Raw genomic sequence first — 458,228 nt, 5'->3', positions numbered from 1 at the left:
CCTTGTTGAACTGCACCGGGAAGCCGGAGACCGCCGATACCAGCTTGGAGGCGCGCGTCAGGTACTTCGGGTCGACGCCGCAGTCATACGCCAGCACATCCGCGCGGGTGCGCACCGCCATCACGATCTCTTCCAGCGCGGCGTTGCCGGCGCGCTCGCCCAGACCGTTGATGGTGCATTCCACCTGGCGCGCGCCGCCGGCGACGCCGGCGAGCGAGTTGGCCACCGCCAGCCCCAGATCATTGTGGCAATGAACCGAGAAGATCGCCTGATCCGCGTTCGGAACGCGCGCGCGGACCTGCTCGAACATCGCCTTGTACTCGTCCGGAGTGGCATAGCCGACCGTGTCCGGCAGGTTGATCGTCGTCGCGCCGGCGCGGATGGCCGTCTCGACGCAGCGGCACAGATAGTCGATCGGCGTGCGCGTCGCGTCCATGCCCGACCATTCGACGTCATCGATCAGATTGCGTGCGCGGGTCACCGTATCGGTGATGATGTCGAGAACCTCGGCCTCGGTCTTCTTCATCTGGAACTCCAGATGGATCGGTGAAGTCGAAACGAAGGTGTGGATGCGGCCGCGCTCCGCATGGCGGACCGCTTCGCCGGCGCGGTCGATGTCGGCGTGGATGGCCCGTGCCAGACCAGCGATCACCGAGCGCTTCGAGCGCTTGGCGATCTCGGAGACCGCCTCGAAATCACCGTTGGAGGCAATGGGGAAGCCAGCCTCGATGATGTCGACCCCCATATCGTCGAGGAGTTCGGCCACCTGCAGCTTTTCTTCCAGGGTCATGGAAGCGCCGGGCGACTGCTCGCCGTCGCGCAGGGTGGTGTCGAAAATGAAGATCTTGTCGCTGCCAGCCATGGCTTTTCAGTCCTTCTCATCCGGGCCGCGTCGCACATGTTCGGTCGCACGCGGGAACCGGTTCAATCCGATTGCGGTCTTGAAGCTTTCAATCCCCTGAGTGCCCGCCTCCTTCGTATGGGAGGCAGCCAGCGCTCAGGGGCTGATAAGGAGGAGGAGGCCGCCGAGGCGGAGGGAGGGCGAACGAAGAGAGCCGCCGCGCGTGTTACGCGCGTCGATCGCAAAAGCGGCAGGGATGCCAGCGGCGATCATGCGGGTCGTCCATCCTCACAAATGGTACCGAGCGAGGCACCATGTTGAAATTTTCTGTCAAACGGTGACGCTAAAACGTAAGCAAACCGTTACCGGCGAAATTGGTACCCGATCGTGGCGGGGCTGGCAAGTGCCGATGACACCCGTTTTTGCTCCCGCCACGTCAGATCTTTGGTATCGCCAGCGCTGCTCAGAGCCCGTCCGGACCGCGCTGCAGGGCGGCGACGCCGGAGCGTGACACCTCGACGAGGCCGAGCGGCTTCAGGATCGCGATGAACTGCTCCACCTTGCTGGTGCGGCCGGTGATCTCGAAGACGAAATGCTCCGCCGTCGCATCGATCACCGTGGCGCGGAAGGCATCGGACAGGCGCAGAGCCTCGAGACGCTTCTCGCCCACGCCCGTGACCTTGATGAGCGCAAGCTCCCGCTCCAGCGGCTTCTCGAAATTGCGGCGACGCGCATCCGCCGTCAGGTCGGTGACCCGATGCACGGGCACGAGACGCTCAAGCTGGTGACGAATCTGCTCGATCACCATCGGCGTGCCGGTGGTGACGATGGTGATCCGCGACAGGTGCTTCTCGTGCTCGGTCTCCGACACGGTCAGGCTGTCGATGTTGTAGCCGCGACCGGAGAACAGGCCGATGACCCGGGCAAGCACGCCCGGTTCGTTGTCCACCAGAACCGAAAGCGTATGGCTTTCGATCTGCTCGTGGTTGTCGGCCATGAAGTAGGCGGACGGCGCGTTGAGATTCTGTGCGTTCATTGTCCTGGTCCTATCCCGCTCAGACGAGCGCCTTGCCTTCCGCGGAGATGGCGTTCGCCACCGCCTCGTCGTTCGCCTCGTCCGGCAGGAGCATCTCGTTGTGCGCCTTGCCCGAGGGGATCATCGGGAAGCAGTTGGCGAGATTGGCCACGCGGCAGTCGAAGAGCACCGGCTTGGGGGTGGCGAGCATCTCCTCGATCGCCCCGTCCAGGTCCCGCGGCTTGTCCACGATGATACCATGACCGCCGAAGGCTTCCGCCAGCTTCACGAAGTCCGGCATGCTTTCCAGATAGGAATGAGAGAGCCGGTTTCCGTGCAGGAGCTGCTGCCACTGGCGCACCATGCCCATGTACTGGTTGTTGAGGATGAACACCTTGACGGGCAGACCGAACTGGACGGCCGTCGACAGCTCCTGGATGTTCATCATGATCGAGGCATCGCCGGCGATGTCGATGCAAAGCGCGTCGGGATGCGCCACCTGCGCACCGATGGCCGCCGGCAGACCATAGCCCATGGTGCCAAGGCCGCCGGAGGTCAGCCAGCGGTTCGGCGCCTCGAAGCCATAGAACTGCGCCGCCCACATCTGGTGCTGGCCGACCTCGGTGGAGACATAGGTCTCCCGGTCCTTGGTGTACGCATAGAGACGCTGCAGCGCATACTGCGGCATGATGATGTCTTCCGACGGACGGTAGGCCAGCGACTGGCGCGCCCGCCAGCGGTCGATCTGCGACCACCAGTCCGCCATCGCCTCCTTGTCGAGCGCGAAGGAGCCGTTGCGCCACAGGCGCACCATGTCCTCCAGCACATGGGCGACGTCACCGATGATCGGCAGGTCGACCTGCACGGTCTTGTTGATCGACGAGGGGTCGATGTCGACGTGGATCTTCAGCGAATTCGGCGAGAAGGCGTCGACGCGGCCGGTGATGCGGTCGTCGAAACGCGCGCCGATGTTCACCATGACGTCGCAATCGTGCATCGCCATGTTGGCTTCGTAGGTGCCATGCATGCCGAGCATGCCGAGCCATTTGCCGTCGGAGGCCGGGAAGGCGCCAAGCCCCATCAGCGTCGAGGTCACGGGAATGCCGGTCATCTCGGCGAACTCGCGCAGGAGCTGGCTCGCAACCGGGCCCGAGTTGATGACGCCGCCGCCGGTATAGAGGATCGGCTTCTTCGCACGCGCGATCAGTTCGACAGCGCGCCGGATCGCCTCCATGTCGCCCTTGATGCGCGGCCGGTAACTCTTGTGCGCCACCTGCGTCGGCGGCTCGTAGGTGCCGGTGGCGAACTGGATGTCCTTCGGCACGTCGACGACGACCGGCCCGGGACGGCCGGAGGTCGCCACATAGAAGGCCTCGTGCAGGATGCGAGGCAGATCCTCGATCCGCTTCACCAGCCAGTTGTGCTTGGTACAAGGACGGGTGATGCCGACCGTGTCGCATTCCTGGAAGGCGTCATTGCCGATCAGATGGGTCGGAACCTGGCCGGAGATGCAGACGAGCGGAATGGAATCGAGCATCGCGTCGGTGAGCGCCGTGACCATATTGGTCGCGCCCGGACCCGAGGTGACCAGCACGACGCCCGGCTTGCCGGTGGAGCGAGCATAGCCCTCCGCCGCATGGCCTGCGCCCTGTTCGTGGCGCACAAGAATGTGCTCGATATCGTCCTGCTGGATAATCTCGTCATAGATCGGAAGCACGGCGCCACCGGGATAGCCGAATACATGGCGGACCCCCTGGTCCCTGAGTGCCTGGAGCACCATCTCGGCGCCGGTCATCTCACGCTTCATTTTCCTGTCCTCGATTATCGCAGCTTGCTGATGTGAGCCATGTCTTCCGAAGGGATCGCCATGCCGTCGGCGGCTCTGGCGATCGGGCAATAAAAAAGGCCCCCGGGGAGGCCTCATACGCGCGTGACTTCATTCGGAAACGGAGTTTATCCCGTCCGTGTCGCGCGCGTTCCGCATACAAGAATGAGCACGTTGCTCATCATCTCTTCCGTCTCCTTGCCGCCTGCGGGCGATGTTCCCCGGCGGATCCGATTCGTTGCGGACAACCTGAATGTCTCCGCCGACGGGGCGCAAACTAGACGCGCCCGCAAAGCCGGTCAAGCGGTAAGTCACGAAATTACGCCACACACGGCCATCCCTTGCCGATTGTTGCAAGAAGGCTCCCCCTCCCCAGAAAACAGCCGTGGTTCCCGACCGGCGAACGATGGCCGGCGCCGCTGATTGCGGAGGCGCGCTGCCATACCGCCCACAGCGGTTCGCACCGGCCGCAAGAGCTGCTTCGGCGCCGACATCGGCAGGGGCCAGGCAATTCCGCCGCCAACATCCGCCCAGCACGCCACTTATCCCCAGGCGCGAGGCAGCAATTTCAACGAAGATAAATTTGCGACACAAACCCCCTTGCGTGCTCTCTCCGGCCTTTGTATATACCCGTCACACAGCGGCCGGCGCGCAGCGCCAGCCGAAGGCGGGACATTCCCTGCGGAAGCGCAGAACACGGAATTACCGGCTTCCGACCGAAACGGTCTGTGGGTGTATAGCTCAGTTGGTAGAGCAGCTGACTCTTAATCAGCCGGTCCTGGGTTCGAATCCCCGTGCACCCACCACTTTCCCCTTGTTGAAAAATCAGAGATAATCGCCTTCGGGCGCACGCCGCATCAGGCATGCGCATCGACATGCGTGCAATCCGTCTGACCGCCGCCACACGGCGCGCGATGGCGTGCCTCTTTTGGCGCGAAAAGGCCGGATTGCCACGCCAGCGCGAGGCCTCCCCCCGGGGCGACAAGGTGGTTTTTCTCCCCCACGCGGCCTGTTGAACGCGGTTCGGCTTCCTATATTGTCGCGACAACACACAATCGGGATGACGCATGCCCGGAGCCTTCAGCAAGGCTTCACGCCGTCGTCGCGCTCCGATCCACCCTTGCTTCAAGGCCAGCCATGCCGCCGATTCTCTCCGTCTCGGACCTGTGCAAGACATATGACACAGGCTTCGAGGCGCTCAAGCACATCAACCTGGACATAGAGCCTGGCGAGATCTTCGCCCTGCTCGGCCCCAATGGTGCCGGCAAGACCACGCTGATCAGCATCATCTGCGGCATCGTCAACGCCACCAGCGGCAAGGTCACCGTCAACGGCCACGATATTGCCACCGAGTTTCGCGCTGCCCGCGCCGAAATCGGGCTGGTGCCGCAGGAGTTGACCACCGACGCCTTCGAGACCGTGCTCGCCACGGTCAACTTCAGCCGCGGCCTCTTCGGCAAGCGCAAGGACCCCGCTCTTGTCGAGCGGGTCCTGCGCGACCTGTCGCTCTGGGACAAGAAGGACAACAAGCTGTTCCAGCTGTCCGGCGGCATGAAGCGGCGTGTTCTGATTGCCAAGGCGCTTGCCCACGAACCTCGCCTCCTGTTCCTCGACGAACCGACCGCCGGCGTCGACGTGGAGCTGCGCAAGGACATGTGGCGGGTGATCCGGCGCCTGCGCGACACGGGCGTCACCGTCATCCTGACGACCCACTACATCGAGGAGGCAGAGGATCTCGCCGATCGGGTCGGCGTGATCAACAAGGGTGAGATCATCCTCGTCGAGGACAAGGACGAGCTGATGCGCAAGCTCGGCCGCAAGGAGCTGATCCTGCAACTGGCCGAGCCGCTCGCCACCCTGCCGGAAAGCCTGGCCGGGCGGAATCTCGAGCTCACCGACGACGGGCAGTCGCTCGTCTACACGTATGATGCCCAGGGCGAACGCACCGGCATTACCGGCCTTCTTTCCGATCTCCAGGCCGCAGGCATCCGCTTCCGCGACCTCGACACACGACAGAGCTCCCTCGAGGATATCTTCGTCAATCTGGTGAGGGCACCGCAATGAACTTTCATGCAATCAAGGCCATCTACCGCTTCGAGATGGCACGCACGGGCCGCACCCTGTTCCAGAGCATCGTCTCGCCGGTGCTGTCGACCTCGCTCTATTTCATCGTGTTCGGCGCTGCCATCGGCTCGCGCATCTCGGAAGTCGACGGGGTGAGCTACGGCGCCTTCATCGTGCCGGGCCTGATCATGCTCTCGCTGTTGACGCAGAGTGTCTCGAACGCCTCTTTCGGCATCTATTTCCCGCGCTTCACCGGCACGATCTACGAGGTTCTGTCAGCGCCGATCTCCTACATGGAGATCGTCATCGCCTATGTCGGAGCGGCGGCGACCAAATCCATCCTCGTCGCACTCATCATCCTGGCGACGGCCCATCTCTTCGTGCCGCTGGAAATCCAGCATCCGTTCGGCATGTTCGCCTTCATGGTGCTGACGGCGATCACCTTCTCGCTGCTCGGGTTCATCATCGGCATCTGGGCGGACAATTTCGAGAAGCTGCAGTTCGTGCCGCTGCTGGTGATCACGCCCCTCGCCTTTCTCGGCGGCAGCTTCTACTCGATCTCGATGCTGCCGCCCGCCTGGCAAACGGTGACCATGTTCAATCCCGTGGTCTACCTGATCAGCGGCTTCCGCTGGAGCTTCTACGGCAGGGCCGATGTCGACCTCGGCACCAGCCTGATGATGACCGCTCTCTTCCTGGCCATCTGCCTTGCTGTCATCGCCTGGATCTTCAAGACGGGCTACCGGCTCAAGTCCTGATCAAACAAACGACGGGCGTCCCATGGGGGCGCCCGTCGTGCTTTCGCCATTGCCTGAAGGCTGCTCAGACGGCGACCGCCGCCTTGATGTGCGGATGCGGATCGTAATCCACAAGCGAGAAATCCTCGAAGCGGAACGCGAAGAGATCATCGATCCGCGGATTGATCTCAATGCGCGGCAGCGTGCGGGGCGCGCGCGAAAGCTGCTCGCGCGCCTGATCCATGTGGTTCAGGTAGAGATGCGCATCGCCAAACGTGTGGATGAACTCCCCCGGCGCATAACCCGTCACCTGTGCAACCATCATGGTGAGGAGCGCATAGGAGGCGATGTTGAACGGCACCCCGAGGAACACATCGGCCGAGCGCTGGTAAAGCTGGCAGGAAAGCCGGCCGTCGGCGACGTAGAACTGGAACAGGGCATGGCAGGGCGGCAGCGCCATCTCGTCGACGAGCGCCGGGTTCCAGGCAGAAACGATCAGCCGGCGACTGTCCGGGCTGCGCCGGATCAGCTCGAGAACACCAGCGATCTGGTCGATCGAGTGGCCGTCGGGTGCAGGCCATGAGCGCCATTGGTAGCCGTAGACCGGCCCCAGGTCGCCGTTCTCGTCTGCCCATTCGTCCCATATGCGGACGCCGTTTTCCTTGAGGTAGCGAATGTTGGTATCGCCGGCGAGGAACCACAGCAGTTCGTGAACAATGGACTTCAGGTGCAGCTTCTTCGTCGTCACCATGGGAAAGCCCTCGGCGAGATCGAAGCGCATCTGGTGCCCGAAGACCGATCGCGTGCCGGTTCCGGTCCGATCGGTCTTTTCCGCTCCCTCATCGAGAATGCGTTGCATCAGGTCGAGATATTGCCGCACGTCACAGTCCGTCCGCTTGTCCGAGGGCTTCCGCCGATTCCATCTGGGCTGGATGGTCGCCCGCGGCCGCAGGTGCTGCAAGGGGCATGAGCACCCGCGATGCCGCTTTCCACGCCGCCGGCGACAGATCCCGCCGCCGCTGCCTCACCTGCCAGCCAGATCCGGCCAGTTGTTGCGCGCCTTCTTGATGAATCCCGAAATGTCGGTGCGCCATCTGGTCTGAACGCTATCGTCGTAGTTGAGGTAGAGCGTCCCGTCGACAATGTCCCAGTTGGCCGGATTGCCGCGCGCAAGCGATCCCTGCGCAACCGCCCAGGCGCAATAGCCGCCAAAGGCCGGCGCATAGCGTTGCGGGTCGGCCTCGAAGGCGGCGCGGTTCGCCTCGCTGGAAAAACGCCACTGCGCGCCCCGGTAGCGGAACACAATGGCCGGCGATCCCTCGACCGCTCTGCCTTGCGTGAAATAGGCGACCGGATCGTAGCCCCCGACAGCCGTTCCTTCCACGAGGCCGGTGTAGATCGGGCCGGTGTCCTCCCCCCCGAAACCGAACCAGCCCGCAGCCCGCGCAATCGCGATCGCGGCGACAGCCGCGATCACCACGCCAGCCAGCACGAGGAAAAAGACATTTCGCCGAACGGCAAGGGTCATCGGGCGTGCTCCTTACACCAATGCGCGTGGCGTTCGCCCCACCGCGCTCGACGATCCTAAACCCGTGGCGCAAGGCATCCCAGTTACGCCGGATCACAAGCGCGCGACCATCCGTCGCCCACAAGCAGTGCGAAGCGGGTTCCAGCCCCTTTTCAGCCGGCTCAAGTGCACCTATATTGCGAAGTGTCGGTGCAAGCTGACTATGACGATAAACGGACTGCGAAATAAGCCTATCGGACCCGGGGGCGGTACCCGGCGCCTCCACCCAAGCTCACCGGACCATGCGGTGGGGTGAGCTTCGGCGGGGGCGAAATAGGATCGACGAGGGTGTAAAGGCTGTTCTTTCGTTCGGCATGGTTCCGCCGTTATCGGGCCGTCTCAATAGTTGCAAATGACAACTATGCTATGGACAACGCTGTCGCCGCGTAATGCGGTGCCGGTAGTCCTTTAAGCCCTGTGGGGTAGCACCTACAGGCGGGGTCCGGAGGCACCTGGCAACAGAAGCCTCCACTTCTTTTCTTTCGCCCGCTCGATACGGGGCGTTCGCCCAGGACGCCAAGAGACACCGCCGACGGGAAATATGACGCTTGCCTGTCGAGAGTTGGGTGCTTCCTGTCGTGCAGGCCTTTTCAAGTCGAGCGCCGCGCGCCATGGTGGCGCCAACACCGATTCACTGCGACAGTTGCGAGCGATGGCCGAAGATCTGATCCGTTACGACATCGTCATCCAGGATGCGCTGCGCGGCGCCGTGCGCAAGATCCTGACCGAGGTGGCCCGTATCGGCCTTCCCGGTGAACACCATTTCTACATCGCGTTCGATACAAACGCGCCAGGCGTGCGCATCTCGCCCCGCCTGCACGAACGCTACCCGAAGGAAATGACGGTCGTTCTCCAGCACCAGTTCTGGGACCTGACCGTCACCGACCACGCCTTCGAGGTGGGCCTGTCCTTCGGCGGCGTGCCGGAGAAGCTCTTCGTCCCCTTCTCCTCGATCAAGGGGTTCTTCGACCCCTCCGTGCAGTTCGCGCTCGAATTCGAGCCCGGCAAGACGGCCGAGGAACTGCCGGAAGAGCTGGTCGAGGCGGCCCGCGAGCAGGAGCGCGCCGAGGCGATCCTGAGCGAGGTCGAACGCGAGACGGACAAGGCCGCTGCCACCGCGGCGGACGGCACAACCGACACGAAAGCCGACGGCCCGACAGACGAGGCCGGTAAGACGGAAGGCAGCGCGGATGTCGTTTCGCTCGATGCCTTCCGCAAGAAGACCTGATCTGATCGGTTGCCTCCGTCCCGAAAGGGCTCGGATATCACCGGGATAGTGCGATGAGCGGCGAAATCGTCAATCTCAGACAGGCCCGCAAGGCCCGTGCCCGCGCCGAGCGCGAGACGAAGGCTGCGGAAAACCGCGTCCTCTTCGGGCGCACAAAGGCGGAGAAACGCCAGGAAGCGCTGGAAGGCGACCGTCGCGAGCGCCATGTCGAGGGACATCTGCGCGAGACCGACACGCCGGATCCATCCGGCAAGACCTCCTGAGCCGGACGCCGTCCGTGTCCCTCGTCAAGCGCTCGCTCACCCTTCACGGTCACCGTACCAGCCTCGCGCTCGAGCCAGAGTTCTGGGGTGCGCTCGACGACATGGCCGAGGCGCAGGAGTTGAGCCTCCCCGCGCTGGTTGCCAGCATCGATGATGCCCGTCACATCGATCCGACCGGAGCCGATGCCTCCCTGTCGTCGGCCCTTCGCGTCGCAGCGCTTCGTCACTTCAGGAAATCGTCGCGATAGACCAGCTTCACCGGTCGGGCGTAGCGCCCACATAGACCGGAGGGTCGAGCGGCGGCAGCAATTGCATCGGCGCGCCCTCGCCAGCCCCGCGCTTTGCTGCCGAACCGGTGGTCTCAGGCGGGTTCGCCCTGTCGATGTCCTCCAGCGCGCGGCGAATGCGGTCGCCGAAGCCGGCGGCCGGCGAGGTGGCTCCCTGCCTCTGCGGCGCCGCGCGCTGCTTGCGCTGCGCTTCCTTTTCCGCCGCCTCGCGCGCGGCCTTTTCCTTCGCCGCACGGTCCTGCTCGGCCTTCTGTGCCGCGGCCCGTTCCGCCGCCGCCCTGGCAGCCGCTTCCTCTTCGACCGCCCGGCGCGCATCCTCCTGGCGCTTGAGCTCGCGCTCTTGCGTCTCGCGCTCCTTGCGACGTTCGATCTCGCGCTGCCGTCGCAGCTCACGCATCAACCGGTCGCGCTCGCCGATCTCCGCCTGCAAATCCTCGACGCGGCGCACTTCCTGCTCGAAGGCACGCAGGGTTAAAAAAGCCGTGAAGGGGGCGATATCGATGCCCCGCTCGGGCGCTGCAAGAGCCCCGGAGAAGACCAGCCCGACCTGCGGCTCCGCACCGGTAACGGCGTTCTCGCCCGGCTCGACCTTCAGCGCGATCTCGCTTTGCAGGGTCTTTTCCTTGAGGTCCACCTGCGCGCCGCCGAAGACACTGGCCGACTTCGTATCGAGACGCAGCGTGTTGACCCGCAGCACGCCGCCGGCGATCGATCCGCTGGCCTCAAGCGCCTCGAAGGGCAGCACCCCGGCGTCCAGATGACTGGCGAAAGCCTGGCGGATGGTGTCGTCCTCCAGCTTCATGCCGGCATCGACCGCCCGGATCACCAGAGCGAAGGCGTTCGGGTTGATCCTGCGGATCTCGCCATCCGAAACGCCGAGCGTCATGCCTCCGGCCAGTCCGGAGACGATGCCCGCGAGCGACCGCCCCGTACCCTCCGCATCGACTGTTAGGTCGAGGCGCCCGGTCGCAACAGCGCGCCCGCCGCGCCGCCAGACGAGTTCCGCAAGGTCCGCGCCTTCGAGTTTCACCGACCCTGTCAGGCTCGCCTGCCCTCCGGACCTCTTGACCGCGTAAGCACCGGAGATCGCACCATCGGCGAATTTCCCGCCCGAAATATCGAGCGCGAGCGCCTCGGGCGTCAGCGTCAACCGGCCTTCGAGATCGACGATCTCCGGAAGGCCGGCCATTGCAAGCGCGCCAACCGAAAGATCGACGCCGATATCGAGATCCGGCAGCAGCGGCTGGCCGAAGGCCGTGGTCGACCAGACGCCCGTCTCGGCGGAGGTCATCTCGTCCGGGCCAAGCACCAGATCCGTGGCGGCGGCAAGATCCAGCGTCGAAAGAACTAGACGGCCGCGCACCCGCGGCGCCATGCCCGTCGTCTTCCGGCGCAGGTTGACGTCCAGCGCGCCATCGACCTCGGCCTCGGCGAAACGCCCGGCGATATCCTTCAGTGTGAAAGTGTCGCCCTTGCCCTCGAGCCCGGCCACGAGATCGACCGCACCGCTGCCCGTCGTCAGGGACGGCAGGCGTCCCGACAGGATCGCAAGCGACATGAGATCGCGCGCCTTCGCGGTGACATCGGCCGAATAGACCGCCTCGCCGTCCTTCGGCAGGATGATCTCGCCAACCGCGGCAAGGGATGCCTCCTTGCCGAGGTAGAAGCGCGCGGATCCCTCCAGCGCGTTCTGGGCGCGACCGGAGAGACTGAGCTCCAGCCGGGCATCGCCAACCGCGGCAACGGGCAGCACCGGAAGCCCGGCCTGTGCCAGGAAGCCCGCGCCGTCCGCCGCGCTCAACCCGGCGCTCAGATCCAGGCGCGCCGCGCGCCAGGCGTCCAGCCGCCCGTCCAGGCCGGCGGAAATGTCGACAGCAGTGCCCCCCGCCGTGCCTCTGGCCGTGACGCCGGCAAGCGTCGTCGCACCAGCTCCCGCCCCGCTTGCTTCGCCGGTGAAGACGAGCTCAAGCCGCGCCGGCGACAATGCCTCGGCCCGGCGGGCGAGAAAACGTGCCGCCCCGGCCTCGGGAACCAGCGCCGAGAGAAGTCCGGCGACACCATCGAGCCGGTCCGCGTCGACGGAAACCGTCATCTTTCCCGAAGGTGTCGACGACAGGGAGGAGATCTTGCCCTCGGCAGCAATCCGCGCGCCGGCGAGATCGTCGATCGACAGCGTATCGATCGACAGCGTGTCGTTCGCGTAAAGGGCCTTCAGCGTCGCTCCCGAAGCGCTGAAAGCACCGGCCTTGACCTTTTGCGCGAAGATCCGCGCGGAGATCTCTCCGGCGATGTCCAGCCCCTTGTCCTTGCCGCCCAGGAAAAGGCCGACGAGCAGACGTGCCTGATCTGCGTCCAGAAGTTCCGCATCGAGATCCGCTTCCAGCCGAGGCGGACCGCCCGCCGGCAACCGGTAGGAGATCGCGCCCCGCCCCGACTGGCCGGCGATCTCGAAGGACATATCCGTGAGCGACACGCCGTCAGAGGCTGCGGCCACCCTTGCATCGACCGCGAAGGGCTCGACGACGGCACCGGCGACACCGCCCTTTCGCCACCAGTCGGCAAAAAGATTGGGTTGGACGACCGAGGCGGCGAAACTGCCCCGGAACGCGGCTTTCGGGGTGAGTTCGATATCGCCCCGGGCGAGAAACTCGGTTCGCCCGGGCAGCTGTCCCTCGAGCGTGCGCACGCGCCAGCCACTCGCCAGCCGGTCCGCCTCAAGCCGCACGTCCTGGATGAGGCCACCGCCGGAGATCACCCCCGGCACGGCCAGCTTCACGGTCCCGGCGATGGCGGGATGCGGCAGAGCCTGCAGCGCGTCGAGAACGATGCCGCCGGCCTCCCTCGCCGATAGCGGCTCCTGGGGCCCGCGACCGGAGATCCGGTCGAGATCCAGCTGCTTGGCGCGGGCTTCGAGATCGAACCTGTAGGGCTCGGCAAGCGACACCGCGAGCGTGCCCTCAAGCGACACGGGACGCTCTTCCGGCCCGAAGGAGAACCGCGCCTCCTTCAGGTTCAACGTGGTCATGTCGAGCGCGAAGGCGCCTTCGCTCCGCCAGGCTTTCGTCTTGTCCTCATCCACCGTGACGGAGGCCAGCGTATAGCCACCCTCATAGGCGGGCCGGCCATCGTCGATGGCAAGTCGCCCGTCCATGACGAGGTCGACGGGCGTCGACACGGGAATGACGCTGGCGCGCAGCCGGAGCCCGCCCTCCGCGTCGCGACGGCCGGTCGTCAGCATCACGGTTGCCCGCTCGCCGCCCAGGGATGCCATGCCGTCGATCTTGAACGGTCCGAGCAACGAGCGCGCCGCAACGGTCAGATCGACATCCTCGATCCGATGGGTGCGCCCGCTGCGCGCATCGATGATGCTGAGTCGGCCGTCGCGGATCGTCGCCTGCTCGAGCATGACAAGGTCGGGGTCGAGATCGCGGATCAGCCCTGCGCGGTCGCGCGCGGTGAACCAGTCAAGACGCCCCTGCTCATCGATGGAAAGCCGCAGACTGGGCGCGTCCATCGTCATGTCGATGACCCGGATCTCGCCCTTCAGCAGAGGCGGCAGCTCCACCCGCATGGTGAACCGGGAAACCGCGAGCAGCGGGTCTTCGGGTTCGCCGACGCGCACATCGGTGAAGGTCAGCGTCGGCGTGGGCAGAAGCCGCATTTCGGCCTCGCCCATCACCGCGACGCGGTGGCCGAGCATCTGCTCGCCATAGCGCTCGAACGTGGTCCGATAGGCGGTCCAGTCGACAAGGAACGGACCGACGAGAGCGGCCAGCAGCACGGCGATGAGCGTCACGCCGATCGTGATGTAGATCGAGTTCAGCGCTCTTCTCCCTCGTTCGAGCCGGCGTCCGGCAGCCCGGCCCTAGTCTGTCTTGAGGATCTTCCCCGGATTGAGAATGCCATGCGGATCGAGCGCGCGCTTGATCGTGCGCATCACGTCCAGCCCCGCCCCGTGTTCACGGTCGAGATATTTCATCTTTCCCTGGCCCACGCCATGCTCGCCGGTGCAGGTGCCGCCCATCTCGATGGCGCGCCAATTGAGGCGCTCGACGAAGGCTTCGGTCGCCTCGATTTCCTCCGGCTTCTCGACGTCGACGAGCACCAGGACATGGAAATTGCCATCGCCGACATGGCCGACGAGCGGGGCAATCAGCCCACTCTCCTCGATGTCGCGGTAGGTCTCGCCGATACAGTCCGCCAGCCGCGAGATCGGCACGCAGACATCGGTCGAAACGCCCTTGCTGCCCGGCCGCAGGCCAAGCGAGGCCCAGTAGGCGTTGTGCCGCGCCGTCCAGAGCTTGTTGCGATCCTCGGCCTGCGTCGCCCAGACAAAGGTTCCGCCGCCGTTCTCGCCGGCGATCTCGCCGAACAGCTCGCTCTGCTCGCGCACCCCCGCCTCGGTGCCGTGAAACTCGACGAAAAGCGTCGGCGTCTCCTCGAAATCAAGCTTCGAATACGCATTGCAGGCGCGGATCTGCAGCGTATCGAGAAGTTCGATACGTGCGACCGGCAGGCCAAGCTGGATCGTCTGGATCACCGCGTTGCAGGCGCTTTCCAGATCCGGGAACGGGCATACGCCGCCCGACATGGCTTCCGGAATGCCGTGCAGGCGCAGCGTCACCTCGGTGATGAGGCCGAGCGTGCCCTCGGAGCCGATCATGAGCCGCGTAAGATCGTAGCCGGCCGATGACTTCTTCGCCCGCCCGCCGGTATGCACGATCCGTCCGTCGGCCATCACCACCGTGAGCGCCAGGACCGCATCCTTCATGGTGCCATAGCGCACCGCGTTGGTGCCGGAAGCACGCGTCGCGGCCATGCCGCCAAGGCTTGCGTCGGCGCCCGGATCGATCGGGAAGAAAAGCCCCGTGTCGCGCAGATATTCATTGAGCTGCTTGCGGGTAACGCCCGCCTGCACGACGCAGTCGAGGTCTTCCGCATGAACCTCGAGCACCTGGTTCATGCGCGACAGATCGACGGAAATGCCGCCTGCGGGCGCATTCACATGCCCCTCGAGCGAGGACCCAGTGCCGAAGGCGATGACCGGAACGCGATGTTCTGCGCACACGGAAACGACCTCGGCCACCTCTTCCGTCGTCTCGGCGAAGACGACGCCGTCGGGCGCCTGATTCGGCAACCAGGTCGTGGTGTGCGCATGCTGCTCGCGCACCGCCTGTGCGGCGGAGAACCTGTCACCGAAGCGCTGGCCCAGGATCTGAAGGACAAGCGCGATTCCCGCTCCATTGCGGTGGACTTCGGCCTGAAGGGTGGCAAGGGACATTGAGAAACTCCCAGGAATGACGCTGCGTGCCGTCCGGCGCGCTGCCGGTCGGGATCGGAGGCACCATCGCCCCGCACGTCCCACCCGGACCGGATTTCCCGCAGACTAGCAAAAAACCATAATCCGGGCCAAAGACTTCCGACCCGCACCAGTCCCCGCCCGAAGACAGCGGCAAGGTGCGGGCCGGGCCTAACGGACCGGCCGTGTCGAGGTCGATTCCACCCATTTCACGAAGATGCGCGCCTGTGCCTGATAGACGCCTTCCTTGCACATGACCTTGGACGCCGCGTTGGCGATCAGCGCGCAGGCCATCAGCGGCAACAGCATGTGATTGTTGTCGGTCATCTCCATGACGATGACGAAGGCGGTGATCGGCGCCTGCACCACGCCCGTGAAATAGGCGACCATCCCCAGAAGCACGATCACACCGATCGGCACATTGGGGAAAAGCAGCGAAAGATCGGCGCCAAGGCCCGCCCCCACCGACAGCGACGGCGAAAAGATGCCGCCGGGAAGACCGCTGATCGCCGAGGCGACGGTCGCCAGAAACTTGAGCGGCGCATAGATGAAGGAGAGTTCCGACCGTCCGTGCAGGGCCTCGCGTGCGGCCTCGTATCCCGTGCCGTTCACCGCGCCGCCGGTCGCCAGGCCGCAGAGCGCGACGACCATGCCGCAGATCACGGCGAAGGCCACCGGGCGCGCCTTGATGAAGCGCCCGATCCGCCCGGGGCAGCCAAGCGTCACCAGAAGCAGGACGCGCGAGAAGGCACCGCCGCAGATCCCGCCGATGACGCCGATCACGGGAACGGCCAACCAGCCCCAGCCGAAATGCAGCACGTCGTGGGTCGTGCCGAAATAGATGTAATTGCCGAACACCGTCAGCGGCACCATGCCGGCGAGAATCACCGTTCCGATGATCAGGCCGCTGGTGCGCATCTCGAACGACCGGCTCATTTCCTCGATGGCGAAGACGATACCGGCAAGCGGCGTGTTGAACGCGCCGGCGATGCCCGCGGCCGAGCCGGCGAGGATAAGCCCCTGCTGCCGTCGCGGCGAAATCCGCCCGGTGAGGAACATGATCGCGGCGCCAATCTGCACCGTCGGCCCCTCGCGCCCCGTTGACGCTCCAACGGCAAGACCGGCCGTCGTCATCAACAACTTGCCGACCGCAGATCGCAACCCGACGAGCTTGACGCGGTCCCGAGGGCTCTTCAACTGACGCGCGGCGATGGCCTGAGGGATGCCGGAGCCCTGCGTTCCCGGGAAATAGCGGTTGGTCATCCAGACCACCAACCCGAAACCGACAGGCGTGACGAAAAGCCCGCTGTAGGGAGATATCTCGAGAAAAGCCCGAAAGACGTCCTGCGCCTTGTCGGAAATCACCGCGAGCGCCATGCCGCTCAGCCCGACCATGAGGCCGCCAACGCCGAAGATGATCCTTCGCTGCCACTTCCGCGACAGCGCACGAAGGTATCTGACGGGGTGAACTAGGAGATATCTATAAGCCATAGGCTCCTTGTCCCCGTCTTGCGGCCGGATCGGCCCAGGGACAAACGCTTTCTAGGGGTTTCGGATCGAATTTGACGCGCTGCCAGCGCCACATGCGAGCTAGCTTGCGGTATACTTGGAATTCCTCCCGGAATCCATATCAAGATGCTGGTTTTAAAAACGCGAAACCTCCGTTCCGCGTTTCAACGACCCGAGACGTCGTCTTGCAGCACGCAGCCGCCGCGCTTGTGGCGGCAGCGTGCTGCGGTGTGTCAAAGCGGGGCCGTCACAGCCTTGAGCCAGGTCCGCGTCTCAGCGTCCACCAGCGGCCCGATGTCGGCCAGCACGCGCGCGTGATAGGCATCGAACCATGCGCGCTCTTCGCCCGTCAGCATGTCTCCCAGGACCAGACGCCGGTCGATGGGCGCGAGCGTCAACGCCTCGAAGCCAAGCATCGGCCGCTCGCCGCCTTCAATCATCGCGGCCGGGGTGACCAGTTCGAGATTCTCGATGCGAATGCCATGCGAGCCGTCGCGGTAATAGCCAGGCTCGTTGGACACGATCATGCCCGGTTCCAGCGCGACATGACCGGTCTTGGCGATGCGCTGCGGCCCCTCGTGCACAGAAAGATAAGACCCCACGCCGTGCCCGGTGCCATGGTCGAAGTCGAGCCCGGCCTTCCACAGCGCGATGCGGGCCAGCGCGTCGAGCTGCGCACCGCTCGTTCCCGCCGGGAACCGCGCGGTGGCGATGGCGATATGCCCCTTCAGCACCAGCGTGAAATGGCGCTTCATCTCCTGCGTCGCGGCACCGACCGCAATGGTCCGGGTGATGTCGGTCGTACCGTCCTGATACTGGCCGCCGGAATCGATCAGGAACAGACTGTCCGGCGGGATCTGCAGGTTGGAGCGCCGATCAACGCGATAGTGGCAGATGGCCGCATTGGGGCCCGCGGCCGAGATGCTGTCGAAGGAGATTTCCTTCAAGGCACCGGTTTCGGCGCGGAACGACTCGAGCTTCTCGGCAACCGCGATCTCGTCCAGAGGTCCCTCGGCCACCGCGCCGTCGAACCAGGCGAGGAACCGGCAGAATGCAGCGCCGTCGCGCAGGTGCGCCGCCCGCGCGCCAGCGATCTCGGCCGCGTTCTTCACAGCCTTCGCCCGCGTCACCGGGTCCGCCCCGGTCACGACCCGGCCGCCAGCCGCGGCAACCGCCTCGCCCAGAGCGGCTCCGGTCCAGTCGGGATCCAGCATGACCGCCGCACCACTGCCACCAAGCTCCGCCAGCGCCGGCATCAGCGCCTCGGGACCATCGATCACGGCAAGCGCCTCCAGATGATCGCGCGAGGCGTTGGTGAGCTTGCGCGCGTCGATGAAGATGCGCGGGCGCCCTTCCGCCGGCAGGACGGCGAAGGATAGCGGCAGAGGCGTATGCTGCACGTCGCTGCCGCGGATATTGAAGAGCCAGGCGATGGAATCGGGCTGGGTCAGCACGAAGGCATCTGCCCTTGCGGCGGCCACCGCCCGCGCCATGCGGTCGATCTTGGCCGCGGCCTGCTCGCCGGCGAACGCATCAGGATGCACCGTGACGGTTCCAAGCGGCGACGCCGGCCGGTCGGACCAGACCGCATCGAGCGGATTGTCGTCGACGGCAACCAGTTCGGCTCCCGCGTCCGCACAGGCATCGGCGAGGCGCCTGGCGCCATTGATCGTGTGAAGCCGAGGATCATAGCCGATACGCGCGCCGGGCTTCACCGTTTCGGCGAGCCATGTCGCAGGTGGGGTCTCGATCAGGTGCTGCGGCGCGAAGACCGAGGTATCGACCTGCTCGCGCACCTGGATGGTGTAGCGGCCGTCGACGAAGATGGCCGCCTCCCGGGCGAGAACAACGGCCATGCCGGCGGAACCGGCGAAACCCGTCAGCCATTCCAGCCGGGCCTCGCTCGGCGGCACATATTCCCCCTGGTGGGCATCGGCGCGCGGCACCAGGAACCCGTCGAGACCGCGGCGGGCAAGCTCATCCCGGAGCGCCGCGCACCGCGCGGAACCCGTACTGGGATCAATCATCGTGTCGAAGGACTGGAACATGACGAGACGCTAGCGAGAAAACGAGGTCCGCGAAAGGGGAAACACGGTCTCACAGCCCCGGCTTTGCACGCGTTCTGTGCAGCGGATGCACAGCTGCTGTGCGCCTTGCACAGACTTTGGATGTTGCATCGCAAAATTTCCAATTCGCACATGCAGCAATCGCAGCACTGCCATGCACTTATCGCACTTTTCGCAGAGCTCGGTTCCCCCCATATTGGACTTGTGAGTTTGAGGGAGGAACCTCTCTAGAAGAGACCTCGAACCGGAGTAAAGATCATGGCCATTGCCACCACGACTGCACTTGCCGGCGTATCGCACGGCACCTCGAAGAGCCTGTTCCGCAAGGCCATGGATTCCATGGTTGCGGCGCGCGAGCGCCAGGCTCGCCGCTATGTGAACGGCTATCTGCTCTCGCTCGATGATGCGACGCTTGCCGCCTACGGCTACGAGCGTGCCGAGCTTGAGCGTCAGGGCGGATTGTCCGCGGCGTTCTGATCCGGCGCAAGGCGCGCTAAGCGCCCTGCACCCGGCAGACAACAAAAGAACCCGGCCTTGCGCCGGGTTTTTTTGTGCCTGAACGCCGCCCGGACCACCCGGGCCGGCGCGCCGCGTGTGCGTCACACAAGGTGACGCCCACGCATCAGCGTCAACGTCAGCCAGCCGTCGCGGTCCTGCCTGCGCACCAGGCGGAACCCCTGCGCACCATAGGCAAAGAGGATACGCGGTCCGTCCTCGACCCGCAGCCCGGACAGCACCAGCGTCGCATCATGCGCCATGCGCCGGGACAGACCATCCGCCATGCGCATCAGCGGCCGCGCCAGAATGTTGGCGACGACAAAATCGAAGGGCCCCTCCTCGTCGAAGACCCGGGCGTCGACGCCCGCCGCCGTCGCCACCTTCAGCAAGGGGCCGGCCAGATTCGCCACCGCATTGGCGCGCGCGGTTTTGGTCGCCACCGGATCGATGTCGGTTGCAAGCACCTTCTGCCGCGAAAGCCGTGCCATGGCGATGGCGAGCACGCCGGTCCCCGTACCCAGATCGAGCATGCGCGCATAGCGCCGCCGCGTCAGCAGCCGATCGATCTCGATCAGGCAGCCCGCCGTTGTGCCGTGATGCCCTGTCCCGAAGGCCAGCGCGGCCTCGATCTCAATGGAGACGCCATTGTCGGGCCGTTTGTCGCGGTCATGCGCCCCATGCACGAAGAAACGTCCCGCGCGCACCGGCTTCAGCCCTTCCAGGCTCTTGGCGACCCAGTTGATGTCTTCAAGCTCGACCGCCTCGACAGGCGCGGCGAAGGCATCCGCGCCAAGTCGGTCGCGCACCAGATCGGACGCCTCGCCGGCACTCATGTCGAAGAGCAGGATCTCCGCCGTCCAGTCGCGGCCGTCGGCGGACGCCTCGAACACGGTCACCGGGTTGCCATCGTCCTCGAAGTCTCGGGACAGCAACTCATAGATGCGCTTTGCCTCGATCTCCTGGGCGGTGATACGGACGCGGATGGTCGACATGAGGGCTCCGGGGCTTCCTGCGGATGGGGCGGGGTTGCCCGCCTATAGACCCGCGGACGGCCATCGGCAACGGCCTTGGCGGGGAGAGGGGGCGGCGGGCGCTCCGATAGTCCCCCAAAGCGCGCGCCCGGCGTCGGCGGACACGCGTCAGTGCCGCTCGACGAAACCGTCCAGGACCTTCTTCCGGCCAGCTTTTTCGAACTGGATCGTGAGCTTGTTTCCCTCGATGGCAACGATCTCGCCATAGCCGAACTTGATGTGGAAGACCCGCTCGCCCGTCGCGAAGGAGGACGGCTCCTCGGCAACTGACTTCACCACAAGGTCCCCCTCAATGGTGCGCGGGCCACCGCTGCCGCGCCGCTCGTTGCCGCTCAACCGACCGGCAAACCCGCCGCGCGTCCCCGCACCGCCTCCTCCCGAAGACTGGGAGCGCTGCGCCCGCTGCCATCCCGGCGTCGAATAGCTCGACTGGAACGGATCACGCGTGTCGAAGCGGCTCGCGCCGTAACCGCCGCCATAGCCCCCATAGGACTTGGACGGCTCGACCACGTCCACATGGTCGGCAGGCAACTCGTCGAGAAAGCGCGAGGGAATCGTCGATTGCCAGCTGCCGTGAATGCGCCGGTTGGAGGCGAACCAGATCTTGGCACGCCGGCGCGCCCGGGTCAGGCCGACATAGGCAAGGCGGCGCTCCTCCTCCAGGCCGGCGCGACCGGATTCATCGAGCGCGCGCTGGTGCGGAAAGAGCCCCTCTTCCCAGGCGGGAAGGAAAACCGTGTCGAACTCCAGGCCCTTGGCCGAATGCAGCGTCATCAGCGACACCGCCTCGGCGTTGCCGTCCGCGTCCCTGTCCATCACCAGCGAGACATGCTCCAGGAACCCCGCCATGGACTCGAACCCGTCCATCGAGCGGATCAGTTCCTTGAGGTTGTCGAGCCGCCCGGGCGCCTCGGCGGAACGGTCGGCGCGCCACATCTCGGTGTAGCCGCTCTCGTCGAGCACGATCTCGGCCAGTTCGGTATGCGGCATGCCCTCGAGCTGATCGCGCCAGCGGTCGAAGTCGGCAAGCAGCATCCTGAGCGTCGTGCGCGCCTTTGGCCTCAGCTCTTCCGTCTGGCAGAGATCGGCTGCCGCCTGCATCAAGGGCATCCGGTTCGCCCGTGCATGGGCATGAACGAGCTTGAGGCTCGCTTCGCCGAGGCCGCGCTTCGGCGTGTTGACGATGCGCTCGAAGGCGAGGTCATCGGCCGGCTGAACGATCGCGCGGAAATAGGCAAGTGCGTCGCGGATCTCCATGCGCTCATAGAAGCGCGGCCCGCCGACGACCCGATAGTTGATCCCCAGCGTGACGAACCGATCCTCGAACTCACGCATCTGGAAGGAAGCGCGCACCAGGATCGCCATCTGCTCGAGGCCGTGGCCCTTCGCCTGCAATGCCTCGATCTCGTCGCCGATGGCCCGCGCTTCCTCCTCCGAATCCCAGACGGCGGCGACCGAGACGCGCTCGTCATCCCCCTCGTCCTCAAGGTCGGTGAACAGCGTCTTGCCGAGACGGCCCTCATTGTGGGCGATCAGATGAGAGGCGGCAGCCAGGATGTGGCTCGTCGAGCGGTAATTGCGCTCCAGCCGGATCACCTTGGCGCCCGGAAAATCGTGATCGAAACGCAGGATGTTGTCGACCTCGGCGCCGCGCCAGCCATAGATCGACTGGTCGTCATCCCCCACGCAGCAGATGTTGGTGTTCCCCTGTGACAGCAGCCTCAGGAGCATATACTGCGCGATGTTGGTATCCTGATACTCGTCCACCAGCATGAAGACGAAGCGGCGCTGGAAGTCCTTCAACACGTCCGGATTTTTGCGGAACAGCGTAATGACATGCAGCAGCAGATCGCCGAAGTCGCAGGCGTTCAGGATCGACAGCCTGTCCTGATAGAGCGCATAGAGCTCACGCCCCCGACCGTTGGCAAAGCTGCGGGCCTCTCCTTCTGGCACCTGTTCGGGGGTCAGGCCGCGGTTCTTCCACCCGTCGAGCAGCCCGGCGAAGGCACGCGCCGTCCAGCGCTTGTCGTCAAGCCCTTCGGCCTGGATGATCTGCTTGATCAGCCGGATCTGGTCGTCCGTGTCGAGAATGGAGAAACCGGACTTGAGACCGACGAGTTCCGCATGGCGGCGCAGGATCTTGACGCAGATCGAATGGAAGGTGCCCAACCAGGGCATGCCTTCGGCGCTGTCGCCGATCAGCCGCTCGATGCGCTCCTTCATCTCGCGCGCGGCCTTGTTGGTGAAGGTCACCGAAAGGATCTGGCTCGGAAACGCACGTCGCGTCGCCAGAATGTGGGCGATGCGCGTGGTCAGGACCTTGGTCTTGCCCGTGCCCGCGCCGGCAAGCACCAGAACGGGTCCGTCGAGGGTCTCCACGGCCTCGCGCTGCTCCGGGTTCAGCCCCTCGAGATAGGGCGTCGGCTGCATCGGCTCCGCCGGTCGCGCCATGGCCGCCCGCGCCCGCGCCGCGATACCACTGCCCGCGGGCACACCCCTGTCGTCGCGCCCCGATGGCACCGGCTCGGCATCTCGGGCGGAATGTCGGCTGTCGACAGGGAAATTGGCCATGCGGTCTCGGATCTCGATGGGTCAGGGTCACTCAAACCGGAACCGCGGATCGGGATTCGACCTCGCGCGATTCTGTTCTCTCTTTGGACCAATATAGCAACTTGTCCCGTCAATTGGAGGGGCGCAATTGCTCGCGCCCCTCCACTGCCCGGTCTGACGCCATTGTTATTCGAAAATCAGGCCGCAATGAGTGATGCCAACGCTTCCGCAGGTTCATCGAAGCGAAGATCGTAGAAGGTCCCTTCGGCCGAGGAAACGCGCGCGGAAACAACCCGCCCATCGGCAAGCTGAAGCTTCAGCGGCTGATCGGTCGCGATGCCCGCTGCGGAGGTAACCCTTGCCGCAAAGGCATCCGCCGCGCCGATAACGGCCTGATAGCGACGCCCCATGGCGGTAACGATCACCGCTTCTCGCATCTGCGCCTGCACCGCGGCCCGACGCGCCTGCAGATCGCGCGTCACATCGGCAAGGAACGTTTCCACCTCTCCGGCAAGCTGCCTCGTCACCTCGGCAAGGCTCGCAGAGACGGAATTGACGTCACCTGCAACACTCGCTGTCTCGCCGATGGCCGCCGTGACGGAAGTCACATTGTCGGCGACCGTGTCCGTTCCCGTCGAGGCGGCCAAGGCGGATCCTGCAATCTCCTGCGTCGCCGCGCGCTGCTGCTCGACAGCGCCGGCAATCGTCGACGTCAGCTCGCGGATCTCCGACATCGCTGCCGCGATGTCGCCGATGGAATCGACTGCCCCGCGCGTCGACGACTGGATGCCGGTGATCTGCGAGGCGATGTCCTCCGTCGCCTTTGCGGTCTGTCCAGCCAGGCTTTTCACTTCGCTCGCGACCACCGCGAAGCCCTTGCCGGATTCACCCGCGCGTGCCGCCTCGATGGTGGCGTTGAGCGCCAGCAGGTTGGTTTGTTCCGCAATGTCGCGAATGAGATTGACCACAGACCCGATCTGCTCGGCGGCATCGGACAGCGTTGCCACCTCTGCATTGGTCGCGGTTGCCCGCGTCGACGCCGAGGCCATGAGATCGCTCGCCTTGACGGTCTGCGAAGCGATCTCGGCAATGGACGCCGAGAGCTCCTCTGCCGCCGCAGCCACCACCTGGATGTTGCCGGAGGCGGCTTGCGTGGCAGCGCTCGCCGACGAGGCGTCGGTCGCGGCGCGGCTCGCCTCCGAACTCAGTGTTTCAGCGGAGCTTCGCATGTCGACGGCCTTGGAACCCGCCACATCCAGCGTCGAAGACACGCTGGAGCGGAACCCCTCGATCATGGCCTCGATGGAGGCCTGCCTGTCGCGTTCGCGCAGGCGTTCATCCTGCAGGCGGCTTTCCAGGTTGATGCGCTCAACGGCATTTTCCCGGAAGATCTCGATGGCTCCGGCCATCGCTCCGATCTCGTCCGCCCTGCCGGTGTTGGCGATGACAATGTCCGTGTCATTGGCAGCCAGACGGCGCATCACCTCCAGCAATCCCGTTATCGGCGGAACAATGGAGCGATAGACCCAAACGGAAAACGCCATGGTGGCCAGCGCGAGAGCTGCGATCAGCCCAAGCCTCCACAAGAAGGAGCGCCCGCCCGCCGCCACGCCCATGGCAGCCTCGGAAGAGATGGCCCCCGCCAACGCGTTCTCGACCCGCTTCAGCGCCTCGATACGGACGGTGCTGCCCTTGAACCACTGCGGTCCGGTCACAGCCGAGATATCGCCGCCAAAGGGAGCCGCGTAGGCAAGCTGTCGCAGTGCCGCCACATCGGCTTCGACCGGACCGGCAAGTGCGCTTTCATACGTCGCCACCATGTCTGGCGAGGCAAAACGCCGGAAGGTATCCAGATAAGTGTCCTGCATCGCGCCGAGGCGCACGAAATTGCGGAATACCTTTTCGTTGAAAACGCCAGCGCCGAAACCGGCCGCACCCATTGCCCTCTCGATGCCCGCCCGCTCCTTCGCCTGGATCAACGCATTGTAGGCAATCACGGAGCGCAGGGTGTCGCCGTCCTCGACGAGGCCGGACATGCTCGAGATCATGTCGAGAAGATTTGAAATGATCGGCGTGTAAAAGCCCGCGACATCGGCAACCTCGAACGTCAGGGAATCAACGCTCCGGCGTGCCTCGGCAAGCCTCTTGAGCTGTCCGGAGACAGTGGCATGCGGTCGCGAGAACCCATCGATGGCAAGTCGCCCCGTTGGCTCCGGCACGCCCGAGACATAGGTTTCCAACGCCTCATCGGTGGCCCTGCGCTGGGAGCGGATCTCGTCAGCGAAGGCGCTCCCCTTCGATCCGACATATCCAGCCGACGCACCGCGCTCCTTTTGAAGCTGGTGCACCAGTTCCGATATCACGGGAGCAACGTTCAGGAAGTCCGCCACCATCTTGCGCTCCTGTACGGAGCGATAATCCCGCATCAGCTCGATCGAGCTGACGACAAGCAGCGCGGCAAGCGGAATGATGCTGATCGCGGCCAGGCGCAGACCAATCGAACCGGACAGCAGTCGACGAAACATAGTTCTCTCCAGATTTCACTCGGGCCACACGCCCGTGACGAAAGTCTGGCAATCGGAGATTGAAATTCTTTTAAGAGAACCGCCCCAAAAAATAGAAAAGCCATTTAAAACAATAAATTACGTCATTCTACATAAGTAGAAGAACTGCTCTTTCTCACGCCTCGGACATGGCAATCCAGGCGTCTTCATCGATGACATCGACACCGAGCTCTTCCGCCTTCTTCAGCTTCGAGCCCGCGCCCGGGCCGGCGATAACGAGATCGGTCTTCTTCGAGACCGATCCCGAGACCTTGGCGCCCATGGCCTCGGCACGTGCCTTCGCCTCGTCTCGGCTCATCTTCTCCAGCGTCCCGGTGAAAACCAGGGTCTTTCCCGCCACGGGGCTAGAGCCCGCCTCGGCCCTCTCCAGGGCTTGCGGCCTGATCTCGTGGAGCAGAGCCTCCAGAGCGTCACGGTTATGCCCTTCAGCGAAGAACTCGACGACCGCGCGCGCCACCGTCTCGCCGATACCGTCGATGCTGTTGAGCTCGGCCCAGGCATCGGACTGCGGATCGCCCGCCGCCGTCATCGCCGCCGCGAAGCTCGCCCAGTCGAGATAGTGGCGGGCAAGGAGCTTGGCGTTGCCCTCGCCCACATGGCGAATGCCAAGGGCAAAGATCACCCGGTTGAGCGGCATCTCGCGCCGTGCCTCGATGGCCGCGAAGAGATTGGTGACACTCGTCTCGCCCCAGCCGTCACGGTTGCGAAGCTTCTGAAGCGACGAGGCCTTGTCCCGCGTCTCGATGGTGAAGATGTCGGCCGGCTGGCGGATGCCGCCCTCTCCGAGCGGCAGTTCGAAAAAGAACTCCACCTGTTTGTCGCCCAGCCCTTCGATGTCGAAGGCGTTGCGCGACACGAAGTGCTTGAGTTTCTCCTTGGCCTGGGCCGCGCACACGAGCCCTCCGGTGCAGCGGCGCACCGCGTCGGGGCGCCCGGTCTTGGGATTGATATCGCGCACGGCATGGCTGCCGCAGACCGGGCATGCGCTCGGGAAGGCAAAGGCCACGGCATCCGCCGACCGCTTGTCCAGATCGACATCGACGATTTGCGGGATGACGTCGCCAGCGCGCTGGATGCGCACGGTGTCGCCGATGCGAATGTCCTTGCCGCCGCGGATGGGCTCCCCGTCCTGGCCGATGCCCTTGATATAGTCCTCGTTGTGCAAGGTCGCGTTGGAGACGACCACGCCGCCGACGGTGACCGGCTCGAGTTTCGCCACGGGCGTCAGCGCACCCGTCCGCCCGACCTGGATCTCGATGTCACGCAGGATGGTGAAGGCCTGTTCGGCCGGAAACTTATGCGCGATCGCCCAACGCGGCGCGCGTGAGACAAAGCCGAGTCGGGACTGGAGATCGAGCCTGTTCACCTTGTAGACCATGCCGTCGATGTCATAGCCGAGAAGCGCCCGCTCCTCCTCGATGCCGTGATAGGCCGCAAGCAGCCCCTCAACGTCGTCGCATCGCGTCATCCGCGAATTGACCGAAAAGCCCCAGTTCCCGAAAGCCTGGACCATCTCGTACTGCGTCTCGCAAGGCATCTCGCTCATCTCGCCCCAGGCATAGGCGAAGAACCGCAGCGGACGGGCGCGCGTCACCTCCGGGTTGAGCTGGCGCAACGATCCGGCGGCCGCGTTGCGCGGATTGGCGAAGGTCCGGCCGGACTGGATCTCCATACGCGCATTGAGCGCCTGGAAATCCTCGTGGCGCATGTAGACCTCGCCGCGCACCTCCACCACCTCCGGGGCGCCCTCGGGAAGCTCCCTCGGAATGTCGTCGATGGTCAGCGCGTTCTGCGTGACATTCTCGCCCACGGTGCCATCGCCCCGGGTCGCGGCGCTGACGAGCTTGTGCTTCTCGTAGCGCAACGACAGCGACAGCCCGTCGATCTTCGGCTCTGCCGTGATGGCGATCGCGCCCTGCAGCGGGTCGATCTTCAGGAACCGGCGGAGACGCCCGACGAAATCGCGAACGTCGTCGTCCTTGAAGGCATTGTCGAGGGACAGCATCGGCACCTTGTGGGTGACCTTGCCGAACCCCTCCGCCGGGGCGCTGCCGACCCTAAGCGTCGGACTGTCGGAACGCACCAGATCCGGAAACCGCGCCTCGATGGCGTCATTGCGCCGCTTCAGCGCGTCATAGTCGGCGTCGGAAATCGTCGGCGCGTCCTCGCCGTGATAGCGCCGGTCATGCTCGGCAATCTCGTTGGCAAGCCGCTCGAGCTCGGCCGCGGCCTCCTCCAGGGTCAGATCTTCCGGGGAGCGGTCGGTCAGCATCTTGTCGGCCATGGCGGTCTCGTCGGGAAAATGGGTGAGCGTCTCGCACGAACCGACAATATGGAGCGCCACCGCGACGCGGGAAACACCGCTTTCGCCTTTTCCCCCGCCATGCCTCGCCGGAGCGCCCGGCGTCAGCCGGCGTCGGAAAGCAGCCGGTCGGCGGCGGCGCGCGCCTCGTCGGTGATCGTCGCACCGGCCAGCATCCGCGCGATCTCCTCGCGGCGGTGATCCACATCGATGCGCTTCACCCGCGTCGCCACCCGATCCTCACCACCATCCTCGCGCGCGTCTTCCTTCATGATCAGGAAGTGGCCTGCCGCGCGCGCCGCGACCTGCGGCGCATGGGTGACGGTCAACACCTGCACGCGCCGGGCAAGGCGGGCAAGCCGGGCGCCAATGGCCTCGGCAACCGCGCCACCAACGCCTGTGTCGATCTCATCGAAGACCAGCGTCGGGGCCGACCCCTTGTCGGCGAGCGACACCTTGAGCGACAGCAGGAAGCGCGACAGCTCGCCGCCCGAGGCAACCTTCATCATCGGGCCCGGCCGGGTGCCCGGGTTGGTCTGCACCCAGAACTCGGCCTGGTCTATGCCCTCGCGGCTGCGGTTTTCCGGGTCGCTCTCCAGATTGACGATGAAGCGGGCGCGCTCGAGCCTGAGATCGGGAAGCTCCAGTGCAACGGCCTCCTCCAGCGCGCGCGCGGCTTCATGGCGTCGGGCGGACAGGTCGGCGGCGGCGCGATCATAGCGCGACACCGCCGCGCGCACCGCCTCCGCGAGCCCGGAAAGCGCCTCCTCGCCGGCATCGAGCGCGGCAAGGTCGGCCTCATAGCGTGTGCGCAGCCCCGGAAGCTCGTCGACCAGCACCTGATACTTGCGCGAGGCCGCCCGCAGCGCGAACAGCCGCTCCTCGGTGCGCTCGAGCGCCTGCGGGTCGAACTCGCTCTCGCGCAGCGCCGTCTCGAGCCCCGCGCGCGCATCCTCGAGACGATCGAGCGCCTCGGCAAGATGTCCGACGGGCGCGCCGAGAACCCCCGGCGCCTGTTCGGCCTTGCGCTCCAGCCGCCGCCACAGCGCCGCGATCTCGGAGATCGGAGAGCCGTTGCCGTTGAGCGTCTCGAAGGCCTCGCCCAGATCGGTGGCGATCTTCTCCACCTGCATCATCGACTGGCGAATCTCGGCAAGCTCGTCTTCCTCGCCGGCCTGCGGCGCCAGCGTCGCAAGTTCCGCGCTCGCCGAACGCAGGAAGTCCGCCTCGCGCCGGGCGGCCGCGATCCGCTCTTCCTGAACCTTGAGCTCCCGCTCCGCCGCGCGCAGCGCCCGGTAGGCATCGGCGACATCGCCGGCAAGCCCCTCGGCGCCGGCGAACATGTCAAGAAGCCGGCGATGCTCGGCCGGATCGGTGTAGGCGCGGGATTCGTTCTGTCCGTGGATCTCGACAAGAAGTCCGCCGGCCTGGCGCAGCAGCGCCACGCTGACGGGAGAATCATTGATAAAGGCGCGGCTGCGCCCATCCTCCGCCTGCACCCGGCGCAAGATGACGTCGCCATCCGATTCGAGATCATTGTCGGCAAGGAGCTTGCGCACCGGGTGCGTCATCGGCACGTCGAAGGCCGCAGTCACCTGTCCCTGCGGCTGGCCGTTGCGCACCAGCCCGGCATCGCCCCGCCCGCCAAGCGCAAGACTCAGCGCATCAAGCAGGATCGACTTGCCCGCGCCGGTTTCGCCGGTGAGCACCGACATTCCGTCCGCGAACTCCAGATCGAGCCTGTCGATCAGCACGATATCGCGGATTGCAAGCGTGACGAGCATGCGAGCTTTGACCGGATCATGTGTGGAGCCCGCGCAGTCGCGCAAAGCCGGAGAGGCTACGACGCCTCGAGTGAACGCCTAGAGAGAGATACCGCTGAACGCACGGCTGATCCAGCTCCCCGAGTCCTCGCTCGGCGAATGACCGCCGGTCTTCAGCAGCGTGTAGGCGTCCTTGTACCACTGGCTGTCGGGGAAATTGTGCCCGAGCACGGCAGCAGCCGTCTGCGCCTCGTTGACCACGCCGAGCGCGTAGTAGGACTCGGTCAGCCGGTAGAGCGCTTCCTCGATGTGACGGGTCGTCTGGTATTCGGTGATGACCACCTTGAAGCGGTTGATCGCGGCGATGTACTGCCGGCGCTTCAGGTAGAAGCGCCCGACCTGCATCTCCTTGCCCGCGAGCTGGTCGTGGGCGATGCGGATCTTGGTGCGCGCGTCCTCGGCATACTCGGATTCGGGATAGCGCTGGATCAGCTCGCCAAACGCGGCGAGCGAGCGCTTGGTCATTTCCTGGTCGCGCGTCACGTCCGGGATCTGCTTGTTGTACGACTGGCCGATGATATAGAGCGCGTAAGCGCTGTCCTCGCTGCCCGGATAGAGCGTCGTGAACCGCTTCGCCGCGGTAATCGCCTCGTCGAACTTGCCCTGGCTGTAATTCAGGTAGGCAAGATTGATCAGCGCCTTCTTCGAATATTCCGAATAGGGGTGCTGCTTGTCGATTTCCTCGAACTTCTTGCGCGCGTCGGAAAGCCGACCCTCGCTGCGCAGCGCCAGGCCCTCGTTGAACAGGACCGCAGGCGGCGTCTCGTTGGCGGCGAAATCTTCATCGTCCTTGGTCGAGGAGCAGGCCGCGAGCACGACGGTTGCAAGGACAAGAACAGCTGCCCGCGACGCACGCCGCGCATTGGCCACCGTGTTGCCTGCCTTGGTCTTCGGCTGAAACGCCATCACCTGCCTTTACTCCTCACATCCGGTTCGGCGAACGCTTGCGCCCTTGTCCGCCCCGCCGGTTTCGTCTGAACGCGTGGACCGCGGCCCCACAAGACTGTCGATCACCGATGCCGCTTCGCGGCCAAACGGTTTCCTCGACCGCAGCCGAGGCCACCGTCTTGTAACGGAAAAACCCCGGACACGTCACGCCATGTGAGTGGGATTTGTCGCTTTTTTATGGCCGCGAATGAATGCAGGGCGGACCGTCCCCCCTCATCGCGTCACAAGCGCAGGCTGACACGCGGAGATCCTGCAGGCATTGGCACATGCCCACCCCCAAGGAGGCGGGCACCCAAGCGGCACGCCCGCGTGCGAAGCGCGCGAAGTTCAGGATGCGCCGCTGGCAACCATCAGGCGCGGCGCGGACATCTGAGAGGCCGTGATGGATGCCTCGGCATCGACGCCGCTCTCGACGATCTCATAGGCGCCCTGCCCGGCCTTCTCGAACAGCTCGACGAGGATGGCGTGGTTCATCCGGTGACCGCCCTTGTACGAGCGGTAGGCGCCAAGGATCGGCAGGCCGGCAAGCGCCAGATCACCGATGGCATCCAGCATCTTGTGGCGCACGAACTCGTCGCGCCAGCGCGTGCCTTCCGGATTGAGCACCTTGCCGTCGGAAATCGCGACGGAATTCTCCAGCGACGACCCCATGGCGAAGCCCATGCTCCACAGCTTCTCGACTTCCTGAACGGAGCCGAAGGTACGGGCCCGGGCGACCTCGGTGCGGAAGGCCTGCGGCGCAAGATCGAGAACCATCGCCTGACGACCGATCACCTCGGCGTCGAAGTCGATGGTCACATCGAAGCGCGTGCCGTCGAAGGGACGCAGCTCGCACCAGGCGCTGCCCTGGTCGACGCGGACGGGACGAAGGATCCGGATGTAGCGGCGCGCGGCGGCAAGACGGCGCAGGCCCACCGCATCGATGGCCTCGACAAAGGCGAAGGCGCTGCCGTCCATGATCGGCATTTCGGGACCGTCCATCTCGACGACCGCATTGTCGACCCCCAGGCCGCGCAGCGCCGCCATCAGATGCTCGACAGTGGAAACGCCGCCGGCCTTCGGATCGCCGAGGACGGTGCAAAGGGCGGTGGCGGTGACGGCGCGCCAGTGCGCGGGGATCTCGATCTCGCGGCCGGTCTTTGGATCACGGCCGACGAAGACGATACCAGTACCCGCATCCGCCGGGTGCAGCGATACGGACGCTGCGTCGCCCGAGTGCACGCCGATGCCCTCGAGAGTGACGGATTGGGCGAGCGTCGTCTGCCGATCGGCTCTGGATTTCATGACTGCATGTCCTGTCTGCCGTAAACCTGTCCTCTGGGAACAGGGCCTCGCCGAAAACCGGGCGAGGTGTGGATCGAACCATTGCAGGCGCAATGATTCTCATTCGCTGGCAGGACCATACAATCACGAGCGGACAGGTCAGAAATAAAGCTTTGTTACGGTATGTAACGAAATGCGGTGCGGCAAGCCTCTGGAAAGATGCGACTTTTTGCCCGGGAAACAAATTCGGGCGATCTGGCCAATGGCCAGATCGCCCGACGAGGGAAAGTCCGAGGGTCTGCGAGCCGGCCTAGTTGGCCTGACGGCGCAGGAACGCCGGAATTTCGAGCTGGTCTTCCTCGCTCATGGTGCGCGGCTGAGGAGCCGAACGACCGGTCAGATCGAGCTGGCCGGCTGCCCCCTGCTGGGCCGGGCGCGGCGCTGCCGGACGCATGGCCGGAGCCTGGGCGGCGCGCGGTGCCTGAGCCGGCGCCTGACGCGGAGCCTCGGCGGCAGGACGCTGGGCCTGGGGCTGAGGAGCCTGAGCCTGGGGCGCATGGGCCGGACGGGGCTGCACGGGTGCCTGCGCCTGCGGGGCGTGGGCGGCAGGATGATGCTCCATCTCCTCCTCGTCCTCACGACGCGAGAGACCGGTGGCGATGCGACGCAGGAGGCTCATCGGACGACGCTCCTCGACGTGCTCGTCCTCTGCCTCGCGCACATGAGCCCGCATCTCGCGCTGAGCCACATGCGGAAAGTCCTCGATGGAGGGCATGCGCGTGGGCTGCGGAGCGACCGTCTCGGCCGCCGGCGGGATGTAGGGCTCGACGACCGGAGCCTCCTCGACCGGAGCCTGAAGAGCGCTCTCGTCGAGATCGGCGAGCGGCGCTTCGTGGGTCATCATCTCCGGAGCGGGATTGAAGCGGGCGATTTCCACGTCCGGGTCGGTCGAAGACTTGACCGGCTCGGGAATCGCAAGCTCGCGCTCGATACGCTCGGCCGTGGCCGCACGGGCCTGCGGTGCACCGCCGGGGCGCTGCACGGGAGCCGCCGGGCGCTGCTGGGCACGCGGCGCGGGGTCGGCCGCGGCAGGCGCGGGAGCCGGCTCCGAGTTGGTCTTCAGACGCTCGGTCAGTTCGGCCATGCGCGTCTCGGCCGGAGACAGGTCCTCGCGCAGTTCCTTGTCGATGCCGGTCGCCACGACCGACACGCGGATGATGCCGTCGAGGCTCTCGTCGAAGGTCGCGCCAAGGATGATGTTGGCATCGGAATCGACTTCCTCGCGAATGCGGGTAGCCGCCTCGTCGAGCTCGAACAGCGTCAGGTCGTTGCCGCCGGTGATCGAGATGAGCAGCCCGCGGGCGCCCTTCATCGACGTCTCGTCGAGCAGCGGGTTGGCAATCGCCGCCTCCGCGGCCTGCATGGCGCGCTTGTCGCCGGAGGCCTCGCCCGTGCCCATCATCGCCTTGCCCATGCCCCGCATTATGGAGCGGACATCAGCGAAGTCGAGGTTGATGAGCCCCTCCTTCACCATCAGGTCGGTGATGCAGGCAACGCCGGAATAGAGCACCTGGTCGGCCATCGCGAAGGCATCGGCGAAGGTGGTCTGGGCGTTGGCGATGCGGAAGAGATTCTGGTTCGGAATGACGATCAGCGTGTCGACCGCATTCTGAAGCTCGGTGATGCCGGATTCGGCGATGCGCATGCGACGCGCACCCTCGAACTGGAACGGCTTGGTCACCACGCCGACGGTCAGGATACCCATCTCGCGCGCGGCGCGGGCAATGACCGGAGCCGCACCGGTGCCGGTGCCGCCACCCATGCCGGCGGTGATGAACACCATGTGCGAGCCGGACAGGTGATCATTGATCTCGTCAATGACCTCCTCGGCGGCGGCCGCACCCACGTCCGGCTGCGAGCCGGCACCGAGACCCTCGGTCACGGCGACGCCCATCTGGACGACGCGCTCGGCGTGGTTGCTGGCCAGAGCCTGGGCATCGGTGTTGGCAACGACGAAGTCGCAGCCCTGAAGACCGGCCTGGATCATGTTGTTGACGGCATTGCCACCGGCACCACCGACGCCAAAGACGGTGATCCGTGGCCTCAGCTCCTGGAGATCGGGCATTTTAAGATTGATGGTCATGGTTTCCTCGCGACCCCTGGGACGGCCTTCCGGTCGTCCACTTTAACCCTCGGTTCCCTCGTGGTGGTGTCGCCCTGTTTCGGGAGACACCTCTTCCGAGGCGGTTTCCCGCCTCAGAAGCTCTCGCGTATCCAGTTGCCGACCCTGGCCAGAGTGCTGGAGCCGAACGACCAGCGCCCCAAAGCGTGGCGCGGTTCGAACTGCTCGACCTGGGCGACTTGCGGATAGATCAAAAGGCCGACAGCAGCGGCGAAGGCGGGACCCTTCGCTGCTTCCGGCAGACCTGCGACGCCAAGCGGCCGGCCGAGCCGGACCTGACGTCCAAGAACGCGCCTGGCGACTTCCGTCAGGCCCGTGAGCTGGCTGGCGCCGCCAGTCAGCACGATCCGCTTTCCGACCCGCCCGGCAAAGCCGGAGGCCGTCAGCCGGTCGCGCACCAGCTCGAGGATTTCCTCGACGCGCGGCAGGATCACCCGCGTCACCATCGCCCGGGGGATCTGGTGCGGCAGATCGCTGTCCGCGTCGACCGGCGGTACCGAAATGAGGTCCCGCTCGTCCGACTGGCTCCGCAGGGCGGAACCCTGCAGCGTCTTGATCCGCTCCGCGTCCGCAAGGCGCGTGGAAAGCGCCCGGGCGATGTCCATGGTCACGTGATGGCCGCCGACGGCGATCGCATCCGCGTGAACCATCTGGCCTTCGACGAAGACCGAGATCGTTGTGGTGCCGCCGCCCATGTCGACGCAGGCAACCCCAAGTTCCGCCTCGTCCTCCACAAGCGTCGAAAGACCGCTGGCAAAAGGCGTGGCAACCATCGTCTCCACGGCCAGATGGCCGCGGTTGATGCAAAGCTCCAGGTTCCGCACCGGCGCAATCTCGGCCGTCACGACCTGCATGTCGACGCCAAGACGCTGGCCGAGCATGCCGCGCGGATCGCGCATGCCGCGGTTGCCGTCGAGCGTGTAGGCGATCGGCAGGGCGTGCATGACCGCCCGCCCCTCGGCCACCGTGTGTGCGCTGCCGGCGGCCAGCACACGCTGGATGTCCGCCTCGCAAACCTCGTCGCCGGAAAGCCCGACGCTCGCCGAGATGATCTCCGAGCCGAGCCGGCCGCAGGTGACGTTTGTGATCAGCGATTCCACCGTCACACCGGCCATGCGCTCGGCCGCGTCGACCGCGAGCCGGATCGCCTGTTCGGCCTCGTCCATGTCGACGACGACGCCGGACTTGAGGCCGCGCGAGCGCTGGTAGCCGTAACCCAGCACCTCGATGGAATGCGTCCGCCCCGGCAGCACGCAATCGTCGCTGCGCGGGCTGAGCTTGGCGATCAGGCAGCAGACCTTGCTCGATCCGATGTCGAGAACCGAGACGACCACCGCCCGGCGGGCGGGCAGCGGCCGCATGCGCGGAAGATAGATGGGAGCGCTGCGCCGGCTCATGTGTCAGCTCCCCTGAGACGCTTGGTACCGATCACATTGACCCCGGCCTTGCGGCGCACCGCCGCCTCGTCGGTGAGGCGCACGACCACCCGATCCTCGAGGCGCATGTCGACCATGGTGATATCGCGCGTCAGGAGACCGTTCTCGGCATCCATCTGCAGCACATCGGCAAGCGCGCGCTCCACACCCGTCTCCGGCAGGCGCACGGTGATGCCATTGTCGAGAACCAGGTCCCAGCGGCGGTCGGAAACCAGACGCGCGGCGCGGACCCGCGAGCGCAGCTCCGGCACCTTGGCCAGCGCATCGATCACGTCCTTGCCCCGGTGCTGGGCGCCATGGCCGATCAGCATCAGCAGGTTGGCATAGCGGCCGTCGACGTCATCGCTGATCACCCGGCCATCGCCGTCGATCACCGACAGCTGCTCGCCGCGCTGCCACAAGGCATAGGCCTCGCGCTCGGCGATGCGCACCTGCAGCGTGTTCGGGTAGAACTTCTGCACCGAGACGTTCTGGATCCAGGGAATGTTCTCCAGCCGGCCGCGCGCGGCCGTCGCATCGAAGAGCGCGAGCGACGCGCCGTCCTGGATCTCCAGAGCTTCGAGAATTTCGAATTCCGAGGTCTCTTTTTGTCCGGAAAGCTCGACCTTGGCGATTTCGAAGCCGGCCGCCGACGTCAGTGATTCGCTCACCATGCGCCCATAGCCGCCAAGCACGACGCCGTAAAGAATGGTTGCCGACAGGAACGCAAGCGCGCCCGCCGTCCCTGCCCACGAGGGCAGATCCTGAAGAAGTCCGGCCGCGCGCCACAGGGGGCGGCGATGCAAACGGGGCACACCCCGACCGCGCGGCGCGAGCGCCGCCTCGATCGGCAGGACCATGTCCTCTCCCCGTTTTGCCTTCAGCGTCCGCAACTTGCGTTCTCCACCATCCAACTTGTCAGCTCTTCGAAGGAATGACCCGCGTGTGCCGCGATCTCGGGCACGAGCGATGTCTCCGTCATTCCCGGCTGCGTGTTCACTTCAAGGCAGATCAGCTCGCCGCCACCTGTGGGTTGCTCGTCGAACCTGAAATCCGCCCGAGTCACACCCTTGCAACCGAGCGCGCGATGCGCCTTGAGACTAAGTTTCTGTACTTCTTGGTAAACAAATGGTGAAATTTCCGCCGGAAGGATGTGTTGCGAGCCTCCGGGCGCGTATTTCGCATCGAAATCGTAGAAGCTGTGGCCCACAGGCACCATTTCGGTGACCCCCAGCGCCACGTCCCCCATGACGGCGCAGGTCAGATCGCGGCCGGGGATGTAGCGTTCGACCATCACCATGTCGCCATGCGCCCAGTCATCGCGGAAGAGTTCCTGCGGCGGATGGGCGGCGTTTTCCTGGACGATCAGCACGCCAAAGGACGAGCCCTCGCAGACCGGCTTGGCGACATAGGGCGGCTTCAAGACGTGCTCCCGCGCCGCTTCCAGCCTGTGGATAACCTTGTGTTCAGCGACGGGAATACCAGCCGTTTTCATCACCGCCTTGGCCTTCGCCTTATCCATGGCGAGCGCGGAGGCGGCGACCCCTGAATGGGTGTAGGGGACCCCAAGGATCTCCAGAACTCCCTGGATGCAGCCGTCCTCGCCAAAGGGGCCATGCAGCGCGTTGAAGGCGACGTCCGGCCTCATGTCCGAGAGCACTCTGGCGATATCTCGTCCCACGTCGACGCGCGACACTCTGTAGCCCGCCCGCTCGAGCGCCGCCGCACAGGCCTCGCCGGAACTGAGGCTGACGGACCGCTCCGCCGACCAGCCGCCCATCAAGACGGCAACGTGCTTTGGCTTAGCCATGGACTGCGGTCTCCTTGTCATTGCGCCCGAGAAACGGCGCGATCTCGACACCCTCCGGAAGAAAGCCGAGACGCTTGATTTCCCATTCGAGCGCGATGCCGCTCGCTTCCAGAACCCGGGCACGCACAGTCTCTCCGAGCCGCTCCAGGTCCTCGGCGCTTGCTTCGCCGGTGTTGATCATGAAATTGCAGTGCATGTCGGACATGCGTGCCCCGCCAATCTGGAGCCCCCGGCATCCCGCCGCGTCGACGAGCTTCCAGGCTGAATTCTCCGGCGGGTTCTTGAAGGTGGAGCCGCCGGTCTTCTCGCGGATCGGCTGGGCTTTTTCCCGATGCTCGACGACCGCCGCCATTTCGGCGCGGATCGTCTCGCGCTCGCTCGGCGTCCCCTCGAAAACCGCTTCGGTGAAGACGGTGTCGGCCGCCACCTCGCTGTGGCGGTAGCGATAGCCCATTTCCTCGCGCGTCAGACGCACGATCTCGCCCGCCCGCGTCACGGCGGTCAGTTCGACCATCGTGTCACGGGTTTCCGAGCCATGCGCGCCGGCGTTCATGCGCAACGCACCGCCGACGCCGCCGGGAATTCCCGCATAGAAGGCAAAGCCCCCGAGGCCGGCTTCGGCGGCGGCTTCCGCGACACGCTTGTCCGGCACCGCAGCGCCAACGCGAATGCGGGTCTCACCCTCGACGGCAACGCCGCCAAATCCTTTCGCCCCGAGACGAATGACAACACCCGGCAGGCCGCCATCGCGCACCAGCAGGTTGGAGCCGAGCCCGATCGGCAGCACCGGCACGCCGGCGGGCAGATGCCGCAGGAACAGCGCCAGGTCCTCGGTGTCGGCCGGCTGGAACAGCAATTGCGCCGGCCCGCCGACGCGAAACCATGTCACCGGCCCCACAGGCTGGTTCGCCGTCAACCGGCCCCTCAGGCCGATACGGTCGAGCCCATGGGCCTCGACGAGGTCGGGAAAGCTCATTTCTCCGCTCCCGCGAGCGCCTGCGACAACCCGTCGGGAAGCGCCTGGGCCCACTGCGAGATGCTGCCGGCCCCCAGGCAGACGACATAGTCGCCTTCTCCGGCGATCCGCGCGACGCAGGCCGCCAGTTCCTCCTCGCCGCCGATCACATGCACGGATCTGTGGCCGCTGGCGCGGATGCCATTGGCGAGCGCCTGATGATCGATGCCCTCGCGCGGCGGCTCGCCGGCGGCATAGACCGGCGCGCAAATAACGTGGTCGGCATCGTTGAAACAGGTCGAGAACTCGTCGAAGAGGCTCTCCAGCCGCGAGTAGCGATGCGGCTGGACGACAGCGATCACCTTGCCCGGCGCGACGCTGCGGGCGGCGGCAAGCACCGCGCGGATCTCGACCGGGTGATGGGCGTAGTCGTCGTAGACGTCGATGCCACTGGCACTGCCGGTGTGCGAGAAGCGCCGCTTCACCCCCCTGAAGCCGGAAAGTCCCTGGCGGATCGCCTCGGCCTTGATCCCCAGCTTCCAGGCGACCGCCACCGCGGCACTGGCGTTGGAGATATTATGGCGTCCGGGCATAGGCAACGTCAGCCCCTCGATCAGTTCGCTCGTGCCGGCAATGCGGTCGCGCAGTTCGAGCGAGAAAACGGACTGGCCGTTTTTCGCTGTGATGTCGAAGATGCGCACGTCAGCCTGGCGGTTCTCGCCATAGGTGATCACCTGACGGTCCTCGATGCGTCCGACCATTGCCTGCACCTCCGGGTGGTCGAGGCACATCACGGCAAAACCATAGAAGGGCACATTCTCGACGAACTGGAGGAACGCGTCCCGAACACCGTCGAAACTGCCGTAATGGTCCAGATGCTCCGGGTCGATATTGGTGACGACGGCAATGTCGGCCGGCAGCTTGACGAAGGTGCCGTCGGACTCGTCCGCCTCGACGACCATCCAGTCGCCCTTGCCCATACGCGCGTTGGTGCCATAGGCGTTGATGATGCCACCGTTGATCACGGTCGGGTCGATGCCGCCGGCATCCAGCAGCGCGGCGATGATCGACGTGGTCGTCGTCTTGCCGTGGGTGCCTCCAATGGCGATGGCCTGCTTGAAGCGCATCAGCTCGGCCAGCATCTCCGCCCGTCGCACCACCGGCAGGAAACGCTCGCGCGCGGCCAGGAGCTCGGGATTGTCGCGCTTGATCGCGGAGGAAACGACGACGACGCGCGCTTCCTCAAGATTCTCCGCCGCATGGCCGATCTTGACGTCGATGCCCTTGTCGCGCAGGCGCTTGACGTTCGCGCTCTCGCTGAGGTCGGAGCCCTTCACCGTGTAGCCGAGCGTATGCAGCACTTCGGCGATGCCGCTCATGCCGATGCCGCCGATGCCGACGAAGTGAACGGGCCCGATATCCTGGGGCATCTTCATGAAAAGTCTCCATCACGATTGTCAGCCGCGGCAAGCGCCGATATCGGCTTGCGGGCGGCGACGTGTTCGACGAGATCGGCGAGGCGGCGGACCGCATCCGGCCGGCCCGCCTCGCGCGCGGCATCCGCGGCCGCGGCAAGGCGCCCGGGCGCCTCCATCAGTTCGCTCAACAATCCGGCAAGACGTGGGCCGTCGATCTCCGACTGAGCCAGCGGCCAGGCGCCACCGGCCGCTGAAAGCACCTCTGCGTTCCTGCCCTGGTCGTTGTCGAGGGCATGCGGCAATGGCACGAGGATCGACGGTCGGCCAATCACCGCGAGTTCCGACACGCTCGATGCGCCCGACCGGCAGACGACGAGATGCGCATTGGCGATCCGCTCCGGCATGTCGGCGAAGAAGGGCGCAAGCTCGGCTTCGACGCCCAGTGCTTCGCAGGCGGTACGGACCCGCTCCAGATCCTCGGGGCGGCACTGCTGCACCACCCTCAGGCGGGCACGCACGGGTGCCCCGAGGCACTGAAGCGCCTCAGGCATGATGTCGGAAAAGAAACGCGCGCCCTGCGAGCCGCCGAAGACGAGAAGCTCGAACCGCTCTCCCGGCGAGGCCGGCACATAGGTGCGAACGGCGGCAAGCACCGCGTCGCGCACCGGGTTGCCGGTGCGGATCATCCGCGCCCGCAGGTCCGACACGCCGGCGCCCTGCAGCGGAAAGCTCGTGGCGATGGCGACAGCCCGCTTCGCCAGCATCCGGTTGGCCCGGCCCATCACCGCGTTGGCTTCGTGCAGCACCGTCGGAATCCCGGACAGATAGGCCGCAAACATCGGCGGGAATGTCGGATAGCCGCCGAAGCCGACCACCGCGTCGGGCTTGACCCGTGACAGGATCGAGCGGGCCTGCAGCGTGCCCCTTGCCAGACGCCACAGTGTGCGGGCAAGGGCGACCGGTGAGCGGCTCGACAGGGTCGCCGAGGCGACCACATGCGTCTGCCGCGCGGGAAAATCGCGCCCCATCTCGCCGACGCGCGCGTCCGTCGCCAGATCGACCGCATAGCCGCGCCGCACCAGTTCGCTGGCCAATGCCTGCGCGGGAAAGAGATGACCGCCGGTTCCCCCGGCGGTGAGAAGGATCGTCCGCGTCATTGCGCCCTCACCCAAGGCTCGAAGGCGACAGCCGCGAGACGACGACGCTGTCGTGGCGCACCGCCTGCGGGCGGCGACGGGTCAGCGCCAGCACGAAGCCCATGGACAGCGCCGAGGCGAACAGCGACGAGCCGCCGTAGGAGATGAACGGCAGCGTCATGCCCTTCGCCGGCATCAGGTTGAGATTGACCGCCATGTTGATGCAGGCCTGAACGCCGAACAGGATCATCAGCCCGGCAGTGGCAAGACGGCCGAACGGATCCTCGTCGCGCGCGGCGTGGGACAGCCCGCGCAGCACAACGAAGCCGAAGACCAGCAACAGCACGATGCACAGCACGATGCCGAACTCCTCGGCGGCGACGGCAAAGATGAAATCGGTGTGGCTCTCCGGCAGGATGCGCTTGATCGTGCCCTCGCCCGGACCGCGACCGAACCAGCTTCCCGACACGAAGGCCTCGATGGCGCGGTCAACGTTGAACGTGTCGCCCGAGCCCGGGTCGAGGAACCGGTTGACGCGGCTTTGCACGTGCGGAAGCAGCATGTAGGCGGAGACAACGCCACCGGTGCCAAGCACCCCGATCGGAATGATGGCGATCCACGGCAACCCGTTCAGGAACAGCAGCGCCCCGAAAACGAGGGTCAGAAGCATGGTCTGCCCGAAGTCGGGCTGGGCGATCAGCAGCGCCGCCGACATGATGTAGAGCAGGATCGAGAACAGCGAGCCTGGAACCTCCGGCCGTCGACCACTTTCCGACAACAGGAAGGCGACCAGGACGATCAGTCCCGGCTTCAGGAATTCGGAGGGCTGGAGGGTAAAGCCGAGAATGCTGATCCAGCGGCGCGAGCCCTTGGCCTCGACGCCGAGAAACAGCGTCGCCACCATCATGATCAGCGAGAACGCGAAGACGGCCAGCGCCACCCGGCGCACCATCCGCGGCCCCAGCGCCGAAACGCCGAGCATGATCGCAATCGCCGGCAGCAGGAAAAAGGCCTGCCGCTTGACGAAATGATAGCTGTCGATGCCCAGACGTTCCGCCACAGCGGGACTTGCGGCGAAGGACAGGACGACACCGCCGATCATCAGCAGCACGAAGCCCGCCAGCAGGAAGCGGTCGACGGTCCAGAGCCATTCGGCGAACGGGCTGCGATCTGCACGACTGACCATCAGGCAACCTCCTGTCCGGACTGGTTCTTCGCCACCTTGGCGACGGCGTCGGCAAACGCCTCTCCCCGGACTTCGAAATTCGGATACTGGTCGAACGAGGCACAGGCGGGCGACAGCAGCACCACCGGCTCCGCGTGCGGGTCGGACATCGCATCGGCCGCCGCGGCCGCAACGGCCGCATCAAGCGTGCCGCAGACGGCGACGTCGGTCGCCCCCTCAAGCGTCCCGGCAAAGGCCTCCGCAGCCTCGCCGACAAGATAGGCTTTCACGATTCGGTCGAAATAGGGACGCAGGCTCTCGATGCCGCCCGCCTTTGCTCGACCGCCTGCGATCCAGTAGATGCGCGCGTAGCTGGCGAGCGCGCGCTCGGCCGCGTCCGCATTGGTCGCCTTGCTGTCGTTGACGAAGAGAACGCGCCCGCTGCGGGCGACAACCTGCATGCGATGCGCAAGGCCGGGGAAACTCGCAAGCCCCTTCCGAATCTCGTCCTCGCCAACGCCGAGCGCCCGGCATACGGCAACCGCCGCCGCGGCGTTCTGGGCATTGTGCGCGCCGCGCAGCGACACGATCGCCGAGAGATCCGCGAACTCCCGCTCCCGTCCCTCCTCGGCGATGAAAAGCACAGAGCCACGCGCGAACACGCCGGTTTCCACCGGATGCTGCGCCGAAATGCGCAACACCTTGCGCCCCGCCGCCTCGACCCTGTCGGCGACCGCGCGGGCGTGGTCGTCGTCCGTGCCGACGACACAGGTGTCGCTTGCCGCGATCAGCCGCGCCTTCACGGCCGCATAGGCCTCCAGCGTGCCGTGCCGGTCGAGATGGTCCGGCGACACATTCATCAAGACGCCGATAGAGGGCGCGAGCCCCGGCGACAAGTCGATCTGGTAGGACGAACACTCGATGACGTGGATCCGCTCCGGCGACGGCGCGCCCAGCTCCAGCACCGGCACGCCGATGTTGCCGCCCATCGCCGCATCACGGCCGGCCGAGATCAGCAGATGCGTGATCAGCGCGGTCGTCGTCGACTTGCCATTGGTACCGGTGATGGCGACGAGCGGCGCGCCCGGCGCGATGCGGGCGCGCTCGCGGGCGAAAAGCTCGATGTCGCCGATCACCTCGACGCCATGCCGTTTCGCAAGCTCGACCGTCCAGTGCGGGGCGGGGTGGGTCAGCGGCACGCCCGGCGCAAGCACGAGCGCGGCAAAGGCGCTCCAGTCCGCCGCGCGCAGATCGGCGAGCGCAATGCCGGCCGCGGCCGCGGCCGCGCGCGCCTTCTCGCCGTCGTCCCAGGCAACCACCGAGGCGCCGCCGGCAACAAGCGCGCGCGCGGCGACAAGGCCCGAGCCGCCAAGCCCGAACACTGCCACCGTCCTGCCGCTGAAACTCCTGGCCTCGATCATCGTCCTTACCTCAGCTTCAGCGTGGCAAGGCCGACGAGGGCGAGCACGACGGCGATGATCCAGAAGCGGATCACGACCTGGCTCTCCGTCCAGCCGAGATGTTCGAAGTGATGGTGGATAGGCGCCATCTTGAAGACGCGCTTGCCGGTGAGCTTGTAGGAGGCGACCTGCACGATCACCGAGAGCGCCTCGACCACGAACAGGCCGCCGATGATGGCGAGCACGATCTCGTGCTTCGTTGCAACGGCGATGGCGCCGATCATGCCGCCGAGCGCCAGCGACCCCGTGTCCCCCATGAAGATCGCCGCCGGCGGGGCGTTGAACCACAGGAAGCCGAGGCCGGCGCCGATCACCGCGCCGCACAGGACCGCCAGGTCACCGGCTCCCTCCACGTGGTGGATCTGCAGGTAACCCGCGAAGACCGCGTTGCCGGTCAGGTAGGAAATCAGCCCGAAGGAGGCGGCGGCGATCATCACCGGCACGATGGCGAGACCGTCGAGACCATCCGTGAGATTGACCGCATTGCCCGCGCCCACCACCACGAAGGCGGCGAACGGAATGAAGAACAGGCCGAGATTGAGCGTCAGATCCTTGAAGAACGGAAAGCCGATGGACGTCCCCGCCCCGTCGGTTTCCAGCAAGGTCACCGCCAGCGCAGCGCCGCCGGCGATCAAAAACTCGAAGGCCAGCCGGAAGCGGCCGCTGAAGCCGCGGTGCGAGGCCTTCGTCACCTTCAGGTAATCATCGTAAAACCCGATGGCACCGAAGCCGACGGTGACGCCGAGGACGATCCATGTGTAGGGGTTGGTCAGGTTCGCCCACAAGAGCGTCGCGACCAGCATGCCGGAAAGGATCATCAACCCGCCCATGGTGGGCGTGCCCTTCTTGGTCAGAAGGTGGCTCTGCGGGCCGTCGGCGCGGATCGGCTGGCCGTGTCCCTGACGCAGCCTCAGCGACGAGATGATCGCCGGGCCGAACAGGAACACGAACAGCAGCGCCGTCATGATCGCCCCACCCGTGCGGAACGTGATGTAGCGAAACACGTTCAGCGCGGAGAACTGATCGGAGAATTCTACGAGGAAATAAAGCATCTCTCAGGCGTTCCTATTCGGCACCATCGTCGTCGACAGGGAACTCGCGCCGGAGCGCATCGACCAGCGGTCCCATCCGGGTCCCGAGGGATCCCTTGATCATGATCACGTCGCCGGGGCGCAGCTCTTCCAGAAGCAGCGGGCGCAGGCTCGCCGCTTCTTCCGAATAGGCGCCGCGCACATGCTTCGGCAGTACCTCCCACAGCGCATGGGAGCGCCGCCCGACGCAGTAGACGAGGTCGGCTCGGCAGTCGGCGACAGGACCGCGCAGGGCGGCGTGCAGCTGCAGTTCCGCCGCGCCCAGTTCCAGCATGTCGCCGATCACGGCAATGCGCCGGCCGGACGCGCTCGTCGGCGTTTCGCCGAGCAAGCGCAGCGCCGCGCGCATAGAGGACGGATTGGCGTTGTAGCTCTCGTCGATCAGCGTCGCCGTGCCGCTGCGCAGCTTGAGCACCGACTGCGCACCACGCCCCTTGGGGGCATGGAAGTCGGCGAGCGCCAGGCCGGCGAGCGCCAGATCGCCACCGAGTTCGGCGACGGCGGCGAGCACCGCCAGCGAATTCGTCACGAGATGGCTGCCCGGCGCGCCGATCTTGTAGGTGATCTCCTGATCGAAGATATGCCCCGAGATGGAGGTGCAGCCGGTCTGCGCGGAAATGTGTTCGGCCTGCGCGTCGGCGGGCCCCTCGCGCCCGAAGGTCGCCATGCGCCGCACGCCGGCGATCTTGGCATGATAGCTGAGCAGGTCGAACTGGTCGTTGTCCCGGTTCAGGATCGCCAGTCCGCCAGGTTCCAGACCGGAGAAGATCTCCGCCTTGGCCTGGGCGATCCGTTCGACCGAACCGAAGAACTCCAGATGCACCGGCCCCACCGTGGTGATGATCACGGCATGGGGACGCACCAGTTCGACGAGCGGCGTGATCTCGCCGGCGTGGTTCATCCCGATCTCGAAAATGCCGAAGTGGCTTTGTGCCGGCATCCGCGCCAGCGTCAGCGGCACGCCCCAGTGGTTGTTGAACGAGGCAACCGGCGCGTGGGTCGGACCCGACCGGTCCAGCGCCAGCTTGAGCATGTCCTTGGTGCTGGTCTTGCCGACCGAGCCGGTGACGGCGACGATGCGCGCCGTCGAGCGCGCCCGCGAGGCCCGCGCCAGATCACGCAGCGCCTCGAGCGGATCGTCGACGACCAGATAGCGCCCTCCGGCCGTCAGGCTCGAATGCCGCGCCCAGGAGACGATGGCGAGCGCCGCGCCTGCTTCCAGAGCCGCATCGGCGAAATCGTGGCCGTCGAAACGCTCGCCGGCAATGGCGACGAAGGCATCCCCCGGCGCGACCGAGCGGCTGTCGATGGAGATGCCAGTGATCTCCCCGACATCGCAGCCGATCGCTTCGCCGTCGGTCGCCTCGATCATTTCCGCAAGCGTCCACAGCGGCCGATCCGGATCGACATGCGCCCAGTCACCGAATGCTTCCGGATGGGGCTCGGTGCCCGTGCGCGTCGCCATGGCAAAGGCCCCACCGGTCGCGGCGGCAGCCGCCGCGATCATCCGCGCCGAAGAGGACACCGGCTCCGGCTTCTCCGCTTCGTGCAGCGCGGCAACCTCGTCCTGCGCGACAGCGTCCTCATTCCCGTCATCCGTTTCGTCCGGCACGATTTCCGATGTGTGCGCCTCCGCCTCGCCAGCGGCCGCCACGCTCTGCTCGAAGCCGGCGTGGTCGTCCCGCACATCATCCTCGGGCTCGACAAACTCGGGCTCGAGGAGATCGGGTTCGCGGCGTTCGATTTCCTCGTCGGCGTCCGCTGGGGCCGCGACGACCGGCTCGCTCGAGGCATCCTCATCGGCTACGGCTTCGTGCTCCACCTCGCCGTCGAAGAGAAAGTCGTCCTCTTGCGCACCAGCAACGGCCGCACTGTCCTCGGCGACACCGTCGTCTTCGTCCGCAAGGTCAGCATCCCCAAGCTCGCGGTCGAACGACGCGGTCTCATCGCCGGCCGGCATCGAGGTCTCCTCGTCTGCGTATGCGCCAACGGAGGTTTGCGAGCCATGCCCCATGATTTCGGCGAAAAGCGCCTCCTCGGCGGCGATCTCATCGGCGGAATAGTCGACGCCCGCCTCGCTCTCCAGCGCCTCGGGCTCCGGGTCGGCGGTGGCAAGGAAGGTACCCTCGTCCTCGGCGACGGTCTCGCCGTCGGCGGAAGCAGGCAGTTCCGGCAAACCGTCGGCATCTGCCTCGGGCTCCGTGCGTTCCGGCGTCTCGTCACCAACAAGCCCCTGAAGCAGGTCCTCGAAATCGAGCGAAATCTCCGGCAGGGCGCCAGCCTCCGCCGAAGCCGGCTCGTCCCGCCCTGTATCCGCCTCGTCCGCGCCCGCGACCGTCTCGTCGCTTGCCAGGTCCAGCTCGAAGTCCAGGTCGCCGTCCTCGCTGCCCTCTTCCCGGAAGGCCTCGAAGAGCGCCGCTTCGGCTGCCGCGTCGATCGCGGCGCGCGCCACCTCGTGATCGGAGAAGGGATAGACGGTCCCGCCGACGATCTGGCCGGTCTCATGTCCCTTGCCGGCAATGCACAGCACGTCGCCGTCCTGCAGCATGCCGACGGCCGCCTCGATGGCCGCGTGGCGGTCGCCGATTTCCAGCGCGCCGGGAGCGGCCGCCATGATTTCGGCACGGATTTCCGTGGGATCCTCGCTGCGCGGATTGTCGTCGGTGACGATGACAATGTCCGCCTGGCGGGCGGCGGCCTCACCCATCAGCGGACGCTTGCCCTTGTCCCGGTCGCCACCGGCGCCGAAGACAACGATGAGCCGCCCGCGCGTGAACGGGCGCAGTGCGGCGAGCGCGGTGTCGAGCGCATCGGGCTTGTGGGCGTAGTCGACGAAAACGAGCGCGCCGTCATCCGTCTCCCCAATCCGCTCCAGACGACCGGGCGCGCCTTCCAGATGCTCGAGCGCCTCAAGAGCCGCATCCAGATCGACGCCGACACAAACGGCAAGCCCGGCCGCGATCAGCGCGTTCGACACCTGAAACCGGCCGGCGAGCGGCAGGCGCACCTCGCGCATGCCGCGCTCGGTCTCCAGCGTCAGGATCTGGGTGAAGCCCTCATGACGGATCTCGACAAGGGCGAGGTCCTCGCCTCCCTCGCCGACCGTATAGACGGGATGCCCCGCCGCCCGTGCCGCCAGGATCACCCGTTCGGCATACGGCGCGGACGGTTCCACGACCACGGGTTTGTCCGCCTCGAGCAGCGTCTCGAACAGACGCAGTTTCGCCGCAAGGTAATCCTCGACGTCGGCATGATAGTCGAGATGGTCGCGGCCGAGATTGGTGAAGGCGGCGGCGGACAGCGAGAGCCCGTCGAGCCGGCGCTGGTCGAGCCCGTGGCTCGATGCCTCCAGCGCGGCATGGGTAATGCCGTCGTGCGCCAGCCGGGACAGCACCTCATGCAGCGTCACCGGATCGGGCGTCGTCAGCCCGCCGTAGTTGGCGCCGCGGCTGGTGACCGTGCCGATGGTTCCAAGGCTCGCGGCCTCGAAGCCGGCGAAAGCGAAGATCTGGCGCAGGAAGACCGCCACGGAGGTCTTGCCACTGGTGCCGGTTACGGCCACGAGCGTTTCAGGCTGGGCGGCGTGGAACCGCGCTGCGAAAAGCGCAAGCTCGCGCCGCGGATCGTCGCTGACGATGATCGGACAGGCTTCGGCGTGAGGTGTGCGAAGCGCGGCATAGGGCGTGTCGCTGCCCACCAGAAGAGCACAGGCGCCAGCCGCGCGCGCGGCCTCGACATAGGCGCTGCCGTCAACGCTCGAGCCTTTCAGCGCGGCGAACAGGAAGCCCTGTTCCACCGTCCGGCTGTCTGCGGACAGGCCGGCGATTTCCGTTTCGAACTCGGCCGCGGCGAGCGCCTGTTCGCCGGTGAGATCCTTCAGCAGCATGTCTTGCGCCAATATCCGTTTTGCGTCGTCATCAGGACCCGGCGGAACTTTGGTGCGACCCCGTTCCGCGCGCGTCCGGTCAGTAGGAAATCGAAACTGTCTCGGCCTTGTCTCCGAACTTGGGCAGCACCCCGAGCATCGGGGCAATGCGCCGAATGATCGCCGACACCGTCGGCGCGGCATTCAGGCCCGCCGTCGCGCCAATCCCCTCGCGCTCGGACTTCGGCTCGTCGATCACGACAAGCACGACATACTTTGGATCATCCATCGGGAATGCAGAAAGGAAAGAATTGCGGCGCTTGTTGGATACATAGCGGCCATTTTCGATCTTCTCCGCCGTCCCGGTCTTGCCGCCGACGAGGTATCCCGGCACCTTCGCGCGCCGGCCGGATCCCTGCAACACGTTGAGGCGGAACAGGTAGCGCATGATCTGGCTGGTCCGCGGGCTGACCACCTGCTGCGCCAGCTTTTCCGCGTCCGCCATCGCCCTCGGCATGAAGGTCGGCGGGATCAGCTTGCCGCCGTTGATGAGTGCCGCCGCCGCCGTCGCCGTCTGCAGCGGCGTCACCGAGATGCCGTGGCCGAAGGAGATCGTGATCGCGGCAAGCTCGTTCCACTTCGGCGGCAGCAGCGGCGTCGCGACTTCCGGCAGCTCCGTCTTGAGCCGCGTCGTCAGTCCGATGCGTTCCATGAACGCGCGCTGCTGGTCGATGCCCGCGGCCAGCATCATCTTGCCGGTGCCGATGTTGGACGAATAGATGAAGGTCTCGGCGACGGAGAGCATCCGGCGCTTGCCGTGGAAATCATCGATGGTACGCCCACCGATGCGGATCGGGCGGGTCGCGTCGAAGCTGTCGTCCATCGTGACCCGACCGCTGTCGAGCGCCATCGCGACGGTGAAGCCCTTGAACACCGAGCCCATCTCAAACACGCCGCCGCTGGCCCGGTTCATCCGCTTCTGGTCGAGAGCCTGGGCGCGGTCGTTCGGGTCGAAGTCCGGCAGCGACGACATCGCCACCACTTCTCCGGTGTTTGCGTCGAGGACGATGCCGATCGCCGCAATCGCCCTGTAGCGCTCCATCGCCTTGGACAGTTCGTCGCGCACGACATGCTGGGCGCGCAGATCGATCGACAGCGCCACGGGCTCCATCGAGCGGTCGCTGGCGAAGCCGAGCTTCTGCAGGTCGCCGAGCCAGGCCCTGTCGACGGCAAGCTCCATGCCGGAAATGCCCTGATTGTCGACGTTCACCGACCCGACGATGTGGCTCGCGGTCGGCCCACCCGGATAGAAGCGGCTGTTTTCCTCCAGGAAGCCGATGCCCGGAATGCCAAGATCGTGCAGCCTGTTGCGCTGGCGCGGCGTCAGCTCGCGCTTCAGCCAGATGAAGCCCGCATTGCTTGCAAGCCGGCGGCGGACCGCATCGGTGCCGAGCTCCGGCAGCACACTGGCGATACCCTCGAGCGCCTCGTCGACGTCGATGATCTTGCGCGGCTCGGCATAAAGCGAGGCGGTCTTGATATCGGTTGCCAGGATCTGGCCGTTGCGGTCGACGAGATTGGGACGTGACGCGGCAACGCTATCCTGCGCGGAGATATAGGAGGCCGTGGTCGCCTCCTCGCTCATGCCCAGCATCACCAGACGCGAGCCGATGGCGACGAAGACGAGGGAGAACATCGCCATCGCCATGTAGACCCGCGCCCGCGTGGCAGCGCGCGAGGGCGCGCGCGGCACGCGACGTTCGCCGACGGCGCGGCGCTGCAGGAAGGACACGGGCTGCTCGGTCACGGCCATGGCGCTACCTCACCACCGGGGCGGACGTGCCGGCATAGCCGCCAAGCGTCGCATTGCCGTCGATCGGCTCGAACTCGACCGGCTTCACGGGAATGTCCTCGATCCGCGTGATCTGCTCGACGGCGAGCGGCTCCAGATGGAGATAGTCGTTGTAGCGGTCGACAAGCCCCTGCAGACGACTCGGATCGTTGAGCAGACTCCATTCCGCCTTGAGCAGCTGGATACGCTCCCGCTCGCCCTCGATCTGGCGCTGAAGCGCCGCGACATGCTCGGCCGAGCGCTCCGCATCGTGCTTCATGTTGTAGACCGTCGCGGCCGCCCCGAGGACGCCGGCAACGAGAATGAGATTGGTGAAACGCGCCATGGCCTCAATCTCCAACCGAAACGATGGAAGCAACACGCGGCGCGCCAAGCGCCGTGCCGTCGATCTCGCGCGCCGGGGCGTCGGTGCGCCGGCCCGCACGCAGCTTCGCCGAGCGCGCCCGCGGGTTGCGTGCGGTCTCCGCCTCCGAAGGCTCCACCGCCCCGCGGCTGATCAGCTCGAATGTCGCCGGCGGCACATCGGCCTCCGGCAGATGCCGCGATCCGCCGGCGCGCGTGCGGCTGCGCTCGGCAAAGAAGCGCTTGACGATGCGATCCTCGAGACTGTGGAAGGTCACGACGACGAGACGGCCGCCCGGCACGAGCGCACGCTCGGCCGCAGCAAGCGCTGCCACGATCTCGTCGAGCTCGCCGTTCACGCAGATGCGCAGCGCCTGGAAGGTGCGGGTCGCCGGATGGATCTGCTTGCCCTTGCTCGGACGCCCGACCACCTTCTCGATGACGGCGGCAAGATCGGCCGTGCGGCTGAAGGGCTCTTCCTTGCGACGCTCGGCGATGGCGCGCGAGACGGCGGAAGCACGCTTCTCCTCGCCCAGCATTCCGATGAGGCGCGTGAGGTCGCGCTGCGGCATGGTGTTGACGAGATCCGCCGCGCTCGGACCGGCGCAGTCCATGCGCATGTCGAGCGGCCCGTCGAAACGGAAGGAGAAACCGCGCTCCGCCTGGTCGAGCTGCATGGAGGATACGCCAAGGTCGAGCACCACTGCATCAACGCCGGCAAGGCCGAGGCCCGCCACATGTGCGTCCAGCGCGGAAAAGCGCCCCTGCACCAAAGCGAGACGACCGCCGGAAGCGGCAGCGAGATCGGCGCCGGCGGCGATGGCCGTCGGATCTCGGTCGATACCGACGACGCGCGCGCCGGTCTCCAGCAGCGCGCGGCTGTAGCCGCCAGCACCGAAGGTGCCATCGACGACGGTCTCGCCCTCGCGCATCGCAAGAGCCGCGACGACCTCGTCGAGAAGAACGGGAATGTGACGATCGTCGTTTGCCGTTTCGGCAGCATCGGTCCGCTCGCGGGCTGCCATCATTGCGACACCCCCGCAGCGCCGCCGCCGGCCGCCCGCGCAATTGCCGCCATGGCGAGCTTCATCGCCTCGGCGCGGTGGGCGCGAAAACGCTCCGGCTCCCAGAGCTGAAACTTGTACCCCTGCCCGACGAAGGTCACGCGGTCGGCGATGCAAGCATGGTCGCGGATCATCTCCGACAGCATCACCCGTCCGTCTCCATCGATCTTCAAGGTTTCGCTCGCGCCGTAAAGCGCCGTGGACAAGGCGTCGTGATCGGCGGTCAGCGTCGCCAGGCCATCGAGACGTTTCTCGATTTCGCTGATGAGCTGGTGACCGCCCGCATCGACCGCCGTGTGGTGCAGGGAGGGGAAGCAGTAGAGACCTTCGAAGCCGTCGCGGGTAAGCACCTGGCGGAACGGAGCCGGGACGGAAACCCGCCCCTTGGCGTCGAGTCGATTTGTGTAGTGCGACACGAAGCCGGACATAGATTCTCTCGCCCCACCGCCGGAACTCACGATCCCGGCCTAACGCCATCCCCCGACACCTGGAAAACCCGATACGACGCACCCTGCGCATGGCACGATCGCTCGGCCCGTGCGCTGGTTTCGCGGGCCATGACAGCCCGGCCGCCTCAACTCGAAACGGGATGATTTGGGATAGCATGGGACCTCATGGGCGTCAATGGAATCCAGCGGTAAGAGCCCCCTCCTGTCGCCCCGCGACGCACCCTGAAAAGGTTATCCACGATTAAGCTTAATATTGAGTTGAGATGCCCCGGACCGGCGAAAAGCCGCGATTTCTGCCGGTGCGCTCAATCAATCGCGTTGATGAAAAAGGGGTTTTGCACATTGCGAGGCGAGTTGCGGCAGCCTGCCGCCGCCGCCCCGGCGACGGCGGCAGGCGCGAGACACAGCCGCAAGACGGCTGCGGCCGGTCTCCGGCATCCGGTGTCGCACGGACAGGGTTTTCGCGCTTGTCGCAGTGCCAACGCGCACACCGCCGCATCGCGCATACGGCGCACCGACCACCATTGCGGCATCCCGGACCGGCGCGAAGCGAGAGAAAGAGCGCGAGGAAAGTGGCCAAAGCCGGCCGGCCGAATGGCTGTGGGACGCCGTCCCATGCCCCGGTGGGGCACCATCCCATGCTCGGCACACGCCGCCATCGGGCGGAAGAAATGCAGGTATCGAGGGGGAGAAGTGTCAGCCGGCCTTTAAGCCGGGTTCTGTAAGGCGTGGCGCGAAGCCACGCGCGACGGCCATTCATCTTGGGCGTTCGTTGCCGAACGCCTCACGCAACCTACCCGGACGGCTGGCCTGGAAAAAACCGGACGCCTTTCGGCGTCCACGCCGTCCCTATTCGGTTTTGCTCCCGGTGGGGTTTACCATGCCGCTTCCGTTGCCGGTCGCGCGGTGGGCTCTTACCCCACCCTTTCACCCTTACCGCGGCCGAAGCCACGGCGGTTTGCTTTCTGTGGCACTTTCCCTAGGGTCGCCCCCGCCGGGCGTTACCCGGCACCGTTTTTCCATGGAGCCCGGACTTTCCTCCCCCGCGGCGTTTCCGCGCTTGCGGGAGCGGCCGTCCGGCCGACTGACCCGCGACAGGTATGCGGGGCACGCGCCCGGGTCAAGCGACACGGCAACCCCGCCCCGTCATTTCATCCAAAGGAGGTGCATAAGCCTCCTGACCCCCGGTTTCCGCCAGCGCCTCTGCGATGGCAATGGCGCAAGCCTCGGCGTCTCCCTCACGCGCATTGGCGAAGCCGACGACGAGGCCGCAGACATCCGCTTCCAGCGCGTAGGCAGACAGCGCCGCGACACCGAAGCCGCGCCGGTTGGCCGCTGCCGCCACCGCCTTGTCGTTGCAAGGCATGTTGAAACGCACGGCGCATTGCACGCCACCGACCGGATCAGAGAGCCCGACCGCATTACCCAGGCGCGACCTCAGCGCGGCTGCCAGCGCGCACCCGCGCTCCTCGTAGGTTTCGCGGATACGCCTCAGATGCGCCCGGTAGCGCCCGCTTTCGATGAAGTCGGCGAGCGCTGCCTGTGTCGCCACATTGGCGAAATGCCCCGTCACCCGCAGCGCCCGCGCGAGCGCCGGAGCAAGATCTTCCGGCACCACCATATAGGCGCAGCGCAACCCCGGAAGCATCGCCTTGGAAAAGGTGCCCAGATAGACAGTCTGGCCGTCGTGCCCCAACCCCTGCAAGGCCGCGAGCGGCCGACCGGCAAAGAGAAACTCGCTGTCATAGTCGTCCTCGACGACAAGCCCACCGCAGGCCCGCGCCCGCTCGAGCACCATCAACCGCCGCTCGAGCGGCATGCGCACGCCGAAGGGATACTGGTGCGAGGGCGTGACATAGATCAGCCGCGGCGGCGGATCGAGCGGCATGACGCTGGGGTCCGCCCCGTCTGCATCGACGGGCATCGGGCGCACCGAAAGCCCGGCCGCCAGGAAGGCCGCCCGCGCGCCCAGATATCCCGGATCCTCCAGCCAGACGGTGTCGCCGGGGTCGGCAAGAACGCTTGCCAGCAGGAAAAGGCTCGCCTGCGTCGACGGGGTGACGATGATCCGCTCCGGCGAGGCGCGCAGCCCGCGCTCCTCGACGAGGTAGCGCGCAAGCGCCTGCCTGAGCTGCCCGTAGCCGGCGATCTCGTCATAGAAGAGCGCCCCGCCACGCAACCCCCGCGTCGCCCGGCGCAGGGTGCGCGCCCATTCGTCCTGAGGAAAGCAATCAAGCCCCGGCGTGCCGGGCTCCAGCTTGCCGCCCCTCTTGCGCTCCGTCGCCCCCCAGTGGTCGACAGCCATGGCGAGCCCGCGCGCCGACAGGCCCGCGGATGGCGCGGGCGCGCTGCCTGCCTGCGTGCCGCCAAAGCGGGGCGGCAGCCGCTTCTCGTCCAGAATGCGCGGCGCCGCCCCCTTGCGCACGGACACCACGCCTTCCGCTGCCAGCAGCTCATAGGCGGCGTTCACCGTGTTGCGAGAGACCGAGAGGGAAGCAGCCAGCGCACGGCTGGAGGGCAAGCGTCCGCCCAGCGCGAGACGGCCGTCGGAGATCGCCGCACGCACGCCGCGATAGATCTGCTCGGGAAGCGGCACCGCGCTCCCCCGGTTCAGGATCAGCAAGCCTTCCAGCATAAACCTGCCCCTCAATATTCATGAAACTGGACCTTTTCAGGAACCACTTTGATGACACACTTCGCGAGAAATCGCAAAGGATGCCTGCATGCCCCTATCGAACGCCTCGCAGTCCCGCCCCCCCGCATATGCCCGCACCCGGGTCCGCAACCGGGATGTCTCCGACCGCGACGCGGCCCGCGACGTCCTGAGCGCCGGCCGGATCGCCCATGTCGGCTTCATCGCTGAGGGCCGGCCAATGGTGATCCCGATGATCTATGCGCTCGTGGGCGACACGCTCTATCTGCATGGCGCAAAAGCGACGCGCATCATCAAGGCGAACCGCGAGAACGCCCCGCTCTGCGTGACAGTCACGCTGGTGGACGGCATCGTCGTCGCCCGCTCCGCCTTTCACCACTCGATGAATTATCGTTGCGTGATGGTGCATGGCGACGCGCGCCACGTCACCGACGCCGAGGAGCGCGACCAGGCGCTGGCCGCGCTGACGGACCATCTGCTTCCGGGACGGTGGGACGAGGTGCGCCCGATGACGGCCAAGGAGAACGCCGCGACCGGCATCCTCGCACTTGGGATCGACTGCATGAGCATGAAGATGCGTGACGGTCCCCCCAACGACGATGAGGACGACTACGCCCTGCCGATATGGGCCGGGGTCATCGAACTGCGCGAGGAGGCAAGCGCCATAATCGACGACCCGCGCCTCGCCGCCGGCGTGGATCGGCCGGCGTCGGTCGCCGGCTACCGCGCTGCTGGCGCAGCGACGGACGAAAAGGACTGACGTGCATGTACGCGATAGAGCAAAGCCGGGAGACCCGGCGCGAGGTGCTGCTGGCCGCGATCCGGGAGATCGGCCTGTGCACATTGGTGACGGGCGCGGGCGGGCTCGCCGCGACACTCGTACCCCTCGCCATCCGCGAACGGGCCGGCGGAACCCTGTCGCTTGTGGGGCACTTCGCCCGCGCCAACCCGCACTGGCGCGGGGTCGGTGCGGGTATCGAGGCGCTTGCCCTCTTCCAGGGCCCACACGCCTATGTCTCGCCGGGCTGGTATGCCACAAAACGCGAGACCGGAAAGGCGGTCCCGACCTGGGCCTATGTGGCGGTGGAGGCGCGCGGCACGCTGCGTCTCATCGAGGAGCCCGAGCGGCTTCGGCAGGTGCTCGCCGAACTGACGCACGACCGTGAGAGCGGCCGCCCCGCCGCCTGGTCGCTCGACGAAGCTCCCGCCGACTACCTCGCCGCACTCATGCGCGGCATCGTCGGCTTTGAGCTTGAGGTCTCGACGCTTTCCGGCGTGTGGAAGCTGAACCAGGCGAAACCCGCCGCGGACCGGCAAGGCACGGCCGACGGCCTGTCCCGCGAGCCCGGCGCCAACGCCCGCATCCTCTCGGGGATGGTGCGCGACGGCCTCGCGGCAGCGGGGGAGGAGTAGCCGCGAAGCCGGGATCGCCGTCCAACTTCCATCACGCGCCGCCGCCGACAACGGGCCCGGCCTCTTGCGAAGCTTGCGCCACGGGCCGCGGCGCGGCCCCCGGACCGATACTTCAGGACCGGGCCATGATGCTCCGGACCTTGGCGCAATAGCGCTTGCTCACCGGGTTCATCCGCTTTGCGAAATGACCGGCGTTGTAGCGCAGGATCGTGCCGCAGAGGTCGCCACCGGCCCGCTTGCGGGCGCCGGCGAGATACTTCATGCCGTAAGTGATGTTTGTCTTCGGATCGTAGAGCGCCTTGGCGCTGCCGCTGAAGCCGACGCCGCGCGCGGTCTGCGGTTTGATCTGCATGAGACCGATCTCGCCGTGGCGGCCACGGGCACGCGGATTGTAGTTGCTCTCAACCTTCACAATGGCATGAGCAAGCTCCACGGGGATGCCGTGCTTGCGCGCCTCCGTGCGGATGATGTCGTCGTACTTGGCGCTCCTGGCGCCGGCTTCGAGGATCGACGGATCGACCGTCGTGGTTCCCGTCGCCGCCGTCTGGCATGCGCCCAATCCGAGCGCCAGCGTCAGCACGCCGATGAGGCGCGCAAGGTTTGCAAATGTCATGTGCCCGACCTTTTGAGAGTTCGTGGTTTTGTCTCGAGGCGCGGGGGTATGACGCTGCGGTAGGACGAAAATCCGGCAGGGAAAGTCACGAAATATTACAAGAACACCGATGAAATACGCACAAAATGTGGAGATACCGTCAAAATTGACAGGACCTGGGCAGGCTTATGTTGCAATGCGGCAAAGACGGGGCGAGACCTTGCCGCGCCTGCCTGAAACGCGGCGGCGCGCGCGTTTCCGAACCGTGGTCAACCGGCCTCAAACGACCGCGGGACGCTCGCAGAGCAGCCGGTGAAGCGTCGTGATCGTCGACATGTCGGCGATGCCGTCGACCCTTTCAGGCCGATGGTGACGCTGGAAAGCGGCAACCGCCAGACGCGTCGCCGTGCTGTAGTCGCCGTCGATGGCCATCTCGAAACCCAGGAGCGCCAGCATCGACTGCAACGCCTCGACCGGCTGCCCCTTGTCGCCTTCCTGCAGATAGCGCCCGCCGGAAATCGGTTCCGGCACGACCCAACTCCCAACGCCCGAAGCCGCCAGCCGGTTCCATGGAAAGAGCTCGCCCGGGTCGACCTTGCGCGCCGGAGCCACGTCGGAATGGGCCAGCACCCGCCAGGCCGGAATGGCGTGCCGGGCACAGATGTCGCGGCACAACGCGATCACCGCCTCGATCTGCGCGTCGGGGAACGCACGGTAGCCGTAGTCATGTCCGGGATTGACGATTTCGATGCCGATGGAGCGCGCGTTCACATCCCGCTCACCCGCCCAGTAGGAGGCGCCCGCGTGCCAGGCGCGCCGCGCTTCCGGCACCATCTGCAGAACCGTTCCGTCCTCGTCAACGACATAGTGCGCGGAGACCTCGGCGCGCGGGTCGCACAGCCTGCGAACCGCCGCCTCGGCGCTTTCCATGCCCGTGTAGTGCAGGATCAGCATGTCGATGGGCGCGCCCTCGGGGCGCTCGCCATGGTTCGGCGACGGCTGGAGGCGGGCGGGGAGAGAGGTATCTGTCTTGACGCCCATGGTCAGCGGGTTCCGTTCAGTGGATCTGGATCTGTCAAATGCCGCGTTCGGCCGCGACCTGCGCATAGGCGGCGTTGAGCGCCGCCATCCTGTCGTTGGCGATGCGCACGAATTCCTCCGGCACGCCGCGCGCGATCAGCCGGTCAGGGTGGGTCTCGGCGACGAGCCCGCGGTAGTGCCGCTTCACGTCCGCGTCGCTTGCCTGCCTGTTGATGCCGAGCACCACATAGGGATCGCCCTGGCTGCGGGTGTGGCGGGCAAGGATCTGGTTGAAGCCCCGCGCATCGAGACCGAAGATCTCGCCGACGCGAGCCAGATAGGCGACCTCATGCTCATGCACAACGCCATCGGCCTTGGCGATGTGAAACAGCACGTCGAGAATGTCGACGCGGATCTCCGGATCGTCGGGAAAAAGCGCCGCCAGCCGCTGCGCATAGGTCTCGAAGCCGGCGACATCCTGCTTGGCGAGATTGAACAGGCGCGCCACGTTGCGCTCCTCGCCACGCGGGATCTCGAACACGTCGAGAAAGGCGATCTCCTCGTCCCCCGTCACGACGCCGTCGGCCTTCGCCATCTTCGCCGCGAGCGCGATCATCGCCACCGTGAAGGCAACGGACCGTTCCCCGCGCCCCTCCCCGGCCGAGATTATGTAGGCGATGATCCTGTCAACCGCCTCGATGCCGCCGGCGCCGATTGCGGCAACGACCGCGCTGATCCTTTCCCAGATGCTCATCCGTCGAACACAGCCTAGACCGACCGGGTGATACCGCCGTCGACGCGGAGGTTCTGTCCGGTGATGTAGCCAGCACCTGCTGACAACAGGAATGCGACCGTGTCGGCCACCTCCCCGACGGTGCCATAGCGGCCCATCGGGATGCGCGAACGCCGGTCCTCCTTCTCGGGCAGGCTGTCGATGAAGCCCGGCAGCACGTTGTTCATGCGAATGCCGTCCGCCGCATAGCGATCGCAGTAGAGCTTGGTGAACGCGGCAAGGCCGGCGCGGAAGACGCCCGATGTCGGAAACATCGCCTCCGGCTCGAAGGTCGCATAGGTGGAGATGTTGACCACCGCGCCCTTGCCCGCTTTCAGGAAATGCGGGGTCACCGCCCGGCACATGCGCACCACGTTGAGCAGATAGTGGTCGAGACCCAGGTGCCAGTCCTCGTCGGAAATCTCCAGAACGGCGCCCTTGGGGCCGTGTCCGGCGCTGTTGACCACCGCGTCGATGCGCCCGAAGCGCTCCGCGCTGGCCGCCACGAACCGGGAGATGTCGTCGGCCTCAAGCACCGAGCCGGTCATGCCGAAGCCGCCGAGTTCCCGCGCCAGCGCCTCACCCTTGCCCGAGGAGGAGAGAATGGCGATCCGCGCGCCGCCCTCAGCCAGCCGCCGGGCAATCGCGGCGCCCATGCCGCTGCCGGCCGCCGTCACCAGAACCACCTGACCGTCCATCGCCTTGCCTCCTACCCGCTTTCGCCGCTGCCGGGCGTCATCGCCTTCACACGGCGCAGGCCGCGATTCGTACCCTCCGCATCGTCCCCGTCAGAGGCGACAGCGCAAGATTTTTTCGCGCCTCAGTCCCGCGGCATTTCAGGCATCGCGCCCGTCATCTTCGCCGGATCGACAATCCGGTCGAAGGTTTCGGCATCCACATACCCGAGTTCGAGAGCCGCCTCGCGCAGCGTCAACCCGTCGTGGTGGGCGTGGTGGGCGATCTTCGCCGCCTTGTCGTAGCCGATCTCCGGCGTCAGTGCGGTGACCAGCATCAGCGAGCGGCCGACCGTCTCGGCAAGCTGCGCCTCGTTCGCCTCCATGCCCTCGATCGCGAAGCGCGAGAAATGCTCCATGCCGTCGGCGAGCAGCCGGCAGCAGGTGACCACATTGGCGCCGATCATCGGCTTGTAGACATTCATCTCCAGAAGCCCGGCCGCGCCCGCCTGCGCCGTCGCCGCATCGAGGCCCATGACCTGCTGGCTCAACATCGCCAGCGCCTCGCATTGGGTCGGGTTGACCTTGCCCGGCATGATCGACGAGCCCGGCTCGTTCTCCGGCAGGTGCAATTCGTTGAACCCGGCGCGCGGGCCGCAGGACAGGAGCCGTATGTCGTTGGCAATCTTGTTGAGCGAGACGGCAAGCGTTCGCAGAACACCCGAGGCCATGACCATGGCGTCATGCGACCCCATGACCGCGAACTTGTTCGCCGCCGCGCGAAACGGCAATCCGGTCTGCGCGGCAAGCGCCTCGGCCACACCCGTGTCGAATCCTGCCGGCGCGTTCAGCCCGGTGCCCACCGCCGTGCCGCCGATGGCAAGTTCCATCAGCCCGTCGCGGGCAAAGACGAGCCGCTTGCGGTTGTCGTCGAGGAGCCCGACATAGCCGGCGAACTCCTGGCCCAGCGTCATCGGCACGGCGTCCTGCATGTGCGTCCGACCGATCTTGACCAGATCGCGCCAGGCTTCCGCCTTGTCGCGCAACGCCTTGCGCAAGGTGGCCAGCGCCGGCAAGACACGGGTTTCGATCATCAGCGCGGCGGCGATGTTGAGCGCCGCCGGCACCACGTCGTTCGACGACTGCGAGCGGTTGACGTGATCGTTCGGATGCACCGGATTCTTGGAGCCGAGCACGCCGCCGACCATCTCGATGGCACGGTTGGAGATCACCTCGTTGACGTTCATGTTGGCCTGGGTTCCCGAGCCGGTCATCCAGACGCGCAACGGAAACTCGCTGTCGAGATGGCCGCCGATGACCTCGTCAGCGGCCGCCACGATCAGCCGCGCCAGCTCACCGTCCAGCACGCCAAGCCTGGCGTTGACCTCGGCCGCCCCGCGCTTCAACCGCGCCAGCGCATGAATGATCTCGAGCGGGAAAAGATCCTGGCCAATGGCGAAATGATGGCGCGACCGTTCCGTCTGCGCGCCCCAGTAACGGTCGGCGGGAACGTCGATCGCTCCCATTGAATCCGTCTCTCGCCGCATTGGATCTCTTGTCATGAAACACCTCTCGTCCTTGCTGACGTAGCGCGTGAAAGCCTCGATTCAGGGTCTGGAAACTTTGCCCGGCCATACTCTTTGCCGGCCCGGTCAGGAATGAGGCGACCGCGCGGGGGATTTGCATTTTGCGCAATATTAGATCAGTCGCAGGCCTGCTGTTCGGATTTTCGGTGGTGATCGCCTTCGCCATCGCGATCTACACCGCCAATGTGTTCTTTTCCAATGCACTTTACATCCGCGACGCCCGCGAAGCCGCCAAACGCATTTCCTGGGAACTCGGCGAATACCTGGACAGGGGGCGGGCCCCACGCCTGACGGCGGATCTCGCCCATGAAGGATACGCGCGCAAGCCTGACCTGCTCGGGACGCCGCCCATGCTGCGCTCGACCCTCGACGGCCTCGATGCCCGCCGCAACACGTCGGCTGCGACCGACATGCGGATAGACCGGTTCGTCAACCACCTGGAAAGCCATGAGGATGTGAGCACCGTCGCCATCGTCTGGTTCGCCGGGCACGACGGCGAAGCCGCCGACGTACTGCTGCCGCGCGCGTCTACCGACGTCCTCGCACGCGCCCACACCCAGTTGCGCACCCTGGTGCGCGACGTGCGCGCCACCGCCGCCCCCGCCGTCGACGTCGGCAAGGGCGTTCTCGGGCTGGGCGGAGGGATGTCGCTGATCGCCATCCCCATCGCACAGGAAGGCCAACTCGCGGGCACCGTGGTCGTGACCTACGACCAGAAGAACACCGGCGTCTTCCTGACCGACATCCTGCGTTTCGGCGTCGCCATCGTCGTCACCCTTCTGTTCGTTGCCATGGGCCTTGCCGCGCTGTTCGTCTGGATGCGCTTCCGCGACCGGCTGAACGCCAGCAAGACAATCCAGTTCCTTGCCCATCACGACGCGCTGACGAGCCTGCCCAACCGCACGGTCTTCAACACCAAGCTGACCGAGGCCTTGCGCCTGGCCCATGCCAAGGCGAGCAACATCGCCGTCATCCTGATCGACCTCGACAAGTTCAAGGACGTGAACGACACCCATGGCCATGCCGCCGGCGACCTTTTCCTGCAGATCGTGTCCGACCGGCTGAGTGCGGTCTTCTCGCGTCACCTGGTCGCCCGTCTTTCGGGCGACGAGTTCGCCGTGTTGCTGGCGACCGACGCCGACCGCGAAAGCGTGACCCGGCTCGCCGAGGCCATGCTCGCGGCAACCGAAATGCCGACGCGGATCGACGGCAAGGACATTCCCGTTTCCGTCTCCATGGGCATTGCCCAGGCAACGGATGCCGCCTGGCGCGCGTCCCGCCTGCTTCATTGCGCCGACCTGGCGCTCTACCGCGCCAAGCATGACGGCCGCTCGACCTACGCCTGGTACACGGCCGACATGGATGCCGATGCCAAGGAGCGCAAGAAGCTCGAGACCGACCTGCGCAAGGCGCTCAAGGAAGACCAGTTCCGCCTGCTCTACCAGCCGCAGTTCAGCCTCGGCGACCTGAAGTTGACCGGTTATGAATCACTGCTGCGCTGGGAGCATCCCGAACGCGGAACCATCTCCCCGGCGATCTTCATCCCGATCGCCGAAGAGGCCGGCCTGATCGAGGACATCGGCTTCTGGGTGCTGCGCCGTGCCTGCGCGGAAGCCGCCGCCTGGAATGACCAGAGCCTCTCCGTCTCCGTCAACGTCTCCGCCGCGCAATTCAAGCCCGGCAACACCGAGCGTCATGTCTTCGAGGCGCTTCAGGCAAGCGGCCTCAACCCGCGCCGCCTGGAGATCGAGATCACCGAAAGCCTGCTCATCGCCAATACGGCTGCGGTGGTCAAGACGCTGACCGAGGTCCGCGCCCTGGGCGTGTCCGTTGCCATGGACGACTTCGGCACCGGCTACTCGAGCCTCAGCTACCTGTCCCGCTTCCCCTTCGACACCATCAAGATCGACCGCTCCTTCGTCGCCACCCTTGGCAGCAACGGCACGACGGATGCGATCATCGCTTCGATTGTCGGCCTCGGCCGCTCGCTCGGCGTGACCATCACCGCCGAGGGCGTGGAGAACGAGGAACAGGTGACGTTGCTGCGCGCCGCCGGCTGCGACAAGGTGCAGGGCTTCCTCTTCGGTCGGCCGATGGACCTGTCGAACGAACTGGAAAGCGCCAACGCTGCGCGCCAGCAGGAAAAGAACCGCGCCTTCCTCGCCAAGCGGCGCAGCAGCTATGGCTTGCCGTCGCCTGCTGATGCCGCGATCACCGACGGCACGGCGATCTCGCTGCCTGAGGCGAATGCGTCCGACCAGGGATCCGGCGAGACGGCCGCTCCGAACGGCGAAGCGACAGCCGACGCCGACATGACGCCAAAGGCCGACGATGGCCCAGTGGCCGGGCGGACGACAGGCAGCCGCGGCGAAAGCACCTACGGCTGAACGCCCGTCTACATGGCCGCCGCTGCCCGCGCCGCCTGGTCGTAATGGCCGGAGACGGAGCGCAGCGTCGCCGCGAGCCGCGACAGCTCGGCCTCATCCATGCCCAGCGCCTTGACCGGCCCGACGAGCAAGGCCTCGCGCAGACGCCGATACTCCATGCAGATTGCCTCGCCCGCGGGAGAGATCGCCACGGTCTTTTCCTTGCCGCGCTTTCCCGTCTCCACGAGCCCCGCGCCGACGAGCTTCTTCAGGGCGTAGGTGACCGTGTGGGTGTCCTCGATGTTGAGCACCAGGCAGATGTCGGCGAGTGACTTCGGACGCCCGCGGTGGTTGACGGAATGCAGGACCAGCGTGTCCAGCGGGCTCATGCCCGGAGCACCGGCCGCCGCCATGCAGCGCGACATCCAGCGATGATAGGCGTTGACCATCATCGTCACCGCGAATTCGACCTCGGAGAGCGCCGGCATCGCACCGGAGGCCAGATGCGCCGCCGATACGACAGGCCCGATGCCGGAAGCCGCCGGAGCGGCGTGGCTGGTCTCGTCTGCCATTCATCTTCCCGTTGCCAGAATGAAACGTCCGCGCAAGGCTAGTGCATCCTTGTGCGGACTGGAAACCGCCCGAACCAAAAATCGGTGCAAGAGAGCGTGACCACCGCTCAGGTCGACGGGTAGCGGCGCGGCGAGAGGCCACTGTGGAACCAGCTCACGAGGCTCTCGACGGAATAGACCGGCACGCCACAGGCTTCCCGGATGTCGGCTGCATAGGGAACCATGTTGGTGCATTCGAGCACGATGGCGCCGACCTCCGGGTGATCATCGAGGAGCGCCTGCGCCGCCGCAACGTTCTCCGCGCGGGCCCGTTCGACGTCCAGCGTCGTGCGATTGCCGAGGATGGCGCCGGAGAACTCCGTCCCCGCGTCGAGCCCGGCGACAGGCGTATCCGACCGGCAGCCGGCGGCGGCAAGATGCGCCGGCGTCAGCGACGCTGCCGAGATCGTCAGGATGCCGGCGCGGCGCGATGCCGGCAGCAGCGCCTCGACCATAGACACCTGCATGAGCGAGGAGGTCGCCACCGGCACGCCCAGCGCCGCGCGCAGCGCATCCTGGAAAAGCACCAGGAAGCCGCAACTCGTCACGATGCCCTGCGCGCCCTCCGCGACTAGCGCATGTCCCGCCTCGACGAACGGCGCAAGCAGCCCTTCCGCCCCGCCCGTCACCGCAAGCTGCGGACTCGCTCCGCGAACCACCTTGAAGGCAACCGGAAACGGCCACGTCGCCGGATTGCCGAGATCGCCAGGAATGCGTGGAAAGCGCGTTTCCAGCATGAGGATACCGATTGACGCAAGCCCGTTCCTGTCGATCAAATTCCCCTCCGGCGCGCAAAGGCCCTGTCGTTCCGGCCAACGATGACCCGACCCGCCCTCGCGGTCAAAGGCGAATGCCAGCGACCGGCGAAGGACTGTGGAACGACCTCCATTGCCGTGATTTTATCGATAAATCGTTGACATGAAGCACCGCCGCTTGCAGAGTTTTACAGGGCAGTTTCGGAGGGGTTTGTGCGCAAGGCGAGTGTTGAGACGGACACTGTCGCGGTGATCGGTGCCGGAATCGTTGGCGTCAGCGCCGCGATCTGGCTTGCCCGGGACGGACGCGATGTCGTCCTCATCGACCGTGCCGGACCCGGCGAGGGCACTTCGCACGGCAACGGCGGCGTTCTTGCGTCCTGCTCGGTCGTGCCGGTCACCGTTCCGGGCCTGATGCGCAAGGCGCCGGGCATGATCCTCGACCCGAAGAGCCCGCTGTTCTTGCGCTGGTCCTACCTGCCGCGCCTGATGCCGTGGCTTGCCCGTTACCTTTCCCATTGCAACGAGCGCGACGTCCGCCGCATCGCCGCCGCCCTGACGCCCATTCTCGGCGACAGCCTTGAGCAGCATCAGGCGCTGGCAGCGGGCACTGCGGCCGAACGCTGGATCCGCCCGTCAGACTATCTTTATGTCTATCGCGACCGTGCCGCCTACGAGGGTGACGCCTTCGGTTGGGGCATCCGGCGCGACTGCGGCTACACATGGGACGAGATGGAAGCCGAGGAGCTTGGGCGTTACGATCCCCTGCTCGGCCCGGCAAACCGCTTCGCCGCCAAGCTTCCCGGCCATGGCGTGATCCGCGATCCCGGCCTTTACGTGAAGGATCTTGCCGCCCATTTCGAGACGCTCGGCGGACGCATCGTCAAGGCAGACGTCAAGGGCTTCGAGTTCGACGGCGACGGCCGTCTCGCCGCGCTTGGCACCGACGCCGGGCCGATTGCGGCAAGCCGCGCGATCGTCGCCACCGGCGTCTGGTCGAAAGGCCTGTCGAAACTGCTCGGCATCGATGTGCCACTGGAGAGCGAGCGCGGCTATCACCTTGAGCTCGAGGAACCCAGCGCCTCGCCAGCGGCGCCCGCCATGGTTGCCTCGGGGCGTTTCGTCATCACTCCGATGGAAGGCCGCATCCGCCTCGCCGGCATCGTCGAGTTCGGCGGGCTGGAGGCCGGCCCCGCCGAGGCGCCCTTCGGCATCCTCGAGGCGGAGCTTCGCCGGGCAATGCCCACCCTCTCCTGGAAATCCACCCGAAAATGGATGGGGCACCGGCCGGCGCCGAGCGACTCCATCCCCGTGATCGGGGCGTCGCCTGTCCATGGCGATGTCCTGATGGCCTTCGGCCACCACCACGTCGGACTGACGGGCGGGGCGAAGACCGGACGGCTTGTCGCCGACCTCATCGCCGGACGAAAGCCCAATATCGACCTGACCCCCTATTCGCCGGAGCGTTTCGCCAGCTAGAGTGACGCGATCCCGCAAAGAGCGGCAAGGGAAGACAAACAGACCGACCAGAGCAGGAACCCGCCCCCGAAACCGCCGTTACAAGGCGTCCCGGGCGAAAGCCAGAAAATGATTGGAGGACTTGAAATGACTGTGTCCACGAAGACCCGCAAGACGCTTGCCCGCACCACGGCCCTCGTTGCCGCCGGCCTCGCCCTCGCCGCGACCTCGCTGCCGGCGAGCGCCGAGAAGTGGGACCTGCCGATGGCCTATCCGGCCAGCAACTACCACACGGAAAACGGCGCCGCCTTCGCCGCCTGCGTGACCAAGGGCACCGACGGCGCGATCGAGATCGTCACCCATCCCAACGGCTCGCTCTTCGGCGGCGCCGACATCAAGCGCGCCGTCCAGACCGGCCAGGTGCCGATCGGTGAGCGCCTGCTCTCCGCTCATGCCAACGAGAACCCGCTCTTCGGCGTCGACAGCATTCCCTTCCTGGCAACCTCCTTCGACGATTCCGTCAAGCTTTGGGCGGCAGCCCAGCCGGCGATCGAGGAAGCTCTCGCCGACCAGAACCTCGTCCTGCTCTACACCGTGCCGTGGCCGCCGCAGGGCATGTACTTCAACAAGGACGTGAACTCGGTCGCCGACATGGAAGGCCTGAAGTTCCGCGCCTACAATGCCGCGACCGCCAAGCTCGCCGAGCTTACCGGCATGCTGCCGGTGCAGATCGAGGCGGCCGAGGTTCCGCAGGCCTTCGCCACCGGCGTCGCCCAGTCGATGATCTCGTCGGGCGCGACCGGCTATGACAGCAAGCTGTGGGAGCATGTCTCCAACTTCTATGCCGTCGACGCCTGGCTGCCGCGCAACGCCGTCTTCGTCAACATGGACAGCTGGAACGGCCTCGACGACGCGACCAAGAAGGTCTTCACCGACTGCGCCGCCACCGCCGCGGCCGACGGCCTCAAGAAGGCCCAGGACTACACCTCCTTCACCCTCAACGGGCTGAAGGAAAACGGCATGAAGGTCGAGATGCCGAGCGACCAGCTCAAGGCCGACCTCGCCAAGATCGGCGAGACCATGACCGCCGAATGGCTCAAGTCCGCCGGCGACAAGGGCAAGGCCGTCGTCGACGCCTACAAGGCGAACTGACCAGGCCTGACACGGACCCCCGGCGGATGCGCCGGGGGTTTCCGGATAGCTCCTGGCCCCAAGCCGGACGTTCGTTCCGGCACCGGCCACCTGTGACCGCGCGAACCCCAGGGACGATCCCATGACCGCACTCGGACGAGGGCTGAGACGCCTTCTCGACGGGCTCTATTTCGCCGGCGGCGCGCTCGCCGCGCTCTGCCTCGTCTCCATCCTGGTGATCATCGTCGCCCAGATGGTGGCGCGCTGGACGGGCCTCACCTTCCCCGGCGCGGCCAGCTATGCCGGCTATGCCATGGCCGGCGCCTCGTTCCTTGCCTTCGCCCATGCGCTCAACCGCGGCGCCCATATCCGCGTGAGCCTGCTCCTCGCCGCGCTCGGCCGCCACGCCAGGTGGCTGGAGGTCTGGTGCTTCGGCATCGGCGCGGCGCTTGCCTGGTTCCTCGCCCGCTACGCCATCAAGGCCGTCTACTGGTCGTGGAAGCTCAAGGACGTCAGCCAGGGGCAGGACGCGACGCCGCTGTGGATCCCGCAACTCGCCATGGCCACCGGCGCCGTCCTGCTGGCCATTGCCCTTACCGATCACCTCCTGCGTGTCCTGTTCACCGGCGATGCCGGCATCAAGGCGGACACGGTCGAACAGAGCCACGGGGAATAGGCATCGATGGAAACCTTCGCCCCGATCGTTCTCTTCCTCTTCGTTCTCTTCATGCTGCTCGGCACCGGCGTCTGGGTGGGCCTTGCGCTCCTCGGCGTCGCCTTCGTCGGCATGGAGCTCTTCACCTCGCGTCCCTCCGGCGATGCCATGATTACCGTGATCTGGGCCACGTCCTCCTCCTGGACGCTGACGGCGCTGCCCCTCTTCATCTGGATGGGAGAGATCCTCTACCGGACACGGCTTTCGGAAGACATGTTCCGCGGCCTGTCGCCCTGGATGGCGCGGCTTCCCGGCGGTCTGCTCCACACCAATGTGGTCGGCTGCACGGTCTTCGCCGCCGTCTCCGGATCCTCCGCCGCGACGCTGACCACCGTCGGCAAGATGTCCGTGCCGGAGCTGCGCAAGCGCGGCTATCCGGAAAAGATGGTGATCGGCACCCTCGCCGGCGCCGCAACCCTCGGGCTGATGATCCCGCCGTCGCTGACGCTCATCGTCTACGGCGTGACGATCAATGAATCCATCACCAAGCTGTTCATGGCCGGCATCCTGCCGGGCCTCGTGCTCGCCGGCATGTTCATGGGCTACATCGCGATCCACTCGAAGTTCTCGCGCGACTACAACCCGACGCCGGAGCCGAGGATGTCCTTCGCCGAGAAGCTCGCAAACTCGCGGTTCCTGCTGCCGGTGCTCGGCCTCATCGCCGTCGTCATCGGCTCCATGTACCTGGGCTACGCCACCGCGACGGAGGCCGCCGCCCTCGGCGTCATCGGCGCGCTGGCGCTCGCCGCCGGCCAGGGATCGCTCACCTGGTCGACCTTCGGCGAAAGCCTGATGGGCGCGACCCGCACCTCCGCCATGGTGGCGCTGATCCTCGCCGGCGCGGCCTTCCTGTCGCTTTCGATGGGGTTCACCGGCCTGCCGCGCGCGCTCGCCACGTTCATCGGCAGCCTCGAGCTTTCCCGCTTCGAGCTGCTGATGGCGCTGCTCGTCTTCTACATCGTCATCGGCTGCTTTCTGGACGGCATCTCCTCGGTGGTTCTCACCATGGCCGTGGTGGAACCGATGGTGCGCGCCGCCGGCATCGATCTCGTCTGGTTCGGCATCTTCATTGTCGTGGTCGTCGAGATGGCGCAGATCACACCGCCCATCGGCTTCAACCTCTTCGTGCTGCAGGGGATGACCCGGCACGAGATGCCCTATATCGCCCGCGCGGCGCTGCCGATGTTCGCGATCATGGTCGTCATGGTCTTCGTGCTGATCGCCTTCCCGGATCTGGCCACCTGGCTGCCGGAGAACATCCGCCAGCGGCCCTGACCGGCACGGGCAACCGGCGGCGGTCCTCCGCCGCCGGTTGCCGCAATTCTAACGTTGACATTTTATCGATAAAAAGTTGACTTAAGCAAATCCGGGAACGCTGGACTTGCGAACCGGGGAAATTCGGACTTCAGGGAGACAACGGCATGACGAGCGGCAAGTGGGACTTCTGGATCGACCGTGGCGGCACCTTCACCGACATCGTCGCGCGCACCCCGGACGGCGAGATCAGGGCCCACAAGGTGCTCTCCGAGAACCCCGAAGCCTATCGCGACGCCGCTATCCAGGGCATCCGCGAGTTGATGGGCGTCGCCGCCGACGCGCGCATCCCGGCCGAGAACATCGCCGCGGTGAAGATGGGCACCACGGTCGCCACCAACGCGCTGCTGGAGCGCAAGGGCGACCGCACCCTGCTCGTAACCACCAGAGGCTTCCGCGACGCACTCGAGATCGGCTATCAGGCACGCCCCGACATCTTCGCCAAGAAGATCGTCAAGCCCGAGCTGCTTTACGAGCGCGTGGTCGAGGTGGCCGAGCGCGTGCGCGCCGACGGCACGGTCGAGGCCGAGCCGGACCTCGATGCCGTCGAGGCCGAACTGCGGGCCGCCTATGACACCGGCATCCGCTCTGCCGCAATCGTCTTCATGCACGCCTACGCCTTCCCCGCGCACGAGAAGAAGGTCGCCGAGATCGCCCGCAAGGTCGGCTTCCCGCAGGTTTCCGTCAGCCACGAGGTCTCGCCGCTGATGAAGCTCGTCGGGCGTGGCGACACCACCGTGGTCGACGCCTATCTCTCGCCGATCCTGCGCCGCTACGTCGAGCAGGTGGCAAGCGAGCTGCAGATCGAGGGCACCGACTGCCGGCTGATGTTCATGCAGTCCTCCGGCGGCCTCACGGCGGCGGACCTCTTCCAGGGCAAGGACGCCATTCTGTCGGGTCCCGCCGGCGGCGTCGTCGGCGCCGTCGAGACCTCGCGCATGGCTGGCTTCGATGCGGTCATCGGCTTCGACATGGGCGGCACCTCGACCGATGTCTCGCACTACAACGGCGAATACGAACGCGCCTTCGAAACCGAGGTCGCCGGCGTGCGCATGCGCGCGCCGATGATGATGATCCACACCGTCGCCGCCGGCGGCGGCTCGATCCTCCACTATCGCGACGGGCGCTTCCAGGTCGGCCCGGATTCGGCCGGCGCCAATCCGGGACCTGCCTGCTACCGGCGCGGCGGGCCGCTTGCCGTGACCGACGCCAACGTCATGGTCGGCAAGCTCCGTCCGGACTTCTTCCCGAAGATCTTCGGCAAGGGGCGCGACGAGACGCTCGACCGCGACGTGGTGGTCGCGAAGTTCGAGGCGCTTGCCAAGGAGATCGGCGACGGACGCTCCGCCGCGGAGGTGGCCGACGGCTTCCTGCGCATCGCGGTGGAGAACATGGCCAACGCCATCAAGAAGATCTCCGTCCAGCGCGGCTATGACGTCACCGAATACGCGCTGACCTGCTTCGGCGGCGCCGGTGGCCAGCATGCCTGCTCGGTCGCCGACAGCCTCGGCATGACCACCGTCATCGTTCACCCGCTGTCGGGCATCCTCTCCGCCTACGGCATGGGGCTGGCCGACATTCGCGCCACCCGCCAGCAGGCGGTCGTCAAGCGTCTCGAGCCCGCCACCCTCGACGAGCTTCAGGCACTGGTCGACCGGCTTTCCGCCGAGACGCGCGCCGAGGTCGCCGGACAGGGTGTCCCAACGGCCGAGGTACGGGACCTGCCGCGTGCGCTGCTGCGCTACGAGGGCACCGACACGCCGATCGCCGTCGCCTATGTCGCCTCCGACATAGACGCGATGACCCAGGCCTTCGCCGACGCGCACCGGGCCCAGTTCGGCTTCGTCTACGAGAACAAGCCCATTGTCGTGGAAGCGCTCGAGGTGGAATCGGTCGGCGGCGGTTCGGGCATCGACGAGCCGGATCTCGCGACCGCGACCGGCGAGCCCGCCCCCTCCTCCACCGGCGACGTCTTTGCCGACGGGACCTGGCACGAGGCCGGTTTCTTCGCCCGCGGCGACCTGCGGCCCGGGCAGAAGCTGATGGGCCCGGCGCTGATCGTCGAGCCGCACCAGACCATCGTCGTCGAGCCGGGCTGGCAGGCGGAGATCACCGCCAAGGACCACGTCGTCCTGAAGCGCGTGGAAAGGCTCGCCCGCGCCGAGGCCATCGGCACCAAGGCCGATCCGGTCATGCTCGAGGTCTTCAACAACCTCTTCATGTCGATTGCCGAGCAGATGGGCGTGACGCTTCAGAACACGGCCTATTCGGTCAACGTCAAGGAGCGGCTCGACTTCTCCTGCGCCGTCTTCGATGCCTCCGGCGCGCTTGTCGCCAATGCTCCGCACATGCCGGTGCATCTGGGGTCGATGGACCGCTCGGTCGAGACCGTCATCAAGCTCAACGAGGGACGGATCAGCCCGGGCGATGTCTTCGCCCTCAACGCCCCCTATAACGGGGGCACGCATCTGCCGGACATCACGGTCGTCTCCCCGGTCTTCGACGATGCGGGCAAGGAGATCCTGTTCTGGGCGGCAAGCCGCGGTCACCACGCCGACGTCGGCGGCTCCGCCCCCGGCTCCATGACCCCGCGCGCCACCACCGTCGACGAGGAAGGCGTCCTCATCGACAATCTCAAGCTCGTCGACCGGGGCAACTTCCGCGAGGACGCGCTGGTCGAGGTGCTGACCAACCATCCCTGGCCGGTGCGCAACGTCACCCAGAACGTCGCAGACCTGAAGGCCCAGATCGCCGCCAACGAAAAGGGCGTGAAGGAACTCCGCAAGATGGTCGCCCACTTCGGCCTCGACGTCGTCCAGGCCTACATGGGCCACGTCCAGGACAACGCCGAGGAAAGCGTGCGCCGCGTCATCGAGGCGCTGACCGACAGCGAGTACGAATACCCCACCGACCAGGGGTCGGTGATCCGGGTGAAGATCTCCGTCGACAAGGAGAAACGCGAGGCGACCGTCGACTTCACCGGAACCAGTGGCGTGAAGCCCAACAACTTCAACGCCCCCGAGCCGGTAACCCGCGCGGCGGTGCTCTACTGCTTCCGCGTCATGGTCGAGGGCGACATCCCGATGAACGCCGGCTGCCTCAGGCCGATCCACATCGTCATTCCCGACGATTGCATGCTGCGTCCGTCCTATCCCGCGGCCGTCGTCGCCGGCAACGTCGAGACCAGCCAGCATGTCACCAACGCGCTCTTCGGCGCGCTGCAGGCGATGGCGAACAGTCAGGGCACGATGAACAACCTGACCTTCGGCAACGACACCTACCAGTACTACGAGACGCTTTGTTCCGGCTCGCCCGCCGGCCCCGGCTTCGACGGTACAGACGGCGTTCACGTCCATATGACCAACTCGCGCCTCACCGATCCGGAAGTGCTCGAGTTCCGCTATCCGGTGCTGCTGGAGGACTTCCATATCCGCCAGGGTTCGGGCGGCAAGGGCAAGTGGTCGGCTGGCAGCGGCACGAAGCGCACCATCCGCTTCCTGGAGGAGATGGAACTGGCCATCCTCTCCTCCCACCGGACCATCGCACCGAAGGGCATGGAGGGCGGCGACGACGGCCAGCTCGGCCGCACCCTGGTGCGCCGCCTTGACGGCACCAGCGAGGAACTCGCAGGCTGCGACCAGACGGTGCTCAAGGCCGGCGAGGCCGTCACGGTCATCACCCCGACGGCAGGGGGCTGGGGCAAGGCCTGACGGCCCCGGCCTGGACCGATCGGCGCGCGCGGGTTCCTCACCGGGATCCGCGCGCGTCCTTGCCCGGAATACGCTATCCAGGATACGGAAAGTCGAACCGTGGCCAGCCCGCCTGAACAAGGTTGACGCGTCACAAAAGATGCTCACGCCATAAGCAAGACGACGCATCGAAAGCAATTTATAAAATAATCAAAGCTGAAAACCGTCAGAAATCAAAAAATAAACCGCAATTAGATCTCTCAAAAAACCAGAAATACGATATAATTCAGTATATTCTGATGTTTAATAATAAAATTATATTAATTAAAATAATGCAATGACGGTAAAAATGCCATGACAGGCAACCTTTCGATAACTTTATCTCGTGAATATATCAATCGTATAAAATGTTAATCGTTGGCGCAGATAAATTGAAATCGGGGATGGGGAATAACGACCGTAACAACCTGCTTCAAGCTACGGAAAAAGATATGGCTATGAGCCCCGCCGGCCCCTCCAGACTGCGTTCCATTTCGGCCAAGGTACTCGGGCTTGTCGCTTTCCTGAGTGGCATGATGATCGTCATCGCCTGTGTCGGCCTGTTCCAGATGAACCGCATCGGGACAGAGCTTGAGGAGATCGCCGGGGAAACGATCCCGCTGACGACGAATGTCACCCGGGTCAGCCTGCATCAGCTCGAGCAGGCGGTGCTGCTGGAGCGGCTGCTACGGGTCGGTGAGCTTGCCCCCAGCCCGGCAACCGGATCACTCGACCAGCTCGCCGACGGGCTCGGCAAACTTGCCCAACAGGTCGGCGAGGAGATTTCCCTTGCCGAAGGAATCGCCAAGCAAGGGCTTTCGGTCGCCAGGACCGATGCGCACAGCGCCAAATACAATCACATTCTCGAGCAGTTGAAACGCATCGAGGTGGAACACCTTGCCTATGACGACCACATCCAGAAGGTCGTCGCCGAGATCCGGGCGGGCGACATTGCCACTGCGGAAAAGATCTCCGTCGAACTGGAACGCGAGCAGGAGCGCCTCAACGGTGAGCTTGTCGCCCTGACCGACGAGCTGGACCGCTTCACCGCCGCCTCCAGCCGCGCCGCCGAGGAGCACGAACGGCACGGTCTGCTGGTCGTCAGCATCGTTGCCGGCATCGCCATTTCCGGCGGCATCGTCCTCGCCTCCCTGCTCTCCATCTATGGCATCAGCCGGCCGCTGCGCCTCGTCGTCACCGCGTTGAACCGTCTTGCCCAGAACGACACCAGCATTGAGCTCAACGTGCGCAGCCGCGACGAGATCGGCGAACTGGCCGTCGCGTTCGAGGCGTTCCGCGAGAAGACCATAGAGATCAAGCGGCTGCAGGAGCAGGCAAGGGAGGAGGAGGAGCGCATCGAAATCGAGAAACGCGACGCCACCCTGCGCCTTGCCGACAATCTGGAGACGACGGTGAAGCACGTCTCCGACAGCATCGCGACTGCCATTGTCGAGCTGGAGGCGGCCGCCGAGGTCATGGCCCGCAGCGCCCAGGATACCTCCAACAATGCCGGAACGGTCGCCGCCGCCGCCGAGGAATCCGCCACCGGCGTCCAGACCGTCGCCAGCGCCGCCGAAGAACTGTCCGCCTCTATCGGCGAGATCAGCCGTCAGGTCACCGCAGCGCTCGAGGCAGCCGGCATCACCAGCCAAAGCGCCCGCAGGTCGAGCGAGACCGTCACCGTTCTCGCCTCCTCGGCGCGCAAGATCGACGATGTGGTCAAGCTCATCAACGACATCGCCGGACAGACCAATCTGCTGGCCCTCAACGCCACCATCGAGGCGGCCCGCGCCGGAGAGGCCGGCCGCGGCTTCGCCGTCGTCGCCGGAGAGGTGAAGGCGCTCGCCAACGAGACAGGACGCGCGACAGGCGACATCAGTGGCCAGGTCAGCGAGATGCAGAGCGGCGCCGCCCTCACCTCCAATGACATCGCCGCAGTCGTCGAGGCCATCGGCAAGATCAACGACCAGATTTCCGCCATCGCCTCCGCCATCGAGGAACAAAGCGCGGTGACCGCCGAGATCGCGCGCAATGTCGGCGACGTGGCCAAGGGCAGCAACGACATCACCCGGACAATCGGGTCCGTGCGCGCAAGCGCGGTGGATTCAAGCGCCGGCGCGCGCCAAGTGCTGTCCACGGTCGGCAACCTGTCGAGCCAGTCGCACCTGCTTCAGCAGGAACTCGATACCTTCCTGCACAACATCCGCTCGGCCTGAGTACCACGGCGGCGGCACCGCCCTTGCAAGTCGTTGCCGCCGCGCGCTCAAACCACGACAATCGCCTTCGGGCTGCAGCCCCCGGGGGAGCCCGCGCGCCACCGGCCACCCCGTTTCGCGAGGCCGCCCGTGACAGCCAGCCTTTCCCTGCTTTTCCAGGTGAGCGACGCGCTCACGCGGGCCGGCCTCACCTGTCATCTCTTCGGTGGGTTTGCGGAGGAGGCACGCGGGCTGCGTCCACCCGCCCCCCATGGCGACATCGACCTTCTTCTCGAGATCGACACCGTCTCGCCCCTCGACCATGCGCTTGCCGGCTGCCTGCCCGCCGCCCGCCCACTCGCCGCCAAGCGCTTTCATCACAAGCGCGCCTTCGTTCTGGAAGGATGCCTTGTCGAGCTGCTGCTTGTGAGCCGCTCGTCCGACGGGGCATGCCGGACGCTGTTCTGGGGCGACACGCCGCACGATTGGGCCGCACCGCTGGCCACCCCGCTTGTCTTCGCCGGCCGTTCCGTTTCCGTCGCGACAGCCGCGAACCTCCATGGCTACCGCGCGGGCCGCGCGCGGCTCCAGCCGGAGCGATGGCGCGATCCCGCCTCCATCGTGCCCACCAACACCGACTGTTGAGCGGAGACGGACCGTCTCAACGCTTGCCCGCCAGCACCACGCCGCGCCGGTCGAAGATCATCGACACCGGCTTGTGGTCGCTGGTCATCGCGTAGGCCGGACGGGTCCCGGTGACCGCGTGGTGGATCTCGTGCTCGACGCATCCCCCGCCCTCGCGCGCCCGGTAGGCGAAGGACGGGACCTGCCTGTTGCCGGTGAAGCTCTGGCTGAAAAGGATGTGGTCGAGCAGGATGCGCGGGTCGCGGCCGGGATCGAGCGCATCGCGGAAGAAGACCGACCAGCGCTCCTCCTCCACCGCGTCAAAGAGCGCATGGTTGAGAAAGCGCCGCGCGAAGAAGATCTCTCCCTGCAGCGTGCTGATGAGATCGTGATAGAGGAAGCGCCGCTCGATGCGCTCCTTGCCCGGACCGTCGTTGAGGTCTCCGGCGACGATGATCGGCACACCGGTCTCCGCCTCGAAACGGGCATCGATATAGTGGCGCACGTCGGCACACTCGGTGGTGATCTTGGTCCGCGCCTTGACGAGTTCGGCGACAAGCTTCGGATTGTCGGCGAAATAGTGCGGATCGGTGGGGTCGCCGGTGCCGCGCACCCGGGTGAACTTGCTCTTCAGGTGCGCGCCGACGATCTCCAGCCGGTGCCCGCCAACGGTCGCAAGGAGCACCTGCGGGTGCCGCCAGTGGGAATGATTGCGGTCGATGTCATATGAAAGCGTGTCTCCGGCAAAGCGCGGGTAGGACACATCCCAGCGCCCGCCCGCGTGCTCGCCGCCGGAGTTCGCCGCGACCAGCGCCTGCCAGCGGTCGAGATGAAGGAGCTCGCCGGAAATATCGACGCCCTTGCGGATCAGGAACCAGATCCACTGCCGCCCTGTCGTCGCATCCGTGCCCTGCATGCCATAGTCTCCGCGCTCGCCCCCGCCGCGCGTCACCACAGCATGCCCCGGGGCGACCGCGCCGAAGAAGTCCTCAGCGCGCGCCTCGCCGTTCGGCCCCTCGCAGATGAGCAGGATATCCGGATCAATCGCCGCGATCTCGGCGGTGATCGCCTCGCGCCGCGCCTCCGCCTTCGCCCTCTTGCTCGGATCCGCGTCGGCAAGATCATCGATCAGCTTGTCGGCGTGCTCGATGTTCCAGGTCGTGAACTTGAAGCTCTGCATGGCACCCTCCCGATAGGCGCGAATGAAATAATTGTACAATCAATGCGGGAATTATCCGGGAAAAGTAACCTAGCGTCAAATTGCGACTTCACAGCCCTCGCAGCACGCCGAGAAGCAGGATAACGGCTCCGGCGAACAGGCACAGCATGGTCAGCAGCATGCCGGCCACCCGAAACGGAAGATTGCGGTCACCCTCGGCCATGCCATGGGCGTGGAGCAGCCGGCCGACGATCAGGGCGATGCCCATGGCATGGATCAGGTAGATCGACGTGGACTGCAATTCCGCCAGCGCCATGAGAAGCAGGATCAGCGGGCCGTATTCGGCAGCGTTGCCGTGGATACGGGCGAGACGCTCCAGCCGCCCGTTGCCATTGTGGCCGACGCTGACGCGCGCCGACTTGCGCTGACGCGCCACCTGAACCGAATAGAACAGAAACAGAAGGGCGAAAAGCGCCGCATAAAGCGCCGTTACATGAGCCATGTCACTTCCCTTTCCCGGGTCAGCGCCCGGTAGCTGCGAACATCCAGTTCAGTATCAGCCGCCAGTCGGTCATGCGGATCGGCGTGCCATGCGTGCCGGTCTCGAACAGGACGAACCGCGCGGGATATGTCGGCGCACGGGCCTTGAGGCGTTCGAAGAAGCTGGCCTGTCGGCGCCAGTCATAGACCTCGTCCCAGCTTCCGTGACCGAAGTAGATCGGCAGCCGTCCGGCGCGGAACGTGGCGGACGAAAGGAACTCCTCGTCCCAGGTCGAGCCCATCAGCAGCATGCCGCCCATCATCGCGGCCGCGCCGGGGTCCTTGGCCAGCCGCCAGCACAGGAAGCCACCCATCGACCCGCAGGCGACATAGACCTTCGCCCCGGGTGACTGGTCCACGTAGTGGCGCATCAGCGCCTTGACGTCGGCCGCCCCCTTGGCCTCGAAATTCTTCACGTCGAGCGTCAGATAGAGCCCGGAGTTGCGCACCATCAGGTTCTTGATGCGGTTGAAGTTTCCGCCGAAACTGACGTCGCTCATGCCCTGGAAGCGATTGCCGCCCTGGCCGTGGACGTAGATCACGACGGCCTTCGCCCCGCGCGGTTCGCCGACGCGCATGTAGCTGACCGTGCGGCCGTTGGCCTTGAGCGTCAGGTCCTCCTGCGAGCCGCTCGGCTTCATCGACACGTATTCGCCGTAGACCTCGCGCTCCCACACCTTGTCGCGGCGGTGGATGTCGCGGCGCTTGTCGTAGTCGACGATGACGAAGGCGTCCTCAGCCGCCCCCGCCAGCAGGCCCGGATAGCGGAACAGCCGGTCCTTGTAGCTGTCGAGCCGATAGGCGGCCGCGGCCGGCAGCGCGCTGCCGGCAAGAACGGCAAGCCCGAGGATCGCCGCCAGCAGGGATGCGGCACGGCCACGTCCCGGTGTCGCGGGTTTCGCCAAGTCCAGATCGCGCGCGCGGAAATCGGTCTTCACGTTGGTCCTGTCTGCTCGCGTCGCCCGCCCGGCGCGCCGGTTTGAAGAATCGCCTCGCCAGCCGCGCCGATCATCCCCTCTCGCGGGCCTCTTTCGCAAGCGCCACGAGACGCGGGCGCAAATCTCCGGCGGTCGCGAGCGGAGGGTCGAAGGCCAGGCGGGCGACCCGGTCACCGTCCATGAAGTCGAGCCCCTCCGGGTCGAAGGAGGAGAGGAACCAGCTCCCCTCGCCCGCCCGCGCCAGCCGCTCGGCATACAAGCGCACCGCGTCGAGATGGTCCGCGTGCATGTGGGCGATGGCACCCGCCTCCATCGCCGAGAGTTCCTCCAGCGCCGGATGGCCGGCGATCGACAGGTCCGCGCCCTCGAGCAGATAGGCCTTGCCGAAGCCGCCGTTGAGGCTCGCCCGCTCCATGCGGATGCGGAAGAAGGAGAAGTCGGAAAAGCCCGCGTAGAGCTTGGCCTTGGGATGACGGCAGAGATAGCGGCGCTGGATCGCAGCATGGGCGGGGTCATCGCGCCCGATCCGCTCCGCCCGGCCGGTGAGGGAAAGCCGCGGATGGGCAAGCGGGTCGCCCTTGCCGGGCTCGCCGACAAGCAGCGCACAACGCGCGTCATGCTGCAGCGCCCTGGTGTGTTGGGAGAGCGAGGAGACAAGCATCGCCGGCGTACCATCCATCTCGCTCGCAAGCGCGACGCGCGAGACGAAGGGAAACCCGTCACCCGGGTCGAGCACGCCCAGCGCGCCGAAGCGCGCGATGCGGATCAGCCGGCGCGCCATGCCGCGCGCCTCCGCGTCCGTCGGCAGCACCGGGGACGGCCGGTCCTGTCGCCCGTCGCCCGTCTCGCCTTCAACCATGCCGGTTCCTTCCGCATCGACCGGATCGTGACGGCCGTCACACAGTCCGGGTCACGCTGTCGCCATATTGGAAGCGATGCTTGGCAAAGATCACAAGGAAATACAACCGTGAGATCCGTCATGACCCTGCGTCTGAAAGCTGGACTGCCCCGCCTCCGCCGCTGGCTTGCAACCGGCGCGCTGGCCGCAGCCCTGTGCGTGCCGGCAAGCCTTGCCCCGCAGTCCGCGGCCGCGCAGGGCGTTTATCGCGACGGTCGCCCGGCCGTCGGCGTGCATCTCGTCGGTGGACGCCACCACCAAAGGGGCGGAAGAAACTGGGGCCACAGGGGCCGGGGCCACGGCCATTGGGGCAACAGGGGCCGCCACAACAGAGGCTGGGGCAATAGGGGCTGGGGCAATAGGGGCTGGGGCAACCGGAACCGCTATTACCGCCCCTATAGGCCCTATCGCTACGACCCGGGCCCAGGCATCGCGCTCGGCATCATGGGGCTTGCGACGGGCGCCATTATCGGACAATCCCTCAACTCCGGAGGGCGCGACTACATCGACCCGCCGGTTCGCGTCCACCGGGCACGCCCGGCTCCCTGGACGCCGGATTGGTATGCCTATTGCGCGCGCAAATACCGCAGCTTCAACCCGGAGACCGGCTATTTCCTGGCCTATTCCGGGCGCTACCGGTTCTGTCGCTAGGAGGCTTCGGCACCGAGCAACGGAACAGAAAGAGAAGCCTGCGCGTTCTTGAAACTGAATGCCAGATGAACGGGGGTCTCAGTGCCCGTTCAACCAGGATCGGTCATTCTGGCCTCATCGATCACGGAGACACCCGGCCGACCGACGCCATGCCCCCCAAGACCGGGCGCCGGACTCAGCTTAGAAAGCGTTCCGAAAGGACCAGAAAATGGCTCTCAAGCGTATCGCATCCCGTCTGCTCGCCGCCGCTCTGGTCGGCGCCATCATCGTCCCGACCGTCGTCGCTCCGGCCGAAGCCGGCCCCCGTCGCGAATGGCGCGACCGTGGCGGCCACGGCGGCGGCGGCCGTCACGGCGGCCACAACCGGCACCACCGTCCCGACCGCGGCGGCTACCGCGACCGGGATCGCGATAACGGCAACAATGTCGGTGCGGCCATTGCCCTTGGCGTGATCGGACTTGCCGCCGGCGCAGCCCTTGCCGGCGCGGCCAGCGCCCCCGAGCCGATCGATCCGCCCTACTATGGACCGAACTACGGGCCGGACGACGGCGACTACTACATCGACCCGGCCCACCGCGGGACAGGCTTCCGCAAGCCCTACTACCCGAATGCGCCGCGCGTTTCCGCCGGCTACGCGCCGGAGCCCTGGTCGCGCGAGTGGTACGCCTACTGCGCCGACAAGTTCCGCAGCTTCGAGCCGCGCACCGGAACCTACACGACCTACGGCGGCGAGAAGCGCTTCTGCCAGTAAGGCAAGGCCAGGTCCCAAGCGAACTTCGGAGGCGCCCCATCGGGCGCCTCTTTCATAATCGCCACCCGGTTTCCCCGACTGCCTTGTCCGCGCCATCGCCCCGAAACGCCTTGCGCAATCATCCGCGTCTCCCCGAATTGCCGACTCCGCACGCGCGTGCGAGCCTGCTTGTCACGAAGCCGCAACACGCGGACGCCAGCGGGGAACACCAGGTGACGAAGCGACAATCCGGAACGAAACCAGGCACGCAGCAAGATGCGCCCGAGGCGGCCGATCTGCCGAGCGAGGCCGCCAGCCCCCTCGCCGAGGAGACGGCGGATCCTGCGGCGGATGCGACCACGGCCGACGCAGCGCTTGCGACCTCCGGCGCGGCGGAGCCGACGCCAAGTGCGCGCGCGGGCGCTGCGCGGCGGCACCGGCTTGCCGAGATGAAGCACGATCCGGATGCCATCCGCGAGGTTTTCGAGACCGGCTCCTACCCCTATGCGGCCAAGATGCGCCGCAAGGTCTACGAGGAACACAAGGCCGCGCTTCAGGTGGAGCTGCTGAAGGCGCAGAACTGGGTGGCGGAAACCGGCGAGAAGATCGTCGTCCTGTTCGAGGGGCGCGATGCCGCCGGCAAGGGTGGCACGATCAAGCGCTTCATGGAGCACCTCAACCCGCGCGGCGCGCGGGTTGTCGCCCTGTCGAAGCCGTCGGAGCGCGAACAAAGCCAGTGGTACTTCCAGCGCTACATCGAGCAGCTTCCTGCCGGCGGTGAAATCGTCTTCTTCGACCGCTCCTGGTACAACCGTGCCGGCGTCGAGCGGGTGATGGGCTTCTGCCAGCCCAATGAATATCTGGACTTCATGCGCCAGTGCCCGCTGTTCGAGCAAATGCTGGTCCAGTCCGGCCTGCGCCTGTTCAAATACTGGTTCTCCGTCTCCCGGGACGAGCAGCGCCGCCGGTTCAACGACCGGCAAACCGATCCGCTGAAGCAGTGGAAGCTCTCGCCCATTGACCGGGCCTCCATGGACAAATGGGACGACTACACCGAGGCGAAGGAAGCCATGTTCTTCTATACCGACACGGCGGACGCGCCCTGGACGGTGGTGAAGTCGGACGACAAGAAGCGCGCCCGCATCAACTGCATGCAGCATTTCCTGGCCAACCTGCCCTATCCCGACAAGGACCGGTCGGTGGTCCGCGCGCCCGATCCGCTGATCGTTGGCGCAAGCTCCCACGTCATCGGCCGGGACACTCACATCCTCGGCAAGACGCTGCACCCGGAGAAGCGCCACACCCCAGAAACCTGATCTGTGCCCAAATCCTTGAAAAGCCTTGCAAGATAGCCGCTGATTGGAAAAACTCCCGAGGTCAACAAGGGTGCCCTGACGCGGGGGCCCAGAACCGTCGCGGCTCCGACATCCCTGGAGGCCCGCGGCGGGAGCGGGGGAGAAACGGGATGCTTTCGGCTCTGGAACTCGCGCGCGGCCTGGAGGCCGGCACACTCAGCCTCGACGACCTCTACGAGAGGGTCGCCGAGCGGATCGCCGAGCGCGAGGACGAGATCGGCGCTTTCGTCAATTACGACCTGGAAACCGCCCGGGCCGACGCAGGCCGCGCCAGCGGCCCCCTCAGGGGGCTGCCGCTGGGCGTCAAGGACAACATCGACACCGGCGACCGGCCGAGCGAATATGGCTCTCCGATCCACGCCGGCCACCGGCCGGCGGTGGATGCGGCCATCGTCGCGCTGGCGCGGCGGGCCGGCGGCGCGATCCTCGGCAAGACGGTGACGACCGAGTTCGCCTTCTTCGAGCCTGGCCGCACCCGCAACCCGCACAATCTCGAGCACACGCCCGGCGGCTCCTCGTCCGGCTCGGCGGCCGGCGTTGCGGCCGGCTTCTTCCCGCTCGCGCTGGGCACCCAGACCGGCGGCTCCGTGGTCAGGCCAGCGTCCTTCTGCGGCGTTGCCGGCTTCAAGCCCTCCTTCGGACGCCTGCCGACCGTCGGCCTCAAGTTCTTCTCCTGGTCGCTCGACACGCTCGGCCTGTTCGGCAAGGGCGTCGCCGATGTCGCGTTCGGCGCGGGCGCGCTGGCGGGACGGGACTGGCGCATCGACGGCGCCAGCCACGGCACGCCCCACCTCGGCTTTCTGGAGCCGCAGCCCTGGGCTCAGGCCGACGACGACATGCTCGAGGCGTTCGAGCGGGCCCGCAGCCTGGCGCTTCGCGCCGGCGCGAAGGTCTCCTCCGTCTCGCTGCCCCCCGTGTTCCGCGAGGCGTTCGCCGCCCACCAGACGATCCAGGACTATGAGGCGACGCGCGCACTGGCGGCCGAGGTCGACATGGCAGCCGAGCGGATCAGCCCGAAGCTGCGCAAGACGCTGGAGGATGGTGCCGCGATTTCCGCCGAAGACTATGATGCGGCTCAGGAAACAGCGCTGGCCGCAAGGCGTGCCTGCGCCGAGGCGATGGCCACCCTCGATGCGCTGGTGACGCCCTCGGCTCCGGGAACCGCACCCTTTGGGCTTGCCTCGACGGGGTCCTCGGTCTTCAACCGGCTGTGGACGCTGATGGGGGTGCCCGCGGTCAATGTGCCCGGCCTCGTCGCCGGAAACGGCCTGCCGCTTGGCATTCAGGTGCTGGCCCCCTTCGGCCGCGACCGCAGCGCGCTGCGTGCCGCAAGCATTCTGGAAACGGCCTTCGCCAACGGGTGAACCCGGCCGGTGCGCCGGCCGACCTTGGACCTCAGACCTCGGCAGGCAGCTTCAGCTTCCTCGCCATCGCGAGGAAGGTGTTGCGCGCCTCGGCCACGGAGAGTTCGGCATAGCGGCGCGTGGATTCCGCCGAATTGGACGACGACAGCCGCATGCGCTTTGAGCGCATCTTGATGATCTTGCTGTAGGCCTCCTCGCTCACCCCGCTGATGCGGCAGAGCACAAAGAGCGGCATCTCGTCATCCCGGAACACCAGCGGAACGACAACGTTTTCCGGCCACCCCTGCTTGCGGGCCAGGAGCTGGGCCAGGTCGAAGGCCCGATCCTTGTCGGCGAAGGCGGCGACGGCGACGTCGACCGGCACCTGGCCTTCCAGCGCCTTGTCGATGAGCTCCTGGGTCTTCGACTTGGCGCCGTTGAACTCGCGCAGCTGGATCTCGACCTCGCGGGCGGCGCGGGTGGCGATCGCCTTGACCAGCACCTCGTTGAGGTTGCCGTCGCGAATGCGCTGCGAAAGCTCGCGCGAGAGAAAGGGGACAAGCTTCTCGGCCGAGGCCATCGGCAGGTCGTCGCGCGCGCTCAACGCCTCCTGCAATTCCTCGTCCTTGCGTGCGCGCGCAACGAGAATGTCGAACGTATCCCCGCCGAGCGTCGCGGCGTGATTGCGCGCCAGCGTGTGCAGAACCTCGGGATTACCGCTTTCCGCCAGCACCCGCGTCAGCACCGGCCGGATCGGATGACGCTTGCACAGGACAAGCATGTGGGCGTTCGAGACTTCCTTGGCGATTTCTGCCAGGTCTTCGTCGCTCAGGACCCGCGAGTTGAGCAGCACCGGCTCGGCGACCTCGATCTCGGTGTCGCTGGCAAGCGCCTTCAGGATGGGCTTGGGGACCTTGTCTTCCTCGGAGACGCGCCGCGCGATCGCCGTCCGCGCCGCCGCCTCAAGGCGGTCCATCACATGGAGCAGCACCTCGGCGAAGACAGGGCTGACACGTTCGCGCTCCTTGGCCTCGGAGCGGCAGAACATGTCGGCCAGCGCGACGACCAGGTCCCCGATGTTTCCGGCCGGAGCCTTGGGGGTCAACGCTGCGTCATGCGTCGAATTCATGCCATTTCCTTCATCGCCGTTTCACAATAGGTTAGCGGCAACCTCTTTCCTCACCGTTAAACTTCGGGAATTGAAAAAGAACAGGAAATACAGTCCGTTCACCCATCCGTGATCTCTGTCTCGCGTCCCTTCGACTGTCGGGCCCGCCGACGCCCGCGCCTGACCGGGCCCGAGAACACGCACCGCGCGCATTTCCAGAAAATTCACCCGACCACCTGCCCGAGCTGCCAAATCCGACGCCGTCCGCAACCGGTTTCCACCATGCAACCGATTGCGCGCAAAGCCGTTTTCCGGACACGCGGCAGTGCAGCATCTTTTTCGCTTTGTCGTCTGCGCCCCGTAACTTATTATTTACCGGTCGAAAGACTGCGGGAGGCCACAGCATGACATTCGTCCGCAATCTTAACTTCCTTACCGCGTGCGCGGCATTCTTGTTCGTCGCCGCCATCGTTGTCGGAGTTCTCTGAGGCACCCCGTCAAGTCGGGTGCCGACTCATCGCAGACACGAAGAGGATGCGTTTCAGACATCCCGAGAGCGTAATTTTCGAAAGATTGTCGCATCTCGAAGCAAGTTTGTCGTGCCGAAGGGCACGCGGCCCGGGCGGGAAACCGCCCGGGTTTTTCGTATCTGCCGCCCTCCGGGCAAGCTCCCGAGAGCCTCGCTCCGCAGCGGCGAGAAAAACCGCAAGCTGGCTTGTCCCCGCCGCCCGTTCACCCGCCACGCGCGCCTGTCCCCGCCCCTGAGCCGGAGGCCGGCGCGCGACCGCCGCGAGGACAACGGCCCGTTCAAGGAAAGAGCCGCCCTGGCCGGAACCCTAGCCGGCCCAGCCGACCTCGGCCTCGGGAAAGCTGTCGGTGCGGGCGAAATAGGGCTTGATGTCGACCAGCGGCGTGCCGTTCAGGCAATCGAGGCCGCGCACACTCAGCACGTTGCCGTCGACGCCCAGCAGGTCGACGACGGACAGCGACACTGGATTCGGCCGGACCGGTGAGCGCAGCGCGAAACATCCGTGGGTCGTACCGGCAAAGGACGGCGCCTGAACGATCAGGTCGCGCCGCGCCACGCTCATCCAGTAGAGCAGGATGAGATGGCTGCAGGTCGCCACCGACTTGAGCCCCTCGGCATAGGCGTCACTTACATGGACCCGGCAGATGGCATCGCTCTTGCGGCCGTTGCGCGGGCAGGCCGAGAGGTCGCTCCAGGGCGTCTCGATATGGCCGATGAACACCAGTCCGGCATCGGCCGGCAGGACCGCCGGGTCGCGGGCCAGCCGGACCTCGCCCGGCCTCGACGCCATCTTGTCCGTTACGCTCACGAGCGCCACTCCCTTTTGATGCACAGCCCTTGCGGTCCGCCTGACTTTCAAGCACCCGCCCGCAACGATGCCATGCCGCAAGATCGCCGCCAAGAAGACGCGACACCGGCCGATGCGAACAATTTTACGAAAACTCCCCTCAAATTTTATTCTAATGAAAATCAAGTAAATCTATATTTTTTATTGGTGACTACGAGATTTTGTTTAAGTAGGACGTGCTAGCGATGGTCAATCGAACGATTCCGGTCAGGAAAATGCTATGTCGAACATGCCAACAACCGAACTGGTGAATTTCGAGGCGCTGGCCAATGAGAAGGACATGGGCCGACGCAACGAGCTGGCCCGCAACGTGGCGACCCTGTTTTCGCTGACCTCGGAAAAGTGCTCGGACGAACAGATCGAAATCTACGATTCGGTTCTGGTCCGCCTTTCCGATATGGTCGAAGCACAGGCCCGCGCCTTCATCGCCGACCGGCTGGCCTCGCTGCGCCGCGCACCGGAGGCAACCATGCGACGTCTCGCCGCCGACGACATCGCCGTGGCACGACCCGTGTTGCAGCGGTCCACAGCGCTCAGGGACGGCGACCTGATCGAGATCGCACTCAACCGCGGCGAGGACCACCGTGTGGCCATCGCCACCCGCGAGATCCTCTCTGAAATGGTCACCGACGTGCTTGTCGACAATGGCGGCACCGACGTCCACCGCACTGTTGCCGGCAACGGCGGCGCCAGCCTCTCGTCCCGCACCATCGGCAGCCTCATCCAGGCCGCCGGCCTCGACGAGGACCTGCAGCTCGCCCTGGCCAACCGGGCCGATCTCGACGAGCCGGCCGTGGAGACCCTTGCCGCCCTTGCCAGCGAGCGCGTGCGCATGCGCCTGCTCGCCGCCAACCAGGCGGAAGGCGAGAGCGTACCGCAGGCCGCCCGTCTCGCCGCCCAGAAGCTCTCCAACGACTTCTGGCTGAAGCGCTACGACTTCGAGACCGCGATGGGCCGCGTCCTGGCGCTCGCCCGCGGTCCCGGCATCGACGAGGCGACGCTGCTGCGCTTTGCCGAGGAAGATCGTTTTGCCGAGGTCGTGGCCACTTTCGCCATGCTCGGCGACATCGGCATCGAGGAAGCGACGCTCTGGATGGTGCGCCTCGACACCGACCCGTTCCTGATCGTCGCGCGGGCCTGCGGGCTTGGTGCGGACACCGTTTCCAAGGTGCTCACCATCGGCCCCTGGCGCTACCGTCTGAGCGAGGCGGGACGGGAAAAGGCGATGCGCCGCTACGAGACCATCAACCCGAAGTCCGCGCGTACCCTGCTCGGCCAGTGGCAGGGCCGGATGGCTTGCTGATCCCTTGGAAAGACCGGCGAGACAAGGGCGCTTCCCCCCCGCCCTCGTCTCGCCGTAAAGTGCCGACGAATCAATTTCCGACTGTAGGGTCTGGCCGGGGGCAGCAATCATGGGCGAATCGGACGGGCGCGTTCTTCCAAACGCCGCCACACTGTTGAAATCCGCCACCGCGGGCCTTGCCACCATCGCCGCCGCCGGCCCCGCCCACGCCGAAACGGCACGGCAGATGGCGGGCGAACGCGCCTTCGTGCAACTTGGACTTCAGGTTCGAGAGGCGCTCGAGCGCACGCTTCCGGCAACGGCCGATTTTCCCGAGCGCGCCGCCGCCGCGCTGAGCACCCATTCGCCTGACGGCAGCCTGAGCTGGATCTGGGCAACGCTGATCGTTCTGGCGGGCGCGTTCGCTGCCGGTGGCATGGTGCTCGCTATCACCGAGCGCTGGATGTTTGCCCGCTTCCTCCAGGGCCGCCTCCCGCACCCGGGGGCCGACCGGTCGACGCGCATCGCCTTCCTTTTTTCCCGTGCCATCCTGATGGCGCTTGCCATCGTCCCCTTCGCGGCAGTGACCATGGCGGTCGCCTTCGCCTTCGTTTCCGGGCACCCCGCCTCGCGGGTGTCGGTATTCATCGGCGTGGAGGCGAGCCTTACCCTGCTTGCGCTGCGCCTGGTGCTGCGCACCGCGCTCGCGCCGGGGGTGTCGCACGGGCGCATGATCTCCTTCTCGGACCCGGAGGCCACGAGCCTCTATCGCGGCCTGATGGCGGCCGGCGGCCTCAGCATCCTGATGATGTCGATCTGCGACTGGATGGAGGCGATGGGCCTCGATCCGGCACCGCACCGGCTGGCGCTCATCGCCACCATCGGGGCGACCTGCCTGCTGTTGTCGCTCGTCGCCATCGCCCACCGGCGCTCCATCGGACGTATCGTCTCCGGCGGTCAGGCCGCCTCCTCGCGGGCCCACCGCATCGCCGGCCTCGTCTGGCTCCCCCTGATCCTCGTCTATTTCGCGCTCGCCTTCCTCACATCCGGCGTGCGCATTCTGCTGGAAAAACCGGATGCCATTGGGCTGGTGGCGGCTCCAATCATGGCAGCCCTTGTCTGGGGCGGTGTGCTGGGCCTGATGATCCTCATCGTCGACCGGCTGCTCCTGCCCCGCCTTGACAGCGACCAGAAGCTCGAGACGCGCGTCCGCGACCTCATGCGCGCCGACACGGCCGCCGGCGAGCCGCCCGAGGAGGAGGCCGCACGGTCCCAGGCGGCGGCCGAGGCGATGGAAGCCGAACGCCACCGCCTGCCCTACCGCAATCTGCTCGACCACGGCGCCGAGATTCTCGCCGTCGTCATCGCCATCGGCTTCATCCTGATGCGCTGGGGCGTGCACATCGCCGACAAGAGCTCGATCGCCAGCATACTGTTCGAAGTCGGCGTCATCGTCTTCCTGTCCTACATGGCGTATCAGGCCGTCGAGCTTGCCATCGATCGGCAGATCCACCGCGAGAGCGGAACCGCCAGCGGACACGGTGAAGCGGCCGAGGGTCACGGGCGCGGCGAAAGCCGACTGGCGACGCTGCTGCCGATTTTCCGCAATTTCCTGCTGATCTCCATCGTCGTCCTCGGCGGCATGATCGTCCTGTCCGAATTCGGCGTGAACGTCGGCCCGCTCTTCGCCGGCGCCGGTGTCGTTGGCCTTGCCGTCGGCTTCGGATCGCAGACCCTGATCCGGGACATTTTCTCCGGCGCCTTCTTCCTGGTCGACGACGCCTTCCGCAAGGGCGAGTACATCGACATCGGCAGCGTCAAGGGAACGGTCGAGAAGATCTCCATCCGCTCCATGCAGCTTCGCCACCACAATGGCCCGCTCAACACGGTGCCCTTCGGCGAGATCAAGTTCGTCAAGAACTTCTCCCGCGACTGGGCAGTGATGAAGCTCGCCTTCCGCGTCACCTACGACACCGACGTGGACAAGATGCGCAAGCTCATCAAGAAGTTTGGCCAGGAGCTGCTGGAGCATCCCGACTACGGCTCGAAGTTCCTCGAGCCGGTGAAGTCGCAAGGCGTCACGGCGCTTGAGGATTCCGCCATGATCGTGCGGGTGAAGTTCATGACCCGCCCGGGCGACCAGTTCGAACTGCGCAAGGTGGTCTATTCCGGCATCCGCGACCTGTGCGAGGCAGCCGGAATCCACTTCGCCCACCGCGAGGTCACCGTGCGTGTCGCCCAGGAGCCGGGCGACACCCGCGAGTTCAACGAGGCCGAGAAGAAGGCAATCGGAGCGGCCGTGCTGCCGACGCTCGCGCCCGCCGGCCCGCCGCCCGACGCCGACGGCCGCTGATCCGGCCGTTTCACCGCTCTTAAACGCTCGCCTGCGAAACTCAACTCGTCGCGCGCGGGGTGGTCCGCATCGGGCTGGGGGCGGAAGGGGATCGTCATGGGGGACAACACCGGGCAGGCAGGCCAGCGAGGCGATACGCACGCCGCCAGGGCCGCCACCCCGCCCCATCGTCGCCCCGGCCTCGACCTGCTGCGCATTGTCGCCGTTGCCGCCGTCGCATGGTTCCATTTCGGCTTCCGCATGGAGGTGACGGGCGAGGCCGGCGACGCGCTCACCGGAGATCCAGGCGGGCTCGCCCGCTACGGCTATCTCGGCGTATCGGTGTTCTTCGCCATCTCCGGCTATGTGATCACGATCTCGACCGAGGGCCGCGACCCCGTCGCCTTCGCCATCGCCCGCTTCGCGCGGCTGTGGCCCACCTATGTGCTGTGCATGAGCGCCACCGCTCTCGTCACCCTGCTGGTGCCGGGCCTCGTCTTTCCCGTCGGCATCGCCCAGTATCTCGCAAATCTGACCATGCTCTCTCCCTTTCTCGGGCAACCCTTCATGGATGGCGCCTACTGGTCGATCGTCGCCGAGATCGTGTTCTACGGCTGGGTCGGGCTGTTGATGGCGACCGGCCTGTGGCATCGCCACCAGGTGGTGATCGCGCTCGTCTGGGTGACCATCGCCGCGCTCGACCAGGGGCTTGTCGGCAGCGGACTGCTGCGCCGCGTGTTTCTCACCGAGTTCGCCGGCTTCTTCGCCTTCGGCATGATGCTGCGCGCGCGCGAGCGCGGCGAGGCGGGCGCGACAATCGTGCTCGTCGCCGCCCTCGTGCAGGCGCTGGCGAGCGGCATCGCCTTCGCGCGGGGGCTGGAGCCAATCTATGGCGAAGCCTTCTCCGGCCCGCTCGCCGGGGCGATCATCGCGGCTTCGCTCGCCGTCATGGCCGGTCTGACGCGGAGTGCCGACACGCGGCTTCCGGCAGCCGTCGTCGCCCTTCTCGGCCGGGCAACCTATCCCTTCTACCTGCTCCACCAGCACATCGGCTACGCCGGCTTCCTGCTGCTTGCGCCCCTGATCGGGTTTCCCGCAACGGCCGTCGTCGTTTTGGCCGGACTGACATTCGCCGCGCTTCTTGTCACCACCACGATAGAACGCCCGGCCGGACGCGCCGTCCGGCGGGTCGGCGAGGCATTGCGCGGCCGGGTGCCGGCCCTTGCCAGCCAGCACCCGCGCCAGGACTGAAAAACGCGAAAGGCCCGCGCCTCTAGCAAGACGCGGGCCTTCCCGAAGTGTCGCCAGCCGGCATACGGATGAGAGACCGGACGGCCTATTCCGCCGCCTGCAGCTTCAGCGGATCATAGTTCAGGATCGGGGCGAGCCAGCGTTCGGCCGTTTCCACGTCCCAGCCCTTGCGCGCCGCGTAATCCTCGATCTGGTCGCGCTCGATGCGTCCGACGCCGAAGTAATGGGCGTCGGGATGGGCGAAATAGAGCCCCGAGACCGAGGATCCCGGCCACATTGCATAGCTCTCGGTGAGAATGATGCCGGCGGCCGCGGACGCGTCGAGAAGCTCAAACAGCGTTCCCTTTTCGGTGTGGTCCGGCTGGGCCGGATACCCCGGCGCCGGGCGGATGCCCTGATACTTCTCACCGATCAGATCCTCGGCCGAGAGCTTCTCGTTCGCCGCGTAGCCCCAGAAGGTGGTGCGCGTCATCTGGTGGAGCTTCTCGGCGAAGGCCTCGGCCAGCCGGTCGCAGAGCGCCTGGGCGAGGATCTTGTTGTAGTCGTCGCCGGCCGCGATGTGACGGGCGAGGAGCTCCTCCTCGCCATGACCCGAGGTGACGGCGAAGCCGCCGAGCCAGTCGGCGATGCCGGAGGCTTCCGGCGCGACGAAATCGGAGAGCGCCAGATTGGCCCGGGCGCTGCCGGCACGCGCCATCTGCTGGCGCAAGGTGTGCAGCGTGGCCAGTTCGCCGGTGCGCGCCTCGTCGGCAAAGAGCACGATGTCGTCGCCCCGGCCTGCCGCCGGCCAGAAGCCGACAACGCCCTTCGGGCGAAGCTGGCCGTCGCGCACGATCTCGTCGAGCATGCGTCTGGCGTCATCGAACAGGGCCCTGGCCGCCGGGCCATAGCGGTTGTCGGTCAGAACCCCCGGATAGGTGCCCTTGATCTCCCAGGTGGAGAAGAACGGCGTCCAGTCGATCACCTCCGCCAGCGACTCCAGCGAGATGTCGTCGACGATCTTCGTGCCCAGGAAGGAGGGCGCGCTCGGCCGGTAGCTCTCGAAGGAGGGCTTGAAGGCATTGGCGCGCGCATCCGCCAGACTGGTGCGCTTGCCCTGGCCGCGCGAGCGCGAATGCCCCTCCGCCGCCTTGGCGTAGTCGGCGCGGATCCCGTCGATGTAGCCGTCGCGCTCCCCCTTCGACAGAAGCCTGGAGACGACGCCCACCGCCCGGCTGGCGTCGGTGACATAGACGGCCTGGGAGCGGCGGTAGTTCGGGTGGATCTTCACCGCCGTGTGGATCAGGCTCGTCGTCGCTCCACCGATCAGCAGCGGCAGGTCGAAGCCCTCGCGCTCCATCTCGGCGGCGACATTGCACATCTCGTCGAGCGACGGCGTGATCAGCCCCGACAGGCCGATGATATCGACCTTCTCCTTCCGCGCGGTGTCGAGGATCTTCGTCGCCGGCACCATGACACCAAGGTCGATGACCTCGAAGTTGTTGCACTGGAGCACGACGCCGACGATGTTCTTGCCGATGTCATGGACATCGCCCTTGACGGTGGCCAGAAGCACCTTGCCAGCGCTCGGCATGCCCTCGATGCCCTGCTCGCGCTTCTCCTGCTCCATGAAGGGCATCAGATGCGCAACGGCCTGCTTCATGACGCGCGCCGACTTCACCACCTGCGGCAGGAACATCTTGCCCGCGCCGAAGAGATCGCCGACGACGTTCATGCCGTCCATCAGCGGTCCCTCGATGACGTGCAGCGGACGCTCGGCCTTGAGGCGCGCCTCCTCGACGTCTTCGTCGATGTAGTCGGTGATGCCGTTGACGAGCGCATGGCTGAGACGCTTCTCGACCGGCAGCTCGCGCCAGCTCAGGTCCTGCACCCGCGCCTTGCCGCCCTTGCCCTTGAACCGCTCGGCCGCTTCCAGCAGCCGGTCGGTTGAATCGGCGCGCCGGTTCAGCACCACGTCCTCGGCAAGCTCGCGCAGCTCCGCCGGCAGATCGTCGTAGACCGCCAGCTGGCCGGCGTTGACGATGCCCATGTCCATGCCCGCCTGGATGGCGTGGTAGAGGAACACCGAGTGCATCGCCTCGCGCACCAGCTCGTTGCCGCGGAAGGAGAACGACAGGTTCGAGACGCCGCCCGAGACATGCGCGTGCGGCAGGTTGCCGCGAATCCAGCGCGTCGCCTCGATGAAGTCGACGCCGTAGTTGTCGTGCTCGGAAATGCCGGTGGCGACGGCGAAGATGTTCGGGTCGAAGATGATGTCTTCCGGCGGGAACCCGACCTCGTTGACGAGGATCTCATAGGATCGCCGGGTGATCTCGACCTTGCGGGCCTGGGTGTCGGCCTGGCCATCCTCGTCGAAGGCCATGACGACGACCGCCGCGCCGTGACGGCGCACGAGCTTCGCCTGGGCGACGAAGGCCTCGACGCCCTCCTTCATCGAGATCGAATTGACCACCGCCTTGCCCTGGACGCACTTCAGGCCGGCCTCGATCACCTCCCACTTGGAGCTGTCGACCATGACCGGCACCCGGGCGATGTCCGGCTCGGCGGCAACCAGATTGAGGAAGGTGACCATGGCCTCCTTCGAATCGAGCAGGCCCTCGTCCATGTTGACGTCGATGATCTGGGCGCCGCTCTCGACCTGCTGGCGGGCGACCTCGAGCGCGGTGTCGTAATCGCCTTCCTTGATCAGCTTGCGGAAGCGGGCCGAGCCGGTGACGTTGGTACGCTCGCCGATGTTGACGAAGGCGATCTCCGGCGTCAGCACGAAGGGCTCGAGGCCCGACAGGCGCAACCGGCGCGGAGGGGCCGCGACCGTGCGCGGCGCATGCGGCGCGACGGCCTCGGCGATGGCGCGGATATGATCCGGCGTGGTGCCGCAACAGCCGCCGACGATGTTGACCAGCCCGCTCTCGGCGAACTCGCCGACCAGCGCGCCCATCGCCTCCGGGCTCTCGTCGTATTCGCCGAACTCATTGGGGAGCCCGGCGTTCGGATAGGCGCACACCAGGGTGTCGGCGACACGCGAAAGCTCGGCGATATGCGCGCGCATCTCCTTGGCGCCGAGCGCGCAGTTGAGGCCGATGGAGAACGGGCTGGCGTGGCGCAGCGAATACCAGAACGCTTCCGGCGTCTGGCCCGACAGGGTGCGTCCGGACAGATCGGTGATCGTGCCGGAGATCATGACCGGCAGCTTGACGCCCTTTTCCTCGAACACCTCGTCGATGGCGAAGAGCGCGGCCTTGGCGTTCAGCGTGTCGAAGATGGTTTCGACCAGGATCAGGTCCGAACCACCGTCGATGAGGCCGCGCACGGCTTCCGCGTAGGACTCCTTCAGCGCGTCGAAGGTGATCGCGCGAAAGCCCGGATTGTTGACGTCCGGCGAGATCGACAGCGTGCGGTTGGTCGGGCCGATGGCACCGGCGACGAAGCGCGGACGCGCGGGGTCGCGCGCCGTGACGATGTCACAGGCCTCGCGGGCGAGCCGCGCGCCTTCCAGGTTCAGCTCGTAGGCGAGTTCCTCCATCGCATAGTCGGCCTGGGCGACGGTGGTGGAGGAGAAAGTGTTGGTCTCCAGGATGTCCGCGCCGGCCTCAAGATAGGCGATGTGGATGTCGCGGATCGCCGGGCCCTGCGTCAGATTGAGAAGGTCGTTGTTGCCCTTCACGTCCTGCTGCCAGTCCTTGAAGCGCGCGCCGCGATAGCCGTCCTCGTCCAGCTTCAGGGCCTGGATCATGGTGCCCATGGCGCCATCGAGAACGAGAATGCGCTTGGCGGCGGCCTCGGCAAGGGCCGTGGCGGCGGATGTGCGGTTCGTCATCTGGTCGTGTCTCCCGGATCCGTCTTCAGGCGGCCTGCTGCGCGGCAGCGGCCGGGCTCATGCCCAGCATGCGGCAGATCGCGACCGTTAGGTCGGCACGGTTCATCGTGTAGAAATGAAAGTCGGCGACACCGCGATCGACAAGGTCGAGCACCTGCTCGCAGGCGACCGCCGACGCGACCAGCTTGCGCGTCTCCGCATCCTCGTCGAGACCGGCAAAGCGGCGCGCCAGCCAGTGCGGGATCGTGGTGCCGCACTTGGCCGAGAACACCATGGTCGTCTCGAAATTGACGATCGGCAGGATGCCCGGCACGATCGGAATGGTGATGCCGGCGGCGCGCACCCGCTCCAGAAAGCTCTCGAACAGGTCATTGTCGAAGAAATACTGGGTGATCGCCCGGGTCGCGCCGGCATCGACCTTGCGCTTCAGGTTGTCGATCTCGGTCTGCCAGTCGGCGCTTTCGGGATGGCGCTCCGGATAGGCGGAGACGGACACCTCGATGTCGTCGGCGATACGGCGGATGCCGGTGATCAGGTCGCCCGCATAGGCATAGCCCTGCGGATGCGGCCGGTAGATTGCGCCGAGCCCCTCCTGCGGGTCGCCCCGCAGCGCCACGATGTGGCGCACGCCGAGCTCATGGTAGGAGCGGATGACGTCATCGATCTCGTCGCGGCTGGCACCGACGCAGGTCAGATGCGCGGCCGGGCGCAGCTCGGTCTCGCGCAGAATGCGCTCCACCGTGCGGTGGGTGCGTTCGCGCGTCGAGCCGCCGGCGCCATAGGTGACGGAGACGAAGGAGGGGCCAAGCGGCTCCAGCCGCTTCACGGCATTCCACAGCGAGGCTTCCATCTTCTCGCTCTTGGGCGGAAAGAACTCGAAGGAGACGGAGACCTCCTTGCCGGAGCCATTGCCGAGCTCGAAGCGGCGGAATTTGTCGAAGGAAGACATTCAGGCGACCTCCTGGGTCAGGTTCAGGTCCGGCAGATCGGAGACGATGCGCGGATCGCGGGCAAGCCAGATCGTGACCGTGAGGCGGTCCGCCTCGCCGGCATCGGGATGCAGGTCGCGGATCTCGACCATGTCGAGACCGGCATCCTGCAGCCATCGGCTCATCTGCTCATGGGCGAATCCGAGCCGGCGATGCGCATGCGCGTCGCGCAGGAACTCCAGCTCGTGCGGGGCGAAATCGACAATCAGCAGCCGTCCGCCGGGACGCAGCACCCGTGCCGCCTCCTGGATCGCCCGGCCGGGGTCGTCGAGAAAATGCAGCACCTGGTGCAGCGTGATAAGGTCGAAGCTCTCCGAGGGCACGTTGAGGGCGTAGATGTCGCCCTGCCGCACCTGGGCGTTCTTCAGTCCCTCGCGCGAGATATTGGCGCGCGCCACGGCCAGCATGTCATGGCTCTGGTCGAGACCGAGCGCCTGCTCGTACTGGTCGCTGAACAGCGACAGCAGGCTTCCGGTGCCGGTGCCCAGATCAAGCATGGTATGGAACGGGCGCTTGCCGACGATCTCGCGGATCGCATCCTCCACCGCCGCCTCCGGCACATGCAGCGAGCGCTCCTGATCCCAGGTCCGCGCCCGCGAGGCGAAGAAGGCGGCCGCCTCCTCTGCCTTGACACGGCGGGTGGCGGCCAGGCGCACCCGATCAGCGGCGAGAAGCGGGTCGTTGATGTCGAGACGCGACAGCAGCAACCGGGCGAAATCACCCATCGCCCCCTCGCCCAGCCGGTAGAACACCCAGGCCCCTTCGGGAAAGCGCTGGACGAGGCCGGCCTCGGTCAGAAGCTTGAGGTGGCGCGAGATGCGCGGCTGGCTCTGGCCGAGGATCGTGGTCGCGTCCTTGACGGTGAGTTCGCCGTCGGCAAGAAGCGCCAGCAGACGCAGGCGCGTGTCCTCGCCCACCGTGCGCAGGCCGACAAGCAGCTGTTCCGCGCTCAGCGGCGTTCCGTCGGTCAAGGCGAACCCGTGGCTCATCGCAGTCCTCGTCATCGACGCGGCGAACATGGCATCGCGCCGTCCGGCCCGTGCATATCCGCTTCTCAGGAAGATATAAAGATATCTTTATACCTGTATCCCGAGAAAATCAAGGCCTCCCCTTCGCCCCGACGGGGCGGCAGACGGGAAGCCAACGGGCCTGACCGCTCCGACACACAAGCCAGGCACCGGCGGGCGCACCCGCCGGCCTCCGCGCTCATCGCTTCTCCCTGCCCATCGTCAACGCCCTCATCGCCGCCCCTCGCACCGCCGTCACCCCGGGCTTGACCCGGGGCCCAATCGAGCCCGGAGCGCCGCCGACGTCGGCTTCGGGCCTGCGGATGGCTCCGGACGAACCAGCTGCCGTCGCGCCCGCGGCAAGGCGGCTTGACCCGGGACCGCCTCGCCTGCTGCTTGCGCCGGGGACGGAAAAAGGGCGCGGCGAAGGTCGCCGCGCCCTTGGGGCATTTCAGCCTCGAGGCAGCCGGGAGATCCCGGCTCCGAGAGCCCTTGTCACTCCGCCGCGTCGCGGGCCGAGGCGCGCTCGGCGAGGGCGGCGCGCACGCCCTTGCCATAGTCCGGGTGGACCTGGTCGAAGAGCGCCGTCTGACGGTCGACGATCGCCTGCGGCACGCCCTGCATGGCGGTGGCGATGTTCGAGAAGAGCCGTGCCTTCTGATCATCGTCGAACAGGTTGAACAGCGCGCGCGGCTGCGAGAAGTCGTCGTTGCCCTCGCGGTGGTTGAAGCGGTCGGCGTCGCCCGAGATCTTCAGCGGCGGCTCCCGGTACTCCGGCGCCTCGACGGCGCCGTTCATGCTGTTGGGCTCGTAGAAGGCATCGGTGCTGCCGGTCATCTGGCCGAAGAAATTCATGCTGCCGTCCTTGTGGTAGTGATGGACGGGGCAGCGCGGCTGGTTGACCGGAAGCGCCTCATAGTGCGTGCCGAGCCGGTAGCGGTGCGCATCCGCGTAGGAGAAGACACGCGCCTGCAGCATCTTGTCCGGCGAATAGCCGATGCCGGGAACCTTGTTCGACGGCGAGAAGGCGGCCTGCTCGATCTCCGCGAAATAATTCTCCGCGTTGCGGTTGAGCTCCATGATGCCGACCTCGATCAGCGGATAGTCGCCATGCGGCCAGACCTTGGTGAGATCGAACGGATTGTAGGCCGTCTTGTCGGCATCCGCCTCCGGCATCACCTGAATGCACATGCGCCACTTCGGGAAATCGCCCTTCTCGATCGAACCGAAGAGATCCTCCTGGTAGCTTTCGCGGGTCTGGCCGACCACATCGGAGGCCTCGCCGTTGGTCAGGAACTTGTGGCCCTGCATGGTCTTGAAGTGGAACTTCACCCAGAAGCGCTCGCCCTCGGCGTTGATCAGGCTGTAGGTGTGCGAACCATAGCCGTTCATGAAGCGCGGGCTCGGCGGCAGGCCGCGGTCCGACATCAGGATCGTCACCTGGTGCAGGCTTTCCGGCGACAGCGACCAGAAATCCCACATGGCTGTCGCCGAGCGCAGGTTGGTCTTGGGATGGCGCTTCTGCGTGTGGATGAAGTCGGGGAACTTGTAGGCATCGCGCACAAAGAACACCGGCGTGTTGTTGCCGACGAGATCCCAGTTGCCTTCCTCGGTGTAGAACTTCAACGCGAAGCCGCGCACGTCACGCTCGGCATCGGCGGCCCCCTGCTCACCGGCAACGGTGGAGAAACGCGCCAGCATGTCGGTCTTCATGCCGACCTTCGAGAAGATGCTCGCACGGGTGTAGCGGGTGATGTCGTTGGTGATGGTCAGCGTGCCGAACGCGCCCCAGCCCTTGGCATGGACGACGCGCTCGGGAATGCGCTCGCGGTTCTGATGCGCGAGCTTCTCAAGCAGCTGGTAGTCTTCCATCAGCACCGGACCGCGGGCGCCCGCCGTCAGCGTGTTCTGGTTGTCGGACACCGGCGCACCGGCCGTCGTCGTCAGAATGGGCCTGTCACTCATCGCGTATCTCCCTCTCGATTTCGCGCGGGCAACCTGTGCCGGCGACCCGCGTCTCATAATCCAGCCCGTGAAGCGTGCCACAGGCAGGCTATCAGAACCAATCGCATTGCAGGCAAATGGTAATAAGATTTTCTGATAATACGAGAGCGCCACCCGAAAGCCCCCTTTCGGATGCACCGGCGCGGCCGCCCATCAGAATCCGACACATTGCCAAGCCTGCGCGATAAGACTATCCAATCGACATGATCACACTGAGACAGATGCGCTATTTCGATGCGCTCGCCCGGCACCTGCATTTCGGCCGCGCCGCCGAGGATGTGTCCGTGTCGCAGCCAGCTCTTTCCATGCAGATCCGCGAGATGGAGGCGATCCTCGGCATCGCGCTGGTGGAGCGCCGGCCGAACGCGGTGCGGCTGACGGCGGAGGGCGAGGAAATCGCCCGCCGTGCCGCCAGCATCCTGGCGGAAACCCGCGACCTGATCGACTACGGCCGCCACGCCGGCGAGGTGCTGACGCGCGAGCTCCGGCTTGGCATCATTCCCTCCATCGCCCCCTACCTGCTGCCGCGCATCCTGCCGGCACTGACCAGCGCCTATCCGAATGTCGATCTGCAGGTGCGTGAGACGCTGACCCAGTCGCTCGTCGGCGAACTGGCCCAGGGGCGGCTCGACGTGATCCTCGCCGCGCTGCCCATCGCCGGTCCCGAACTCGCGACGCTGCCGCTGTTCCAGGACCGTTTCCTGCTGGCCGTGCAGAACCGCCCGGATCTCGACGAACGCGCCCGCGTCGACCCTTCCAGCATCGACGGCGCCAGCCTGCTCCTGCTCGAGGAAGGCCATTGCCTGCGCGACCAGGCGCTGAACTATTGCGAGGGGCTGCGTCCGCAGGGGCGCTCCGCCTTCGGCGCGACCAGCCTTTCGACGGTCATGCAGATGGTCGCCGCCGGCTATGGCGTGACGCTGCTGCCGGAACTTTGCGCCGCCGTGGAAGTGCGCGACGAGCGCGTGGCGCTGCTGCGCTTCTCAGAGCCGCAGCCGCAACGCTCGGTCGGCCTGGCATGGCGCAAGTCCTCGCCGCGCGAGCGCGACTTCCTGGCGCTCGGCGACTGCATTACCCAGGCGATGGCCGACAGCGTCCAGCCGCTCGCGACAAGCGCGGCGTGACAGAGCAGCGGGCGACAGGGCGGCGGGCAACAGGGAGCGGGCGATGATGACGGACGCACCGCGCAGCCGCGGCACGCGCCGGCAGAAGGAGATGCGCCGGCAGCTGCGCGTGACCATTCCGCTCGCCCCGCACGCCGACGCGGTCCCGATCCTCGAGGCAGCCCTTGCCCCGCACCTGCGCCGCCTGCCGCCTTCGATCGCCCTGTGGCAGGCGGTCACCGCCCATGTGCGTCACCGTCACACGGACTATGAGGCGATGCTCGACGACGGCTATGACCGCGACGCGGCGCGCTTCTTCTGTCTCAACGAAATGAACGAGGTGCTGACCGGCTGGGGCTGTCCGCGCCAGGTCACCGCCGATGAGCCGGAGATCGCCGGGGACGGCAGCGTCTAGCGGTAAAGCCAGTGCTCCGGCACATGGGCGACCACCTCCTCGCCCGGGCGGATGACGCCCGGCCGCTCGACGAAGCCGACCAGCCCACGCCGCCGGCGGCCATGCCTGGGGAAGGCGAGCTCGAGCCCCTCGTGTTCGGGGAGATGGCCGGCAATCGCCTTTCCCGCGGCCCGGCAAGGGGCATTGTCGCCATCGACGCGCACCACGGCGCCACCTGCGAAAACGAGCCGGGTGCGCGGCGGCAGAAGAGTGAAGCGCGCGATGCCCTCGATCAGCACGTTGGCGCCGATCCAGCCCGCCTCGATCCGCTCGATGCCCATGCGCGCGGCGATGAGGGCGAGTTCCTCGACCGAGACCAGCGACAGCTGCCGCTCGTTGCACATCTCCGAGCCGCGCGGATACCAGGGCTCTCGCGAACCCGAGCGCCGGGTGTGGCCGGCGTGCAGGTCGCCTGCAGCGCCGGTGAATCCGAGCTTCAGCGCCGCCTGCCAAACGGTCTGGAAATCGTCGGGCCCGCGTGTCGTCAGAACCTCGCGCACGGTGCCGGGCACCTTGCGTCCTGGCACCCGCTCCAGGTCCTCCAGGCTCTCCTCGCCAAAGAGATCCGTTGCCATGTCCGCCCCCTGCCTGATCCGTCGCGCGCCGCTTCGCCGAACCTTAGCGCGCCGTCGCCGCAGCGCCTAGGCCCGCCGCGCGGAGCACGCGCCAAAACGAAAAAGGGCGGCGGCTCTTGCGAACCCCCGCCCCTCTTTCGTACCGCTCTCCCGCCGTCGCTGCGGCGGGCGCGCCGGTCAGCGCGTCAGCGGCTTGTACTTGATGCGGCTCGGATCGGCCGCATGGGCGCCGAGACGACGCACCTTGTCCTTCTCGTAGTCCTCGAAGTTGCCCTCGAACCACTCGACGTGGCTGTCGCCCTCGAAGGCGAGCATGTGGGTCGCGAGGCGGTCGAGGAACATGCGATCATGGCTGATCACGACGGCGCAGCCGGCGTAGTTCTCGAGCGCATCCTCGAGGGCGGCCAGCGTCTCGGTGTCGAGATCGTTGGTCGGCTCGTCAAGCAGCAGCACGTTGGCGCCCTGCTTCAGCACCTTGGCGAGATGCACGCGGTTGCGCTGGCCGCCGGAAAGATCACCGACCTTGGCCTGCTGAGCCGGGCCCTTGAAGTTGAAGGACGAGCAATAGGCGCGGCTGTTGATCTCCTTGCCGTCGAGATAGATGATCTCCTGGCCCCCGGAAATCTCCTCCCACACGGTCTTGCTTCCGTCGAGCTTGTCGCGCGACTGGTCGACATAGCCGAGATGCACGCTCTCGCCGACGGTGATCACGCCGGAATCGGGCGTCTCCTGGCCGGTCAGCAGCTTGAACAGCGTCGACTTGCCGGCGCCGTTGGGCCCGATCACGCCGACGATGCCGCCGCGCGGCAGCTTGAAGGAGAGGTCCTCAATCAGCAGGCGGTCGCCAAAGCCCTTGGACACGCCCTCAAGGTCGATGACGTTGTTGCCAAGCCGCTCGCCCACCGGAATGAGGATCTGCTCGATCGAGGGCATGCGCTCTTCCTGCTTGGACAGCAGATCGTCATAGGCGCGGATACGCGCCTTGGACTTGGTCTGCCGCCCCTTCGGCGACATGCCCATCCACTCGCGCTCGCGGGCGATGGCGCGCGAACGGGCCATGTCCTCGCGGCCCTCCTGCTCCATGCGCTTGGTCTTCTTTTCCAGATAGACCGAATAGTTGCCCTCGTAGGGAATGCCGCGACCGCGGTCGAGCTCGAGGATCCAGCCCGTGACGTTGTCGAGGAAGTAGCGATCGTGGGTGATGATCAGCACGGAGCCCTTGAACTCGCGCAGATGGCGCTCCAGCCAGTGCACCGTCTCGGCGTCAAGATGGTTGGTCGGCTCATCGAGGAGCAGCAGGTCCGGCTCCGACAGCAGCAGCTGGCAAAGCGCCACGCGGCGGCGCTCACCGCCCGAGAGATTGTCGACGGGGCTGTCCGACGGCGGGCAGCGCAGGGCTTCCATCGCCATCTCGACCTTGCTGTCGAGGTTCCACAGATCCTCGGCGTCAATGACGTCCTGAAGCTTGGCGCCTTCCTCCGCGGTCTCGTCGGAGTAGTTCATCATCAGTTCGTTGTAGCGGTCGACGATCGCCTGCTTGTGGGCGACACCGTCCATGACGTTCTCGCGAACGGTCTTGGAGTTGTCGAGGTTCGGTTCCTGCGGCAGATAACCGATGCGCGCGCCGTCGGCGGCCCAGGCCTCGCCGGTGTACTCCTTGTCGAGACCGGCCATGATCTTGAGGAGCGTCGACTTGCCCGCGCCGTTCGGGCCCAGGATGCCGATCTTCGCATCCGGGTAGAACGAGAGGTGGATGTCGTCGAGGACCTTCTTGCCGTTATAGGCCTTCGACAAACCGTGCATGTGATAGATGAACTGGCGTGCCATGGATGCCTGCCGCTCCGCTTAATTCCGATGAGGGGAAATTTGACCCGTTACTTAGTCGAAGGAGGGTCGCGGAGCAAGGGCTGCATCGGAAGCGCGCCGGCGGGGCGAGACGCCTGGCGCGCCGGGTTCGCGTTTACCGACGATTCACGATGGTCGTCGCATGGTGCGGCAGCTGGAACATCGTTCGAAGGAAAAAAGTTCATGCGTATCCGGAGACCCCTCACCCTTGCCGGGCTTCTTGCGCTTTCGCTCGCCGTCGCCGCTTGCGGCTCGAACAGGTTTGAGCGCGGCGTGACCGGCGGCGCGATCGGCACCGCGGCCGGCGCCGGCGTCGTCGCCCTCGCGGGCGGCCCCGTGCTTGTCGGCGCGGCCGCGGGTGCGGTTGGCGGCGCGGCCATCGGCGCGCTCACCAACGAATGCCAGATCGACCTCGGCCCGCAGCGTCCGAACAACTGCTGAGGGCGTCCGGCGGGACATCCCGCCGGACCGCTTCCGCGGTCGATACGACAGAGATACCCGCCTCAGTCGCCTTTCGTTCTTGTCCCGGGATTCCCTTTACGTCAGTATCCCGCTCACGCGAGGGGAACTGGAGGGGAACATGACCTGGTCGCTGTCGTGGATGGACACTTGGTCCGCCTGTACGCAACCGCGCGCTCAAGCGGGCAAGGCGCTCTTGAACACACCTCAGGAGCCGGCGCGGGGCACGCCTGAGCAGACGGTCGACGAAAGCGCGCAACCCTGTCTCGAGGCAGCCCATGACGCGCTGCTGCGCATCGCCGGCGCCGAGTGGCCTGACGGCACGGCCGATATGACAGCCCTCCCCACGCCATCGGTGCTCGAACGGGTCTGACCGACCTCAGGCCTTCGCCGGCCTGCGGGCGCGCACGAAATATCCGTTGGTCAGCAACTCGGCGGACGCGGGCGCGCCCTCTGCACGCTCCGCTCGCGCGAGCGCGCGCAGCCGTGCCCGGGCAAGCCACAGCAACACCCGCGTGAACGGCCCGAGCCGACCTCCGCCATATTGCCTGTAGACCCGCTGAACGCGGCCAACCTCATGCGCGACCCAGTCGAAATAGCCGCCATTCGGCGTCATCTCGACGATCTCAAGCCCCTCGTCGCCCAGATGCTTGCGGTAGAAATGCACCGACAGGCCGGTGGCGTGAAAGTGCGGGGCGAAATGGGTAAGGCTGCAAAACGGCGCGGTGACGATGAGCTCGCCCCCCGGCGCCACGAGCCTTGCGATCTTGCGCAGCGAGGCGGCGGGATCCGGCACATGCTCCAGCACCTCGGTGCAAAGCACGGCATCGAACTTGCGGTCCTCGGGAATGTCGAGAATATCGCAGACGATATCGATGCGCGAGAAATCGAAGCTGCCCGTCTGCAGGCCGCTGCCGTCGCCCGAGCCGTCATATTCCGCCACATCCTGCGAGGTGTAGGCGAGATGCGCGGCCGACGGCTTGTAGCGGCATTCGCCCGCCCCAACGTCAAGGAGGGAACTTCCCTGCGGGCGCGCGGCAAGCGCGGCCTCGACCCAGCGATGACGCACATGCTCGAACTTTTCGCCGGCCACATCACCCGTCATGCCCGTCATCCTTGTTGTTGGCGTGGGATCAAACGCGCCCCATCATGCGATAGAACCAGCGCTTGATGGGGCCGCGCGTGCGCTTCTGGTCGACTTCCACCGGCTCCATGCCGGCGGGAACGCGCTCCTTGCGCAGGTACACGCCATCGCCCCAGTAGCGGCTGACCCAGTAGGTCTCCATTCGGCGAAAGCCGGCCGCATCGAGGAACGCGTCGACATCACCGACGCCGGCGGAGTCCTCATAGGTCTTCTCGCGGTTGAGCTCGCAGACGATGCAGTCCATGCGTCGCAGGGTTTCCGGCCCACCCTTGAGCACCTCGATCTCGAAGCCCTGGACATCGAGGACCATCACGTTGAATGCCTCGCCGGCAACCAGGAAGGAGTCGAGCGTGCGGACGGCCACGGTCTCGCGCCCGACGAACCTGATCTTGCGCCACACCTTGCGCCCCTGCATCGGCGCGAGCAGCGAGCTCGAGGCGGCCTGGTTGTCAGCGACGAACATCTCCGCCTCGCCATCGCTCGCACCCAGAGCCACATTGTGCGGAACCGCCGTCACGCCCTCGGGAAGCTTGGCAAGGCGGGCCTTCAGCCGGGCGAAAGGCTCCCGCAGCGGCTCGAACATCTTGAAGGAGGTAAAGCCCGCCTCGACATAGGCATCCAGTTCCTGCCCGTCGTTCGCGCCAATGTGGACAAGCCCTAGCGGCGTGATCCCGTAGCGGGACAGGACGGCGACGAGATCGGCATTCACGTGGGACGCTCCGTTACGGCAGGCTCGGTGGTTTGCGGTAGTGCGCGCATGACGCGATGTCAACCGCTCCGAACGCCCCCGGGGCACCGCGTTGCTGCGCATTGCAGCGCGCCGCCACGCTCAGGCGTGCGACTGGCGTCTCTCGCGCAGCAGATAGAGCCGCCGCCGAATGCCGTCACTGAACCGCAGGCGGCGGCCGTCGAGATGATCGACGGTACGCGCCAGCCCGTAGTCGCCATATAGATAGCCACCGCCGACATAGCGGCAAAGCCCGCCTTCCAGCCCGATCGCCTGCCCGCCCGGGCCGCGCAGGATCGGCAGCACCACCTTGCGATACCAGTCGACATCGATCACATGCGGATTGTTCGAGCGGCCGTTGATGCGGCACAGCGGAAAATCCGGATCACCGTTCGGCTCCACCGCCAGATCATAGGCAGCCGGGCGGTTGGTGCGCTTGTTGAAGCGCAGATAGTTGATCCGCGCCTGCCCCATCCGCGAGACGATCTCCCCGATCGAATGATCGATGCGCCGCGGCATGAAGACGAAATCATGCTCGAGCTGCATGGCGAAGGCGCCCTCGCTCACGTCGAGCGAGCGAGCGAACCCGTCGATCAGCCCCCGCGTCTCGACGAACTCGAAGGGAATGTCGGCAAGCGCGTCGCGGATGACCGACTTCCACGCCTCGTAGAGGTCGGGATTCGGGTTGGGATCAATGAAAATCCGCGTCACGAAGCGGAAGCATTCCGTCCCGCCAAATGTCTCGAAGAAGGAGCGAACGGCGTGTTGGGCCAGGCAATGGCCCGGATCGCGCGACGCGACATTGGTGAAGACATTGACGTTGAAAACGCCGGGATCGGCCGGACATTCCATGCTTGCTTTCCCCTTGCCCCGCTTCTAAGCGTGACGCGAACCGTTCATTTGCAACCTTATAGGGGTCTCTCCGTGCCGAAGCCAGCCTCGCATCCGTGGCGTCTGGGGCTCGACCAAAGCCTTGGAAGCGCCCGCTGGCGCGCACTGGCGAGCGCGGCCCTCGCCCCCTTCTGGCCGGTCCGTGACCTGCCGGCCGGGCGGCTGACGCAAGGCATCGACGAGACCGGCCCCTCGGCCACCGAGCTTGCCGCCGAGGCCCCCGAGGCGCTGCGTGCGCCGCTGCTGCGCGAGGGCGACACCCGCGACAGGCTCGCGCATCGGATCGCCGAAGGTCCCTTCGACATCGATCCGCTTTCCGGCGCGCTGTTCAGCGAGGGTCGGCTGACACGTCCCGACGTCCGTCCGCGCGAGCTGCTGGCCACCCCCGCCGCGCGTCCCGACCTGACGCGACGGCTGCGGTTGCGCCGCATCCCGCGCGAACCGTCGCTGCCGCTCTACACGGGCGCGGAGGTTTCGCTCGGCGCTTTTCTTATCGACGTGTTGCCGCGCTTCTTCGCGATCGAAGCGCTCGATCTTCCCCGCGACCTGCTGCTGCTGGTGTCCGTGCGCATGGGAATGCTGCCGCAGTTCCAGGATGCGCTGAACGACGGGCTGTTCCGTCCAAGGCCTGTCGAACTGATGCGACAGGGCCGCGTGGTTCAGGCGCAAACGGTCCATCTCGTCGACCGGCCGCTGTTGCGGGGCGATATTCACGCCCGCCTGCATGACCGTCTCGCCACGCTCTACGGCCTGCCGAAGCAGCCCGGAGGGAGCACAAGGACCGTCGTGCTCGCCACGGGAGGCCGGGCCGGCCTCGCGACGCTGATCGCCCGCAGCCCGGAGCTGCGCGCGCGTGTCGAGGAAGACGGAGCCCGGATCATCGACCCGCGTACCCTGCCCCTGCGGGACCTGGTCGCGTGCCTGTGGGGCGCCGACACGGTGATTGCCCCGGAATGCGGCGAGGCCGCCGCCTTCCTGCTCGCCGGCCCGACGCTGCGACAGCTGGTGCTGGTCGCGAGCGCCAACGGGACGGCACCCGATCCGCGCCCCTGGCTGATGGCCAGGGCCATGGGCCTCGAGTGCATCAGAACCGACTGACCGGCCGCGCACGGCCGGAAAGCCGGTTCTTTTTCTCCCTCAGGCCGCGATCAGCGGATGTAGGGAGAGATGCAGGCGCGACGCCGGCCGTTGTAGGGCTGGAAGGTGTTGTCGGCCGCACGATAGGACCTGTAGCGCGCGCTGCACCAGCGGTAGTGCGCCCGCGGCAGGCCCGCCCGGTGTCGCGGCGCCGGGCGATAGCGTGGCGCCGGGCGATAGTAGCGCGGCACCGGCCGATAGCGCGGGCCATAGTAGTAGCGGTTGTTCCTGTGCCAGCGCCTGCGGTCCCCGTGACGGTACTGGGCCTTTTCGGCACGGACAGCGCCGTCCTGCGTACCGGTCGCCTGCGCGCCGGCATGAGCGGGGGCCGGCATGGCACCCGCTGGAACCGCGCCGAAACCGACGGCAGCCGCGGCGGCGAACAACGCGCCGGCGATAATCTGCTTCAGGGGTGTCATTTCCGGTCTCCTTCGGCCTTTGTCACAACGGGAACGGCAAGCCGAGCAACGTTCCTCGGGCTGACGGGGCGACTTGGCCGCGCCTTCCTGGGGACAAACGGCCCGGCCACCTGTCTGGTTCCCGTGACATGAAGGTTACGCGGCAAACCCGTCCCAAACTGTGACGCAGATCATGAAATGGCGCGCTGGCGAAAAACCGGCGAGCAGGCCCGTCTCACCCCAGATGCGGCGTGATGGAATTGGCCGTGTCGATGAGCATGGGAACGATCTCGCGTTCGACCCGCTCCTGCGTCCAGTCGTAGGAGGAAACCGCGCACTGGATCGCCGCCAGCGGCCGGCCGTCGGAGCCGATGATCGGCGCGGCCACCGCGATCTCGCGCAGGATCATCTGCCCCTCGGTGATGACATAGCCCTTTTCCACAGCATCCTCGACGCTGCGGCGGATGACGTCGCGGTCCACATCGGTGCGCGGGGTGAAGCCGCGCGCCGGCCAGTTCGCCAGGCAGGCCTCGCGCTCGTCATGCGGCAACCGGGCGATGATGGTCCGCCCCGACGAGGTGTTGAGCGCCGGCAGCCGGCGGCCCGGAACCGTGGCGGCGAAACTGGTGCGCTGGCACGGCAGGCGCACGACATAGACAATGTCGGTGCCGAACAGTTCCGCCATGTTGACCGTCTCGCCGATCCGCCGCGACAGGTCGATCAGCTTGGGCATGGCAAGCTGCACGACCGGGTCCGACCAGCTGTAGGCGTAGGCGCGCTCCAGGAACTTCAACGAAGGCCGATAGCGGCGCGTCGTCTCGTCCTTTGTCAGGAACCCGGTCTGGTGCAGCGTGTTGGCCAACCGCTGCGTCGCGCTCTTGTCGATGCCGGAAAGCGCCGCCAGTTCGCTCAGTCTCAGAGCCTGATGCTCCTCGTCGAAAACTTCCAGAATCCTCAAGCCTTTGGCCAGCGAATTCACGAATAAGGTGTCCTGCTTCCGCTCCGTCCCCAAAGCTGCTCCCTCGCCGACAATCTTAGACTTTTTTGCGGCGACCTCTTGACGGGACCGCCTCTGCACGTCTGAAATACCATAATCAGATACAACGTATCATAATACGATACAATAACAAGCTGACGCAACGGCATCACATAGATGCCGCAGAGACCGACCGGAGGGCATATGAACTCTTTTCTCCTGAAATGCAGTGTAGCCGCGCTTGCGCTCGGCATTGCCACCGCCGCACAGGCGGGCAAGTCCGATGACACGCTGAACGTCGCCTTCACCAAGGAGCTGGAGAACGTCGACAGCTACTTCAACTCGTCCCGTGAGGGCGTCGTCATGCAGCGCGCCGTTTGGGACGGGCTGATCTATTCCGATCCGGCGACGGGCGAGTACAAGGGCAACCTTGCCACCTCCTGGAAGTGGATCGACGACGTCACCCTCGAGCTGAAGCTGCGCGAGGGCGTCAAGTTCCACAACGGCGAGGAATTCGACGCCGACGACGTCGTCTACACGGTCGACTACGTCGCCGACGAAAAGAACGGCGTGAAGACCCAGCGCAACGTCAACTGGATGAAGTCGGCGGAAAAGGTCGACAAATACACCGTTCGCATCATCCTCAAGGCGCCCTTCCCGGCCGCCATCGAGTATCTGGCCGGCCCGGTCTCGATCTATCCGAACGAATATTACGCCAAGGCCGGCCCGAGCGGCATGGGCCTGAAGCCCGTCGGCACCGGCCCCTACAAGGTCGTCTCCGTCGAGCCGGGCAAGCACTTCGTGCTGGAGAAGTACGAGGGCTATCACGACAGCCCGAAGGGCAAGGCCGAGATCGGCCATGTCGACATCCGTACGATTCCCGACGTCAACACCCAGATGGCCGAACTCTTCGGCGGGTCGCTCGACCTCATCTGGCAGGTGCCGGCCGACCAGGCCGAGAAGCTTGCGGCGATGAACCGCTTCACGGTCGCCAACGAAAGCACCATGCGCATCGGCTATCTGACGCTCGATGCCGCCGGCCGCACCGGCGCCGACAATCCCTTCACCGATGTCCGCGTCCGCCGCGCCGTCGCCCACGCCATCAACAGGAAGGCGCTGGTCGAGGCTCTGCTGAAGGGCAAGTCCAAGGTCATCGACACGGCCTGCTTCCCGACCCAGTTCGGCTGCAGCCAGGACGTTCCGACCTATGACTACAATCCGGAGAAGGCCAAGGCACTGCTCGCCGAGGCCGGCTATCCGGACGGCTTCGAGACGGACTACTACGCCTATCGCGACCGCGAGTACGCCGAGGCCATCGCCAACTACCTGAACGCGGTCGGCATCCGCGTGAACTTCAACATGCTGCAGTATTCCGCGCTTCGCGAGCTGCGCATGAAGGGCGGCACGCCGATCTCGTTCCAGACCTGGGGTTCCTACTCGATCAACGACGCCTCGGCGATCACCAGCCAGTTCTTCAAGTTCGGCTCGCTCGACGACAGCCGTGACGAGGAAATCCGTGACTGGCTGAACATCGCCGACAGCTCCACCGAGCCGGAGGTGCGCAAGGAGAACTACGCCAAGGCGCTGACCAAGATCGCCGACCAGGCGTATTGGGTGCCGATGTTCTCCTACAACACCAACTACGTCTTCTCCGAGGACGTGGCCTACACCCCGACCCCGGACGAGGTGCTGCGCTTCGTCGAGATGAGCTGGAAATAGCAAGCTCGAAGCCACCGAACCTCGACACAACCACCGGCCGGACGCCACTGGCGTCCGGCCGGCCCTTCGGCGATCTCGGAAGAGCGGCCTGACCGCCTCCGCGCCGTCGCGTCCGAAGCCTGCGGGAGCCGATCGTGCTGACCTTCATCCTCAAACGGCTGGGCCTTGCCCTGCTCGTCGCGCTGACCGTTTCGGCGATCAGTTTCAGCCTTCTCTTCATGGCCGGCGATCCGGCGGCCGCACTTGCCGGCGAGCACGCCAACGACGCCGACATCGAGGCGATCCGCACCCTCTACGGGTTCGACCGGCCGATGATCGTCCAGTACTGGGAATGGCTGCGCCACGCGCTCACCGGCGACTTCGGCGAAAGCTACTATTTCCGGCTTCCCGTCGCCGATCTCATCATGGACCGCCTGTCGGTGACCATGACGCTCGGCGTCTGCGGCATCAGCTTCGCGCTCCTGACCGCGGTTCCCCTCGGCGTGCTCGCCGCGATCCGCCCCAACTCGATGATCGACCGCTTCGCCCTGTTTCTCTCGGTGATGGGTCAGGCGATGCCGAGCTTCTGGTTCGGCCTGATGCTGATCGTCGTCTTCTCGATCCAGCTCAACCTGCTGCCGCCCTCGGGCACCAAGACCTGGCTCAACTTCGTGATGCCGACCATCGTGCTCGGCTACTACGCGATGCCGGCGATCATGCGCCTGACCCGCGCCGGCATGCTCGACGTGCTCGGATCCGACTACATCCGCACGGCGCGCGCCAAGGGTGCCGGCGAGACCCGCGTCCTCTTCAAGCACGCCTTGCGCAACGCCATCATCCCGGTCGTCTCTCTCGCGGCGGTGCAGATGGGGTTCATGCTCGGCGGCTCCATCGTCGTGGAATCGATCTTCGCCCTGCATGGCGCCGGCTACCTGGCGTGGGAGTCGATCGGCCGCAACGACCTGCCCACCGTGCAGGCGCTGATCCTTATCTTCTCGATGTTCTATATCGTCTTCACCTTCCTGTCGGACGTGCTCAACGCCTGGCTTGATCCGCGCATGAGGGTTGCCTGACATGTCACGTTCGATGGACACCCTCCTGGAGGAGATCCAGGGTCCGACGCCGGGCCAGCAGCTTCGCCGCCGCGTCTTCGGGCACCTGGGCCTGCTGTTCGGCGTCACCGTGCTGCTGTTCCTGCTCGTCATCGCGCTCGCCGCGCCGCTGATCGTCCAGCACAGCCCCTACGCCCAGGACCTGATGGGGCGCATGCAGCCGCCGGTCTTCCTGGGCGGCACCTGGAACCACCCCCTCGGCACCGACCATCTCGGCCGCGACTATCTCGCCCGCCTCATCTACGGCGCGCAGATCTCGCTGCTGATCGGCGGTCTCGCCGCGCTTATTTCCGGCGTGATCGGCACCGCCATGGGCGTCGCCGCCGGCTACTTCGGCGGCAAGGTCGACATGGTCGTGACCTTCCTCATCAACGTCCGCCTGGCAATGCCAGTGGTGCTGGTGGCGCTGGCGATCGTCGCCGTCTTCGGCGGTTCGCTCGAGGTCGTCATCCTGGTGCTCGGGTTCCTGCTCTGGGACCGGTTCGCCGTCGTCATGCGCTCCTCCACCTTGCAGGTGCGCTCGCGCGAATACGTGATCGCGGCGAAGGCCATCGGCTGCTCCACCACCCGCGTGATCCTCAGCGAGATCATGCCGAACATCGTCAACAACCTGATCGTCGTGGTCACACTGGAAATGGCGCATGCGATCCTGCTGGAGGCGGCGCTCTCCTTCCTCGGTCTCGGCGTGCAGCCGCCGACGCCGTCCTGGGGGCTGATGATCTCGGAAGGCAAGCAGATGATGCTGTTCGAACCCTGGCTCGTGGCCATCCCCGGCATCGCGCTGTTCGTGCTGGTGCTTGCCATCAACCTGATGGGTGACGGTCTTCGCGACGTCACCGCTCCCGAAAACCGCAACTGAGGAGGAGGCCCATGTCTGACCCCGTCCTCACGGTCGCCAACCTGCGGCTGGACATCCCCACCGCCTCCGGCACGCTCCACGCCGTGCGCGGCATCGACTTCGAGCTCAATCGCGGCGAGACGCTCTGCATCGTCGGCGAGAGCGGCTCGGGCAAGTCGCTCACCTCCCTCGCGATCATGGACCTGCTCGGCAAGAGCATCCAGCGCAAGGCGGACAAGCTGGAATTCGACGGCACCGACCTTCTCACGGCCGGACCGCGCAAGATGCGGTCGCTGCGCGGCGACCGCATGGCGATGATCTTCCAGGAGCCGATGACCTCGCTCAACCCGGCCTATACGATCGGCGACCAGCTGTGCGAGGCGCTGCTCCTGCACCGCAGCGTCGGCCGCGCCGCCGCCAGGGCACGCGCCATCGAGCTTCTGGAAAAGGTCGGCATCACCGGCGCCGAGCGGCGCATGACGCAATACCCGCACCAGCTTTCCGGCGGCCTGCGCCAGCGTGTCATGATCGCCATGGCGCTGATGTGCGAACCGGAGCTGATCATCGCCGACGAGCCGACCACCGCGCTCGACGTGACCATCCAGGCCCAGATCCTGCGCCTGCTGGTCGACCTCACCCGCGAAATGAACGTGGCGATGATCCTCATCACCCACGATCTCGGTGTCGTCGCCCGCATCGCCGACAAGGTCGCCGTCATGTACGCTGGCGAACTGGTCGAGACCGGGTCGGCGAAAAAGGTCTTCAAGGCGCCGATGCACCCCTACACGCGCGGCCTGCTGCGCTGCATCCCGGTGCCTGGCAAGACCGCGCGCGGCTCCGAACTGGGGTCGATCCCCGGCATCGTACCCTCGCTGATCGGCGACATTGCCGGCTGCGTCTTCCGCACCCGTTGCGAGGAGGCGGTGGAAGCCTGCAAGCAGGACATCCCGCTGCGCGACAGCGACGCAGGCCACTGCTTCCGCTGTGTCCATGAGACCGGCCACAGACAGCGCCAGGAGGAGCCGGCATGAGCGACACGACCACGACAGCCGATGCCGCGACGGGCCGCCCCGTCCTTGAGCTTCGCGGCGTTTCCAAGACCTATTCGATCAAGCAGGGCATGTTCGGCGAGCGCAAGCCGCTCAGGGCCGTGAACGATGTCTCGCTGTCGATCAACAAGGGCGACGTGCTCGGCCTCGTCGGCGAAAGCGGCTGCGGCAAGTCCACGCTCGCCAAGATCCTGCTCGGCCTCGATGCGCCCACCAGCGGCGAGGTCCTTGTCGACGGCGAGCCGATCGGCGACCAGAACCGGCGCATCCTGGCCCGGCGCATCCAGCCGATCTTCCAGGATCCCTATTCCTCGCTGAACCCGCGCAAGTCGATCCGCGACATCATCTCGCTGCCGCTGCGCGTTCACAAGATCGGCGACGCCGCATCGCAGGACAAGGCGGTGCGCGAGATCCTCGACATCGTCGGCCTGCCCGCGCGCGTCATGAACTCCTATCCGAACCAGATGTCGGGCGGCCAGCGCCAGCGCGTCGCCATCGCCCGCGCGCTGATCATGAAGCCGGAGATCGTCATCTGCGACGAACCCACCTCCGCGCTCGACGTGTCGGTGCAGTCGCAGATCCTCAACCTTCTCGTGGACCTGCGCCGTGAACTGGGGCTGACCTATCTCTTCATCAGCCACAATCTCGCGGTGGTCGAGCATCTCGCGACCCGCGTCGCGGTGATGTATCTCGGCCGCATCGTCGAGGAAGCTCCGGTCGACGCGCTGTTCGACGCCCCGCGCCACCCCTACACCGAGGCGCTGCTCGCCTCGGTCCTGACGCCGGATCCCGACCTCGACGTGCCCGACACCCAACTGGGCGCGGCCTACCCCAACCCCATCGACCCGCCGTCGGGTTGCCACTTCCACCCGCGCTGCGCCAAGGTGATGGACATGTGCCGGACCACCGCGCCGCATCTCCTGGACGAAGGCGCGCGCAAGGTCGAGTGCCATCTCTACACGCAAAGCCGGGAGGCCGCGTCCGCCTGACCCGTCCCGCCTGACCGATCACGGCACCGGCGGCCACCGCCGGTGCCGCTCCTCCGGCATCCCCCTCCGGAACCCCCGGCGGGCCCTGCCCGCGGCCTGTCCCCCCGACAGCTTCTCGACGTCCTTCCAGACAAGAACAAGACACAAGAGACAACCGCCGTGACAAACAGCTTCTCCAGAACCCAGCAGATTTCAAAGACTGTCCTGCGCTCACGCCACGGCGTCGTCGCGGCCCAGCACCGCCATGCCGCCGAGGCCGGGGCCGACATCCTCGCCGCCGGTGGCGACGCCATCGACGCGGCAACCGCCGTTTCCTTCGCCATGGGCGTCGTCGAGCCCTGGATGAGCGGCCCGGCCGGCGGTGGCGCGATGATGATCTGGCGCCAGGACGAAGGCCGGGCCTATGCCGTCAACTACGGCATGCGTTCCCCCGCTGCCCTCGACCCGGCCGACTATCCGCTCTGTGAAAACGGCACCGCCAGCGACCTGTTTCCCTGGAAATCGGTCAAGGACAACCGCAACATCGAGGGCGCCTCAGCGGTGGCGGTGCCCGGCACCGTCGACGGCATCGGCCAGGCGCACGCCCGCTTCGGGCGCATGACGTGGGCCGAGCTGCTGAAGCCGGCCGAGACGCTCGCCCGCGACGGCCTGCATGTCGACTGGTACGCGGCCCTGATCATCGCCTCCGCGACCCGCTCCCTGGCGTGCGATCCCGATGCCGCCGCCCTCTTCCTCGAGGATGGCCAGTGGCCGACCATCGCCGGCTGGACGGCGCTCTCAGACAAGCGCATCGACATGAGCGCCATGGCAGACACCATCGCACGGCTCGCCGAGGCCGGCCCGCGCGACTTCTATGAGGGCGATGTCGCCGCCGCCATGATCAAGGACCTGCGCGCCAAGGGCAGCGCCATGTCGATGGACGACCTTGCCAGCTACAGCGCCGTCATCGAGGACCCGCTCGAGATCGCCTATCGCGGCGGCCGCGTCTTCGCCATGCCGGGCCTCACCGCCGGTCCGACGCTCGCCGACATGCTGAACGGGCTGTCGGAGAGCTTCACGCCGGGCGAGACCGCCGACGCGCGGAGCTTCGCCGCCTATGCGAAGGCCCTGAACAAGGCCTACCGGCGCCGCCTGTCGGGCATGGGAGACGGCGAGTCGCCCGCCGCGCCAGCCTGCACCACACATTTCTCGGTCGTCGACCGGCACGGCAACATGGTGGCGATGACGCAGACGCTGCTGTCGATCTTCGGCGCGCGGGTCGTCTCGCCTTCCACCGGTCTGCTCATGAACAACGGCATCATGTGGTTCGACCCCGAGCAGGGCAAGCCGAACTCCCTCGCCCCGGGCAAGCGCTGCCTGATGAACGTCTGCCCGGTGATCGGCGAGACCGCGCCCGACAAGGGCGCCCGCCGCTTCGCCCTCGGCGCCTCTGGCGGACGCAAGATCGTTTCCGCCGTCGGCCAGATCGCCTCCTTCATGATGGACCATGGAATGAGCCTGGAAGAGGCCTTCCACCATCCGCGCATCGACGTTTCCGGCGGGCCGACGATCGTCGCCGACGAGATGCTGCCGGCCGCGGTGATCGACGCGCTTGCCGCAGAGCACGCCGTCGTGACGACAAAGCGGACCTCCTTCCCCTACGCCTTTGCCTGCCCGGCGGCCGTCCTGCGCGAGGACGGCGAGAACATGGGCGCAACCGAAATCATGTCGCCCTGGGGCGACGCAGTGCACGAAACCGAAAGGACCTGAGCATGGTGTCGAGAGCTGGAGCCGTCGAACGGGCAGAAACCTATTTCGACGATGGCACCTTCAAGAACGACCTCGCCCGTCTCGTCGCCTTCGAGACCGAGAGCCAGAACCCGGACCAGAAGGCCGAACTCGCGCGGTATCTCGACGAGGCGATGAAGCCCTGGCTGGAGAGCCTCGGCTTTGCCTGCGAGATTTTCGAGAACACCGACCCGCGCGGCGGGCCGTTGCTCGTCGGCCAGCGGATCGAAGATCCCGCCTACGAGACCGTTCTGACCTACGGCCACGGCGACGTCATCCGCGCCCAGACCGACCAGTGGCGCGAGGGTCTCGGTCCGTTCACGCTGGTCGAGGAGGGCGACAGGCTCTACGGTCGCGGCACCGCCGACAACAAGGGCCAGCACCTGATCAACATCTCGGCCCTCGCCGCGGTGCTGAAAGAGCGCGACGGCAAGCTCGGCTTCAACGTCAAGGTGCTGATCGAGATGTCCGAGGAGACGGGCTCCGCCGGTCTTGCCGAGTTCTGCCGCACGCACGGCGACCTGCTCGCCGCCGACGTGCTGATCGCCTCCGATGGTCCGCGCCTGCAGCCCGACACGCCGACCATGTTCATGGGTTCGCGCGGCGGCGTGAACTTCGACCTCGTCGTGAATTTCCGTGACGGCGCTCATCACTCCGGCAACTGGGGCGGCCTGCTGGCCGATCCGGCAACGGTGCTCGCCCATGCCATTGGCTGCATCGTCGACAAGCGCGGCCAGATCCAGATCCCCGAGTGGCGCCCGACCAGCCTGACGCCGGACATTCGCGCCGCGCTGAAGGACCTGCCGATCACCGGCGAGACCGGCCCCTCCATCGACGAGGACTGGGGCGAGGAAAGCCTCAGCCCGACCGAGCGCGTGTTCGGCTGGAACTCCTTCGCCGTTCTCGCCATGAAGAGCGGCGTGCCGGAAGCCCCGGTCAACGCCATCTCCGGCTGGGCCCGGGCCACCTGCCAGCTGCGCTACGTGGTGGGTACGGAGCCGGACGACATCCTGCCATCGCTGCGCCGTCATCTGGACAAGCACGGCTTCGGGAACGTCGAGGTGACGCCCGCCGACCGCGTGTTCTTCAAGGCAACCCGCCTCGACCCTGACGCGCCCTGGGTGACCTTCGTCGCCAAGTCGCTCGAGGAAACCGCCGGCAAGCCGCCCCACATCCTGCCGAACCTCGCGGGCTCGCTGCCCAACGACACGTTCAGCGAGATCCTCGGGCTGCCGACCGTCTGGGTTCCCCATTCCTATCGCGGCTGCTCGCAGCATGCCCCCAACGAGCATGTCATCAAGGACACCTGCCGCCAGGCACTGATGCTGATGGCGGGCCTGTTCTACGACATTGGCGCGCGCAAGACGGCCTGAGGCCGCCTCGACCACCGCAACACCGAAGGGCCGGCCGGGAAATCCCGCCGGCCCTTTTTCATGCCGCCTCCGGCCCGGCGGAGAGCTTCGCGCATTCCTCGCAAAGCCAGGCCTCCAGCAGCCGCATGGCCGGCGTTGGCGCCTTGCTTCGCGGGCGCGTCAGCCAGTAACGCCCGACCGCGACCTCCGCCGCAAAGGGACGCACCAGCCGCCCCTGACCCAGCCGGCGGGCGAACATCACGGCCGGCAGCAGCCCCACGCCCAGCCCTGCCTCCGCCATGTCGGCCATGGCAAGCGAGCTGTCGAGAACCGGCCCGTGCAGATCGGGAGCCGCCCCACCGGCCGCCTCGAACCAGAGCCGCCACTCATCCGCCCGGTAGGAGCGAAAGAGCACCTGTGCGCCAAGATCGCCCGGGACACGCAGGCTGTCCGCAAATTGCGGCGCGCAGAGCGGTGTCAGCGGCGCCTCGAGCAGCGGCGTCGCGAAGAGCCCGGGCCACTGTCCGTCGCCGAAGCGGATCGCCACATGCAGCCCTTCGCGGGCGATGTCGATGCGATTGTTGTTCGTGAAGATGCGGATGCTGATGCCCGGATGCGCCGCCTCGAAGGCCGGCAGTCGCTCCTGGAGCCAGCCTGCGGCGAAGGTCGTGACCACACCCAGATGCAGCGTCTCGCGGTAGCGCCCGCCAAGGAACCGGTCGAGCACATCGCCCATTTCGTCGAAGCTGCGTGTCAACACCGGACGCAATGCCAGCCCCTCGTCCGTCAGCACGAGCCCGGAGGACGTACGGGTAAAAAGACGCACGCCGAGCAGATCCTCCAGCCGCAGAACCTGCTGGCTGACAGCGGCCTGGGTGACCCGCAGCTCGATTGCCGCCTGGGTGAAGCTGCCCTGTCGGGCAGCGACCTCGAAGGCGCGCAGGCCGTTCAGCGGGAGATTGGGGCGATCCGTTGCCATTAGAAGACCTTATGAGACAGGCAAAGATTTGTCGTTTGCCGCGAGGGGGCCGCGCAATATAGCAAGACAACCAGGCATTCCGGAACGCCGCACCAACCGAAATACATTAGAAAATCTCAACCACCCGTCCGCTGACAGGACGGGTGGCGACCTTCGGAAAGGCAGCGACATGAGACCCTTCTCCCCCACCCGTTCCGTGCTGGCCGCGGCGACCCTGGCGCTGGCGGCCGCGCTGGCGTTGCCGGCGAGCGCCCGCGCCGGGACGGTGACAGACACCGTCGCCCGGCTCGAGGCAAAGCTGGGAGGTCGCATCGGCGTGGAACTGCGCGGCGAAGGCAGCCCGGCGCCGCTCGCCAGCATCCGCGCGGACGAGCGCTTTCCCATGGCGAGCACCTTCAAGGTCCTTCTGTGCGGCGCGGTCCTTGCCCGTGTCGATGCGGGCGAGGAACAACTCGACCGCCGCGTCAGCTACGGGCCGGAAGCGCTCGTCACCTACTCGCCGGTAACGGAAAAGCGGGCGGGCGGCAGCATGACCGTCGGCGAACTGTGCGAGGCAACGATCACGCTCAGCGACAACACCGCCGCCAACCTGCTGCTTGCCAGCCTCGGCGGCCCGGAGGGGCTGACAGCCTTCCTGCGCGAGATCGGCGATCCGACCACCCGCCTCGACCGCAACGAGCCGAGCCTCAACGCCGCCGTGCCGGGCGACGAGCGTGACACGACCTCTCCGAAGGCCGTTCTTGCCTCGCTGGAAACGCTGATCTTCGGCGATGCGTTGTCCGATGCCTCCCGGCGACAGCTCGAGGACTGGATGATCGCCGACAAGGTCGCCGATGCGCTGATCCGCAAGCACCTGCCCGAAGGCTGGACCATCGGCGACAAGACCGGCGCCGGCGCCAACGGCAGCCGCGCGATCATTGCCGTCATCCGACCGCCGCATCGCACGCCCTATCTGGCGGCGATCTATCTGACCGGCAGCAGCGCGGATTTCGACACGCGCAACGCCGCGATCGCCGAGATCGGCAAGGCGATGGTCGAAGAAATCGGCGCGCGCTGAGCCGAACGCCGGCGCAAGGGACCTGGGGCAGGCGGGCATTCCGCCAGCCCCGTCCCCGGCTCAGGTCGCCTTGGCCTGATTGACCCGACGCGACAGCTCCGCGCGGCTTTCGACCCGTTCGGAATATCGGTCCACGAGATGCTCGCGGACATCGCGCGTCAGAAGCGTGAACTTCACCAGCTCTTCCATCACGTCGACAATCCGGTCGTAGTAGGGCGAAGGCTTCATCCGCCCGCTCTCGTCGAACTCGTCCCAGGCTTTCGCCACGGACGACTGGTTCGGGATCGTCAGCAGACGCATCCAGCGCCCGAGGATGCGCAACTGGTTGACCGTGTTGAAGCTCTGGCTGCCGCCGCACACCTGCATTACCGCAAGCGTCTTTCCCTGTGTCGGCCGCACGCCGCCAAGCGATAGCGGGATCCAGTCGATCTGGGTTTTCATCAGACCGGTCATCGCCCCGTGGCGCTCGGGTGACGACCAGACCATGCCCTCGCTCCAGGTGACGAGCTCGCGCAGTTCCGCCACCTTCGGGTGGTCGGGCTCGACCGAATCGACCAGGGGCAGTCCCTGCGGGTCGAACATCCGGACTTCCGCTCCGAAGCGCACCAGGATGCGCGCCGCCTCCTCGGCGCAAAAGCGCGAAAAACTGCGCTCCCGCAGCGAGCCGAAGAGGATCAGGATGCGCGGCGGATGGGTGGAGCGCACCGCCGGAAAGAGGGCTTCGGCCGAGATCTCGCGGAAGCCTTCCGGCCGGACGTCGGGACCCTCAGCCAACCCGCTCGCCCCTCTCGTTCACGATCATCTGGCCGTCTTCCTTGAAGAGCGGGCCGTCGGGCAGGCGCAGCAGCAGGTCGAGCACCGCCTCCGACGGCCGGCAGAGGCGCACGCCCTTCGGCGAGGCGACCAGGGGCCGGTTGACCAACACCGGATGCTCCAGCATGGCCGCAAGGATGGTCTCCTGCGGGACATCCTCGCCCAACAGGCCAAGCTCGGCCGCCGGCGACTTCGTGGTCCGCAGCGCCGTGCGCGGCGTCAGTCCCGCCGCCGCGAAAAGCGCCAGCAACTGCGGCCGTGTCCAGCCCTCGCGCAGGTAGTCGATGACGACAGGCTCCTCGCCCGCCTTGCGGATGATCTCGAGCACGTTGCGGGAGGTGCCGCAGTCGGGATTGTGGTGAATGACGATCATGTCTCGGCCTCGGGAAAATGCGCGCGGGTGCGGTTGGCAAAGGCCACCAGCGAGAGCATCACCGGCACCTCGACAAGCACGCCGACGACGGTGGCAAGGGCGGCGCCGGAGTGGAGGCCAAAGAGGCTGATGGCGACCGCGACGGCGAGTTCGAAGAAGTTCGAGGTGCCGATCATCGCGCAGGGAGCCGCGATGCGATGCGGCACCTTCAGCGCGAAGGCCGCGCCGTAGGCGATGGCGAAGATGCCGTAGCTCTGGATCAGGATCGGCGCCGCGATCAGCGCGATCACCAGCGGCCGCGTGAGGATCACCTCGCCCTGCAGTCCGAAGAGGATGGCGACCGTCGCGACCAGCCCCATCGCCGACAGCGGCTTCACCCGGCTGGTGAATTGCGCGATCGCGGCAGGCGAGCCGAGCAGCTTGCGCGTCGCCAGACCCGCCGCGAGCGGCAGCGCGACATAAAGCGCGGTGGCAAGCAGCAGCGTCTGCCAGGGAACCGCGATCTCGGTGACGCCGAGCAGCAACGCGACGATGGGCGCAAAGGCAACGACCATCACCAGATCGTTCACCGAGACCTGCACCAGCGTGTAGGTGGCATCGCCCCGGGTCAGCTGAGACCAGACGAAGACCATGGCGGTGCAGGGGGCTGCGCCGAGCAGGATCAGCCCGGCGGTGTATTGCGCCGCGTCCTGCGGCGCGATCCAGGGCGCGAAGACATGGTCGAAGAACAGGACAGCCAGAAAGGCCATGGTGAAAGGCTTGATCAGCCAGTTCACCGCGAGGGTGAGAAACAGCCCCCTTGGCTGGCGCGCCACGCCGGCGACGGCTGCAAAATCGACGCTGACCATCATCGGATAGACCATCGCCCAGATCAGCACCGCGACGACGAGATTGATGGAGGCGACCTCGGCGGCGGCAATCGCCTGGACGAGCGCGGGCGCAACAGCGCCAATCGCGATCCCGCCGATCATCGCAAGGGCGACCCACAGCGTCAGATAGCGCTCGAAGGCGCCGAGCACGCCGGGTTTGGCGGCACAGGTATCGGTCATGACATGTTCCTGGGTATCAGTTGTCGAGTGTCGGAGAGCGATCCCGACCGATCTCTTCGACACTGCGCTGAAGCGAGATCTGATCGAGAGATTCCACAGGAAGACTGATGAACGCGAGGATCCGGTTGCGAAGCAGCCTGTAGGCTTCCGCGAAGGCGAGATTCACCTCGGCCTCTGTTCCCTTCGCCGCTGCGGGATCGGCCACACCCCAATGTGCGCTCATCGGCTGCCCGGGCCAGACGGGGCACTCCTCCGCTGCGGCCTGGTCGCAAACGGTGAAAACGAAGTCCATCCGGGGCGCGTGCTCCCCGGAAAACTCTTCCCACCCCTTGGAGCGTGCATCAGACACGTCGTAGTCCAGATGCGTAAGCAGCCGGATCGTTCCGGGGAGCACCTCCCCCTTCGGCCTTGATCCGGCGGAGAACGCCTTGAAGCGCGCACCCCCTTCCCGGTTCATGATCGCCTCGGCAAGGATCGAGCGGGCGGAATTGCCCGTGCAGAGAAAAAGCACGTTGTAGGGCTGCGACATGACGAACCTCAGCAGGTACAGGCAATTTCGTCGAGAAGGGAACGGCACAGTTCAGGTCGGCCGCCACAGCAATCCTCCATGAGGAAGGCAAGCAGCGCCCGCATCCCCTCCATCTCGGCGAAATAGCGGATCGAGCGCCCTTCCCGCACCGAGCGGATCAGCCCGGCCGACGACAGGACGCCCAGGTTGTTGGAGAGCGTGTTGGCCCGCGTGCCCAGCGCGACGGCGATCTCCCCGGCCGCGACCCCGTCCTCCCCCGCCTTTACCAGAAGGCGGAAGATGTCGAGACGCATGTCATGCGCGAGCGCGGCCAGCGAGGCGAGGGCATTTTTCTTTTCCATATTTCATGTAATATCGAAATGTCATGTCAAACGCAAGACACATGCGGCGGAGCCCGGGCATACGCCCGCGTTCCATCTTTCCGGCCTCTGACAGTCTAAACCGCCTGTCCCGCCGCATGGGCCGACGCCCAGGCCCACTGGAAATTGTAGCCGCCAAGCCAGCCCGTCACATCGACGCATTCGCCGATGAAATAGAGCCCGGCCACGTCGCGCGCCTCCATGGTCTTGGAGGAAAGCGCCGCGGTGTCGATGCCGCCAAGCGTCACTTCCGCCGTGCGATAGCCTTCGGTGCCCGACGGCTTTAACCGCCAGTCCTGAATGCTGGCCGCAAGCGAGCGCAAGGCCTTGTCGGTGAGGTCGCCCACCGCACCGGTCAGGCCCGACTTCTCGGTGAAAAACTGCGCCAATTTCTTCGGCAGAAAAACGGCAAGCAAAGTCGCGGGGGACTGGCGCGGATTGCCGCGTTTTCCCTCAAGCAGCTTTTCCGCCAGGTCGACGTCAGGCAACAATCTGACGGCAATCTCCTCGCCCGGTCGCCAATAGGACGATATTTGCAGCACGGCCGGACCCGAAAGCCCGCGGTGGGTGAAAAGCAGCGCCTCGCGAAAGCGAACCTTGCCGCAGCGGATTTCCGCCGGAACGCCAATGCCCGCAAGCGGGGCAATCGCAGCCAGCGTATCCGGATCCAGCGTGAACGGCACCAGCCCGGCGCGCTGCTCGACAAGGTCGATGCCGAATTGTGCGGCCACCTCGTAGGCAAAACCGGTCGCCCCCATCTTGGGGATCGACTTGCCGCCGGTTGCAATCACCACCGACGTCGCTGCGACCATCCCGCCGCTGGTGCGAACCGCAAAGCCGCCGTCGCGTTTCGCAATATCCTGAACCGCCGTCTCAAGACGCATTTCCACGCCCCCGGCGCGGCACTCCTCGAGAAGCATGTCGATGATCTGACGCGCGGAGCCATCGCAGAAGAGCTGACCGAGTGTCTTCTCATGCCAGGCAATACCGTACCGCTCGACCAGGCTCAGGAAATCCGAAGGCGTGAAACGCGACAGCGCCGATTTGAAGAAATGCGGATTCCGGGAAATGTAATTTTTGGGGCCCGCATCGACGTTGGTGAAGTTGCATCGCCCGCCGCCGGAGATGCGGATCTTTTCGCCCGGTGCCTTGGCATGGTCGATGAGCAGGACCTTGCGCCCGCGGCCGCCCGCGACCGCGGCGCACATCAACCCGGCCGCACCCGCGCCCACGATCAAGACATCGAACTGCTTCATGCCACCAGGCACCCCTTCAAGCCTGACGGCCCTTGTTTCGCGCCCAGCGAACGAAGTCAATCGCCCGCGCGTGCGCCGTCATTCGACAGGGTGTCAGCTCCGGCGTCTTTCGCTTGGGGAATGACCAAAGCGGTCCTTGTAGTCGCGCGAGAAGCGCCCGAGATGCGAAAAGCCGCAAGAATAGGCGGTTTCGGTCACGCCGGGGGCATTTTGATGCGCCATCAGCTGGTAGTGCGCCATGTCCAGCCGGGCGTTGCGCAGCACCTGCATCGGCGACAGGCCGAAGACCCGCTGAAACCCTTTTTGCAACGTGCGCACGTTCATCCCGGCCGCCATGGCGATGTCGGCCAGCGTGATCGGCTCGGAAAGGTTGGCGTGGATGTAGTCGAGCGCCAGGCGGATCTCCTTCGGCCTGGCCTGCCGGTCCGAACGCTCGATGATATGCGAGATGTTGCTGCGCTGCAGGGTCAGCAGCGCGTGAGCCAGGTCGTGTTCGGCGCGCAGGTCGCCGCCATGCAGCGGCCGCTGGAACAGATGCCCACTCTCGACCGCCTCGACACAGGCGGCGACAACGCGGCGCAGGCGCTGGCCCTGCGGTGAGGTCAGGTCGACCTTCATGTCGAAGCGGATCGGGCCGGGCAGCGGCGCACCGACGAGCGCCTGCGCCACCGCCTCAAGATGCGACCGATCGATCTGGATCAGGAGCTTGCTGCAGTCCTCTCCCCAGTGCAGCCGCGCCGCGCGGTCGGGATTGAGGATCGCCGCCGTGGACGGCGTCGCGGTCATTTCCTCGCACCGATGGTGCACGCGGGCCATGCCCGCCAGAGGAACGTGGAACAGGTAGAACGACCCCAGCAGGCCCGGATCAACGGTCACCTCCGGCCCATAGGCGAGGTAGTTGACCGACAGGTTGAGTCCCCGCACCGCGTTGTGGCGCACCGACAGGTTTGCCCTACGGCTGTGCACATCCAGCCGATGATCGCAGAACTTCTGGCCAATGCGATGCCGCGCCTCATCCAGATCGCTGGTGCGCAGGACCGGATGGCTGGCGAAATACTCCCTGGCCGGCGGTGTCCGTTCGGCGGTCATGGCCTCCCCCGTGGATTCAGGCTCTCCGGACGTGATGAACGCAAGAACCGCATTTTATTTCAAGTCTAAAATATTTCCCGGCAACAGGCGTTCGTTTTTTGGATAAGGGTTTTCCCCGTTTCGGGGCAGGCTCTGGCTGGGAACAGACAACAACAGCCTACCAGAACGGAGCGTGCGACATGGATCTTGGGGTAACCAAGGCCGACACCGGTCTCAACCAACATTCCTGGAACGTGGTGGGGCACACCTATGTGCCCAAGCTTTGGAACGAGGATGCCTTTGTCTGGCACGCCACGATCCCCGACGGAACCTTCGTGCCGCACCACATCCACCCGACCCAGGACGAGTGGATCTATATGCTCGACGGCAATCTCGAGATCGAGTTCCCGGACGAGACCTTCCACGCCGGCCCTGGCGACACGGTGAAAATGCCGCGCGGCATCGCCCACGGGATCTTCAACCGGTCGGGCAAGCCGGCGCATTGTGTCTTCGGCGTCGCACCATCGCGCAAGCTCTATGACCTGTTCATCGCGCTGGACGGCGTGAAGGAGCCGGCCGAGCTCGTGCGCCTGTCCGCGCTGCATGAGGTCGACTTCCTGCCGCCGCCGGACGCGGGCTGAGCCCTCTCGCCTTTTTCTGAAACGACAGGACCGGACACCCGCCCCGCCGGCGCGTCGCATGCGCGCCGGCCACGGGACCCGTGTGCCCGAAAGGACAGGGGTGCGCCAGGCGGCCCGACCGCCTCACGCCGTCCAAGACCTGTACGAGGGCACAGCAACACCGGACAGGACCAATGAAGACCCTTTTGCCTCCCGCCCGAGATTGGGACGACGCCTTCGCCAACATGGCGCACGTCGAGAACTCGCATGAACTTCCCGGCTTCTGGTCGGCGCGCGCGGCCGACTACCGCGCCCGGATGCAGGCCGGCGGCCACCGGCTCGATCTGGATATCGCCTATGGCACGCATCCGCGCGAAACCTATGACATCGTCTGGCCGGAGGGACCGGCGCGCGGGCTCGCCATCTTCGTGCACGGCGGCTACTGGATGCGGCTCGACAAGTCTTTCTGGACCGACTTCGCCGAGGGCGCCCGCGCCAGGGGCTGGGCGGTCTGCCTGCCGACCTACACGCTGACGCCGGAAGCCCGGATCTCCGATATCACCGCCCAGATCGGCCGCGCCATCGCCAGTGCCGCCGCGCGGGTCGCCGGTCCGATCCGCCTGTCCGGCCATTCCGCTGGCGGCCATCTGGTGACGAGGATGCTGTGCACCGACAGCCCGCTCGAGGCGGATGTGCGCGCGCGGATCGTCCACACCCTGTCGATCAGCGGCCTGCACGACCTGCGCCCGCTGCTGCACACGAAGATGAACGACACGCTGCATCTGGACCTTGCCGAGGCGCGCGCCGAAAGCGCCGTGTTGGCCGAGCCCGGACTGGCGGCCCCCCTGACCTGCTGGGTTGGCGGCGGCGAGCGGCCCGAATTCATCCGCCAGGCACGGCTCATGGCCGAGATCTGGAGCGGGCTCGACGTTCCGACCACCTGCCGCGTCGATGGCGATCACAATCATTTTTCCGTGCTTGAGGATCTCAAGGATCCGGCCTCCGCGATCACCGCCGCCTTCGTCGGCGACGCCTGAGCGCACATCCGCAGCACGGATCGCCGGCCATGCCGGAAAATCCGCAACGCCCGTCATCGGCGATGCCGCAAGATCCGCACCGCGCTTCATCAGCGGTGCCGCAAGATCCGCACCGCGCTTCATCGGCGGTGCCGCAAGAAAGGACAGACCATGACCGCAATGGCGCCTGGAATCGTGAAATCCCGCGATAGCCTCGACCAGATCCGCTGGAACATCCTCGGCCAGACCTACGTGCCCAAGCAGATGACCGAGGAGTGTTTCTCCTGGCACGCAACCTTTCCGCCGGGCACCTTCGTGCCGCCGCACATTCATCCCGACCAGGACGAGTTTCTTTATATCCTCGAAGGGCGTTTCACCTTCCTGCTGGACGGCGAGGAGCTGATCGGCGAGCCCGGCGACCTGGTCAAGCTGCCGCGCGGCGTGCCGCACGGGATCTTCAACAAGTCCGACAGCACCCTCAAGACACTGTTCTGGGTGACGCCGGCGGCACAGCTCTATGACCTGTTCTGGGCCCTGCACAACATGGGCCCCGATGCCGACCCGGCCGAGATCGTCGCGGTTTCCGCCGCCCACGCCATCGACTTCCTGCCGCCCGAAGACAGCGAGGCGGCGCAATGACGATCCTGATCGCAGGCGCGGGCGTCGGCGGCCTGGCCACCGCCTTGATGCTGCATCAACGCGGCATCCGCGCCCAGGTGGTCGAACAGGCCCCCGAGGTGCGCGAGGTTGGGGTCGGCATCAACACCCTGCCCCACTCCATCGCCGAACTGGCCGAACTGGGCCTCCTTCCCCGGCTCGACGAGGTCGGCTTGCGCACGCGCGAGCTGCGCTATCTCACCCGCAACGGCCAGGAGGTCTGGCGTGAGCTGCGTGGCATGCACGCGGGCCACAAGCATCCGCAGTTCTCGATCCACCGGGGGCGGCTACAGAAGGTGCTCTACGACGCGGTGATCGAGCGGATGGGGCCCGAGGCGGTGCTGACCGGCCTGAAGCTTTCCGGCTTCGTGCAGGATGAGGCCGGGGTCACGGCGCATTTCGCCGACGCGACCGACGGGCTCTCCTCGCGCACCCTGCGCGGCGAAGTGCTCATCTGCGCCGACGGCATCCACAGCACGGGCCGGCGGCGGTTCTATCCCGATGAGGGACCGCCGAGCTGGGCCGGCGTGGTGATGTGGCGCGGCGCGGCCGAGTGGCCCGTGTGGGAGGACGGCGAGACCATGGCGATCGCCGGCGGGCTGGGCGCCAAGCTGGTGCTCTATCCCATCGCCCCGGCCAGGGACGGCATGCAGCTGATGAACTGGGTCGTCAATGTCCGCGTCGCAGACGGCTCGGTTTCGCCGCCACCGCCCGAAAGCTGGTCCAAGCAGGCGCCGCTTTCCAGGGTGCTGCCCCACGCGCGCCGCTTCACCGTGCCGGGCTTCGACATCGAGGCCCTGGTGCGCGCCAGCGGCACGATCTTCGAATACCCGATGGCGGACCGTGATCCGCTGCCGCGCTGGACACACGGGCGGGTGACGCTGCTGGGTGATGCCGCGCACCCGATGTATCCGGTCGGCTCCAATGGCGCGGCCCAGGCGATCCTGGACGCGCGCTGTCTGGCCGACCACATGGCCGCAGCCGAGCACCCGCGCGAGGCGCTCTACCGCTATGAGCAGGAACGGCTGCCGAAGACGGCGGAGGTGGTGCGCACCAACCGCAAGGGTGGCCCGGAGCGGGTCATCGACGAAGTGGAGCGGATCAGCCCGCGCCGCTTCGCCAACATCGACGATGTGCTGAGCCACGAGGAACGCAAGGCCATCGTCGAGGGCTATGCAAAGATGGCGGGCTTCGCCGCCAGAAAGACGGGCTGACGGGAGACCCGCACGACACCGCCTGCCGCGGGTGCACGACTGCTTCCGGGGCGGCAATCTTGAGAAAATCCGACCCCGATACGGGGCACGCAGAGGGGAATGACATGACATCCAGATGGACACGCAAACTCGCTGGCCTGGCGGCCGGCGTCGCGCTCGGCGCTCTCGCCACTTCGGCGGCGCTGGCGCAGGATATCAAGATCGGCATGGTGGTCACGCTGTCGGGCCCGCCCGCGGCACTCGGCCAGCAGATCGTCGACGGCTTCCAGCTCGCGCTGGACCAGAACGACGGCAAACTCGGCGGCCAGGCGGTGCAGCTCATCGTCGAGGATGACGAGCTGAAGCCGGATGTGGCGCTGCTCAAGGCGCGGTCGCTGCTCGAGCGCGAGCACGTCGACTTCGTCGTCGGCACGGTGTTCTCGAACATGCTGCAGGCGATCTTCAAGCCGGTCGTGCAGTCGAAGACCTTCCTGATCAGCCCGAACGCCGGCCCCTCGACCTTCGCCGGACGCAACTGCAACCCCTATTTCTTCGTCACCTCCTATCAGAACAACCAGCCCGCCGAAGTCAGCGGCATGATCGCCAACGAGGAAGGCTTCGAGAACGTCATCGCCATGGTGCCGAACTATCAGGCGGGTCGCGACAACGTTCAGGGCTTCAAGCAGACCCTCAAGGGCAAGCTGGTGGACGAGATGTTCACGCCGCTGGGTCATCAGGACTTCTCGCCCGAGCTGGCGCGGATCGCCACGTCGGGCGCGGATGCGCTGTTCACATTCATGCCGGGCGGCATGGGGGTGCGGCTGGTCAAGCAGTTCGACGCAGCCGGCCTGTCCGACAAGCTGAAGTTCCTGTCGGTCTTCACCACCGATGAATCCACGCTGCCGGGCCAGCAGGACGCCGCCCTCGGCTTCCTGTCGGCTGGCTCGTGGGCGCCCGACATGAAGTCCGAGACCAACACGGCCTTCGTCTCCGCCTTCGAGGAGAAATACGGCTACGTCCCCGGCTCCTTCGCCGCCCAGTCCTATGACGCCGCCATGCTGATCGGCAGCGCTCTGAAAAAGACCGGCGGCAATACCCAGGACAAGGACGCCATGCGCAAGGCGCTCGAGGCGGCAGACTTCACCTCCGTCCGGGGCAGCTTCTCCTTCAGCAACAACCACTATCCGATCCAGGACTTCCACATGCTGAAGGTCGCCAAGCGCGACGATGGCAAGTACTGGACGACGACGGTGCGCACCGTGGTCAAGGACTACGAGGACAGCTTCCACCAGGACTGCAAGATGTAAGACGCATCCCTTCGCCGGGCCCGCGCGCATGATCGCGGGCCCGGCGAACGACTTTCCGCACCCACCGGACGCCGGCCCGGACCAGCGCGGGACAGGCCGGATTGAGCACGTCTGCGGCTCCCCTGTGTGACCCACTTGCGTGCTCTTCGTATCAAGCGCTTGTTTTGAAAGGGGATGGTGGGCCCGGCAGGACTCGAACCTGCAACCAATCCGTTATGAGCGGACGGCTCTAACCATTGAGCTACAGGCCCCCAGGCGCCGGCGCGGATGGCCGGTGACGTCGGCGAAGGAGCTTCGGGCGAAGGCACCTTTCGCGTGCCTTTTCCTATATCACCTCGTCCGGGCCTTGCAAGCAGCAGAGAGCACCCGCACGACGCTGGAGCACCATGGTCCACGGGCAAGCCTCCGCAGGGCCCCGGAATGCTTGACGCGGCCCCTCCCCTCCGGCATGGGTCGAAGCATGGCGGGCCACGCCCGCGCGCACGGACCCGGAGAGACGATGCCGCGCTTCCTGATGACGCTGACCCTCGTTCTCGTCTGCCTGTGCCTCGTCGGCTGGCTCCTCGTCGTCGGGCGCGCCCTGCTGCTGCCCTTCGTCATCGCGCTGCTGGTCTGGTATCTGATCAACGCGCTCGCCACCTTGATCAGTTCGATACCTTTCGGACCGCTGCACCTGCCGTGGAGCGTCGCCTTCGTCGCCGCGCTTGCGGTGATCTTCGGCATTTCCATCGTCGTGGTCGACATCGTCACGGCCAATCTGACCGAGCTTGCCCGCGACGCATCCGTCTACCAGGCCCGTTTCGAAAGTCTCTTCAACACCTATTCCGCCAAGCTCGGGCTGGCCGACCCCATTGAACTGCGCGACCTGGTGCCTGACAATTTCCTCAACCGCGCCATCACCGCCGGCGCCAACGCGCTGACGACGGTTGCAAGCTCCGCCTCGCTGGTCTTCATCTACGTGCTGTTTCTCATGCTGGAGCAGTCGACCTTCGACCGGAAGATGCAGCGCCTCTTCGCCACGTCCGATCAGGCCGAGCTCGCCTTCCTGATCCGCAGCCGCATCACCCAGGCGCTGCGCCACTATCTCGGCATCAAGACGGCCGTCAGCGTTCTGACCGGCTGCCTCACCGCGGGCTTTCTCACCCTGCTCGGCCTGCCCTATGCGGCGCTCTTCGGCTTCATCGCCTTTCTGCTCAACTACATCCCCACCATCGGCTCGCTGACGGCGGTGATTTTCCCCAGCCTTCTGTCGCTGGTCTATTTCGACAGCCTGACGCCCTTCCTGGCGATCGCTCTCGGCCTCGGCGCCATCCAGTTTTCCATCGGCAACCTGCTGGAGCCGCGGCTGATGGGCAACAGCCTCAACCTCTCGGCGCTCGTGATCATGCTGTCGCTGAGCCTGTGGGGCGAAATCTGGGGTATCACGGGCATGGTGCTCTGCGTGCCGCTGACGGTGATGGTGCTGATCATCTGCGCCCAGTTCCGCGCGACGCGGCCGATGGCCGTGCTGCTTTCCGCCGATGGCGAAGTCGGGGAGCCGATCTCGCTGGAACGCCTGCGCGAAGCTGTCTGAACGGCGCAACCTGGACTGTCATTTCGCCGCCGCAATTGACGGCCAATGCTCGCCTGACCTGCCGGCGGGCCCGCCGGACCCGCCATCCATGACAGGCCGAAACACCGGCCCCTCACCACCGGAGAGACCGTATGACCCGCCACAGCATCGCCCCCCGACTGGCGATCTTCGCCGCCGCAGCCGCCCTTGCGATCTCGCCGGCGCTGGCCGCCGACGAGCCCCGCATCGCCACCATCGACATGGTCGGACAGGGCAGCGTGCGCGCCGCCCCGGACATGGCGATGGTCTCCAGCGGCGTCGTCAGCGACGCCAAGACCGCCGCTGAGGCGATGACCGCGAACAGCAAGGCCATGACCGCGGTGATCGACCGCATCAAGGAAGCCGGCATCGAGGCGCGCGACATCCAGACCTCGGGCTTCAACGTCTCGCCGCGCTACAGCCAGGTGAAGTCCAAGACCCGCGAGGAATACCACCAGGAGATGATCGGCTACCGCGTCTCCAACTCGGTCTCCGTGCGCGTGCGCGACCTGTCAAAGCTCGGCACGCTGCTCGACGTCATGGTCCGCGACGGCGCCAACCAGATCGGCGGCATCAGCTTCATGGTCAGCGGCGCCGACAAGCTGAAGGACGCGGCCCGCAAGGAAGCCATGGAAGACGCCATCCGCAAGGCCCGGATCTACGCCGAGGCTTCCGGCGCGAAGCTCGGCCGGGTGCTCTCCATCAACGAGCAGGACTATTCGCCCCGCCCGGTGATGATGATGGCACGCGCCGAAATGAAGATGGCCGATGGCGGCGCACCGGCTCCGATCGAGGCCGGCGAGAGCGAGCTCGAGATCCGCGTCAACGTCTCCTTCGAGTTGAACCAGTAACGAAACGGCGGCGCGGGGGGCACCCGCGCCGCGACCTTTCGACGCAAAAACGACTTACCCGGCTAACAGTTCTTCGAAAGTCTTTGCCCGTTTGCCCCAAATGATGCGCCTGCGGCCGTAAGGTCAGCGCGAATATACGGAATATATTTCCGGCGGGCATTGAATTTGCCCGAATCGGCCCTTATACGGAGCTCTTCGGGACTTACCCGGGTTTCATCTACTGGTTGGGGAGACCGCCATGTCTGACGACGGCCTCTTCCAATTGGGGATGGACTTGGAGGCTCGCGACTGCAACGAGCGGACGGTGTCCGCCCATGTCGAGCCGAGAAGCACCACCCATACGGAAGACAAGATTTACACCGCACCTCGCGTCGCCGCAGAGGTCGACCGCCTCGATCACTTCATCGAGAAGGCCGGCGTGCGCTGCGCAGGAGCACATCTGATCATCGATCTCTACGACGCCGAGCGTCTGGACGACCTCCCCTATATCGAGGAGACACTCCGGACCTGTGTCGAGGAGGCGGGAGCAACGCTTCTGCATATCCATCTGCATCCGTTCGAGCCTGCCGGCGTGAGCGGCGTCGCGGTGCTGGCCGAGAGTCACATCTCGGTGCACACATGGCCGGAGGCCGGCTACGCCGCATTCGACGTGTTCATGTGCGGCGACGCGGAACCGGACAAATGCGTCGAGGTGCTGAAGCGCGCCTTTTCGCCCGGCCGTACGGATGTCAGCGAATTGCTGCGCGGCAAGGAGGTCGCATGAGCCAGGGTCTGGTCTTCAACGAGACGCTCTATCCGGGCGTCGAGGTGAAGTACGAGTGCGACAACATCCTGTTCCAGGATCGTTCCGAGCATCAGGATCTCGTGCTGTTCACCAACCCGGTCTTCGGCAAGGTGTTGATGCTGGACGGCGTCACCCAGGTGACGACCGGCGACGAGTTCATCTATCACGAGATGATGTCGCATGTGCCGATCCTTGCCCATGGCGACGTCCGCGAGGTGTTGATCATCGGCGGTGGCGATTGCGGCATGGCCGAGGAAGCGCTGAAACACGCCTCGATCGAGCGCCTGACACAGGTCGAGATCGACGACGCCGTGGTGAGCTTCTCGAAGGAGCATTTCGGCGACTTCAACGCCGCCGTCTTCGAGGATGACCGCTTCGATCTGGTCATCGACGACGGTGCCCGCTTTGTCGCCGAGACCGACCGCCGCTTCGACGTGGTGATGGTCGACAGCACCGATCCGATGGGTCCGGGCGCCGTGCTCTTCACCGAGGAGTTCTACCGCGCGGTGCATCGCTGCCTGAAGCCGGGCGGCGTGCTCGTTACCCAGAACGGCGTGCCGTTCCTGCAGCGCGACGAGCTGCTCGACTCGATCCGCCGCTTCTCGGCGATCTATGCGGACGCCTCCGCCTATGTGGCGGCGATCCCGACATATTTCGGCGGTCACATGGCGCTCGGCTGGGCAACCGACAATGCGGAGCTGCGCAAGGTGTCGCTCGAAACGCTCGAGCAGCGCTTCGAGGCGGCCGGGCTCGACACCCGCTATTACACGCCCGAAGTGCACCGGGCGGCCTTCGCGCTGCCGCGCTTCATCCGCGACATCGTCGAGGAAGGCCGCAAGGCCTGACAGCCCTCGGGCATCTGAAAAACCGAAGACGCCCGCGCCCCGCGCGGGCGTTTTTTTGTGCCCGCCGCCTTCGTTACAATTGGCGACAGGACAGGCACAAATTTGCGAAACAATGCGAATATAATGCCGACGCAGCCTGGGACGGGACGGGCGCGCAGAGTTTCAGCCATCCTTTCCCATGAGGTAGCCATATGTCCGAGATTTCCCCTTCCATCCACTCCCGGGCGACGCCGCCCAGCTACAGTCCCGCGCAGATAGGGCTGCACTGGCTCATCGCCGCCCTCGTCATCTTCCAGCTCGTGTTCGGGGAATCGATCAAGGACTACGGCCATGTCCTGCGCGACGGCAAAACACCGGAAACGCTGGTCTGGCTGATGGGCAATCTGCACATCTGGGTCGGGGTCGCCGTTCTGGTCCTGGCGCTCGCGCGCCTCGGCCTGCGCGTGGCCCGTGGCGCTCCCCCTGCTCCCGATGCCCTGCATCCGCATCTCGTCACCGCGATGAAATCCGTCTACGTGCTGTTCTACGTCCTGCTGATCGGCGCTCCGCTCACCGGGCTCGCGGCCTGGTATCTGGGCATCCACATCTCCGGCGAGATCCACGAGACGCTGAAGCCGGTCTTTATCGTGCTGATTTCCCTGCACGTCCTGGCCGCGCTCTGGCATCGCTTCGTCCTCAAGGACGACGTCATGGCCAGGATGCTTCCCACGCGTCGCTGAACGCCCCCCCGCGCGCGAACGCGGCATCCGCTCTCAATCGCGCGCCGCAAGCCAGGCGGAAAGTGCCGCACCGTCGCCGGAGAGCACCCCTTCGGCGACACGCCGCCCCACCGCCGCCCCGAACTTGTAGCCATGGCCGGAACAGGCGGAAACAACCGTGGTGCGCGCGCCCGCCTCCACGAAGAAATGCCGGTCCTCGGTGAACGTGTAGGCGCAGGTCACCACCTCGGCGACGGCATAGTCGTCGATCCGGGCGAAGGGCGGGGAGAAATACCCGCGCAGGCGCGCGCCTTCTCCGGTCTCCGCCTCCCGGCGCGCATCCGGGCCGCAAGGCACCTTGTGAATGCCGGCGCCGACCTTCAGTCCGGTGCCAGCGACCGGCGGCAGGACATAGCCCTCGACCGCGCCGCCGACGTCGAGCAGCACCGGCGATGCCTCCCAGGCGGCGCGCAGGTCCTCCGGCGGAGTCAGATAGGCCACCGCCGTGCGATAGCCGGTGAGCCGGTCCGCCAGATCCGGCAGCAGCTTCAGCACCCACGCCCCGGCGGCGACCACCAGCCGGTCGGCGGCAAGCTTAGTCCCGTCGGCGAGCCGCACGCTGGCCGTCTCCCGGTCGAGCGAGACAACCTGCGCATTCTCGCGCACATCCGCCCCCGCCCGCCGCAGCCAGTCGAGGATGCCGGAACCGACCCCGCGACACAGCAGCACGCCGCCTTCCGGACTGAAGGCGGCCGAATGGATCGCCTCTCCGTCGAGGAAGGGATGACGGCCCGCCACCTCCGCGGCCGTCATCCGCTCGACCGGATAACCGCCCGCTTCGAGACTGTCGCGCGAGGCAATCGCCTCGTCGGCGCCCGTTTGCGAAATCAGCAGGAAGCCCGTGTCGACCAGATGCTTTTCGCCGAGATCCGACCAGAGCTCATCCCAGGCGTCGAAGGCTTCGTCGATGCGCCGCTGGTAGCCTGTGTGCCCGCCATAGGCGCGCCGGATCACCCGGTGCTGGTCGCCGGAGGCGGAAAGCGGATTGGGTATCGGCCCCTGCTCCAGAAGCGTGACCTCAACGCCGCGCCGCACGAGCGCCCAGGCGGTGGAAAGGCCGGCGATACCGGCGCCAACGACGATGACCTTCATGGCGAAAACCTCACGGCAAGGAGCGCGGACACTCTTGTAACTCCCTCCCCGCACAAGAAAAACCCCGCACGGAGACCGCACGGGGCATCGTCGCGAAGACGTCTTCCTCAGGCCGCGCCGCGCAGCCGGTCGATGCTGAGCGGCCCCGGGCCGGCAGCGGCGATGTAGAGGAACGTGAAGCAGTACAGTGCCGCAAGCTCGCCACCGTTCAGGATCGGATAGAAATCGCGCGGCGCGTGGGCGAGGAAATAGGCAACCGCCATCGTGCCGGAGGCCAGAAACGCAGCCGGACGGGTGAAGAGGCCAAGCACCAGAAGCGCACCGCAGACCAGTTCGAAGATACCGGCGGCGCCAGGCATGGTCATCACGTTGACACCCGACATCTGGGTCACGGGGAAGGACAGCAGCTTGGTCGTGCCGTGCTGCAGGAACAGGGCACCGGACATGATCCGCAGCACGCTGAGAAGAAACGGCGAATAGGAACGCAGAAAAGTCATGAGGATCTCCGAATGGGCATTGCGCGGAAACGGCGGATCGGCGCGCGCGACTGGCGAGCGGACGGAAACCGTCCGGCCGAAAGCCTAGCAGGCATGCAGGCACCGCCCCAGCCCCAACCGCCCGCCGCGCGCCCCTGTCCACTGAATGGAGGGCGGGAGAGACAAGAGGAAACGGCGCGGGCGGGGTGTCCTGAAAGCCAGCAAGATCAAGCCCTGCTTTGAGCCGAGGCCAGCGCGCCCGTCAGGAGCCTCGTGGATCCTGAAAACCAACGGAATGACCCTGAGCGCCGCCCTCACGGCAATCGACTGCGCCCAGTCGACAGGGTTTCCCGCCAACCAGTTTTGCAACTCATATCGACTGCCGATCTCCAGCCGCTCTTCCCTATCCGCCACACGCGCCCCCGCAATGCCCTTCACCCTCGCCAGTCTGACGAGCATGACGCAAGACGACAACTTCCTTTCAGGGAAATCCGACTTTTCCACCTGTGTGGTGACGCGGCGCGCGAGGCAGAGCCCTTGACCTTCCAGTAACGGGAAGGCCCAGATAGGAGGGACGAGAACAGGAGACCGTGCCCATGAACATCGGCGAGGCGGCCGTGCGCTCCGAGCTGCCGGCAAAGACCATCCGCTACTATGAGGACATCGCCCTCATCCGTCCGGCGCGCGCGGCCAACGGCTATCGTGACTATTCCGACAGCGACGTGCACCGGCTGCGCTTTCTCCAGCGCGCCCGCGGCCTCGGTTTCACCATCGAGGAATGCCGGTCACTGATCTCGCTCTATGACAACGAGCAGCGCGCCAGCGCCGACGTGAAGAAGGTGGCACAGGAGAAGATCCGCGAGGTCGAGCGCAAGATCGCCGAGCTGGAGACGATGAAGGCGACGCTTTCCCGCCTTGTCGCCTGCTGCCACGGCGACGACCGCCCCGATTGCCCGATCCTCGACGATCTCGCCCGCTGACAACAGACGCCCCCAGTCAGGCGGCCAGCCCTCAATTGGCCGGAAAACCCCGCTCGGCCCATTCCACGCGCGGCACCGGCGCACCGACCCGGTAGCTGAAGGTCTCCACCCGGGTGATCTCGGCATTGAGCTCGCAGCGGAAGGCGAGTTCGTACCAGAGCCCGTTGGCGCGAAACGCCGCCCGCTTGGGCTCCAGCACATTGCCCGTGCGCAGGCGGAACGAGGGCAGCAGGTCGGGATTGTAGGACGGCCGGCCGCTGCGCAACTGGCTGCGCAGCTCCGTCATGCACAGGAGATCGGCCCGCGCCGCATGGCCCATGCCGCGCATGGCCGCGCGCACCCGCGGGTCCTGCGACAGCGCATGGGAAAAGAGCTGGCGCGCCGAGGTGGTGCCGCCTGCCCCGGAAACCGAGACACCCGGCGGCAGCGTGCCCGGCAGCGCCGCACCGGACGGCGCGCCCCTCGCCCGGGCCGCGATCGCGGCAATGTCGACGGGTTTTTGCGGCGGCAGGGCAACAACGCCAGCGCCTGTCGGCGTTCCCGGCGCGGCCTCTCCGGCAAGACCATCCTCCCCGGAGGCCTCGGCCGCCAGAACTTCGGGTGCCGGGGCGGGCACGGCCGCGGGCTCCTGCGTCTCCTGTGCAACTGGCGGCTCCTGGGAGGCAGTGTCGGCGGTGTCCCCGGCGACCTCGGGGGCCTCGCCAGCCGTCTCGGCGGGAGAGGCTTCGGCGGTCTGATCCGCCGTCTCGGCCGGTGTCTCCTCCTCGGGCGCGCCTTCGGTTTCGGATCCGGGCTCCTTGTCGCGCGCGCCGTCCTCAAGCGGCTGCGCCTCGCGTGCGCCGTCGCCGTCCAGCTCCTGGTTGCCGCTGTCCTCCTCGCCAAATTCGGTCACCGGCTGCAGGACACGGCGCATCTGCTCCGCAGGCGCCTCCCCCTCCGGTGGGGCCGCGGGCTGCTCCTGCGGTGTTTCTGTCTCGGGCGGTTGCTGCTCAGGGGGCTGCTCGGGGGGCTGCTCGGGGGGCTGCTCGGGGGGCTGCTCGGGCTTCTGCTCCTCGGCTGCCGTCTCTTCGGGCTCCTGCTCCGCATCGGTTTGCGGCTTGGGCTCAGGCTCGGGGGCCGCTGCCGCGGGCTCGGGGTCTTCCACGACCTCGGCCTTGTCCTCCTCAGGGGGCGGGGGCGCTTCTTCTTTCCGGGCCCGCTCCTGCGGGGGTGGTGGCGGGTCCTTCGCCGCCGCGGCCTCCTCGGGCGAGACCATCACCACCTCGACGGGCTCCTCGGTGAACCCGGGAAGCGTGCGCGAAACCTCGACCCCATGAACGAACAGGTAGCCCGCCGCCAGATGCAGCAGGAGCGAAAGCGCAAGGCCCACGCCCATGGGCCGCATCCAGAAGGTTTCGCTCGGGACCTTGTCCTCGCCTGGCACTGCGGGTGAGACCGCAGGCATGTCCGCCGCCATGGCGCGCGCGTCAGGCCGCGTGGCCGGCCCCACGCGGCTCCTGTCGTCGTCCTGCGGGTTTTCGCCTGCCATAGAGCCCTGCACTGCCTAACGCTCGTCCCCGACGACACGCACGCCTTCGAAGACCACCCCCATCCACGTACCACGTCCGCTTGCCACGATCCGCGATCCCGGCACAAGCCGTTCGCGCAGGTCCTCAGCAAAATGGCGGATCTGGGAATACATCCAGGGAAGATCGGCAAGAATGAGCCGCAACCGACAGCCGCGCCGCGTTCTGGCGCGCGGGTTCCCGACCGTGAAATCAAGCGAGGCCTGCTTGCCTGCGCTCAAGGCCGCGATCTTCCGGCCGGCCGCGCCGAGCCGCTCCGCGAAGGGCAGCCGGACGAGAGTGTCGCAGGCGAAGGCAAGGGCGAGGCAGGCAACGGCGACCCACACGCCACAGGCAACAGGTGCAGCAACCGCCACGCTGGCGGGAAGCAGGCATGGCAGCAGGCGGCCATCACGCCCCATGCCGGACGGACGGCTGTCCCGCCTGCTGCCATGCCCTGGTCTTAGCTGTCGAGGAACGAACGAAGCTTGCGCGACCGGGACGGGTGCTTCAGCTTCCTGAGCGCCTTGGCTTCAATCTGGCGAATACGCTCACGCGTCACCGAGAACTGTTGGCCGACTTCTTCCAGCGTGTGGTCGGTGTTCATGCCGATGCCGAAGCGCATGCGCAGCACGCGCTCCTCGCGCGGCGTGAGCGAGGCAAGCACCCGTGTCGTCGTCTCCCGCAGGTTCGACTGGATCGCCGCGTCGATCGGCAGGACCGCATTCTTGTCCTCGATGAAGTCGCCCAGATGGCTGTCTTCCTCGTCGCCAATCGGCGTCTCGAGGGAGATCGGCTCCTTGGCGATCTTGAGGACCTTGCGGACCTTCTCCAGCGGCATCTGCAGCTTCTCCGCCAGCTCTTCCGGGGTCGGCTCGCGGCCGATCTCGTGCAGCATCTGGCGCGAGGTACGCACGATCTTGTTGATCGTCTCGATCATGTGCACCGGGATACGGATGGTGCGGGCCTGGTCGGCGATCGAGCGGGTGATCGCCTGTCGGATCCACCATGTGGCATAGGTCGAGAACTTGTAACCGCGCCGGTACTCGAACTTGTCGACCGCCTTCATCAGGCCGATGTTGCCCTCCTGGATGAGATCCAGGAACTGCAGCCCGCGGTTCGTGTACTTCTTGGCGATGGAGATCACGAGACGCAGGTTCGCCTCGACCATCTCCTTCTTGGCGATGCGCGCCTCGCGCTCGCCCTTCTGCACCATCGACACGATGCGACGGAACTCGGCCGTCTCCAGACCGGTCTCCGAGGCCAGGTCCTGAATCTCCTGACGCAGCTCGCGGATCATCTCCTTCTCGGAGGCGACGAAGTTCTTCCAGCCCTTGGAGGCGAGATTGGCGACCTTGCGGATCCAGTTCGGATCGAGCTCGTTGCCCTGATACTGCTTGAGGAAGTCAGTGCGGTCGACGCCATGGCTATCGGCGAGACGCAGCAACCGGCCCTCGTAGCCCATCAGCCGCTTGTTGATGTCATAGAGCTGCGCCACCAGCGCGTCGATGCGCTGCTGGTTGAGCGACAGGCTCTTCACATCGGTGATGATGTCGTCCTTGAGCTTCTTGTAGCGGCGCTCCTGCGAGGGTGACAGCGTCTTGTTGGCGAGCTTGTTCTCGACAAGCTGGTCCTGCAGGCGGCGCAACTTCTTGTAGTCGTCGGCAACGCGGTCGAAGGTCTCCAGGACCTTCGGCTTCAGCTCCGTCTCCATGGCCGAAAGCGAGATGTTCGCCTCGAACTCATCGTCGTCATCGCCGTCGCCGTCTCCCTCGCCATCCGCGTTGGTGTTGGCATTGGCCTCGCCGGAAGAGCCGCCGTTTTCCTCGTTCTTGGCGCCGGGCGTGCCTGCGCTGCCCTCGGTCGCGCCGTCTTCGCCGTCTTCGCTCTCGTCCTCGGCGCCCTCGGCCTTGAAATCGGGACCGGCATAGGTCGCTTCGAGGTCGATGATGTCGCGCAGGAGGACCTTGCCCTCGTTGAGCTCGTCACGCCAGATGATGATGGCCTGGAAGGTCAGCGGGCTTTCGCACAGACCGGCGATCATCGCCTCGCGACCGGCCTCGATGCGCTTGGCGATGGCAATCTCGCCCTCGCGCGACAACAGCTCGACCGACCCCATCTCGCGCAGGTACATGCGCACGGGATCGTCTGTCCGGTCGGCGGGCTCCTTGGCCGGCGCCTTGGCGACGGCGGTGGTACTGGCCTCGACCAGATCGCCGCCTGCCTCGCGGTTCTCCTCGGACTGGGCCTCCTCGGCCTCTTCTTCCTCGATGACGTTGATGCCCATGTCGGAGAGCATCGCCATCGTGTCCTCGATCTGCTCGGAGGTCACCTCCTCGGAGGGAAGCACCTCGTTCAGCTCTTCGTAGGTCACATAGCCGCGCTTCTTCGCGACCTTGATCATCCGCTTGACAGCGGCATCCGACAAATCGAGAAGCGGACCGTCAGAGCTCTCGCTCGGAGTTTCCTGGGTGTCTTCCGCCTGGGTTGCTTTCGCTGCCATGTTTCTCTCCGGCCCGCGAGCCCCAAGGGCCCGGTGCTGTCGTTCGTCACGTCGTTCAGGTCGCCGCGGCTCGCCGTCGATCTGTCCCACCCGCCATGGGACAACCGGCAAACCAAATGTCGACCTCGCCCGCGAGCGGCCTGTCGGGCCGGCGCACGGAACATTCAGTCAGACATTTATTCGGTGACCGTTAAGTGCCACTTAACCCTGCCAATCGTTTCGACAAGCCGCGGACGCAAAGCGTCTCGCCGTTGCACCCGCAAACCGGGTGTCATCCGGAGATCTGGCTCCGCTCCGAAACAAACCTGGCCCGCGTGAGGCGAACCTGTTGCTCCAGCTTTCTGAAAACGACCAACCCCTGGCCGTCCGGTCCGAGGGACCGGCGCCCGTTGATCTAGGGCTTCGCGCAGCGTGATGATTTCGTGCCGCATTGTTGGCATATGGTCTTGATGGGTCGTATCGCCCGTGACCTGCCATGCGCGGTGCCGTTTGCTGCATGAAGGATCTATGTAGCGCAAAGACCCGGATTCGCAAGAGCGATTCGTTGCCGTCAATTGATTCGGCACGCTATCAACAGGCGAAACAGCCGATCACGGACTGTACGTCAGGCGCGCCCCTGCATCGCGGCGACCGACGGGGGACGCGGAGCCGGTTGCGCGGCCCGGATCACCTTGGCCCTGTCGGCGAGATCCTGTTCGTCGCGGGCGCATTCCTCCCGCCGCCGCGCCAGGTCCTGCGACTGGGCGCGAACGCGCTGCCAGGCATCCTCGTCGAGCGCCTCGTCGAGCGCGCCAAGATCGGCATCCAGCTCCTCCGCCAGCGCCCGCGTCTCGAGCACGTCGAGCAGGTGAACGAAGAGGTCCTCGATAAAATCTGCCGGCGGATCGTGACGCAGGATCGGCAGGCGCTGCAAGAGATCGCGAAAGCGGGCGGCGCTCCCCGCAGTCCCGCCCGCCCGGCCTTCCTCGCCACGGCTCTCGCCATCGAGCGCCTCGCTCAGGATCTGGTAGAAGCGCGCGTCGAGCGTCTCGAAGAAGCCGTTGACCGGCTGGTCCTCCAGTTCGGTGGCGATGCGGCAGAGCTCGTCGCGAAAACGCGCGTGCAGCGTGTCGCCGAAAACCGCCCGACTGACACGCTCCACATGACGCTCGAGCAGTTCGGGATAGCGCAGGCACAATCCGCACAAAGTGCGCTCATTGCCGAACATCGAGCTGTCGGGAAGATCGGAGCCGCGCGCCTGTGCGGAAGGCTCGGCACCGGCCTGCCCCTGCTGCCCGCCGCGATTGCCGCCACCGCCCTGGGCACCACGCCGCGCCCGGCTCTGCTGATAGAAGAGGTTCGACAGGCGCAGGCGGATGTCGAGCTGATAGCCGCGCCGCACCCGTTCGTCGGCGATGGTGCGGATCAGGTCGTCGAGCGACTTCTCCAGCGCCGCGCGGCGCTCGGGCGTGTCGATCCGCGCCAGCGCGATCTCGCGCTCCCACATGACATCGATGAGCGGGCGCGCCTCGCCGAGCGCACGCGCAAAGGCGGGAGGCCCGCCCTCGATGATCAGATCATCCGGGTCCTTGCCGTCGGGCAGGAAGACGAAGCCGAACGAGTGACCGCTCCTGAGGCCGGGAAGAATGCGGTCGACCGCCCGATGGGCGGCGCCGACGCCGGCCGCGTCGCCGTCGAAACAGATCACCGGCTCCGGCGACAGCCGCCACAACCGCCCCACCTGCTCCTCGGTGAAGGCCGTGCCCAGGGCTGCGACCACATTGCCCATGCCCGCCTGCCATACGGCGATGGCATCGAGATAACCCTCCACGACGATCGCCTGGCCGCTCTTGTGGGCCGGCTCGCGGGCGCGGTGGAAGTTGAAGACCATCGTGCCCTTGTGGAAGAGCGGTGTCTCCGGCGAGTTCAGATATTTCGGCTGACCATCCGGGTCGAGCGTGCGCCCGCCGAAGGCGATGACGCGGGCGCGGTCATCCTGGATCGGGATCATCAGCCGGTTGCGAAACCGGTCGTAGGAGGCGCGTCCGTCGTCGGGGCGGATCACCAGCCCCGCCTCCACCATGTCCGCCTCCTCCACGCCCTTCGAGGCGAGGTGCCGTTTCAGCGCATCACGCCCCGACGGAGCGAAGCCGATGCGGAACTCGCGCAGGGTCTCGGGCTTGAGCCGGCGCCTGGCCACATAGGCGCGCGCCGCTTCGCCGCCGGAAAGCGTGAGCTGGTCCTGGAAGAAGCGCGCCGCCATCTCGCAGATGTCAGCCAGGCTGGCCCGGCGCTCGGCACGCGCCGCCTCGCGCGGATCAGGAGCCGGAAGCACGACGCCGGCGTCCCCGGCAAGCCGCTCGACCGCCTCGGGGAAGTTCAGCCCCTCGGTTTCGGTCAGGAAACGGAAATGATCCCCCGACGCGCCGCAGCCGAAGCACTTGTAGCGCCCGCGCCGGTCGTCGACGTGAAAGCTCGGTGTCTTTTCCTGGTGGAACGGGCAGCAGGCCCAGAAGTCTCCACGCGCCGGCTGCGACTTGCGCCGGTCCCACGAGACACGCCGGCCCACCACCTCCGAAAGCGGAAGCCTTGCACGGATCTCGTCAAGGAGGTTGGGCGAAAAGCGCATGAAAGCGTCCGAACGTCTGGATGGCCCGCGCCCGCATGCCAGGGCACGCGAGAGAAGGCGCTGCCGGCCGGCACAACGCCAAACCCGACAGACAAGCTTCCTGCATATATCGGCTTAGCACCGGCAGCGTCCAACCCTACAGCGGACGACGGCGGCACGCACCCACCGATGTGGGCGCGAAAGCGAGGCAAATCCACGCTTTCGAGGCGCAAGAGCGCGCCCACAAAAGCCGATGCGTGCATTGTGCATAAGAGGGGAAAAGTTCAGGGCCAGGCGACACACGGCCGGCCCGGCGTCACTCGGTGCGCAGCAGATCCTTGACCACGCAGCTGGCGCGCACGAAGTCCATCTGTCCCGGGTAGCGCTGCTTCAGCGCGTTCATGCAGCGTCCCATGTCGCGCAGTCCGTTGGCGCTGATGTCGCGCACCACGTCCTCGCAGGCGACCTGCATCGCCTTGGCGTCGAACTGGCTCGGCAGGAACTCGTTGATGATGGCGACTTCCTCGCGCTCCTGCTCGGCAAGTTCGAGCTGGCCAGCCTCTTCGTAGTCGCGCACGGAGGCCTCGCGCTGGCGCACCATCTTGTTGAGAATGTCGAGAACCTCGGCTTCCGGCATGCCGTCATGACCAAGTTCGCGGGCCCGCGCCTCGCGGTCCTTGATCGCGGCAAGCACCAGGCGCAATGTCGCCGCCCGGCGCTTGTTGTCGCTGCCCACGGCGTCCTGCAACGCCGCATCGATCCGTTCACGCATGCTCTGCCCTGCCGTCTGCCTCGCGCCCATTGCCTACCGCCCTTCGCAGCGGAAAGAAGTTCGCGAAAGCCCCTTGCTTAAGACGTTGATTTATCGAGATTATTATTAACAAGCCAACAGTTGACCCCTAAGCGCGCTTCCCATAAAGTGCCGCGCTTGACGCACCGTTGACACCAGAATACCGATCCGTCAAGGCGCGTTGACCGCCAGATTGTCACCGAACCGACCGAGAAAGCAACACAATGACGACCGCAGACGTCTGGTCCGCGACGCCGACCACGGCCGTACTGGTCCTGGCCGACGGGACCGTGATCGAGGGCCAGGGCCTTGGTGCCGTCGGTCAGGCCTGCGCCGAGGTGTGCTTCAACACCGCGCTGACCGGCTATGAGGAAATCCTCACCGATCCGTCCTACGCCGGACAGATCGTGACCTTCACCTTCCCGCACATCGGAAATGTGGGGACGAACGACGAGGATGTCGAGACCGTCAACATGGCGGCAGCATCCGGCGTTCGCGGCGCGATCATGCGCGCCGAAGTGAGCGAACCGTCCAACTACCGCTCCGCCCGTCACTTCGATGCCTGGCTGAAAGCCCGCGGCATCGTCGCCATGACCGGCGTCGACACCCGCGCCCTGACGGCCCTGATCCGCGAGACCGGCGCTGCCAATGCGGTGATCGCCCATTCGCCGGACGGCAACTTTGACATCGAGGCGCTGAAGCAGGCCGCCGCCTCCTGGCCCGGCCTCGTCGGCATGGACCTTGCCAAGGACGTCAGCGCCACCCAGAGCTACAGCTGGACGCAGACCAGCTGGCAGTGGGAGCTGGGCTACGGCGAGAAGCCCGAGGGTGAGTTCAACGTCGTCGTGCTCGATTACGGCATCAAGCGCAACATCCTGCGCCTGCTGACCGACGCCGGCTGCAAGGTCACCGTCCTGCCGGCCGACGCCTCGGCGCGGGACGTGCTGTCGCGCAAGCCTGACGGCGTATTCCTGTCCAACGGCCCGGGCGACCCGGCCGCGACCGGCACATACGCCGTGCCGGTGATCCGCGAGATCGTCGACAGCGGCCTGCCGGTCTTCGGCATCTGCCTCGGCCACCAGATGCTCGCGCTTGCGCTCGACGGCACCACCTTGAAGATGCACCAGGGCCACCACGGCGCCAACCATCCGGTGTTCGACCGTACCACGGGCAAGGTTGAAATCACCTCGATGAACCATGGGTTCGCCGTTGACGCCAAGAGCCTGCCGGCCGCCGTCGAGGAGACACATGTCTCGCTCTTCGACGGCTCCAATTGCGGCTTGCGCCTCAAGGACAAGCCGGTCTTCTCGGTGCAGTATCACCCTGAGGCCTCGCCCGGCCCGCGCGACAGCCACTACCTCTTCCGCCGCTTCACCAACCTGATGCGCGCGCGCAAGGGCGAAGAGGCGATCCCGGAAAAGGACGTCGTCGCCTGAGGGCGCCGGAAAGACAGAAACGTTTCGAACGGGCAGTCCTTGGGACTGCCCGTTTTCGTTTCCACGCCCGGTTCCGGCAAGGGCCGGCGCGCCACACGACAAACGAACCGCCCCCCCAAAACAAAAAGCGCCTCCGGCGGGTCGCCGGAAGCGCTTTTTTGCTAGGCCATGAAATCACCAGTCGCGAATGTCGCGACTCCCGGCTGGGGTCAGAACCCGGGCAGGCAGATCATGGGCACATTGCTCGCGGGCCCTGTTCAGGCCTTGCCGTCATTTGCAGAGATGAGACCTTCGAGCGCCTTGAGAACGCCGCTCATCTCCTGCACCTGATCCTCGATCTGGGCGAACTGCTCCTTCAGCAGGTCTTCCTGCTTGGAGCACATCTCGCGAAGCTCCTTGAGCTGCCCGATGCGGCCCGTGCGGCCCTCGAGCAACGCAATGATCTCGCGGATCTCGACCAGCGTCATGCCCAGGCGCTTGGCCTGGAGAATGACACGCATGCGCCCCACGTCACGCGTGCCATAGAAACGGCGGGCTCCCTTGCGCTCCGGCTGGAGCAGAGCCTTTTCCTCGTAGAACCGAAGCGCACGCAGCGTCACGCCGAACGTCTCCGACATTTCGGCGATCGACAGCTTTGCGGCATTCGGATCATCGGAATCAATCGGCCCGGCAAGGTCCGGCCCGAAGACTGAGCTTCTAGACAGTTCCGTCATTTCAGTGTCCGTCATTCCCGATCAAAGTGCGCTCTGTCCCCCGACGGGCGCACGTCAACCCCGACTATGGCATTATCACCTAGAAGACACCTTCGCATAACGCGCCAAAAATTTATCCCAAAACACAATTCGTCACATAAATGCACATTTCGCACGCCCGCACGACAACCAGAACAAGAAGTCAAGGAACGCCGTTCCACCTGCCGCCGCGTTCGGCGTTGTGGACAGATGCCAAAACGGCGTTCAGGCCAGAAGTCTTTAAGGCAACTCCCGATGGTGGGCACACGGGGAGGCAAACCCAAAAGACATCGTTTCCGGATTATTAATTTTTACACGATTACTTATTACTTGAACCCTAAAGGAAACCGCCTCGGGGCCTTGACCCGCCCTTTGGGCCGCAAGGCTCGCGCCCCGTCCGCGCGAGAAGGATCACGAACATCCGCTGCGCCCGACGCCCGAATGGGCCTGCCGCCACTCGGTCGGCGGGCAGCCGAACCAACGGCGGGCGGCACGGGAGAAATTGCCGACGGCGGCAAATCCCAGCCGATAGGAGATCTCGGACATGGGCAGGTCGGACAGCGCAAGATAGTCGGCCGCCATGCGAAGACGGACGCTTTCGTGCAGACTGTGGAATGTCAGGTTCCGCTCCGCCAGTCGACGCTGAAGGCCCCGCGTGCTCATCGCCAGACCGCGCGCCACATCAGCCACGGTCAGGTCCGGCCGCGAAATCCGCTCACCGATGGCATCGCACACGAGAGCGGTGAAATCCTCCAGCCGCCGCCGGTCCTCCAGCCGCCGCCGGTTCAACTCGCACATCGCCGCGAACAGGTCGTCGTCCCGGCGCGGGTTCGGCGCCTTGTCCTTCGGCACGCGGAAGACGAGACGATTGCCGCCGGTGGAGAACCGCACCGCGCCCCCGAAGAAGGCCTCGTGAACGCTGGCATCCGCGGGGCGCGAGCGCGCGATCACCGCTTCAAGCAGCTCCACGCCCTCGCCCCCGGCGCTCATCAGCCGACGATAGGCCTTGCTGGCGATCCGGTCGGTCACCTGGTCGCGGCAAACCAGTTCCGGCGACAGCGAGAAACTCAACGTCGCGCAGTCGTTCTCGCACTGCGCGAAGACCTCCGAGAAATCGCACAGCAGGTGAAGAAAGCGTCCCATGAAGTCGACGGCGGACAGGAAGTCCGGCGCATAGCGCAAGGCGAGCGAGACCGTGTCGTCGGCACCCGGCCCCTGGTCGCGCGTCCAGCCGAGCCCGAAGCAGTCATCGCCTGCGAAGCGGCTCGCGATCTCCAGTGAGCGCGCGTGATCGCGCAGGCTCACATGACCGACCAGCGGAGCCGTCTCGCACACGCCGTCCGCCCCGCTCTGCTGCAGGACCAGATCGAACGGCACGCCGCGCTGCTCGCAATATTCCGCGAGACCTACACGGGCGCGCCCGTGAATGAGCAATGTGTCCGTCGACGCCAGAACGCCGGTTCTCGCAAGCATGGAATTCAGTCCGTCGAAGCTGCGGCGAGGATCCGCATGAGGAGGTCAGGGCAGAAGGCCCCTGCAAAGTGGCATGTCACTGTCCAATTTATCAGGACCGATGCCCGAGGGCTATCCCTTCCGCATGGCTGGAACAGCGGATGTCGCAGCGCCCAGCGCCATTTACCATCTTTCACGGCGGCGGGCGGCTCTCGCGCGCACTGCCACTTGGCCGCCACTGTTTCCCCGCGCCGGCAGGATTTGACAAAGCCTGCCCGAGGGCTGAAACAAGGGCGCGCACTTTTTGCGTGTTGCCGCTGCGAACAAGCCCGGGGGAGACCGATCGTGACCATGCCCACGCACCTGCTCGACGCTGGCGGATCTGGTCCGCGCGGCGACACGATGTCCCCGGAGCTCTTCCGGGAATGGCGCAAGTCCCTCGGACTGAAGCAGAAGGACGCGGCCGAGCGCCTGGGCCTCAAGAAGCGGATGATTCAGTACTACGAGAAGGGCGATCGCAACGGACGGCCGGTCGAGATCCCCCGCTCCGTAAGGCTTGCCTGCTACGCGATCAGCATCGGCATCGCCGACTTCGACGGGCACCGCGCCCTGCGCGCGCAGGCGGGCGATACGGCCGACCCGGGCGCCGATGCCGCGCCTGGAGACGAATAGGCCGCCTGACTGCCCCGGATGGGGTTTCGCCCGACGCCATTTTTCCCTATAAGGCGCGCTCAGCCGAACACTTTGCAAGAACCAGAAGCCTCACCCGCCCGGCACCCAGTGCAGGTCGTGGTGCATCCTCGCGAGCCCTTCATGCCCAAACGCACAGATATCTCCTCCATTCTGATCATCGGCGCCGGCCCGATCATCATCGGTCAGGCCTGCGAGTTCGACTATTCCGGCACCCAGGCCTGCAAGGCCCTGCGCGAAGAAGGCTACCGGGTGATTCTGGTGAACTCGAACCCGGCGACGATCATGACCGATCCGGATCTCGCCGACGCCACCTACATCGAGCCGATCACGCCGGAGATCGTCGCCAAGATCATCGAGAAGGAGCGCCCCGATGCGCTGCTGCCGACGATGGGTGGCCAGACAGCGCTGAACTGCGCGCTTTCCCTGCGCAAGATGGGCGTGCTGGAGAAGTACGGCGTGCAGATGATCGGCGCCACCGCGGAGGCGATCGACAAGGCCGAGGACCGTGAGCTGTTCCGCCAGACGATGGAGAAGATCGGGCTCGAGACGCCGCGTTCGCGCCTCGCCCACTCCCTGTCCGAGGCGCTCGATGCACTCGACGACATCGGCCTGCCGGCGATCATCCGCCCGTCCTTCACGCTCGGCGGCACCGGCGGCGGCATCGCCTACAACCGCGAGGAATATCTCGACATCATCGAGCGCGGCCTCGACGCCTCGCCGACGACCGAGGTGCTGGTCGAGGAATCGGTCATCGGCTGGAAGGAGTACGAGATGGAGGTCGTCCGCGACAAGGCGGACAACTGCATCATCATCTGCTCCATCGAGAACATCGATCCGATGGGCGTGCATACCGGCGATTCGATCACCGTCGCCCCGGCGCTGACGCTGACCGACAAGGAATACCAGATCATGCGCGACGCCTCGCTGGCGGTGCTGCGCGAGATCGGCGTCGAGACCGGTGGCTCCAACGTGCAGTTCGCGGTCAATCCCGAGAACGGCCGGCTGATTGTCATCGAGATGAACCCGCGCGTGTCGCGCTCCTCCGCGCTCGCCTCCAAGGCGACCGGCTTCCCGATCGCCAAGATCGCGGCGAAGCTTGCGGTCGGCTACACGCTCGATGAACTGGAGAACGACATCACCGGCGGCGCGACGCCGGCCTCCTTCGAGCCGTCGATCGACTATGTCGTCACCAAGATCCCTCGTTTCGCCTTCGAGAAGTTCCCGGGCGCCGAGCCGACCCTGACGACCGCGATGAAGTCGGTCGGCGAAGTCATGGCCATCGGCCGCACCTTCGCCGAGAGCCTGCAGAAGGCGCTGCGCGGTCTCGAGACCGGCCTGACCGGCCTCGACGAGGTCGAGATCCCCGGCCTCGGGCAGAACGACGACAAGAACGCGATCCGCGCCGCCCTCGCCTCGCCGACGCCGGACCGGCTGCTCAAGGTGGCCCAGGCCTTCCGCCTCGGCGCGGACCTTGCTGAGGTGCACCGCTCCTGCCAGATGGACCCCTGGTTCCTGCGCCAGATCCAGACAATCGTCGAGACGGAAGAAAAGATCCGCGCTCACGGCCTGCCGCAAAACGCCGACGCCCTGCGCCGGCTGAAGGGGATGGGCTTTTCCGACGCGCGCCTCGCCTCTCTGGCCCGGAGCGAGGAGCGTGACGTAGCACAGCTGCGTGCCCGCCTCGACGTGCACCCGGTCTACAAGCGCATCGACACCTGCGCGGCGGAATTCGCCTCGCCGACCGCCTACATGTACTCGTCCTACGAGGTCCCCTTCGCCGGCAAGCTCGCCGACGAGGCACAGCCGAGCGAGCGCAAGAAGGTCGTCATTCTCGGCGGCGGTCCGAACCGGATCGGCCAGGGCATCGAGTTCGACTATTGCTGCTGCCATGCGGCCTTCGCGCTGCAGGAGGTCGGCTTCGAAACCATCATGATCAACTGCAACCCGGAGACCGTGTCCACCGACTACGACACCTCCGACCGGCTCTATTTCGAGCCGCTGACCGCAGAAGACGTGCTGGAAATCATCCGCACCGAACGGACGAAGGGCACGCTGCATGGCGTCATCGTGCAGTTCGGCGGACAGACCCCGCTCAAGCTCGCCCAGGCTCTGGTCGAGGCCGACGTGCCGATCCTGGGCACCGCCCCTGACATGCTCGACCTGGCCGAGGACCGCGACCGCTTCCAGAAGCTGCTGCAGCGCCAGGGTCTGAAGCAGCCGCAGAACGGCATCGCCTATTCGGTCGAGCAGAGCCGGCTCATCGTGGCCGAGCTCGGCCTGCCGCTGGTCGTGCGCCCCTCCTACGTGCTCGGCGGCCGCGCCATGCAGATCATCCGGGACGAGGAGGCGCTCAACGCCTATCTGCTCGGCACGCTGCCGGAGCTGGTGCCGGCCGAGGTCCGGGCCAAGTACCCGAACGACAAGACCGGCCAGATCAACACCGTGCTTGGCAAGAACCCGCTGCTGTTCGACCGCTATCTCGACGGCGCCATCGAGGTCGACGTCGACGCGCTTGCCGATGGCAAGGACGTCTTCGTCTGCGGCATCATGGAGCACATCGAGGAAGCGGGTATCCATTCGGGCGACAGCGCGTGCTCGCTGCCGCCCTATTCGCTCTCCGACGAGATGGTCGCAGAACTCACCCGCCAGACCGAGGTGCTCGCCCGTGCACTTGAAGTCGGTGGCCTGATGAACGTTCAGTTCGCGATCAGGAACGGCGAGATCTATGTCCTGGAGGTCAACCCGCGCGCCTCGCGCACCGTACCGTTCGTCGCCAAGACCATCGGCCAGCCGATCGCCAAGATCGCCTCGCGCATCATGGCCGGCGAGCCGCTGGCAAGCTTCGGCCTCCAGACGCGCAAGCTCAACCATGTCGCCGTGAAGGAAGCCGTGTTCCCCTTCGCGCGCTTCCAGGGCGTCGACACGATCCTCGGCCCGGAAATGCGCTCCACCGGCGAGGTCATGGGGCTCAACGGCTCGTTCGAGGTCGCCTTCGCCAAGTCGCAGCTCGGCTCGGGCACGGGTGTTCCCACCAGCGGCACCGTGTTCGTGTCCGTGCGCGACCAGGACAAGGAGCGCGCGCTCGACCCGATCCAGCGCCTGGCGAAGGCCGGTTTCCGGATCATCGCCACCCATGGCACGCAGGCATTCCTTGAGGAGCGGGGGATTTCCTGCGACAAGGTCAACAAGGTGCTTGAAGGGCGTCCCCACATCGTTGATGCTATCAAGAATGGAGAAGTGCAGCTCGTCTTCAACACGACGGAAGGCGCACAGGCACTCTCCGACAGCCGCTCGCTCCGCCGGGCGGCCCTTTTGCACAAGGTTCCCTACTACACGACCTTGGCAGGGGCTATTGCCGCCGCGAAGGGCATCGAGGCTTACGCCTCGGGCAATCTTGAAGTGTTTCCGCTGCAGGCCTACTTCGCAGAGGCCTGACCGATTTTTGAGCGTACCGGCCGGGAAATCCCCGGCCGGACGTGTGTCTTGTTACCCGAGCACCCGAAGACATGCGTGTCCGGCTGCCGGCATTCGAGATGAAGGGGTCGAAGACCTATGGAAAAAGTTCCGATGACAAGCGCTGGCTATGCCATGCTCGAGAAGGAACTGAAGCAGCGTACCTCCGAAGAGCGTCCGCGCATCATTCAGGCCATCTCCGAGGCGCGCGCCCATGGCGACCTGTCGGAAAACGCCGAATATCATGCCGCCAAGGAGCAGCAGAGCCTAAACGAGGGTCGCATCAGCGAACTCGAGGACAAGCTCGGCCGCGCGGAGGTGATCGACGTCGCCAAACTGTCCGGGGACACGGTAAAGTTCGGGGCCACGGTGACGCTGGTCGACGAAGACACCGACGAAGAGAAGAAGTACATGATCGTCGGCGATGTCGAGGCCGACGTGAAGCTTGGCCGCATCTCGATCTCCTCGCCCATCGCGCGCGCGCTGATCGGCAAGGCTGTCGGCGACAGCGTCGAGGTCACGGCGCCGGGTGGCGCGCGGGCCTACGAGATCATGAAGGTCAAGTTCGGCTGAGACCGGGCTGCCGCTCTCAGGCGGATCGCATTTGAAAAAAGGCGCTGCTCCCGGTTGGAAGCGGCGCCTTTTTTGTGCGAATGGACGACCGGCAGAAGCGGGCGGACAGACACTCACCCCACGTCGCGCATTGGTACGACGGGTTCGTTCTTGGTCTGGCGGATGGTGAGGGCGGTCCGTACGCTGTCGACATTGGGGGCGGCGGTCAGATCGCGGATGATGAAGTTCTGGAAGCTCTGCAGGTCGGGAACCACGCACTTCAGCAGGAAGTCGACCTCACCAGAGAGCATGTAGCTCTCGCGCACCTGCGACCAGGACTGAACCTTCTCCTCGAAGGCCAGCAGGTCGGCCTCGGTCTGGCTGTGCAGCCCGACCATGGCGAAGGCGGTAACGTCGTAGCCGAGCTGCTTCTCATCGAGCAGCGTGCGGTAGCCGAGAATGAGCCCGGCCTCCTCCAGCGCCCTGACACGCCGCAGGCACGGAGGAGCCGAAATGCCGACGCGGCGGGCAAGCTCGACATTGGTGATACGCCCGTCGTTCTGCAGCTCCTGCAGGATATGCCAATCAATCGCATCCAGACGGATTTTCACACTGGTCTCCTTCGCCAATCACTGGCACACAGCCGCGGGATCGGAGCGGCGCGACCGGGGCGCCCGACATTCCGACTCGCACCGCCGCGAGCGTCTGTTCTAGGATACGCCCCTTAAGGTTTTTTGCGCAGTTGTGCAATAGTGTGACAACAAACGGCATGATCGGGAAATATACGACAAGCGAAGACGATCTTTCGGGCGCCAGCGCCTGGATCGTCACCGACGGCAAGGCCGGCGATGAAACCCAGTGCATCGGTGTTGCCGAGGCGCTCGGACTTTCGGCCGACCTGCGCCGCGTGCGCCCGCGCGCGCCCTGGAGCTGGCTGATGCCGCGCGGCGACATCGACCCGCGCGACGCGCCCGAGAATCCAGCCAGCCCGATCGCGGGCCCATTCCCCGACATTGCCATCGCCTCCGGACGGCGGGCCGTCGCCTACCTGCGCCGCATCAAACGCGACAGCGGCGGGCGTACGTTTACCGTCTTCCTGAAGGACCCGCGCGCGGGAACGACAGCGGCCGACCTCATCTGGGTGGCGGACCACGACCCCTTGCGCGGCGACAATGTCCTGGTCACGGCGACCGGGCCGCACCGGTTCTCGCAGGCCCGCCTCGCGGCCGCGCGCGCCAACCCGCCGGCGGATATCGCTGCCCTCCCTCATCCGCGGGTCGCCGTTCTCGTGGGCGGCGACAGCCGTCACTACCGCTTCAACGACATGGACATCTCGCGGTTCGTCGACGGGCTGAAGCGGCTCGACGCGCAGGGATGCCATTTCATGGCCACCGCCTCGCGCCGCACGCCGGACTCCCTGCACCGGATGCTGCAGCCACTCGCCGATGCCCCGGGCCACCTCCTTTGGGACGGAACGGGCGACAATCCGCTCGTTGCCTTCCTGGCGAATGCGGACGCGATCATCGTAACGGCGGACTCCGCCAACATGGTCGGCGAGGCGCTCGCCACCGGGCGGCCCGTGCATGTGTTCCGTCCTTCCGGCGGACACCGCAAGTTCGAGCAATTTCTTTCGGGATTGGCCCGCCTCGGGCACGTCCACCCCTTCCCCGGCCCACTTAAAACGACTACCTACGAGCCAATCGATGCAACCCCCCGGATCGCGGCCGCGATCCGCTGGAGATATTCCGCACACCGCGCCCAGCTCGCCGAAGCAAGCGCGCGGGCGGAAAGCTGAAGGAACACGCCCATGGCCGAGCAGCACCACAAGCTCCTGATCGTCGGATCCGGTCCCGCCGGGTACACCGCCGCCGTCTATGCGGCGCGCGCCATGCTCGAACCGGTGCTCGTGACCGGCATCCAGCCCGGCGGACAGCTCACCATCACCACGGAGGTGGAGAACTATCCAGGCTTCGCCGATCCGATCCAGGGGCCCTGGCTGATGGAGGAGATGCGCAAGCAGGCAGAGAACGTCGGCACGCAGATCATCTACGACACGATCCTCTCCGCCGATCTTTCCGTCCGCCCGTTCCGCCTGACCGGTGACAGCGGCACCGTTCACACCTGCGATGCGCTGGTGATCGCCACCGGCGCACAGGCAAGGTGGCTCGGCATCCCGACGGAGCAGGAATTCATGGGCGCCGGCGTCTCGGCCTGCGCGACCTGCGATGGCTTCTTCTACCGCGGCAAGGAAGTGATCGTCGTCGGCGGCGGCAACACCGCCGTGGAAGAAGCGCTCTATCTCGCCAATCTTGCCTCCAAGGTCACAATCGTCCATCGCCGCGATTCGTTCCGTGCCGAGCGCATTTTGCAGGAACGGCTGCAGCGCAATACCAAGATCGAGGTCGTCTGGGACAGTGTCGTCGAGGCGGTGCTGGGCGGCGGCACGCCCAAGGCGGTGACCGGCGCGCGCGTGCGCGACGTCAAGACCGGCGAGACCCGCGACATTGCCGCTGACGGGTTCTTCGTTGCCATCGGGCATGCGCCGGCGGCCGAATTGTTCAAGGAACAGCTGAAGATGAAGCCGTCCGGCTACATCTGGACCGCGCCCGACAGCACGGTCACATCAATCCCCGGCGTCTTTGCCGCCGGCGATGTCACCGACGAGACATACCGCCAGGCCGTGACAGCGGCCGGCATGGGTTGCATGGCCGCGCTGGAGGCCGAACGCTACCTTGCGGAACTGGACGTTGCCGACGCTGTCGCAGCAGAATAGCCTGAGAGCCCCAGAGGGCTGAACCACAAGAACACGGGCTGGACACATCGTGCCGTTGGATTGGGACAAACTGCGCATCTTTCACGCGGCCGCGCAGGCCGGCAGCTTCACCCATGCAGGAGACGTGCTCAACATGAGCCAGTCGGCCGTGAGCCGACAGGTGAGCGCGCTCGAGCACGACCTCAAGATCCCCCTCTTCCACCGCCATGCGCGCGGTCTGCTGCTGACGGAACAGGGCGAAGTGCTGTACCGCACCGCGCGCGAAGTCTTCATGAAGCTGGAGTCGGTGCAGACCCGCCTCACCGACAGCCGCGAGAAGCCGAGCGGGACGCTCAGGATCACCACCACCGTCGGCCTCGGCTCGACGTGGCTGACCAAGCGGCTCAACGAGTTCATCGACCTCTACCCGGAGATGGAACTCCGGCTGATCTTCGATGACGACGAACTCGATCTCGGCATGCGCGAGGCCGATGTGGCGATCCGCCTGCGCAAGCCGACGCAGCCGGACCTGATCCAGCGCAAGCTGTTCACCGTGCACTTCCACCTTTATGCCTCGCCCGCCTACATCCAGAGGTTCGGAGCCCCTAAGTCGGTCGCCGACCTCGACAACCACCGCCTTGTCACCTTCGGCGAGCACGCGCCGGCCTATCTGCGCGACATGAACTGGATGGAGACCGCCGGTCTCCCGCAAGGCGAGATCCGCCGCTGCGTGCTGCGGATAAACAACGTGGTGGCCATCCGCCGCGCGGTCGAGCGTGGCATCGGCATCGCCATGCTGCCAGACTATATCAACGAGGAAGGCTCCGGCCTCGTGCAGCTCATGCCGGAGGCGGAGGTTCCGAGCTTCGACACCTACTTCGTCTATCCCTCTGAGCTGAAGAACACCGCCCGCGTCACGGCCTTCCGCGACTTCCTGCTCTCCAAGGCAGAACGCTGGACCTTCTGATCCGGCGCCCGGCGGCGCCATTTTCTCCCGCACTGCGGCATAATGTCCCCTCTCCCGCGCCGGCCCGCGCCGGCCCGCGCCGGCCCGCGCGGCGGAGGGGCACGCATCTTTCGGGCGCGGCCCGACTCCCACCCGCACAGTTTCGCGTCATGGCTGGCATTGCGAGCGCCACTCCACCTGTCCAGAACGCAGGCAAATGCGGACTTTCTGACCAGAAATACGATCACGGGAAGGGCACAAGTGCCCTCCGACGCCGGCCGCTGCCCGCCCCCGGCAGCCGATCAACGCTTTTTGCATAGCTGATCTGCAACACTGCCTCTTGCGTAGGCGGGTTGTGCACTGCATATAAGCAGCAGGCTGTTGGTCTGCTTCGTCGCTATCTCCTCCCAGCGACGTCTGATGCGACCAGCTGTTCCCCTCTGGAAGGTGATTGCGCCACTTAGGTGGCATAATCGAATAACTGCCGGGTCTTCGGACCCGGCATTTTTTTTGCCCGCCAGGGAAAGACTTGAACTCCCCCTCAAAAAGACGAAACGCCCGGCCCTTTCGGTGCCGGACGTCTCTGCCGTGGTCGTGTTTTGCTTGCAGCGCGAGCGTGCGGTCACATGTAGAGGTTCTCACCCTCCAGCCCCTTGTAGAGGCCAGCCACCTGCTCACCGTAGCCGTTGAAGAGGCGGGTCGGCACATGCTCGCCGGTCGCGAGAAGCTGCTCGCGCGCCTGGCTCCAGCGCGGATGCGGTACCTGCGGATTGACGTTGGCCCAGAACCCGTATTCCGAGGCCGCTATCTGCTCCCAGAAGCTCTGCGGGCGCTCTTCCGTGAAGGAGAAGCGGACGATCGACTTGATCGACTTGAAGCCGTATTTCCACGGCACGGCGAGACGCAGGGGCGCGCCATACTGCTTGGCCAACGGCTTGCCGTAGACACCCGTCACCATGAAGGCGAGTTCGTTCGTCGCCTCGGCGAGCGTCAGTCCTTCGACATAGGGCCAGGGATACCAGTCCGCACGCTGGCCGCTGGCCACGTCCGGATCAAGAAAGGTCTCCATGCGGAGATACTTCGCACCTGCCTTGGGGCCAGCGAGGCTTACGAGATCGGCCAGCGGAAATCCGGTCCAGGGCACGGCCATAGACCAGGCCTCGACGCAGCGGTGGCGGTAGAGGCGTTCTTCCAGCTTCATCTTCTTCAGCAGGTCGTCGATGGCAATGGTCTGCGGGTTGTCGCAAAGACCGTCGATGCGGACTTCCCAGGGACGGATCTTCAACGCCTGAGCCGCCGAAGCGATCTGCTTGTGGGAGCCGAACTCGTAGAAATTGTTGTAGCGGGATGTAAGCCGCTCGGGCGTAATCTCCCGCTCGATCACATAGGCATCGTTGCGGGCAGCCGGATAGAGACCCGCGCTAGGGTCCCCCTCGGCAAAGGCGGGTCGGAGCATGGCGACGCCGGACAAGATCGCCCCGGCTCCCGCGGCACCGGCGAGAAAGGCACGCCTATTCAGGAACGCCGCCTCCGGTGTCGCCAGGCGCTCCGGCATTTCCCAGCTCCGCTTGCGGATGATGTTCATCATGCTCTCCATGCCTCCTGGCGCCGCCGGTTGCGAACACCGCAAGGCCTGAGTAACGCCGACAACTGCTCGCGTGCAAATCAAGCCGAGGTGAAGCCGCCGCGCATCAGACCTACATCGCCCCTTTGATCCGGTAAATTCCACCCTCCTCCTCGTCGGTCGAGAACCAGAGCCCGCCGTCAGGTGCATTGCGCAATGTGCGGATGCGGCCATAGTCGCCCTGCAGGATCCGCTCCTCGCTGACGACCTTGCCGCCGACAACCTCGAGCCGCGAGATGAGCTGGTCCTTAAGCGCGCCGACGAAGAGATCGCCGGACCACACCGGAACCGCGTCTCCCGTGTAAAAGGCCATACCCGAGGGGGCGATGGAGGGATCCCAGTGATAGAGGGGCGGCTCGTAGCCTTCCGCCTGCGTACCGATGCCGATGGGAAGGCCGGAGTAGTGCCGCCCATAGGAAACGATGGGCCAGCCGTAGTTTTTCCCGGCTTCCGGCCGATTGATCTCGTCGCCCCCGCGCGCACCATGCTCGACCGTCCACAGCAGGCCGGTGCCAGGCTCGATGGCCGCGCCTTGCACATTGCGGTGGCCCACAGACCAGATCTCCGGCAGCGCCGCCTTGCCGTCGGCAAAGGGATTGTCCGCGGGAACACCTCCATCGGCCGTGACGCGCAGGACCGAGCCAGCATGATCGAACGGGTCCTGCGCCCGATCCGCCTCGCCCCGGTCGCCGAGCGTGACGAAGACAGTGCCGTCCGGCGCGGGAACCACACGCGAGCCGTAATGACGGCCGGAACCGGTCTTCTTCGCCATGCGGGCGATGACGGTAACATCCTCCAGCCGCGCGTCACCATTCGCACGCACAAGGCGGGCGCGCGCCGCGGCCGTTCCCGCGCCTGCCGCGCCCGGTTCGGAAAAGGTGAAATAGACAGTGCCACTCTCGGCGAAGTCGCCCGCGACCACGAGATCAAGCAGGCCGCCCTGGCCCGCCGCCCGAACCTCGGGCACTCCGGAAACAGTGATCCGCTCCGTACCATCCGCCGGCACCAGGATCATGCGCCCCTCGATCTCGTTGACGAGGATCGAGCCGTCGGGAAGAAAGTCGAAGCCCCACGGATAGGAGAGCCCCGAGACGACCGGCGTCACGACGATCCGTGTCAGATCGGTCGCATGCGCGAGCGGCTCGGCCCGCACCGCTGTGACGGCGACGGGCACCGCCAGGGCCGTTGCAAGAAGAAGAAATCGCACGGACAAGAGAGCCTCCAGGTTTTCGCCGCCACGCCCAGTTCGTCATGTAGGCGGGATCTGCCGCGGATCCAGTCGGCAGCGGCCCCGGAGCCCTGCGACCGCGAGCGCCGCGAACCGCAGGGCAGTCTGGCGTGGCGCGTCTCTCAGGCGGCGCGCCGGCCGTGGCGGGCAAGAACCTGATCCGCCGCCTTCCCCGTGAGTTCGGCCAGATGGTCGAAGCGCGAAGTGAAAGTGGCAACACCGGCTGTCGCCGAGCGCAACTCGATGATGAGCCCTTCCATCTCCGTTTCCGGCAACAGGCAGCTCACCTCGTCCCACCCGGACCATCCCGGGCGCGCATCGAAGCCGAGCAACTGTCCGCGCCGGCTGGAAACGATGGCGTTGATCCGCGCGGTTGCCTCGCTCGGGCAGCTTATCGTGACAATCAGGACCGGCTCGAGCAGCACCGGCTGACAATTCGGAAGTCCCTCGCGAAGGGCCTGGATCGCCGCCATGCGGAACGCCTGGTCCGAGGAATCGACACTATGGAACGAGCCGTCGGTGAGCGTGACGGCGAGATCGACCACCGGAAAGCCGAGCGTCCCCTGGGCAAGCGCCTCCTCCACACCGGAGCGAACGGAAGGGATGTACTGCTTGGGCACGACACCACCGGTGATCGTATCGGCAAATACGAGCCCCTCGCCACGCGGCAGCGGACGGATATCGAGCGCCACGTCGCCGAACTGGCCGTGACCTCCGGACTGCTTCTTGTGCCGCGCACGCACGCTGGTGCCCGTGCGGATGGTTTCCCGGTAGGGGATGGCAGGCGTTTCGGTATTCACCGACAGGCCGTATTTGCCCGCAAGCCGCTCGAGCGCCACCCTCAGGTGCATTTCGCCCTGCCCCTCGAGAAGCGTCTGGGCGCTGTCCTGCTGGTGGGTGATCACCAGGCTCGGATCCTCCTCTCCAAGCCGGGCAAGCGCGGCCGAAAGCTTGACCTCGTCGCGCCGCTCACTCGGCGAGACCGCAAGCCCCATGACCGGGGCCGGCGGGACGAGGGGAGCAAGTTGCACAACCGATCCAGTCGCGCTCAGCGTCTCCCCGGTCAGAACCTTGTCGAGCTTGCCAAGGCCGACGGTCTCGCCGGCCACAGCCGGGCCCCGCTTGGCGGCCTGCTGGCCGGTGACCCGGTAGAAGCCGGAGATACGCGCCTCACCGCCGTCCTCGCGGCACACGGTGTCCGCATCACCGAGACGCCCGCTGAGCAGGCGGGCGAGCGAGAGCTTGCCGGCGTGGGCCGTGTGCACGGTCTTGAGGATCTGCACGATCGCCGTGTCGCCGGCGACGAGCCCAAGCCGCGCCCGGGTCACGGCGATGCCGGGCGCCTCGTGGCGCAGGGCCTTCAGCAGCCTGCCGATACCGTTGCCGCGTTCGGCCGAGCCGAAGAACACCGGCACGATGAAGCCTTTGCGCATCTCCCCGGAAAGATCGGCGAAGACATGATCGGTGCGTGGCTTCTCGTCCTCCAGAAGGGCCTCCATGAGGTCGTCGTCATGATCGGCGAGCGTTTCCAGCATCGAGAAGCGCGCTTCCATCTCCCGCGCCTTCGCATCGTCGGGAATATCGATCACCTCGCTTTCCGCATTCTCGCGAAAGACATGGGCCCGCTCCAGCGCCAGGTCGACATAGCCAACCGCCGTTCCATCCCGCCAGATCGGGATCTCGCGCAGAACCAGCGGCACCGCCGAGGCCGGCTGCAGCATCGCCAGAACGTCACGCATGCGCGCAGCGGACCTGTCGATCTTGTTGAGGAAGAGAATGCGCGGGATGTTGCGATCTTCAAGCTCCTTGAGGATCACCTGCAAGGCCGGGACCTTCTTCTCGTCCGCCTCGGCAACGACGATGGCGAGATCGACGCCGGCAAGAACGCCGAGGCTCTCGGCGAGGAAGTCCACCGCGCCGGGGCAATCGAGGAAGGTGAAGTTGTCGCCGAGATAGTCCGTCGAGGCGACATTGACCTCGACGCTCATCGTATGGGCGCGCGCCTCTGGCGCGCCGTCACCGACACTGGTGCCGGCAGGAACACTCCCCTGTCTGGCAATGGCCCCGGTGCGCGCGAGAACAGCCTCCAACAGCGTGGTCTTGCCACTGCCGAAGGGACCGACGATCCCGATGCACCGGGGCCCGACCTCTCTGCCGCCTTGTTCGCCTTTTCCGCCCATGATCGCGTCTCCTTCTCCCCGGCCCGCCATGCGAGCCTCGTGGTTGTCGAAGGAACCGGTGCGGTCCTGAACGGCAAATCCGCATACCGGTACCGCCGCCCGCCGGACCGCGGGCGGACATCCATCGTCGCCGAAACGGCAGGAAACGCAAGGGAAACCGATACTGCGGCGCAACATCGAAGGCAGGGGACGGGGTGGCTGTCGCGCGAAAAGAAAAGGGCCGGCGGCGCAATGCCGACCGGCCCCGATCACAATGAGATGCCGCACGCCCGCGAGAGCGGGAAAGCGCCGCGCTGTCCTACTTGAGGTTGCCGCAGAAGCGCTGGATGCGCGTGCAGGCTTCCTCGAGCGCCTCGGTCGAAGTGGCGTAGGAGATCCGGAAGTTCGGGCCAAGACCGAAGGCCGAGCCCTGAACCACCGCCACGCCTTCAGTCTCGAGCAGCTCCGTGACGAAATCCTCGTCGCTCTCGATGACCTTGCCGGACGGCGCCGTCTTGCCGATCGTGCCGGCGCAGGAGGGGAACACGTAGAACGCGCCTTCCGGCACCGGGCAGGTGATGCCCTTGGCCTGGTTCAGCATCGAGACGACGAGATCGCGACGGCCCTTGAACACCTCGTTGTTCTTCGGGATGAAGTCCTGCGGTCCGGTCAAAGCCTCGACCGCCGCCCACTGGGCGATGGAACAGGGGTTCGACGTGGACTGCGACTGGATCTTCGCCATCGCCTTGATGAGCTCGGCCGGACCGGCCGCGTAGCCGATGCGCCAGCCGGTCATGGCATAGGCCTTGGAAACACCGTTGACCGTCAGTGTGCGGTCATAAAGACCGGGTTCCACCTGGGCCGGCGTGGTGAACTCGAAATCGTCGTAGACCAGGTGCTCGTACATGTCGTCGGTCATCACCCAGACATGGGGATGACGCATGAGCACATCGGTGATCGCCTTGAGCTCGGCGCGCGTGTAGGCGGCGCCCGACGGGTTCGATGGCGAGTTGAAGATGATCCACTTGGTCTTCGGCGTGATCGCCGCCTCGATGGCCTCCGGCGCGACCTTGAAGGTCTGCTGGTCGGCGTCGACGATGACCGGGCTGCCGCCTGCGAGCAGAACCATGTCCGGATAGCTCACCCAGTAGGGTGTCGGCACGATGACTTCGTCGCCCGGGTTCAGCGTCGCGACCAGCGCGTTGTAGAGCACCTGCTTGCCGCCGGTGCCGACGGTGACCTGACCGGCCTCGTAGGACAGGCCATTCTCGCGCTTGAACTTGGCGACGATCGCCTGCTTCAGCTCGGGAATGCCATCGACGGCCGTGTATTTCGTCTTGCCTTCATTGATCGCGTTGATCGCCGCCGTCTTGATGTTCGCCGGCGTGTCGAAGTCCGGTTCTCCGGCTCCAAGTCCGATAACGTCGCGACCCGCCGCTTTCAGCTCCCGTGCCTTGTTGGTAACGGCAATGGTCGCGGACGGTTTGACGCGCGCAAGCGCGTCGGCGATGAAGGCCATGATGATCTCCCGATGAGGCCCGATGGGCGGTAGGATGTGCAAGCGCGGACCCTACTGCCGGCGGCGGAAGCGTGCAAGGGTGGATCTCGCCGCTCAGCCCCGTCGGACGGCGTTCAGCCGGCCAGAACGCCCCCGTCACACCGCACCGCGTGCAGACGGATATCCGCCTCGCCCAGATGTAGGCCAAGCGTCGAGAGAAGCGAATTCACCACCGCATCGAGCGGCATCGCCACCCCCTCGAGCGTGTTGACGAGACCGGCCGTGACATTCGCTTCCGTCAGCCCCAGGCCGAGAAGCCGGACATCGAGGTCCAGATCGCCGAGCAGAGAAGAGACCACCGACTGCAGGATCGTCGTGGTGCTGACGCTCTTGCCCGGCGTACGGCCGATGTCTGAACGCGAGAACGACAGGATCTTCTCCTGCACGCTGCCGGCTTCCACATGGGCAATACCGCGAACGCGAATGAGCGGCAGCACTGCGATGTCGGCTTTGGAAACAAGAGGAGAAGCCGAAAAATCCGCCATCGTCGCCGTATCGATCTCTCCGATCCAAAGGTCGGCGATCCCCGGCCTGGCCGCGATCCTGACCGCCACGCCACCGCCCGGCAGGCAGGCGATCCTGTCCAGCGAGGCGCGCGCGTGCGCCAGGTCGAGATAAAGCGGCAGCTTGAGTGAGATTGTCGAGAACAGCCCCTTGCCACCGATCTGGGCGACGAGACGCAGGCGCGTTTGTGCTGTCGAGACGCTGGTGTCGCGCTGGCCGACAGCCATCATCGATGTCCCCTGCATCGGCTCACCGATGGCAACGACCGCCTTGACACTGGAAAGCCCGGGAATGGCAATCGACAGGTTAAGCTCCACCTGTCGCCCTCCGTTGGCGAGAACCGTGGATGCGGAAACGAGATCAAGCGCGGATGCCGAAAGGTCGAAACCTTCCGCTGGGTCGCCGATGGCAAGCTCGGCGAAGGGGCCGGCGTCGACGAGAAACGAAAGCGGCACGGAAATGTCGGACCCGGCCGCCTGGCCCAGCCTGCGCAACGCAACGGAGGCGGCGGCATCGCCCTGCGCGGCGGAGATGTCGGCAAGCACCTTCATCAGTTCGCCGACCGTGACGGAACCGGACAGCACCTCACCATAGGTTCCGGCGGTGACCGCCCCGCTCGTCGACAGTCCCTGAAGGACCTCGGCGATCCGCAGATCGACATCGGCCAGCGCCCGGTAGTCCATCACCGACAGGTTTACGGATCCGCCGACCAGCGCGCCCAGCAACTGGTTCGCGACACCACCCTTCAAGGACGCGAGCCTGCTGCCGATGCTGAACGAGGCCAGTTCCGCGCTGGCGGCCACGGCGGTGACACTGATCTCGGGTTGCTGGGCGTCGAACACGCGGGCGAAGAAGATCTTGCCCGGCTGACTGAGGTTCACGCGCACCGCATTGTAGGGCAGACGCCCCGCTGTGAAGCGCTGATCGGGCTCCACATCCGGATCCGCGACGTAATTGCCCCGCACGACCTCATAATCGGCCAGGACCTGATTTGCCGCGAGCGTCGCCTCGACCCGTTCCTCGGCCCGCGCGATGTCGCCTGCTCCGGCGATGGCCGCAAGGTCGGCCCCGCCCTGCAGGACACGGCGCTCGAAGTAGAGCGAACCGACGTCGATGGCCAGGGCGGTCACCCCGATCATGAGCAGGAAGAAGAAGCCCGCCATGAGGGCAATGGTTCCGGAGGTATCACGGCTGAAATCACGCAGGCGGCGGCGAAGAGACAATCCCATGACACGCTCCCTCGCCCGCACTCAGTAGCCGCCACGCGAAACGATGGCGACGCGCTGGATCGTTTCGCTCGGCAAGGGAAGCATCGGCCGCATCTGCCAGATCGGAAGGTCGCCGGCGTGATAGGTCACGACGACGCGAAACTGACGTGCATTTCCAGGAAGAGGGCCAGCGTCCACGGCCACCTTGGCGCCGTCGATGAGGGCATAGGACCCCGCACTTGCCGCGATATGCGTACGCACGATCCGTTCGCGCTCCGCATCGGACAATCCCGCAACCGAGGCGCGCGCCGCATCCGCCGCGATCTGCGCGACGCTGTGCGCCGCGCCGAAGTAAATTCCGTAGGCCAGGATGCCCAGCATGATGAGAAGAAAAACCGGGACGACGATTGCGAACTCAACAGCAGCCGCGCCGGATTGGCTTTCGAGGAAAACTCGATCTTCTTTTCTTGTCATGTCGAACTCCCAACATTGAAGTTCCCTCCCGCCTGTCGCCGGTTCGAAAAATCGAAAAACCAGCATGTAAATATTTTCCCCTACGGCAATTCCACGCTCGAAAAATGAAGAGAAAGTGAATATTCCACCAACCCTGGGTAAGTCGGAATTGCTACATGTGATTGCATTTTCCCGACACCGCACCAGTCAATTGAAATTCAAATACTTCGCCTCCCGCTGCACACGCGGCGCTCGGAGAAGTTTTTCTCAAAAAACAGCAAGTACCGCTGCTCTCGGGCGGAGCCTCTGGAGACTCGGCACGCGCGAAGGCGTCCGGTCGGGACGACCGGAGACGGGAGCCTTAAGCATCACCCCCGGGCGGTGCCCGGCTTAGTGCTTGCTTTCGATGAGGAGATAATGCGCGGAGCCGGTTTCCATCAGCGTCACGCGCAGCCGCTTGCTGCGCGACACGCCGTCGAAGCCGCTGACCGTCGCCTGAACCGGCGTCGTCGCCCCCTTGCGGGCGTGGTCGAGCAGGGTCATGAACGTCTTCGGATGCAGCATGGTCTCGGTGATCGGCGCCGATTCCATCAGCTGCTCGCTGATGGCGAAGGTCTTGCGCGCCGCGGCATTGACCGCGACGGTCATGCGGGTCTTGACGTCGACCACAAGCGTCGGCGCGTTCACGCAGTTGAACACCTGCATGAAATCAACCGCACTGGAGGTGACCTTTTCCGCCGAGAAAACGACGCCGCCGAGTCCGGAGGACACCCGGAACGGAACGATCGAGAACGTCAGCGTCATCGAGTCGCCCGAGGACAGGAAGAACCGCTTGTTCCCCTCCATCGGCGCCCGTCTGGCCAGTGTCGTCAGCACGACGGAGGTCAGCGTCTTGCCGACGCGGTTGGGGATGTGGGCGATGTTGCGGCCAACGCACAATGAGGCATCGGCTATGTGGAACAGCGACACCAGCGCATCATTGGCGTAGCGCAGGTAACCGAAGCTGTCGACGACGAGAACGGCCTTCTCGCTGCTCTCGACCAGATGGCGGATGAGCGGCGCGACACCGCGCACGGCCGAGCCGGTCCCCTCCTCCTCCTGCTCGCTGTCGGCAACGGCAACGATAAACGTCCGCCCGCCCTCGGCCTGGTAGCGCATGGCCGACAACGTCAGCCCGGTGCCGACCTCGCCGCCGCCAAGCTCGGCCGGACCGGATGCACCGTATTTCACGGCCTGCTGGATGAGGCCCAGAATCTGCTTCTGGTCGTTTTGGGCGAGAAGGCGCAATGCGCTCGAAAGTGGCGCCTCGTTGAGACCGGCGCGCGCGGCGAAATCAAGCGTCTGAGATTCCAGCCAGACGATCCGCTTGGCCTGGATATCGACCATGAAGAAGCCGAGACCGGCGAGCGAAAGGGCCGCGTCGGCGGCACCGGGCGCTCCCGCGGGCTGGCGCGGGCCACGGTCCGCTTCAGGGCTCGCCTGCGGCTCCGGCTTCTCCAAGGATTCCATCATCAATCTTCCGACTTAGGCTCCCGACGGCACCGTCGCGCCAGGCGCTCACTTATGCCAAGGATCATGGGCGAAAGCTCCTGCCAATCGGTAAAGGGGCCGGTAAGAATGTGGAAATGTATGTGGCGGGAGCGCCATGATCTGCCTTCAATCCGCCTACAAATGACACAGGAAGCGCCCGATTGGCGACCTTGCGAAGCCCCTTTCGCCCGTCACCTTCAACGCATCGACCAAAAGCGAAACGCGGAGCAGTCAGATGCGTTCCCCCAGTTCCTCCCCGCGCAAGTCCGTTCTCTCCGGCACCGCCAAGCCGCGCCGCTGGCGCAGGCTTGCCGTTCCAATGCGCGCTGCCCTGGTCGTCGCCATTGGCGCCCTGCCGGCGATCTTCATTGCCTCCAGCGCACGGGCCGCCGGCGCGACCGCTGCCGACGACTGGACGATGGGCGTTCTCGCGCTCGCCTTCGGCTCGATGCTGCTGCTGCTGTCGATGCTGGCCCGCCACATGGTGCAGGGCCTGAAGGACGGTGCCGAACGCGGCAAGCGCCACGACAGAGGTTTCTACTGATGCCCCGTGCCCTTTCCCTCTCGTCCCGCCCCTCGACGCGCGGCGAACGCGGCAGCGAGGAAAGCGCCGCGGCGATGCTCGGGCTGGCGGTTGCCCTCGGCCTCCTGTTCGCGCTGTCTCTGACGATGTTCGGCGGACCGCTCGCCCATACGCTCAAGCGGATCGCCCCGGCCGAGCAAGCCGCGACGGAAACTCCCCCGCAGAGCCGCTGATCGAGGCAACCGCCCGCCGCGTTCCGTCCACACCTCCCCCACCCGCCATTGCGAAGCACGCGAAAACGCGCGAAACATCGGGGAACGATGCGGGAGGACAGGATCCGTCCTCTCCACCCCGACAGGGAGCTTGAAATATGGCGGTCGATCTCAGCCTATCACCGGACACGATCCGGATGCTGATCCAGAAGGCGCGTGCGGTCTCGGGAGCCCTCGAAGACAGCTTCGAGGACGGCAACGACCACGAAGTTGAGTTCGACGAGGACACGCTCACCGACAGCCACGCCCACGACGGGCTCGCCGAGGAAGAGACCGAAAATCTCAGCGAAGAGGAGCTGCGTGAGCTGATCGAGGACCTCAACGTCGACGAGGCCGCAGAGCTCGTCGCCTTGCTGTGGATCGGTCGCGGCGATTTCGACGCGGAAGATTTCCAGCAGGCCGTGAACGAGGCGCGCGAGCGCGCCGTCGGCTCGACCGCCAAGTATCTGCTCGGCATGCCGCTGATGGCGGATCACCTGGAAGCAGGACTCGACGCGCTCGAGCTTTGACCCCGGCAGTCAAAAATGATCGGGACGCGGGCGGGCGACGGTCATGGACCCGCCCGCCCGTTTACCTTTTCAGTCACGAACCGCGCGACCGCAGTGTCGCGCGGTTCGTGACTGAAAAGGCTTGGAAATCCACAGCGAGTTGCAAAATATCTGAATAACCCGACAGGCGCGCAATTCGCCTCTTTACTCTTCGTTAACCAAAACACTTAACTTTTCGTGCGTGACAAACGGCGGAGAGTGCGCATGAGCTTCACCAACCGGACTGACGCAGACACCCTTTCCGTACGCAGGGTCTCTCCCTGGCCGACAGCCCTTTGGGTCACCTCGGCGACACTTGCCCTGACCTTCGTGATCTGCTTCGCCTTTCCCAACGGCTGAACGGACCGAATGGCGCTTGCGGCCCCCGGCGCTTTCGGATAGCCGATCTGAATGAGCCGACTTGCCGCAAATTGCCTTCTCCTTATCGCAGCCCTCATCTGGGGATCGGCAATCGTCGCCCAGTCGACCGCGATGGATCACCTGGGGCCGTTGACCTTCACGGGGATCCGCTTCTCCATCGCAGCCCTTGTGGTGCTGCCCTTCGCCCTGCGCGAAAGGGGACCCGCGCCGCTTGCCCCCCGGCATTTCCTGCGTTTCACCCTGCTCGGACTGATCTTCTTTCTCGGCATCACTCTGCAGCAGGTCGGCCTGACGACGACAAGCGTCACCAACGCCGGCTTCCTGACGGCGGTCTACGTTGTCCTGACACCCGTCATGGCCGCGCTGATCTTCCATGAGCGGCCGCATGTCATCGTCTGGCCGGCGTCCCTGGTGACGCTCGCCGGAATCTGGATGCTGGGTCGCGGCTCGCTCGGCACGCTTGGCAGCGGCGATGTTTTGATGCTCGTCTGCGCGATCTTCTGGGCCCTGCACGTCAGCTTGATCGGCCGGTTTGCCGCCACCAGCGGCCGACCGCTGGCGCTGTCGGCATGGCAATTCGGCGTGACCGGCCTCGTCGCGCTTCTGCCGGGCCTGTTCCTCGAGCCGATAACGCTGGGCGATATCGCCAGCGCCTGGCCGGAGCTTCTTTACACCAGTGTGATTTCGGGATGCCTCGGGTTCACGCTTCAGGCGCTTGGGCAACGATGGACGGGCTCCGTCGACGCCGCGATCCTGCTGTCGTCAGAGGCTCTTTTCGCCGCACTCTTCGGCGCGCTCCTTCTCGGCGAGAGGCTGACGCCAACAGGCCTCGCCGGCTGCCTGCTCATCTTCGCCGCGATCCTGGTCGTCCAGCTCGCACCGCTCGTCGACGCCCGCCGCGCGCGCCTGCGCCGCGCCTGACGTCGAACCGAGCCCCAACACGGAAAGACCCGCCGCCATGACCGAAGAGACAGGCACCGCGGTTTCTCCTTGCGCGCCACCGCCGCCCCCGGGCGACGACGCAGCCAGTGCCCGCGCCGACCGATCAGGCCGGCTCGACTGGCTGGATGTGGCGCGCGGCATCGCGCTGCTGGCGATGGCGGTCTACCATCTGTCCTGGGACCTTTCCTGGTTCGCGCTTGTCGACTGGCCCGTCGACCGCGGAGCCGGCTGGCGCAGCTTCGCGGCCGCGATCGCAGGGTCCTTCCTCTTCCTTGTCGGTGTCGGGCTGGTGTTGTCTCATCGGCGCGGCATCCGCTGGAAGGCGGCGCTCCTGCGTGCCGGGCGCATCGCCCTTGCCGCCGGCGCGATCAGCCTCGCCACCTGGTACGCGCTCGGCGACCAGTATGTCCGCTTCGGCATCCTGCACGCCATTGCCGCCGGTTCTCTCATCACGCTTCCCTTCGTCTTCGTGCCGGCGCCGCTGACGCTTCTCGCAGCCGCCGGCGCGCTGGCGCTGCCGCGCGTGCTCAGCCTCTCCTTTGCCGGAGACGACTGGTTCGGCTGGACGGGCCTTGTCGCCACCTCGTCGCCGTCGGTGGACCACGTCCCCCTGTTTCCCTGGCTCGCCCCGATCCTCGCCGGCATCGCCATCGCCCGCCTCACGCTGTCCACGCCAGCATGGGCAAGACTTGGCACATGGCGGGCAAGAGGCATTGGCACACGGCTCACGGCCTTTTTCGGCAGGCACTCGCTCGCCTTCTATCTCCTGCATCAGCCGCTTCTCTACGGCGCGGTGTGGGCCGCCGTTTCCCTCGGCGTCGCTCCGGATCCGGCAGAAACGGCCTTCCTCGAGCAATGCGAGATGAGCTGCGCCATCCTGGAGCCCGGAGAGGCGGAGGCAGAGGGCAACGTCCCGCCGCCCGACTGCGCCGAGATCTGCCGCTGCACGCTCGACACCCTCTCCTCGGAAGGGAGCTGGGTCCGCCTGCTGGAACGCAGCGACGATCCGACTTTGAACTCGGCCATCAGCAACGCCTACGGGCAATGCACGCGCGCAACGACCCTCTCCGACGACTAGGTCAACGGACCTGGATCGCGGGAACGTGATCCCGGTCACAGCTCCCCCTGCCCCGATGGGGCACGCTCATGCTAGAGTTCTCGCGGTTGCGATGAGGACCAGGATCGCAACCGAAAACGTACAGGGCTGCAATCGGGACAAAGGGGGAGGCAGAACCATGCGGAAGCGGATTTCAGGTGGAAAGGCCGCTGCCGGGTGCCGGGTACCGACACCACTGACCAGCCCTCCCTCGCTCACGCTCCGCGCGTTTTCCCGGTCCCACCTCTGCTCGCCGCGATGTCCCCGCGTGCCGCTAACCTATCGCCAGTCAACGAGAATCGCATGAACACGTCTGACCACACCTCCGAAGGACACTGGGCAATCGGCCTGATGACCGGCACCGTCCTCGATGGCAACATCGACATCGCCATGCTGCGCACCGACGGCGAGCGCGTGTTTGCCTTCGGCCCCTGGAGACTTGCCCCCTATCCCGACGGCCTGAAGCCGCTGCTGGCGACAACGCTCAAGGAGGCCGCGCTGTGGAACTTCGAGGGACCGGAGCCTGACATCTTCGCCGAGGCGGAGGCGCGCGTCAGCGAGGCCCAGTCGCAAGCGGTGGCCGACTTCCTCGCAGAGCACGGGATCGGCCACGACGAGATTGCCGCCGTCGGCTTCCATGGACAGACCGTGCTGCACCGCGCACCAACCGGCGGCGCCTGCGGCCGCACCCGCCAGCTCGGCAACGGCACATTGATGGCCGAACGCCTCGGAATACCCGTCGTCAACGACTTCCGCAGCCACGATATGACGCTCGGTGGCCAGGGCGCGCCGCTCGCACCCATCTATCACACCGCGCTCCTGCGCTCGATCGGCGCCGGTCCGGAGACCGCCGTTCTCAATCTCGGCGGCGTCGGCAACATCACCTGGGTCGACGAGGACGGGTTGCCGCATGCGTTCGACACGGGCCCGGCCAATGCTCCGCTCAACGACTGGATCGGTGCCCACGGCCTCGGCGACATGGACCGGGACGGAAAAGTCGCGGCCAGCGGACGGGTCGACCGCGACCGCCTCGCGCGGCTCCTCGCCCATCCCTATCTGCATGCGCCCTACCCGAAGTCCCTTGACCGCAACGACTTCACCTCGGCGATGGCCGACGGTCTGTCGGTCGAGGACGGAGCAGCGACGCTGACCGCCTTCACCGCAGGCGCCGTCGGTGCGGCGCTCGACCGGCTGCCACGTCGTCCCGCCCGCGTCATTGTCTGCGGCGGCGGCCGTCGCAACCCGCACCTGCTGGAGGCGATCCGCCAGGAAGCCCGCGTCGATGTCGCCGTGGCCGAGGATGTCGGCTGGCGCGGCGATGCGATCGAGGCCGAGTGCTTCGCCTTTCTCGCGATGCGGGTGCGCACCGGACTGCCAATCAGCTTTCCGCTCACCACGGGCGTCGCCAGCCCCGCGACCGGTGGGCGGATCTGCCATCCGCCGGCGCGAAAAGCATCCTGAGGCGACACATGACGCTCGCCCAGATAGCCCCGATGCCCGGCGCCACCATCTTCGCCGCCCCCCGAAGCGACAACAAGGATCGACCAGAGCGATGAGCAACTTCGCCAGCCGCGAGCTTCCCCCCACCCGCGCGGCGACAATTCACCTGTGCCGCCGGTCGCGTGCGGTCGCCTTCGGCATGCGCCTTTCCGTTACGGCCCGAAACGTATATGCAGGGCGTCATCTGATCGTCAGGCCTGCCGGCCGCCCCATGAACCGCCTTGTCACCTCGAGTTGGCCCGTGAAACAGACCGCTTCCCTGTTGCGCCTGGGCGCGATCGCCCTCGCCCTGTCCCTGCCGTTTGCAGGAGGCCCGCTTGCCCCCGTCCTGGGTATCGAGGCGGCACAGGCCGCAACAAAGGTTCCCGCCGGCAACCGCAACGCATCGCAACCGCGCATTCCGTTCGCCTCGGCGCGGCGGACAGCCGCCAGCCGGTCCGCCTATGACGCCAAGTTTGACAGGATCGTCAGCGTACTTCGTCGCGACACCCGGCTGATCCGGGACATCAAGAAAGCGGCAAGCGCCTACGGAATCGATCCGATCCACATGCTGGGCGCGATTGTCGGCGAGCACACCTATAACTACGACAGTCTCGACAGCGCCCAGTCCTACTACGTCAAGGCGCTGAGCTACGCCGGCATCCGCATGGAATTTTCACTGGGCGGGGTCCATGTCGCCGACTTCGTCCAGCGCCCGGAGTTCAAGCGCTGCAATGCCGGCTCGCAGGAAAGCAACCGCCTGTGGTCCTGCTACCAGCGGATCTGGAGAGCCAGGTTCCAGGGCAAGCTGGTCGATGGTGTCCGCTATCCCGGCAAGAACTTCAACGAAGCCTTCTTCCAACCGCTCTTCGCCGGCCAGAGCTTCGGGCTCGGCCAGCTCTCGCCGCTGACCGCGCTGATGATGAGCGACCGGGTCAACCGTACCAGCGGCTATCCCAAGCTCTCCGTGCGCAACGAGCAGGAGATCTACCGGGCGACGATGGATCCGGGCAAGTCTCTCCACTACATGGCCGCTGTCCTGCGCGACGCCATCGACGCCTACAAGAGCGTCGCCAATGTCGATATCTCGGGAAATCCGGGCCTGACTGCGACTCTCTACAACCTCGGAGATTCATGGGATCGCGCCGCCGCGTTCCGCAGGCGGCGGGCTGCCGGCGGCGCCCGCTGGCCAGAGGAAAATTATTACGGCTGGCTGGTCAACGACAAGATCGAGGTGCTTCAGGGCCTGCTCTGACGGACGTGGCCTGCCCGGACCGCGAAGGCCGCCGAGTTCCGCTCGCGGCCAGCGTCATTCCATCCAGCAGACTTCCTTCATCACCTTGACCAGCTTGCCCGTCTTGGGGTCGCGCACCGGCGTCGGCATGACGTTGCAGACCTTCACCCGGGCCTGGAACGCCGACCGGCCGCCGCGAATATAAGGCCCGCCGCGGGCCTCGTCGCGATTCAGCCGGTCGATCAGCATCTGGCGGTCGGTGAAGTCCCCAGCCCGCGCCGTCTGCGAGGCGGCCAGAGCGGCGGCAATGAGGGCGAAAATGGCAAGCTGCTTGATCATGTCGTTGGCCCTTCCGAAGCGCACCGCCTCAGCGAAGAAACGGGTTCGTCTTTCTCTCGTGACCGATCGTGGAGGCCGGGCCATGGCCCGGCAGGAAGCTGACGTCGTCGCCAAGCGGAAGAAGCTTGTCGCGGATGGAGGCGATCAGCGTCTCGTGGTTTCCACCGGGAAGATCCGTGCGTCCGACGGAGCCGGCGAAAAGCACATCGCCCGAAATCGCGAACCTCAGCTCCGGCTCGAAGAAGACCACATGACCGGGTGCGTGTCCGGGACAGTGAAGCACCTGGAAACTGCGACCGGCAATCGACATCTCGTCACCCTCTTCCAGCCAGCGGTCGGGCGTCACCACGCGCACGCCGTCGACCCCGAACTGACGCGCCTGTTCCTCGACCCGGGCGATCAACGTCTCGTCGGCCCTGTGCGGCCCCTCGACCGGCACGGAAAGCCGCTCCGCGAGTTCCGCCGCACCACCGACGTGGTCGATATGGCCATGGGTGAGGACAATCTTCTCGACCTTGACGCCATGCTCCGCCAGAACTTCCAGGATCCGCTCGACGTCACCGCCGGGATCGACAACCGCGCCAAGCTTCGTCTTCGGATCGAAGATCACCGAGCAGTTCTGCTGAAAGGCCGTCACGGGAATGACGACAATCTGTACGGGCGGTTCTGCCTGATCGGTTTCGGACATGGTGCGAAGCTCTTTCGGCGCTGGAGGGAGCTGCTGAGCGGACGGGTGGCCGCAGCCTTCGGTATCCATTCAGGTAACCCGCCCCCCGCCGCTTGACAACCATCACGCAAGCGAGGGCTCCATGCCCTGTCAATTTCCGCAATTTACGGCAGGAATGGGCGGGGATTCACTCTGGAGAACCTGCAAGCTATGGCGTTTCGCAGGGTTTTCCTTGCCCGAACCACGTCTCCACACGTATGATGCGTGCGCGATTGGCAAGGATGTGGCGGCGGACAAGGTCTGGGATGTGACGGTTAGGATGTTCGGCGTTCTTGGTGCCGAACATGCGGGGACGGGAAAGAAGTTCTCTCGTGCCTGGCGTCAAGCGGCTGGTGATGCAGGGGGCAACGCCCATTGCGGATCGCCTGATGCCTGAACCCCCAGCACTCCCGCTCCTTTGTCCCGGAAGCCTTTGGGCCTGGACCCCTTGGTCACGGCCCGAGCGACGGGTGCGACATCCCCAGACAGACGCGGCGTGAACAGGGCGTGGCCGGGCAAGATTGCGATCATACCGGACGTCGCCAACACATTGACCAGCGAGCCCGGCGGAGCAGCGGGTTCATACAGGGTGAATTTAACATGGATGACTGGCGTTCGGACAACCGTCGGCAAGGCAGACGGCGCGGTGGTTCGAAGGACTTTGGCGGCGATCCGGAAGAATTCGGCGGTGGTAACGACCACGACAAGCGCAACAAGCCCGAGCGCGGCGGGCGGCGGGACAGCTTCAGCGAGACGAGCTGGGGTGCCCCGGGCGAAGAGACCGGCGGTTTCCCTGCCGGTGATCGTTTTGGCGGTGGCGACCGCTTTGGTGGCGGCGGCGGTGAACGCGCCAGCGGCGGTGGTGATCGTTTCGGCGGCGGCGGCAGCCGTTTCGGCGGCGGTGATCGCAGCGGCGGCGGTGGTCGCTTCGGCGGTGGTGATCGCGCCGGTGGTGGCGGCCGCTTCGGCGGTGGTGATCGCGCTGGCGGTGGCGGCCGCTTCGGCGGCGGTGATCGCGCCGGCGGTGGCGACCGTTTCGGCGGCGGTGATCGCAGCGGCGGTGGCGACCGTTTCGGCGGTGGTGATCGCAGCGGCGGCGGTGACCGTTTCGGCGGTGGTGATCGCGGCGCACCGAGACGTCCGCCTGTCGAGCGCGGCCCGCGTCAGACTGGCGTCGTGAAGTTCTTCAAGGCGGACAAGGGGTTCGGCTTCATCATGCCGGACAATGGCGATGCGGACGTCTTCGTTCACATCTCCGCCGTGGAACGATCCGGCCTGACAACCCTCATGAGCGACCAGCGCGTTTCCTTCGAAACCGAGCCGGATCGACATGGCAAGGGTCCCAAGGCCGTTGAACTGCAGATCGAGGAAGACGGCGGCGAGCAGGCCTGAGGCCTGCCCTCCCTGTCCGGGTTCCGGAATGCGGCGGCCTTTCGCGGGCCGCCGCATTTCTTTTCTGCCCCCTCCCCTTCCCCCGAAAGCTGTGGCGAGACCTTTACAGGACCGCCGTCGACGCCCTATCCCGGAGCTGGCTTCGTCTGCGGACGCCGGCCCCGCATTCCCAGATCGCACCGGACCGTACCCATGGTGGATATCAGACCCTTCTCCCGCGCCGACACGGATGCCGTTCTCGCTGTCAACGAGGCCAGCCTTCCGGCGGTCAACAGCATAGGCGCGGCCGAATTGCATGCTCTGGCGGATGCCAGTGTCATGACCCTCGTCGCGGTCGAGGACGAGATCCCGGTCGGCGTGCTGATCTGTCTCGACCATACCGCGACCTACGACAGCCGTAACTTCGCCTGGCTGAAGCGCGAGGTCGGCGAGTTCCTCTATGTCGACCGCATCGCGCTGGCGCCGTCCGCGCGGGGCAAGTCCTATGGCCAGAAGCTCTACGAGGCCGTTCTTGAGCGCGCGGCGGCGGATCCGCGCAACGCTGCGCTGCCGCTTGCCTGCGAAGTCAACACCCGCCCGGCCAACCCGGGCTCGCTGCGTTTTCATTCCCGCCTCGGTTTTTCCGAGATCGGCACCGCCGACCATGGCGACAAGGCGGTTGTCTTTCTAGCCCGCCCCGTGGCGGCCATACTCAAGGAGGCCGGACAGTGAACTACCGCCACGCCTTTCACGCCGGCAACATCGGCGATGTGCTCAAGCACATGGTCTTCGCCCGCGTCATCACCTACCTGCAGTCGAAACCCGGCGGGTTCCGGATTATCGACACCCATGCCGGCCTGGGCCGCTATGACCTGACAAAAGGCGATGCGCAGCGCACCGGCGAATGGCGCCAGGGCGTCGGCCGAGTGCTCGAAGCCGACATGCCGAAGAAGGTCGCCGAGATCCTGGCACCCTGGCTCGACGTCGTGCGCGGCATGGAGGAGAACGCGAAAAAGCTCTCCGTCTACCCGGGATCGCCGCTGCTTGCCCGCAAGCTGATGCGCGAGCAGGACCGCCTGACGGTCACCGAGCTGCATCCCGACGATTTCCAGAAGCTGGCCGAGCTTTTCGCCGGCGACGTTCACGTCAAGGCGATCGAGCTTGACGGCTGGAACGCCTTGCGCGGCTTCGTGCCGCCGAAGGAAAAGCGCGGCATCGTGCTGATCGACCCGGCCTTTGAGGAAACCAACGAGTTCGAGAAGCTGGCGACCGGCCTCTACAAGGGGTGGCGGCGCTGGGGCACAGGCTGCTTCATCGCTTGGTATCCGATCAAGGACAAGAAGACCGTGAAGCGCTTCTACGACGCGATGAGCGTTTCGGGCATCGAGCGGATCATGGTCGCAGAGCATTTCGCCGGGCAGGCGCGTACCGACGGTCCGATGATGGGAAGCGGCCTGATCATGATCAATCCGCCCTGGACGTTGAAAGGCGAACTCGAGACCGTTCTGCCCTGGCTGACGACGACGCTCGCGCAAGGCCGCGGCGCAGACTGGCGCGTTCTCCAGCTCACGGGCGAGAAATGATCCGCGTGGAGCCCCTCCCGCCAGCTTGACCGCCAAGACGCACTGCCGCATCGTGCATTCGAAGCAGCCTCCCGAGGAGACCGACATGCCCGCTTTCGCTTCGCTGCGAACCCTTGCCCCCCTGTGCGCCGGCGCAATTCTGATTGCCGCTTCGGCATTCAGTGGAGCAAAGGCCGAAGAACGCCCCTATTTCTCCTGGAACGGGGATCCCCGCGTTCCAGCCTGCGAGGATGTGGCGGTTCAGAACGCGGTTGCCGGTCGCGTTGCCCGTGCCGACGTCGAATACGGTCGCGGCCTGACGATCCGCGCCATGGAACGCATCGTAGAGACAGGCTTTTCGGTCAACCGGCCAAGCCCCTATGCACGGCGTTTCTGCGAGGCCCGCGCCGCGATGAGCGACGGGCGCGAGCGCCGCGTCTACTACGCGATCATGGAACACGCCGGTTTTGTCGGCCTGGGGTGGAAGGCTGAGGCCTGCGTTGCCGGCGTCGATCCCTGGCGGGTCTACGACGCTCGTTGCCGCACTGTCCGTCCGTGAGGCATCGCATTGCCAGCGCGGCATATCATTGCCGCGCTGTTGATCTCTGTCTTGGCGCCTTGCTCCTGTTCTTCGGTCTTGCAACGGCGGGACCGCAGTCGGCGCATGCGGCCGAAAGCGGAGAGTTCGACTATTATGTGCTCTCGCTCTCATGGTCTCCGAGCTATTGCGCCCGCGCCGGGCGCAAGGCCGATCCGACCCAGTGCAAGGTGGCAAAGCCGTTCCGCTTCGTCGTTCACGGCCTCTGGCCGCAGAACGAGCGCGGATATCCCTCATCCTGCCGGACGCGATACCGTGAGCCGGGCCGCGGCACGGTGGAGCGCATGCTCGACATCATGCCGAGCCGGGGGCTGATCCGCCACGAGTGGCGCAAGCACGGCAGTTGCTCGGGGCTCGAGCCCGACGACTATTTCGCTCTCACCCGTCAGGCATTCGAGAAGATAAGGATCCCCGCTGCTTTCGCCACGACGCGCGACGGCGGACGCGTCGCCCCGGCTGCGGTCGAAACAGCATTTCGTCTTGCCAATCCGGGCCTGCGCGATTCGGCGATGGCCGTCACATGCGAGGCCGGAAGGCTCTCCGAGGTGCGCATCTGCCTGACCAGAGATCTCGACTTCAGGTCCTGCCGCGCGGTGGACAGGCGCGGCTGCAGGCAAAGGCAGATCAATGTTCCCGCGCCGCGCTGAAACACCCGTCTTTCCACTGCGCGGCCTCTGGCTGACCCTGCTGCTCGTCTGCGCGCCAACGGCGCAGGCCCGCGATGACACCGGCGGCTGGCGGGTTTCCTGCTCCGCGCAGGCTCCCTGCTTCGCCGAGGCAACGGGCGTTGATGCGGCGACGGGCGCGCCCGTCTACCGCCTGCGCCTGGAACGGACGCCCGGCGGCATCGCGCTTGCCTTCGAGACGTCGTCTCCACGTCCCGACGACCGGCGCGCCATGCAATGGGAGATCGACGACCGGCCCGTCCATGTGCTTCGGCCCGACGAGTTCGCACCCGCAGACAGGATAGAACGGCTTCATGTGACCGCGCCGCGCGCCGGACGCACGCTTGTCGAGGCCCTGCGCCAGGGCCAAGGCCTTCGGATTTCCTTTCTCGATGCACTCGGCGGCGCTCATGAGGCCCTGTTTTCTCTGAGCGGATCGAGAGCTGCGATGGACGAGCTTGCCAACGACACGGGAGACGCCAGAACATTCGCGCCGATACCGCCCGCGCGCCAGTTGCCGCGCCTTGGCCGGGAAGAGGCGGTGCGCGCCCTCGGCGTCCCCTATGCCGTGCTGGAACGCCATGCCCGCACCTCCGACTGCGAGGCATCCGAAAGCCCGGGGCTGGCGGATGCCCCTGTCGTCATCGGCGTGCTCTCCGATGTCGCGACCCTCTACGCGCTCCCCTGCACATCAGGTACCTCCGGAGGCGAGACATACCGGCTCTATCTGCGGGATTCAGGTGAGATCGGCGGCGTCGAGACACTCGTCTTCGCCGTTCACGACCCCCGGTTCGGCTGGGTCGGAACCGATCTTCTGCCCCGCCCGCGCTTCAACGCGGACACGGGAGAACTGACGGCGGAGCACGTCGGCCCCTCCGACCGCCATTGCGGATATCGCGCGACCTGGAAATGGCGGGACTATGCCTTCCGCCTCACGAGCCTGTGGGGACCCGACACCTGCAAGGATGCGGCGCGCCCGGCGCGCTGGCAACGCATCCACCCGCCAGGCTGAGGGCTGCGGTGCGAGGGATTACCTCTTCAGCATCGCCTCAAACCGCTGGCGCACGACCTCCGGCATCCGACGCAGGGCGTCGGGAACCTGGTCGAAGCTGCCCCAGTTGTCCGTGAAGATGGAATTCACGGCCGCGTGATAGCGGGACAGCGGTGCGTCGATTACCTCGGGACGCAGCGGCGCAAGCAGCGGAAGGGACGCCAGATAGACCAGCCCCATCAGCAAAAGCACGCGCCGCACAGCGACAAATGGAGAGGCAAGGGAGAAGCGCATCCGGCGGTCCTGCTGCTCGTCGCACCGACCTGCGACCGGCACTTTTCAGCAAGCTAGAAACCGCCTGTTAACGCTCAGTTACCCCTTCGAGCGCAATTTTCGACAATAAAGCACTGAAGATATTGCTTCTTTTCAAGCGACTGGCATTCAATACAATCTCGCGTTAACCAGCCGGTGTCGGGTTCCGGCAAAAACCGCCCGACCCGTATTCGTTTCACGCCCGGGCCCGGGAGCATCGAATCGACTGCTCCCGCCCCATGAAACAGGGATCCATCCGTGCTCGTTCTTCGCTCGTCTCCCGCCTCCCCGTTCGGCCGCAAGGCCAAGATCGCCGCCGCCGTCCTCGACCTTGCCGCCCTGCTGCATGTCGAGGCCACCGACACGACCGATCCGGGCGACTCCATCCGCACGCAGAACCCCCTCGGCAAGATACCAGCCCTCCTGCTCGAGGACGGCACCGCGCTCTATGACAGCCGGGTCGTGGTGGAGTATCTCGACCACCTGGCGGGCGGCGGACGTATCATTCCAGCAGGCGACGCCCGTTTCCCGGTGCTCCGCCTGCAGGCGCTCGCCGATGGCATCGCCGATGCGGCGCTGCTTCAGGTCTATGAGGTGCGCTTCCGCCCCGAGGAACGCCGGCATCCGGACTGGCTGGCCTATCAGGCGGAGAAGGTCTCCCGCGGGCTCGGGGAACTGGAAAAGACGCCGCCGGCAACGGTGAACGAGGGCACAACGCCCGATATCGGCCAGATTGCCCTGGCCTGTACGCTCGGCTATCTCGACCTGCGCTTCGAGGGCTCCTGGCGCAATCAGCACCCGACGCTCGTTGCCTGGCTCGACGCCTTCGAGGCGGCCGTTCCGTCCTACGGCACGACACGCTTCGCCGGCTGAAGCCGGCCGCGATCAGGCCAGGAAGCCATACCCGAGCGCGGCTGCCTGCCGGTCGCGCTCGCGGATGACCTCATAGTCCCGTGGCTCGAACGCAACGAAGCCAGCCAGGAGCAGAGCCTCGCGGATCTCCGGGTCGAGCGCTGCGATGCCCTGTGCGACCCCGCGCCTGATCCTGGGCAGATCCGCCGCGCGCCCGACGGCCGAAATGAGCGGCAGGCCGGGCGTCGGCGGCGTATAGGCAAGCACCCTCACGCTGGCTGAGGCCGGCTCGTGCCGCTTAGCCAGCTCCCAGCTCACCGCATCGAGGCAGGCGATGTCGGCCGCCCCCTCGGCAACCGCACGCAAGGCACCGCGGTGGGAACCCGCCTCCAGCGCCTGCGAGAAGAACCGACCCTCCTCGCTCAACGGCGCAACCAGATGCCGCAGCGCGCCCTCCCCCGACTGAGAGCCCGGGTGGTTGAAGGCGACCCTTCGGCCGCGAAACGCGGCGATCCCCTCCGACAGGTCATCTTCCCGCACGACGAGCGCACTGCGGTACTGGCCTGGCGCGCAGCCGTCCAGCCGGTAGGCGGGGGCACCGACAAGCGTCACCCGCCCGGCAAGATGGCGCACGTAGGGAAGGCCGCAGGTCTGGGCCAGGAAAAGGTCGGGATCGCTCCAGAGCGAGAACAGCTCGCGCTGTCGCTCCAGCACTTTCGGCGGGTCGAGCCCCTCGTCGCGCAGCGCGCGCGCAAGCGCCGCCCACAAGGCATCCGTTTCGGCGCCGATTTCCGGCCAATCATACATGGCAAGCGCGGCTGGCCCCGCTCCAGCACCGTTTCCCGCATCGCTCATCTCGCCCCTCTTCACCGCCCACTTCGAGGCGGCAAGCCTAGGTCGGACGCAACGACACCTCAACCGCACAAAAAAAGAGGGAGCCCAACGGCTCCCTCTTGGCATTTTCCCGATCGAATTCGTTGATCAGAACTTGTAGCTCATGCCGAAACGGACCTGATTGTTGGACAGATCCGTCTTGTAGGCCTGACCGCCGAGCGCGAAGGTCTCGCTGCCGAAGCCCTGGTGCTGGTATTCAAGGCGGGCCGTGACGTTCTGGGTAACGGCACCCTCGACACCGGCACCCGCGGCCCAGCCGACCTTGGTCGTGCTATCCTTGACGCCATTCGCCGCAACATCGATGTCGGCGATGGCAAGGCCAGCGGTACCGAACACGAGGAAGCGATCAAACGCCCAGCCTGCACGGGCACGCACGGTGCCGTTCCAGTCGCTCGACGTCTTGTAGTTGACGCCCGCAACCGTGCGGGTCTTGTCGATGGCCGACAGATTGAAGTCGGCCTCGGCGCCCAGCAGGAACTCCGGCGTCATCATGTAGTTGTAGCCGGCATGCACACCGCCGGTGAAGCCGTTGTCGACGTTCTTGAAACGGCCGGTCGTCGTGGCGCTCGTCTCGAAGTCGGAACGATTGCCGCCGATCTGCCCACCGAAGTAGAAGCCGGTCCAGTCGAAACGCGCGGCCGGCACCGGGTCGTCGTAGGTGTAGGACTGGGGCTCGGCCGGCTGCGGAAGGTCGGCCGCGTGTGCCGTCGCGGCCGCGGCGAATGAGACGACGGCTGTCATGCCTGCAGCTGCTAGACGTTTCATGCGGATACTCCAATTACAAAGGTGGTTCGTGCGAACGGCCAGAAGCCGCGTGCCCCCCGAGCCTCCTATATGGGATCCGAATGTGGCAGCGCCCGTCATGAATTGAGGAGATCTGCGGGCAAAGATTGATTTTTTCGTGACAGGGTAAGCAAATGGTTACCATACCGGCACCGGGCGGATCCGCCCTTGGCGGCGGTTCCCTCCCGCACGCAACCCGCCATGACGGGTTTTCATCGGCCCGCGAATACATATATAGGGTCGGAGCGCGTCGGAAGGCGTGCTCAAAGACGGTGGAGCGGGATGACGGAAGACGGTGAAGGGCGCGAGAATGTCGCGCGCCTCGAGCTTGCTGTTCCGCGTGTCACGCGCTGCTCGCCAGTTTCCGCAAGCCATCCTTACGCCCGGGTCCTCAGAGTTCATGATCATCGACTATGTCAGCCTCATTGGCGGCCTCGTCGTCCTTATTGTTGCGGGCGACGTTCTTGTGCGGGGTGCGGTTGGCATAGCCGAAAAGCTCGGCATTCCGGCCCTCGTGATCGGCCTGACGATCGTTGCCTTCGGAACCAGCGCTCCTGAAATGGTAATCTCGCTCGATGCGGCGCTGAGCGGCCAGCCGGGCATAGCCATCGGCAATGTTGTTGGATCCAATATCGCCAATGTCCTTGCCGTGCTCGGGCTTCCCGCGATCTTCGCCGCCACGCGCTGCTGCGAGGACGGCGCGGTGCGCAACTCGATCTTCATGGTGGTCGTCAGCGCGGTCTTCGTCGCCATGTGCTTTCACACGCCGATATCGCGCGTCGACGGGGCTATCCTGTTGCTGCTGCTTGCCGTGTTCCTATGGGAATCCGTACGCGCGACCCGCAAGCATCGTGCCGCCAGCGGCCACGGGCAGCCTGTCGCCGAGGCCTGCGGGCCGGCTCCTGCGGATGACGCCTGCGCAAGCGGCGAGCCTCCCTTCGAGGAGGTTGAGGGCGTTCCGGAGAGCTCGGCTCTTGCAATCGTCTTCATCGTGGTCGGCCTTGTCGGCCTGCCTCTTGGCGCGCATTTCACCATCGAAGGCGCATCGGCGCTCGCCCGAAACTGGGGTGTCTCCGAAGCGGTCATCGGCCTTACGGTGGTCGCGCTTGGAACCTCTCTTCCCGAACTGATGACATCGCTGATGGCAGCCCTACGCGGCCATGCTGCCGTCGCGCTTGGAAACGTCATCGGCTCCAACGTCTTCAACCTCGTCGCCATCATGGGCATCACCGCCATGGTCGTGCCGGTCGACATTCCCGCCGAGGTTCTGAAGCTCGACGTCTGGGTGATGCTGGCAGCAGCCGTGCTCGTGCTTGCGCTCGCCTATTTTCGCGCCACGATACGCTGGCCCGCAGGCGTCGTTTTGTGCACACTCTATGGGTTGTATATCCTGGCCGTGTTCCAGTTGGGCAAGGTGGTCTGAGCAGGCGCAAGCGCCAGCACCGATCCGCCGCCGGGAACTCCGCGTAGGAACTCCCGACGCAGCGGGCAGCCGGACGGACGACTGCCCGCCCCCAGCCATTGAGGACCCCAGATGCGCAGCCTTGCGACTGCCGAACCGACAACCGGCTCGAACGCCCGCGACCAGGCCAGCAGCGAGACGCGGCAGCCCGTGGCGCTCGTCACGGGCGCTGCACGGCGCATCGGCCGCGCCATCGCCGCAGACCTCGCCGCCAACGGCTTCGCCCTCGCGATTCACGCCAACACCTCGCAAGACGAGGCTGCGGCCTTCGCCGCGGAGATCCGCGATGCCGGCGGGCGGGCCGAGACCGTCTCAGGTGATCTCACCGATCCCGACGTCGCACCCGATCTTGTCGACCGAGCCAACCGGGCACTCGGCCCGGTGCGCCTGCTGATCAACAGCGCCTCGATCTTCGAACCGGACGAGATCGGCACGCTGACGGGCGATCTCTACGAGCGCCACATGGCGATCCACACCCGCGCGCCGATCTTCATGACCCAGCAGATGGCCCGAGCCCTGCCGCCGGGAGAGAGCGGCCTCGTCGTCAACATCATCGACCAGCGGGTGTGGAAGCTGACGCCGCAGTTCTTCTCCTACACGCTCTCCAAGGCCGCCCTGTGGAGCGCGACTCAAACCATGGCGCAGGGCCTTGCCCCGCACATCCGCGTCAACGCCATCGGACCGGGGCCGACGCTCGCCAACACGCGCCAGAAGCCAGAAGATTTCGCCATGCAGGTGGCGGCCGTGCCGCTGCAGCGCAAGGCGGAGCTGGAGGAGTTCGGCCGCACGATCCGCTTCCTGTGGGAAACCCCCTCGATCACCGGGCAGATGATCGCGCTCGATGGCGGACAGCACCTTGCCTGGGAGACGCCTGACGTCGTAGGCATGATGGAATGAACCACGAACAAACGGACGGCGACGGCGAACGCGACGACAAGCGGGCCCCGCCGGAAACACCTGACACTGCAACTCCGACAGCCGAGCCGTCGGACACGCAAGACATGTCCGCCCCCGTGTTCGAGAGCGCCGGTGCGCCGCTCGCGCCCGACTCGCGCGGCGTCGACGTGATCTCTCATTTCGTCCGCCGCCTGCCGCTCGCCCCCGGCGTCTACCGCATGCTCGATGGCGATGGCGAGGTTCTCTACGTGGGCAAGGCGCGCTCGCTGAAGAAGCGGGTAACCAGCTACACGCGGCTGCAGGGCCAATCCAACCGCATCATGCGGATGATCCTTGCCACCGCCTCGATGGAATTCGTCACGACACGCACGGAAACCGAAGCGCTGTTGCTCGAGGCGAACCTGATCAAGCGGCTGCGCCCGCGATTCAACGTGCTGCTGCGCGACGACAAGTCCTTCCCCTATATCCTCGTCACCGGCGATCACGATGCGCCCGCGCTCGTCAAGCACCGCGGCGCCCGCCGGCGCAAGGGCAGCTATTTCGGCCCCTTCGCCTCTGCCGGTGCGGTCAACGGCACGATCAACGCGCTTCAGAAGGCGTTCCTCGTCCGAAATTGCAGCGACAGCTACTACGCCAATCGCAGCCGGCCCTGCCTTCTGCACCAGATCAAGCGCTGCGCCGCGCCGTGCACGGGCGAGATCTCGCTGGAGGACTACGCCGGCCTCGTCGCCGAGGCGAAGGCCTTCCTGTCCGGACGCAGCCAGATCATCAAGAAGGAACTGGCGACCCAGATGGAGCAGGCTTCGGAGACGCTCGACTTCGAGCGTGCCGCCGTCTACCGCGACCGGCTCGCCGCCCTCTCCCACGTCCAGTCGCACCAGGGCATCAATCCGCAGACCGTGGAAGAAGCCGATGTCTTCGCCGTCCATCAGGAAGGCGGGCAGACCTGCGTCCAGGTGTTCTTCTTCCGCACAGGGCAGAACTGGGGCAACCACGCGCAGTTCCCGCGCGCCGACCGCTCGCTCACGGAAGCGGAGGTGCTGGAGAGCTTTCTCGCCCAGTTCTACGACGACAAGCCCGTTCCCCGCCTCGTGCTTCTGTCGCATGACATCGAGGAGCGCGACCTGCTCGCCGCGGCCCTCACGGAACGCTCCGGGCACAAGGTCGAGGTCTCGGTGCCGCGACGGGGCGAAAAGAAGGAACTCATCGAACACGCCGTCAGGAACGCCCGCGAGGCGCTCGGGCGCCGGCTTGCCGAGACCAGCAGCCAGGCGCGTCTTCTCAAGGGTGTCGCCAAGGTGTTCGGCCTCGACGCCGCGCCGCACCGGATCGAAGTCTACGACAACTCGCACATCATGGGCACCAACGCCGTCGGCGGCATGATCGTCGCCGGGCTCGAGGGGTTCGCTAAGGGCCAGTACCGCAAGTTCAACATCAAGTCCCAGGACCTTGTCCCGGGCGATGACTACGGCATGATGCGCGAGGTTCTGACGCGCCGCTTCTCCCGCCTCCTCAAGGAACACGCCGACGAACGCCCCTCCGTGCGCAAGGCGCGCGCCGAGGCGGATCTGCGTGCCGAGGGGGCACCGATCGCCGCGGAGACCGAAGCCGAGGGCGCGGAGAATTCCGAGCCCGTCGTCATGCCGGCCTGGCCGGATCTCGTCTTCATCGACGGCGGTCTTGGCCAGCTCAACGCGGTTCGCGAAACGCTTGAGGAAATGGGCATCGACGACGTGCCGCTGGTCGGCATCGCCAAGGGGCCTGAACGCGACGCGGGCCGCGAGAAGTTCTTCATTCCGGGGCAGGACAGCTTCATGCTGCCCGAACGCGATCCGGTGCTCTATTTCGTCCAGCGCCTGCGCGACGAGGCGCACCGCTTCGCCATCGGCACCCACCGGGCGCGGCGCAAGAAGGACATCTCCAAGAGCCCGCTCGACGAAATCGCCGGCGTCGGCCCGGCGCGCAAGCGCGCGCTCCTTCGCCACTTCGGCACGGCAAAGGCCGTTTCCAAGGCGGGCATTTCCGACCTGATGGCCGTCGAAGGCGTGTCGGAATCCGTCGCCCGCACGGTCTATGACCACTTCCACGAATAGGCGCCTGCCGCGCAGCGCAGCGAACCTGTGAAAATCCCGACCGGCCCCTACCAGTGGAATCCGGCGGAAATAGCCAAAACAGTGGATCAGGCACGGAGGCGGACCTGTTCAAGATCGGCACGAACCTCATGGCCGTGGTCGAGGCCCAATTCCTGACCAGGCACAGGTCTGGCAAATTGCGACCATCGCCGACACTGCGCGAGGTGAAGACGATCTGCCGGTGCGGCCGCAAGGCGACGATGGTGTCCCGGATCGACGGGGGCGAACAGGTGGTGATCGTCGGCGAGGACCGCTATGTTTCCCTGCGCCGTCGTCACTGGCGTGAGCGCGATCTCGGCCATGACAGAGCCGGGGCCAGGCGAGCGGAGCCGGAAGCCGCAGTCTGACATAGCGCCATCGGGACAGCAGCAGCGACGAGCGATCGGATCAACGACGGGAAGGAACGGACAGCATGGTGTTCGGCAAGATCTTTGGCGGGCTCTTCGGCGGCGGAACGGAAAAGAGCGGAGGCGGTACGCGTTTCGACGCGACCGACTACAAGGGCTTTGCGATCACCCCCGCCCCAACGAACCGCGACGGGCAGTGGCAGGTCGCCGGCGTAATCGCCAAGGCGGGAGCCGATGGCGAGATGCGCGAACAGCCTTTCATTCGCGCCGACCTGATGCCGACGGCCGAGCAGGCCGCCGAATTCGCGTTGCGCAAGGCTCGCCAGATCATCGACGAACAGGGCGACCGCCTGTTCTCCTGAGCGACAGGACCTGTCAGATCACACCCGGCGGGCATCGAGCCGGCGCTTCTGGCGGCCGGCCTCATCGAAATTCGCCGGATCGAGCCAGCTTTCGAAGGCGTCTCGAATCGCAGGCCATTCGCCGTCGAGGATCGAGAACCAGGCGGTGTCCCGGTTCCGCCCCTTGTAGATCATCGCCTGGCGGAAGGTTCCCTCGTAGGTGAAACCCAGGCGCGCCGCGGCGCGGCGCGAGGGGGCGTTCAGCGCATCGCATTTCCACTCGTAGCGCCGGTATCCCAGTTCGTCGAAGACGCGACGCATCATCAGGTACATCGCTTCCGTCGCCAGTGCGGTGCCCTGCATTGCCGGCGAGAAGTGGATATGCCCGACTTCGACGACGCCATTCGCCGGGTCGATGCGCAGATAGCTGGCGACGCCAACCGCCCTGCCCGTTTCCCTGTCGATGATCGCATGAAACAGCGGATCATCGCCGGTGTAGGTGGCTTCGGCGAAACGCGCGAACTCTTCCGACGTCGCGAACGGTCCATAGCCAAGATAGGTCCAGTTGCGCGCCTCCGCATCCAAGGCATAGGCGGCAAAGAGATCCTGCCCGTGGCGGGCGCCGTCGTAGCTCTCCAGACGGCAGAGCCTGCCCTGCATCGGCGTGCGCGGCGGTGCCGGCCGAGCCGTCCAGCCGGCCAGTTCCGCGCCGACCGGCTGGCCCAGATCGTTCGTCCTCTCGCTCATCTCGCAGTCCTCTCGCATAATTGAACCGTTGCCCGGCGCACCGCCTCGCGATCTTTGCCAGTGCATCCTTCCCTCCGCCAGTGCCACTTGCCCGGTAAAATGCCTGTCGGCTGGCTCCCTGGTTACCACCTGACGGACGCTGCCAGATTGACGGCGGCCTGCCTACATGGTTGAAGGTTCGCAACCATCCGTGCCGCTCGGCAAACCGCGAGACCGTCAGAGACATGTCGCGATCCCACGTCTGGAGCCTCCCCAACATCCTGACCTACGGGCGCATCCTTGCCGTGCCCGCCGTCATGATGTGCCTGCTTCCCGATTTTCCGGGCCATGGCGCCCGTTGGACCGCGCTCGCGATCTTCATCGTCGCCGCGATCACGGACTTCTTCGACGGCTATCTTGCCCGTGCCTGGCAGCAGCAATCACGCCTCGGACGGATGCTCGACCCGATCGCCGACAAGCTTCTGGTCGCCGTATGCCTGCTGCTGCTTGCCGCCAAGGGCGATATCGGTGGCTGGTCGATGATAGCCGCCGCCATTATCCTGTGTCGGGAGATCCTCGTCTCGGGCCTGCGTGAATATCTGGCGGAACTGCGCGTCAGCGTGCCCGTGACGAAACTGGCCAAGTGGAAGACGACGGTGCAGCTCATCGCCATGGCGCTACTGCTCGCCGGGCCCGCAGGCGAGGCGGTTCTTCCGGGAACGCAGATCGCCGGGCTGACCGCCCTTTGGATTGCCGCGGTTCTGACGCTATATACGGGGTACGACTATTTCCGCGCGGGCATCGGCCACCTGATGGGCGACTGAGAACCGCGCGACGGAAACGGGGGACAGGATGCAGCTTCGCTATTTCGCCTGGGTGCGAGAGCGCGTCGGTCTCGAGACGGAAACGATCGAGGCTCCGGCCGATGTCGGGACGGTCGGCGAGCTGATCGATTGGCTCGCCGAGCGCAACGAAGCCCATGCGCATGCCTTTGAGGAACGCGACGCAATCCGCGTCGCCCTCGATCACGAGCACGCCGAACACGATGCATCAATTGCCGGCGTGCGCGAAATCGCGTTCTTCCCGCCGATGACCGGCGGCTGAGCAAAGCGCCATGGACGCCCCCGCCGCCATTCCTATCACCGTGCGCATCCAGGCCGAGGACTTCGATGCCGCACACGAGGTCGCGGCGCTGTCCGCTGCCAGCGCGAACATCGGTGCTGTTGTCACCTTCAGTGGCCTTTGCCGAGACGAGGATGGGCGTCTGGAGGCTCTCGAGCTCGAGCACTATCCGGGCATGGCGGAAGCCGAGATCATGCGCATCGCCGAGGAGGCCTCCCGGCGCTGGCCGCTCGCCGGTCTCACCGCGATCCACCGCCACGGACGAATTCCGCCCGGTGGAAACATCGTTCTGGTCGTTGCAGCCTCGCGCCATCGCCGCGCGGCGTTCGAAGCGGCCGAATTCCTGATGGACTATCTCAAGACCCGCGCCCCGTTCTGGAAGAAGGAACATCTCAGGGACGGAAGCGCCGGTGCCTGGGTGGATGCGCGCGAGGCCGACAGCGCCGACGCGGAACGCTGGCGTCGCCTCTGACACGGCCCTCCCCGGACCGTCAAAAAACAGTGGCTTGACCCCGGCACGGTTTGGACCGAAGGTTCCGGACCTGCCTGGTTGGTCTGCAGTATCTGCAACCCGGCGCGCCTCCACGCGCCGCATCCACCGGGTCGCCCCGTTTCAGCATTGCTGCCGCACCAGAGCGCCAGCCTTCCTTCTTCCTGCACGCCAAGGTGTGCCCACGCCCCTCGAACCCGTTTCGCGGAGCGCGACATTCGTTCGGAAAAGACATGCCACCCTCCTCTGCCCCCGCCACCACCGCCGCACCGCTTGCCGGTGCCATGCTAGGTCCCACCACCGGCGGGCAAACTCCTCGCCACGGCCTTTCCTTCCGCGAGTTCGTGGCGCTTGCGGCCGCGCTAATGGCGCTGAACGCTCTCGCAACCGACATCATGCTGCCCGCGCTCGGCGAGATAGCCCGCGACTTTCTGGTCGGCGATCCGAACGAGCGCCAGAAGGTGGTGATCGTCTATCTGCTTGGCTTTGGCGCCGCACAGCTCATCTGCGGACCGCTTTCTGATCGCTTCGGGCGTCGATCCGTGTTGCTGTGCGGGATCGCGCTGTATGCCGCCGCAGCGCTGCTCGCGATCTTCGCCACCACCTACGAGCAGTTCCTGTTCTGCCGCTTGCTCCAGGGAGTCGGCTGCGCTGCCCCGCGTGTCGTCGCCGTCTCCATGGTGCGAGACTGCTACTCCGGAGCCAAAATGGGACGCATCATGTCGCTGGTCATGATGGTGTTCATGACGGTGCCCATTCTCGCTCCCTCGGCCGGACAGGCGGTTCTGCTGTTCGGGCCATGGCGAGCAATCTTCCTGCTTCTCGCCTTCGGCGGCTTCGCCCTGCTGGCATGGAGCGGATTGCGTCTCGGCGAGACACTGCCGGGCGAGGAACGGCATCCGTTCTCGTTGCGCGGCATGTTTGCGGCCTTCGCGCATGTTCTGACCAACCGTACGTCGCTGGGATATACGCTCGCCTTCACCTGCATCATCGGCGCACTCTTCGCTTTCATCGCTTCCGCCCAGCAGATCTTTGCCGAAGCCTTCGGCCTTGGCGAGTTGTTCCCCCTCGTCTTTGCCATGACCGGTCTGGCGCTCGCCGTGTCTTCCTTCTTCAGCGCCTCGGTGGTGGAGCGGATCGGGCTGAAGCCGCTGTCGCACATGGCTCTGACCTTCTATGCCGTCGTCTGCGTGTTGCAGGTCATCGTCGCAATGGCCTTCGGGCCGAACCTCTTCACGTTCACCGGCCTGTTACTGCTCGGCATTTTCGCCTTTGGCATGATCGGTCCGAACTTCAACGCGATCGCCATGGAGCCGCAGGGCCACGTCGCCGGAACGGCTTCCGCCCTGATCGGTTTCATCACGACTTGCGGCGGTGCCGCGCTCGGCTTCCTGGTATCGAGCCAGTATGACGGAACGGTCGTGCCGCTGACAGTCGGCTTCGCCGTCTTCGCGGTGGCAGCCTTGATCATCGTTGCGATCACCGAGCGCGGACAGATGTTCAAGGCCTGAGCGGCGGCCTCTGGATCCGAACAAGGACATACAAAAAAGGCGGCCCTTTCGGACCGCCTTTTTTCTTCCGCGCGCTGTTTGGGTCAGACCGCGGCGGCGAGCTTTGCTTCCGCCTTCGGCTGAACCTCCGCCTGATAGTCTTCCATCAGGGCGGTCGTGATCGCGTCGACAGCAAAATTATACGATCCGATCTCCGAGACCGGCGTCACCTCGGCGGCGGTTCCGGTGAGGAAGCAGGCCTCGAAGCCTTCCATTTCCTCCGGCAGGATCACCCGCTCGATCACCTCGATGCCACGACGCTTGGCAAGGTCGATGACCGTACGGCGCGTGATGCCGTCGAGGAAACAGTCCGGCTTCGGCGTGTGCAGCTGGCCGTCCTTCACGAAGAAGACATTCGCACCGGTCGCCTCGGCGACATTTCCGCGCCAGTCGAGCATCAGGGCGTCGGCATACCCCTTCCGCTCCGCCTCGTGCTTGGAGATGGTGCAGATCATGTAGAGGCCGGCGGCCTTCGAGCGGCTGGGGGCCGTTGCCGGGTCCGGGCGACGGTAGGGCGCCATGTCGAGGCGGATGCCCTTGAGGCGCGCTGCCGGATCGAAGTAGCTCGGCCACTCCCAGGCGGCAATGGCAAGGTGGATCGTGTTGTGCTGCGCCGACACGCCCATCATCTCGCTGCCGCGCCAGGCGATCGGACGCACATAGGCATCGACCAGATTGCCGCGGCGCAGCAGTTCGCGTGTCGCATCGTTGATGGTCTGCGCCGAATAGGGAATCTCGAAGCCGAGAATGCGGGCCGACTCATGCAGGCGGTCGGTGTGCTCGCCAAGCTTGAACACCTCGCCGCCATAGGCGCGCTCGCCCTCGAACACGCCGCTGGCATAGTGCAGGCCGTGGCTCAGCACATGCAGCTTGGCATCGGCCCAGGGCACGAATGCACCATCGTACCAGATGTATCCGTCGCGTTGATCAAAAGGGATCTGCGCCATCTCGTCTAAACTCCCGATCTGCAGCGGGCTTCATCCCGCTTGCGATTGCCTGCGCGGCGCCTTCGCACGCCACGTCCCGAATGTCCTTCCCGTCCGACCGGGCCATGGCCCGGCAACTCCCTTTTGCGCGCTTCGTCAACTCTTTGTATGGTGTCGAAACCGCAAGGCAGGACCACCTGAAACAAGGCCGTCACGACCGGGAATGAGACGCTCTGCAAAGCCGAAGGACAACATCCACCATGCTTGACGGACGATGACGTACGATCGTTTCGCAGAAGACCTCCAACGTGTAACAATCGGTCGGATATAAGTCAATATGACTGACGTAAATTTCTCAAACCCCGGAATCCCGCCGTCGAAGGCCGCCTCCGGGACCGATCCGACGGGACCGGACTGCGCCGTGGACCTGATCGAGTTGCTGTTCTTCGCCTATCGCGATTTCACTTCCGATCCCGACGCAGTCCTCGCGGAATTCGGCTTCGGGCGGGCGCATCACAGGGTCCTGCATTTCGTCAATCGCAACCCCGGCCTGCGCGTTTCAGATCTCCTCGGCATCCTGCGCATCACCAAGCAGAGCCTAGCCCGCGTGCTCAAGCAACTCGTCGAGGAGGACTTCATCCTCCAGGAGCCGGGCCCGCACGACCGGCGCGAACGTCTTCTTTTCGCCACCGAACGCGGTCACGCTCTGGCGGAGCGGCTGACGGATCTTCAGGCGCGCCGCATCCACCGAGCTCTCGACGACATGGCGCCCGAGGCCCGAGGCATCGCACGCCAGTTCCTTTTTCACATGATCGACACCGACCAGCGCGCCGACGTGGCCCGACTGATCGAGAGAAGCTGAGGAGCCCGCGTTGAGCCCCGATACACTCGATGCCCGCGCCCAAGGCGACCGAAAAGGCAGCGCGCCGGATGACGATGCCGCGCACCTGCTGCTCGTTGACGACGACACGCGGATCAGGACGCTGCTGCGCCGCTTCCTGAGCGAGCACGGGTTCCGCATAACCACCGCCGCAACCGCCGCCGAGGCCCGCCGCCGGCTTGAGGGACTTTCCTTCGATCTGCTCGTCGTCGACGTGATGATGCCCGGTGAAAGCGGTCTCGAACTGGCTGCCGCCCTGCGCGCGCGCAGCGATGTGCCAATCCTGATGCTGACCGCGCGCTCTGATTCATCCGACAGGATCGCCGGTCTCGAGGCCGGCGCCGACGATTATCTCGTCAAGCCCTTCGAACCGCGCGAACTGCTGCTGCGCATCCGCGCCATCCTGCGCCGGCGCACCGACACCGACACGCCGCCGCCCGCCGATATCCGCTTCGGCCCCTTCATCTTCGACGCCGCCCGCCGCGAGCTCAAGCGTGGCGACGAAGCCGTGCGCCTGACCGACCGGGAAAAGGAGATTCTCTCGATCTTCGCCGACAAGCCGAACGACACCGTGCCCCGCGCGGAGATCGTCGGCAGCGACAGCGGCCTGGGCGAACGCACCGTCGACGTGCAGATCAACCGCCTCCGCCGCAAGATCGAGGCCGATCCCGGCAATCCGCTCTTCCTGCAGACGGTGCGCGGCATCGGCTATCGTCTCGTATGCGACTGACCCGCTTCGCCGGGGAACGGCTGCGCGCCCTTCGCCGCAAGGTTCCTGCGTTTCCCGCACCCGCAAGGCGCCTCGCGCTCAGTCTCGTGCTGCCCTATCGCTGGCTCGCGCACACGCTCTATCGGCACATGCCGAAAGGGCTGTTTCCGCGCACGCTTCTGATCCTGGTGGTTCCGCTCGTGATCATGCAGGCGGTGCTCGCCTTCGTCTTCATGGAACGCCACTACAATCTCGTCACCCAGCGCCTGTCGGATTCCGTCGTGCGCGACATCGCCATGCTGGCGGAACTGATAGAGCGCCATCCCGACGAACAGGACATCGAGCAGCTGGTCGAACTGGCTCGCCTGCAACTCAACCTGGCGGTCACCGTTCTGCCGCCCGAGCCGCTGCCGCCGCCTCGGCCCAAGCCCTTCTTCGACATCGTCGACCGCTATCTTTCCCAGCAGATCAGCCAGCGTATCGGACGGCCGTTCTGGATCGACACCGTCGGTCGGTCGAGCTTCATCGAGATCCGCATCCTGCTCGAGGACCACACCCTGCGGGTGATCGCCCGACGCAGCCAGACCTACGCTTCCAACTCTCATTTCTTCATCGTCTGGATGGTGTCGACATCGCTTGTCCTGATGATCATCGCGCTGCTGTTCCTGCGCAATCAGACAAGACCGGTGGAACGCCTTGCCAATGCTGCCGAAAGCTTCGGCAAGGGACGCCCGATGGAGAATTTTCGCCCGAGCGGCGCCCGCGAGGTGCGCCGCGCCGCGCAGGCTTTCATCGAGATGCGCCGCCGCATCGAGCGCCAGATCGAACAGCGCACGGCAATGCTCGCTGGCGTCAGCCACGATCTGAGGACAATCCTCACGCGCTTCCGCCTGCAACTGGCGCTGTTTCCGCAGAGCGAGGAAGTGAACGCGCTCCAGCATGACGTGGACGAGATGAAATCCATGCTGGAAGACTATCTCGCCTTCGCCCGCGGCGAAGGCGACGAGCAGGCCCAGCCGACCGACATGGCGCTCGTCTTCGAGGAGTTGGAGGCGGAAGCCGAGATCCTGGAGGCCAATGTCTCCTCAAGCTTCACCGGACCGCCGACGGTCACGGTCAAGGCGCTCGCCTTCAAGCGCGCGCTCACCAACCTGGTCACCAATGCCGCACGCTATGGCGACAACGTTCATATCGAGGGTCGCAATTCCGACGGCTGGCTGACCATCGTCATCGAGGATGACGGCCCCGGCATACCGGAGGAAGAGCGCGAGAGCGTGTTCCGGCCGTTCTACCAGCTCGACCAGGCGCGAAACCGCGACGCGGGAGGCAGCGGCCTGGGACTGGCGATCGCCCGCGATGTCGTGCGCGCCCATGGCGGTGATATCGTTCTGGGCGAGAGCGCGACGCTGGGAGGGCTGTCCGCGCGGGTTCGGATCCCTATCTGAAAGATGCTGGGCGTGACGCCGACAGGCCGCGCGGAAAACGCCTCAAAAGAGGCGCCCACCCACCGGCACGTCCTTGTCGGGACACAGCAGCACCACCTCGCCATTCTCGTCCGGAACGCCAAGGGTCAGGACCTCGGACATGAGCGGGCCGATCTGGCGAGGGGGGAAGTTGACCACTGCCATCACCCGCCGGCCGACGAGTTCCTCGGGCGTATAGTGCACCGTGATCTGGGCCGAGGATTTCTTAACGCCGATGATCGGGCCGAAGTCGATCATCATGCGGAACGCCGGCTTGCGCGCTTCGGGAAAGGGCGCTGCCTCGACAATCCGACCGACGCGAACATCCACTTTCATGAAGTCGTCAAAGGAAATCGTCGGGGCGACCTCGCTTGCGTCATGCGTTGCCATGCTGCGCTCCTGCCTTGTCTATCTGTCTGCCTGTCCGTCGTCCGGCCCGCCCCGGTGGGGACGCACTCCAGAACGACAGTCTTCCAGCATGTCTGCCTTGTGTTTTCGGGATTGCCAACCGCCGGACGGCGGAAGCGAAGGAGCATCAAGACTAGACCAACGGCATGTAGCCTGCCTGCCACACCGGTGGAAAATCAATGGTGACACCTGCCTTGGTCAGGCCGGCGCGGAACCGGGTTCATCCGACGACGGGGGCGCTGATGCGGAGGTTTTAGCCTCGCCGCTTGCGCCCCTGCGAGGCGCGCCGGCTGCCCTGAACAGCGGTTTCAGGAAGGATCCAAGCCTGTCGGCGCGACCGATCCAGGTCTCGCCCTCGTCGAGTTGCCTGTCCAGCGCGGCCATGGTCTTGGCAAGGCCCGGATCCTCATCGTCGAGCCACACATCCACGACCCGTGCAAAGCCAAGCACCAGACCTTGCGCAATCATGCGCGCGCGAAACCCGCTTGCAGGAATTCCGGCTGCCGTGAGCATCCAGCGCTGGGAGCGGGCGCTTTCGCCGTTGACAGCAAGGGCGAGCTGCGGATCGCGTCGTACATCCCGGCTGAGAGCCCGCAGCGCAGGCTTGCTCGGCTCCAGCGCATCGAGGCGCGCCATCAGCACGTCGAAAAGGCGGTCGCGGGCGGGCTCGTCCTTCATCGACGGATCGATGCCGTCGAGAACGGTTTGGTCGACCTGGGAGAGGAACGCCTTGTAGCAGTGGATCTTGTCCGGAAATTCCGCACGCAGCGCCGACAATTTCACGCCGGCGCGCTCGGCGAGCTCGGCCATCTCGAAGCCGCCCCAACCACGCTCGCCAACAAGCTCGAGAAAGGTCTCGACGATCTTCCGTCTGGTCTTCTGGCTGGCCATCTCGTGCTCCTGTCTGCTGTCGGCGGCACCCGCCTGGCAAACCTACATGTAGGAACGATATGCGAGGATGGCGACCCCACCGCAAGGCGCAGCGGAGCCTGGAGCAAACACGCGGCGAAGGGAGACGGGCCGCACGGGCCCGCTTTCAGCCGGCGAGTTCTTCCGAGCGACGCTTCGCAGCGGCAACCGCCGCGTCCATCACCGGCTGAATGCCGTCCGGCGCCATCAGGACCTCAAGCGCGGCCGCCGTGGTTCCGTTGGGCGAGGTGACATTGCGCCTCAGTTGCTCTGCCGGCAGGTCCGAGCGGAAAAGAAGCTCGCCCGCTCCGCACACCGTCTGGCGCGCGAGCGTCATCGCGAGATCCTCCGAAAGCCCGGCCTTGACACCGGCGGCAGCCAAGGCCTCGACAAGGTAGAACACATAGGCCGGCCCGGATCCGCTGACCGCGGTCACCGCGTTGATATCGGCCTCCGCGTTCACCCATGCGGTCTTGCCGATTGCCTGCATCAAGGTGTCGACGGTTTCGCGATCATCAGCATCGGCATGCGCATTGGCGAAACCCACGCTCATCCCGCGCCCGACCTGCGATGGCGTGTTCGGCATGACGCGCACGACACGCGGCGCACCGGACGCGGCTCCCGCGAAGGCCCCCTCGAATACGGCGGCAGGCGTTCCCGCGGCAACCGAAATGACGAGCGTGTTCGCATCGACGGCACCGGCAAGCGCGCCCAGCGCTCCCGCCATGATCTGCGGCTTCAGCGCCAGTATCATCACACCGGCGATCTGCCCGTCGGAAAGGCCCGGGGCATGAGAAAAACCGCTCTTTGCGGCCATCGCCTTCAGCTCGTCGGAAGGATTGGGATCGACCACCAGGATCGCGGCGGGATCGACACCCGACTCAAGCCATCCGGCGAGCATCGCGCCACCCATCTTGCCTGCACCGACCAGAACAAGGGGACGCGCCTTCGAAAAACTCATGCTTCACCCGCAGTTTCGAAAAGAGCCGTATCGATCGCCTCGGAGGCGGACTTGCCCGCCCAGACGACGAACTGGAAGGCCTGATAGTAGCGCTCGCAGGATTCAAGCGCATTCGCCAGAAGCCCCTCGATCTGGCGCGATGTCGCCTCGGCTCCGCCGGCAAGCAGCAGCGACTGCCGGAAAATGACCACGCCCTCGCGGTTCCAGAGGTCGAAATGCCCCATCCAGAGCTGCTCGTTGACAAGCGCGAGCAGGCGTACGACTTCCGTGCGCCGCGGCTCCGCGACCTTGAGATCGAAGGCGCAGGCAAGATGCAACGCCTCCAGATCCTCCATCCAGGAGAAGGAAATGTGATAGTCGCACCAGCTTCCCGAGACGGAGATCGTGATCTCTTCGTCGCAGGAACGCTCGAAAACCCAGTCGTTGATCGCCGCGACATGCTCGATCGTGTCGACTGGATTGGCGGGCCGTTCGAATTCGATGTCGATGAGGCTCATGAAGGTTCCTCTCGGCTTGCGGTAACCCGCGCCGTCGCACCAGGCGCGCATCCGCCGTGTCGGTCCGCAGGGTGCTGGCCTGCCGTTCGCGAAACTTAGATGACCGCCGCGATGATCTTCTCCGGAAACGGACGCGGCGCCCGCGAATCTTCGCTTGTTCTCAGTATACAGGCAGTTTTCCGCCCAATGATATGTTCACTCTAAATTTACGCTTTTCGAACTGTGGACCGCCAGTCGCGAAACCACAGGAAATCTCGAGCCCGAAACCGCCGGAAGCCCGAGACTTCCCCGAAAATTCAGCCGACTTCTCAAGGGCTTGGAAGAGACGAAAACAACGCCCCCTCAACACCTCTCGCACTGCGGCGGGCGGCGCGATTTTCCGTGGATCGTCTCGGCCCTTACCCGGCCCGCCAGGTCACTCCCCGGCCGGAGCCTCCTTGCCCGCGGCCTTTTCCAGCTCCGCCACGCGCGCTTCCAGCGCCTCGACCGCATCGAGCGCGCGCGCGGCCATGTCGCGCACCACGTCGAACTCCTCGCGCTTCACCAGATCCATGTCGCCGAGAAAGCGCTCGGCCTGGGCGCGGAACATCGTTTCCACCTCGCGCCGTGCTCCCTGCGCGACACCCGCCGCGTCCGTCATAAGCTTGGCGAGATCGTCGAGTACGCGATTGGGACCCTGTGTCATCCTGGAAGCCCTTCCATCGAAGATTTACCGCGCCCCTTTCAACCCGGAGCGCCTCTCTTACCTAATGCGGTTTGCGACGCGGTAAAACACCCGCGCCATGCGAAATTGTCGCGGCCCACGGGAAAGCGCCCGCCCGCCCGCTTGACGGGGCCCTGCGTTCGGCGGCAACGTCGCGCCGCGCCAGCTCACCCCCCGGAGACGACATGCCGACACTGGTCCTGCCCTTTCCCGCGATCGACCCGATTCTGATCGAATTCGGCCCCTTCGCGATTCGCTGGTACGCCCTCGCCTATATTGCCGGCCTGATGCTTGGCTGGCACTACATGCGCCGGCTTGTCGCCAGCGAGCGCCTTTGGGCCGGCATGGCCCGCCCGAGCCTGCTCGATATCGACGATTTCGTCGTCTATGCCACGCTCGGCACGATCCTCGGCGGACGGCTCGGTTATGTGCTGTTCTACGCGCCGGGGTACTACCTCAGCCACCCGCTGGAGATCCTCGAGGTCTGGACCGGAGGCATGTCCTTCCATGGCGGCTTCCTCGGCGTCGTAGCGGCGATGGTGATCTTCGCCTGGCGGCGCAAGCTTTCGCTCTGGACCCTGTTCGACCTGGCCGCCACGGTCGCCCCGATCGGTCTGCTCTTCGGCCGACTGGCCAATTTCATCAATGGCGAGCTCTGGGGTCGGCCAACCGACGTGCCCTGGGCGATGGTGTTCCCGGGCGCGGGACCGGAGCCGCGTCATCCCAGCCAACTCTACGAGGCGGGGCTGGAGGGGCTGGCGCTGCTTGTCATCACCGCACTTGTCGCGCGTGCCGGCGGCTACCGCCGGCCAGGGCTCGTCGCGGGTGTCTTCGCGGTCGGCTACGGCCTCGCCAGGTCGTTTTCGGAGCTCTACCGCGTTCCCGATGCACAACTCGGCTATTTCGGCCCCGGCCTCACCATGGGAATGCTGCTGTCACTGCCGATGGTCATGGCCGGAGCCTTCGCCATCTGGCGCGCCCTGCGCAAGGAGCGCAAAGGCGGCGGGGAGACGGCCTGAATGAACAACGCAGCAAGCCCGGCGAACGCGCCCCTGCTCGACCGCATCCGCTCGCTCATCGAGCAGAACGGCCCGATGCCGGTTGCAGACTACATGTCGCTCTGCGTCGCCGACCCGCATCATGGCTACTACATGCAGGCCGAACCCTTCGGAGCGAGAGGCGATTTCATCACCGCGCCCGAGGTCAGCCAGGTCTTCGGCGAGCTGATCGGCGCCTGGCTCGTCACGGCCTGGATGCGCTCGGGCGCGCCCGAACGTTTTCATCTTGTCGAGCTCGGCCCCGGGCGCGGAACGCTGATGGGGGACATCCTGCGCGTCGCAGCCCTGCGTCCGGCGTTTCTCTCGGGCCTGACGCTGCACTTCGTCGAGACCAGCAAGCGCCTGCGCGCGGTCCAGAAAGAAACGCTGGAGACCCGTGCTCCCAAGCTGCTGCGCGCGCCCGTCTGGCACGATCGCATCGATGCGCTGCCCGACGACGCTCCCCTTTTCGTCGTCGCCAATGAATTCTTCGACGCTCTCCCGATACGCCAATACGCGTGTGTCGGCGGACAATGGCGCGAGCGCTGCGTGGCGCTCGACGACGACGGCAGGCTTTGTTTCGCCCTCGGCCCTGGGCTTCTTTCCAAGTCCGATCTGCCGGCGCTGCCGGCCGCCCCCCGGGACGGAGCCATCCTTGAGACCCAGCCGCTGGCGAACGCCCTTGCCCAGACGCTCGGGCAGCGGCTGTCCGCACAGGGCGGGACGGCGCTCGTCATAGACTACGGCTACGGACAAAGTGCGCTCGGAGACACGCTCCAGGCCATGAGGAACCATGCCTATGTGCCGGTGCTCGACGATCCGGGGCGCGCCGACCTCACCGCCCATGTGAACTTCGAGGCGCTGGCGCGCGCCTTTCGCGCTGGTGGAACGCACGCCCATCCGCTGATGCAGCAGGGCGCGTTCCTGCTTGCCATGGGTCTTCTGGAACGGGCGGGCCAGTTGGGTGCGGGCAAATCCGGCGAGGAGCAGGAGAGAATCAGGGGAGAGGTGCAGCGTCTCGCGGGGCCCGAGGAGATGGGCAGTCTCTTCAAGGTCCTGGCGCTTGGCGCCGAGGACGTCGTCCTGCCACCGTTCGACCGGCAGGACTGACCGGCCCCGGCCTTCGCCATATTGCCGACGCGATCGCAGACTTGGTTTGACAGCCGTCCCGTCACCTCCCACCATCGCCGGGCCTTCACGGAGCCATATCGCCGCATGCTGACATCTCCCGACCTCGCCGTCCTCGACGGAATTGCCCACGGCTTCTTCACCCGGACAGGCGGTGTCTCCCGCGGCATCTACACCTCTCTCAACGTCGGTCACGGTTCGCGAGACGACCCGGCCGCCGTCGCCGAGAACAGGACGCGGATCAAGAGCCTGCTCGGCCTGCCGAGCGGAGCGCTGGTCTCTCCACACCAACATCATTCAACGACCGCCATCGTCGTCAGCGCCCCCTGGACCGCAGAGAACCAGCCCAGGGGCGACGCACTGGTGACGGATCGACCGGGCATCGCGCTCGGCATCTCCACCGCAGACTGCGGGCCGGTGCTCTTCGCCGATCCGCATGCCCGCGTCATCGGTGCAACGCACTCCGGCTGGCGCGGCTCCGTGACCGGCGTGCTGGAGGCGACTCTCGCCGCCATGGAGACCCTCGGCGCCAGGCGCGACCGCATCATCGCCGTGCTCGGCCCCACCATCTCGCAAACCAACTACGAGGTCGGAGCCGAATTCGTCGAACGCTTCACCCTCGTCGACCCGGACAACGAGCGCTTCTTCATTCCCGGTGCGGGAGAGGACAAGGCACTGTTCGATCTGCCGGGCTATATCGGCTTCCGGCTCACCTCGGCCGGCGTGGCAAAGGCGGCAGATCTCGCGCGCTGCACCTATGGCGAGGAAGACTTGTTCTTCTCCTATCGCCGCGCGACCCACCGCGGCGAGCCCGACTACGGCCGGCTCATGTCGGCGATCGCGCTTGCAGACGCATGAGCCGTTCGCGCGCCTTCGTCACACGCCCCCTCGACCTGCCGGCAAAGGCGGGCTAAACGATGAAACGGAAACCGCGCCCGCGTTGTCGGGACGGCACATTTCGAGACGGACAGCAGACCGACAAGGCCATATGAGCGTGACCCGACCCAAACGCCCGACCGTTTTGCGCATGACTGTCCTTTCGACAGCGATGCTCGCCCTTGCCGCCTGCGCCGGCAATCAGGTGCCGCCGGCCTATGTCAGCCCGGGTTCGACCACAGCCTCCGCGCCCGCGGTGACCGACCCGCAAAAGGTCACGGTCGCTTTCGAGCCCTTCACCGGCGCCCCCGGAAACATTGCCGACGAACTGTCGCGCGCCATCGGCACCGAAGCGCGCAAGCAGGATCTGAAGCTGGTGCGGCGCGTTGGTGCACCGGCGACATTCCGGGTGAACGGCTATCTCTCGGCATCGGGCGACCAGTCGTCGACAACCATGTTCTATGTTCTCGATGTCGTCGACAACGGGGGCAACCGCGTCCATCGCATCGTCGGCCAGGAGACGGCGCCCGGATCCTCCGGCGACCCCTGGGCCGGCCCGAACAGCGACACGCTCTCGCGCGCCGCACGCCGTGCGGTCACCGAGCTTGCCGCCTGGATCCGCAGCTGACCCGGACGGGCGCCAAAAGCGCCCGTTCACCAAAATTGCCACGCATGACCCAAAGCCCGGTTGTGAAAAGGCGGTGCGGTTGTTAAAACGCCGCCGCCTGTTGGAGGAACGGCGGGTCCTTGCAGAAGTAGCACTGCCCCGTCTGTCGCGTCCTATCATGGCCAACGAGAACACCTGACAGACCACGTGTGACCCTGTCGCCCGACGCTGCGCCCCCCGCGGCTCGGACCCAATCAAAGGACTAGCGGGCCATGAAGATCGTCGCGGGCAATTCAAATCGCGCGCTTGCCGAAGAAGTTTCCACCTATTTGAGCGCCCCCCTGGCCAAGTGCCAGGTCCGACGCTTCGCCGATCAGGAAGTTTTCGTCGAGATCCAGGAAAACGTTCGCGGCGAGGATGTTTTCATCCTCCAGTCGACCAGCTTCCCGGCGAACGATCACCTGATGGAGCTGCTGATCATCATTGATGCCCTGCGCCGGTCCTCGGCCAAGCGGATCACGGCCGTGATGCCGTACTTCGGCTATGCCCGCCAGGATCGCCGCGCCACGGGCCGCACGCCGATCTCGGCCAAGCTGGTCGCCAACCTGATCGCCCACGCCGGCGCGCACCGCGTGCTGACGCTCGACCTGCACGCCGGGCAGATCCAGGGCTTCTTCGACATTCCGACCGACAACCTCTTCGCCGCCCCGGTGATGACCCGCGACATCAAGGAGCGCTACTCGACCGACAACGTTCTCGTCGTCTCTCCGGACGTCGGCGGCGTGGTTCGCGCCCGCGCGCTGGCCAAGCGCATCGATGCCCCGCTCGCCATCGTCGACAAGCGTCGCGACAAGCCTGGCGAGTCCGAGGTGATGAACATCATCGGCGATCCGGTAGGCCGCGACTGTATCCTCGTCGACGACATCGTCGATTCGGGCGGCACGCTGTGCAATGCCGCCGAGGCCCTGCTCGACAAGGGCGCGCGCTCTGTGACCGCCTACATCACCCACGGCGTCCTGTCCGGCGGCGCGGTAGCCCGCGTCACGTCCTCCAAGCTCAAGGAACTGGTCATCACCAATTCCATCGAGCCGACCGCCGCCGTGCTCGCCGCACCGAACATCCGCACGATCTCCATCGCCCCGCTGATGGGAGAGGCGATCTCGCGCACCGCGCTCGAGCAGTCGGTGTCGAGCCTCTTCAGCTAAGGCGCGACAAGCGTTTCTTACATCATGACGATCTGAAGAACGGCGGGGCTTTGCTCCGCCGTTTTGCGTGAGGCCCGCCAACATCGCGCCACGACGGACCTCCCTGCCCGCCCTATTCGACGGTCACGGTGATCACGGGCGATTCGACCGAGGGGTCGAACGGGACGTGGTTCATGTCGCCGAGCAGAAGCTGCAGTGTATGCGTGCCGGGCGTCAGCTCGACCATGGTCTCCGTCTGACCGCCGCCGAAGTGGCGATGCGTCTCGTCTGACGGGATGGCGCTGTTGTAATCCTCCAGCTTCTGATCGATGAGAAGATGGTGATGGCCGGTCTTCTCCTTCTCCACCCCCGCCGGCGCGACCCCCATTCCCTTCAGACCGAAAGTTACCTTGAACGGGCTCTTCACCGTGTCCCCATCCTTGGGAGAGATGAAATAAACCTCGGCGCCCTCGGGCGCCGGCGTACGGTGATCCTGTGCGAAGGCGGCCGCTTGCGGCAAGAGCGCCGAAAAGGCAAGCGCCGCAACGGCGACAGTGACTGGCTTCAGCATGGATATCTCCTCGGGTCTGCAAGGGTGACCTGCCGGTTGCCCTCGCCTGCATCGCCCCCTCATCGATACTAGGCCACGCAGACGCGGCGGCAAGGGGCGAAGCGGCGGCGCGGTCCGGCATGCGCGGCCTTGACCTTCCCTCTGGTGGAAGGTGCATGACAGGCGCATCGACACCGACAGGACGAACGCCATGACCCTCCGCGCCACGCTATCGCTGATCGCACTTCTGCCGCAGATCGCCCTCGCCCAGCCGGCGATGGCCGACGAGACGGCAATGACCGTGTTCAAGTCGCCCTGGTGCGGCTGCTGCGAGGCCTGGAGCGAAGCCATGCGCGCCGCCGGCTTTAGCGTTACCATCGAGGACCGCGAGGATCTCGCCCCGATCAAGTCGAAGGCCGGCGTTCCCGCGGACATGGAAGGCTGCCACACGGCGATGATCGGCGGCTATTTCGTCGAGGGCCATGTGCCCGTCGCCTCCGTCCGGCGCCTGCTGTCACAACGCCCGGACGTGGCCGGCATCGCCGTTCCCGGCATGCCGGCGGGCTCCACCGGCATGGGCGACGACCCGCAGGCCAGCTATGTCGTTATGGCTGTCGGGCGCAACGGCAACGCCTCGCTTTACGAGCGGATCGGCCCGCGCTAGTCGCGGGTCCTCAGCCGCGCCAGCGCAGAAGCCAACGCTCCGCCCGTCCGATGAGCCAGGAAACCACGAGCCCGAGCATCGACAGGATCGCGACGCCGGCAAGAAGCTGGTCGGTGGCGAACAGGCTTCCGGCCATCAGCACATAGGCGCCAACACCATATTCGGCGCCGATCATTTCCGCCGCGACAAGCAGGATGATGGCGATCGACGCCGAAATCCGGCAGCCGGACAGGATCGCCGGCATCGCGCCGGGCAGCACGATCTTGCGCACGATCGACCACCACGAAAGCCCGAACGACTGCCCCATGCGGATCAGCGTGCGGTCGACATTGTCGACGCCGCCATAGGTGGCGATCACCGTGGGAAAGAACGATCCGAAGAGAATGGTGGCGACCTTCGACCCCTCGCCTATGCCGAACCAGATGACGAACAGCGGCAGCAGGGCGATCTTCGGGATCGGGAACAGCGCCGAAACGAGCGGCAACAGCCCGGCCCGGGCGAGCGAGAACAGCCCGACCATGAGACCGACGGCGACGCCCAGCGCCGTTCCAAGCGTCCAGCCGATGGCCAGTCGCTGCAGCGACGCACCGAGGTGCAGCCAGATCTGGCCACTCTCCACCAGATAGCGGAACGCGGCGAAGGCTTCGCTTGGAGCCGGCAGCACCAGGTCGCTGATCACGCCGGTCTGCGAGCCGAGCTCCCACACAGCAATAAGCAGGAAGAACACGGCCAGCCCGACAAACCGGATCTTCACCGGGCGAAACCCGCCACCGCGGTAGGGAACCGGACGCAGGTCCGGGCCGGACCCGGCGACGCCTGTCCGTGCGTCCATGGTCTCGCTCTCAGAAGGAGGCATCGGCAAGCTCCCGATCGGCGGCACGCGCCTCGTCGCGCAGGAGATGCCAGAGATCCCGCTGTATCGCCTCTAGCCGGGTATCTCCCGGTCCGCGATCCGCCAGGTCACGGTCGATCGATACGATCTCGCGGATCTTTCCCGGTCGGCGGGACAGCAACACGATGCGATGACCGAGACGCACGGCCTCTGCCAGATTGTGGGTCACATAGCAGGCGGTGAAGCGCTCGCGCTGCCAGAGCCCGACCAGATCGTCCATCAGCAGTTCCCGGGTCTGGCTGTCGAGCGCGGAAAGCGGCTCGTCCATCAGCATCACGGCGGGCCGGACGGCCAGCGCCCGGGCGATGGCAACCCGTTGGCGCATGCCGCCGGAAAGCTGACGCGGAAGCGCCTTGCGGAAATCGGTCAGCGAGGTGCGCGCAAGCACGTCGTCGATCACCCGGGCGCGCTCCGCCGCGCTCAGCGGATGGTCCTCCAGCACCAGCGAGATATTGCCCTCGACACTGCGCCAGGGCAGCAGGGCAAAGTCCTGGAAGACATAGGTCAAGGGGTTGAGGCATCCCTCCGGCGCGGTGCCGGAGACCAGCACCTCGCCGGCCGTGGGCAGCTCCAATCCCCCGATGAAGCGCAAAAGCGTCGACTTCCCGCAGCCGGAAGGGCCGATGATGCAGACGATTTCCCCCTCGCTGATGGCGAGATCGATGCCGCTAAGGACCTCGGTCTCGCCATAGCTGTGGCAAATGCCTTTCAAGATGAGATCCATCGGACCTTCCGTTGCCGGTTGTCAGGCCTCCTGGCCTGTCCTGTCACTCGGTTTCGACGAACTGGCTGTCGACAAGCATGTCGAGCGTCACGCCTTCCGGCACGAGCTTCTCGGACTTGAACCAGTCAAGCTGGTCGGTGATGGAGGTCAGGTTCAGCTTGGCGTTCTCATTGACGCGCATCGCGCCATTGCGGATCGAGGTCGATGCCTTCTCCAGCGGCTGGTCGGCATAAACGTACTTGTGCAGGAGCTCGACCATCGCCGCCGCGTCCTCCTCGCCCGAGGTCTTGTCGACCAGCGCCGCGTTGAAATCCGCAGCGCCCTTCGAGAAGGCGACAAGGAAACGCTTCACCAGCTCCGGCTTGTCGACAGTATTGGCCGTGGAAGTGAATACGGTCGTGACCTGATAGTTGGGAATATAGTCGGCGACCATGCCGATGGCCTCGATCTGGTCACCGGCGGCAAGCGGCTTGGCAATGTGCGGCACGATTGCCCAGGCATCGATCTGGCCGCTTTTCAGCGCGCCGATCACCGCACCCACCTTCTGCAGCGGACGCAGGGTGATCTCGGACCGGTCGAAACCTTCCTTGTCAGCGATCTTGTGGGCGATGTAGTGGAACGAGGAGCCCGTCTGTGTGATGCCGAAACTCCGCCCCTTGAGCGCGGCCGGAGTGGTCAGGCCCGCGTCATAGGCAGCCTTCGAGGCAAGGATCATCTGCCCCTCGATGCCCGGCTCCTCCTGCAGCGCGCCGCCAACCACCTTGATCGCGCCCTTGCGCGCAAGGCTGATGAGACCGCCGGAGATCGCCGTAACGCCGAAGTCGACATCGCCCGAGGCGATGGCGACCGCCATCGGCTGGGCCGCCTGAAAATACTCGAAGGTGACATCGAGCCCCTGCTCGGCGAAATAGCCGCGCTCGAAGGCGACAAAGCTCGGCGCGTGCGAGGTGAAGCGCAACGCGCCCACAGTGATCTTGTCATTGGCTTCGGCCGCGCCATGGCCAGCAACAAGGCTGACTGCGACAAGGCCGGCGATGGCCAGTTTCCTGAACATGATGAATTCCTCCCCGATAGGCGACCTTTGCGGACACCCATCTGTCCCGGTCGTCCGAAACCCGTGCCGCAACGAGCTGCACACCGGAGCGCGTGCGCCGTCACGGGGTGGTGAAGTGAGCGCAGCGGGGAAGGATTGTCAATCCGGACAGGGAGGAAGCCTGTCCGAAACAGCAAGGGCCGGGGCAAAATGCCCCGGCCCTTGCCTCGAACAGAGGATGCCTGTCGCCTGTCAGGCCGCGGAGACACTCTGGAGGAAGCTGTCGACGCGGGTGCGCAACGTCGTCGCCCTGTCGTTCACCTCGGCGGAAGCCGACAGAACGCGCGTTGCGGACTCGCTGGTTTCCTCGACCTGCTGCGTGATCTCCGCGATAGAGCCGGACACATTGCGCGTGCCATTCGCCGCAACCTGCACGCTGGAGGAGATCTCGTCGGTCGCCGCCCCTTGCTGCTCGACCGCAGCCGCAATCGAGGAAGTGTACTGGCTAACCTCGTCCATCGTCGTGCTGATCTCGCCGATGGCGCCAACGGCCTCCGTCGAGGCGGCCTGGATCGCCGCGATCTGGGAGCCGATTTCCTCGGTCGCCTTCGAGGTCTGGGTGGCGAGTTCCTTGACCTCGGCAGCAACAACCGCAAAGCCCCTGCCCGCCTCGCCGGCGCGCGCGGCCTCGATGGTTGCATTCAGCGCCAGCAGGTTGGTCTGCTCGGCAATCGCCTGGATCAGCGAGACCACATCACCGATCCGGCTTGCCGCATCTGCAAGCCCGCCGATCCGCGTGTTGGTGTGGGCGGCCTTGGCGACGGCTCCGGCGACAATGTCGTTGGTGCTGGAAACCTGGCGGCCGATCTCCTGGATCGAAGCGGCGAGTTCCTCCGCCGCCGAAGCGACGGACTGCACGTTCTCCGAGGTTTCGCTTGCCGCCGTCGTCGCCGTGTTGGCGCCTCCCGCTGCGGTTTCTGCAACCCGGGTCAGAGCCTCGGCGGTTGCCTGCATCTGATCGGCGTTGGCATTGACCCCGTCGAGCATGCCGGAGACATCGACGCGGAAGGCCTCGACGAGCTTGCCGATCTCCGCGGCGCGTTCCTCGACAGCCTTCTGTGTCTGCTCCTGGGCCCGGGCCAGTTCCTGGCGTTCGCGGGCATTGTCGCGAAAGACCACCACCGAGCGGGTCATGTCGTCTATCTCGTCAGCCTGACTGTCCTCGGGCAGTGTCACGCCCACGTCGCCACCTGCGAGCTGGTGCATGGCAGACGAAAGCCGCCGGATGCGGCCAGACAGCCAGCGCGAGAATATGATGCCGACCGCCAGTGCCGCAATCAGGGCGGTGACGCTGATCGCCAGGATCCATGTCTTGAGACTGCCAAGCGGCGCCATCACCTCGGCCAGATCCTGAACCACCAGGATCGCATAGTCGCGACCGAGAAAGGAGATAGGAGCCGCGGCTGCCTCGACGGAGCGCCCGTCGAAATCGTCGATGGTCTCGAAGTTGATCTCCGAACCGCCGAGGGACCCGCGCACCAGCGGCACGTCGGCCATACGGCTCATCAGCTCGTTGCGCGAGGGCGTGCGCGGGCTGTCGTTGAGGATAAGCCCGTCCTGGCTGACCATGAAGACGTTGCCCGTCTCCCCCAGCCCCGCATAGCGGGCCAGGATCGCTTCCAGGACCCCATTCGGGAACTCGAACACCAGCACGCCAAGCATCTTGCTTCCAAGCGTGATGGGAACGGCGACATGACCCGCCGGCGTGCCGCCGAGCGGCGCATAAGGGGCGATGTCCGCCATATGCGATGCCCCAGGATCTCCGGCCACAGATGCCTCGAAAACCTGCGCGATCGTCGTATCCTTCCACGCGGGGTCGCGCAGATTGACCGCAAAATCGGATCGTTTCTCGACGCTGTAGAGAACATTGCCCTCGGGATCGACAAGCAGCATGTCGCTGAGCTTGTTGTCGCGCGCATGCTGGCGCAGCATGGGATGCAGCTTCTTGTGCACCCGGTCATAGGGTTTGCGCCCGGCGCTGTCGAGCTCCGAACGCTGCCCTGCCTCGTGCGGATTGTCCGTCACATAGGCTGCGGCGAGCGTCCCACTCGCCGCGTCGCCGTATTTGCTCCAGGCCGTCGCGAATTCCGCGACTGCGGCGCGCACGGTCTTGCTTTCGGCAAAGGAAGCGAGCCCTGCGCTCAGGTTCTCGAGATAGTCGTTGAGTGCGTCGCGACGGGTCTCCGCCAGCGCGGTCAGACGGTTGTGCGCCAGGTTCTGGATGGTCGACGAGCTTGAGAGATAGCTGGCCAGTCCGACTCCCGTCGAGCAGACGAGCGCAAGACCGACGATGATCGACGGCAGTTTTGCGGAAATTTTCACGTCGAACTCCCTGGATCAGGGCATCTTCCTTGATGCCTCTGTGAGTGATTCACGCGAGGGAAGGACGCGGGTCCGTATATCCGGACTTTCCGTCGACCGTCTGCCTGCGTAGCCGGGCGCCCGCATCTGCGCGCGGGCGCCCGATGCGGGGCCTAGAGCTTCTCGACGTTGACGCCGAAGGTCGCCGCGCCGATGACCTCCCCGGTCGCCGGATCGACGACGGGCACGCTCACCTGGCTCTGGACGGTCTGGGTGGACTCGTCTTCTTCCAGATCGCTGATATGAGTTGCACCGGCGCCCTTGGAGAAAGTCTCCTGCCACTTGGCCTCGTCGCCCTGCCAGAAGTCCGAGGTGACCTCGCTCTGGCCGACGTTTAGCCCCTTCGCATCCATCACGAAGATCTCGGTGAACAGGCCGTCGCTCGCCTCCTGAACCTCGGACAGGAATACCGAAACGGGCCGCTCCATGACCTCATCGATCATCGGCTGATCGGCGGAATCGGCTTCCGCGCGCCACGCCTTGTCCAGTTCGTCGATCTTCGCCTGGTCGTAACCCGCCGTCTGCGCGTTCTGCGCCTTGATGGCATCGATCACGGACGCAGACGAAACCACCTCGGCGATCCTGCCGGTGGCAAGCGCCTTGAGCTCCGCCTCGAATTGGTTGGCAAGCGCCGGCGTGGCAAGCCCGAACAGCGCAATCATCAGTCCAGCAACAAAAGCTTTCATTCTCTCTTCCCCTTCTTGCGTCCTCTCCCTTGGGATGCCCTTGCGGAGACCGCGGAACACCAGTCGGACGAGATTAATTCAATCACCTTTAGAGGCGACCTTTACCAAAATCCCCTACGTCAATATTGCGATTTTTACTTAAAATCACGTGAACACAGACAAACCCTTCTCGCAGAGGAACTTGGCTCGCGCAGAAATTTGCAAGGCAGATGCAAATTGGGATCAGCAGGCGTGCGCGATGAATGCCGAAGGCAGGTTTTCCGCCGCACTCTTGCCCTTTCAGGCGGCTTCGGCTATGAGAGCCGCGCGCACCTGCACCCCTGGAGGCGGCGCGACCGGGCCGTTGCCCGCTCATCCGGAAGCCGCTTGCGGACAACGGCTGGGCACAAGGGCCCATTATTTCATGAAACCCAAGGAGAACTGCCATGGCTGAAGGCTATGTGCTGAAGGCATCGGCTCGGGACCGGGTTGGCAAGGGGGCCGCTCGTTCGCTGCGCCGTGAAGGCCTTATCCCCGCCGTCATTTACGGCGACAAGAAGCCCGCCCTGCCGATTGCGATTCCGCTGAAGGAAGCCACGCTCGCCCTGCATCGCGGCGGCTTCATGACCCATCTCGGAAGCATCGACATCGACGGCACCACGCACACCGTGATCGCCAAGGATTACCAGCTCGATCCGGTCCGTGATGACCTCATTCACGTCGACTTCCTGCGCGTTGCCAAGGGCAGCGAGCTGACGGTCGACATTCCGGTTCACTTCATCAACGAAGAGAAGTGCCCGGGCATCAAGGCTGGCGGCGTCCTCAACGTCGTGCGCCACACCGTCGAGATGACCGTCCCGGCTGACAGCATTCCGGATTCGCTGGTCGTCGACCTCGCCACCGCGAAGGTCGGTGAGTCGATCCACATCTCCTCGGTCACCATTCCGGCTGGCTGCGTCCCGACGATCTCCGACCGTGACTTCACGATCGCCACGATCGCGGCTCCGGGCGGCGGCGCCTCTTCCGACGACGAAGAGACGACGGAAGCCGAGACCACCGAAGAGTGATACGTACGGTCGGCCGGAGCCTTTTCCGGCCGACCCCTTGCCTCGCGGTGACGGAGAGAAACGATGCGCCTCATCGTCGGCCTCGGCAATCCGGGCGCCAAATACTCCCGCAACCGGCACAATATCGGCTTCCTGGCCGTCGATGCCATTCATGAACACAACGCCGGTTTCTCGCCCTGGCGCGGTCGCTTTCACGCCGAAGTGAGCGAAGGCCTGCTCGCCGGGGAGAAGGTTCTCCTCATGAAGCCGCAGACGTTCATGAACGACTCCGGCCGCGCCGTCGGCGAGGCCGCCCGTTTCTTCAAGATTTCTCCCGCCGACGTCCTCGTGCTTTACGACGAACTCGATCTCGTTCCCGGCAAGGTGCGGGTCAAGACCGGCGGAGGCAGCGGCGGCCACAACGGCATCCGTTCCATCGACGCGCATCTCGGCAAGGACTATGTCCGCGTTCGTCTCGGCATCGGGCATCCCGGCCACAAGGACCGGGTCATCGGCTATGTCCTCGGCGACTTCGCGAAGGTCGACGCCGACTGGCTCGATCCGCTCCTCGACGGGATCGGCCGAGAGGCGGCGCTTTTGGCAGGTGGACGCGAGGCGGAATTCTGCAACCGCATGCACCGCGTCCTGAACCCGGCTGACGACGGTCCGGCCAAGACCGGCAAAAAGACGACACCCGCAGCCGTCGATGCGCACGCGCGGCCCCCAGCCGCGGTCGCCGCACCGCTTGCGGGAGAACAGAAAAAAGGCGGCGCGCTCGCCGATCAGTTGGCGCGCATGTTTGGAAAGAAGGATCACTCCTGATGGGTTTTCAGTGCGGCATCGTTGGCCTGCCGAATGTGGGCAAGTCCACGCTCTTCAACGCGCTGACGCGCACCGCGGCGGCACAGGCCGCCAACTATCCCTTCTGCACGATCGAGCCGAACACCGGCGAAGTCGCCGTTCCCGATCCGCGCATGAAGGCGATTGCCGGCATCGCCAAGTCTGCGAACATCCTGCCGACCCGCCTGACCTTCGTCGACATCGCCGGCCTGGTGCGCGGCGCCTCCAAGGGTGAGGGCCTGGGCAACCAGTTCCTTGCCAACATCCGCGAGGTCGACGCCATCGCGCACGTGCTGCGCTGCTTCGAGGACGACGACATCACCCATGTCGATGGCCGTATCGACCCGATCGCCGACGCCCAGACCGTCGAGACCGAGCTGATGATCGCCGACATGGAGAGCCTTGAGCGCAGGCTCGCCCCGCTGAAGAAGAAGGCGACCGTCGGCGACAAGGAAGCCAAGGCCGCTGTTCCGGTGATGGAAGGCGCGCTTGAGCTGCTGCGCGAAGGCAAGGCCGCGCGCCTGCTGGAGGTTTCCACGCCCGAGGAGAGGAAGATCCTCGACGGGCTGAACCTTCTGACGACGAAGCCGATCCTCTATGTCTGCAATGTCGAGGAAGCCTCGGCCTCAAGCGGCAACGCCCAGTCGGAGCGCGTGCGCGAGATGGCCGAAGCGGAAGGTGCCGCTTGCGTGGTCATCTCGGCTGCCATTGAAGCCGAGATCGCCCAGCTCGACGACGAGGAGCAGGCCGAATACATGGAATCCATGGGGCTCACGGAGCCCGGCCTCGACCGGCTTATTCGCGCCGGCTACGAGCTTCTCGGCCTGATCACCTATTTCACCGCCGGACCGAAGGAAACCCGCGCCTGGACCATCCGCCAGGGTACCAAGGCACCGCAGGCCGCCGGCGTCATCCACAGTGACTTCGAACGCGGCTTCATCCGCGCCCAGACCATCGCCTTCGACGACTATGTCGCACTCGGCGGCGAGGCAGGGGCCAAGGAAGCGGGCAAGGCGCGCGACGAAGGCAAGGAATATGTCGTGCGCGATGGTGACGTTCTGCTGTTCAGGTTCAACACCTGACCGGCTCTCGTTCGAAGAACCAATATTGGGGCGGTGATCCGGATCACCGCCCCTTTTCGTTTCATTGTTCCAGTTTTTCTCGCATTTTTTTCTCTCCCTTAAGGAGCTACGGGCTAGGCAACAGGCAATGATGTTTCGTCATTCGTTCCATGACACAGGCCGGGGACCCGCCAAATGATCCGACAGAAGCTTCTTGCCGCCGCCACCGCCGCCATGATGGCCGGCGCCAGTTTCCTCCCGAGCGTCGCGCTCGCCTGCACCCGCACGGTCTACGTCGGCGACGACAACACGGTGATCACCGGTCGCAACATGGACTGGATGGAGGACATGCAGACCGACCTCTGGGTGTTCCCGCGCGGCATGGCCCGCTCCGGCAACGCCGGCGAGGGGTCGCCCGAATGGACCTCGAAATACGGCAGCGTGATCGCGTCGGGCTACAACATCGCCAGCGCCGACGGCATGAACGAGAAGGGTCTTGTCGCCAACCTGCTCTATCTCGCCGAATCCGACTACGGCGACAGCAAGACCGGTGCGCCGATGGTGATCGGCATGTGGGCCCAATACGTGCTCGACAATTTCGCCAGCGTCTCGGAAACGGTGCAGGCGATGCAGGACAAGCCTCTGCGCATCATCGCACCGAAGCTTCCCAACGGCTCCGCCGCGACGCTGCACCTGTCGATTTCCGATGCCACGGGCGATTCCGCAATCTTCGAGTACATCGGCGGTAAGCTCGTCATCCACCATGGCAAACAGTACAAGGTGATGACCAACTCGCCGACCTTCGACCAGCAGCTTGCCCTCAACGCCTATTGGGAGCGCATCGGCGGCGATACCTTCCTTCCCGGCACCAACAGTGCGGCGGACCGGTTCGTGCGCGCCTCCTTCCTGCTTGGCGCGACGACCAAGTCGACGGACAAGAACTTCATCTCCGCCGTTCCCGGCCAGGCCTACGCCCACCAGGCGGTCGCCCAGTCGCTGTCCGTCATGCGCAGCGTCAGCGTTCCCCTCGGCATCACCACACCCGGCCAGCCAAACATCGCCTCCACGCTCTGGCGGACGGCATCGGACCAGACGAATCTGGTCTATTATTTCGACTCCGCCACGACCCCCAACACCTTCTGGGTGAATTTCGCCGATATCGACTTCGCGGAAACAGCGAAGCCGAAGAAGCTCGCTATCGCCGGCGGCCACTATTACGCCGGCAACGCCGCCGACTCCTTCGTGGAAAGCGAACCTTTCACCTTCATGTCGGTGAAGTAAAAGCCGCCAGGTCTCCCGGGCCGCAGGTGCTCCAGGACACACAGCCCCCCTTGCGGCAGGCCACCAACCTGCCGCAAGGGCAGCCGCACCACGCACTCGACAGCCATCGCACTGGCGTATAGACCGGCTGCATGAGCACGTTCCGCCATTTCGAGGACTTCGAGCCGGGGCAGGTCATCCCGCTCGGCAGCAAGCTCGTCGACCGCGACGAAGTGATCGCGTTCGCGACAGAATTCGACCCGCAGCCCTTCCACCTCGACGAGGAGGCAGGCAAGGCCTCCGTGCTCGGCGGTCTCGCAGCCTCCGGCTGGCATACAAGCTCGATGCTGATGCGGCTGATGTGCGACGGCCTGCTGCTCGCCTCAAGTTGCAACGGGTCGCCCGGCATCGACGAAGTGCGCTGGATGCGCCCCGTGTTTCCTGGCGACACACTGAACGCAACGGCCGAGGTGCTCACGACGCGCGCCCTGCGCTCGCGCCCCGGTCTCGGCGTCGTCACCCTGCGCATGACCCTCGTCAATCAGCACGGTGTCCCGGTCATGACGCTCGAGAACAGCATCCTCTTCGGTCGCAGGGAGAGCGCTGCATGATCTGGTTTGAGGATCTCGAGATCGGCGCCAGGCGCGAACTCGGCAGTTTCACCTTCACCGCCGAGGACATCATCCGCTTCGCGACAGCCTTCGATCCCCAGCGGTTTCATCTGTCCGAGGAAGGCGCGGCCGAGACCCATTTCGGACGGCTGTGCGCGTCGGGATGGCACACCGCCGCCATCTGGATGAAACTGATGGTCGCGAGTTTCGCCCGCGAGGTCGCCGAGACCGGCGATCACCTGCGCGTCGGCCCCTCCCCCGGCTTCACCGACATGAAGTGGCTCAAGCCCGTCTTTGCCGGCGACACGATCACCTATTCCTCGACGATCATCGAGACCAAGCCGCTGAAGACACGCCCCGCCTGGGGCATTGCCGTGCATCGCAACGAGGGCGTCAACCAGGACGGCGAGACGGCATTCTCCTTCATCGGCAAGGTTCTGGTCGCGCGCCGGCCCAAGAGCGATGACGCCACGCCGCCCCCGAACGCCACCAGCGTCTGAGACACCCGAAGGGCCAGCCAGCGGGCACGACCGCGGCCGAGACCGGGCAAGACCGGTCGCCACGGCGTCGGCCGGGGTTTCTTCGTTAACGCCTTGTTCACTCTTAACTCTTTTTTAACAGGTGCCGGCCGATACAGAGTACATCTGATGGTTGCAGGACTTTGCCTGCCCCTGTGCCGACAGTTCGGTGCCATGCGGGCGACGACGTCAGGCATCCATCCCCGAGGGCGGAGGACGTCGCGATGTCGGTGCTATCTCTTCTCAAGACGGCTTCAAGCCTCGCAGGGCTTTCCTCCCGCGTCTCCCAGGAGCGGAACGCCCGCCTTTTCAATGCTTTCGCGAGCCAGACCGACGCAACACTGAAAAACCTCGCCAGTGGCGGCATCTCCTTGAGCGAGGACACGGTCAAGGAGATCAAGGACACCGTCGAGATCAGCCAGCAGCTGCAGCGCGCGGTCGACCAGATGAAGGACGCTTCACGCTCGAACAAGGCCGCCGAGATCAAGCAGAAGATCGAGGAGCTGAAGCAGCGCCTGCAATTCGCAACGCCGAAGCAGGCCAAGGCGATGCTTCGCGAACTCAAGGCCCTGGCGCAGGACTTCAAGGGCGCGGCCGCGCAGTTGGGCTCGGATGCAGCCGGGTTGTCATCGGGCGCCTCGGGTGCCGGTGTCCGCGATGCGCAAGGCACGGCCGCCTCCGAAGACGCACAAGGTGCCGTGGCAGCTGGCGTGGCAAGCAATGAGGCGCACGTCGGCGCGGATACGCAAGCCCCCACGTCCGTACCGGGCAAAGCCACAGCCGCAACCGAGGCAAAGCCATCCGGCAAGCCCGGGGACGAGAGTGACACAAACTCGGCGAGCAAGACCGACAATGAGCCGAGCCAGGAAGAGCTGAAGTCCGCCCTGCAGGCCTATATCGGCGCGCAGCAGACGGAAGAGGAGGCGGCGAACCGCTCCCGAGCCGTGGGGATGAAAAAAGAGCGCGAAGATCTGAAGAAGCTCGGTGAGGAATTGAAGCAGCTGGCGAAGAAGATCGAGGATCTTGCCCGCCGCGACCAGACGGACGAGACGGAAAGCCGAGCCGACAAGCGCGCAACCGATCAGGCCGTGAGCGAGGGCAAGCAAGCCCTCGACAGCCCGGGGCTAGCCCAGTCGCTCAACCGGGCGCTTTCCGATGGGTCGGTGAGCGCCACCACGGCTCAGGCCTCGGGAGAGGCCGGCATCGCCCCCGCGCAAGCAAGCCTTGCCTATTCCGCCGGCCTCCCCCCTGCCGGGCTGAGCGTCCCGTCCCTGACGTCTCCCCAGACGCTGATCCTTTAGAGCGCCCTTGCGAAGACGACTTCGTCGCGGATCGGGATACCGTATTCTCCGAGAAGCGGAATTTCCGGCTTGAGCTTGCGTTCCTCGTCGATCGCGCCAGGCACAATCTTCTCCAACCGGAACCCGCGCCTCTGATAGAAGCGAAAGGCATCGAGGTTGTCGTTCGACGTGCGAACCAGCAGCCGGCGAATGCCCGTCTCGATGGCCGCGCCGACCACCGCATTGAGCAGAAGCGTTCCAACACCGCTCCACCGGCTGAGAGAATCCAGCGTCAGGATCTCCCACTCACGATCTCGCTGAATCAGGGTGACAAGACCGAGAATGACGGCTTCCTCGTCCTCGGCGATGAAACCGGGCAGGAGCGACCCGTCGATCATCTCCCCTTCGATGAGGATATGCGGGCTCGTCCACCGGCGCGTCAGCAACTCGACGACGGCGTCATGATCGGCATCCTGCTTCTCGCGAATGTTCACGGCCATGGCCAGCTCCCCTTGTCCGCGCGGTCGTCCTGCCGCGCCTTGATCGATTATGGCTCCGGTCCCGGCGGGGGACCAATGAGAAATTCCCGCTGGAAAGTCCGCTCAGCGCCGCAGCAGGCGCTCCGCCAGACCCGTGCGAACCTGCCAGCGCGACCTCTCCAGTTCGGGATCGAGATGCTCCTCGACCGGCAGGCCAAGGCAAAGATAGGCAACGAGCCGCCACCCCTCGGGCACATCGAGCGCGGTGCTCACCCGGTCCGGCTCGAGGATCGAAACCCAGCCAACCCCGACACCGCGCGCCCGCGCCGACAGCCACAATGTGTTGACCGCGCAAACGCAGGAATAGGCCAGCATCTCCGGCATGGTACGCCGCCCCAGACCGTGCCCCTGGCCGGTCTCCTCGTCACAGAACACGGCGAGTTGCACGGGAGCCGCATCCAGACCCTCGAGCTTCAGCCGGGCGTAGTCCGCCCCCTTGTCGGAAGCGTAGCTTTCAAGCGCGTCGCGATTGGCCCTCAGGAAGCTTTCGCGCACCAGCCGGCGGCGGTCCGCCTCCTCCACAAGCACAAAGCGCCAGGGTTGGCTGTTGCCGACCGACGGAGCCATGTGGGCCTCGGCAAGGATGTCCTCGACAAGTGCCGGCGGGAGCGGATCTCGGCGGAAGCGCCGCACGTCGCGCCGCCAGGCGAGCAGGTCGTGAAAGCCTGCCAGAAACGTCTCGTCGAAGGGGGACGCCCCGTGCGTCGGTCCGGGTCGCGCGTCCGATGCGCGCTGCGGGGCGTCCTCCTGCGTCAATGTCCCGCGAACTCCACGAGCGTGCGGACGGGAACGCCAAGCGCCTCGACCTTCGCACGGCCGCCGAGGTCCGGCAGATCGATGATGAAGCAGGCGGCGAGGACCTCGGCTCCCATCTGCTGGAGAAGCCGGGTGGCGGCCTCGGCCGTCCCGCCGGTCGCGATCAGGTCATCGACAAGGATAACCTTGTCGCCCGGCAGGATCGCATCCTTGTGCATCTCCATCTCGTCAAGCCCGTATTCCAGCGAATAGGCAATACGGACCGTCTCGTGCGGCAGCTTGCCCTTCTTGCGGATCGGCACGAAACCAGCGGAAATCTGATGCGCAACCGCGCCGCCGAGAATGAAGCCACGGGCCTCGATACCGGCGACCTTGTCGACCTTCGATCCGGCCCAGGGTTGCACCAGCGCGTCGACGGCACGGCGAAACGCCCGCGCATCGCCAAGCAGCGTGGTGATGTCACGGAAAAGAATACCGGGCTTGGGATAGTCCGGAATGGTGCGGATCGCGGCCAGCAGTTCAGCCGATACGCTGTCGTTCGTCATGTTCAGTCCCGTGTTCGGCGTGCCGAGCGTCAAGCATCATCGGCACCTGTCGTTCATGTTCAAGCCTGCGATTTTTCGGGAGGCTTGCCCGCTATCAACTCAACCCTTTGACGCCAGCACTCGACCGGCGACGGCATCGAGCTTGGACAGCAGGGCCGGATCGCGCATTTCGGGCGCGGTCATCAGCGCATATTCAAGCGCCGTGTCGGAGCCGATCGGGCACGCCTCATGCTGGCGCGGCAGGTCTTTCGCCAGCCGTCCGACCAGCCGACGGGCGTTGTCGGCGTTCTCATGCAACACGCGCACGATGGCCTGGATATCGACCGCCCCGTGGTCGGGATGCCAGCTGTCGTAGTCGGTCACCATGGCGACGGTCGCGTAGCAGATCTCTGCCTCGCGGGCGAGCTTCGCCTCGGGCATGTTGGTCATGCCGATCACGTCGCAGCCCCACTCCCGGTACAGCCTGCTTTCTGCGAGCGAGGAAAACTGCGGCCCCTCCATGGCAAGATAGGTTCCGCCGCGGTGGAAGGTCAGCGCTTCCGCGCCAGCGGCCGCTGCAATGTGATCGACGAGCAGCGGAGACACGGGATCAGCCATCGAGACATGGGCCACGCAGCCCTTGCCGAAGAAGCTTTTCGGCCGGGCAAAGGTCCTGTCGATAAACTGGTCGACAAGAACGAAGTGTCCCGGCGCATAGGCCTCGCGCAACGACCCGCATGCGGAAACGGATACAAGCGAGGTAACGCCGCAGCGCTTCATCACGTCGATGTTCGCCCGATAGTTGATGTCGGAGGGCGCGAGCCGGTGGCCGCGTCCGTGACGCGGCAGGAACACGACCTTCAGGCCGTCGACGCGGCCAATGCGCACGGCATCCGAGGGCTCCCCCCACGGGCTTTCCACCGCCACCCATTCGGCGTCCTGAAGATCGGGAAGGTCGTAGAGGCCCGATCCGCCGATCACGCCCAGCACCGCATCGCTCATTCGCTCAAGCTCCCTGTCTAGGTCTTCCGTTTCTCTTGCCACATTCGTCCGCCCGCGCCAATCAGAAGGCCACGGCAACGAAAAGGGCCGCCGCATCGGATGCGGCGGCCCTGATTTTCGAACTCCTGGCGAAGCGCCGTCGGATCAGTGCTCGACGTCGCGCCAGATCGCCTTCTTGGTGAAGTAGAGGAGCGATGCGAAAACGATCAGGAAGATCATCACGCGGAAGCCCATCTCCTTGCGCGCCTCGAGCTTCGGCTCGGCCATCCACATCATGAAGGCCGCGACGTCGCGCGAATACTGGTCGACCGTCATCGGCGTACCGTCGGTGTACTCGACCTGCTCGTCGGACAGCGGCGGAGCCATGCCGATCGGACCGCCCGTCAGATGGGTTTCGCCCTTGCACGCCTCAAAGGTGATCGAGCCACCAAGGAACTTCGTGTTGTAGTTGCCCATGAAGTCCTCGCCGAAACAGGCGGGAGCTTCCTCGTAGCCGGTCAGCAGGCCGTAGATGTAGTCCGGCCCCTGCTCCTGGTACTGGGTGAACGCGTCGAAGATGAAGAGCGGGAAGCCGCTGTGCCCGGCGCGGGCCTTGGCCAGCGTCGAGAAGTCCGGCGGATAGGCGCCGCCATTGGACGCGCGCGCAGCCTGCTCGTTGGGGAACGGCGACGGCCAGTGGTCGGACAGGACCGCCGGCCCCTCGATCGGCTCGCCAGTGTCGTCGACGCCCTTGGGGACGGTGTATTCGGCCGCGATCACCTTGGCCTGATCATCGGTGTAGCCGAGGCCACCATCCTGAGACAGGTTGCGGAAGGCCAGGAACTTCGCCGCGTGACAGGACGAACAGACTTCCTTGAAGACCTTGAAGCCGCGCTGAAGCTGGGCTTCGTCATAGGACCCGAACGGGCCGGCGAACGACCACTGCTGGCGCTCGATGTGCGGCGCCTGTCCGGCGGCGAAGGCCGGGGTGGCAAGCGCAACGCCCGCCACCACCAGAACTGCGCCACGCACGGATGCGATCATAGTTTTCATGAGTGAGAACTCCCAATCCCGTCCGTGGTTCACTTGGTCTCAGGCGCCGCGACAGCACCAGCCGGCTTGCCGCTTCCCGATCCCAGCACCGACTCCGAGATGGAGTTCGGCAGCGGCTTCGGCTTCTCGATGAAGCCAAGCAGCGGCAGGATGATCAGGAAGTGCGCGAAGTAGTAGGCCGTGCAGATGCGCGCCGCGATCACGTAGCCACCCTCGGGAGGCATGGCGCCGAGGTAGCCGAGCGCCACGGCCACAATCGCAAACACCCAGAAGAACTGCTTGAACAGCGGCCGGTAGGTGCCCGAACGAACCTTCGAGGTGTCGAGCCACGGCAGGACGAACAGGACCGCGATGGCGCCGAACATCAGGATGACGCCGCCGAGCTTGTCCGGAACGGCGCGCAGGATCGCGTAGAACGGCAGGAAGTACCATTCCGGAACGATGTGCGCCGGCGTGACCAGCGGGTTCGCCTCGATGTAGTTGTCAGCATGCCCCATGTAGTTCGGTACGTAGAACACGAAGTAGGCGAACAGGATCATGAAGACCACGATCGCGAACAGATCCTTCATCGTGTAGTACGGATGGAAGGGCAGCGTGTCCTGCTTCGACTTCGGATTGATGCCGGTCGGGTTGTTGTTGCCGGTGGTGTGGAACGCCCACACGTGCAGCAGAACGACGCCGAAGATCATGAACGGCAGCAGATAGTGAAGCGAGAAGAAGCGGTTGAGCGTCGGGTTACCGACGGAGAAGCCGCCCCACAGCCAGTTCACGATCGGCTCGCCGACAAGCGGGATCGCCGAGAACAGATTGGTGATCACGGTGGCGCCCCAGAAGGACATCTGGCCCCAGGGCAGCACGTATCCCATGAAGGCGGTGGCCATCATCAGCAGGAAGATCACGACACCAAGGATCCAGGAAATCTCGCGCGGGGCCTTGTAGGAGCCGTAGTACATGCCGCGGAAGATGTGGATGTAGACCGCGATGAAGAACATCGACGCGCCGTTGGCGTGCAGGTAGCGCAGCAGCCAGCCGTAATTCACGTCGCGCATGATGTGTTCGACGGAGGCAAAGGCGATTTCGGTGTTCGGCGCGTAGTGCATCACCAGCACGATGCCGGTGATGATCTGTGCCACCAGCATGATCGCCAGAATACCGCCGAAGGTCCACCAGTAGTTGAGGTTCTTCGGGGTCGGAAAATCGACGAAGGACCCGCGCACGAGCGAGATCACCGGCAGACGGCTCTCGACCCACTTCGCCGCAGCGCTCTGCGGCACGTAATTGGAATGTCCAGCCATGGCTGTCTCCTCTGGATTGCCGCTTATCAACCGACCCGAACGACGCTGTCCGAGACGAACTCGTACGGCGGGATCAGGAGATTCTGCGGCGCGGGGCCCTTGCGGATCCGGCCGGCGGTGTCGTAGTGCGAGCCATGGCACGGGCAGAACCAGCCACCGAAGTCACCCGATTCTCCGAGCGGAATGCAGCCAAGGTGGGTGCAGACGCCGACCATGAGGAGCAGGGCTTCCTTGTCCTTCATGCCGCGGTTGGCGTCGGTCGCCTGGGCGTCGGCGGGAAGGTTCAGGTTGCGCGCCAGCGGGTCGGGCAGGTTGTCGACCGGCACTGCGTTAGCCTCGGTGACTTCCTTGGGCGTGCGATTGCGGATGAACAGCGGCTTGCCGCGCCACATCACCTTGATCGACTGGCCTTCCTCGATCGGCGAGATGTCGACCTCGATCGAGGCCAGCGCCAGCGCCGAGGCGTCAGGGTTCATCTGATTAATGAAGGGCCAAGCAAGCGCCCCCGCGCCAACCGCGCCCATCGCACCGGTCGCGATATAGAGGAAATCGCGGCGAGTGGGTTCGACCGTATCCTGCTGTGCCAAGGTCGCGTCCTCTTTTAACCTGTGGCCCGACGACAGCATGCGCCGGTCGCCTCCCACCCCGGTAGCGGGGCAAGGGGGCGGACGACGCGCGTCCTTTCGGGCGGCAAGTGCGGCTTTCCGCACCTTTCCAAGCGGTGGGTTTTTGGCACCCTTGCCAGCACTTGTCCAGATACTCCGTCATGGCAATGACGCTTTGTCGCGGTTTTTTCGCCGCATCGGCAGCTTCACGACACGTCGCGCCGACTGTCGATGAAGCCGCCGGACTGGCGTTGCCACAGTTGGGCGTAGAGCCCGCCGCGCGCCAGAAGCTCCTCGTGGGTGCCATCCTCGACGATCCGCCCCTGGTCCATGACGATCAGACGGTCCATCTCCGCGATGGTTGAAAGCCGGTGTGCGATGGCGATCACCGTCTTGTCCTCCATCAGCGTCGTCAGGCTTTCCTGGATCGCCGCCTCGATCTCCGAATCGAGCGCAGACGTCGCCTCGTCCAGCACGAGGATCGGCGCGTTCTTCAGCAGGACCCGCGCAATCGCGATGCGCTGGCGCTGCCCGCCGGAAAGCTTCACCCCCCGCTCGCCGACATGCGCGGCAAGTCCTGTGCGCCCGTCGCCATCGACGAGACCGTCGATGAACCCGGCCGCATGGGCCTTGCGCGCCGCCTCCATCGCCTCGGCCTCGCCCGCTCCGGGACGCCCATAGACGACGTTGTCGAGCACGGAGCGATGCAGCAGCGAAGTATCCTGGGTGACGACGCCGACGTGAGCGCGCAGGCTCGACTGGGTCACCTCCCGAATATCCTGCCCGTCGATCAGGATCCGACCGCCCTCGAGGTCGTGGAAGCGCAGCAACAGGTTGACGAGCGTCGACTTGCCCGCCCCCGAGCGACCGACGAGGCCAACCTTCTCGCCAGGGCGGATGTCGAGCGTCAGATTCTCGATGACGGCGGTTTCCTTGCCATAGTGGAAGTCGACGGCCTCGAAGCGGATGGCACCCTTCGAGACGACGAGCGGCTGGGCCTTGGGGCTGTCGCGCACCTCGCGCTCACGCGCGATGGTGGTGATGCCGTCCTGCACCGTGCCGATGTTCTCGAACAGGCCCGAGACCTCCCACAGGATCCACTGCGACATGCCGTGAAGCCGCAGCACAAGCGCGACCGCCACCGCGATATCGCCCGTCGTCACCGCCGCGCGCTGCCACAGCATGATCGAGGCGGCGCCGATCGAGAACAGCAGCAGCACGTTGATCGTGTGCAGGATCGTGTTGAGCAAGGTCACGAAGCGCATCTGCCGATGGACGGTGCCGAGAAACTCCGACATGGCGTTTTTCGCGTAGCTCTCCTCGCGCTCCGCGTGGGAGAACAGCTTCACCGTGGCGATGTTGGTGTAGGCGTCGACGACGCGCCCGGTCATTGTCGAGCGCGCATCCGCCTGCACCTGCGACAGATGCTTGAGCCGCGGCACGAAGTAGACGAGCACACCGAGATAGGCGAGAAACCAGACCAGCAGCGGCAGCGCGAGCCGGATGTCCGCCTCGCCGATAAGAAACGCGGCGGCGGCGAAATAGACGCTGACATAGACCAGCACGTCGATCACCCGGGTTACCACCTCGCGCACGGCGAGCGAGGTCTGCATCACCTTGGTGGCGATGCGGCCGGCGAAATCGTTCTGGTAGAAGCCCACGCTCTGGCGCAGCAGATAGCGGTGAACCTGCCAGCGGATCGCCATCGGATAGTTGCCGAGCAGCGTCTGATGGAAGATCAGCTCCCAAAGCAGCGCCAGCGCCGGCATGATCACCAGGATCACCACCGTCATCCAGGCCAGCTGCCAGGCATTGTCGGCCAGGAACGTCTCGGGGTTTTCCGTCCCGAGCCAGTTCACGAGATCGCCGAGGAAGGAAAACACCATCACCTCGAAGATGGCGATGCTCGCGCCCAGGCAGGCGACGACGGCAATCACCGGCCAGATCGGCCGCGTGTAATACCAGCAAAAGGCGAAGAGCGTTGCCGGAGGCGCCTCGAGCGGCACCTCGCGGAACGGATGAATCAGCTTCTCAAACCACGCGAACATGACAAAGTTCCTGAAACAGACGGATCGCGGAGCGTTTGCGGTCCGCAGAACTGGCGGTACCCGGCCGCTCCCTGAAGCGGGCGGCACGGAAGACGGGCGTTGCGGCCGGCTCGGTGAGCAGGACCGAAAGGGCGAAGCCGACCACCCCGAAGGACAGCACGACGAGGCCCAGGAAGAGCGAGACGAGCCGGTCGGCGAAAGCGGCCGCGGACAGCGCCTCGCCATCGACGATCACCGCCTCCATGCCGCGAAACATGCTCGCGGCGACGGGCAGGAAGAGGACCAGCGCAAGCGCCAGCGACGCGAATGCGGCAAGCGCGGCGACACGCAGGAAGCAACGCAACGGATGGGCCCGGGGCGCGCCTTCCGGCTCAACCCTGGCGGAAATATGGGTGTCCATGGCAAGCGGCTCCTGCATGAACGGACGATTGTGTGAACCGCGCACCCGACACAGAGTTCGGACCCGGTGCATCCGCCGGGACGACAGGCGTCCCGAGGCGGATTGGCGCGCGGAGGCAAGGCTGGGGGGCAGTCCGCCTGGAAAGCGGGCCGCGAAGGAAGGAATGGTCGACTGGAAAAGGGCGGGCGGGACCCGCGAACCGTCGTCCTAGACGAGCAGCGCTTCCGGCGAAACCGGGGCGGCGCACATCGCGATATGGATCAGCTCAGCGCGAACTTCGATCATGCGGCCCTCCTTCTCGACGGTGGCGGTTCTTGCGGTCTGGCTCGGAGTCACGCCCAAACCGGATTTGCACCGGAGGCAAGGACGCGAAAGCGCGGGTATCTCCACGCAGATCCAGACAATAGCCGAACGCTTCGCACGGCGCATCGTCAAACGAGCGCCTGCCAGCACAAACAGGGAACCTGTTGCGCGTTCGCAACATACATGTTGCCGGCTTGCAAGTTTCACCAAGGTGGACGAGGCCTTCAGGCGGTTTCACCCTCATCTTCGTGTTCCAGCAGGAAGCCGCCGGACTGGCGTTGCCACAGTTGGGCGTAGAGCCCGCCGCGCGCCAGAAGCTCCTCGTGGGTGCCATCCTCGACGATCCGCCCCTGGTCCATGACGATCAGACGGTCCATCTCCGCGATGGTTGAAAGCCGGTGTGCGATGGCGATCACCGTCTTGTCCTCCATCAGCGTCGTCAGGCTTTCCTGGATCGCCGCCTCGATCTCCGAATCGAGCGCAGACGTCGCCTCGTCCAACACGAGGATCGGCGCGTTCTTCAGCAGGACCCGCGCAATCGCGATGCGCTGGCGCTGACCGCCGGAGAGCTTCACCCCCCGCTCGCCGACATGCGCGTCGAAGCCCCTGCGGCCCCGGGTATCGGTGAGCTCGTCTATGAAGGTTTCCGCGTGCGCGCGCCGCGCAGCAAGGCGGATCTCCTCCTCGCTCGCCTCCGCGCGCCCAAGCGAGATGTTGTCGCGGATCGAGCGGTGCAGCAACGAGGTGTCCTGGGTGACAAGCCCGACGCACGCCCTCAGGCTCGCCTGCGTCACCCGCGCCACATCCTGGCCATCGATGAGAATCTCGCCGCTTTCCAGGTCGTGGAAGCGCAGCAGCAGGTTGACGAGCGTCGACTTGCCCGCCCCCGAGCGGCCGACGAGACCGACGCGCTCGCCCGGCTGGATCGACAGTGAAAGCCTGTCGATCACCCCACCGGCCTTGCCATAATGGAAACCGACGTCACGAAACGCGATCGCCCCCTCGCGCACCTCAAGCGCGGGGGCGTCCGGCAGGTCGGAGACCGCGGCCTTGCGGGTGATCGTCTCGGCGCTGTCCTGCAAGGTGCCCAGGGCACGGAACAAGCCGTTCATCTGCCCCATCAGCCTGCCGAGCAGCACGTTGAGCCGCAACACCAGGCCGAGCACCAGCGCCACGTCGCCGGCGGTCACGCTTCCCGCCTCCCAGGCTCGCAGAACCAGGACCGCGATCGCCACGATCATCGCTCCCGACATCACGCTCATGATCGTGCGCACGGCGGTCAGAGTGCGTGTGAACGCCCGGATCGCCGCCAGAAACGCCTCATAAACGTCGCGCATCTGCCGTGCCTCACGGCGCGCGTCGGTGAACAGCTTGATGGTCTGGATATTTCCGTAGATATCGACGAAACGGCCGGTGACGCCGGACCCGGCGTGCGCAGATGCCTTTGCCCGACGTCGGATACGCGGCACAAAGAGAGCGGAGACGGCGCCGAAGGCGACGAGCCAGACCGCGACCACAGCCCCGATCATCGGATCGAGCGACATCAGCACCGTCAGCGTCGTCAACGCGAAAACAACGATGAACCAGATGATCTGCAGCAGGCTGACCATGAAGTCGCCTGCCGCCTGACCCGATTGCCAGACCTTCTGCGAGATACGGCCGGCGAACTCGTCCTGAAAGTAGGACAACGACTTGCCGACGACCTGCTGGTGCCCCTGAAAGCGGACCAGGTTGAAGAACCCGGGAACGACGATCTGCTCCTCGACCAGCGCCGTCAGGGCGGCCACGACCGGCCTGATCACCAGAACCGTGCCGGCCATCATCGCCAGAACCGGCAAGTTGGTGATCCAGAAACCCTGACGCGGCCCACCCTGCATCAGGTCGACGAGGTCGCCGACAAAGATGTAGAGCGCCGCCTCGATCAGCGCCGTCGCGCCGCCCAGAACCAGCATCGCCAGAAAGGCGAGTCGCGCCTGGCCGACGAAGAAACCGAGGTAGCCGAAGCCGGTTCCCGGAACGGGCCGGTCGGGCAACGGCGCGAAGGGATCGATGCGCCGCTCGAACCAGGAATAGATACGCTCGATCACGAAACCGGACCTTCTGTGCGAAATCGTCCAACGGGCCGGATCGCGAAAGCAGGAGCGACGGCCGCGAAGCAGCGGGAAATTCGGATGGCGCGCACCAGGCGGGCCGAATCCGGATGACAGGCGGGCCACGCGAGCCTACCACCGAAACCGGCCAAAGCGGGGCACGTCGGCAAACCGACGCGGCGCGCATGGCCCAACAGGGCCGATCAGGAAAGCGGAACACAGACATGCCGGAACTCGCGCTCTATCAGCCCGACATTCCCCAGAATACGGGAACGATCCTGCGGCTTGCGGCCTGCATGGGTGTTCGCGTCCACATCATCGAGCCGGTCGGCTTTCCCCTGTCCGACCACGCATTGAAGCGTGCCGGAATGGACTATATGGAGCGCGCGGCACTCACCCGCCACCTCACCTTCGAGGCATTCGACGCGTGGCGCAGGCAGGAAGAGCGCCGCCTCTTGCTGCTCACGACCGCCGCCGCCCGGCCCTATCACCAACATGACTTCGCCTGTCGCGACATCCTGCTTCTCGGCCGCGAATCCTCTGGCGTTCCCGAGGCCGTCCACGCCATCGCCGACGCCCGCCTGACCATCCCGATGGCCGAAGGCATGCGCTCGCTCAACATCGCCGTTTCCGCTGCCATGGCGCTCGGCGAAGCCCTGCGGCAGACGGAAGGTTTTCCGGCCTGAGGCGTATCCGGGACTTGCAGACGGAAGGCTTACTTCCCTGTTCTTCGGAATGCCCTGCGAGGCCGTTGAAATCCTGCCCGCCGATCCGTTCCCGCTGACCGCCCCTTTCCCGCCGCCTCCGCTTCTGTCATGAAGCTTCCGCAGATTCAGGGCATCGAGCGGAGACGGCGGACATGAGCGAACAAGGCGGCGGGGCACCGAAAGAGGCGCGTGGCGGACCGGTTCCGGCCGACATCGAGGCGAAGAAGGTCGAGGCGCGCGCCTGGTTCGAGGCCTTGCGCGACCGCATCTGCGCCGCCTTCGAGGCCATCGAGGACGATGCGGCCGAGTTTGCCGCCCTGCCCGGCGCGCTCGCGGAAACGGCGGCCGGACGGTTCGAGCGCACGCCCTGGGAGCGAACCGATTCGACGACCGGCGCCAAGGGCGGCGGCGGCATCATGTCGATGATGAACGGGCGGATCTTCGAGAAGGTCGGCGTCCACGTCTCCACCGTCCATGGCGAGTTCTCGCCCGAGTTTCGCGGCCAGATCCCCGGCGCCGCCGAGGACCCCCGCTTCTGGGCCTCCGGCATCTCGCTCATCGCCCACATGCACAATCCGCATGTTCCCGCCGTGCACATGAACACGCGCATGGTGGTGACGACGCGCCAGTGGTTCGGCGGCGGCGCCGATCTGACGCCGGTTCTGGACGCCCGCCGCAGCCAGGACGACCCGGATACCATCGCCTTTCACAAGGCGATGGAAGCAGCCTGTGCAGCCCATGAGGTCGCCGACTATCCGCGCTACAGGAAATGGTGCGACGATTATTTCTTCCTGAAGCACCGCAACGAGATGCGCGGCGTCGGCGGCATTTTCTACGATTACCTGCATTCGGGCGACTGGGACGCGGACCTGGCCTTCACCAAGGACGTGGGACTGTCGTTTCTCGACATCTACTCGAAGCTGGTGCGCGCCAACTATCACAAGCCCTGGGACGATGCGGAGCGCGAGGAGCAGCTCGTCCGCCGCGGTCGCTACGTGGAATACAATCTCCTCTACGACCGAGGCACGATTTTCGGCCTGAAGACCGGCGGCAACGTCTCGTCCATCCTGTCGTCGATGCCACCCGTGGTCAAATGGCCTTGATCCGGGCTGCGTGAACACGCCATGTCCCTGCCGCCGCTGACATCGATCGAGATCGACAACTACCGCTCGATACGCCGCCTGCACCTTCCGGTCGGAGCGCTGAATGTCTTCGTCGGCCGCAACGGCACCGGCAAGACCAACCTCTATCGGGCGCTCTCGCTGCTGCAGCAGGCGGCCTTCGGACGGATCACCCGGGCCATCGCCGAAGAAGGCGGCATCGAGAGCGTCCTTTGGGCGGGCGATCGCAGACGCGGGCCCGTCCGGCTCGCGCTCTCCGCCCGGCTCGGCGACCTCTCCTACGCGATCGCGATAGGGCTGCCGGTGAAAGGCTCGGACGCCGCGCTTCCGCTCGAGCCACTGGTGAAGGAGGAAAAACTCGTCCTCCACACCGGCAAGCGCCAGGTGGCGCTGATGGAACGGTCGGGGCCTTCGGCCTGGCTCAGGGCCGCCGACGGCAACCGACTGACCTATGCCAACGAGTTGCTGGGGTCGGAGACGGCGCTCTTCGCGTTTCGCGACGGCGCACGCTTCCCCGAAGTCGACATCGTCCGTCGGTCACTCGCCGACTGGCGCTTCTATCATGCCTTTCGCACCGACGAGGCCTCGGCCCTGCGCCGCCCGTCTCTGGCTCTGACGACCCCAACGCTTGCCTCCGACGGGTCCGATCTCGCCGCCGTCTTCGCCACCTTGACGGAGGTGCGCGGCGACGCCCGCGATCTTTTCACCGCCGTCGAGGATGCCTTCCCCGGCACGCGGCTCGAAATCGCCGTCGAGAGCGCGCAGGCGGAGATCGCGATGCGCTATCCCGACCTCCATCGCGCCTTCGCAGCGCATGAACTCTCGGATGGGACACTTGGCTATCTGGCACTGATGGGCGCGCTCATGTCCTACCGGCTGCCGGCTTTCATCGCCCTCAACGAGCCGGAGGCGAGCCTGCATCCGGATCTGCTCGCCCCGCTCGCCCGCGTCATCGCCAAGGCCTGCGAGCGCACGCAGGTCTGGATCGTCACCCATTCTCAGGCCTTTGCCGACCACCTCGTGAGAGAAGCCGGCGCGGTGCCGCGCACCATCTTCAAGGACGGCGGCGAGACCTGGATCGAAGGCCTGAGGATCACCGGCGGCTTCGCCGAGGACTAGGAGCGCGCGCTTTCCGCCCCTGCGAGCGCGGCAGAAAGCAGAGCCTCGCGCCCCAGGGTGAACCCGGAGGAGATCCAACGGTCTTCCGCCTGCTTCAGCAGCGCGCCCACCTCGGGCCCCGGCCTGAAGCCAGCCAGAATCAGGTCCCGGCCCGACAGCGGAAAAACCGGAACATTGGTGCGCTCGATCTGCGTGAGACGTGCGCCAAGCTCTCCCGCGTCGACCGGCACGCCTTCACGCGCCACCGCAAGCAACAGGCCGTCGCGCAGGGCCTCCGCACCATGCGCATAAAGGCATTCGGCTATCGCAGCCTCCGCCGGTTCACGGTCCAGCAAGGCAAGCGTTCGGGCGGCCCGGGCCACGCCATCGGCCCGCTCCATGCGCTTGCGCTCGGCGTTCGAAAGCCGCAGGCCCTCGGCGGTTTGCCCGATTGCGTGCGCGCCGCCGGTGCCGGCAAGAGCTGCAAGGCACAGCGCCGGCGCACGCGCCTGCGACGAGACCTCATCGAGCCCGCGCAGCGCGGTGAAGGCGTCAAGATCGGCTTCGACCGGAAAGACCAGTTCCAGAATGCCGGCCCCGGCCATCCGTATCACTGTCTCGACCGCGCGCGGCGCGACGATCAGCTTGCGCAGTTCCATGGCCACCCGTTCCGCCGACAGGACGGCAAGTCCGGCGCGCTCGGCCTGCGAGGCAGCAAGCCCCTGCGCATCGAGCGAGCCTTCTCCGTATTGGGCGTGGAAGCGGAAGAAACGCAGGATCCTGAGATAATCCTCGCGGATGCGCAGCAGCGGATCGCCGATAAACCGGACCCGACGCGCCTCAAGGTCCGGCAGGCCGCCGACCGGGTCGTAAAGCGTGCCGTGCCGGTCGACATAGAGCGCGTTCATGGTGAAGTCGCGCCGCCGCGCATCGTGCTGCCAGCATCGCCCGAAGCGCACCGTCGCCGAGCGCCCGTGCGTCTCCACGTCCTCGCGCAGCGTGGTCACCTCATAGGCATCGCCCGCGCTGACCACCGTGATCGTGCCATGCTCAATCCCGGTTGGCACCGGCTTCAGCCCTGCCGCCAGAGCCCGACGCATGACATCGTCCGGCAGCGCCGTCGTCGCCACGTCCACATCCGCCACCGGCACGCCGAGCAGCGTGTTGCGCACGGCACCGCCAACGGCGCGCGCCGCGTCGCCATCCTGCTCGACCGCGTCGAACACCGCCTGGAGCGACGGCCGCGTGAGCCAGTCAGCCGTGATCGCACCGCTCATCGCCGCGCGCCCTACTCGTAGTGTCCCGGAATGAGCACCCCGTCGCGCAACACCGTCGGCACGTAGTTCTTGCCCTCGGGAAGGCCTTCCTTCTCGGCCAGCAGCACGAAGCCGCCGATGGACAGCGCAAGCCCTGCCATCAGGAGCCAGACAAGCGGCCCCTTGCGCCAGTTCTCCGATGTCTGCGCCTTCTTGGTGATGAAGAGCCAGGCGGCAAAGCCGATGAAGGGCAATGACACAAGCAGCAGCTGGGTAAGCACAACACGCAACATCAGCGGTACACCGTCTCGTAAAGGAGCCTCAGGATCCCGGCGGTCACGCCCCAGATGTAGCGCTCCCCGAAGGGTATTGCATAAAAGTAGCGTGGCTTTCCGGCAAAGACCCGGCTTTGTCGCCGATGGTTGTGCTCATCCATCAGGAACGAGAGCGGCACCTCGAAGACATCGGCCACCTCGTCCGGGTTCGGCACGATCGCGGCTCCTGGATCGACAAGCCCGAGCACGGGAGCGACCCGGTAGCCGGAGCCGGTGAGATAGGTCGGCAGAACGCCGGCCGGACTGACGAGCCCCCGCTCGATGCCGATTTCCTCTTCCGCCTCGCGCAGGGCCGCCGCGACGGGCCCCCCGTCCTCCGGGTCGATCTTGCCGCCGGGCAGCGAGATCTGCCCCGCATGGCTGGAAAGGTGCGCCGTGCGCTCGGTGAAGATCACCGAGGCGCCTGCCCGGCGCTCGACGACGGCAATGAGCACGGCCGCGTCGCGCGGCGCGCGATTGGCGAAGGCGAAGGGGCCGAGTTCCGGGTTGAGGATGTGGTCGCCGACCTCCCGCCGCGCGGCGGCGGCGATGCGGCCCTGCGCCTGGGCAACGAAATCGACGGCGGAAACGGGTGTCCCGTCCGCCCGTATGCCGTGCCGGCTCGCAGCCTGCGTCATCTCCTGAGGTGTCGTCATGCCCTTGTGTCCGGTTCCCGTTCGTCGGCCGAGCCTGGCGTTGGCGTCGTCTCGGCCGGAAAGAACGTGCCGGCGCTCCATGTGCCCATCACCGTCCTTCCCGACATATCGTGTTCCGTGAACAGATCGGCAAGCTGATACAGCAGCGGGCGGGCCAGAAGCGCGTCGAGCCGGCCGCGAATCCGCACATAGGGCTTCAGCCCCCCCGTATCCGTCTCATCCTCGAAGCGCAGCCTGTGGTCCGCGTCGATCCGCACGACGTCGCCGGTATTCGTGCGCAGCCGCAGCACCTGCTCGCGTCCCTCGCCCTCGACATGCAGCTCGACGCCAAGGAAAGGCGCGTCTTCGACGGTGATTCTCGCCCTCTCCACAGGGGTTACGAGATAATGATGGCCATCGGCATCGCGTCGAAGCACGGAAGCGAAGAGACGCACCAGCCGTTCGCGAGCGATCACTCCCCCCTGATAGTACCAGCGACCGTCGGCGGCGATGCGCATGTCGATTTCGCCGCAATAGGGCGGATTCCAGCGCTCCACCGGCGCTGGCCCGCGCCCCGTACCCGCCCGCGAGACCAGTTCGGCCAGCCCCGCCGGCATGTCCTTCACGTCGTTTCGCGTGTCGTCCGCCATTCGTTCCCGTTCACATCCGGTTGTCGCCGCCATGTTTTGGCCCATACCCTGTCATGACATGAGCTATCATGTGAAGCCAGCCCGCCCGGCGCGCCCGCCGCGGTCGCGGCAGCCGGACCGGAACCACGCAGGCGGACGGAGCGGTCGGCGCAAACATCGGATCGCATTGCGGAAGGCAGCGTGAGCCCGGTGCGGGATCAGCAAGAACGTCGGACCGGGGCGAGCGGTCCCGCGACGACAAGGGAGGCAGGGTCGAACATGAGCGCGATCAGTCGAAACGATGGCGACCAGGCCGGCGACGAGACGCAGGCGATCCTTCGCGACACGGAAGCGGCGATGGAGAAGATCGCTGCCGCGCGCCTTGAGATCGCGCGGGTCATCTTCGGTCAGGAAAGCGTTGTCGAGAGGACCTTGGTCACGCTGCTGTCGGGCGGGCACGGGCTGCTTGTCGGCGTGCCGGGCCTTGCCAAGACCAAGCTCGTGGAAACCCTCGGCACGGTGCTCGGTCTCGATGCGCGGCGCATCCAGTTCACGCCCGACCTGATGCCCTCCGACATTCTCGGCGCCGAGGTGATGGATCAGGCCGCCGACGGCAGCCGCGCGTTCCGCTTCATCAAGGGGCCGATCTTCTCCCAGCTCCTGATGGCCGACGAGATCAACCGCGCCAGCCCCCGCACACAGTCGGCGCTGCTTCAGGCGATGCAGGAGTATCACGTCACCATCGCCGGGCAGCGCTACGACCTGCCGCGTCCCTTTCATGTGCTCGCGACCCAGAACCCGCTGGAGCAGGAAGGCACCTACCCACTGCCGGAGGCGCAGCTCGACCGTTTCCTGATGCAGATCGACGTCCACTATCCCGACCTCGATGCCGAACGGCGCATCCTGCGCGAGACGACGGGTGCCGACGAAGCCAAGGCCTCCGCCGTGATGGGCGCGGAGGATCTGCTCGCCGCACAACAGCTCGTACGCCGCATGCCCGTCGGCGAAAGCGTCGTCGAGGCGATCCTGGAAATGGTGCGCTCCGCCCGTCCACCCGAGAACGGCGACCAGACCAACGAGACCGCCCATCTGATCGCCTGGGGCCCGGGCCCCCGCGCCAGCCAGGCCCTGATGCTCGCCGTGCGTGCCCGCGCCCTCGTCGACGGCCGTCTCGCGCCCTCGCTCGATGACGTGCTGGCGCTTGCCGAGCCAGTGCTCCAGCATCGCATGGCGCTGACTTTCGGCGCGCGCGCCGAAGGTGAAACGATCCGCGGCATCATCGGCCGGCTGAAAAACCGCATCGGATAGGAGCTTGCATGAACGGCCTGGCACGGTTCAGGGCTTCCCGGGCGCAGCGCGCCGCGACGCGGGACGGGGAAGGCGAGGCCTGGCCGAGGGTCGTCGCGGAAGCGCGCTCGCTCGCCGACGCGCTGCCCGACCTTCTGGTCGAGGCGCGCCAGGTCGCCATGACGGTCAATGCCGGCTGGCACGGCCGCCGCAGATCCGGTTCGGGCGAGAACTTCTGGCAGTTCCGTCCCTTCATCGCCGGTGAGCCGGTCATGCGCATCGACTGGCGACGCTCGGCGCGCGACAATCATCTCTATGTGCGCGAGCGCGAATGGGAAGCCGCGCACACGGTCTGGCTCTGGGCCGACCTCTCGCCCTCCATGGCCTTCCGCTCCGACCTGTCCTCGACTCTCAAGCGCGACCGCGCCCTGGTGCTGCTGCTGGCGCTGGCGGACCTTCTGGCCGAGACGGGCGAGCGCATCGGCATTCCCGGCCTGCGCCGTCCCGTTGCCGACCGCCATGCGGCCGAGCGCATCGCGGCCGCGCTTTCGCACATCGGCACGCCCGAGAGCCTGCCCGACCCGCGCGACATCCGCCGTTTTTCCGACGTGGTGCTGATCGGCGACCTGCTCGACCCGCTCGATCAGACGCTCGACTGGATGCGCAAGGTCGCCGCCTCCGGAGCGCGCGCCCATCTGGTCATGGTGCTCGATCCGGTGGAGGAGAGTTTCCCCTTTTCCGGGCGGACCGAATTCCTCGATCCGGAGACCGGTTTCCGGCTGACCAGCGGCAAGGCCGAGGCCTGGCGGACGGCCTATGCCGACCGGCTGGCGGCCCATCGTGACGCGATCTCAGACGTGGCGCGGCGCGCCGGCTGGAGCTTTCTCGTTCACCACACCGACCGGCCCGCCGCCGAGCCGATGCTCGCGCTGCACAGCAGGTTGAGCGGCGTGCTGCTTGGCGGACATGCCGGGGGCGGCCGATGAGCGGCCTTATCCCTCTCGGCTTCACCGCCCCCTTCGCGCTCGTCGGCCTGCTTCTGCTCCCGGTCATCTGGTGGCTGCTGCGGCTGCTGCCGCCGAGTCCGAGGCGCATCGCCTTTCCGCCCGCCCGGCTCCTGGCCGACATCGACAGGCGCGAGGAGACGCCCAACCGCAGCCCGCTCTGGCTGACGATCCTGCGTCTGCTGCTGGCCGCTGCCGTCATCCTCGCGCTCGCCGGTCCCCAGTGGCGCCCGGCCGGCGCCATTCCCGGCGGTGACGGCCCGCTCCTCGTCGTCTTCGACAATGGCTGGGCTTCGGCGCGCGACTTCGAGACTCGCCGTCAGGCAGCGGAACGGCTCGTTCAGTCCGCGGCCGAGCGCGGGCGCGCGGTACTGCTCGCCGCGACCGCCGAGGGACCCGACCAGCCACTCGTGCCGCAGAGCGCGCGCGCCGCGCTCGAACGCCTGCGTGCGCTCCAACCCCGCCCCTGGCCAACGACGCGCGGCGAACTGACGCTCGCCCTGCGCAAGGCGGCTGCCGAACAGCCTCCCGGGGCCATCGTCTGGTTCGCCGATGATGTGGCGGAGCCCGGTTCGCCACGGTTCGTCGCCGATCTCGCGGCAATCGCCGGCGACGCGGAAATCACTGTCCACACCGGACTGCCGCGGCCGGCGGTGCTGGCCGGCGCGCGCAACGACATCGACGCGCTGACCGCCACGGTCCTGCCTCCTCAGGGCGCGCTCGAACCGGTAAACGTGCGCGCCACCGACCCCAAGGGCCTGGTTCTGGGTGAGGCCGTGGCCACTGCGACGGCTGATGGCGAAGGCCTTTCCGTACGCTTCGAGCTCCCGGTGGAACTGCGCAACGACGTCGCCCGCCTCGAGATCATCGGCGAGCCCAGCGCCGCCGCCGTGCAGCTTCTCGACGACCGCTGGCAGCGGCGGACCATCGGCCTTGTCGGGGGCACTGCCGCCGACCGGGCCCAGCCGCTGCTGTCACCGCTCTATTATCTGGAGCGCGCGCTCTCGCCCTTCGCCGAGCTGCGCCGCGCCCGCCAGACCGATCTCGACGAAGCCATTCCCGCGCTCATCGATCAGGGCGTCTCCGTGCTCGTCATGGCCGACGTCGGGCGCCTGCCCGAAAACGCCGCCGCCGAGGTTCGCCGCTGGGTGGAACAGGGCGGCATTCTGCTGCGCTTCGCCGGACCGCGCCTTGCCGGCGGCAGCGACGACCTCGTGCCGACCCGCCTGCGCTCCGGCGACAGGGCGCTTGGCGGCAGCCTCTCCTGGGAAGAGCCACAGCCTCTGGCGAGCTTCTCCTCGACATCGCCCTTCGCCGACCTTGCCGTTCCCGATGACGTGACGGTGACCCGGCAGGTGCTGGCCGAGCCAGGCCCGGAACTCACCGACCGGAGTTGGGCGGTGCTTGCCGATGGCACCCCGCTTGTCACCGCCGACAAGGTCGGGCGCGGCACCATCGTGCTCTTCCATGTCACCGCCGACACAAGCTGGTCGAACCTGCCTCTGTCGGGCACCTTCGTGGAGATGCTGCGCCGGATCGCGGCGCTTTCCGCTTCCGCCACACCCGAGACCGGCGACAATGCCCCCGCGCACGCCGCGCAGGCGAGTTCGGCGACCCAGCTTCCCCCCGTGCGCACCCTCGACGGCTTCGGCCGGATCGGGTCGCCGCCGACGACCGCCATTCCGGTGACAGCGACGGCGGACGTTCCCGCCAGCCGTCGCAACCCGCCTGGCCTCTATGGCGCCGACGACGCCTTCCGGGCGATCAATCTGTTCCCCGTGGCGCGCGCGGTTCCCACGCTCGACTTCTCGCCCCTCGCCGGACGCGCCAGCATCGCCGACTATCCGGTGACCGAAACCCTCGACCTGCGACCCGCGCTTTTCACCCTTGCCCTGCTCCTCGTGTTCGCCGACACGCTCGCCATGCTCTGGCTTCGCGGTGACCGGCGCGGGCCGGGTCTCGGCCGCCGACGCGCCACCGGCGCCCGGCTCGCCCTGCTGCCGCTTCTCGGCCTCGGCCTTGTCATGTCGCTCGTCCTCGCGCCGCCGGCACGGGCCCAGGAGAGTTCCGCCGACATCGCCGCACTGGAGGCGACGCTCGATACCCGGCTCGCCTATGTCCTGACCGGCGACCCGACACAGGACGAAACCAGCCGGCGCGGTCTCCTCGGACTGACGCGCTACATCGCCACCCGCACGGCGCTGGAGCCTGAAGCACCCGCCGGCGTCGACCCGGCGACCGACGAGCTCGCCTTCTACCCGCTGCTCTACTGGCCGATCTCGGCCGACACGCCTCTGCCCTCGCCCGAGGCGATGTCGGCCATCGACACCTACATGCGCAACGGCGGCACGATCCTGTTCGACACCGCCGACCAGCTTTCCGCCGGCATTTCCGGCTTTGGCGCGTCTCCCGCCGTCCTGCGCCTGCGCCAGGTGCTCGAGGGTCTGGACATTCCGCCCCTCGAGCCGGTTCCCGCCGACCACGTCCTGACCAAGGCGTTCTACCTTCTCGACAGCTTCCCCGGTCGCTATGCCAGCGGGCAGCTCTGGGTCGAGGCAACGGAACCTGCGACGCAAGAGACTCCCGTGCGCCGCCCCGTGCGCGGCGGCGATGGCGTGTCGCCCATTCTGGTCACCGGCAACGACTTCGCCGGAGCCTGGGCCATTGACGACGGCGGTTCCTACATGTTCCAGACCGTGCCGGCCGACCCCGGACAGCGGGAATATGCCTATCGCGCCGGGGTCAACATCGTGATGTATGTGCTGACCGGCAACTACAAGGCCGACCAGGTGCACATACCAGCCCTTCTCGAACGGCTCGGCCAGTAGGAGAGAGCGTTGATCTGGTCCCTCTCCTTCTCCCCTCTCCTGCCCGTCTGGGCGCTTGGCCTGGCGGCGGCGTTTGCCCTCATGCTGGCGCTCGTCTCCGGGTGGATGCGCGTTCCCGGCTGGCCGCTGCGCGGACTGGCGATGGCGCTGATCGTCTTCGCCCTGCTCGGCCCGGCGGTGGAACGCGAGGACCGCGAACCGCTTTCGAGCGTCGTGTCCGTCGTCGTCGACGAAAGCCAGAGCCAGCGCCTCGGCGAGCGGACGCAGACGACACAGGCTGCGCTCGCCGCGCTCGAGAGCCGCTTCGCTGGTTTCCCCGGTTATGAGTTGCGTGTCGTGCGCGCCGGACGCGGCGACGGGGCGGCGGCCGATGGCACGGCGCTCTTCTCCGCGCTCGCCGACAGCCTGTCGGACGTGCCGCCGGAGCGGATCGGCGGCGCTGTGATGATCACCGACGGCCAGGTCCACGACATTCCCGAACGCGCCGCCGATCTCGGTTTCGACGCGCCGCTGCATGCGCTCGTCACCGGCACCGACAAGGAGACCGACCGGCGCCTGGCGATCGTGCGTGCGCCGAAATTCGGGCTCGTCGGCTCGCAACAATCCGTCACCCTGCGCTTGCAGGATCGCGGCGCGCTCGAAAGCGGCGCGGACGCGCGGCTCACCGTGCGGCGCGACGGCGATGTCGTCGCCACCCTGGACGTCACCCCGGGCAGCACGGTCGAGGTGCCGGCCGAGATCACCCATGGCGGGCAGAACATCTTCGAGTTCTCCGTCGATCCGCTCGCGGGAGAGCTGACCGAGCTCAACAACAGGGTCGTCGTCACCATCGACGGCATCCGCGAGAACCTGCGGGTGCTCCTCGTCTCGGGCAGCCCGCATGCGGGCGAGCGCACCTGGCGCAATCTGCTGAAGTCCGACGCCTCCGTCGATCTCGTCCATTTCACCATCCTGCGGCCGCCCGACAAGCAGGACGGCACGCCGATCAACCAGTTGTCGCTAATCGCCTTCCCGACCCGTGAGCTGTTTTCGGAGAAGATCGACGAGTTCGACCTGATCATCTTCGATCGCTACGAACGGCGCGGCGTGCTGCCCCTGCTCTATTTCGACAACATCGCCCGCTTCGTGCGCGACGGCGGCGCCGTTCTCGTCGCCGGCGGACCCGACTACGCGGAAGCGGGCAGTCTCTATGGAACGCCACTCGCGCCAGTGCTCCCGGCCGCGCCCACAGGCAGGATCTACGAGGAGCCCTTCCGCGCGGCGATCTCGGAGACAGGCGCGCGCCACCCGGTGACGCGGGGCCTGCCGGGCGGCGAGGCAACGCCACCGGACTGGAGTCGCTGGTTCCGTCTCGTCGATGCCAACGTCACCACCGGCCAGACACTGATGACCGGCGCCAACGACAAGCCGCTTCTGGTGCTGAGCCGCGAAGGCGCCGGTCGCGTCGCCGTGCTCCTGTCCGATCATGTCTGGCTGTGGGCGCGCGGCTACGAGGGCGGCGGGCCGCATGTGGCGCTGCTGCGCCGCCTCGCCCACTGGCTGATGAAGGAACCCGACCTCGAGGAGGAGGCCCTGCGCCTTGCCTCGCGCGGCGGCGAAGTCGTCGCCGAGCGCCAGACCATCGGCGAGACCGTCGGAGATCTGACGCTGACGCTGCCGGACGGCACGACACGGAGCCTGACGCCGAGCGAGGTCTCTCCCGGCCTGTGGCGGGCAACCTCTCCGGCCCCCGACCTCGGTCTCTATTCGGTGGCCGATGGCGACCGCAAGGCGCTCGTGCATGTCGGGCCGCCGAACCCGCGCGAATTCGCCGACGTGCTGTCGACAACGGCGCTGCTGACGCCGGTGGCCTCGGCGACGGGCGGTGCGGTGCAACGCGTGCTGGATGTCGGCGGGGAGCTTCTCGTGCCCCGTGTCGTGCCCCTGCGCAGGGCCACGACCTTCTCGGGCGACGGGTGGATCGGCTTCCGCACCACCGATGCCAGCGTGCTCAAGGGCATCGACCGCTATCCCCTGTTCCAGGGGGTGCTCGGTCTCGCCCTTCTGATCGGCGCGCTGTCGATGATGTGGTACCGCGAAGGGCGCTGAAGGGGCGCGCCAAAGTGGGCGGCGCCGGTGGGTTCAGCCGCCTCGGCCGCCGCGCACCACGCCAGATGGCATCTCGCTTCCGGGAACCAGGTTGGCGACGAGCAGGCGGGCCGGGTCGACCGGACCGGGCAGATGGATGCGGCCGAAAGGCACCGGCGCGAAGCCAAGTGGCCCGTAATAGGGCGCATCGCCCACCAGGAGCACCGATGTCTCGCCAAGCGCCTGCGCGGTCTTCAACGCCTGATTGACCAGCAGCCTCCCGAGCCCCCGATTCTTGAAGGCCGGCGAGACGGCCAGAGGCCCGAGCAACTGCGACGGCGCGTCACCGATGGTGATCGGCGTCAACCAGACGGACCCGGCGAACACGTCGCCATCCAGCCCGACGAAGCTCAGGCGCGTGTCGTGCGGCACGCCCTCGCGCAGGCGAAAGGCGGTCTTGGCGAAGCGGCCAGGGCCGAAGGCTTCGGCCTGAAGGGCTTCGATTTCAGGAAGGTCGGCGGCAACTTCGTGCCGGATGAGCCAGGAATGGGCGAGCATGGGGCGAACCTCGGGTGCGGGACGGAAAGACAGGCGGGATGTCGCCGCGCCTTCCGATCCTCGGATCGCTCGGATCCGCCTGGTCGTGTCTCAAGGCGCGGGTGTGACGGTGCGAGAGGTCAAGCCTCGTCGCAGGGTCCTTCGTCGCTGGCGGTCGATCCTGAGCATGAAACGTCCAGATCCCGTCGCGCTCGCGCGCCTCGAAAAGATGCGCCACCCGGGCGCGTGAAACAGGTGCCGAACGGCACCCCTCGTGCTTGGTTGGCGTCGGTAGCACGCGCGCCCCGGAACGTAAAGCGGTTCCTTCGCCTTGAAGGCGTTCAATTATCTCGAACAGTGCTTCCAGCAGGTTGATGCCCGCAGGAGGCGGCCCATGTGCTCTTGTGGAACAGGAAAACACACAGAGATGAGGAGAAGGACAGATGGGCCTTCTGGTGGATGGCGTCTGGCACACCGACGGATACGACACGGAATCGCACGGCGGACGCTTTGTCCGGGACACCTCTGGCTTTCGCAACTGGGTGACGCCCGACGGCGCCCCCGGTCCGAGCGGCGCGGGCGGCTTCGAGGCGGAGGCCGGTCGCTACCATCTCCTCGTCTCCTTCGCCTGCCCCTGGGCGCACCGCACGATGATCCTGCGCAAGCTCAAGGGGCTGGAGGACAGCATCTCGCTTGCCGCCGTCGAGCCATTGATGCTCGATGACGGCTGGACCTTTGCCGAGCCCGAGGCCGTCACCGGCGCGCAGGCCATGTGGCAGGTCTACCTGCGCGCCGACCCGAAGTGTTCGGGGCGCGCCACCGTCCCGGTTCTGTGGGACAGGAAACGCGAGACCATCGTCTCCAACGAATCCTCCGAAATCCTGCGCATGTTCAATTCCGCCTTCGACGCGCTTCCTGGCGTCGACGCCACGCTCGATGTCAGCCCGCAGGCGTTGCACGCGGAAATCGAGGCGGTCAACGAGCGCGTCTACGACACGGTCAACAACGGCGTCTACAAGGCCGGCTTCGCCACCACCCAGAAGGCCTATCTCGAGGCCGTGACGGCCTTGTTCGAAAGCCTCGACTGGCTGGAGGAACGGCTCGCGACACATCGCTATCTCGTCGGCGACCGGATCACCGAGGCCGACTGGCGGCTGTTCACCACGTTGCTGCGCTTCGACGCCGTCTACCACGGCCATTTCAAGTGCAACCTCCGGCGCATCGTCGACTATCCGAACCTTTCCGCCTACCTGCGCGAGCTCTACCAGGTGCCCGGCGTTGCCGAGACCTGCGACTTCCCGACGATCAAGCGCCACTACTACGGCTCGCATCGGACCATCAATCCAACGGGGATCGTGCCGCTCGGACCCGAGCTCGACCTGACGGCCTCCCACGACCGCGACAGGCTGCCGAAAGCGGCCTGATCGCCGCAGCGCTCACCAGTCCTCGTCGGGAGCCGCGCCGCCGGCCAGTTCCGTGATCCGGCGCCGCGTCGCCGGCGTCACCTCCGCGGGAAGCGCGTCGAGCGCGAAGAACCGCGCCTCGCGGATCTCCCGGTTGGGCGCCAGCGCCCCCGGCGGCACATCGAACCGGTCGATGCGGTACAGCGCCACGTGATCGCGCTTGTCCTGCCGGTTGTTGCGGTAGAGCGAAACGAGCTGCGGCGTGTCGCGGCCGATCAGTCCGGTCTCCTCCTTCAGTTCGCGCAAGGCCGCCGCCGGTGCGCTTTCGCCCGGGTCGACCGCGCCGCCGGGCAGATACCAACCCGGCAGATAGGTATGGCGCACAAGCAGAAGGCGCCCCTCGTCGTCATGGGCCGCGATGCGCACGCCCAGCGTCACCGCCCTGCGGAACCAGGTCAGCGCCAGACCGAGACGCCTTAGCGCGGCCAGCGGCAGATGCGATCTAGCGGTCACGGTCCTGTCCTTTCGTGTGTTGGGTCCACCGGCTTTCCAATATCCGACTCGCGCCATGTCATGGTTGATCCGATCTTAACCCAGCATGCGGCGGGCGCATGGGTGACCCTCGGTCAATGCGCTTGTGAAATGGCGGTATTCCGGGGATAGTTCGCGCGCAGTCGGAAGGACGACACCCCCGAGACGCGGGACTTCCTATTTCGTCCAAGCTGCCAATCTCGCAGGAGAGAACCATGTTGACCGCCCTGTTCGCGAACCGCACGCGGCGTCGTTATGTCTGGCGGCCGGCGGTCGATCTCACCAACCCGCGCATCGCGGCGGTGCTGACGACCTTCACCAGCAACTGATCAGCGGCCCAGCCGCCGGATCGACGACAAGTCCGGGCCCTGCGCGCCCCGCTGGCCAACTGGCCGCGAGGCGCCGCGCAAGTCCCGGCCCAGACTGAGGAAAAGCGCCCTGCACCGCCAGCGGCGCTTTTTGCTTTTCCAGGCCCCATCGCCGGATTTTCCTTGACGCTACGGCCCCTTCTTCCTGATGTGAGGCCATGATCCGTCTTGCACATTTCTCCGACCCGCACCTCGGTCCGCTTCCCGCGACACGTCTGCGCGAGCTACTGTCGAAGCGTGTCATCGGCTACGTCAACTGGCACCGCTCGCGCGCACGCACGATGACCGGCACATGGCTCGACGGGCTTCTGGCCGACCTGCGCGCGGCCGCGCCCGATCATGTCGCGCTGACCGGTGACCTCGTCAACATCGCTCTCGACATGGAGATCCGCGCCGCGCGCGCGTGGCTGGAGACCGTCGGCACGCCCGACCACGTCTCTCTCGTCCCGGGCAACCACGACGCCTATGTCCAGGGCGCGCTGCGCCGCGCGGTCGCCGCCTGGGCTCCCTATATGACCGGCGACGGCCAGGACGAACCCGCGTTCCCGTATGTGCGCCGCCGTGGCCCTCTGGCGCTTGTCGGTGTATCCAGCGCGCGCGCCAGCGGCCCCTGGTTCGCCACCGGCCGGCTCGGCGGCAAGCAGGCCCGTCGCCTGCGCGACCTGTTGAAGGCGCTTGGAGAGGAAGGCCTCTTCCGCGTCGTGATGATCCACCATCCGCCCCAGTCGGGGGCAACCGCCTGGAACAAGCGGCTTACCGACGCCTCGCGTGTGCGCGCCGCCGTCAAGCGATCAGGCTGCGAACTGGTCCTGCACGGCCACACCCATCTTGCCACCCGGACACAGATCGACGGGCCGGACGGCCCCGTCCCGGTGATTGGCGTGCCTTCGGCATCGAACGGCATCGGCCACAAGCGACCGGCCGCACGCTACAACCTGTTCTCGATATCGGGAGAGCCGGGCGCCTGGCGCTGTGAGATGGAAGAACGCGGTTATGGCCCGCTCAGTGACGACGTGGACGAGACGGACACCCCGTCCGTCATCTCCATCGCCCGTCACGACCTTCCAATCCCAGGCTGACGCGCCCGGGCCACCGAATCAGACCGCGCCAAATGCAAAACGGCCGCCCGGCTTCACGCCCGGCGGCCGTCGACATTCGCAACGGGCCGCGGCCCATCCGCGTCAAAGCGGATTGGCAAACCAGGCGTAGCCGACGAGGCTGGCGGCACCGACCAGAAGACCGATGGCAAAGACCGCGAAGGGCCCCCACAGGCCGCGCACATGCGGCACCGGCGGGGTTTCGCCCACGACGGCCGGCGCTGCGGCCGGCTGCTGCTCGTTGCGAAGCGGCTCGCGCAGGCGCTTGCTCAGCCAGTCGCCCTCCATCGTCCGCTCGCGTTCGAGCACCCGCTCGGCGATATATTCGGTGATGCAGTCGGCCATATCCTCGATCTCGGCGGTCTCGAGAATGACCGTCCGTCCGAGGCGCGTGTCCTTGACGAAGCGATAGATGCGCTTGTCGCGCCCCATGGCAACATGGCTGGTGATGTCGATCCACAGGCGCGGGATGTTGCCCGGAACGATCTGGAAGGAAAACTGGTCGTCGTCCTCCGGGACCTCCTTGAAGATGTCCTGAAGTTCCTCGGCGAGGAGTTCCAGACGCGCCCGCTCGGATTCCTGAAGTTCGACCACAACGTCGGTCCGCTCGACCTCCGCGAACTTCACCTTCCGGATCGCTTCACGGAGGCTGCGCACCTTCGCATGCGGTACGACATTGTCGCGTGCTCTGCTCATACGTGAGTCCGTTCTCGGTAGGTAAACGAAGCCTTAACAAAGATGATTACCATAGTCCCTGCACTTGCGTATCGCGACACTCCGGCGAAATCCGGGTCATCCACGAACAAACCGTCACTTATGGTTAACAGGGATTAAGTCTTCTCCATGGCAACATCTTCCAGCACTGACCGCGTCCGCGAAGCGGCAGCGGCCGCCGGGCTCGACATCGACATCCTCCAGATGCCGGATTCGACCCGAACCGCAGCAGATGCCGCCGCTGCCTGCGGCTGCACTCCTGCGGAAATCGTCAAGTCGCTCGTCTTCCTGGGGAAGGAGAGCGACGAGGTGATCCTGCTCCTCGTTTGCGGCGACAACCGCGTCGACGAGGACGCCGTCGCAGGGCGCATCGGCGAAGCGCTCGTTCGTCCCAACGGCCGCACGGTGCGCGAACGCACCGGTTTCGCCATCGGCGGCGTCTCGCCGCTTGGCCATCAGGCCGGCATCCGGATCTTTCTTGACGAGGACCTTAGCCGATTCGACACCGTCTGGGCGGCGGCCGGCAGCCCCAACAGCGTGTTTCGCACAACTCCCGAGGCTCTGGAGCGCGCCACTGGCGCAAAAAAGCTGCGCATGACCGCCTGAGCACGCGCCGCGCCCTACTCGATCACCGGAACATGTGCCGCCGCCTCGCGCGGCAGCACCCCGGCGATGCGCGGGTCGTCGGCGATCTCGATTGCCCGCTTGTAGGGAACGAAGCCGCTGGAGCGGTAGAAGCCGAGCGCCTGCGGGCTGTCGGCCGTGCAGGTATGAACGAAGAAGCGCTCGATGCTGGGCCGGCTCCAGACCCGTGCGATGGCCTCGTTCATCAGCCAGCGCCCGGCGCCGTTGCCGATTGCTTCCGCCACCAGCCCGAAGTAGGCAAGCTCGGCCTCCCCCCTTGCCGTGAAATCCAGCTCGAGCAGGCCGACCGGACCGGCCACCCCGCGCTGGCGGCAGAAATAGAGTTCGTAGCCGTCGCGCGCGAGCAGCGCGACGAGTTCCTCGTCGCCAAGCGCCAATCGGCCGAACCAGAGCCATTCGTCGCCGATCCGCCGGAAGAGCGCGCGATAGGCCTCCGGATCGGGCACCGTCACCCGCTCGAGCGACAGATCCGGTCGATCCGCCTTGCGCGCCAGGGGCCGGGCACGCATCTCCAGATAGGTCACGATGCTGGCCACCTTGCCCGCGGGCAGGTCGGTGTAGCCGGAGAGTTCGACGTCGATCGAGGACATGCGGATCCATCCTGGATGAAAAGCGAAAAGGCGTGGAAAGACTTACCCTGCTGCGCGCCTCCGGTTCAAGCGCCGGTGAACAGAGGCCGCACCGGCCGATAGCGGCCTTGCCAGCCGTAGCGGCAGGGGCCAACGTGGCCTGTCGCGGCAAGTCGCCCGACGCACCGAGAGGCACCTGAATGAAACCGCTTTCCCCCGCGCCTCTGCCAACCACCCCGGCCAGCGACGGATTCCGCATGCCAGGCGAATTCGAGCCCCACGCGGGCTGCTGGATGCTCTGGCCGCAGCGCCCGGACAACTGGCGCCGGAACGCCCGCCCGGCCCAGGCGGCCTTCGCCGCCGTCGCCGAGGCGATCCATGTTTCCGAGCCTGTGACCATGGCGGTCTCGCCCGAGCTCTACGACACGGCCCGCGCCCTGCTTTCTCCCGGCATCAAACTTGTCGAGATCGAGAGTGACGATGCCTGGATGCGCGACACCGGACCGACATTCGTCATCAACGCCAGCGGGGAGCGGCGCGCCATCGACTGGCATTTCAATGCCTGGGGCGGTAGCCATGACGGGCTCTACCGTCCCTGGGACCGGGACGACGCCGTTGCCGGCGAGGTCGCGCGCGCCGAGCAGGCCGCCCGCTATCGCGCCCCCTTCGTCCTCGAGGGCGGAGCCATCCATGTCGACGGCCAGGGCACGCTCATCACCACCGAGGAGTGCCTGCTGAGCGACGGCCGCAACCGCGAACTGTCGCGCAGCGAGATCGAGAGGCTTCTCAAGGCCTACCTCGGCGTTTCCACCGTGGTCTGGGTGCCGCGCGGCGTGTTTCGCGACGAAACCAGCGGCCACGTGGACAACCTCCTGCATGTCTGCGCGCCCGGCGTCATCGCGCTGACCTGGACCGAGGACCGCGCCGATCCCCAGTACGAGCGCTCCGCCGAGGCGCTGGACTTCCTGCGCGCCGCGCGCGACGCCAGGGGCCGGGAATTCGAGATCGTCAAGCTGCCGATGCCCGGTCCGCTCTTCATGAGCGCGCGGGAGGCAGCCGGCATCGCACCCGGCGAGGGCGGGATGGTGCGCGAGCCCGGCGAGCGGCTGGCCGGCAGCTACTGCAACTTCTACATAGCCAACACCCGCGTCGTCTTCCCTCTCCTCGACCCCACGCAGGACACCGCGGCGCGTGACATCCTCGCCCGGCTGTTTCCAACGCGCGAGATCGTCGGCATCCCGGCGCGGGAAATCCTGCTCGGCGGCGGCAACATCCACTGCATCACCCAGCAGGTGCCGGCCTGCTTCGACGCAAACGGCAACGAGAGGTAAACTCTTGTTAACCAATCGCGTGCGATCCTACGTTCAAACGTATTCGGCAACGCGACATCAAAACGAAGTCAACGGGACCGCGCGCGCTTATGGCCCTTATCGGCATCAAATCTGGATCGTCCTTCGGAAGCACGAAGAAGTTCTCCTTCTACGAGCGCAACAAGCAATGGCGCGCCAAGCAGCAGCAGCACTACGAAAAGTTCCAGAACCAGCAGGCCGTCGCCTCGAACATGTTCGCAGTTGGCATTTCCTCCGCCCAGAGCGCGACCGAGCTGCTGTTCCAGAAGGTCACGCTGCGCATGCAGAACGAGGCGAAAGCCAAGCTCGCCGAGCGCAACGAGGTCATCGACAAGGCGATCGAGAGCATCGACCTCAAGGTGTGATGCGCCGCCGCGCCGCGCTCGCCGCTGCCGCCCTGCCTCTTTTCTATCCCTTCACGACACCCGTCGGCTGACGCCGGCCCTGAGATGCCCCGACAGGCATCGCGGACCCGCGCGCCAGGCGCGACGGACATGCCCGCAAACCAGCGGACCCGAAAAAAAGGGCGGAGCGCCAATCGCGCTCCGCCCTTTTTACGTCTTGCGCGTCTGCGTGGCGGCCTCAGATGGTGCCGACGGTCTTCAGCCGGGCGCGCGCGTGCACCTCGTTCTGGCTCATCACCGTGGTATGGGCGCGGAAGCGCTCGACAATCGAGCGTACGAAGGGGCGTGTCTGCGGCGAGGTCAAGAGCACGGGAACCTCGCCCGCTTGCGCCGCCTGCTCGAAGGCATCGCGCACCGAGCGCACGAACTCCTGCAGCTTCGACGGCGCCATGGCCAGCGAGCGCTCGTCGCCGTCGCCGACGATGGACTCGATGAACGCCTGCTCCCACTGCGGCGACAGCGCGATAAGAGGCAGGTAGCCGCCCGGCCCCGTGTTGGCTGCGCTGATCTGGCGCGCGAGACGGGCCCGCACATGCTCGGCAATCGTCGCGGGATTGCGCGTGAAGCCGACCGCCTCGGCGACGCCTTCCAGGATGGTGCCGAGATCGCGCACCGACACCCGCTCGGCAAGCAGCGCCTGCAGCACCCGCTGGATGCCGGAGACGGTGATCTGTCCGGGAACCAGATCCTCCACCAGCTTCGCCTGTTCGCCGGTGATTTCCTTAAGCAGCTTCTGCACGTCGGCATAGGTGATGAGCTCGGAGACATTGCCCCGGATGGTTTCGGTGAGATGGGTGGCGAGCACCGTCGCCGGATCGACCACCGTATAGCCGCGCAGCGCCGCGTCCTCGCGATACTGGGTCTCGACCCAGGTCGCCGGCAGTCCGAAGGTCGGCTCCGTCGTGTGGGTGCCTGGCAGCTTCACCTGACCGCCCTGCGGATCCATGACCATGTAGTGTCCCGGGAACAGCTGGCCGTTGCCGGCCGGCACTTCCTTGACCTTGATGACATAGTCGTTGGCGCCGAGCTGGATGTTGTCGAGAATGCGCACCGGCGGCATCAGGATGCCGAGGTCGGCGGCAAGCTGGCGGCGCAGCGCCTTGATCTGCTCGGTCAACTGGTCGCTGTCCGCGCCCTGGCCGTTGATCAGCGGCAGCAACGCATAGCCGAGCTCGATGCGCAGCTCGTCCATCTTCAGCGAATCCGAGATCGGCGGCTCGGAGGGAGCCGGCGGCTCCGCGGCCGCGATCTCGGCCATCACGGCCTCTTCCGCCACCACCTGCTGCTTGCGGCTGGAGCGATAGGCCAGATAGCCGGCAAGTCCCGCCATGCTGAGGAACGGCAGCATCGGAATGCCCGGCAGCATGGCGAGCGTCACCATCACGAAGGACGACATGCCGAGCGCCTTCGGATAGCCCGAGAGCTGGCGGGCAAGCGCCTTGTCGGCCGCGCCCGAAACACCGGCCTTGGAAACCAGCAGGCCGGCGGCGGTGGAGACGACGAGCGCGGGGATCTGCGAGACGAGACCATCACCGATGGTCAGCAGCGTGTAGGTGGTGGCCGCCTGCGAGAAACTCAGGTCCATCTGCGCGACACCGATGATGATGCCCGCGACGATGTTGATGAAGGTAATCAGCAGGCCGGCGATGGCATCGCCGCGCACGAACTTGGAAGCACCGTCCATGGCGCCGAAGAAGGCGCTTTCGTCCTCGAGTTCCTTGCGCCGGTGGCGTGCCGTTCCCTCGTCGATGAGGCCCGCCGACAGATCGGCGTCCACCGCCATCTGCTTGCCGGGCATCGCGTCGAGGGTAAAGCGCGCCGCAACTTCCGCGATACGGCCCGAACCCTTGGTGATGACGACGAAGTTCACGATCACCAGGATCGAGAAGACAATGATGCCAATGACGAAATTGCCGCCCATGACGAAGTTGCCGAAGGCCTGGATGACCTGTCCGGCGGCATCGGTGCCCTCGTGACCATTGGCGAGGATGAGGCGGGTCGAGGCAAGGTTCAGCGCCAGCCGCATCATCGTCGCGATCAGCAGCACCGTGGGGAAGGACGAGAATTCCAGCGGCTTCTGAATGAACAGGCCGGTCATCAGGATCAGCACGGAAAAGATGATCGAGATGGCGAGGAACAGGTCGAGCATCATCGCCGGCATCGGCAGGATGAGCACCACCAGGATGACCATGATGCCGAGCGCCAGCGCAATGTCGCCGCGCCGGATCGTATCCCATATCTCGGCCAGCCGAAGGCCCGGCAGGAAGCCGCCGCCGGACGATACCGGCGCGCCGGCCGGCATCTTGGCCGGAACCCGGGATCCTTCGCTTGCGCTCACGTCGCTCATCGCGCGCCCTCGTCAACAGGCCTGAACATCGTCATCGTTCCATTTCGTCAGCCGGCCATGCCTCAAGCGATGGCGACGCGCGCCTCGCCGGGACCGGGCACATCCAGCCCCTCGTCCGAATACTGATTCAGCTTGTTGCGCAAGGTCCGGATGGAAATGCCGAGGATTCGCGCCGCATGGGTCCGGTTGCCGAGGCAGTGATCCAGCGTGTCGAGAATGAGATCGCGCTCGACATCGGCAACGGTGCGCCCGACGTAGCTGCGGCTCACCGCCTCCGCCGTCTTCGCGGCGCTCGCCGCCACCAGCACGTCGGCCGGCATCGCCTGGGCGATGGGGCTGCCGTCCGGCATGCGGATGGCGTCCTGGTCGATCTCCTCGCCCGTCGCCAGAAGGACGGCGCGGTGCATGGTGTTTTCCAGCTCGCGGACGTTGCCCGGCCAAGGATTGGCGATCAGCATCGCCCTGGCGTCCTCGGAGATCGCACGCCGGGGAACCCCGTTGTCGCGGGAATAGCGCTCGACGAAATGGGTGGCGAGCTCGAGAATGTCGCCCGGGCGCTCGCGCAGCGGCGGCAGCTTCAGGTTCACCACGTTGAGCCGGTAAAGCAGATCCTCGCGGAACGTACCGTCCTTGACGCTGTCGGCCAGGTTTCGGTTGGACGTGGCGATGATGCGGATATCGACCGGCACCGGCTTGGTGCCGCCGACCCGGTCGATCACCCGCTCCTGGATGGCGCGCAGCAGCTTGGCCTGGAGCCGCACGTCCATCTCGGAGATCTCGTCGAGCAGCAGCGTGCCGCCGTCGGCCTCCTCGAACTTGCCGATACGACGCGCCACGGCGCCGGTGAAGGCGCCCTTCTCGTGACCGAAAAGCTCGGATTCCAGCAAGTGCTCGGGGATCGCCGCACAGTTGATGGAGATGAACGGCCGGCTGGAGCGGTTCGAGCGCGAATGCACATAGCGTGAGATCACCTCCTTGCCCGAGCCGCTCTCACCGGTGACGAGGATCGAGGCGTCGGAACCGGCGATCTGCTCGGCCAGCCGCACCACATGCGCCATCGAGGCGTCGCGGTAGATCAGGTTCGTCTGGTCGCGTGCAACCGCCGACAGGACCGCGGCGATCAGCTCCGGGTCCGGCGGAAGCGGGATGTACTCCTTGGCCCCGGCGCGGATCGCCTTGACGGCGGCGCTGGCGTCCGTCTTCACGCCGCAGGCGACGATCGGCAGGTGGATGCGCTCCTGCTCGAGCCGCGCGATCAGGTCGCCGATATCGAGCGCGACATCGACCATGACAAGATCGGCGCCGCGCCCGGAGCGCAGCACCTTGAGCATTTCGTCCGTGGTGGCGGCATGCGTCACCGACGCGCCACGGTCCATCGCCATCTTTGAGGCGGTGATAAGCTGGCCTTCGAGGCTGCCGACGATCAACAGTCGCATGAAGCTTCTCCTTCGCGTCAGCGGTCGGACTTGATGATTTCGGTCATGGTGACGCCGAGCTTGTCCTCGACCAGGACCACCTCGCCGCGCGCCACCAGCCGGTCATTGACATAGATGTCGATCGCCTCGCCGACCTTGCGATCAAGCTTGAGCAGGGTGCCGGGCGCCAACCGCAGCAGTTCCGACACATGCATGCGCGAATGGCCGAGCACCGCGGAGATCTGCACCGGCACGTCGAACACGGCCTCCAGGTCCGCGGCGGTGCGCGGCTGGCCGCTGTCTCGCTCGGTAGCGCTTTCGGGAGCCTTCAGGCTGGCGTCTGCGCCGGTGTCGAAGTCGTTCGTGTCGCTCATGTTTCATCCCGCTCCTCGGCGGCATCCCTGATGCTTGCGGTCGGCCCGACCTTTCCATTGCGGCGAGCCTCGAAATAACGCTTGGCGGCCTGGTCCACCTGCTTCTCGATCGCGCGCCGGTCGCGGACGATGCCGCCATCGGCCCACTCGATGCGGCAGTCGCCGGCGGCGATGTCAGGTTCGCCCAGGAACACCAGACGTCCCTCGAACCCCTTTTCCGACACCAGCGGATCGACCCGCTCCTTCAGCGCCGCCAGATCCGCCTCGCGCACGCGGATGACCACATGCGGCGCCCGGCGCAACGGCCCCAGGCATTCGGAAATCAGCGCCACCACCTCACCCAGCGGCTCGCGGGCGACGAGATGGGCGCAAAGCCTGCGGGCGACCAGGAAGGACAGCGCCACAGCGTCCTTTTCCAGCCGCGCCTGGTCGGTGTCGAGATGCTCGACGAGCTGGGAGACCTCGTCGGCCAGCCGCCGCGCTTCCTGCGACAGCCGCGCTTCCTCGGTCTGCGCCTGCGTCGCCTGCGCCTCGGCCCTGCCCTGCGCCCGCGCCGTCTCGACGGCCGCCGCCATCAGTGCCTCATGCTCGGCCACCGTCATCATCGGGATCTCGGGCTCGACATGCACGTCGTCGTCCTCCTCCCGGGCCGCGATCTCGATCTCCGAGAACGTGCGGTCGAAGAGGAACCGGTTGACCTTCATCTCGGTACTCGCAAATCGTGTCGTCATGTCGGGTCAAACCACTCAGTAGATGATTTCGTCGTCGCCCTTGCTCTTGGAGAGCATGAGTTCGCCCTTGGCGGCCAGGTCCTTGGCAGCCGCCACCATTCCCGACTGCGCCTCGTCCACGTCGCGCAGGCGGATCGGCCCGAGCGCTTCCATGTCGTCCTGCAGCATCTTCGCCGCACGGCTGGACATGTTGGAGAAGAAGAAGTCGCGCACCGATTCCGAGGCGCCCTTGAGCGCGATCGCGAGCCGGTCCTTCTCGACATGCCGAAGCAACGTCTGGCAACTGCCGGCGTCGAGCTTCATCAGGTCGTCGAAGGTGAACATCAATGTCTTGATACGCTCTGCCGAGTCGCGGTTCTCTTCCTCCAGAGCCGCCAGGAACCGCGCCTCGGTCTGGCGGTCGAAGTTGTTGAAGATGTCGGCCATCATCTCGTGGCTGTCGCGCCGCGAGGTGTTGGTCAGGTTCGACATGAACTCGACCCGGAGCGTCTGCTCGACCTTCTCCAGAACCTCCTTCTGGATCGCCTCCATCTTGAGCATGCGCGAGATGACCTCGAGCGCCAGCTCTTCCGGCAGGATGCCCAGCACCTTGGCGGCGTGGTCCGGGTCGATCTTCGACAGCACCACGGCAACCGTCTGCGGGTATTCGTTCTTCAGGTAGTTGGCGAGAACGTTCTCCTGCACGTTGGAGAGCTTCTCCCACATGTTGCGGCCTGCGGGACCGCGGATCTCCTCCATGATGATGGAGACACGGTCGCTCGGCAGGAAGCTCGACAGCAGCCGCTCGGTGACGTCGACATTGCCCGTCAGCGCGCCGCGCGAGGAGATCTTCTTGACGAAGTCGACGAAGAGATCCTCGAGCATGGTCGGCGTTACCGGACCGAGGCGCGACATCGCGGAGGAGACCTCGCGGACTTCCATCTCGTCGAGCTGCTCCCAGATCCGGCGGCCGTGCTTTTCGCCAAGCGCCAGAAGCAGCACGGCAACGCGCTCGACGCCCTTGAGCTCACGCTCGCCGCCGGTGTTGCTGATCGTCAGCTGGCCCTTGTTGCCGGCCTCGATGCTGCCCGCGATGCTCATGCCGCCTCGTTCATCCAGCTGCGAATGATGCCGACGGCCTCACTCGGATATTCTTCGATGAGATCGCCCACCTTGGAGATCGTCGCGATCTGCACGGCGCCGGCGGCCTGGGCCTCCTCCAGCCAGTCGATGCGCGGCTCGCCGCTCTCGTCGAGCTCGATGCCGCCGCGCTCGGAGCCCGAATGGTCGCTCAGCGCCGCCTGCTCGACGGACATCCCGTCGGGGCCGGCAAGCGCCGGGGTCTCCGGTGCGTCGACCGTCAGGATCCGCTTGACCAGCGGACGGACCGCGAAGAGAGCCAGCAGCAGGGAGATCAGGAACAGCACGCCCAGCTCGATGAGACGCATCAGGTCGGCGCGGGTGAAGTCGAAGAGACCGCTGTCTTCCGGCGCGACCGTGGTCGGGGCCTGGGCGAAGCGCAGGTTGACGACCTCGACCGCATCGCCGCGCCCTTCGTCGAAGCCGACGGCGGAGCGCACCAGCGTGTTGATCCGGTCGATCTCTTCCTGGGTGCGCGGAGCGTAGACGAGATCGCCATTGGCGTCCGGCACATAGGTGCCGTCGACAAGCACGGCCACGGACAGGCGCTTGATGCCGCCAGCCTCGAGGACCTCGGTCTTGGTCGACTTGGAGATCTCGTAGTTGAGGATCTCCTCGGTCTGGTTGGAGACGTCGCGGTTGCCCGCCGCGCCAGGCTGCTGGTTCGCCTCGGGAAGCTGGTTTCCGGCCGTGACCGCGCCCTGGCGGCCGACGGTGGAGGAATTCTCCTCACGCGACTGCGACGACCGGACCACCTGGCTCTCCGGATCGAAGGTCTCCTGGGTCTCGGTGACACGATTGTGGTCGAGCTCCAGCGCCACCCGCACCCGCGCCCGGCCGACGCCGACGACGGAATTCAGGATTTCCTCGATCTGGCTGCGCAGCCGGCCTTCCATCGCCTGGGTGCGCTCCTGCAGGGAGGCGGTGATGAAGCCTTCGCCTTCCTCGCCGGCGCCGCTTGCCAGCAGCCGTCCGGTTTCGTCGACGATGGAAACGAAATTCGGCTGCAGGCCTTCGACGGCCGTCGCCACCAGATGCTGGATGGCGCTGATCTGGCCGGGATCGAGCGCGCCGCGCACGGACAGCACAATGGAGGCCGTCGGCGGCGTCTGATCGCGCTGGAAGAGCTTGCGCTCGGGCAGCACCAGATGCACGCGCACCGCCTGGATCTTGTTGATCGAGCGAATCGTGCGGGCCAGCTCGCCCTCGAGCGCCCGTGTCCGGTTGATGTTCTGCACAAAGCTGGTCGAGCCGAGCGTGTCGGCCTTGTCGAAGATCTCGTAGCCGACGGAACCGCCAAGCGGCAACCCCTGCTCGGCCAGCCGCATGCGGGTGCGGAACACGTCATCGTTCGGCACCAGGATGGTGGCGCCGTCGTTGCGCAGCTCGTAGGGGACGGCCAGGCTGTCGAGCTGGGAAACGATCGCGGAGGAATCCTCGAAGGTGAGGTCCGAATAGAGCGGCGTCATCTGCGGCGCGGTCACCCGCAGCATGAGGAAGGCGAATGCGCCAACCAGAATGGCCGCGACCGCGCCCATTGCCGCAAGGCGTGCCGGCCCGATAGCCTTTACGAGTTCCGCGATACCGTTCACGTTGCACCCATCCGCTCAAGTCAACTCTCGGGCAAGCCATGCCATCCGGGGGAGCCGGGGATGAGGGGGATGATGAGACTCCCCCGAATGGCTGGTAGGCAAAACTTGCCGCGCAGATGGTAAACGAGTGGTTAACAGGCATTAATAAACGGTGAGAACAGCCGTTTTCCGCCATTCAGGATTGGCGAATTGCGAGCATGGCCCGGCAGGATCGGCCGTGTGCGTTAACGCTTCGCGAACCATGTCGCGACTCAACGCGTGCAAATCGGCACGGTGCGGTTGTCGCCCGCGCGAACGGCACCCCGGAAACGCACGAGGGGCCGGCGATTGCCAGCCCCTCGAATCCGGAACGTCCTTCGGCGCAGCGAGCGCCGTCGAGATTACGCGCAAGGGCTGCGCGTCAGTTTCGGTACTGCTGAACCCGCGTCGCACGCAGGCCGGCAAGGCCGTGCCTGTCGATCGAACTCTGCCAGGACAGGAACTCTTCCACCGTCAACGTGTATCGCTTGCAGGCTTCGTCCAGAGACAGAAGCCCTCCGCGTACCGCGGCAACCACTTCCGCCTTCCGGCGGATCACCCATCGACGGGTCGTTGCAGGAGGCAGATCGGCAATTGTAAGTGGCGACCCGTCTGGGCCGATCACATATTTGACACGCGCACTTGCTCGGTCGGTCATTGTACACTCACACTCAACATGACCACGTTGACTATGAATGTAGCTCGTCGGCTTTAAAATTTGACTAAGCGCCAGGCAAGAATTCAGTAACAATTTGAACGACTCAGCTTTGCCTCAAATTGTCTGCGAAGCACCGGTTCCTTGGGCTTTCGACCACCACCGGCGGTTTCGCAAAATGGAACTCTCGAAATGACTCAGCGAAAAAAATAATGATTCAGGTGCCGGAGACCGAAATCACGGACGAGGCAGGAATCGGGATATCACCGACCTTGAGGATCGGACCGCTGTCGCCGAACTCGATTCCGGTGACCTTGCCGCTCACCTCGGTCGGAACCAGAACCGCAGGCTCGCCCTTGTCGTCGAGACGGGCGATGGTGATGCTGTAGTTGCCGTCAGGGGCAATCGAACCGGCCATGGTGCGGCCGTCCCATTCGTAGGTATGACGGCCCGACGAGACGTCGATGTCGCCGGTAAACACCTTTGCACCGAGCGAGTTTCGGATCTCGATCCGCGCCTTGCCGCTGTCGGGGGAATTATAGACCCACTCAGCGTCGCCGCCCTCCATCTTCGTCGTCGAGCCGTTGGCCACGACGTCCGTGCCGATGTAGCTGACGTAGCTCGACGCTGTCGATGCGGCCATCACCTGCAACACCGACGACAATTGGTCGTTGGTCTTGATCTGCTGCTCGACCGAAGAATACTGGACCAGCTGCTCCGTGTACTTGGAGGAGTCCATCGGATCGAGCGGATCCTGGTTCTTGATCTGCGTCGTCAGGATCGAGAGGAACAGCTCGTAATTGTTCGCAAGCGCCGACTGCGCGGAGGGCGAAGAGCTCCCCGATGTTGCCGCGCCACTTCCGGTCACACCGCCGGTTGAAGCCATCTCACATCTTCCTTTCGTCTGCGCATTGCCGCCAGCGGCGCGATGCGGGTCAGATCTGAATGTCCAGGGTTCCGGTCGAACCGCTCACGCTCACCCGGCTGGCAACCGGCAAGGGATCGACCTCACCGGCCTGTTCCGTGGAGGCGCGATAGCCCGCCGTTCCCGAGCCGGACTGATCGCCATCGTTGGACTGCGCGAAGCCGGAGAAGCCGCTACCACCCTGATCCTTGAGGCTCAGCTGCAGGTCACCGCTCTCCAGTTTCAGGCCGGCGGCATCCAGCGCCCGCTCCAGCCCGCGCTGGTCGCGCATGAACATGTCGAGGGTCTCGCGGCGCTCGACGGAAAGATGCGCCTTCACCGTGCCATCGCGCGAAATCTTGAGATCCACGTCGACCCGTCCGAGCTCGGCCGGATCCATGCGGATCTGGAAGCGGGTCTGGCCCTTTCCGGCGAACCGAGCGACCTCCGCCGCAAGATGGGTGCTTGCGGCAGCGGACAGATGCGACAGGCTGGCGCTCGCGACGCGGGCTGCCTGGGCGCTTTGAATCTGCCCCTGGCTGGCCGTGTCGAAACGCATCCCGTCGAGCCGCGCCTCGCCGCTGCGGCCGGAAAGCTCGTCGCTGCCCGCATCGCCCTGCCCGGCCTCGGCCATGGCGGCGGCAAAAGCCATCGCCGGGGCGCTGACGCCGCTGCGCCCGGTCGCCGCCGTCTGGTTCGCCGGCGGCTGGACCACCTGCGCCGGTGTATCGTTCTTGCGCGCCGTGTCGGATTTGCCGGCCGTCTCGCCGTCGCCGGCGTCATTGCCCGTGCCGTAGCCGTAGAGCGCATCGTGCGCGTCGGCCGCCTTCGAGGCTTCCTGCCCGGTCGGCACGATTGCGGACTGTGAGCCGCCCGAAATCTGCGCGCCCGCGTTCAGCACGCCCCGACCATCGCCCGGGCTTGCGGCGGGACGGCCATCGGCCTTCTCGGCCGATCCGCTGGCCACCTTCGCCGCCGTCGCTTCGACGCCCTCGCCATCGGCGATCTCAAGACCTGCGGGATCGGTCGTGGCCGCCTCAACCGTCGCGGCAAGACCCGGGGCCGGCGACGCCGGTGCGCGGAGCGTTGCGGAAATGACCGGATCGATCGCCTGCGCCTGGACGGGAGCCACCCGGCCGGCATCGGCCCGTGTCGCGCTGTCGGACTGCGCGGGAGCGGAAGGACCGTTTGGCGCCTTGGACGCAGCGGTCGACGCCGGCATCGAGCCGCTCGCCTGCCCGTCGACGGTCGGGGTTGCCGGCGAGGTTTCGCCGCCCGTCACCACTGCCGCCGGCGTGCCGGTGGAAGGGGCAGGCGCGGACGCGGTCGCCGGCTTCGGCGCAGCCATGTCCGGATTGACGGCAGGATCAGCGGGTGAGCGTGCGGGCCTCGCCGCCGCCTCGGTCGCGGCGGGCCCACCCGCCGGCCGCGGGGGTACGACAGTCGGCGCGGCATCTGAAGCAGCATCGGCTGCGTCTCCGCCAGGCGCGATGAGCCCGCCCGGCGACGCTGTCGAAGCCATTTCGGTGGCCTTGGCCGTCACGGGAAGAGGCATCAGCCGGGCATCGGCCCCCGTCCCCTTTTCGCGCGCCGGCCTGGCCGCCATATCGGTAAGGCGCGCGGCCACCGCCGAGATATCGCCCGTCTCCTCACCGGCGACCGGCATCATGTTCGAGACAATGCTATTGCCATCGCGCGTCGCGACTTTGGTGATCTCGGCTGCCGGATCCCCGCCGGCCTTGCCCGTCTGCGCGCCAGCCACGACCGGCGTCGTTTCCGCAACCGCGCCGGCCTCGGCATCGGCTGGCACGGCCGGTGCCTTGACCGTGGCAGCACCTGTCGCCGGCAGGGCGGAAGCCGCGTCAGGAACCGAAGCAGCGCCCGGCAGCGCCGTATTTGCAAAAGCGCTCCCCGCCGCCTGCAGGGACAGGGCGCCCTCGGCAGACCGCGCCGACGCGCCGGCGGCGATGCCCGCGCCCAGGGTCGCGGTGCCGCCTGCGGTCTTCGACGCCTCGCCGTCGCTCGCGGCCGCCTGCACCCTTCCGGTGGCAGCGACGCCGCCTGTCGAGAGACCTGCGAAGGACCAGATGTTGGCACGATCCTGCTGCTGCTGCGGCTGCCCGCTCGCGGCAAGCGCACCGGCCAGAGCCTGGCTCGCCAGCGTCGCGCCTTCGTCGGCATTCCCATCTGCGGCCACGCCCGCCTCAGGCATCGCCGGCCTGGACGGATCGCCGCTACCGATGACGCCAGCGCCCGTGGCGGAACGCGGCTGCACCTTGTTGCCGGCGGCAACCGCAAGATCCCCGCCCGCCACCTGGGCAGCCCCTGCAATGGCCGCCATGCCGCCGGTCGCTGCGGCGCTGGACGCACCCGCCGTTCCCGTGCCCGCAAGCACGGAGGCAAACATGGATGGCACCTGAGCACCGGCGCTCGCGGCGGCAAGCACACCGGAGCGTTGGCCGCCGGCGCGCGGCTGCGCGGCATTCATCGCGATCGACACTGGATTTGCGTTTGTCACGCCCGTCTCCGTTCGTCACCCGGCGTCAGCCCTCGGCCAGCGCACACATGATCTCGTCCCTCCTTGAGCAATTGTCGGGCCAACCGCCAGGAAGCGGCCCGGCGCTTGGAAAATCGCCATGTTTCGCCTCCACGTCTCTTGCCCGGCGCGCCCGCGCGTCGCAAATGAGGAGGAAAGCTTTGCCGCAGGTGGGAAAGGATTGCCGAGCGGCAGTCGGCATGAGACTTCCCCTCTGGCGAGGGTGCTGGCAGGCTTGGCGTTTTCGCCGCCGTTCCGCTATAGTCCGCGCGAAGACGTGCGGACCGCGCAACGCCGGTCGCCGCGCCCATCCAGCTTCCGCCAGCCCAAGGGGCCAGCGCCGGACCGACCGCCCGGCCCTCCTTTGGCCCTTGGCGGCGCCCGCGCGCGCGGGCCAGCCAGACGGGGCGCGACAGGCGGAACGGACAAGGCGGAACGGGCCGCGGCCAGGGCTGACGCCCGAAACGCGGAAGCACGGGCCGGGCGGCAACGCGAAAGCGTCTGACCGCCGGCCGGAGACGAACTCACAAGGACTGCCCGTGCCAGCAACGCGCGGAGATGTCCCTATCAGGATGACAGGCATGCTCAACAGTCTCGACATCCCCAAGCGCCCGGAGGACACCCGGGTCGTGGTTGCCATGTCGGGAGGCGTCGATTCCTCCGTCGTGGCCGGGTTGATGCAGCGCGAGGGCTATGACGTGGTCGGCGTGACGCTTCAGCTCTATGACCACGGCGAGGCCGTGCATCGGGCGGGTGCCTGCTGCGCGGGGCAGGATATCCAGGACGCGCGCCGCGTCGCCGAACGCCTTGGCATTCCCCACTATGTGCTCGATTACGAGGACCGCTTCCGCGAAAAGGTGATCGAGCGTTTCGCCGAGAGCTACATCGCCGGCGAGACGCCGATCCCTTGCGTCGCCTGCAACCAGACGGTCAAGTTCTCCGACCTGCTGGAGACCGCGCGCACGCTCGGCGCGGATGTGCTGGCAACCGGCCACTACGTGCGCACCGCCGAGACCGACGGCCACCGCGCGCTGTTCCGGCCGGTCGACCTTGACCGCGACCAGAGCTACTTCCTCTTCGCCACCACCCAGGAGCAGCTCGACTTCCTGCGCTTTCCTCTCGGCGGCATGACCAAGCCGGAAACCCGCGAGCTTGCCCGCGAGTTCGGCCTTTCCATCGCCGACAAGCAGGACAGCCAGGACATCTGCTTCGTGCCGCATGGCAAGTATGCGGACGTGATCGAGCGGCTGAAGCCGGATGCGGCCGAGCCCGGCGAGATCGTCCATATCGACGGCCGCGTCCTTGGCGAGCACAACGGCATCATCCACTTCACCATTGGCCAGCGCCGGGGCATCGGCGTCGCCACCGGCGAGCCTCTCTATGTGGTGCGCCTCGACGCCGACGCGCGCCGGGTCGTCGTCGGTCCGCGCGAGGCGCTCGGCACCCGCGAGATCGTGCTGCGCGACGTCAACTGGATCGGCGGTGGCCGGCTCGAGGACATTGTTCCCCGGGACGGTCTCGAGATCCACGCCAAGGTGCGCTCGACCCGTCCACCGCGTCCGGCCGTGCTGCGCTTGCGTGACGGACAGGCGGTGGTCGACCTCGTCGAGGGCGAGACCGGCGTCGCACCGGGCCAGGCCTGCGTGTTCTTCACCGACGACGGCGACGGCGCCCGGGTTCTCGGCGGCGGCTGGATCGACCGCACGATCCCCGTGGCCGGAACGCCTGCCCGCGAGACCGCGCGCAGCAAGACCGCGGCGGTGGCCCTCTGATGGAAACAGGGTTCTTTCCCGCAAGCCGGCTCCGCCGCTGGGTCGACCGCCGCCTGCGCCTGGCGCGCCTTGCGTTCTCGGCGCGCGGCCGCACCTCCTCTTCCAGCCAGACCCCGGTCGAAAGCGCCTATGCGCGGTGGGCTCCGGTCTACGACTGGGTGTTTACCGCCCCGCTCGTTCCCGGGCAGCGCGCCGCCGCCGCCGAGGCCAACCTGCATGAGGGCGAGCTGCTCGAGGTCGGCGTCGGCACCGGCCTGTCGCTGCCGTTCTACAGCCGCGCGCTGCGCATCACCGGCATCGACCTGTCGCGCCCGATGCTGCGTCGCGCCCGCGAACGCGTCTCCCGCAAGCGCCTCGACAATGTCGCTGGCCTGCGGGCGATGGACGCCACCGCGATGGAGTTCGCCGACGCCAGCTTCGACGTCGCCACGGTTATGTATGTGGTCTCGGTCGTTCCCGATCCGGCCGAGGTCATGGCCGAGGTCGAGCGTGTCGTGCGCCCAGGCGGAACGGTGATCATCGTCAACCATTTCGCATCGGAGCGCGGCGTCGTCGCCGCTGCCGAGCGCTTTCTCGCCCGCTTTGCCGAGAAGCTCGGCTGGGACCCGCTGTTCCCCCGCGAGAAGGTGCTTTCCAACACCTCGATGACGCTGGAGCACGAAAGCCGCCACGGGCCTCTCGGCCTCTTCACGATGATGGTGTTCAAGCGTCCGCAGTAACCCCGGCCGTTCCGCTGTCCCGGCGGAACGCGGGAGTGCAAGAAAACGCCAACCGCAAACGAAAGACGGCCCGGGATCGCTCCCGGGCCGTCTTTCGTTCATGTGCGAGGGCCCCGGCCCCACGGCCGGAACCCTCGAAGATCACATCTTGCCGGTGGAGAAGAACAGCGTCTCGCCGTTGCTGTCGTCGACGCCGTCGTTGTCGGTGACCGCGTAGCCCGTGCCGGCCGTGTCGATGGTGAAGCCCTCGATCTTGTCGACCACATAGCCGCCCGTCGACTTCAGATCGGGGATGAAATCGCGAACCTCTTCCTTGGCGACCATGGGCAGGTCGCCGCCGAGCGGCGCGGGAACCAGATCCGAAACCGCGACGCGATAGAGCTTCTTGATCTTGGCGTTGGCGCCGATCTGGTTGTCCCGCTCGATGATGTAGACATAATCGCCGAACAGCGAGATTTCCGAGAGGCCGACCCAGCCCTTTTCGGCCTTGTCGAGCGGATAGCGAACCGCGCCCCACTCCTTCGTCTTGGTGTTGTAGGCGACAAGCTTCACAGCATCCTTCGGATCGTCCTTCCAGGGACGCTGGATCGCCACCCACAGCGTATCGCCAATCAGCGTGACGCCCTCGGCGCCGAAGCGCGTCTCATGGACGATGAGCTCGGGCGGGAAGGAAAGCGCCTGGTTGATCGCGCCCTTGCTGTCCACATGGTAGAGCGCGTGCGGCACCTGCTTGTCGGAGCGGCCCTCGGAGGCGACCCAGAAGCCGCCCTTGCCGTCGACGACAATGCCTTCCAGATCGAGCAGCTGCGCCGGCGCGCCGTCGCGGGTGACCGGCAGCGCGTTGATGATCTCGGCCGGCTTCTTTGTCGCGTCGATGGTGAAGATCGTCGGCTGCATCCGGTAAAAGCTGTCGTTGACCGCATAAAGGCGTCCCGGCACCGACGCGTCGGCGGCAAGACCGGACAGCGCGCCGAAGCCGACCGGGCGTCCGTTGGCGTCCATGCTGGAGACGATCATCGGGTAGGTCGCCGGCCCCTCCCCGCGCTTGTAGATCGTCACATGAGAGCGAAGGCCGTTCTCCTCGACAAGATCCGCCTCATTCGAGACGGCGAGAAGATCGCGGCCCGGAATGGCGACCGCGCCTTCGGGCGCGACGGCGGTCGGCAGCAGCTGGACGAACTCCGGCTTGCCGCCCGTGTCCTTGTAGACGCCGACGATGGAGCTGCGCTCGGAGAGAACGAAGATGTAATTGGTGTCGCCGAAACGCTTGACCTCGAGCCCCTCTGGCTCGACGCCCTTGTTGCCCGAACGCTTCTCCGGATACTGGCCGGCCATGGCGATGCGATACTCGAAGTCGAGCCCGGAATCGTAGAGCACCTCACCGGTCTTGGAGAAGATGGTGAAGCCGCGAGAGCCGCCCTTGTAGTCGCCCTCGTTGGCGATGACGATGCGGTCGTCGTCAAGCCACTGCACCGCATCGGGCTCACGGGCCACGCCCTTCAGCGTGCCGTCGAAGGTCAGGGCGCCCTCTTCCGCGGTGTCGACATTGTCGAGATCGACCTTGCCGGCGGAAAAATGGCTGATCACCTTGCCGGTGTTGCCGTCGACGACGACGATGTGATTGTTCTCCTGCAGCGTGACGACGACCTCATTGCGGTCGTTGATGTCGACGAACTCCGGCTCTGGATCCTCGGGCGCGACCTCGGCGAGGCCGGTCATGTCGACGACGACCTTGCCCGCACAGTCGGGAACGCCGTCCTTCATCTTCAGAAGCACCAGGAAGCCGGCGGGCATCTGCGGCATCTCGCCGTCGTTCAGATCCTCGTCGCGCTCGTTCTCGATGGCAATCGCCAGGAGGTCTCCGGAGGGCGAAAGGCCGACCGAATCCGGCTGGCCTCCGAGGTCGCAGGTCGCCTCCACCGTCTTCGTGGCGATGTCGATGACCGCGAGCAGGCCCGACGGTTCGGTATAGCTTGCGGAGGTATTGACGCCGACCAGCGCCTTGCCGTGCGCCACCGTCACCGATGTCGGCTCGCCATCGATCCTCACGATCCCATGCGGCTTCGGATTGACCGGATCGGTGATGTCGATCATGCCGATCGCGCCCAGCGGGCTGTCGGAGTAGACGAGCATGTTGCCGTCGGCCGTGACCGAGATGATCTCCGCCGAGGTTTCCGTCTTCTGGTCGATGTCGGCCGGCAGGTTGGTGTTGACCGGAAAGCTCGCGATCCGATTGAAGAGCGGCTCAGCCCTGGCGGCGAGCGTCGAGCATAGGAGGGCAGCAGCGAGCGCGCCGAGCACCGAGAATTTCATGGGTGTTTCCCTCGAAGATGGCAGGCGGCACACGGGCCGATCCGGCAGTATTACGGGGTGGACATGACATCTGCTTGACAGCCGGGATGGGCTGCCAAACTTCTTTTACACCAAAGGCTTGCGGTAACGGCGGGCAAGATAGACGACGCCGCCGGACTGCAGGTTGCGATAGAGCAGCGAGCCCTTGGTGCCGGAAAACTCCTTAAGGAACCGCTGCATCAGCGTGCTCTTCTGGATGCGGCTCATCTTGCGCTCGTTGACCGCGTCGAGCGCGCTGACCACGCCCGGCGACAGGTTGGTCTCACTCTCCAGCACAAGGCCCGAGGCGCCGAGGTCCCGGTCCAGCCCCTCGACCATCGTTGCCGCGCGCATGTCGGCCCAGGTGAAGCAGCCGCCCGGCGCCAGCACCCGCGCCACTTCCCTGGCAAAGGCCGGCACATCGGCGTAGCAGTGGGAGGACTCGATGTTGACGACGATGTCGAAGCTCGCATCCGCGAAGGGCAGCGCCTCCGCATCGCCCACCTCGAAGGCAAGGTTCGCCGTGTCGTCGTTGAGCTGCCGCGCCCGCCGCACCGTCTCCGGCGAGTAGTCGAGGCCGGTCATCGCGGCCGGCGCCATGTAGCGGGCAATGTAGCGCGCCCCGCCGCCGCGGCCCGAGCCCACTTCCAGCACGCGCGCGCCCTCGACCGGGAGCCCGGCCATCGCCTGGTGGTAGAGGCCGATGAAGGCCCGCTCCGGCTCGTCCTCCGCCGTCAGGGCAAAGGCATCACCCGCCGGCATGTAGCCGTAGTTCATGAAACGCCAGTCGCTGTCGCGCCATGTCCTGGAGAGGATATTGTAGAGCCGCTTCCATGCCCATTTGCGGCTCTTCGGGAAGGCGCCGCGCTCGACCGCACGCAGGATGTATCCGAAGGCGCGGCTGGTCATCTGGCGGGGGTCTCCTTGGCCGGATCGCCGGCGGCGTATTCGTTGGCGAGCCAGGCCCGCCCCTTGCGGATCAGGTCGCTGTCGTCGACCTTGCGCGGATTGTAGCCCGGCATGTAGTAGCGCAGGAACGCCAGCAGGCTCAACCGCGTGTAGCCGGGCCACACCAGCAGCAGCCAGGCGAAGCGCGACCAGAAGCGGATGCCCGTGCGGATGCCGTCCGCCTGCGCGTGCAGGCGGACGTTGCGCAGGTAGATGCGGCAGAAGTGGAAGATGGTGACATTCATTGCCGAGACCCGCAGCCCGTAGCGCTTCCAGGCCGGCATGCCGGCCGCCGCGCGCTTGAAGACATCGAGCGCCACCGCCTTGTGTTCCAGCTCCTCCAGCGCATGCCACATCCACAGCCGTCGATAGGCCGGATTGGCATCGGCGAAAATGTCCTGGTGGCGCAGCGTCATGGTCGAGAAATTGGCCGTCAGGTGCTCAATGGCGCAGGTCACCGCCAGCCGGATCAGCGGCACTGACACGCTTCCGAGCACGGAGTTGACCGGCCGTTCCATCTCCTCGACATCGTAGCCGAGCCTTGCCATCGTCCGGTTGTAGTCTTCGTGCTCGCGGGTGTGGAACGCCTCCTGCACCGCGTAGCCGTTGATTTCCTCGATCAACTCCGGGTCGCCGAGCTTCGAAGCATAGTGCTTCAGCGAACGGATGAAGAAGCGCTCGCCCTCGGGCAGGAAGATCGAGAAACCGTCGACCATCGCCGTGCGCAGCGGATCGTCGCCGAACCAGTGCCGTTCCGCATTGCCGGAAATGTCGAAACGAATGTCTCGCGGAACGATCTCGTCGTCGGCGTGCTCGCCGACCCAGCCGGGCATGGAAGCGCTGGTCATTTATACGGATCCTCTGGTCAGGTGGCCGCAGCGTAATTTGGACAATGGATCCTGACAAGCAAGGGCTTCATCATCACACATGAGCCGGCGCGGCGATAATCCCGACCGTGATTTCGCTCTTGCCGCCCTTGCCGGCGGGCAGGCCGGTGCTGCCCGGAAAGGGGGAGGGCATTGGAGAACGAGGGGCGCAATCAGGGGCGACCTTCAGCTCCTCCTGCTTGGCACAGGCTTCTGCGCTATCGCCCAGGCGGCTGCCTGGAAGGTTCATCTCAAGGCCGAATGAGCTTGAACGCAGCCGCAGAGATGGCGACCCTCTGGAATCCAATCGATCCGACACCTCTCTTGGCTGTGCGGCATGAGCCGACATGGGTCTCCGTCACATGCATGAGTCACACCGGCGCTAGGGTCGTGTCCGAGGCCGCCGATACGGCCCGCTTCCGGCCAGCGACAGGAGAGCCCGCATGGATCGCGACACTCAGCCCAGCATCGATTTCGAGGACTTTTCCTTCGACGCCTTTGACGAGGCGCGCGACCCGCGTCCCGAGACGACCGGCTTCGACCGGGTCGTGGAGGCCGCCATCTCCCGGCGCGGCCTGCTTGGCGTGCTCGCCTTCGGCTCCGGTGCCGCGGCCATGGGCGCTGGCATCACGACCCTCGGGTCGTTGCTGTCGTCCACCTCGGCGCAGGCCGCTACCGCGCGCTTCACCTTCACGGCCGTCCCGATCGCCACCGACGCCACCGTCCATGTGCCGGACGGCTACACCTGGAAGGCTCTGGCGCGCTGGGGCGATCCGCTGTTCTCGAACGCGGTCGCCTTCGACCACGCAACGGGCGGCGACGCGGCAACCGCCGACCGGGTGTTCGGCGAGAACACCGACGGCATGGAGTTCTACGTCGTTGGCGAACGTCAGGTCATCGCGGTCAACCACGAGTACGTGAACCCCAAGCTCAACCTGCCGAACAACGACGGCGGCAAGGTCGCCTCGGCCGAGGATGTCGCCAAGCTGCAGAAGCTTCAGGGCGTTACCGTGATGGAGATCGCGGAAGGCGACGACGGCTGGAAGATCGTCGTCGACAGCCCGCTCAACCGCCGCATCACCCACCTCACCGAGATGCGCCTTTCCGGCCCGGCCGCCGGTCATGACCTGCTCAAGACAGAGGCTGATCCGACGGGAACCGCCTCGCTCGGCACCTTCAACAATTGCGGCGCCGGCAAGACCCCCTGGGGCACCTACCTGACGTGCGAGGAGAACTTCAACGGCTACTTCGGCTCGACCGACGCCGCCTTCGCCCTGCCGCAGGATTACAAGCGCTACGGCATCGCCGCGGAAAGCGTCTACGGCTACGAGAAGTTCGATCCGCGCTTCGACGTCTCGAAGAACCCCAACGAGCCGCACCGCGCCGGCTACGTCGTCGAGATCGACCCTTCCGACCCGGCCTCCACGCCGGTCAAACGCACCGCGCTCGGCCGGTTCAAGCACGAGAACGCCGAGGTCGTGGTGACCCGGGAGGGCCGCGTCGTGGTCTATCTCGGCGATGACGAGCGCGGCGAGTTTCTCTACCGCTTCGTCTCGGCCGGGCTCTACGCACCGGGAGCCGACACCTCGAAGCTGCTCGACGAGGGCACGCTCCATGTCGCAAGGTTCAACGAGGACGGCACCGGCCAGTGGCTGGCGCTGACGCCCGAGACCACCGGCATGCCGGCGCCCGAGATCGCCATCTTCACGCGCATGGCGGCCTCCAAGGTCGGGGCCACCACAATGGACCGGCCTGAATGGGTCGCGGTCAATCCGGTCTCCGTCGAGGCCTATTGCGCGCTCACCAACAACAAGAACCGTGGCGTCAAGCCGAACGCCGGCGGCGACGAGACCCCGGTCGGCGGCCCGAACCCGCGCGAGAAGAACAAGTACGGCCAGATCGTACGCTGGTATCCGAAAAACGAGAACCACGCCGACGACGCCTTCACCTGGGACCTCTTCGTCATGGCCGGCAATCCGACGGTGCATTCCGATGCCTATGCCGGCTCGGCGAACGTCAACGAGGGCAACCTGTTCAACTCGCCCGACGGCATGGCCTTCGACACCACCGGCCTGCTGTGGATCCAGACCGACGGCGAGGACGACAACGAGGGCGACTTCGCCGGAAACGGCAACAACCAGATGCTCGCCGGCGATCCGGTGACGGGCCGCATCGAACGCTTTCTGACCGGGCCCTTCGGCTCCGAGATCACCGGGCTGTGCTGGTCGGCGGACCTGCGGACCATGTTCGTCGGCATCCAGCATCCCAGGTCGCCGTTCCCCGATGGCGAGGACACACTCGGCCGCTCGACCCTGATCGCGATCAAGCGCGACGACAACACGCCCGTCGGCTGACCCGCCGACGACACGGAAAACAGGCTTCCCCGCGAAGGGCGCGCCGGTCCGCCGGCGCGCCCCATTGTTTTGCGCCGGAGGCGGCATTTCCGGCAATTCCGCTGCAGGATTTCGAAAAAATATCACGCGCCAAGGCAAGATTGCACGCCTTGGCCGGCGGATGACCGCTCGGCCACGGCCGGCCTTCATTGTTCGGAAATTCGAAACACATAGATATCCAGACACGCAATTGTTCGCCGCTACGACCTGCGCCATAGTGGCCAGCACAAGCGGAGACGGCGGCGCGAAGTGCGCTGTCCCCATCCCCGAGGAGGACAGCAACATGGGCACTGAGGACATCACCATCACCCGCGAGGCGACCGACAGCCGGGGACGCTATGTCGCCCGTATCGCCGGCCACGCCGAGACGGCGGAGCTGACCTTCTCCATCGCCAGCCCGGCGCTTGTCATCGCCGATCACACCGGCGTGCCGGATGCCTTCCGCGGCATGGGCGTGGGATTGGCGCTGGTCGAGCGGCTGGTCGCCGATGCCCGCGCGAACGGCTTCAAGGTGATGCCGCTCTGCCCCTTCGTGAACGCCCAGCGCAAGCGTCATCCGGAGTGGGCGGACGCCTTCTCCGCCTGATCCCGGCTAGCGCGCGCTCAGTCGGCCGCCGGGGCCCCGATGCGCCGGCGATGCGGCGCGAAGAGCGCGCAGAGCCCAAGCACAAGGCCGGAGACGACGGCGATCATGCCGGCCGCCGACACCGAGGCCGAAAGGCCGAGCCACGACGGGCCATAGCCGGCGAGCACATAGCCCGCCACGGCTGAAAGGCTGGCGAAGGCGAGGCTCCAGAGCACCTGGTGCTCGAGCCGCTCGGTCATCAGCCGGGCGGCGGCGGGCGGGCAGATGAACATCGCGATGACGATGATCGAGCCGACCGCGTCGAAGGCGGCGACCGCCGCGATGGCCGCCGCCGAGACCAGGCCGAGACCGATGGCACGCACCGGCAGGCCCAGCGTCGCGGCGAAGCCCTCGTCGAAGGTCGAGAGCTTGAGCGGGCGCCAGAAGGCCAGCGTCAGAACGCCGATGGCAAGGGCGACGAGCGCGATGCGGGCAAGCTCCGGCGGCAGGCCGGCGAGCGCCTGCGGATCGAGAAGCGAGCCCCAGCCTTCGGCGTCGAACCAGATCAGGCTTTCAAGATTGCCCATCAGCGCGTGCTCCACGTCGAGGTGCACCGAACTGGTGTCGGTGCGTTCGAGCACGAGAACGCCGGCGGCGAACATGCCGGTGAAGACGACACCCATGGCCGCCCCGGGCTCGATCCGCCCGAGCCGCTTCACCGCCTCGATCAGCCCGACGGCGACAAGCGCGGCAGCCCCCGCGCCGAAGAGCATCGGCAGGCTCGAGGTCGAGCCGGTGAGCAGGAAGCCGGCGACGATGCCCGGCAGCACCACATGGCTGATGGCGTCGCCCACCAGCGCCTGGCGGCGCAGCACCAGGAAGTTGCCCGGCAGCGCGCAGGCGATCGCCGAGAGCACGCCGATGAGGATCGGCACCAGCGAGAGCTGGACGAATTCGGCATTCATGTCGGTCTCCTGCCTGCCAGTTGCGCCCGCAACCGCTGCCGGGCAAGGGCGGCGGCGATCACGCCCCGCCGGGGTGCGGCGACGAGCGACACACAGAAGAGCGCGATGGCGACGAGCACGATGATCGGCCCTGTCGGAAGGTCGGGCGCGGAAGCCGAGAGCGCTGCCCCGACGAAGCCGGAGGCCCCGCCGAAGGCCGCTGCCAGCAGCGCCACATGCCCGACCCGGTCGCTCCAGAATCGCGCCGCCACAGCCGGCACGATGAGCAGCGCGACGACAAGCACGAGGCCGACAATCTTGAGCCCGACCACGGTGACGGCCAGCACCAGCCCCATCAACGCCCGGTCGACGAGGGCGACGGGCACGCCCGACGACAGCGCGAAGCCGGGATCGAAGGCAACAAGGGTCAAGGGCCGGCGCAGCATCAACACGCCGAGCACGACGAGTACACCGCCGCCGGCGATGGTCAGCGCGTCGGCGTAGAGCATGCCGGCGGTGGAGCCGAGCAGGAAGCTCTCGAGCCCCGCCTGGCGCCCCGCGGACAACGTCTGGATGACGGTGAGCAACACCACGCCAAGGCCGAAGAAGACCGAGAGCACCGCGCCGATGGCCGCATCCTCGGCAAGCCGCGTGCGCCGCGTGATCCAGTCGATGGCGAGAAGCCCGATGGCGGCCGAGACGGCGGATCCGGCAAGCAGGCCGGCAAGCGCGCGCCCGTCTAGGCCGAGGCTGACCATGACGAGAAAGGCAATGCAGACCCCCGGCAGCGTCGCATGGGCCAGCCCGTCGCTGACGAGGGCGCGCTTGCGCAGGACAAGGAAGGTGCCGCAGGCGCCGGCGGCAAGCCCCAGCAACCCGGCACCGACCGCGACCAGGGAGGCATTGTAGCCGGCGCTGAAGGTCAGTGCCGCGCCAAGCGCCTCGGGAAAGGAGAGACCACCTGCATCCGTCATCGACGCGGCACCCCGAGCTGGGCGACATGAGAGGCGGAAAGCTTGCCGCCATAGGTTGCCTGAAGCGCCTCCTCGGTGAAGGCCTCGGCAAGCGTGCCCTCGGCGATGCGCCGCCCGTTGATCAGAAGGACCCGGTCGAAATAATCGGCCACGGTGGCCAGGTCATGATGAACGCAGACCACCGCCCGGCCCTCCGCCTTCAGCGACTTGAGCACATCGATGATGGCGCGTTCGGTCGCCGCGTCGACGCCGGCGAAGGGTTCGTCAAGAAGATAGAGGTCGGCGCCCTGCGCCAGCGCGCGGGCCAGGAACACCCGCTGTTGCTGGCCGCCGGAAAGCTGCCCGATCTGGCGCCCGGCGAAATTCGCCATGCCGACACGGGCCAGGCAGGCGCGCGCCGTCTCCCGGTGGCGGGCGCGCACCAGTCCGAAGAGCCCGAGCTGGCCATAAAGGCCCATCAGCACCACGTCGATGACACGGGCCGGGAAATCCCAGTCCACGGAGGCGCGCTGCGGCACATAGGCGATGCGCCGATGCGCCCTTGCCATCGGCGCGCCGAACACCGCGATCTCGCCCGCGACCTTCGGCACGATTCCAAGGGCCGCCTTGATCAGCGTCGACTTGCCCGCCCCGTTCGGCCCGACGATGGCCGAAAGACGGGCGGCGGGAAATCCGGCATCGACATCGAGCAGCGCCGGCTTGCCGCCATAGGTAACGGTGAGGCTACGGATGGCGAGCGCCGCCGGGCCCTCGACCCCAGGCGCCGCCTCGCGCGCCGGAACGGCGGACAGCGCGAGCGACGGGCCGCCGGTCGCGACGTCGCCGGGAAGGTGGGGAGCACGCATCGGCCTCACGTCCCCGACCGCAGGCGGCCGTCCATGCCGCCCGAGGGAACATCGCCGCCAAGCGCGCCGGAAATCGTCGTCGCATTGTGGTCGATCATGCCCGGATAGGTGCCCTCGTAGCTGCCGGGCTCGCCCATCGCGTCGGAGAACAGTTCGCCGCCGATGGAGACCGTGTGGCCCCTTGCCGCCGCCCCCTCGATGAGGGCGCGCATGCTGCGGTCGGAGACGGAGGATTCCACGAAGACCGCGCCGATGCGCCGCTCGACGAGCGTGTCGACCAGCTCGGCGATGCGCTGCAGTCCCGCCTCGCTCTGGGTCGAGATGCCCTGAATGCCCATCACCTCGAAACCGAAGGCGCGACCGTAGTAGGAAAAGGCGTCATGGGCGGTAACGAGAACCCGGGCGTTCTCGGGAACCGATGCCGACACCCGCTCCGCATAGCCGGAAAGCCGCGCCAGCTCGGCGAGATAGACATCCGCGTTGGCGACGAAGGCAGCCCCGGCTTCAGGGCGCGCGGCGACGAGCGCGTCGCGGACGTTGACAACCACCTTCGACCACAGCCGGGGATCCATCCAGACGTGCGGGTCGAACCGGTCGGCGTGGCCGTGGCTGATCAGGTCGGCGCGCGGCAGGCTCTCGGCCACCGCGACCACGGGCTTGCGCTTCGCCAGCCCCTGCAGGAAGTCCTCCATCTGGGCTTCCAGATAGAGCCCGTGCCAGAGCACCAGATCGGCCCTGACCATGGCGGCGATGTCGCTGCGGGTCTGGCGGTAGCCGTGCGGATCGACGCCCGGCCCCATCAGGGCGTGGACCTCGACCTCATCGCCACCGATGGCACGCGCGGCATCGGCGATCATGCCGGTGGTGGCGACGACGGCAAGCCTCTCGGCGGGTTGCGCAGAGGCGGCGACGCCAGCGGCGGACCAGCCGCCAAGCAGCGCGAGAGACATCAGGCAAATGCGGGCGAGGAATGTCATGGGATCCTTTCTTGCGGAAAGCCACAGGCTCGCGGAAAGCGTCGGGCCGATCATCATGAAAATGATTATGCGAACCATTTGCAAGAGTCAACTCAGTTGCAACTAATTCGCAAAAACACACCCCAGACCCCGCTGCTGACACGAAAGCGGTATGAAGAACCGCAGTCACGCCTCTTAGTCCCCCGTAATTTTTCACAGGAACAGAGCTTGTCGCGGCCGTAGGAAGTTCAGGTCATGAGATTGAAATATCTAGGCAACCTGCCCTGCCGACCACCTCCGAATGAGGGCAAGGCACCCTCTGTCCGATCCCCGGAGGCGCGGTCTCGCCGTCATCTAATGTTCATATGAACGTAATTCTGTGTTCATATGAACCAAACATAAGACATGCCATCGGACCCGGCGGGAGGAACGCGCAAGCCAATGGCAGGCCAGCTCGACATAACTGCGCGTCAGCAGGAGATCTCGGATCTCGTGCGCTCGGATGGCTTCGCCTCGGTGGAAGCCCTCGCCGACCGCTTTGCCGTGACGACGCAGACCATTCGCCGCGACCTGGCGCGCCTGTGCGAGCATGGCATCCTGCGCCGGACCCATGGCGGCGTCGAGCCGCCGGCCGCCTCCGGCAACATCGACTATGCCCGCCGACAGATCCTGAACCTGCCGCAAAAACGCGCCATCGCCGATGCCGTGGCCACCCATGTGCCCGACGGCGCCGCGCTCGCCTTCTCCATCGGCACAACGCCGGAGATCGTCATGCAGGCGCTGGCCCGTCATGCCCGGCTCAGGATCTTCACCAACAACCTGCATGTGGCCTTCACCGCCTCGCAGAACGCCGATTTCGAGGTCACCATCGCCGGCGGACGGCTGCGCCACGGCGACCGCGATACACTGGGCGCCGACACCGAGCGGTTCTTCTCCGCCTACAAGGTCGACATCGGCATCTTTGGCGTCGCCGGCGTCGACGCGGACGGGACTCTGCTCGACTTCCACGAGGAGGAAGTCGCCGCGCGCCAGGCTATTCTCGCCAATTGCCGGCAGGCCTTTCTCGTGCTCGACACCACCAAGTTCGGCCGCCCGGCGCATGTGCGCGGCGGTCATATCACAGACGTCGCAGCGGTTTTCTGCGACACGGCGCTGCCACACCCGATCACCGACAGGCTGGACGCAGCCGGTTGCCGGGTCGTGGTCTGCGACCACACCGAGGAGGAGCGGCAATGACCGCAACTGACACCGGTTTCCACGCCCACGGGCAGGAGATCAGGCTCGAGAACGTTTCCAAGATCTGGGGCGACCACCGGGCCGTCGACAACCTGTCGATCGAGATCCCGGCGGGGACCTTCACCGTGCTGCTCGGCCCCTCGGGCTGCGGCAAGTCGACGACGCTGCGCATGATCGCCGGCCTGGAGACGGCCGACGAAGGCGCCATCACCATCGGCGGGCGCGACGTGACGCATCTGCCGGCCTCCGAGCGCGAGCTCGCCATGGTGTTCCAGTCCTACGCCCTGTTCCCGCATCTGGATGTCGGCGAGAACATCGTCTTCGGCCTCAAGGTGCGCGGCATGGGCAAGGCGGAGCGCGACGAGCGCCTGTCGCGCGTCGCCGATCTGCTCGGCCTCTCCGCCCTGCTCGAGCGCAAGCCCGGCCAGCTTTCCGGCGGCCAGCAGCAGCGCGTCGCGCTCGGCCGCGCGATCATCGCCGAGCGTCCGGTCTGCCTGATGGACGAGCCGCTGTCCAACCTCGACGCCAAGCTGCGCCACGAGATGCGGGTCGAGATCCGCGCGCTGCAGCGCAAGCTCGGCTTCACCATGGTCTATGTCACCCACGACCAGGTCGAAGCGATCACCATGGCCGACCAGGTGGTGCTTCTGAACGGCGGCCACGTCGAGCAGGCAAGCGATCCGCGCACCCTCTACAGCCGGCCGGCGACCCCCTTCGCCGCCCGCTTCATTGGCGTGCCGCCGATGAACGTGATCGATGCGGCCGCGCTGGTGCCATCGCTCGCCGATCGCGGCGCGCCGCTGTCCACCATGAAGATCGGCCTGCGGCCGGAAGCCATCGCCCCGGCCTCCGACGGGCCGCTCGCCGCGCGCATCACCAGCGTCGAATATCTCGGCGCCGACGCGCTGGTCGATTGCGAGATCAACGGCGCGGCGCTTGTCATGCGGGTGAACGGCCAGCGTGATCTGGTGCCGGGAGAGGACATCCGCCTCGGCTTCGACCTCGACGACCTACACGTCTTCGACGGCAACGACGGCCACCGCCGCGACGATCTGATCAAGGACACCGGTCCGCTGCTGCGGACCTGAGGGAAACGCCCGGCACAGGGCGTGACAATCCGGCCGCGACATGCGCGGGCGGCAAACGACAGACCTCCCGCCGATCCGGGCGGGGGTGACCGACACCGGGCCTCCCGGCCGCGCAGGGCGCGGGCGGCCGATAGCAGGAAGGTAGCACCATGTTGAAGACGACGCTTCTGAAGGCCGCCACCGCAGCGGCCCTCACGCTCGGAACCTGGGCCTCCGCCCAGGCCGTCGAGCTGCAATTCTACTTCCCCGTGGCCGTCGGCGGCACCGCCGCCGAGACGATCCAGTCGCTCACCGACGACTATGTCGCCGCGAACCCGGATGTGAAGATCGACGCGGTCTATTCCGGCTCGTATCAGGACACGATCGCCAAGGTGATCACCGCCTCGCGCGGCGGCACCCCGCCGCAGCTTTCCGTGGCGCTGTCGGCCGACATGTTCACCCTGATCGACGAGGACCTGATCGTCCCCTTCGACGACTACATCAAGACCGACGCCGACAAGGCGTGGCTGAACGGCTTCTTCCCCGCGTTCATGGAAAACAGCCAGACCGGCGGCAAGACCTACGGCATCCCGTTCCAGCGCTCGACCCCGGTCATGTACTGGAACAAGGAAGCCTTCAAGGAAGCCGGCCTTGACCCGGAGACGCCGCCGGCGACCTGGGAAGAGCTGGTCGACTTCGGCAAGAAGCTGACCAAGAAGGACGCCAACGGCAACGTCACCCAGTGGGGCGTGCGCATCCCGAGCTCGGGCTTCCCCTACTGGCTGTTCCAGGGCCTGACCACCGAGAATGACGTCATCCTGGCCAACAGCGACGGCAACAAGACCAACTTCGACGACCCCAAGGTGGTCGAGGCGCTGCAGTATCTCGTCGACCTCTCCACCAAGTACGGCGTCATGGAGCCGGGCATCGTCGAGTGGGGCGCGACCCCCAAGGCCTTCTTCGAGCGCCAGGCGGCGATCGTCTGGACGACGACCGGTAACCTGACCAACATGCGCACCAACGCGCCGTTCGAGTTCGGCGTCGCCATGCTGCCGAAGCACGTCCGCCGCGGCGCGCCGACCGGCGGCGGCAACTTCTACCTCTTCAAGGGCGCCTCCGACGAGCAGCTCGCCGCAGCGGCCGAGTTCGTGAAGTGGATCACCGCCCCCGAGCAGGCCGCCAAGTGGACCATGGCCACCGGCTATGTCGCGCCGCGCCCGGACGCCTGGGAGACGGACACGATGAAGGCCTATGCCGCCGACTTCCCGGTGGTGACGGTCGCCCGCGACCAGCTCGAGTTCGCCGTCGCCGAGCTGTCCACCTACCAGAACCAGCGCATCACCGGCATCTTCAACGATGCGCTCGCCGCCGCCATCACCGGCCAGCAGGACGCGGCCGCGGCGCTGAAGGAAGCCCAGGAAAAGGCCGACGCGATCCTCGCCGAGTATCGCTGAGCCGCAAGGCCCTTCCCGACAGACATGGGAGACGGCGGAATTCCGCCGTCTCCCGAACCCTTTTGCGGCCCAAGGCGCGGACCGCAGGACAACGACAAACAGACCCCGGGACGAGAGACGAACGATGAGCGACCAACGCAAGAAGCGCCTTGCCGCGCTGACCGGAAGCCGGGAATGGATCCATGCCTGGCTGCTGCTTCTGCCGGCGCTCGTCTTCCTCTTCGCCTTCACGCATATTCCCGCCGTGACGACGATCTGGGCGAGCTTCTTTTCCACCCCGCGCGGCCGCCGCCCGGCCCGCTTCGTCGGCCTCGACAACTACGAGCGGATGATCGCCGACCCGGACTTCTGGAAGGTGCTGGTCAACAACGCCTGGTTCGCGCTCGGCACCATCCCCGTCTCGATCGCGCTGGCCATCGTCATGGCGGTGTGGGTGAACGACAAGCTCTCGGGCCGCGCCTTCGTGCGCATGGCCTATTTCACCCCGACCGTGCTGCCGCTGATCGCGGTGGCCAACATCTGGCTGTTCTTCTACACTCCCGGCTTCGGCCTCATCGACCAGGTCACCGGCTCGCTGTTCGGCTGGCCCCACACCAACTGGCTCGGCGACCCGGCGACCGCGCTCAACGCGGTGATGGTGGTGACGATCTGGAAGGAGGCCGGCTTCTTCATGATCTTCTATCTCGCCGCCCTCCAGTCGATCCCGCCCTCGCTGATCGAGGCGGCGAAGATCGAGGGCGCGGGGCGCTTCACCATTTTCTTCCGCATCACCTTCCCGCTGATGATGCCGACCACCCTGTTCGTCTCGGTCAACGCCGTGATCAACTCCTTCCGCCTGGTCGACCACATCTTCATCCTGACCAACGGCGGCCCGGATCACGCCTCCTCCCTGCTGCTGTTCTACATCTACGAGACGGCCTTCAAGTTCTGGGAAACCGCCTATGGCGCCGCCCTGACCGTCGCCCTGCTCGCCATCCTCTGCACCATCGCCATCGGCCAGGTGTTCTTCTTCGACCGCAAGGTGCACTACAAATGACCGCCCGAGCCGCAACACCGGCCGCCCGGCCGCGCCGCCGCCGGAGCTTCAGCTTCGACAAGGCCCTCAACACCTTCGCCGCCTGGCTGCTGGCCATCCTGTGGATCCTGCCGCTCGCCTATGCGATCTGGACGGCGATCCACCCCTCCGCCTACGAAGCCCGGCTCGACCTGTTCGCCCCGCTCACCTTCGAGAACTTCGAGAAAGCCTGGGCGGCCGCGCCCTTCGCGCGCTACTTTCTCAACACCTTCATGCTGGTGACGCTGATCCTGGCCGGCCAGTTCTTCCTGTGCACGCTCGCCGCCTATGCCTTCGCGCGCTACCGCTTCCCCGGCCGCTCGATCCTCTTCGCGGTGGTGCTGCTGCAGCTCCTGGTCATGCCCGACATCCTCATCGTCGAGAACTACAAGGCGATGCGGCTGCTCGATCTGGTCGACACGATCCCCGCCATCGCCCTGCCCTATATCGCATCGGGCTTCGGCATCTTCCTGTTGCGCCAGACCTTCCTCACCGTGCCGCGCGAACTCGACGAGGCCGCCCGCATCGAGGGTGCGGGCGCGTTGAGCGTCCTGTGGCGGGTCTATATCCCGCTCGCCAAGCCGACCTATCTCGCCTATGGCCTCGTCTCCGTCAGCCACCACTGGAACAACTTCCTGTGGCCGCTGATCGTCACCAACTCGGAGGAGACGCGCCCGGTCACCGTCGGCCTCAGCGTCTTCTCGGCCATCGATTCCGGTGTCGAATGGTCGGTCATCAACGCCGCGACGCTGATGACCTCCGGCCCGCTGCTGATCGCCTTCCTGCTGTTCCAGCGCCAGTTCGTCCAGAGCTTCATGCGCGCCGGCATCAAGTAGACGGACGCGCAACTCCGCCGCCGCCGAACGTAGAAACGCCCCGCCCGGTCTCCCGGGCGGGGCGTTTCGGTCTTGTGCTCATGCCGCCGGGGCGGCCGGCCTCACTTGACGGTGACCGGCACCGCGACAAGCACGCGCGGCTCGCGGGTGGCAATGACGAAGCGCAGTTCGTAGCTGCCCGGCTCACTCGGCGCGGTCAGCTCGACCTTGCCGTCGCGGATGCTGTCCGCCCCCGTCCACGCGCCCCCGACATAGGCCGCCGGTCCCTCGCCCGGGCGGGCGAAGCCAACCCAGTTCGAGCCGTCCATGGGACCCTCCGCCGTCGCCGTGAAGGTCTGGCCGGCGGCAATCTCGCCCGGGGCCTCGAGGCGGACCTGCGCGTCGCGCACGGTGACCGGCACGGAGGCAAGAACCTTGGTCCCCTCCTTCGCGGAAAGCACGTAGCGCAGTTCGTAGTCGCCCGGTTCGGAGGGAACCGGCAGGCTGACGCTGGACCCCTCCGGCGTCGACCAGCCAAGGTATTCGCCTGCCGGCGCACCGGTGCGCGCGAAACCGACCCAGTCGCTGGCCCCGCCCGGTCCCGTCCAGGCGACATCAACGCGGGTGCCGGCAAGCGGTGTCCCGTTCATGGTCACGCTGGCGGAGGTCGCCACCACCTTGAAGGGCGTGCGCGCCATCACCTGGCCGTCGTTGCCGCTGACATAGACGGCATCGTAGTCGCCGGGCTCCATCGGCGCCTGCAACTGCTGGCTCGCCCCGTCACGGGTGTCGATGTAGCGCCCGGCATACTCCCTGGCAGCGCCGCCCGAGGGCACAAAGGCAATGTAGTCGCCCTCCCCGCCCGGCCCGCGCCAGCTCACCGAGGCCTGCGTGCCGGCACCGACCTCGGCGGTGACCTCCACGGCGACATCGGCGGGCGTAACCTCGATCCCGGCGCTGGCGAGCACCCGGTCGCCACCCTTCGACCAGACATAGACGACCGCATAGGTGCCGGGCTCCGAAGGCAGCCGCATCGGCAGCGGGTTGCCGTCGCGCGTGTTCTCCCAGAGATCCGTCTCAAGGCGCTTGCCGTTGCGATCGACGATGCGCAGATAGTCGCCGTCTTCCATCGGACCGGTGAAGGCGACAGAAATCGTCGACGACGCCGGCGCGTGGGTCGCCTGCGGCATGACGCTTGCCGGCGGCACCTCGGAGGCGAGTTTAACCACCGCCGAGCCGCCCTTTTCCGTCACGACGAGGTCCGCCCCGCCGGCGCGCTCGGCGGAAACGGCCGAAACCGTATAGCGGCCGGGTTCGAGGTCGATCTCGACGGCGGCCCCGGTGAGCGAGGCGACGACGGTCTCGTCGTCGGCGCGCGAGACCGTCCACTCGACCGCGCCGGCGACCGGACGACCGCTTTCCGCCTCGACGGCCGACAGCGACGCGGGAAAGGCCGCGGGCTCCTCGACGCGGGCCGAAGTCGAGGTCTTCAGCGCCTCGGACAGCTCGCCGGCGTTGCGGGCGTTGAAGTAGCGCCCGCCGGTCGCAGAGGCGATGCAGGCGATCTTCGCCTGATCGGCGCGCGAGGCGATGTCGAACCCGATGACATGGGCGGTGAAGTCGATGCCCGAGGCGGCAAGCTCGCGGGCAAGCGCACAGGGATCGCCGCCGCAGGTCTCGATGCCATCGGACAGCAGGACAAGGCGGGCAGGCCGGTCGCTGGCGTTCAGCGTGTCCACCGCCTGGCGCAGAGCCTCGGTGATCGGCGTCTTGCCGCGCGGCTTCATCTCCGCGACGGCGCGGGTCAGCGCGTCCCGGTCGAGCGGCGTGATCGGCGCGACGAGCTCGACGTCGCCGCAATCGCCCTTGCGGCGGTGTCCGTAGGCCATCAGGCCGGTCGGCGCGCCGTCCGGCAGCGACGCGACGAGACCCTCAAGCGCCTCGCGGGCGATCTCGACCTTGGCCACGCCCTCGATCTGGCCCCACATGGAATTGGACATGTCGATGACAAGCAGGGTGTCGGCGTCGGCCTCCTGCGCCCGTGCGGCGTCGCCCGCGGCAAGCCCGGCGACAAGGAGCGTCGCGGCAAGCGCCAAGTGACGCCCCGGAAATACGGAATGAAGAATGCGGGCGCGCGGCCCCCGCGCGGCTCGTCTTGCAGGCACAGGCGTCCCTCCGGAAGCGATTGACGAAACAGCCGGCACGTTCATGCCGGTATCGCAACTGTAGCGCGCAGCTCCGCCCAGGATGTGACAAGGGTCACGTCCGGGCGGGAAGCGGACGGCGAGCGACAGGAATTCGAACAGAAACCTTGCGAGGGACCGCGGCGCGGTCAAGCGCCGGCGATCAGGTGCTGAGCGTGCGCACCCAGCTCTCGTAGCGCCGGTCGACCGGGCGGCCGATGCCTTCGGCGAGCGGTGAGTTCTGCACCGGGCCCGCGCGCATCTCGCGCGCCGTGATCCCGAACCGGGTCCGGAAGGCGCGGGAGAAGGCACTGTCATTGGTAAAGCCGCAGACACCGGCGATCACCGAGATCGGCCGTTCCGAGAACCGCGGATCGACCAGCATGCGCATCGCCATCCTGAGACGCCGCTCGCGGATGTAGGCATGAACGCCGCCGAAGGGCTCAAACATCTCATAGAGCCGTGTGCGCGAGACGCCGGCAAGACGCGCCACATGGCCGGGGGTCAGGTCGGGGTCGGACAGATGTTCCTCGATACGCTGGCGGGCACGGGTGAGGAAGGAGAAGGCGACCCCGGCCTCGCGCGCGCCCTCCTCCGGCGGCGTGCCGTTGAGACAGGCGGCGACAAGGGCCACGGAGGCGGCGCTGACCTCGCCGGCCTGCGGCACGGAGAACTGGTCGGACAGGCTCTGCAGCGTCTTCATGTGATCAAACAGCAGCCGCGCCAGCGGGTTTCCCGCCGTCTCCAGGACCTGCATGTGCCGGTCGGCCCCATGCTTCAGCTGTGGCTCGAGAAGCGCGCGTGGCAGCAGCAGCGACAGATTGGCCATGTCGGTGGTCTCGGAGCACATTTCCTGCGCCAGATCGAAGACGACGAGCGCGTTCTGTCCGAACTCCCGCTCTTGTCCGCGATGGCTGAAGCGCATCCGGCCGCGCTCGTAGATCTGGATCATGAAGTGATCCATGCCGTCCCGGGCAAGGACGCCGGGCGTGCGCGCCCAGCTCTGGGCCAGCGTCCGGGTGCTGGCGACGGCGATGTCGCCAAGAACGCAGGACTCGACACGGGCGCTGAAGTCCCGCGCGCGCACCTCGCGCGGCGCATCGACCTCGAACAGGCAGTTGATGCTGTCGCGCCAGAGGGCGAAACGCTCCGCCGGCGCGACCGCGTCGAGCGTGAACACGCTTCGCGGAATGGCCGTGGTTGCAACATCCACGCAGCCATCACCCGCCGGCCCCTCACGATCCGTTGCCGCCGGTGCGGCCCGCATGTCGGTGCCCTGCGCTTCTGACATTTCTCACCGCCTCCCAGCCGGCGCGCGGACTGCCCGCGCGCGCACTTTCCGGCGCGGAGGATTGGATGATCCCTCGTCGAAATCAAGCGCAATCGGATGGCGGTCGATCATCGCCCCGGCAACGGCGCGGATCTCAGACGCCCTGAAGCCGCGCGCGCGTATCCTCGCGGTAGGAGGGGTCGGCGCGCTTGACGAAGGAGGCGCGCCAGCTCTGCGAAAGGGGAGCAAGATCCGCGATGCAGGCGGCCTCCCCGGGCGCGATGCGCGGATCGAAGCGGGCCTGGATGATGCGCGACAACGGCCAGTCGGGCAGCGGCCGCTCGACCGGCGTCAGCATGTCGCCGGGCGCAACCATGCCTTCTTCCAGCACCCTGTAGTACCAGCCCGTGCGTCCCGACTTCTGCAGCCGTGCCGCCATCTCCGGGATGCCGGTGTGGGACGAGAGCTTCCAGCACGGCTGGCGCCCCTGGCAGATCTCCACAAGCGCCGAGCCGAGGCGGAAGCGGTCGCCGAGGCAGACGGTTTCCTCCGTGATCCCCTCGGTCGCGATGTTCTCGCCGAAGCCGCCAATGGCGAAGACCGAGGCATGATCCGGGAAGGTCTCGCGCCAATGGGCATAGTGATCGCAAGGGTAGTGATGAACCGCCTTTTCCGGTCCACCGTGAACCTGTCGGTCGGCTTGCTCGTCATCGGCGAAGCCCTCGCGCAGAAGCGCGAGCGGCCGCTGCACGGCCTGCTTGCCGATGGCCGACGGCGGACGGCCCGGCCAGCGCTCACGCGCCTTTCCGATGTGAAGGGCAAGAACTGTGACAGCATCGCGCATCGGCGTTCCTCCTGCAGGCAGCCTGCTTGTGGCGGTGACGGCATAGCCGCCTCCCGTCACGCCGGGCAAGGGCCAGTGCGGATCACAAATGCCGGACCAGTCGGCCCCGCCTCAATCCCCCACGCCGCGCGGCCCCGAAGCGAAGGAGGCAGACGGCCGCCCCTCGGCGATGCGGCGATCCTCGAGTTCGGCGATCTTCAGATCGATTGCCGAACGATCGCGCATGCCCGAGACGTCTTGCGCGGTCGGCAAGGTCTCGGCCACATGCAGGAACCGCTCGCCCGCGACCGCGAGCAGGCGGCGCAGCTCGGCGAGCGGGTCGCCATGATCGTCGGCGCGGATGTCGATCCAGGGATAGGCCTCGCCGCGATGGATCCTGAGCGCGGCCGACTGGCGGCCGCGCCTGTCGCCGCCGGCCAGTTCCCCTGCCTCCATGGCGGCGAGCAGGCGCTCGGCGAAGGGCAGATCGCCCCGCGCCACATAGGCGGCAAGCGTCGCCTCGAGCACCTGCGGCCCGGCCAGCATGTTGCCGGCGACCGAAACGCCCTCGCCCGCGACATGCCCGGCCCAGTCGACGCATCTCGCGCCGGTAAAGGCGGCGATCCCGCCCCTGGCATCGATTGCGTGAAGCTGGCGCGAATGAGCGCCCTCGTCACGTCCGGTCATCGCCGCCACGACCTCATCGGCCGAGGCCCCCGCCTTGAGCATCTCCAGCCCGTCGGTGCCGTAGAGCGGCGAGATGAACGCCTGGGTGGCGATAGCACCGACCCCGCCGGCGATATGCGGCACGACCGCGCCAACGGCGAAGAAGCGGCTGGCGACGGCAACGCCGAGGTGTCCGGTCCCGGCCTCGCGGGCGACGATGGAATAGGTCAAGCCGCCCTCCCCTTATCGGCCGATGGCATAGGCCTGCATCAGCCGCGGCGTGGCCGCGGCCCGCAGCAGGCCGTCGGCATCGCGTCGCGCCGCCGTGAGCCGGCCGATGCTCCAGGTCGGCGCCACCTCCAGCGAATGGCCGCGCCGGCGCAGCTCGCCGATCACCGCTTCGCCGAAGCTCTCCTCGACCATGATGTGGCCCGGCTGACGCTGGCGCGGGAAGAAGGAGGCGGGGAAGTGGGTCGTGTGGAACAGCGGCTGGTCGATGGCCTGCTGAAGGTTGAGGTCATTGTGCACCAGCCGCAGGAACAGCGAAAGCTGCCACTGGTCCTGCTGGTCGCCGCCCGGCGTGCCGAAGGCCAGCTCCGGCCGGCCGTCGCGGAGCGCGATGCTCGGCGTCAGCGTCGTGCGCGGCCGCTTGCCCGGCGCCAGCGAGGTCGGCAGGCCGTCGTCGAGCAGGAACATCTGCGCGCGCGAGTTCAGGCAGAAGCCGAGCTCCGGGATGACCGGCGACGACTGCAGCCAGCCGCCCGACGGGGTGGCGGAGACCATGTTGCCCCAGCGGTCGATGACGTCGATGTGGACCGTGTCGCCGCGCTTTTCGGACAGATGCGCCATGGTCGGCTCGTAGACGCCGGTCTCCGACACCCCGAGGCCGTCGATGATCCGCATCATCCGCTCCACCTGCGCCTCGTGGCCCGGCACGACGCCCGGGCGCAGGTCGAAGGAGGCCGCCGCCCCGATCAGCTTGCGCCGCTCGTCGTTGTAGGCGCGCGACAGCAGCGTCTCGAGCGGCACGTCGACAAAGGCCGGGTCGCCGTAATAGACCTCGCGGTCGGCATAGGCGAGCTTCATCGCCTCGGCGACGAGATGGACGAAATCGGCGCCGACCGGATCGGCGTGCTCGATGCCCGTGCCCTCAAGCAGCGCCAACGCCTGCAGGAGCACCGGGCCCTGCCCCCAGGGGCCGGTCTTGGCGACCGTCCAGCCGTGGTAATCATGGGTGAGCGGCGCCTCGACGGTGGCCGCATAGGAGGCCAGATCCTCGCCGCAAAGCACGCCCTTGTGACGCGCGCCGCTGCCGTCGGTCACCTCGGTGCGCGCAACGAAGGCCTCGATCGCCTCGGCGATGAAACCGCGATAGAAGCAGTCGCGCGCCGCCTCGATCTGCGCCTCGCGGCCCGACTTCGTCTCCGCCTCGGTGACAAGTCGCTCCCAGGTGTCGGCGAGAACGGGGTTGCGGAAAAGCGCGTTCGCCGCCGGCGCCGCGCCCCCCGGCAGCCAGGTGGCGTGGGAGGTCGGCCACTCCTTCTCGAAGAAATCGCCGAGCCCCTCGATGGTGGCGGCGACGCGCGGCAACATCGGATGGCCGTTGCGGGCGTATTGGATCGCCGGCTCCAGCACGTCGCGCAGGGGCAGCCGGCCCCGGTCGCGCAGCATCAGCATCCAGCCGTCGAAGGCGCCGGGAATGACGGTCGCCAGCATGCCGTCGCCCGGGATGAGCCCCAGCCCCTCGGCGCGGTAGCGCGCGATCGTGGCCGCCGCCGGCGCCGGTCCCTGGCCACAGATCACCTCGACCTTGTCGCCGGCGGCATCATAGCAGATGACCGGAAGGTCGCCGCCGGGGCCGTTCAGATGCGGCTCCACGACCTGGAGCACGAACCCGGTGGCCGCAGCCGCATCGAAGGCATTGCCGCCCTTTTCCAGGATCGCCATGCCGACGGCGCTGGCGATCCAGTGGGTCGAGGTGACGACGCCGAAGGTTCCAAGGATCTCCGGGCGGGTGGTGAAGCTGGTCATCTGTTGTCCCTTGAGCATGTCGTTCTTGTCGGGCCGGGAACCGGCCTTCTTCTTGTCGTTCGCGAAAGGCCGTCCGGCCTCACTCGCGCGGATCGAGCGCGTCGCGCAGCCCGTCGCCAAGCAGGTTGAAACCAAGCACGACGAGAAAGATCGCCGCCCCCGGCCACCAGGCCATCCATGGCGCCTGCGTCATGAAGTTCTTGGCGGTGTTGAGCATCGAACCCCAGCTCGGATCCGGCGCCTGCTGGCCCAGACCGAGGAAGGAGAGGCTCGCCTCGGCGATGATCGCGGTGGCGACCGTAAGCGTCGCCTGCACCATAACCGGCGCAAGCACATTGGGCAGGATGTAGCGCGACATGATCGCCGGATCGGTGAGCCCGATGGCGCGCGCGCCCTCCACATAGTCCTCGGTCTTGACCGCGAGCACCTGTCCACGCGTCAGCCGCACGAACTTTGGCGTCGCCGACAGGCCGATGGCGATCATCGCGTTGGTCAGGCTCGGGCCGAGGAAGGCGGCCAGCGCGATGGCGAGGATCAGGAAGGGCGTGGCCAGCAGCGCGTCGGTGATGCGCGAGATCACCTGGTCGACCCAGCCGCCGAAATATCCGGCGACCAGACCGAAGGGCACGCCGACGATCACGGCGATGATGACCGAGACGACACCGGCCATCAGGGAGGCGCGCGCCCCCCAGATCATGCGCGAGAGAATGTCGCGACCGATCTCGTCGGTGCCGAGCCAGTGCGCGGCCGAGGGCGCCTTGCGCACCGCCGTCCAGCTCGTGGCGATCGGGTCGGCGATGGGAAGCAGCGGCGCCAGCACGGCCACCGCGACGAAGAAAAACACCATCAGGAAGCCGAGCAGCGCGCTCCTGTTGCGCTTCAGTTTCTTCCAGGCGCGGCTTTCGCGGCGCGCGGGAAGATCCTCGGCCGCGTCCATGCCGGCCGTTTCGCTTGCCGCCGTCATAGGGCGCTCCTCATGCGCGGGTTGAGAAGGAAGTAGAGAAGATCGGCCACCAGGTTCATGACGATGAAGCCGGCGGCGGTGCACAGGACCACACCCTGCACGACCGCGTAATCGCGGGTGAAGACCGCATCGACGATGAGCTTGCCGAAGCCGGGAATGGTGAAGATCTGCTCGGTCAGAACCGCGCCCGCGAGCAGCTCGCCGAAAAGCAGCGCGCCCAGCGTCACGATCGGCAGCAGCGCGTTCCGGAAGGCGTGCTTGACGACGACAACGCCCTCGCCAAGCCCCTTGGCGCGGGCGGTGCGCACGTAGTCCGCCTTGAGCACGCCGAGCATGGCCGAGCGGGTGTGGCGCATCAGCGTCGCGGCGAGCGCGGTGCCGAGCACGAAGGCCGGCATGATCATCGTCTCCAGCGAGCGCACCGGATCGACGAAGAAGGATTCATAGCCCGACGCCGGCAGCCAGCCGAGCTCCACCGAAACGAGCAGGATCAGCATGATGCCGAGCCAGAAGTTCGGGATCGACAGGCCGGAGAGCGCGACGAAGTTGGCGATATAGTCGACCGGCCCGCCCTTCTTCACGGCGGACAGAATACCGGCGGGAATGCCGATCACCATGGCGATGATCATCGCCATCACCGCGAGCTGGATGGTGACGGGAAGCTTCTGCGCGATCAGCTCGGTGACCGGCTGGTTGGTCCTCAGCGACATGCCGAGATCGCCCTGCAGCAGACCGGCGAGCCAGTAGCCGTACTGCACGATCAGCGGATCGTTCAGCCGATACTTGTCGCGGATGAACTCGATCACCTGCGGATCGCGGTCCTCGCCGGCGAGCATCAGCGCCAGGTCGCCCGGCAGCAGCTTCTGCAGCGTGAAGACGAACACCGACACGATGAGCAGCGTGGGAATGGCGATCAGCAGTCTGCGGGCGATGAACGTAAGCATCACACGGCTCCGGAACTGGCGGGGGAGGAAAGAGCGGATCGGGTCATCGGAAATCCACCACATCCGTGTGGCGACGTCCCAGGGACACCATCATCGACTGGACAAGGTCGCGACGACCTTGCGCGCACATGCGCGCAAGCCGCACGACAAGCGACCTCTTCGGAGTGACCTTGCCCTCGCGATCCTTGATGAAGCTGCCCGGATCGCCCACCGATCCGGCATCGTCGAACCTGTGCTTCTGCAGGAAAAGGGCCGGCTCCATCTGATAGACCCTCATGCTGCGGTTCAGTGACGAGCGCTCGGTGAAGAGCACCTCATCAACCTCGTCACGAAACCGCTCGGTCTCGGCGACCAGCCAGCTCACCGCGGACCGCGTCACCACATAGGCGGCCGCGCAGTCGTGCGAAGAATAGAGCCGCCTCACGGAATGCGCGCCCCGACGGGCAGCCCTCTGGCAGGCAAGCCATACCGGCTTCAGACTGGTCTCGAGCTTGACGAGATCGGCATCCGGCGGAACCCAGTCGGCACGCGACAGAACCTCGCCGGCGGCAGCGCCCGGCACGACGTCATCCACATGACGGGCGATGTCGGCCTGCGACAGTTTGCGGGCATCGACGGCGGCAACCCGCTCAAAGGCGAGCCCTTGCGCGTCGAGACGCGCGCCCAGTTGCGCAAGCCGCTCGGGCGCGCGGTCGAGGTTGATGGCGAAGATCGGCAAGGACGTCATGTAAGCCTGCACGGGATCAAAGGAAAATCTTCGGCGCTCAAGGAACGGCGGAGCCCGGAAAAGCCGGGCCCCGCCGCCATGTCGGGTTTACTGGCCAGCCAGACGGACGTTCTCCAGACGGATCATGCCGTCGGGATAGGGAACGAAGCCCTCGATCTTCTTGTCGAGCGCCCAGATCCAGGTCGGATGGTAGAGGTAGATGATCGGCAGATCCTTCGAGAGGATCTTCTCGGCCGCGTCATAGCTCGCCTTGCGGGTCGCCAGATCGTTGCTGGTGCGCGCCTTGTTGAGCAGGGCGTCGACCTCTTCGCTGCAATACTTGCCGTCGTTCAGACCGCCCTTGCAGGTCAGGAAGGAGTGGATGTTGCCGTCCGGATCGACGCGACCCGACCAACCCACCTGGCTCATCTCGAAGTTGCCGGCCGACTGGTCGGCGAGCAGGGAGGCGAATTCGGTCGACTTCAGCTTGACGTTGATGCCGGCCTCGGACGCCATCGACTGGACCACCTGCATCATCTGCGTCTGGACCGGATTGTTGGCGACCTGCACCTCGACGTCGAGCGTTTCGACACCGACTTCCTTCATCAGCTCCTTGGCCTTGGCGATATCGCGGGCCGGAATCGGCACGCTCTTGTCGTACCACGGGCTCGTCGGCGGGAACGGCTGGTTGCCGGCGGCGAAGGCGCCCTCGAACACGACCTGGTTGATCGCCTCGCGGTCGAGCGTCAGCTCGAAGGCCTGGCGCAGCTTGGCCTCATTGCCGATCGGCGTGTTGCCGCGCTCGCCGTTGCCGATGTTCACGGTGATGCCCTGGTAGCCGAGGCTGACCGCATCCGCGTAGGTCAGCTTGTCATCGGCCTTGACCGAGGCGGCGTCGGTTGCCGCCAGACGCTCGAGCATGTCGAGGTCGCCGGCGCGCAGGTTGGCCAGGCGCACGGTGGTGTCGGGGATCGGCAGGAAGGAGACCTTGTCGAAGTGGATATTGTCCGCGTTCCAGTAGTCGGCGAACTTCTCCAGGACGATGCGGTCCTGCTGGACCCGCTCGACGAACCTGAACGGACCCGAACACACCGGCTTGGCGGCGAAGTCGGCGCCGGCGGCCGCGGCCGCGGTCGGCGACACCATCATGCCCGCGCGGTCGGCGAGCTGGGCGAGAAGGGTCGCGTCCGGCTGGGCCAGTGTCATCGTGACCTGGTAGGGGCCGGTCACCTCGACGCTCTCGATCGACTTGACCTCGCTCTTGCGGCGGCTCTCCGGCAACGTCTTGGAACGCTCGATGTTGGCCTTGACCGCCTCGGCGTCGAAGGTGGTGCCGTCATGGAAGACGACGCCCTCACGCAGGTCCATGGTCAGCACCTTGCCGTCCTGCGACCAGGACCAGGCGGTGGCGAGCTGCGGGACGATCTCCAGCTCCGGAGTGATGTCGACCAGCTTGTCGCACAGCGAGGTGTAGACGATGCGGCCGACGAAGGAGCGGGACTGGTCCGGATCGAGTACGTCCGGATCGTCCTGAAGGCCGATCCGCAGGTCGGCGGCGGCGGCAGGCAGCGCCACGAGCGCACTGACGCTCAGGAGCAGGGCGGCATAGAGACTGTTACGCATTTCAAGGTCTCCTCTGGTGAAGGGTCTTTTCAGTCGGTCATCCGCCGGTCGTCGTGCGTCCGGCGGTACTTCTGGCCCGGTAGAGCGCCAGACGCCGGCGCGCGGCCTCCGACGGCTCCGGTTCGGCGACGGCCGTGTCCGCCTCTGTCTCCCGCCAGTGATGGCAGGCGACATGGCGGCCGTGCTCGACCTCGACAAGCTCGGGTCGCGCGCTCCCGCAGATCTTGGTGGCAAGCGGGCAGCGGGTGTGGAAGCGGCAGCCCGACGGCGGGTTGAGCGGCGAGGGAATGTCGCCGGTGAGCACCGCCTCGGCCTTGCGCGCCCGCGGGCTCGGGATCGGGATCGCGCGCATCAGCACGCGGGTGTAGGGATGGAGAGGACGTGCATAGAGCGCATCCGTCTCGGCAAGCTCGACCACCTCGCCCAGATACATCACCGCCACCCGGTCGCTCATGTGGCGGATGACGGCCAGATCGTGGGCGATCAGCACCAGCGTCAGGTCGAACTCGTCCTTGAGATCCTCGAGCAGGTTGATCACCTGCGCCTGCACCGACACGTCGAGGGCGGAAACCGGCTCGTCGCCGATCAGCACCCGCGGATGCGAGGCCAGTGCGCGGGCAATGCCGATGCGCTGGCGCTGGCCGCCGGAAAACTCGTGCGGGTACCGCTCCGCATAGGCGGCGCGAATGCCGACGCGCTCGAGCAGCCGCGCCACCTCGGCCCGGCGCTCCGCCGCCGACAACGTGCTGTGCACGCGCATCGGCTCCTCGACGATCGCCCCGACGCTCATGCGCGGATTGAGCGAGGAGAACGGATCCTGGAAGATGAACTGCAGATCCTTGCGCAGCCGGCGCATTTCGGCGGCCGGCAGCCGCGCGATGTCGCGACCTCCATAGAAGACCTCGCCCGCCGTCGGATCGATCAGGCGCAGCAGCAGACGGGCGAGCGTCGACTTGCCGCAACCGCTTTCACCGACGATCGCCAGCGTCTCGCCCTTGCGCACGGCAAGCGAGACGCCATCGACGGCGCGCACCACCGGATCCTTGCCGAAGAGCGAACCGCCGAAGCCGGAGCCGGCGCGGAAATGCTTGGCGACGCCGCGCGCCTCAAGCACGATCTCGGGCGATGCGACGGTCGCGGAGGCTCGTTCTGTCGCGCTCATGCTGCGTCTCCGAAGGTCGCTTCGAGGGGGGCGTAGCGGCAGGCAACCGTATGCCCGGCCGTGACCGGCACCAGAGGCGGCGGCGCCGAGACGCAGCCGTCGTCGGCGAAGGGACAGCGCGGCGCGAAACGGCAGCCCGCCGGCATGGCGTCGATCGCCGGCACCATGCCGGGAATGGTCGCGAGACGGTCGGAGCGATCGCCAAGCGAGGGAACCGAGCTGATCAGGCCGAGCGTATAGGGGTGCTGCGGATCGTCGAACACCGCCGACACCGACCCCGCCTCGACCACCCGCCCGGCATACATCACCGCGACCTTGTCGGCCGTCTCGGCCACCACGCCAAGATCGTGGGTAATCATGATCAGCGCCGTGCCCGTCTCCTTCTGGAGCGCGCGCACCAGATCGAGGATCTGCGCCTGGATGGTCACGTCGAGCGCGGTTGTCGGCTCGTCGGCAATCAGCAGCCGCGGATTGTTGGCAAGAGCCATGGCGATCATCACCCGCTGGCGCATGCCGCCCGACATCTGGTGGGGATAGTCGTCAAGGCGATTTGCGGCAGCGGGAACGCGCACCGCTTCGAGCATCTCGAGTGCCCGCGCCCGCGCCTGCGCCCGCGTCACGTTGCGGTGGCGCCGCACGCTTTCGGCGATCTGCTCGCCAACGGTGAAGACCGGGTTGAGCGAGGTCATCGGCTCCTGGAAGATCATCGCCATGCGGTCGCCGCGCAGGCGCGCGCGCTCGGCCTTCGACAGGGAGAAGAGATCCCTCCCCTCGAACATCGCCCGCCCCGAGACGATCTCGGCCGGCGGCATCGGCAGCAGGCCCATCAGCGCCAGCGCCGTCACCGACTTGCCGCACCCGCTTTCGCCGACGATGGCCAGTGTCTCGCCCGGGTCGACCGAGAAGGACACGCCGTCGACCACATTGGCGCCGGTGCCGCGAAACCGCAGGGCGAGATTTTCAACCGAAAGCAGCGGCGCATCGGCAGCCGCCGTGCGGGTTTCAGCCGACATCGGCGTGATCCTCCGTCGTCTGGAGCATCAACCGCTCCTGAAGGCTGAGAAGATGCTTGCGCATGACGCGCTCGGCGGCGACCGGGTCGCGGCGCTCGATGGCGTCGACAAGCTCGGAATGCTGGGAGACATAGAGCGACATCGATCCGCGCGTGCGCAGTGCCTCGCGGACATGGCGCCAGGTCTCGTCCTGGCGCACCCGGTCGACAACATCGAACATGGCAAGAAACAGCGCATTGCCGGCAGCCGTGGCGACCGTCCGGTGCAACGCGCCGTCCCAGAGCTCGCGGCTGTCGAGATCCTCGGCCGCCGCCACCTTGCCCGCGATCTCGCGCATGCGGGCGACCTCGGCCGGACTGGCGCGCAGCGCCGCGAGGCGGGCGAGCGCCGGCTCGACGACAAGCCGTGCCTCCATCACCTCGAACATGTTGGACGCCTCCGGCAGCGGCACGAATTCACCCGCCAAGGGCATGCGGGCGGCCGCGACAAAGGTGCCCGCGCCCTGCCGGCGCAGGATACTGCCCTCCGCCTCGAGCACGTCGAGCGCCCGGCGCACCGCGCGGCGGCCGACGCCGATCTCCTCGGCAAGCTCGCGCTCCGCCGGTAACTGGTCGCGCCCCTCGCGCTCGAACTGGTCGACGATGACCCGCAATCGCTCCAGCGCGAGGTGGGAGTTACGTCCCGTTTGCCCGTCTTCTTCCGCCACCCGAACCCATCCGAACCATTACAGGAATTGGTCTCTTTTGTGACTCAGAGATGACGCTATGGCAAGCGCCGACGAACCGCGGATATCGCGAATCTTGCGAATGGATGAGATTTGCCGAAACAAGCGGCTTTCTGCCCGCGCAAATGCCGAATTTTCGATCATTTCATGCAGAGTAAGGCGCGGCGACGGTGTGCAACGACAAACCGAACCAATCTCCAATTGGTTCTGATCCGGCCAAAGCCCTCGCCAGACCGCGCCACATAATCCCGTGAGACGTAAATTCACGTACAAGACCGCAACGGGAGATTGATTTCGACATAGACGCAATTCTGCGTTTATTGCAAAAATCCAAACATTCAAAGTAATTCGCCGCGATTTAAATTTCTCCAGAGAGACTTAACTCCTGTTTAACAGCTTGAAGCGCCTTGCTAATACTCAACTGGCCGAACACCATGCCGCCAGTACTTTCTTTGGAGAACCCCCATGCGGACATCTGTTCGTGTCATTCTGATCACACTGACAACCATCCTCCTCGTTGCAAACCTCGGCGTCGCCTACATGGCGATCAACGGCGCCGGCAAGCTCAACGCCAGCACCGTCGAAATCGCGACAAATTGGCTGCCCAGCGTCAAGGCGGTCAACGCCATCAACACGGCAACCTCCGATCTCCGCATCGCCGAGAGCGCCCATATCATGTCGCAAGACAAGCAGCAGATGGCGCGCGCCGAAGCCGACCTTGCGGCCGTCTCGCAGCAGCTTGGCCAGTTGCGAGCGACCTACGAAGCCCTGATCTCCTCAGAGCAGGAACGCCAGATCTACGAAACCTTCTCCAAGAAATGGCAGGCGTACCGAGATCAGGAGAAAACGCTCCTCGAGCTCTCGCGCAGCAACCAGAATGATCAGGCCGCCGCGTTGTTCAAGGGCGACATGCGCCAGATATTTGAAGACGCTTCCGCCAATCTGGTCACGTTGATCGAGATGAACAATACGGGTTCGGCCGACGCCTACGCCACGAGCATCGAGACCTATGATGGCGTCCTGACGCTGATCATCGTGACGGTTGTCATCGCGGTGGTCATTGGCGTCGCCAGCCTTCTCTACGTGATCTCCGGGGTCACCGGCCCGCTGCAGAAGATCACCGCCGCGATGCAGTCGATCGCCGGCGGCGCCCTGTCGACCCCGATCCCCTTCGCCGACCGCCGCAACGAGCTTGGCGACATGGCCGGCGCACTGGCCACCTTCCGCGACGGGCTGGTCGAGGCAGAAGAGATGCGTGCCCGCCAGGCGGAGGCCGAACGCGGCAACGCCGAGCGCATGCGCGCCGAGCGCAACACCATCGCCGACCAGTTCGAAGCCAAGATGGGAACCCTGTCGCAGAGCTTCGTCCGCTCCTCCTCGAACGTCGCCGAAGCCGCGCACAACCTCTCGGCCACCGCCGAGGAGACCACGCGCCAGGCCCAGGCCGTTGCCGGCGCTTCGGACTCCGCCTCCACGAACGTCCAGACGGTTGCCTCCGGCGCCGAGGAACTGACCGCCTCCATCCGCGAGATCGCCACGCAGGTGACGCGCTCCTCCGCCATCGCCCGCGAGGCCGCCTCCGAGGCGGAAACGAGCAGCCGCAACGTGCAGCAGCTTTCCTCGGCCGCACACCAGATCGGCGAGGTCGTCGACCTGATCGCCACCATCGCCGCCCAGACCAATCTGCTGGCTCTCAACGCCACCATCGAGGCCGCGCGCGCCGGCGAAGCGGGCAGAGGCTTCGCGGTTGTCGCCTCCGAAGTGAAGGAACTGGCCAACCAGACCGCCCAGGCGACCGACGAGATCGGCCGCAAGATCGGCGAGATCCAGTCGGCCACCAACACCACCGTCGACTCCATCTCCCGGATCGTCCACACCATCGGCACGATCCAGGAGGCCTCTCAGTCGATCTCCGCCGCTGTCGAACAGCAGGGTCTGGCGACCAATGAGATCGCCGCCAACACCCAGCTCGCCGCCAGCGGCGCGGACGAGGTGACGCAGAACATCGCTGGCGTCAGCGACGCAGCCCGCACCACCGGCGATGCCTCGACCCAGTTGATGACCCTGTCCCGCGAACTGAGCGAACAGTCGAACACACTGCAGAACGAGGTCGTCGACTTCGTGCGCACCCTGCGCAGCGCCTGACGACGCCCAACACCACGATGGGGCCCGTGCCGCATGCGGCACGGGCCCCATTGCCGTTTCGGCGCACATGTCTCCGACGCGCCCCGCCTGACCTGTCGCACAGGCAAGCAAGTCCTTCCCCCATCGGCTATTTGCAAGGCGTGAAAGGCAGGCAGGCGTCAGGCGCGGGCTGCGCTATCGCCGTCGTCGCCCTTGGCGACAATCCGCCGCGTGCCCGCGGGCGAGCGCAGGATATCGCTTATCGACGCGGGAACGCCGAAATAGAACCCTTGAGCGACAAGGCAACCAATCCCCTTGAGCATGTCGACCTGGGGACGGGTTTCCACCCCCTCCACCGTGACCTTAATCGAGAGCTTCTCGGCAAGACCAACGATGGAAGCGATGATCGAGAGGCTGTGCTCGTCGCTGGCGATGGAGCGAACGAAGCTGCGGTCGATCTTGAGTTCGTCCCAGTCGAACGCCCGCAGATACGACAGCGCCGAATAGCCGGTGCCGAAATCATCCAGCGAAATGGCAATGCCGAGCCGCTTCAGCCGGCCGAGCGTTTCCGCCGCGCGCCTTGTGTCGCGCATCACGACGCTTTCCGTCACCTCCAGCGTCAGCCGCTGCGGCGGCAGCCCGGTGCGTCGCAGGATTTCCGACACCCGGTCCGCCAGATCCTCTCGGGCAAGCTGGACAACGGACAGATTGACCGAGACGGTGCAGTCGATGGGCATCCGCTGCACCTCGCGGCAGGCCAGCTCCAGGATCCGCTCGCCGATCTCGACAATCCGGCCCGAGCCTTCCGCGATCGGGATGAACTCCGAGGGAGGTATCCAGCCAAGAGCCGGATGGCGCCAGCGCGCCAGAGCCTCCACGCCAACGATCTCCCCCGTCTCCATGTTGACCTGCGGCTGGAAATGCGCCGTGATCTGGCCCTTGCCCAGGCCGCTGTCGAAATCCGCCTCGATCCGCCGCCGGCGGGTCGCATCAATGCGCATGGACGCGTCATAGAGTTGAACCTGGCCCTTGCCGTTCGCCTTTGCATGGCTGAGCGCGATGTCGGCATCCTGAAGCAGATCCGGGCCGCTGCGTCGGCGTCCGTCGTCGAGCGAGATGCCGATGGTCGCGTTGACCACCACCGAGCCCCCGGCCAGACTATAGGTCTCATGCAGGGCCGAGCTGATTTGCAGCGCCTTCTCCAGCGCCTCCTTCTCCCCACCGTGCACCCGCAGCAACACCGTGAACTCGTCGCCGCCCAGCCGCGAAACGAAGCTGCCGGGCCCCCACCCGGCGGCCACGCGGCCGATACGGCCAGCGACCGCGACCAGCAGGTCGTCGCCCGCTGCGTGTCCGAGAATGTCGTTGACCGCCTTGAAGCCGTCGAGATCGAGGGCAAAGACCGCGATGCTGCCATCCGTTTCGCCTTCGCGCGCCTGACGCGCGGTCTCCTCCTGCAGGGCGGCGTGGAAGGCGGAGCGATTGGGCAGACGGGTCAGCGGGTCGTGACGCGCGACGAACTCGAACCGCCTTGCAGCGCGCTCGGCGTCCGCGCGGGCGCGCTGCAACGACCAGGCCTGCACGCTCATCAGCAACAGCAGGCCCGCTCCGAAGCCGATCAGGATCTGCAGCAGGATGTTGTGAAGCCTCTGGCGCTCATAGAGCTGCTGCCGAAACTCCCCCGCCGCGGAGAGGTTTTCCGACATCGCCTCCCCGCCGATCTTGTCGAACACCCGAGCGGCGTCCGCCAGCACCGCGTTGATGGAGTGGAAGGCCTCCGGGTCGGGCAATTGCCGGTAGAGCGGCGCCAGCGCCTCCACCCGCCGCGCCACATCACGGAGTTGCGTGGACCGATCCGCAGAAGCGTCGACGAAATCCCCAAAGGCACCGTCCTGCCACTGCTCCAACCGGCCAACAAGAATTTCGTAGAACAACCGAGCGGCCTCGACATCCAGCGGATCGCGCGTCACGACCGAGCGCGCAAGCGTCTCTCGCGCATTCGTCATGTCGAGCCGGCCGTTCTGTCCGGTCATCGCCATGTCGTAGCGCATCGAGCGCCCGACCGCGTCGCCGCTCGTCATCACCGCATCCGCCTGCACCAGTATCAACAGAACGAGGATGCCGAGCAGGGCAAGCGCGACGTAGCGAAACCAGTCGCCGAACTTCAGGACACGAGCTAGGATCGTCTCTCTTCGCAAGGTATCACTTCACGGTGAGCCGGCGTAATTGCCAGATGGCACGGGAATAATACAGCTCGTTGCGAATATCAGGAAAGCGGTCAAAAGGGTAAATGACGAATAACGGCCCCTTTTCACGCACGGACATATATTCACCGTCCGCCTTGAAGGCCAGAAGTACGTCAAATTGCTTCAAGTCGGAGAAGGGTATCTCGACGTAATAGTTATTGAGGGCCATGCCCTCAACCATGGAGCCTTTCGCACCGACCGCCTCCATCAGGCGGCTCATCAGCACGCCCTCGAACGACATGCTCTTGTTGTACCAGGGGGTGGTGGTCGTGATCGTGGTCACGCCGAGCTTTTCCAGATCGGCAATGGTGAAGTCGAGCGAAGCGCCACCGGCGATGGCTCCAGCGACGGTCAGGACAACCGGCCCCTCCGCCTGCGCCGGATCCGTCAGGTGCACCGCCATCAGTCCGGCCAGTGCCAGGATGAGCATTCGGAACGACATTTCCATGGCTCCGTTTCCACGCGCGGCCTGTGGTCCGCGCCCGTCTATCTCACCGCCTTGCACAACGCCGAACTGCCCGGACACCCCGGCGCGGCCGCCGGTGCACACAGCACCCCCAGTCAAGCGATCCTATCATCAAATGGCGAACCACATTTTAACGTCCGGATTCTGGCGGCCAGCCGCAACCGGCGGGCCTCATCCGTTCGCCGGAGCCGTCCTGGCCCCTTTCAGCCGGCCATGCTTGCCGGCTGCGCCCGGCCGACCAGCGGCCGGCCGGCGCCTTCAGCCGCTGCGCGCCACGAGCTTCGGGCGAAGCTCACCGGCATCCGCCAGCGCATGGAAGCAGACGACCGGTCCGGCGGAAAGCGCGGTGTCATAGACGAAGCCGCATCGCGCCAGATGGCCGAAGATCTCGTGAATGCCGTCCGTCCCCGTCCGCTGCGGGTGCAGCTCGAGGACGATGGAGCGAAGTCCGCCGGCATCGAGATGGCGGAACAACTCCAGCTCCGCCCCCTCGATATCGGCGATGAGAACGGTGATCGCCTTTTCGGCGATGAAGCGGCTGGCGTCGACCGCCGGCACGCTGACCGTCTCGATGATGCCCGGCTGGTCCTGACCGATACCCGAGCGCCAGAATTCGCGGTGCAGCGTGAACTCGACCGCCCCGCGTGCCAGCACGGCCGGGTCGCTGACAAAGGCGGCATTGATCACATCGACGCCGTGGACGCCGTTGAGGGAATGGGTGCGCTCGATATGAGGCACCAGACGTCTGTCCGCCTCCACGGCGGCGTAATAGGCCGGAGCCACCCGCGACACGACACCGGCGGAGATGAACCCGACGCCGGCGCCAAGCTCGAGCACCCGGTCATCGGCACGCACCAGTTCGCTGGCGATGGCAAGCTCTTCCGACTCGTAGCGGCCCGCGCGAATTTCCTCGGCGATGCGCTCGCTGGCGACATCCGCGTCAAGGCTCAGATCCAGCCCGCTGCTGCCATGTCTCACCACGTCCCAGGTCATATAGACCTCCCTCTGCATCGCACCGTTGGACGGCCTGAGCGACGCTTTCCCCCTCTCTCGAAAAGCATGGGAAACCGCCGCTGCCAATCCTGATAGTTTTCACGAGGGCAAAAATTCGCCTTCGTATTTCCCGCCAGTTTCATGAGCAAAATCAGCATGAAGAGGCGGCTTCCGGTCATAGGCGCTCACCGTTCCGCCTCTCCCGTGCACTGCCCGCAACGTCAGACGAGCAGCTCTTCGATGGCGGTGATGAAATCTTCGACCGTGCGCGTGAGCGGACCGCTGTTGTCCACGGTAACCACGGGCGCGACGGCCGGGATCTCGGCCGCGCGCGCGATGCGCGCGGCGATTTCCTCCGGCGTCTCGCGCCCCCGCGCGGCAAGCCTTGCGGCAACCGCCTCGGGGCTTGCCGTCACGGAGACGACGGCGAGGCCGGGAAAGCGCTCGGCCATGGCCGCGAGCATCTTGCGCGAGCCGTTGACGAGCGCCGGCCGGCCGGCGTCGAGATGGGCATCGAGCGCCGCCGGAAGCCCGTAGGCAAGCCCGTGGGCGCGCCAGGTGAAGGCGAAGGCGCCCTGCTTCTCCGCCGCCTCGAACCCGGCCAGCGACATGGGCAGATGCGCTTCCGCGTCGCCGGTTTCCGGCCGCGTGATGGTGCGGCGCACGAGCATCAGCCCGTCGCGGCCCGACAGCCGGCCGCGCGCCGCCGCAAGCAGGCTGTCCTTGCCGACGCCGCTCGGCCCGACGACGACGATCAGCCGGCCCGGCTCGACCGCGGGTGTCTCGGCGCGATCAGGCAACGCGCGTGCCCTCGCGCCAGACCGTGCGCACGATGGGGATATGCTCCTCGACCCGCACGCGCACGAGATCGGCGCGCTTGCCGGTCGCGATCTCGCCCCGGTCGGAAAGACCGGCAGCGGTGGCCGGCGTGCGCGAAACCATCGAAATCGCCGCGGGAAGGTCCACCTCGTCGACGACCTCACCGAGGAAGAAGGCCGCCTGGATGAGGCTGAAGGGGATGTAGTCGGACGAGAGAATATCGAGCAACCCGTTGGCGGCAAGTTCGCGCGCCGAGACATTGCCGGAATGGGAGCCGCCGCGCACCACATTGGGCGCGCCCATCAGCACGCCGAGCCCCGCCGCCTTCGACGCACGGGCGGCCTCCAGCGTCGTCGGGAACTCTGCAACACGGATGCCGAAGGCCACCGCCTCGTCCACATGCGCCTGGGTGGCGTCATCATGACTGGCGAGCATGATGCCGCGCGCCTGCGCCCGTTCCGCCACGGCCTTGCGGTGCTTGTCGGAATAGGTTTCGGACTGGGCGACGCGGTCGGCGCAGAAGCGGGTGAACTCCGCGTCCGTCATCTTCATCTTGCCCTTGTAGTAGATCGCATAGGCCTCGAGGCTGGCGAACTGGCGCTGGCCGGGCGAATGGTCCATCAGCGAGGCGATCCTGACGCGCGGATCCTCCTCGAACAGGTCAAAGGCCTCGACGCAATTGGGCGCGGAAACCTCGCAACGCAGATGGATGAAGTGATCAGCGCGCAGCCGTCCGGCGGCAACGCCTGCCTCGATCGCGTCGGCCAGCCGGCGCATATCCTCGGTCGACAGGTCGGCGTTGTCGTCGATGCCCACGCGCAGCGCGTCAAAGACCGTGGTGATGCCCGAGGTGGCGATCTGCGCATCATGGGCGCAAACGGCCGCGACCGGATTCCAGTGCACCTTGGGGCGCGGGTTGTAGTGGTTCTCGAGATGGTCGGTGTGCAGCTCCACGAGACCCGGAATGACATGGTCGCCCTCCATGTCGAGAGCGCCCGGCGCCTCGGACGGGCCCGTGTCGATGGCCGCGATCTTGCCGTCGCGAATGTGAAGGCTGCCCAGGATCTCCTCTTCGGCGAGGACAATGCGGGCATTGGTCAGGATCATGTCCATCTTCTTGTCTTTCACGGGTTGGCCTGCCCGCCGCCGGCGAGCGTCTGGATACGGATCACGGAAAAGGGACCGCCGGGCTCGCGTTCCTCGTAGAGCGCGATGCGGTCGAAAGCGATGGGGCTGGCGAGAGCGCCGGCAAAATGCGCGGCGAGCGCGGGCAGCGCCCGCTCCGCCTCGGAGTCGCCAAGACGGCCGGTCAGCGTCATGTGGAACCGGAAGTCCCCGAAGACATGCGGATAGCCCCAGGAAAGCAGATTGTCGCGCTGCGAGGGCGTCAGACGGTCAGGATTGCGACGGGCGATCTCCGCCGCGCCAAGCGGGGCGCGAAACGGCTCGAAGGTGCGCACCGCCGCGTCGGCCAGGGCGCAAAGCTCCTGCGTCGCGCCCGCCGGCGTCAGGGCGAGAAAGCCGCCGATGCGCGAAACGGCGAGCGGCAGCGGCGCCAGCGCCGGGCGGGCGGCGGCGAAGGCATCAAAGGCCACCGCCAGCTCCTCAGCGCTGCGTCCCTCGGCGAGACGGAACGGTGCCTTCAGCGTGCCGTGAAAGCCGTAGCGCGCCGGGTCGCGCACCATCCCAGCCCTGTCAGCGGGTGAATAGCCGCCGATGTCGCGCGGCACAACGGCATGACCGAAGGCGCTGCGCCCGAGCCAGGATTCGGCAAGGGAGACAAGAGGGTGATCGGCGGGCGGCGTGAAATAGACGGCGTAGCGCATCGGGCTGGTTTTCGGCCTCTCGGTACAGGTGTCGGTGTCGGCGCGGAACGGGAAACGTCCGGCGGCACGAGGTGCTGCCGGACGGCGCGAGGGCGAGACGGCCGCCGTGCTGAAAAGGCGGCCTGCGGGATCGGCTTCTCAATGCCTCGGCTTGCCCATCAGGCGGGCACGCAGCGCATTGGAGATATTATCGAATATGAACACAACGGCCAGAATGAGAAGAACCATGTAGGCGACATTCTCCCAGTCCTGGTTGGTGCGCATCGCCTCCCACAGCTTGAGGCCGATGCCGCCCGCCCCGACCGCGCCGATGATCGTCGCCGAGCGGGTGTTCGATTCCCAGAAGTACAGCGCCTGGCTGGCGAACAGCGGCAGGACCTGCGGCAGGACACCGTAGCGCTGCACCGCCATCGGCGAGGCGCCCACCGACTTCACCCCCTCGCGCTGCTTGTCGTCGATGTTCTCCAGCGATTCCGAGTAGAGCTTGCCCAGCGTGCCCGTGTCGGTGAAGAAAATCGCCGAAATGCCTGCGAGCGGCCCCGGACCGAAGGCGCGCGTGAAGAACAGCGCCCAGATCAGCATATCGACGGAACGCTGGAAATCGAAGAAACGCTTGCAGAGCTGGTTGAAGAAGTGGCTCCGCGTGATGTTGCGTGCCGCCAGGAAAGCCAGCGGGAAGGCGACCAGCCCCGCGAACAGCGTGCCGACGAAGGCCATGACGATGGTCTGGAGCAGCTTGGTCCAGACGTCGAGATGCTGCCATTCCGCGTTGTAGAGGATGTTGTTCCAGGCAAGCGAGAGGTTGGAGCGCGACGGATCGATGCGCGGCCCCGACAGCACCAGCGACACGACCTCGCCGGCGCTCTTGTCCCAGAACGGCGAGTTCGTGTCGAAGACAAAGTTCTCCCAGCCCAGGAACCGATGGCGGACCTTGACCGCGTCATAGTGGATCTCGGCGCGTCCGACGAACCCGAAGCGGACGATGACCTTGCCGCCGTCGAGCTTCTGCGAAGCCCAGTCGGGCAGCGCCCCCTCGCCGCGCCCCCCCTCGACGCGCACCGTCTCGCCGATGCGGTCGATCAGCAGCACGACCCGCTCCTCGCCGCGCGACACCACGACCCGGCGCGGCGTGATGTCGATGACGTTGCCAGCGCCCATGGTGACGCGGGCCGAGGCGATCACCTCCTCGCGCACTGTCGTCGGTGCCACCGGCGCCGCATCGCCCGTCGTCTGCGCGGAAGCCCCGCCGGTCGGTGCACCCGGCGCCATGAAGGAGAAGCTGCTGCCGCCCGAGGCCGCGCCCTTCGGCTCTGTGCCCGGCGCGCCAGGCACCATGAAGCCCGAGGCGGCCGTCTTCTCGCGCGCCGAGGCCGGCGCATCCGTTCCGGTGACGGCCGGAGTTTCCACCCGCCGCTCCATCAGCCGCGTCGTCGTCGCGATCCAGTCCGGCTTCGGGTTATCGCCAAGCGGTGAGAACCGGGGCCAGGAGACGGACATCGCGCCATCGGTCTCGATCTCGAAATCGGGGCGGGTCTCATAGGACACCCAATCGGCGAGATAATTGCCGGCGATGTCCCAGTTGGCCTCGCCGAGCACCTTGCCGATGCCGAAGAACCACCAGCAATAGACGCCGTAGACCACGGCGAGCACTCCGAAGATCACCGGTCGGGCGTGACGCCAGAAGCTGCTCGCGAAGACCTGCGGATGGCGCTCGGCGAGCGCCTCGATCTCGGCGGTGGAAAGCGGTGCGGTGGATTGTGCGGTCATGTCTGCCCCTCCCCTCAGCGGCCGAACGCGAAGGCCTGCTCGCCGACGAGGCGCTTGCGCAGCCACGCGGAGAACTGGTCGACGGCGATGATGGTCAGGAACAGCAGGAGCACGATCGCCAGCGTCTTGGCCTCGTGACCGCGGCTGATCGACAGGCGCAACGCCTCGCCGATGCCGCCGCCGCCGACGGCGCCGATGATGGTCGAAGCGCGCACGTTGATCTCCAGGCGCAACAGCGCGTAGCTGGTGAAATTCGGCATGACCTGCGGCACGATGGCGAACCAGACGCGCTCCAGCCAGTTGCCCCCGGCCGCACGCAGCCCCTCGTCGGGGCGCATGTCGGCGTTTTCGACCACCTCGAAGAACATCTTGCCGAGTGCGCCGACGGTGTGGATCGACACGGCGAAGATCGCAGGGATCGGGCCGATGGTCAGGATGGCGACGAAGAAACCGGCGATGACGATTTCCGGAAAGGCGCGCAGGAACTCCATGAACCGGCGCACGGTGCCGCGCAGCCAGACGTTGGCGACCATGTTCTTGGCCGCGAGAAAGCACAGCAGGAAGCCAAAGAAAAAGCCGATCAGCGTCGACAGGATCGCGATATTGAGCGTCTCGAGCATCTTGTAGAAATACTCGGGAACATAGATCCCTTCGGTCAGATAAATCCGCCCCTCCGGGTAATTGTACTTGAGGCTGCCATCGTAGTAGGGCGACGGCAAGTCGAACAGGGCGCGCCAGACCTCCCAGGGGTCGCGCGGCGCAAGATCGACGAAGAAGTCGAAGAAGTATGGCAGCCGGTCGAAGAACTTACCGGCGTTGGTGTCGTTGGCGAACCACAATGCGCCGGACAGCGCCAGGAGAAGGGCCGCAAGCCCGCCCCAGGTGTAAAGGCGCTTGCGCGCGGCCTGCTCGCGCCAGTGACGCTCGATCAGTTCACCGGCCGGTGAGAGGCCGGCCGCACCGGCGGGACCGGCGGTAGATGGGGAGACCGTTGCGAACGCCATGGGAAGCCGTGAAAAGAAGGAAGGGAACTGCATGAAACGGGCGGCGGCCCTGTGGCCGCCGCCCGTCGCGATGCGATGGATCAGGAACCGATCTTGGCCTTGCGGGCCGCGACGATGGCCTTGTAGAAGTCGGCATTGACCTCGGTGTAGCCGGTGTAGTCACCGCCCTGGATCGCCGAGAAGCACGCCGGATCGCTCTCGGGAAGCTTCATCATGAAGTCCTTGAACTTCGCCTTGACGTCGCTGTCGAGCGAGGTGCGCACAACGATCGGGCCGTTCGGGATCAGCGGCGACTGCCAGACCTGGACCAGGTCGTCCATGTCGAGGATGCCCTTGTCGACCATCTTGCGCAGGTTGCCGGAGGTGTAGCCGTCCTTGAACTCGCCGACGCCGGAGGCCCAGGTGGTGCCGCCGTCGAACGTGCCCTTGAGCACCTCGAGGACGAGGTTCTCATGACCGCCGCCGAAGCCGGTGGAGCCGAAGTAGTCGGCGACCGGCATGCCGATGGCTTCCGGCAGGGTCACGGAGGGAACGAGGAAGCCCGAGGTGCTGTCCGGATCGGCGTAGCCGAGCTTCTTGCCCTTCATCTCCTCGAGCGACTTGATGCCGCTGTCGGCGCGCACGACCATCACCGAATAGTAACCGGTGGAGCCGTCGGTCTGGACAGTGGTCAGGATCGGCTCGACGGCCTTCTCGTCGTCGAGGAAGACCTTGGCGTAGCCCGAGGCGCCGAGCTCGGCGTAGTCGAGCGTGCCACCCAGAAGTCCCTGGATGACGCCGTCGTAGTCGGCCGCCGGAAAGAGGGCGACCTTCTCGACGCCGATCGCGGCCGGCAGCTTCTCGGTCAGGCACTGGAAGTTGCGCAGGCGGTCGGCCTCGTTCTCGCCGCCGAGAATGCCGACGCGGAATTCCTTGACGGTCTCGGCCTGGGCCGGGGCAATGGCGGCGGCCGCCGATAGCATCGTGGCAGCAGCAACGGTGCCAAGAAGAAGGTTCTTGAGCATTGACGTCTCCATGGGTGTTCCGGATTTTCCGGGCGTTCGTCGTTCACGCTTCAGATGCGCCGGCCGCCGGTCGACACGCGGGCGGCCGATCCGCGGCCCTAGCCGGCAGCAAGCGCCGGTTCTAGGGCCCGAGCGGATTCGGGGGTCGCCCGCGGGGCGATGGAAAGACTGGTGGAGGTGATCGCTTCCGAGAGCTCCTCGGCCTGCGCGCCATAGATGCGGCGCGCGACAAGCGGGGTCAGTTGCTCCGGCGTGCCGTCGAAGACGACCGCGCCCTCCGACATGCCGATGATCCGCTCGCAATAGCTGCGGGCGGTATCCAGCGTGTGCAGATTGGTGATGACGGTGATGCCCTCGCGCTCGTTGATGTCCTTGAGCGCGTCCATCACCTTCTGGGCGTTGAGCGGATCGAGCGAGGCGATCGGCTCGTCGGCAAGCAACATGCGCGGACGCTGCATCAGTGCGCGCGCGATCGCCACCCGCTGCTGCTGGCCACCCGAAAGCGTGCCGGCCGGCTGCAGCGCCGTCTGGGCGATGCCCAGGCGCTCCAGCGCGCAAATCGCCGCTGCCCGCTCCTCGCGAGAGAAGATGCCGAGCAGGTTGAGCGCGGTCGAGCGGTGGTTGAGCCGGCCAAGCAGGACGTTGGTCAGCACGTCGAGGCGCGGAACCAGGTTGAACTGCTGGAAGATCATGGCGCAGTCGCGCTGCCAGTTCCGCAGCCCCCGGCCCCGCAGAGCGGAAACCTCCAGACCGTCGAACACCAGCCGGCCACCGGTCGGATCGATCAGCCGATTGATCATGCGAAGCAGGGTGGACTTGCCCGCGCCGGAGCGCCCGATGACGCCGACCATCTGACCTTGCGGGATGTCGAGCGTCACCGCCTTCACCGCAGTGAATGTGCCGAATTTGCGCGTCACACCGTCGAGTTTGAACATTTGCGCCCCGATTGTCGTTATCGGGGCCTGCGTAATGCGCCAACATGACAACCTGCCTGCGATTTCGTGAAGGTTTTCTGACAGCGCACACCAACTTCACTTCAGCGCATCCCGTTACTTTCCATGTATTTAGCCAGGAACTCTTCCGCATTGAGCAGACGAAAATCCTCCAGAGCCCTGCGCAACCGGTCATGATCCCAGTCCCACCAGGCCAGCTTCTGCATTCCCGCCGCGATATCTGGAGAAAAGCGCTCGCGAATAAGCTTTGCCGGCACACCGCCGACAATCGTGTAGGGCGCGACATCGCGCGAGACGACGGCACCCGCCCCAATCACCGCACCATCGCCGACGGTGACGCCGGGCAGCACCGTTGCGCCATGCCCGATCCACACATCGTGGCCGATGCGCACGCGCCCTTCGCGCCGCCAGTCGAAAAAGGCCTCCTCCGTCCCCGCGTCCGGCCAGTAGTCGTTGGCCCGGTAGGTGAAGTGGTGAAGCGTCGCCCGCCACGTCGGATGATTGGGGGCGTTGATGCGCACGGCGGCGGCGATATTCGCGAACTTGCCGATATCTGCGCACCAGATGACGCAGTCCTGCGTGACATAGGAATAATCGTCGAGGGTGGCCTCGCTGATGCGCGAGCGCTCTGCGACCTCCGTATAGCGGCCGAGGCGGCTGTCCACGACGCTGGCGGTCTCGTGCACCAGTGGCGTTTGCGAAAGCTTGGTCATCGTCGCCCCCTTCACGCCGCACGCGCCGGAGAAAAGACGGTGACGTCGACGATCCGGTCGGCCACCGCCTCGCGCACCTCCTCATCGTGGAAGATGCCGATCTGGGCGACGCCGCGCGCCTTCTTCTCGGCGATCATCTCGATGACGATCCGCCGGTTCACCGCATCGAGCGAGGCCGTCGGCTCGTCGAGAAGCAGCACCGGATGATCGGTGATGAAGCCGCGCGCAATGTTGACGCGCTGCTGCTCGCCGCCGGAAAAGGTCGCCGGCGGCAGGGACCACAGCCGTTCCGGCAGATTGAGGCGCTCAAGAAGCGCCGCCGCCCGTTCGCGCGCGGCCGAAGGCTCGATGCCCCGCGACACGAGCGGCTCCGCCACCACGTCGCGCGCCCCGACGCGCGGCACCGTGCGCAGGAACTGGCTGACGTAGCCCATCGTGTCGCGCCGAACGCGGATGATCGCGCGCGGATCGGCGGCGACGAGATCGACCACCCCCTCCCCGTGACGCAGCAGGATGCTGCCCGAGTTGGCGGCATAATTGCCGTAGAGCATCTTCAGGATCGAGCTCTTGCCCGCCCCCGACGGACCGCCGAGCACGACGCATTCGCCGGCCATGACCGAGAAATGCGCGCCCTCGACCACGGGAAGCTGGACGCCGCCCTGAAGGTGCATGGTGAAGGCCTTGGAAAGGCCCGCGACGCAAAGGGCGACACCGGGTTCCAACCCGGAAGAAAGCTTGCTCATGGTCACACCTGCAGGATCGAGGAAACGAGAAGCTGGCTGTAGGGCGCCTGCGGATCGTCGAGAATGCGGTCGGTGAGGCCGGCCTCGACCACCTCCCCACCCTTCATCACGATCATCCGGTGCGACAGCAGCCGCGCCACCGCGAGATCGTGGGTGACGACGATGGCCGCCAGCCCGAGATCGGAAACGAGGCCGCGCAGCAGATCGAGCAGGCGCGCCTGCACCGAGACGTCGAGGCCGCCGGTCGGCTCGTCCATGAAGACGAGACGCGGGCCGGTGACCAGGTTGCGGGCGATCTGCAGACGCTGGCGCATGCCGCCGGAAAAGGCGCGCGGCTGGTCGTCGATGCGGTCCTCGTCAATCTCGACGCGACCGAGCCACTCGGTCGCGGTCTCGCGGATGCGGCCGTAGTGACGCTCGCCCACCGCCATCAGCCGCTCGCCGACGTTGGCGCCGGCGGACACCGTCATGCGCAGCCCGTCGGCCGGGTTCTGATGGACGAAGCCCCAGTCGGTGCGCATCAGCAGCCGGCGCTCGGCCTCCCCGAGGCCGTAAAGATCGCGCACCGTCCCGTCGCGCATCCGGTAGCTGACCGAGCCGGACGTGGGTTCGAGCCGGGTCGAGATACAGTTGAGAAGCGTGGTCTTGCCCGATCCGCTCTCGCCGACGATGGCAAGCACCTCACCCGGATAGACATCGAAACTCACGTTCTCGCAGCCGATGCGCGCACCGTAGGACTTGGTCAGTCCCGCGACGGAGAGCAGCGGCAGGTCGTCGTCATGTGCAAGCCCGCTCATGCCACGGTCTCCTTGCTGCCATAGGCCTCATCGGGCGCGAGGCGGCCGCGGTGGCCGGCCGCGAGCCGTTCCTCGCAATGGTCGGTGTCGGAACACACGAACATCCGCCCGCCCTTGTCATCGAGCACCACCTCGTCGAGGTAGACGCCCTCCGCGCCGCAAAGCGCGCAGGGTTCATCGAAGCTCTGGATCTCGAAGGGATGATCCTCGAAGTCGAGGCTGACGACCCGCGTGTAGGGCGGGATCGCGTAAATCCGCTTCTCGCGGCCCGCGCCGAAAAGCTGCAGAGCGGGGGAATTGTCCATCTTCGGATTGTCGAACTTGGGCGTCGGCGACGGGTCCATCACGTAGCGCCCGGCGACCAGCACCGGATAGGCGTAGGTGGTGGCGATATGGCCGTGGCGGGCGATGTCCTCGTAGAGCTTGACGTGCATCAGCCCGTATTCCTCGAGCGCGTGCATCTTGCGCGTCTCGGTCTCGCGCGGCTCCAGAAAGCGCAGCGGCTCGGGGATCGGCACCTGATAGACCATGACCTGCCCCTCGCGCAGAGGCGCTTCCGGGATCCGGTGGCGTGTCTGGATGATCGAGGCCTCGCCCGTGTGCGTCGTCACCGCGACGGCCGCGACCTTCTGGAAGAAGGCGCGGATCGAGACCGCGTTGGTGGTGTCGTCGGCGCCCTGGTCGATGACCTTGAGCGTGTCATCGGGACCGATGATCGAGGCCGTCACCTGTACGCCGCCCGTGCCCCAGCCGTAGGGCATCGGCATCTCGCGGCTGGCGAAGGGGACCTGATAGCCGGGGATGGCGATCGCCTTGAGGATCGCCCGGCGGATCATCCGCTTCGTCTGCTCGTCGAGATAGGCGAAGTTGTAGCTGGCGATGTCGCCCGACACCGCGCCGGTTCTCGTTGCGCTCGTGCTCATTCCGCAGCCTCCGATGCCGGGGTCGCCGTCTCGTCGTCTCGCGCGCGGGCGGCCTCGAACTCGGCGCGCATGCGGCGCACCAGATCCAGCTCCGCCTGGAAGTCGACGTAGTGGGGGAGTTTCAGGTGCTCGACGAAGCCGGTCGCCTGAACGTTGTCGCAGTGGGAAATGACGAATTCCTCGTCCTGCGCCGGCGCCACCCGGTCCTCGCCGAACTCGTCGGCCCTAAGCGAGCGGTCGACCAGCGACATGGCCATGGCCTTGCGCTCCGACTGGCCGAAGACCAGCCCATAGCCACGGGTGAACTGCGGCGGCGCCTTCGCCGAACCGGCGAACTGGTTGACCATCTGGCATTCGGTGACGCGCACCTGCCCGAGCGAGACGGAGAAGCCCAGCTCCGGCACATCCATCTCAACCTCAACCAGCCCCAGGCGGATTTCACCGGCGAAGGGATGGGTGCGGCCATAGCCGCGCTGGGTGGAATAGCCGAGCGCCAGCAGAAAGCCCTCGTCGCCACGCGCCAGCGCCTGAAGCCGGAGATCGCGGGCCATGGGAAACTCGGTCGGCTCGCGGGTCAGGTCACCGGAGGGCTCGGCCCTTTGCGCATCGCCCGCCGCCGCGCCCTCGATCAGGTCCTCTCCGGCGAGAATGTCGGCGACCCGCATCAGCGGCTCGCCCTCGCTTGCGCGCATCGGTGCGGCGGCGACCTCGCTGTCGCCGGCCAGATCCGGATCGAGCAGGCGATGGGTGTAGTCGAAGGTCGGCCCGAGCACCTGCCCGCCCGGCAGGTCCTTGTAGGTCGCCGACACCCGCCGCTCGGCAATCATTGCGCCGGTCTCGAGCGGACGCGAGGCGCCAAAGCGCGGCAGGGTCGTCCGGTAGGCGCGCAGCAGGAAGATCGCCTCGATCATGTCGCCCCGCGCCTGTTTGACGGCAAGCGCGGCAAGCTCGGGTGCATAGAGCGAGGCTTCCGCCATCACCCGGTCGACGGCAAGCGAAAGCTGCTCGACGATCTGGGCGACGGAGACGGAGGGAACCGAACGGTCCCCGCGCCGACGGTCGGCAAGCATCTCGTGGGCATTGGCGATGGCGGCCTCGCCACCCTTTACAGCCACATACATGTCAGCGGGCCTCCATGTCGGTCGCGGCAATCACGGTGCTGCGCGGCAAGGCGAGGATCTCGCTGCCGGCAACCAGCACCACGTCGATGCCACGGGGAAAAAGCAGGCGGTTGTCGGCGCGCGCGGCGAGGAAATCCGCGGGAAGTCCCCTGGGCGCGATGACACGGGATCCGTCGATGCCGGGCCCCTGGAGCGTCAACCGCTCGCCGCCCTCAAGTGCCTCGATCTCAAGCACCAGGGTGGTCGAGCGGTCCGGATACTCCTGGCTTCCCTGCGAAAGCGCGCAAAGCCCCGGCGCTTCGGCGGCGGGCGCGAAGGCGAAGTCGGCCTTGCCCTCATCGTCGCTCAGCGGCGCGCCGCACTGGAAGGCAATCCAGGCGGCAACGGTATCTCCGCGCAGCGAGGGAGAAAGCCAGACAGGCGTGTCGGCATCGCAAAGCGCCAGCGCGATGGCGCCCGCCCCGACGCCAAGCGGGGCCGGCGGCGCGACCTCCACGGCAAGCGGCACGACCGTGCCCGGCCGCGCGGTGGCGTCCATCAGGACGCGAAACACCCCTTGCGCACCGAACACCGGCTCGGCAAAGCCGCCGGCAACGGCGATGGCGGAAAGATCTGCGGTGCTCATCAGTCGTCTCCGCGAACCATGGTGAAGAAGTCGACCCGCGTCGCGGCGGCCTCGCGCCGGACCTTCGAGGCCTCGCCGGCGCGCGCCTCGGCGAGTGGTTCGGCGACATCGCGCAGCAGCGCCTCGCAGCACCCGCCCTGCGACCAGAGCGCGGCAAGGGTGGCGCAAAGCCGGGCCTTGGCCTTGTCCTGACCGAGCGCGTAGGCATGGCCAACCGTGCCGTCGTCCAGACGCACGGTGGCGCGGGTGACCACCGCCTCGCCCAGGTTGAAGGGCGCGCCGTCGCCACCGATGCGCCCGCGCAGCATGACGAGCCCGGTCTCCGGCCCGCGCACCGGCTGCGCCTCGGGCACCGCGCCCAGCGCCTGTACACAAGCCTCGATCTCGGCGCGCGGCGAGGCGGCAAGCACGTCCATCAACGCCTTGAGCCCCGCCATTTGGGGCGAGAGATCCTCTGCCCGCTCAGAAGTCGTCATCGGTTCGCTCCGTTTCGAACTCGCCTCGCCCCGTTCCGGCGGCGCCGGTCGTCGGGGCCTGTCGTCCTGCCGAGGGTTTTACGCCTCTCCGCAAAATTTGTCTAGTGTTATAGACAACCAACAAATGTAAGATACCGCTGTCCCATGACGGGTTGATGACCGCTGGCGCGAAAATAGCCGGCCGGCAGCAGTGCAGGCGGAAAGCGGCTGGCTTGATGCCGGCGGCGCAATGGGGCAAACACGCGCAACGGAAACGGGCCGGAACGCGGCCGGAGCAAGGTGCTGGCGTGAGCGAAGCGGACAGGGACAGCGGCGAAACGACGGGCAGGAGCGGAGACGAGGCCGCCCCCCGGGGGCTCGACCGACAGACCGGCGTTGCCCTGTGGCGACAGATCGCCGACGACATCCGCGCCGCCATCGGCAACGGTGTCTATGACGACACCGGCCGCCTTCCGACAGAGGCGGCCCTTGCCTCCCAGTTCGAGGTCAACCGCCACACGGTGCGCCAGGCGCTTTCGGCCCTGGCCCGCGAAGGCGTGGTCGAGACCGTGCAGGGGCGCGGCACGACCATCGTGCCACGGGCGCGCCTGACCTATCCGATCGGCCCGCGCACACGGTTTTCCGCCGGCCTCGGCGGCCAGGTCTCGCGCACTGTGGGACGGCTGATCGAGACGGTCGGCGAACCGGCGACCGTCGCTGTTGCCACGGCGCTCGGCCTCGCCGAGGGAGCGGGCGTCCTGCGCATGGAAGTGGTGAGCGAAGCCGATGGAACCCCTCTGTCGCGCGCGACCCACTGGTTCGACGCCATCCGTTTCGAGGCGCTTCCCGGTCACTTCCGCGAGCTTGGCTCGATCACCAAGGCGTTCGCCGCCTGCGGGGTTTCCGACTACATGCGCGTGTCGACGGAGATCTCGGCCGCACCGGCAAGCCGCACCGACAGGGCTGATCTCGCCCTGCAGCCGGGCGCCGTGGTGCTGCTGACCCGCTCGCTCAATGCCGACGGCGAGGGACGCCCGATCCAGCTCAGCCTGAGCCGCTTCGCCGCAGACCGGGTAACGCTTTCGGTCACCACCGATCCCGAGAAAAAAGCCTAGGCGGAGAGTTTCCGCGCGAGGCCGCCGAGCATGTCGAGGCAGGCGGAGAGCTGGTCGAGGCTGACGAATTCATCCGGCTTGTGGGCCTGGGCGATGGAGCCCGGGCCGCAGACGACCGCCGACATGCCGAGCGACTGGAAAAGGCCCGCCTCGGTGCCGAAGGCAACCACGTCCGCCCCGTTTGCCCCGGTGAGCGCCGCCACGATGCGTCGGGCCTCATTGTCGTCGACCGGTTCCAGCCCCGCAACCTCGCCGATGACATGCGTCAGCACCTCGGCCTCCGGCGCGACCCTGCGCATGTCCGGCAGCAGTTCATCGCGCACATAGGCCCCGATCGCCTCGCAGACGAACCGCTTGTCGTCCTCGCTGACGGGGCGCATCTCCCAGTCCACAGAGGCATGGCCGGGAATGACGTTGTGGGCGACGCCGCCGGCGAGCCGCCCGACCTGAAGCGTCGACCAGGGCGGTTCGAAGCGGCTTGCCGCCGGAGCACGCCCCTTCAACGTCTCGCGCAGCTCCATCAGCCGGGAGACGTAGCGCACCGCGTATTCGACCGCGTTGACGCCGAGTTCCGGCCGCGAGCCGTGCCCCTCCAACCCGGAAAAGACGGTGGTGTACTCGCAGCAGCCCTTGTGTCCCTCGATGATCCGCATCTCTGTCGGCTCGCCGATGATCGCGACCGAGGGACGCATCTCCCAGCGGGCGATCTCCTCCACCAGCCGGCGCGCGCCAAGGCAACCGACTTCCTCGTCGTGGGTGAGGCAGATGTGGACGGGCCGCACCAGATCCGTATCGGCGAAACGCGGCGCCATGGCCAGCGTCGCGGCGATGAAGCCCTTCATGTCGCAGGCGCCACGCCCGTAGAGGAGCCCGTCTTCCGCGCGCAACCGGAAGGGATCGGAGGACCAGTCCTGATCCTCCACCGGCACCACGTCGGAATGGCCGGAAAGCACGATGCCTCCATCCGTCTGCGGCCCGATGGTGGCAAAGAGATTGGCCTTGTGGCCGGTCTCGTCGGTCAGCACCGCGGTGCGCGCGCCCAGCGCCCCGAGCCTGTCGGCCGCATAGGCGATGAGCTCCAGGTTGCTGTCGCGCGAGACCGTGGGAAAGGCGATCAGCTCCGCAAGGATCTCGCGCGTGTCGTCAATCAACGCCATGAAGCGCCCTCCTTCACTCCTTGACGTAGAGCGCCCGGGGCCGGTTGCACAGGCATTCCGCCGGGCCGTTCTCCCGGATGACGATGCTTTCGGTGATTTCCAGACCCCAGTCCTGCATCCACAGGCCCGGCATGAAGTGAAAGGTCATGCCGGCCTCCAGCACGGTCTCGTCCTCGATGCGCAGCGAGATCGTGCGCTCGCCCCAGTCGGGCGGATAGGAAATGCCGATGGGATAGCCGCACCGCGCCGCCCGGTCGATGCCGGCCCGCTCGAGAGGCGCCGCGAGCGCCCGCGCGACATCCGCCGCCCGGTTGCCGACGCGCGCCGCATCGAGTCCTGCCTCCAGCCCCTCGACCAGCGCCTTTTCCGCATCGCGCAGATACTGCGGCGGCTTGCCGAGGAAAATCGTCCGACAGAAGGGCGCGTGATAGCGCCGGTAGCAGCCGGCGATCTCGAAGAATGTCGCCGTCTCCGCCTGGATGTGCCGGCCGTCCCAGGTGAGATGCGGGGCCGCCGCATCCGACCCGCTCGGCAGCAGCGGCACGATGGCGGGATAGTCGCCCCAGGCGTCCTCGGTGCCACGGATCGCGTCGGCGTAGATGTCGGCGACCAGATCGGTCTTGCGCATGCCCGGACGGATGCGCTCGATGACCCCGTCAATGATCTTTTCCGAGATCCGCGCCGCCCGGCGCATGAAGACCAGTTCCTCGTCCGACTTCACCGCCCGCTGCCAGTTCACCAGTGCCGTGGCATCGACGAAATGCGCCTCCGGCATCTCGGTCTGAAGCACGGCGAAAGCCTTGGCGGTGAAATAGTAATTCTCCATCTCCACGCCAATGCGCGCCTCGCCATAGCCGTTCTGCACGATCAGCGCGGCGAGCGTCTCCATCGGGTGACAGACGTTGGACTGGACGAAATAGTCGGGATAGGCGGCGACCCGGTCGTCATCCATCCACACCGTGCGCACCGCGCCGTTGGCGTCCTGCCGCCGCCCCCACCAGATCGGATCCGCGTCGAGGAAGACGAGAACGCCCTGATGCACATAGAAGGACCAGCCGTCGTAGCCCGTCAGCCAGGCCATGTTGGACGGGTCCTCGACGAAGAGCGCATCGATGTCGCGCTCGCGCATGGCGGAGCGGACCTTTTCCAGACGGCGGGAGAATTCCATCTGGGAAAACGGGAGTTCGGTCGCCGGCATCGCTCCTCCTCATGCGCGGTTCGTGGTGCGGGATCGGGGCGAAAGGTCGATCTGACACCCCATTTTCGTTCTAATCACGGCGCAAAGCCCTTGGACAGACCTTATGTTGCCCCGCCCGAGCGCGCGTCGTGCCTGAGCATTTTCGTGTCGGATGAACGACAATGCTCCCGGCGCGGCCACGATGGACAGCCGCAAGCACCCCGGCTATGACCGGAAGATGATCCGCCTCGACGACCGCGACATCGCCATCCTGAGGGTTCTTGCCCAAGAGGGCCGTCTTTCCAAGGCGGACCTGGCGCGGCGCATCGCGCTCAGCCCGACCCCGTGCTGGGAGCGCCTGAAGCGGCTTGAGAAGGCCGGCATCATCGAGGGATACCGTGCGGAGATCGCACTCAAGAAGATCGCCCCGCATGTCACCGTCTTCGTCACGCTGGAGCTTGCAAATCACAGCGGCGCGACGCTGGCGGCCTTCGAGCGCGCGGTGATGACCATCCCCGAGGTGCAAAGCTGCTGGTCGCTTGGCGGCGGCTTCGACTATCTGCTGCAGATCGTCACCCGCGACATCGACAGCTATCAGCGCCTGATTGACAGGATGCTGGACAATGGCACCGCCATCGCCCGCTACTATACCTATATCGTCACCAAGGCCGTGAAATCCGCAGGTCCTCCCCCCTTCGAGGTGCTCTTCTCCGACGGAGACTGAACGAAAGCGGCGGCGGGCGACCGATCGGACCCCACCCGGCTCGAAGAAAAGACGGATCGTCTGCCGGCCGGCGCGCTTTCAGACCCGCCTTCTTCCGGATTTCGCCCAAGCTTCGGGAACAGGCGGCCTGCACCGACAGCCGCATGATCCTCACAACCGGCGGGAGACGGGACCATGAAGAAGGCAACGCGGCGCATCGAAGACGGAACGCAGGCCGGCACCGAGCCCGGCGGTTTCGCCGGCACGCTTCTCGACGACCCGCGCCTGCTGAGAACCTTCTCCTACATCGACGGGCGCTGGGCGGCGGCGACCGACGGCGCCACCTTCACCGTTGCCGATCCCGCCGACCTTGAGCCCATCGCCGAGGTCGCCCGCCTTGGTGCCGGGGAGGCGCGCACCGCGGTAGATGCGGCCGCGCGCGCCTTTCCCGCGTGGGCCTGGCTGTTGCCGCAGCAGCGCACCGACGCGCTGCGCCGCTGGCACCAGGAAATCCTGAGCAACCGCGAGGATCTCGCCAGGCTGATGACGCTCGAGCAGGGCAAGCCGCTGTCGGAGGCGCGCGGCGAGATCGACTATGCCGCCAGCTTCGTCGAATTCTACGCCGAGGAGGCGCGTCGTCCGGACATCGACGGCGTCACCTCGCATCTGCCCGACGCGGAAATGGAGCTGTGGCGCGAGCCGGCCGGCGTCGCCGCCCTCGTCACCCCGTGGAACTTCCCGAGCGCCATGATCACCCGAAAGGCAGCCGCAGCCCTCGCCGCCGGCTGCACCGTGGTCATTCACCCCTCCGCAGAGACGCCGCTTTCGGCGCTGGCGCTGGCAGAACTCGCCGAGCGCGCGGGCTTTCCCCCCGGCGTTCTCAACGTCGTCACCGGCGATGCGCCGACCGTCGTCGGCGCCTTCACCGCCGACAAGCGGGTGCGGGTGCTCTCCTTCACCGGCTCGACCGAAATCGGCCGGCTGCTCTACGGCCAGTGCGCGCCGACGGTCAAGCAGCTCGTTCTCGAGCTCGGCGGCCACGCCCCGCTGCTGGTGTTCGAGGACGCCGATCTGGAGCGCGCCGTCACCGAGGCGATCAAGGCGAAATTCGCGACCTCCGGGCAGGATTGTCTCGCCGCCAACCGGATCTTCGTCGCAAGGCCGGTCTATGACGCCTTCTGCGCCCGCTTCGCCCGCGCCGCCGAGGCGCTGAGCGTCGGCCCGGGGCTTGAGGATCCCGACATCGGCCCACTGATGAACGCACGGGCGATGGAAAAGCAGGAGGAACATGTCGCCGATGCGCTGGAACGCGGCGCGCGCTGCCTGACAGGCGGGCGCCGGCACCCGGCCGGAACGCTCTTCTTCGAGCCGACCGTGCTTGCCGACGTGCCCGCCGACGCGAAGATCCTGCACGAGGAAACCTTCGGCCCCGTCGCCGCGATCCTGCCCTTCGATACGGAGGAAGAGGTGCTGGCGCGGGCCAACGACAGCGACTACGGCCTCGTCGCCTATCTGCACACGCGCGACCCGAGCCGCATCTACCGGCTGTCGCGCGCGCTCGAGTACGGCATGGTGGCGGTCAACCGGACCAAGGTGACCGGCGCGACGATCCCCTTCGGCGGTACGAAGCAGTCCGGCCTCGGACGCGAGGGAGCCGCCCAGGGCATGCGTGAATTCATGCAAGTCAAATACGTCTGCCGGGACTGGAGCTGAGGCGACCGCCTCCCCGCCCCCGACTTTTCGCCGGCGTCTCATGCCAGCAGGCGGCGCCGGCTCCGCATCCGAAGACATGTCTCACAACACAGGGAGAGACCACATGCTGACCAACGACCAACTCGGAAAATGGGATCGCGAGACCTTCTTCCATCCCTCCACCCATCTTGCCCAGCACGCGCGCGGCGAAAGCCCGACGCGCATCGTCACCAGCGGTCACGGCTCGACCATCGTCGACCGTGACGGCAACGAGCTGCTCGACGGTTTCGCCGGCCTCTATTGCGTCAACGTCGGCTATGGCCGCCCGGAGATCGCCGACGCCATCGCCGCCCAGGCAAGGGAACTCGCCTACTACCACGCCTATGTCGGACACGGCACCGAAGCCTCGATCACCCTGGCGCGGATGGTCATCGACCGCGCGCCGGAGAACATGTCGCGCGTCTACTTCGGCCTTGGCGGCTCCGACGCCAACGAGACCAACATCAAGCTCGTCTGGTACTACAACAACGTGCTCGGCCGGCCCGAGAAGAAGAAGATCATCTCCCGCTGGCGCGGCTACCACGGCTCGGGCCTGATGACCGGTTCGCTGACCGGCCTGGAGCTGTTCCACAACAAGTTCGGCCTGCCGCTCGACATGGTGAAGCACACCGTCGCGCCGGACTATTTCCGCCGGCCGGACCTGGACATGAGCGAGGCCGACTTCGTCGCCCATTGCGTCGCCGATCTCGAGGCGCTGATTGCGCGCGAGGGCGCTGACACCGTCGCCGCCTTCATCGGCGAGCCGGTGCTCGGCACCGGCGGCATCGTGCCGCCGCCAGCCGGCTACTGGGAGGCGATCCAGAAGGTCCTGAAGCGTCACGACATTCTGCTCATCGCCGACGAGGTGGTGACCGGGTTCGGCCGTCTCGGCAGCATGTTCGGCTCAACCCACTACGGCATCGAGGCCGATCTCATCACCATCGCCAAGGGCCTGACCTCGGCCTATGCGCCGCTCTCCGGCTCCATCGTCTCGAAGAACATGTGGGAGGTTCTGGAAAAGGGAACCGACGAATATGGCGCCATCGGGCATGGCTGGACCTATTCGGCCCACCCCATCGGCGCGGCCGCCGGCATCGCCAACCTCAAGCTGATCGACGACCTGGGGCTGATCGAGAACGCCGCCCGGGTCGGCCTTCACCTGCGCGAGAAGATGAAGGATGCTGTCTCCGGCCACCGCCATGTCGGCGACGTGCGCGGCGAGGGACTGCTCTGCGCCGTCGAGTTCGTCAAGGACAAGGACACCCGCACCTTCTTCGAGACCAGCGCCAAGGTCGGCCCCGCCGTCTCGGCCGCCCTGCTCAAGCGCGGCGTCATCGGCCGCGCCATGCCGCAGGCCGACATGCTGGGCTTTGCTCCGCCCTTCTGCCTGAGCGAGGCAGAAGCCGACCGGATCGTCGAGGCGACCCGCGAGGCAATCACCGAGGTCCTCGGCTGACACGCCCTGCCGGCGTCGGGGGACGGTCACCGTCCTCCGACGCCTCCTCTTGCCGGTCGATGAACCCGGCGACCGTGCGAAATGCCCGCGCGAGGGTTGCGCGCTCGTCCGGCTCCAGCGCGGCCATACCGCTGTAGAAGGCCTCCGCCAGGGGCGGCGGCGCGCCCGCCAGAAGCTCAGCGCCGACGGCTGTGAGCCGCGTGTGGACGATCCGCCGATCCTGCCTGCTGCGCAGACGCTCGACGATGCCGCGCGCCTCGAGTTTCTCCAGGATGGCGACGGCCGTCGCGGCGCTTAGCCGCGCCCGGCGCGAAATTTCTCCCGTCGTCGCCCCCTCGCAGTCCCGGACCGCCTCCAGCACGACGATCTGCGGAACCGTGAGGCCGCACTCGCGCGCAACGCGCTTGGACCGCACGTCCAGACCGTGCGCGATGCGCCGGATCGCGTCGGCAACCGACTGCGTCTCGGGCAGAACCTCGACAGCCCGCAGGCCATTTCCGTCTCCCCCACGCTGCCCGTCACGCTCAACCGCCACGATCCACTCCCTGCCGAAAGGCAATTTCATCACCACCAAGAAACTCAACAGACGAATAATTCGTTCCCTGATTATTTGCCCTTTGAAACGAATTTCAAGCTCGCACGTTATGTAGGCAAGACCTGCCGGACACGCATCAGCAATGCTGCTTCGGCGGAAAAACGACCGTTGCGCCGTCGCGAGAGACTGGCGCACACTGGGCTGCGCGGCGAGACTGCCCCAAGCCGGACCGAAGGAGATGAGCATCACATGTGCGGCATTGCCGGAGAATTTCGCTTCGATGGACGAATTGCAGAGGCTGCGACCGTCGCTCGCATGACGGACAAGCTCGCCCCGCGCGGACCGGACGGCTCCGGCGTCAGCGCGCAAGGTCCCGTCGCCCTTGGCCACCGGCGGCTCAAGATCATCGACCTCTCCGACCAGGCCGCGCAGCCGATGAGCGATCCCGCGCTGGGGATCTCCATCGTCTTCAACGGCTGTATCTACAACTACCCGGAGCTGCGCGCAGAACTGGAGGGGCTCGGCTACAGCTTCTTTTCCTCCGGCGACACCGAGGTGATCCTCAAGGCCTATCACGCCTGGGGCGCGGATTGCGTCAGCCGCTTCCACGGCATGTTCGCCTTTGCCATCTTTGATCGCCGCGACGGATCGCTGACGCTTGCCCGCGACCGCTTCGGCATCAAGCCGCTCTATCTCGCCGAGGCCACCGGCCGGTTGCGCTTTGCCTCCAGCGTGCAGGCACTGCTCGCCGGCGGCGATATCTCAACCGAAATCGACCGCGCCGCGCTCAATTGCTACATGAGCTTTCACGCCGTCGTGCCCGCTCCGCGCACCATCCTGAAAGGCATCCGCAAGCTCGCTCCGGCGACAATCCGCCGGGTGCTTGCCGATGGCACGACAAGCGAACGCCGCTACTGGAACGCCAGCTACACCCGCCGGGCGGGCGACGCGGAGCTGACCGCCGATGACTGGCGCGACCGGGTGCTCGAGGCGCTGCGCATCGCCGTGCGCCGGCGCATGGTCGCCGACGTTCCCGTCGGCGTGCTGCTGTCCGGCGGTGTCGACAGCTCACTGATCACCGGGCTTCTGGCCGAGGAAGGTCAGAGCGACCTCATGACCTTCTCCATCGGCTTCGAGGAGGCCAATGGAGAAAAGGGCGACGAGTTCGTCTACTCCGACCTGATCGCCAGGCATTTCGGCACGGATCATCGCAAGATCTTCGTGCCCTCGTCGGATCTCATGGCCGCGCTGCCGGACACGATCGCGGCCATGTCGGAACCGATGGTCTCCTACGACAACATCGGCTTCTACCTGCTCAGCCGCGAGGTCTCGAAGCACATCAAGGTGGTGCAGTCCGGCCAGGGCGCGGACGAGATCTTCGCCGGCTACCACTGGTATCCTCCGCTTGCCGGGTCCAGCGGCGTGGTCGCCGACTACGCCCGCGTCTTCTTCGACCGCCCGAACGCGACGCTCGCGACCCAGCTCGGCAAGGGCTGGATGGCCGACCGCGACGAGGCGCTCGCCTTCGTCGAGGGCCATCTCATGGCCGAGGGCGCGGAAACGCCTGTCGACCGGGCGCTGAGGCTCGACGCGGAGATCATGCTGGTCGACGATCCGGTGAAGCGGGTCGACAACATGACCATGGCCTGGGGGCTGGAGGCGCGCGTGCCCTTCCTCGACCATGAACTGGTGGAACTCGCCGCCGCGATCCCTCCCGAGCTGAAGCTCGCCCATGGCGGCAAGGGCGTGCTCAAGGAGGCGGCTCGTCTGGTGGTTCCCCACGAGGTCATCGACCGCAAGAAGGGATACTTCCCGGTCCCGCAGCTCAAGTATCTCGATGGCCCCTATCTGGAGATGGCCCGCGACGCGCTCACCTCGCAGCCGGCCCGCGAACGCGGTCTGTTCGATGGCGCCTATCTCGACCGGCTCTTCGCCGACCCGGGCTCGCACATCACCCCGCTCCAGGGCTCGGAACTGTGGCAGGTCGCCCTGCTGGAGCTCTGGTTGCAGAGCAACGATATCTGAGGACGCGACATGGCGAGCAACAAGCCCCCGGGCGGCGGTCCGCGTGACACGCGCTCGCGCGAGACGCGCCCGCGCGACGCCAGATCGCATCGGCTGAAGCGGATGCGCGAGGATAGCCTGAAGCCCCCGATAGACCCGCGGGAGACAGGTGCCCCCGCTCCCGCAGCCGACTGCGCGCTCGACCTCGGCTGGGGACGGCTGATCTTCGGCCAGACGTTCGCCGACCCGGAGAAGATCGTCGCCGCGCTGGAGGGCGAGCTGCTCGACCGGCGCGACATTGCCGTCTACGTGCGCGACCCGCATGTGGTGCTCGCCAATGCGCCGCAGGAAGTGTTCCTCGACCCTTCGCACACCTACCGCCTGCAGCTTTCCACCTACCGTGCCTCGCGCCGACCGCTGAGCGGCTTCTTCCTGCGCCGGCTCACGGCAAGGACCGACGCGGACGCGATCAACCGCATCTATGCCGCGCGCGGCATGGTTCCGGTTCCCCCCGACTTCTTCTGGTCGAAGCGCGACGCGCGGGCCGTGTGCTATTTCCTCGCCGAGGACGAGACCAGCGGCGAGATCCTGGGAACGATCACCGGCGTCGACCACATGCGCGCCTTCAACGACCCCGAGCGCGGTTCCTCGCTGTGGTGCCTCGCCGTGGACCCGCAGGCCCGCCACGCCGGCATTGGCGAGGCGCTGGTGCGCCATCTGGCCGAATATTTCGCCGCGCGCGGGCTCGCCCACCTCGACCTCTCGGTGATGCATGACAACACCCAGGCCATCGCGCTCTACGAGAAGATCGGCTTCTACCGGGTGCCTTATTTCTCGGTGAAGCGGAAGAACCCGATCAACGAGACGCTGTTCACCGGGCCCGACGCCGACGACCGGCTGAACCCCTACGCCAAGATCATTGTCCGCGAGGCGCGCCGGCGCGGCATCCGCGTCGAGGTAAGCGATGCCGAGCGCGGCTTCTTCGCCCTCTCGCAGGGTGGACGCACGATCCGCTGCCGGGAGAGCCTGAGCGAACTGACGAGCGCCGTCGCCATGTCGATCTGCGATGACAAGACGGCGACGCGCACCGTCGTCGAGAAGGCCGGCGTCGCCGTGCCGGCGGAGATCATCGCCGGAGACGACGCCGCCCCGCTCGAGGCCTTTCTCGCCGCGCATGGCAAGGTCGTCGTCAAGCCGGCGCGCGGCGAGCAGGGGCGCGGCGTTGCCGTCGGCCTGACCACGCTTGAAGAGGTGGAAGCGGCGGTCGAGGCGGCACGGAGGATCTGCGACACCGTGCTCGTCGAGGAATGCGTCGAGGGCCAGGACCTGCGGCTCATCGTCATCAACTACAAGCTCGTCGCCGCCGCGATCCGTCGCCCGCCGGTGATCGTTGGCAACGGCCGCCAGACCATCCGCGACCTGATCGCCTCCCAGAGCCGGCGGCGGGCGGCGGCGACGGGCGGCGAGTCCCGCATCCCCATTGACGCGGAAACGGAACGCACCGTTCGCCAGTCCGGCCGCGCCCTCGACGAAGTGCTGCCCTCAGGCATGGAGCTGGAGGTTCGGCGGACCGCCAATCTGCACACCGGCGGCACGATCCACGATGTCACCGACATCATCCATCCGGTTCTGGTCGACGCGGCCATCCGCGCGGCCCGCGCCATCGACATTCCGGTGACCGGCATCGACCTGATGGTCAAGGCGCCGACCGGGGCGGACTACCGTTTCATCGAGGCCAACGAGCGGCCGGGCCTTGCAAACCATGAACCGCAGCCGACGGCCGAGCGTTTCGTCGACCTGCTCTTCCCCCTGTCGATGCCGGCGACCGCCCGGCAGGCGGCAGCCGACCAATCCAGCGCGGAGGTGAGCGGATGACCCGCCTTACGATCGACACCACCTATCTTGCCGACACCCTGAAGGCCCTTCTCGCGATCCCCAGTCCGACCGGCTACACCGACACCATTGTCCGTCACGTCTCCGGAGAGCTGGAACGCCTGGGTCTTTCCGTCGAGCTGACCCGGCGCGGCGCCATGCGCGCGATCCGCAAGGGCGGCCAGCGCCGCGGCGCCCGCGCACTCGTCTCCCACCTCGACACACTCGGCGCCCAGGTGAAGTTCCTGCACGACAACGGTCGCCTGTCGCTGGTGCCAATCGGCACCTGGTCGGCCCGCTTCGCCGAAGGCGCGCGGGTGACGATCTTCTCGCAACACGGGGCCTATCGCGGCACCATCCTGCCGCTGAAGTCTTCCGGCCATACGTTCAACGACGAGGTCGACACGCTGCCCATCGGCTGGGATTACGTCGAGTTGCGCGTCGATGCCCTGGCCACCGGCCTTGCCGATTTCGAACGTCTCGGCATCGAGGTCGGCGATATCGTCGCCATCGACCCGAGCCCGGAGTTCCTAGACAATGGCTTCATCGTCTCACGCCACCTCGACAACAAGGCGGGCGTCGCCGTCATGCTGGCGGCGCTGAAAGCGCTGAACCAGGCCGGCGCCGAGACACCGGTCGACATCCACTGGCTCTTCACCATCGCGGAAGAAGTGGGCGTCGGTGCCTCGTCCATCGTCACTCCCGACGTCGCCTCGATGATCGCCGTCGACAATGGCACCACCGCCCCCGGGCAGAACTCCAGCGAGTTCGGCGTCACCTTCTCCATGGCCGACCAGACCGGCCCCTTCGACTATCACCTGACGAAGAAGCTGGTCGATCTCTGCCAGGAAAACGACATCCGCTACCAGAAGGACGTGTTCCGCTACTACCGCTCGGATTCGGCCAGCGCGGTGGAAGCGGGCGCGGATGTGCGCACCGCACTCATCACGTTCGGCGTCGACAGTTCCCACGGCCACGAGCGCATCCACATGCACGCGCTGCGCTCGCTCGCCGAACTGATCACCGCCTATGTCGTGAGCCCGGTGGAGATCACCCGCGACTATCAGGAAACCGCCGCCGGCGTTTCCGGCTTCACCCGCCAGCCGACGGCCGAGGCCGAGCAGAGCCTGACGCCGGATGCCTCCGACGATGAACTCGAAGAAGCGGAAACGCGCGCTTGAAACGGCCCGCGTTCAACCCGCCTCGCCCAGCGCATCGCGCAGGCTGGCCGGCCGCATGTCGGTCCAGACCAAACCGATGCGCACCAGGCAGGCATCGCGCGAACCGCGCGTGCCCTCCTCCTGCCAGCCGGCGGGACACATGCGCCCCGCCGGCCAGATCGAATACTGGCCTTCGCCGTTGCACACGACCTTGAACTCGCCGCCGTCGTCAAACATCGTCACTCTCCCCAGGTACCAGGAACGGAGGCGGCGGCCGGCACGGCGACGGCCCTGCGGGTCACCTCCGCAATAATGCCGCACGGCCCGGCCGCCAGCGGATAATGATGGTCGCCCGCGTGCCGGCAGGCGGCGAAACCGCCCTGCGTATAGGCACGCCAACCCGCCATGGCCGCAGCCGGTGCCGCTGCGTCGAACCGGCCGGAATGGGCAACGATGGGAGTGACCAGCCGGCCCGCCGTGCCCGGCGCATAGCCGGCGCAGGCCTCCAGATCCGCCCGGATCGTCGGGAGCATCAACTCGATCATGCCCGCGTCAGCCGGACGGCCGTTAAGCCCGGAAAAATGGCGGATAACGGCTTGGTCGCTCGCGCCAGGGACAAGTCCCGGCCGCGTGACATGCGGCGGCGCGTGCGCGGAAACATGAAGGGCGACGGGCAGCGGGCCGCCGCGCCGTTCCAGCAGACACGTCAGCTCATAGCCGACGAGCGCGCCCATGCTGTGGCCGAAGACCGACAGCACATCCGGCATCCCCTCCCGCTCGAGTTCGGCGAACACCCACTCCGCCATGTCGGCAATGCGCCTCAGCGGCGGCTCGCCGAAACGCCCGAGACGGCCTGGAAGCTCCGGCGTGCGAATGCCCAGCCCCTCGCCGGCCCGTTCCGACCATCCAAGGAAGTAGGCGCTGCTCGCCCCCGCCGGCGGAAGACAGACAAGCATGTGACGGGCATCGGCCATGTGTCCCGTCCCCCGTCTCACCCGCCAACCGCGTCGCGCCGGGCGGAGGCCGCAACCGGCGCGGCCTCGCCCCCGTCCAGCGCGGCGGCGATGCCGGCGATCGTCGGCGTCTCGAAGATGCGTCGCAGTGGCACGTCGAGACCGAGCGTCTCGTTGAGCCGCGACACCACCTGCGTCGCCAGCAGCGACTGGCCGCCGAGATCGAAGAAACTGTCCGCGACGCCGACCGCGGCGAGCCCCAGCACCTCGCACCAGACCGCCGCGATGTCACGCTCAAGCGCCGTGCGCGGCGCGACATGGTCGCTCTCACGGCGCACGAGACGTACAGGTGGCGGCAACCCTGACTTGTCGATCTTGCCGGAGGCGGTCTTCGGGATCGTGTCGATAACGACGAAGGCGCCGGGGATCATGAACTCCGGCAGGATCGCGCGCAGATGTGCGTCGAGCGCATGCGGGTCCGGTGCGGCCTGCCCGGCGGCCGGCTGCACATAGGCGACCAGTTCGACCACCTCGCCGGAAAAACGATGCGGCACCACGAAGGCCAGGCCCACGTCCACCCGCGAGGTCAGCGCCTGTTCGATCTCCGAGGGCTCCACCCGATAGCCGCGGATCTTCACCTGATCGTCGGCACGGCCGACGAAGACGAAAGCCCCGTCGTGACGCAGGAGAGCGAGATCGCCCGTGGCGTAGATCCGCCCGCCCCGGCCGGCCGGATCACAATGCGGATCCGGCAGGAACCGTTCCGCGGTACGGCTCGGCGCGTGCAGATACCCGCCCGCGAGCTGGCTTCCACCGATGCAGAGTTCCCCTGGCATGCCCGGCGGCACCGGTTCGAGATAGCGATCGAGGACCTGCAGCCGCGCGCCCCTGACCGGCTGGCCGATGGGCGGCGTCTCCTCCCAGACGGCCGGATCTCCCGCAAGGCTGTGGGCGGCCACCACATGGCTCTCCGAGGGACCGTACTGGTTGACGAGAACGGCTCCCCCGCCCTTGCGCGCGGCAAGCCCCGAAAACAGCGCGCGGATCTCCGGCGTCACCACCAGCCGCTCGCCGGCGGTGATCACCTCCAAAAGGCCAAGACCGGCGCGGTCGGTCCCGCTGCAAGCGCCGGCGAGTTGCTGAAGAGCGACATAGGGCAGGAAGATCCGGCCGGCCGCCGTTCTCTTCAGCATCTCCGGCCAGAGGCCGGGATTGGCGATCTCGCTCGGGCGGGGCACCACCAGCGTGCCACCGCTTGCCCAGGTCGCCAGCATTTCCTGGATCGAAACGTCGAACCCGGGCTGGGAGAACTGCAAGGTGCGAAGGCCGGGAGCGAAATCCGCCTCGTCGACCTGCCAGGCGATCAGCGTGTCGAGCACCCGGCGCGGCACGTACACGCCCTTCGGCATGCCCGTGGTTCCCGATGTGTAGACCAGATAGCCATGCCGCAGACCCTCGACCGTTTGCGGCAGGTCGCCCCCGCGTCCAGCCTCGACAAGGGCTGCGACCGACACGGCGGCCGGATTGCCCGACCCCTCCACCCCCGCCAGATCCGTTGCTTCTTCGCCGTGGACGACGAGCACCGCCTCCGCGTCATCGATCATGAAACGGCGACGGGCGACGGGAAGATCGGGGGTGACATTCATGTAGGTCGCCCCGGCGCGCAAGGTCGCCGCCAGCAGCAGCGCAAGGTCGCGGCCACGGGCGAGATGCACCGCGACCACATCGCCCGGCCGGACACCCAGCGCGGCGAGACCGCGCGCCAGCTCCCCGACGCGGGCGAGGAAACCCGCGAAGTCGATGGTCTCTCCCTCCACCTCTAGCGCCGGGGCGGAGGGCGCGCGCCGGGCAACGTCCTCGATCATCTCGAACAGGCAACGCGGCGCACCGGCGGTCGCCCCGATGCCCGCGTGCAGCACCGCCTCGCGCGTTGCCGTATCGCAAAGCGGCACCCGGTCGACGATCTCGTCGGGGTCCTCGGCAAGGTTCTCCAGAAACGTCTCGAACTGGCGGGCAAAGCCGGCCACCGTCTGCGGATCGAAGACATCGGCGGCATATTCGAACACGACGGCAACCCCGCCTGGCGTCTCGTTGACGAACAGCGTCAGGTCGAACTTCGCGCCGGCAACCGCGACATTCGCCATCCCGGCCGCATCGATGGAGATCGCCTGCAATCCCTTCTGATGCGAGAACATCACCTGGAAGATCGGCGCCACGCTGAGATGACGCGGCGGATGCACCAGCTCCACGAGCTTCTCGAACGGCAGATCCTTGTTCTGGAAGACATCGAGAACGATCGGCTTCACACGCTCGACCAGTTCCGCAAAGCTCGGCTCGCCGGCACCGTCGACGCAAACCGGCAGCGTGTTGGTGAAGAGCCCGACAAGCGGCTCCAGCTCCGGCCGGTCGCGATGCGACATGGGCGTGCCGACGACGACACGCTCCTGGCCCGAAAGCCTGCGCAGCCAGGCCGCGAAGGCGGCAAGATAGACCATGAACGTGGTTGCACCCGTCACGTTCCCGAGATCGGCGAGCGCGGCATGGACGTCAGGGGCGACGGCAAAGCCCACGAGCCGGCCCTCGGGCGCGCGCGCCGGCCCGCGCGGACGATCGAGCGGCAGGTCGATGAGGCTCGGCGCATCGGCGAGCGCGGAGCGCCAGAAGTCCGAAAGGCGCGCCAGCCGTTCGCCGTCGAGCCGGGTGCGCTGCCACAGCGCGAAATCGCCGTATTGCACCTCGAGCGGCGGCAGATTCGGCTTCTCCCGGGCCTGCAGCGCCCGGTAAGTCTCGCCGACCTCGTGCTGAAGGATACCCGTCGACCAGGCGTCGCAGACGGCATGGTGGATCGGCAGGATGACGCAGCCGGAGCGATCGCCGGCGATGGCGAGCACGGCGCGCACCAGCGGCCCCTCGCGAAGATCGAAGGGCCGGCGCGCCTGCTCGAGGATCAGCGCACGGATCGCGTCGCTGTCGGCGGCCGAGGCGGCATCAGGGAACTCGAAGAGATCGAGCGACAGGCGCAGGCGCGGCGTGACGCGCTGCACCGGCAGACCTCCCTCCACGGCAAAGACCGTGCGCAGCACCTCGTGGCGGGCGACGACCGAGTTGATCGCCCGCTCGGCCAGCCGCGGCTCGACCGGCGCGGGCAGCATCAGCGAGACGAGGCCGTTGTAGGCATTGCCGCGCGGCGCGAAGCGGTCGAGAAACCACAGCCGCTCCTGAGCGAAGGAGAGCGGCGGCGACAGCCCCTCAGGCCGCCGCGCGACACGGTCGAAGCCGCGTGCAAGCGGCGCCGCGCGCGCCTCCTCGGGCTGCGCGCCGTCCGGGCCGGAAACCGCATCGCCAGCCGGCAGATCCAGCCGGTCGAGCCGCGCGTCGATATCCTCCGCCCGTTCGCGCAACCCCTTGCAGAAGGTCCGTACGGTCGGGGCCTCGAACATCAGCCGGATCGGCACATCGATGTCGAGCTGCTCGCCAATGCGCGATGTCACCTGCGTGACCAGCAGAGAATGCCCCCCGAGCGCGAAGAAGTTGTTGGTGACGCCGAATGCGTCGGTGCCGAGCACCATGGACCAGATCCAGTGGACCAACCGTTCGAGCCGGTCTTGCGGGAGAACGCGCGCGCCCTCGGCGATGGCCGCCATCAGCGTTTCATCCGCGTCCGGCAGGCGCGCCCGGTCGACCTTGCCGGCCGGTGTCAGCGGCACGTCGTCGATCAGCACGACCTGCGCCGGGATCATGTAGTCGGGAAGCAGCCCGCGCGCATGGGCGATCACCGCGTCGCCGGACAGCGCGCCACGCGCCGCCACATAGGCGACGAGGCGCTTTTCCCCATTGCCGCCGACGACGCATTGCACCGTGACGTTGACGACGTCCGGGTGTTCCTTGACCACCTCCTCGATTTCCGCCGGCTCGATGCGAAAGCCGCGCAGCTCGATCTGGTCGTCGGCACGTCCCAGATAATCCACCTCGCCATTGGGCAGGATCCGCGCGAGGTCGCCGGTGCGATACAGGCGGCCGCCCGGCTCTTCGCCGAGGAAATCCGGCAGGAAACGTTCCGCGGTCAGGTCGGGCCGTCCCATGTAGCCGCGCCCCACGCCCTTCCCGCCGATGAGAAGCTCGCCGGCGACGCCGATGGGGCAGAGTTCGAAACCGGCGTCGACGACATAGTGCCGGTAGTTGGGCAAGGGCCCGCCGATGGTCGGCTTGCCCGCCCCCGGCCGGCAGCGGCCCATGGTGGTGCCGACCGTTGTTTCGGTCGGACCATAGGCGTTGAAGAACGCCCGCGCGCCGCCCCATTTCGCCACGACGCTCTCCGGCAACGCCGCCCCGCCGGAGACCGCGCTCGTCAGGTCCGGCAGCGACCGCGCGCGCAGACTGCTCCACAGCGACGGCGGCAGGGTAATGGAGGTAATGCGCTCGCGCTCGAGAAGATCGAACAGCTCCTCGCCCGCCGGGAGGTCCGCACGCGGTGCAAGCACGATCTCGCCACCCGACAGCAACGCCTCGAAGAGCTCGCGCACGGAGACATCGAACCCGAAGGAGGAAAACTGCAGAATGCGATCGCCCGGCCCCAGATCCAGCGCGGCGACCGTTCCTTCGATGAGGTTGATCACGCTGGCATGCTCGATCATCACGCCCTTCGGCCGGCCGGTCGATCCGGAGGTGTAGATCACATAGGCGAGCGTGCGCGGATGCAGAGCAAGCCCCGGGGGCTCGTCGGAAAATCCGGCCGCGGGATCCTCGCCCCGGTCGAAGACCAGCACCTTCTCCCGCGCCGGCACCGTCATCGTCGCGAAACGCGGTGCAAGGTCGCTCTGGGTGACGACCATCGCCGCGCCACTGTCCTCGAGCATGTAGGCGATGCGACCATCCGGGTAGCGCGGATCGAGCGCCAGATAGGCATGGCCCGCCTTGAGAATGCCCAACATGGCGACGACGAGTTCGAGAGAACCATCCATGCACAGGGCCACGACCGCGCCGCGTCCAAGGTCGGCATCGAGCAGAAGCCGCGCGAACCGATTGGCCCGCGCATTGAGCTCGCCATAGCTTGTCCCGATGCCAAGACACCGCGCCGCCGGCGCGTCGGGATCGCGGGCGACCACCTGCTCGAACCGCTCCGGCAGCGAGATGAAGGGAACCTCGCGGGCCGTGTCGTTGAACCCGTGCACCACCAGATCGCGGATCGCCTGCGTCATCACCGGCAGGCGGCCGATCGCGGCATCCGGGTCTGCTGCCGCCCCCTCCAGCATCGCGCAGAAGCCCTCATGCAGGCGCTTGATCGTGTCGTGCTCGAAAAGCTCCGTCGAATATTCGAAGGTTCCGGCGAACCGGTCGCCCATCGCCTGCATCTGCAGGGTCAGGTCGAACTTCGAGGTGCTGGTGTTGACCGACTTCGGTGGATCGGCGTAGCGCGGCGCATCGGCGGCGATGGTCGCGCCCTGGAAGTCGAACATCGCCTGGAAGATCGGATTGATGTTGGCGCTCCGGATCGGCTGGACTGCCTCGACGATCTTCTCGAAGGGAAGGTCCTCGCTGCCGAGCGCGTCGAGCGTCGTCTCGCGTACCGCTGCCACGGCCGCCCGGAAGCTCATCGCCGCATCCAGGTCCGTGACCATGACAAGGCTGTTGACGAAAAATCCGATCAGCGGCTCGACATCCGTGGTGGTGCGCGCCGCCGTCGGGCAGCCGACGATCACGCGCCCCTTGTGCGTGTAACGAAACAGCAGAACCTTGAAGGCGGCGAGAAACAGCATGAACGGCGTGACGCCGGCGGAACGGGCGAATTCCGCCAGCCGGCGGCTCGCCTCCGCATCGAGCGCGAAGCTCTGTGTTGCCCCCATGAAGGTGAGATGAGCCGGGCGCGGCTTGTCGAGAGGAAGCGGCAGTACGAGATCGTCGCCAGAAAGCCGCTGCTTCCAGGCGTCCAGACGCGCGCTCACCCGCTCTCCCGAGAAAGCCCTCTGCTGGCGCGCGGCATATTCGGCGAAGCTGATCGGCAGCCGCGGCAGCTCCGGCCGCACGCCCGCCTGCAATGCCCGATAGGCCGTTGTGAACTCTCGCTGGAAAACGCCGACCGACCAGCCATCGGAAACAATGTGGTGCATGCAGTAGACGAACCAGGCATCCCGGTCGCCGCGCCGGATCAGCCGCGCCCGCATCATCGGCCCGCTGTCGAGATCGAAGAGAGCGTCGCCCACCTCCTTGAGCGCGGCGGACAACACGTCGTTGAACGCGGCGTCGGCGAGATCGCGCGGCACCTCCACCACCTCGAAGGGGATCTCGGCATCCGGCAGATGCTCCTGGAAGGGCTTGCCGTCGACAGCGACGAAACGGGCCTTGATCGGCTGATGGCGGGCGGCGACGAGATCCAGCGCCGCCTTGACGGTTTCCTCCGGCGCGTCGCCCGGAATCGGCAGGTAGGCGGGAAGATTGTAAAGCGGCGAACCGGGATTATAGCGATCAAGGAACCACAGGCGTTCCTGGGAAAAGGACAGGGGCAACAGCTCCTGACCCTGCGTCGCTTGAAGGCCCGGCGCATCTCCCGGCAGGCGTCGGCTCGCGGCGGGACGGGTCGTCGACCCTTCAGACATGACCGACATCACCAACACCCCTCTTGCCATTTCCTTGAGGCGGCGCACGCGCGCTCGCGCGCCGCGGGTCGTCGCTGCTACCGGCCGGCGATGCCGTACCAGCCCTTCAGAGTGTCGAGCTGCATGCGCATCTGCGGTGCGAGGTCGCCACCGCCCGCCTCGTCGATGAGCGTTGTAAGATCGTCCGTGTGCCGGGAATCGATCTCCGCCATCTCGCGTTCGAAGGCGCTGCGGATCTCGGCCTCCCGGGCGAGCCCGTCGACATACGCCTCCGAGGCATCGGGATCGAGCACCGCGAGATTGCACAAGGTGGCGTGCAACGCCTGAACCTCCGCCTGCGCGCGCACCAGATCCGCCGTCGCCTCGCCCGAGGCGGCCGCCACCTCGCCGCCGCCGTTCGAGACCTGCCAGAGCGCCATCTGGCATTCCTGCACGCGCTGCCAGGCATCCTGCATCTTCGCGCGCAGAGCCTCGCCACGCGCGGCGAGCCGGCCGTTCACCTCGGCGCGCAGCGCGCCGAGCTCGGCATTGGCATGGCCGCAGAGCTCGTGGGCGCTGCGCATCCGCGCAAGCTGGGCTCGGTGCAATTCCACCTGGAGCGCCGCGAAATCTACCTCGCCCGCGCCCGGAGCCGCCGTTGCCTTCGCCGCGGCCGCATCCTTGCGCGCCCGCCCCTTGCCGCCGCCGGCCTTCGCCGCGCCACCAGTGCCTTCGGTATCCTTGCTGTCTTCCGCCATCGTCATCCCTCCTCAGAAACCGCCCCCTGCGGAAACCGGACGCCGCGCAACGCGCCGACCACCCGGGCGAACAGGCTCAGATTGCCGTCGAGACGCGCGAACGATCCCGGACCGCCGCCTCGGCGCCAAGTGCGAGTGCCGCGTCCCCCGCGCACATATCCTTGAGAATTTCTTCCGCGCGGATCGGCATCAGCGACAGCAGGATCTCGCTCAGGCCATGCGTGTGCTCGCAGTAGCCCTGCATGTAGATCTTCGGCGAGAAGCCCTCCCGGCGTTCGATGTAATAGTCGCGGGCAAAGGCGTAGCGGCCCTGTGCGTCGCGCTCGAGATAGGGCTCAAGCCGCGCCAGAAGCGGCTCCGGCATCGGGTAGTGATAGCCGGTGGCGAAGATCACCGCGTCATAGTCCTCGTGACGCGTCTCGCCGCCCAGCAGGTCGCGCAGCGCCACATGCACCCGCCCGCCGTCCTCACGCGCCTCCAGCACCTCCGCGAACCGAAGGATCTTCAGCCGATTGCGACCGCTCGCGCGGTCCTGATAGATCGCATCGTAGAGCACCGGCAGAAGGTCGAAGTCGACCGCCGCATGGGTTACGTCGGCGTGGCGGTCGAGGAGCCTGCGTCGCATCTCGTCCGTCGCCTCGTAGAACATGTCCACGGCTTCGGGAAAGAAGATCTCGTTGACGAAATGGGTGTCGTCCTGCGGCTTGAAGCCGAAGCCGCGATGGGCGACGGAAATCTCCGCGTTGGGATAGGCGTTGATCGCATAGTGGAAGACATCGCCCGCCGTCTGCCCCGCGCCGACCACCAGAATGCGGTAGCGCCCCTCCGGGGACGGACAGTTGCGCTCGACGCTGGACTTGGTGCGGCTCGAGTGGGCGATCCGCCCGCAGGCCGTCTCGGCGATGCCATTGGGCATGCGCGGCCGGCCGCCAACACCGACCGAGATGTTGCGCGCCCGAAGCACAGAGACCTTGCCGCTCTCCGTATCGCGCGCCGTGAGCCGCAGGAGACCAACGCTCCCGTCCGCCGCCTCGACCGGCTCGACCTCCTCCACCTGCAATCCATAGGAGACCTGCCTGGCAAAGAAACCCGCAACCCACAGGTAGTAGTCGCTGAACTCCTTGCGGGACGGGAAGAAGGTGCGCAGGTTGATGAACTCGTGCAGCCGCTTCTGCTCGAACAGATAGCTGAGGAAGGTGAACCGGCTTTGCGGATTGCGCATCAGGGCGAGATCCTTGAGGAAATTCACCTGAAGCTTGGAGTCGGGAAGCAGCATGTCCGGATGCCAGACAACTTCCCGTCGCTGCTCCAGAAAAACCGGTTGCGAGAGTGGATAGCCACCGTCCTCGGACATCTCGCGGGCCGCGACCGCAATCGCCAGATGCGACGGCCCGAAGCCAATGCCAACCAGATCGTGAATATGGTCGTAAGGTGCTGTGAGCATGGCCCAACCCGCGTTCGAAAAGAAATTGACGCAGAATAAAAATTCAAAACTGACGTTACGTAGATTACATTCACAACCATTAACCATCAAGTGAAAATCGTATTTATTGCTACCTATGAGGGAATTATATGTCTTTCGATCTTGGAAACCCAGTTGATTCAATGTCCATCCGAATTTCGGTGGGGCATGAATCATATTCCTCAAAATTAGGCACCGCATTCTCTTGAGACCCGGGGGAATTTTGAAGTCGGATCACGCTTTTACCGATCTGCGCAGCTCTGCCGGAAGGCACGCGACCTCCCGACAGAGCCGATGAATGGAACGTCAGCCATACAGGCTCAATCCGCGGTCTCCCGGGCCCGGGTGCGGAACGGGCAGCCGCTTGCCGGCGGCTCGTTGGTGTCCTTCAAACCGTATTGCCACCATTCGATCTCACCTGCCTCGTAGGAGCCGAGCATCGGACTGTGCGGCTGGCCGTCGTAGTCCTCGATCCGCGTGCGAATGCGTTCGCGGATCAACCGCCCCTGTGGATTGTCGCCGGCGACGACATCGAAACGCTCCCGCGGATTGATGACAAGGGTGAGAGCCGGGCCGAGATTGCGGCTTTGCCGGATCCGGTGGGCCGGGCTGCTCATGTTGACGAACAGCTGCATGCCGTCGAAGCACATGGCCCAATAGGGCGAGTGCGGATCAAGGGAAACGCCCTCAGGCCACGCGGCACGGTCGTTATCGTGCCAGTGTTGCAACACCTGCCAGCCGAAACGGTGGTAGTCCTCGACGGTCTCGCCATGCACATTCTCCGGATTGAACAGCATCACCAGCGGTTCGGCCGTCGCAACGTCGCCATCCCAGGCGCGCGCGCGCGCCAGATAGGCAAGGAGATCCCGGGCTCCCGCATCGAGCGAAGCCGCGTCCAGCCCTTCCGCGAAGGCGAACAGGATGCGGCCCCGCCGGCAGGCAGCCTGGGAAAAGAAGCAAGGAAAGCCGGAGGGCGGACGAAGCCTGGCGAGAAGTGCGCGGGCGGCCTCCCTTTGCCAGCCCTTCATTCCCTTCGCCTCGGCGGATTCGATTTCAGCCTGGTATCTCAATGTCATGGCAGGGCTTCCTCCTGATAGCCCGCCCCCGTCCCGGGGCGCGGGCGGGTTCAGGCCGACCCGGGAGCCCTCGTCGAGGTGCGCCCGTGAAAAGGGACGGCCAAATCGGATTTTCGGACTGGAGCGAACCGCGGGCGGGACGCGGCAAACGGAAGAGCACGCGAAAGGACCGGCCCGCCGACCTGCGCCAGGGCACCCGCTGCCCGCAGCAGCGGCGGGAGGCGCGCCGACCGCCTCGAAGTTCCCGCGCCCGGTCTGCAGCCTTCGGTCATGTGCCGCCATCCCCGGCTGCGGCACAGCCAGGGCGCCCCGTCCTCTTTCACAGCCGCGTGCCTCGCCCTCGGGTTCCCGGACAAGGGCGGCATGTGCCCGTGAGTTGTACCCCCATCCTAGCGCAACTATTTTGAAAGGCGCGTGGCGATCAATCGACGGAAAGGGGGACGACGGCGGGGAGCGAGACCTTCGGCCGCGGGCTCGGTGACGTGTGGTGGTGGCCGGGCGAGCCGATGCGCGGGACGAGGTCGACGTCGATGGCCGATTGCACCCTGCCGGGCAGCGCGCTACGACTAGATTCCCCTTGCACCTTCAGGATCTTCCCATGTCTCAGGAAACCGGCGAAAGCCTGCCCGAAACGCCGGCGATCATCATCGACGAGGCGATTGCCCAGGCCAATATCGCCCGCCTGCAGGCCCATTGCGACGCGCGCGGCGTCCGCCTCCGGCCGCACATCAAGACGCACAAGCTGCCGCGCTTCGCTCGCGCCCAGGTCGAGGCCGGCGCAAGCGGCATCACCTGCCAGAAGATCAGCGAAGCCGAGATCATGGCGGATGGCGGGATCGACGACATCCTGATCACCTACAACATCGTCGGAGACGCAAAGCTGAAGCGTCTGCGCGCACTGGCCGGGCGCCTGCGCCACCTCGGCGTCACCGCCGACAGCGCCGCGACCATCGACGGGCTGTCGTCCGCCTTTGCAGACGCGCCCCGCCCGCTCGAGGTGCTGGTGGAATGTGACACCGGAGCCGGACGCTGCGGCGTGCAGACGCCGCGGGAGGCTGCCGATCTCGCCGCCCGGATCAACGCCGCACCTGGCCTGTCCTTCGGCGGGCTGATGACCTTTCCCGCCGTCGGCGACATGACCGGCGTCGCCCGCTTCATGCGTGAGGCACTTGCCCTGCTCGATGAACGCGGGATCGCCTGCCCTGATGTGTCGAGCGGCGGCACGCCGGACATGTGGAAGGCCGGAGACGAGGACATCGTCACCGAGTACCGGGCGGGAACCTACATCTTCAACGACCGCGCCGTGGTCGCCAGCGGCGCCTGCACGCTCGAAGACTGCGCGGTGAAGGTTCATGCAACGGTGGTTTCCACCCCGACACCGAACCGAGCCGTGGTCGATGCCGGCTCCAAGACACTGACCACCGACCTTTTCGGCCAGACCGGCCACGGAACCGTGATCGGCCATCCCGAGGCGAAGATCGTCGGCCTCAGCGAGGAGCACGGCGTCATCCACACGCCGAAGGCTGGCAGTTTTCAGGTGGGCGAGCGCATCGAGATCGTGCCGAACCACGTCTGCGTCGTCGTCAACATGTTCGACACGGCATGGCTGCGCCGCAAGGACGGCACGCTCGAGGAAATCGCCATCGACGCGCGCGGCAAGGTCACCTGAGCGACCGGGAGGCTCAGGCCGGCTCGAACTCGTCTGGATCGAAAAAGTCGGCGTGGGCGGCGCGGATTTCCGAGATGATGCCGGCGATCCGGCTCAGGTGCGCGCGCATGCGGGAGATGGCGAGCGTCTCGTCGCCATCGCGCATCGCCTCCAGGATCTCGACGTGGTCGACAAGCGCGAGCCGCGCGCCGTTTTCCAGAGAGAGATAGCGCACCCGGTCCATGTGAGCCTTGTTGTCGCGGATCAGCGCCCAGACATGGCCATGGCCGGCAAGTTCGCAGATGCGGTTGTGGAAGGCATCGTCGAGCGCGTGGAAGCCCGGGCGGTCGTCGTCCTCCACCGCCAGGCGCTGCTGCGCGATGAGATCGGCGAGGTCCGTCAGCGCGGCGCCGTCGACATTGGCCATGGCCGCACGCATGATCTCCAGCTCCAGCGCGGTTCGCACGAACCGCGCGCGCAGCACGGCCTCCACCGAGATCGGCGTGACCACGGTGGCGCGCTGCGGGCGTACGAGCAGGAAGCCCTGCTGCGACAGCCTGTAGAAAGCATCGCGCACCGGCTGCCGGCTGACGCCCATGCGCCGCGCCACATCCGCTTCCGACAGTTTGGTGCCCGGCAGCAGATCGAGACCGACGACACGGTCGTAGAGTTCCTGGAACACGAGGTCCGTCACCGACGGCCCGCGCGTCAGGTCGAGCGTCCTGAGTTTGATCTGCTCGTTCATGCCAGCCGGCACTCCCCCGTCGAACCCGTTTCGTTTCAAGTTTCCTGTCCCCTCCCGCTGGCGGACGGCTCGGCTTATGGCATTCGCCGGCGGTCAACGCCAGCACCCGCACGGCCATAGCCCTCCCGCGCAGGAGACAACGGACGCCGCGGTCGTTTTCCACCACCCGCCGCCATCGCTTGCGTCCAGGGGTCGCAGCGGAAAATTCTCGCAGGCATCGCCAGTGCCACCCCGCTAGTGTCGCAAGTCGCGAGTCATCACGCGATCACCCGCGCGCGATCCTCCTTCGCCAGGTCACGCTCCGCCGCCACTCACCGTCCGGCAGCCCGGATCCGCCTGTCGCGAAGCGTGATTGACTCCGCTTGCGGACTAACATATTAGCTTACTAGACGATCTGCCACCCCAAAATGCGGCCTGCCCGCCGGGGGGCATCTGGAGGTCAGAATGGCGCTTTTGAGCGACGACCGGTTGTTTCCGGTCGAGGAGAAGACACGCGGGCTTGCCCGCTCGATCTATGGAACGATCAAGGATCTTCCCATCGTCAGCCCGCATGGGCACACGGACCCTGCATGGTTCGCGTGCAACGATCGTTTTCCCGATCCCGCCCGGCTCTTCGTCGTGCCGGATCACTATGTCTTCCGCATGCTGTGCTCGCAGGGCGTCCAGCTCGCCGACCTTGGCGTGCCGCGCGCCGACGGCGGCTCAACCGAGCAGGATCCACGCCGGATCTGGCGTACCTTCGCGACCCACTTCCATCTCTTCCGCGGCACCCCCTCGTCCATGTGGCTGAACCACGCCTTCCAGGAGGTTTTCGGCCTGGACGTGCCGCTTTCGGCCGACACCGCCGACCACTGTTACGATCACATCGACGCCTGCCTGGCGCGGCCGGAATTCAGGCCACGCGCCCTGTTCGAACGCTTCAACATCGAGGTGATCTCGACCACCGAGGCCGCGCTCGACCCGCTCGACCACCATCGCGCGATCCGCGACAGCGGCTGGGGCGGACGCGTCATCACCGCCTATCGGCCGGACAGTGTCATCGATCCCGAGTTCGAGGGCTTCGTCGACAATGTCGCGGCCTTGGGGCAGCTCACCGGCGAGGACACCGCGACCTTCACCGGCTATCTCGCCGCCCATCGCGCCCGCCGCGCCTATTTCAAGACATTCGGCGCCACCTCCTCGGACCACGGCGCACCGAGCGCGCGCACCGAGGACCTTCCCCGCGCCGAAGCGGAGCGGATCTTCGGCAAGGCGCTGTCCGGCACCTGCACGGCAGAAGAAGCGGACGCCTTTCGCGGCCACATGTTGACCGAGATGGCGCGCATGAGCCTCGACGACGGGCTGGTGATGCAGATCCATCCGGGCTCATTCCGCAACCATTCAAGCCTGGTCATGGGGCAGTACGGGCGCGACAAGGGCTTCGACATTCCCACACGCACCGACTACGTGCGCGCGCTCAAGCCGATGCTTGACGCCGTCGGCATGGAACCGGGCCTGACGATCATCCTCTTCACGCTGGACGAGACCGCCTATTCGCGCGAGCTCGCCCCGCTTGCCGGCGTCTATCCGACGCTGCGCCTCGGCCCGCCGTGGTGGTTTCACGACAGCCCGGAAGGCATGCGCCGTTTCCGCGAAATGGCGACCGAGACGGCCGGTTTCTACAACACCGTCGGCTTCAACGACGACACGCGCGCGTTCTGTTCGATCCCCGCCCGCCACGATGTGGCGCGCCGGGTCGACGCGGCATTCCTCGCAACACTTGTCGAGACCGGGAGGCTCGGCGAGAGCGAGGCATACGAGGTCGCACATGACCTCACTTATCGCCTGGTGAAGGGAGCCTACAAACTCTGACGTCATCAGGTCGGTTCGGTTTTCAGGGAGGAACTGAGCATGACTTTCATGAAGAGCATGACCGCAGCCTTTGCGCTGCTTGCCGCCTCGACCCTCACGGCCGGGGCGGCTGACAAGATCCTGAGGTCCTCGGACACGCATCCCGACGGCTACCCCACCGTGGAGGCGGTGAAATACATGGGTCAGCTTCTCGAGGAACGCACCGGAGGCCGCCTCGGCATCGAGGTCTTCCATTCCGCCCAGCTCGGGCAGGAAAAGGACACCATCGAACAGACGCAGTTCGGCGTCATCGACATGAACCGCGTCTCGCTGGGGCCGTTCAACAACATCATCGAGGAGACCCAGATCCCCTCGTTGCCCTATATCTTCCGTTCGGTCGACCACATGCACAAGGTCATGGACGGCCCCGTCGGTGACGAGATCCTCGCCGCCTTCGCCGATCACGACCTGATCGGCCTTGCCTTCTACGATGGCGGATCGCGGTCCTTCTACAACAGCCAGAAGCCGATCAAGTCCATGGACGATCTCTCGGGCATGAAGTTCCGGGTGATGCAGTCCGACCTTTTCGTCGACATGGTCGGCGCGCTCGGCGCCAATGCCACGCCGATGCCCTATGGCGAGGTCTACTCCTCGATCCAGACCGGTGTCATCGACGGCGCGGAGAACAACTGGCCCTCCTTCGAAAGCTCCGGCCACTACGAGGTCGCCAAGTACTACACGCTCGACCAGCATCTGATCGTGCCTGAAGTGCTGGTGATGTCGAAGAAGTCCTGGGAGGCGCTATCCGAGGAGGACCAGAAGATCGTACGCAAGGCAGCCCGGGACTCCGTGCCCCACATGCGCAAGCTCTGGGCCGAGCGCGAAGCGGCTTCCGAGGCGAAGGTGCGCGAGTCAGGCGTCGAGATCATCACCGACATCGACAAGACGCCCTTCATCGACGCGATGAAGCCGGTCTACGCGAAGTATGTCACCTCCGACAAGCTGAAGGATATGGTCGCCCGCATCCAGGCGACCGAGTAACTCAGCCGGCCCCGCGTGCCCGCGGCACGGCAGTGCGCCGTGGGCACGCTCCCGCCAGGAGAGACGACAGTGCAAATCCTGATGACTCGCGTTGCGAAGGTCACCGGGCGGATAGCAAGGATATCGCTTTGGCTTTCCGGAGCCGGCCTCGTCCTGATGACCGCCTTCATCACCATCCAGGTGTTCTTCCGCTACCTCCTCAACGACAGCCAGTCCTGGACAGAGCCGGCCTCGGTCATGCTGATGGGATGGTTCATCTTCCTGGGCGCGGCCGTCGGCATACGCGAGGGCTATCACCTGTCCTTCGACGTGCTGCTCTACGTGCTGCCCCAGCGCGTCAAGCTGGCGCTCTATTCGGTCTCCGATGCGGTCGTCGTCGCCTTCGGCGGCGGCATGATCTGGTTCGGAAGCCAGCTCGCGGAGAAGACCGCGGCCAACAAGCTCCCCTCGCTCGGCATCTCCGGCGCGTTCGACTTCCTGCCGCTGGTCGCCGGCGGCATCCTCATCATTCTGTTCTCGCTCGAACGCCTCGCACGCCGCGCCGCCGGCATGCCGACAGCGCGCTTCGGCGAGGTCGATCCGCAGGAGTGATCGCGTGGAACTCCTTGTCCTGTTCGGGTCCTTCACGGTCCTGCTTCTCATCGGCACGCCGGTCGCTTTCTGCCTCGGAGTCTCCTCCTTCGCGACGATCCTCTATATGGGCCTGCCGCCGGTTGTCGTCTTCCAGCGCCTGAACTCCGGCGTTTCGGTCTTCGCCCTGATGGCGATTCCCTTCTTCATTTTCGCCGGCGAACTGATGGTGCGCGGCGACATCGCCCGCCGCCTCGTGGCTCTCGCCGGATCGCTGGTCGGCCATCTGCGCGGCGGCCTCGGCCAGGTCAACATCACCGCCTCCGTGCTCTTCGGCGGCATCTCCGGCTCGGCCGCGGCCGATGCTTCCGCCATCGGCGGGCTGATGATCCCGCAGATGAAGGAGCGCGGCTACGACGTCGACTACGGCGTCAACGTCACCGTCGTCTCCTCGATCATCGCGCTGATGCTGCCGCCCTCACACAACATGATCATCTACTCGATCTCGGCGGGCGGGCGCATTTCCATCGCCGACCTCTTCACCGCCGGCATCATTCCCGGCCTGATCCTGGCACTGAGCCTGATGGTGTCCGCCTGGTACGTGGCGAAGCAGCGCGGTTATCCGGTCGAGCGCTTCAGCGGCTGGTCCGCCATCGGCAGGCTCTTCGTCAACGCCATCCCCGGCCTCGTGCTCATCCTCATCATCTTCGGCGGCGTGCGCTCGGGCATCTTCACCGCCTCGGAGAGCTCCTGCATCGCCGTGGTCTACGCGCTCTTCGTAACCGTGGTCGCCTACCGCACGATGCACTGGAACGCCTTCGTCGGCGCGACGACGGCGGCGGTGCGAACAACGGCCATGGTGTTGCTCGTGATCGGTTGCGCGGCCTCCTTCGGCTGGCTTCTGGCCTATCTGCGGGTGCCGGGAACCCTGGTTGCCCTGATGCAGCACGTCTCGGAAAATCCGATCGTCGTTCTGCTTCTGATCAACGTGCTGCTGCTGTTCCTCGGCACGTTCATGGACATGTCGCCGCTGATCGTCATCACCACGCCGATCTTCCTGCCCGTCGCACAGGCCTTTGGCGTCGATCCGGTGCACTTCGGGGTGATCCTGATCCTCAATCTCGGCATCGGGCTGTGCACGCCCCCGGTGGGCGCCGTGCTCTTCGTCGGCTGCGCCGTGGGAAGAATCACCGTCTGGGACGCGGTGAAGACGATCTGGCCGTTCTATTTCGCCGCCGTCTTCACCCTCCTTCTCGTCACCTACATCCCGGCGCTGTCCATGTGGCTGCCGTCGCTCTTCCATTGAGGAAACCTCCGCCATGTCGCCCACCAGCCCGTTCCCGGCGGTTGCCGCCGATCCCGGCGTCACCCGCCAGGTGCTCGCCGAAAGCCCGCAGATGATGGTCGTCTCCTTCACCTTCGAGGAAGGCGCGCAAGGCGCGCTGCACGCCCACCCCCACGTCCAGTCGACATACGTGGAACGGGGGCGTTTCTCCTTCACCCTCTCAGGCGAAACCTTCGAGGTCGGCCCCGGCGACAGTTTCGTCATCCCCTCGGGCGCGGTGCACGGCTGCCGCTGCCTGGAAGCGGGCCGGCTGATCGACGGCTTCACGCCGCGCCGCGATGATTTTCTCTGATCTCTGAAACCGAAGTCCCGAAAGGACACGCCATGCTCAGCGTCGAGACCCGCCACGCCGTCCATCAGGACCACGCCCGGCACATGGACACCGGCGAACTGCGCGATCACTTCCGCGTCGCTGACATCTTCGCCGAAGGAGAGATCCGGCTGGTCTACACACACTACGACCGTTTCGTCGTCGGCGGCGCCGTTCCCGGGGGCGGCAGCCTGACGCTCGACAAGGTCGAGGAAACGCGCACGAAGACCTTTCTCGAGCGCCGCGAGATGGCGGTGGTCAACATCGGCGATGCCGGCAGGATCGAGGCCGGCGGCACAACCTACGAACTGGCGCGCGGCGATGTGCTTTACCTCGGCCAGGGCACGGGCGCGGTCACTTTCTCCGGGGCCGGGCGCTTCTACATCACCTCCGCGCCCGCACACCGCGCCCTGCCGGCCCGCCTCATCACCATCGCGGAATCCAACGCGGTCAGGCTCGGCGCCGTTGAAACCTCCAACAAGCGCACCATCAACCAGTTCGTCCATCCGCTGGTGATGGAAAGCTGCCAGCTCGTCCTCGGCTACACCACGCTCGAGGACGGCTCCGTCTGGAACACCATGCCCGCCCACATCCACGACCGGCGCATGGAGGCCTATCTCTACTTCAACATGGCCGACGACCAGCGCATCCTGCACCTGATGGGCGAGCCGGACGAGACCCGCCACCTTGTGCTGGCGAACGAGGAAGGCGCCCTGTCGCCGCCCTGGTCGATCCACTGCGGCGCGGGCACGGGCAGCTACACCTTCATCTGGGCGATGGCCGGCGACAACGTCGACTACACCGACATGGACTTCATCCAGATGGGCGACCTGAAATGAGCGGGGCGTTCTCCCTCTCCGGCCGCAAGGCACTGGTGACCGGCGCCAACACCGGCATCGGCCAGGCGATTGCCGTGGCACTTGCCGCCGCCGGAGCCGAGGTGACCTGCGCCGGGCGGCGCGATTGCGACGAAACGCTGGCGAAGATCGCCCTTGCCGGTGGGCGGGCCTCGTCGCAGCTTCTCGATTTCGCGGACCCGATGGCCGCCCGCCACACCTTCGCGGGCGCCGGCTACACGATCCTGATCAACAACGCCGGCATCATCCGGCGCAACGACAGTGCCGAGTTCTCCGAAGCCGACTGGGACGATGTGATCGACACCAACCTGAAGGCCCTGTTCTTCACCTCACAGGCCTTCGGCCGCGAACTCCTTGCGCGCGGCACGGGGGGCGCGATCGTCAACATCGCCTCGTTGCTCTCCTTCCAGGGCGGCATCCGCGTGCCCTCCTATACCGCCGCCAAGCATGGCGTGGCCGGCGTCACCAAGATCCTCGCCAACGAGTGGGCGGCGGACGGCATCAACGTCAACGCCATCGCTCCCGGCTACATCGCCACCAACAACACCGAGGCTCTGCGCGCGGATCCCGCGCGCAACCGGTCGATCCTCGACCGCATTCCCGCCGCGCGCTGGGGAGAACCGGAAGACATTGCCGGGACGGCGGTCTTCCTGTGCTCTCCGGCCGCGCGCTATATCCATGGCACTGTGATTCCCGTAGATGGAGGCTGGCTTGCCCGCTGATTTTCCCCGCCTGACCCATTCCGCCGCATCCCGCCACGGAGCAGGCATCGTCCACCTGGGTCTCGGCGCCTTTTTCCGCGCCCACGGCGCAATCTACATCGCCGAGGCAATGGCCGCCTCCGGCGGCGACTGGGGCATCATCGGCGTGTCGCTGAAACGCCCCGACCAGCGCGACCGGCTGAAGCCGCAGGGCTGCGCCTATACAGCGCTTGAGCTCGGGCCCGAGGGCGAGACGCCGCGCGTCATCGAGGTGATCGAGGACGTTCTGGTCGCCCCCGAGGACCCGGCCGCCGTCGTCGCCGCCATGGCCGACCCAGGCGTGAAGATCGTCTCGCTGACCGTCACCGAGAAAGGCTACTGCCACCAGCCCGCCACCGGCAGGCTGATGCGCGAGCACCCGGATATCGAGACCGATCTTGCCCGGCCCGACGCCCCCGCCTCGGCGCCCGGCTTCATCGTGCGCGCGCTCCAGGCGCGCCGCGCCGCGGGGCTGCCGCCCTTCACCGTGATGAGTTGCGACAACCTGCCCGACAACGGCCGGCTGCTGAAGGGGGTCGTGCTCGACCTCGCCCGCCTGATCGAGCCCGCGCTCGCCGACTGGATCGAGGCGGAAGCCGAGTTCCCCGCGACCATGGTCGACCGCATCGTGCCGGCGACCAAGGACGAGGACCTCGACCGCGTCGCGGCCCTGACCGGGAGACGCGACGAAAGCCCGGTCATGCACGAGCCCTTCCGCCAGTGGGTCGTGGAGGACGACTTCGTCGGCGGCGCGCGCCCGGATTTCGCCGCCGTCGGCGTCGAGCTGGTCAAGGATGTCGCGCCTTACGAGGCAATGAAACTGCGATGTCTCAACGGCACCCACAGCACACTCGCCTATCTCGGCTACCTGGCCGGCTTCGAGACGATTGCCGAGACGGTCGCCGACCCGGCATTCGCGCGTTTCATCACGCGGGTCTGGGATGAGGAAATCATCCCCGGCCTGACACCGCCGCCGGGCGTTTCGCTGACCGACTACTCCCGCGCGCTGCTTGCCCGCTACGCCAACCCGGGCATCCGTCACCGCACCTGGCAGATCGCCATGGACGGCTCCCAGAAGCTGCCGCAACGCATTCTGACGCAACTTGCGGAAGGCATCGCCGCCGGCCGGCCGATGGCGGGCCTCACCCTGGCGGTGGCCGCGTGGATGCGCTACGTCGGCGGCACCGACGAGACCGGCGCGGAAATCGACGTGCGCGATCCGATGGCCGATCGGCTGAAGGAACTGTCGAACGGCGCGGCCGATCCGGCCGGCAAGGTCGCGGCCCTTCTTGGCGTCACCGAGATCTTCCCGCGGGAACTCGCCGCGAACACGGCGTTCCGCCAGCGTCTGACCGCGGCCTATGAGACCCTTGCCGACAAGGGTGCCCGCAAGGCGGTCGAGGGCTGCCATGCGTGAAAGCTGGCGCTGGTACGGGCCGCTCGACCGGATCCGTCTCGACGAGATCGCCCAGACCGGCGCCGGTGGCATCGTCACCGCGCTTCACGAAATCCCCTACGGCGAGATCTGGACGGTGGAAGCGATCGAGGCGCGACAGCGCCTCATCGCCGACGCCGGCCAAGGCCAGGAGTGGGTCGTCGTGGAAAGCCTGCCGGTGCACGAGAGGATCAAGCGTGGCGAGGGATCCCTCTCCACGCTCTTCTCCAACTACCGCCAGTCGATGGCGAACCTCGCCGCCGCCGGGGTCGCGACGATCTGCTACAATTTCATGCCACTGATCGACTGGACGCGCACGGAGCTCACCCGCCCGGTGGCCGGCGGCGGAACGGCGCTGCGCTTCGATGCGGCGCAAATGTGCGCGCTCGAGATGTTCATGCTGGAGCGCGAGGAGGCGGAGGCCGACTATTCGAGCGATGTACGGGCGCGCGCGAAATGCTGGTTCGATGCGTCGGGGACGCGCGAAAGGGAGCAGGTCGTCGCAGCCGTGATGGCTGGCCTGCCCGGCGCTTACGACCGCTACGACATTCCCGGCCTGCGAAAGGCTCTCGCCGCCTACCGGGACATCGACGCGGGCGCGCTGCGGGCGAATTACGCCCGCTTTCTCGCCGAGGTCATTCCAGCCGCGCGCGAACTGGGCATACGCCTGTGCGTACATCCCGACGATCCGCCGCGCGACATTCTCGGCCTGCCCCGCGTCGTCTCGAATGCCGAGGACATCGCCTTCGTACTTGACTGCCAGGACACGCTCGAGAACGGGCTGACGCTCTGCTCGGGCTCGCTTGGCGCAAATCCGGCGAACGACGTGCCTGCGATCGCACGCCGTTTCGCCGGGCGCATTCACTTCGCCCACCTGCGCAACGTGCGCAAGGAGCCGGACGGCAGCTTCGAGGAGGCCGCGCATCTTGGCGGCGACACCGACATGGTGGCGCTGGTCGCGACCCTTCTCGCCGAGGAACGCCGTCGCGCGGCGCAGGGGCGCATCGACAGCGAGATCCCCTTTCGCCCCGATCACGGCCACGAACTGCTGTCGGACAGCGACCGCGACACCCATCCGGGGTATCCGCTGATCGGGCGCATGCGCGGCCTCGCCGAGCTGCGCGGCGTGATCGCCGCCCTCAGCCACGAGAAGACCCGCCACGGCTGATGCCGGATGGTGCTGCAGCGCGCTTGATCCGACGCGAACACGCGCCTATCGTGATTCGACGATGTGCGATGCAAGAGGCGAGGCAGCATGGCGGAAACGGGCGATGCACAACACGATGAGGCCGGCGACGACAGCGAAGTCGCCATCGCCGCGCTCGGCCGCGCCCTCGCCCATCCCGCGCGGGTGCGCATCGTTCGCCTGCTGCTGGAACGCGGACCGCTGATCGGCGCCGATCTGGTGGCAGCGCTCGGACTGGCGCAATCGACCGTCTCCGAGCACTTGCGCATCCTGAGGGAGGGCGGTCTCGTTGGCGGACGGAGCATGCGCCCGCGCGTCGCCTATTCGCTCAATCCAGAAGCCCTCGGCCCGCTTGCCGATCTGCTGCTCGAGATCCTGGAAGAGGCCCCGGCGGACGCCGTCGACTGAGGCCTGCGGCAGCGCGCGCCTCCCTGCCTCACTTGCGGTCGACGGGACCGACATCGAGCAACGGCGAGGCGTCGATGCCGCCAGCGTTGAGCATGTCGCCGATCCGCTCGAGCGAGGCAACGATCATCGCCTGCTCCCAGTCGCGCAGGCTCGCGAACTGCTGCTCGAACACCTGGTGCAGCGGGTCGGGCGCCGACTTCAGCATCTCCAGCCCGGCCTCGGTTGCCCGCACCCAGACGATGCGCCTGTCGGTGTTGCCGCGCGTGCGCGTGACAAGCTCGCGCGCCTCCAGCTTGTCGAGCAGCGACGTCGCCGTCGCCTGCCCGACGCCGGCGCGCTTGGAGATCGCCTTCGGCGTCGTCTCCTGCGCCTCGGCGACGATGGACAGGACGATGAACTGCGGTGTCGTCAGCCCTGTCGCGCGCGCGAGCGTGCGCGCGTTGAGTTCAGTTGCCCGCAGGATTCGCCTGAGCGCAATGAGACTCGTCTGTACCCTGTCTTCCATGATCGCCCCCTTTAAGCCCCTTGTTAGCAGACGAACCTTATTTCGATAATCGAATTTTATATCTACCGAAACACCGCAGAAACGCTAGCATTTTCGAGCAAACTCGGACACGCACCCCTGGCTAGGGTTGAAAAATATTTCGATAGACATATTATCCACCCCGAACGAAACGGGGATCCCATGACGCTCACGAAGGTTTCCAAAGACACGCCGACAGGCGACGACATCACCCTCCGAAAGCCGCGCGCAGAGGACGGGGCCGCAATCTGGCGGCTTATCGGCAGCTGCGCGCCGCTCGATGAGAACTCCATGTACTGCAACCTTTTGCAGTGCGATCACTTTGCGGACACCTGCGTCCTTGCCGAACGCGCTTCCGACGGCGAGGTTCTTGGCTGGGTGTCCGGTTACCTTCTGCCCGACGATCCAGAGACGCTGTTCATCTGGCAGGTCGCCGTTTCCGACGCGGCCAAGGGCAAGGGTCTGGCCAAGCGCCTTCTGGCAGAAGCCCTTGATCGCGACGCATGCTCCGACGTCCGGCGCATGAAGACCACCATCACCGCCGACAACGCGGCGAGCTGGGGTCTGTTCACGTCCTTCGCGCGCCGTCAGGGCGGTGTGCTCGACAGAGAGCCGCACTTCCGCAAGGACGCACACTTCGACGGCGAGCATGCCACCGAGCATATGGTGACAATCCGCTTCGCCGAGGCCGTGAAGAAGGCTGCCTGACTGGCGCCACCGCGGCCACTTGATGAAGTTCCAGAATATGAGGATTACCATGACGACCGTCGACAACGACGACCGTGCCATTTTTGCGCGCCGCGAGTCCGAGGCGCGCAGCTATTGCCGCAGCTTTCCGACCGTGTTCGAAAGCGCGCAGGGCGCGGAGCTGAAGGGTGCGGACGGACGCACCTACATCGACTTCCTGGCCGGCTGTTCCTCGCTGAACTACGGCCATAATGATCCGGTCATGAAGCAGGCGCTGATCGACTATATCACCGCCGACGGCGTGACCCACGGCCTGGACATGCACACCTCGGCGAAGGCTGCCTTCCTCACGAGCTTCGAGGATCGGATCCTCAAGCCGCGGGGCATGGATCACCGTGTGATGTTCATGGGTCCGACAGGCACCAATGCCGTCGAGGCGGCGATGAAGATCGCCCGCAAGGCAACCGGCCGCAGCAATATCATCGCCTTCACCAGCGGCTTCCACGGCGTGACGCTCGGCGCGCTCGCGGCGACCGGCAACGGCTACCACCGCGGTGGCGCCGGCACCGGGCTCGGCCAGGTGACGCGCATGCCCTATGACGCCAGCCTCGGCGACGGCGTCGACACGGCCGACATCCTGGAGAAGATGCTCTCCAATCCGTCGAGCGGCGTCGATGCTCCCGCCGCTGTGCTTCTGGAGATCGTGCAGGGCGAGGGTGGCCTCAACGCCGCACGCCCCGAGTGGGTGCGCCGCGTCGCCGAGATCGCCCGCGCCAACGGCGCCCTGCTGATCATCGACGACATTCAGGCAGGCTGCGGCCGCACCGGCGGCTTCTTCAGCTTCGACGGGCTTGGGATCGTCCCCGACCTGGTCACCATGGCGAAGTCGCTTTCCGGCTTCGGATTGCCGCTGGCCGCCGTTCTGGTGCGCCCGGAGCACGACATTCTCGGCCCGGCCGAGCACAACGGCACGTTCCGTGGCAACAACCACGCCTTCGTCACGGCCCGCGTCGCACTTGAGACCTATTGGGCGGACGACACGTTCCGGCTTGGCGTCGAAACGCGCGCCGAACTGCTCGAGAAGCGCCTGCGGAAGGTCTCGGACCACATTCCGGGGTCCCGCCTCAAGGGACGCGGCATGATGCGCGGCGTCGACGTGGGGTCGGGCGAGCTTGCCTCGGAGATCTGCAAGGCCTGCTTCGCGGAAGGTCTCATCATCGAGACATCCGGCGCCCATGACGAGGTGGTGAAGGTGCTCGCGCCTCTCAACATCGACCTCGACCTGTTCACGCGCGGCCTCGACATCCTCGAGGAGGCTGTCGGCCAGCGCATGGAATCAACTCGTATTGCAGCGGAGTAACCACAGATGATCATTCGCGACTTCAACAAGGTGCGCAACACCGAGCGCGAGGTGAGCAACGAGCGCTGGACCAGCGTCCGTCTGCTGCTCAAGGACGACAACATGGGCTTCAGCTTCCACATCACCATCCTGGAGGCGGGAAGCGAGCACAAGTTCCACTACAAGAACCATTTCGAGAGCGTCTACTGCATGGCCGGCGAGGGCTCGATCACCGACATCGCCACCGGCGAGACCCACGAGATCCGCCCCGGCGTCATGTACGCGCTCGACAAGCACGACGAGCATATCCTGCGCGCCAAGACCGAGCTGCACATGGCCTGCTGCTTCAATCCGCCGGTCACCGGCACCGAGGTGCACCGGGCCGACGGCTCCTATGCGCCCGCGGACGAAGCTGCCTGAGGCAGGCCCGCGTCCGGGCGGCATCGCGCCGGCCCCGGACCTCATGACGAAACGCTCGAGGGGGACGGCTTGCCGTTCCCCTCTCGCCCCTCACGACAGGACCCTGAGCTTCACCATGACCGACATCGCTGCCCGAAAGACCCCCGAAACCGACACCGAGGCCGCCTCGCCCGCGTCCGGCACGGGCCACACGGTCGAGAAGATCGGCGGCACCTCCATGAGCCGCGCCCGGGAGCTCATGGACACGATCCTGATCGGCGACCGGCCGGAAGAAAGCCTGTACGGCCGCGCCTTCGTCGTGTCCGCCTTTGGTGGCGTTACCAACCTGCTTCTGGAAGACAAGAAGACCGGCGCGCCGGGCGTTTATGCGCTCTTTGCCGACGCCGACGAACACCATGGCTGGATCGAGGCCCTCGACGGCGTCTCCCGTGCCATGCGCGAGATCAATGCCGATCTGTTCGACGAGGCGGCGGACCGTCAGGACGCCGACGACTTCGTGCGCGAGCGCATCGAGGGCGCGCGCGGCTGTCTTCTCGACCTTCAGCGCCTTTGCTCCTACGGCCATTTCCACCTGTCGGAGCACATGCACACGATCCGCGAGCTTCTCGCCGGCCTCGGCGAGGCGCATTCGGCGACCTGTCTCGCGCTGATGCTGCGCCGGCGCGGCGTCAACGCGCGCGCCCTCGACCTTTCGGGGTGGCGCGACGAGAACCAGCCGACGCTGGAAGAGCGCATCGGCAATGCCTTCGACCAGGTCGACATCACCCGCGAACTGCCGATCGTCACGGGCTACGCCCAGTGCCGCGAGGGGTTGATGCGCGAGTATGACCGCGGCTACTCCGAAGTGACCTTCGCCGTGACCGCCGCCCTCACCGGCGCGCGCGAGGCGATCATTCACAAGGAGTTCCACCTTTCCAGCGCCGATCCCCGCCTTGTCGGCGAGGACCGGGTCCGCAAGATCGGTCGCACCAACTACGACGTCGCGGATCAGCTCTCCAACATGGGCATGGAGGCGATCCATCCGAACGCCGCCAAGACCCTGCGCCAGGCGGGCGTTCCGCTGCGCGTGACCAATGCCTTCGAGCCGGAGGATCCGGGCACGCTCATCGACGCGGAAGCCGCCGAGAAGTCCGGCGTCGAGCTCGTCACCGGACTGCCCGTCACCTCGCTCGAGCTGTTCGAGCAGGACATGGTCGGCGTCAAGGGCTACGACGCCGCGATCCTGGAAGTGCTCACCCGCCATCAGGTGCGCATCATCTCCAAGACCTCCAATGCCAACACGATCGTCCATCACGTCGAGGCACCGCTGAAGATCCTCAAGCGCGTGGAAAAAGACCTGACGACGAAATATCCGTCGGCCCGCATCACCAGCCGACGCGCGGCCATCGTCTCGGTCATCGGCCGCGACCTGTCTGGCCTGCGCGTCCCGCTCAATGGCCTCTCGGCCCTGGACGAAGCCGGCATCGAGGTGATCTCCTCGCAGGACACCGGCCGCCGCGTCGACGTGCAGTTCCTCGTCAACGCCGGCAAGATGAACGACGCGGTGCGCGCGCTTCATGCCCGTTTCTGCGAAGGCACGGAAGCCGTCGCCTCGGGCAAGGACGCAGAAATGTCGCGGGCGGCCTGACGCCGGCAACCTGACAACCGGCCCCGCCGGAACCGTCAGCGATGACAAACAAGGGCCGGTGCGCGACGCGCGCCGGCCCTTCGTCGTTTCGCCGCCCCGTTCCACGGGAGGAGGAACAGGCCGGTCTTCCAGGGCATGGTCTTGATTTTCCGGATCATATGAATATATATTCCACATCATATGATAGATATTGACGAGACATGACATGCTGAGACCTGTCGAGATCACCCCTGCCATGCCCCCGGTTCTTGGCCCTGTCGCCGAGCCGGCGGCCGTTGCCTCCATCGTCAAGGCGGTCGTGCGCGCCTGCGAGGCATGGGGCCTCGGCAACACCGAGGCGTCGACGCTGTTCGATGTGCCGCCTGCGACCTGGGGTCGGATGAAGTCGGGAGCGTTTCGCGGACGGCTCGACCAGGACAAGATCACGCGGGCGAGCCTGATCGTCGGCCTCTTCAAGGGCTTGCGCCTGCTCTTCAACGGGCCGCTCGCCACGGGATGGCCGCAGCAGGTCAACACGGGGCCGGGCTTCGACGGCAGGACCCCGGTCGAGATCATGTGCGCGGGCGGCATCCCGGCGATGATGCGCGTGCGCCAGCATATCGACGCGCTTCGGGGCGGCGCGTGAGCGCTGCGAAGGGCCTTGCCCGCCGCCTGTTCACCGAGGAGACGACCGTCCGTCTCATTTCCACCGCCTATATCGACGAGCCGGCGATGGCTCCCCTCGCCGACACGGCCGGGGAACTGGCGATCCTGGAGACGCTCGAGGGGCTCACCTCTCCCCGCCGCTCGCCGCTGCCACCCGTTCCCGGAGGTCTCGACCCGTCCGAACTTCTCGGCGAGGCCGACGGCTATGGCCATACATATGTGAACGCCGCCTTCTGCTACACGCGGACGACGGGCAACCGGTTCAACGGCCCCGAGCGTGGGGCATGGTACGCTGCATGGGGAGCCGACAGGGTGGCGACCGCACAGGCGGAGGTCGGCTGGCACCTGACGCGCGAGCTCGCGGCAACGGGCGTCTACGAAAACCGCACCGCCTACCGCGAGCTTCTGGCCGGCTTCACCGCCGAGTTTCATGAATTGGCCGCACGGACGAAAGCCAGTGCGCTCGACCCCGATCCCGCCGTCGCCTACCCGGCCGGACAGCGCCTTGCCCGCGAGGTTCTGGAGGCAGGCGGGAACGGGCTGCTCTATCCTTCCGCACGACACGAAAACGGACAGTGCCTCGCCGCGTTCCGGCCGCGCCTCGTCCAGAACGTCCGCCAGGGCGACACCTGGCTGTTCGATTGGGCGGGAAGCCCGGTTCCCGGCATCACGCGCCTGGCCAGATAGCCACCGCCCTCAAGCCTCGCCGAACCGCTCCACGTAGCGCTCGAACCCCTCGACCAGCGCGAGCGACTCCCCGCTCAGCTTGTCGCCATGGGGCTTGATGATCGAATATTCGAAGCGTTCCGCGATATCCATCGGCCGCACGACGCCGCCCATCCGCTCATGATCCTCGGCCGTGAAGGCATCGACGATGCCAACGCCGATACCGCGCATCACCAGCGCCGAGACGATGTGGGAGAGGTAGGACTTCATCTTCTGCACCGGTGGATGGCGCATCTTCGCGAACAGCCGGTCGAACGCCCGCCCCGACATGGTGGAATCCATGAAGCCGACGAAGTCCATGCCCGCAAGATCCTTCGCACGGATCACCTTGCAGTCTCCGAGCGGATGGCCCGGCGGCGCCACGAAGCGGAACGGCACCGCACCGGTGCGCACCACGTCGATCTCGTATTTGTGTTGCGTGGGAATGCCGAAGCCGATCTGGCACTGGCGCAGCGCCACCTGCCGCACCACCGGCAAGGTCGTCATCGACAGGAACTCGGCCCGGAATTCCGGCCTCTCAGCCAGAAGTTGCGCAACCACCCCCGGCAACGCCGACTGCGCGATGGCGGGAGCCGCGGCGATGGTCAGCGTCGCCCGGTAGCCCTGGCGGATCTGGGCCGCCGCCCGCTCGATCTGTCCGAGGCCGATGAAACTGCGCTCGACCTCGGTCCACAATTCATGGGCCTCACGCGTCGCAACCACCCGTCCGCCCCGGCGGGCGAAGAGCGAAAGCTCCAGCCGATCCTCCAGATCCCGGATCAGCCGACTGACCGCCGGCTGCGAAATCGCGAGATCTTCCGCTGCGGCAGAAACGGTTCCTGTCCGCATCACCGCACGGAAAGCTTCTAGAGAGCGTTGCGATATCGCCGACACTATAACATTCCCGGATACACACGTAAGGAAACGGTATTTGCGTTATATCCGACCGCTTCGCACTCTGACAAGGAAGCTTGTATCTGGAGGGCGATGTGAGCGCCATTGATGACCCCCGGCGGCTGCCGGAACGTACTGAAGTCGTCGTGATCGGCGGTGGCATTGTCGGGGTCTGCACGGCCCTGCTGCTTGCCGAGAAAGGTGTTCCGGTCGTCCTGTGCGAGAAGGGGCGCATCGCCGGCGAGCAATCCTCCCGCAACTGGGGCTGGATCCGAAAGGCCGGCCGCGATCCCCGCGAGCTGCAACTCATGATCGAAAGCGCCGCCATGTGGCGCGACATCGCCGGACGCCTCGGCGAGGACATCGGCTACGGCATTCGCGGCATCAGCTATCTCGCCGAGACCGAGGAGGAACTGGCGAAGCATGAAGACTGGCTGGACGCCTGCCAGGGCTTCGATCACGGCTCGCGGCTGCTCTCCCCGCAGGAAACCGACGACCTTCTCAAGCGCAACGACCGCCAGTTTGCCGGCGCGCTCTACACGGCCTCCGATGCCTCGGCCGAGCCAGGCCTCGCGGTGCCCGCCATGGCGCGCCTGGCCACCCGCTGTGGTGCGACCATCATCGAGAACTGCGCCGTGCGCTCCGTCGAGCGCAGCGGCGGAAAGGTCCGCGCCGTCGTCACCGAGCAGGGCGAGATCGCCTGCCAGACGGTGGTGCTTGCCGGCGGCGTCTGGTCGCGCACCTTCCTGGAAAACCTCGGGCTCGGACTGCCGCAGCTTGCCATCAAGTCGTCCGTCATGCGCACGACCGCCGGACCCGAGGTCACGGCGGGGGCGCTCGGCGCGACAGGCGCCTCGCTTCGCCGGCGCATCGACGGCGGCTACACCATCGCCCGCTCGGGCGCGGCGGAATTCCAGATCGTTCCCGCAGCCTTCCGCCACCTTCGCGCCTTCCTGCCCGTTCTGGCCGAACGCTGGCGGATCATGAAGCTGCGCGTCGGCCCGGAGTTCTTCGGCCCCCTCGGTCACCACCGCTGGAAGGCCGACGAGATCTCTCCCTTCGAGCAGGTCCGCGTCATGGACCCGACACCCGACCGCAAGCTCCTCCAGAATGTGCTCGCTTCCGCCAAGCAGCTCCACCCGCGTCTGGAGGGCGTCGAGATCGCCGAGACCTGGGGCGGGCTCATCGATGTCATGCCGGACGAGGTTCCGGTGATCGACGAGCCGGCCGGATGGGACGGCCTCGTCATCGCCACCGGCCTCTCCGGCCATGGCTTCGGCATCGGCCCCGGCGTCGCCCGGCTCGTTGTCCAGCACATCGGCGGCGAAGCCCCGATGGTCGACATGGCGCCCTTCGCCCTCTCGCGCTTCTCACGGAGGGGCAAGGCATGACCGGCATGAGCGAGACGACAATGGACGTGCTTGTCATCGGTGCCGGCATCACCGGGGTTTCAGCCGCCCTCGAGCTTATCGAGGCGGGACATCGGGTCGAGATCATCGACGCCTACGGACCCGCCGCCATGGCCTCCGGGTGGACACTGGCCGGCGTACGCCAGTCAGGCCGCCACCCGGCGGAGCTGCCGCTTGCCCGCGCCGCCGTGGCCCTGTGGGGAGATCTCGACGAGAAGCTCGGTGCGCAAACCGGCTACCGCCGTTCGGGCAATCTGCGGCTGGCGCGAAACGACAGCGAGGTAGCAACGATCCGCGCGCTCGTCGACGACCAGTCCCGCGCCGGCCTCGACCTGACCTTCCTTTCCGATCTCAAGGACGCACGCGAGATCGCCCCTGCGCTCTCCGACAGGATCATCGCCGCCTCCTTCTGCCCGACCGACGGACACGCCGACCCGGTCGCGACCGTCGAGGCCTTCGCACGCCGCGCCGAAGGCCTTGGGACACGCCTCTCCTTCGGTGAACGGGTGATCCGGCTTGAGGCCGACGGCGCCGGCATCGCCCGTGTCGTCACCGACCGGCGCACGATCACGCCCGGAGCCGTACTGCTCGCCGCCGGCATCCTCGTCAACGATCTGGTCGCCCCGCTCGGCCACCAGATCCCGTTGCGCCGACCTATGGTGACCGTGTTGCGCAGCGCCGCCTGCGCACCGCTGCTGAGCCCGGTTCTCGGCGTCGCCAATGCCGACATGGCAGCGCGTCAGGAAATCAACGGCCGCTTCCGCGTGACCAGCGGCGCGGAGGACTGGCCCGGCGACATCGTCGAGACCAATGGCCGTCCGGTGATCCATCCGCGCATGCGCGCCGTCCGCGAGACCATCGAGAAGGTCTCCAGCGTGCTTCCCGCCTTCGCCGAAGCCGAGCTGGCGGAGGTCTGGGCCGGCGCCCTTGACCTCACACCCGATGCGCTGCCGGTGATCGACCGCCTACCGGGCCTCGACAATCTGGTCGTCGCCGCCGGCTTTTCCGGTCACGGCTTCGGCATCGGGCCCGTGACTGGCCCGATCGCCGCCAGGCTCCTTCGCGGCATCGATCCCGGACACGACATCCAGCCCTTCCGTTTCGACCGCTTCGCGGCACACACTGCCGCGCACGCACCGCTCACGCTGCACGGATAAAAAGGAGAGGCCCTTGCTCAACCCCGAAGGTCGCGTCGTCATGGTGTCAGGAGCGAGCCGAGGGATTGGTCTCGCCATCGCCCGCAAACTGCTCGAAAAGGGCTACAGCATCAGCGCCGGCGCGCGCGACCCCTACGACCTCGCCGACACGCTCGCCACCATCGCCCCGGAACGGGTGTTGTGCTGCCGCTACGACGCCGCCGATCGCACGTCGCACGAGGCCTGGCTCGACGCCACGCTGAAGCGCTTCGGCCGCCTCGACGCCCTGGTCAACAACGCCGGTACGTCGAACACCTTTTCCATTGAGGACGGCGACGAGGCCGAACTGGACGCCCTCTGGGCGATCAACGTCAAGGGCCCGCTGTTCATGACGCGCATCTGCCTGCCGCATCTGAAGGCTTGCGGCACCGGGCGCGTCATCAATGTTGCCTCGCTCTCGGGAAAACGCGTGCGCAACGAGAACATTGCCTACAACATGACGAAGCACGCCGTGATGGCGCTGACCCATGGCACCCGCCGCATCGGCTGGGACCACGGAGTGCGCGCCACCTCGATCTGCCCGAGCTTCGTCGCAACAGACCTGACCGACGGCGTCACCAAGATCTCCAGAGAAGAGATGATCGACCCGGAGGACTTTGCCGAAATCGCCGCCCTGGCGCTGGCCCTGCCGAACACGGCAGCCATGGCGGAAATGCTGGTGAACTGCCGGCTGGAAGACACGCTGTGAGGAGCAGCGTGTTCTGGGGCTGATAAAAAGCGGGAAAACCCGCAAGAACCACGACCAGAGGACGAGACCATGAAGACCAGACTGGGAATTGCATTCGCAGCCTTGCTGGCGGCCAGCAACGCCTATGCCGCCGGAACAACCCTGAATGTCGGGATGGGCAGCGCCGATGCCGGCAAGCTCGACCCGCATGTCGCCACCTCGACCCCCGACAAGGGTCTCCTGCACTGGATGTTCAACGGTCTCGTGCGGATCAAGCCCGGCGAGGCGAGCCCGGAGTTCATTGAACCGGACATCGCCAAGAGCTGGACGAGCTCCGAGGACGGGCTTACCTGGGTCTTCTCGCTGCGCGACGACGTGGAGTGCCATGGCGACTACGGCAAGATCGATGCCGAGGACATCGTCTATTCGCTGAAGCGCTCGGCCGACCCGGCGATCTCGTCCTTCGCCAAGGACTACACCGCCTTCGACAGCGTCGAGGCCACGGGACCGCTTGAGGTCACCATCAAGCTCAAGAACAAGGTCCCGAGCCTGCTCGGCCTGCTGGTGCCGTATCATGGCGGCAACATCGTCTGCAAAGACGCCGTCGAGGCGCTGGGTGACGAATACCAGCGCACGCCGATCGGCACCGGCCCCTTCATGTTCGCCGAATACCAGCCGCAGCAATACGTCAAGCTGGTCGCCAATCCGGAGTATTTCCGCGGCGAGCCGAAGCTCAAGGAGATCTTCTACCGCTACATTCCCTCCGACGCGTCCCGCGACCTCGCCTTCCAGTCCGGCGAGATCGACATGATCTACGGCAAGCAGGAGCAGACCTGGGTCGAGCGCATCAAGCAGGTGCCGGGCACCGTCGTGTCGGTGATGAAGCCGGGCGAGATGTCGGTGATCCACCTGAACATGACCATGCCGCCGCTCGACGACGTGCGCGTGCGCCGTGCCGTCGCCCATGCGATCAACCGCGATGCAATGGTCCAGTTCAAGGGACCGGACGTGACGCTCGCGGCGATTTCGCCCGTTCCCGAGGGCCATCTCGGCTACACCGCCGACGTGCCGACCTACGAGTATTCCATCGAGAAGGCCAAGGCACTTCTGGCGGAAGCCGGCCATCCCGACGGCGTGACCATCAAGGCGATCCACACCACCCTGCCCGGCATGCTGTCCACCATGGAGGCGATCCAGGCGCTGCTGCGCGAGGCCGACATCAATCTCGAGATCGAGACGGTCGAGCATGCGACGTTCCACGAGCAGATCCGCAAGGACATGAGCCAGGTGACCCACTACGCGGCGGCCCGCTTCCCCGTCGCCGATGTCTATCTCACCCAGTTCTTCCATTCGGATGCGATTGTCGGCACCCCGACGGCCATCGCCAACTTCTCGCACTGCGCCGTGGCCGACAAGGAGATCGAGGCCGCCCGCACCGAGACCGACCAGAAGAAGCAGCTTGAGTACTGGGCCGAGGCCCAGCGCAAGATCATGGATGAGGTCTGCGCGGTGCCGATCGTCCAGAGCATGCAGCTCTGGGCCTGGAAGGACACGCTCGACCTCGGCACCGAGGTGCACGGCTCGCTGAACCTCAGCCCGCCGGTCACCGAGCTCGCGTCCTTCTCCGAGTAACCGGACGACGTGAACTCCGCGCCGGGAGACCCTCGCGGGTCTCCCGGAAAGTGACGACGCAGTCCCCAGCACCGCAACGCGCAGGCGCTCGGGAACCGCTCTCATACGCCATGCCGGCGGGCCGCCCGAAAGCAGTCCGTCCGGTCGCGGCGACGGAGGTCGACATCTCATGACAGCATTCATTCTCAAGCGACTGGGCTTCGCGGCAATCACGCTTTTCGCCGTCCTGACCATCGTCTTCTTCATTGTACGGGTGCTGCCGGGCGACCCGGCGCTGGCGATCCTCGGCGATCAGGCCAGCGAGTCGGCTCTTCAGGCGATGCGCGTGCGGCTCGGGCTCGACGTGCCGCTCTACCAGCAGTACATCGCCTTTCTCGGCGGGGTCGTCATCGGCGACTGGGGCGTCTCGATGGTCTCCGGACGCCCGGTGATCGAGGAAATCCTGAAGGTCCTGCCGGCAACGCTCGAGCTGACCGTTGCCGCCCTTATCCTCGGCATCGCCGTGGGGCTTCCCGTCGGCGTGTGGTCGGCCGTGCGCCGCAACAAGCTGCCCGACTACATCGCGCGGATCGGCTCGCTTCTCGGCCTCTCCTTTCCCGCCTTCGTCTCCGCGGTCCTGCTGCTGCTCTTCTTCTCGATCCACCTGCGCTGGTTCCCGGTGATCAGTTCCGGCCAGGGCAACGGGATCGCCGACCGGCTTCGCGACCTGGCGCTGCCGGCGATCAACCTCGGCCTGATCATGGCCGCCTACATCACCCGCGTGACCCGCTCGGCCATGCTCGAGGTCCTGAACCAGGACTATGTCCGCACGGCCCGGGCCAAGGGGCTCGCCTTCGCCGTCATCGTCTGGCGTCACTGTCTTCGCAACGCGTTGATCCCGGTCGTCACCGTTGTCGGCCTCTATCTCGGCATCCTCATCGGCAACTCGGTCCTGACCGAGATCGTCTTCAACCGTCCCGGCCTCGGCAAGCTCATCGTCGGCGCGCTCAACCAGCGCGACTACACGATGCTCCAGGGGATGATGGTGATCTACACGCTCATCGTCGTCCTGGTGAATCTGGTCACCGACCTGACCTATGGCCTCATCGACCCGAGGATCAAATACGCATGACGACGCCCCCGAGAGCCGCGACCGCGACCGCAAGGCGCCCGTCGCGCATGACCTACTACCGCCTTGCGCTGGCAACCCTCGCCAGCGGCCTGTTCAAGGCCTTCAACGCCAACAAGACCTCCTGGTTCGGCCTCGCGGTATTCGCCGTCGTGGCGATGCTGGCGATCCTGGCCCCGGTGATCGCGCCCTTCGACCCGCTCGACCAGAACATCCTCTACCGTCTCAAGCCGCCCTCCGAGGCGCATTGGTTCGGCACCGACTACTACGGCCGCGACACGCTCTCGCGGATCCTCTGGGGGGCGCGCATTTCACTCACCATCGGCCTGCTCGCCATCAGCTCGGCGATGATCATCGGAACGCTGATCGGCATGATCGCAGGCTACTTCGGCGGGCGCATCGACCTGCTGATCATGCAGGTGATGGACGTTCTCCTCGCCTTTCCCTCGCTGATCCTCGGCCTGATCGTCGTCGCCATGCTCGGCCCGTCGATCTCGAATCTGGTCATCGCCATCGCGCTCACCGCGATCCCGCCGTTCTCGCGCATCGCCAGGGCGCCGACAATAGCGATCAAGAACCGCGAGTTCATCGAGGCGGGCCATGCGCTCGGCTACTCGCACCTCCGCCTGATGTTCCGCCACATCCTGCCGAACATCGCCCCGGAAGTGCTGGTGATGGGCTCGCTGTGGCTGGCGACGGCGATCCGCGTCGAGGCCTCGCTCGCCTTCATCGGCCTTGGCGTCAACCCGCCGACGGCAACCTGGGGCGGCATGATCCGCGAGGGCTTCGAGAACATTCTCGACAGCTTCTGGCTGGCGCTCTTCCCCTCGCTCGCGATCCTGATCGTCGTCTTCTCGCTCAACCTGCTTGGCGATGGCCTGCGCGATGCGGTCGACCCGCGCCTGAAGGGGGAACAATGACCGAGCCCATTCTCAAGGTCGAAGGACTGACCACCTCCTTTCGCGTCGACGGCGCCTGGGTGCCGGTCATCCGCGACATCGACTTCACCATCGACCGAGGCGAGACCGTCGCCATCGTCGGCGAGAGCGGTTCTGGAAAGTCGGTCACGGCGCTCTCTATAATGCGCCTGCTGCAGGAAGGATCGAGCCTCATCGAAGGCTCGGTGCGGCTCGCCGGCACGGATCTTCTCGCGCTCGACGAGGAAAGGATGCGTGACGTGCGCGGCGGCGACATCGGCATGATCTTCCAGGAGCCGATGACGAGCCTGAACCCCGTCCTCAAGATCGGCTTTCAGATCGCCGAAGTCCTTCGCCGGCATCGGGGCATGAGCCAGTCGGAAGCGGAAACCGAGGTGCTCCGACTGTTCGACCTGGTGCGGATCCCGGATGCGAAGCGACGCATCGGCGAATATCCGCACAGTTTCTCCGGCGGCATGCGCCAGCGCGCGATGATCGCCATGGCGCTCGCCTGCCAGCCGAAGCTGCTGATTGCCGACGAGCCGACCACGGCGCTCGACGTCACCATCCAGGCGCAGATCCTCGAGCTCGTGCACGAGCTGCAGAAAGAGATCGGCATGGCGGTGATGTTCATCACCCACGACATGGGCGTCGTCGCCGAGATCGCCGACCGGGTGGTGGTCATGCTGCGCGGCGACAAGGTCGAGGAAGCACCCGTCGCCGATCTCTTCGCCGCCCCGAAACACTCCTACACGAAGATGTTGCTCGGCGCCGTGCCGAAGCTCGGCGGGCTCGGCGACACACGCACCCCGCGCCGCTTCCCGACGCTGGATGCCAACGGCGTGGGGCCGGAACCCGACAATGAGCCCGACGAACGCGGCAAGACGCTGCTGGAGGTGCGCAACCTGACCACCCGCTTCACGGTGCGTGGCGGTCTGCTCAACCGCCCGGTCGGCAACGTTCATGCGGTGGAAGACGTGTCGCTGACGCTCGCGGCCGGCGAAACGCTCGCGCTCGTCGGCGAATCGGGCTGCGGCAAGTCCACGACGGGCCGCTCCATCCTGCGGCTGGTGCAGCCCGCCGGCGGCGAGATCCTGTTCGAGGGCAAGGACCTGATGGACGCGAGCCATCCAGAGCTGCGTCACGCCCGACGGCGACTGCAGATGATCTTCCAGGACCCCTACGGTTCGCTCAATCCGCGCCAGGCGGTCGGCTCCGCCATCGCCGAGCCGATCCGCGTGCACGGCTTGATGGAAGACGCCGCGATCGCCGACCGGGTGACACAGCTTCTCGATCTGGTCGGCCTGCAGGAAGAACACGCCTTGCGCTTTCCGCACGAGTTCTCCGGCGGGCAGCGTCAGCGCATCTGCATCGCCAGAAGCCTGGCGCTCGAGCCGAAACTGATCGTGGCCGATGAATCCGTTTCCGCCCTCGATGCCTCGATCAAGGCGCAGGTGGTGAACCTGATGCTCGACCTGCAGCGCGAGCTCGGCCTCGCCTATCTGTTCATCAGCCACGACATCGCCGTGGTGGAACGGGTGAGCCACCGGATCGCGGTGATGCTGCTTGGCGAAATCGTGGAGATCGGTCCGCGCGATGCCATCCTGCGCAATCCGCAGCATCCCTATACGAAGAAGCTGATCGACGCGGTGCCGGTACCTGACCCCCGCCAGAAGCACAAGCGCAGCGGGCTGATCACGGACGAACTCCGCAGCCCCGTGCGCCCACTCGACTGGCAACGCCCGCCCTCGCGCATGTATCCCGTCGGCGAAGGTCACATGGTGCGCGAGTTCTGAACAGCCCAGCCAAGGCCGGCGGGCACCCCGGGATGACACACTACCAATGAAGAGGGCCGCGGGAGGTATCCCCCGCGGCCCTTTCGTTTCAGCGCGTTGCCGTCGGCACTCAGTCGCCGTGACGCGCGAGCCCCTTGGCCAGGGCCGTGAAATAGATGTCCGGCCCGTGCACATGCCCCCCGGCGCTCTCCGCCTCATGCGAGGCATGGCGCAGGAAGTTGCCGAAGGTGTCGCCGCCGCCATAGGGAAGCGGCTGGAGCGCACCCTGCTTGCCAGGCGTCTCGTCCTCCTGTCGCGTGTAGATGGTCTCGCCGTCCTTGATCGATTCCATCACCTTGAGCGTGTCGAGCGTCTCCGGATCGATGGCTGTCGGGTCCTTGGAGAGGATGACGAAATCGGCGACCTTGCCGAGCGTGATCGAGCCTTTCCGGTTTTCCTCGAAGTGCTGGTAGGCCGGCCAGATCGTCATCGCCTTCAGCGCGGTCATCACGTCGACGCGCTGGTCGGGCCCAAGGATGTCGCCCGAGCGCGTGCGCCGCGTGACGGTCGCATCAAGGATGCGCATGGAATCGGGGAAGGCCACCGGCGCGTCATGATGCGAGGAGAACATCATGCCGCGCTCGCGCACCCAGCCCGTCGGCGAGATATTTTCCGCGTTGACCGGACCGACCGTGCGGTCGCGGTGCCAGTCGCCCCAGTAGAACGTGTGCATCGGGAAGAGCGAGGGGAAGACATCCAGCTCGTCGAAGGCGGCGACCTGATCCTTGCGCAGGAACTGGCCGTGGATCAGCACCGGACGCCGATCGGCCTTGCCGTATTTCTCCTCCGCAGTGCGGATCGCGGCGATCAGCATGTCCGACGCGCCCTCGCCGTTCGAATGCGTGATGATCTGCACGCCATTGCCAAAGGCCCAGTCGACGGCGTCGAACACCTGGTCGCTGTTTGCCGCCGCATAACCGGCATAATCGGCACGGTAGGTTTCCGGCGGATTGTAATACGGCCGATCACGCAGCGCGGTGAAGCCCTGCGGCGAGCCGTCGATCGTGAGCTTGGCGCCCGCTATGCGGAACCGGTTCTTGTACGTGCGCGACTGGCCCTTGAGAATCAGGTCGCGGTCGAGCAGCACGTCCGGATAGGTGACGATGTCGATCTTGGTGCGGCCGGCGTCGGAGGCCGTCTGCATGATCTTCACGACGTTGGGCGTCGAGCGCCCCTCCTGCCCCGTGGTGTAGCCGAAGCTCGCCAGAAGCTCCGTCCCGGCGACGAACAGCTCTTGCGCGCCATCCTTGTCGAGGTCGCTGAGCTGCTTGAGCGCCGCACCGAAGAAGGCCGCCTCCTCAAGCACACCGTTCGGCTCGTTGGAGCCATCCTTGCGACGGATCTTGCCGCCCTCGGGATCCGTCGTGTCGGCGGTGATGCCGGCAAGCTCAAGCGCCTTGGAGTTCATCACGCCGAGATGGCCAGACTGGTGAATGATCATCACCGGCATGTCCGTCGACACCTTGTCTAGGTCCTCGCGCGTCGGATGGCGCTGTTCCTTGAGCTGGGCGTCGTCATAGCCGAACCCGAGGATGGTACCGAGGCGCTTGACCCGGTCGGGATTGGCCTTCGCCCAGTCCTCGAGCGCGACCTGGAGCGCGGCGATATCGTTGACCGGTCCATCCGGTGCCGGCTGAATGTTCGCCGAGGCCGCCTGAATGCCGATCATGAAGGCGTGGCCGTGGGCATCGACGAAGCCGGGCAGCATGGTGCGCCCCTGCAGGTCGATCACCTTCGTTGCCTTGCCCTTGAGCTTCATCACGTCCTGCTCTGAGCCGACGGCGACGATCTCTCCATCCTTCTCGGCAACGGCCTCGACGCGGGGCTGCGTGTCGTCCATGGTCAGGATCGGGCCACCGGACCAGATACGGTCGGCGCTGTCCTGTGCAAAGGCACCTGCCGTCGGCGCCAGGGAGGCAGCCAACAGGGCCAGGCAGGAAATGGACATTCGCTTCACGGAAGTCTCCTTTGGAACTCGAAAGTGCGACCGCAACCGGGGGCTGCGGGCGCGCCGGCAACGGACCTTGCCGAGCGCTCCCGAACCATGCTTCCGAGATATTCAGAAGATATGAAGACTATTCGCTTTTCATCGCATCGGCCGGCTCGGTGCGGCGCGGCGAAGCCGCCGGAATGCCGGCAACTCCAGGGGGGGAACTGATTGCGATGTCGTCGGAGCAAAGAAAACCGCGCACTGCCCGGCTGACCGTATCGCTCGGCACCATTCTGGCCGTGTCGACGATCACGCTCATCGTGCTCGTATCGGGCATCCTGGTGACGCTGGATTTCACCCGCGGGCGGGCGGATGCCATCGCCGCGGCCACCCGCGAAACAACCAGTTTCTCGCAGCGCCTCGCCGACCGCCTCGCGGCTCTCTCGGCCGAGACCGTCGCGCCGGTCGATCTCTTGACGTCCGTCGACAATGCCTTCCTGGCCGCGCCTCCGGAGCGCACGCCCGACAAGGTCGCTGTCCTGAGCGCGGCGCTTTCCCACGCGCCGCACCTTGACGGCCTCTATGCCGGCTATCCCGACGGCAGCTTCATCCATGTCCTGAAACTGTCGGGCGCCGGCTGGCGCAAAGCCCTCAGTGCCCCGGACGACGCGGTCCTTGCCGTGCGCATGTTCACCCCGCCCGTCGCGCCGAACCGGCGTTCGCAGCTGGCCTTTCTCGATGCGGACGGTCGGGAGATCTCACGGGCGTTCGGCCCTGAAACCGACTACGACCCGCGCACGCGGCCCTGGTACGCCGCCGCCCGCGAGGCCGCCCATTCCCGGGTAATCGCCGTTGGCCCCTATGACATGGCCACGACCCACGAACTCGGCATGACAATCGCACGGGCGCACAAGGGCGATCCATCGATCGTCGTCGGCGCAGACGTGATCCTGACGACGGTCACCGACCTCCTCGCCAGCGGGCGGGTGACGCAGGACACCCGCGCCTTCATTCTGAACGCGCAGGGCCGGATCGTCGTCGAGGCCGGGCCGGAACGCCTCGCGCTCGCCGGCGGCGCGAACGGATCCCACTCGGGCTGGACCTCGGACATGCTGGCGCCTGCCATGGAGGCGACTGGCAGTGCCCAGCGCATCGAGATCGGCGGCCGCGCCTATCTGGTGACAGCCGGGCAACCGGTCGGCAGCCAGCTTCTCGCCAGCCACCGGGTGGTGGTCGCAAGTCCCCTCGACGAGTTGCTCGCCGACGCCAATAGCGATCTGCAGCACGGGTTGCTGGTTGCCCTTGCGGTGGTTCTGGCGGCAATCGTCCTGGCGCTCCTGCTGTCCCGCTTCATCTCCCACTCGCTGCAAATCCTGACCCTCGGGGCGCGGCGCATGCAGAGCCTCGATTTTTCCGAGCCGATAGAGGTCCGTTCGCGCGTAACCGAGATCTCCCGCCTCGGCTGGGCGATCGGGCGCGCCCAGGACGCGATCTTCACCTTCGCCCTCTACGTGCCGAAAGAGTTCGTCCGCAAGGGTATCGAAGCCGGCTACTTCAAGGGCCGGTCGGCGCGGCGCGAGGATGTGACGGCGATGTTCACCGACATCTACGATTTCACCACCATCAGCGAGAACCACTCGCCGGAAGAACTCGTCGAGATGCTCTCCGGCTATTTCGACGTCTTCGACGCCTCGGTGAACGCCCATGACGGGACGATCATCCAGTTCCTGGGCGATTCCGTCTATGCCATGTGGAACGCGCCGCTCACCGATCCGGACCATGCGTTCAAGGCCTGCCTGTGCGCGCTCGACGTCGAGCGCCGGCTGGCGGAATTCAACGCAGAACAGCTTCGCAAGGGATTGCCGGCGTTTCGCACGAGATACGGCATCCATTCCGGCCAGGCGGTGGTCGGCAGCGTCGGCGCCACCGAGCGTCTGCAGTACACCGGCATGGGCGACACCATCAACGTCGCCTCGCGGCTCGAGGGCATGAACAAGGAGCTTGGAACCGTCGCCATCGCCAGCTCCGCCGTTGTCGAACGCTGCAATGACAAGATCGACTTTCGCCCGCTCGGCACCGCCCACGCCAAGGGACGCACCCGCCCCGTCGCCATCTTCGAACTCATCGGCGAGAAGACCGCCGTCGCTGCCGAAGCACCGCCCGACGCGGCACCGCTTTCCGAAGATCGATGATTGCCAGAGCCGCCGCGCTTTCGTAGGAACGAGCTGCGGGACGGGGCTGCGATGAAACACGGCGGACAATCGAGACGTGCTTTCGGGAACCGGTCATTTCGACCGGAGCTGACGCTCGCCCTCGTTTTCCTGCTTGTGCTGTCGTCGCTGATGCCGCGCGGCATGATGCCCGGGCGCGACGCCGACGGTCATATCTCCGTCGTCCTTTGCACCTCCGAAGGATTGCGCACGGTCCTTCTCGACGCCTCCGGTCGCGAGGTGGAGGAGCCCCTCAACCCGGACGATCCGGACGAGCGCCACGCCAGCCTGTGCGTTTTCGCGCCCGTCGTCACCGCCCTTGCCGCGGCCGACATTTCGTTCGACCTTCCCGCGCCCCCCGCCTCTGCGCCGACGCGCGAGTTGCAGCCGGCGGCGTTTCATCCGCACTGGCAGGGCCTGCCGCTCGGCGCCCGCGCGCCTCCCCGTCTCCTGACGCTCTGAGCTTCCGCAATTCACGGACTTTCTTCCAGCAGGCGCGCCCGCATCGCCGGCGCACGGCCTGTCGCGTACTGGAGACGCAGGACATGACCACGGACACCCTTCACGGCCGGGCCGCCGCACCGGCCGCCGACCGACGTTTCTATCTCGCCGCGTGGCGATGGCATTTCTATGCCGGCCTCTATGTGGCGCCCTTCCTCGTCATGCTGGCCGTTACCGGCCTGATGATGCTCTACATCTCCGCCTTCTCGGGGCGTGACGGCGAGAAGATCGCCGTCGCGGTTCCCGCGCAGGCGCATGTGCTTGCCGTAGCCACACAGGCCGATGCCGCCCTTGGGGCGGTCCCGGGCGGGCGGCTGGTCGAATGGATCAAACCGGACCGGGACGACCGTGCGTCGGTGTTTCGCATCGCCTCCGAGGGCGTGCAGAAAATGGTCGCCGTCGATCCCTACACGGGCAAGGTCCTCGAGAGTTGGGACCGCCGCGACGGCTGGTACGACTTCGCCGACAACATCCACGGAACACTCCTGATCGGCAACGCCGGCGATCGGCTGATCGAGATCGCCGCCGGCTTCGGCATCGTGCTGGTGATCACCGGTCTCTATCTGTGGTGGCCGCGCGGCGAGAGCTGGGCGAACGTCCTGCTCGCCAGGACGGCCGGCAACGGTCGGAACCGCTGGAAGGGTCTGCACCGCGCCGTCGGCTTCTACATCTCCGCCCTGCTCGTCGTGTTCCTGCTCTCGGGAATGTCCTGGACCGGCATCTGGGGCGAGAAGTTCGTTCAGGCCTGGAGCACGTTTCCGGCGGAAAAGTGGGACAATGTCCCCCTCTCCGATGACATTCACGCGGCGATGAACCATGGCGGGCCGAAGAACGTCCCCTGGGCTCTCGAGCAGACGCCGATGCCGGCCTCGGGTTCCCAGGCCGGCGTGCAGGGCATTGCGCCGGGCACACCCGTCACCATCGACGCCATCGACGGGCTCGCCGCCCGCCTCGGCTACCAGGGGCGCTTCCGCGTCTCCTTCCCTGCTGGCGAGACCGGTGTATGGACCATCAACCAGGACACGATGAGCAATGACGCCGAGACGCCGACCTCGGACCGGACAGTGCATGTCGACCGCCATACCGGCCGCATCCTCGCCGACGTGGGCTTCGCCGACTATTCGCTCCCCGGCAAGGCGATGGCCGTCGGCATCGCCTTCCACGAGGGCGACATGGGTCTGTGGAACATCGCGCTCAACACCCTGTTCTGCCTCGCCGTTGTCTTCATGAGCATCAGCGGGCTGGCGATGTGGTGGATGCGCCGCCCGGCGCGGGCCGGCGCGCGGCTCTTCACGCCGCGGGTTCCCGGCGGCATACCGCATTGGCGCAGCGCCATGCTGGTGATGCTCGTCGTGTCCCTCGCTTTCCCGCTCGTCGGCCTCACGCTTGTCGCGGTGATGGCGCTCGACCTGCTGGTGCTTGCCCGCGTGCCGATGCTTCGCAAGGTCTTCGCCTGAGCGGCAAAACGAAAGAAGGGCGGCCCCTTGGGGCCGCCCTCCCGCGTCTCGGCTCTCCGGACCGTTTGTCCCGGAGGCCGGCCGAAAGCCTTCGGCTCAGAAACGCAGCTTCATGCGCGCGTAGCCGCCAAAGTCGGTGGTGTTCTCGCTGAAGCCCGCCTGCCCGAGCACGGACACCGAGAACCGCTCGCTCACATCCATGTCGAAGCCGGCCGCAAAGTCCGCCCGCATACGGTCCGGGCTCGTCGTCGAGGACAGGCTGCCGAAGGACGCGTCCGTGCCGGCCAGCACGGCCGAGTTCGAAACAGACGGATTGGTGAGCTGCGCCGTCAGACCGGCCCGCAGGAAGGCCACGGTCGGGCGGTCCTGAACGTTGAAGGCGCGACCGACCTCCAGGATCGGGGCCACCGCCACCGACGTCTTCGAGATACCGCCGACGTTCCAGTTCAAGGCACCCGAGCCGCGTTCGCTGTAGCTGTCCTGCCACAAGCGGGTCACCGACAGGGCGACCGCGGGCTTGGCGTAGAAACCATGCTGCTCGAACACAGAGGAGACACGCGCCTCCGCCGTGAGGAACCGGCCCTTGATGTCCGCGGTGGCGACATGGCTGGTCGCCCCCAGGGCATAGTAGCGGCTCTGGTCGAGATCGTAGACACCACCACCGACAGTGGTCGAGAAGGTCATCGGACCGACCTCCCGCTTCAGTGCGACACCGGCGCTGAACCGCGTGCCGCTCTGGCCGTAGGTGCTGCTCTTGACCTTGATGTACTCGAGCTGTCCGCCGACCTCGATGAAGGTATCGTCCAGGATCTCCTTCTGGAAGGCGCCCGCAATGCCGGTCGTGTCCTCGCGGAACGCACGGCTGTTCGATGTGGCGGCCTCGAAGTGGCGGTTGCCGATCGCCTGCATCCATACGCAGTCGCGCTGGCGAAAGAAGTCCTCGCCGAGGTTCGGATCAAGCGTCGGGCAGCTCTGCAGCAGGCGGTGCAGTGCCTGCGACGAGGCAACCGCAGCCGTGGCGTTCGACAGGCTTTGCCCGGCCGAATGGTCGAGATAGTGTTGCGCCAGTTCCTCGCCTGTACGGGCATTGAGGAACTTGTGGGAGATCGCCTTGAGAGCCGTCTTCAGTTCCAGCGACTGGGGACCGGTCTCGATCGCTTGAAGGGCCTTGCTGTAGAAGCTCGCGAACTCTTGTGCGTTCTTGCCAAGCTGTACGCCGCTGGTCTTGCCGGAATAGTCGACCGTATAATCGACCTCGACCCGCGTGTTGTTGTCCTTGTTCGCGACCGAATAGCTGACGGCGGCCGTATTTGCGACCGTCAGGCCGGTGATATCGATGGCTCCGCCACCGCCCACCGTCGCCAGAACGGACATAAAGCCGACGTGGCCATCAGGCATCACCGTCTCCTTGGCCCAGTTCGCCTCGATCGTACCGGCAAGTGATACCTGGCCGTCTTTACCGTGAACATCGACCACGATCTTGTCGTGGGTGATGTTGCCGGCGGCGTCGAAGAGCGCATCCACCTTGTAGATGCCCGTCCCATCCTGGGTGAACGATCCCGTCGTCACCCGCGAGGTTGCGATCTCGCCCACCTTGCCGGCACTCATGACCGCGCTGTTCTGGAACTCGGAGTTCGCATGGCCGCCAAGGTCAAAGCTGGTGCCCAGCTCTGCGACGCCGCCATCGATGTTGTAGAACCCCTGCGCATTGGCGCTGTCGAGGGCGACCGACCCCATGAAGCTTCCGCCATCGTTGACGATGGTGAGCGAGGCCGTCTTATCGTTGCGCACCACCACCGAACCGATGTCGGCGCTCCTCAGAGCGCCTTTGTTGTAGATATTGTTGGAGCGATAGATTGAGCCGTCGAGCAGGACAGTCCGTCCACCCTTGATGGCAATGGTCTCGTAGGCATCCGCCGAGGTCGTCTCGACCAGGGCTCCGGATTTGATGTTGATTTGGACGACGGCTTCCTGCGGGTTCTTGCCATCAGGATCGTGCTCGTAGCTGCTCGAGGCCTGGGCCAGGATCGCCCGGCTCTTCGCGCCTTCCGCCCGCACCGTGCCGTCGACGGTGATCCGGACGCCCTTGGAGTAGCTTTCGCCGCCGCCTGACGCACTCTGTGCAAAAATGCCGACCGCACCCTCGCCCTGGACGTCGACCACTCCCTTGTTGTCGACAGCGATGTCCACGAAACCGCCATTGCCGTCCAGGCCCTCGCTGCCGATATAACCCGGATTGTCCTCCGCAAATTCCAGGAGGAGCTCGCCCTGCGCGCCACCGCCGCCGCCAACCGAGTGGACGAAGATGCCGTGGGCATTCTTTCCGCTCGTGGTGATGGTCCCCGACATGGTGACCGTGACATCGCCGCCGTCGCCGCCATCACCGCCGCTTTCCGGCTTGAAAATGAGCGAACCGACGGTCTCCCAAAGATTGTCGAGTTCATGCTCAAGGGTCGTCTCGATGTCGCCGACCGCGCCACCACCGCCGCCGAGCGATTGGGCAAAGATGCCCATCGCGCCCTCACCTTCAGTGTAAATCGTCCCGGTGTTGGTGACATTTACTGTTCCGCCGTCACCGCCGCCGCCCGAGCTGCCGGCAACGGTAAGCGAGGTCAGAAGCCCCTGCGAACCATCGCCGCCGGAACCACCACCGCCGCCGACCGACTGAGCAAAGATGCCCGTTCCCGAACTGCCGAGTGTCGTGATGTTGCTTTCATTCGACACGATCACGTCGCCGCCGTTGCTGGCGTCCCCGGCACCACCGCCCACATTGACCGAGAAGCTCTCGATCAGGCTCTTCGGGAATCCCTTGACCTGCTCGTAGATCTCCTTGGCCGTATTGATTTGCTCGTAAACCTCATAGACATCGGCAAGCCACCCCTTGAGGTCAGGTTCGCCATTGCCGCCGATACCGCCCGACCCGCCAACCGACTGGGCGAAGATCGCATAGGAAGCGGTGCCGCTGGTCGTGATGTCAGCGCCCTTGCCATTGGTGACATTGACCGTGTCGCCATGACCACCACCACCGCCGAAGCCACCCATCGTGTAGGAAATGGTGACGCCCTTGGACTCCGCCTCCTCGCCTTCCTCGTTTTTGGGCGTGTGCGTGTAGCCGATGGAATAAGCGCCCGCATTGCCGCCGTCGCCGCCGCCGCCACCCACCGACTGCGCGAAGATTCCGTAGGACGTGTCCTGAGCAGTGGAAATCTTGCCGCTGTTGTCGATGGTAACGGTGCCGGCGTGACTGCCTGTGCCGCCATAGCCGCCAACTTGCGAGTTGAGCGCAATCTTGAGATATTTCTCCTTCTCGCGGCCGAAGTTGCCAAAGAAGCCGTAGCCGGCACCACCATCGCCGCCGTTTCCGCCAATGGACTGGGCAAAGATGCCGTGAGAATTGCCACCGGTCGTGGCCAACTGGCTCGTATTCGTCACCGAAACATCACCGGCGACGGCCGCGGAGCCGCCTGTGCCGCCGACCTGGACATTGGACTGGACCGTTCCACCGAAGTCGACACCGATCTCCGCGCCATAGCTCAGCCCGCCCGAGCCACCGTTGCCGCCCACCGATTGCGCGTAGATCGCATCCGCATAGTGACCGTGGGTCGTGACGCTGCCATGGTTCGTGACTGTGACATCCCCGCCCTGGCCGCTGTCGCCGCCGTCGCCTCCGACCGTCACGTTGACCGTGCCGCTGCCTTCGGTGGAGACGTTGAGCGTACCGGCATAGACCGCGCCGCCCATGCCGCCGTTGCCGCCCATCGACTGGACCACGATGCCGGATGCCGCATAGCCCGACGTCTCGATCGCACCAGAGTTGGTGGCCGTGGCACTGCCGCCCTTGCCACCCGCGCCGCCGCTGCCTCCAACGGCGACGGAGATGGCGCCGGAAATGGGTCCGCCCGTCCCCGACCCCTGCGCCAGCATTCCCGCACTGCCACCGGAACCGCCCGTCACATTGACCAGAATGCCGACGGCATAATTGCCCTTTGTGTTGATCTTGGCCGTGTTGGTGACATCGGCCGTGCCGGAAGTCCCGCCAATACCGCCGTCGCCGCCCACGCCAATCATGACATTGACGACGCTCACCGCGCCATTGGCCGTCAGTCCGCCGTTGCCGCCGCCACCGCCAAGCGACTGCAACAAGATGCCGAAGGCGCCATCGCCCTGGGTTTCGAGATCTGCGTTGTTGGTGACCTTGACATCGCCAGCCTCTCCGCCCTCGCCGCCGTCACCGCCATGAGTGTAGTCAAGCGACAGCCCGATGTTGCCATTGACGGTCATGCCCGCCTGGCCGCCACCACCGGCGATTGACTGCGCGACGATAGCCGCGGCCAGGTGGCCGGCGGTCGTGATACTGCCCTTGTTGACAACCTCGACATCGCCGCCTTGGCCACCGCCGCCGCCCGACTGACCGAGCGTCACCGCACCAAGCGAAACCGAAATATCGCCGTCGATGGTCATCCCGGACTTGCCGCCGCCGCCGCCCAGCGACTGGGCCAGAATGCCGAGCGACTGGTCGCCGGTGGTGGAAATGTCTCCATTGGAGGTAACAGTTACCTTCCCGCCACTGCCACCGATGCCGCCCTGGGCGCCCTGCGTTGTGCCATACTGGCCAATGTTTACACCGACATTGGCGTCGATCACGGTGCTCGACTGGCCGCCACCGCCGCCAACGGACTGGGCGAGGATGCCGTCGGAATCTCGCCCGAGCGTGGTGATCTTCGCGTTGTTGGTGAAGTCGACCGTGCCGCCGTTGCCCCCCGTTCCGCCGTCCGATCCCATGTCGTGGTTGAATTCAAGTGAAACGCCAGCCTCGATGCTGTTTCCGGACGCGCCGCCGCCGCCGCCGATCGACTGGATGAGCGAGCCGGCCGAATTGTCTCCAGCCGTTGAGATGGCCCCGCCGACCGACCCCGCTACGGTGCCGCCATTCTGGCCAATGCCGAATGAACTCGATCCACTTTGTGAATTGAACGTGAGACCGATATCAATCGAGACCGTATTGCCCCCGATGCCACCGCCACCGCCCAGCGACTGGGCGAAGAAGCCGCGCGCATGGTCGCCACCGGTCGTGATACTGTCGTGCGACGATCCGGTGAAGCTGATGTCGCCGCCAAAGCCGCCTGCCCCTCCGCTCGTACCAAGCAGCGGCTCGATGATGTCGATCGCTGCAAAGGAGCTTGCTCCCTTGCCGCCGCCACCGCCGATCGACTGCAGGATCACGCCGTCTGCGTGGTCCCCCTGGGTCACGAGGGAGAAGCCTTTGCTCGTGAAAGTTACCTTGTCTCCGTTGCCGCCGCCGCCACCATTCTGACCGAAGGCAAACGCACCGCTCGGCGAATAGGCGTCGCCGCCGCCGGCACCGATGCTCTCCACAAGGATGCCGACCGAATTCGCCCCCATGGTGTTGATGGTGGCGCCGTCCAGGTTGAGATTGACAGCCCCGCCATTGCCGCCAAGACCGGCCTGGCCACCGACGGCGTAGAAGCCGTCGGATGCCCCGGAGCTGCCGCCGCCACCGCCGATGGCGTGAATCTTGACCCCGGCCGAATTGAGGCCTGTCGTCTCGAGTATGCTGTCAGTCAGTGTGACGTTGACGGTGCCGCCGTCGCCACCGGCGCCGGCATCTGCGGCCAGGGCCGCTATAACCCCCGAGGTCTTGCCGGCCTTGCCGCCGCCACCGCCGATGGACTGGGCATAGAGGGCATTCGCGTGCGCCCCCTTGGTCGAAAGAGCCGACGAGATCAACGTCGCGGTCACCGTGTTGCCGTTTCCGCCCACACCTCCCGTCGCTCCATAGGCGATGAATCCCGAGGCATCCCCGCCGGCACCGCCCATGCCGCCAATGCTCTGCAGAAGGATCGCATCTGCTTCGCTATTGTCCGTCACAACGCTCGAAGACGTCAGGGTGAGGGTTACTGTGCCCGCATCTTTCGGCTTGCCCGGGTCTCCGGCGTGACTCCCGTTGCCGCTCTCGCCTGTAACGCCACTGGCGCTCTTAAGATAGATTCCGTAGTAGGCGTTGGCCCCGGTCGTGGTGACGTCGACCATCAGGTCGGCGGTGATGTTTCCGCCTGCCCCCGCAGCGCCGCCATCGCCGGCATAGTTGCCATTGCCGCCGGTACCACCATCGCCGCCCAGGCTGGCGATCTCGATCCCGACAAACCCCGTGGTGGTGATTTTGCTGAGCGTTTCTTTCGCGGAAACGGTGATGTCGCCGCCATCACCGCCCATGAAACCTGAACCGCCGTAGGACGTGTTCGCCCCACTGACATCACCATAGCCTCCTCCCCCGCCGTACCCACCTTGGGAGAGGACCTGAATGCCGAAACTCGCGCCGTTGTAGTCCAGATAGTGTCCGTCAAGCAGGGAGAGCGTGACGCTGCCGCCGGCGCCGCCCGCGCCTCCAATGCCGCCCTTGGCATCATCCAGTCCGCCGTCCGACTCCGCCCAGCCGCCCAGGCCACCGTTGCCACCAAAAGTGGTGAGCTGGATGCCGCGCGAGTCTGATCGCTTGCCCGTCGCCTTGATCGCGCCGACCTTCTTGGTGGCTGGCTTCCCGTCGTATTTGGCCTCGAAAACCAGATCGCCGCCCGCACCGCCGTCGCCACCCCAGCCGCCTTGGGCATGCTTGTCGAAGTGCACATCTTCGTGCCCGGCGCTGCCATGCCAACCTTGGGTAACGAGCTCGACAGCGCTCGCTCCGGTGATGTCGAAACCATAATCGAGGGTGACCGTGGCGGAGAGCGATTGCCCCGCGTCGCCGTCCACGCCTTTCTGACCGTCCTGATTGTGGGTCGACCAATCGCCGGGAACCGGCGTCGCTCCACCCTTGTCGCGGATATAGACGGCCGGACCAAAGCCGTCACCGCCACGAGTTGCATCGATGGTCTCGGGAACCTGCCGCAGGTTGACCGTAGTCACCCTGTCTTGCGAGTAATCGTCATAGACAATCGGCATGGGGTCGGCGCCCATGCAGGTCGCCACTCCATCGATTACGTTGCAATATGCCATTGCCGGCGTCAGCGACGTCCCCGACAGCAGCAACGCCGCGAATGGCAGCCCCACGACATACCTGAGCCCCGTGGGGACGACACGTCGCGAAAACGCATAGACGGAAGGAAATTCACGCTGCATCGGGCAAACCTCTGCTCAATAAGCTGGACCCGCGCCGCCGCGGACGGGACAACGCAAGTAAGGAAGCAGACGCCGATTGGACGCAGATTGGTGCGGCATCGCATGCCCGGAGCCCCCGCACCGGAACAATGACGCCACAAGTCACTTCACTCGCCCCAACCAGCCCATCGCCCGAACAAGAGCGATTCGCCCGCATTTCATTGGTGAGACTAAGTTAAACCCCAAAATAATAAAATATAGTATAATGGAAAATCCAAACTACATTCCGAAAGATATCTTTCATTTCAAGTAAATACTTATAATTTTGAAAAATAAATAAGTATTGATAAATAAATAAAAGAAAATACTAGAAATTAATGTTATTCAAATCGACAACCTATGAAATTCCGAAAAAACAAGATGATCCGCAAAAGGAGAAGCAAGACAACGAAGGGGAAGGAACCAACATCGGCGCCGAAACTATCCTAAAAGGCGCAAAAAAATCCGAATGCGCGCGATGCCGCAGAGTCAGATCATGGCCGGTTCTCTCCATCGACCTGACAGCGCTGCCGCACCCGCCGGCATTGCATGTGCCGGCATCACCTCAAATGGAAGGGAGCCGACAGGCTGAAGCCGGTGTTGTGCGCGGTAATCACGGGGAGACTGGCCTTGGTGCCGGAAAGCACCTTGGAGCGCAGCCGGCTCAGGAGCACGTCGAGACGGCTTCTCGAAGTCTCGTTGTCCGGCTCCCCAAGGGCTGCGAAGATTTCCTGACGGCCGACGACGTCACTCTCCGAACGCACCATGTGCTCGACGAACAAGGCCTCGCGGCGGCTCAGCCGAACGGCCTCGCCATTCGGCGCCGTCAGCATCATGGATTGCGTCTGGAACACCCAGCCCTGCTCGCCTTGCGCGCCCCCGCCTTCGTCACCGGCGCGGCGGCGTCCGGCGAGATGCTGGATCGCCGCGGAAAGCTCTTCCGGCTCGACGGGCTTGGCCATATAGATGTCGGCGCCGCTCTGATAGGCACGCACGCGATCTTCAACCGCATCCCTTACGGTGGTAATGATCACCGCCGTCCGGGTTTGTCCGGACAGATACTCGGTGATGGAAAACCCGCTGTGATGAGGAAGGTTGACGTCCACGACGGCAACATCGAACACTTGCTGGCCGATAAGCTGGTAAAGTTCGACCGCATCCCCGGCTTCGGTCACCCGATGACCGAGCACGGTCAGACAGTCAGCAAGACTTTTCCTGAGGGCGACGTTGTCCTCGACCAATATCACGTCTGCCAAAATCGTATCTCATTCCCGGGAGAGACCAGCCCGCGTGCGCGAACCGGATGGAACAGCCCGCCTTCCGCCCGCCTGCGATCCTGCCCCGGACCGTCCGACGGAGATCTGCCAGCCACCTCGTCTTATAAGCGGCCGCTCATACATCAGGCAACTCTTGTCCTTGCCTGGATTTTAATCTCGATATCCGCCTGCCTTTTGCCGTCGGCGACGCATGCGGACGCCGCGCGGACGCTGCGGATCGAGCAGGGACTGTTCGAGAAATCGATCGAGGGGCACATGTCGCTGCTGCGTGACACGGCGCATGATCTCTCGTTCGCGGATGTCGCCTTCGGCCCGGCGCGCGACAGCTTCACGGCCCTCCCCGACAAGCTGGCGCTCGGCTACACGAAAGACCCCATCTGGATCAGGCTCACGCTCGAACGCGACGGTGTCTGGCCAGAGGCGCTCTTCATGATCCTGAGCCCGACATATCTGGACAGAGTCGACATCTACCTCGCGCAATCGGGTGCCCCCCGCTCGCCGGACGACTTCCGTCACGAGATGGCCGGCGATCATGTCGCCGACGGCGACAAGGGCATCCCCCTGCCGTATATCGCCACGAAACTGCAGTTTCCCGCGACGGACCGGTTCGACGTCTACCTGCGGATCAAGACGACCAGCACGATGTCCCTGAGGGGCGCCCTTGTGTCCCCGGAAGCGCTGGCGAGCCTTTCGATGTGGCGTGCCGTCAAACTGGCGTCCCTGTGCGCCGTCATGTTTGCGTTCGCGCTGATCAACTTCTTCTACTGGATCTACCTGCGGAAGCCGCTCTTCCTGAGCTTCTTCTGCTTCCTTCTCGCGGACATGCTTTCCGGCCTGACCGACAGCGGCCTGCTGCCGCGCATGTTCGCCATCGGCGATCAGTATGCCATCGACATCCTGACGGGCTGGGCCGTGATCCTCGTGGTCCTGACGTCCCTGTATTTCACCCGCTACCAGCTCGAAACCCGCCGGAACTTTCCGCTTGGCGACAAGCTTCTGAAATTACTCGCGCCGGTCATCGCCGCCACCCTGGTCGCGAGCCTCGCCGGCTTCTACCAGACCGTCATCGGGCCGGTGATCCTCGTCGCCATCCTGCTTGCGGGCTTCCTGTTCTTCGGCAACGTGCTGCTGCTTCTGCGCCGCAGGAGAATGGACATCGTCCTGGCGACAGCAGCGTCGTTCGTCTACTTCTGCGGCATCACGCTGGCCGCCGGAAGGCTGTTCGGCATCCTCGGCCTGAACATGTTCACCGAGCACAGCTACCAGTCGCTTTCGATCATCTTCGTCATCCTGATGTCGCTCTCGCTGGTCCAGCGCGCACGCGTGGCCGACATCAGGCGGCGCGAGGGGGCGTCGCTGCGCATCGCGCGCAAGGCCGAATACGCCGCACGGTCCCTGGTGAAGATCCGGACCGCGGAGCTGGAAGCCGCCAAGCAGGAGGCGGAGGCAGCCCTTGCCAGCGAACGCGCCGCCCAGGCCGAGCAGATCCGTTTCGTCGATGTGATCACCCATCAGTACCAGACCCCTCTGGCGGTGATCCGCTCCAGCGTCTCCGCGATCTTCCACACGCTCCCGCCCGGAGACGATGCGAACCGCGGCCGGATCGGGCGCATCCAGTCCGCCATCCGCGCATTGGTGGAGGTGCTTGACGTTTCGCTTCACCGCAGCCGGGTCGCGGGGATCACCGTGAAGCCGGAGTGCAGGCTCCTGCCTGTCGGCTCGACACTCGAGACCATTGTGGAAAGGTCGCGCGATCTCATTTCCGACCAGCGGATCCATCTCGACACCTCGGGCCTGCCGCCCGCCACGCACGCCTGGTTCGACGCGAACATGCTGGGTATCGCTCTGACCAACCTGCTCGACAACGCCGCCAAGTTCTCCCCGGCGGACAAGGCTGTCCATGTGCGCGCAAGCATCGACGACGCGCACCTGACGGTCACGGTCACCGACCAGGGCATCGGCATTCCGGCAAACGAGCTCCAGCATCTCGCCAAGCGCTACTTCCGGGCCTCGAACACCGGAGAGATCCACGGCAGCGGACTTGGCCTGCACATCGTCGACGCGGTCGCGCGCGCCCATGGCGGCAGGTTTCGGGTGCGCAACGGCGCGACCTGCGGCGTCGTCGCCACCCTCGTCCTTCCTCTCGACGGTCGCATGCAGGAGCGGGTCGCCGAAGACGCGCGCGCCATCGCCTAGCTCCGCGCCATCAGCGGGTCAGACGCCGCCGCGATCGCGGCGGATCGGGAGATTTGCGCTGACAGCCGCCGCACACAGGCGTTATGACGTAAGACAATCGGTCAACGGGGAGGACAATCGACGATGGGACGTCTCAGCGGAAAAACATGCCTTATCACCGCAGCCGGACAGGGCATCGGCCGGGCAACGGCCGAAGCGTTTCTTGCGGAAGGCGCACAGGTGTGGGCAACGGATGTGAACGGCGATGCCCTTGCCAGTCTTGACGGCGCGCATGCCCGCAAGCTCGACGTCACCGATCCGTCGGCGATTTCCGCGCTTTTGGAGGAAACCGGCCCCGTCGACGTCCTGTTCAACTGCGCCGGGGTGGTGCACGCCGGCGCACTTCTCGCCTGCCCGGAGGAGGATTGGGACTTCGCCTTCGAGCTCAACGCGAAGGCGATGTTTCGCATGATCCGCGCCTATCTGCCCGGAATGCTGGAGAAGGGCCGCGGCTCGATCATCAACATGTCGTCCGTCGCCTCGTCCGTGAAGGGCGTGCCCAACCGCTTCGCCTATTGCGCCTCGAAGGCCGCTGTCGTCGGGCTGACCAAATCCGTGGCCGCCGACTATGTGACCGCAGGCGTTCGCTGCAATGCCATCTGCCCGGGTACGGTCGAGAGCCCATCCCTGCACGAGCGCCTGCGCGCCACCGGCGATTACGAGAAGGCAATGGCCGACTTCATCGCCCGCCAGCCGATGGGCCGGATCGGCCGCCCGCAGGAAATCGCGGCACTTGCGGTCTATCTCGCATCGGAGGAATCCGCCTTCACCACCGGCCAGTGCCACGTCATCGACGGCGGATGGGCCGTCTGAGGCCGGCAACGCATCCTTGAACGATAAAAGCCGCGTCCCGGTCGCGCGCCTTCAAGCGGGTCACCGCCGGGGGCGACGCCGGCATGCGACCAGGTGCCCGACCGCGCTTGCACGCGCCCCCGCCTTCGGGGGCGCCCTTTGACCGGCCACATCGGCAAGGCCGGCCACGCGCCCGGGATGCGGACAGGAAAAGCAGCCGCCGCGCCATGGCTCCGGCAGCGCGGTTGCGACGGTCTCGCCCCCTCCCCCTTGCCGATCCCTGCCTGCCTGGCGCGCGGAAAAGCCTGCGACGGAATTTCCCGGGGAACCAAATTGCCCCCACGCGAGTTCTCACCACGAAGGCCGGCTGGCCAGACGTTCTGACGAACGCATCGCCAGCCCTGCGGCGAGACCGTCGCCTCCACAACGGCCCGAAGGCACCGCGTTTGCGCCAGCTCGCGGGCGTCAACGTCCGTCGGAACCACGGCAAAGAGCGTTCCTGCCGCGAACACCGAGACAGAAAGGAGTGACCCCATGGGTATCGAAGTTGGAGGTCTGCTGGGCCTCGTCATCCTCATTCTCGATGTCTATGCCATCGTGAAGATCGTCGGCTCCGGCGCATCCGCAGGCAGCAAGGTTCTGTGGATCGTCCTTATCCTGCTCCTGCCGGTTCTGGGCTTCCTGCTCTGGATCTTCGCGGGACCGTCGCGATCGTCCTACGCGTGACGCGGCAGCGCAGGCCCCGAGAGGGGCCTCGCGCCGATCCAAAAAAAAAATCGAAAGCCGAGGGAACCGAACCCGGGCGGGTGCGTTTCAGCTTCGTGAAACAGTTTCGCGATCGGTACGTCCGCCATGTCCAGCGCTTCCCTCTCTCGCATCTGCCGATGCCGGGAGTTCGAACGGGCCCGGAACGCACGGCTGATTGCAAGACCGGACCGGACATCGGCCCCGGCCCTTAGCGCCTGAAGTAAACTGGCGCCTGCAATAAAAAGGACGAGTTACAAATGGCGGATCTTACCGATACCGATCTGCGGAGGGAAAGTCGCGAGAGTGTCGAGGAAGACATCCATTTGCGCATCGGGACACAGCTCAAGGCCTATTACGATCAGGTCCTGACGCAGCCCGTGCCGGATCGCTTCGACGATCTGCTGCGACGCCTTGATGAACAGAGCAACTCCGGACAGGAGACGCGGTAATGGCGGCGATGACTGTCGAGATCAAGGAGGAAATCGTCTCCTGCATTCCAAGCCTGCGTGCCTTCGCGGCCTCGCTGGTCGGGGTCGGCGACCGGGCCGACGACCTGGTGCAGGAGACGCTGATGAAGGCCTGGGCGAACATGAATCGCTTCAAGGCCGGCACCAACATGAAGGCCTGGCTGTTCATCATCCTTCGCAACACCTTCTATTCCGACTACCGCAAGAAGAAGCGCGAAGTACAGGACGTCGACGGTCAATACTCGGCGACGCTCGCCGAGCACCCCGGGCAGCACGGTCATCTCGATTTCGAGGATTTCCGCAACGCGCTCGACGCGCTTCCCGAAGACCAGCGCGAGGCGTTGATCCTCATTTGCGCCTCCGGCTTCTCCTATGAAGAAGCCGCCGAAATCTGCGGCTGCGCCGTGGGCACGATGAAGAGCCGCGTCAACAGGGCTAGAAACAGGCTCTCGGAAACTCTAAGTATTGATTCTGCTGAGGAGTTCGGGCCCGACAGGTCCGTTCAGGCAGTTATTTCAGTGTCCTCGGTACCAGCGGTCAAGATTCGTGCCATGGAATAAGCTTCCCCCGACAAGCACCAGACTGGATCGCCGGCTCTTCGGCTATATGGCGGCGGCACTCGTGCCGCTCGCCGCATTGGCGTTTCTGTTCTCCTATTCGGATCATTTGCGCCGAGCCGAGGAAGGGCATTCGAACTTCGTCGACTACGCGCGCCTGATAGGCCAGTCGAGCGCCAAGGTCATGGCGCGCGCGGAAGGCTATGCCTCAGCCCTGTCGGCGCGCGACGCCACCGCCCTCACCGATTGCGGAGCCTTGTTCGAGTCCATGCGCGGCGAATTGCGCGAGGCGGTTCGCCTGGACGTAAGCGTCGCCGACAGGACAATCTGCACCGTTGCGCTGCGCAGCGGCCGCGTGACGGTCATCCGCCCCGGCGAAGCCGATGTGCCCGAAGACCGCGTGCTGCCCGTCTTCCGAGAGAACAAGGAAACCGGTGTCGGCATCCGCATCGGCCTGCGCCCGCAAACGCTGCTGATCGCGCCGATCGAGGCCACGGGGGCAAACAACAATGTCGGCTTCGCCCTTGTCGACGACAAGGGCCTGGTCGTCGCCTCCCACATGGCCGACGCCGCCGAAAACAAGTCCTTCCTGAACCTCGTCTCTTCCCTCGACCTCAATAAGGAAACACAGACATCCTTCGCCCGCAGCGAGGGCAACTGGTACGTGGGTGTCGCGACGCTGACCGGAACCCGCTATCGCATCGTGACAGCATCGCGTCCCTCGGAAACACAGCTCGAGCCGTGGCTCAGCATTGCCAAGGCTCTGCTTCTGCCGCTGATGCTTCTCGCCGTCGTCTTCGTGGTCCTGCGCTATGGCATCCAGCGCTTCCTGCTGCGCTATCTGCGCCATATCTACGCAACCTTCCGCCGCTATGGGTCCGGTGAGACCGGCGCGCGCGTCGGCATGCTCGCCACCGCTCCACCTGAGATCAACATCCTCGGGATGACCTTCGACATGATGGCGGACCGGATCGAGCACCGGACCAAGGATCTGGAGACCTCGCTTTCCGAGCAAAGGCGCCTGACCCGCGAACTCCATCATCGCATCAAGAACACCCTGCAGATGATCACCAGTCTTCTGGTCATGCAGCGCCGCGATGCGAAGGAATCGAGCGAGAAGGCCGTTCTTCGGGTAGCGCTGGAAAGGGTCCTGTCGATATCCGCCGCGTATCGGATTTCCTATGCCTCGAACGAAGGCACGGATGTCTCCATCGAGGCGCTGGTGCGGGAGGTGGTGGAGTCCCTGCGTGAGCCGGCGAGGGTGTCTCAGGGAAAGGTGCGCATCCATGTCGCGGAAATGGCGCATCTGGCAATCGATCTGGACCGCGCCATCCCGCTCGCCTTCATTCTTGCCGAGCTTCTGCCGCCCCGGTTCGATTGCCTGCAGCCGGGCGAGACGATCAAGGTCGAGGTTCGCGGCGGCGACAAGATCCTCATCCTGATTTCCGGAGCGAGCCAGATCGAGGACGTGCTGGACGAATTCGAGGACGAGACGCCGCTGCGGTCGCGGTTGGTGCGCGCCTATCTCAGCCAGTTGTCGGCAACCTGCACGATCGACGGCGAGACCACGCGTCTCGAGATGCCGAAAGCCAGCCTGTACTAGACGCAGCCCGCGGCGCTCAAAAAAACACCGCGGAGAAGATTTCTCCGCGGTGTCAGGGCAGGCAGTCAGGGAGGGGAAGCTGCTTGTCGTGCGGTCGGTCAGACCGCCGGCGGACGACGCCCGCTGATGAGGCCATAAATCAGCGACACAACGAAGAGCGCCAGGGCAACGAAGAAGATCAGCTTGGCGATGCCGATCGCTGTGCCGGCGATGCCGCCAAATCCCAGGAACGCGGCGATTAGCGCGATGATCAGAAAGGTCAGGGCCCAACCAAACATGTTCTTTCTCCTTTGAGCAGCATCTCGCAGCCAACACAGGCGCAAGATGATCTTGTTCGTGGCGAAGCGCTTTGGTCCGAGGGGAAAGACCAAGGCCTCCGATTTCACCAACGCGGCTTGCGCTGTCAAAACAAGAACGCGGAATATCGATTTTGGTTCGCCCGAAAGACAAATTTTCGAAATATTTCTTCCAAAGAACGACGAAATGCACCGCATACGCGTCTTTATAGTGACCTGACTTCTGTTATCGAGGCACGCCTGCACCGGGCGGACCAGCGCCGGGCGGAACACGGTGAGGAACCGCGGCAGGGCCCTTTGTCAAAAAAGAACGCCTGCCGTGCGCGCGGTTTTAAAGAACCCCGGAAATCCATCTCCATCAAAATAAAGAACGAAAAAAGAGGAACCTTTCCGCTCCTCGCTGGTTGATCTGTTGTCACGAGGTCGCAACGGGCCGGCGCCATGCAAAACGCCCAGCAAGTTGCGACCTATACAGAAATTCGACAGATTTGGAGATCACACCATGATCCGCACGCTTCTGACCACCACTGCACTTGCGGCTGTCCTGACGACGGGTGCGCTCGCTGCCAGCGACATGAAGAAGACGGAGATGGACAGCGCGACCGGCGCAGGCAGCGCCGTGTTCTCGACCTCTCCGGACACCGCTCCCATGCAGAGCAAGAACGGTTACTTCGCCGCTTCGACCGACCAGATTCTCGCCAGCTCGCTGATCGGCTCCTCCCTCTACAACGGCGCCGGCGAGGACGCGAGCAACATCGGCGAGGTGAATGACGTCGTCCTCTCCAGGACGGGCAACGCAGAGGCCATCGTGGTCGGCGTTGGCGGTTTCCTGGGCATCGGCGCCAAGGATGTGGCCGTCGACTTCGAGCGCGTCAGCTGGGTCGAGCGCGATGGCGAACGCTGGCTCACGATCAGCGCCACGCAGAAGGAGCTCGAGAACGCACCGGCCTTCGACCGGTCGATGATCGAGCCGAGCGAGAGTGCCATGGCGACCGACACCACGCCCATGGCCGGGACAAGCAGCGGCACGATGACCGGCGACAAGTCGGCCGCCGCCACCGATCCGGCGATGACAACGGGCAGCGACATGGCGGCCACCGACACGCAGCCGGCTCCGGTCAAGGTTTCGGCGGCATCGGCGGAGCAGCTGATCGGCACGGCCGTCTACGGCGCGCAGGAAGAGAACCTCGGCGAAGTTCGCGACGTGATCGTCTCGGGCGAGGGTCAGGTCGAGGCGTTCATCATCGACGTCGGCGGCTTCCTCGGCATCGGTGCGAAGCCGGTTTCCATGGCCCTGGACACGCTCGACATCAAGGAGGATGCCAACGGCGACCTGCGCATCCACACGAGCTACACGCAGGAGCAGCTCGAGGCGCTTCCCGAGTATTCGGGCAACGCCGGCGAGGCCAAGCCCGCCGCTGCCCAGTAACAGCTCGCAGCAGTGACGAGAACGCCGGCACCCGTGCCGGCGTTTTCTCGTGCCCGCACGATGTTCGCGAAAAAGGGCGCGTCCACGGAACGATTTCGCCGCTGCCGCGTTCCTTCAATATCAATCAACATGGAGGTGACTTACATGGCCACCAGCACATCCGCCGCTCGCAATACCGCCTCGCGCGGGGAAGACGACGTCGCCAACATCGAGCAGAACATCGAACGCCTGCGTGGCGACATTTCCGCGCTCGCCCAGTCGATCTCGCGCTACGGCGCGGACAAGACCGGGGAATACAAGGACCGCGCGAACAAGGCGGGCAACGATCTGGCGCAGGCCTCCAAGGACACGCTCGACAGCCTGACCGCCGAGCTCAATGATCTGGAGCGGGCCGTCTCGACGCGGGTGCGCGACAAGCCATTGCAGGCACTTGGCATCGCCGCCGGCATCGGCTTCCTGGTCGCCTTTCTGGCCAGGCGCTGATTCATGCTGCGTCTCGCGCCGCTCCTGGCCTCGATCCTGGCGACGGACTTCGGCGCGACGCTGCGCCGGCTCCGGCGTTCGGCAGTCGTCTATGCGCTTGCCGGACTGCTGCTGATATCGGCCTATGCGGCCGCGCTCGTCGCGCTCGGCGTCCATCTCGCCGGCCTTTTCGGACCGGTTGACGCCGCCCTGATCATCGCCCTCGCCCAGATCGCCCTTGCGGCGCTGCTCGTTGCCGGTCTGGCCATCGCCAACGCGCTTGAGCGCAAGCGCCGCCGCGAACGCAACAGCAACTCCTCCGGCCCGGCGCTGCTGGCGACACTCGCCGTCTCCGTGCTTCCGCAACTGATGCGCTCCAAGGGCGCACTCGGCCTCGCTGCCGTTGGAGGCCTCGCGTTCCTGGCGATGACGCGGGATCGCACGCCCGACAAATGACATCCGCCGGCATCACTGCCACAGCAGACAATGAAGGAACCGACATGACCAAGATCGCAGCAGTCCTGAAGCCCGAGTCCCACGACGAGAAGCTCGATATCGGTCTCGACGACGCCTATCTTTCCGATATGGCCGGCTCCCTGTCCGGGATCCTCGCCGCCACCTACCGGCTGACCATCAAGAGCCAGATCTACCACTGGAATGTGGTCGGCCCGCTGTTCAAGCCGCTGCACGAACTGACCGAAGAGCACTACACAGCGCTCTTCGGCGCGGCGGACGTGATCGCCGAGCGCATCCGCGCACTCGGCCACCTCGCCCCGGCGAAGTTCGGCGAGGTCGCCTCCTTCGCGCCCAAGGCCGCCGAGGTCGACCACACGACAGCCGCGGACATGATCGCCGACCTGATCGCCGACCACCGCGCGGCCGTGAAGTCGATGCGCAAGGCAGCCGAGAAGGCCGGCGAAGTCGGCGATGTGGTGACGGAAGACATGCTCACCGCGCGACTGACCTTCCACGAGAAGGCCCTTTGGATGCTTCGCGCGATCGCAACGAGCTGACCTGATCGATCACGGCCCCTTTTAGGTCAAACGCAAGTCTCAGGCCGCCACGCCTTCAACCGGCGTGGCGGCTTGCTTGCGTTCACACATCTCCGGCAGCGACGGCAAGCCTGGCCACGAAGCTCGCAGGTTCAGACAAAGGACCCGGCGAGCGGGCCGGAGCGATCGGGAGCCGCCCCTTCGTTGTCCGCAAGGGAGAGGAGCTCGCGAAGCCTCGTGCGTGCGCGGTTGACGCGGCTCTTGAGCGTTCCGACAGCGCAGTCGCAGATCCCCGCCGCCTCCTCGTAGGAAAACCCGGAGGCACCGACCAGGATGATCGCCTCCCGCTGATCGCTTGGAAGAGCTTCCAGCGCATGACGGAAGTCCTTGAGCGCCAGGGAGGCGTCCTGGGCCGGGCCAACGGCCATGCGCTCGGTAAGAATTCCATCTGCATCGGAGACCTCACGGCCCGATTTTCGCAGGTCGCTGTAAAAGCCGTTGCGCAGGATGCGGAACAGCCAGGCCTTCATGTTGCTTCCCGGAATGAAGGTGTGCTGCTTGGACCATGCCCTGAGAATGGCGTTCTGCACGAGATCGTCGGCACGATCGCCGCGCCCGCACAGCGATATCGCGAAGGCGCGCAAGGCCGGTAACTGGGCCAGCATGGCCCGCTTGAAGGCGGGATCGGAAGCAGGCGGCTGTTCGCTCATGCCTTGTCGGCGCCGGAGGATTTCCTCTCCGCCTCGTCCAGTCGTTCAAGCAGGTCGAGAAAACGGTCCGGAATACCTTCGTCCTGAACCGAGTCGTAGTACTCACGCAGCTTCTGCGTGATCTGCTCGTGATCGGGGCCGCGAGGCTGTTCCCGCTTTGGCGAATTTCGCGTGTCCGGCATGTCAGCTCCGTTGCTCGCAGATGCGCCGAGTGCGTCGACCCGGTATTATTATAGCGCCGATTTCCAAAAATCATCCAAACGGATGGAACTTTCCGTTCTCTTGGACGTTTGCCTGTTGTTGAATGCCGAAAAAGGCAAACAGGGAGCCCCTCATGTCACTATCTACCCGTGTTGCGTCTCACCTCCCGTATCTGCGTCGATACGCAAGGGCGGTCACCGGGTCGCAAAAGTCGGGCGATGCCTATGTAGCGGCAGCTCTGGAAGCGCTCATCGCGGACGTCTCGAGTTTCCCGCAGTCCGGTAGCGACCGTGTCTCCCTCTACAAGCTTTTCGCCTCGATTTACGGCTCGACGCAGATCGAGCCAAGCGAGCATGATTCTCCCTTTGCCTGGGAAAAGCGCGCCAACGCCAATCTTTCGATCCTCCCCTCCCCGGCCCGCCAGGCGTTCCTTCTGACATCCGTCGAAGGCTTCACCGAGGCGGAGGCGGCACAAGTTCTTGGCGTCTCGGCAGGTGAGATCGAAGGCCTGCTCGCGGATGCCGCGCAAGGCATCTCCAGCCAGATCGCGACCGAGATCCTGATCATCGAGGACGAGCCGCTGATCGCCATGGACATCGAGCACATCGTCCAGGAACTTGGCCACAAGGTCACCGGCATTGCCCGGACCCACAAGGAAGCGGTCGAGCTCTTCGCAAAGACGAAGCCGAAGATGGTGCTCGCCGACATCCAGCTCGCCGACGGCAGCTCCGGCATCGATGCCGTCAACGACATCCTCAAGTCGCACGACATGCCGGTGATCTTCATCACCGCCTTCCCCGAGCGCCTGCTGACGGGCGAGCGCCCCGAACCCACCTTCCTGATCACCAAGCCGTTCAATCCGGACATGGTGAAGGCGCTGATCAGTCAGGCTCTGTTCTTCGACCAGAGCGTCGGCGCTGCCGCCTGACGATCTCTCCCCACAGGATCACACCACAACAAAGGCCGGGCCGATCTGCAATCGGTCCGGCCTTTGTCGTGGTCGGCGGCCGGTCCGCGCGCCGAGCGGGCTTTTGAACGGCCCAGGAAAACACCGCCAGCCTCAAAAAAAAAGCGATCCGCACCGCCGGGAGGGAGCCGGCGCGGATCGCTTTTGGATGGCCTCGCTTGCAGGCCCGGAACGTCAATCAGTGGCGCGCGAGCCAGTCATCGATCTCGCGCTCGGCCTCTTCCTGCGCCTTGCCGTAGCGTTCCTGAATCTTTCCTGCAAGATTCTTGCGATTTCCGGCGATCACATCGAGATCATCACCGGTCAGACGCCCCCAGTGAGACTGCGCCTTACCCTTGAATTGTTCCCAGCTACCTTCGATCTGATTCCAGTTCATGGAAAACTCCTTTTCTTCAAGGAGCATCAACACATGCTCCTGAGGGGATAACGTACGAACGCAGGAGTGGTTCCAACTCGATCCCCACTGCGGGTGAAAGCACGTTGGAATTTGCCAACCAGCGAAAATCATTGGCGAAAACAAGCAATGGATGTAAAAGAAAATCTCGATTACATGGAAGTAGCAGCGTGATCCGAATTCTACCTTCGGCTGTATTTGCCGTGATCACACTGATCGGTGTCTGCATGACAGCGGTTGTGTATGACGCGGAGGAATCCTCCGACCGCATCCGTTTCGAGAGCATTGCGGACGAGACGGTGGACCGGGTCGTGGCCCGCGTGAACCAGCACATCGCGCTGCTGATATCGGCCCACGCATTCTTCACCGCGCAATCCGGCGACGTCTCGCGCCCGGCGTTCGAGCGCTATGTGACCAGCCTCGACCTCAAGGGCGAATTCGTGGGCATTCGCGGGATCGGCTATGCCCGGGTCGTGCCGAAGGGAGCCGAGCAGCCGGCGCAGGACGATCTCAGCCGCAATTACGGCATCGAACGCGAGATCTGGCCGCAGACCTCGCAGCGTCTGCGCACGCCAATCGTTCTTCTGGAGCCGATCGACCAGCGCAATCTTGCAGCCCTTGGCTATGATATGTTCAGCGACGCGAGCCGCCGCGATGCCATGCTGAAGGCGATAGAGGCCGGAGAGCCGCGCGCAAGCGCGCCCGTGGAACTCGTGCAGGAGATCACGGAGAACAAGCAGACCGGCTTCCTCGTCTATATCCCCTTCAGCGCACGAACATCGCAAGGCGCGGAAGATGCCGGACGCCTCCCCGATAGCGTCGTCGACGGGTTCGTCTATGCGCCCTTCAGGGCCGGAGACCTGCATCTGGCCGCACTCGAGCGTGTGCCCCCGCTCCCCGTCACCGTCGACACGGCGGACACGACGGGCGCATCGCCCGTGGATCTGTTTCACTCACGGGATTTCAGCCCTGACCAGAGCTTCGACGAACTCACCGCGACGCGCATCGCCACGGTCGCCGGACGGCAATGGACCTTCACGATCCATGCGACGCCCGCGTTTCGCGGCAATGCCGGGCATTTCTACACGATCCTGATCGGCACGATCTCGCTGCTTCTGGCAATTGCCCTGGCGATGTCGACCAGGTTCCAGATCAAGTCTGTCGAGACAGCCCACGCGCTGCGCAAGGTTTCTGAAAAGACGATCCAGGAGAAGGACCTGATGCTTCAGGAAATGAAGCATCGCATCAAGAACTCCATCGCGCGCGTGCTGGCCATCTCCCGCCAGACGGCCGCGAACTCCAAAGATATCGACGAATTCGCCCAGTCGTTCTCCGCCCGGCTTCACTCCATGGCCAACGCCCAGGACATGCTGACGCGCTCGCACTGGCAGCGGGCCGACCTGCACGAATTGCTCAGCACCGAACTCGAGCAGGTCTTCGGCGGGAACTATGGCAAGGAAAAGATCGACGGGCCCCAGGTCCTTCTCGACGAACGCACCACCCAGGCCCTGGGCCTGACCTTCCATGAGCTGGCCACCAATGCGCTGAAGTACGGCGGCGTTTCGACGAATGACGGCGACCTCGCCGTGCATTGGCAGATCATCGGCAAGGGCAGCGAGCGCAAGCTTCACCTCGACTGGATCGAGACCACTGTCGCGCAGATCGAGGAGCCGCAGCAGAAGGGGTTTGGCTCGCGGCTTATCGACGCCAACATCAAGGGTGAGCTTGGCGGCACGCTGGAGAGGACCTTCCGGCCCGATGGCATGTCGTTCCAGATGACCATCCCGATCTAGGCAGCCCGCACAGAAGCCGCAATCCGGGAACCTTCGCGCGCCTGCAACGTTCTTCACCGAGCGGATGGCGCAATGTCGCGCGGGACCATCCGCCGGGAGGCACGAGGGTTCTTGTCAAAAGCGGAGTTCGAAACACTGCTCGCCAACGTGGCGCGGCTGTCGCTGATCGCCATCGCCACAATCGTGCTGATCGCAGCGCTCGACGTGGCGCAGGTCATCCTCGCACCTGTCTTCCTCGCGGTCGTGATCGGCCTGATGTTCGGCCCGCTGTCGGACAGGATCGAAGGCTACGGCATTCCCTCCTGGATCTCGGCGCTCGCCATCGTGGTCCTGTTTCTGGTCCTCATTTCGGCGGCCGCGACCGGCTTCGCCGTTCCCTTGTCCGACTGGCTCGACAAGCTGCCGTCCATCTGGTCACGGCTGCAGACGGAGCTGACCAGCTGGAAGGGCATCATCGCCTCGTTCGGCGGCCTTCAGGAGCAGCTGCGCAGCGCCATGGGCACGGGCACCAGCATGAAGGTCAACGTCGAGGACACGACCGCCGTCGAGAGCGTCGTCTATTTCGCTCCCGCGTTCATGGCTCAGATCATTCTGTTTCTCGCCAGCATGTATTTCTTCATCGCCACCCGGAAGGATTTCCGCGAGGCCGTGATCACCCGCTGCATCACGCCGCAGTTGCGCAACCGCGTGCGCCGCACCTTCGACGACGTGGAGACGCGGGTGTCGCGCTATCTGCTTTCGATCACCGGCGTGAACATCGTTCTGGCCATCGCCGTGTCGCTGACGCTCTACGTGCTCGGCGTACCCTCGCCGCTGCTCTGGGGCCTGATGGCCGGCGCGCTGAACTACGTGATCTATATCGGCCCGGCGGTCATGGCACTTGTGCTCACGGGGGTCGGGCTGGCGACCGCCGACACGACGTTCGGCATCCTGACCCCGCCGGCCGCCTACCTCGCACTCAACCTGATGGAAGCCCAGTTCCTCACACCGCTCGTCCTAGGCAAGACGATGACGCTCAATCCGTTCATTGTCCTGCTCTCGCTTGCAGGCTGGATCTGGCTCTGGGGCCCGGTCGGTGGCTTCATCGCCGTGCCGTCGCTGCTGATGATCGGCGCCGTACTGACCAACATTTTGCCCACGGAAGCCTGAAGCGGGCAAACGGACCGGGCGAACCGGATCCGGCCCACCATTCGACAAATCCGGAGAAGACCATGAAACCGAAGACCCCGAAGTCGGAACCGAACCCGATCGATGCCACGGTGGGCGATGCAAAGGACGTGGAACAGACCGCGCTGACCATGGGTTCGCGCGAAATCCAGGCCGCCGCGATCTCGGAGGAGCCGCTGGCCGAACGCCGCGACCGCTTGCAGCGGATGCGCCAGGAACTGGTCTCCCGCATGGGAACAGACAAGGGCGAGGACCTGAAGCCGCTGCTGGAGGAAATCGACCGCGCAATCGCACACCTCTCCGGCCCGGACGCGCTCTAGACAGAGCCTTCTCGAACGCCGCCAACAAAAAAGCCGCCGGCATATCGTGTGCCGGCGGCCGAACCTTGCCGCCCTCGTCCGCAATACGCGGCAGGGCGGAAAATGAGCTGGAGAATGCGGATCACAGCCCGCTGACGTCAAATGCAGCAGCAACGGGCCACCCGGTGCAAGTGCTCTGGTTGCCCCGCGCCACGCAGCGCACCTCCACCGCGCCCAGGTTCCCGGTCGCAAGCTTCAAGTCGGACTTGGCGGCGCGCCCACCTTCATCGGCCGCCGCGCGAGTGCTTTCCGTGGCGCCATGCGCCGTGGCCTGCGTCTCCGCCAGCACCAATACGGCAGCACCCGTGGACAGGGTCAGGGCAACGGCGATTGCGACAGCGTAGGGCTTGATCTTGGGCGTTTTCATCACGGTACCTCCGACAGGTTAACGCGGAAGCAGGGATTTGGTTTCACACACCCGACTCAGACGCCAGCTCGACAGGCGAGCCCTGCGTCTCGGTCGCCGGCAGCATCACGCTCAGGCGTCCCGGCACGATGTCGACGGATCCGGGCAGGGACACGCGGACGAGCTCTCCGTCGACGGAGGCCATGACCTCATTTCCTCGCCCGGCATCGAGATCAACGCGAACGGCCTCCCCGCTCGCGATCTCGGGGTTCTCCACAAACCGGCCGAGCAGCGTCTCCGCACCAATGCGCAGGAGCGCGGGCCAGGAAAAGCTGTGACAGAAATAGACGCCGAGCCGTCCGCCCGTCAGCCAGTCCGCATAAGGCATGTGCCCGCGACCGAAGGCGTTGTTGGAGACAATCAGCGCTGTGACCGGGCGTTCGTGAAGCGTACCGTCGACCTTGGCAAGCAGCCGCAGACGACGCGGTTTCCTGACCGTCAGCCAGAACGCGCGCGCACCGGCAATCATCTTGCCCAGCCGCGAGCGATGGGTCATGCGCTCGCGCTGGCGGATCAGCGCGGGATGCAGGCCGAACGACACATGATGGAGAAAGAGGTCGCCATTGATCAGCCCGACATCGATGTGCGCTTGCCTGCCACCGGCGATGGCAAGGGCGGCTGCGCCAGGTTCCATCGGCATGCCCAGCGCCCTGGCGAACAGGTTCATCGTCCCAAGCGGAAGGAACGCCAGCGTCGCCGGGTGGTCCTGAAGATCGCGGGCGCAGCGCGAGAGCGTGCCGTCACCGCCGCCCAGGACGATCAGATCATGTGCCTTTTGGCAGCTGAGGGCGCGCGTTTCCGCGGCAAGCCTGCGCGGTGCCCGCAGCCGCAGGTCCACCAAGTCGCCACGGTCAAGAAAAGGCTCGCAGATCCGGCGGACAAGTGCGTCGGTGTCAGCGCCGCGGACAGTGCCCGCATTGCGATTGAGGAGAATGCAGACCCTGCGTTTCGAGCTGGACGCCATGAGACCTCTTCGCGTATCGCGGATGCGCGGGACGGGGCCGCGCCTTGCCACAGGACAACCGCGAACCGGCCGCCTGGTTCCCTCACCTCACTTGCTGGCGCAGGAACTCGATAAACACGGGATTGGTCCCATAAGCGACGTTGACGCGGATCGCGGCCGCCCCGCGCGCACTCCGGTCGGGCGTGAACACGCTGCCGGGGGCGAGAAAGATGCTGCGCTCCGCCGCCTTGCGGCACAGCTCCAGTTCGTCGACATCACCCGGAAACTCCGCCCAGAGATAGAAGCCGGGCGTCACGCTCTGCCGCACCTTCAGGCCAACCGCCTCGAGTTGCGCGCCGGAGGCCTTGTGCGCCTCCTCGACCCGCGCCTTGAGCCGGCGAAGGTGACGCAGATACTGCCCTCCCTGGATCAGGTGAAAGACGAAGCGCTCCACATAGTCCGAGGTCGCGACCGTCGTCAGCATCTTGAGATTGCTCAGCGCACCGACGATGGAGGAATGGCCGGCGACAAACCCGCAGCGCAGGCTTGCCGACAATGTCTTGGAAAAGGTCCCCACATAGAGCACGCGATTGAGCTGATCGAGCGCGGCAAGCCTGGGAAGCGTCGCAGGCACGATGTCGGCAAGCGCATCGTTTTCCACGATCAGGAAGCCCCAGCGTTCTGCGAATTGCATCAGCCCGAAAGCCACTGCCGGCGAAAGGGTGCCGCCCGTCGGGTTGTGCGCATGCGACTGGGTGAAAAAGACCTTCGGCCGATGCACGGCAAGCTTCGCCGCCAGGTCTTCCAGATCCGGCCCGTCAGCACCGCGACGGATGCCGACCATATGCGCCTTGGCGAGCGTCAGCTTGCCGAAGAGCGGATAGTAGCCTGGATCGTCGACAAAGACCGTGTCGCCTGGCTCGATCAGATGACGGATGATCAGGTCGAGCCCGTGATTGACGCCATGGGTGAGCAGAAGGCCGTCCGGCGGCACGGATATGGAGCGTTCGAGCAGCAGCATGCGCAGCCGCTCGCGCAAGGGAGCGTAGCCCCAGGAGCTGCCGTATCCGAAGTCCACCGAGGCCGGCTCGGCCGTCTTGAAGCCGGAGAAGAAGCGTTTGAGTTCCGATCCTTCCGTCCAGAACGCAGGAGGACGCCCGTCGCCGGGGCGGACCTCATAGTGCTGATCGAGCTGCTCGCGCAGCAGCGACACGACGTCCACCGCCGCCGCCACATGAGGAGCCTGAGGGACCGGGCGAACGATCTGGAACTGTGCCACATAGTAGCCGGATCCCGCGCGGGCCTCGAGCAGGCCCTGCGCCACCAGCCGGTCATAGGCCTCCGCCATTGTGTTCTTCGAAACGCCGTGCTCGCGGGCCGCCTGACGCACAGAGGGCAGCCGCTCGCCGGCCTTGTAGGCGCCGGCGGACAGCAAGCCGCTGACATGCTGGACGATTTTGCCGGCCCTCGACATGCGTGCTTTCGCAGCCTTGACGATGATTGTCCCACCCATTCAATTGGGACAGTCATTGCGAAATCGCATGCAACTGTCCCTTGATTGTCCCATTTCATTTTATGACAATTCGAGCTGGTCTACAAACATACAATCCCCGGGAGGATGCCCATGACCGATTTGACCCGCCGCCGTCTGCTGACGGCCTCGGCGCTTGGCGGCGCCGCGACGCTTGCCATGCCCGCGATTGCCCATGCCCAGGAAACCGTTCAGTGGCGCATGCAGGCGCTGTGGGACGGCGGCACGACGCCGTTCGAGTTCGAGAAGAAGTTTGTCGAGCGCGTTGGCGAGCTGACCGACGGCCGTTTCGAGATCAAGCTGTTCTCCGCGGGCCAGCTCGTGCCGGCGAACCAGGCTTTCGACGCCGTGCGTGCCGGCGCCTTCCAGATGATGAAGACCTTCGACGGGTACGAAGCGGGCAAGATCCCCTCCTTCGCCTTCACCTCGACCATTCCCTTCGGCTTCCCCGAGGCGGATCAGTACGAGGCGTGGTTCTATGAACTCGGCGGTCTCGAGATGGCCCGCGAGGCCTATGGCAAGGCCGGCCTGTCCTACATTGCTCCGACCGTTTACGGCCAGGAGCCGATGCACTCCACCGTCCGGATCGAGACCATCGCCGACATGGCCGGAAAGAAGGGCCGCTTCGTCGGTCTCGCCTCCGCCGTCATGGGCGACCTTGGCGTCGCGGTGACGCCGCTTGCCACCGCCGAGGTCTATTCGGGCCTCGAAAAGGGCCTGATCGATTTCGCCGACCGCGGCGACCTGACGGCCAACTACGAGGCCGGTCTCGCCGAGGTGGCGAAGTTCATCATCCTGCCGGGCGTGCACCAGCCGACGACCGCGACCAGCTACGTGGCCAACACCGCCGCCTACGAGGCGTTGCCCGCAAGCTTCAAGGCGGCACTCGCCGTCGCCGCCCGCGAAATCTCCGGTTCGCTGCGCCAGCGCATCCTTGTCGAGGACACCAAGGTTCTCGACAAGTATCGCGAGCAGGGCGTCGAGGTGATCCACCTCGACCAGGGCGATGTGGCTGAGGCCCGCGCCAAGGCGGTCGAATCCTGGTCCAAGGCGACCAAGGGCGATCCGCTCGCAACCAAGATCGTCGAGAGCCAGACCGCCTTCATGAAGTCGCTCGCTCTCCTTTGATCCCGACAAGACAGCAAGCGGGCGGCGCCAGCAGGCGCCGCCCGCCCGTTTCCGCCGCGCGTCGCGGCCAACCGGCAGCTCCATGAAAGCACTCTGCGCCTTTGTCACCGGCCTGAACCGGATCCTTTTCGTCATCGCCGCCGCGATCATCTTCGCCGTCGTGCCGATGCTGCTCTATGAGGTCGTCGCGCGCTACGCCTTCAACGCGCCCACGGTCTGGGCCATGGAGGCAAGCACGCTCGTCTTCGGCCCCCACTTCATGCTGGCCGGCCCCTATCTGCTGCACCTGCACGGCCACGTCTCGGTCGACATCCTGAGCGAGCGGGTCAAGGGTGCGCCGCGCAAGGCGCTGGAAGTTTTCACCTACGCCGTCGTCGCGATCTTCGCCGCCGTCTTCGCCATGGTGAGCTGGCCGCTGGCGGTCAACGCCTATGCGCTCGGGGAGACCAGTTTCTCTGCCTGGAACCCGCCCATCTGGTGGCTGAAATTCGTCGTGCCCTTCGCCTTTGCCATGCTTTTCGCCCAGGCCCTCGTCGAGGCGATTTCCGCCCTTTCCGGACAGTCTGACGAGGAGGCACGTCCATGAGCTCCGAGCTCGTCCTGGCGATCATGTTCGCAAGCCTCGTCGGCCTTCTGCTGACGGGCGTCCCGCTCGCCTTCACCCTCGGCGCTCTTGCGCTGGTCTTCACCATCACGCTCTGGGGACAGGCAGCGCTGGCCGTCACCGTGCTCAACCTGTTCGACACAATGCACTCGGAATCGCTTCTCGCGATCCCGCTGTACGTGATGATGGCCAGCATTCTGCAGCGCTCCGGGGTGATCGAGAGCCTCTACAAGGCCATGGAACTGTGGTCGCGCCGGCTTCCCGGCGGCCTTGCCGTCGGTACCATCGCCATCTGCACCATCATCGCCGCCATGACCGGCATCGTCGGCGCCGCGGTCGCGGCCATGGGCATGCTCGCCCTGCCCTCCATGCTGAAGCGCAACTACCAGCCGGAGCTGGCCATCGGCACGATCTGCGCCGGCGGCACGCTCGGCATCCTGATACCGCCCTCGGTGATCACCATCGTCTACGCCGTGACGGCACAGGCCTCCATCGGCCAGATGTTCATCGCCGGCGTGGTCCCAGGCCTGCTGCTTGCCTCGCTCTATATCGGCTATATCGTGCTGCGGGCGACGCTCAACCCGTCCGTCGCTCCCCGCCCGCCCGAGACCGAGGAGATCACCTGGAGCATCCGCATCGCGGCGCTCAAGTCGCTGGTGCTGCCGATGCTCATCATCGTCGGCGTGCTCGGCACCATCTACATGGGCATTGCCACACCGACCGAGGCGGCGGCCGTTGGCGTCGCGCTGGCCTTCGTCTCGGCGCTCATCGAGCGTCGCTTCGGCTGGGAGCTGATCCAGGGCGTCGGCATGGACGTTGTCAAGGTGACGACGATGATCCTCTGGATCACCATCGGCGCGCGCGCCTTCGTCGCCATCTTCACCGGAACCGGGGGAGCGGACTTCCTGCTCGGCTTCATCCAGAACCTGGAAGCAGACCGCTGGGTCGTGCTCGCCGTCATGCTGGCCATGCTCTTCTTCCTGGGCATGTTCCTCGACGAGATCGGCATCATCCTGCTTTGCGTTCCCGTCTTTCTGCCGGTGATCGACTATCTCGAGTTCGACAGGCTGTGGTTCGGCATCCTGTTCCTCGTCTCGGCGCAGATGGCCTACATCTCACCGCCCTTCGGATACACGCTCTTCTACATGAAGGGCGTGCTGCCCGCCGGCATCGGCATGGGCACCGTCTACCGCGCAATCATCCCCTTCATGCTCCTCCAGGCACTCGGGATCCTGATCTGCGCGATCTTCCCGGAGCTCGTGCTGTGGCTCCCCCAATCCATGATCAAGTAACAAGCAGGACACACGATGAGCGACGTCAGATCGTCTCGTATTGAAGGCCTCCACAAGATGGCGCCGGAGGCCCGCCTCCAGGCCGTGGCGCAACAGGCGGAGCTCGGCAACGCGGCCATCGCCAGCCTTTCGGCGGCCGCCGACGGACAGATCGAGCTGGCCGACCGACTGGTCGAGAATGCCATCTCCGCCATGTCCATTCCCGTGGGCATCGCCACCAACATGATCGTCGACGGGCGCGAGATGCTCGTGCCGATGGCGACGGAAGAATCCTCCGTCGTCGCCGCCGTCTGCAACGCCGCCAAGCGCTGCCGCCCGACCGGTGGCTTCAAGACCTCCAGCAGCGGCCCGGTGATGGCCGCCCAGATCCAGCTTCTCGGCGCCAGCGATCCGGAGAACGTCCGCCTCAAGGTCTATGAGCGCATGGACGAGATCCGCGCCATCTGCGACGAGACCGATCCGCTTCTGGTCAAGTTCGGCGGCGGCTTCCGCGACCTCGACATTCGCGTCATCGAGACCGACGAAGGTCCGATGACCATTGTCCACATCATTGTCGACACGCGCGACGCCATGGGCGCCAACGCCGTCAACAGCATGGCCGAGGCACTTGCCCCCAGGCTCGTCGAATGGACCGGCGCCCGCAGCCTGCTGCGCATCCTGACCAACCTCGCCGACCGGCGCCTGGTGCGTGCCCGCGCCGTGTGGCCGCTCGGAGAGATCGGCGGCGCGCAGGTCCGCGACGACATGCTCTCCGCCTTCCATTTCGCCGATGCCGATCCTTATCGCGCTGCGACCCACAACAAGGGCATCATGAACGGCGTCAGCGCCGTGGTCCTCGCCACCGGCAATGACACCCGCGCCATCGAGGCCGGCGCCCATGCCTTCGCGGCGAAGGACGGCCACTATCGCTCCATGTCGCGCTGGGAGGCCGACGCGGACGGCAATCTGGTCGGCATTCTCGAAATGCCGATGGCCGTCGGCCTGATCGGTGGTGCGACCAAGGTCCACCCGACCGCCCAGGCCAACCTTGAAATCCTTGGCGTGAAGACCGCGGACGCGCTCGCTCGCATCATCGTCTCCATCGGCCTTGCGCAGAACTTCGCGGCCATGCGCGCGCTTGCCACGACCGGGATCCAGAAGGGTCACATGGCGCTTCACGCCCAGAACGTCGCCCTGATGGTCGGCGCCATCGGCGCGGAGATCGACCAGGTGGCGAGCGAGCTCAAGGCGCTCGGGAAGGTTCGTCAGGACCTCGCCGAGGAGATCCTTGCCCGTCTTCGGGGCGGCAAGTGAGCCAGCAGGTCGAAATCGTGGAGGTCGCCCCCAGGGACGGCCTCCAGGCCTGGCGCGAGCCAATCGCGACCGAGGCGCGTATCGGTCTGGTCGAGCGGCTGCGCGCGGCCGGTGCCACGCGCATCGAGGTCGGTGCCTTCGTCGCCCCGGACCGGGTGCCGCGCATGGCCGACACCGCCGAGGTGATGGCCGCGGCCGGCTCGCGCGAACAGGCAGGCGACATGGTGCTCGTCGCCAACCGGCGCGGGCTCGACCAGGCGCTGGAAAACGGCGCCCGTGCCATCGCCGTGTTCACCGCCGCGAGCGACGCCTTCGCTCAGAAGAACATCGGCCGCACGGTGGACGCCTCGCTCGAACGTTTCGCCCCCCTTGTCGCAACGGCGCGCGAGGCGGGTGTCTTCGTGCGCGGCTACATCTCCACGATCACGGACTGTCCCTATGCGGGCGAGATCCGGCCCGATGCGGTCGCGTCCGTGGCGCGGGCGCTTTACGGAATGGGCTGCGGCGAGATCGCGCTCGGCGAGACGCTGGGCCGCGCCACGCCGCGTCGGATCGCAGCCGTTGTCGAGGCGGTCGCCGCGCATGTCCCCGTGTCGGACATGGCCGCGCATTTCCACGACACCTATGGCATGGGCGTCGTCAACGTGCTGGAAGCGGTGCGCCTCGGCATCCGCACCGTCGATGCGGCGGCCGGCGGACTGGGCGGCTGTCCCTTCGCGCCCGGCGCGACCGGCAACGTCGCAACCGAAGACGTCCTCTACATGCTCGCGGGCGAGGGCTACGAGACCGGCCTGTCGATGGAGCGGCTGCTCGACGCGGTCGCCTATTGCGAGACCGACCTCGGCATTGCTCCGGTGAGCCGCGTCTACAAGGCCCGCCGCGGCGCCTGAGCCGCGGCCATTCCTCAGAAATGCAGGCCGACCTTGAAGCTCGCCGCGTGAGAGCGGCTTTCCTCGCCGAAGCTGCCGTCGTAGCGCAGCTTGGCTTCGAAACGCTCGCCCTGTAACAGGCTGACGCCGGCGGCAATGGTTCCCCGCACCTTCTCGCGATCGGAGAAAACGGAGAACTTCACACCCGACAACGCCCCGTTTGCAAAGGACTGCGTCAGCCGGTGCCCGTCGTCGAGCGCGAAGGCAACACCTGCCTCAAGGTACGGGCGCACCACAAGATCACCGTCGAACCGGAGATCCGTTCCCACGCGAAGCTGCGGATGCAGGTCGGCAAGGAACATGTCGTGGGGATCTACCGCCAGGCCGAGACTGCCGGCGTCCCGCTCCGTGTAGCCAAAGTCGTGGATCCAGGACATGTCGAGATCGAGCGTGGGGATCGCGAAGACCCTGCCGAAGTCCAGTTCATGTGCCAGACGCACGCGCCCCGAAACGCCCGCAGCGCGAAGCCTCGCCTGCGCGGTGTCCCCCGAGATCGGCACGAACCGGCTGGAGTCGCCCCACGAGTAGGACGCGGACAGCGCTGCGGTCGCAAGCCACGGCCCTTGCGTGTACTTGAGCACGCCGCCGGCGTGAACCCCGTACCCCTCGCTTGAGATGCCCCGGCCGCTGCTGTCGCTGACGTTGAAGCCCGCGGCCAGCCCGAGCCGCCAGTTCTCGGCAATTGCGGCCTGCCGGCCGAACGAGAACCCTGAAAGACGCGCAGTGGTGTGCGCCGCGAAATTGTCGGTGTAACGATGGGTTGCCTTCGCCCAGGTGCATTCATCTTCGCGCAAGGCCGCCCAGGGCCCGTACTGGGTGCCGCAACTGTGCAGGTTGTCGATGTGCGAAATGGCAGCCGTATGCTGGTCCAGCGCCAGACTGTAGTCCTGCGAGGCGTCGAGGTGTTCCGTCAGCGTCTGCGACAAGCCTTCCAGGCTCGGCGTATTGGCCGCGCTGAGCAGGAACGCATAGAGCCGGTCGTCGCCGACACCGACGGCGGCGCCGCTCATCCAGCTCTCGACCAGCGGATCCACGGCAATGGCGACCGCCGCCGCGTTGCCGGAGAGCATTGTGCGCCCGAAGCTGGCGTTCACGCCGGTGATCTTGATGCTGTCGGCATCGCTTGTTGTCTGGAATGTCAGCACCGGGGTGTTGGCGACATGCCCGGCAAGCGCGCCCGCGCCGAAACTGTCGACGATCTCGACGGCATTCGCCAGCTTTCCGAAGGACGAGAGATAGGGATTGAGCGTGCCGCCGTTGCGTGTCACGGCAAGAGCGGAGATATAGGCCGACGTGCCAGCGCCCGGATCGATCTCCAGGAAGTGGCGACTGCCCTGCTCCATCGTGTAGAGGCCGATGCCAAGAACCGATCCGTCGAGCACGCCCTTGTTGAGCACGGAGATATTGCCGGCTGTCGCCTCGATGGTGCCTTCGATGCCTCCGCTCGCCCCGATCACGATCTCGCCCCGGCCATTCGCACTGATGGCGCGCTGCTTGCCGCCGTAGGTCGCGACCTTGGAGCCGTCGGCACCGACCGCGGCGACGGTGCCATCGATGTTGAGCTGGAACTTCGAGCGCTCGTCGCCGATCAGGACAGCGCTGGTCGCCGTGTCCGTGTCCCGCGCAAGCACGAAGGCACCCTTTCGGATATCGACCTTCGTGGAAAGCGTCGTGCCACCCGATGTTTTCGCCATGCCGTTGATCGCGCGGATGCCGGCACCGCCCTCGCCCGAGGCGATCACCTTGCCCGAGACATCGAGCGAGATGCCAAGCCCGTCCGAGCGTCGCGCCAGCGCATAGATGCCCGAGGCATGAGCGCCGGAAACCGAGACCGTGCCGCTTTGCGTGACACTCACCTGGCCGGACTGCGCGCCGGTTTCATATCCGTTGAGCACCCGCTCGCCGTCGTCACTTTCCAGAACCAGCGCCGCGCCACTTGCGGAATAGGCAAAGATGCCGTCCGAATAGTCGCCGCTCGTGCGGATGTCGCCATGAGACGTCACAGATACCGCGCCGCTTGCCCCGCTCGCCCCGACATGTATCGTCGGGGTTCCGGCAACCTTGCCGTTGACCGTGACCAACCCGCCACCATTGCCGGCGGACTGGGCGAAGATTGCGTGCGCATGGCGGCCCGTCGTGCTGATCGCGCTGGCTGCGTCCAGTGAGACGGAAACAGCGCCTCCGCCCCCGCCGCCGCTTGCCTGAAGGTCCAGATCGAGTGTGACCGGACCGCCCCCCGCGTCGAGGGACAACAGCCCGCCACCGCCACCGATCGATTGCGCCAGAACGCCATAGGCAAAGTCTCCGCCCGTGGTGATCGTCCCTCCGATCAGCGCGACCATCGCGGTTCCACCATTGCCGCCCGCGGTCGTCGTCTTGCCGAATGTCGAATGAAGATCGACCGTGGCGATGCCATCCGCAAGGACACCCGCGATGCCGCCACCTCCGCCAATCGATTGCGCCACGATGGCGTGCGACAGATCGCCGGCGGTCGAGACCGTGCCTGTCAGCCCGGCCTCGACCTCGCCCGCAGCCGCGTAGCCTGCCGTCTGTGTCCCGAAATCAAGGCGCAATGTCGCGCTGTCACTCTTGGCCAGATCGGCAAGGAACTCGCCGCCGCCACTGCCGACGGACTGCGCCAGAACGCCAAAGGAGCCCGCTCCGCCGGTGACGACAGAGCCGGTGACGGCAACCGTCGCGCGACCGCCAGCTCCCTCCGCCGCGCCGCTTCCGCCAAGCTTGGCGGTGATGCTCTGGCTGGCGACGGCAAGCGCGTCGGAGACGACCACCCCAGCGCTTCCGCCACCGGAGGAGACCGATTGCGCAACGATGCCATGCGAAAGATCGCCGCCCGTGACCACGCGCGCGGCATTGCCGCTCGACGGCTGAAGTGTCACCTTCGCCTCACCGCTGCGGGCCGGATGACCGCCGTATCCCTGCTCTCCGCCCAGGGTGACGTCGAATGTCGCGGTCGGCACGTCGCCAGCGATATGGGTGCTGTCGAGAACCGTGGCGAAGGTTCCGCCGCCACCCGAGATCGACTGGGCAAGCACCCCGCGCGATCCGACGCCGGCCGTCATCGCCATGGCACCGCCAGAGAGCGTAACCGAACTCCTGCCAGACGCGCTGGCCAGCGCGTGATCCTTCGATCCGAGCTGTACGGTGAAGTCATAGGTCGAGCTTTCAGTGCCGGCGCTCTCGCTGGCCGGAGCCGTCTCTCCCACCCGCAGGCTCAAGGCCTCCACGTGCCCGATATCGCCACCACCGCCGCCGATGGACTGGGCCAGTATCGCGTGAGACACGGCGCCGGTGGTCGAGGCAACGCTGCCGGCCGCGGCACCGATATCGACGCTGCCACCATCTCCCTCGGCGCCTGTCTCCGCGCCGCCGAAGATCTTTCGCGCAATCTCGCGCGTGACCACCGCCTTGACGTTCGGCGGCGAGGGAGCGGATGCCCCACTGTCGCCGCCATCAGTCGCGTTCTTGAGATCGAACGTGTCAACCAGCCCATGCATCCCGCCGCCACCGCCGAGCGACTGGCCGACAAGGCCGTGCGCATTGGCGCCGGAGGTGTAGGCACTGCCACTGTTGAAGATGGAAACGGCCAGTCCGTTGCCACCATTGCCACCAGCGCCGCCCACGGTCGTGGTCGTCGTGCCGCTGGTGACGGAGCGCTTGCCGTGATCGGCATTTTTCGCCCCCAGGCTTGCGGTTCGGGTGATGATGTCGCCCCCCGCACCGCCGCCGCCGCCAATGGACTGCACGACAACCGCCGCCGAGCGATGGCCCTGCGTTGCAACGGTGCCGGAATTTGTGAAGCCCTGCTTCGCCTCGCCGGAACTGCCGCCGTTGCCGCCCGAACCACCGTCGCCGCCGATGACAGCGTTGAGGTTCTTGACCTTGGATCCAGCGCCGGCCGCAAGCCGGGCCGAATTGCCGCCGAAGCCGCCCCCGCCGCCGACCGACTGAAGCAGAACGCCGAACGCATTGTTCCCAACGGTCGCGATGGTCCCGGTGTTCTTCGCCGAGATATCGCCGCCATCGCCCCCCGCTCCCCCCTTGCCGCCGATGTCGACGCCAATGCTGGTGACGGATTTTCCCGCCGCGCCGGAGACGGAAGCGACGTTGCCGCCCGCGCCACCGCCACCGCCGACCGACTGGATCAACATGCCGGTCGAGTGATTGCCGTTGGTGCGGATGGATGCGGTATTGGCGGCGGTAACCGTGCCACCGTGATTTCCACCGCCGCCGGTCCCGCCAATCGACGTTTCAAGGTTGATGGCGTTGTTCTTTTTCTCCAGATCGGCAGGCGCCGAAAGGGTGAAGGCGATCGTCGAGGCAGCGCCGCCATTGCCGCCACCACCGCCCACAGACTGGACGAGAATGCCGTGGGAGATGTCGCCATCGGTCGTGATCGCACCGGAACTGGCGAGATCGACCGTTCCGCCCTTGTGCCCATTGCCGCCGTCGCCACCCACAGCCGCGCCGCCCCCGAGGGATCCGCGGGCCGCATCAGAGATCGTCACATTTGCGGTGATCGCCGCGCCGCCGTTGCCGCCACCGCCGGCGATGGACTGAGCGATCAGACCGGTCGACATGTCGCCGCTCGTGGCGATTGCCGTCGCCGAGGCGATATCGATCTCTCCCGCCGTGCCGCCCGGAGCTCCCTTGCCGCCAACTGCAACAGGGGTCGTGATGCTCTTGGCGTCCGGCCCTGCGGTGATGCTGGCGTTGACGCTCGTGGCCGTGCCGGCGTTGCCGCCGCCGCCGCCAATCGACTGGATGAGCATGCCGGCGGAATTCGCACCCGCCGTGGTCACGCTGCCGCCTTTGGTGGTCAGCGAGACAGCGCCACCGTTGCCGCCATCGCCCCCGCGCCCGCCCACGGAGACCGGTGCAGAGAATGATCCCTCGGAGGACGCCGACAAGGTCACGGCAGAGGCATTGCCGCCGTTGCCGCCGCCGCCGCCGACCGACTGGGCGACCACGCCTATGGAATTCTCACCCGTCGTCGAGATCGCCCCGACGCCGTCGATGGTGACGGCATCCCCGTGACCGCCGCTGCCCCCGCCGCCCCCCACGGAGGCTCCGAGCGTGATGGACTGTTGCGTCGAGGCGGAAACGCTCACCGTCGTCGCGGAGCCGCCGTTGCCACCGCCACCGCCGATGGACTGGGCCAGAACGCCGGCAGAATTTCTGCCAAGCGTCATCACACTGCCCGACCCCTTGAAGGTAACCGCCCGGCCGATCCCGCCCGTGCCGCCGGAGCCGCCGATGGCGACCGAGGCGTTCAGCGTCGGTCCGATGCTGACGCCGGCGCTGAAGGCAAGCGCGGATCCGCCATTGCCACCGCCGCCACCGATGGACTGCAGGACGATGCCGTCGGAATTCTCGCCTTCGGTGCGGATCGCGCCGGCACTGCTCAGCGTTACGGTCTCGCCGTCACCGCCGTGCCCTCCGTGACCACCGATGGCGACGCTTGCCGAAATGCTGTCGACATCGCTTCCCACGCTCAGGCTGAACGCATGCGCACCGCCACCGTTGCCGCCGCCGCCGCCCACGGACTGCAGAACGATGGCGTCGGAATTCGCATCGTAGGTGGTCACCCCGCCGTCGGCGATGCCGGTGATCCTGCCGCCGTTGCCGCCGGTTCCCCCCGAGCCGCCAATGGCGACCGAGGCGGAGAACGAAACGCCGTCACCGTAGGAGACGGACGAGGACCCCGCCGAACCGCCATTGCCGCCACCGCCGCCGACCGACTGGGCCAGAACACCGACAGAATGGGTGCCGGCCCCATCGATCAACCCGGCGTTGGCGGTGTTCTCGGTGCCCGTCTTGATCGACGAGCCGGCGCCGAGATTGATCGTGATCGCGCCGCCATCGCCGCCGGAGGCACCCTTCCCGCCCATGGACACGGATGTGGCCAGGATCGGCGCGGAGGAAGAGGCATGTGCCTGACCGCCCGAGCCGCCACCGCCGCCAATCGACTGCGCGATGATGGCCGAGGCGTGATGCCCGCGCGTCGCGATGCTCGCCTGATCGCCGAGCGTGACATCCAGAGTGCCGCCATTTCCCCCGGTGCCGCCGGAGCCGCCCACCGCGACGGAGGAGAAATAGGCCTGTGCCTTGGCGCTGCCGCCCGATCCGCCGCCACCGCCGATCGACTGGACGATGATCGCATTGGCAAGGTCGCCTTCGGTCAAGATGCTGGCGGCCTTGCCAAGGTGCACCGTGACCGCGCCACCATCGCCTGCCGCGCCGCCCTTGCCACCGATGGCCACCGCCGAGAAAACGCCCGTTGCCACCGCGTTGCCGCCGCGCCCGCCGCCGCCGCCGACGGAAATCAGGTGAATGCCGTTGGCGAATGCCCCCGAGGTGTGGACGCTGTGGTCTCCCGCGCCAAGGGACGTGCCGGTCATGTTGACGATGACGTTGCCGCCCCTGCCGCCGGCCCCACCGCTACCACCAACCGCGATCTCGCCCTTGCCATCGCCGCCGTCCTGACCGCCGCCGGCAACGCTGATCCCGTAGATCGCGGTGGAGAAATAGCCTTGGGTCGTGATCGTGCCCGAGTTGGTGACAGAAATGGCCCCGCCATCCCCACCGCCCCCGCCGGCGGCGCTCTCGCCACCGGAGCCGCCTCGCCCTGCAACCGATTGCGCAAAAACGCCGTCGGAAAGCATCCTCGTGGTCAGGATCGAACCGCTGTTGGTGACGTTGACGGTACCGCCGTCGCCCCCCTTGCCACCAACCCCGCCGATGCCCCCGCCGCCAGCGCCGCCATTTCCTCCCGAGGTCTGTGCGAGGATCGCCGTTACCCTTATTTCATCGGTCTTGATCGAGCCTGAATTCGTGACCGAGGCCACCCCGCCATGGCCGCCATCGCCCCCCTTGGCGCCGGTTTTCACGGTATCCAGGAGCCCCTTGGCGGACATCCCCCCCGTGTTGCCGTCGCCGCCGATGCTGCGCACCCACACCCCGACGTAGGCGCCATTGCCGATCACGATATCTCCGGTGTTGACGATGGCCGCCGCACCACCGTCGCCGCCGGCGCCGCCAAAGCCGCCGGCGACCCCCTGCCACGCTCCGACCACCACATCGCTGACGCTTCCGCCCCCGAGACCGCCAATGCGCCCCGTGCTGGTTGCCTCGAGCGCGGAGCTGCCATCACCGCTGACCGTCAGCGTGCCGCCGTGGGTCAGCGTCACATCGCCGCCATCGCCACCCGTGCCACCCGCGCCGCCGGTCGCGAACCTGCTCTTGAACGACAGACCGCCATTGCCGCCGATACCGCCGACCGCTCCCACGCCATACCCGAACTGATTGCTGTCGAGGGTCCCATCGATTGCGAGATTGATCGTCCCGCCGCCGCCGCCGGCCCCGCCGGGCGCTCCAACGACCACGATGCCGGCGTTGAACTCGTCGCCATTGCCCCCGGAGCCACCGTTGGAACTGACAAGGGTCGGGACGAGTTCGTCGCCCGACGCCGGTTCCACCCGGCATGAAACGGCCCCGCCACGCGCACCGGCCCTGGGAAGGACCGTGCCATGCCCGTCGGCGCCGTCCCCGCCATCTCGGGCAATGTGCAGCGGGCTTGCTCCGCCCTGCATGTCGCAGGCCGGCAGCGTGGTCGCATCGGCCCAGGCGGCACTTGAGACAAGGATTGCAGCAATGGAAGTTCCGAGCGCCAGCCGGTCAAACGTCAATCGGCGTCGCGCAGGTCCTGCCATCGGGACATCCTTCGATATTTGAATATCCCTTGATTTTTCTTGATTCCGCCCCGCCTGTCCATGCCTTTGCCAGAGCCGGACGGCAGACCACCCTCCTGCCCGCGCGCAAGCGCGAGCGGACCAGCGATAACATAGGGAAGGAGGCGCTCGAACGAAGGCAGACAGCCTGACCTGAAAGTATCAGCGAAACGCCGGACCGTTCCCTTACCCCTGGCGCAAAGCGAGTTTGGCCAACCTGTCCAGGGCTTGCAGGAACCGAGACCGGTCGGCCTTTGAAAAGGCCCGGCCGCCGCCCTGGTGGAACGGGTTCGCGGCGCGAATGTCCTGCATCAGATCCCGGGTTGCGAGCCGCTCGCCGATGTTGGCGAGGCTCAAGATCTGCCCGTCGTGCTGCAAGACATGCGACCCGGCCTTCAGGCAGCGATCCGCAAGCGGGATATCCGCAGTGATCACGACATCGCCGGGACCGCAATGCGCGGCAATCCACTGGTCCGCCACATCCGGCCCCTCAGCGACGATGCGAAGCGAGACAAGCGGGTTGCTTGAAGGCCGTATTCCGCCATTGCAGACAAGCACAACCGGAATGCCCAGCCGTGTTGCCACACGCTCCACTTCGGACTTAACCGGGCACGCGTCAGCATCGACATAGAGTGTGGTCAATTTTCAAGTTCCAGTATTGGCTACAGCATTCCAGAAGCTCGATGCCGCTCGTGGCGTATCGAAGGATGCGGTCCTTATACATGAGGAAACGCGGCTGCGGATACTCGCCGTACACAGCAATGCCCCCCAACGGCATGTCGTGTCCCAAGAAACTGGATCAACGGGCTTCCGTACGACCTTTCATTTCTGTCTGAGCTGGGCGCAGGGGTCATCGCGTTGCGTCGCAGGCACAAGCACCGTCTCATCGAACGGAGCATCGCTCTGCGTTTCGACATAGGCGATGGAATGGACCTTCACCTCCGGCGCGGCCAGAGCGATCAGGCGGGGAACACCCCAATCCTTGCGGGCATGCCCGTGCCCCGCGATCAACGCCACCGGCGGCCCATGCGCCTCCAGTGCCGCCAGCACGGCCCGCGCCAGTGCCGCGTCGCGCAGCCGTTGCGCTTCGACGAAGCCGCGCATCAGCACCGCGGGCATCGCGCCGCAATGCACTTTTGCCTTGAGCGTCTCGCGCGCCGCCTGCTCCTTGCGAGGCAGCGGGCGATCAAGACCGAAGCGCCGGCCGTCGGGCCCGAACACCCGAAAGGCGCTGGAGAAAATTGCCCGGCGCGCGTCCTCACGCGAAACGCCACCACCTTCAATCCGGGCCGAGCGACCGGCCATGAAGATCGGTGCGTAGAGTTCGAAGGCTGGCCAGTCGGTCATGTCCCACTGTGTCGCCAAGGCGATTGCCGCCGGATCGGAGCGATCCGCCTGCGAGGCGCGCTGCGCCGCCTCCGCGGACAGCATTTCGAACACCATCGTCATCGGCCGGAGCTTTTCGATCATCCGCGCCTGACGAAGATGCGCTTCCCGATTGTCGTGAACCTCGCCGAGGATCACCACATCCGCATCCCGCTGATCCGCCACGCCCGGCGCATCCAGCCCGGCAAGCACGAAGACTGCCGCCGCGATCCGCGCCACTCCCCTCCTCACGCTTACCATGTCAGGCTCGCCTCCAGATGCAGCTCCACCACATGCGTCCCGCCGCCTGCCGAGACGAGGCGGTCTTGCGGTCCCGGCAGCACCTCCTGGAACACGACCGTCCGGCTTTCGCGCAGTATCCGGCGCAACAGCGCGACGCAGACCGGATTGGCGACGTCGATCCATTGCGGCTTGCGGTGCCGGTTGGCCATCGAGTTGCTCGCATGCCAATCCATGCCCGGCTTGCGGCTGACGAACACCTGCTCGGGCATGCCGCGCGCGCGGAAATACCGCCCCAGCCGCACCATGACATCGACCGAGGGCAGATGGGCTCCGCCTGGCCCCTCCCAGACCGCATCGAGAAGGTCCTGCGAGGTTTCATACCAGGTCTCGCGGAAGAGGACGCAGTCGCCGTGATATTCGCGCGGTCGATGCCGCTGGCGCCCCTCTTCGTCGCCGACGAAGCCCGCACCTGGATCCGGCCGCGCGACGGTGAGCGGACTGGTCAGATGAATCAACCAGTAGTGCAGCCCCCAGGCGGGCGTGGCGAGCACGCTGCCGAGGTTGAGGAAACGCAGCAGGCTCCCCGAGCCGTCGCGAACGATCAAACGCTGTCCCTGCGGCGCAAGCGACACATGGCACTCCCCGGTGTGCAACAGCGGAGTGTTGCCGCCGGGAGGAGAGAACCCCTCCAGGTAGCGGTCGACCAGACCCCGGTGTCGCTGCAGACTGTTGACGTCGCTGCCTCTGGACAGTCCGGCGAACCGCTCACCCGTCAGCTCTGTCTGCCGAGCCAGCCAGGCGCGCAGATGACGGCGCAGGGTTTCCGCCTCGCCGCTGCCGCCTTGGCTATAGCGGGCAAGCAGCCAGACCGGCTCGTTGAAGGTGCCGTTCAGGGCGAGCCGCAGCGCGCCATCCTCCCGGAACGGCTGCACATGGGCACAAAACGCATGGTGGCCGCTGCCAGGCCCGAGCATCTCGGTGGAGAGCCGCCGCGCCAGCGCCGGATCCGACAGCCGCGCCACCAGCCCGGGCATGGCCCGTTCGATCTCTCCGGCGAAATGCGAAAGTGGCATCGAGCCGGCTTGCGGCGGTTTCACCGCAAGGAAGAGGTCGCGCAGCAGCCGATGCTCGGGCGAGGGCATGGAAAGGTCCGCGATGGTCCGGCAGACCCGATCCCGGATTCCGGCGATATCGTAGTGCGGCTCCCGCCGGAAGCGCACCCAGCAGTCGCGATGGAGCCTAGGTACGCCCCGCAGAAGCGGATCAGCCTCAAGTCGCGCCATGAGGGACGGATCGGGCTCGCCTGACAGCGCCGCCGCCGCCTCGCTCACCTCCGGCAGACAAAGCCGCACCAACCCCTTGTCTATCAGGCTCTGGGCAAGCTCCGCCGCCTGCTCCCGCGCCACGCCATGCCTCGCGCAGGTTTCGGCAAGCTCCTCCACGCGGAAACACCGCGACGCCAGATCCCGAAAGACCCGATCTATCGGCGGGCGCAGACGGAAACTCCTCGGCTGGACGCTTTCCCAGAGCGAGCCACGTGCCTGTGACAGACTGCGGAGTTCGACGTGAAACCGGTCCGTACCAGGTGCAAATGCCCCGGCCAACTCGAGTTCCGCCGGGGCCAGCATCCCAGCATGGTTCCTGCGCAACACCGCGGCCCACTCCTGCGCGAGGCTCTCGCTCGCCTGCAGATCGAAGCGGATCGGTCCCGGTCCGCCGGAGGAGCCGTCTCGGCAGAGGCCGACACCCATGTAGCGCTGAAACGGGCTGGTCTTCTGCGAGACACGTGCGAGATAGCGAAAAAGCCGCATCGCTGCCTTGACCCTGCGGCCCGGCTTTTCGTCCATATCTCCCAGGCAGCGTGCAAACCGGGCGAGCCGCTCGCGTACCTCGTCAAAGATCCACCGTGTCCGCTCCTCCCCGGCCAGCCCGGCAAGCGCGGCCAATATCCTGTCCACCTCTGCACCGTACCCATCCTCGAGCAGGTCGAACGCGTTCGAGAGACGCTGTGCGGCAGCGGCAAGCTCCGTCAGGTCCGCACCGGGTCCCGGCTCTTGACGCACAAGAACCGGAACCCTCCGGAACGTGCCGGCGACGAGCGCCCTGCGAAGCTGTCGGGAAGTCGAGCGAATTGCCGTTTTGTCTCCCGCAGCAAGCACGACAGTGCGCTGCGTCTCCCAGTCGGCCTGCGCCGCCTGCACGGCGTCCAACGCCTGTCGGAAGCCGGGCGAGACCAGGTCCTCGAGTGTTTCCGCCGGCAAGGGAGCAAGCCGCAGGACGAGGATGTCCGCCGCCGCCGCGCGCGGCCCGTCTCCGATCATCTTGCCTGGAACCTCCGGTACAGGAACCCGACCGACACCGTGCCTCATGTCCCGATTGCCCGGACCCAGCGCTCCGAGGGTGCGGCCCGTCTCTCGCCCAGCTCTCCAGCCCGCTCCAGTGTGACATGCCCGCCCTGCATTTCGACGACAAAGTCGCCGAGTTCGGCGATGTCCGGATCATGGGTGACGAGAATGACCGTCGTGCCGCGCGCGCGGCAGGCGAGCAGCGCCTCCAGCACGCCGGCGCTGCTTTCCCGGTCGAGATTGCCGGTCGGCTCGTCGGCGAGAATAATGTTCGAGCGCATCGCCAGAGCGCGGGCAATCGCAACACGTTGCCTTTGCCCGCCCGACAGCTGAAAGGGGAAATGTCCGGCGCGAAAGCCAAGGCCGAGATCCTCCAGCGCCTGTTCGGCCCGCTCCCGGCATTCGCGTGCCGGCAGCGACATGTAGCGCGCCGGCAGGGCCACGTTCTCGGTGACCGAGATTTCCTCTATCAGGTTCAGGGACTGGAAGATGAAGGAGACCTTTTCCCGCCGCAGCGCCAACCTTCGACGCGCGCTCAGACGCGAAACACATTCGCCATCGAACCGCACCTCCCCCTCGTCGGGGGCGTCCAGCAGCCCCATGATCGCCAGCATTGTCGTCTTGCCACACCCCGACGGCCCGATCACCGTGGTGAGCCGGCCCGAGGGGATCGCCAGCGACAGCGCGTTCAGCGCAGTTGTCTCTACATCGCGGCTGCGGAACCGCCTGGTAACGCCGTGGAGCTCGATGTGCATGACCGGCCTACTCGATCTTGAGATATTCGGCCTCGACGAAGCCGAGATAGGATGAGACGACGACCACACTCCCTGGTTGGGGGCCAGTCTTTAGCGCGACCTCGTCGCGGGTGGTGGCCAGGATCTCGACCGGCACCTTGCGCGCACGGCCCGTCGCTTCGTCCAGCGCGAAGATCCAGTTGCCGCCGGTCTGGGCGAGGAACCCGCCATTCGCGACGATGAGCACGTCGTCGGCAAGCGCCCGTGTGCGGATCTGGATGTCCAGCCGCTGGCCGTGGACGAGCCCCTCCGGCGGTGCCTCGACGAAGTCCATTTCCAGGGTGATCTTGCCGTCGATCACCTCGGGCAGGATCCGGCGCACCCGCAAGGCCCGCCAGGCACCCTCTGCGTCTCTCCAGCTTGCCTCGTCCCCCACCGAGAGGCGGTCCAGATAGATCTCGTCGACCTCCGCCTCGATGATCGGCGTGCCGAGCTCGAACAGGGTGACGAGGTTGCTGCCGCGCTCCACCACCTCGCCCCGCTTGACACTGAAATCGGAGAGGGTTCCATCCATCGTCGCCCGGATGTTCAGCGCGTCGAGCGAGTCCCGCGCCGTCTCGAGATTGCGCATCAGGTTGCCCGACAGCGTCTTGGCCTGCAGGATCTGATCGGTTTGCCACCCGATCCGCGATTTCAGCATCCCAAGCCGCTTCTCCAGAACCGTATCGAGATAGGTTTCCTGCCGCATCAGACCCTTCACCTCGGAGGGCTTGTCGTGGCCTCTCATCAGCAACTGGCGGCGGCGCTCCAGCTCGATCTTGATCTCGCCAATCTCTTTGGTCAGCCGCAGAACCTCCAGTTCGTCCTCCTGGCGGCCGCGCTCGAGGCTTTGTTCGCGCTGCGTCAGCGCGTTCAATTGCTCGGCCACCTGCACCTCAAGATTGAAGAAGCTCATTTCCGTTTCCGGGTTCGATAGCTCGAACAGGAGCTTGCCGGCTCCGACCCGGTCGCCCGGCTTCACATGCACCGCGTCGACCCGCCCCGAGATGCTGTTTTGCAACGCAACGGAGGTGCGCGGCTTGACCAGTCCGGTGGCATGCAGCACCGGCTGGAATGCCCCTCGCCTGACGCGGTCGAGAACCACCTCGTCGCCTGCAAGGCGGATCACCCGGTCATCCGACCAGTCGACCTGTGTCGCCGCCATTGCCATCACGGCGATGGCAGCAACGATGGCGGCCACCAAACCGAGCGGGCGCCGCCACCAAATCCGCTTCAGCGGGCGGTCCATCGACTCAAGGCGCCGTTGCGTGACAGGAGTTTCCGCCGGCGCCGCGTTGCAACCGGCGCCATCGTTCCTCCCGCCCCCCGCTCCTGGGTGCACGAATGGATGGGGGCGGGGTGCGCCGGGAGAGCTCATTGCACCTCCAGCAGAAGCTCACTCTCCGGGATTGCCCGCGCGCCTGGCTCGACCGTGCCTCCGGAAGAGCTGAAGACAAGGTGGAAAGCCCCCTCACCACCGCCTGCGATCCGGCGCGCGATCTCCTCCCCCCGTTCGCGATGTTCGGCCGAGACAAGGCGAAGCACCATCCCGTCAAGGGCATAGACCCGCTCCCCGGGCGCGCTCCGCGCCTCGTCCGGAACCAGCGCCAGCGCGGCCAACGCCCGTTCGCTGCCCTCAAGGTCGCGAACCCCAAACCAGACTTCTGAAATCCCCGTGACGCCATTGGGATGGTCCTGCCACTTGCGGTCATCATACTGGGGATAGTCCTGCCGGACCTTCTCGATGCCTGCAGCATTCCGCTCGGCGAAACTGAAGTTCCACAAGGGAAACTCGAACGAGCGGATGAACAGCAGTTCGAGTATTCGTGGATAGGTCGGCTCGCCGCCGGCATGCAGGGAAATGACCTCGGTCGTCGGCACTCCGGTACCGGCAAGGGACATCATCGCTGTGGCAATGCTCGGAACATAGAAGGCAAGCCCAACCGTCCTCGCCGCCTTCATCTCCAGTTGTTCGTAAAACGGCCGCCTGCTGAAGAACTCGACGCTCTGGCCTGAGGACAGCATCACCATGATGCTCTCCTCTCCGCTCGCCCGCTGCCCCAGCGGCCAGGGACTGAACCCCATTTCCTCGCTCAGCCAGCGCTCGGTGGCCGGCAGGTCGTCCACCGCGATGCGCAGGAAACCAACGGTCTCGACATCCATCTCCGGTGCCGTGGCGGACCAGGCGGGCAGATCGCTCGGACCTGGTATCGCCACGGGCTGCTGCGCCCAGGCGGAAGGCGAAACGAAAATGAGGAGGCCGAGCGCGATACGGACAAATGGTTTCATCGCAGGATCTTTCCCAGGAAGACGAGACACAGGAGAACCGGCAGTGCAGCCAGAAGCAGGACGTAGACCCGCGTCATCCGTTTCAGGCCCGGCGGTCCGAAAAGGCCCGCTCCTTGCCAGCGGCAGGGTCCGTAATCCGGGTCGCCAAGAGCGGCGCGGCAGGCGCTGACAAGGTCGCTGCGCCCGAACGGGTTGAGGTTGGCCATCAAAAACAGAGCGCCGGCGAGCGCCACCGCCTGAAGCGGGGCGATCGGACCGGGCATGGCCCAGAGCACCAGGACCGCCAGCCCCGTCAGGACGAGATCGCAAGCCGGCCCGGCCAGATGGATAAGCGCGTGGTCGCGCGGCGCCAGGTCCCATGCCTCCCGCAGATCGAGCCAGGGCATCGGCAGTCCCGTCTTGCCGCGATCAAACCCGACCGCCGACGGCGCGACACCGAAAAGGCGCGCAACAAGCAGATGTGCGAGCTCGTGCAGCAGCACAAGGCTGGGCACGGCAAACAGCAGCCAGCCGAGCGTGGCGACCGAAAGCGGGAAACCGCCGCTGTCCAGGGGAGCGGCGGATTGCGCCGCCAGGAAGGAGATGCACAAGATGGCCGAGGCCATCGTCAGGGCACCGCCGAGCGCCGTGACGAGATGCCCTGCCGGGCTCGCCGGCGCGCGCGCCCCCAGGTCCGCCAGCGAATGACGGGCGATCAGGGCTTCCGCGGCGGAGAGCACCGCCTCGGCTGCGGGTTCGCCCGACACCACCAGATCCTTGAGCACGACATCGCGCTTTTGCCCTCCCAGCAGCGCGACGACGGCCCGCGACAGGGGGCCGCTCACGCGGACATAGGGCATGGGCAGGCGTGGAATGATGAACAGCCTGCCTCCGGATCGGACCAGCATCGGAGGGGCCTCGGTGGCGGTTGGGACGGACGGCGGCCTCATGACGGCGCGGCCTCTCCGAATGCCAGCCCGGCAATCGGGGCGATCCGCCAGCTATCTGCGGGCAGGCAGGCGTTCATCCCCTCGTTGAAGACACCGCCGAGAAGCGTTCCTTGCAGCCCGCGGGCGCAGGCGCCAAGCCAGGCGAGATGCAGGCCAGCGCCGAGGGCCTGCAACGCATTACGGTACCCGGCCGCGCCATGGGCACTGGCAAGAGGGCCCATTTCCAGTCCGCCGACCAACATGGCCGGAGCCATGTCGGGTACGCCTTGCCAGAAGATCCGCGCATCCCGTGCCCCCGGCCTCCAGCCCGCCAGTCCCGCTCCGCGATTGAAGACGCGCCCCCGTGCCCGATCCACGGCGACAATGCGGATGTGGCGGGCGAGCCCCGGCACGTACCGCGCCACACCCGTCTCGGCTTCCGCGAGCAACTCCAGGATCGTGTCGCACGGGAGGGCATCAGGCGGCAGCAGTCGCACCGCCCGGCGTGCCGACAGCGTCGCGCCGAGATCGGCCAGCCCACCCAACGATGCCTGCGGCTCCCCCGGAACCGCGCGCGGTTGCGACGGGGCCAGCGGCCTCCGGCCCAGCGCCGCGACCCACAGCAGCGCCCTCTGCTCCGACAGGGCGGCAGGGTCCGGCCCGAACACCGGCTCTGCGCCGGGACCTCCGCTTGCGACCGATGTTCCGGATGCCAGGCATGCTGAAAGCAGATAGCGATCATCGACGAAGGAAAGCGGCAGGAGCCTTTCGATCGGCCGCATATCCAGATCGGCCCGAACCGTCAGAGGCATCCCGAGCCTTGCTCCGACCTGCATGAGCACGGCCGCACCGACGCCCGCATCGAGCCCGCAGATCTTGTAGGCAGCATCCTGGTACTTGCGCGCCACCCGCCGCAGCCGTGACACGATCAGGAAAGACGGCTCGCTCTCGCTCAACCCTGTTTCATTGCTTGCCAGCACCTCCCCGAGCCTCTCCAGCGCATGGTCGGTGTCGCGGTACCGGTAGAGGCCGGCGGGAAGATCGGTGGCGCACGGCAGGTTGACCAGAAGCTCAGCCGAGCGCAGGTCGCCGCCGGAGGGCGTTATGCGTCGGCCGCCATCCAGCCCGAAGGCCCATTTGCACGCCAGCGACAGGCGTTCAGACAAGGTGCCCTGCCGCTCAACCACGGCTTCGGGCAGGAAGAATGCCGGGGCGCCGAAAAAGGCCGGTGCCGGCCCGCTCGCCAACTTCCGGTTCTTGGTTGCGTAGTGCATCAGATAGGTGCGCGAGCTCAGGTGGCGGCTGAACGGCTCCTCGATGCCCGACTGCGCCGCCGCCACCAGCAGCGCCTCGTTTGGCGTCGACGAACCCGCCTCCACCGCCACATAGGGCGACACCAGGACGGCGCGCCGAAGCAACTCCTTGTGGGTCGCGCACCGGCTGAAGATCTCGACGGCATTGAACTTCCGGCCCCGTTCCAGACCGCAGGCGAGCCGGAACAGCCTTGCGGCAGTGATCGTCGCCCACATTTCCTTCATCGGATGACCGCTGAGCACCGGACGCCCGCTTGCCAGCCAGGCCCCGGAAAGCCATTTGGCCACGGCGCTCGCGGTCTCGGCCGGAACCAGCGGTCCGAGCCTGAAACTGTCCCGATCGCTTCCGGCAAAGAGCGTCAGCGCGCCGGGCCTGGTGTCCTCGTTCGACAGTTGCAGGCCGGCGGGATCATCGTAGAGCACCAGGCTGACATCGTGGACACTGCCGTTGCAGGCACCCGCCCCGTCCAGCGCCAGGCCGGCCCCGCGCACCGCACGCTCCGCTGCCTGGCGCAGATGCTCCGGCCCGGACACCCGGACCCGGAACCGATCAAAGGCCTCGCGCAGCGCCCGCCTCGAACGGTGAACGCTGTCAGCACCGCAGACCTGCTCCCAGAACCGCTCCGTCTCCGGATCGCGCAAATGGACACCCCCTTGCGGGCCGGGCGATCCATCCTGCAGCACCCCATTGCGGTCCAGCAACGCGACCAGTTCGTCGACATTCCTCGCTGCTTCGTCGAGACCGCCGAACTCCACCGCCACGGCAGTGGCGATCTCTTCCCGTGCGCGCGTGCCGTCGCACAGGCCCAGTATGCGCTTCACCAGGTCGAGCGGGATGGTGCTGCTCAGCACCTCGCGGCGATTGCCGCACAGGATCGCCAACCGCGCTGGTCCAAAGGGCAGGATTGCGAAATCCGGCGGAAAATAGGGCGCCAACGGCGCGAGCCGCAGCAATTCGGGATCGCGAACCCGCTGCGCGGCAAGCTCCCGGGCGTGACTGCGCTCGACATTCAGCATAGCGGTTCCTTCAACGTATCCGTTGCCGGGGCAGCAGGGCCAAGGTTCAGCATTTCGCCGAGGTGGCGGTTGGTTCGACGGCCGGAAGCTGCCGTCTCGCGGCGGCAGCGGCAGCCGTGGAGCGCCAGGACCATGCCATCCTCAAGGAAGCTCCCATCGGAGAGAAAGCGCAGGAAGCGTCCCCGGCAGTCCTCCTCTGGCTGGCGCAGGCGCGCGGCGAAGGCCTGGGCGGCAAGGGCGGCAAGATAGGGTGGAAAGCCCGGCCGCGCGGATGGCGCGCGGCACAGGAACGCCCTGTCGAGCTTTTCCAGCCGCCCCGCATCGTCGAAGGTGGCGGTGGACAGGCGCCGCCTGGCGAAACAGTCGGGGCAGCCCGGCAGGTCGGCGCGGAAATGCGGCCCGACCATGAGCGTGTCTGCGAACAGGGCGATCAGATGCAGCCGGCAGCCGGAGCCGGCCAGCCTGTCCCACAGGTTCGCCATGCTGTCGGGTCGGTCGAAATCCAGAACCGCAAGAGTGTCAGCCACCTGCAACGGCTCAAGCCCCGCCTCCGCGTCCAGATCCACGACAGGCCCGATACGCAGCCCCTGGGTTCTCAACTCGTCCAGAACCCGACGACCAAAGACGCCGGAAATGACGCATTGCAGGGTCGTCGGGTCATTGGCAGCTGTGCGGGCAGGCGTGGCGGCCATCTCTGTTCCTTTCACGCGAACGGCTGGGGATAGGGATTGGCGGCAGCCCGGTCGAAATGCCCGTAGCCCGCCTTCTTCGGGTAGCTTTGAAGCCGCGCGTGGCCGAGGTATCGGGCGGAGGGCAGGAAATCGAGCGGCATCAGATCCGGAGTGAAGGCGCGGATGACGCTCAGGCCGGCCTCCCTCAGGTCGTCGGTCGTGAGGTCGACCAGCGTCAACTCGAAATCGAGCGCCTTGAAGCGGGCCACAAGCCAGTCGAATTCATCGCGCGGATCCGGACCGCAATCGGGGCCAAGCCCCGAGATGAGGGTCTCTCGCCGCCCCGTCGACAGAAAGTCGAAGGCGGCTGCCTGTTCCGGCCGCCCCATGTAGCTTGCACCATACTCCAGCCGCGAGAAGTGGAGCGGGTCGTCGGGGATGTCCTGGAAGAAGGGGATCGCCGTACGCGCCACACAGGCTTCGCGCACCACCTTGCCATAGGCAGTCCAAGGGTCGAACTCGGTGCTGCAGCCGACGAAAGTGGAGAGCTGCGGATGCCCTTCGTATTTCTGCAGCAGATAGACGGTCGGCACGCCGAGATCGGTCGTCGCGTCGTAAAACTCATGTTGCAGCGGCAGGGTGCCGATCCGCGCCAGCGTGCGAGCCGCCTGCTCCGGAGGTTCGGCGTCGACGACGAGCCGTGGCAACGGCAGCCGGCAGATCCAGGTGAGCGCGATGGCATCTCTCTCGATGCTCTCGCAGATTGCCGAGACGGCCGCCCGGTAGGGACAGCTATGGATGGCGATCCCCGTCGTGATCGGCGCCCAGAACGCTTCCCCCGGCAGCAACTCGAACACCAGGTGCGACATCACCAGCGGCAGCCAGACCTTGCGCCCCTGTGTGAGGGAATACCCCTCGACCCAACGGATTGGCCGGTCCGGATCGAAGGCATGCAACTGACAATGCGGATCGGCAAGCTCGGCTGCATCGCATTTCGGCCAGCGGCGATGATCCAGCGCCGCTGATCCCAACTCATTGGCGCTGGTGAGGATGTAGTCGTTCTCGTCGAAAATCGAGCTGGCGTAGCGCTCGGCGGCCTCGGCGACGGCACGAACATAGGCCATGTCGGCGTTCAGATCACCGCCATTGCCGGCGGTCAGCGTCGCAGCCGCGCTGCTTCCGTCGCCGGCGCGAATCCAGGGATAGCTCAGCGACACGTTGCAAAGCCTTGCGGTGCGCCGCCGGAAGTCCGGCACGCCCAGTTCCTCGTCATCGATCGGTGCGACGCTCCTTACGATCCCGCAGGAGGGGCTGAGGATCGATGACCATGAAAACCGGGTGCGGAAATCGTTCCGCTCGAAAACCTCGATCATGCCGCCACCCCGTCGAAAGCAGAGACGAGGCGCGCGAGATACGCCTCGTCCGCCGCCGGGAAGCCGAGCCTGTTCATCATCAGGTGGCAGAGATTGAAGGCAAGCTGGTCGCGGAAATTGTCGTTCTGCGGCATGTGATGGGCTGCGGCCCGCGACATGGCCCGCACCGAGATCTCCCACTTTGCGAGCAGCGCCGTCTCGTCGTCGGTAAGTAGCGCCCCGGCGTCGAGCGGATCGAACGCGGTCTTGCGGATCTCGGTGATCTTCTCGTCGAACTGGGACTGCGCCGCATTCGCGCCACGCATCCAGTAATCGCTGTAGTCCGCCAGAAACTGGTGGGTGGAGCGCGGCAGGTCGAACAGCTGCACGCAGCGCACCATCAGCAGCGGAGCCATCCACTTGCGCGAACGCCCCTCCAGAAGCTCCGCCCCGATGATCGCCGCTGCGATCTCGCTCGACAGCTGGAAGTGCGTCTCACAGGCCTCCAGCATCTCGCCGGTCCCGTATTTTCCGGTTTCCGGCTCATAGGTGTCGCGCTGGACAAGCGCGCGCGAGAAGCCGGGGGCCGGCCCGGCCCCCCTCGCAGTGCCGACAAGCGGGGTAAAGGGACTTTCCGGCGTGACCGCCAGTTCCGACACCAAGGTGCTGAGCTGCCGCTCGAGCTGCACCGCAAGCGGCTGCAGCGCCTCAGGGGAGGCCGGCAGAAAGCGCAAGCGCAGATGCGGCCCGCCATCATCGGTCATGCGCAGGAAGTGCCATTTCCCAACCTCTGGCCGGGCACCGATTTGCGCCAGGTCGGTGGCGACGAGGTGATCAAAGCCGGAACCGAACACCCCCGGGTAGAGCTTGAAATAGATCCAGCTTGCGCCATGCGACACAGTCATGTCCCCCGCTCCATGTCGAACCTGAAGAAACGAACCGAGACCACCGTCAGCACCAGTGTTGCCGCCGCCAGCACGGCGACCGCGACTTCCAGGGAGACGCCTTGCGCTTCGCCTGTCGCCGCCATCCGCAGCCCCTCGACAAGGTAGGTGATGGGCAGCAGGCCCGAGATCAGCGCCAGGCCACCGCCTGGCGGCACCTGGAAGAACACGTTGCCGAAGCTCAGCATCAGGAAGTTGAGCCCGAGCGTCAGCAGCATGCCGACCTGCTGGTTGCCGACGATGCCGCCAAGGGCAAAGCCCATGGCGACAAAGCAACAGGTTCCGAGCGTCAGAAGCGCGGCGAAGAGCACCCCGCTGCCCTCGATGCGAAAGCCGAAGAAGGCGGTCGAGATGGCGTAGAGGCCGGCCATCTGCACCAGTGCGATCACCAACCGGGTGGTCAGCAGCGCCACGACGATCTGGAACACGGTAATCGGCAGGGTTTTCATGTGGCGGAAGACACCGCGTGCCCGCTGTTGCAACAGCGGCGTCGAGGTTCCGAACAAGCCAAGCTGCAGCAGCGACATGGCAAAGAATGCAGGCAGCAACTGCACGAGTTCGGACGTCCGCTGCACCGGCTCGAAGCTGTAGTCGAAGGGCGCCGGATCGGCCCGGCTGCCGGCCGCCGCCAGCGCGATGGTGCGAAGCGTCGGTGCCAGCACCGGGTCGGCCGCGATCACAAGCCCGACGCGGCCGTCGGTTGCCACGGTGATCATGACGGTGCCGGCCCCCGTACGGCCGGCCGGCAGCACGCGCACGGACGGCACCGCTGCAAGGGCCTCGATGACCGCCTGCGCCTGCGGCGTGTCCACGTCCCCCTCGACGGAGAGCGGCAGCGAGCCGTATCCGCTCCCGCCGGACCCCGTCAGGAAGAAGATCACGACAAAGATCAGCGGGAACACGAAAGTGAAGAAGCTCGATGTGAAATCACGCAGATATTCGCGGAAATTGTTGAGCATCAGGATGGCGAGCAGTGGCGCGTTCATCCCCGTGCTTCCTTGCGTTCCGACCCAAGAAGGGCAACAAAGACGTCCTCCAGCGTCGACCGGCGCTGGCCCAGCCGCGCCAGATCGAGATGGGGGCGCAAGGGCGAGGCAAGCAGGCCGTCGAGATACCCGGCTTCGAACACCACCTGCGCCACGCCTTCCCGCGACGTCTCAAGCGTCAGCTTCGTCCGCATGTCCGCATCGGCGTCGATGATCCGCCCCGCCACTTCCGCGTCGCTCAGCGCGATCGTCAGGCGCGGTGGGTGCCCGTTGCGCGCGATCAGATCGTCCGGGGTTCCGGTCTCGCGCACCCGGCCGTTCTCGAGGATCACCACATTGCTGCTCAACTCGGTCGCCTCGGCCATGTCGTGGGTGGAAAGCAGGATGGCGGACGGCGCGGCTTGCCTGTCGCACAGCCGCCGCAACTCCTTCCAGAACGCCAGGCGGCTGAACGGGTCGAGGCTCGCCGTTGGCTCGTCAAGGATCAGGACGGACGGGTCCCCCACCAGCGCGGCTACCAGCGCGAGCTTGCGCTGCTGGCCGCCGGAGAGCTGACCGATCCTCTTCTTCCAGGCGCCGTCGAGAGAAAACGCCTCGATCAGCGAGAAAGGCAGATCCTGGCTGCGATAGGCCTTGCGCACCATCGCCAGATATTCGTCGGTGCGCAGCAGGGACGGCAGGCTTTGGTGTTGCAGCACGATACCGACCTTGCGCCGCCGGTCGAGCGACAGGCTCGAATAGGGGGCTCCCAGGATCGTCGTCCGGCCGCTGTCGGGCTTGCGCAACCCGACCAGGATTTCGAGCAGGGTGGTCTTTCCCGCCCCGTTCGGCCCGAGCAACGAGGTCAGGGTCCCCGCCCTGCATTCGAGGCTGACGCCGTCGAGCGCCACCTGCCCGCCATAGCGCTTGCACAACCCGCTCGAGACAAGCCCCGACGGAACGGGATCCCCGGAGATGCGAAGCCGGCTACGCCCGAGCGTGACAGAAGAGCCGCCACGCAGTGCCGCAACAACACTAGAATTGGTCATCGAACTCTCATCTCCGGGGAGGACTTCAACTCATTCGTGGCAGCTGCTACAGCCCGAGTCGTAACCGCCCGTGCCCGTTATGCAGCCGATGCAGAAGAAGCTTCCGACTGTTGAACCGGCACCGCTGCCGACCGTCGTTCCGGTCGAGAGACAGTCGCTGGTGGTAGCCCGAGCTAAAGTCGGCTCGATTTCCTCGATGTAGCTTTCGTAGACCTCCGAATGAGAGGGGGCACAGATATCAAGAACATGCCGCATTTCATTCCTCCTTCTCATGTTTAACGTAAGTAAAATTTTGCATTACTTATCATAATACTGAAAATTCAGATTGATTTTCTCATGCACCTCCATTCGCAATTGATGAGAACTGATCTCTTCGAGATATGAGAAAGAGCTCGACCGCGATGCAAGACGCGAGAGCCAGTACGGATGAAAGAACGAGCCCCAGGAAGACGATCGCAAGCACGGCTAGCGACACCGCCGAGATCCGCTCCGCTTGCCCAGACAGCCATGCCTGGCCGAGCATGATCGTGGCCGCGCCGGCAAAGGGGATTGCGCATAGCAGCGGCATCACCAGACGACTGGCCAGGACCGGCGCCAGTTGCACCGGCCGTGCGCCAAGCAACTGGCGCAGACCAAGTTCCCGCCGGCAGGTGACCGACTGGAAGCGGATCACCGCGAACAGCGCACCGCCGACAACAAAGAGGGCTGTGATCCAGGTTCCCAGGATGAGCAGGGCGACACCTTCCGCTGGTCGGTTCGCCGCCCCGTAAAATGCCGAAAGCTCGATCCGCGAAGGCGTCACATGCGGCCACAGCCGCCACCAAACCGGGACGACTTCCCCAAGCCGGGAAGGCCCTTCGACGGTGTCGAAGCGGATGGTAACCGCGCGAAACAGGTTCGCATCGTGATAGACAACGAGCGGCGAGTTCGGGACATGCCGTCCGTTCAGGCGAAAATCCTCAACCACGGCCGCGACATGCAGGCGAACACGCGGGCCACCGTCGAAACTCAGCAATGTCTGGCCAACGGCCTCCTCCGGGACGGAGAAGCCAAGTTGCTCGGCAGCGCTCCGGTTGAGGACGGCCTGGTCGGTTCGCTCCCGCCAGTTCTCCGGCAGCTCCCCGGCAATCAACTCCACGCCGATGCTTCTCAGGAACCCCGCATCCGCCGACAGCGCCTGATAGCGCTTTTCCGTCTTCCGACGGTCGGTGGCCGCGCGAAGCTCCATGTAGCTGTAGTCTTGCAGGGTGCCGGGAAGTGTCTTGGCGAAGCCGACCTCGCGCACGCCCGGCAGAGACAGCAACTCCTGCCGGAAGGCATCGTGGCGGATGCCGAGGACGCCGTCCTGGTCGACCCGCAGGGCCAGCGTGCCCTCCAGTGACATGCCGGTGTCCTGCCGCGCCAGATAGAGCTGCTGCAGGAGCAGCACGAGCGAGAGACCGGCCGCCGTGCTGCCGACGACGAAAGTGGCCCAGAGCGGCAGGGGGCGGTGGCGGGCCCGCACGGAGGCGGTCGGACGGCGGGTCAACGACAACAGGCCGACGGCGACGAAGACGAAAACGCAAGCGGCAAGGACGGCAATGCCCTCCCGTGGCGTGATCGCGAAGGCGGACGGATCCATCCTCAGCAGGTTCGCGACCAGCCTGGACAGCCAGATGCCTCCGGCGACCCCCAGGGTGCAGAAGCCGACCGCCGCCACCGCCGTCATGCCCGCGAGCGCCATCCGGCCGGCGGCCGGCGGAACGGCGAGACTGCCCAGGGTTTCGAACAATGCCGCCGTCTGCAGCCGCGCCAGGGCGACCCCATAACCGAAGGCCGCCAGCGCGACGCAAGCGAGAACCGCAGCGCCAAGCCACAGCAACCGCGCCAGGGCCGGCGATATGGCCGCCACGAGTTCCTCGTAGGCCCCGTTCGACAGCCAGATGTCGGCCGCCGCCCGCGCCCTGAAGTCCGGCACCCATCCACCGAGATACGGTGCGCGGGCGGTCAGGTCCGCGGCGATCGCCTCCGCCCGCTCGTGCGCGCCCTGGCCCGGAATACGAACGAAGGTGTAGGCGTTCGGGCGTAGCCATTCCATCGGCAACTGGCGCAGGGAGCTGGGCAGCAGGTCGCGGTCAATCGCGCCGGGCACCGGATCGACGAGAACCACGTCCGGTCGAAAAACGGCGTTCTCCGCGAAAGGGGTGAACACCGCCGCGACGGTATGGGTCGATGCCTGGCCATGCCTGTCGACCCGGGAGAGGGAGATACGCAGCCCGATCGGATCGCGTTTCCCGAACAGGCGTCGCGCCTCGGTGGCGCTGATCAGAGCGTCGCCCGGCCCGGGTTGTCCGGTCGCGAATGCCCCCTTCTGTATCTTCCAGTCAAACACCGCGAGCGAGGGCTGGTCGCTGCGGAAGACGGCACCGCCCGGCAGCGACAGTTCATCAATCACCACCTGCGATCTCACCGGAGTGAAGCGTCCGGCAACCGCCAGCGCCCCATGGTCCTGCCGGATCAGACGGGCCAGTGGGTCGGGTGACGTGGCCCAGTGCCCGCTTTCGCTGGTATGGCCGGACGTCCAGACGGTGTCTATGCGCCACAGATCGGCGTCGACCAGACGCCCCGGCGCGAAGTAATACCGGACGGCGCCAAGCAGAACGACGCAGACCGCCATCGCGGCAGCAAGCACGACAAACAGCAGGAAGAAGCTGAGCCACTGGCGGCCGAGCCTCGCCAGAAAGGCGCCAAGCAAAGCCCGCGTTGGAAAAAGCCCAGAGAGAACCACAGCCACCGCCCCGCCAACGTGTTCAGGAGGGCGAACCCTGCCTCAACATCCATCGATGGCTGACCGACGACGCACGAGATGCAATCACGGCGTGTCAGGTGGCTGATTTGCACAATCCTAAATGACATTCCCCAACTGTCAAGACACTCTTACCTTTGATAGGCAAATGCAGAAAATACATATATTAGGATCGCCATCAAATAATACGTATAGATATTTTTATCAGTGACTAAATAACATTTATATTCGACATATATAGATATATATCAAGACGCCGCGAGATCGAAAATGGAGAGAAGCGCAAATAGCGCGGCGCGGTCACAACGGATGCATCACGGCCATTGCCATTCCCCCTCGGGAAACTCACGCGACAACGTGTTGCCCGGCGGGGCGGCAACCAGTGTCTTGAGCCAAGTGATCTCGCTTTCCAGCGTCTTGAGCCATGCCCCTTGCGGGCGTTAACTCCGCCACGCCTGGCGTCCCACTTAGATGCCGGCAGCTTTGCAGGAGTTGGCAAGAGCTCGCACTGCCCCTTTCGGCACAAGCGCACCGGTAGCCCCCCCTCCCCGCGTGCCTTTGGGACACGGCGAAAGAGAATTGCCCCCACCTCTCTCGCCACGAAAGCCAGCGGCCAACCCGGCCCCTCTCCATGATGGCGAAGGCGACCTCGATGCCGGGCGGCATGACGCAGAACGCCAACATCCTTGGCATCATCGTCTTCAGCCGCATCAAACAGGCGTTCGAGGAGAACAACGCGTCGCTGCCGGGCATCCAGATCGCCACCCATGGCAGGTCCGACGGGCTTGGCGGCGAGGCCTATGCGGTTTGGATGCGGCGCTAAGGTTCCATCGGTTCCACCGACGCCACAGCGAACACAGCCATTGGTTGCATTTCCCCACCTTAATCATCAAGAAAAATCATATACTTCCCGTATAGTTTCCCAAATCCTTAAATAGATATTTTTCTGTAATTTGAAAATATCAGGAATATGAGACACAATTGGAAAATGATATGAAAGGATTGTCGGTCCTATGTCCAGCCCGCGACAAGACGGTATGCGCCCGAGCCGGCGCTCTGAACTTATCGCATTCCTCGTACTTGCATTCGGGGTTTGGCCCTTTATTGCGATAGGCGTCGTCGGCGGATTTGGTTTTATTGTATGGATGAGCCAGATCGTTTTTGGGCCACCCGGGCCACCGGCCGGGCTGCACTGAGGCCGCCATGGAACGACCTACCGACCTCTCCAGGCGTTTCTTTCTTACCGGCGGCAGGTGCGACACACCTTTTCCGACGCCCTCCTTGCGTCCGCCATGGCTACTTGAGGACGCCATACTTGGCTGCACCGGATGCGGCTCGTGTACCGAGGCCTGCCCAACCGGTGTGGTGCATATTGTGGAACGAACCGCGACGGTGGATTTCGCGCAGGGCGAATGCACCTTTTGCGGCGCTTGCGCCGAGTCCTGTCCGGAGCACCTGTTCGATCTGTCCACCATACCATTCGAGCATGTCGTGGAGATCTCAGGCTCCTGCCTGACCTATGCAGGCGTGACCTGTCGGTCCTGTGGCGATGCGTGCCCGGAAATGGCGATCAGGTTTCCTCCGCGCATCGGCGGGCCCTTTCTTCCCCAAATCAATGCCTCCGCCTGTACGGGCTGCGGGGCCTGCATCGCCCCCTGTCCGGCCGGCGCGACCGGACTCGTCCCTATGCGTGAGGTCGCCAATGCCTGACATTCCAACGTTCGTGATCTCCAGTGCCGTTGTGACCGCCATGCCGGATCGCGTTGCAGGCGTGCGGGATTGTCTCTCCGCCATGCCCGACATCGAGGTCACGGCCGGCAAGGGAACCAAGCTCGTGATCCTCCTGGAGGGAGCCACCCGGGAAACGGTCGGGGGGCGTCTCACGGAGATTGCAACGCTGGACGGCGTCATCTCAGCAAACATGGTTTTCGAACACGTCGAGGAGGGCACCTCATGAACCTCGAACTGACGAGACGCGACATCATCAGAGCGCAAGCGGCCGGAATTGCCGCCGTAGCGGCCGGGATAAGCGTGCCGGCGCACGGACAGCCCGTTCCGGGCGGCGTCCAGTCTCTCGACATCAAGTGGTCGAAGGCTCCCTGCCGCTTCTGCGGGACCGGCTGTGGCGTGATGGTCGGCGTGAAGAAAGGACAGGTCGTGGCCACCCACGGCGACACCCAGGCTGAGGTCAACCGAGGCCTCAACTGCATCAAGGGCTATTTCCTTTCGAAGATCATGTACGGCGCTGATCGGCTGACGACGCCGCTTCTGCGAAAGAAGAACGGTGTCTATTCCAAAGACGGCGAGTTTGAACCCGTGTCGTGGGACGAGGCCTTCGATGTGATGGCCGAGAAGGCGAAGGCAGTTCTGAAGGAGAAGGGTCCAGAGGCCGTCGGCATGTTTGGTTCCGGTCAGTGGACGATTTTTGAAGGCTATGCCGCTCAGAAATTCATGAAGGCGGGGCTTCGCTCCAACAACCTGGATCCCAACGCGCGTCACTGCATGGCATCCGCCGCCGTCGCGTTCATGCGCACCTTCGGCATCGACGAACCCATGGGGTGCTACGATGATTTCGAGCACGCCGACGCCTTTGTGCTGTGGGGCTCGAACATGGCCGAGATGCACCCGATCCTGTGGACGCGTCTCGCAGATCGCAGGCTGGGCCACGAGCATGTGCGCTGTGCGGTCCTGTCAACCTTCACAAACCGCTCGATGGATCTGGCCGACATCCCGATCGTATTCAAGCCGGGAACGGATTTGGCGATCCTGAACTTCATCGCCAACCACATCATACAGACAGGGCGGGTCAACGAGGAGTTCGTAAACAGGCACACGACCTTCATGAAAGGGCAGACCGATATCGGTTATGGCCTTCGTCCCGAGCACAAGCTGCAACAGCGTGCGACCGGTGCCGCCTCAGCCGGAAAGATGGAGCCGATCGACTTCGAGGCATTCAAGTCGCATGTTGCCGAATACACGCTGGAGCGGGTGTCAGAGATCTCCGGCGTCGAGCCGGATTTCCTGCTCGAACTCGCCGAACTATATGCTGACCCTGACAAGAAGGTGATGTCGCTCTGGACCATGGGGTTCAACCAGCACGTTCGTGGCGTCTGGGCGAACCAGATGGCCTACAATCTCCATCTGTTGACCGGGAAGATTTCCGAACCGGGCAACAGCCCGTTCTCGCTGACGGGGCAACCGTCGGCCTGCGGCACCGCGCGAGAGGTCGGCACCTTCGCACACAGGCTGCCAGCGGACATGGTGGTCACGAACCCGGAGCACCGAAGGCGTGCGGAGAAGACGTGGAAGCTGCCGGAAGGTCTGATCCCCGAGAAACCCGGCTATCATGCCGTTCTCCAAGACCGGATGCTCCATGACGGCAAGCTCAACTGGTACTGGATACAGGTCAACAACAACCTCCAGGCGGCTCCCAATAGCTCCGGCGAGACCTATCCGGGCTATCGCAATCCGGACAATTTCATCATCGTTTCGGACGCCTATCCGACTGTAACGGCGATGGCGGCCGATCTCATACTTCCCGCAGCCATGTGGGTCGAGAAGGAAGGGGCTTACGGCAATGCGGAGCGGCGCACCCATGTCTGGCACCAGCTTGTCAATGCGCCAGGTGAGGCTCAATCCGATGTCTGGCAGGTCATGGAGTTCTCGAAACGCCTGACGACCGATGATGCTTGGCCACAGGAGATTCTCGACGCAAATCCCTCCTACAAAGGCAAGACCCTCTACGAGGTTCTGTTTGAGAACGGCAACGTCAACGCGTTCCCACTGTCCGAGACAAATCCCGATTACGCGAACCAGGAATCTCAGCATTTCGGTTTCTACGTCCAGAAGGGGCTGTTCGAGGAATATGCCTCATTCGGGCGGGGACACGGGCATGATCTCGCACCCTACGACCGCTATCATCAGGAACGCGGCCTTCGCTGGCCGGTGGTCGATGGTCAGGAAACGCGTTGGCGCTTCCGCGAGGGCTACGATCCATATGTCGGCAAGGGACGAGAAGTCGAGTTCTACGGCCGACCCGACGGGCGAGCGGTCATTCTCGCCGTTCCCTACGAGCCTCCGGCGGAAAGTCCGGATGACGAGTTCGACCTCTGGCTGGTGACGGGCCGTGTACTCGAGCATTGGCACTCAGGCTCGATGACGATGCGTGTTCCAGAACTCTACAAAGCGTTCCCCGGCGCGCGGGTTTTCATGCATCCGCAGGACGCGCGCGAGCGCGGCTTGAACCAGGGGGCGGAAGTGGTTCTACGCTCGCGGCGTGGGGAGATCCGCACGCGGGTCGAAACCCGGGGCCGCAACCGCATGCCCCGCGGCGTGGTGTTCGTGCCGTGGTTCGATGCCAGCGTGCTCATCAACAAGGTCACGCTCGACGCGACCGATCCCATCTCCAAACAGACGGACTTCAAGAAATGCGCTGTTCAGATAGCCGCCGTCTGAAAGCAGAGACGGCAGGAAAAGCGTGGCCCGTCGCCGCGCTGATCCTCACATGTGTCGTCGCGTTTGCCATCCCTGCCCTGTCCCAGGACGCTCCGCGACTGACGGGCGAAACGCACCCGATGGAAAACGCTGCGGCCCCGCCGGTTCCCAAGCAGGTTACGGATGATGTCCGCAAAACCCGGGCTTACCCGGAACAGCCGCCCGTCATCCCGCACTCCATCGAGGGCTATCAGCTCACCGTGAATGCCAACCGCTGCCTGTCCTGTCACCGGCGCGAGTTTGCGGAAGCCGCAGGAGCACCGATGATCAGCATCACCCATTTCATGACCCGGGAGGGGCAGATGCTCGCGGACGTGTCACCGCGTCGCTATTTCTGCACCATGTGCCATGTCCCTCAAAGGGATGTGTCGCCGCTGGTCAAGAACACCTTTGTCGACATGAGCGAACTGGGGCCGAAACCGGCCGGGGATCGGTGAGCCATGTGGAGGCGGATCAAGGCTGCCTGTCATTGGGCCTGGCAGATTCTCGCGCGGCCCAGCGTTCATTTCGGATTGGGGTTTCTGACGCTTGGTGGGTTCATAGGCGGTGTGGTTTTCTGGGGCGCGTTCAACACCGCCCTTGAGATCACCAACACGGAGGCGTTCTGCATCAGCTGCCACGAGATGGAGGCGAACCCTTATGAAGAGCTGACCCGTACAGTGCATTTTTCCAATCGTTCTGGGGTGCGAGCCTCCTGCCCCGACTGCCATGTGCCTCATGACTGGACAGACAAGATCGCTCGAAAGATGCAGGCCTCGAAGGAGGTATGGGGACATATCTTCGGTACGATCAATACGCGCAGGAAATTCCTCGATCACCGGCTCGAGCTCGCCAAGCACGAATGGGCGCGCCTCAAGGCCAACGACAGTCTTGAGTGCCGTAACTGTCATTCCGACGCTGCCATGGACTTCGGCAAACAGACCGTCCGGGCAGCGGACATTCACCGGCGGTTCCTGATCTCGGGCGAGGCGACCTGCATCGACTGCCACAAGGGGATCGCCCACCAGCTTCCGAACATGGAAAACGTCGAGCCCGGCTGGATGGCGCCTGCCGAAATGCGCAGTTCCAGCGCGTCGGAGAGTGATCAGGACGCGGAAAGCGTTCGCCGTTACCTTGTTTCACTTGAAGGGAACTGAGCCGTCGTCGGGCGAGGCACCTTCCATCTCGATCCGGGACTGGACATCGGCGCGGCGCATCAGCTTCGTCATGTGTTGCGCAAAGAACCAGGTGGCCGGTGCGCCAAGCACCAGCCCGCCGACGACGGCCTGGTACGGGCTGAGAACCGGCCAACCAACCCAACTCGCGATGAGCGAGGCGAAGAAGAGATTGACCGCCGCCGCACCCGCGCCAAAGGGAAAAAGTGCGGCAACAAGCCGCCAGCCTGGCCGAGCGGTCATCGGCGCGCGACCAACCATTGCACCGCAGCAAGCGACAGGACGAGGGCAAGAGAGGCGACGAGAAACCAGACCTCGGCTTCGCCGGTCTGCGGCTTCGGGATTGGCCGGTCAAAGGCCTTCGCAAAGGTTGGCGAAAGGCCCGCTACCATGCCTGCAAGAGCCGCGATCGGAGTGCGAAGAAGGGAAAGCGCGCGCATGTCAGGTCTCCTCGATCAGGGAACGGTAGATTTTGGGAAGAGCGCCCGTCAGGCGCGCAGGATCAGGCAGGAGTGTGAAGCCCGACCGGTTGAAGATACGGGCGAACCAGTCCTGCCCATCGGCATCCACCACGATTGCGTGCACCGCCTGGCTCGCGCTCCTGGCCTCGCGCACCGCCATGCGGCTGTCCTCGATGCCATGGATACCCTCGTAGTGATCAAGATCGTTGGGTTTGCCGTCGGTCAACACAAGCAACAGCTTGCGGGTCGCGGGCTCCTCGCCAAGCTTTGCCGAGACGTGCCGGATGGCGGCACCCAGCCGCGTGTAGTGACCGGGCTTCAGGCCGGCGATGCGGGCCTGAACCTGTTCTGACATCGGTGTTGCGAAGTCCTTGCAGCGGGTCAGGAAAATGCGGTCGCGGCGCAGTGAGGAGAAGCCCCACACGGCGACCCTGTCACCTGCCGCATCGATACCAGACGTGAGCGCGCCGAGGGCTTCCCGGGCCGTATCGATGATCGCCCGCTCGCCGATCACCGCTTCCGTGGAACGCGAGCAGTCCATGAGCACCGCGACGGCAAGATCGCGCTCGGTCACCCGCAGGTCGCGGTAGAGCCGGTCGCTGCTTTCACCCGTCGCCCGAAGAGCGATGCGGTTGGCAACGACTGCATCGAGATCGAGTTCCGTCCCGTCTGTCTGGCGTGCGCGCATGATGCGGCGCGGATGCATACTTTCGAACTGGCGGCGCACGCGCTCGACAAGACGGGGATCGGAACTCGCTTCCCGACGTGCGGAGACCGGCGCCTCGCTCTCCAGGACCCGACAGTGGCCCGGCAGATAGGTGCGGCTTCTGTGGCTCCATTCCGGATAGACATGCCTGTCCGCAAGCGCCTCGTGATCTGCATCTTGTGGGGCAAGGTCGAGATGAAGCCGCAGACGGGTTGCCGCGCGCCGGTCATGGCGTGACAGGGTGATGTGCTCCTGGTCTTCGGCCGCCTTCTGAGCGTTTTCGTCATCATCGTCCTCGACCGAGCGATTCAGGTTGAGACTCTCGACCCAGCTCATGATCGCCTCGAAGCGATGAATGATGAAGCTGTCCCGACGGTTCGCCTCGTCACGGTTCTCGCGCTTGCCAACCTTGCGCGTGGTTGTCGCCAGGCCCTGCGGAGAGGAGCCCGGAGTTTCCTCTGCCGCAGCGCTGCCCGGCCTGCGGGCGATGAGCCGTGGCCATATCGCGACCGAGCGCGGCGAACGGTAGCCACGCGGTGCCACAATCTCTTCGCAAGAGCTTCCGGCAAGCTCGCGCGCCAGCCGTGACAGTGGGCTCGTGGACCCGAGGCTGGCGCGGATGAGGCCTTCGACCGCCTGCTCTGCCTCTCCGCGCGGTTGTGCCACGCGGGTTGCCAGCACCTGGCGGCGCAGGGCGCGGTGGCTCAAACCGAGCCCGGGACAGGTCTTGAGCGTCATCGCAGTTGCCTCGCGCAGGCGGGCAAGGCGAACAAGATCCGCCGCCAGCGGATCTTCCGGCAGGGTTTCGACATGTGTCGTGTGCGCGCAAAGCGCGGCAAGCCAGAGATAAGCGGCCTTGTTCAGCCGCGGATCCGCAAAATGGTCCATGACGCCCGGCAGGCGAAGATGCTCGCCATCGAAGGTGGCGGGCGTTTCCATTGGGCGTGCGTCGGCAAGCGTTTCGGCGGCGCCACGCCGGTGAGCTGCGCCTATGGCCGGGGCCTCGGCGATCTCGACGCCGCTTGCGCCGCCGAGTGCGCGAAAGAGCACGGCGATACTGGGGCGCACGGCCTCCAGCGTCACCGCACTGCCGGTATTCTGCTCCGGCGCGGCCAGGCGGCTCGCCCAGTCGTGCCAGAGATTGCCGACAGCTTCTTCCGGCTCCAGCAGGTCCAGGGGATTGAACATGGCCGCACCGCTCCTAGCCGTAGACCGTCGCGACGAGATCGCGCAGCGCGCGCTGCACGTCCGGTTCGTCGCTCATGGGCTCGATCACCGCCGCATCGAGTGCGCGCTCCAGCGTCATGCCGCCGGCAATCAGGGTCGCGGCGTAAATCAGCAGCCGTGTCGAGACGCCTTCCTCAAGGTCCATGCCCGAAAGCGCGCGGATATGTCCGGCGAGCCGGACGAGTGACGCTGCCCGTTCCTCCGGCAATCCGCTTTCGCGAACGATGACAGCCGTCTCCGTCGCCACGTCGGGGAACGTGAAGCTGATCGACAGGAACCGCTGACGGGTCGAGGGCTTCAGACGCTTTAGAATGTTCTGGTAACCTGGGTTGTAGCTCGCCACGAGCATGAATTCTCGTGGCGCCTTGAGCTCTTCTCCGGTGCGGTCGATGGGAAGCGTTCGGCGGTTGTCGGTAAGTGGATGCAACACCACGGTGACATCCTTGCGCGCTTCGACCACCTCGTCGAGATAGCAGATCGCACCTTCGCGCACCGCGCGGGTCAGCGGACCGTCCACCCATTCCGTCTCGCCGCCACGCAGGAGGTAGCGGCCGATCAAATCGGCCGCCGAGAGGTCGTCATGGCAGGCGACCGTGTAGAGCGGCCGGTTCAGGCAGGCGGCCATGTGCTCGACAAAGCGGGTCTTGCCGCAGCCGGTCGGCCCCTTCAGAAGAAGGGGCAGACCGTTTTCATAGGCGGCTTGGAAGAGCGCGCACTCGTTCCCGGTCGACTGGTAGAACGGAACTTCGCGCAAAGGCCCGGTGCTTTTCTGGACACTCATGCCAGACCTCCTTCAGGCGCGGCCACCTTGGTTCCCGGAGTGACAACCTCGCGGCGCGGAAACAGAATGGCGTAGATGAACAGCAATGCCCCGAGTACGACCGCGATGCCCGCGCCGAAGCGCATCATGTAGAACAGGCCAAGCTGGTCCTGGACGTCCATGTAGTAGTCGCCCACGACCCGCTGCATGTGGGTCTGGATCGTTCCGGCGAAGGTCAGCACAAAGGTCATGAAGGCCATGCCACCGGTCATCAGCCAGAAGCTCGCCATGTTCAGCACCTGATTATAAGGCGCCCGGCCCCTCAGGATCGGCATGGCGTAGGTGAAGACCGCCAGATTCAGCGCGACATAGGCTCCGTAGAAGGAGAGATGGCCGTGCGCCGCCGTCACCTGGGTGCCGTGGGTGTAGTAGTTGACGCCGTGCAGCGTATGCAGGAAGCCCCAAACGCCGGCGCCGAAGAAGGCCACCGTCGATGAGCCGAGCGACCACAGCAGGGCGGCCTTGTTCGGATGGTTGCGACGCCCCTTCCAGACCATCAGGAAGGCAAAGCTCATCATGGCGAAGAACGGAACGACCTCGAAAGTCGAGAACACCGACCCGACCCATTGCCAGTAGGCGGGCAGGCCGATCCAGTAGAAATGGTGACCGGTGCCGAGAATGCCGGAGACCAGTGCCGTTGCAACGATCACATAGAGCCACTTCTCGATGACCTCGCGGTCGACGCCGGTGAGCTTCAGCAGCAGGAAGGCGAGGATCGAGGCCATCACCAGCTCCCAGGTGGCCTCCACCCACAGATGCACGACGAACCACCAGTACATCTTGTCGAGGCTGAGGTTGTCCGGGTTGATGAAGGCGAAGATCCACAGCAACGACAGGAGCCAGAGTCCCATCAAAAGCACATTCGTGATGGCTGTCTTGCGTCCCGCAAGAACGGTCAATGAGATGTTGAAGAGGAAGATCACAGCGGCAACAAGGATGCCAAACTTCACCCAGAGCGGCTGTTCCAGGAACTCGCGTCCGCCGTGAATGCCGACCAGATAGCTCGCGACGGCGCCCAGCGTGCCAATGACGAGAATGGCAAGCTGCAGCCACGCGAGCTTGACCGAGTAGATCTCCCGCTCGCTTTCCTCAGGCACCAGATAGTAGGCAGCGCCGAAGAAGCCGAGAAGAAGCCACACAATCAGCGCGTTGGTGTGGATCATGCGGATGATGTTGAAAGGCAGGATTTCGGAAAGCGTGTTCGGCGACACGTAGATCCAGCCGGCGAGCAGGCCGCCCAGAACCTGGATGGCAAACAGGCCCATGGCCGCCACGAAGTAGGCAAGGGCAACTTTCTGCGATGCATATCTCATGAGTGTTCTCCCTCAGCCCGCGTCGTTCGGTGGCCAGTTCTGCGTATCCGTCTGATCGGCCCAGCGAAGAAACTCGGCCAGTCCGCGCATCTCTTCCTCGGTGATCTCGAAGTGGGGCATCTGCCTGCGCCCCTCGATTCCGGAGGGCTGCGCCTTCATCCAGGCGTCGAGCATCTCGTAGGCGGCCTGCTTGTCCTCCAGCACGCCCCAGCGGGTCATCACGTTGCCGACCTCGGGAGCGAAATAGGCGCCCTCACCATGAAGAGTGTGGCAATTGATGCAGCTGTTTCGCTCCCAAACATGCTTGCCGAGGCGCACCTCGTCTGAGAGCGGCATTCCGGCCGTGGAGGTGGAGACGACATAGCGGTGGCTTTGGACCGTGAGGGCGATGAAGACCGCTATGAAGAAGAGTGACCCTCCATAGAAGATGTTCCGCGCCCGCGATTTGGTAAGGATTTCAGACATCGTGACCGACCTGTTCCCTGTTGCGGATCGCAAAAGCCCTAGCCTGTTTCACGATCGGAGAAGTTGTCGGAGCGCAAAGAAGGGAACGGTTTTTCGTGCCACTGAAACGAACATAAGATGAACAGACCCTGGATTTGTGGATGCGTTCTTCCCTGATTTTGAGGCAAGGAGGCCATGATGGGATCCGGCAATTTCAGTGAGGAGTTCAAGCGCGATGCTGTCGCGCAGATCACCGAGCGGGGCTATCCGGCTGCGGAGGTGTCGCAGCGGCCGGGCGTGAGCCAACACTCGCTCCACGCGTGGAAGAAGAAGTTATCGAAGCCATCAGGAAGCCACCGCGTATTTCGCCAAGGACGCAAAGTGAAATACGCGTTTGTCGCCGAGCATCGTCAGCAGTTCACGGTGCGTGCGATGTGCCGCCGCCTGCGTATCCGGCCCAGTGGTTTCTATGCATGGCTGAAAAACCCGCCGAGCAAACGGGCTCGGGAAGATCCCCGTCAGACCGCGCTCCTCACCAAGGCGTGGAAGGAAAGCGACAGGGTCTACGGCTACCGCAAGCGGCATGACGATCTCCTCGATCAGGGAAAGACCTGTTGCCGCACGGCATCGTGCGCCTCGCCAGGCTGGCCGTGGTGATCGACCCGTTCTCGCGCCGCGTCTTCGGCTGGTCGCTGCAGAGCCGGCAGATCACTGATGTCGTGCTGCAGGTGTCGCTCATGGCGGTGTGGCGTCGAGAGCCGAAGAGCAAGGTTCTGGTCCAGTCCGATCAGGGCTCGCAGTTCACCAGCATGAACTGGGCGGCGGTCCTGAAGCACCACATTCTTGAGCACTCGTTGAGCCGGCGCGGCAACTGCCCTGACAATGCCGGGGTGGAGAGCTTCTCTCAATCTCCTCAAGCGCGCGAGGAGGCAAGGAAGGACGTGTTCGACTACGTTGAGATGTTCTAGAACCCGAAGCGCAAGCGCGTAAGGAACGGGATACTGCCACCCGTCGAGTTCGAACGGCAGCAGGAAACGTACGCCGACGGTGTCCACCAAACTCGGGGCTATTCAGCACGCGCGTGATCGCCGTAATTCAGCCCGATGCAGATGAGTTTGTTGGTGCCGCGACACAAGGCGGGGACGACGGATCGAGTGCCGCCAGAGCCGCGAGCCCTGCGGACGAAAGCGTTTCCCCGGCAATGTCCGCAACATAGGACGAGAAATCGCGCAGTTCGCCGCTGTCGTCGACAAGGTCGGGCTTTTCTGCACCGGTTGCGCAAAAGCGCACAAGTTTCATCATCTTTCGCTATGGCTTCAGACCGTCCAGCCGCCGTCGATGGCGTAGGCCTGACCGGTGGTGTAGGTGGCGCCGGCCAGATGCACGACGAGATCGGCGATTTCCTCAGCAGTCCCCAGTCGCCCCATCTGCTGACGGCCCTCAAAGGCTTTGCGGGCCGCTTCATAATCGCCGGTCGCTTCAAGCCGCTCGCGCAGCGAGGGGCTGTCGACGGTGCCGGGGCAAATCGCATTGCAGCGAATTCCGCTGCCCACATAGTCGGCGGCGACGGATTTGGTGAGCCCGACCACCGCGGCCTTGGTGAGGCCGTAGACACACCGATTGGGGGCGCCCTTCACGCTCGATACAACCGACGCCATGTTGATGATGCTGCCGCTGCCCCGACCCAGCATTCCAGGAAGCACGGCCTTGATTGTGCGGATCATCGCCTTGACGTTGAGGTCCATGGCAAGATCGATGTCTTCATCGCGGACGTCGAGCACGGTTCCGCTGTGAACGATGCCGGCGCAATTGAAGAGAATGTCGATCTTGCCGATCCCTGCGACCAGCGCGGTGATGGCATTCATGTCGCGGACATCGAGCAGGTGCGGCTCGATGGAGCCCGCTTGCCGGGCCAACGCGGAGAGACGTTCTCCATTGATATCCGTGGCGTGCACCATTGCGCCCGCCTCGGCCAGGGCTCGGGCGCTTGCAAAGCCTATTCCCTGTCCCGCTGCGGTGACGAGGGCGGTCATTCCTGTGAGTGAACCCATTTTCCATCCTTCATCAGCTTGAGGGGCGGCCGTCGAAATTGGCTATTGACTCGGCGCGACCTTCGCATAAGATTTAACGATAAACCTGTTGCAATTCAAGTATGCAAACACCACGAAGGCGACCGCACAGATGGCCCCCCTGGAAACCGAACCGCAGCCGACCCTGACCGAACTCAGGGAGCGCTTCTTCACCGCCCTTCTCTCCGACGTCCTCGACGATCTCGGGTACATGAACCAGGCCATGCATCACACGATCCGGCCGCTCGACAGTTCTCTGGTGATGGTCGGAAGGGCGCGTACGGCGCTTTGCATGGACGTCTATGAGCGTCCTGCTCCGGGCGAAAATCCCTACGAGCTCGAGATCAAGCTCGTGGACGACCTGAAGGTCGATGAGATCCCGGTTTTCGCATGCGGCACCTCAGGACGCATGGCGCCATGGGGTGGTCTCTTGAGCACGGCTGCAAAGGTTCGCGTGTCGGCAGGGGCGGTCATGGACGGCCTGGTGCGCGACACGCGCGAAATCCTTGCCTCGGGCTTTCCCGTTTTTCACGGAGGCATCGCGCCACTGGATTGCAAGGGGCGCGGCAAGGTCGTGGCGCTTGACGTCGGCATCGAGTGCTCCGGCGTGAAGATCAACAGCGGCGATCTCGTCTTCGGCGATGCAGATGGTGTCGTCGTCGTTCCGCAGGAGATAGAGGCCAGGGTTCTCGAAGTCGCGCAGGAACGCCTGCGCGGCGAGCGCAACACGCTGGCCGATCTCGAGGCGGGAGAGCGCCTCGCAACCGTGTTCGCGAAATATGGCATCCTGTAAGTCCTCCTGACTCGCACTTGCCAGAAAGCGAAATCCGAGAGCGTGGCACGACCCGCGCCCTCGGATAATGACGCCAAGAAAAAATAGAGGGGTAGAGCGAAATGACGCACAGAAACTCGAAAAACCGGTTGCACGGCCTGCTGGTCGCCGGCGCAATGGTGGTCGCCGCAGGCCCGGCCTATGCTGAACTCTGCGGTCATGTGGGCGGTGATCTGGTGTTGGGCATGGAGGCAAAGCTCGGCACACTTGACCAGCACGTGAATGCGGCGAACGCGACGCGCAATGTCGCCATGAACATCTTCGAGACGCTGATGACGCGCGACGAGAACATGGCGCCCGTCCTCGACCTCGCGGAAGCCCTCGACGTCAGCGACGACAAACTGACCTACACCTTCAAGCTCCGCCCAGGTGTGAAGTTCCACAATGGCAAGCCGCTGACCTCGGCGGACGTGGCTGCTTCCTTCGACCGTTACAGCCGCATCGGCGTGGATCGGTCCGCTCTCGGCGGAGTCGATCACTGGGAAACGCCGGACAAAGGTACTTTCGCCGTCGTTCTCAAGGAGCCGCAGGCGAGTTTCCTGGAGAGCATTTCGGCATCGACCGTGCCGATCGTCATCGTTCCCTCGGAACAGGCAAGCGCGGAGGCAACCCGGCTCGAGCCCATCGGCACCGGACCGTTCCAGCTTGAGGAATTCGTGGCCGACAGCCATGTGAAACTGAAGCGCTACGAGGACTACAAGCCCAACGAAACGCTTGAAGGCCTATCAGGCTTTGCCGGACGCAAGCAGGCTTGCGTCGACACCGTCACGTTCCGCACGCTGGCAGAACCCGGCGCTCGTCTTGCAGCGCTCGAAACGGGCGAGGTGGATATCGTCGAGGATGTGCCGACGCTCTCCAAGGAACGTCTCACCGGCAACAAGGACATTGTTCAGGCGCAGCTCAAGCATGCCGCTCTGTGGCTCACCTATCCCAATCTTTCGGAGCCGCCGACGGACAATCTGAAGGTGCGCCAAGCGATCCAAGCGTCCATGAACCTCGATGAAATCATGGATGCGATGAGCGACGGCTCCTACAGCCTCAACCCGTCGTTCCAGTTTCCCGGCCAGACCTATTATTCGGAAGCCGGCAGCCAGTATTACAATCAGAACGACCCGGAGAAGGCCAAGGCCCTGCTCAAGGAAGCCGGTTACAACGGCGAGACGGTCAAGCTCCTGACGACAAGGGATATTCCCCGCCTTTACACGGCGGCCCTCGTCATGTCGGAGCAGTTGAAAGCCGTGGGCATCAATGCCGAACTGGTGGTCCTGGACTGGCCCACCGCGCTTGGCATGAGCGTGAACGAGACGAAGGGCTGGAACTTCTTCTACACCGGCTGGATCACGGTCACCGCCCAGGGCGGCGCGCAGTCGCTGCGCAACCTTGCCGACCCGTCCAACGTGCACAAGCCGAAGGACAACAAGTCCGACGCCGAGTTCATGAAGGAATTCCGGGTTCTGAGCACGAGTCCGGATCTGGAAGAGCGCCAGGCCGCTTTCGCCAAGGCGCAGGAGCGGGTGTTCGAGCAGGTAATGGCAATTCCCTTCGGCGTCACGCCGAAGAACCAGGCAACGCGCGCCAATGTGAAGGGCTATGTGCCGTTCTTCAACACGCGTGTCTCGAACGTCTGGCTGGCCGAATAGCCAGCCCTTCTGCCCCATGTTCCGCCATGCGTGAACCGGCACGAAAACGTTCGGAGGTCACATGCTTGATTACACGCTGAGGCGCATAGCCCAGGCCGTGCCGATTCTGCTTCTCGTCAGCCTGATCTCGTTCGGGATCATGCAGCTGGTGCCTGGGGATCCCGCCGCCGTTCTGGCGGGCCCCAACGCCACGCCCGACGAGCTCATCAAACTGCGGCAAACCCTGGGGCTCGACAAGTCCCTTCTGACGCAGATCATGATCTTCTACGGAAACCTCTTTCAGGGCGATCTCGGCTACTCCATCATTCTGGGAGAGCCGGTCCTGAAGGTGGTGCTGGAGCGTTCGCCCATCAGCATATCGCTGGCGCTCTATTCGCTCGTCCTGACGATCATCCTCGGGCTTTCCATCGGCGTCATCGCGGCGATGAAACACAATTGCTGGATCGATCAGGTGGCGATGGCCTTCGCGCTGATCGGGGTTTCCGTCCCCAATTTCTGGCTGGGTCTCGTGATGATCGTCCTGTTTTCGGTGCATCTCGGCTGGCTGCCGACGGGGGGCTACGTGCCCTTCTTCGAAGACCCGCTGGGCTGGTTCCTGGCGGCAACCATGCCGGCTCTTTCGCTCGCCATGATGCAGATTGGCCTGCTTGCCCGCCTGACCCGCTCCACCATGCTGGAGGTGCTCGGCCAAGACTATATCCGCACGGCCCGCGCAAAGGGCGCGAGTGAGCCACGGGTGATCATCAAGCACGCCATGAGCAATGTGCTGATCCCCGTCGTCACTGTGCTCGGCATGATCCTTTCGGTGCTTCTGTCGGGGTCAGTCATCGTGGAAACCATCTTCGCCGTGCCAGGGATCGGCGCGCTTCTGGGCAATGCGATCCTCGGCCGCGATTATCCCATGATCCAGGGAGGCCTCATCTTCGTGGCAGCGGTCCTTCTGATCCTGAACATCGCGGTCGATGTGCTCTATGCCTGGCTCGATCCCAGGGTGCGCGTCCAATGAGCAGTCTCGAAATGAACGACAGCCAAGGCGCTCCGTCTTTCCTGAGACGGTTCTTCGCGGGGCGGCGCGTGCGTCGCCTCATCCGGCACCGCTCCTTCATGATCGGCCTGTGGCTATGCCTGTTCGTGACGGCCATCGCCATCCTCGCACCGATCATTTCACCAGCCGATCCGAACAAGATGGCCATCCGCTCCCGCTTCCAGCCGCCATCGTTCGAATTCCTGCTGGGCACCGACAATCTGGGCCGCGACCTTTTCAGCCGCGTAGCCTGGGGCGCGCGGCTGAGCCTTGCGATCGGTCTGGGCGTCGTTCTCCTGAATGCGGTGTTCGGTGTGCTTCTAGGGGCACTTGCGGGCTATTTTCGGCGTCTCGACGGCATTCTCATGCGCCTGTCGGATGCTCTTATGGCGTTTCCCTCGGTGCTGCTTGCAATCGGCATTGCCGCGGCGATGGGAGCCTCGGCCATGACGGCAGTGATCTCGCTGGCGGTCGTCTACATTCCGCGCACCGCGCGTATCCTGCGAGCATCCGTCCTGCAGGTAAGCCAGCTCGAATTCGTCAATGCGGCGCGGGCGGCGGGTGCGGGCGACTACCATATCTTGCGGCGCCATATCCTGCCCAACTGCATGGCGCCTCTGGTGGTGCAGCTCAGTTTCGTCTTCGCCTATGCGATCCTCTCGGAAGCAGTGCTCAGCTTTTTGGGGCTCGGGGCAGCACCCACCGATCCCAGCTGGGGCATAATGATCTCCGAAGGCCGCAGCTATATCCGCGAGGCTCCGTGGATGACGGTCATTCCCGGCATGGCCATCGCGATCACGGTATTGGGCCTGAACCTTCTGGGCGACGGTCTGCGGGACGTTCTCGACCCTCGTGTGAAGATGGAACACTGACCATGCCAAAAGAGCCAATTCTGCGCGTCGAAGGGCTGCGCACGACCTTCACAGGCGACGAAGGCACGGTGGTAGCTGTCGACGACGTCAGCTTCGACGTGAACGAGGGCGAGATCGTCGGCCTTATCGGTGAAAGCGGCTCAGGCAAGAGCGTAACAGCGCTTGCCATCATGGGGCTCCTGCCGAAGAGCACGTCGCAGGTCACAGCCGAACGCATCATGTTCGACGGCCACAACCTTGCACGCGCTTCCGACCGGGAGATGCGCCGGCTGCGTGGCCGCTCCATCGGCATGATCTTTCAAGAGCCAATGAGTTCGTTGAATCCGGTTCTGAAGATCGGCGACCAGCTGATCGAGCCGATCCGTATTCACGAGCGCATCAGCTACCGCGCGGCCTTCGACCGAGGAGTGGAGCTTCTGACCAAGGTCGGCATCCCCTCACCTGCGCAACGCATGAACGATTATCCGCATCAGCTTTCGGGCGGCATGCGGCAGCGCGTCATGATCGCCATCGCCCTGTCATGCTCTCCCAAGCTGCTTCTCGCCGACGAGCCCACCACGGCGCTGGACGTTACCATCCAGGCTCAGCTTCTCGACCTGCTTCTGGAAATCCAGGCCGAAACCAAGATGGCTATCGTGCTGATCACCCACGCCATGGGAGTGATCGCTGAATGCGCCGACAAGGTGGTGGTCATGTATTCCGGGCGGATCGCGGAACAAGGACCGGTGACGGAGATATTCGACCGCCCAGCGCACCCCTACACGAAGGGCCTCATGCAGTGCACGCCGGAGCTGACCGGCAACCCCCACAGGCTCACCACCATCCCCGGCGCGCTGCCGAACCTCGGCGCGCTGCCGCCCGGCTGTCGCTTCGCGCCGCGCTGCGACCTTGCGCAACCGGCCTGCAAGACCGGCAGACCCCCAATGATCGCTGTGGGACAAAATCACGCCTCGGCCTGTATCCGGGCGGATGAACTCCTTGCCTCGGCGGCGCAACCAGAGGGAGCCGAGGCATGAGCCAAGCACCGCTTCTATCCGTTCGGAACCTTTCCAAGCACTTCACCATCCGCAGCCCCTTCCGGAGCACGATCATCGGTACGGTGCAGGCGGTCAATCGGGTGAGCTTCGATATCAGCGAGGGAGAAACGCTTGGTCTGGTCGGAGAATCCGGTTGCGGCAAATCCACGACCGGGCGGCTGCTTCTGCGCCTCATGGAGCCGGACAAGGGAGAGGTCCTTTTCCAGGGACGCGACCTGTTGAAGCTCGATGCGGGTGAACTCAAGGCCATCCGCAAGTCGATCCAGATCGTCTTCCAGGATCCGTTCAGTTCCCTCAATCCACGCATGACGGTCGAGGACATCGTGACCGAGCCGCTCTATGTGCAGGGTGCCATGACGCGCCGGGCCATGCGCGAGCGCGCAGGCATGCTGCTCGACCGGGTGGGGCTCAACGCGGCGCATATCACGCGATATCCGCACGAATTCTCGGGCGGCCAGCGCCAGCGCATCGGCATTGCGCGCGCCCTTGCGGCCGATCCGCGCTTCATCGTCTGCGACGAGGCGGTCTCGGCGCTGGATGTTTCGGTCCAGGCTCAGGTCATCAACCTGCTGCAGGACCTGCAGGAGGAGTTCAACCTCTCCTACCTCTTCATCGCGCATGACCTTTCGGTCGTGCGGCACATCTCCGATCGCGTTGCGGTGATGTACCTGGGCGAGGTGGTGGAGATCGCCGGGAAGGATGCCCTCTACGCCTCCCCGCGCCATCCCTACACGCAGGCGCTGCTGGCGGCGATCCCGGTGGCTCATCCGCGCCTTCGGGGCAACCGCGCGCGCCTTGGCGGGGAGGTGTCCAGCGCTCTCAACCCGCCTCCGGGGTGCCGCTTCAGCCAACGTTGCCCGTTCGCGCGCGATCTCTGCCGAAGCGAGCCTCCGGCACTCAGGGAACTGGGCGAGCGCCACCAGGTGGCCTGCCATTTTGCCGAGGAGCTGAAGGCCGCCGCAGCCTGACAGGATATCCCCGGTTTCACGAACGGAAGATCACCAGGACCATCGCGCCAGCCTTGCGAGACACAAAATGACCCAGAAAAAAGACCCATTGCGGTCCGCCGAATGGTTCGGAGGGCATGAAAAGGGAGCCTTCATTCACCGAAGCTGGATGAAGAACCTGGGGTTCCCTCCACACCTGTTCGACGGCCGGCCCGTCATCGGCATCTGCAATTCATGGTCGGAACTGACGCCCTGCAACGGCCAGCTTCGCGACCTGGCCGAACATGTGCGGCGCGGCATCTTCGAGGCGGGCGGCTTTCCCGTCGAGTTTCCGGTGATGTCGCTGGGTGAATCGAACATGCGCCCGACCGCGATGATGTTCCGCAATCTCGCGGCCATCGAAGTGGAAGAGAGCATTCGCGCCAACCCCATCGACGGGGTGGTGCTGCTGGCGGGCTGCGACAAGACCACGCCCGCCCTTCTCATGGGGGCGGCAAGCTGCGATCTGCCAGCTCTCCTCGTGTCGGCCGGGCCGATGCTGAGCGGGAACTTCAACGGGCAGGTTCTGGGTTCAGGCACCGATGTCTGGCGGCTCAGCGAGGAAATGCGGGCCGGAACGATCTCGCCGGAACAGTTTTCGGCGGCGGAAGCGGCCATGAGCCGCTCGCCCGGAACCTGCAACACGATGGGCACCGCCTCGACCATGGCCTGCCTTTCGGAAGCAATGGGAATCACGCTTCCCGGAAATGCCGCCATTCCATCCGTGGATGCGCGCCGGCGCGTGCTGGCATTCATGAGTGGCAAGCGCATTGTCGAGATGGTGCATCAGGATCTGCGCATGTCGCGTGTCCTGACGCGCGGGGCCTTCGAAAACGCGATCTGCGCCAATGCCGCGATTGGCGGCTCAACCAATGCGGTCATTCACCTGCAGGCGCTGGCAGGCCGGGTCGAGGTGCCGTTCTCGCTCGACGACTGGAACCGTATCGGCCTCAATATTCCGACCATCGTTGACCTGATGCCTTCGGGACGCTTCCTCATGGAGGACTTCTTCAATGCAGGGGGCATGCAGGCGGTGCTGCGCAGGCTTCTGGATGCCGGGCGTCTTCACGGAGATTGCCTCACTGTGAACGGGCGGACGATTGCCGAGAACAATGGCGCGATCCGGGTTCTCAACGATGAGGTCATCCGTCCCATGTCCGCCCCGCTTACCCATAACGGGGGGATCGTGGTGCTGCGCGGCAACCTGGCGCCGAACGGGGCGATCATCAAGCCGTCCGCCGCAACGCCATCCTTGATGACGCATCGCGGCGCGGCGGTCGTCTTCGAGGATATCGACGACTATCACGCAAGGATCGACGACCCCGATCTGGAGGTCGACGAAACCAGTGTCCTGGTTTTGAAGAATTGCGGGCCGCGCGGCTATCCGGGCATGCCGGAGGTCGGCAACATGGGGCTTCCGCGCAAGCTGCTCCAGAAGGGCGTGACCGACATGGTGCGCATTTCCGATGCCCGCATGAGCGGCACGGCCTATGGCACGGTCATCCTGCATGTTTCACCGGAGGCAGCCATCGGCGGCCCGCTCGCGCTGGTGGAAAACGGGGACATGATCTCCCTCGACGCATCGGCGAACTCGATCGTGCTTGAGGTATCGGACGAGGACCTTGCGCGCCGCAGGGCAAGCTGGGTGCCGGCGGCCACGCCGGCCGGTGGTTTCGAGCGGCTGTTTTCAGATCAGATTCTGCAGGCGGATGAAGGTTGCGATTTCGAGCTTCTCAAGGGGCGGCGCGGCGCCGCCGTGGCACGGGACTACGTATGATGAAAGAGACGACCTTGTTGAAATGCGGAGTGGGCCGTGCGGACATGACACCGCCGGTGGGTATCCCTCATATCCTGTGGGGCGCGCGTACCGTCGATCTTGCCGAGAGCATTCACCTGCCGCTGCATGCGACGGCGCTTTGCCTTGAAAACGACGGGACAAGACTTCTGGTCTGCGACCTTGATCTGACGGGATTGCCGACAAGTGTCTGCAACGAGATACGCGCGACGATCGAGAGGGAAACGGGCGTTTCGGCCGCTGATATTTCCATAGGGGCCACGCACACGCACAGCGCACCGGTCTGGAATGCGGAGACGACAAACGGTCTGTCGCCGGACATGCCCGGCATGGACCTGATGCCGGCATGGCGCGAGAAGTCTCTGCAGGCCATCCTTTCGGCGTGCCGCCTGGCGGTTGAAAGCCTGCAGCCGGCCCGCGTTGCCTCCGGCTATGGTGCAAGCGAGGTCACGCTGAACCGGCGTTTCTCCACCCCTGAGGGGCGAATAGTGGTCAGCCCGCATCAGGGCGGGCTGCGCGACACGACGATAGCGCTCCTGCGTTTCGACGATCTCGACGGCAACACGATCGCGAGCGTCGTGGGCTACGGCACGCATCCTATCGTGCTTGCTCACCAGAATACGGCGATCAGCGCTGAATTTCCCGGAGCCCTGAAAGAGGGCGTCGAAAAGCTCGTCGGCGGTATCTGCCTGTTCCTGCAGGGCAGCGCGGGCGACCAGATCCCGTTCGAAGCCCTGAGCGGCGACGTGCGGCTTGCCGAGCGGATCGGCAACCGGATCGCGGCGGATGCCGCAACTGCGCTTACCGCGATGTCTCCGATGAACTACCGCATGGACTATAGCCACGTGGTGGAATCCGGAGCCCCGCTCGGTGTTCAGAAGAAGACGGTGCTTGCCGACAATCCCGCGTCGATCCGCGTGGCGGAAGCCGTTGCCGAACTGCCCGTAAAGCCGTTCGAACCCATCGATGTTCTGGAAGAACGCGCGGCTGCAACCAAGGCGGAACTCCATGCGCTGAAGAACAATGGTGCGGACCACGAAACGCTTGCCGATGTCCATTTCCGGGCGCGGCGCGCCGACATCATGCTCGTCATGGCGCAGCGCGTGCAGAATGTTTCATCGGTGCCGATCCCGATACGCGCGTTGCGCATCGGCGATGCGGTGCTGGTGTCGGCTCCGATGGAGATCTTTTCGGCAACGGGGCTTGCCATCCGCGAGGCTTCGCCCTTCGCAATGACCTTTGTTGGAGGCTACACAAACGGCACCGAAGGCTATCTGCCACCAGCCGACTGCTATGCAGAGGGCGGCTATGAGGTGGAGCTTGCCTGCTATGTCTCGAAGGATGCCGAAGCCGTTTTCCGGCAATCCGCCATCGAACTGGTGAAGTCGCTTCACACCGCCTGAAGGCGCCAAACTGCTGAAGGACGCACCCGGAAGAGCGGATAAGCGCATTTCCGGGCGCATAAGTCTCCGATTATCCACAGTCTCCAGGGTCTTCCAGCCGCAATTCGGCGTATATCAATGGAAGCAAGCTGAAGGCCCCTGTGGCGGGGCGGTAGTTGGGTTGAACGCGATATGGCCAAGAAGTCCGCCGTCGGGCGGTCACAAAAGCCGAGCCTCAAGGACGTGGCAAAACTTGCCAATGTCTCCATGATGACGGTGTCTAATGTCATCAACGGGCGCATGGCCCGTGTTGGCGACGAGGTGACCGCGCGCGTGCGCGAGGCAATTCGCGAACTCAACTACCGGCCCCAACGCAGTGGCCGCAGCCTGAGGCTGCAAAAGGAATTTGCGCTCGGCCTGACCGTACTGCACCCCGACCGGCGCTTTCTCGATGATCCCTACATTACCCAGGTTGCCGCCGGGATGAGCAATTATCTCGCCACCATAGGCTACAGTCTCATGGTGAACGGGTTGCGCAGCCCGGAGGCACTGGACACGCTGATGGAGCGCAGCTTCGGCTGTGACGGGTTTGCCGTCATGGTCTCGGGTGAACGCGAACAGAGGGTGCAGGTCTATAGAAAGCTCGCGCAGTTGCCGCCCCCCATGGTCGTCATCCAGGACGAACCTCCTCCGGACCTGCCTGAAGTCTCTTCGGTCCGCCAGGACGATGGTGCAGGGGCAAGAATGCTTGTCGAACGACTGCTCGACAAGGGAGCCAAGCGTATTTTGTTCGTAGCTTCCCGGCAGGTTTGGCCGGCCATGGAGCGACGGGCGGCCGCTGCGGCTGCGGCTGCGGGAAACCGGGCGGGCATCGACTATCTGTCCTGTAGCGAAGACGATTTCGAAGCATCCATCGACGAGATCGAATCGTGGTTGCGAAGCCACCCGAACACCGATGCGGTGATGGGCGGCAACGATCAGCTTGGCCTAGCGGCAATGCAGGCTGCAGAGCGATGCGGGCTCTCCGTTCCCGGCAACCTCATGGTGACCGGGTACAACGCCTTCCTGTTCCAGAAGTTCTCCAAGCCAACCCTGTGCAGCGTTGCCTCCCCTGCCTATGAAATCGGTCAGGAAATCAGTAAGATACTCATCGGCCTGATCGACGCGGAAGGGGCAGAAGCTCAGCATCTTCTGATGCCCGTCAGCGTCGTCGAAGGCGGTTCCATTGGCTGATCGGGAGCGCAGTTTTGCAACTTTTTGGATGTCCGCCGTCAGCATCGATGACAAGGCTTCAATGAGGACTGGGGACTAGCAGTCCTGCCGACAGAACGAAGATAAAACGAGAGCCTCGCTTGAGAGGAATCATCGGCATTCGGCTCCCCAAGCGTGGACCGCCGGATCGCGGAGTTTTCCCCCTTGATCACAAGGGCGGACTGGCAGCGCCATGGGGCGCACTGCGATCAGGTGGTTATACCGGATCACACCATGGGCCAGCACTCGCTATATTGTCTACGACGCTCCCTCATCATTTCACGGACTCTTCATGCAAATCGGTTTTTCCAGTCTCGACAGGATCTACGAGCTATGGGACGACCTTTCCGCCTTCGACGCGGTGGATATACAGGCGTCGCGCAGGTTTCTGCTGGAAGAGATCTGCGCCATGGTGGATGCGCAGAATGCGGACTGGATCGGCTGCGTGCGGCTGGACTGGAACCAGGGCGGCGATCCGATGAAGGGATGGCGGCCCCGCAGTCTCTTCACGCTGAACCCATGCGAGTTCACCAGTGAGGCGATCGACCAGGCCTTTGCGGAGATGGACGAGGGCGAACCGGACATCACCACGAGGCGCAATGTGGAACTGGCCGGAACGTTCCGGGTCCTGCTGTTGAGCGAACTGGCAACGCCGGAGTGGTTCGAAGGGCCGTCCTATCTGCGCTACTACAAAGCCCTGGACCGGCACGATTCCATCTGGGCGGGCATTCCCGTGAGCGCCGACGCGGAGTTGCAAATCGGGTTCCACCGCAGCTTCGAAAAGACGCCGTTCTCCCGCGAGGATCAGGCCCTGATCTTCCATGCGCTGCGCGGGCTTCGCTGGTTCTACCGGCACCAGCTGCTTGGCGAAGGGGTTGGTGTCGCCTCGGCACCACTCACCCCGACCGAACAGCTCGTCCTGCAGGGGCTGCTGCTCGGTCTGACAGAGAAGCGCATCGCGGAGCAGAACAACCAGAGCCCGCATACCACTCATGACCATGTGAAGCGGATCTTCCGCAAATATGGTGTTTCCAGCCGCTCAAGCCTGATGGCTCTGTGGCTCGGTAAAGGCCTGATATCGAACAATAACCCCTAAACAGGGGATACAACTCCCTCCCCCTCCGACGCCATAAGCGGCTTGTGAAAACGACTTGCGCCGCAGGAGAGCCGTGCCGGCTTTCCTGCGGCGCGCCGTCACATGACCTGACGGTGCGGCTCGAGGGAGAAACCATGGCCATGATCGACACGACGTCTCGCGCACCTTGCGAAGCGCTACATGACACGTCGAGCCGTGCAGAAAGGCCCTGGGCTCGCAGGCATGAAAGCCGCCAGAAAGCCCGCCGGACGAGTCCCGCGCGCCGGTGTGCCGTGCGGCTTCTCGCCTCGACGGCCCTGTGCGCCGCGTCGCTCATGACCTTGTCCGTCGAGACGGTACAGGCGGCGACCTATGCGGTTACGCAGGCAACGGATGACGGAAGCGGAACGGTCGCAGGGTCGCTGAGTTGGGCCATTGCCAGGGCGGGTGCCAGCGGCGACGTGATCGAGATCGATCCCGCCGTCGCGACCATCGCCGTGTCGGGCGGATTGCCGGCATTTTCGGCAAACGTCACGGTCCGTGCAAGCGCCCCGGTCGAGATCACCGGCTCTCCCTTCGCCGCATCCGGCACATCGCTGGTGCTGTCGGGCGAGTCGTCCACCAATGCACTCACCGCCGCCTTGTCGGGCACTGCGGCCGGCCGGAATGGGGGCAACGGTGGCAACGCAACAGACGCTGCCGCCAGCACTGCGGGAGATTCTGGCACGACAGCCGTTACGGGGAGCGGGGTTTCGCTGCGGCTGACCGGGTCCGCAACCGGCGGCAACGGCGGTTCAGGCGGCAATGGCGCCTATGACTCCGTCAATGCGAACGCCAGCGGCGGCGGAGCTGGCGCCGCCGCCGTCTCCGGCAGCGACGGCATGATCGAGAACCGCGGCACACTCACGGGCGGACACGGTGGCAACGGAGGCAATGGCGGCTTCCGTCACTCCGACAATGGCGGGAGGGGCGGCAATGGCGGTGCGGGTGGGGCCGGCATCGCGGGCAGCAACCTCACCATCGAAAACTCCGGCACGATCACCGGTGGCGCGGGAGGTCAAGGGGGCGCGGGCGGTAGTTCCATAATGGCCAGCACGGGGCCTGCCGGAAACGAAGGTGTCGGCGGGACCGGCATCTCCGGCTCAGACCTGACGATCGTCAACAGCGGCACGATTGCCGGCGGGCTCTCCGGCGACGGCGTCCGCGCCAATGCCATCGAATTCACCTCAGGCACCAACACACTGGAGCTACGATCCGGTTCAACGATCACCGGCAATGTCGTCGCGGGTGGCGGGAGCGACACACTTGTCCTGGGAGGAGATACCAGCCCTGGCGCGAGCTTCGATCTGGGCGATATCGGCACCAAATACACCGGCTTTGAAGCCATGTCGAAGACAGGCAGCTCCGCCTGGACCATGACCGGCACAGCCGGTGCCGCGCTCGGAGACCTGACGGTTTCAGGCGGCTCGCTCAACCTCGACGGGGCAACGGCGAGCGTAAGCAATTTTCACGTGGCGGATGGCGACGCGACGGTCTCGAACGGGTCCGGCATCAACAGCTACCGCATCTACCTGGGCGGCCAGGTGGGAAAGACAGGCACGTTGACCGTTTCGGGAAGCGGAACGTCGCTGAACAGCTCCAATAGTGCCTATCTCGGCTATGCGGGCGGTGATGCCGGGAGCCTGACCATCTCGGAGGGCGCCAGCCTGACCACCGGTTACAATGCCTTTCTCGGCGAGGCGGCGAACAGCACCGGTACCGTCAACGTGACGGGTGCGAACTCTTCCTGGTCAATTGATGATGATCTCCGCGTCGGGTACCGGGGCACCGGCTCGCTTTCCATAGCGGAAGGGGCTGCGGTGTCGGTCGGGGAAGAAACCTTCGTCGGCAACCTGGGTGGTTCAGAGGGCACACTCAACATCACCGGACCGGGATCGTCCATGACCGCGAATGCCAACATGGTCGTTGGCTCCAGCGGCAACAGCAAGGGCACGGTGAACATCGTCCAGGGCGGCGTCCTCGCGACATCGAAGTTGCTGATCCTGGGAGACGGGAGCGGTTCGAATGCCACGGTCACGGTGCAAGGCACAGGATCGTCGATCAATGCCGCCAGCGTTGTGACCATCGGCCAGAACGGGCAAAGCGCCACCTTGACCCTGACCGACGGCGGCGCATTGAACTCAGCCTCGACCGTCTATGTGGCGCGCTTCAGTGGCGCGGGCGTCCTGAACATCGGCGCAGCCGCCGGTGAAACCGCATCCGCCGCCGGCACCCTGACCGCGAGTTCGCTCACCTTTGGAAACGGTAACGGATCGCTGGTCTTCAACCACACAGACAGCGCCTACGCCTTCGCCACCGACATCGTCAGCAGGGGGACGATCGCGGCCCATGCGGGGACCACGACCCTGACCGGCAACAACGCCGCCTTCACCGGTAGGACAGTGGTGAACGGCGGAACGTTGCGCGCAGGCGGCGCAAACGCATTCGCCGACAACACCCAATACGCGATCAATGGCGGCACCCTCGACCTCGCCGGCCATGACCTGACGATGTCGCTGCTGTGGGGCACCGGCGGCACTCTGACCAGCACCGACTCTGAGGCCGATCTCGTTCTGGATCAGGACGACGTCACCGGATTTTCCGGCGAAATCACCGGCCTGGGCACCTTCACGAAAACGGGTTTCGGGACCGTGTTCCTGCGCGGCAACACGACCGTTTCCGGCACGATCGGCGTTGATGAGGGCATCATCAGCATCGGTGGCGGGAAGACCATGACAAGCGGGCGCGGTGCGATTACCGCAGCCGGCACAAGCGATGCCGAGTTCGAGATTTCCGGTGCGGGAACGCTATGGACCATCGGCTCGGACCTGACTCTGGGCGAGACCGGCGGCAGCGGAAGCGGCAACCTGTGGATTTGGGATAAGGCCGTGGTCAACGCCGCGAGCCTCGACGTCGGAAGCTCTTCCCGCGCAAGGGTCACTGTCGCGGGGGCCGGCAGCCGCTTGTCAATTGCAACCGCTGCGGCGGTGGGAAGCGGCGCCGGCGGGCAGGGAATGCTTGTGTTGTCGGACGACGGCGTTGCTGAAATCGGCGGCGGAACCGGGACGCTGGAACTCGGCAAATCGGCCGGCTCAAGCGGCACGCTCGTCTTCGGCTCAGAGGAAGGCGCGACGCCAGTCGGCGCGGGGACGCTGCTGGCCGGAACGGTTGCTTTCGGCGCGGGTGACGGCAGCATCGTCTTCAATCACGGGGATGCGGCCTATGACTTCTCAGCCGACGTCACCGGCGACGGCACGCTCGCCTTCCGGAACGGCGAGACGCTGCTCTCGGGTGACTATTCCGGCTTTACCGGTTCGGCCGAGATCTACCGCACCGGTGCGGCACGGCTTCAATCGAACTTCACCGGCGATGTCGGACTGCACTCGGGTGTCGTCTATGCGCTCGACACCACGCTTGCCGGCAGCTTTACCGTCAACGACGGCGCCCTGCTCCATGGCAACGGCACGATCGGCGGTCTGTCGCTGGCCTCGGGGGGAACGCTTGCGCCCGGCAACTCGATCGGGACCATCAATGTGGCCGGCGACGCCTCCTTCGGCCCGGGAAGCATTTACGCCGTCGAGGTGGACGATACCGGCGCGAGCGATCTGACGACGGCGACTGGACGCATCGACCTGACGGGCGGAACGGTCAATGTTTCGCTGTTGAGCGGAAGTACGGCTCCCCTTGCCCCGTCGACCAGCTACACGATCATGACCGGCGCTGGCGGCGTCTTCGGGAGTTTCGACAGCGTGACGGAGAGCTTCGCTTTCCTGGATGCAACGCTCGTCTACCAGCCGAATGCGGTGGTGCTTGAGCTGACCCGCAACAGCGCGAATTTCGCCTCGCAGGCACGGACCGCCAACCAGTTGGCCGTCGCCACGAGCCTCGACGGTCCGGCAACCTCCGCCACGCTCTATGGCGCGCTGATCGGCCTCGACGCCGCGTCGGCCCGCGCCGCCTATGACAGTCTGTCCGGTGAAATCCATGCTTCCTTGCCGGCGATGTTCGTGAGCGAAAGTGGCCGTCTGCGCGATGCCGTGACCAACCGCATTGCCAGCGGCTTCGACAGCCTCGCCCAAAACAACGGCGAGGCGGCTCCCTCGACAGCGCAGGAGCCTCTCACGAACCTGCAGATCTGGAGCCAGGCTCAGGGCGCCTACGCGATGTTCAATGGTGACGGCAATGCCGCCCGGCTTTCGAGCAGCACCGGTGGAGGGCTGTTCGGTGTGGAATCCAGCCCGACGCGGGATATCAGGCTCGGCCTCCTGGCCGGCTTCGGGCGGTCAACGGCAAGCGTCGACAACCGCGGATCAAGTGCTACGGCGGAGAGCTTCACGCTTGGCGCCTATGGCGCGGTTCGCACCGGCGCACTTCGCGTCGACGCCGGTGTCTCCCACAGCTGGCATCAGGTATCGACCAGCCGTCGCGTCGCCTTCGGGGGCATCGACGAGACCGTCACCGCCGACTATGGATCGCGCACCGCACAGGCCTTCGCGGACCTCTCCTATCGGGTCGAGACGCCCTGGCTCGGACTTGAGCCCTACGCCGGCCTCGCGGTGGTTCATCACCATGCCGGCGCCATAGAGGAGACCGGATCCGCCGAAGTGGCGCTTTCTGGCAAGGCCTCAGGGCAGTTCTTCGGGACAACGAACCTTGGCATGCGCCTGTCGAAAACCCTGGCGACGCGCGATGGCATGACCACCGAGCTGACCGGACGCCTCGGCTGGCAGCATGCCATCGGCAGCGTCACGGCCGACCGGCGCCTCGCCATTGCGGGCCTGGACAGCTTCTCCGTCCAGGGAGCGCCCATCGATCGCGACAGCGCACTCCTGCAGGCCGGCGTTCGCTTCAACTTCAGCGACCGCGCAAAGGTCGGCCTCACCTATCAGGGGCGCTTCGGGCGAAATGCCGTGGAACAAGGCGCCAACGCGAGACTTGAGGTTCGCTTCTAGCGAACCTGCGGTCCTGCGCGCTGGATCAGGCCGAAGGACTGCGTCGCGCTGGGATGACCTGCCACGGGTAATTTCCTCCACTTGGGACTAGAGTTCGGCCTCGATTGAAGGACGGACAGATGAAGAGAAAGCGGTTTGCGGACAAGCAGATCATTGCGGTTCTGTGAGAGCACGACGCGGGAGCGAAGGCGGGCGACCTGTCCCGCAAGCACGGGATCTCGGAGGCGACGCTGCATAACTGGAAAGCGAAGTATGGCGGGATGGACGTGTCCGACGCCAAACGGCTGAAGGCTCTTGAGGACGAGAACGCGAAGCTGAAGAAGCTGCTTGCCGATCAGATGCTCGAAGCCTCGGCACTTCGCGAGCTTCTTTCAAAAAATGGTAGGGCCCGCCGCGAAGCGCGAAGCCGTCGCGCATGTGAGGGCCGTGATGGGCCTGTCGGAGTGGCGGGCCTGTTCCTTTGTCGGTGCCGATCGCAAGATGATCCGCTACCGATCCCGGCGCCCACCGGAGACGGAACTGCGCGGTCGGCTGCGTGATCTCGCCAATGAGCGCCGGCGTTTCGGCTACCGGCGGCTTTTCATCTTGCTGCGGCGGGAGGGCGAGCCGTGCGGTATCAACCGCATCTATCGGCTCCATCGCGAGGAAGGGCTCACCGTGCGCAAGCGCCGGGTACGGCGACGGGCCCGTTGGCACACGTGCTCCGATCCTGGTCGAGGCGCGGCCCAATGCCCGCTGGATTTCGTCCATGATCAGTTTGCCTGTGGCAGTCGGTTCCGCGTGCTCAACATCGTCGATGACGTGATGCGCGAATGCCTGGGAGCGATCGCGGACACCTCGATCTCCGGTAGACGTGTCGCACGGGAACTGACCGACCTGATCGGCCGCCGCGGCAAACCCGGAATGATCGTATCCGACCACGGCACCGAGTTCACCTCGAACGCCATCCTCGCCTGGTCGAAGGATCACCGGGTGGAATGGCACTACATCGCCGCCCGGCAAGCCGATGCAGAATGGCTTCTGCGAGTCTTTCAACGGCTGCATGCGCGGCGAGTTTTTGAACGAGAGCCTGTTCTTCGGCCTCGATCATGCCCGCACCGCCATCGCCGACTGGGTAGAGGATTCAACACCGCGAGGCCCCATTCCTCGCTCGCCTACCAGACCCCTGCCGCCTACGCCGGGCTCCTCACCGCAACCGGCTCCAGCAGCTACGCATATCGAAAGCTCCGCGCCTCCGCCGGTTGCTCACCCCGCGCCGAACGGCGTAACAGAAGCCGTCGAGGCTCTAATCAGCGCCGGATGAAAGTCCAGTGGCGGGTCATTATTTGTCATTTACATCAACTGGGGGATGTCTGTTAAATGCCGCATGCGGGGATCGGCGGAGGGGGGATCATGTTCGGGAAATCAGTTCGGATTTTTTTGGTTGATGGGACGCCGACTGGCCTTCTGACAGCAGAAGTCATGAATTGGACCGGGCATGCGCTTGTATTGCCACGCTCACGATTGGTCGAGGCATTGAATCGGGAGGAAGCTGGCCGCACTGGCGTCTACCTTTTGATGGGGGAAGACCCAGAAAACCCGAGCCGCCAAATGATGTATGTCGGCGAGGGAGATACGGTCAAAACCCGCATCAAGAGCCATGCGACTGACGATACGAAGGACTTCTGGACACACGCCTGCATATTCACATCCAAAGACAAGAACCTGACGAAAGCCCATGTCCGCTATCTGGAGGGGCGCTTAATAGAATTGGCAGAAACTGCCGAGCGGGCGAAAGTTGCAAATCTCAAAGGGGCCAGTATCAGCTCATTCCTTCCGGAATCAGATACCTCGGACATGGAATATTTCCTTGCCCAAATTGAAGTGATCCTTCCCGTCGTCGGCATTGACGCATTGCGACCAAAGGCCCGCCGTCCGCGCCCACCTGCCGCCTTGGAAGGGCAGACAAACCTCTCCATAATTTCTGAGCCATTGGAATTGGAGCTATCGTCGAAGAAACATGGATATAGGGCCACCGCGCTCGAGAACGATGGCGAATTGACCGTATTGGATGGTTCCCAAGCCTTGGCTCAGCCGATGCATACCCGCAACGACTATGCAGGCTTGCGCCAGCAGCTCATCGACGATGGACTGCTTGTTCAGGACCTGAACAACGAAAACTTCTTGGTGTTTGCGGCAGCCGTTGTCTTCAAGAGCCCCAGTGCCGCGGCGTCGGTGATCAATGGCCGCAATTCCAATGGGCGAACGGAATGGGTCGTTAAGACGACGGGACAGACTTTAAAAGCCTATCAGGATGAAGCCCTGAAATCTGTGGTCGATGACGACGATAGCGGCCAACGAATGGGCGATGACATTGCGCCAAAATAGGTTTTGGGATTCAATATCCGCTAGACAAATCATGAGAGCGATTGAGTGACCTGCCCCCCGGTTGACGTTGCCCCAGTGAATTAATCCAGGTTGAAGTAGGCTCTGGCCCGACGAGAAGGACCAGAGATGAAGCGCAACCGGTTTTCCGAAGAACAGATCATAGGCATATTGAAGGAGCACG

At 65.9% G+C, this 458,228-nt stretch carries 394 protein-coding genes, 2 tRNA genes, 2 other RNA genes and 2 pseudogenes (1 of these 400 running past the window's edge); 192 read left to right on the top strand and 208 right to left on the bottom strand.

The genetic code is table 11. From position 1 onward, the window contains the following. The 3 genes from ACSLUQ_RS02000 to ACSLUQ_RS01990 all read right to left on the bottom strand — a co-directional run. Positions 1-862, bottom strand: the 5' portion of a protein-coding gene (locus ACSLUQ_RS02000; protein WP_417771005.1) for a 2-isopropylmalate synthase. 686 nt of this gene lie to the left of the window's left edge; the window shows 862 of its 1,548 coding nt (coding positions 1-862); its start codon is at positions 860-862; its stop codon lies off the left edge, out of view. A gap of 442 nt (positions 863-1,304) precedes the next feature. After that, positions 1,305-1,877 carry an acetolactate synthase small subunit gene (gene ilvN, locus ACSLUQ_RS01995; protein ID WP_417771006.1) on the bottom strand — a complete coding sequence of 191 codons (573 nt, stop codon included), beginning with the start codon at positions 1,875-1,877 and terminating at the stop codon, positions 1,305-1,307. Between the two features lie 19 nt (positions 1,878-1,896). Then, positions 1,897-3,663, bottom strand: coding sequence for an acetolactate synthase 3 large subunit (locus tag ACSLUQ_RS01990; RefSeq protein ID WP_417771007.1), 1,767 nt, complete (start codon positions 3,661-3,663; stop codon positions 1,897-1,899). Between the two features lie 748 nt (positions 3,664-4,411). On the opposite strand from ACSLUQ_RS01990, the gene ACSLUQ_RS01985 reads away from it, so the two are divergent. The 3 genes from ACSLUQ_RS01985 (at position 4,412) to ACSLUQ_RS01975 (ending at position 6,503) form a co-directional block, all read left to right on the top strand. Next, a tRNA-Lys gene (locus ACSLUQ_RS01985) sits at positions 4,412-4,487 on the top strand. Positions 4,488-4,818: 331 nt separating this feature from the next. Beyond that, positions 4,819-5,745 (top strand): ABC transporter ATP-binding protein, encoded by a 927-nt coding sequence (locus ACSLUQ_RS01980; protein ID WP_417771008.1) that lies wholly within the window; start codon positions 4,819-4,821, stop codon positions 5,743-5,745. Beyond that, the gene (locus ACSLUQ_RS01975) at positions 5,742-6,503 is read left to right on the top strand and encodes an ABC transporter permease (RefSeq protein WP_417771009.1); all 762 of its coding nucleotides are present in this window, start codon (positions 5,742-5,744) and stop codon (positions 6,501-6,503) included. The genes ACSLUQ_RS01980 and ACSLUQ_RS01975 overlap by 4 nt, the downstream gene beginning before the upstream one ends. A 64-nt stretch (positions 6,504-6,567) precedes the next feature. Here ACSLUQ_RS01975 and ACSLUQ_RS01970 read toward each other — a convergent pair whose 3' ends face one another. Together ACSLUQ_RS01970 and ACSLUQ_RS01965 are read right to left on the bottom strand one after the other, a co-directional pair. Continuing rightward, on the bottom strand, positions 6,568-7,362 hold the full coding sequence (locus tag ACSLUQ_RS01970; protein WP_461807560.1) for a thymidylate synthase: 795 nt from the start codon (positions 7,360-7,362) through the stop codon (positions 6,568-6,570). A 144-nt stretch (positions 7,363-7,506) separates the two neighbouring features. After that, the gene (locus ACSLUQ_RS01965) at positions 7,507-8,010 is read right to left on the bottom strand and encodes a YHS domain-containing (seleno)protein (RefSeq protein ID WP_417771011.1); all 504 of its coding nucleotides are present in this window, start codon (positions 8,008-8,010) and stop codon (positions 7,507-7,509) included. 145 nt (positions 8,011-8,155) lie between these two features. Between ACSLUQ_RS01965 and ssrA the strand changes: the two genes are divergently transcribed. The 4 genes from ssrA (at position 8,156) to ACSLUQ_RS01945 (ending at position 9,788) form a co-directional block, all read left to right on the top strand. Next, positions 8,156-8,522: a transfer-messenger RNA gene (gene ssrA / locus ACSLUQ_RS01960) on the top strand. 179 nt (positions 8,523-8,701) lie between these two features. After that, positions 8,702-9,277, top strand: a complete 576-nt coding sequence (locus tag ACSLUQ_RS01955; protein WP_461807559.1) for an SspB family protein — start codon at positions 8,702-8,704, stop codon at positions 9,275-9,277. A 53-nt stretch (positions 9,278-9,330) separates the two neighbouring features. Then, entirely contained in the window at positions 9,331-9,540 is a 210-nt protein-coding gene (locus ACSLUQ_RS01950) for a DUF4169 family protein (RefSeq protein WP_461807558.1), read from the top strand. Between the two features lie 14 nt (positions 9,541-9,554). After that, positions 9,555-9,788, top strand: a complete 234-nt coding sequence (locus tag ACSLUQ_RS01945; RefSeq protein ID WP_417771014.1) for a ribbon-helix-helix domain-containing protein — start codon at positions 9,555-9,557, stop codon at positions 9,786-9,788. A 7-nt stretch (positions 9,789-9,795) separates the two neighbouring features. On the opposite strand, the gene ACSLUQ_RS01940 is transcribed toward ACSLUQ_RS01945, so the two are convergent. The 4 genes from ACSLUQ_RS01940 to ACSLUQ_RS01925 form a co-directional block, all read right to left on the bottom strand. Beyond that, complete coding sequence (locus ACSLUQ_RS01940; RefSeq protein WP_461807557.1) at positions 9,796-13,623, bottom strand: AsmA family protein; 3,828 nt, start codon at positions 13,621-13,623, stop codon at positions 9,796-9,798. Between the two features lie 69 nt (positions 13,624-13,692). Continuing rightward, positions 13,693-15,108, bottom strand: a complete 1,416-nt coding sequence (locus tag ACSLUQ_RS01935) for an FAD-binding oxidoreductase (RefSeq protein WP_461807556.1) — start codon at positions 15,106-15,108, stop codon at positions 13,693-13,695. A gap of 189 nt (positions 15,109-15,297) precedes the next feature. Then, positions 15,298-16,521 (bottom strand): chloride channel protein, encoded by a 1,224-nt coding sequence (locus tag ACSLUQ_RS01930; protein ID WP_417771016.1) that lies wholly within the window; start codon positions 16,519-16,521, stop codon positions 15,298-15,300. 347 nt (positions 16,522-16,868) lie between these two features. Next, complete coding sequence (locus ACSLUQ_RS01925; RefSeq protein WP_461807555.1) at positions 16,869-18,683, bottom strand: aminopeptidase P family protein; 1,815 nt, start codon at positions 18,681-18,683, stop codon at positions 16,869-16,871. 276 nt (positions 18,684-18,959) lie between these two features. On the opposite strand from ACSLUQ_RS01925, the gene ACSLUQ_RS01920 reads away from it, so the two are divergent. Next, positions 18,960-19,178, top strand: coding sequence for a hypothetical protein (locus ACSLUQ_RS01920; RefSeq protein WP_417771018.1), 219 nt, complete (start codon positions 18,960-18,962; stop codon positions 19,176-19,178). Positions 19,179-19,300: 122 nt separating this feature from the next. On the opposite strand, the gene ACSLUQ_RS01915 is transcribed toward ACSLUQ_RS01920, so the two are convergent. From ACSLUQ_RS01915 to pdxR, 24 genes are all read right to left on the bottom strand, one after another. After that, the gene (locus tag ACSLUQ_RS01915; RefSeq protein ID WP_417771019.1) at positions 19,301-20,191 is read right to left on the bottom strand and encodes a 50S ribosomal protein L11 methyltransferase; all 891 of its coding nucleotides are present in this window, start codon (positions 20,189-20,191) and stop codon (positions 19,301-19,303) included. A gap of 147 nt (positions 20,192-20,338) precedes the next feature. Then, on the bottom strand, positions 20,339-22,801 hold the full coding sequence (locus ACSLUQ_RS01910) for an ATP-dependent helicase (protein ID WP_461807554.1): 2,463 nt from the start codon (positions 22,799-22,801) through the stop codon (positions 20,339-20,341). 176 nt (positions 22,802-22,977) lie between these two features. Next, a complete protein-coding gene (locus tag ACSLUQ_RS01905) occupies positions 22,978-25,305 on the bottom strand; it encodes a methyl-accepting chemotaxis protein (protein WP_461807553.1) in 2,328 nt (775 codons plus the stop codon). 154 nt (positions 25,306-25,459) lie between these two features. Beyond that, complete coding sequence (ligA, locus tag ACSLUQ_RS01900) at positions 25,460-27,628, bottom strand: NAD-dependent DNA ligase LigA (RefSeq protein ID WP_461807552.1); 2,169 nt, start codon at positions 27,626-27,628, stop codon at positions 25,460-25,462. A gap of 122 nt (positions 27,629-27,750) precedes the next feature. Next, the gene (gene recN, locus ACSLUQ_RS01895; RefSeq protein WP_461807551.1) at positions 27,751-29,430 is read right to left on the bottom strand and encodes a DNA repair protein RecN; all 1,680 of its coding nucleotides are present in this window, start codon (positions 29,428-29,430) and stop codon (positions 27,751-27,753) included. A 78-nt stretch (positions 29,431-29,508) separates the two neighbouring features. Then, entirely contained in the window at positions 29,509-30,375 is an 867-nt protein-coding gene (locus ACSLUQ_RS01890; protein WP_417771024.1) for an outer membrane protein assembly factor BamD, read from the bottom strand. 369 nt (positions 30,376-30,744) lie between these two features. Continuing rightward, positions 30,745-31,701 (bottom strand): UDP-3-O-acyl-N-acetylglucosamine deacetylase, encoded by a 957-nt coding sequence (gene lpxC / locus ACSLUQ_RS01885; protein ID WP_417771025.1) that lies wholly within the window; start codon positions 31,699-31,701, stop codon positions 30,745-30,747. Positions 31,702-31,990: 289 nt separating this feature from the next. Then, positions 31,991-33,823: a cell division protein FtsZ gene (gene ftsZ, locus ACSLUQ_RS01880; RefSeq protein WP_461807550.1), complete on the bottom strand. Its 1,833-nt coding sequence runs from the start codon at positions 33,821-33,823 to the stop codon at positions 31,991-31,993. A 113-nt stretch (positions 33,824-33,936) separates the two neighbouring features. Continuing rightward, complete coding sequence (gene ftsA, locus ACSLUQ_RS01875) at positions 33,937-35,259, bottom strand: cell division protein FtsA (RefSeq protein WP_417771027.1); 1,323 nt, start codon at positions 35,257-35,259, stop codon at positions 33,937-33,939. Next, positions 35,256-36,137: a cell division protein FtsQ/DivIB gene (locus tag ACSLUQ_RS01870; RefSeq protein ID WP_461807549.1), complete on the bottom strand. Its 882-nt coding sequence runs from the start codon at positions 36,135-36,137 to the stop codon at positions 35,256-35,258. Before ACSLUQ_RS01870 ends, ftsA begins: the two co-directional genes overlap by 4 nt. A 20-nt stretch (positions 36,138-36,157) precedes the next feature. After that, entirely contained in the window at positions 36,158-37,087 is a 930-nt protein-coding gene (locus ACSLUQ_RS01865; protein ID WP_461807548.1) for a D-alanine--D-alanine ligase, read from the bottom strand. After that, complete coding sequence (murB, locus tag ACSLUQ_RS01860) at positions 37,080-38,063, bottom strand: UDP-N-acetylmuramate dehydrogenase (RefSeq protein ID WP_461807547.1); 984 nt, start codon at positions 38,061-38,063, stop codon at positions 37,080-37,082. Before murB ends, ACSLUQ_RS01865 begins: the two co-directional genes overlap by 8 nt. After that, positions 38,060-39,478 carry a UDP-N-acetylmuramate--L-alanine ligase gene (gene murC, locus ACSLUQ_RS01855; protein ID WP_461807546.1) on the bottom strand — a complete coding sequence of 473 codons (1,419 nt, stop codon included), beginning with the start codon at positions 39,476-39,478 and terminating at the stop codon, positions 38,060-38,062. The genes murB and murC overlap by 4 nt, the downstream gene beginning before the upstream one ends. Further along, complete coding sequence (gene murG, locus ACSLUQ_RS01850; protein ID WP_461807545.1) at positions 39,475-40,617, bottom strand: undecaprenyldiphospho-muramoylpentapeptide beta-N-acetylglucosaminyltransferase; 1,143 nt, start codon at positions 40,615-40,617, stop codon at positions 39,475-39,477. The genes murC and murG overlap by 4 nt, the downstream gene beginning before the upstream one ends. A gap of 7 nt (positions 40,618-40,624) precedes the next feature. After that, positions 40,625-41,782 carry an FtsW/RodA/SpoVE family cell cycle protein gene (locus ACSLUQ_RS01845; protein WP_417771033.1) on the bottom strand — a complete coding sequence of 386 codons (1,158 nt, stop codon included), beginning with the start codon at positions 41,780-41,782 and terminating at the stop codon, positions 40,625-40,627. Next, positions 41,782-43,182: a UDP-N-acetylmuramoyl-L-alanine--D-glutamate ligase gene (gene murD / locus ACSLUQ_RS01840; RefSeq protein WP_461807544.1), complete on the bottom strand. Its 1,401-nt coding sequence runs from the start codon at positions 43,180-43,182 to the stop codon at positions 41,782-41,784. Before murD ends, ACSLUQ_RS01845 begins: the two co-directional genes overlap by 1 nt. A gap of 5 nt (positions 43,183-43,187) precedes the next feature. Beyond that, positions 43,188-44,273: a phospho-N-acetylmuramoyl-pentapeptide-transferase gene (gene mraY, locus ACSLUQ_RS01835; protein WP_417771035.1), complete on the bottom strand. Its 1,086-nt coding sequence runs from the start codon at positions 44,271-44,273 to the stop codon at positions 43,188-43,190. Positions 44,274-44,286: 13 nt separating this feature from the next. Next, positions 44,287-48,198: a UDP-N-acetylmuramoyl-L-alanyl-D-glutamate--2,6-diaminopimelate ligase gene (locus tag ACSLUQ_RS01830; protein WP_461807543.1), complete on the bottom strand. Its 3,912-nt coding sequence runs from the start codon at positions 48,196-48,198 to the stop codon at positions 44,287-44,289. 79 nt (positions 48,199-48,277) lie between these two features. Next, the gene (locus tag ACSLUQ_RS01825) at positions 48,278-49,990 is read right to left on the bottom strand and encodes a peptidoglycan D,D-transpeptidase FtsI family protein (protein WP_417771037.1); all 1,713 of its coding nucleotides are present in this window, start codon (positions 49,988-49,990) and stop codon (positions 48,278-48,280) included. A 4-nt stretch (positions 49,991-49,994) separates the two neighbouring features. Then, positions 49,995-50,354, bottom strand: a complete 360-nt coding sequence (ftsL, locus tag ACSLUQ_RS01820) for a cell division protein FtsL (protein ID WP_417771038.1) — start codon at positions 50,352-50,354, stop codon at positions 49,995-49,997. A 4-nt stretch (positions 50,355-50,358) separates the two neighbouring features. Continuing rightward, positions 50,359-51,399 carry a 16S rRNA (cytosine(1402)-N(4))-methyltransferase RsmH gene (gene rsmH / locus ACSLUQ_RS01815; RefSeq protein ID WP_461807542.1) on the bottom strand — a complete coding sequence of 347 codons (1,041 nt, stop codon included), beginning with the start codon at positions 51,397-51,399 and terminating at the stop codon, positions 50,359-50,361. Next, positions 51,396-51,863 carry a division/cell wall cluster transcriptional repressor MraZ gene (gene mraZ / locus ACSLUQ_RS01810; RefSeq protein ID WP_417771040.1) on the bottom strand — a complete coding sequence of 156 codons (468 nt, stop codon included), beginning with the start codon at positions 51,861-51,863 and terminating at the stop codon, positions 51,396-51,398. Before mraZ ends, rsmH begins: the two co-directional genes overlap by 4 nt. Positions 51,864-52,576: 713 nt before the next feature. Beyond that, positions 52,577-52,972: RNase P RNA component class A (gene rnpB / locus ACSLUQ_RS01805), an RNA gene on the bottom strand. A gap of 32 nt (positions 52,973-53,004) precedes the next feature. Next, complete coding sequence (gene pdxR / locus ACSLUQ_RS01800; protein WP_461807541.1) at positions 53,005-54,519, bottom strand: MocR-like pyridoxine biosynthesis transcription factor PdxR; 1,515 nt, start codon at positions 54,517-54,519, stop codon at positions 53,005-53,007. 88 nt (positions 54,520-54,607) lie between these two features. Here pdxR and ACSLUQ_RS01795 point away from each other — a divergent pair, with 88 nt between their 5' ends. Next, on the top strand, positions 54,608-55,297 hold the full coding sequence (locus ACSLUQ_RS01795; RefSeq protein WP_461807540.1) for a pyridoxamine 5'-phosphate oxidase family protein: 690 nt from the start codon (positions 54,608-54,610) through the stop codon (positions 55,295-55,297). 5 nt (positions 55,298-55,302) lie between these two features. After that, positions 55,303-55,950, top strand: a complete 648-nt coding sequence (locus tag ACSLUQ_RS01790; RefSeq protein WP_461807539.1) for an FMN-binding negative transcriptional regulator — start codon at positions 55,303-55,305, stop codon at positions 55,948-55,950. Positions 55,951-56,062: 112 nt separating this feature from the next. Here ACSLUQ_RS01790 and ACSLUQ_RS01785 read toward each other — a convergent pair whose 3' ends face one another. The 5 genes from ACSLUQ_RS01785 to fumC form a co-directional block, all read right to left on the bottom strand. Then, entirely contained in the window at positions 56,063-56,563 is a 501-nt protein-coding gene (locus ACSLUQ_RS01785; protein ID WP_417771044.1) for a lytic transglycosylase domain-containing protein, read from the bottom strand. A gap of 258 nt (positions 56,564-56,821) precedes the next feature. Then, positions 56,822-57,583, bottom strand: coding sequence for a peptidoglycan recognition protein family protein (locus ACSLUQ_RS01780; RefSeq protein WP_417771045.1), 762 nt, complete (start codon positions 57,581-57,583; stop codon positions 56,822-56,824). A 34-nt stretch (positions 57,584-57,617) separates the two neighbouring features. Then, positions 57,618-58,316: a TerB family tellurite resistance protein gene (locus tag ACSLUQ_RS01775; protein WP_417771046.1), complete on the bottom strand. Its 699-nt coding sequence runs from the start codon at positions 58,314-58,316 to the stop codon at positions 57,618-57,620. A 14-nt stretch (positions 58,317-58,330) separates the two neighbouring features. Beyond that, on the bottom strand, positions 58,331-59,032 hold the full coding sequence (locus ACSLUQ_RS01770; RefSeq protein WP_417771047.1) for an SDR family oxidoreductase: 702 nt from the start codon (positions 59,030-59,032) through the stop codon (positions 58,331-58,333). Positions 59,033-59,154: 122 nt separating this feature from the next. Continuing rightward, entirely contained in the window at positions 59,155-60,555 is a 1,401-nt protein-coding gene (gene fumC, locus ACSLUQ_RS01765) for a class II fumarate hydratase (protein WP_417771210.1), read from the bottom strand. 140 nt (positions 60,556-60,695) lie between these two features. Here fumC and ACSLUQ_RS01760 point away from each other — a divergent pair, with 140 nt between their 5' ends. Further along, positions 60,696-62,981, top strand: coding sequence for a putative bifunctional diguanylate cyclase/phosphodiesterase (locus ACSLUQ_RS01760; protein WP_461807538.1), 2,286 nt, complete (start codon positions 60,696-60,698; stop codon positions 62,979-62,981). Positions 62,982-62,989: 8 nt separating this feature from the next. On the opposite strand, the gene ACSLUQ_RS01755 is transcribed toward ACSLUQ_RS01760, so the two are convergent. Then, a complete protein-coding gene (locus ACSLUQ_RS01755) occupies positions 62,990-63,532 on the bottom strand; it encodes a winged helix DNA-binding protein (protein WP_417771049.1) in 543 nt (180 codons plus the stop codon). A 107-nt stretch (positions 63,533-63,639) separates the two neighbouring features. Next, complete coding sequence (locus ACSLUQ_RS01750) at positions 63,640-64,347, bottom strand: aspartate/glutamate racemase family protein (RefSeq protein ID WP_461807537.1); 708 nt, start codon at positions 64,345-64,347, stop codon at positions 63,640-63,642. A gap of 192 nt (positions 64,348-64,539) precedes the next feature. Between ACSLUQ_RS01750 and ACSLUQ_RS01745 the strand changes: the two genes are divergently transcribed. The 7 genes from ACSLUQ_RS01745 to ACSLUQ_RS01715 all read left to right on the top strand — a co-directional run bounded on the left by ACSLUQ_RS01745 (position 64,540) and on the right by ACSLUQ_RS01715 (position 75,512). Continuing rightward, the gene (locus ACSLUQ_RS01745; protein WP_417771051.1) at positions 64,540-65,805 is read left to right on the top strand and encodes an NAD(P)/FAD-dependent oxidoreductase; all 1,266 of its coding nucleotides are present in this window, start codon (positions 64,540-64,542) and stop codon (positions 65,803-65,805) included. A gap of 126 nt (positions 65,806-65,931) precedes the next feature. After that, complete coding sequence (locus ACSLUQ_RS01740; RefSeq protein ID WP_417771052.1) at positions 65,932-66,936, top strand: TRAP transporter substrate-binding protein; 1,005 nt, start codon at positions 65,932-65,934, stop codon at positions 66,934-66,936. Positions 66,937-67,057: 121 nt separating this feature from the next. Then, positions 67,058-67,591, top strand: a complete 534-nt coding sequence (locus tag ACSLUQ_RS01735) for a TRAP transporter small permease (RefSeq protein WP_417771053.1) — start codon at positions 67,058-67,060, stop codon at positions 67,589-67,591. Between the two features lie 6 nt (positions 67,592-67,597). Further along, on the top strand, positions 67,598-68,905 hold the full coding sequence (locus tag ACSLUQ_RS01730; RefSeq protein ID WP_417771054.1) for a TRAP transporter large permease: 1,308 nt from the start codon (positions 67,598-67,600) through the stop codon (positions 68,903-68,905). A 146-nt stretch (positions 68,906-69,051) separates the two neighbouring features. After that, a complete protein-coding gene (locus tag ACSLUQ_RS01725; protein ID WP_461807536.1) occupies positions 69,052-72,654 on the top strand; it encodes a hydantoinase B/oxoprolinase family protein in 3,603 nt (1,200 codons plus the stop codon). 470 nt (positions 72,655-73,124) lie between these two features. Then, positions 73,125-74,888 carry a methyl-accepting chemotaxis protein gene (locus tag ACSLUQ_RS01720; protein ID WP_461807535.1) on the top strand — a complete coding sequence of 588 codons (1,764 nt, stop codon included), beginning with the start codon at positions 73,125-73,127 and terminating at the stop codon, positions 74,886-74,888. 129 nt (positions 74,889-75,017) lie between these two features. Next, positions 75,018-75,512 (top strand): hypothetical protein, encoded by a 495-nt coding sequence (locus ACSLUQ_RS01715; RefSeq protein WP_461807534.1) that lies wholly within the window; start codon positions 75,018-75,020, stop codon positions 75,510-75,512. A 16-nt stretch (positions 75,513-75,528) separates the two neighbouring features. On the opposite strand, the gene ACSLUQ_RS01710 is transcribed toward ACSLUQ_RS01715, so the two are convergent. From ACSLUQ_RS01710 to ACSLUQ_RS01695, 4 genes are all read right to left on the bottom strand, one after another. Then, complete coding sequence (locus ACSLUQ_RS01710; RefSeq protein WP_417771058.1) at positions 75,529-76,671, bottom strand: endonuclease/exonuclease/phosphatase family protein; 1,143 nt, start codon at positions 76,669-76,671, stop codon at positions 75,529-75,531. Between the two features lie 88 nt (positions 76,672-76,759). Continuing rightward, positions 76,760-77,152 carry an MAPEG family protein gene (locus ACSLUQ_RS01705; RefSeq protein ID WP_461807533.1) on the bottom strand — a complete coding sequence of 131 codons (393 nt, stop codon included), beginning with the start codon at positions 77,150-77,152 and terminating at the stop codon, positions 76,760-76,762. A 19-nt stretch (positions 77,153-77,171) separates the two neighbouring features. Continuing rightward, on the bottom strand, positions 77,172-78,128 hold the full coding sequence (locus tag ACSLUQ_RS01700; protein ID WP_461807532.1) for an alpha/beta hydrolase: 957 nt from the start codon (positions 78,126-78,128) through the stop codon (positions 77,172-77,174). 70 nt (positions 78,129-78,198) lie between these two features. Beyond that, the gene (locus ACSLUQ_RS01695; RefSeq protein ID WP_461807531.1) at positions 78,199-78,987 is read right to left on the bottom strand and encodes a HugZ family pyridoxamine 5'-phosphate oxidase; all 789 of its coding nucleotides are present in this window, start codon (positions 78,985-78,987) and stop codon (positions 78,199-78,201) included. A gap of 120 nt (positions 78,988-79,107) precedes the next feature. Between ACSLUQ_RS01695 and ACSLUQ_RS01690 the strand changes: the two genes are divergently transcribed. The 4 genes from ACSLUQ_RS01690 to ACSLUQ_RS01675 all read left to right on the top strand — a co-directional run bounded on the left by ACSLUQ_RS01690 (position 79,108) and on the right by ACSLUQ_RS01675 (position 83,126). Next, entirely contained in the window at positions 79,108-79,677 is a 570-nt protein-coding gene (locus tag ACSLUQ_RS01690; RefSeq protein ID WP_461807530.1) for a BA14K family protein, read from the top strand. A 208-nt stretch (positions 79,678-79,885) separates the two neighbouring features. Further along, positions 79,886-80,428 (top strand): BA14K family protein, encoded by a 543-nt coding sequence (locus tag ACSLUQ_RS01685; protein WP_461807529.1) that lies wholly within the window; start codon positions 79,886-79,888, stop codon positions 80,426-80,428. A gap of 212 nt (positions 80,429-80,640) precedes the next feature. Beyond that, positions 80,641-81,723, top strand: a complete 1,083-nt coding sequence (gene ppk2, locus ACSLUQ_RS01680; RefSeq protein ID WP_461807528.1) for a polyphosphate kinase 2 — start codon at positions 80,641-80,643, stop codon at positions 81,721-81,723. A gap of 149 nt (positions 81,724-81,872) precedes the next feature. Beyond that, positions 81,873-83,126, top strand: coding sequence for an amidase (locus ACSLUQ_RS01675; protein WP_461807527.1), 1,254 nt, complete (start codon positions 81,873-81,875; stop codon positions 83,124-83,126). 31 nt (positions 83,127-83,157) lie between these two features. Here the strand turns inward: ACSLUQ_RS01675 and ACSLUQ_RS01670 are convergent, their stop codons facing one another. Both ACSLUQ_RS01670 and tsaA read right to left on the bottom strand, forming a co-directional pair. Then, positions 83,158-84,234 carry a DUF2336 domain-containing protein gene (locus tag ACSLUQ_RS01670; protein ID WP_461807526.1) on the bottom strand — a complete coding sequence of 359 codons (1,077 nt, stop codon included), beginning with the start codon at positions 84,232-84,234 and terminating at the stop codon, positions 83,158-83,160. A gap of 815 nt (positions 84,235-85,049) precedes the next feature. Beyond that, the gene (gene tsaA, locus ACSLUQ_RS01665; RefSeq protein ID WP_461807525.1) at positions 85,050-85,550 is read right to left on the bottom strand and encodes a tRNA (N6-threonylcarbamoyladenosine(37)-N6)-methyltransferase TrmO; all 501 of its coding nucleotides are present in this window, start codon (positions 85,548-85,550) and stop codon (positions 85,050-85,052) included. A gap of 259 nt (positions 85,551-85,809) precedes the next feature. Here tsaA and ACSLUQ_RS01660 point away from each other — a divergent pair, with 259 nt between their 5' ends. The 3 genes from ACSLUQ_RS01660 (at position 85,810) to ACSLUQ_RS01650 (ending at position 90,454) form a co-directional block, all read left to right on the top strand. Then, positions 85,810-86,892 (top strand): DUF2336 domain-containing protein, encoded by a 1,083-nt coding sequence (locus ACSLUQ_RS01660; protein WP_417771068.1) that lies wholly within the window; start codon positions 85,810-85,812, stop codon positions 86,890-86,892. Between the two features lie 109 nt (positions 86,893-87,001). Further along, on the top strand, positions 87,002-89,224 hold the full coding sequence (locus tag ACSLUQ_RS01655) for a mechanosensitive ion channel family protein (RefSeq protein WP_461807524.1): 2,223 nt from the start codon (positions 87,002-87,004) through the stop codon (positions 89,222-89,224). A gap of 96 nt (positions 89,225-89,320) precedes the next feature. After that, positions 89,321-90,454 carry an acyltransferase family protein gene (locus ACSLUQ_RS01650; protein ID WP_461807523.1) on the top strand — a complete coding sequence of 378 codons (1,134 nt, stop codon included), beginning with the start codon at positions 89,321-89,323 and terminating at the stop codon, positions 90,452-90,454. An 85-nt stretch (positions 90,455-90,539) separates the two neighbouring features. On the opposite strand, the gene metH is transcribed toward ACSLUQ_RS01650, so the two are convergent. From metH to ACSLUQ_RS01630, 4 genes are all read right to left on the bottom strand, one after another. Continuing rightward, positions 90,540-94,271: a methionine synthase gene (gene metH / locus ACSLUQ_RS01645; protein WP_417771071.1), complete on the bottom strand. Its 3,732-nt coding sequence runs from the start codon at positions 94,269-94,271 to the stop codon at positions 90,540-90,542. 25 nt (positions 94,272-94,296) lie between these two features. Continuing rightward, on the bottom strand, positions 94,297-95,220 hold the full coding sequence (gene metF, locus ACSLUQ_RS01640) for a methylenetetrahydrofolate reductase [NAD(P)H] (RefSeq protein ID WP_417771072.1): 924 nt from the start codon (positions 95,218-95,220) through the stop codon (positions 94,297-94,299). Then, positions 95,221-96,249 (bottom strand): ArsR/SmtB family transcription factor, encoded by a 1,029-nt coding sequence (locus ACSLUQ_RS01635; RefSeq protein WP_417771073.1) that lies wholly within the window; start codon positions 96,247-96,249, stop codon positions 95,221-95,223. A 513-nt stretch (positions 96,250-96,762) separates the two neighbouring features. Further along, positions 96,763-98,232, bottom strand: a complete 1,470-nt coding sequence (locus ACSLUQ_RS01630) for a catalase (RefSeq protein ID WP_417771074.1) — start codon at positions 98,230-98,232, stop codon at positions 96,763-96,765. 242 nt (positions 98,233-98,474) lie between these two features. On the opposite strand from ACSLUQ_RS01630, the gene ACSLUQ_RS01625 reads away from it, so the two are divergent. Both ACSLUQ_RS01625 and ACSLUQ_RS01620 read left to right on the top strand, forming a co-directional pair. Continuing rightward, positions 98,475-99,395: a hydrogen peroxide-inducible genes activator gene (locus ACSLUQ_RS01625; protein WP_417771075.1), complete on the top strand. Its 921-nt coding sequence runs from the start codon at positions 98,475-98,477 to the stop codon at positions 99,393-99,395. A 43-nt stretch (positions 99,396-99,438) separates the two neighbouring features. Then, positions 99,439-99,789: a DUF2293 domain-containing protein gene (locus ACSLUQ_RS01620; protein WP_461807522.1), complete on the top strand. Its 351-nt coding sequence runs from the start codon at positions 99,439-99,441 to the stop codon at positions 99,787-99,789. Here the strand turns inward: ACSLUQ_RS01620 and ACSLUQ_RS01615 are convergent. After that, the gene (locus ACSLUQ_RS01615; protein ID WP_417771077.1) at positions 99,786-100,403 is read right to left on the bottom strand and encodes an MOSC domain-containing protein; all 618 of its coding nucleotides are present in this window, start codon (positions 100,401-100,403) and stop codon (positions 99,786-99,788) included. The two genes, ACSLUQ_RS01620 and ACSLUQ_RS01615, sit on opposite strands and share 4 nt — an antisense overlap. Before the next feature lie 177 nt (positions 100,404-100,580). Continuing rightward, positions 100,581-102,230: an energy-dependent translational throttle protein EttA gene (ettA, locus tag ACSLUQ_RS01610; protein ID WP_461807521.1), complete on the bottom strand. Its 1,650-nt coding sequence runs from the start codon at positions 102,228-102,230 to the stop codon at positions 100,581-100,583. A 201-nt stretch (positions 102,231-102,431) separates the two neighbouring features. Here ettA and ACSLUQ_RS01605 point away from each other — a divergent pair, with 201 nt between their 5' ends. Together ACSLUQ_RS01605 and ACSLUQ_RS01600 are read left to right on the top strand one after the other, a co-directional pair. Next, positions 102,432-102,689: a hypothetical protein gene (locus ACSLUQ_RS01605; RefSeq protein ID WP_417771079.1), complete on the top strand. Its 258-nt coding sequence runs from the start codon at positions 102,432-102,434 to the stop codon at positions 102,687-102,689. Positions 102,690-102,828: 139 nt separating this feature from the next. After that, complete coding sequence (locus ACSLUQ_RS01600) at positions 102,829-103,080, top strand: hypothetical protein (RefSeq protein ID WP_417771080.1); 252 nt, start codon at positions 102,829-102,831, stop codon at positions 103,078-103,080. A gap of 6 nt (positions 103,081-103,086) precedes the next feature. Here the strand turns inward: ACSLUQ_RS01600 and ACSLUQ_RS01595 are convergent, their stop codons facing one another. The 3 genes from ACSLUQ_RS01595 to ACSLUQ_RS01585 form a co-directional block, all read right to left on the bottom strand. Beyond that, on the bottom strand, positions 103,087-103,812 hold the full coding sequence (locus tag ACSLUQ_RS01595; protein WP_461807520.1) for a class I SAM-dependent methyltransferase: 726 nt from the start codon (positions 103,810-103,812) through the stop codon (positions 103,087-103,089). 28 nt (positions 103,813-103,840) lie between these two features. After that, on the bottom strand, positions 103,841-104,560 hold the full coding sequence (locus ACSLUQ_RS01590; protein ID WP_461807519.1) for an FkbM family methyltransferase: 720 nt from the start codon (positions 104,558-104,560) through the stop codon (positions 103,841-103,843). Positions 104,561-104,680: 120 nt separating this feature from the next. Further along, complete coding sequence (locus tag ACSLUQ_RS01585) at positions 104,681-105,430, bottom strand: hypothetical protein (RefSeq protein ID WP_461807518.1); 750 nt, start codon at positions 105,428-105,430, stop codon at positions 104,681-104,683. Positions 105,431-105,502: 72 nt separating this feature from the next. Here ACSLUQ_RS01585 and ACSLUQ_RS01580 point away from each other — a divergent pair, with 72 nt between their 5' ends. Further along, positions 105,503-106,567 (top strand): glycosyltransferase family 61 protein, encoded by a 1,065-nt coding sequence (locus ACSLUQ_RS01580; protein ID WP_461807517.1) that lies wholly within the window; start codon positions 105,503-105,505, stop codon positions 106,565-106,567. Positions 106,568-106,617: 50 nt separating this feature from the next. Here the strand turns inward: ACSLUQ_RS01580 and ACSLUQ_RS01575 are convergent, their stop codons facing one another. Then, positions 106,618-107,025 (bottom strand): BA14K family protein, encoded by a 408-nt coding sequence (locus tag ACSLUQ_RS01575; protein WP_417771085.1) that lies wholly within the window; start codon positions 107,023-107,025, stop codon positions 106,618-106,620. Between the two features lie 214 nt (positions 107,026-107,239). Beyond that, the gene (locus ACSLUQ_RS01570; protein WP_461807516.1) at positions 107,240-107,983 is read right to left on the bottom strand and encodes an IclR family transcriptional regulator; all 744 of its coding nucleotides are present in this window, start codon (positions 107,981-107,983) and stop codon (positions 107,240-107,242) included. A gap of 201 nt (positions 107,984-108,184) precedes the next feature. Here ACSLUQ_RS01570 and ACSLUQ_RS01565 point away from each other — a divergent pair, with 201 nt between their 5' ends. From ACSLUQ_RS01565 to ACSLUQ_RS01535, 7 genes are all read left to right on the top strand, one after another. Continuing rightward, positions 108,185-109,699: an ABC transporter substrate-binding protein gene (locus ACSLUQ_RS01565; RefSeq protein WP_417771087.1), complete on the top strand. Its 1,515-nt coding sequence runs from the start codon at positions 108,185-108,187 to the stop codon at positions 109,697-109,699. A gap of 134 nt (positions 109,700-109,833) precedes the next feature. Further along, positions 109,834-110,751, top strand: a complete 918-nt coding sequence (locus tag ACSLUQ_RS01560) for an ABC transporter permease (RefSeq protein WP_417771088.1) — start codon at positions 109,834-109,836, stop codon at positions 110,749-110,751. A 1-nt stretch (position 110,752) separates the two neighbouring features. Then, the gene (locus ACSLUQ_RS01555) at positions 110,753-111,649 is read left to right on the top strand and encodes an ABC transporter permease (RefSeq protein WP_417771089.1); all 897 of its coding nucleotides are present in this window, start codon (positions 110,753-110,755) and stop codon (positions 111,647-111,649) included. Positions 111,650-111,660: 11 nt separating this feature from the next. Then, a complete protein-coding gene (locus ACSLUQ_RS01550) occupies positions 111,661-112,659 on the top strand; it encodes an ABC transporter ATP-binding protein (RefSeq protein ID WP_461807515.1) in 999 nt (332 codons plus the stop codon). Continuing rightward, positions 112,656-113,666 (top strand): ABC transporter ATP-binding protein, encoded by a 1,011-nt coding sequence (locus ACSLUQ_RS01545; RefSeq protein WP_461807514.1) that lies wholly within the window; start codon positions 112,656-112,658, stop codon positions 113,664-113,666. Before ACSLUQ_RS01550 ends, ACSLUQ_RS01545 begins: the two co-directional genes overlap by 4 nt. Before the next feature lie 159 nt (positions 113,667-113,825). Next, positions 113,826-115,415, top strand: a complete 1,590-nt coding sequence (locus tag ACSLUQ_RS01540) for a gamma-glutamyltransferase (RefSeq protein ID WP_461807513.1) — start codon at positions 113,826-113,828, stop codon at positions 115,413-115,415. A 2-nt stretch (positions 115,416-115,417) separates the two neighbouring features. Next, the gene (locus ACSLUQ_RS01535) at positions 115,418-116,806 is read left to right on the top strand and encodes a M20 family metallopeptidase (RefSeq protein ID WP_417771093.1); all 1,389 of its coding nucleotides are present in this window, start codon (positions 115,418-115,420) and stop codon (positions 116,804-116,806) included. A gap of 58 nt (positions 116,807-116,864) precedes the next feature. Here ACSLUQ_RS01535 and ACSLUQ_RS01530 read toward each other — a convergent pair whose 3' ends face one another. Then, a complete protein-coding gene (locus ACSLUQ_RS01530) occupies positions 116,865-117,764 on the bottom strand; it encodes a LysR family transcriptional regulator (RefSeq protein ID WP_461807512.1) in 900 nt (299 codons plus the stop codon). Positions 117,765-117,933: 169 nt separating this feature from the next. Here ACSLUQ_RS01530 and bla point away from each other — a divergent pair, with 169 nt between their 5' ends. Continuing rightward, a complete protein-coding gene (gene bla / locus ACSLUQ_RS01525; RefSeq protein WP_461807511.1) occupies positions 117,934-118,821 on the top strand; it encodes a class A beta-lactamase in 888 nt (295 codons plus the stop codon). Between the two features lie 60 nt (positions 118,822-118,881). Here the strand turns inward: bla and arsH are convergent, their stop codons facing one another. The 7 genes from arsH to ACSLUQ_RS01490 form a co-directional block, all read right to left on the bottom strand. Beyond that, positions 118,882-119,595: an arsenical resistance protein ArsH gene (gene arsH, locus ACSLUQ_RS01520; protein WP_461807510.1), complete on the bottom strand. Its 714-nt coding sequence runs from the start codon at positions 119,593-119,595 to the stop codon at positions 118,882-118,884. After that, positions 119,588-120,007, bottom strand: coding sequence for an arsenate reductase family protein (locus ACSLUQ_RS01515; protein ID WP_461807509.1), 420 nt, complete (start codon positions 120,005-120,007; stop codon positions 119,588-119,590). Before ACSLUQ_RS01515 ends, arsH begins: the two co-directional genes overlap by 8 nt. Next, positions 120,004-121,056, bottom strand: a complete 1,053-nt coding sequence (arsB, locus tag ACSLUQ_RS01510; protein ID WP_461807508.1) for an ACR3 family arsenite efflux transporter — start codon at positions 121,054-121,056, stop codon at positions 120,004-120,006. Before arsB ends, ACSLUQ_RS01515 begins: the two co-directional genes overlap by 4 nt. 16 nt (positions 121,057-121,072) lie before the next feature. Further along, positions 121,073-121,585: an arsenate reductase ArsC gene (locus ACSLUQ_RS01505; protein WP_461807507.1), complete on the bottom strand. Its 513-nt coding sequence runs from the start codon at positions 121,583-121,585 to the stop codon at positions 121,073-121,075. Between the two features lie 8 nt (positions 121,586-121,593). Beyond that, entirely contained in the window at positions 121,594-121,926 is a 333-nt protein-coding gene (locus ACSLUQ_RS01500) for an ArsR/SmtB family transcription factor (protein WP_461807506.1), read from the bottom strand. A 95-nt stretch (positions 121,927-122,021) separates the two neighbouring features. Further along, positions 122,022-123,200 carry a BaiN/RdsA family NAD(P)/FAD-dependent oxidoreductase gene (locus tag ACSLUQ_RS01495; RefSeq protein WP_461807505.1) on the bottom strand — a complete coding sequence of 393 codons (1,179 nt, stop codon included), beginning with the start codon at positions 123,198-123,200 and terminating at the stop codon, positions 122,022-122,024. A gap of 93 nt (positions 123,201-123,293) precedes the next feature. After that, positions 123,294-124,289, bottom strand: a complete 996-nt coding sequence (locus tag ACSLUQ_RS01490; protein ID WP_417771101.1) for an AraC family transcriptional regulator — start codon at positions 124,287-124,289, stop codon at positions 123,294-123,296. Positions 124,290-124,468: 179 nt separating this feature from the next. Here ACSLUQ_RS01490 and ACSLUQ_RS01485 point away from each other — a divergent pair, with 179 nt between their 5' ends. The 5 genes from ACSLUQ_RS01485 to ACSLUQ_RS01465 all read left to right on the top strand — a co-directional run bounded on the left by ACSLUQ_RS01485 (position 124,469) and on the right by ACSLUQ_RS01465 (position 129,061). Next, positions 124,469-124,909, top strand: coding sequence for a cupin domain-containing protein (locus ACSLUQ_RS01485; protein ID WP_417771102.1), 441 nt, complete (start codon positions 124,469-124,471; stop codon positions 124,907-124,909). Positions 124,910-125,082: 173 nt separating this feature from the next. Beyond that, positions 125,083-125,925 (top strand): alpha/beta hydrolase, encoded by an 843-nt coding sequence (locus ACSLUQ_RS01480; protein ID WP_461807504.1) that lies wholly within the window; start codon positions 125,083-125,085, stop codon positions 125,923-125,925. A gap of 150 nt (positions 125,926-126,075) precedes the next feature. Beyond that, on the top strand, positions 126,076-126,543 hold the full coding sequence (locus ACSLUQ_RS01475) for a cupin domain-containing protein (protein ID WP_417771104.1): 468 nt from the start codon (positions 126,076-126,078) through the stop codon (positions 126,541-126,543). Continuing rightward, a complete protein-coding gene (locus ACSLUQ_RS01470; RefSeq protein WP_461807503.1) occupies positions 126,540-127,775 on the top strand; it encodes a flavin-dependent oxidoreductase in 1,236 nt (411 codons plus the stop codon). The genes ACSLUQ_RS01475 and ACSLUQ_RS01470 overlap by 4 nt, the downstream gene beginning before the upstream one ends. A 104-nt stretch (positions 127,776-127,879) precedes the next feature. Next, entirely contained in the window at positions 127,880-129,061 is a 1,182-nt protein-coding gene (locus ACSLUQ_RS01465) for an ABC transporter substrate-binding protein (protein ID WP_417771106.1), read from the top strand. Positions 129,062-129,236: 175 nt separating this feature from the next. On the opposite strand, the gene ACSLUQ_RS01460 is transcribed toward ACSLUQ_RS01465, so the two are convergent. Continuing rightward, positions 129,237-129,312, bottom strand: a tRNA-Ile gene (locus ACSLUQ_RS01460). A 248-nt stretch (positions 129,313-129,560) separates the two neighbouring features. Here ACSLUQ_RS01460 and ACSLUQ_RS01455 point away from each other — a divergent pair. The 5 genes from ACSLUQ_RS01455 to ACSLUQ_RS01435 all read left to right on the top strand — a co-directional run bounded on the left by ACSLUQ_RS01455 (position 129,561) and on the right by ACSLUQ_RS01435 (position 133,851). Then, a complete protein-coding gene (locus ACSLUQ_RS01455) occupies positions 129,561-130,634 on the top strand; it encodes an AI-2E family transporter (RefSeq protein ID WP_417771107.1) in 1,074 nt (357 codons plus the stop codon). A 131-nt stretch (positions 130,635-130,765) separates the two neighbouring features. Then, positions 130,766-131,503, top strand: coding sequence for an SIMPL domain-containing protein (locus tag ACSLUQ_RS01450; protein ID WP_461807502.1), 738 nt, complete (start codon positions 130,766-130,768; stop codon positions 131,501-131,503). Between the two features lie 238 nt (positions 131,504-131,741). Then, complete coding sequence (speD, locus tag ACSLUQ_RS01445; protein WP_417771109.1) at positions 131,742-132,266, top strand: adenosylmethionine decarboxylase; 525 nt, start codon at positions 131,742-131,744, stop codon at positions 132,264-132,266. Then, positions 132,263-133,132 carry a polyamine aminopropyltransferase gene (speE, locus tag ACSLUQ_RS01440; protein ID WP_461807501.1) on the top strand — a complete coding sequence of 290 codons (870 nt, stop codon included), beginning with the start codon at positions 132,263-132,265 and terminating at the stop codon, positions 133,130-133,132. The genes speD and speE overlap by 4 nt, the downstream gene beginning before the upstream one ends. A 191-nt stretch (positions 133,133-133,323) precedes the next feature. Further along, positions 133,324-133,851, top strand: coding sequence for a cytochrome b (locus tag ACSLUQ_RS01435; protein WP_461807500.1), 528 nt, complete (start codon positions 133,324-133,326; stop codon positions 133,849-133,851). 33 nt (positions 133,852-133,884) lie between these two features. Here the strand turns inward: ACSLUQ_RS01435 and ACSLUQ_RS01430 are convergent, their stop codons facing one another. After that, the gene (locus ACSLUQ_RS01430) at positions 133,885-134,982 is read right to left on the bottom strand and encodes an NAD(P)/FAD-dependent oxidoreductase (protein ID WP_461807499.1); all 1,098 of its coding nucleotides are present in this window, start codon (positions 134,980-134,982) and stop codon (positions 133,885-133,887) included. 107 nt (positions 134,983-135,089) lie between these two features. Beyond that, the gene (locus ACSLUQ_RS01425) at positions 135,090-135,479 is read right to left on the bottom strand and encodes a DoxX family protein (RefSeq protein ID WP_417771113.1); all 390 of its coding nucleotides are present in this window, start codon (positions 135,477-135,479) and stop codon (positions 135,090-135,092) included. A gap of 575 nt (positions 135,480-136,054) precedes the next feature. On the opposite strand from ACSLUQ_RS01425, the gene cueR reads away from it, so the two are divergent. After that, positions 136,055-136,438, top strand: coding sequence for a Cu(I)-responsive transcriptional regulator (cueR, locus tag ACSLUQ_RS01420; RefSeq protein WP_417771114.1), 384 nt, complete (start codon positions 136,055-136,057; stop codon positions 136,436-136,438). A gap of 31 nt (positions 136,439-136,469) precedes the next feature. Here the strand turns inward: cueR and ACSLUQ_RS01415 are convergent, their stop codons facing one another. The 5 genes from ACSLUQ_RS01415 to ACSLUQ_RS01395 all read right to left on the bottom strand — a co-directional run bounded on the left by ACSLUQ_RS01415 (position 136,470) and on the right by ACSLUQ_RS01395 (position 143,844). Then, on the bottom strand, positions 136,470-137,813 hold the full coding sequence (locus ACSLUQ_RS01415) for a DUF930 domain-containing protein (protein ID WP_461807498.1): 1,344 nt from the start codon (positions 137,811-137,813) through the stop codon (positions 136,470-136,472). A 168-nt stretch (positions 137,814-137,981) separates the two neighbouring features. Beyond that, the gene (locus tag ACSLUQ_RS01410) at positions 137,982-138,404 is read right to left on the bottom strand and encodes a hypothetical protein (protein WP_461807497.1); all 423 of its coding nucleotides are present in this window, start codon (positions 138,402-138,404) and stop codon (positions 137,982-137,984) included. Between the two features lie 41 nt (positions 138,405-138,445). Then, on the bottom strand, positions 138,446-140,485 hold the full coding sequence (gene rpoD / locus ACSLUQ_RS01405) for an RNA polymerase sigma factor RpoD (RefSeq protein WP_417771117.1): 2,040 nt from the start codon (positions 140,483-140,485) through the stop codon (positions 138,446-138,448). 604 nt (positions 140,486-141,089) lie between these two features. Next, positions 141,090-143,093 (bottom strand): DNA primase, encoded by a 2,004-nt coding sequence (dnaG, locus tag ACSLUQ_RS01400; RefSeq protein ID WP_417771118.1) that lies wholly within the window; start codon positions 143,091-143,093, stop codon positions 141,090-141,092. A gap of 295 nt (positions 143,094-143,388) precedes the next feature. Further along, positions 143,389-143,844, bottom strand: coding sequence for a GatB/YqeY domain-containing protein (locus ACSLUQ_RS01395; RefSeq protein WP_417771119.1), 456 nt, complete (start codon positions 143,842-143,844; stop codon positions 143,389-143,391). A gap of 242 nt (positions 143,845-144,086) precedes the next feature. Between ACSLUQ_RS01395 and carA the strand changes: the two genes are divergently transcribed. Next, the gene (carA, locus tag ACSLUQ_RS01390) at positions 144,087-145,298 is read left to right on the top strand and encodes a glutamine-hydrolyzing carbamoyl-phosphate synthase small subunit (RefSeq protein ID WP_461807496.1); all 1,212 of its coding nucleotides are present in this window, start codon (positions 144,087-144,089) and stop codon (positions 145,296-145,298) included. A 257-nt stretch (positions 145,299-145,555) separates the two neighbouring features. Here carA and ACSLUQ_RS01385 read toward each other — a convergent pair whose 3' ends face one another. Together ACSLUQ_RS01385 and ACSLUQ_RS01380 are read right to left on the bottom strand one after the other, a co-directional pair. Beyond that, the gene (locus ACSLUQ_RS01385) at positions 145,556-146,011 is read right to left on the bottom strand and encodes a MerR family transcriptional regulator (RefSeq protein WP_417771121.1); all 456 of its coding nucleotides are present in this window, start codon (positions 146,009-146,011) and stop codon (positions 145,556-145,558) included. Positions 146,012-146,440: 429 nt separating this feature from the next. Continuing rightward, a complete protein-coding gene (locus tag ACSLUQ_RS01380) occupies positions 146,441-147,502 on the bottom strand; it encodes a helix-turn-helix domain-containing protein (protein ID WP_461807495.1) in 1,062 nt (353 codons plus the stop codon). A gap of 330 nt (positions 147,503-147,832) precedes the next feature. On the opposite strand from ACSLUQ_RS01380, the gene ACSLUQ_RS01375 reads away from it, so the two are divergent. From ACSLUQ_RS01375 to greA, 3 genes are all read left to right on the top strand, one after another. Next, entirely contained in the window at positions 147,833-148,153 is a 321-nt protein-coding gene (locus tag ACSLUQ_RS01375; RefSeq protein ID WP_417771212.1) for a helix-turn-helix domain-containing protein, read from the top strand. Between the two features lie 141 nt (positions 148,154-148,294). After that, positions 148,295-151,609: a carbamoyl-phosphate synthase large subunit gene (gene carB, locus ACSLUQ_RS01370; RefSeq protein WP_417771123.1), complete on the top strand. Its 3,315-nt coding sequence runs from the start codon at positions 148,295-148,297 to the stop codon at positions 151,607-151,609. A 117-nt stretch (positions 151,610-151,726) separates the two neighbouring features. After that, positions 151,727-152,200: a transcription elongation factor GreA gene (gene greA / locus ACSLUQ_RS01365; RefSeq protein WP_417771124.1), complete on the top strand. Its 474-nt coding sequence runs from the start codon at positions 151,727-151,729 to the stop codon at positions 152,198-152,200. Positions 152,201-152,313: 113 nt separating this feature from the next. Here greA and ACSLUQ_RS01360 read toward each other — a convergent pair whose 3' ends face one another. Beyond that, positions 152,314-152,790 carry an Lrp/AsnC family transcriptional regulator gene (locus tag ACSLUQ_RS01360; RefSeq protein WP_417771125.1) on the bottom strand — a complete coding sequence of 159 codons (477 nt, stop codon included), beginning with the start codon at positions 152,788-152,790 and terminating at the stop codon, positions 152,314-152,316. Positions 152,791-152,948: 158 nt separating this feature from the next. On the opposite strand from ACSLUQ_RS01360, the gene ACSLUQ_RS01355 reads away from it, so the two are divergent. From ACSLUQ_RS01355 to ACSLUQ_RS01345, 3 genes are read left to right on the top strand one after another with little or no spacing between them, the layout of a single operon-like run. Then, positions 152,949-153,974, top strand: a complete 1,026-nt coding sequence (locus ACSLUQ_RS01355; RefSeq protein ID WP_461807494.1) for a mitochondrial fission ELM1 family protein — start codon at positions 152,949-152,951, stop codon at positions 153,972-153,974. A 12-nt stretch (positions 153,975-153,986) separates the two neighbouring features. Beyond that, positions 153,987-154,952, top strand: a complete 966-nt coding sequence (gene trxB, locus ACSLUQ_RS01350) for a thioredoxin-disulfide reductase (RefSeq protein WP_417771127.1) — start codon at positions 153,987-153,989, stop codon at positions 154,950-154,952. Positions 154,953-155,007: 55 nt separating this feature from the next. Beyond that, complete coding sequence (locus ACSLUQ_RS01345) at positions 155,008-155,898, top strand: LysR family transcriptional regulator (RefSeq protein ID WP_417771128.1); 891 nt, start codon at positions 155,008-155,010, stop codon at positions 155,896-155,898. 601 nt (positions 155,899-156,499) lie between these two features. On the opposite strand, the gene msrP is transcribed toward ACSLUQ_RS01345, so the two are convergent. The 7 genes from msrP to ACSLUQ_RS01310 form a co-directional block, all read right to left on the bottom strand. Continuing rightward, positions 156,500-157,462 carry a protein-methionine-sulfoxide reductase catalytic subunit MsrP gene (gene msrP, locus ACSLUQ_RS01340; protein ID WP_461808459.1) on the bottom strand — a complete coding sequence of 321 codons (963 nt, stop codon included), beginning with the start codon at positions 157,460-157,462 and terminating at the stop codon, positions 156,500-156,502. A 112-nt stretch (positions 157,463-157,574) separates the two neighbouring features. After that, complete coding sequence (locus ACSLUQ_RS01335; protein ID WP_417771129.1) at positions 157,575-158,708, bottom strand: PQQ-dependent sugar dehydrogenase; 1,134 nt, start codon at positions 158,706-158,708, stop codon at positions 157,575-157,577. 143 nt (positions 158,709-158,851) lie between these two features. After that, positions 158,852-160,909, bottom strand: coding sequence for an elongation factor G (locus ACSLUQ_RS01330; RefSeq protein WP_417771130.1), 2,058 nt, complete (start codon positions 160,907-160,909; stop codon positions 158,852-158,854). Positions 160,910-161,207: 298 nt separating this feature from the next. Continuing rightward, on the bottom strand, positions 161,208-162,407 hold the full coding sequence (locus ACSLUQ_RS01325) for a pyridoxal phosphate-dependent aminotransferase (protein ID WP_417771131.1): 1,200 nt from the start codon (positions 162,405-162,407) through the stop codon (positions 161,208-161,210). Between the two features lie 113 nt (positions 162,408-162,520). After that, positions 162,521-164,179: a TadG family pilus assembly protein gene (locus ACSLUQ_RS01320; RefSeq protein WP_461807493.1), complete on the bottom strand. Its 1,659-nt coding sequence runs from the start codon at positions 164,177-164,179 to the stop codon at positions 162,521-162,523. Positions 164,180-164,200: 21 nt separating this feature from the next. Then, positions 164,201-164,698 (bottom strand): TadE family protein, encoded by a 498-nt coding sequence (locus ACSLUQ_RS01315; protein WP_417771133.1) that lies wholly within the window; start codon positions 164,696-164,698, stop codon positions 164,201-164,203. 303 nt (positions 164,699-165,001) lie between these two features. Next, the gene (locus ACSLUQ_RS01310) at positions 165,002-166,123 is read right to left on the bottom strand and encodes a nitrogen regulation protein NR(II) (protein ID WP_417771134.1); all 1,122 of its coding nucleotides are present in this window, start codon (positions 166,121-166,123) and stop codon (positions 165,002-165,004) included. A gap of 253 nt (positions 166,124-166,376) precedes the next feature. Between ACSLUQ_RS01310 and ACSLUQ_RS01305 the strand changes: the two genes are divergently transcribed. From ACSLUQ_RS01305 to ACSLUQ_RS01270, 8 genes are all read left to right on the top strand, one after another. Further along, entirely contained in the window at positions 166,377-166,685 is a 309-nt protein-coding gene (locus ACSLUQ_RS01305) for a hypothetical protein (protein ID WP_417771135.1), read from the top strand. Further along, positions 166,685-166,897, top strand: coding sequence for a hypothetical protein (locus ACSLUQ_RS01300; protein WP_461807492.1), 213 nt, complete (start codon positions 166,685-166,687; stop codon positions 166,895-166,897). Before ACSLUQ_RS01305 ends, ACSLUQ_RS01300 begins: the two co-directional genes overlap by 1 nt. 137 nt (positions 166,898-167,034) lie before the next feature. Further along, complete coding sequence (locus tag ACSLUQ_RS01295; RefSeq protein WP_417771137.1) at positions 167,035-167,445, top strand: DUF3775 domain-containing protein; 411 nt, start codon at positions 167,035-167,037, stop codon at positions 167,443-167,445. Between the two features lie 243 nt (positions 167,446-167,688). Next, positions 167,689-167,823, top strand: a complete 135-nt coding sequence (locus ACSLUQ_RS01290) for a hypothetical protein (RefSeq protein WP_417771138.1) — start codon at positions 167,689-167,691, stop codon at positions 167,821-167,823. 51 nt (positions 167,824-167,874) lie between these two features. After that, complete coding sequence (locus ACSLUQ_RS01285; protein WP_461807491.1) at positions 167,875-168,765, top strand: DMT family transporter; 891 nt, start codon at positions 167,875-167,877, stop codon at positions 168,763-168,765. A gap of 37 nt (positions 168,766-168,802) precedes the next feature. After that, positions 168,803-169,864, top strand: coding sequence for a DUF1624 domain-containing protein (locus ACSLUQ_RS01280; protein ID WP_461807490.1), 1,062 nt, complete (start codon positions 168,803-168,805; stop codon positions 169,862-169,864). Positions 169,865-170,185: 321 nt separating this feature from the next. Continuing rightward, a complete protein-coding gene (locus ACSLUQ_RS01275) occupies positions 170,186-171,343 on the top strand; it encodes an anhydro-N-acetylmuramic acid kinase (RefSeq protein ID WP_461807489.1) in 1,158 nt (385 codons plus the stop codon). Between the two features lie 328 nt (positions 171,344-171,671). Next, positions 171,672-172,616, top strand: coding sequence for a DUF1402 family protein (locus tag ACSLUQ_RS01270; protein ID WP_461808458.1), 945 nt, complete (start codon positions 171,672-171,674; stop codon positions 172,614-172,616). A gap of 54 nt (positions 172,617-172,670) precedes the next feature. Here the strand turns inward: ACSLUQ_RS01270 and ACSLUQ_RS01265 are convergent, their stop codons facing one another. Together ACSLUQ_RS01265 and ACSLUQ_RS01260 are read right to left on the bottom strand one after the other, a co-directional pair. Continuing rightward, positions 172,671-172,934, bottom strand: a complete 264-nt coding sequence (locus ACSLUQ_RS01265; RefSeq protein ID WP_461807488.1) for a hypothetical protein — start codon at positions 172,932-172,934, stop codon at positions 172,671-172,673. 28 nt (positions 172,935-172,962) lie between these two features. Continuing rightward, positions 172,963-173,622, bottom strand: coding sequence for an MBL fold metallo-hydrolase (locus ACSLUQ_RS01260; protein ID WP_417771144.1), 660 nt, complete (start codon positions 173,620-173,622; stop codon positions 172,963-172,965). A 618-nt stretch (positions 173,623-174,240) separates the two neighbouring features. Here ACSLUQ_RS01260 and ACSLUQ_RS01255 point away from each other — a divergent pair. The 6 genes from ACSLUQ_RS01255 (at position 174,241) to ACSLUQ_RS01230 (ending at position 178,848) form a co-directional block, all read left to right on the top strand. After that, the gene (locus tag ACSLUQ_RS01255) at positions 174,241-175,032 is read left to right on the top strand and encodes a cold-shock protein (protein ID WP_461807487.1); all 792 of its coding nucleotides are present in this window, start codon (positions 174,241-174,243) and stop codon (positions 175,030-175,032) included. A gap of 192 nt (positions 175,033-175,224) precedes the next feature. Then, positions 175,225-175,743, top strand: coding sequence for a GNAT family N-acetyltransferase (locus ACSLUQ_RS01250; RefSeq protein ID WP_461807486.1), 519 nt, complete (start codon positions 175,225-175,227; stop codon positions 175,741-175,743). Further along, the gene (locus tag ACSLUQ_RS01245) at positions 175,740-176,594 is read left to right on the top strand and encodes a 23S rRNA (adenine(2030)-N(6))-methyltransferase RlmJ (RefSeq protein WP_461807485.1); all 855 of its coding nucleotides are present in this window, start codon (positions 175,740-175,742) and stop codon (positions 176,592-176,594) included. Before ACSLUQ_RS01250 ends, ACSLUQ_RS01245 begins: the two co-directional genes overlap by 4 nt. 85 nt (positions 176,595-176,679) lie before the next feature. Further along, positions 176,680-177,132, top strand: coding sequence for a cytoplasmic protein (locus tag ACSLUQ_RS01240; RefSeq protein ID WP_461807484.1), 453 nt, complete (start codon positions 176,680-176,682; stop codon positions 177,130-177,132). 59 nt (positions 177,133-177,191) lie between these two features. Beyond that, positions 177,192-177,818 (top strand): ribonuclease T2 family protein, encoded by a 627-nt coding sequence (locus tag ACSLUQ_RS01235; RefSeq protein ID WP_461807483.1) that lies wholly within the window; start codon positions 177,192-177,194, stop codon positions 177,816-177,818. Next, positions 177,799-178,848, top strand: a complete 1,050-nt coding sequence (locus ACSLUQ_RS01230) for a DUF1176 domain-containing protein (protein WP_461807482.1) — start codon at positions 177,799-177,801, stop codon at positions 178,846-178,848. The genes ACSLUQ_RS01235 and ACSLUQ_RS01230 overlap by 20 nt, the downstream gene beginning before the upstream one ends. An 18-nt stretch (positions 178,849-178,866) precedes the next feature. Here the strand turns inward: ACSLUQ_RS01230 and ACSLUQ_RS01225 are convergent, their stop codons facing one another. Continuing rightward, positions 178,867-179,121: a hypothetical protein gene (locus tag ACSLUQ_RS01225; RefSeq protein ID WP_417771152.1), complete on the bottom strand. Its 255-nt coding sequence runs from the start codon at positions 179,119-179,121 to the stop codon at positions 178,867-178,869. A gap of 276 nt (positions 179,122-179,397) precedes the next feature. Between ACSLUQ_RS01225 and ACSLUQ_RS01220 the strand changes: the two genes are divergently transcribed. Continuing rightward, positions 179,398-180,012, top strand: coding sequence for a glutathione S-transferase family protein (locus ACSLUQ_RS01220; RefSeq protein ID WP_417771153.1), 615 nt, complete (start codon positions 179,398-179,400; stop codon positions 180,010-180,012). A gap of 12 nt (positions 180,013-180,024) precedes the next feature. Here the strand turns inward: ACSLUQ_RS01220 and ACSLUQ_RS01215 are convergent, their stop codons facing one another. Both ACSLUQ_RS01215 and ACSLUQ_RS01210 read right to left on the bottom strand, forming a co-directional pair. Further along, complete coding sequence (locus tag ACSLUQ_RS01215; protein WP_461807481.1) at positions 180,025-180,846, bottom strand: phosphate/phosphite/phosphonate ABC transporter substrate-binding protein; 822 nt, start codon at positions 180,844-180,846, stop codon at positions 180,025-180,027. Positions 180,847-180,972: 126 nt separating this feature from the next. After that, positions 180,973-181,650 (bottom strand): outer membrane protein, encoded by a 678-nt coding sequence (locus ACSLUQ_RS01210; RefSeq protein ID WP_417771155.1) that lies wholly within the window; start codon positions 181,648-181,650, stop codon positions 180,973-180,975. 418 nt (positions 181,651-182,068) lie between these two features. On the opposite strand from ACSLUQ_RS01210, the gene ACSLUQ_RS01205 reads away from it, so the two are divergent. The 5 genes from ACSLUQ_RS01205 (at position 182,069) to ACSLUQ_RS01185 (ending at position 186,868) form a co-directional block, all read left to right on the top strand. Further along, a complete protein-coding gene (locus ACSLUQ_RS01205) occupies positions 182,069-183,091 on the top strand; it encodes a calcium/sodium antiporter (protein ID WP_417771156.1) in 1,023 nt (340 codons plus the stop codon). Positions 183,092-183,202: 111 nt separating this feature from the next. Beyond that, a complete protein-coding gene (locus ACSLUQ_RS01200) occupies positions 183,203-184,027 on the top strand; it encodes an SDR family oxidoreductase (RefSeq protein ID WP_461807480.1) in 825 nt (274 codons plus the stop codon). Between the two features lie 104 nt (positions 184,028-184,131). Further along, the gene (gene uvrC, locus ACSLUQ_RS01195; protein WP_461807479.1) at positions 184,132-186,120 is read left to right on the top strand and encodes an excinuclease ABC subunit UvrC; all 1,989 of its coding nucleotides are present in this window, start codon (positions 184,132-184,134) and stop codon (positions 186,118-186,120) included. 53 nt (positions 186,121-186,173) lie between these two features. After that, a complete protein-coding gene (locus tag ACSLUQ_RS01190; RefSeq protein WP_461807478.1) occupies positions 186,174-186,506 on the top strand; it encodes a thymidine kinase in 333 nt (110 codons plus the stop codon). Between the two features lie 65 nt (positions 186,507-186,571). Next, positions 186,572-186,868, top strand: a complete 297-nt coding sequence (locus ACSLUQ_RS01185; RefSeq protein ID WP_461807477.1) for an HlyU family transcriptional regulator — start codon at positions 186,572-186,574, stop codon at positions 186,866-186,868. Positions 186,869-186,886: 18 nt separating this feature from the next. Here ACSLUQ_RS01185 and ACSLUQ_RS01180 read toward each other — a convergent pair whose 3' ends face one another. Continuing rightward, the gene (locus ACSLUQ_RS01180) at positions 186,887-187,594 is read right to left on the bottom strand and encodes a GNAT family N-acetyltransferase (RefSeq protein WP_461807476.1); all 708 of its coding nucleotides are present in this window, start codon (positions 187,592-187,594) and stop codon (positions 186,887-186,889) included. Between the two features lie 224 nt (positions 187,595-187,818). On the opposite strand from ACSLUQ_RS01180, the gene pgsA reads away from it, so the two are divergent. From pgsA to ACSLUQ_RS01160, 4 genes are all read left to right on the top strand, one after another. Continuing rightward, positions 187,819-188,397: a CDP-diacylglycerol--glycerol-3-phosphate 3-phosphatidyltransferase gene (pgsA, locus tag ACSLUQ_RS01175; protein WP_417771160.1), complete on the top strand. Its 579-nt coding sequence runs from the start codon at positions 187,819-187,821 to the stop codon at positions 188,395-188,397. Positions 188,398-188,425: 28 nt separating this feature from the next. Next, positions 188,426-188,677: a molybdopterin converting factor subunit 1 gene (gene moaD, locus ACSLUQ_RS01170; RefSeq protein WP_461807475.1), complete on the top strand. Its 252-nt coding sequence runs from the start codon at positions 188,426-188,428 to the stop codon at positions 188,675-188,677. A gap of 10 nt (positions 188,678-188,687) precedes the next feature. Continuing rightward, complete coding sequence (locus ACSLUQ_RS01165; protein ID WP_417771162.1) at positions 188,688-189,167, top strand: molybdenum cofactor biosynthesis protein MoaE; 480 nt, start codon at positions 188,688-188,690, stop codon at positions 189,165-189,167. Between the two features lie 251 nt (positions 189,168-189,418). Further along, positions 189,419-190,696: a multidrug effflux MFS transporter gene (locus ACSLUQ_RS01160; protein WP_461807474.1), complete on the top strand. Its 1,278-nt coding sequence runs from the start codon at positions 189,419-189,421 to the stop codon at positions 190,694-190,696. 83 nt (positions 190,697-190,779) lie between these two features. Here ACSLUQ_RS01160 and ACSLUQ_RS01155 read toward each other — a convergent pair whose 3' ends face one another. Continuing rightward, positions 190,780-191,682 carry a branched-chain amino acid aminotransferase gene (locus tag ACSLUQ_RS01155; protein WP_417771164.1) on the bottom strand — a complete coding sequence of 301 codons (903 nt, stop codon included), beginning with the start codon at positions 191,680-191,682 and terminating at the stop codon, positions 190,780-190,782. 316 nt (positions 191,683-191,998) lie between these two features. Here ACSLUQ_RS01155 and ACSLUQ_RS01150 point away from each other — a divergent pair, with 316 nt between their 5' ends. The 3 genes from ACSLUQ_RS01150 (at position 191,999) to ACSLUQ_RS01140 (ending at position 194,695) form a co-directional block, all read left to right on the top strand. Beyond that, positions 191,999-192,523 (top strand): MarR family winged helix-turn-helix transcriptional regulator, encoded by a 525-nt coding sequence (locus tag ACSLUQ_RS01150; RefSeq protein WP_417771165.1) that lies wholly within the window; start codon positions 191,999-192,001, stop codon positions 192,521-192,523. A gap of 10 nt (positions 192,524-192,533) precedes the next feature. Next, a complete protein-coding gene (locus ACSLUQ_RS01145) occupies positions 192,534-193,271 on the top strand; it encodes a response regulator (protein ID WP_417771166.1) in 738 nt (245 codons plus the stop codon). A gap of 128 nt (positions 193,272-193,399) precedes the next feature. Beyond that, positions 193,400-194,695, top strand: a complete 1,296-nt coding sequence (locus tag ACSLUQ_RS01140) for an ATP-binding protein (protein ID WP_417771215.1) — start codon at positions 193,400-193,402, stop codon at positions 194,693-194,695. Between the two features lie 42 nt (positions 194,696-194,737). Here ACSLUQ_RS01140 and ACSLUQ_RS01135 read toward each other — a convergent pair whose 3' ends face one another. The 5 genes from ACSLUQ_RS01135 to ACSLUQ_RS01115 all read right to left on the bottom strand — a co-directional run bounded on the left by ACSLUQ_RS01135 (position 194,738) and on the right by ACSLUQ_RS01115 (position 198,173). Next, positions 194,738-195,103, bottom strand: coding sequence for a tRNA-binding protein (locus ACSLUQ_RS01135; RefSeq protein WP_417771167.1), 366 nt, complete (start codon positions 195,101-195,103; stop codon positions 194,738-194,740). Positions 195,104-195,319: 216 nt separating this feature from the next. Then, complete coding sequence (locus ACSLUQ_RS01130; RefSeq protein ID WP_461807473.1) at positions 195,320-196,012, bottom strand: TetR/AcrR family transcriptional regulator; 693 nt, start codon at positions 196,010-196,012, stop codon at positions 195,320-195,322. A gap of 145 nt (positions 196,013-196,157) precedes the next feature. After that, positions 196,158-196,991 (bottom strand): pyrroline-5-carboxylate reductase, encoded by an 834-nt coding sequence (gene proC / locus ACSLUQ_RS01125; protein WP_461807472.1) that lies wholly within the window; start codon positions 196,989-196,991, stop codon positions 196,158-196,160. Continuing rightward, complete coding sequence (locus ACSLUQ_RS01120) at positions 196,988-197,488, bottom strand: type III secretion system chaperone family protein (RefSeq protein WP_417771170.1); 501 nt, start codon at positions 197,486-197,488, stop codon at positions 196,988-196,990. Before ACSLUQ_RS01120 ends, proC begins: the two co-directional genes overlap by 4 nt. A 415-nt stretch (positions 197,489-197,903) precedes the next feature. Then, on the bottom strand, positions 197,904-198,173 hold the full coding sequence (locus ACSLUQ_RS01115; RefSeq protein ID WP_417771171.1) for an accessory factor UbiK family protein: 270 nt from the start codon (positions 198,171-198,173) through the stop codon (positions 197,904-197,906). Positions 198,174-198,376: 203 nt separating this feature from the next. Between ACSLUQ_RS01115 and lgt the strand changes: the two genes are divergently transcribed. The 5 genes from lgt (at position 198,377) to ACSLUQ_RS01090 (ending at position 203,044) form a co-directional block, all read left to right on the top strand. Then, positions 198,377-199,210: a prolipoprotein diacylglyceryl transferase gene (lgt, locus tag ACSLUQ_RS01110; protein ID WP_461807471.1), complete on the top strand. Its 834-nt coding sequence runs from the start codon at positions 198,377-198,379 to the stop codon at positions 199,208-199,210. Beyond that, positions 199,211-200,338: a class I SAM-dependent methyltransferase gene (locus ACSLUQ_RS01105; RefSeq protein ID WP_461807470.1), complete on the top strand. Its 1,128-nt coding sequence runs from the start codon at positions 199,211-199,213 to the stop codon at positions 200,336-200,338. It abuts the gene before it with no gap. A 105-nt stretch (positions 200,339-200,443) separates the two neighbouring features. Further along, on the top strand, positions 200,444-201,214 hold the full coding sequence (pgeF, locus tag ACSLUQ_RS01100; protein WP_461807469.1) for a peptidoglycan editing factor PgeF: 771 nt from the start codon (positions 200,444-200,446) through the stop codon (positions 201,212-201,214). A gap of 169 nt (positions 201,215-201,383) precedes the next feature. Then, the gene (locus tag ACSLUQ_RS01095; RefSeq protein WP_461807468.1) at positions 201,384-201,860 is read left to right on the top strand and encodes a hypothetical protein; all 477 of its coding nucleotides are present in this window, start codon (positions 201,384-201,386) and stop codon (positions 201,858-201,860) included. A gap of 251 nt (positions 201,861-202,111) precedes the next feature. Then, positions 202,112-203,044, top strand: a complete 933-nt coding sequence (locus ACSLUQ_RS01090; protein WP_417771176.1) for a ribose-phosphate pyrophosphokinase — start codon at positions 202,112-202,114, stop codon at positions 203,042-203,044. Positions 203,045-203,156: 112 nt separating this feature from the next. Here ACSLUQ_RS01090 and ACSLUQ_RS01085 read toward each other — a convergent pair whose 3' ends face one another. Then, a complete protein-coding gene (locus ACSLUQ_RS01085; RefSeq protein ID WP_417771177.1) occupies positions 203,157-203,594 on the bottom strand; it encodes a DUF4399 domain-containing protein in 438 nt (145 codons plus the stop codon). Between the two features lie 190 nt (positions 203,595-203,784). Between ACSLUQ_RS01085 and ACSLUQ_RS01080 the strand changes: the two genes are divergently transcribed. Then, complete coding sequence (locus ACSLUQ_RS01080) at positions 203,785-204,237, top strand: DUF411 domain-containing protein (RefSeq protein ID WP_461807467.1); 453 nt, start codon at positions 203,785-203,787, stop codon at positions 204,235-204,237. 10 nt (positions 204,238-204,247) lie between these two features. Here the strand turns inward: ACSLUQ_RS01080 and ACSLUQ_RS01075 are convergent, their stop codons facing one another. From ACSLUQ_RS01075 to ACSLUQ_RS01055, 5 genes are all read right to left on the bottom strand, one after another. After that, on the bottom strand, positions 204,248-205,069 hold the full coding sequence (locus ACSLUQ_RS01075; RefSeq protein WP_461808457.1) for an ABC transporter permease: 822 nt from the start codon (positions 205,067-205,069) through the stop codon (positions 204,248-204,250). A gap of 10 nt (positions 205,070-205,079) precedes the next feature. After that, positions 205,080-205,853 (bottom strand): ABC transporter ATP-binding protein, encoded by a 774-nt coding sequence (locus ACSLUQ_RS01070; RefSeq protein ID WP_417771179.1) that lies wholly within the window; start codon positions 205,851-205,853, stop codon positions 205,080-205,082. A gap of 43 nt (positions 205,854-205,896) precedes the next feature. After that, positions 205,897-206,907 (bottom strand): ABC transporter substrate-binding protein, encoded by a 1,011-nt coding sequence (locus ACSLUQ_RS01065; RefSeq protein WP_417771180.1) that lies wholly within the window; start codon positions 206,905-206,907, stop codon positions 205,897-205,899. Between the two features lie 231 nt (positions 206,908-207,138). Further along, positions 207,139-209,268 (bottom strand): methyl-accepting chemotaxis protein, encoded by a 2,130-nt coding sequence (locus ACSLUQ_RS01060; RefSeq protein WP_417771181.1) that lies wholly within the window; start codon positions 209,266-209,268, stop codon positions 207,139-207,141. Positions 209,269-209,420: 152 nt separating this feature from the next. After that, entirely contained in the window at positions 209,421-209,993 is a 573-nt protein-coding gene (locus ACSLUQ_RS01055) for a hypothetical protein (protein WP_461807466.1), read from the bottom strand. A gap of 425 nt (positions 209,994-210,418) precedes the next feature. Here ACSLUQ_RS01055 and ACSLUQ_RS01050 point away from each other — a divergent pair, with 425 nt between their 5' ends. The 7 genes from ACSLUQ_RS01050 (at position 210,419) to ACSLUQ_RS01020 (ending at position 216,609) form a co-directional block, all read left to right on the top strand. Next, on the top strand, positions 210,419-211,039 hold the full coding sequence (locus ACSLUQ_RS01050; RefSeq protein ID WP_417771183.1) for a 50S ribosomal protein L25/general stress protein Ctc: 621 nt from the start codon (positions 210,419-210,421) through the stop codon (positions 211,037-211,039). A gap of 63 nt (positions 211,040-211,102) precedes the next feature. Continuing rightward, positions 211,103-211,840: an aminoacyl-tRNA hydrolase gene (pth, locus tag ACSLUQ_RS01045; RefSeq protein WP_461807465.1), complete on the top strand. Its 738-nt coding sequence runs from the start codon at positions 211,103-211,105 to the stop codon at positions 211,838-211,840. Continuing rightward, entirely contained in the window at positions 211,840-212,940 is a 1,101-nt protein-coding gene (ychF, locus tag ACSLUQ_RS01040) for a redox-regulated ATPase YchF (protein ID WP_417771185.1), read from the top strand. Before pth ends, ychF begins: the two co-directional genes overlap by 1 nt. A gap of 174 nt (positions 212,941-213,114) precedes the next feature. Then, positions 213,115-214,200 carry a linear amide C-N hydrolase gene (locus ACSLUQ_RS01035; RefSeq protein WP_461807464.1) on the top strand — a complete coding sequence of 362 codons (1,086 nt, stop codon included), beginning with the start codon at positions 213,115-213,117 and terminating at the stop codon, positions 214,198-214,200. Positions 214,201-214,331: 131 nt separating this feature from the next. Then, positions 214,332-214,790: a MaoC family dehydratase gene (locus ACSLUQ_RS01030; protein ID WP_461807463.1), complete on the top strand. Its 459-nt coding sequence runs from the start codon at positions 214,332-214,334 to the stop codon at positions 214,788-214,790. Further along, complete coding sequence (locus tag ACSLUQ_RS01025) at positions 214,787-215,290, top strand: MaoC family dehydratase (protein ID WP_461807462.1); 504 nt, start codon at positions 214,787-214,789, stop codon at positions 215,288-215,290. The genes ACSLUQ_RS01030 and ACSLUQ_RS01025 overlap by 4 nt, the downstream gene beginning before the upstream one ends. A 242-nt stretch (positions 215,291-215,532) precedes the next feature. Beyond that, positions 215,533-216,609, top strand: a complete 1,077-nt coding sequence (locus ACSLUQ_RS01020) for a hypothetical protein (RefSeq protein ID WP_461807461.1) — start codon at positions 215,533-215,535, stop codon at positions 216,607-216,609. On the opposite strand, the gene ACSLUQ_RS01015 is transcribed toward ACSLUQ_RS01020, so the two are convergent. From ACSLUQ_RS01015 to ACSLUQ_RS00970, 10 genes are all read right to left on the bottom strand, one after another. Continuing rightward, the gene (locus tag ACSLUQ_RS01015; protein WP_417771190.1) at positions 216,606-217,088 is read right to left on the bottom strand and encodes a GNAT family N-acetyltransferase; all 483 of its coding nucleotides are present in this window, start codon (positions 217,086-217,088) and stop codon (positions 216,606-216,608) included. The genes ACSLUQ_RS01020 and ACSLUQ_RS01015 overlap by 4 nt on opposite strands. Positions 217,089-217,190: 102 nt before the next feature. After that, positions 217,191-217,883 carry a 5,6-dimethylbenzimidazole synthase gene (gene bluB / locus ACSLUQ_RS01010; RefSeq protein WP_461807460.1) on the bottom strand — a complete coding sequence of 231 codons (693 nt, stop codon included), beginning with the start codon at positions 217,881-217,883 and terminating at the stop codon, positions 217,191-217,193. Further along, a complete protein-coding gene (locus tag ACSLUQ_RS01005; RefSeq protein WP_417771192.1) occupies positions 217,880-218,428 on the bottom strand; it encodes an adenine phosphoribosyltransferase in 549 nt (182 codons plus the stop codon). Before ACSLUQ_RS01005 ends, bluB begins: the two co-directional genes overlap by 4 nt. A gap of 99 nt (positions 218,429-218,527) precedes the next feature. After that, a complete protein-coding gene (locus ACSLUQ_RS01000; RefSeq protein WP_461807459.1) occupies positions 218,528-219,409 on the bottom strand; it encodes an S-methyl-5'-thioadenosine phosphorylase in 882 nt (293 codons plus the stop codon). 144 nt (positions 219,410-219,553) lie between these two features. Next, positions 219,554-220,441 (bottom strand): cytochrome c1, encoded by an 888-nt coding sequence (locus tag ACSLUQ_RS00995; protein WP_417771194.1) that lies wholly within the window; start codon positions 220,439-220,441, stop codon positions 219,554-219,556. A gap of 29 nt (positions 220,442-220,470) precedes the next feature. Beyond that, positions 220,471-221,736: a cytochrome b gene (locus tag ACSLUQ_RS00990; RefSeq protein ID WP_417771195.1), complete on the bottom strand. Its 1,266-nt coding sequence runs from the start codon at positions 221,734-221,736 to the stop codon at positions 220,471-220,473. A gap of 26 nt (positions 221,737-221,762) precedes the next feature. Beyond that, a complete protein-coding gene (petA, locus tag ACSLUQ_RS00985; RefSeq protein WP_417771196.1) occupies positions 221,763-222,362 on the bottom strand; it encodes a ubiquinol-cytochrome c reductase iron-sulfur subunit in 600 nt (199 codons plus the stop codon). Positions 222,363-222,547: 185 nt separating this feature from the next. Continuing rightward, the gene (locus tag ACSLUQ_RS00980) at positions 222,548-224,389 is read right to left on the bottom strand and encodes an ABC transporter ATP-binding protein (RefSeq protein ID WP_461807458.1); all 1,842 of its coding nucleotides are present in this window, start codon (positions 224,387-224,389) and stop codon (positions 222,548-222,550) included. Next, the gene (locus ACSLUQ_RS00975) at positions 224,373-224,789 is read right to left on the bottom strand and encodes a hypothetical protein (RefSeq protein WP_461807457.1); all 417 of its coding nucleotides are present in this window, start codon (positions 224,787-224,789) and stop codon (positions 224,373-224,375) included. Before ACSLUQ_RS00975 ends, ACSLUQ_RS00980 begins: the two co-directional genes overlap by 17 nt. Before the next feature lie 527 nt (positions 224,790-225,316). Then, entirely contained in the window at positions 225,317-227,179 is a 1,863-nt protein-coding gene (locus tag ACSLUQ_RS00970) for an ABC transporter ATP-binding protein (protein WP_461807456.1), read from the bottom strand. A gap of 227 nt (positions 227,180-227,406) precedes the next feature. Here ACSLUQ_RS00970 and ACSLUQ_RS00965 point away from each other — a divergent pair, with 227 nt between their 5' ends. The 3 genes from ACSLUQ_RS00965 to ACSLUQ_RS00955 all read left to right on the top strand — a co-directional run bounded on the left by ACSLUQ_RS00965 (position 227,407) and on the right by ACSLUQ_RS00955 (position 230,129). After that, the gene (locus tag ACSLUQ_RS00965; RefSeq protein ID WP_461807455.1) at positions 227,407-227,868 is read left to right on the top strand and encodes a tRNA (cytidine(34)-2'-O)-methyltransferase; all 462 of its coding nucleotides are present in this window, start codon (positions 227,407-227,409) and stop codon (positions 227,866-227,868) included. A 173-nt stretch (positions 227,869-228,041) separates the two neighbouring features. Further along, a complete protein-coding gene (hemF, locus tag ACSLUQ_RS00960) occupies positions 228,042-228,992 on the top strand; it encodes an oxygen-dependent coproporphyrinogen oxidase (RefSeq protein ID WP_461807454.1) in 951 nt (316 codons plus the stop codon). A 21-nt stretch (positions 228,993-229,013) separates the two neighbouring features. Then, entirely contained in the window at positions 229,014-230,129 is a 1,116-nt protein-coding gene (locus tag ACSLUQ_RS00955; RefSeq protein WP_461807453.1) for an AAA family ATPase, read from the top strand. Here ACSLUQ_RS00955 and ACSLUQ_RS00950 read toward each other — a convergent pair. Genes ACSLUQ_RS00950 through ACSLUQ_RS00935 form a run of 4 tightly spaced genes read right to left on the bottom strand, consistent with a single transcriptional unit; the run spans position 230,126 to position 232,963 of the window. After that, entirely contained in the window at positions 230,126-231,385 is a 1,260-nt protein-coding gene (locus ACSLUQ_RS00950; protein ID WP_461807452.1) for a CCA tRNA nucleotidyltransferase, read from the bottom strand. The two genes, ACSLUQ_RS00955 and ACSLUQ_RS00950, sit on opposite strands and share 4 nt — an antisense overlap. Positions 231,386-231,396: 11 nt before the next feature. Beyond that, positions 231,397-231,657 (bottom strand): DUF6111 family protein, encoded by a 261-nt coding sequence (locus ACSLUQ_RS00945; RefSeq protein ID WP_417773527.1) that lies wholly within the window; start codon positions 231,655-231,657, stop codon positions 231,397-231,399. After that, positions 231,657-232,334: an NUDIX hydrolase gene (locus ACSLUQ_RS00940; protein ID WP_417773526.1), complete on the bottom strand. Its 678-nt coding sequence runs from the start codon at positions 232,332-232,334 to the stop codon at positions 231,657-231,659. The genes ACSLUQ_RS00945 and ACSLUQ_RS00940 overlap by 1 nt, the downstream gene beginning before the upstream one ends. After that, complete coding sequence (locus ACSLUQ_RS00935; RefSeq protein WP_461807451.1) at positions 232,331-232,963, bottom strand: DUF1285 domain-containing protein; 633 nt, start codon at positions 232,961-232,963, stop codon at positions 232,331-232,333. The genes ACSLUQ_RS00940 and ACSLUQ_RS00935 overlap by 4 nt, the downstream gene beginning before the upstream one ends. 258 nt (positions 232,964-233,221) lie before the next feature. Between ACSLUQ_RS00935 and ACSLUQ_RS00930 the strand changes: the two genes are divergently transcribed. Genes ACSLUQ_RS00930 through ACSLUQ_RS00915 form a run of 4 tightly spaced genes read left to right on the top strand, consistent with a single transcriptional unit; the run spans position 233,222 to position 240,149 of the window. Then, the gene (locus ACSLUQ_RS00930; RefSeq protein ID WP_461807450.1) at positions 233,222-234,250 is read left to right on the top strand and encodes an AAA family ATPase; all 1,029 of its coding nucleotides are present in this window, start codon (positions 233,222-233,224) and stop codon (positions 234,248-234,250) included. An 8-nt stretch (positions 234,251-234,258) separates the two neighbouring features. Continuing rightward, positions 234,259-235,215, top strand: coding sequence for a DUF58 domain-containing protein (locus ACSLUQ_RS00925; protein ID WP_461807449.1), 957 nt, complete (start codon positions 234,259-234,261; stop codon positions 235,213-235,215). Next, positions 235,212-238,061 (top strand): DUF4159 domain-containing protein, encoded by a 2,850-nt coding sequence (locus ACSLUQ_RS00920; protein WP_461807448.1) that lies wholly within the window; start codon positions 235,212-235,214, stop codon positions 238,059-238,061. Before ACSLUQ_RS00925 ends, ACSLUQ_RS00920 begins: the two co-directional genes overlap by 4 nt. 9 nt (positions 238,062-238,070) lie before the next feature. Beyond that, positions 238,071-240,149 (top strand): hypothetical protein, encoded by a 2,079-nt coding sequence (locus tag ACSLUQ_RS00915; protein WP_461807447.1) that lies wholly within the window; start codon positions 238,071-238,073, stop codon positions 240,147-240,149. 33 nt (positions 240,150-240,182) lie between these two features. Here ACSLUQ_RS00915 and ACSLUQ_RS00910 read toward each other — a convergent pair whose 3' ends face one another. After that, entirely contained in the window at positions 240,183-240,686 is a 504-nt protein-coding gene (locus tag ACSLUQ_RS00910; protein WP_417773520.1) for a GNAT family N-acetyltransferase, read from the bottom strand. A gap of 422 nt (positions 240,687-241,108) precedes the next feature. Here ACSLUQ_RS00910 and ACSLUQ_RS00905 point away from each other — a divergent pair, with 422 nt between their 5' ends. Then, a complete protein-coding gene (locus ACSLUQ_RS00905; RefSeq protein ID WP_461807446.1) occupies positions 241,109-242,089 on the top strand; it encodes a glutathione S-transferase family protein in 981 nt (326 codons plus the stop codon). A 12-nt stretch (positions 242,090-242,101) separates the two neighbouring features. Here the strand turns inward: ACSLUQ_RS00905 and ACSLUQ_RS00900 are convergent, their stop codons facing one another. Further along, positions 242,102-242,581 (bottom strand): NUDIX domain-containing protein, encoded by a 480-nt coding sequence (locus ACSLUQ_RS00900; protein ID WP_417773518.1) that lies wholly within the window; start codon positions 242,579-242,581, stop codon positions 242,102-242,104. A 544-nt stretch (positions 242,582-243,125) separates the two neighbouring features. Between ACSLUQ_RS00900 and ACSLUQ_RS00895 the strand changes: the two genes are divergently transcribed. Continuing rightward, positions 243,126-244,046: a metallophosphoesterase family protein gene (locus ACSLUQ_RS00895; RefSeq protein WP_417773517.1), complete on the top strand. Its 921-nt coding sequence runs from the start codon at positions 243,126-243,128 to the stop codon at positions 244,044-244,046. Between the two features lie 102 nt (positions 244,047-244,148). Here the strand turns inward: ACSLUQ_RS00895 and ACSLUQ_RS00890 are convergent, their stop codons facing one another. Then, positions 244,149-244,760 (bottom strand): hypothetical protein, encoded by a 612-nt coding sequence (locus tag ACSLUQ_RS00890; protein ID WP_417773516.1) that lies wholly within the window; start codon positions 244,758-244,760, stop codon positions 244,149-244,151. A gap of 147 nt (positions 244,761-244,907) precedes the next feature. Between ACSLUQ_RS00890 and ACSLUQ_RS00885 the strand changes: the two genes are divergently transcribed. Further along, positions 244,908-245,384, top strand: coding sequence for a YbaK/EbsC family protein (locus ACSLUQ_RS00885; RefSeq protein ID WP_417773515.1), 477 nt, complete (start codon positions 244,908-244,910; stop codon positions 245,382-245,384). A gap of 14 nt (positions 245,385-245,398) precedes the next feature. Here ACSLUQ_RS00885 and ACSLUQ_RS00880 read toward each other — a convergent pair whose 3' ends face one another. Next, positions 245,399-246,013 carry a GNAT family N-acetyltransferase gene (locus ACSLUQ_RS00880; protein WP_461807445.1) on the bottom strand — a complete coding sequence of 205 codons (615 nt, stop codon included), beginning with the start codon at positions 246,011-246,013 and terminating at the stop codon, positions 245,399-245,401. Positions 246,014-246,192: 179 nt separating this feature from the next. Here ACSLUQ_RS00880 and aguA point away from each other — a divergent pair, with 179 nt between their 5' ends. Both aguA and ACSLUQ_RS00870 read left to right on the top strand, forming a co-directional pair. Then, positions 246,193-247,323 (top strand): agmatine deiminase, encoded by a 1,131-nt coding sequence (gene aguA / locus ACSLUQ_RS00875; RefSeq protein ID WP_461807444.1) that lies wholly within the window; start codon positions 246,193-246,195, stop codon positions 247,321-247,323. 89 nt (positions 247,324-247,412) lie between these two features. After that, on the top strand, positions 247,413-247,706 hold the full coding sequence (locus ACSLUQ_RS00870) for a hypothetical protein (RefSeq protein WP_417773512.1): 294 nt from the start codon (positions 247,413-247,415) through the stop codon (positions 247,704-247,706). 217 nt (positions 247,707-247,923) lie between these two features. On the opposite strand, the gene flhA is transcribed toward ACSLUQ_RS00870, so the two are convergent. From flhA to ACSLUQ_RS00825, 9 genes are all read right to left on the bottom strand, one after another. Then, entirely contained in the window at positions 247,924-250,092 is a 2,169-nt protein-coding gene (flhA, locus tag ACSLUQ_RS00865) for a flagellar biosynthesis protein FlhA (RefSeq protein ID WP_417773511.1), read from the bottom strand. Between the two features lie 62 nt (positions 250,093-250,154). After that, complete coding sequence (gene flbD / locus ACSLUQ_RS00860) at positions 250,155-251,528, bottom strand: sigma-54-dependent transcriptional regulator FlbD (RefSeq protein WP_417773510.1); 1,374 nt, start codon at positions 251,526-251,528, stop codon at positions 250,155-250,157. A 17-nt stretch (positions 251,529-251,545) separates the two neighbouring features. After that, positions 251,546-251,881, bottom strand: a complete 336-nt coding sequence (fliN, locus tag ACSLUQ_RS00855; RefSeq protein WP_417773509.1) for a flagellar motor switch protein FliN — start codon at positions 251,879-251,881, stop codon at positions 251,546-251,548. After that, the gene (locus tag ACSLUQ_RS00850; protein ID WP_461807443.1) at positions 251,878-252,612 is read right to left on the bottom strand and encodes a FliH/SctL family protein; all 735 of its coding nucleotides are present in this window, start codon (positions 252,610-252,612) and stop codon (positions 251,878-251,880) included. Before ACSLUQ_RS00850 ends, fliN begins: the two co-directional genes overlap by 4 nt. A gap of 15 nt (positions 252,613-252,627) precedes the next feature. Continuing rightward, the gene (fliG, locus tag ACSLUQ_RS00845; protein WP_417773507.1) at positions 252,628-253,692 is read right to left on the bottom strand and encodes a flagellar motor switch protein FliG; all 1,065 of its coding nucleotides are present in this window, start codon (positions 253,690-253,692) and stop codon (positions 252,628-252,630) included. Beyond that, complete coding sequence (fliF, locus tag ACSLUQ_RS00840) at positions 253,689-255,323, bottom strand: flagellar basal-body MS-ring/collar protein FliF (RefSeq protein ID WP_417773506.1); 1,635 nt, start codon at positions 255,321-255,323, stop codon at positions 253,689-253,691. The genes fliG and fliF overlap by 4 nt, the downstream gene beginning before the upstream one ends. A 400-nt stretch (positions 255,324-255,723) precedes the next feature. Beyond that, positions 255,724-255,999 (bottom strand): CtrA inhibitor SciP, encoded by a 276-nt coding sequence (gene sciP, locus ACSLUQ_RS00835; protein WP_067217848.1) that lies wholly within the window; start codon positions 255,997-255,999, stop codon positions 255,724-255,726. Between the two features lie 214 nt (positions 256,000-256,213). Then, a complete protein-coding gene (locus tag ACSLUQ_RS00830) occupies positions 256,214-256,882 on the bottom strand; it encodes a flagellar hook assembly protein FlgD (protein ID WP_461807442.1) in 669 nt (222 codons plus the stop codon). A gap of 49 nt (positions 256,883-256,931) precedes the next feature. Next, positions 256,932-259,418 carry a flagellar hook-length control protein FliK gene (locus ACSLUQ_RS00825; RefSeq protein ID WP_461807441.1) on the bottom strand — a complete coding sequence of 829 codons (2,487 nt, stop codon included), beginning with the start codon at positions 259,416-259,418 and terminating at the stop codon, positions 256,932-256,934. Positions 259,419-260,017: 599 nt separating this feature from the next. Between ACSLUQ_RS00825 and mnmA the strand changes: the two genes are divergently transcribed. Both mnmA and ACSLUQ_RS00815 read left to right on the top strand, forming a co-directional pair. Beyond that, the gene (gene mnmA / locus ACSLUQ_RS00820) at positions 260,018-261,208 is read left to right on the top strand and encodes a tRNA 2-thiouridine(34) synthase MnmA (RefSeq protein WP_461807440.1); all 1,191 of its coding nucleotides are present in this window, start codon (positions 260,018-260,020) and stop codon (positions 261,206-261,208) included. After that, entirely contained in the window at positions 261,208-261,927 is a 720-nt protein-coding gene (locus tag ACSLUQ_RS00815; protein WP_417773502.1) for a class I SAM-dependent methyltransferase, read from the top strand. The genes mnmA and ACSLUQ_RS00815 overlap by 1 nt, the downstream gene beginning before the upstream one ends. A gap of 141 nt (positions 261,928-262,068) precedes the next feature. Here the strand turns inward: ACSLUQ_RS00815 and ACSLUQ_RS00810 are convergent, their stop codons facing one another. The 3 genes from ACSLUQ_RS00810 to ACSLUQ_RS00800 form a co-directional block, all read right to left on the bottom strand. Beyond that, complete coding sequence (locus ACSLUQ_RS00810; protein WP_417773501.1) at positions 262,069-264,240, bottom strand: esterase-like activity of phytase family protein; 2,172 nt, start codon at positions 264,238-264,240, stop codon at positions 262,069-262,071. 105 nt (positions 264,241-264,345) lie between these two features. After that, positions 264,346-265,167, bottom strand: a complete 822-nt coding sequence (locus ACSLUQ_RS00805) for a class I SAM-dependent methyltransferase (RefSeq protein ID WP_461807439.1) — start codon at positions 265,165-265,167, stop codon at positions 264,346-264,348. Beyond that, complete coding sequence (locus tag ACSLUQ_RS00800; protein ID WP_461807438.1) at positions 265,164-266,054, bottom strand: metal-dependent hydrolase; 891 nt, start codon at positions 266,052-266,054, stop codon at positions 265,164-265,166. The genes ACSLUQ_RS00805 and ACSLUQ_RS00800 overlap by 4 nt, the downstream gene beginning before the upstream one ends. Before the next feature lie 461 nt (positions 266,055-266,515). Between ACSLUQ_RS00800 and ACSLUQ_RS00795 the strand changes: the two genes are divergently transcribed. Both ACSLUQ_RS00795 and ACSLUQ_RS00790 read left to right on the top strand, forming a co-directional pair. Beyond that, a complete protein-coding gene (locus ACSLUQ_RS00795) occupies positions 266,516-268,426 on the top strand; it encodes a PhoX family protein (protein WP_461807437.1) in 1,911 nt (636 codons plus the stop codon). Between the two features lie 322 nt (positions 268,427-268,748). Continuing rightward, positions 268,749-269,051, top strand: coding sequence for a GNAT family N-acetyltransferase (locus tag ACSLUQ_RS00790; protein ID WP_461807436.1), 303 nt, complete (start codon positions 268,749-268,751; stop codon positions 269,049-269,051). Between the two features lie 17 nt (positions 269,052-269,068). Here ACSLUQ_RS00790 and ACSLUQ_RS00785 read toward each other — a convergent pair whose 3' ends face one another. From ACSLUQ_RS00785 to ACSLUQ_RS00770, 4 genes are read right to left on the bottom strand one after another with little or no spacing between them, the layout of a single operon-like run. Continuing rightward, positions 269,069-269,995, bottom strand: coding sequence for a metal ABC transporter permease (locus ACSLUQ_RS00785; protein ID WP_461807435.1), 927 nt, complete (start codon positions 269,993-269,995; stop codon positions 269,069-269,071). Continuing rightward, a complete protein-coding gene (locus tag ACSLUQ_RS00780) occupies positions 269,992-270,948 on the bottom strand; it encodes a metal ABC transporter permease (RefSeq protein ID WP_417773495.1) in 957 nt (318 codons plus the stop codon). Before ACSLUQ_RS00780 ends, ACSLUQ_RS00785 begins: the two co-directional genes overlap by 4 nt. After that, positions 270,945-271,793 (bottom strand): metal ABC transporter ATP-binding protein, encoded by an 849-nt coding sequence (locus tag ACSLUQ_RS00775; protein ID WP_461807434.1) that lies wholly within the window; start codon positions 271,791-271,793, stop codon positions 270,945-270,947. Before ACSLUQ_RS00775 ends, ACSLUQ_RS00780 begins: the two co-directional genes overlap by 4 nt. Positions 271,794-271,798: 5 nt before the next feature. After that, a complete protein-coding gene (locus tag ACSLUQ_RS00770) occupies positions 271,799-272,770 on the bottom strand; it encodes a metal ABC transporter solute-binding protein, Zn/Mn family (RefSeq protein WP_461807433.1) in 972 nt (323 codons plus the stop codon). Positions 272,771-273,190: 420 nt separating this feature from the next. Here ACSLUQ_RS00770 and ACSLUQ_RS00765 point away from each other — a divergent pair, with 420 nt between their 5' ends. The 5 genes from ACSLUQ_RS00765 (at position 273,191) to ACSLUQ_RS00745 (ending at position 278,396) form a co-directional block, all read left to right on the top strand. Beyond that, positions 273,191-273,985 (top strand): DeoR/GlpR family DNA-binding transcription regulator, encoded by a 795-nt coding sequence (locus ACSLUQ_RS00765; protein WP_417773492.1) that lies wholly within the window; start codon positions 273,191-273,193, stop codon positions 273,983-273,985. Next, positions 273,982-275,073 carry an ABC transporter ATP-binding protein gene (locus tag ACSLUQ_RS00760; RefSeq protein ID WP_417773491.1) on the top strand — a complete coding sequence of 364 codons (1,092 nt, stop codon included), beginning with the start codon at positions 273,982-273,984 and terminating at the stop codon, positions 275,071-275,073. Before ACSLUQ_RS00765 ends, ACSLUQ_RS00760 begins: the two co-directional genes overlap by 4 nt. 149 nt (positions 275,074-275,222) lie before the next feature. Then, positions 275,223-276,506 (top strand): ABC transporter substrate-binding protein, encoded by a 1,284-nt coding sequence (locus ACSLUQ_RS00755; RefSeq protein WP_417773490.1) that lies wholly within the window; start codon positions 275,223-275,225, stop codon positions 276,504-276,506. Between the two features lie 124 nt (positions 276,507-276,630). Beyond that, positions 276,631-277,542 (top strand): carbohydrate ABC transporter permease, encoded by a 912-nt coding sequence (locus ACSLUQ_RS00750; protein WP_417773489.1) that lies wholly within the window; start codon positions 276,631-276,633, stop codon positions 277,540-277,542. Beyond that, positions 277,539-278,396 carry a carbohydrate ABC transporter permease gene (locus ACSLUQ_RS00745; RefSeq protein ID WP_417773488.1) on the top strand — a complete coding sequence of 286 codons (858 nt, stop codon included), beginning with the start codon at positions 277,539-277,541 and terminating at the stop codon, positions 278,394-278,396. Before ACSLUQ_RS00750 ends, ACSLUQ_RS00745 begins: the two co-directional genes overlap by 4 nt. 101 nt (positions 278,397-278,497) lie before the next feature. Here the strand turns inward: ACSLUQ_RS00745 and ACSLUQ_RS00740 are convergent, their stop codons facing one another. The 12 genes from ACSLUQ_RS00740 to ACSLUQ_RS00685 form a co-directional block, all read right to left on the bottom strand. Beyond that, entirely contained in the window at positions 278,498-280,471 is a 1,974-nt protein-coding gene (locus ACSLUQ_RS00740) for a vWA domain-containing protein (RefSeq protein WP_417773487.1), read from the bottom strand. Between the two features lie 250 nt (positions 280,472-280,721). Beyond that, positions 280,722-281,849: a helix-turn-helix domain-containing protein gene (locus ACSLUQ_RS00735; RefSeq protein WP_461807432.1), complete on the bottom strand. Its 1,128-nt coding sequence runs from the start codon at positions 281,847-281,849 to the stop codon at positions 280,722-280,724. Positions 281,850-281,982: 133 nt separating this feature from the next. Next, on the bottom strand, positions 281,983-282,672 hold the full coding sequence (locus ACSLUQ_RS00730) for an MOSC domain-containing protein (RefSeq protein WP_417773485.1): 690 nt from the start codon (positions 282,670-282,672) through the stop codon (positions 281,983-281,985). A gap of 111 nt (positions 282,673-282,783) precedes the next feature. Next, positions 282,784-283,548 carry a DUF1028 domain-containing protein gene (locus tag ACSLUQ_RS00725; protein ID WP_417773484.1) on the bottom strand — a complete coding sequence of 255 codons (765 nt, stop codon included), beginning with the start codon at positions 283,546-283,548 and terminating at the stop codon, positions 282,784-282,786. A 12-nt stretch (positions 283,549-283,560) separates the two neighbouring features. Next, positions 283,561-285,348, bottom strand: coding sequence for a gamma-glutamyltransferase family protein (locus tag ACSLUQ_RS00720; RefSeq protein WP_461808456.1), 1,788 nt, complete (start codon positions 285,346-285,348; stop codon positions 283,561-283,563). A gap of 79 nt (positions 285,349-285,427) precedes the next feature. Then, positions 285,428-286,312, bottom strand: coding sequence for an ABC transporter permease (locus ACSLUQ_RS00715; protein WP_417773483.1), 885 nt, complete (start codon positions 286,310-286,312; stop codon positions 285,428-285,430). Next, positions 286,309-287,256 carry an ABC transporter permease gene (locus tag ACSLUQ_RS00710; RefSeq protein ID WP_417773482.1) on the bottom strand — a complete coding sequence of 316 codons (948 nt, stop codon included), beginning with the start codon at positions 287,254-287,256 and terminating at the stop codon, positions 286,309-286,311. The genes ACSLUQ_RS00715 and ACSLUQ_RS00710 overlap by 4 nt, the downstream gene beginning before the upstream one ends. A gap of 43 nt (positions 287,257-287,299) precedes the next feature. Next, on the bottom strand, positions 287,300-287,983 hold the full coding sequence (locus ACSLUQ_RS00705; protein WP_461807431.1) for a glycosyltransferase family 25 protein: 684 nt from the start codon (positions 287,981-287,983) through the stop codon (positions 287,300-287,302). 87 nt (positions 287,984-288,070) lie between these two features. Continuing rightward, a complete protein-coding gene (locus tag ACSLUQ_RS00700) occupies positions 288,071-289,585 on the bottom strand; it encodes an ABC transporter substrate-binding protein (RefSeq protein ID WP_461807430.1) in 1,515 nt (504 codons plus the stop codon). Positions 289,586-289,622: 37 nt separating this feature from the next. Further along, complete coding sequence (locus ACSLUQ_RS00695) at positions 289,623-290,747, bottom strand: ABC transporter ATP-binding protein (protein WP_417773479.1); 1,125 nt, start codon at positions 290,745-290,747, stop codon at positions 289,623-289,625. Then, positions 290,744-291,760, bottom strand: coding sequence for an ABC transporter ATP-binding protein (locus ACSLUQ_RS00690; protein WP_461807429.1), 1,017 nt, complete (start codon positions 291,758-291,760; stop codon positions 290,744-290,746). Before ACSLUQ_RS00690 ends, ACSLUQ_RS00695 begins: the two co-directional genes overlap by 4 nt. Next, positions 291,750-292,466: a FadR/GntR family transcriptional regulator gene (locus tag ACSLUQ_RS00685; RefSeq protein WP_417773477.1), complete on the bottom strand. Its 717-nt coding sequence runs from the start codon at positions 292,464-292,466 to the stop codon at positions 291,750-291,752. Before ACSLUQ_RS00685 ends, ACSLUQ_RS00690 begins: the two co-directional genes overlap by 11 nt. A gap of 483 nt (positions 292,467-292,949) precedes the next feature. Between ACSLUQ_RS00685 and ACSLUQ_RS00680 the strand changes: the two genes are divergently transcribed. After that, a complete protein-coding gene (locus ACSLUQ_RS00680) occupies positions 292,950-294,629 on the top strand; it encodes a methyl-accepting chemotaxis protein (protein WP_461807428.1) in 1,680 nt (559 codons plus the stop codon). Between the two features lie 158 nt (positions 294,630-294,787). On the opposite strand, the gene ACSLUQ_RS00675 is transcribed toward ACSLUQ_RS00680, so the two are convergent. The 17 genes from ACSLUQ_RS00675 to phnG form a co-directional block, all read right to left on the bottom strand. After that, a complete protein-coding gene (locus ACSLUQ_RS00675) occupies positions 294,788-296,806 on the bottom strand; it encodes a putative bifunctional diguanylate cyclase/phosphodiesterase (protein WP_461807427.1) in 2,019 nt (672 codons plus the stop codon). A gap of 4 nt (positions 296,807-296,810) precedes the next feature. Then, positions 296,811-297,302, bottom strand: a complete 492-nt coding sequence (locus ACSLUQ_RS00670) for a putative pterin-binding protein (protein WP_417773473.1) — start codon at positions 297,300-297,302, stop codon at positions 296,811-296,813. 276 nt (positions 297,303-297,578) lie between these two features. Next, a complete protein-coding gene (locus ACSLUQ_RS00665; protein WP_417773472.1) occupies positions 297,579-298,313 on the bottom strand; it encodes an FkbM family methyltransferase in 735 nt (244 codons plus the stop codon). A 221-nt stretch (positions 298,314-298,534) separates the two neighbouring features. Continuing rightward, positions 298,535-299,113, bottom strand: a complete 579-nt coding sequence (phnN, locus tag ACSLUQ_RS00660) for a phosphonate metabolism protein/1,5-bisphosphokinase (PRPP-forming) PhnN (protein WP_417773471.1) — start codon at positions 299,111-299,113, stop codon at positions 298,535-298,537. Then, complete coding sequence (locus ACSLUQ_RS00655) at positions 299,106-300,245, bottom strand: alpha-D-ribose 1-methylphosphonate 5-triphosphate diphosphatase (RefSeq protein WP_461808455.1); 1,140 nt, start codon at positions 300,243-300,245, stop codon at positions 299,106-299,108. Before ACSLUQ_RS00655 ends, phnN begins: the two co-directional genes overlap by 8 nt. 11 nt (positions 300,246-300,256) lie before the next feature. Then, complete coding sequence (locus ACSLUQ_RS00650) at positions 300,257-300,958, bottom strand: DUF1045 domain-containing protein (RefSeq protein WP_461807426.1); 702 nt, start codon at positions 300,956-300,958, stop codon at positions 300,257-300,259. A 138-nt stretch (positions 300,959-301,096) separates the two neighbouring features. Continuing rightward, positions 301,097-302,725 (bottom strand): phosphonate ABC transporter, permease protein PhnE, encoded by a 1,629-nt coding sequence (gene phnE, locus ACSLUQ_RS00645; protein ID WP_417773469.1) that lies wholly within the window; start codon positions 302,723-302,725, stop codon positions 301,097-301,099. A gap of 14 nt (positions 302,726-302,739) precedes the next feature. Then, the gene (gene phnE / locus ACSLUQ_RS00640; protein ID WP_417773468.1) at positions 302,740-303,729 is read right to left on the bottom strand and encodes a phosphonate ABC transporter, permease protein PhnE; all 990 of its coding nucleotides are present in this window, start codon (positions 303,727-303,729) and stop codon (positions 302,740-302,742) included. Between the two features lie 80 nt (positions 303,730-303,809). Next, the gene (gene phnD, locus ACSLUQ_RS00635) at positions 303,810-304,733 is read right to left on the bottom strand and encodes a phosphonate ABC transporter substrate-binding protein (protein ID WP_417773467.1); all 924 of its coding nucleotides are present in this window, start codon (positions 304,731-304,733) and stop codon (positions 303,810-303,812) included. A 98-nt stretch (positions 304,734-304,831) separates the two neighbouring features. Then, positions 304,832-305,668, bottom strand: coding sequence for a phosphonate ABC transporter ATP-binding protein (gene phnC, locus ACSLUQ_RS00630; RefSeq protein ID WP_417773466.1), 837 nt, complete (start codon positions 305,666-305,668; stop codon positions 304,832-304,834). A 101-nt stretch (positions 305,669-305,769) separates the two neighbouring features. After that, complete coding sequence (locus tag ACSLUQ_RS00625; RefSeq protein WP_417773465.1) at positions 305,770-306,399, bottom strand: DapH/DapD/GlmU-related protein; 630 nt, start codon at positions 306,397-306,399, stop codon at positions 305,770-305,772. An 11-nt stretch (positions 306,400-306,410) separates the two neighbouring features. Then, on the bottom strand, positions 306,411-307,142 hold the full coding sequence (gene phnL, locus ACSLUQ_RS00620) for a phosphonate C-P lyase system protein PhnL (RefSeq protein WP_461807425.1): 732 nt from the start codon (positions 307,140-307,142) through the stop codon (positions 306,411-306,413). Between the two features lie 2 nt (positions 307,143-307,144). Next, a complete protein-coding gene (gene phnK / locus ACSLUQ_RS00615) occupies positions 307,145-307,939 on the bottom strand; it encodes a phosphonate C-P lyase system protein PhnK (RefSeq protein WP_417773463.1) in 795 nt (264 codons plus the stop codon). After that, a complete protein-coding gene (locus tag ACSLUQ_RS00610; protein ID WP_417773462.1) occupies positions 307,936-308,862 on the bottom strand; it encodes an alpha-D-ribose 1-methylphosphonate 5-phosphate C-P-lyase PhnJ in 927 nt (308 codons plus the stop codon). The genes phnK and ACSLUQ_RS00610 overlap by 4 nt, the downstream gene beginning before the upstream one ends. Next, positions 308,859-309,983, bottom strand: coding sequence for a carbon-phosphorus lyase complex subunit (locus tag ACSLUQ_RS00605; protein WP_461807424.1), 1,125 nt, complete (start codon positions 309,981-309,983; stop codon positions 308,859-308,861). Before ACSLUQ_RS00605 ends, ACSLUQ_RS00610 begins: the two co-directional genes overlap by 4 nt. A gap of 1 nt (position 309,984) precedes the next feature. After that, positions 309,985-310,608, bottom strand: a complete 624-nt coding sequence (phnH, locus tag ACSLUQ_RS00600) for a phosphonate C-P lyase system protein PhnH (protein ID WP_461807423.1) — start codon at positions 310,606-310,608, stop codon at positions 309,985-309,987. Then, complete coding sequence (phnG, locus tag ACSLUQ_RS00595) at positions 310,608-311,084, bottom strand: phosphonate C-P lyase system protein PhnG (protein ID WP_461807422.1); 477 nt, start codon at positions 311,082-311,084, stop codon at positions 310,608-310,610. The genes phnH and phnG overlap by 1 nt, the downstream gene beginning before the upstream one ends. A 287-nt stretch (positions 311,085-311,371) precedes the next feature. Here phnG and phnF point away from each other — a divergent pair, with 287 nt between their 5' ends. Continuing rightward, positions 311,372-312,178 (top strand): phosphonate metabolism transcriptional regulator PhnF, encoded by an 807-nt coding sequence (gene phnF / locus ACSLUQ_RS00590; protein WP_461807421.1) that lies wholly within the window; start codon positions 311,372-311,374, stop codon positions 312,176-312,178. Here the strand turns inward: phnF and argE are convergent. Continuing rightward, positions 312,175-313,335 (bottom strand): acetylornithine deacetylase, encoded by a 1,161-nt coding sequence (gene argE, locus ACSLUQ_RS00585; RefSeq protein ID WP_461807420.1) that lies wholly within the window; start codon positions 313,333-313,335, stop codon positions 312,175-312,177. The two genes, phnF and argE, sit on opposite strands and share 4 nt — an antisense overlap. A gap of 13 nt (positions 313,336-313,348) precedes the next feature. After that, on the bottom strand, positions 313,349-314,533 hold the full coding sequence (locus ACSLUQ_RS00580; RefSeq protein WP_417773456.1) for a M24 family metallopeptidase: 1,185 nt from the start codon (positions 314,531-314,533) through the stop codon (positions 313,349-313,351). 217 nt (positions 314,534-314,750) lie between these two features. Here ACSLUQ_RS00580 and ACSLUQ_RS00575 point away from each other — a divergent pair, with 217 nt between their 5' ends. The 3 genes from ACSLUQ_RS00575 (at position 314,751) to ACSLUQ_RS00565 (ending at position 318,402) form a co-directional block, all read left to right on the top strand. Then, a complete protein-coding gene (locus ACSLUQ_RS00575; protein WP_417773536.1) occupies positions 314,751-315,236 on the top strand; it encodes an Lrp/AsnC family transcriptional regulator in 486 nt (161 codons plus the stop codon). 174 nt (positions 315,237-315,410) lie between these two features. Continuing rightward, on the top strand, positions 315,411-316,928 hold the full coding sequence (locus tag ACSLUQ_RS00570; RefSeq protein WP_461807419.1) for an NAD-dependent succinate-semialdehyde dehydrogenase: 1,518 nt from the start codon (positions 315,411-315,413) through the stop codon (positions 316,926-316,928). 103 nt (positions 316,929-317,031) lie between these two features. Then, positions 317,032-318,402: an aspartate aminotransferase family protein gene (locus ACSLUQ_RS00565; protein WP_417773454.1), complete on the top strand. Its 1,371-nt coding sequence runs from the start codon at positions 317,032-317,034 to the stop codon at positions 318,400-318,402. Here the strand turns inward: ACSLUQ_RS00565 and ACSLUQ_RS00560 are convergent. Then, positions 318,383-319,183, bottom strand: coding sequence for a MarR family winged helix-turn-helix transcriptional regulator (locus ACSLUQ_RS00560; protein ID WP_461807418.1), 801 nt, complete (start codon positions 319,181-319,183; stop codon positions 318,383-318,385). The genes ACSLUQ_RS00565 and ACSLUQ_RS00560 overlap by 20 nt on opposite strands. A 3-nt stretch (positions 319,184-319,186) precedes the next feature. Between ACSLUQ_RS00560 and ACSLUQ_RS00555 the strand changes: the two genes are divergently transcribed. From ACSLUQ_RS00555 to ACSLUQ_RS00545, 3 genes are read left to right on the top strand one after another with little or no spacing between them, the layout of a single operon-like run. After that, entirely contained in the window at positions 319,187-320,962 is a 1,776-nt protein-coding gene (locus ACSLUQ_RS00555; protein ID WP_461807417.1) for an N-acetylglutaminylglutamine amidotransferase, read from the top strand. A gap of 9 nt (positions 320,963-320,971) precedes the next feature. Next, complete coding sequence (gene ngg / locus ACSLUQ_RS00550) at positions 320,972-322,816, top strand: N-acetylglutaminylglutamine synthetase (RefSeq protein ID WP_461807416.1); 1,845 nt, start codon at positions 320,972-320,974, stop codon at positions 322,814-322,816. Next, positions 322,813-323,994, top strand: a complete 1,182-nt coding sequence (locus ACSLUQ_RS00545; RefSeq protein WP_417773450.1) for an osmoprotectant NAGGN system M42 family peptidase — start codon at positions 322,813-322,815, stop codon at positions 323,992-323,994. The genes ngg and ACSLUQ_RS00545 overlap by 4 nt, the downstream gene beginning before the upstream one ends. A gap of 12 nt (positions 323,995-324,006) precedes the next feature. Here the strand turns inward: ACSLUQ_RS00545 and ACSLUQ_RS00540 are convergent, their stop codons facing one another. The 6 genes from ACSLUQ_RS00540 to ACSLUQ_RS00515 all read right to left on the bottom strand — a co-directional run bounded on the left by ACSLUQ_RS00540 (position 324,007) and on the right by ACSLUQ_RS00515 (position 334,794). Next, complete coding sequence (locus ACSLUQ_RS00540) at positions 324,007-324,210, bottom strand: MbtH family protein (RefSeq protein WP_417773449.1); 204 nt, start codon at positions 324,208-324,210, stop codon at positions 324,007-324,009. A 2-nt stretch (positions 324,211-324,212) separates the two neighbouring features. Beyond that, complete coding sequence (locus ACSLUQ_RS00535; protein ID WP_461807415.1) at positions 324,213-324,947, bottom strand: thioesterase II family protein; 735 nt, start codon at positions 324,945-324,947, stop codon at positions 324,213-324,215. A 17-nt stretch (positions 324,948-324,964) separates the two neighbouring features. Further along, positions 324,965-331,528: an amino acid adenylation domain-containing protein gene (locus ACSLUQ_RS00530; protein WP_461807414.1), complete on the bottom strand. Its 6,564-nt coding sequence runs from the start codon at positions 331,526-331,528 to the stop codon at positions 324,965-324,967. 68 nt (positions 331,529-331,596) lie between these two features. Next, positions 331,597-332,256 (bottom strand): hypothetical protein, encoded by a 660-nt coding sequence (locus ACSLUQ_RS00525; protein ID WP_461807413.1) that lies wholly within the window; start codon positions 332,254-332,256, stop codon positions 331,597-331,599. Between the two features lie 76 nt (positions 332,257-332,332). Beyond that, positions 332,333-333,700: a lysine N(6)-hydroxylase/L-ornithine N(5)-oxygenase family protein gene (locus tag ACSLUQ_RS00520; RefSeq protein WP_461807412.1), complete on the bottom strand. Its 1,368-nt coding sequence runs from the start codon at positions 333,698-333,700 to the stop codon at positions 332,333-332,335. Positions 333,701-334,038: 338 nt separating this feature from the next. After that, positions 334,039-334,794: a YqcI/YcgG family protein gene (locus ACSLUQ_RS00515; RefSeq protein ID WP_417773444.1), complete on the bottom strand. Its 756-nt coding sequence runs from the start codon at positions 334,792-334,794 to the stop codon at positions 334,039-334,041. 598 nt (positions 334,795-335,392) lie between these two features. On the opposite strand from ACSLUQ_RS00515, the gene ACSLUQ_RS00510 reads away from it, so the two are divergent. Then, positions 335,393-336,463: a D-TA family PLP-dependent enzyme gene (locus tag ACSLUQ_RS00510; protein WP_461807411.1), complete on the top strand. Its 1,071-nt coding sequence runs from the start codon at positions 335,393-335,395 to the stop codon at positions 336,461-336,463. 13 nt (positions 336,464-336,476) lie between these two features. On the opposite strand, the gene ACSLUQ_RS00505 is transcribed toward ACSLUQ_RS00510, so the two are convergent. After that, entirely contained in the window at positions 336,477-337,187 is a 711-nt protein-coding gene (locus tag ACSLUQ_RS00505; protein ID WP_417773442.1) for a GntR family transcriptional regulator, read from the bottom strand. A 444-nt stretch (positions 337,188-337,631) separates the two neighbouring features. Here ACSLUQ_RS00505 and uxaC point away from each other — a divergent pair, with 444 nt between their 5' ends. The 10 genes from uxaC to ACSLUQ_RS00455 all read left to right on the top strand — a co-directional run bounded on the left by uxaC (position 337,632) and on the right by ACSLUQ_RS00455 (position 346,909). Then, positions 337,632-339,038, top strand: coding sequence for a glucuronate isomerase (uxaC, locus tag ACSLUQ_RS00500; protein WP_461807410.1), 1,407 nt, complete (start codon positions 337,632-337,634; stop codon positions 339,036-339,038). A gap of 39 nt (positions 339,039-339,077) precedes the next feature. Next, complete coding sequence (locus ACSLUQ_RS00495) at positions 339,078-340,058, top strand: TRAP transporter substrate-binding protein (RefSeq protein WP_461807409.1); 981 nt, start codon at positions 339,078-339,080, stop codon at positions 340,056-340,058. 81 nt (positions 340,059-340,139) lie between these two features. Then, positions 340,140-340,649 (top strand): TRAP transporter small permease, encoded by a 510-nt coding sequence (locus tag ACSLUQ_RS00490; protein ID WP_461807408.1) that lies wholly within the window; start codon positions 340,140-340,142, stop codon positions 340,647-340,649. A gap of 4 nt (positions 340,650-340,653) precedes the next feature. Then, positions 340,654-341,934 (top strand): TRAP transporter large permease, encoded by a 1,281-nt coding sequence (locus ACSLUQ_RS00485; protein WP_461807407.1) that lies wholly within the window; start codon positions 340,654-340,656, stop codon positions 341,932-341,934. A gap of 13 nt (positions 341,935-341,947) precedes the next feature. Further along, positions 341,948-342,265 (top strand): cupin domain-containing protein, encoded by a 318-nt coding sequence (locus ACSLUQ_RS00480; protein WP_461807406.1) that lies wholly within the window; start codon positions 341,948-341,950, stop codon positions 342,263-342,265. Positions 342,266-342,297: 32 nt separating this feature from the next. Beyond that, positions 342,298-343,122 carry a 5-dehydro-4-deoxy-D-glucuronate isomerase gene (kduI, locus tag ACSLUQ_RS00475; RefSeq protein ID WP_417773436.1) on the top strand — a complete coding sequence of 275 codons (825 nt, stop codon included), beginning with the start codon at positions 342,298-342,300 and terminating at the stop codon, positions 343,120-343,122. Then, a complete protein-coding gene (kduD, locus tag ACSLUQ_RS00470) occupies positions 343,119-343,862 on the top strand; it encodes a 2-dehydro-3-deoxy-D-gluconate 5-dehydrogenase KduD (protein ID WP_461807405.1) in 744 nt (247 codons plus the stop codon). Before kduI ends, kduD begins: the two co-directional genes overlap by 4 nt. After that, positions 343,852-345,297 carry a mannitol dehydrogenase family protein gene (locus ACSLUQ_RS00465; protein ID WP_461807404.1) on the top strand — a complete coding sequence of 482 codons (1,446 nt, stop codon included), beginning with the start codon at positions 343,852-343,854 and terminating at the stop codon, positions 345,295-345,297. Before kduD ends, ACSLUQ_RS00465 begins: the two co-directional genes overlap by 11 nt. Beyond that, positions 345,290-346,483 carry a mannonate dehydratase gene (gene uxuA / locus ACSLUQ_RS00460; RefSeq protein WP_461807403.1) on the top strand — a complete coding sequence of 398 codons (1,194 nt, stop codon included), beginning with the start codon at positions 345,290-345,292 and terminating at the stop codon, positions 346,481-346,483. Before ACSLUQ_RS00465 ends, uxuA begins: the two co-directional genes overlap by 8 nt. Before the next feature lie 87 nt (positions 346,484-346,570). After that, a complete protein-coding gene (locus tag ACSLUQ_RS00455) occupies positions 346,571-346,909 on the top strand; it encodes an ArsR/SmtB family transcription factor (protein ID WP_461807402.1) in 339 nt (112 codons plus the stop codon). Between the two features lie 28 nt (positions 346,910-346,937). Here ACSLUQ_RS00455 and ACSLUQ_RS00450 read toward each other — a convergent pair whose 3' ends face one another. Continuing rightward, the gene (locus tag ACSLUQ_RS00450) at positions 346,938-347,414 is read right to left on the bottom strand and encodes a MarR family winged helix-turn-helix transcriptional regulator (RefSeq protein WP_417773431.1); all 477 of its coding nucleotides are present in this window, start codon (positions 347,412-347,414) and stop codon (positions 346,938-346,940) included. A 180-nt stretch (positions 347,415-347,594) separates the two neighbouring features. Here ACSLUQ_RS00450 and ectA point away from each other — a divergent pair, with 180 nt between their 5' ends. The 6 genes from ectA (at position 347,595) to ACSLUQ_RS00420 (ending at position 352,837) form a co-directional block, all read left to right on the top strand. After that, entirely contained in the window at positions 347,595-348,140 is a 546-nt protein-coding gene (ectA, locus tag ACSLUQ_RS00445) for a diaminobutyrate acetyltransferase (protein ID WP_417773430.1), read from the top strand. Between the two features lie 49 nt (positions 348,141-348,189). Next, positions 348,190-349,479 carry a diaminobutyrate--2-oxoglutarate transaminase gene (gene ectB, locus ACSLUQ_RS00440; RefSeq protein ID WP_461807401.1) on the top strand — a complete coding sequence of 430 codons (1,290 nt, stop codon included), beginning with the start codon at positions 348,190-348,192 and terminating at the stop codon, positions 349,477-349,479. A 6-nt stretch (positions 349,480-349,485) separates the two neighbouring features. Further along, positions 349,486-349,878 carry an ectoine synthase gene (locus ACSLUQ_RS00435; RefSeq protein WP_417773428.1) on the top strand — a complete coding sequence of 131 codons (393 nt, stop codon included), beginning with the start codon at positions 349,486-349,488 and terminating at the stop codon, positions 349,876-349,878. 115 nt (positions 349,879-349,993) lie between these two features. Continuing rightward, positions 349,994-351,505 carry an aspartate kinase gene (locus tag ACSLUQ_RS00430; RefSeq protein ID WP_417773427.1) on the top strand — a complete coding sequence of 504 codons (1,512 nt, stop codon included), beginning with the start codon at positions 349,994-349,996 and terminating at the stop codon, positions 351,503-351,505. 205 nt (positions 351,506-351,710) lie between these two features. After that, complete coding sequence (locus ACSLUQ_RS00425; protein ID WP_417773426.1) at positions 351,711-352,130, top strand: antitoxin Xre-like helix-turn-helix domain-containing protein; 420 nt, start codon at positions 351,711-351,713, stop codon at positions 352,128-352,130. Next, on the top strand, positions 352,127-352,837 hold the full coding sequence (locus tag ACSLUQ_RS00420) for an RES family NAD+ phosphorylase (RefSeq protein WP_461807400.1): 711 nt from the start codon (positions 352,127-352,129) through the stop codon (positions 352,835-352,837). The genes ACSLUQ_RS00425 and ACSLUQ_RS00420 overlap by 4 nt, the downstream gene beginning before the upstream one ends. A gap of 9 nt (positions 352,838-352,846) precedes the next feature. On the opposite strand, the gene ACSLUQ_RS00415 is transcribed toward ACSLUQ_RS00420, so the two are convergent. Continuing rightward, positions 352,847-353,749 (bottom strand): LysR family transcriptional regulator, encoded by a 903-nt coding sequence (locus ACSLUQ_RS00415; RefSeq protein ID WP_417773424.1) that lies wholly within the window; start codon positions 353,747-353,749, stop codon positions 352,847-352,849. Between the two features lie 95 nt (positions 353,750-353,844). Between ACSLUQ_RS00415 and ACSLUQ_RS00410 the strand changes: the two genes are divergently transcribed. The 7 genes from ACSLUQ_RS00410 (at position 353,845) to ACSLUQ_RS00380 (ending at position 362,474) form a co-directional block, all read left to right on the top strand. Further along, positions 353,845-355,140: an NAD(P)/FAD-dependent oxidoreductase gene (locus ACSLUQ_RS00410; RefSeq protein WP_461807399.1), complete on the top strand. Its 1,296-nt coding sequence runs from the start codon at positions 353,845-353,847 to the stop codon at positions 355,138-355,140. Then, the gene (locus ACSLUQ_RS00405) at positions 355,137-356,315 is read left to right on the top strand and encodes an NAD(P)/FAD-dependent oxidoreductase (protein ID WP_461807398.1); all 1,179 of its coding nucleotides are present in this window, start codon (positions 355,137-355,139) and stop codon (positions 356,313-356,315) included. The genes ACSLUQ_RS00410 and ACSLUQ_RS00405 overlap by 4 nt, the downstream gene beginning before the upstream one ends. Before the next feature lie 13 nt (positions 356,316-356,328). After that, positions 356,329-357,042, top strand: coding sequence for an SDR family NAD(P)-dependent oxidoreductase (locus ACSLUQ_RS00400; protein ID WP_417773421.1), 714 nt, complete (start codon positions 356,329-356,331; stop codon positions 357,040-357,042). Positions 357,043-357,111: 69 nt separating this feature from the next. After that, positions 357,112-358,653: an ABC transporter substrate-binding protein gene (locus ACSLUQ_RS00395; RefSeq protein ID WP_461807397.1), complete on the top strand. Its 1,542-nt coding sequence runs from the start codon at positions 357,112-357,114 to the stop codon at positions 358,651-358,653. Between the two features lie 169 nt (positions 358,654-358,822). After that, the gene (locus tag ACSLUQ_RS00390) at positions 358,823-359,764 is read left to right on the top strand and encodes an ABC transporter permease (protein ID WP_417773419.1); all 942 of its coding nucleotides are present in this window, start codon (positions 358,823-358,825) and stop codon (positions 359,762-359,764) included. Positions 359,765-359,811: 47 nt separating this feature from the next. Further along, a complete protein-coding gene (locus ACSLUQ_RS00385) occupies positions 359,812-360,681 on the top strand; it encodes an ABC transporter permease (protein ID WP_461808454.1) in 870 nt (289 codons plus the stop codon). Next, positions 360,678-362,474 carry an ABC transporter ATP-binding protein gene (locus ACSLUQ_RS00380; RefSeq protein WP_461807396.1) on the top strand — a complete coding sequence of 599 codons (1,797 nt, stop codon included), beginning with the start codon at positions 360,678-360,680 and terminating at the stop codon, positions 362,472-362,474. The genes ACSLUQ_RS00385 and ACSLUQ_RS00380 overlap by 4 nt, the downstream gene beginning before the upstream one ends. A gap of 109 nt (positions 362,475-362,583) precedes the next feature. Here the strand turns inward: ACSLUQ_RS00380 and ACSLUQ_RS00375 are convergent, their stop codons facing one another. After that, the gene (locus ACSLUQ_RS00375) at positions 362,584-364,461 is read right to left on the bottom strand and encodes an amidohydrolase (protein WP_417773534.1); all 1,878 of its coding nucleotides are present in this window, start codon (positions 364,459-364,461) and stop codon (positions 362,584-362,586) included. A 215-nt stretch (positions 364,462-364,676) separates the two neighbouring features. Here ACSLUQ_RS00375 and ACSLUQ_RS00370 point away from each other — a divergent pair, with 215 nt between their 5' ends. The 3 genes from ACSLUQ_RS00370 to ACSLUQ_RS00360 all read left to right on the top strand — a co-directional run bounded on the left by ACSLUQ_RS00370 (position 364,677) and on the right by ACSLUQ_RS00360 (position 368,611). Beyond that, entirely contained in the window at positions 364,677-366,635 is a 1,959-nt protein-coding gene (locus ACSLUQ_RS00370) for an adenylate/guanylate cyclase domain-containing protein (RefSeq protein ID WP_461807395.1), read from the top strand. A gap of 51 nt (positions 366,636-366,686) precedes the next feature. Next, a complete protein-coding gene (locus ACSLUQ_RS00365) occupies positions 366,687-367,115 on the top strand; it encodes a DUF2946 family protein (protein WP_461807394.1) in 429 nt (142 codons plus the stop codon). 83 nt (positions 367,116-367,198) lie between these two features. Further along, positions 367,199-368,611: a PepSY-associated TM helix domain-containing protein gene (locus tag ACSLUQ_RS00360; protein WP_461807393.1), complete on the top strand. Its 1,413-nt coding sequence runs from the start codon at positions 367,199-367,201 to the stop codon at positions 368,609-368,611. Between the two features lie 96 nt (positions 368,612-368,707). On the opposite strand, the gene ACSLUQ_RS00355 is transcribed toward ACSLUQ_RS00360, so the two are convergent. Both ACSLUQ_RS00355 and ACSLUQ_RS00350 read right to left on the bottom strand, forming a co-directional pair. Next, the gene (locus ACSLUQ_RS00355; RefSeq protein ID WP_461807392.1) at positions 368,708-375,586 is read right to left on the bottom strand and encodes a hypothetical protein; all 6,879 of its coding nucleotides are present in this window, start codon (positions 375,584-375,586) and stop codon (positions 368,708-368,710) included. A gap of 740 nt (positions 375,587-376,326) precedes the next feature. After that, complete coding sequence (locus ACSLUQ_RS00350) at positions 376,327-377,013, bottom strand: response regulator transcription factor (protein ID WP_461808453.1); 687 nt, start codon at positions 377,011-377,013, stop codon at positions 376,327-376,329. 204 nt (positions 377,014-377,217) lie between these two features. Between ACSLUQ_RS00350 and ACSLUQ_RS00345 the strand changes: the two genes are divergently transcribed. The 6 genes from ACSLUQ_RS00345 to ACSLUQ_RS00320 all read left to right on the top strand — a co-directional run bounded on the left by ACSLUQ_RS00345 (position 377,218) and on the right by ACSLUQ_RS00320 (position 383,444). Next, positions 377,218-379,239 (top strand): sensor histidine kinase, encoded by a 2,022-nt coding sequence (locus tag ACSLUQ_RS00345; protein ID WP_461807391.1) that lies wholly within the window; start codon positions 377,218-377,220, stop codon positions 379,237-379,239. A gap of 123 nt (positions 379,240-379,362) precedes the next feature. Next, a complete protein-coding gene (locus ACSLUQ_RS00340; protein WP_417773411.1) occupies positions 379,363-380,091 on the top strand; it encodes an SDR family oxidoreductase in 729 nt (242 codons plus the stop codon). Between the two features lie 513 nt (positions 380,092-380,604). Then, positions 380,605-380,796: a PLDc N-terminal domain-containing protein gene (locus ACSLUQ_RS00335; protein WP_417773410.1), complete on the top strand. Its 192-nt coding sequence runs from the start codon at positions 380,605-380,607 to the stop codon at positions 380,794-380,796. 278 nt (positions 380,797-381,074) lie between these two features. Beyond that, a complete protein-coding gene (locus tag ACSLUQ_RS00330) occupies positions 381,075-381,266 on the top strand; it encodes a NepR family anti-sigma factor (protein ID WP_417773409.1) in 192 nt (63 codons plus the stop codon). Beyond that, entirely contained in the window at positions 381,266-381,844 is a 579-nt protein-coding gene (locus ACSLUQ_RS00325; protein ID WP_417773408.1) for a sigma-70 family RNA polymerase sigma factor, read from the top strand. The genes ACSLUQ_RS00330 and ACSLUQ_RS00325 overlap by 1 nt, the downstream gene beginning before the upstream one ends. 46 nt (positions 381,845-381,890) lie before the next feature. Then, on the top strand, positions 381,891-383,444 hold the full coding sequence (locus ACSLUQ_RS00320; RefSeq protein ID WP_461807390.1) for a sensor histidine kinase: 1,554 nt from the start codon (positions 381,891-381,893) through the stop codon (positions 383,442-383,444). A gap of 98 nt (positions 383,445-383,542) precedes the next feature. On the opposite strand, the gene ACSLUQ_RS00315 is transcribed toward ACSLUQ_RS00320, so the two are convergent. Continuing rightward, complete coding sequence (locus ACSLUQ_RS00315) at positions 383,543-383,722, bottom strand: DUF1328 domain-containing protein (protein ID WP_417773406.1); 180 nt, start codon at positions 383,720-383,722, stop codon at positions 383,543-383,545. Between the two features lie 520 nt (positions 383,723-384,242). Between ACSLUQ_RS00315 and ACSLUQ_RS00310 the strand changes: the two genes are divergently transcribed. From ACSLUQ_RS00310 to ACSLUQ_RS00295, 4 genes are all read left to right on the top strand, one after another. Beyond that, entirely contained in the window at positions 384,243-385,169 is a 927-nt protein-coding gene (locus ACSLUQ_RS00310) for a PRC-barrel domain-containing protein (RefSeq protein WP_461807389.1), read from the top strand. Positions 385,170-385,313: 144 nt separating this feature from the next. Beyond that, complete coding sequence (locus ACSLUQ_RS00305) at positions 385,314-385,652, top strand: ElaB/YgaM/YqjD family protein (RefSeq protein ID WP_417773404.1); 339 nt, start codon at positions 385,314-385,316, stop codon at positions 385,650-385,652. A gap of 3 nt (positions 385,653-385,655) precedes the next feature. Continuing rightward, entirely contained in the window at positions 385,656-386,087 is a 432-nt protein-coding gene (locus ACSLUQ_RS00300; protein ID WP_417773403.1) for a hypothetical protein, read from the top strand. 44 nt (positions 386,088-386,131) lie between these two features. After that, the gene (locus ACSLUQ_RS00295; RefSeq protein ID WP_461807388.1) at positions 386,132-386,644 is read left to right on the top strand and encodes a Dps family protein; all 513 of its coding nucleotides are present in this window, start codon (positions 386,132-386,134) and stop codon (positions 386,642-386,644) included. 131 nt (positions 386,645-386,775) lie between these two features. Here the strand turns inward: ACSLUQ_RS00295 and ACSLUQ_RS00290 are convergent, their stop codons facing one another. Together ACSLUQ_RS00290 and ACSLUQ_RS00285 are read right to left on the bottom strand one after the other, a co-directional pair. Next, positions 386,776-387,333, bottom strand: coding sequence for a sigma-70 family RNA polymerase sigma factor (locus tag ACSLUQ_RS00290; RefSeq protein WP_417773401.1), 558 nt, complete (start codon positions 387,331-387,333; stop codon positions 386,776-386,778). Next, positions 387,330-387,515: a NepR family anti-sigma factor gene (locus tag ACSLUQ_RS00285; RefSeq protein ID WP_417773400.1), complete on the bottom strand. Its 186-nt coding sequence runs from the start codon at positions 387,513-387,515 to the stop codon at positions 387,330-387,332. The genes ACSLUQ_RS00290 and ACSLUQ_RS00285 overlap by 4 nt, the downstream gene beginning before the upstream one ends. Before the next feature lie 152 nt (positions 387,516-387,667). Here ACSLUQ_RS00285 and ACSLUQ_RS00280 point away from each other — a divergent pair, with 152 nt between their 5' ends. Then, complete coding sequence (locus tag ACSLUQ_RS00280) at positions 387,668-388,462, top strand: response regulator (protein ID WP_417773399.1); 795 nt, start codon at positions 387,668-387,670, stop codon at positions 388,460-388,462. Between the two features lie 217 nt (positions 388,463-388,679). Here ACSLUQ_RS00280 and ACSLUQ_RS00275 read toward each other — a convergent pair whose 3' ends face one another. Continuing rightward, positions 388,680-388,877, bottom strand: coding sequence for a CsbD family protein (locus ACSLUQ_RS00275; RefSeq protein WP_461808452.1), 198 nt, complete (start codon positions 388,875-388,877; stop codon positions 388,680-388,682). A gap of 245 nt (positions 388,878-389,122) precedes the next feature. Between ACSLUQ_RS00275 and ACSLUQ_RS00270 the strand changes: the two genes are divergently transcribed. The 3 genes from ACSLUQ_RS00270 (at position 389,123) to ACSLUQ_RS00260 (ending at position 392,175) form a co-directional block, all read left to right on the top strand. Then, on the top strand, positions 389,123-390,688 hold the full coding sequence (locus ACSLUQ_RS00270) for a CHASE domain-containing protein (protein ID WP_461807387.1): 1,566 nt from the start codon (positions 389,123-389,125) through the stop codon (positions 390,686-390,688). A gap of 111 nt (positions 390,689-390,799) precedes the next feature. After that, entirely contained in the window at positions 390,800-391,837 is a 1,038-nt protein-coding gene (locus tag ACSLUQ_RS00265; protein WP_417773397.1) for an AI-2E family transporter, read from the top strand. A gap of 62 nt (positions 391,838-391,899) precedes the next feature. Further along, on the top strand, positions 391,900-392,175 hold the full coding sequence (locus tag ACSLUQ_RS00260) for a hypothetical protein (RefSeq protein ID WP_461807386.1): 276 nt from the start codon (positions 391,900-391,902) through the stop codon (positions 392,173-392,175). Positions 392,176-392,296: 121 nt separating this feature from the next. Here ACSLUQ_RS00260 and ACSLUQ_RS00255 read toward each other — a convergent pair whose 3' ends face one another. From ACSLUQ_RS00255 to ACSLUQ_RS00245, 3 genes are all read right to left on the bottom strand, one after another. Then, a complete protein-coding gene (locus ACSLUQ_RS00255) occupies positions 392,297-392,581 on the bottom strand; it encodes a hypothetical protein (protein ID WP_417773395.1) in 285 nt (94 codons plus the stop codon). A 43-nt stretch (positions 392,582-392,624) separates the two neighbouring features. Beyond that, complete coding sequence (locus ACSLUQ_RS00250) at positions 392,625-393,584, bottom strand: diacylglycerol/lipid kinase family protein (RefSeq protein ID WP_461807385.1); 960 nt, start codon at positions 393,582-393,584, stop codon at positions 392,625-392,627. 82 nt (positions 393,585-393,666) lie between these two features. Continuing rightward, the gene (locus tag ACSLUQ_RS00245; RefSeq protein ID WP_461807384.1) at positions 393,667-395,037 is read right to left on the bottom strand and encodes an aminotransferase-like domain-containing protein; all 1,371 of its coding nucleotides are present in this window, start codon (positions 395,035-395,037) and stop codon (positions 393,667-393,669) included. Between the two features lie 150 nt (positions 395,038-395,187). Here ACSLUQ_RS00245 and dctP point away from each other — a divergent pair, with 150 nt between their 5' ends. From dctP to ACSLUQ_RS00220, 5 genes are all read left to right on the top strand, one after another. Beyond that, on the top strand, positions 395,188-396,222 hold the full coding sequence (dctP, locus tag ACSLUQ_RS00240) for a TRAP transporter substrate-binding protein DctP (RefSeq protein WP_417773392.1): 1,035 nt from the start codon (positions 395,188-395,190) through the stop codon (positions 396,220-396,222). 82 nt (positions 396,223-396,304) lie between these two features. Beyond that, positions 396,305-396,808, top strand: a complete 504-nt coding sequence (locus ACSLUQ_RS00235; protein ID WP_461807383.1) for a TRAP transporter small permease subunit — start codon at positions 396,305-396,307, stop codon at positions 396,806-396,808. Next, complete coding sequence (locus tag ACSLUQ_RS00230) at positions 396,805-398,118, top strand: TRAP transporter large permease (RefSeq protein WP_417773390.1); 1,314 nt, start codon at positions 396,805-396,807, stop codon at positions 398,116-398,118. The genes ACSLUQ_RS00235 and ACSLUQ_RS00230 overlap by 4 nt, the downstream gene beginning before the upstream one ends. Before the next feature lie 15 nt (positions 398,119-398,133). Further along, a complete protein-coding gene (locus ACSLUQ_RS00225) occupies positions 398,134-399,411 on the top strand; it encodes a hydroxymethylglutaryl-CoA reductase, degradative (RefSeq protein ID WP_417773389.1) in 1,278 nt (425 codons plus the stop codon). Continuing rightward, entirely contained in the window at positions 399,408-400,301 is an 894-nt protein-coding gene (locus ACSLUQ_RS00220; RefSeq protein ID WP_461807382.1) for a hydroxymethylglutaryl-CoA lyase, read from the top strand. The genes ACSLUQ_RS00225 and ACSLUQ_RS00220 overlap by 4 nt, the downstream gene beginning before the upstream one ends. 14 nt (positions 400,302-400,315) lie before the next feature. Here ACSLUQ_RS00220 and ACSLUQ_RS00215 read toward each other — a convergent pair whose 3' ends face one another. The 15 genes from ACSLUQ_RS00215 to ACSLUQ_RS00145 all read right to left on the bottom strand — a co-directional run bounded on the left by ACSLUQ_RS00215 (position 400,316) and on the right by ACSLUQ_RS00145 (position 426,095). Next, entirely contained in the window at positions 400,316-408,070 is a 7,755-nt protein-coding gene (locus ACSLUQ_RS00215; protein ID WP_461807381.1) for a hypothetical protein, read from the bottom strand. A 204-nt stretch (positions 408,071-408,274) separates the two neighbouring features. Continuing rightward, entirely contained in the window at positions 408,275-408,730 is a 456-nt protein-coding gene (locus ACSLUQ_RS00210) for a YaiI/YqxD family protein (protein ID WP_417773386.1), read from the bottom strand. Positions 408,731-408,910: 180 nt separating this feature from the next. After that, a complete protein-coding gene (locus tag ACSLUQ_RS00205; RefSeq protein ID WP_461807380.1) occupies positions 408,911-409,714 on the bottom strand; it encodes a ChaN family lipoprotein in 804 nt (267 codons plus the stop codon). Continuing rightward, entirely contained in the window at positions 409,708-412,017 is a 2,310-nt protein-coding gene (locus tag ACSLUQ_RS00200; protein WP_461807379.1) for a hypothetical protein, read from the bottom strand. The genes ACSLUQ_RS00205 and ACSLUQ_RS00200 overlap by 7 nt, the downstream gene beginning before the upstream one ends. A gap of 44 nt (positions 412,018-412,061) precedes the next feature. Then, positions 412,062-412,796 (bottom strand): ABC transporter ATP-binding protein, encoded by a 735-nt coding sequence (locus ACSLUQ_RS00195; protein WP_461807378.1) that lies wholly within the window; start codon positions 412,794-412,796, stop codon positions 412,062-412,064. 7 nt (positions 412,797-412,803) lie between these two features. Further along, complete coding sequence (locus tag ACSLUQ_RS00190) at positions 412,804-414,015, bottom strand: efflux RND transporter periplasmic adaptor subunit (RefSeq protein WP_461807377.1); 1,212 nt, start codon at positions 414,013-414,015, stop codon at positions 412,804-412,806. A 173-nt stretch (positions 414,016-414,188) separates the two neighbouring features. Continuing rightward, a complete protein-coding gene (locus ACSLUQ_RS00185; RefSeq protein ID WP_461807376.1) occupies positions 414,189-415,103 on the bottom strand; it encodes a hypothetical protein in 915 nt (304 codons plus the stop codon). Then, positions 415,100-415,990 carry a hypothetical protein gene (locus ACSLUQ_RS00180; protein WP_461807375.1) on the bottom strand — a complete coding sequence of 297 codons (891 nt, stop codon included), beginning with the start codon at positions 415,988-415,990 and terminating at the stop codon, positions 415,100-415,102. The genes ACSLUQ_RS00185 and ACSLUQ_RS00180 overlap by 4 nt, the downstream gene beginning before the upstream one ends. Before the next feature lie 38 nt (positions 415,991-416,028). After that, positions 416,029-418,278 carry a hypothetical protein gene (locus ACSLUQ_RS00175; protein ID WP_461807374.1) on the bottom strand — a complete coding sequence of 750 codons (2,250 nt, stop codon included), beginning with the start codon at positions 418,276-418,278 and terminating at the stop codon, positions 416,029-416,031. Positions 418,279-418,334: 56 nt separating this feature from the next. Beyond that, entirely contained in the window at positions 418,335-419,033 is a 699-nt protein-coding gene (locus ACSLUQ_RS00170) for a hypothetical protein (RefSeq protein ID WP_461807373.1), read from the bottom strand. A gap of 11 nt (positions 419,034-419,044) precedes the next feature. Then, a complete protein-coding gene (locus ACSLUQ_RS00165) occupies positions 419,045-420,385 on the bottom strand; it encodes a YcaO-like family protein (RefSeq protein ID WP_461807372.1) in 1,341 nt (446 codons plus the stop codon). Beyond that, positions 420,382-421,269, bottom strand: coding sequence for a thiopeptide-type bacteriocin biosynthesis protein (locus ACSLUQ_RS00160; RefSeq protein ID WP_461807371.1), 888 nt, complete (start codon positions 421,267-421,269; stop codon positions 420,382-420,384). Before ACSLUQ_RS00160 ends, ACSLUQ_RS00165 begins: the two co-directional genes overlap by 4 nt. Then, positions 421,266-422,294: an ABC transporter permease gene (locus ACSLUQ_RS00155; protein ID WP_461807370.1), complete on the bottom strand. Its 1,029-nt coding sequence runs from the start codon at positions 422,292-422,294 to the stop codon at positions 421,266-421,268. Before ACSLUQ_RS00155 ends, ACSLUQ_RS00160 begins: the two co-directional genes overlap by 4 nt. Continuing rightward, positions 422,291-423,322, bottom strand: coding sequence for an ABC transporter ATP-binding protein (locus ACSLUQ_RS00150; RefSeq protein WP_461807369.1), 1,032 nt, complete (start codon positions 423,320-423,322; stop codon positions 422,291-422,293). Before ACSLUQ_RS00150 ends, ACSLUQ_RS00155 begins: the two co-directional genes overlap by 4 nt. A gap of 334 nt (positions 423,323-423,656) precedes the next feature. Continuing rightward, a complete protein-coding gene (locus tag ACSLUQ_RS00145; protein WP_461807368.1) occupies positions 423,657-426,095 on the bottom strand; it encodes an ABC transporter permease in 2,439 nt (812 codons plus the stop codon). Positions 426,096-426,738: 643 nt separating this feature from the next. Between ACSLUQ_RS00145 and ACSLUQ_RS00140 the strand changes: the two genes are divergently transcribed. From ACSLUQ_RS00140 to ACSLUQ_RS00110, 7 genes are all read left to right on the top strand, one after another. Beyond that, positions 426,739-426,930, top strand: a complete 192-nt coding sequence (locus ACSLUQ_RS00140) for a hypothetical protein (RefSeq protein ID WP_461807367.1) — start codon at positions 426,739-426,741, stop codon at positions 426,928-426,930. A gap of 190 nt (positions 426,931-427,120) precedes the next feature. Next, on the top strand, positions 427,121-427,303 hold the full coding sequence (gene napE / locus ACSLUQ_RS00135; RefSeq protein WP_461807366.1) for a periplasmic nitrate reductase, NapE protein: 183 nt from the start codon (positions 427,121-427,123) through the stop codon (positions 427,301-427,303). A gap of 7 nt (positions 427,304-427,310) precedes the next feature. Beyond that, complete coding sequence (gene napF / locus ACSLUQ_RS00130) at positions 427,311-427,817, top strand: ferredoxin-type protein NapF (RefSeq protein ID WP_461807365.1); 507 nt, start codon at positions 427,311-427,313, stop codon at positions 427,815-427,817. Continuing rightward, complete coding sequence (locus tag ACSLUQ_RS00125) at positions 427,810-428,064, top strand: chaperone NapD (RefSeq protein WP_461807364.1); 255 nt, start codon at positions 427,810-427,812, stop codon at positions 428,062-428,064. Before napF ends, ACSLUQ_RS00125 begins: the two co-directional genes overlap by 8 nt. Next, a complete protein-coding gene (gene napA, locus ACSLUQ_RS00120; RefSeq protein WP_461807363.1) occupies positions 428,061-430,562 on the top strand; it encodes a periplasmic nitrate reductase subunit alpha in 2,502 nt (833 codons plus the stop codon). Before ACSLUQ_RS00125 ends, napA begins: the two co-directional genes overlap by 4 nt. Next, positions 430,535-431,038, top strand: a complete 504-nt coding sequence (locus ACSLUQ_RS00115) for a nitrate reductase cytochrome c-type subunit (RefSeq protein WP_461807362.1) — start codon at positions 430,535-430,537, stop codon at positions 431,036-431,038. The genes napA and ACSLUQ_RS00115 overlap by 28 nt, the downstream gene beginning before the upstream one ends. Before the next feature lie 3 nt (positions 431,039-431,041). Further along, complete coding sequence (locus ACSLUQ_RS00110; RefSeq protein ID WP_461807361.1) at positions 431,042-431,737, top strand: NapC/NirT family cytochrome c; 696 nt, start codon at positions 431,042-431,044, stop codon at positions 431,735-431,737. Here the strand turns inward: ACSLUQ_RS00110 and ACSLUQ_RS00105 are convergent. From ACSLUQ_RS00105 to ACSLUQ_RS00080, 6 genes are read right to left on the bottom strand one after another with little or no spacing between them, the layout of a single operon-like run. After that, entirely contained in the window at positions 431,720-431,998 is a 279-nt protein-coding gene (locus ACSLUQ_RS00105; protein WP_461807360.1) for an NnrT protein, read from the bottom strand. The two genes, ACSLUQ_RS00110 and ACSLUQ_RS00105, sit on opposite strands and share 18 nt — an antisense overlap. After that, a complete protein-coding gene (locus ACSLUQ_RS00100) occupies positions 431,995-432,195 on the bottom strand; it encodes a hypothetical protein (protein WP_461807359.1) in 201 nt (66 codons plus the stop codon). The genes ACSLUQ_RS00105 and ACSLUQ_RS00100 overlap by 4 nt, the downstream gene beginning before the upstream one ends. Before the next feature lies 1 nt (position 432,196). Then, positions 432,197-434,110, bottom strand: coding sequence for a nitric oxide reductase activation protein NorD (locus ACSLUQ_RS00095; RefSeq protein ID WP_461807358.1), 1,914 nt, complete (start codon positions 434,108-434,110; stop codon positions 432,197-432,199). A gap of 13 nt (positions 434,111-434,123) precedes the next feature. Next, complete coding sequence (locus tag ACSLUQ_RS00090) at positions 434,124-434,930, bottom strand: AAA family ATPase (RefSeq protein ID WP_461807357.1); 807 nt, start codon at positions 434,928-434,930, stop codon at positions 434,124-434,126. Beyond that, on the bottom strand, positions 434,927-436,282 hold the full coding sequence (locus tag ACSLUQ_RS00085) for a cbb3-type cytochrome c oxidase subunit I (protein ID WP_417280670.1): 1,356 nt from the start codon (positions 436,280-436,282) through the stop codon (positions 434,927-434,929). The genes ACSLUQ_RS00090 and ACSLUQ_RS00085 overlap by 4 nt, the downstream gene beginning before the upstream one ends. A 12-nt stretch (positions 436,283-436,294) precedes the next feature. Then, positions 436,295-436,747, bottom strand: coding sequence for a c-type cytochrome (locus ACSLUQ_RS00080; protein WP_461807356.1), 453 nt, complete (start codon positions 436,745-436,747; stop codon positions 436,295-436,297). A gap of 177 nt (positions 436,748-436,924) precedes the next feature. Here ACSLUQ_RS00080 and ACSLUQ_RS00075 point away from each other — a divergent pair. Continuing rightward, a pseudogene (locus tag ACSLUQ_RS00075) lies at positions 436,925-437,811 on the top strand (DDE-type integrase/transposase/recombinase). 231 nt (positions 437,812-438,042) lie between these two features. Here the strand turns inward: ACSLUQ_RS00075 and ACSLUQ_RS00070 are convergent. Continuing rightward, positions 438,043-438,777, bottom strand: coding sequence for an SDR family oxidoreductase (locus ACSLUQ_RS00070; protein WP_417280673.1), 735 nt, complete (start codon positions 438,775-438,777; stop codon positions 438,043-438,045). Between the two features lie 130 nt (positions 438,778-438,907). Between ACSLUQ_RS00070 and ACSLUQ_RS00065 the strand changes: the two genes are divergently transcribed. The 13 genes and pseudogenes from ACSLUQ_RS00065 (at position 438,908) to ACSLUQ_RS00005 (ending at position 458,047) form a co-directional block, all read left to right on the top strand. Then, a complete protein-coding gene (locus ACSLUQ_RS00065) occupies positions 438,908-439,588 on the top strand; it encodes an RraA family protein (protein ID WP_461807355.1) in 681 nt (226 codons plus the stop codon). Positions 439,589-439,689: 101 nt separating this feature from the next. Next, positions 439,690-441,267: an ABC transporter substrate-binding protein gene (locus ACSLUQ_RS00060; protein WP_461807354.1), complete on the top strand. Its 1,578-nt coding sequence runs from the start codon at positions 439,690-439,692 to the stop codon at positions 441,265-441,267. A 61-nt stretch (positions 441,268-441,328) separates the two neighbouring features. Next, complete coding sequence (locus ACSLUQ_RS00055) at positions 441,329-442,273, top strand: ABC transporter permease (protein WP_461807353.1); 945 nt, start codon at positions 441,329-441,331, stop codon at positions 442,271-442,273. After that, on the top strand, positions 442,270-443,163 hold the full coding sequence (locus ACSLUQ_RS00050; RefSeq protein ID WP_417280677.1) for an ABC transporter permease: 894 nt from the start codon (positions 442,270-442,272) through the stop codon (positions 443,161-443,163). The genes ACSLUQ_RS00055 and ACSLUQ_RS00050 overlap by 4 nt, the downstream gene beginning before the upstream one ends. Before the next feature lie 2 nt (positions 443,164-443,165). Continuing rightward, positions 443,166-444,179: an ABC transporter ATP-binding protein gene (locus ACSLUQ_RS00045; RefSeq protein ID WP_461807352.1), complete on the top strand. Its 1,014-nt coding sequence runs from the start codon at positions 443,166-443,168 to the stop codon at positions 444,177-444,179. After that, entirely contained in the window at positions 444,176-445,168 is a 993-nt protein-coding gene (locus ACSLUQ_RS00040) for an ABC transporter ATP-binding protein (RefSeq protein WP_417280679.1), read from the top strand. The genes ACSLUQ_RS00045 and ACSLUQ_RS00040 overlap by 4 nt, the downstream gene beginning before the upstream one ends. A gap of 67 nt (positions 445,169-445,235) precedes the next feature. Continuing rightward, positions 445,236-446,963: an IlvD/Edd family dehydratase gene (locus tag ACSLUQ_RS00035; RefSeq protein WP_461807351.1), complete on the top strand. Its 1,728-nt coding sequence runs from the start codon at positions 445,236-445,238 to the stop codon at positions 446,961-446,963. Further along, entirely contained in the window at positions 446,960-448,384 is a 1,425-nt protein-coding gene (locus ACSLUQ_RS00030) for a neutral/alkaline non-lysosomal ceramidase N-terminal domain-containing protein (RefSeq protein ID WP_461807350.1), read from the top strand. The genes ACSLUQ_RS00035 and ACSLUQ_RS00030 overlap by 4 nt, the downstream gene beginning before the upstream one ends. Before the next feature lie 171 nt (positions 448,385-448,555). Beyond that, positions 448,556-449,596, top strand: coding sequence for a LacI family DNA-binding transcriptional regulator (locus tag ACSLUQ_RS00025; RefSeq protein ID WP_461807349.1), 1,041 nt, complete (start codon positions 448,556-448,558; stop codon positions 449,594-449,596). Positions 449,597-449,906: 310 nt separating this feature from the next. Then, positions 449,907-450,710, top strand: a complete 804-nt coding sequence (locus tag ACSLUQ_RS00020) for a helix-turn-helix transcriptional regulator (RefSeq protein ID WP_461807348.1) — start codon at positions 449,907-449,909, stop codon at positions 450,708-450,710. Positions 450,711-451,024: 314 nt separating this feature from the next. Next, positions 451,025-455,680: an autotransporter domain-containing protein gene (locus ACSLUQ_RS00015; RefSeq protein ID WP_461807347.1), complete on the top strand. Its 4,656-nt coding sequence runs from the start codon at positions 451,025-451,027 to the stop codon at positions 455,678-455,680. A 119-nt stretch (positions 455,681-455,799) separates the two neighbouring features. Further along, positions 455,800-456,983: pseudogene (locus tag ACSLUQ_RS00010) on the top strand (IS3 family transposase). Positions 456,984-457,072: 89 nt separating this feature from the next. After that, positions 457,073-458,047, top strand: coding sequence for a GIY-YIG nuclease family protein (locus ACSLUQ_RS00005; RefSeq protein WP_461807346.1), 975 nt, complete (start codon positions 457,073-457,075; stop codon positions 458,045-458,047). Positions 458,048-458,228 lie beyond the last annotated feature (181 nt).

The sequence above is a fragment of the Stappia sp. ICDLI1TA098 genome, assembly GCF_054880955.1.
The sequence above is the reverse complement of the archived record's forward strand: the minus strand, read 5'-3'. Positions and strand labels throughout refer to the sequence as shown.

What these genes read in the sequence shown, in the direction of transcription:
- ilvN (WP_417771006.1), bottom strand. Translation starts at nt 1,877, where the DNA reads ATGAACGCACAGAATCTCAACGCGCCGTCCGCCTACTTCATGGCCGAC.
- ACSLUQ_RS01990 (WP_417771007.1), bottom strand. Translation starts at nt 3,663, where the DNA reads ATGAAGCGTGAGATGACCGGCGCCGAGATGGTGCTCCAGGCACTCAGG.
- ACSLUQ_RS01980 (WP_417771008.1), top strand. Translation starts at nt 4,819, where the DNA reads ATGCCGCCGATTCTCTCCGTCTCGGACCTGTGCAAGACATATGACACA.
- ACSLUQ_RS01975 (WP_417771009.1), top strand. Translation starts at nt 5,742, where the DNA reads ATGAACTTTCATGCAATCAAGGCCATCTACCGCTTCGAGATGGCACGC.
- ACSLUQ_RS01965 (WP_417771011.1), bottom strand. Translation starts at nt 8,010, where the DNA reads ATGACCCTTGCCGTTCGGCGAAATGTCTTTTTCCTCGTGCTGGCTGGC.
- ACSLUQ_RS01955 (WP_461807559.1), top strand. Translation starts at nt 8,702, where the DNA reads ATGGCCGAAGATCTGATCCGTTACGACATCGTCATCCAGGATGCGCTG.
- ACSLUQ_RS01950 (WP_461807558.1), top strand. Translation starts at nt 9,331, where the DNA reads ATGAGCGGCGAAATCGTCAATCTCAGACAGGCCCGCAAGGCCCGTGCC.
- ACSLUQ_RS01935 (WP_461807556.1), bottom strand. Translation starts at nt 15,108, where the DNA reads ATGTCCCTTGCCACCCTTCAGGCCGAAGTCCACCGCAATGGAGCGGGA.
- ACSLUQ_RS01930 (WP_417771016.1), bottom strand. Translation starts at nt 16,521, where the DNA reads ATGGTCGGGCTGAGCGGCATGGCGCTCGCGGTGATTTCCGACAAGGCG.
- ACSLUQ_RS01925 (WP_461807555.1), bottom strand. Translation starts at nt 18,683, where the DNA reads ATGTTCCAGTCCTTCGACACGATGATTGATCCCAGTACGGGTTCCGCG.
- ACSLUQ_RS01920 (WP_417771018.1), top strand. Translation starts at nt 18,960, where the DNA reads ATGGCCATTGCCACCACGACTGCACTTGCCGGCGTATCGCACGGCACC.
- ACSLUQ_RS01915 (WP_417771019.1), bottom strand. Translation starts at nt 20,191, where the DNA reads ATGTCGACCATCCGCGTCCGTATCACCGCCCAGGAGATCGAGGCAAAG.
- ACSLUQ_RS01910 (WP_461807554.1), bottom strand. Translation starts at nt 22,801, where the DNA reads ATGGCCAATTTCCCTGTCGACAGCCGACATTCCGCCCGAGATGCCGAG.
- ACSLUQ_RS01905 (WP_461807553.1), bottom strand. Translation starts at nt 25,305, where the DNA reads ATGTTTCGTCGACTGCTGTCCGGTTCGATTGGTCTGCGCCTGGCCGCG.
- ligA (WP_461807552.1), bottom strand. Translation starts at nt 27,628, where the DNA reads ATGGCCGACAAGATGCTGACCGACCGCTCCCCGGAAGATCTGACCCTG.
- recN (WP_461807551.1), bottom strand. Translation starts at nt 29,430, where the DNA reads ATGCTCGTCACGCTTGCAATCCGCGATATCGTGCTGATCGACAGGCTC.
- ACSLUQ_RS01890 (WP_417771024.1), bottom strand. Translation starts at nt 30,375, where the DNA reads ATGGCGTTTCAGCCGAAGACCAAGGCAGGCAACACGGTGGCCAATGCG.
- lpxC (WP_417771025.1), bottom strand. Translation starts at nt 31,701, where the DNA reads ATGAAATCCAGAGCCGATCGGCAGACGACGCTCGCCCAATCCGTCACT.
- ftsZ (WP_461807550.1), bottom strand. Translation starts at nt 33,823, where the DNA reads ATGACCATCAATCTTAAAATGCCCGATCTCCAGGAGCTGAGGCCACGG.
- ftsA (WP_417771027.1), bottom strand. Translation starts at nt 35,259, where the DNA reads ATGAGCCGGCGCAGCGCTCCCATCTATCTTCCGCGCATGCGGCCGCTG.
- ACSLUQ_RS01870 (WP_461807549.1), bottom strand. Translation starts at nt 36,137, where the DNA reads ATGGTCCTGCCGATCGAGGCGGCGCTCGCGCCGCGCGGTCGGGGTGTG.
- ACSLUQ_RS01865 (WP_461807548.1), bottom strand. Translation starts at nt 37,087, where the DNA reads ATGGCTAAGCCAAAGCACGTTGCCGTCTTGATGGGCGGCTGGTCGGCG.
- murB (WP_461807547.1), bottom strand. Translation starts at nt 38,063, where the DNA reads ATGAGCTTTCCCGACCTCGTCGAGGCCCATGGGCTCGACCGTATCGGC.
- murC (WP_461807546.1), bottom strand. Translation starts at nt 39,478, where the DNA reads ATGAAGATGCCCCAGGATATCGGGCCCGTTCACTTCGTCGGCATCGGC.
- murG (WP_461807545.1), bottom strand. Translation starts at nt 40,617, where the DNA reads ATGACGCGGACGATCCTTCTCACCGCCGGGGGAACCGGCGGTCATCTC.
- ACSLUQ_RS01845 (WP_417771033.1), bottom strand. Translation starts at nt 41,782, where the DNA reads ATGGTCAGTCGTGCAGATCGCAGCCCGTTCGCCGAATGGCTCTGGACC.
- murD (WP_461807544.1), bottom strand. Translation starts at nt 43,182, where the DNA reads ATGATCGAGGCCAGGAGTTTCAGCGGCAGGACGGTGGCAGTGTTCGGG.
- mraY (WP_417771035.1), bottom strand. Translation starts at nt 44,273, where the DNA reads ATGCTTTATTTCCTCGTAGAATTCTCCGATCAGTTCTCCGCGCTGAAC.
- ACSLUQ_RS01830 (WP_461807543.1), bottom strand. Translation starts at nt 48,198, where the DNA reads ATGCTGCTGAAGGATCTCACCGGCGAACAGGCGCTCGCCGCGGCCGAG.
- ACSLUQ_RS01825 (WP_417771037.1), bottom strand. Translation starts at nt 49,990, where the DNA reads ATGGCCGTGACCGAGCAGCCCGTGTCCTTCCTGCAGCGCCGCGCCGTC.
- ftsL (WP_417771038.1), bottom strand. Translation starts at nt 50,354, where the DNA reads ATGGCGCGTTTCACCAATCTCATTCTCGTTGCCGGCGTCCTCGGGGCG.
- rsmH (WP_461807542.1), bottom strand. Translation starts at nt 51,399, where the DNA reads ATGATGGCAGCCCGCGAGCGGACCGATGCTGCCGAAACGGCAAACGAC.
- mraZ (WP_417771040.1), bottom strand. Translation starts at nt 51,863, where the DNA reads ATGTCCGGCTTCGTGTCGCACTACACAAATCGACTCGACGCCAAGGGG.
- pdxR (WP_461807541.1), bottom strand. Translation starts at nt 54,519, where the DNA reads ATGCTGGAAGGCTTGCTGATCCTGAACCGGGGGAGCGCGGTGCCGCTT.
- ACSLUQ_RS01795 (WP_461807540.1), top strand. Translation starts at nt 54,608, where the DNA reads ATGCCCCTATCGAACGCCTCGCAGTCCCGCCCCCCCGCATATGCCCGC.
- ACSLUQ_RS01790 (WP_461807539.1), top strand. Translation starts at nt 55,303, where the DNA reads ATGTACGCGATAGAGCAAAGCCGGGAGACCCGGCGCGAGGTGCTGCTG.
- ACSLUQ_RS01785 (WP_417771044.1), bottom strand. Translation starts at nt 56,563, where the DNA reads ATGACATTTGCAAACCTTGCGCGCCTCATCGGCGTGCTGACGCTGGCG.
- ACSLUQ_RS01780 (WP_417771045.1), bottom strand. Translation starts at nt 57,583, where the DNA reads ATGGGCGTCAAGACAGATACCTCTCTCCCCGCCCGCCTCCAGCCGTCG.
- ACSLUQ_RS01775 (WP_417771046.1), bottom strand. Translation starts at nt 58,316, where the DNA reads ATGAGCATCTGGGAAAGGATCAGCGCGGTCGTTGCCGCAATCGGCGCC.
- ACSLUQ_RS01770 (WP_417771047.1), bottom strand. Translation starts at nt 59,032, where the DNA reads ATGGACGGTCAGGTGGTTCTGGTGACGGCGGCCGGCAGCGGCATGGGC.
- fumC (WP_417771210.1), bottom strand. Translation starts at nt 60,555, where the DNA reads ATGCGGCGAGAGACGGATTCAATGGGAGCGATCGACGTTCCCGCCGAC.
- ACSLUQ_RS01755 (WP_417771049.1), bottom strand. Translation starts at nt 63,532, where the DNA reads ATGGCAGACGAGACCAGCCACGCCGCTCCGGCGGCTTCCGGCATCGGG.
- ACSLUQ_RS01740 (WP_417771052.1), top strand. Translation starts at nt 65,932, where the DNA reads ATGACTGTGTCCACGAAGACCCGCAAGACGCTTGCCCGCACCACGGCC.
- ACSLUQ_RS01735 (WP_417771053.1), top strand. Translation starts at nt 67,058, where the DNA reads ATGACCGCACTCGGACGAGGGCTGAGACGCCTTCTCGACGGGCTCTAT.
- ACSLUQ_RS01730 (WP_417771054.1), top strand. Translation starts at nt 67,598, where the DNA reads ATGGAAACCTTCGCCCCGATCGTTCTCTTCCTCTTCGTTCTCTTCATG.
- ACSLUQ_RS01725 (WP_461807536.1), top strand. Translation starts at nt 69,052, where the DNA reads ATGACGAGCGGCAAGTGGGACTTCTGGATCGACCGTGGCGGCACCTTC.
- ACSLUQ_RS01720 (WP_461807535.1), top strand. Translation starts at nt 73,125, where the DNA reads ATGGCTATGAGCCCCGCCGGCCCCTCCAGACTGCGTTCCATTTCGGCC.
- ACSLUQ_RS01710 (WP_417771058.1), bottom strand. Translation starts at nt 76,671, where the DNA reads ATGCAGAGCTTCAAGTTCACGACCTGGAACATCGAGCACGCCGACAAG.
- ACSLUQ_RS01705 (WP_461807533.1), bottom strand. Translation starts at nt 77,152, where the DNA reads ATGGCTCATGTAACGGCGCTTTATGCGGCGCTTTTCGCCCTTCTGTTT.
- ACSLUQ_RS01695 (WP_461807531.1), bottom strand. Translation starts at nt 78,987, where the DNA reads ATGGTTGAAGGCGAGACGGGCGACGGGCGACAGGACCGGCCGTCCCCG.
- ACSLUQ_RS01690 (WP_461807530.1), top strand. Translation starts at nt 79,108, where the DNA reads ATGACCCTGCGTCTGAAAGCTGGACTGCCCCGCCTCCGCCGCTGGCTT.
- ACSLUQ_RS01685 (WP_461807529.1), top strand. Translation starts at nt 79,886, where the DNA reads ATGGCTCTCAAGCGTATCGCATCCCGTCTGCTCGCCGCCGCTCTGGTC.
- ACSLUQ_RS01675 (WP_461807527.1), top strand. Translation starts at nt 81,873, where the DNA reads ATGCTTTCGGCTCTGGAACTCGCGCGCGGCCTGGAGGCCGGCACACTC.
- ACSLUQ_RS01670 (WP_461807526.1), bottom strand. Translation starts at nt 84,234, where the DNA reads ATGAATTCGACGCATGACGCAGCGTTGACCCCCAAGGCTCCGGCCGGA.
- ACSLUQ_RS01660 (WP_417771068.1), top strand. Translation starts at nt 85,810, where the DNA reads ATGTCGAACATGCCAACAACCGAACTGGTGAATTTCGAGGCGCTGGCC.
- ACSLUQ_RS01655 (WP_461807524.1), top strand. Translation starts at nt 87,002, where the DNA reads ATGGGCGAATCGGACGGGCGCGTTCTTCCAAACGCCGCCACACTGTTG.
- ACSLUQ_RS01650 (WP_461807523.1), top strand. Translation starts at nt 89,321, where the DNA reads ATGGGGGACAACACCGGGCAGGCAGGCCAGCGAGGCGATACGCACGCC.
- metH (WP_417771071.1), bottom strand. Translation starts at nt 94,271, where the DNA reads ATGACGAACCGCACATCCGCCGCCACGGCCCTTGCCGAGGCCGCCGCC.
- metF (WP_417771072.1), bottom strand. Translation starts at nt 95,220, where the DNA reads ATGTCTTCCTTCGACAAATTCCGCCGCTTCGAGCTCGGCAATGGCTCC.
- ACSLUQ_RS01635 (WP_417771073.1), bottom strand. Translation starts at nt 96,249, where the DNA reads ATGAGCCACGGGTTCGCCTTGACCGACGGAACGCCGCTGAGCGCGGAA.
- ACSLUQ_RS01630 (WP_417771074.1), bottom strand. Translation starts at nt 98,232, where the DNA reads ATGAGTGACAGGCCCATTCTGACGACGACGGCCGGTGCGCCGGTGTCC.
- ACSLUQ_RS01625 (WP_417771075.1), top strand. Translation starts at nt 98,475, where the DNA reads ATGATCACACTGAGACAGATGCGCTATTTCGATGCGCTCGCCCGGCAC.
- ACSLUQ_RS01620 (WP_461807522.1), top strand. Translation starts at nt 99,439, where the DNA reads ATGATGACGGACGCACCGCGCAGCCGCGGCACGCGCCGGCAGAAGGAG.
- ACSLUQ_RS01615 (WP_417771077.1), bottom strand. Translation starts at nt 100,403, where the DNA reads ATGGCAACGGATCTCTTTGGCGAGGAGAGCCTGGAGGACCTGGAGCGG.
- ettA (WP_461807521.1), bottom strand. Translation starts at nt 102,230, where the DNA reads ATGGCACGCCAGTTCATCTATCACATGCACGGTTTGTCGAAGGCCTAT.
- ACSLUQ_RS01605 (WP_417771079.1), top strand. Translation starts at nt 102,432, where the DNA reads ATGCGTATCCGGAGACCCCTCACCCTTGCCGGGCTTCTTGCGCTTTCG.
- ACSLUQ_RS01600 (WP_417771080.1), top strand. Translation starts at nt 102,829, where the DNA reads ATGACCTGGTCGCTGTCGTGGATGGACACTTGGTCCGCCTGTACGCAA.
- ACSLUQ_RS01595 (WP_461807520.1), bottom strand. Translation starts at nt 103,812, where the DNA reads ATGACGGGTGATGTGGCCGGCGAAAAGTTCGAGCATGTGCGTCATCGC.
- ACSLUQ_RS01585 (WP_461807518.1), bottom strand. Translation starts at nt 105,430, where the DNA reads ATGGAATGTCCGGCCGATCCCGGCGTTTTCAACGTCAATGTCTTCACC.
- ACSLUQ_RS01575 (WP_417771085.1), bottom strand. Translation starts at nt 107,025, where the DNA reads ATGACACCCCTGAAGCAGATTATCGCCGGCGCGTTGTTCGCCGCCGCG.
- ACSLUQ_RS01565 (WP_417771087.1), top strand. Translation starts at nt 108,185, where the DNA reads ATGAACTCTTTTCTCCTGAAATGCAGTGTAGCCGCGCTTGCGCTCGGC.
- ACSLUQ_RS01555 (WP_417771089.1), top strand. Translation starts at nt 110,753, where the DNA reads ATGTCACGTTCGATGGACACCCTCCTGGAGGAGATCCAGGGTCCGACG.
- ACSLUQ_RS01550 (WP_461807515.1), top strand. Translation starts at nt 111,661, where the DNA reads ATGTCTGACCCCGTCCTCACGGTCGCCAACCTGCGGCTGGACATCCCC.
- ACSLUQ_RS01545 (WP_461807514.1), top strand. Translation starts at nt 112,656, where the DNA reads ATGAGCGACACGACCACGACAGCCGATGCCGCGACGGGCCGCCCCGTC.
- ACSLUQ_RS01535 (WP_417771093.1), top strand. Translation starts at nt 115,418, where the DNA reads ATGGTGTCGAGAGCTGGAGCCGTCGAACGGGCAGAAACCTATTTCGAC.
- ACSLUQ_RS01530 (WP_461807512.1), bottom strand. Translation starts at nt 117,764, where the DNA reads ATGGCAACGGATCGCCCCAATCTCCCGCTGAACGGCCTGCGCGCCTTC.
- bla (WP_461807511.1), top strand. Translation starts at nt 117,934, where the DNA reads ATGAGACCCTTCTCCCCCACCCGTTCCGTGCTGGCCGCGGCGACCCTG.
- ACSLUQ_RS01515 (WP_461807509.1), bottom strand. Translation starts at nt 120,007, where the DNA reads ATGATCGTCATTCACCACAATCCCGACTGCGGCACCTCCCGCAACGTG.
- arsB (WP_461807508.1), bottom strand. Translation starts at nt 121,056, where the DNA reads ATGACCGATACCTGTGCCGCCAAACCCGGCGTGCTCGGCGCCTTCGAG.
- ACSLUQ_RS01505 (WP_461807507.1), bottom strand. Translation starts at nt 121,585, where the DNA reads ATGTCGCAGCCCTACAACGTGCTTTTTCTCTGCACGGGCAATTCCGCC.
- ACSLUQ_RS01500 (WP_461807506.1), bottom strand. Translation starts at nt 121,926, where the DNA reads ATGGAAAAGAAAAATGCCCTCGCCTCGCTGGCCGCGCTCGCGCATGAC.
- ACSLUQ_RS01495 (WP_461807505.1), bottom strand. Translation starts at nt 123,200, where the DNA reads ATGAAGCAGTTCGATGTCTTGATCGTGGGCGCGGGTGCGGCCGGGTTG.
- ACSLUQ_RS01490 (WP_417771101.1), bottom strand. Translation starts at nt 124,289, where the DNA reads ATGACCGCCGAACGGACACCGCCGGCCAGGGAGTATTTCGCCAGCCAT.
- ACSLUQ_RS01485 (WP_417771102.1), top strand. Translation starts at nt 124,469, where the DNA reads ATGGATCTTGGGGTAACCAAGGCCGACACCGGTCTCAACCAACATTCC.
- ACSLUQ_RS01480 (WP_461807504.1), top strand. Translation starts at nt 125,083, where the DNA reads ATGAAGACCCTTTTGCCTCCCGCCCGAGATTGGGACGACGCCTTCGCC.
- ACSLUQ_RS01475 (WP_417771104.1), top strand. Translation starts at nt 126,076, where the DNA reads ATGACCGCAATGGCGCCTGGAATCGTGAAATCCCGCGATAGCCTCGAC.
- ACSLUQ_RS01470 (WP_461807503.1), top strand. Translation starts at nt 126,540, where the DNA reads ATGACGATCCTGATCGCAGGCGCGGGCGTCGGCGGCCTGGCCACCGCC.
- ACSLUQ_RS01465 (WP_417771106.1), top strand. Translation starts at nt 127,880, where the DNA reads ATGACATCCAGATGGACACGCAAACTCGCTGGCCTGGCGGCCGGCGTC.
- ACSLUQ_RS01455 (WP_417771107.1), top strand. Translation starts at nt 129,561, where the DNA reads ATGCCGCGCTTCCTGATGACGCTGACCCTCGTTCTCGTCTGCCTGTGC.
- ACSLUQ_RS01450 (WP_461807502.1), top strand. Translation starts at nt 130,766, where the DNA reads ATGACCCGCCACAGCATCGCCCCCCGACTGGCGATCTTCGCCGCCGCA.
- speD (WP_417771109.1), top strand. Translation starts at nt 131,742, where the DNA reads ATGTCTGACGACGGCCTCTTCCAATTGGGGATGGACTTGGAGGCTCGC.
- speE (WP_461807501.1), top strand. Translation starts at nt 132,263, where the DNA reads ATGAGCCAGGGTCTGGTCTTCAACGAGACGCTCTATCCGGGCGTCGAG.
- ACSLUQ_RS01435 (WP_461807500.1), top strand. Translation starts at nt 133,324, where the DNA reads ATGTCCGAGATTTCCCCTTCCATCCACTCCCGGGCGACGCCGCCCAGC.
- ACSLUQ_RS01430 (WP_461807499.1), bottom strand. Translation starts at nt 134,982, where the DNA reads ATGAAGGTCATCGTCGTTGGCGCCGGTATCGCCGGCCTTTCCACCGCC.
- ACSLUQ_RS01425 (WP_417771113.1), bottom strand. Translation starts at nt 135,479, where the DNA reads ATGACTTTTCTGCGTTCCTATTCGCCGTTTCTTCTCAGCGTGCTGCGG.
- cueR (WP_417771114.1), top strand. Translation starts at nt 136,055, where the DNA reads ATGAACATCGGCGAGGCGGCCGTGCGCTCCGAGCTGCCGGCAAAGACC.
- ACSLUQ_RS01415 (WP_461807498.1), bottom strand. Translation starts at nt 137,813, where the DNA reads ATGGGCGTGGGCCTTGCGCTTTCGCTCCTGCTGCATCTGGCGGCGGGC.
- ACSLUQ_RS01410 (WP_461807497.1), bottom strand. Translation starts at nt 138,404, where the DNA reads ATGGGGCGTGATGGCCGCCTGCTGCCATGCCTGCTTCCCGCCAGCGTG.
- rpoD (WP_417771117.1), bottom strand. Translation starts at nt 140,485, where the DNA reads ATGGCAGCGAAAGCAACCCAGGCGGAAGACACCCAGGAAACTCCGAGC.
- dnaG (WP_417771118.1), bottom strand. Translation starts at nt 143,093, where the DNA reads ATGCGCTTTTCGCCCAACCTCCTTGACGAGATCCGTGCAAGGCTTCCG.
- ACSLUQ_RS01395 (WP_417771119.1), bottom strand. Translation starts at nt 143,844, where the DNA reads ATGCGTGAACGGATCGATGCGGCGTTGCAGGACGCCGTGGGCAGCGAC.
- carA (WP_461807496.1), top strand. Translation starts at nt 144,087, where the DNA reads ATGACGACCGCAGACGTCTGGTCCGCGACGCCGACCACGGCCGTACTG.
- ACSLUQ_RS01385 (WP_417771121.1), bottom strand. Translation starts at nt 146,011, where the DNA reads ATGACGGAACTGTCTAGAAGCTCAGTCTTCGGGCCGGACCTTGCCGGG.
- ACSLUQ_RS01380 (WP_461807495.1), bottom strand. Translation starts at nt 147,502, where the DNA reads ATGCTTGCGAGAACCGGCGTTCTGGCGTCGACGGACACATTGCTCATT.
- ACSLUQ_RS01375 (WP_417771212.1), top strand. Translation starts at nt 147,833, where the DNA reads ATGCCCACGCACCTGCTCGACGCTGGCGGATCTGGTCCGCGCGGCGAC.
- carB (WP_417771123.1), top strand. Translation starts at nt 148,295, where the DNA reads ATGCCCAAACGCACAGATATCTCCTCCATTCTGATCATCGGCGCCGGC.
- greA (WP_417771124.1), top strand. Translation starts at nt 151,727, where the DNA reads ATGGAAAAAGTTCCGATGACAAGCGCTGGCTATGCCATGCTCGAGAAG.
- ACSLUQ_RS01355 (WP_461807494.1), top strand. Translation starts at nt 152,949, where the DNA reads ATGATCGGGAAATATACGACAAGCGAAGACGATCTTTCGGGCGCCAGC.
- trxB (WP_417771127.1), top strand. Translation starts at nt 153,987, where the DNA reads ATGGCCGAGCAGCACCACAAGCTCCTGATCGTCGGATCCGGTCCCGCC.
- msrP (WP_461808459.1), bottom strand. Translation starts at nt 157,462, where the DNA reads ATGAACATCATCCGCAAGCGGAGCTGGGAAATGCCGGAGCGCCTGGCG.
- ACSLUQ_RS01330 (WP_417771130.1), bottom strand. Translation starts at nt 160,909, where the DNA reads ATGGGCGGAAAAGGCGAACAAGGCGGCAGAGAGGTCGGGCCCCGGTGC.
- ACSLUQ_RS01325 (WP_417771131.1), bottom strand. Translation starts at nt 162,407, where the DNA reads ATGGCCTTCATCGCCGACGCGCTTGCGCGCGTCAAACCGTCCGCGACC.
- ACSLUQ_RS01320 (WP_461807493.1), bottom strand. Translation starts at nt 164,179, where the DNA reads ATGGGATTGTCTCTTCGCCGCCGCCTGCGTGATTTCAGCCGTGATACC.
- ACSLUQ_RS01315 (WP_417771133.1), bottom strand. Translation starts at nt 164,698, where the DNA reads ATGCTGGTTTTTCGATTTTTCGAACCGGCGACAGGCGGGAGGGAACTT.
- ACSLUQ_RS01310 (WP_417771134.1), bottom strand. Translation starts at nt 166,123, where the DNA reads ATGATGGAATCCTTGGAGAAGCCGGAGCCGCAGGCGAGCCCTGAAGCG.
- ACSLUQ_RS01305 (WP_417771135.1), top strand. Translation starts at nt 166,377, where the DNA reads ATGCGTTCCCCCAGTTCCTCCCCGCGCAAGTCCGTTCTCTCCGGCACC.
- ACSLUQ_RS01300 (WP_461807492.1), top strand. Translation starts at nt 166,685, where the DNA reads ATGCCCCGTGCCCTTTCCCTCTCGTCCCGCCCCTCGACGCGCGGCGAA.
- ACSLUQ_RS01295 (WP_417771137.1), top strand. Translation starts at nt 167,035, where the DNA reads ATGGCGGTCGATCTCAGCCTATCACCGGACACGATCCGGATGCTGATC.
- ACSLUQ_RS01290 (WP_417771138.1), top strand. Translation starts at nt 167,689, where the DNA reads ATGAGCTTCACCAACCGGACTGACGCAGACACCCTTTCCGTACGCAGG.
- ACSLUQ_RS01285 (WP_461807491.1), top strand. Translation starts at nt 167,875, where the DNA reads ATGAGCCGACTTGCCGCAAATTGCCTTCTCCTTATCGCAGCCCTCATC.
- ACSLUQ_RS01280 (WP_461807490.1), top strand. Translation starts at nt 168,803, where the DNA reads ATGACCGAAGAGACAGGCACCGCGGTTTCTCCTTGCGCGCCACCGCCG.
- ACSLUQ_RS01275 (WP_461807489.1), top strand. Translation starts at nt 170,186, where the DNA reads ATGAACACGTCTGACCACACCTCCGAAGGACACTGGGCAATCGGCCTG.
- ACSLUQ_RS01265 (WP_461807488.1), bottom strand. Translation starts at nt 172,934, where the DNA reads ATGATCAAGCAGCTTGCCATTTTCGCCCTCATTGCCGCCGCTCTGGCC.
- ACSLUQ_RS01260 (WP_417771144.1), bottom strand. Translation starts at nt 173,622, where the DNA reads ATGTCCGAAACCGATCAGGCAGAACCGCCCGTACAGATTGTCGTCATT.
- ACSLUQ_RS01255 (WP_461807487.1), top strand. Translation starts at nt 174,241, where the DNA reads ATGGATGACTGGCGTTCGGACAACCGTCGGCAAGGCAGACGGCGCGGT.
- ACSLUQ_RS01250 (WP_461807486.1), top strand. Translation starts at nt 175,225, where the DNA reads ATGGTGGATATCAGACCCTTCTCCCGCGCCGACACGGATGCCGTTCTC.
- ACSLUQ_RS01240 (WP_461807484.1), top strand. Translation starts at nt 176,680, where the DNA reads ATGCCCGCTTTCGCTTCGCTGCGAACCCTTGCCCCCCTGTGCGCCGGC.
- ACSLUQ_RS01230 (WP_461807482.1), top strand. Translation starts at nt 177,799, where the DNA reads ATGTTCCCGCGCCGCGCTGAAACACCCGTCTTTCCACTGCGCGGCCTC.
- ACSLUQ_RS01225 (WP_417771152.1), bottom strand. Translation starts at nt 179,121, where the DNA reads ATGCGCTTCTCCCTTGCCTCTCCATTTGTCGCTGTGCGGCGCGTGCTT.
- ACSLUQ_RS01215 (WP_461807481.1), bottom strand. Translation starts at nt 180,846, where the DNA reads ATGAGCGATGCGGGAAACGGTGCTGGAGCGGGGCCAGCCGCGCTTGCC.
- ACSLUQ_RS01210 (WP_417771155.1), bottom strand. Translation starts at nt 181,650, where the DNA reads ATGAAACGTCTAGCAGCTGCAGGCATGACAGCCGTCGTCTCATTCGCC.
- ACSLUQ_RS01205 (WP_417771156.1), top strand. Translation starts at nt 182,069, where the DNA reads ATGATCATCGACTATGTCAGCCTCATTGGCGGCCTCGTCGTCCTTATT.
- ACSLUQ_RS01200 (WP_461807480.1), top strand. Translation starts at nt 183,203, where the DNA reads ATGCGCAGCCTTGCGACTGCCGAACCGACAACCGGCTCGAACGCCCGC.
- uvrC (WP_461807479.1), top strand. Translation starts at nt 184,132, where the DNA reads ATGTCCGCCCCCGTGTTCGAGAGCGCCGGTGCGCCGCTCGCGCCCGAC.
- ACSLUQ_RS01185 (WP_461807477.1), top strand. Translation starts at nt 186,572, where the DNA reads ATGGTGTTCGGCAAGATCTTTGGCGGGCTCTTCGGCGGCGGAACGGAA.
- ACSLUQ_RS01180 (WP_461807476.1), bottom strand. Translation starts at nt 187,594, where the DNA reads ATGAGCGAGAGGACGAACGATCTGGGCCAGCCGGTCGGCGCGGAACTG.
- pgsA (WP_417771160.1), top strand. Translation starts at nt 187,819, where the DNA reads ATGTCGCGATCCCACGTCTGGAGCCTCCCCAACATCCTGACCTACGGG.
- moaD (WP_461807475.1), top strand. Translation starts at nt 188,426, where the DNA reads ATGCAGCTTCGCTATTTCGCCTGGGTGCGAGAGCGCGTCGGTCTCGAG.
- ACSLUQ_RS01165 (WP_417771162.1), top strand. Translation starts at nt 188,688, where the DNA reads ATGGACGCCCCCGCCGCCATTCCTATCACCGTGCGCATCCAGGCCGAG.
- ACSLUQ_RS01160 (WP_461807474.1), top strand. Translation starts at nt 189,419, where the DNA reads ATGCCACCCTCCTCTGCCCCCGCCACCACCGCCGCACCGCTTGCCGGT.
- ACSLUQ_RS01155 (WP_417771164.1), bottom strand. Translation starts at nt 191,682, where the DNA reads ATGGCGCAGATCCCTTTTGATCAACGCGACGGATACATCTGGTACGAT.
- ACSLUQ_RS01150 (WP_417771165.1), top strand. Translation starts at nt 191,999, where the DNA reads ATGACTGACGTAAATTTCTCAAACCCCGGAATCCCGCCGTCGAAGGCC.
- ACSLUQ_RS01140 (WP_417771215.1), top strand. Translation starts at nt 193,400, where the DNA reads ATGCCGAAAGGGCTGTTTCCGCGCACGCTTCTGATCCTGGTGGTTCCG.
- ACSLUQ_RS01135 (WP_417771167.1), bottom strand. Translation starts at nt 195,103, where the DNA reads ATGGCAACGCATGACGCAAGCGAGGTCGCCCCGACGATTTCCTTTGAC.
- ACSLUQ_RS01130 (WP_461807473.1), bottom strand. Translation starts at nt 196,012, where the DNA reads ATGGCCAGCCAGAAGACCAGACGGAAGATCGTCGAGACCTTTCTCGAG.
- proC (WP_461807472.1), bottom strand. Translation starts at nt 196,991, where the DNA reads ATGAGTTTTTCGAAGGCGCGTCCCCTTGTTCTGGTCGGTGCAGGCAAG.
- ACSLUQ_RS01120 (WP_417771170.1), bottom strand. Translation starts at nt 197,488, where the DNA reads ATGAGCCTCATCGACATCGAATTCGAACGGCCCGCCAATCCAGTCGAC.
- ACSLUQ_RS01115 (WP_417771171.1), bottom strand. Translation starts at nt 198,173, where the DNA reads ATGACACAGGGTCCCAATCGCGTACTCGACGATCTCGCCAAGCTTATG.
- lgt (WP_461807471.1), top strand. Translation starts at nt 198,377, where the DNA reads ATGCCGACACTGGTCCTGCCCTTTCCCGCGATCGACCCGATTCTGATC.
- ACSLUQ_RS01105 (WP_461807470.1), top strand. Translation starts at nt 199,211, where the DNA reads ATGAACAACGCAGCAAGCCCGGCGAACGCGCCCCTGCTCGACCGCATC.
- pgeF (WP_461807469.1), top strand. Translation starts at nt 200,444, where the DNA reads ATGCTGACATCTCCCGACCTCGCCGTCCTCGACGGAATTGCCCACGGC.
- ACSLUQ_RS01095 (WP_461807468.1), top strand. Translation starts at nt 201,384, where the DNA reads ATGACTGTCCTTTCGACAGCGATGCTCGCCCTTGCCGCCTGCGCCGGC.
- ACSLUQ_RS01090 (WP_417771176.1), top strand. Translation starts at nt 202,112, where the DNA reads ATGAAGATCGTCGCGGGCAATTCAAATCGCGCGCTTGCCGAAGAAGTT.
- ACSLUQ_RS01085 (WP_417771177.1), bottom strand. Translation starts at nt 203,594, where the DNA reads ATGCTGAAGCCAGTCACTGTCGCCGTTGCGGCGCTTGCCTTTTCGGCG.
- ACSLUQ_RS01080 (WP_461807467.1), top strand. Translation starts at nt 203,785, where the DNA reads ATGACCCTCCGCGCCACGCTATCGCTGATCGCACTTCTGCCGCAGATC.
- ACSLUQ_RS01075 (WP_461808457.1), bottom strand. Translation starts at nt 205,069, where the DNA reads ATGGACGCACGGACAGGCGTCGCCGGGTCCGGCCCGGACCTGCGTCCG.
- ACSLUQ_RS01070 (WP_417771179.1), bottom strand. Translation starts at nt 205,853, where the DNA reads ATGGATCTCATCTTGAAAGGCATTTGCCACAGCTATGGCGAGACCGAG.
- ACSLUQ_RS01065 (WP_417771180.1), bottom strand. Translation starts at nt 206,907, where the DNA reads ATGTTCAGGAAACTGGCCATCGCCGGCCTTGTCGCAGTCAGCCTTGTT.
- ACSLUQ_RS01055 (WP_461807466.1), bottom strand. Translation starts at nt 209,993, where the DNA reads ATGAAAGCTTTTGTTGCTGGACTGATGATTGCGCTGTTCGGGCTTGCC.
- ACSLUQ_RS01050 (WP_417771183.1), top strand. Translation starts at nt 210,419, where the DNA reads ATGGCTGAAGGCTATGTGCTGAAGGCATCGGCTCGGGACCGGGTTGGC.
- pth (WP_461807465.1), top strand. Translation starts at nt 211,103, where the DNA reads ATGCGCCTCATCGTCGGCCTCGGCAATCCGGGCGCCAAATACTCCCGC.
- ychF (WP_417771185.1), top strand. Translation starts at nt 211,840, where the DNA reads ATGGGTTTTCAGTGCGGCATCGTTGGCCTGCCGAATGTGGGCAAGTCC.
- ACSLUQ_RS01035 (WP_461807464.1), top strand. Translation starts at nt 213,115, where the DNA reads ATGATCCGACAGAAGCTTCTTGCCGCCGCCACCGCCGCCATGATGGCC.
- ACSLUQ_RS01030 (WP_461807463.1), top strand. Translation starts at nt 214,332, where the DNA reads ATGAGCACGTTCCGCCATTTCGAGGACTTCGAGCCGGGGCAGGTCATC.
- ACSLUQ_RS01025 (WP_461807462.1), top strand. Translation starts at nt 214,787, where the DNA reads ATGATCTGGTTTGAGGATCTCGAGATCGGCGCCAGGCGCGAACTCGGC.
- ACSLUQ_RS01020 (WP_461807461.1), top strand. Translation starts at nt 215,533, where the DNA reads ATGTCGGTGCTATCTCTTCTCAAGACGGCTTCAAGCCTCGCAGGGCTT.
- ACSLUQ_RS01015 (WP_417771190.1), bottom strand. Translation starts at nt 217,088, where the DNA reads ATGGCCGTGAACATTCGCGAGAAGCAGGATGCCGATCATGACGCCGTC.
- ACSLUQ_RS01005 (WP_417771192.1), bottom strand. Translation starts at nt 218,428, where the DNA reads ATGACGAACGACAGCGTATCGGCTGAACTGCTGGCCGCGATCCGCACC.
- ACSLUQ_RS01000 (WP_461807459.1), bottom strand. Translation starts at nt 219,409, where the DNA reads ATGAGCGATGCGGTGCTGGGCGTGATCGGCGGATCGGGCCTCTACGAC.
- ACSLUQ_RS00995 (WP_417771194.1), bottom strand. Translation starts at nt 220,441, where the DNA reads ATGAAAACTATGATCGCATCCGTGCGTGGCGCAGTTCTGGTGGTGGCG.
- ACSLUQ_RS00990 (WP_417771195.1), bottom strand. Translation starts at nt 221,736, where the DNA reads ATGGCTGGACATTCCAATTACGTGCCGCAGAGCGCTGCGGCGAAGTGG.
- petA (WP_417771196.1), bottom strand. Translation starts at nt 222,362, where the DNA reads ATGCTGTCGTCGGGCCACAGGTTAAAAGAGGACGCGACCTTGGCACAG.
- ACSLUQ_RS00980 (WP_461807458.1), bottom strand. Translation starts at nt 224,389, where the DNA reads ATGTTCGCGTGGTTTGAGAAGCTGATTCATCCGTTCCGCGAGGTGCCG.
- ACSLUQ_RS00975 (WP_461807457.1), bottom strand. Translation starts at nt 224,789, where the DNA reads ATGGACACCCATATTTCCGCCAGGGTTGAGCCGGAAGGCGCGCCCCGG.
- ACSLUQ_RS00965 (WP_461807455.1), top strand. Translation starts at nt 227,407, where the DNA reads ATGCCGGAACTCGCGCTCTATCAGCCCGACATTCCCCAGAATACGGGA.
- hemF (WP_461807454.1), top strand. Translation starts at nt 228,042, where the DNA reads ATGAGCGAACAAGGCGGCGGGGCACCGAAAGAGGCGCGTGGCGGACCG.
- ACSLUQ_RS00955 (WP_461807453.1), top strand. Translation starts at nt 229,014, where the DNA reads ATGTCCCTGCCGCCGCTGACATCGATCGAGATCGACAACTACCGCTCG.
- ACSLUQ_RS00950 (WP_461807452.1), bottom strand. Translation starts at nt 231,385, where the DNA reads ATGAGCGGTGCGATCACGGCTGACTGGCTCACGCGGCCGTCGCTCCAG.
- ACSLUQ_RS00945 (WP_417773527.1), bottom strand. Translation starts at nt 231,657, where the DNA reads ATGTTGCGTGTTGTGCTTACCCAGCTGCTGCTTGTGTCATTGCCCTTC.
- ACSLUQ_RS00940 (WP_417773526.1), bottom strand. Translation starts at nt 232,334, where the DNA reads ATGACGACACCTCAGGAGATGACGCAGGCTGCGAGCCGGCACGGCATA.
- ACSLUQ_RS00935 (WP_461807451.1), bottom strand. Translation starts at nt 232,963, where the DNA reads ATGGCGGACGACACGCGAAACGACGTGAAGGACATGCCGGCGGGGCTG.
- ACSLUQ_RS00930 (WP_461807450.1), top strand. Translation starts at nt 233,222, where the DNA reads ATGAGCGCGATCAGTCGAAACGATGGCGACCAGGCCGGCGACGAGACG.
- ACSLUQ_RS00925 (WP_461807449.1), top strand. Translation starts at nt 234,259, where the DNA reads ATGAACGGCCTGGCACGGTTCAGGGCTTCCCGGGCGCAGCGCGCCGCG.
- ACSLUQ_RS00920 (WP_461807448.1), top strand. Translation starts at nt 235,212, where the DNA reads ATGAGCGGCCTTATCCCTCTCGGCTTCACCGCCCCCTTCGCGCTCGTC.
- ACSLUQ_RS00910 (WP_417773520.1), bottom strand. Translation starts at nt 240,686, where the DNA reads ATGCTCGCCCATTCCTGGCTCATCCGGCACGAAGTTGCCGCCGACCTT.
- ACSLUQ_RS00905 (WP_461807446.1), top strand. Translation starts at nt 241,109, where the DNA reads ATGGGCCTTCTGGTGGATGGCGTCTGGCACACCGACGGATACGACACG.
- ACSLUQ_RS00895 (WP_417773517.1), top strand. Translation starts at nt 243,126, where the DNA reads ATGATCCGTCTTGCACATTTCTCCGACCCGCACCTCGGTCCGCTTCCC.
- ACSLUQ_RS00890 (WP_417773516.1), bottom strand. Translation starts at nt 244,760, where the DNA reads ATGAGCAGAGCACGCGACAATGTCGTACCGCATGCGAAGGTGCGCAGC.
- ACSLUQ_RS00885 (WP_417773515.1), top strand. Translation starts at nt 244,908, where the DNA reads ATGGCAACATCTTCCAGCACTGACCGCGTCCGCGAAGCGGCAGCGGCC.
- ACSLUQ_RS00880 (WP_461807445.1), bottom strand. Translation starts at nt 246,013, where the DNA reads ATGTCCTCGATCGACGTCGAACTCTCCGGCTACACCGACCTGCCCGCG.
- aguA (WP_461807444.1), top strand. Translation starts at nt 246,193, where the DNA reads ATGAAACCGCTTTCCCCCGCGCCTCTGCCAACCACCCCGGCCAGCGAC.
- ACSLUQ_RS00870 (WP_417773512.1), top strand. Translation starts at nt 247,413, where the DNA reads ATGGCCCTTATCGGCATCAAATCTGGATCGTCCTTCGGAAGCACGAAG.
- flhA (WP_417773511.1), bottom strand. Translation starts at nt 250,092, where the DNA reads ATGAGCGACGTGAGCGCAAGCGAAGGATCCCGGGTTCCGGCCAAGATG.
- flbD (WP_417773510.1), bottom strand. Translation starts at nt 251,528, where the DNA reads ATGCGACTGTTGATCGTCGGCAGCCTCGAAGGCCAGCTTATCACCGCC.
- fliN (WP_417773509.1), bottom strand. Translation starts at nt 251,881, where the DNA reads ATGAGCGACACGAACGACTTCGACACCGGCGCAGACGCCAGCCTGAAG.
- ACSLUQ_RS00850 (WP_461807443.1), bottom strand. Translation starts at nt 252,612, where the DNA reads ATGACGACACGATTTGCGAGTACCGAGATGAAGGTCAACCGGTTCCTC.
- fliG (WP_417773507.1), bottom strand. Translation starts at nt 253,692, where the DNA reads ATGAGCATCGCGGGCAGCATCGAGGCCGGCAACAAGGGCCAGCTGACG.
- sciP (WP_067217848.1), bottom strand. Translation starts at nt 255,999, where the DNA reads ATGACCGACCGAGCAAGTGCGCGTGTCAAATATGTGATCGGCCCAGAC.
- ACSLUQ_RS00830 (WP_461807442.1), bottom strand. Translation starts at nt 256,882, where the DNA reads ATGGCTTCAACCGGCGGTGTGACCGGAAGTGGCGCGGCAACATCGGGG.
- mnmA (WP_461807440.1), top strand. Translation starts at nt 260,018, where the DNA reads ATGCTCAACAGTCTCGACATCCCCAAGCGCCCGGAGGACACCCGGGTC.
- ACSLUQ_RS00815 (WP_417773502.1), top strand. Translation starts at nt 261,208, where the DNA reads ATGGAAACAGGGTTCTTTCCCGCAAGCCGGCTCCGCCGCTGGGTCGAC.
- ACSLUQ_RS00810 (WP_417773501.1), bottom strand. Translation starts at nt 264,240, where the DNA reads ATGAAATTCTCGGTGCTCGGCGCGCTCGCTGCTGCCCTCCTATGCTCG.
- ACSLUQ_RS00805 (WP_461807439.1), bottom strand. Translation starts at nt 265,167, where the DNA reads ATGACCAGCCGCGCCTTCGGATACATCCTGCGTGCGGTCGAGCGCGGC.
- ACSLUQ_RS00800 (WP_461807438.1), bottom strand. Translation starts at nt 266,054, where the DNA reads ATGACCAGCGCTTCCATGCCCGGCTGGGTCGGCGAGCACGCCGACGAC.
- ACSLUQ_RS00795 (WP_461807437.1), top strand. Translation starts at nt 266,516, where the DNA reads ATGGATCGCGACACTCAGCCCAGCATCGATTTCGAGGACTTTTCCTTC.
- ACSLUQ_RS00790 (WP_461807436.1), top strand. Translation starts at nt 268,749, where the DNA reads ATGGGCACTGAGGACATCACCATCACCCGCGAGGCGACCGACAGCCGG.
- ACSLUQ_RS00785 (WP_461807435.1), bottom strand. Translation starts at nt 269,995, where the DNA reads ATGAATGCCGAATTCGTCCAGCTCTCGCTGGTGCCGATCCTCATCGGC.
- ACSLUQ_RS00780 (WP_417773495.1), bottom strand. Translation starts at nt 270,948, where the DNA reads ATGACGGATGCAGGTGGTCTCTCCTTTCCCGAGGCGCTTGGCGCGGCA.
- ACSLUQ_RS00775 (WP_461807434.1), bottom strand. Translation starts at nt 271,793, where the DNA reads ATGCGTGCTCCCCACCTTCCCGGCGACGTCGCGACCGGCGGCCCGTCG.
- ACSLUQ_RS00770 (WP_461807433.1), bottom strand. Translation starts at nt 272,770, where the DNA reads ATGACATTCCTCGCCCGCATTTGCCTGATGTCTCTCGCGCTGCTTGGC.
- ACSLUQ_RS00765 (WP_417773492.1), top strand. Translation starts at nt 273,191, where the DNA reads ATGGCAGGCCAGCTCGACATAACTGCGCGTCAGCAGGAGATCTCGGAT.
- ACSLUQ_RS00760 (WP_417773491.1), top strand. Translation starts at nt 273,982, where the DNA reads ATGACCGCAACTGACACCGGTTTCCACGCCCACGGGCAGGAGATCAGG.
- ACSLUQ_RS00755 (WP_417773490.1), top strand. Translation starts at nt 275,223, where the DNA reads ATGTTGAAGACGACGCTTCTGAAGGCCGCCACCGCAGCGGCCCTCACG.
- ACSLUQ_RS00750 (WP_417773489.1), top strand. Translation starts at nt 276,631, where the DNA reads ATGAGCGACCAACGCAAGAAGCGCCTTGCCGCGCTGACCGGAAGCCGG.
- ACSLUQ_RS00745 (WP_417773488.1), top strand. Translation starts at nt 277,539, where the DNA reads ATGACCGCCCGAGCCGCAACACCGGCCGCCCGGCCGCGCCGCCGCCGG.
- ACSLUQ_RS00735 (WP_461807432.1), bottom strand. Translation starts at nt 281,849, where the DNA reads ATGTCAGAAGCGCAGGGCACCGACATGCGGGCCGCACCGGCGGCAACG.
- ACSLUQ_RS00730 (WP_417773485.1), bottom strand. Translation starts at nt 282,672, where the DNA reads ATGCGCGATGCTGTCACAGTTCTTGCCCTTCACATCGGAAAGGCGCGT.
- ACSLUQ_RS00720 (WP_461808456.1), bottom strand. Translation starts at nt 285,348, where the DNA reads ATGACCAGCTTCACCACCCGCCCGGAGATCCTTGGAACCTTCGGCGTC.
- ACSLUQ_RS00715 (WP_417773483.1), bottom strand. Translation starts at nt 286,312, where the DNA reads ATGACGGCGGCAAGCGAAACGGCCGGCATGGACGCGGCCGAGGATCTT.
- ACSLUQ_RS00710 (WP_417773482.1), bottom strand. Translation starts at nt 287,256, where the DNA reads ATGCTTACGTTCATCGCCCGCAGACTGCTGATCGCCATTCCCACGCTG.
- ACSLUQ_RS00705 (WP_461807431.1), bottom strand. Translation starts at nt 287,983, where the DNA reads ATGACGTCCTTGCCGATCTTCGCCATCAACCTCGACCGCGCGCCCGAG.
- ACSLUQ_RS00700 (WP_461807430.1), bottom strand. Translation starts at nt 289,585, where the DNA reads ATGCGTAACAGTCTCTATGCCGCCCTGCTCCTGAGCGTCAGTGCGCTC.
- ACSLUQ_RS00695 (WP_417773479.1), bottom strand. Translation starts at nt 290,747, where the DNA reads ATGAGCGCGACAGAACGAGCCTCCGCGACCGTCGCATCGCCCGAGATC.
- ACSLUQ_RS00690 (WP_461807429.1), bottom strand. Translation starts at nt 291,760, where the DNA reads ATGTCGGCTGAAACCCGCACGGCGGCTGCCGATGCGCCGCTGCTTTCG.
- ACSLUQ_RS00680 (WP_461807428.1), top strand. Translation starts at nt 292,950, where the DNA reads ATGCGGACATCTGTTCGTGTCATTCTGATCACACTGACAACCATCCTC.
- ACSLUQ_RS00670 (WP_417773473.1), bottom strand. Translation starts at nt 297,302, where the DNA reads ATGGAAATGTCGTTCCGAATGCTCATCCTGGCACTGGCCGGACTGATG.
- ACSLUQ_RS00665 (WP_417773472.1), bottom strand. Translation starts at nt 298,313, where the DNA reads ATGACCTGGGACGTGGTGAGACATGGCAGCAGCGGGCTGGATCTGAGC.
- ACSLUQ_RS00655 (WP_461808455.1), bottom strand. Translation starts at nt 300,245, where the DNA reads ATGGACATGATCCTGACCAATGCCCGCATTGTCCTCGCCGAAGAGGAG.
- ACSLUQ_RS00650 (WP_461807426.1), bottom strand. Translation starts at nt 300,958, where the DNA reads ATGCGCTACGCCGTCTATTTCACGCCGCCCGCCGATCACCCTCTTGTC.
- phnE (WP_417773469.1), bottom strand. Translation starts at nt 302,725, where the DNA reads ATGACCGCACAATCCACCGCACCGCTTTCCACCGCCGAGATCGAGGCG.
- phnE (WP_417773468.1), bottom strand. Translation starts at nt 303,729, where the DNA reads ATGGCGTTCGCAACGGTCTCCCCATCTACCGCCGGTCCCGCCGGTGCG.
- phnD (WP_417773467.1), bottom strand. Translation starts at nt 304,733, where the DNA reads ATGCTCAAGAACCTTCTTCTTGGCACCGTTGCTGCTGCCACGATGCTA.
- phnC (WP_417773466.1), bottom strand. Translation starts at nt 305,668, where the DNA reads ATGTTCAAACTCGACGGTGTGACGCGCAAATTCGGCACATTCACTGCG.
- ACSLUQ_RS00625 (WP_417773465.1), bottom strand. Translation starts at nt 306,399, where the DNA reads ATGACCAAGCTTTCGCAAACGCCACTGGTGCACGAGACCGCCAGCGTC.
- phnL (WP_461807425.1), bottom strand. Translation starts at nt 307,142, where the DNA reads ATGAGCAAGCTTTCTTCCGGGTTGGAACCCGGTGTCGCCCTTTGCGTC.
- phnK (WP_417773463.1), bottom strand. Translation starts at nt 307,939, where the DNA reads ATGAGCGGGCTTGCACATGACGACGACCTGCCGCTGCTCTCCGTCGCG.
- ACSLUQ_RS00610 (WP_417773462.1), bottom strand. Translation starts at nt 308,862, where the DNA reads ATGAGCACGAGCGCAACGAGAACCGGCGCGGTGTCGGGCGACATCGCC.
- ACSLUQ_RS00605 (WP_461807424.1), bottom strand. Translation starts at nt 309,983, where the DNA reads ATGTATGTGGCTGTAAAGGGTGGCGAGGCCGCCATCGCCAATGCCCAC.
- phnH (WP_461807423.1), bottom strand. Translation starts at nt 310,608, where the DNA reads ATGAGCACCGCAGATCTTTCCGCCATCGCCGTTGCCGGCGGCTTTGCC.
- phnG (WP_461807422.1), bottom strand. Translation starts at nt 311,084, where the DNA reads ATGACGACTTCTGAGCGGGCAGAGGATCTCTCGCCCCAAATGGCGGGG.
- argE (WP_461807420.1), bottom strand. Translation starts at nt 313,335, where the DNA reads ATGGCGTTGATTGACGACACGCGCGAGATCCTTGCGGAGCTGATCGCC.
- ACSLUQ_RS00580 (WP_417773456.1), bottom strand. Translation starts at nt 314,533, where the DNA reads ATGCCGGCGACCGAACTCCCGTTTTCCCAGATGGAATTCTCCCGCCGT.
- ACSLUQ_RS00575 (WP_417773536.1), top strand. Translation starts at nt 314,751, where the DNA reads ATGATCCGCCTCGACGACCGCGACATCGCCATCCTGAGGGTTCTTGCC.
- ACSLUQ_RS00570 (WP_461807419.1), top strand. Translation starts at nt 315,411, where the DNA reads ATGAAGAAGGCAACGCGGCGCATCGAAGACGGAACGCAGGCCGGCACC.
- ACSLUQ_RS00565 (WP_417773454.1), top strand. Translation starts at nt 317,032, where the DNA reads ATGCTGACCAACGACCAACTCGGAAAATGGGATCGCGAGACCTTCTTC.
- ACSLUQ_RS00560 (WP_461807418.1), bottom strand. Translation starts at nt 319,183, where the DNA reads ATGCTCATCTCCTTCGGTCCGGCTTGGGGCAGTCTCGCCGCGCAGCCC.
- ACSLUQ_RS00555 (WP_461807417.1), top strand. Translation starts at nt 319,187, where the DNA reads ATGTGCGGCATTGCCGGAGAATTTCGCTTCGATGGACGAATTGCAGAG.
- ngg (WP_461807416.1), top strand. Translation starts at nt 320,972, where the DNA reads ATGGCGAGCAACAAGCCCCCGGGCGGCGGTCCGCGTGACACGCGCTCG.
- ACSLUQ_RS00545 (WP_417773450.1), top strand. Translation starts at nt 322,813, where the DNA reads ATGACCCGCCTTACGATCGACACCACCTATCTTGCCGACACCCTGAAG.
- ACSLUQ_RS00540 (WP_417773449.1), bottom strand. Translation starts at nt 324,210, where the DNA reads ATGTTTGACGACGGCGGCGAGTTCAAGGTCGTGTGCAACGGCGAAGGC.
- ACSLUQ_RS00535 (WP_461807415.1), bottom strand. Translation starts at nt 324,947, where the DNA reads ATGGCCGATGCCCGTCACATGCTTGTCTGTCTTCCGCCGGCGGGGGCG.
- ACSLUQ_RS00530 (WP_461807414.1), bottom strand. Translation starts at nt 331,528, where the DNA reads ATGTCGGTCATGTCTGAAGGGTCGACGACCCGTCCCGCCGCGAGCCGA.
- ACSLUQ_RS00525 (WP_461807413.1), bottom strand. Translation starts at nt 332,256, where the DNA reads ATGGCGGAAGACAGCAAGGATACCGAAGGCACTGGTGGCGCGGCGAAG.
- ACSLUQ_RS00520 (WP_461807412.1), bottom strand. Translation starts at nt 333,700, where the DNA reads ATGCTCACAGCACCTTACGACCATATTCACGATCTGGTTGGCATTGGC.
- ACSLUQ_RS00515 (WP_417773444.1), bottom strand. Translation starts at nt 334,794, where the DNA reads ATGACATTGAGATACCAGGCTGAAATCGAATCCGCCGAGGCGAAGGGA.
- ACSLUQ_RS00510 (WP_461807411.1), top strand. Translation starts at nt 335,393, where the DNA reads ATGTCTCAGGAAACCGGCGAAAGCCTGCCCGAAACGCCGGCGATCATC.
- ACSLUQ_RS00505 (WP_417773442.1), bottom strand. Translation starts at nt 337,187, where the DNA reads ATGAACGAGCAGATCAAACTCAGGACGCTCGACCTGACGCGCGGGCCG.
- uxaC (WP_461807410.1), top strand. Translation starts at nt 337,632, where the DNA reads ATGGCGCTTTTGAGCGACGACCGGTTGTTTCCGGTCGAGGAGAAGACA.
- ACSLUQ_RS00495 (WP_461807409.1), top strand. Translation starts at nt 339,078, where the DNA reads ATGACTTTCATGAAGAGCATGACCGCAGCCTTTGCGCTGCTTGCCGCC.
- ACSLUQ_RS00490 (WP_461807408.1), top strand. Translation starts at nt 340,140, where the DNA reads ATGACTCGCGTTGCGAAGGTCACCGGGCGGATAGCAAGGATATCGCTT.
- ACSLUQ_RS00480 (WP_461807406.1), top strand. Translation starts at nt 341,948, where the DNA reads ATGTCGCCCACCAGCCCGTTCCCGGCGGTTGCCGCCGATCCCGGCGTC.
- kduI (WP_417773436.1), top strand. Translation starts at nt 342,298, where the DNA reads ATGCTCAGCGTCGAGACCCGCCACGCCGTCCATCAGGACCACGCCCGG.
- kduD (WP_461807405.1), top strand. Translation starts at nt 343,119, where the DNA reads ATGAGCGGGGCGTTCTCCCTCTCCGGCCGCAAGGCACTGGTGACCGGC.
- uxuA (WP_461807403.1), top strand. Translation starts at nt 345,290, where the DNA reads ATGCGTGAAAGCTGGCGCTGGTACGGGCCGCTCGACCGGATCCGTCTC.
- ACSLUQ_RS00455 (WP_461807402.1), top strand. Translation starts at nt 346,571, where the DNA reads ATGGCGGAAACGGGCGATGCACAACACGATGAGGCCGGCGACGACAGC.
- ACSLUQ_RS00450 (WP_417773431.1), bottom strand. Translation starts at nt 347,414, where the DNA reads ATGGAAGACAGGGTACAGACGAGTCTCATTGCGCTCAGGCGAATCCTG.
- ectA (WP_417773430.1), top strand. Translation starts at nt 347,595, where the DNA reads ATGACGCTCACGAAGGTTTCCAAAGACACGCCGACAGGCGACGACATC.
- ectB (WP_461807401.1), top strand. Translation starts at nt 348,190, where the DNA reads ATGACGACCGTCGACAACGACGACCGTGCCATTTTTGCGCGCCGCGAG.
- ACSLUQ_RS00435 (WP_417773428.1), top strand. Translation starts at nt 349,486, where the DNA reads ATGATCATTCGCGACTTCAACAAGGTGCGCAACACCGAGCGCGAGGTG.
- ACSLUQ_RS00430 (WP_417773427.1), top strand. Translation starts at nt 349,994, where the DNA reads ATGACCGACATCGCTGCCCGAAAGACCCCCGAAACCGACACCGAGGCC.
- ACSLUQ_RS00425 (WP_417773426.1), top strand. Translation starts at nt 351,711, where the DNA reads ATGCTGAGACCTGTCGAGATCACCCCTGCCATGCCCCCGGTTCTTGGC.
- ACSLUQ_RS00405 (WP_461807398.1), top strand. Translation starts at nt 355,137, where the DNA reads ATGACCGGCATGAGCGAGACGACAATGGACGTGCTTGTCATCGGTGCC.
- ACSLUQ_RS00395 (WP_461807397.1), top strand. Translation starts at nt 357,112, where the DNA reads ATGAAGACCAGACTGGGAATTGCATTCGCAGCCTTGCTGGCGGCCAGC.
- ACSLUQ_RS00390 (WP_417773419.1), top strand. Translation starts at nt 358,823, where the DNA reads ATGACAGCATTCATTCTCAAGCGACTGGGCTTCGCGGCAATCACGCTT.
- ACSLUQ_RS00385 (WP_461808454.1), top strand. Translation starts at nt 359,812, where the DNA reads ATGACCTACTACCGCCTTGCGCTGGCAACCCTCGCCAGCGGCCTGTTC.
- ACSLUQ_RS00380 (WP_461807396.1), top strand. Translation starts at nt 360,678, where the DNA reads ATGACCGAGCCCATTCTCAAGGTCGAAGGACTGACCACCTCCTTTCGC.
- ACSLUQ_RS00375 (WP_417773534.1), bottom strand. Translation starts at nt 364,461, where the DNA reads ATGTCCATTTCCTGCCTGGCCCTGTTGGCTGCCTCCCTGGCGCCGACG.
- ACSLUQ_RS00370 (WP_461807395.1), top strand. Translation starts at nt 364,677, where the DNA reads ATGTCGTCGGAGCAAAGAAAACCGCGCACTGCCCGGCTGACCGTATCG.
- ACSLUQ_RS00365 (WP_461807394.1), top strand. Translation starts at nt 366,687, where the DNA reads ATGAAACACGGCGGACAATCGAGACGTGCTTTCGGGAACCGGTCATTT.
- ACSLUQ_RS00360 (WP_461807393.1), top strand. Translation starts at nt 367,199, where the DNA reads ATGACCACGGACACCCTTCACGGCCGGGCCGCCGCACCGGCCGCCGAC.
- ACSLUQ_RS00355 (WP_461807392.1), bottom strand. Translation starts at nt 375,586, where the DNA reads ATGGGCGCCGACCCCATGCCGATTGTCTATGACGATTACTCGCAAGAC.
- ACSLUQ_RS00340 (WP_417773411.1), top strand. Translation starts at nt 379,363, where the DNA reads ATGGGACGTCTCAGCGGAAAAACATGCCTTATCACCGCAGCCGGACAG.
- ACSLUQ_RS00335 (WP_417773410.1), top strand. Translation starts at nt 380,605, where the DNA reads ATGGGTATCGAAGTTGGAGGTCTGCTGGGCCTCGTCATCCTCATTCTC.
- ACSLUQ_RS00330 (WP_417773409.1), top strand. Translation starts at nt 381,075, where the DNA reads ATGGCGGATCTTACCGATACCGATCTGCGGAGGGAAAGTCGCGAGAGT.
- ACSLUQ_RS00325 (WP_417773408.1), top strand. Translation starts at nt 381,266, where the DNA reads ATGGCGGCGATGACTGTCGAGATCAAGGAGGAAATCGTCTCCTGCATT.
- ACSLUQ_RS00320 (WP_461807390.1), top strand. Translation starts at nt 381,891, where the DNA reads ATGGCGGCGGCACTCGTGCCGCTCGCCGCATTGGCGTTTCTGTTCTCC.
- ACSLUQ_RS00315 (WP_417773406.1), bottom strand. Translation starts at nt 383,722, where the DNA reads ATGTTTGGTTGGGCCCTGACCTTTCTGATCATCGCGCTAATCGCCGCG.
- ACSLUQ_RS00310 (WP_461807389.1), top strand. Translation starts at nt 384,243, where the DNA reads ATGATCCGCACGCTTCTGACCACCACTGCACTTGCGGCTGTCCTGACG.
- ACSLUQ_RS00305 (WP_417773404.1), top strand. Translation starts at nt 385,314, where the DNA reads ATGGCCACCAGCACATCCGCCGCTCGCAATACCGCCTCGCGCGGGGAA.
- ACSLUQ_RS00300 (WP_417773403.1), top strand. Translation starts at nt 385,656, where the DNA reads ATGCTGCGTCTCGCGCCGCTCCTGGCCTCGATCCTGGCGACGGACTTC.
- ACSLUQ_RS00295 (WP_461807388.1), top strand. Translation starts at nt 386,132, where the DNA reads ATGACCAAGATCGCAGCAGTCCTGAAGCCCGAGTCCCACGACGAGAAG.
- ACSLUQ_RS00290 (WP_417773401.1), bottom strand. Translation starts at nt 387,333, where the DNA reads ATGAGCGAACAGCCGCCTGCTTCCGATCCCGCCTTCAAGCGGGCCATG.
- ACSLUQ_RS00285 (WP_417773400.1), bottom strand. Translation starts at nt 387,515, where the DNA reads ATGCCGGACACGCGAAATTCGCCAAAGCGGGAACAGCCTCGCGGCCCC.
- ACSLUQ_RS00280 (WP_417773399.1), top strand. Translation starts at nt 387,668, where the DNA reads ATGTCACTATCTACCCGTGTTGCGTCTCACCTCCCGTATCTGCGTCGA.
- ACSLUQ_RS00275 (WP_461808452.1), bottom strand. Translation starts at nt 388,877, where the DNA reads ATGAACTGGAATCAGATCGAAGGTAGCTGGGAACAATTCAAGGGTAAG.
- ACSLUQ_RS00270 (WP_461807387.1), top strand. Translation starts at nt 389,123, where the DNA reads ATGACAGCGGTTGTGTATGACGCGGAGGAATCCTCCGACCGCATCCGT.
- ACSLUQ_RS00260 (WP_461807386.1), top strand. Translation starts at nt 391,900, where the DNA reads ATGAAACCGAAGACCCCGAAGTCGGAACCGAACCCGATCGATGCCACG.
- ACSLUQ_RS00255 (WP_417773395.1), bottom strand. Translation starts at nt 392,581, where the DNA reads ATGAAAACGCCCAAGATCAAGCCCTACGCTGTCGCAATCGCCGTTGCC.
- ACSLUQ_RS00250 (WP_461807385.1), bottom strand. Translation starts at nt 393,584, where the DNA reads ATGGCGTCCAGCTCGAAACGCAGGGTCTGCATTCTCCTCAATCGCAAT.
- ACSLUQ_RS00245 (WP_461807384.1), bottom strand. Translation starts at nt 395,037, where the DNA reads ATGTCGAGGGCCGGCAAAATCGTCCAGCATGTCAGCGGCTTGCTGTCC.
- dctP (WP_417773392.1), top strand. Translation starts at nt 395,188, where the DNA reads ATGACCGATTTGACCCGCCGCCGTCTGCTGACGGCCTCGGCGCTTGGC.
- ACSLUQ_RS00235 (WP_461807383.1), top strand. Translation starts at nt 396,305, where the DNA reads ATGAAAGCACTCTGCGCCTTTGTCACCGGCCTGAACCGGATCCTTTTC.
- ACSLUQ_RS00230 (WP_417773390.1), top strand. Translation starts at nt 396,805, where the DNA reads ATGAGCTCCGAGCTCGTCCTGGCGATCATGTTCGCAAGCCTCGTCGGC.
- ACSLUQ_RS00225 (WP_417773389.1), top strand. Translation starts at nt 398,134, where the DNA reads ATGAGCGACGTCAGATCGTCTCGTATTGAAGGCCTCCACAAGATGGCG.
- ACSLUQ_RS00215 (WP_461807381.1), bottom strand. Translation starts at nt 408,070, where the DNA reads ATGGCAGGACCTGCGCGACGCCGATTGACGTTTGACCGGCTGGCGCTC.
- ACSLUQ_RS00205 (WP_461807380.1), bottom strand. Translation starts at nt 409,714, where the DNA reads ATGGTAAGCGTGAGGAGGGGAGTGGCGCGGATCGCGGCGGCAGTCTTC.
- ACSLUQ_RS00200 (WP_461807379.1), bottom strand. Translation starts at nt 412,017, where the DNA reads ATGATCGGAGACGGGCCGCGCGCGGCGGCGGCGGACATCCTCGTCCTG.
- ACSLUQ_RS00195 (WP_461807378.1), bottom strand. Translation starts at nt 412,796, where the DNA reads ATGCACATCGAGCTCCACGGCGTTACCAGGCGGTTCCGCAGCCGCGAT.
- ACSLUQ_RS00185 (WP_461807376.1), bottom strand. Translation starts at nt 415,103, where the DNA reads ATGAAACCATTTGTCCGTATCGCGCTCGGCCTCCTCATTTTCGTTTCG.
- ACSLUQ_RS00180 (WP_461807375.1), bottom strand. Translation starts at nt 415,990, where the DNA reads ATGCTGGTCCGATCCGGAGGCAGGCTGTTCATCATTCCACGCCTGCCC.
- ACSLUQ_RS00170 (WP_461807373.1), bottom strand. Translation starts at nt 419,033, where the DNA reads ATGGCCGCCACGCCTGCCCGCACAGCTGCCAATGACCCGACGACCCTG.
- ACSLUQ_RS00165 (WP_461807372.1), bottom strand. Translation starts at nt 420,385, where the DNA reads ATGATCGAGGTTTTCGAGCGGAACGATTTCCGCACCCGGTTTTCATGG.
- ACSLUQ_RS00160 (WP_461807371.1), bottom strand. Translation starts at nt 421,269, where the DNA reads ATGACTGTGTCGCATGGCGCAAGCTGGATCTATTTCAAGCTCTACCCG.
- ACSLUQ_RS00155 (WP_461807370.1), bottom strand. Translation starts at nt 422,294, where the DNA reads ATGAACGCGCCACTGCTCGCCATCCTGATGCTCAACAATTTCCGCGAA.
- ACSLUQ_RS00150 (WP_461807369.1), bottom strand. Translation starts at nt 423,322, where the DNA reads ATGACCAATTCTAGTGTTGTTGCGGCACTGCGTGGCGGCTCTTCTGTC.
- ACSLUQ_RS00140 (WP_461807367.1), top strand. Translation starts at nt 426,739, where the DNA reads ATGATGGCGAAGGCGACCTCGATGCCGGGCGGCATGACGCAGAACGCC.
- napE (WP_461807366.1), top strand. Translation starts at nt 427,121, where the DNA reads ATGTCCAGCCCGCGACAAGACGGTATGCGCCCGAGCCGGCGCTCTGAA.
- napF (WP_461807365.1), top strand. Translation starts at nt 427,311, where the DNA reads ATGGAACGACCTACCGACCTCTCCAGGCGTTTCTTTCTTACCGGCGGC.
- ACSLUQ_RS00125 (WP_461807364.1), top strand. Translation starts at nt 427,810, where the DNA reads ATGCCTGACATTCCAACGTTCGTGATCTCCAGTGCCGTTGTGACCGCC.
- napA (WP_461807363.1), top strand. Translation starts at nt 428,061, where the DNA reads ATGAACCTCGAACTGACGAGACGCGACATCATCAGAGCGCAAGCGGCC.
- ACSLUQ_RS00115 (WP_461807362.1), top strand. Translation starts at nt 430,535, where the DNA reads ATGCGCTGTTCAGATAGCCGCCGTCTGAAAGCAGAGACGGCAGGAAAA.
- ACSLUQ_RS00110 (WP_461807361.1), top strand. Translation starts at nt 431,042, where the DNA reads ATGTGGAGGCGGATCAAGGCTGCCTGTCATTGGGCCTGGCAGATTCTC.
- ACSLUQ_RS00105 (WP_461807360.1), bottom strand. Translation starts at nt 431,998, where the DNA reads ATGACCGCTCGGCCAGGCTGGCGGCTTGTTGCCGCACTTTTTCCCTTT.
- ACSLUQ_RS00100 (WP_461807359.1), bottom strand. Translation starts at nt 432,195, where the DNA reads ATGCGCGCGCTTTCCCTTCTTCGCACTCCGATCGCGGCTCTTGCAGGC.
- ACSLUQ_RS00095 (WP_461807358.1), bottom strand. Translation starts at nt 434,110, where the DNA reads ATGTTCAATCCCCTGGACCTGCTGGAGCCGGAAGAAGCTGTCGGCAAT.
- ACSLUQ_RS00090 (WP_461807357.1), bottom strand. Translation starts at nt 434,930, where the DNA reads ATGAGTGTCCAGAAAAGCACCGGGCCTTTGCGCGAAGTTCCGTTCTAC.
- ACSLUQ_RS00085 (WP_417280670.1), bottom strand. Translation starts at nt 436,282, where the DNA reads ATGAGATATGCATCGCAGAAAGTTGCCCTTGCCTACTTCGTGGCGGCC.
- ACSLUQ_RS00080 (WP_461807356.1), bottom strand. Translation starts at nt 436,747, where the DNA reads ATGTCTGAAATCCTTACCAAATCGCGGGCGCGGAACATCTTCTATGGA.
- ACSLUQ_RS00070 (WP_417280673.1), bottom strand. Translation starts at nt 438,777, where the DNA reads ATGGGTTCACTCACAGGAATGACCGCCCTCGTCACCGCAGCGGGACAG.
- ACSLUQ_RS00065 (WP_461807355.1), top strand. Translation starts at nt 438,908, where the DNA reads ATGGCCCCCCTGGAAACCGAACCGCAGCCGACCCTGACCGAACTCAGG.
- ACSLUQ_RS00060 (WP_461807354.1), top strand. Translation starts at nt 439,690, where the DNA reads ATGACGCACAGAAACTCGAAAAACCGGTTGCACGGCCTGCTGGTCGCC.
- ACSLUQ_RS00055 (WP_461807353.1), top strand. Translation starts at nt 441,329, where the DNA reads ATGCTTGATTACACGCTGAGGCGCATAGCCCAGGCCGTGCCGATTCTG.
- ACSLUQ_RS00050 (WP_417280677.1), top strand. Translation starts at nt 442,270, where the DNA reads ATGAGCAGTCTCGAAATGAACGACAGCCAAGGCGCTCCGTCTTTCCTG.
- ACSLUQ_RS00045 (WP_461807352.1), top strand. Translation starts at nt 443,166, where the DNA reads ATGCCAAAAGAGCCAATTCTGCGCGTCGAAGGGCTGCGCACGACCTTC.
- ACSLUQ_RS00040 (WP_417280679.1), top strand. Translation starts at nt 444,176, where the DNA reads ATGAGCCAAGCACCGCTTCTATCCGTTCGGAACCTTTCCAAGCACTTC.
- ACSLUQ_RS00035 (WP_461807351.1), top strand. Translation starts at nt 445,236, where the DNA reads ATGACCCAGAAAAAAGACCCATTGCGGTCCGCCGAATGGTTCGGAGGG.
- ACSLUQ_RS00030 (WP_461807350.1), top strand. Translation starts at nt 446,960, where the DNA reads ATGATGAAAGAGACGACCTTGTTGAAATGCGGAGTGGGCCGTGCGGAC.
- ACSLUQ_RS00025 (WP_461807349.1), top strand. Translation starts at nt 448,556, where the DNA reads ATGGCCAAGAAGTCCGCCGTCGGGCGGTCACAAAAGCCGAGCCTCAAG.
- ACSLUQ_RS00020 (WP_461807348.1), top strand. Translation starts at nt 449,907, where the DNA reads ATGCAAATCGGTTTTTCCAGTCTCGACAGGATCTACGAGCTATGGGAC.
- ACSLUQ_RS00015 (WP_461807347.1), top strand. Translation starts at nt 451,025, where the DNA reads ATGACCTTGTCCGTCGAGACGGTACAGGCGGCGACCTATGCGGTTACG.
- ACSLUQ_RS00005 (WP_461807346.1), top strand. Translation starts at nt 457,073, where the DNA reads ATGTTCGGGAAATCAGTTCGGATTTTTTTGGTTGATGGGACGCCGACT.